Origin of the sequence: Pseudomonas oryzihabitans (assembly GCF_014522265.1) — a bacterium.
Classification (GTDB): Bacteria; Pseudomonadota; Gammaproteobacteria; order Pseudomonadales; family Pseudomonadaceae; genus Chryseomonas; species Chryseomonas aestiva.
Genome location: NZ_CP017024.1, coordinates 1,586,517 through 2,038,341 on the forward strand (window position 1 = coordinate 1,586,517; position 451,825 = coordinate 2,038,341).

The following is a 451,825-nucleotide window of genomic DNA, read 5'->3' on the forward strand; positions in this document are numbered from 1 at the left end:
GCTGATCACGGTGATCGGCCAGGCGTATTCCACCAGCACCTTGGGATCGAGCAGCAGGCCGATGGCGACGAAGAAGATGGCGCTGAACATGTCGCGCAGCGGCTCCACCAGCTTTTCGATCTGCAGCAGCTGGCGCGACTCGGCCATGATGGCGCCGATCAGGAAGGCACCCAGCACCACGCTGTACTCCAGCTTGGCCACCAGCAGGCAGAAGCCGAAGCAGAGTCCCAGCACCGTGATCAGCAGCATCTCGTTGCTTTCGAAGGTGGCCACGTAGGCCAGCAGGCGCGGCACCAGCAGGATGCCGATGACCAGGGCCACGATCATGAACAGACTCAGCTTGCCCAGGGTCGAGGCCACCGCACCCGGCTCCACCGAGCCGCTCACCGCCAGCCCCGACAGCAGGGCGATGATGCCGATGCCGAGGATGTCCTCGACGATCAGCACGCCAAAGATCTGCTGGGCGAAGCGCTCGTGCTTCATCTTCAGCTCGTTGAGCGCCTTGACGATGATGGTGGTCGAGGAGATGGCCAGGATGGCGCCGAGGAACAGCGAATCCATGTGCGACCAGCCGAACATCTGCCCCACCTGGTAACCCAGCCAGAGCATCAGGCTGATCTCGAGGAAGGCGGCGATGAAGGCCGTGGCGCCCACCCGGAACAGCTTGCGCAGCGAGAATTCCAGACCGAGGCTGAACATCAGGAAGATGACCCCAACCTCGGCGAGGGTCTTGATGCTTTCTTCGTCGTGGATCAGACCGAATGGCGGGGTGTGGGGTCCGATGATGAAGCCGGCGAGGATATAGCCCAGGACCACGGGCTGCTTGAGGCGATGGAAGAGGATGGTCACCACGCCGGCCACCAGCATGATGACGGCCATGTCCTGGATAAAAGCTAGAGCATGCATCGGCCGGGCCCTCCTCTGACGGGCCGGGCACTCTCCCGACACCTGCGCTGACTGGAGACCAAGACTAGCATCTGCAAACTCTTGTGACGGATTCTGCAAAAATCTGTAATAGATTGATGTGCTTGGAAATTTTCAACGGTCGCAGGCACTTGGCGGCCTGCTTCCAGGGAACGCCGACAGGGCAAAATACCGAAACAATTCACGCTGGCTGTACTTGACCGGGCAGCGCAAGATGTATCCAACACCAGACTCTTCACAGAGAGAACACCACATGCAACGCCTGATGAGCATCTTCATGATCCTGTGCCTGGGCCTCACGCTCAGCCTGGATGCCAATGCCAAACGCATGGGCGCCGGCAAGTCCGCTGGCGCCGCGCCCATCCACCAGACCCGCCAGGCCGCGCCGACCCAGCAGCCGGGCATGGCCGCTCCTGCCGCCGGTGCTGGCGCCGCCGCCGCTGCCCGTCCCAGTGGCGCCTCGCGCTGGCTCGGCCCGCTGGCCGGTATCGCCGCCGGTGGTCTGCTGGCCTCCATGTTCATGGGTGACGGTTTCGAAGGCTTCCAGTTCTTCGACTTCCTGATCCTGGCCCTCATCGCCTTCGTGATCTTCCGCCTGATCGCCCGTCGCAAGCAGCAGGCCGGTCCGCAGCCCGCCGTGGCCGGTCATGCGCCCATGCAGCGCGAGATGCCCAACCAGCCCAGCAATGGCGGTATGTTCGGGGGTGCCGCTGCCGGTGCCGCGCCGGTGATCAACGCACCGAGCTGGTTCAATGCCGAGCGCTTCGTGGCGGCCGGTCGTGATCACTTCATGAGCCTGCAGCAGCACTGGGACGCCAACGAGATGGACAAGATCTCCGAGTTCGTCACCCCGCAGATGCTGCAGTGGCTGCGTGACGAGCGCGCTGCGCTGGGTGAAGGCTTCCAGTCCACCTACATCGAGAACCTGAACGCTACCCTGGACGGTGTCGAGGATCTGCAAGGCAAGACCATCGCCACCATCACCTTCAACGGTGTATCCAAGGAATCGCGCTTCGACCAGGGCCAGCCGTTCAGCGAAAGCTGGCGCATGGAGCGCATGGCCGGCGAGAACCAGCCCTGGCTGCTGGCCGGTATCCGCCAGAACGCCTGATAACGGCGCTTTACCGAAAAGCCCGGCTCTACGCCGGGCTTTTTCATGGGCGCCGCCTGCCGAACATCTCTCGAAACCGCTATCAAGTCCGCACGGAAGCTGCCGTTATCCCGGACTGAACTGCTAACCTTGCGCGCCTCTTTTCCCTTTATCCGGTGCGCATTTCGAGAGAGGCCTGCTATGGAAGACGTCATCGAACGCCTGCGTGAAGAAAACGAACCCGTTCCCGTACCCCTGGAGCTGCCCGACGAAGACCTGCTGGTCGAGATCGAGGAAGAACTGCTCATCAGTCTGCCGCCGGAATTCCGTGAATTCCTGCTGACCGTCAGCGACGTGGTCTATGGCCGTATCGAGCCGGTGACCGTCACCGATCCGCAGTCCCACACCTATCTGCCGGAAGTGGCCGCCACTGCCTGGGACGAAGGCCTGCCACGGGAGTACATTCCCCTCTGCGCCAGCGACGACGGCTACTACTGCGTCAGCCAGGAAGGCGAGGTACTGTTGTGGGAAGACGGCGACCTGACCGACGAATCCTGGGATTCGGTGTGGATCTGGGCGCGCGACGTCTGGCTGGAAGGCTGACCGGGCCGGTACTGAACGACCCCGCCCGACACGGGTCTGGATAAGGCCATCACTCCGGAGGAAGCGTCATGAGCACTCCCGTCGTCCTGATCACCGGCGCTGCGGGCGGCCTCGGCCGCGCCCTGGCGCAACGCTTCGCCCAGAGTCGCTGGCGCGTTGCCGCCGCCGACCGCGATGCCGAGGGCCTGCATGGGCTGAACGGCATCGTCGGCCTGGATTCCAGCGTGACCGCCGATATCTCCAGCGCCGAGGGCTGCCGCTCCCTGGTCAGCAAGGTCATGGCCCGTACCGGGCGCCTGGATGCCCTGATCAATGCCGCGGGCATCTGGCGCGAAGGCGAGGTGGAGACCTTTACCGAGGACGACTACGACCTGGTGATGGCGGTCAATCTCAAGGCCACCTTCTTCATGTGCTCGGCGGCCATCCCCTTCCTCAAGGAAAATCGCGGCGTCATCATCAATGTCGCCAGCGGCGCCGGGCGTCAGCCCATCGCCGGTGCGGCGGCCTATGGTGCCGCCAAGGCGGCGGTGCGCTTCTTCAGCCAGAATTTGGCGGTGGAGCTGGCGCGCGATGGCGTGCGGGTCAACGCCGTCTCGCCAGGTGACATCGACACCCCCATGCTGGACTTCCAGGCTGCCCACTACGGCAGCGGCGATCCGGCAGGCTATCGTCGCAACCTGCTCAATCGCTATCCGCAGGGCGAAACCGCGCGTTTCATCCAGCCGGAAGAGGTGGCCGAGTTCGTCTATTTCCTCTGTCAGCCCCAGGCGGCAGCCATTTCCGGCGCCGACCTGCCCATCGACTTCGGTCTCTCCGCCGGCCGTTGATGGCTGTGACAGACGGCGCCGCTGCGCCGTCTACAGGATTTCCCCTCGAGGATTCGCCCATGGAAGCCGGCAACCACCAGTTGAGCATGACCATCCTGATGACCCCGGACCTGGCCAACTTTTCCGGCAAGGTCCACGGGGGCGCGCTTCTCAAGTATCTCGACGAAGTGGCCTATGCCTGCGCCAGCCGCTATGCCGGGCGCTACGTGGTCACGCTATCGGTGGACCAGGTGATCTTTCGCGAACCTATCCATGTCGGCGAGTTGGTGACCTTTCTCGCCTCGGTGAACTACACCGGGACCACCTCCATGGAGATCGGCATCAAGGTCATCACCGAGAACATCCAGCAACGCTCGGTACGCCATACCAACAGCTGTTTCTTCACCATGGTCGCCGTGGACGAAGACGGCAAATCCTGCCCGGTTCCCCAACTCGAACCGGCGACGACGGACGAGAAGCGACGCTGTGTGCAGGCCCAGCAGCGCCGGCAGATCCGCCGGGAACTTCAAGAGCGCTATCAGGCGCTCAAGGAAACCTTTTGAGTTTTGCCGGTTAGATCGCCGTCGTTCGACGGCATCGGGCTCGGGCTCGGGCTCGGGCAATGCTCGACCATGGCGCGTCCCGTTATCCAGACCTGGAGCGGTCCAGCGAACAGGGACTGCGCGATCTGACGACCTAGCGGCGCTGGATCTTGAAGTTGAAGGTCTTGGTCGCCTTGCGCGGCACGATCTGACCACCGGAGACCCGCGGGGCGAAGCGCCACTCGCCCAGCACCTCGAGCACGGCGCGCTCCAGTTGCTTGTTGGAGGCTTCCAGCACCTGGATGTCGGCCAGTCGACCGTCAGCGGTCACGGTGAACATCACCCGCACCTCGCCACCCACACCGCGACGACGGAGCATTTCCGGGTATTCCGGCGGTGTCATCTTGACCGGCCGGATATCGGCGTCGTCGATGCTGCCGGTAGGCAGACCCGCGGTCTTTGGCGGGCCGGACGGCGCCGCGGCCGGCGCCGGCTGACTGGGTGCAGCGGTGGCCGCAGGCGCGGGTGCCGGTGACGGCGCGGCCTGGGCGACGGGCTCCGGAGCAGGCTCGACCTTTTTCGGCAGCGGCTTCTGCTGGCTGTGTTCGACCGGCTTGGGCTTCGGCTTGGGTTTGGGCTTTTCCACCACTGGCTTGGGCGGCTCCACCGGCTTCGGTGGTTCCACGGGCTTGGGAGGCTCCGGGGGCGGCGGTTCGGGTTGTGGCGGCGGCGGCGCGGGCGGTGCCGGGGTCGGCGCCGGGGGTTCAGGAACCGGTTTGGGCAACTGGATGAAGCTGACCTGCATGGGTTCGTCACCCTTGGCGATCTTCAACTCCGGCGGCGCCTGGACCACCATGAACAGCGCCGCTGCCATGCTGGCATGCATGATCAGCGACAGCGCCGAGGCGGCGCCCCAGCCGCGGCCACGCGGTGGCTGCTCGCCCGGCTCGGCCGCACCGACCGGGGTCAGTACCGGTGTCAGGATCTCTTCGTTACGCTCGGGCATGCGGAACGACAGGATGGTGGCCGAAGGCTCGCTTCGCTCGGCATTGACCCCTGCCACCGGCTCCACGTCGCCGGTCAGGGCGGCCCTGACGGGTCCCTGGACGGATTCCACCTCATCGCCGTCGAAACGTGCAGCGATTACGAGGGGGTCAGGCTTGGCAAGCGACGTCGGAGCCATGGGAGCAATACGCAGAGGAAGTAAATTTAATAATCATTATCATTAACTGAAGAAATTTGGCAACCTCAAATGTCGCGAATGGTCCCGCGCAGCGCCTTTTCGAGAGCCTCTAGATCCGGCCTCTCCTTCAGGATCAGCTCCAGCCGGTTGTCACGCCGCCATGGCGTCGGTTCCCAGCGCCCTTCTCCGGCGAGACCATTGTAGGCCTGCCAGCCGTCCGCCAGTTGCAGGACCGCCTTCAATCTGAGCAGGCCAGGAAGCCCACCCAGCAGGGTCAGCAGCGCCGGCCCATCGAAGCTGTGACTGGAATGCCAGCGCCAACCGACGGCCTGGTGTCCCTCCTGGATATGGCTGAAGCGCAGCGGACGCCCCGGCAGCAGCAGTGCCTGCGGGCTGATGACGGCGCCAGGCTCGGGCAGCTCGCCGCCAGCCGATGGCTCGGCACTTGCCAGGGGCAGTTCGGCCAAGGGGATCCGCCCGCCCTCGGTCCAGTACAGCGGTGTGTCGCCCAGTTGCGCAGGCAGGAGTGTCTGGTCCAGACCGGCGCTCTTGTTGAGCACGACCAGACCGGCCTGCTCCAGCGCCTGTTGCTGGGCCTCCGGCCGGGGCTGGCCTTGCAGCACCTGCCGGGCATCCACTACCCAGATCAGGGGTTGCAGGCTCAGCACCCCGGCCCAGGGCGAGGCCTGGAGTTGCCGATAGAGGCTGGCGGGATGGCCGAGACCGGAGGGCTCGATGAACAGCCGCTGCGGCCGAGCGCGTCGCAACAGCCGTGTGAGGGCCACCTGCAGGGGCACGCCCTGGACGCAGCACAGGCAACCACCCGGGACCTCGGCGATACTCAGGCCCTCGTCGTCCGGGGTCATCAGCGCCGCATCGAGTCCGACCTGACCGAATTCATTGACCAGGATCGCCCACCGTTCATGGGCGGGACGCTGGGCGAACAGCTGGCGGATCAGGGTGGTCTTGCCGGCCCCCAGAGGACCGGCGATCACATGGGTCTTGATATCGGCGAGGCGCATGGCGGGAGGTCGAATGCTAGAGTGGCGATTTGATCGAGGAGAGGGGCTGGAATGTGGCGATCGCTGATCCCGCTGCTGCTGTTGCCGTCACTGGCACTCGCCGATGCCTGCGTGATCCGCAGTCGTCAGGCCAGTGTGGACGTGCAGATCTGCCAGAGCAACATCGATATCCCCGCCCAGCTGTTTCGTGACGGCTTCTGCCAGCCGCAGCTCAAGGGTCAGCAGACCGAGGTGCGCTTCGTCGACCGCTGCCCGGTGGGCGAGATCGGGATCTGCCAGGGTGCGCGCAGCCCGGGTGTGCCCTATCGGCAGGACATCCACTATTACGGTGAGCCCGGCGACGGCCGCTTCCTGGCCGTCGCCTGCAGTCAGCAGAATCAGGGCAGCTGGCGCGTACCCTGAGGTTCCACGTGGAACCGCTTATTCCACGGTTACCGACTTGGCCAGGTTGCGCGGCTGATCCACATCGGTGCCCTTGAACACGGCCACGTGGTAGGACAGCAGCTGCAGCGGGATGGTGTAGAGGATCGGTGACAGGGCATCGTGGATGTGCGGCATGGGCACGATGCGGGTGCCCTCGCCTTCCTCGAAAGCGGCGCGCTCATCGGCGAAGACGATCAGCTGACCACCCCGCGCCCGCACCTCCTGCAGGTTGGACTTGAGCTTTTCCAGCAGCTCGTTGTTGGGCGCCACCGTCACCACCGGCATGTCGGCATCCACCAGCGCCAGCGGACCATGCTTGAGTTCGCCGGCCGGATAGGCCTCGGCGTGGATGTAGGAGATCTCCTTGAGCTTGAGTGCGCCTTCCATCGCCACGGGATACTGCTCGCCCCGCCCCAGGAACAGAGTGTGGTGCTTCTCGGCAAAGGACTCGGCGAGCTTCTCGACGGTCTTGTCCATGGCCAGCGCCTCATCCAGACGCGCCGGCAGCCGGCGCAGCTCGGCCACCAGCTCGGCTTCGACACCGGTATCCAGGCGTTGCTGACAGCGTCCCAGACTCAGGGTCAGCAACAGCAGGGAGACCAGCTGGGTGGTGAAGGCCTTGGTCGAGGCCACACCGATCTCCGGACCGGCCTGGGTCAGGAAGCTCAGCTGGGATTCGCGTACCAGGGAACTGGTCGCCACGTTGCAGATCGCCAGACTGCTCAGATAGCCGGATTGCTTGGCCATGCGTAGCGCGGCCAGGGTATCGGCGGTCTCGCCGGACTGGGAGATGGTGACGAACAGGGTATCCGGGCTGACGGCGACGCGGCGATAGCGGAATTCGCTGGCCACCTCCACTTGGCAGGGAATCCCTACGTATTCCTCGATCCAGTAGCGCGCCACCGAACCGGCGTGGAAGCTGGTGCCACAGGCGACGATCTGCACCTGGCGCACCTTGGCAAACAACGCGGACGCCGAGGGACCAAAGGCCTCGGGCAGCACCTGCCCATCACCCAGCCGCCCTTCCAGGGTGCGTTGGACCACTCTGGGCTGCTCGTGGATCTCCTTGAGCATGAAGTGGCGATAGGCGCCCTTGTCGGCCGCCTCGCTGCCTTCGTGGTACTGCACCGTCTCGCGCTGGACCGGCACGCCGTTCACGTCCCAGAGGTGGACCTGATCCAGGCGGATCTCGGCCACGTCGCCCTCTTCCAGATAAACGAAACGGTCGGTCACCTGACGCAGCGCCAGCTGGTCGGAAGCCAGGTAGTTCTCGCCCAGACCCAGGCCGATCACCAGGGGACTGCCGCTGCGGGTCGCCACCAGGCGATCCGGCTGCTGGCGCCAGACCGCCGCCAGGCCGTAGGCGCCGTGCAGCTCCTTGACCGCTGCCTTGAGCGCCGTGGTCAGGTCGCCGCTGTCCTGCAGTTTGAGGTGCAACAGATGGACGATGACCTCGGTGTCGGTCTGGGAGGTGAAGACATAGCCCTGAGCCTTGAGCTGGGCGCGCAGGGCTTCGTGGTTTTCGATGATGCCGTTGTGCACCACGGCCACGTCACCCTGGGAGAAATGCGGGTGGGCATTGGCCTCGGTGGGCGCACCATGGGTAGCCCAACGGGTGTGGGCGATGCCCAGGCGACCGGCCAGGGGATCGGCCAGCAGCGCCGCTTCCAGCTCGCTGACCTTGCCGATGCGGCGCAGGCGCTGCAACTCGCCCTGGCCATCCAGCAGGGCGAGGCCGGCACTGTCGTAGCCACGGTACTCCAGGCGCTTGAGACCCTCGACCAGAATGGCGGTGATGTTACGCTCGGCAATGGCGCCGACGATTCCACACATGCTTACCTCCCGTTGCCGTCTTATCCACAGCGACCCGGCAGGGCCGCCTGTGGATGACCTGATTGTCTAGTTTTCCACAGGGGCGCAGACCACCTGCACCCCCCGGGTTTCGATTGCCCGGGCTGCCTCGGCGGGCAGGCGCTCATCGGTGATGAGCACGTCCACCCTTTCCCAAGGTAGTTCCAGATTGGGAATTCGCCTGCCCAGCTTGCTCGCTTCGGCCATGACCACCACTTCCCGCGCTACCTCGGCCATCACTCGCGACAGCGACAGATGCTCGTTGAAGGTGGTGGTACCGCGCTCCGGATCGAGACCGTCGGCGCCGATGAACAGCTGGTCGAAGTCGTAGGATCTGAGCACCTGCTCGGCGACCTGGCCCTGGAAGGATTCCGAATGCGGATCCCAGGTGCCGCCGGTCATCAGCAGCATGGGTTCCTGCTCCAGCTCGCGCAGCGCCATGGCCACCTGCAGGGAATTGGTCATGACCACCAGCCCGGGGCGGCGATCGAGCTGGGGAATCAGCGCCGCCGTGGTGCTGCCGCAGTCGATGATGATCCGTGCATGTTCGCGCAGGCGCTGGGCGGCGGCCCGGGCGATGGCCTGCTTGAAGGGCGACGCCTGAGGCGGTGCCTCGACCAGCAGTTCCTGGGGCATGGCCACCGCGCCGCCGTAGCGACGCAGGAGCAGGCCATTGCGCTCGAGGGCGGCCAGATCCTTGCGGATGGTGACCTCGGAGGTCTCCAGCTGACGGGCCAGCCCGTCCACGCTGACCTCGCCCTGCTCCTGAAGCTGGGCGAGGATGGCATGACGGCGCTGCGCGGTATTGCGACGGGTCATAAATTTCGATTCGAAAGATAATTGATCGAATCAAAACCTAATAGCGAGCGGCCGTCAAGTCTTGGGGGCCTTCTTCGGTCGCTGCCAGCCGGTCTTGTTGACCTGCCGGGCCCGCCCCAGCGCCAGGGTATCAGCGGGAACATCTGCCGTGATGACCGAGCCAGCCGCCGTGGTCGCGCCCGCGCCGAGGCTGACCGGAGCCACCAGCGAACTGTTGGAACCCACAAAAACATCCGCACCGATTTCGGTTCGAAACTTGTTAGCGCCGTCATAGTTGCAGGTAATAGTACCCGCGCCTATGTTGCTGCCTGGACCTATGCTGGCATCACCCAGGTAGGTGAGGTGACCGGCCTTGGCGCCATCCTGTAGATGAGCGTTCTTCAGCTCGACGAAGTTGCCCACGTGGGCCTTGCTGCCCAGTTCGCTACCGGGTCGCAGGCGAGCGAAGGGACCGACGTCGGCACCCTCCCCTACCACGGCACCATCCAGATGACTGTTGGCCTTGATGATGGCGCCGCGCTTGAGGACGCTGTCCTTGATCACGCAATTCGGGCCGATGCTCACGCCGTCCTCCAGCACCACCCGACCTTCGAGAATGACATTGACGTCGATGGAGACGTCGCGGCCGGCCTCGACCTGCCCACGCTGATCGAAGCGCAGGGGGTCCAGCAGGGTCACGCCCTGCAGCATCAGGCGCTCGGCGGCGCGTTGCTGGAAGTGCCGCTCCAGCTGAGCCAGTTGCCGGCGATCGTTGGCGCCCTGTACTTCCATGGCATCCGCTGGCTGGCTGGTGGCGATGGTCAGGCCGTCCGCTACCGCGAGGGCGATGACGTCGGTCAGGTAATACTCGCCCTGGGCATTGCTGTTGGACAAGCGGCCCAGCCAATCCGCCAGTCGCCGACCGGGTACCGCAAGAATGCCGGTATTGCCTTCGCGAATGGTGCGCTGGGCGTCGCTGGCGTCCTTGTGCTCGACGATGGCGGTTACCCGCCCCTGGTCATCGCGCAGGATGCGGCCATAGCCGGTGGGATCGTCCAGCTCCACGGTCAGCAGCGCCAGGTGACCGTCATCCACCTGCTGCAGCAGGCGCTGCAGGGTCTCGGTCTGGATCAGGGGAACATCGCCATAGAGGATCAGCACCCGCTCCGCCGTCAGCGCCGGCGCCGCCTGGGCCACGGCATGGCCGGTGCCGAGCTGCTCGGCCTGGACCACGAAGCTCACGTCGTCGGCGGCCAGCTGGCTACGGACCTGGTCGGCGCCATGCCCGATGACGACGTGAATGCCGGCTGGCTGCAATTCATGGGCGCGGTCGAGGACATGCCCCAGCATGCTGCGACCGGCCACGGGATGCAGCACCTTGGGTAGAGCGGATCTCATGCGGGTGCCCTGACCAGCAGCCAGGATGACGATTTCCAGGGACATCGGAACCTCGGAGACAGGAGGAAGGATCGGGCCGGCGACCGAAGGCGACAGGCGCCTTTCGAGTCCGACCACGCGAAGTTTCTCGCCCACTTTTCGGGCGACAAAAGAAAAGGGTAGCCGAAGCTACCCTTGTCGTTACAGCCTGACCTTGCGCTTAGCGCTTGGCCTGCCGCTTGAGCTGCTGGATGGTACGCAGCTGGGCGGCGGCTTCGGCGAGCTGAGTGGCGGCAGCGGTGTAGTCGAACTCCGTGCCCTTGTCGCTCAGGGCTGCCTCGGCGCGCTGCTTGGCTTCCAGAGCGGCAGCTTCGTCGATGTCACCGGCGCGGCTGGCGGTATCGGCCAGCACCTCGACGACATTCGGCTGCACTTCCAGGAAACCACCGGAGATGTAGAACACCTCCTCGACACCCCCGGCCTTGACCAGGCGGATGGGGCCCGGTTTCAGATCGGTGAGCAGCGGCGCATGGCCCGGGGCGATACCCAGATCACCCAGGTGGCCGTGGGCGATGATCATCTCCACCGCGCCGGAGAAGATTTCCCCTTCCGCGCTGACGATGTCGCATTGGACTGTCTTGGCCATAGCGTGCCTCTAAGAGCGCCCGTCGCCGGGCGCGGCAGTTACAGTTTCTTGGCTTTCTCGATGGCTTCGTCGATGCCGCCGACCATGTAGAACGCCTGCTCGGGCAGGTGATCGTAGTCGCCACGCAGGATCCCGGAGAAGCCGGCGATGGTGTCCTTGAGGGACACGTACTTGCCGGGCGAACCGGTGAAGACCTCGGCCACGAAGAACGGCTGGGACAGGAAGCGCTGGATCTTACGAGCACGGGATACCAGCTGCTTGTCGGACTCGGACAGTTCGTCCATGCCCAGGATCGCGATGATGTCCTTCAGCTCCTTGTAGCGCTGCAGCACGTACTGAACACCGCGAGCGGTGTCGTAGTGCTCCTGGCCGATCACGTTCGGGTCCAGCTGGCGCGAGGTGGAGTCCAGGGGATCGACCGCCGGGTAGATACCCAGGGAGGCGATGTCACGGGACAGAACCACGGTGGCGTCCAGGTGGGCGAAGGTGGTCGCCGGGACGGGTCGGTCAAGTCATCGGCAGGGACGTAAACGGCCTGGACGGAGGTGATCGAACCCAGCTTGGTGGAGGTAATGCGCTCCTGCAGGACACCCATCTCCTCGGCCAGGGTCGGCTGGTAGCCCACCGCGGACGGCATACGACCCAGCAGCGCGGACACTTCGGTGCCGGCCAGGGTGTAGCGGTAGATGTTGTCGACGAACAGCAGGACGTCACGGCCTTCGTCACGGAATTTCTCGGCCATGGTCAGACCGGTCAGGGCCACGCGCAGACGGTTGCCCGGCGGCTCGTTCATCTGGCCATAGACCAGGGCGACCTTGTCCAGAACGTTGGAGTCCTTCATCTCGTGGTAGAAGTCGTTCCCTTCACGGGTACGCTCGCCCACGCCGGCGAACACGGAATAACCGCTGTGCTCGATGGCGATGTTACGGATGAGTTCCATCATGTTGACGGTCTTGCCCACGCCGGCGCCACCGAACAGGCCGACCTTGCCGCCCTTGGCGAAGGGGCAGACCAGGTCGATGACCTTGATGCCGGTTTCCAGCAGATCGTTACCACCGGCCTGCTCCGCGTAGGACGGGGCCTTGCGGTGGATTTCCCAGCGCTCTTCCTCGCCGATGGGGCCGGCTTCGTCGATGGGGTTGCCCAGCACGTCCATGATGCGGCCGAGGGTCTTGACGCCGACCGGGACCTTGATGGCCTCGCCGGTGTTGCCCACGTTCAGGCCGCGCTTGAGGCCTTCGGTGCTACCCATGGCGATGGTACGGACCACGCCGTCGCCCAGCTGCTGCTGGACTTCCAGGGTGGTTTCGGCACCCTGCACCTTGAGGGCGTCAAAGACGCGCGGTACCGCGTCGCGCGGGAATTCCACGTCGATCACGGCGCCGATGATTTGTACGATACGTCCGCTACTCATTTCGCGTTCCTCGAATGTTTAAGCTGTCCGTCAGACCGCGGCGGCGCCGCCGACGATTTCCGAAATTTCTTGGGTGATCGCAGCCTGGCGAGCCTTGTTGTAGACCAGCTGCAGGTCCTTGATGAGATCGCCGGCGTTGTCGGTGGCGTTCTTCATCGCGATCATCCGCGCGGCCTGTTCACTGGCAGCGTTCTCGACCACGGCCTGGTACACCTGGGATTCCACGTAGCGCACCAGCAGACCGTCGAGCAGGGTCTTGGCGTCGGGCTCGTAGAGGTAGTCCCAGTGCTTGCCCTGCAGCTCACCGCCCTCGCCCGGCACCAGCGGCACCAGCTGCTGGATGGTCGGCTTCTGGGTCATGGTGTTGACGAAGACGTTGGACACCACGTACAGACGGTCGATACGGCCGTCCAGGTAGGCATCCAGCATCACCTTGATGCTGCCGATCAGATCGCCGATCGCCGGGGCTTCGCCAAGGTGGCTGATGGCCGCGACCACGTTGCCGCCGAAGCTGCGGAAGAAGGAGGCGCCCTTGGCCCCGATCACCGCCAGATCGATTTCCACACCCTTGCCGCGCTGGTCGCTCATGTCGCGGACCAGAGCCTTGAACAGGTTGGTGTTCAGACCACCGGCCAGACCCCGATCGGAGCTGACCACGATGTAACCGACGCGCTTGACCTCGCGTTCCACCATGAAGGCATGGCGGTACTCGGGGTTGGCGTTGGCCAGGTGGCCGATCACAGCGCGGATGCGCTCGGCATAAGGCTTGCTGGCAGCCATGCGGGCCTGAGCCTTACGCATCTTGCTGACCGCAACCTTTTCCATGGCGCTGGTGATCTTCTGTGTGCTTTTGATGCTCGCGATCTTGCCGCGAATCTCTTTTGCGCCTGCCATGTGACACCTATCGGGTTGGCAAACGGGGGCTGGCGCCCCCGTCGCGGCTTACCAGGTTTGCGTGGCCTTGAACTTCTCGATTCCCGCCTTGATGCCGGCGTCGATCTCGTCGTTGAAGTCGCCCTTCACGTTGATCTTGGCCATCAGGTCGGCGTGATCGCGGTTGAAGTAGGCGATCAGGGCCTGCTCGAAGCTACCGATCTTGTCCAGGGACACGTCGCTCAGGAAACCACGCTCGGCGGCATACAGGCTCAGGGACATCTCGGCGATGGACATGGGCGCGTACTGCTTCTGCTTCATCAGCTCGGTGACGCGCTGACCATGCTCGAGCTGCTTGCGGGTGGCTTCGTCCAGGTCCGAGGCGAACTGGGCGAAGGCCGCCAGTTCACGGTACTGGGCCAGCGCGGTACGGATACCGCCGGACAGCTTCTTGATGATCTTGGTCTGGGCCGCACCACCCACACGGGATACCGAGACACCGGCGTTGACCGCCGGGCGGATGCCCGAGTTGAACAGGCCGGCTTCCAGGAAGATCTGGCCGTCGGTGATGGAGATCACGTTGGTCGGAACGAAGGCGGACACGTCGCCGGCCTGGGTCTCGATGATCGGCAGGGCGGTCAGCGAGCCGGTCTTGCCGGTCACGGCGCCGTTGGTGAACTTCTCGACGTAGTCGGCGGAGACGCGGGAAGCGCGCTCGAGCAGACGGCTGTGGAGATAGAACACGTCGCCGGGATAGGCTTCACGACCCGGCGGACGACGCAGCAGCAGGGAGATCTGGCGATAGGCCACGGCCTGCTTGGACAGATCGTCATAGACGATCAGGGCGTCTTCACCGCGGTCGCGGAAGTATTCGCCCATGGTGCAACCCGAGTAGGGCGCGAGGAACTGCAGAGCCGCCGATTCGGACGCACTGGCCGCCACCACGATGGTGTTGTGCAGAGCGCCGTTCTCTTCCAGCTTGCGCACCACGTTGGCGATGGTCGACTGCTTCTGACCAATGGCGACGTAGACGCAGCGGATGCCGCTGTTCTTCTGGTTGATGATGGCATCGATCGCCATGGCGGTCTTGCCGATCTGACGGTCACCGATGATCAGCTCACGCTGACCGCGGCCTACCGGGATCATGGCATCGACGGCTTTGTAGCCGGTCTGCACCGGCTGGTCGACCGACTGACGCCAGATCACGCCCGGTGCGACCTTCTCGACGGCGTCGGTGGCGCTGGCGTTCAGCGGACCCTTGCCATCGATGGGGTTGCCCAGGGCGTCGACGACGCGGCCCAGCAGTTCCGGACCAACCGGGACTTCCAGGATGCGGCCGGTGCACTTGGCGCTCATGCCTTCGGCCAGACCCAGGTAGCTACCCAGGACCACGGCGCCGACGGAGTCCTGCTCCAGGTTCAGCGCCATGCCGTAGATGCCGCCGGGGAATTCGATCATTTCGCCGTACATGACGTCGGCCAGACCGAAGATCCGCACGATACCGTCAGACACGCTGACGATGGTGCCTTCGTTGCGGGCTTGCGAGGTCACGTCGAGCTTGTCGATGCGACCCTTGATGATTTCACTAATTTCGGAAGGATTGAGTTGCTGCATGCTACTGCCCCTTCAAACTCAAGGTTTCAACGCTTCGGCCAGTTGCGCGAGCTTGCCGCGAACGGAGCCATCGATTACCAAGTCGCCGGCGCGGATAACCACACCACCGATCAGGCTCGCATCCTCGGATGCATTTAGTCGCACTTGTCGACCTAGCCTTGCGCTGAGAGCCTTGGCGAGTTTGTCTTGCTGTTCGTCGCTCAGGGCGAAAGCACTGGTGACTTCCGCCTCGATGGATTTTTCCTGCTCGGCCTTGTACGCCTCGTAGATCTCGGCGATGGCCGGGAACAGGTCGATCCGGTTGTTTTCTGCCACGGTCCGAACGAAGTTCTGGGACTGTGCATCCAGCTGATCGCCACATACATCGATGAGCAATCCGGCCTTGGCGTCCGCAGTCAACTGCGGCTGCTGAAGCAGCTGGCGCACGGTCCCATCTTGGGATACCGCGGCGAGCAGCCCTAGCGCGGCCGACCACTGGGTCAGCTGCTGCTGGGACTGTGCGAACTCGAAAGCCGCCTTGGCATAGGGCCGGGCCAGCGTGTTCAGTTCTGCCATTGGTGGCCTCGCTTAGATTTCCGCTGCCAGTCGGTCGACCAACTGGGCATGAGCATTGGCATCAACGGTCGATCCGAGGATCTTCTCGGCGCCGGCCACGGCCAGCACGCCGACGCGAGCACGCAGAGCGTCCTTCGCGGTGTTGATTTCCTGCTCGATTTCCGCCTGAGCCTGCGCCTTGATCCGGTCGCCTTCGGCACGGGCCTTGGCCTGTGCGTCCTCGACGATCTGAGCGGCACGCTTGTTGGCTTGCTCGATGATCTCGGCTGCTTGACCCTTGGCTTCGTTCACTTTCTGGTTGGCTTGCTGCTGTGCCACTTCCAGATCACGAGCCGCGCGGTTGGCAGCGTCAAGGCCATCGGCAATCTTCTTCTCACGCTCACGCAGCGCCGAGATGATCGGCGGCCACACGTACTTCATGCAGAAGAGCACGAAGATGAAGAAGGCAACGGACTGGCCTATCAGGGTTGCATTAATGTTCACGCCAACACCTCGCTCGTTCGTTGTCCATCAGTCCTGCCTACACCCGTGAGGGTGATCAGCCGGCGATCTGACCAACGAAGGGGTTAGCGAAGGTGAAGAACAGGGCGATACCAACACCGATCATGGTCACGGCGTCGAGCAGACCGGCGACGATGAACATCTTGACTTGCAGCATCGGAACCATTTCCGGCTGACGAGCGGCGCCTTCGAGGAACTTGCCACCCAGCAGACCGAAGCCAATGGCGGTACCCAGAGCGCCCAGGCCAATCAGCAGAGCAACGGCGATCGCGGTCAAACCAACTACAGTTTCCATCTTTCCTCCCGACTTTTTTAGTCGTCTTGGTTAAGGTTGAAGCGAAAAAGTTTTCCCAAGTTACCCGGCGGACAACGTCCTCCGGGACTCACGGCAGAACCGCCTCCGGACGCCGTCAGCAGCGTCCGGGGGCCATTCCTTAGTGACTTTCTTCGTGCGCCATCGACAGGTAGACGATGGTCAGCATCATGAAGATGAAGGCCTGCAGGGTGATGATGAGGATGTGGAACACTGCCCACGCCCACTGCAGCACGATACCCAGGCCACCCAGCGCCAGACCGTTGGCGAACATGATGGCGATGAGGATGAAGATCAGCTCGCCAGCATACATGTTGCCGAACAGTCGCAGTGCCAGCGAGATCGGCTTGGCGATCAGGGTGACGAATTCGAGCAGGAAGTTGATCGGGACCAGGATGATCTGCAGCAGCATGTTCTTGCTGCTGAAGGGATGCAGGGTCAGCTCGCCGAAGAAGCCGCCCAGGCCCTTCATCTTGATGCTGTAGAAGATCAGCAGGGCGAACACCGACAGGGCCATGCCCAGGGTGGCGTTCGGGTCGGTGGTGGGCACCACGCGGAAGTAGGTGTGCTCGCCGAACAGCATGCCGGCCACGGACGGCAGCCAGTCCACCGGCACCAGGTCCATCAGGTTCATCAGGAAGATCCAGACGAAGATGGTCAGGGCCAGGGGCGCGATCAGCGGATTCTTGCCGTGGAAGGTGTCGCGGACGCTGCCGTCGACGAATTCGACCAGCACCTCGACGAAGTTCTGCAGGCCGCCGGGCTGACCACTGGTGGCCTTCTTGGCGACGCTGCGGAACAGCACCAGGAAGATCAGGCCGAGGGCGACCGACCAGCCGAGGGTGTCCACGTGGAAGGCCCAGAAGCCCATTTCCTTAGCTTCAGCGGGGGTGTGGGCGAAGCTCCAGCCGTTCACCGGGTGCATACCATAGGTCAGGTTCTGCAGGTGGTGCTGGATGTAGCCCGAAGCGGAGTCTGCTGCCATGTGTGCCTCGAATGCCTTAAGGTCTAGTCGGTTTTTTCAGTAGCAGGGGCGCGCCGGCATTGACCATCAGCGTCAACAGGTAGACGCCGAACAGTGCAGGAGCCGAAAGCGGTTTTACCCCAGCAAACGTCAGTGCAAAGAGCACTGCCGTGAGAATCAGTTTGCCCGCCTCGCCCGAGTAGAAAGAACGGACGATGTCTTGGGCGGCATGGGCGCCACGATAGCGGAACGCCTTGAACGAAAAATACAGATTGGGCAGCCAGGCAATCAGCCCGCCCAACAATCCGGAATAACCGGCGACCTTACCGACGAAGCAATACAAGACAACGGCGGCACACGACGCGACAGCCAGTTGGACGAGCAGCAGGCGAAAGGCAGGCTGGTGATGGAAAGGCAGGCGTTTGGGCGTGCGGCGGTCCATCGGCTCGAAGTCCTCTGGTGTCGGCTTAATAGTTGTTTTCACTGGCATGCTTTGTGCCGACAAAAAGCGGGCAAAGTATAGGGGCGCGTCCAGAGTGGTTCAAGCCACCCCGGACAGATTGCCGTCCAGGCTTGCAGGCATTTGTGTCAGCGAATGTGCGCCAGTACGCCTTGAAGTTCGTCCAAAGAGGTGTAACGGATCACCAGTTGACCCTTGCCTTTTTCACCATGGCGGATCTGCACGTTGGCGCCCAAACGTTCGGCCAGACGCTGCTCCAGCCGACTGATGTCGGGATCGACCACCGCGGCCTTCTCCTCCGGCTCCGCGCCGCTGAGCCACTGGCGCACCAGGGCTTCGGTCTGGCGGACGGTGAGGCCCCGTGCGACAACGTGCCGCGCCCCTTCGGCCTGGCGCGCCTTGGGCAGACCGAGCAGTGCCCGGGCATGGCCCATCTCCAGCTCGCCCCTGGCCAGCATTTCCTTGGCGTCTTCGGCCAGCGCCAGCAGGCGCAGCAGGTTGGTCACGCCCGAGCGCGACTTGCCGACGGCTTCGGCCACCTGGGCCTGGGTCAGTTCGAATTCGTCCTGCAGCCGCTGCAGCGCCATGGCCTCTTCCAGCGGATTGAGATTCTGCCGCTGGATGTTTTCGATCAGCGCCAGGGCGATGGCCACCTGATCGGGCACGTCGCGCACCAGCGCCGGGATACGCTCCAGACCGGCCTGCTGGCTGGCCCGCCAGCGGCGTTCGCCGGCGATGATCTCGTAACGGCCTTCACCGATGGCACGCACCACGATGGGCTGCATCAGCCCCTGGACGCGAATGGAGTTGGCCAGCTCTTCCAGAGCGGTCGGATCCATGTGCCGGCGCGGCTGGTACTTGCCGCGCTGGATGATGTCCAGCGGCAGCGATTGCAGTTCGCTGACCGGGGTGGCGGCAGCCTGCTCCTGCAGGACCTTGACGCTGGCACCGCCGAGCAGGGCGTCGAGACCGCGGCCCAGACCTCGTTTCTTCACAGCCATGGGGATTCCTTAGGCAGTCTTGGCGACGCGAGCCGCCTTGCGCTGACGTTTGACCAGCTCGCTGGCCAGCTCCAGGTAGGCCGCGGCCCCCTTGGAACTCTTGTCGTAGACCAGGGCGGGCATGCCGTAGCTGGGCGCTTCGGCCAGGCGGACGTTGCGCGGAATGATGGTTTCGTAGAGCTCGTCGCCGAAGTGCTGCTTGAGCTGGGCGGCGACGTCGTTGGCCAGGCCGATGCGCGGATCGAACATGGTGCGCAGCAGGCCCTCGATCTTCAGCTGCGGATTCAGCCGCTGGGCGATGTGCTGGATGCTGCCGACCAGATCGGTCAGGCCTTCCAGGGCGAAGTACTCGCACTGCATGGGAATGATCACGCCATCGGCGGCCACCAGGCCGTTGATGGTCAGCATGGACAGCGACGGCGGGCAGTCGATGAGGACGTAGTCGTAGTTGTCCCGCACGGGGGCGAGGGCATCGCGTAGCCGGCTCTCGCGCCCGGTCATCTCCAGCAGCTCGACTTCCGCGGCGGTGACGTCGCGGTTCGAGGGCAGCAGCTGGTAGCCGCCGTGCTCGGAGAAGTGCATGGCGTCGAGCAGGCCGCAGGCCCCGGTGAGGACGTCCAGCACCGAATGCTCGAGGGCGTGCTTGTCCACCCCGCTGCCCATGGTGGCGTTACCCTGGGGATCGAGATCGATCAGCAGCACCTTGCGCCGGTTGGTGGCGGCCAGAGAAGCGGCGAGATTGATGCACGTCGTGGTCTTGCCCACCCCGCCCTTCTGGTTGGCTATCGCGTAAACCTTGGCCATGTACCGCCTTACCCCTCTCCGTTCGTGCGGCGCAGTATCAGCAAGTGCCGCTGGCCTTGGCAACCGGGAACCGCGAGGACGTGCGCCGCCGCAACCCGGAAATCCGCTGGTAGCTTGGCCAGCTCGTCGTCGGGGTGCAGTCCCTTCATCGCCAGCCACTGTGTTTGGTTGTCGCCCAGGTGGCGCGTCCAGGTGGCGAAGTCGTCGATGGCGCTGAACGCCCGCGAGACGATGCCGGTGAAGGGCGCGGCAGGCTGGAAGGCCTCGACGCGGGCGTGGACCACCTCGAGATTGGCCAGGCCCAGCTCGATCTTGGCCTGGGTCAGGAAGCGGGTCTTCTTGCCGTTGCTGTCGAGCAGGGTGAAGCGCGACTCGGGAAAGAGGATCGCCAGGGGAATGCCCGGCATGCCGCCGCCGCTGCCCACGTCCAGCCACTGCCCGGCGCCCACGTGGGGGACGATGCTGAGGCTGTCCAGCAGGTGCCGCGAGACCATCTCGTTGGGATCGCGCACCGCGGTGAGGTTGTAGGCCTTGTTCCACTTGACCAGCAGGTCCAGGTAGCCCAGCAACCGCTCTTCCACGGCGGCGCTCAGGGCCACGCCGAGGGTCTCGGCGCCCTGGCGCAGTTCGTTGGCTTGGATCGCGCTGGCCATCAGGCGCTGTGCTCCAGGCTGCGACCGGCGCTGCGCTTCTTGAGGTGGATCAGCAGCAGCGAGACCGCCGCTGGCGTGACGCCCGGAATGCGCGAGGCCTGCCCCAGGGTCTCGGGACGGGCCTGGGCCAGCTTGTGCTGGATCTCCTTGGACAGTCCGGAGATGGTGGCGTAGTCGAGCTCCGCCGGCAGCGCCACGGCGTCGCTGGCGCGCAGGCGCTGGATCTCGTCCTGCTGGCGATCGATGTAGCCGGCGTACTTGGTCTTGATCTCGATCTGCTCGGCGACCTGGGCCTCGGCCGGTGTCTGACCTACCGCGGCCAGCAGACCGGCATAGTCGATCTCCGGACGAGCCAGCAGATTCTGCAGGTTGTATTCGTGATTGAGCGGCGTGCCGAAGCGCTCGGCCACCGCCGTGCCCTCGGGCGTGCCCGGGCGAATCCAGATCGCCTTGAGACGCTGCTCTTCCAGGGCGATGCCCTCGCGCTTGGCTTCGAACAGCGCCCAGCGCTGGTCGTCCACCAGACCCAGCTCGCGCCCCTTTTCGGTCAGGCGCAGGTCGGCGTTGTCTTCGCGCAGGATCAGCCGGTACTCGGCGCGGGAGGTGAACATCCGGTAGGGCTCCTGGGTGCCCAGGGTGATGAGATCGTCGACCAGCACGCCGAGGTAGGCCTCGTCGCGGCGCGGACACCAGGCTTCACGGCCCTGGGCGCGCAGCGCGGCGTTGGCACCGGCGAGCAGACCCTGGGCGCCGGCTTCTTCGTAACCGGTGGTGCCATTGATCTGGCCGGCGAAGAACAGGCCGGCGATGACCTTGGTTTCCAGGCTGTACTTGAGATCCCGCGGATCGAAGAAATCGTATTCGATGGCGTAGCCGGGTCGCAGGATGTGGGCGTTCTCCAGGCCGCGCATGGAGCGCACCACCTCGAGCTGCACATCGAAGGGCAGCGAGGTGGAGATGCCGTTGGGATAGAGCTCGTGGGTGGTCAGACCCTCGGGTTCGAGAAAGACCTGATGGCTGTCCTTGTCGGCGAAGCGATGGATCTTGTCTTCGATGGACGGACAGTAGCGCGGCCCTACCCCTTCGATCACGCCCGAGTACATGGGCGAACGATCCAGGTTGGCGCGGATGATGTCGTGGGTGCGGGCGTTGGTGTGGGTGATCCAGCAGCTGACCTGCGCCGGATGCTGCTCGCGATTGCCGAGAAAGGACATCACCGGCAGCGGGGTATCCCCTGGCTGCTCGGTCATCACCGAGAAGTCCACCGAGCGGCCGTCGATACGTGGCGGCGTGCCGGTCTTCAGGCGGGAGACCCGCAGCGGCAGTTCCCGCAGGCGCTGGGCCAGGGCGATGGCGGGCGGGTCTCCCGCTCGTCCACCGCTGTGATTCTGCATGCCGATGTGGATAAGACCGCCGAGGAAGGTTCCAGCGGTCAGCACCACGTTGTCGCCATGGAATTTCAGGCCCATCTGGGTGATCACGCCGGCCACCCGATCGCCTTCGACGATGAGGTCGTCACAGGCCTGCTGGAATATCCACAGGTTGGGCTGGTTTTCCAGGGTGTAGCGGATAGCCGCCTTGTACAGCACGCGATCGGCCTGGGCGCGAGTGGCGCGGACGGCAGGTCCCTTGCGGCTGTTGAGAATGCGGAACTGGATGCCGGCGAGATCCGTCGCCGCGGCCATGGCGCCGCCCAGGGCATCGATCTCCTTGACCAGATGGCTCTTGCCGATGCCGCCAATGGCGGGATTGCAGCTCATCTGGCCGAGAGTTTCCACATTATGCGTGAGCAGCAGGGTGCGCACACCCATGCGAGCGGCCGCCAGGGCCGCTTCGGTACCGGCATGGCCGCCACCGATCACGATGACGTCGAAACGGGAAGGAAAGTCCACCACGCACCTCGTGCCTGTTGGCAGGAATTCGAAGGAAAGCCGGCAAGTATAAGGCCTAGGCCAGTCTTGCAGAAGGGGCCCTGGCCAAAAAATGACCAGGCGCCGTGGTAGACGCTCAATATAAACAATAGAGAAGAAAGTTTTAAAAGGACTGATATAGAGCTTATGTATATGCAGGCCCTTTGCTGTGGATAAGCTTATCCAGCCCTTGGCAGGTCTGGGCTGGGGAAAAACTGAACCCGGTGTACGTCTTGTGCTGTGGATGAACACAAGCTATCAGCATCCTGTGGACCCTTTGCCCGCTTATCCACAGTGGCAGTCATGGACAGGTCGTGCACCGATTTATGGGCAGACCTCAGGCGGGGTTATCAACAGGGCTCTGGAAGGGGGAAGTGAGGACAGACAAGGCCTGCATTGCACAGGCCTGCTACAGCGGAGCGGGAGTTACTTGCCGATGCAGAAGCTGGAGAAGATGCGGCCGAGCAGATCGTCGGAGCTGAAGGCACCGGTGATCTCGCCGAGTACCTGCTGAGCCTGGCGCAGATCCTCGGCCAAGAGCTCGCCGGAACCAGCCAGGGTGAGCTGGCGATAGCCGTGGTCCAGGGCGCTGGCCGCCCGCTGCAGGGCATCCAGATGGCGGCGGCGGGCGCTGAAGCCGCCCTCGGTGGTCTGCTCGAAGCCCATGCAGGCCTTGAGATGCTCGCGCAGGGCCTCGACTCCGCCGCCATCGGTGGCGCTGAGGGCGATCTCCACCGGTGCGGTCGACCCCAGCAACCCGGTGGGCTCACCGGTGAGGTCGGCCTTGTTGCGGATCACCGTCAGCTTGTCCAGCGGCGGCCTGGCGCTCAGCAGTTCCGGCCAGAGCGCCTGGGGATCGCGGGCTTCCGGTGCGCTGGCGTCCACCACCAGCAGCACTCGATCGGCTCCGGCGATGGCGTCCAGGGCCCGCTGAACGCCGATCTGTTCCACCCGGTCATCGGTGTCGCGCAGACCGGCCGTATCGACCACGTGCAGCGGCATGCCATCCAGGTGGATATGTTCACGCAGGACATCGCGGGTGGTGCCGGCGATGTCGGTGACGATGGCGGCTTCGCGGCCGGCCAGGGCATTGAGCAGGCTGGACTTGCCGGCATTGGGACGGCCGGCGATCACCACGGTCATGCCGTCACGCAGCAGGGCACCGCGATTGGCTTCGCGACGGACCTCCTGCAATTCGGCCTGGACCCCCTCCAGCAGGCCCTGGACCCGACCGTCGGCGAGGAAGTCGATCTCTTCCTCGGGAAAGTCGATGGCAGCCTCGACGTAGATACGCAGCTGGATGAGTTGCTCGACCAGGCTTTCCACGCGACGGGAGAATTCGCCCTGCAGCGAGCGCAGGGCATTGCGCGCCGCCTGTTCGGTGCTGGCCTCGATGAGGTCGGCGATGGCCTCGGCCTGGGCCAGGTCGAGCTTGTCGTTGAGAAAGGCGCGTTCGCTGAACTCGCCCGGGCGGGCCAGGCGCGCGCCCTCTTCCAGGGTACGGCGCAGGAGCAGGTCGAGGATTACCGGGCCGCCATGGCCCTGGAGTTCCAGCACGTCTTCGCCCGTAAAGGAGTTGGGACCGGGAAAGAACAGCGCGATGCCGGCGTCCAGCACGCTGCCGTCGGCGGCCAGGAAGTTGCCATAGTGGGCATGTCGCGGGGGCAGCTCACGGCCGCAGATCGCCCGCGCCAGGGGGGCGGCGAGGGGCCCGGAGACGCGGACGATACCGACTCCGCCGCGCCCGGTAGCGGTGGCGATGGCGGCGATGCTGTCGGAAGGCAGGGACATGACGATCCTCCAGAAAGCACGACGCCCCAATCAAGGGGCGTCGTGTGGACAGGGTGAGCGGGGTCAGGCCTTCTTGCTGGCCGCCTCGATCTTCCGGGTAATGTACCACTGCTGCAGGATCGACAGGCAGTTGTTGACGATCCAGTACAGCACCAGACCGGCCGGGAACCACAGGAAGAAGAAGGTGAAGATGATCGGCATCATCTTCATGACCTTGGCCTGCATGGGATCCGGCGGTGCCGGGTTGAGCATCTGCTGCACCAGCATGGTGCCGCCCATGATGATCGGCAGGATGAAGAAGGGATCCTTGGCCGACAGGTCGGTGATCCAGAACATCCAGGGCGACTGGCGCATCTCGACGCTTTCCAGCAGCACCCAGTACAGTGCCAGGAACACCGGCATCTGCACCACGATGGGCAGACAGCCACCCAGGGGATTGATCTTCTCCTTGCGGTAGAGCTCCATCATCGCCTGGGACATCTTCTGGCGATCGTCGCCATGCTGTTCCTTCAGCGCCTGCAGTCGCGGGCCGACGGCACGCATGCGGGCCATGGAGCGGTAGCTGGCGGCGGACAGCGGGAAGAACAGCATCTTGATGATGATGGTCAGGACGATGATCGACCAGCCCCAGTTACCCAGGATGCTGTGGATATGCTGCAGCAGCCAGAAGATCGGCTGGGCGATGAACCACAGGAAGCCGTAGTCGACGGTCAGTTCCAGACCGTGGGACAGGGTCTTGAGGTGCTCCTGGATCTTCGGACCGGCATAGAGGGTCAGCGAGGTCTCGCCCTTGCCACCCGCCGGCACGCTGAACTGCGGACCGGTGAAGCCGACGATGTAGTTGCCCTGGGCATCCTTGCGGGTGGTGATCTGGTGCTGCTCGTCCTTGTTCGGCACCCAGGCGGTGACGAAGTAGTGCTGCAGCCAACCGACCCAGCCGCCCTGCACCGCTTCCTGCAGGCGATTCTTGTCCATGTCGCTCATGGACACCTTGCGGTAGGGCTCGGCCGGGGTACCGACCGCGGCGCCCAGGTAGGTGGACACGCCGGTAGCGGTGGTGGCCGAGGGATCGCCGCTCTTGTCACGCTTGAGCTGGGCATAGAGCACGCCGTTCCAGGCGCTGGCGCTCTGGTTGTCGATCAGGTAGCTGACCTGGATCTGGTAGGCGTCCGGGTTGATGCAGGCGATCTTCTTCTGCGCCTTCTCGGCGTCCGAGCAGTCGACCTTCAGGCCCCGGTGGAAGGTGAATCTCTTGATGTAGTCGACGCCATTGGCCTGGTACTTGAGATCCACCACCAGCTGCTGCTGGCCATCGGCGAGCACGTAGCTGGACTGCGCCGAGGTGTACAGCGGACGACCGGCGCTGTTGGCATCGGGACCGTTGGCACCGGTCAGGCCGCTCTGCGCCAGGTAGAGACGCTGGGCGCCGTTGTCGAACAGCATGAAGGGATCGTTGGGATGGTCCTGGCGGCTCGGGTACTGCACCAGGCCGAGCTGGACGATGTCGCCGCCGCGGGGGTCGATGGCCAGATCCAGGACGTCGGTACGCACCTTGATGAGCGCGGTGCTCGGTTGGGCAGCCGCGTTGTCCACCGGGGCAGCTGCCTTGGCATCGGCCGGGACGTCGGTGGGCACGTTGGGGGTATCGCCCGGCAGGACGCTGGTCTGCGTCTTGGCCGTGGGCAGATCGCCTTGGCCGTAGTCCTTGTTCCACTGGAAAACCAGGGTGTAGGACACGATCGCCAAGGCGGCAATGAGTAGCGGGCGCTTGATATCCATGTTTACTCGGCCATCGAAGAGGTCGGGGCTGGGTTCTTTGCGGGAGGAACGGGATCGTATCCGCCTGAGTGCCAGGGATGGCACCGGCACAGTCGCCGTGTGGTCAGCCAGCCACCACGCAGCAGCCCGTGGCACTCGATGGCTTCGAGGGCGTAACCGGAACAGGTCGGATAGAAACGACAGTGACTGGCCATCAAGGGGCTGATGGCATAACGGTAGAAGCGAATCAGCAGCAGGGCCGGTTTACGCATGAGCACCGTCGGGACTGTCAATGGGGTGGGCAATCGTCTTGCTCGCCTGGCGATTGAGACGTTTCCACAGTTGCAGCAGCTGATCGTGCAATTCGGGATTGTCGACCTCGCCGAGTCCCTTGCGGGCGACGAAGACCAGATCGAAGCTGCCGAGGCGGTCCTGATTCAGCCGGAAGGAATCCCGGATGACCCGCTTGATGCGATTGCGCTCGACAGAAAGCTTGACGCTTTTCTTGCCGATGACCAGCCCCAGGCGGGAATGGTCGAGCCCATTGGCATGGGCGAGCAGCAGCAGGTGCTTGCCGGATGCCTTGTGGGTGGGAGAGTCAAAGACCGCCTGGAACTGTTGGGAGCTCAGTAAGCGCCTGTCCCGACCGAAACCCTGACTCACCACCTGACCGGGCAATCAGATCGCCAGACGCTTGCGGCCTTTGGCACGGCGACGGGCGAGAACCTGACGGCCGTTCTTGGTTGCCATACGAGCACGGAAACCGTGGACACGGGCGCGCTTCAGGGTGCTGGGTTGGAAGGTGCGTTTCATGGACTTTTACCTAGGTGAAAGCGGCAAGGCATGAGTGCCCCGCGCAAAGAGACCGGCGATTCTAGAGAAAGCCTCGGTACAGGTCAATTTCCAACCAGCACCGGCTGGCAGACGAGCGCGTAAATAAAATCAACAGGTCAGAAGGTTTTAAAAGACTGTTGAAGTGAATATGTATGGTGCAGCGGTTTTCTGTGGATAGAACGTGGCAGCCTGGGTCCAGCCTGGTCGGAGCGGCAGCGGAAAGTCTGTTTTCAACAGGTGTGCCGAAGGTGGTCAGGCTGTCCAGGAGCTGTGGATAAGCAGAGCTGTTACGCACAGCCGGATTATCCACAGAGAAAAACCCCGGGATGTCCAGAGAGGTCAGACGGCCTTATCCACAGTGCTGACGGTCATATGCCCGGTCGTGACGGTTGAGGCGGCTATCTGCCGGGAAACTGCGCAGTCATGTGGATAACCCAGGTGGGGAGGGATACAATGGGCGTTTGCTCATGGCCCGTCCGGGCCGCTCCAGTTCTTGGGAGACGCTGTGTCGGTCGAACTCTGGCAACGTTGCGTGGATGTGCTGCGCGACGAGTTGCCTTCGCAACAATTCAATACCTGGATCCGGCCACTGCAGGTGGAAGCGGAAGGGGATGAGCTGCGGGTGTTCGCGCCCAACCGCTTCGTGCTCGACTGGGTCAACGAAAAATACCTGGGCCGCCTGCTCGAATTGCTCGAAGAGCATGCCGACGACGGTATCGCCCCGGTGCTGTCCCTGCTGATCGGCAGCAAGCGCAGCAACAAGCCGCGCGCGGTCCAGACGCCGAACAGCCAGAGCGCTCCGCTGCCACCACCGGTGCAGGCGCCGCAACCGATCCAATCGGACATCGTCACCGCGGGCGTCGCCCTGGAAGACGTGACGGCGGAATTGGCCGACGAGCCGGCCGTCAAGACCGAACGTACCGTGCAGGTGGAGGGTGCGCTCAAGCACACCAGCTATCTGAACCGCACCTTCACCTTCGAGAACTTCGTCGAGGGCAAGTCCAACCAGCTGGCCCGCGCGGCGGCCTGGCAGGTGGCGGACAATCCCAAGCACGGGTACAACCCGCTCTTCCTCTATGGCGGCGTGGGTCTGGGCAAGACCCACCTGATGCACGCGGTGGGCAACCACCTGCTCAAGCGCAATCCGAACGCCAAGATCGTCTATCTGCATTCGGAGCGCTTCGTCGCCGACATGGTCAAGGCGCTGCAGCTCAACGCCATCAACGAATTCAAGCGTTTCTACCGCTCGGTGGATGCGCTGCTGATCGATGACATCCAGTTCTTCGCCCGCAAGGAGCGTTCGCAGGAAGAGTTTTTCCACACCTTCAATGCCCTGCTCGAAGGTGGACAACAGGTGATCCTCACCAGCGACCGCTATCCCAAGGAGATCGATGGCCTGGAAGAGCGGCTCAAGTCGCGCTTCGGCTGGGGGCTCACCGTAGCCGTGGAGCCGCCGGAGCTGGAGACGCGGGTCGCGATCCTGATGAAGAAGGCCGACCAGGCCAAGGTCGACCTGCCCCACGACGCCGCCTTCTTCATTGCCCAGCGCATCCGTTCCAACGTGCGGGAACTGGAAGGCGCGCTCAAGCGGGTGATCGCCCATGCCCACTTCATGGGCCGCGACATCACCATCGAGCTGATCCGCGAGTCGCTCAAGGATCTGCTGGCGCTGCAGGACAAGCTGGTCAGCATCGACAACATTCAGCGCACCGCGGCCGAGTACTACAAGATCAAGATCGCCGATCTGCTGTCAAAACGCCGCTCGCGCTCGGTCGCCCGGCCGCGGCAGGTCGCCATGGCGCTGTCCAAGGAACTGACCAACCACAGCCTGCCGGAAATCGGCGACGCCTTTGGCGGACGCGATCACACGACGGTGTTGCATGCCTGTCGCAAGATCGCCGAACTTCGGGAATCCGACGCGGATATCCGCGAGGATTACAAGAACCTGCTGCGTACCCTGACCACCTGACGGACGCGGCCCTGGCAAGGACCTGACCATGCATTTCACCATTCAACGCGAAGCCCTGTTGAAACCGCTGCAGCTGGTGGCCGGTGTCGTGGAACGTCGGCAAACGCTGCCGGTGCTGTCCAACGTACTCCTGGTCGTGGAAGGCCAGCGCCTCTCGCTGACCGGTACCGACCTGGAAGTCGAGCTGGTTGGAAGGGTCGATCTGGAAGAAGCCGCCGAAGCCGGCGAGATCACCGTGCCGGCGCGCAAGCTGATGGACATCTGCAAGAGCCTGCAGCCCGATGCGCTGATCGACATCCGTACCGAGGAGCAGAAGCTGCTGATTCGTGCCGGACGCAGTCGCTTCACCCTGTCCACCCTGCCGGCCAACGACTTCCCCACCGTGGAGGAAGGTCCGGGTTCGCTGAAGTTCAGCATTCCCCAGGGCCGCCTGCGCCGTCTGATCGAGCGCACTGGCTTCGCCATGGCCCAGCAGGACGTGCGCTACTACCTTAACGGCATGCTGCTGGAAGCCAGCACCGGCCGGCTGCGCGCCGTGGCCACCGATGGTCACCGCCTGGCCATGTGCATGCTGGAAGCCGACGTCGACCAGGCCGAGAAGCACCAGGTCATCGTGCCGCGCAAGGGCATCCTGGAGTTGTCGCGCCTGCTCACCGAACCGGAAGAGCCGGTCAACGTGGTCCTGGGCCAGCACCATATCCGCGCCACCACCGGCGACTTCACCTTTACCTCCAAGCTGGTGGACGGCAAGTTCCCCGACTACGAGCGCGTGCTGCCGCGGCATGGCGACAAGCTGGTACTGGGCGAGCGCCAGCATCTGCGCGAAGCCTTCAGCCGCACCGCCATTCTCTCCAACGAGAAGTACCGTGGTATCCGCCTGCAGCTGGAAAACGGCTTCATGAAGATCCAGGCCAACAACCCGGAGCAGGAAGAGGCCGAGGAAGAACTGCAGGTCGACTACGACGGCGGCAGCCTGGAGATCGGTTTCAACGTCAGCTACCTGCTCGACGTGCTCGGCGTGATGACCACCGATCAGGTGCGCATCACCCTGTCCGATTCCAGCAGCAGTGCGCTGTTGCAGGAGGCGGGCAACGACGACTCCTCCTATGTCGTGATGCCGATGCGCCTCTGATCGCCGCTCGATGACGCTGATCCGTTTCAACGCCGACCGCCTGCGCAATCTGCAGGCGGTCGCGCTTCAGCCCTCGCCCCGGGTCAACCTCCTGCATGGCGCCAACGGCAGCGGCAAGACCAGCCTGCTGGAAGCCATCCACCTGCTGGGCCTGGCCCGCTCCTTTCGCAGCACCAAGCTGGCGCCGGTCATCCAGCACGAGCAGGCCAGTTGCACGGTGTTCGGCCAGGTGCGGCTGCCCGGTGGCCAGGATTGCAACCTGGGTATCCAACGCGAGCGCGGCGGTGACTACCAGATCCGCATCAATGGCGAGAATGCCCGTAGCGCGGCGCAACTGGCCGAGGTGCTGCCGCTGCAGCTGATCAATCCCGACGGCTTCCGGCTGCTCGAAGGCAGCCCCAAGATCAGGCGGCAGTTTCTCGACTGGGGCGTGTTCCACGAGGAACAGCGATTTCTACCGCTATGGCAACGCCTGCAAAAGGCGCTCAGGCAGCGAAATCACTGGCTCAGACGTGGTAAAATCGACCCTGCGGCGCAGGCCGCCTGGGATCAGGAACTGGCCCTGGCCAGCGCCGAGATCGATGGCTTTCGCCAGGCCTATATCCAGCGTCTGAAGCCGGAATTCACCGCGGTACTGGCCGAGCTGATCCAGCTCGACGGCCTGACCCTGAGCTACTACCGCGGCTGGGACCGCGAGCGCGATCTGCGCGAGGTGCTGGCGGACAGTCTGCCGCGGGATCTGCAGCTGGGACATACCCAGGCCGGGCCCCAGCGCGCCGACCTGCGCATTCGCATCGGCAACCACAACGCGGCGGACATCCTGTCGCGCGGCCAGCAGAAGCTGGTGGTGTGCGCGTTGCGCATCGCCCAGGGGCGGTTGGTCAACCAGGTCAAGCGGGGCCAGTGCGTCTATCTCATCGACGACCTGCCCTCGGAACTGGACGAGGGACACCGGCTGGCCTTGTGCCGGCTGCTGGAGGCACTGGAGTGCCAAGTCTTCATCACCTGTGTCGAGCGCGAGACGCTACAGGCCGCCTGGCGGCCGGAGACAGAGGTCAGCGTGTTTCACGTGGAACACGGCCATATCAAGCAGACCCACACTAGCGGGAGCCAAGCATGAGCGAGACCAATACCTACGACTCTTCCAGCATCAAGGTGCTGAAGGGACTGGATGCCGTGCGCAAGCGCCCCGGCATGTACATCGGCGACACCGATGACGGCACCGGCCTGCACCACATGGTCTTCGAGGTGGTGGACAACTCCATCGACGAGGCCCTGGCCGGCTTCTGCAGCGAGATCAGCATCACCATCCACATGGATGAATCCATCACCGTGCGCGACAACGGCCGCGGCATCCCGGTGGACATCCACAAGGAAGAAGGCGTCTCGGCGGCCGAAGTCATCATGACCGTGCTGCACGCCGGTGGTAAGTTCGACGACAACACCTACAAGGTGTCCGGCGGCCTGCACGGCGTGGGCGTCTCGGTGGTGAACGCCCTCTCCGAGGAGCTGCGCCTGACCATCCGCCGCGCCGGTCAGCTGTGGGAGCAGGTCTATGTGCACGGCGTACCCCAGGCGCCGCTGGCAGTGATCGGCGAGACCGACACCACCGGTACCCAGGTGCATTTCAAGCCGTCCGCCGAGACCTTCAACAACATCCAGTTCAGCTGGGACATCCTGGCCAAGCGGATTCGCGAACTGTCCTTCCTCAACTCCGGCGTCGGCATCGTCCTGCGTGACGAGCGCAGCGGCAAGGAAGAGCTGTTCAAGTACGAGGGCGGCCTGCGCGCCTTCGTCGACTACCTGAACACCAACAAGACCGCGGTGAACGAGGTATTCCACTTCCAGGTGCAGCGCGAAGACGATGGCGTCGGCGTGGAAGTGGCACTGCAGTGGAACGACAGCTTCAACGAGAACATCCTCTGCTTCACCAACAACATTCCCCAGCGCGATGGCGGCACCCACCTGGCGGGCTTTCGCTCGGCGCTGACACGCAACCTGAACAGCTACATCGAGGCCGAGGGCCTGGCCAAGAAGTTCAAGGTGGCCACCACCGGTGACGACGCCCGTGAAGGCCTGACCGCCATCATCTCGGTCAAGGTGCCGGATCCCAAGTTCTCCTCCCAGACCAAGGACAAGCTGGTCTCCTCCGAGGTGAAGACCGCGGTGGAACAGGAGATGGGCAAGCACTTCTCCGACTTCCTGCTGGAGAACCCCAACGAAGCCAAGGCGGTGGTCGGCAAGATGATCGACGCGGCCCGGGCCCGGGAAGCGGCGCGCAAGGCGCGCGAGATGACCCGCCGCAAGGGCGCCCTGGACATCGCCGGCCTGCCGGGCAAGCTGGCGGACTGCCAGGAGAAGGATCCGGCGCTGTCCGAACTCTACATCGTGGAGGGTGACTCCGCCGGTGGTTCGGCCAAGCAGGGCCGCAACCGGCGCACCCAGGCGATCCTGCCGCTCAAGGGCAAGATCCTCAACGTGGAGAAGGCGCGCTTCGACAAGATGCTCTCCTCCCAGGAGGTGGGCACCCTGATCACCGCGCTGGGCTGCGGCATCGGCCGCGAAGAATTCAACATCGACAAGCTGCGCTACCACAACATCATCATCATGACCGATGCCGATGTGGACGGTTCGCACATCCGTACCCTGCTGCTGACCTTCTTCTTCCGCCAGATGCCGCTGCTGATCGAGCGGGGCTACATCTACATCGCCCAGCCGCCGCTGTACAAGGTGAAGCGTGGCAAGCAGGAGCAGTACATCAAGGACGACGAGGCGATGGAGGAATACCTGACCCAGACCGCCCTGGAAGAGGCCAGCCTGCACGTCAACGAGAACGCCCCGGGCCTGTCCGGCGTGGAACTCGAAAAGCTGGTGAACAGCTATCGCCAGGTGATGAAGACCTTCAAGCGCCTGTCGCGGCTGTATCCGGCCGCCGTCAGCGAACACCTGCTGTACCTGCCGCGGGTCGGTGTCGATCAGCTGGCTGATGAAGCGGCGATGCGTCAGTGGCTGGAAGGCCTTAGCGCGCGCCTGCAGACCTCCGAACGCTCTGGCACTACCTACCGCGTCAGCTTGCGCGAGGACCGCGAGCGAGGCCTATGGCTACCAGAGGTGGAAACCCGCGCCCATGGCCTGTCCAGCTACGTCACCTTCAACCGGGATTTCTTCGGTAGCAACGATTACCGCCTGGTGACCGAGCTGGCCGCCCAGCTGGACAACCTGCTGGAAGAAGGCGCCTATGCCAAGCGCGGTGAACGCCGTCGCCCGGTCAGCACCTTCAAGGAAGCCTGGGAATGGCTGATGAACGAGACCAGCAAGAGATTCAACATCCAGCGCTACAAGGGCCTGGGTGAGATGAATCCGGATCAGCTGTGGGAAACCACCATGGACCCGAACGTGCGCCGCATGCTGCAGGTAACCATCGAGGATGCCGTAGCGGCCGATCAGATCTTCAATACCCTGATGGGCGATCACGTGGAGCCGCGTCGCGACTTCATCGAGAGCAACGCCCTGGCGGTATCGAACCTCGACGTCTGATCGACTGCGGTTATGCACAAGCCCCGCCATGCGGGGCTTTTTTGTGGAAAACATTCTGGCTAGAGAGTCGCGCCGTTTCGTTCCACGACAACGAACGCCGTTCATCTTATAGCCGAAGGTTTTGTGGATAGTTTTCCTCAGCCGCTTTTGATCAACGCCGAAAATATCCGTAAAGGGGCCGTGCCATGCGGCATAGAGACACAGGATATAAAGGACGTTCCTGTGGATAAGCCTGGGAATAAGCTTGTCGGTACTTGTGGATGACGGTCAATCCGCGCTAGCAGCCCAAAATTCGGATGCGCGAAAAGCTTGGCACAGCCTGTGGATAAGTCTGTGGGAAAAGGGAGGAAAAGAGGTGGAAAGAGCCAGGCCTTGCGGCCTGGCGCTCAGGCTACGCAGCGCTCGGCCGGGTCGGCATCGGGCTTGGGGGCCAGGGCCTGCTCGATGAAGGCGAAGCAGCGATTATTGAGATCGACGATGGCGCGGGGATCCTGGCCCTGGGGATGGAGCAGCGGGCCGATGCTGACCTTGATGGTCCCCGGCGACTTGATCCAGGAGCGATTGGGCCAGTAGGCGCCGGCATCGTGGGCGATGGGCAGGATGGGCACGTTGAGGCTGCAGGCCAGGGCGGCGCCACCGCGGGAGAACTTGCCCATCTGACCGTAATCGATGCGGGTGCCCTGGGGAAAGATCAGTACCCAGCAGCCCTGGGCAAGATAACGGCCGCCTTGCTCGGTCAGCTGCTGCAGGGCCAGTTTGCCGTTGTCACGGTCGATGGCGATGGGCTTGAGCAGCGAGAAGGCCCAGCCAAAGAAGGGAATCCTGAGCAATTCGCGCTTGATCACCTGGGAGGTGGGCTCGAACTGGGCGGACAGGAAGAAGGTTTCCCAGGTGCTCTGGTGGTTGGCCACGATCACGCAGGGCTGCGCCGGGACGTTTTCCAGGCCGTCGATCTCGTAGCGGATGCCGCAGATGACCTTGGCCAGCCAGACGGCGAAACCGGTCCAGGCCTTGACCACCAGCCGATAGCGGGCGCGATAGGCCAGGAAGGGCGCGATCAGCAGGCTGACGCAGGACCAGAGGATGCCGCTGGTCCCCAGCAGCACATAGAACAACAGGGTACGCAAGAGCCGCATCAGGGCGCTTCCTCGAGCAGATGATCAGCCACCGCCGCCAGGTCGGCGAAGACCCGGGTACCGGATGGCAAAGGCTTGGCCAGGGTGCGCTCGCCCTTGCCGGTACGCACCAGAAAGGGCGTGCAGCCAAGGGCCATGCCGGCTTCCAGATCGCGCAGGCTGTCGCCCACCACCGGGACACCGCCCAGGTCGGTACGGCCATAGTGGTGGGCGATGGCGCGAAACAGGCCGGGCAGCGGCTTGCGGCAGTCGCAGCCGGCTTCCGGGCCATGGGGGCAGTGGAGGATCAGGTCGACCCGACCGCCCTCCTCCGCCAGCAGCCGCTGCAGTTTCTCGTGCATGGCCGCGAGGTCGTCTTCCGTGAAGTAACCGCGCGCCAGACCGGACTGGTTGGTAGCCACGGCCACCTGCCAACCGGCCCGGTTCAGCCGGGCGATGGCCGCCAGGCTACCGGGCAGCGGTTGCCACTGCGCGGCGCTGCGTACGTAGTCATCGGAATCGACATTGATGACGCCGTCGCGGTCCAGCACGATCAGTTTCATGCCCTAGCCCAGCACCGAGATGTCGGCGATGCCGAGGAACAGGCCACGCAGGTGAGCGAGCAGCGCATAGCGATTGGCGCGGACACGCTCGTCCTCGGCGTTGACCAGCACCTCGTCGAAGAAGGCATCCACCGGCGCGCGCAGACTGGCCAGGCGCTCCAGGGCTGCGCCATAGCGACGGGCTTCGGCCAGGGGCGCGGCATCCCGCTCGGCCTCGGCGATGGCGGCGGCCAGGGTGCGTTCGGCGTCGGTCTCGAACAGGGCGGCATCGGCCTGGGCCGCGACCTGGCCTTCGAACTTGCCGAGCAGGTTGGAGACGCGCTTGTTGGCGGCGGCCAGGGCCTCGGCCTCGGGCAGACGACGGAAGGCCTGCACGGCCTGGACGCGCTGGTCGAAGTCCAGCGCCGAGGCCGGACGCAGGGCGCGTACCGCCAGGTAGGCCGCGGTGTCGACGCCTTCGTCCTCGTAGCGGGCGCGCAAACGGTCGAAGACGAAGTCCAGCACCTGCTCCTGCAGGCCGGCAGCCTTGACCCGCTCGCCATAGCCGGCGATGGCGAAGGCGACGGCGGCTGGCAGATCCAGCTCCAGGCCCTTCTCGATGAGGATGCGCAGCACGCCCAGGGCCTGCCGGCGCAGGGCGAAGGGATCCTTGCTGCCGGTGGGCAACATGCCGATGCCGAAGATGCCGACCAGGGTGTCGAGCTTGTCGGCCAGGGCCACGGCGGCGCCGGTCAGGGTCTTCGGCAGTTCGGCGCCAGCACCGCGCGGCATGTACTGCTCGTTGAGCGCCAGGGCCACGTCTTCGGCCTCGCCGCCTTTCCTGGCGTAGTAGTAGCCGGCGATGCCCTGCATCTCGGGGAATTCGCCAACCATCTCGGTGGCCAGGTCGCACTTGGCGAGCACGCCGGCACGGTGGGCGCGCTCGGCATCACCGCCGATACGCTCGGCGATAAAGGCGGCCAGGGCGGCGAGGCGCTGGGCCTTGTCGTAGACGGTGCCGAGCTGGGCCTGGAAGACCACGTTCTTGAGGCGCTCGTTGAAGCTTTCCAGCGGCTGCTTCTGGTCCTGCTTGAAGAAGAACTCGGCGTCGGTGAGACGGGGGCGGACCACCTTCTCGTTGCCGCTGACGATCTGCGCCGGATCCTTGCTTTCCAGGTTGGCCACGGTGATGAAGCGCGGCAGCAGCTTGCCCTGGGCGTCCAGCAGGCAGAAGTACTTCTGGTTGTCCTGCATGGTGGTGATCAGGGCTTCCTGGGGCACCTCGAGGAAACGTTCCTCGAAGGCGCAGACCAGCGGCACCGGCCATTCCACCAGGGCGGTCACCTCGTCCAGCAGCGCGGGCGGCACCACGGCGCTGCCCTGCTCCGCCGCAGCCAGCTCGGCTACGCGGGATTCGATGAGCTGGCGGCGCTCGGCGAAGTCGGCCAGCACATGGGCGGCGCGCAGGTCGGCGGCGTAGTGGGCCGGGGCGCTGATGCGCACGGCATCGGGATGGTGGAAGCGATGGCCGCGGGACTCACGACCGGCACGGCGGGTGAGGATCTCGCAGTCGATGACCTCATCACCCAGCAGCATCACCAGCCACTGGGTGGGACGGACGAATTCCTCGCGGCGGGCGGCCCAGCGCATGCGCTTGGGAATCGGCAGCTCGGCCAGGGAGGCTTCGACGATGCCGGGCAGCAGGCTGGCCGCCGGCTGCCCAGGAATGCTCTGGGAGAATCTCAGCTTGGGGCCGCTGCGATCGATGGCGCTGATGTCGACGCCACACTTGCGGGCGAAGCCCAGGGCGGCCTGGGTCGGCTGGCCATCGGCGCCAAAGGCGGCCTGGAGCGGCGGGCCGTCCAGATTGACGCTACGCTCGGGCTGCTGGGTCTGCAGGGCTTCAACCAGCACGGCCAGGCGGCGCGGCGCGGCATAGGCGCGGGCGCTGGCATAGCCGAGACCGGCCTGCTTGAGGCCCTTCTCGATGCCGGCGAGAAAGCTGTCGCCCAGGGTCTTGAGTGCCTTGGGTGGCAGTTCTTCGGTACCCAGTTCGACCAGGAAATCCAGAGTGGTGCTCATCATTCGCCCTCCTTGAGCAGCGCCTGGACATCGTCGCGACCCAGGACCTCGTCACGCAGCGCGGGGCTGGCCAGCGGGAAGCCCAGCCGGGCGCGGGCCTTGAAGTAGCCCTGGGCGACGCTGCGTGCCAGGGTGCGCACGCGCAGGATGTAACGCTGGCGCTCGGTCACCGAGATGGCGCGGCGGGCGTCCAGCAGGTTGAAGGTGTGGGAGGCCTTGAGCACCATCTCGTAGGTGGGCAGCGGCAGGTCCAGGGCGATCAGGCGATTGGCCTCGGACTCGTAGAAGTCGAACAGTTCGAACAGCTTGGGCACATTGGCGTGCTCGAAGTTGTAGGTGCTCTGCTCCACTTCGTTCTGGTGGAAGACGTCGCCGTAGGTCACGGTGCCGAAGGGGCCGTCGGCCCAGATCAGGTCGTAGACCGAGTCCACGCCCTGCAGGTACATGGCCAGGCGTTCCAGGCCATAGGTGATCTCGCCGGTCACCGGATAGCACTCGATACCGCCCGCCTGCTGGAAGTAGGTGAACTGGGTGACTTCCATGCCGTTGAGCCAGACTTCCCAGCCCAGACCCCAGGCGCCCAGGGTGGGCGATTCCCAGTTGTCCTCGACGAAGCGTACGTCGTGCACCAGCGGATCCAGGCCGATGGCGGCCAGGGAGCCGAGGTAGAGCTCCTGGAAGTTGTCCGGATTGGGCTTGAGGACCACCTGGAACTGGTAGTAGTGCTGCAGGCGATTGGGGTTCTCGCCATAGCGGCCATCGGTGGGACGGCGGCTGGGCTGCACATAGGCGGCGTTCCAGGTCTCGGGACCGATGGCGCGCAGGAAGGTGGCGGTGTGGAAGGTACCGGCGCCGACTTCCATGTCATAGGGCTGGAGTACCACGCAGCCCTGCTCGGCCCAGTATTGCTGCAAGGCCAGGATCAAGTCTTGGAAGGTGCGCACGGTGGGCTTGGACTGGCTCACGAAAGATACCCGTTCGGCTGCGACGAAAAGCCGGGGAGTATAGCTGAAAGCCGGGGGTGGCCGCATTGGCGGATTAGGGCTGCCTGGCGGTATTGGGCAGAGATGACCGGCTGCGCGCTTTATCGCGGCCATGGGCCGCTCCTACAGGTACGGGTTGGCCTGTAGGAGCGGCCCATGGCCGCGATATAGGTAGCTGCTGCTACGGTAGCAGCGCCTGCAGTCTGTTAGAAACGTGCATTCAGCGCGTTCGCCGTGCTACCCATTCCAGAGGCTGTTATGACTCGCCTCCGCTGGCGCTCAACTGCGCTAAGGTGACGTCTCCCCTCGCCGTCCGAGCCTTCGCCATGCCGCGTTGTTTCTGGTGCACCGCCGATCCGCTGTACATCGAGTATCACGACCATGAATGGGGCGTGCCCCAGCGCGATCCGGCGGTGCTCTTCGAATTTCTCCTGCTGGAAGGCTTCCAGGCCGGACTGTCATGGATCACCGTGCTGAAGAAGCGCGAGCGCTATCGCCAGGTGCTGCATGGCTTCGATCCCGCGCGCTTGGCGCAGCTGAGCGATGCCGAGATCGCCGTGCTGATGCAGGACCCGGGCATCATCCGCAATGGCGCCAAGCTGCGCGCCGCTCGTCAGAATGCCCAGGCCTGGCTGAGACTCGAAGACCCTTCCGGCTGGCTGTGGTCCTTTGTCGGTGGCGCGCCCAGGATCAATCACTTTCGCGATCGCCAGGAGGTGCCGGCGATCACCCCGGAAGCGGAGGCCATGAGCAAGGCGCTCAAGCGGGCCGGTTTCACCTTTGTCGGTCCGACCATCTGCTACGCCTTCATGCAGGCCATGGGTCTGGTGATGGACCATACCCTCGATTGCGACCGCCATGCCGAATTGGCGTCTTCGTCGGCAGAACTGCAGGAAAAGTCGAATGTATAGGCGTCAGTTGGCGCGAACCTTACGCTTTCTTAACGTTTCCGGGACTTGTAGACGCTAAACTGTCGGCGCATTCAGACAGGAGTCCCTCTTTTGGAAAGATTCAAAGGCGCGCTGATGATCGCCTTCCTGCGCCTTTTCGCCCTGCTGCCCTGGCCATTGGTCCAGCGCTTGGGTGGATTCATCGGCTGGTGCATGTGGAAGCTGCCGACCCGCGCCAGCAAGGTTACCCGCATCAACCTCGCCCACTGTTTCCCCGAACTCGACGCCGCCGGCCTGGAGCGGCTGTCGCGCGAGTGCCTGCGTGGCATCGGCAAGACCCTGACCGAGAGCGCCTGCGCCTGGATCTGGTCGCCCCAGCGTTCCCTGCGCCTGGTGCGCGAGGTGGAAGGCATGGACGTCCTGCAGGAAGCCCTGGCCTCCGGCGATGGCGTGGTGGGCATCACCAGCCACCTGGGCAACTGGGAATTGCTCAACCACTTCTATTGCTCCCATGCCAAGCCGATCATCTTCTATCGGCCGCCCAAGCTGAAGGCGGTGGACGACCTGCTCAAGCGCCAGCGGGTCCAGCTGGGCAACCGCGTGGCGCCCTCCACGCCGGAAGGCATCATCAGCGTGATCAAGGAAGTCCGACGCGGCGGCGCCGTGGGGATTCCGGCCGATCCCGAGCCGAGTCGCAGCGCCGGCCTCTTCGTGCCCTTCCTCGGCACCACCGCCCTGACCAGCAAGTTCGTGCCCTCGCTGCTGGCGCGCGGCAAGGCCCGCGGGGTGTTCTTCCATGCCGTGCGCCTGGCAGACGGCAGCGGCTACAAGGTGATCCTGGAGGCCGCGCCGCCGGCCATGTACGACCCGGATCCGGAAGTCTCGGTGGCCGCCATGAGCGAGGTGCTGGCCGGCTACGTACGGCGTTATCCGACCCAGTACATGTGGAGCATGAAGAGGTTCAAGAATCGCCCGGATGGCGAGGAGAAGTGGTACTGAGGTCTTTCACCCGGGTCCTGCCCGGGCGCTGAGGGACAGGCGGTGATCCTATGACCTATCGCTCGGCGCTTCGCCAGGACCGTTCGGTCGGCGCGCGGCTGACAGCCGCTGGGCTTTGCCGGAAGCTGCCCGAACCTCTAGGGAACGCCCAAGCCAGGGAGTCAGGCGATGAATTCGCGCGATCAGCGCCAACATACCCGTACCCCACTCAAGTGTCGGCTGTGGATCGCCTATCCGGATGGCGAGATCGTCGGTGAGACCCGCGACCTGTCCGATGGTGGCGTCTATGTGGTGCATCCCGAGCTGACCCGGCTACCGCAGGGCACCCGCGTGGTCGGCCAGGTACTCGATCTGCCAATCGAGGCGCCCAAGGTGACCATGGAAGTCATGCGCACCGACGCCGACGGCGCGGGCCTCAGGTTCCTGCGCGATCAGGACTGAGCGCGGCGCGCCAGGCGCTTGAGAAACACCGTCATCTCCTTTTCCGCCTGCTTGTCGCCCCTGGCCTGCGCCGCCTGCAGGCCCTGGGTCCAGGCTGCCTCGGCGCTGGCCAGATCGCCGCTCCCCTCATGGGCCTTGCCCAGCAGCTTCCAGGCCGCCGAATAGGCCGGATCGAATTCGACGCAGCGCGCCAGGTGCTCGATCGCCCGCGCGGGCTCCCCGGCATCCAGATAGCCCTTGCCCAGTCCGAACCTGAGCAGGGCGTTGTCCTGGCCGCGAGCGAGCATTTTCTCCAGGGATTCGAGCATGGCGGACTCCGGTAGCAGCGGGAGGGACGGGCCGATTCACGACCCTGAGCCGAACATTCTGCCCCGACTACCGGCAGCCTGGCGATCCGGCACTGAAAATGCCATATGTCAGGTGGACAGGCAGGTTGGTCTGGAACAGGCCTTTTGCCATCATTTTGTGACGTGTTTCACTTTAAGCTGACTGATCTATCGGCGCCTAGGACGGCCGCAGGATCTGATGAAGCTGTTTTCTTCCCTCAGTCGCAAGCTTGTGCGGGACGGTGCCCACATCGTCGACCCGCGTCAGGCAAAGAGCCCCTGGCTGCTGATCCTGACGCTGACATCGCTGCTGACATTCGCTCTGGGCTGCTGGCTGGGGGGTCGGGTTTCGCCTGCCGCAGCTCCGGCCGCCCCTGTCGCTGACACTCCGGGCAGCGCCAGCACACCGGTGGCCCTGGAGCGAATGGGCGTGCTGGTCGGCCGGCTGCAATCGCTGGAGGCCGATACCCAGGCGCTGCAGCGGATGCTGGAGCAGAACAGGCAATTGCGCGACCAGGTGAGCGCTGTCGACCCCAGTCTGCTGGTCGAGCCTTCCGCGCGAGGTGCCCAGGGCGGTGCCTGGCTGCCGGCGCGATCCTGTAACGCCGGTACCGCCAGCCAGGGCTTGCCTCTGCGCATGCTGGGTGCCAGCGAACAGGTAGCGCTCTGCCTGCGTCAACAATTGGATCTGCTGCTGAACCGGGTGGCCAGTCGCAATGCCGCCCTGATGGCGATTCCCTCGCTACGCCCAGTGGAACAGGCCCGTCTGGGATCGCTGTTCGGCAATCGGGTCGATCCCTTTACCGGTCACCTGGCGTTTCATTCCGGTGTCGACTTCGCCGCGCCCACTGGCACCCAGGTACACGCCGCGGCCGGGGGGCGTGTCCAGGTCACGGGCGCCCTGGGTGGCTATGGCAATCGGGTGGAGGTCGCTCACGGCAATGGCCTGGTCACCCGCTATGCCCACCTGAGCCGCATCTTCGTCAAGGAAGGCCAGGTGGTCACCCCCGGGCAACTCCTGGGTGCGGTGGGCTCCACCGGACGCTCGACCGGGCCTCATCTGCATTTCGAGGTCTTGCGTGACGGCCAATTCCTCGACCCCCAGCGCTTTCTTGCCTTGGGCCGACTGGAGCCCGAGCGCGATGGCCAGGCGCGCGACTAGTCGAGCGTCGAGTCGCGAGCTGCTGCGCGGCGAATTTCGCCTGCAGCCGGTCCCGCGACGGCGACTGGCCGGCTGGGTTGGCTTGGGCCTGCTGCTGTTGATACCGCTCGCGTTGCTGGTGGTCGGGCAGCGGATCCACCAGGGATACCAGGCGGAACTGAATCACCTGCAAGCCGAGAATCAGCACCTGCGCGATCGTCTGGCGCAGCAGGCGCTGGATCGGCAAGTGGGCACGGCTGCCGAGCGCCAGCTGACCGAGCGCAACGCTGCTCTGCTGGCGCAGATCGAGCGCCTGACCACGGAGCTGGCCTTTTTCCGTCGCCAGAATCAGAAACCCTAGCTGGAGAGCAGCACGGATGTTCAATAGAAAGAAGGCGGCCCCCCGCCCCGCGGTGAATGGCTTTTCCAGTCTCATCGCCGACAACCTGGCGGTCCAGGGCGACCTGGAATTCAGCGAAGGCCTGAAGATCGACGGGCGGGTGCAGGGCAGCGTCAGCTTCAAGCCGGGCACCACCAGTCTCCTGGCGCTCAGCGTCAATGGTGTGGTGGAAGGTGACGTAAGCAGCTACGACGCCTTGATCGACGGCACCATCGTTGGCGATCTGCGGGTCGAGCATCTGCTGGAACTGCACTCCAATGCCCGGGTGCGCGGCAACATCACCTATCGCCAACTGAGCATGGAGAACGGTGCGGTGGTGGAGGGTACCCTGCGCCGTCTCGACGAGGCCACGCCGGTGCTGGAATTGCCCCAGCCCATCACCACCGCCTTACCTTCGGCGACTAGCGAGCAATCTTGATCAGTTTGCAGTAATAGAAGCCGTCGTGGCCGTCGGGCTGCGGCAGGAGCTGGCGGCCATGGGGCTGGGCGAGGCCCCAGGGGGCGGGGATATCCAGTTCGCGGGCGCCCGGGGTGCGGGCGAGAAAGGCGGCGAGGTTTTCGCTGTTTTCTTCCGGTAGCACCGAACAGGTGGCATAGACCAGGATGCCGCCCACCTCCAGCGTCGGCCAGAGGGCGTCCAGCAGTTCGCCCTGCAGCTGCACCAGGGGCGCGATGTCGCTGGCCTGGCGGGTCAGCTTGATGTCCGGATGGCGGCGGATCACCCCGGTGGCGCTGCAGGGAGCGTCCAGCAGGATGCGCTGGAAGGGCGTGCCGTCCCACCAGTCGGCCACGGCGCGGCCGTCGGCGGCCAGGGTGCGGGCGGTAAGGCCCAAACGGGCCAGATTCTGCTCGACCCGCTGCAGACGGCCGGCATCGGCGTCCAGCGCCACCACCTCGGCCAGCCCCGGTTCGCGTTCCAGCAGGTGGCAGGTCTTGCCACCGGGCGCGGCACAGGCGTCCAGCACCCGCTGGCCGGGTGCCAGCTCCAGGAGTTCAGCGGCCAGCTGGGCTGCTTCGTCCTGCACGCTGAGACGCCCCGTGGCAAAGCCCGGCAGGGCGGTAACGTCCTGGGGCTGCAGCAGGCGGATGCCGTCGGCGCTGAAGGCGCAGGGCACGGCCTCGATGCCGGCGGCGGCCAGATCGGCCAGATAGCTGTCGCGACTGCCCTGACGGCGATTAACCCTGAGAATCAGTGGCGGATGCAGGTTGTTGGCCGTGGCGACGGCTTCCCACTGCTCCGGCCAGCGTGCCTTGAGCGTCTTCTGCAGCCAGCGTGGATGGGCCAGGCGCGCGGCCGGATCATGCTCCAGGCCTGGCAGCAGGCTGTCGTATTCACGCTGGGCGCGGCGCAGCACGGCGTTGAGCAGACCCTTGGCCGAGGATTTCTTCAGTTTGTCGACGCAGCCTACCGTCTCGCCGATGGCGGCATGGGCCGGGATGCGGGTATGGAACAGCTGGTAGAGCCCGATCAGCAGCAGGGCTTCGAGATCGCGGTCGCCGGCCTTGAAGGGTTTTTCCATGAGCTTTTCCGCCAGCAGCGACAGGCGCGGCTGCCAGCGGGCGGTGCCGAAGGCCAGATCCTGGGCCAGGGCGCGGTCACGCGGATCGACCTTGGCCAGTTGCTCGGGCAGGCTGCTGCCCAGGGAGGCACGTCCGGCAAGGACCGCCGCCAGGGCGCGGGTAGCCGCCAGTCGCGGATTCATAGACCCAGCACCTGACCGGGGGCGAAGCGCTCGCGACGGGCGTTATAGAGATCGGCGAAGCCCAGTGGCTTGCCACCGGGCAGCTGCAGGCGGGTCAGGCGCAGGGCACCCTCGCCACAGGCGACCAGCAGGCCGGAGCGATCGGCATCCAGCACCATGCCCGCCACGCCCTGCCCTTCGGCCAGTTCCGCGGCCCAGACCTTGAGTGGCTCGCCGGCCAGGGCGGTGTGGCACAGCGGCCAGGGATCGAAGGCGCGGATACGGCGCTCCAGTTCCGCCGCCGGACTACCCCAGTCCAGCCGGGCCTCGTCCTTGTTGAGCTTGTGGGCGTAGGTGGCCAGGTTGTCGTCCTGCACCTCACCCGGCAGACTCCCGTCGGCCAGACCCGGCAGGGCCTGGACCACGGCAGCGGCGCCCAGGGCGGCCAGGCGATCGTGCAGGCTGCCTCCGGTGTCCGTGGCGGTCAGCGGCGTGGTCACCTTGCTCAGCATGGGGCCGGTATCCAGACCGGCTTCCATGCGCATCACGGTGACCCCGGACTCGGCATCGCCGGCCTCCAGGGCGCGCTGGATGGGCGCGGCGCCGCGCCAGCGCGGCAGCAGCGAGGCATGGCTGTTGATGCAGCCCAGACGGGGGATGTCGAGCACCGCCTGGGGCAGGATCAGGCCGTAGGCCACCACCACCAGCAGATCGGGTTCCAGCGCCGCCAGGGTGGCCTGGGCGGCGGGATCGCGCAGGGTCGGCGGCTGCTGCACGGGGATGCCGTGGCTCAGCGCCAGCTGCTTGACCGGACTCATGGCCAGTTTCTGGCCACGCCCGGCGGGGCGATCCGGCTGGGTGTAGACGGCGGCGATGGGATAACCGGCGTCGATCAGCGCCTGCAGGTGCACGGCGGCGAATTCCGGGGTTCCGGCGAAGACGAGGCGAAGGGATCTGGACATGGCGGACCTGGCGGAAAGGGCGAGCGGCGGACGCCGATGACGCCGTCCGCCAGGGCGATCAGGCCTTGTGGCGCTGCTGCTTTTCGAGCTTCTTCTTGATGCGATCGCGCTTGAGTGGCGACAGATAGTCGACGAACAGCTTGCCGTCGAGGTGATCGATCTCGTGCTGGATGCACACCGCCAGCAGGCCGTCGCACTCCAGCTCGAACGCCTTGCCGTCGCGGTCCAGGGCCTTGACCCGGACGCGCTCGGGGCGGCAGACCTTTTCGTAGAAACCGGGGATCGACAGGCAGCCTTCCTGGTACTCGCCCAGTTCCTGGGTGAGCGGCTCGGCCTCGGGATTGATGAAGACCAAGGGTTCGCTCTTGTCTTCGCTGACGTCGATCACCACCAGGCGACGATGGACGTTGACCTGGGTGGCTGCCAGACCGATGCCGGGCGCTTCGTACATGGTCTCGAACATGTCGTCGATGGTCTGGCGCAGGGCGTCGTCCACCGTGTCGATGGGCTTGGCAACGGTGCGCAGGCGGGGATCGGGGAATTCGAGGATGTCTAGGATCGCCATGGCATTGAGGGCACTTGTGGAATACAGTCAAGGGGCGCTGCTAAGATGCCGCAGCGTTGTTTCCACCCGGCTCGGGCTGGTCCCGAACGGTGGATGACGTCGGTCGACGGGGATGAGCGCCTGCGCCGCCCGGTGCCGACAGAGGTGGCGATCAGGGCACGACTGGGGCGATTCCCCGACGTTTGCGTGAAGACGGTTCTTCAAAGCTAAGTGTAAAGGGATTCGACGCATGAGGAAATCTTTGTTCGCCCTGCTGCTGGTTGCAGGGGGCGCCCTGCAGTCGGCGTACGCAGCGGTCACCCTGCGTCAGGATCACCCGGAAAGCTATACCGTGGTCCGCGGCGATACCCTTTGGGACATCTCCGCCAGATTCCTCAGCAAACCCTGGGAATGGCCGGAGATCTGGCAGGCCAATCCGCAGATCAAGAATCCCCACCTCATCTATCCCGGCGATACCCTGGTGCTGAGCTATGTCGACGGCCAGCCGCGCCTGCAGCTCAACCGCGGCGCCTCGCGCGGCACGGTCAAGCTGTCACCCACGGTGCGCAGCACGCCCATCGCCGAAGCCATCCCGGCCATTCCGCTGGAAGCGGTCAACAGTTTCCTGCTGCAGAATCGCGCCATCGATTCGGCCGAACAATTCCAGGCGGCGCCCTATGTGGTGGCCGGCAACGCCGAGCGCGTGGTGAGCGGCGCTGGCGATCGCATCTATGTGCGCGGCAAGCTGCAACCGGGCGTCTCGGCCTATGGCATCTATCGCCAGGGCAAGACCTATGTCGATCCCAAGACCGGCGCCTTCCTCGGCATCAACGGCGACTTCATCGGCAGCGCCGATCTGGTTACCCAGGAAGGTGACATCGCCACCCTGCGGCTGACCCGGACCACCCAGGAGGTCCGCCTGGGCGACCGGCTGTTCCCCACCGAGGAGCGGCTGGTGAATTCCACCTTCATGCCCAGCGCGCCGGCGCGTGACATCAGCGGCCTGATCCTCGACGTGCCCCGTGGCGTCACCCAGGTCGGCCAGTTCGATGTGGTGACCCTGAACAAGGGCACCCGCGATGGCCTGACCGAAGGCAATGTGCTGGCGGTCAACAAGACCGGCGAGACGGTGCGCGATCGCATCACCGGCGAGCTGGTGAAGATCCCCGACGAGCGCGCCGGCCTGCTGATGGTGTTTCGCACCTACGACAAGATCAGCTACGGCCTGATCCTGACCGCCACCCGCCAGCTGGAAATCATGGACAAGGTGCGCAACCCCTAACCCCTCCCGGGTCGCCAGGACGGCGACCGGCCACCCCTCAAGGATGACACCATGGCCAGCTTCTCCCCTGCCGAGCTGGACGCCCGGCTTCGCCTGCATGCCCTGCCGGAACTCGGCGCGGTGCGCCAGCGCCTGCTGCTGGATGCCTTTGGCAGCGCCGCTGCCGCCCTCAGTGCCCCGCCTCGGCCTGGCGCGCCCTGCGCCTGCCGGCGGTGGCCGCGGATGCCCGTCGCAGCCCGGCGACCCGCGAGCGGGTCGATCAGGCGCTGGCCTGGCTGGACGGCTCCGAACGCCACCTGCTCTGCCTGGGTGACGAGCGCTATCCGGCGTTGCTGGCCGAGATCGCCGATCCACCCCCGCTGCTGTTCGTCGAAGGACAGGTCGCGTTGCTCGAACGGCCGCAACTGGCCCTGGTCGGCAGTCGCCAGGCCAGTGCCCAGGGGCTGGACAATGCCCGGCGTTTCGCCCACAGCCTGGCCGCGGCCGGCTTCTGCATCACCAGTGGCCTGGCGCTGGGCATCGATGGCGCGGCGCATCAGGGCGCCCTGGAGGCCGGCGGTGGCACGGTCGCCGTGCTGGGCACCGGCTTGCGGCAGCTCTATCCGCGCCGGCACCTGGGTCTCGCCCGGCGCCTGCTGGCCGAGGGTGGCGCGCTGGTTTCGGAATTGCCGCTGGACTGCACGCCCCAGGCGGCCAACTTCCCGCGGCGCAACCGGATCATCAGCGGTCTCAGTTTGGGTACCCTGGTGGTGGAGGCCAGCCCCTCCAGCGGTTCGCTGATCACCGCGCGGCTGGCTGCCGAGCAGGGCCGCGAAGTGTTCGCCCTGCCCGGCTCCATCCATCATCCCGGCGCCCGCGGCTGTCATCAGCTGATCCGCGAGGGCGCGCAACTGGTGGAAAGCGTGGAACACATCCTCGACGCCCTGCAGGGCTGGCGCAGCCTGGCCCCGCTCGCCGCGGCCGCGGCAGTGGAGGATCATCCCCTGCTGCGCCACCTGACCGCCGGACTGCTCAACAGCGAAGAGCTGGCGCGGCTCTGCGGCCTGTCGCTGCCGGAGGTCCTGGTCCAGCTGACCGAGCTGGAGCTGGAAGGCCGGGTGGTGGCGCAGCAGGGCAGCTGGAGTCGGCTCGGCTAGCGGCGGATGACTGGCATCGGCAGCGCGCTCGGGTAGACTTCAGGGATTTGGCGGAGGCTAGGCGATGCATAACAGCTGGCGAGTGCGGCAGGCGGCACGAATCGTGCGCGAGGGGGGCGTCCTGGCCTACCCCACCGAGGCCGTCTGGGGCCTGGGCTGCGATCCCTGGGATCAGGCCGCGGTCTATCGCCTGCTGATGCTCAAGCGGCGGCCGATGGAAAAGGGTCTGATCCTGGTGGCCGACAACATCCGCCAGTTCGACTTCCTGCTCCACGATCTGCCCGAGGCCTCCCTGGCCAAGCTGGCCAGCACCTGGCCAGGACCTAACACCTGGCTGGTGCCGCACCACAATCGCCTGCCCGGCTGGGTGACCGGCGCCCACGCCACCGTGGCGTTGCGGGTCTCCGAGCATCCCCTGGTGGGCGAACTCTGCGCCCTGACCGGGCCGCTGATCTCCACTTCGGCCAATCCCGCCGGCCGCCCGGCCGCGCGCACCCGGCTGCGGGTCCAGCAGTACTTTCCCGATAACCTGGACGGCATCCTCATGGGCGAACTGGGCGGGCGCAAGAATCCCAGCGTGATTCGCGACCTGGTGACCGGCAAGGTCTTCCGGCCCTAGGCCCTAGGTCAATCGAGCAGTTGGCGCAGCAACCGCGCCAGCGCATCGATCTGGAACGGCTTGGCCAGCGAGAGCTCGCCATTCGGGGTCGGCCGCTCGGCGTGACCACTGACGAACAGCACCGGCAGCTCCGGCCAGCGCTCGCGCAGACGCCCTGCCAGCTCGGCACCGTCGAGATCCGGCAGGCCGAGATCGGTGATCAGCAGGTCACAGGGCAGATCGCCGTCGACCAGGGTGAGCGCCGCCGAGGCACTGGCGGCGGTGCGCACGCGATAGCCCAGCTCGGTGAGCATCTCGCGTAGCAGCAGTCGCACCGAAACATCGTCTTCCACCAGCAGCAGGCGTTCGCCCCGACTCTGGGCGATGGCCGGCTGGGGCGTGTCGCTCGCCGCCGGCCGCTCGGGTGGGGCGCAGGGCAGCCAGAGGCTGACGCGGGTGCCACTGCCCAATGCGCTCTCCAAGGTCACATGGCCACCCGACTGCTTGATGAAGCCATAGAGCATCGACAGACCCAGGCCGGTGCCCTGGCCAATCGGCTTGGTGGTGAAGAAGGGATCGAAGGCGCGATCCACCACCTCGGCCGGCATGCCGCTACCGGTGTCGGCGATGGTCAGGCGTACGTAATCACCTGGTGGCAGGTCATGCTCGGCGGCCAGGTCGGTGAGGTGATCGACGGCGGTTTCCAGGGTCAGCTGGCCGCCCTCGGGCATGGCATCGCGAGCATTGATCACCAGATTCAGCAGGGCGTTCTCCAGCTGGTTGGTGTCGGTGCGCGCCGGTGGCAACTGCAGCGCGAGGCTGCTGCGCAGGCTGATGCGTTCGCCCAGGGTGCGCTGGAAGAGTTCTTCCAGGGACAGGATCAGGTCATTGACGTTTACCGGCCGTGGATCCAGCGTCTGCCGGCGGGCGAAGGCCAGCAGGCGATGGGTCAGGGCAGCGGCGCGGGTGGCGGATTGCTCGGCGGTGTCCAGGTAGCGCTGCAGGTTGTCGTGGCGCCCCTGATCCAGGCGGCGGCGCAGCAATTCCAGGGAGCCGCTGATGCCGGTGAGCAGGTTGTTGAAGTCATGGGCGATGCCGCCGGTGAGATGGCCGATGGCTTCCATCTTCTGCGCCTGGCGCAGCGCGGCCTCGGCGTTCTGCAGGGCCAGGGCGGCGTCGTGCTCGACGGTGACGTCGCGACCGAAGACATAGATGCGTCCGTCGTGATCGGCGGTGGCCTTCCACATCATGTGGCGCCAGTGACCGTCGCGGGTGCGCAGGCGCCCGGGCAGATCGCTGAGCACCTCGCCGTGGCGCAGGGCGGCCAGGCGCGGAAATACCGGCGGATCGTCCGGATGCTCCAGCGAGGTCGGCGGCTGATGACGCAATTCCTCGTCGTCCCAGCCCAGGGTCCGGCCCCAGGCGGGATTGCGGCTGAGCCAGCGTTGCCCCTGGATGACGCCGAGCAGGTCGTCGGCGACCCGCCACATGCGGTCACGCTCGACGGTGCGTTCGTGGACGCGCTGTTCCAGCAATTCGGCCAGCCGCCGCAGGCGGTGCTCGGCCATGCGGATCTCGCTGACGTCGGTGTGCACGCCCACCCATTCGCAGACCACGCCATTCTCCCGCACCGGCAGGGCACGTACGCTGAAGGTGCGCCATTGACCATCGCGACAGCGCAGGCGGTGCTCGTCGTGGAAATCCACCTGCTGCTGCACCGCCAGGCGCCAGCGACGCAGGGTGCGGGGGGCATCCTCGGGATGCAGGGCATCGGCCCAGCCGTCCTGCTGATACTGCGCATAACTCTGCCCGGTCAGGGTGCTCCAGGCGAGTTGTTCGCCGAGCAGATGGCCCTGGGCGTTGCTGGTCCAGACCACTCCCTGCACTGCCTCCACGGCATTGCGGAAGCGCTGGTTGGACAGGTGCAGCGCGGCTTCGGCCTGCTTGCGCTGGGTGAGATCCACCACCACCAGACTCACCGACAGCGCCTGGCCGACTTCCGACTGCAGCGGTGAGCCGTGCAGGCTGACCCAGACCACCGTGCCGTCGGGGCGCAGGAAGCGCTGGTCCAGCTTGAAGCTGTCGCCCCGCTCGCGCAGGGTGTCGAGGTGGCGCTCCAGGATGGCCCGATCCTCGGGATGGGTCTGGGCCTGCAGGGTCTGCTCCAGCACCCCGACCTCGTTGCGATCGAGCATTTCGCAATAGCGACGATTGGCGAGCAGGATGCGCCCGCGGGCGTCGGTCTGGCAGATGCCGACCGCCGCCTGGTTGATCAGGCTGGCCAGGCGCGCGCTGTGTTCGCGCAGGGCGGTTTCCGCATCGACGCGCTGCTGGACGTCGTCGAACAGGGTGACCGAGGCGATCACCTCGCCGGTGGCGGAGCGGACCGGGGCGCTGGAGACCTCCAGCAGCCGGATGCTGCCGTCGGGTCGCCGATAGCGCATCAACTCGGGCGCCACCGCCTGGCCGTTGCGCAGTACCCGTACCGTGGGATAGTCGTCCACCGCATAGGGCTGGCCATTGGCGTGCAGGGCCCCGATGGCGCCATAGCGTTCGTCCAGCGTCTCGCCGGCCGGACGTCTGCCCAGCAGGATATCGACGCGGTCGTTGAGCATCACCGCTTCTTCGCTGCCGGCCTCGGTGATGGAGATGCCCAGGGGCGCCTGCTGCAGCACGCTGGCCAGCAGCCCCTGTTCCAGCGACAACCGCCGTTCGAGGTGGCGGACCTGGTCCTGGGTCTGCTGCCGCATGAGCAGGGCGCCCAGCAGCAGGGCCAATTGATCCAGCACCAGCCGGGTGTCCGCCTCGACGGCGCCGCCCAGTTGCAGATAGCCCAAGGGCTGAGTGGCAGAACCGAAGGGGATGAGCAACTCACCCACTGGCGGACTGCCCGCCTCGGCGACGGACAGCAGCCGCGCCTGGGGATCGTTGGCCAGGTCCCGCAGGGCCTGGGTGGCGCACAGTCGCAAGGCGGCCAGACCCGTGGTGCCGCCGAGGCGCCGTGACCATTCGCCGAGCGCCTGCAGGCGTTGTGGCAGCTCCCGCTCGGCGCTGCGCCGGGCGGCGAAACGGGCACGACTCGCCGGGGCCTGCCAGACATGCAGCAACCAGCCCACGGCGACATCGGCCCGGCGCAGCGGCACCAGATGCAGGTCGAGGCGTACCAGGTGACCGTCGCGGTGGCGCAGGCCCTGGGTCTGGCAGCGTTCGAGGGCGGTCAGCCAGCCGTCGGCCGGCGGCTCCGGGAGCAGCAGGCCGACGATGGATTCACCGAGCCAGTCCTGCGCCGTCCAGCCCAGCAGCCGGGCGACGTTCGGACACCACTGCCCGATCCGCCCTTCGGCGGTCAGGGTGATGAGCGCCGTGTCCGTGGCGGTGTCGAGCAGGCTGGCGAGGGGGCTGGAGATAGGCATGACGAGGGCAGCGATCCGGCCGATTCTGGAAAGAACGTCGAGGCCGAGGCGACCTGACTGTCCGAGATAGACCGGCGTTTACCCCCGTCGTGCCGCCTGGGTGCGGGAAACTTAATGGCCGTCACGATTTACCCGGCCAGGCATCCGGGTGCTTCGCCTCAGGGCAGCAGGATGGTCGAGCCGCTGGTCTCGCGACCCGACAGCGCCCGGTGCGCCTCCTGCACTTCGGCCAGTGGATAGCGTCGGCCGATGTCCACCTGGATGCGGCCATCGCTGATCAGCTCGAACAGCTGATCGGCCATGTCCTGCAGGGCTTCGGGGGAGGCGGCGTAGGTGGCCAGGGTCGGCCGGGTCACATAGAGCGAGCCCTTCTGCGAGAGAATGCCCAGATTGACCCCGGTGACCGCGCCGGAGGCGTTGCCGAAGCTGACCATGAGACCGCGTGGGGCCAGGCAGTCCAGCGACATCTCCCAGGTGTCCTTGCCGACGCCGTCGTAGACCACCGGCACCTTGGCGCCCTCGGTCAATTCACGGACCCGCGCCGGGACGTCTTCCTGGCGGTAGTCGATCACCGCCCAGGCACCCAGCGCCTTGGCCTTTTCCAGCTTTTCCGGGGAGCCGGCGGTGCCGATCAGACGCACGCCCAGGGCCTTGGCCCACTGGCAGGCCAGGGAGCCGACGCCCCCGGCCGCGGCATGGAACAGCACGGTGTCGCCGGCCTGCAGCGGATAGGTCTGGCGCAGCAGGTATTGCACGGTCAGTCCCTTGAGCATGACGGCGGCGCCCTGTTCGAAGGAGATCGCCTCCGGCAGGTGCACTAGATGCCGTTCGGGCAGCACATGGACCTCGGCATAGGCGCCCAGCGGCCCGGTGGCATAGGCCACGCGGTCGCCGGCCTTGAAGCGGGTGACGGCGCTGCCGACCGCTTCCACCACCCCGGCCCCCTCGGTGCCCAGACCCGAGGGCAGCGCCGGCGGCGGATAGAGGCCGCTGCGGTAATAGGTCTCGATAAAGTTGAGGCCGATGGCGTGGTTGCGCACCTGCACCTCGTCGGGGCCGGGCGCGGCGGGTTCGAAATCCACAAGTTCGAGTACTTCGGGACCACCGGTGCGGCTGAACTGGATGCGCTGGGCCATGCTTGCGTGTCTCCTGGTTGGAGCCCTTGGCCGGGCTCTCTTGGGGTGAGCCTTCATCCAAGCCGCAACCGCGGGCCGCGTCAACCGGTCGGATACGGGTGTTATGCTCTGCGCCCTCCCCGCCTGTTGTGGAAATCCTTGCGATGAATCCCTCCCTGGAGGCCGTCAAGGCCTATCTGCTCGATCTGCAGGAGCGCATCTGCGCCGCACTGGAGGCCGAGGATGGCAGCGCAGCCTTCGCCGAAGACGCCTGGACCCGGCCGACCGGCGGTGGTGGCCGCACCCGGGTGATTGCCGACGGCGCCCTGCTGGAAAAGGGCGGCGTGAACTTCTCCCATGTGCATGGCGACAGCCTGCCGCCCTCGGCCAGCGCCCATCGTCCGGAACTGGCCGGGCGCAGCTTCGAGGCCATGGGTGTCTCCCTGGTCATGCACCCGCGCAATCCCCATATCCCCACGGCTCACGCCAATGTGCGCTTCTTTCTCGCCGAGAAGCCCGGCGAGGCGCCGGTCTGGTGGTTCGGTGGCGGTCTCGACCTCACCCCCTACTACGGCAACGAGGCCGACTGCGTGCACTGGCACCAGGTCTGCCATGACGCCTGCGCGCCCTTCGGCGCCGACGTCTATCCGCGCTACAAGGCCTGGTGCGACCGCTATTTCCATCTTAAGCACCGGGGCGAGCCGCGCGGCATCGGCGGTCTGTTCTTCGACGACCTGAACGATTGGGACTTCGACACCTGCTTCGCCTTCCAGCGCGCCATCGGCGATGCCTTCGTCGACGCCTACCTGCCCATCGTCCAGCGCCGCCGCGACCAGCCCTACGGTCAGGCCGAGCGGGAATTCCAGGCCTATCGCCGCGGCCGCTACGTGGAATTCAACTTGGTCTATGACCGTGGCACCCTGTTCGGCCTGCAGTCCGGCGGGCGCACCGAGTCCATCCTCATGTCGCTGCCGCCCGAGGTGCGCTGGGGCTATGACTGGAAACCCGTGCCCGGCTCGCCGGAAGCGCGGCTGACCGATTTCTTTCTCACCGACCGCGACTGGCTCGCGCTCGCCCCGACGCCCGCAGGATAGAGCCCATGGATCGCTACGCCGTCTTCGGCAATCCCATCGCCCACAGCAAGTCGCCGCTGATCCACAGCCTGTTCGCCGACCAGACCGGGCAGCGCCTGCACTACGGGACGCTGCTGGCGCCGCTGGACGGCTTCAGCGAAAGCGCCCGCAGCTTTTTCCAGAGCGGCCTGGGCGCCAATGTCACGGTGCCCTTCAAGGAAGAGGCCTATCAGCTGTGCGATGAACTCACCCTGCGCGCGCGGCGGGCCGGAGCGGTCAACACCCTCAAGCGCCAGGCCAATGGTCGCCTGCTCGGCGACAACACCGACGGCGCCGGTCTGGTCCGGGATCTCACGGTCAACGCCGGTCTGCAGCTGGCCGGCCAGCGCGTCCTGGTGCTGGGCGCCGGCGGCGCCGTACGCGGGGTGCTGGAGCCGCTGCTGGCCTGCAACCCCGGACAACTGGTGCTGGCCAATCGCACCGAACTCAAGGCGGTGCAACTGGCGCGGGAGTTCGCCGAGCTGGGGACCATCGAGGTGGCCTCCTTCTCCACCCTGAGAGAGCCCTTCGACGTCATCATCAACGGCACCTCGGCCAGTCTCGGTGGCGGTCGCCCGCCCCTGTCGGAGGCGGTTATCGGCCCGCAGACGGTGACCTACGACATGATGTACGGCAAGGATCTCACCCCCTTCAACCGCTGGGCGCAGGACGAGGGTGCCTTCCACACCCTGGACGGCCTGGGCATGCTGGTGGAACAGGCCGCCGAGGCCTTCGAACTCTGGCGCGGCGTGCGTCCCGATGGTGCTCCAGTGCTGGCGGAGCTGAGGCGGCAGCTGGGCTGAGGTCGGGCCTGGGCGGTGTTGGGCTTCGCTGCGCTCAGCGCCAACCTACTGGAGCGTCGTCGTCGTAGGTTGGGCTGAGGCGGTTCTATCGCCGAAGCCCAACGAGCAGGGGCATGAGGCCAGAGATACCGGCCACGCCTGGGCGACGCCGAAGCCGATTTCGACTACCAGGAACATTGCCAGCAAGGGACTGGCGCCCTGGTACAGCGCCCAGGCCTGCCAGAAGGCGAACAGGCCCCTGGCCACGGCGTCGTAGCGTCCCAGCAGCAGAGAAGGCCTGACCAGGCGCAGCACAGACCAGACGCACACCAGGGAGCCCAGCAGATTGCCCAGCAGCAGGGCTTCCGGCGGGAACTCCGCCAGGGGCGCCAGGCCCAGTGCCTGGCCGAGACCGTCGAGCTGCCGCAGCAGCCAGGCGAGACTCCAGGGGGTGGCGAAGGGCGCGGTAACCAGCAGATCATAGAGGGCGCTGGCACGGACCAGCCGCAGATAGGGCGCAAGCTTCCACATGGGCGGACTTCCTTGAACGAGAGGAAGTCCAGTGTCGACCCTGGAGCTAGGTCCAGGGTCAAGGAGAATGGATGCGTATCGGCACCCTCGCCCAGGCCACCGGCCTGAGTCGCGACACCCTGAGATTCTACGAGCGCCAGGGCTGCTCAAGGCGCGGCGGCGGGCCAACGGTTATCGTGACTATCCGCCTGAAGCCGTGGAATGGCTGGGCTACATCCGTACCGCCCAGCGACTGGGTTTCAGCCTGCAGGAAATCGCCGCCAACCTGGAGGACGTCGAGCGCGCTGCCGATCCCGACGCCTATTTGCAGGAACTGCTGCGCGACAAGCTCAGGGTCATCGAGGCGCGCATCGACGAATTGCAGGCGTTGCGTGGGGTGCTGTATTCGCGGCTGGGTGAAGCCTGTCCGCTGCGGGGTTGGCAGATCGCGGCCGACGCGACCGCTCCTAGGGGCTGGGTCATAACAGCTGATCGCGATCGGGTCGGAGATGTGGAAGATGACCCCCCGCTCGGATAGCCCCGTCTTCCTTTGGGAGAGGGTTGGGGTGAGGGCGAGCCTCGCGCCACGAAGTCACCTGTGGAAAAGGCTGCGCCGTTTTCCACGCTACGGCTCTGCAGGCTACTCGGATAGCGCCCTCTCTGGGGTGAGGGCGTGCCCCGCGCCATGAAGTCACCTGTGGAAAAGGCTGCGCCGTTTTCCACGCTACGGCGCTCGCTCTGCGGCTGAGGCGGCTTTGTCTCCGAAGCCAACGAATGCGGACGCCTAGGCACCCTCCTCCCCATAGCCTTCGGCCAGATGCTGGTCCTTGAGCTTCACGTAGTTGCCGGCGCTGTAGGTGAAGAAGGCGCGTTCCTTCTCCTCCAGCGGGCGGATCTGCTTGACCGGGCGGCCGACGTAGAGGTGGCCGCCTTCCAGCCGCTTGCCTGGCGGGACCAGACTGCCGGCGCCGATCACCACGTCGTCCTCCACCACCGCGCCGTCCATGACGATGCTGCCCATGCCCACCAGCACCCGGTCGCCAATCGTGCAGCCGTGCAGGGTCACCTGGTGGCCGACGGTGACGTCGCTGCCGATCAGCAAGGGATAGCCGTCCGGATTGAAGGGGCCGGCGTGGGTGATATGCAGCACGCTGCCGTCCTGGATGCTGGTGCGGGCGCCGATGCGGATGCGATGCATGTCGCCGCGGATCACTGTCAGCGGCCATATCGAGCTGTCTGCGCCGAGCTCGACATCACCGATTACCACCGCGGTGGCATCGACGAAGGCGCGTTCGCCCAGGTGCGGGGTCTTACCCTGGAAGGTCCTTATGGTCACGATAGATACCTTTTCTCGTCGGAAGGGTCTTGAGACCTATTAGGATGGGCTCCATATATAACTGTCAAAGCCATCGCCCCGAGGGGAACGCCGTGAGCGCCAGCAATCCGCTGCTTCAGTCCTACGACCTGCCGCCCTTTTCCGCCATCAAGCCCGAGCACGTCGAGCCGGCCATCGATACCGTCCTGGCCGAGAACCGTGCCGCCCTGGCCAAGTTGCTGGAGACGCAGAAGGAACACCCCACCTGGGCCGGCCTGGTGCTGGCGATGGACGAGCTGAACGATCGGCTGGGCCAGGCCTGGAGCCCCATCGGCCACCTCAACGCCGTGTGCAACAGCGCCGAGCTGCGCGCCGCCTATGAGGCCTGCCTGCCCAAGCTGTCGGCCTATTCCACCGAGATCGGCCAGAACAAGGACCTCTTCCAGGCCTACAGCCGCCTGGCCGAAAGCGAAGAAGCCAAGGGCTTCGACGCCGGCCAGAAGACCACCCTGGAACACGCCCTGCGTGACTTCCGCCTGTCCGGCATCGACCTGCCGCCGGCGGAGCAGCAGCGCTATGCCGCCATCCAGGCGCGCAAGTCCGAGCTGGGCAGCAAGTTTTCCAACCAGTTGCTCGACGCGACGCAGGCCTGGACCAAGCACCTCACCGATGAAGCCGCCCTCGCCGGCCTGCCCGAGTCGGCCAAGGCCCAGCTGCAGGCCGCTGCCCAGGCCAAGGAGCTGGACGGCTGGCTGGTGACCCTGGAATTCCCCAGCTACTACGCGGTGATGACCTACGCCGATGACCGCGCCCTGCGCGAGGAAGTCTATGCCGCCTACGCCACCCGCGCCTCCGAGCAGGGCCCCAACGCCGGCCAGTTCGACAACGGCCCGGTGATGGAGGAATTGCTCGATCTGCGCCAGGAACTGGCGCGCCTGCTGGGCTACGCCAACTATGCCGAGCTGTCGCTGGCCACCAAGATGGCCGAGAGCAGCGACCAGGTCCTGGGTTTCCTGCGCGACCTCGCCGTGCGCTCCAAGCCCTTCGCCCAGCGCGACCTGGAAGAACTGCGTGCCTTCGCCGCCGAACAGGGCGTGCAGGATCTGCAGAGCTGGGACACCGGCTATTTCGCCGAAAAGCTGCGCCAGCAGCGCTATTCGCTGTCCCAAGAGGAGGTCCGCGCCTGGTTCCCGGTGGACAAGGTGCTCTCCGGCCTGTTCGCCACGGTGCAGAAGCTCTATGGCATCGAGATCGCCGAACTGCGCGATTTCGAGAAGTGGCACCCGGACGTGCGCCTGTTCGAGATCAAGGAAAACGGTACCTCCATCGGCCGCTTCTACTTCGATCTCTATGCCCGCGCCAACAAGCGCGGTGGCGCCTGGATGGACGGTGCCCGCGACAAGCGTCGCGATGCCCAGGGCCGGCTGATCGATCCGGTGGCCTACCTGGTCTGCAACTTCACCCCGGCCAGCCCCGGCCAGCCGGCGCTGCTCACCCATGACGAGGTGACCACCCTCTTCCACGAGTTCGGCCACGGCCTGCATCACCTGCTGACCCGCGTCGAGCACGCCAGCGTCTCCGGCATCAACGGCGTGGCCTGGGATGCGGTGGAGCTGCCCAGCCAGTTCATGGAGAACTGGTGCTGGGAGCCCGAGGGCCTGGCGCTGATCTCCGGTCACTACGAGACCGGCGAGCCGCTGCCCCAGGCGCTGCTGGACAAGATGCTGGCGGCTAAGAACTTCCAGTCCGGCCTGATGATGCTGCGCCAGCTGGAATTCTCGCTGTTCGACTTCGAATTGCATGCCAGCCATGGCGACGGCCGCAGCGTGCGCGAGGTGCTGGAAGGCATCCGCGACGAGATCTCCGTGGTACGGCCGCCGGCCTACAACCGCTTTCCCAACAGCTTCGCGCACATCTTCGCCGGCGGTTATGCCGCGGGTTACTACAGCTACAAGTGGGCCGAGGTGCTGTCCGCCGATGCCTTCGCCAAGTTCGAGGAAGAAGGCGTCTTCAATCCGCAAACCGGTCGGGCCTTCCGTGAAGCCATCCTGGCCCGCGGCGGCTCCCAGGCGCCCATGGTGCTGTTCGTCGACTTCCGCGGCCGCGAACCCAGCATCGATGCCCTGCTCCGCCATTCCGGGCTGAGCGAGGAGGCGGCGTGAGCGAGCCGATCCGCAAGAGGTTCATCGCCGGGGCGGTCTGCCCGGCGTGCCAGGCGCAGGACACCCTGAAGATGTGGACCCAGGACGGCACGCCCAACCGCGAGTGCGTCTCCTGCGGCTACAGCGACACCCTGGACGAGCGCGGCAATTCGGTCCCCAAGGAATTGCCGACGCGGGTCAATATCAGTGCGCTCAAGCCCAAGAAGCCCGATCCCAAGGTGCAGGCCGTGCAGTTCTTTCCCAATCCCAAGCTGAAGAAGCCGGAATAGGGAAAGGCGACCTCCAGAAAAGCCGCGCCCGGTCGTCCAGGTGCGGCTTTTCCGTTTCCAGGCTGGAGAAAATCGCTCCGCGCAGAGCTTGAGTGCAGGCGAAAATGGACGTCAGCATAGGGGGGTCCCAGGCTTTATCCACAAAAAGCGGATTCGATAGCCAGCCGATCATCTTTTTAAGGTATTGATAATAAAGAATTTTTATTTGGTCCCTAACAACGTTTGGGGATTTATCATGGAGTTATACCGCTTTTATCCCCGATTTATCCACAGGCTATAAGTCCGGGAATGACCTGGGAGTCTTTTTCAGTAACCAGACTCCAAGTGGATAACCGCTGCCATCGTCTTCTACGAGGAAGCCGCCGATGCGTACCCTTCTTTCCACTGCAGCCCTCTGTCTGATCGGCAATCTGGCCCTGGCCGCGCCTCCGGATCACGGACCCGGCGGGCCCAAGGGTCCGCACGGACCGGGCTGGCAGGAACAGGGTGGCCCCCATGGCCAGGGACCGGGGCCCGGGTCGCGCGGCCAGGGTCGCCCGGGTGCCGGACCGGCCGCCGGTGGGCCGCCGGATCTGGGACCGGCGCGGGAGCGCATCCAGGCACTGCGCGGCCAGATCGGCCGCGGTGGCGACCTGCCGCCAGGACTGCGTCTGGAACGCGGGCACCCTTTGCCTCCCGGGTATGGCCGACCGCTGCCGCCGGGTATCGCCCGCCAGCTGCCGGATTATCCGGGCTACGAATGGCGCCGCCTGGGGACCGACATGGTGCTGGTCGCCGTGGGCACCGGGCTCGTCTACGCCATTCTGCAGGGCGTGCTGGACTAGCCTGACCAATTCTTTTACCGGCAGCCCCCGGACAATGCCGAGTTCACCGCAGGCTCTGGCGCGGCCTCCTCGCGCCGGTTGACCCGACATAGACCGCCAGCGCGCCGGCGCAGGCGATAAATGGCGAAAGGCCTCTGGCACAGTGCCAGCCCGGATTTCAGTAGAATAGCCGCCGCGCACGGCCGCCTTCCGCCTCCAGACGGTAGGGAAACCGGGCCGCTCCGCATCGGTCTCAACGCCCACCGCTCGCCAAGGATTTCCCATGAGAGCTCTGCCCCGTCTGCTGCCGCTGGCCCTGTTCGCCCTGCTCGTGGGGCACAACGCCCCGGCCCGCGCCGAACCCGGTCTGTTCAATCTGCTGGTCGGCAGCTACACCGCGGGCAGCAGCCAGGGGCTGTATGTCTATCGCTTCAACAGCCGCAATGGTCAGATCGATGGCCCGCTGCGCATCGTCAAGGCGTCCAACCCCTCGTTTCTGACCCTGTCGCGGGATGGCCGGACCCTGTTCGCCGTCAACGAGAATGGCCGGGGTTCGAGCGGCGACAGCATCGGGCGGGTCACTTCCTATCGTTTCGAACCCGGCAATGGCCGCCTGCAGCAGATCAGCCAGGTCAAGAGCCTGGGCGACGAGCCGACCCATTCCAGCCTCAGCACCGACGGCAAGTTCCTGTTCGTGGCCAACTACTCCAGCCTGCCGGAGGGCTCGCTGGCGGTGCTGCCGATCCAGGACGGCGGCGTGCTCAGTCCGGTGGCGCAGATCGAATTCCACCAGCCCAGCGAACAGCACCCGCGCCAGCAGTCCAGCCATGTGCACGCGGCGGTGACCACTCCGGACGGCCGCTTCGTCTTCGCCCCGGATCTGGGCGCCGACAAGGTATTCGTCTATCGCTATCTGCCGCAGCAGCCGGAGCGACCGCTGGTGGCCGCCGAGACGCCCTTCGTGCCGGTGCCGGAAGGCAGCGGGCCGCGCCACCTGGTGTTCAGCGCCGATGGCCGCTACGCCTACCTGACCCTGGAGCTGGCCGGTCAGGTGATGGCCTTCGCCCACCAGGACGGCATGCTGCGGCAGTTGCAGAGCTACAGCCTGACGCCCCAGGAATTCACCGGCGAGCGGGATGCCGGGGCCCTGCACCTGTCCGGCGACGGACGTTTCCTCTATGTCGCCAGCCGTGGCACGGACAACCAGCTTGCCGTGTTCGCGGTGAATCCCGACGGTACCCTGACCTTTGTCGAGCGCCATCCGGTCAACGGCCTGTCGCCGCGGGAGTTCGCCATCGATCCGTCCGGGCGGTACCTGCTGGTGGCCAACCAGAAATCCAACCAGCTCAAGGTCTTCGCCCGGGATCCCGACAGCGGCAAGCTCGGCGATGAACTGCAGAGCCTGGACGTCGGTGCTCCGTCCGACCTCAAATTCGTCGCGGTACCCTGATGACCCACTTCGACCGTCTGCACCATGTGGCGCTGATCTGCGCCGACTACGAACGCTCCCGGCACTTCTATACCGAGATCCTCGGGTTGCCGGTGATCGCCGAGACCTATCGCGAGGCCCGGCGCTCCTGGAAGCTGGATCTGGCAGTGGGCACGCATGCCCAGCTGGAGCTGTTCTCCTTTCCCGATGCCCCGCCCAGGCCGTCGCGCCCGGAGGCCCAGGGCCTGCGCCACCTGGCTTTCGCCGTGGCCGACCTGGACGCCACCGTCGCCCACCTGCAGGGCCATGGCGTGGTCACCGAACCGATCCGTACCGACGAGCTGACCGGCAGGAGATTCACCTTTTTCGCCGATCCGGACGATCTGCCACTGGAAGTCTACGAGCGCTGAGTTCGGCTCAGGTCGCCAGCCGTGCGCCGGCCAGGGACTCGCGCGGCATCTCCAGCTCTTCCAGCAGCCAGTCGAGAAAGCGTTGCACCAGCCGCTGGCGCCGCTTGCGCTCGGGCAGGATGGCGTAATAGCCATAGCGCGAGGTGGCCAGTCCGGCGAAGGGGCGACAGAGCAGTTCCTGCCGCAGCAGATCGTCCACCAGGTGGCGCCAGCCGATCGCCAGCCCCTGGCCGGCGATGGCCGCCTGGATCACCAGGGTGTAGTTGTCGAAGCTCAGCACCGCGCCGGACGGCGCCGTGGGCAGGGGCGCCAGGTCCAGCGCCGGCAGCAGGGTCTTCCAGTCGTACCAGCGGCTGTTGGGCGCCGCCTTGAGATGCAGCAGCGGCCACCGCCCCAGCTCCATGGCGGGCAACGGCGGCTGCCGGCCCTGGAGCAGGCGCGGACTGCACACCGGAAAGACCTCTTCGCGAAACAGCGGCCAGGCTTCGCCATGCTTGAAGCGGCCGTCGCCGAAGCCCAGGGTGATGTCGATCTCCGGACCGGGCAGCGGCACCCGGTCACTGGTGACCAGGCTGACGTCCAGCTCCGGGTGGCGGGCATGGAAGCGCGGCAGGCGCGGCAGCAGCCAATAGGCGGCGAAGGCGAAGTCGGTGGCCACCTGCAGGACTTCATGGGCAGGCCGGGCGGTAACCAGCCGCACCCCCTCGTCCAGGGTGGCGAGACCGGCCTCGACGTATTCCTGCAGCAGCCGTCCGGCCTCGGTGAGCAGGATGCCGCGGTGAACCCGGTCGAACAGCCGGACCTGCAGCTGGGCCTCCAGGCGCTTGATCTGCTGACTGATGGCCGGCTGGGTAGTGCCCAGTTCGCTGGCCGCCGCGGTAAAGCTCAGGCGGCGCGCCACCACCTCGAAGGTGCGCAGGCTGTCCAGCGCCAGGGCAGGGCGGTCGGCTGGGAGGGTGGTGTCCAAGAGGGCTTTCCCGTGGCGATCAGACATAAGCCCAGCTTATCCGAAACATCACTCCAGATGGCCTTCACGCAGATTTTTCAGCATCGGATGATGGACTACCCATAAGCAACCCTGATCCTAGCGGAGGCGCTCTTGTCCAAGCCGATGAACATCCTCTTTCTCATGGCCGACCAGATGGCGGCGCCCATCCTGCCGCTGTACGACCCCGCCTCGCCGATCAAGCTGCCGAATCTGCAACGCCTGGCCGAGCGCGCCGTGGTGTTCGATTCCGCCTATTGCAACAGCCCGCTGTGCGCACCCTCGCGCTTCACCCTGGTGAGCGGCCAGCTGCCGTCGAAGATCGGCGGCTACGACAACGCCGCCGATTTCGCCGCCGACATCCCCACCTATGCCCACCACCTGCGGCGCCTGGGCTATCGCACGGCGCTGTCGGGCAAGATGCACTTCTGCGGACCGGACCAGTTGCACGGCTACGAAGAGCGGCTGACCAGCGACATCTATCCCGCCGACTACGGCTGGGCGGTGAACTGGGACGCGGCGGACGTGCGCCCGAGCTGGTACCACAACATGTCCTCGGTGCTGCAGGCCGGACCCTGCGTGCGCACCAACCAGCTGGATTTCGACGAAGAGGTGGTCTTCAAGGCGCGTCAGTACCTCTACGATCACGTGCGTCGCGGCGATGACCAGCCCTTCTGCCTGACCGTGTCCCTGACCCACCCGCACGATCCCTACACCATTCCCCGCGAATTCTGGGACCTGTACAACGAGGTCGACATCCCGCTGCCGGAAGGCGCCATTCCCCAGGCCGAGCAGGACCCCCACAGCCAGCGCCTGCTCAAGGTGATCGATCTGTGGGACAAACCGCTGCCCGAGGCCAAGATCCGCGACGCCCGCCAGGCCTACTACGGTGCCTGCAGCTATGTCGACGCCCAGGTCGGCCATCTGCTCAAGACCCTGGGAGAATGCGGTCTGGCCGACGATACCGTGATCGTCTTTTCCGGCGACCATGGCGACATGCTCGGCGAGCGCGGACTCTGGTACAAGATGCACTGGTTCGAGATGGCCGCGCGGGTACCGCTGCTGATCCACGCGCCCGGCCGTTTCGCCCCGGCGCGGGTGCAGGCCTCGGTATCGACCATGGACCTGCTGCCGACCTTCGTCGAGCTGGCCGGCGGCCAGCTGCCGGAGGAGCTGCCGCTGGACGGTCGCTCGCTGCTGCCGCACCTGGAAGGCCGGGCAGGGCACGATGAGGTCATCGGCGAATACCTGGCCGAGGGCACCGTCAGCCCGCTGCTGATGATTCGTCGCGGCGCCTACAAGTACATCCATTGCGAACTGGATCCGCCGCTGCTGTTCGATCTGCACAACGATCCGCTGGAGCGCGAAAACCTGGCCGCCAGCCCCGACTATGCCGAGCTGCTCGCCAGCTTCCAGGCCGAGGTCCGCCAGCGCTGGGATCTGGCGCGCCTGCACGGCGAGGTGCTGGCCAGCCAGCGGCGGCGGCGCTTCGTCGCGGCGGCCCTGGAGCAGGGCGAGCGGACCAGCTGGGATCACCAGCCCTTCGTCGATGCCAGCCAGCAGTACATGCGCAATCACATCGACCTCGACGACCTGGAGCGTCGCGCCCGCTACCCTCAACCCTGAACCGCTAACTGGAGCACGGCCATGAAACACGGAATCATCGCTACCTTCACGCTGGCCCTGGTCAGCCTGTCGGCCCAGGCCGAGGACCAGGCCTGCGCAACGGTTCGCCTGGCCGATCCGGGCTGGAGCGACATCGCCGCCACCAACGCCCTCACCGGCGCGATCCTGAGTGCGCTGGGCTATACCGGCAAGGTCGAGACCCTGGCGGTGCCGATCATCTACGGCGGCATGCGCAACGGGCAGGTGGATGCCTTCCTCGGCAACTGGATGCCGGCGCAGCAGGCGCACTATGACCAGTTCGTGAAGACCGGGCAGGTCACCGAGCTGGCGCAGAATCTGGTCGGGACCGAATTCACCCTGGCGGTGCCCACCTATGTCTGGGAAGGCGGGGTGAAGAGCTTCGACGACCTGGCCAAGCACGCCGACCAGTTCGGCAAGAAGATCTACGGCATCGGCGCCGGCGCGCCGGCCAACCAGTCGCTGCAGAAGATCATCCAGGACAACGAATTCGGCCTGGGCGGCTGGCAACTGGTGGAGTCCAGCGAGCAGGCCATGCTGTCCCAGGTCGGGCGGGCGGTGAAGCGCGACAAGTGGGTAGTCTTCCTTGGCTGGACGCCGCATCCCATGAACGTCGACTACCCGATCAAGTACCTGACCGGGGGCGACAAGTATTTCGGTACCGCCGGCACGGTGAACACCCTGACGCGCAAGGGCTACGCCGAACAGTGCCCCAATCCGGCCCGGCTGCTGACCAACATGAAGTTCACCCTGGACATGGAAAACGCCGTCATGAGCGCCGCGCGGGACAAGGGCGGCAGCTACGACACCGCCGCCAGGGCCTGGCTCAAGGCCCATCCCCAGGTGCTGGAGCCCTGGTTGCAGGGGGTCACCACCCGCGACGGCCAGCCCGGCCTGCCGGCGGTACAGAAAGCGCTCTGACCGCTAATTCTCCAAGCGCTACTTAAGCCCGAGTCGCCGCGCCAGGCGGGCGAGGTTGGCGCGGTCCAGCCCCAGGGCGGCGGCGGCCAGGGTCCAGTTCTGCCCATGCTGTTCCAGGGCCAGGGTAATGGTCTGCCGCTGGAAGGCCTCCGTGGCTTCGCGCAGGGAGGCGGCGGGCAGGGCGGGATCCTCGTCGGGCAGGGCCGTGCTGCCCAGTGGCAGGCCGAGCTGATCGCTGTCCAGGGTCAGGATGCCGCCGCGTTCCTCGCTGCCGGCATGGGCCTTGAGCGCCGCCCGGCTGATGAGGTGAGAGAGTTCGCGCACGTTGCCCGGCCAGTCGTAGGCCAGCAGGGTCCGTTGCGCCGCGGGGGTCAGCCGGAGGCCGCGCAGGCCCAGGCGGGCGCGATTCTGCTCCAGGTAGAAACCGGCCAGGAGCAGGACGTCGCGGCCACGCTCGCGCATGGCCGGCACGGCCAGCGGATAGACGCTCAGGCGATGGTAGAGATCGGCACGAAAGCGCCCGGCACGCACGCAGTCGGCCAGGTCGCGATTGGTGGCGGCGATGATGCGCACGTCCACCTTGAGATCGCGATCCGAGCCCAGCCGCTGCAACTGGCCGCTCTGCAGCACCCGCAGCAGCTTGGCCTGCACCGTCAGTGGCAATTCGCCGACTTCGTCGAGAAACAGGGTGCCGCCATCGGCCAGTTCGAAGCGCCCGCGGCGTTCGCTGACGGCCCCGGAAAAGGCACCGCGCACATGGCCGAAGAGTTCGCTTTCCACCAGCGCCTCGGGCAGGGCCGCACAGTTGAGGCTGATCAGCGGCCGCTGCTGGCGCAGCGAGCGCGCGTGCACGGCTTCGGCCACCAGCTCCTTGCCGACCCCGGTCTCGCCGGTGATGAGCACGGTCAGATCGCTGGCCGCCACGGTCTCGATCTCCTGGCGCAGGCGCAGGCTGGCCGGACTCTGGCCGATGAGTTCGCGAGGCCGCTGGTGCCCCACCGATTGCTGATAGGCCACGGTCAGCTCGTGCTCGCTGACGATGCGGGCGGAGAGCTGGCCGATGCGCTCGGCGGCGGCCACGGTGGCGGCGGCCAGCCCGGCAAAGGCCGCCAGGGTGGTGAGATCCCCGGGCTGGGCGTTCTGCGCATGCAGCGAATCCAGGGTCAGCAGGCCCCAGAGCTGGTCCTGCACATAGAGTGGACAGCCCAGGCAGTCGTGGACCTCCAGATGCCCCTGCACGCCTTCCACCAGCCCATCGTAGGGATCGGGCAGGTCGCAATCGAGGGCGAAGCGGGTGGGCGCGCGACTCGCCAGCAGCAGCGCCAGGCGCGGGTGCTCGCCGACCTTGAAGCGGCGGCCCAGGGTATCGGCCGCGAGCCCGCGCACCGCTAGGGGCACCAGCACCTCGCCATCCAGGCGCAGCAGGGCCACCGCATCGAAGGGCAGGACCTGGCGCAGGGCGTCGAGCAGGTTGGCATAGCGTTGCTGATCGGGCAGGTCGCGGGCCAGATCCGCCACCAGTGGCACCATGGCTTCGAGCAGGGTGGTACGAGTCAATCTGACCTCGGCGAGTCATAGGGACCTGGTCATTATGACCAGGTGTCCGGATAAAAGACTGATCTAGCGCAGTTTTTCGGTTGGCACGACTCGTGATACGACCAGGGCAGTCCTGTTTGGAGATCCCTGCCATGCTGTCATCCGACCAAAAAGCCATCATCACGGCTACCGTCCCGCTGCTGGAAACCGGCGGTGAATCCCTGACCCGGCATTTCTACGACAAGTTGCTGGGCGACAACCCCGAGATCCGCCCGCTGTTCAACGGCGCCCACCAGGCCAGTGGCGCCCAGGCGCGGGCGCTGGCCCGGGCGGTACTCATGTATGCCCGCTACATCGACCGGCTGGACACCCTGGGACCGCTGGTGGAGCAGATCGTCAACAAGCACGTCTCGCTGCAGGTGCAGCCGGATCACTATCCCCTGGTGGGCATCGCCCTACTACAGAGCATCCGCGAAGTGCTGGGGGCCGAGGTGGCTACCGATGCCGTGATCGACGCCTGGGCCGCCGCCTATGGCCAACTGGCCAATCTGCTGATCGGCGCCGAGGAACACCGCTATGCGGCCCAGGCCGAGGCGCCCGGTGGCTGGCGTGGCGGGCGGCCGTTCCGCATCGCCCGGATCGAGCCGGAAAGCGAAGAGATCAGCTCCTTCTACCTGGAGCCGGTGGACGGCCTGCCCACCAGCATCGCCCAGCCCGGCCAGTACCTGGGGCTGAGTGTGATCCTCGATGGGGTGGAATACCGGCGCAACTATTCGATCTCGGCGGCCAGCGATGGCCGTGGCTACCGGATCAGCGTCAAGCATCAGCCGGGTGGGGTGGTCTCGCGCTTCCTGCACATCGATGCCCATGAAGGCAGCGTACTGCAGGTCTTCGCACCGGCCGGTGAATTCGTCCTGCAGGATTCCACCCGGCCGCTGCTGCTGATCGCCGGCGGGGTCGGCATCACGCCGTTGCTGCCCATGGTGTCGGCGGCGCTGCCCAGCGGGCGACCGATCCAGCTGATCCACTGCACCCGCCACGTCGGGGTGCAGGCCTTCGGCCACTGGCTGGAAGAGCAGGCCGCCCACCATCCGCAATTGCAGCTGTACTTCTGCTACAGCGAGCCGGTGGCGGAAGAGGCCTACGCTTCGCGGCTGGACCGGGCGCGCCTGCAGCGCTGGTTGCCCAAGGGTCGCGACCTGGACGCCTACGTCCTCGGCCCGCAGCCCTTCATGGCCCAGGTGCGGCGTGATCTGCTGGAGCTGGGGGTGCCGGAGCAGCAGATCCGTCACGAGTTCTTTGGTCCCGCCACGGATCTCTGAAAGCAGAAACGCCCACGGTCTGGCGACCGTGGGCGTTTCTTCGAGAGCCAGGGTGCCGTCTCTAAGCGGCGCCCTGCCGTCAGCGACCTAGCGACGCTGGTAGACGATTTCCTTGCTACCACCTTCGCAGCTGCCCACCACCTTGGCGGAGGCGCTGGCGCTGCCCTTGTCCACCACCTCGAGACTGTAGTGCGCTACCTGCTTGGCCTGCAGCTTGGCATCGATATCGGCCTTGACCGTGTCGCACGAGGTGCCAGCGGCGAAAGCACCGCTGCTCAGGGCCAATAAACCGAAGGTAATCACGACTCTACGCATCTTGCCTGTCCTTTTGCGAGGGAGGGAGGTCTTGAGTATCTACTCAGCTGGTTTCGATACGGAAGCCGATCTTCAGGGTGACCTGATAGTGCGCCACCTTTGCGTCCTGGATGTGACCGCGGATTTCACCCACTTCGAACCATTCCAGGTTCTTCACCGACTTGGACGTCTCGGCGAGGGCATTATTAATGGCGTCCTCGACACTGGTGGTGGAAGAGCCAACGATTTCCAGCTTCTTGTAGGTGTGATGATCGGACATGAAAATCTCCTGGGTCAGCAATGACGGGCGCTGCAGCGGATAGCCGGCAACGCGTTGACCGGTGTCGCGGTCGACTCGCCGGGAAGGGTGCTTCTGACATTTGAGGCCGCGAAAGGCCCCGATAAGTTCACTGCCCAGGCTCTCGCCCACCGCTTTGCAGCACTTTCCAACGCCTCGGTAGTCACATTTCCTGAATCCGTCCATCCCAGGAGGTTGTCATGGCCCGTAACACCGATTACCAGGCGTCCATCGCCAGCATCGAGAACGAAATCAACAGCCTGCTCGACTCGCTGGCATCGCTGAAGAAGAACGCTGCACGCGAATCCCGCAGCAGCCTGAATTCCTTCAAGAGCACCGCTCGTGACGCTCTGCATCATTCGGGCGATTCGCTGGAAGAAGTCTATGACGACGTGCGTCGTCTGACCCGCCAGTACGGTCGCGCCGCCAGTGGCGTGGCTCGCGAACATCCCTGGGCCACCGTCGGCATTGCCGCTGGCGTGACCGTCCTGGTCGGCTGGGCACTGCTGCGCGGCGACAACTGATCGTGGCAGCCCAAGGCATCCCAAGGGATGCCTTGGGCGCTAGCGCTCGGCCAGCTCGGTTCTGAGCCAGGCCGCCAACCGCTCCACCCGCTCATCCGCCAGCCGACCCGGCGCCCATAGCGCCAACTCCGCACCGGTCGCGGCGAAGCCCCAGGGCGCAACCAGCCTGCCCGCCTTCAGATCCGCCGCCACCAGTGGCTCCGGCGCGATCGCCACGCCCAATCCCGACAGCGCCGCCTCCAGCAGGTAATAGAGGTGCTCGAAGCCCTGCCCGTAATCCAGCACCGGCGCCTCCAGGCCCTGGGTGGCAAACCACTGTGGCCAGGCCTGGGGCCGTGACAGGGTGTGCAGCAGACGTTCGGCCAGCAAGGCCTGCAGGTCGCCTTCCCTGAGCCGCAGATAGGCCGGGCAGTAGGGACTCAGCACCGGCCCGATGCGCTCGGGCGCCAGGTGATAGGGCAGCACGTCCTGTGGCGGCGCCGTCTCGGTGAACAGCAGGCTGGCGTCCAGGCCGGCGGCGGCCAGCGGGGTGTCGTCGGTACGGGTCGAGAGGTGCAGGTGTAGCTCCGGCAGGTCGCGATTGAGGCGATCCAGCCGTGGAATGAACCAGCGCGCCACCAGGCTGCCTGGGCAGCCCAGCACGAACGGCCCCCGGCGATTGCCGGCCTTGAGTTCGGCGCTCACCTCACGCAAGCGCTCGAAGACCTCGCTACTCACCTCACGCAAGCGCAGCCCCGCCTCGGTCAGCGCCAGCCCCCGGCCTTCGCGGCGAAACAGCGCCACTCCCAGCTGTTCCTCCAGGGCACGGATCTGGCGACTCACGGCGCCATGGGTCACGTGCAGTTCGTCGCCGGCGCGGCTCATGCCACCCAGACGGGCGGTGGCCTCGAAGGCGCGCAGGGCATTCAGCGGGGGCAGGTCGCGGGGATCGCTCATCTGTGAGATTTCCTGACGGGTCATCGCGATCTTATCGATTTATCAGCGGCACTCAAGCAGGTAAGGTAGATCCATCTTTGCAGGAGAATCCCATGACCCAGTTTGCTTATCGCCAGGGCCCCGACGCTCAAGGCATGTTCGGCCAGTTCGGTGGTCGCTATGTCGCCGAAACCCTGATGCCGCTGATCCTCGATCTGCAGCGCGAATACGAGACCGCCATGGAGGATCCGGCGTTTCTCGAGCAGCTGGCCTACTTCCAGCGCGACTACGTCGGTCGGCCCAATCCGCTGTACTTCGCCGAGCGCCTGACCGAGCACTTCGGCGGCGCCAAGATCTATCTCAAGCGCGAAGAGCTGAACCACACCGGCGCGCACAAGATCAACAACTGCATTGGCCAGATCCTGCTGGCCAAGCGCATGGGCAAGACCCGCATCATCGCCGAGACCGGTGCCGGCATGCACGGCGTGGCCACCGCTACCGTCGCCGCGCGCTTCGGCCTGCCCTGCGTCATCTACATGGGCAGCACCGACATCGATCGCCAGCAGGCCAACGTCTTCCGCATGAAGCTGCTGGGCGCCGAGGTGATTCCAGTCACGTCCGGTACCGGCACCCTCAAGGACGCCATGAACGAGGCCCTGCGCGACTGGGTGACCAACGTCGCCGACACCTTCTACCTGATCGGCACAGTGGCCGGTCCGCACCCCTATCCGGCCATGGTCCGCGATTTCCAGGCAGTGATCGGTCGCGAGACCCGCGCGCAGATCCTGGAGAAGGAAGGACGCCTGCCCGACAGCCTGATCGCCTGCGTCGGCGGTGGCTCCAATGCCATGGGCCTGTTCCACGAATTTCTCGATGACCAGGACGTCGCCATCATCGGCGTCGAGGCCGGCGGCCACGGCGTCGACACCGACAAGCATGCCTCCAGCCTCAACGGCGGGGTACCCGGGGTGCTGCACGGTAACCGTACCTTCCTGCTGCAGGACGACGATGGCCAGATCATCGACGCCCACTCCATTTCCGCCGGCCTGGACTATCCCGGCATCGGCCCGGAGCACGCCCACCTGCATGACGTGAAGCGCGTGGAATACGTACCGATCAACGACGACGAGGCGCTCAAGGCCTTCCACCAGACCTGCCGTCTGGAAGGCATCATCCCGGCGCTGGAAACGGCTCACGCCCTGGCCGAGGCCTACAAGCGCGCGCCACACCTGCCCAAGGACCACCTGATGGTGATCTGCCTCTCGGGCCGCGGCGACAAGGACATGCAGACCGTGATGAGTCACCTGGGAGACAAGCTATGAGCCGCCTGGAAACCCGCTTCGCCGCGCTGAAGGCCGAGGGCCGCGCGGCCCTGGTCACCTACACCACCGCCGGCGATCCGGACTACGACACCGCCTTGGCCATCCTCAAGGGGCTGCCGGCGGCCGGTGCCGACGTCATCGAGCTGGGCATGCCCTTCACCGATCCCATGGCTGACGGCCCGGCCATCCAGGCCGCTGCCCTGCGGGCCCTGCAGGCGGGCCAGAATCTGGCCAAGACCCTGGAGATGGTGCGCGACTTCCGCCGCGGGGAAGGCGAGACGCCGCTGGTGCTGATGGGCTACTACAATCCCATCCATCGTTATGGCGTGGAGCGCTTCCTGGCGGAAGCCGCCGAAGCGGGCGTGGATGGCCTGATCGTGGTCGACCTGCCGCCCGAGCACGACGCCGAGCTGGCGCTGCCGGCCCAGGCCGCCGGCATCGACTTCATCCGCCTGACCACTCCGACCACTGATGACGCCCGCCTGCCGCGCGTACTCAACACCAGCTCAGGCTTCGTCTACTACGTGTCCGTCGCTGGCGTGACCGGTGCCGGCTCGGCCACCACCGAGCACGTCGAGGCCGCCGTGGCGCGCCTGCGCCGTTTCACCGACCTGCCCCTGGCCGTCGGCTTCGGCATCCGTACCCCGAGCAGGCGCGGGTGATCGCCCGCATCGCCGATGGTGTGGTGGTGGGCTCGGCGTTCGTCGACCAGATCGCCAAGGCTGCGTCCTCGGGCGCTGCCATCGACGGCGTGCTTGGCCTCTGCAAGCAGCTGTCGGACAGCGTACGCACCGCGCGCTAGGCCTTCGCCAGCTCTCCAAAAGACCGCTTCAGGCGGTCTTTTTTTATGCCTGGACAACCTGCAAGCTGTGCATAACCCTGTGGGCAGTCTGTTCGCTTTCAACGAAGAGCCGCGTGCCAGAAGGGCTGGACGGGTACTCGGCCTGTTGATCGAATCCGTTACGGCTTGATCCGCCGAGTCAGGCTGCGAACACCGGATCGCTTTGCCGTCATTGCCTGACAGGTAAAGGCTGTGGATAAGCCCTGGGCAAGTTGTCAGCAACCGATCAGGCGATTGCTCGGGAAAAATTGCTCAATAAATAGCCAATTCGATCTAGGTCACTCGAACGGCCGAAAGCGGACCCGGCCTCCGGGTTTTCCCACATCTGCTGTGTGCGTGCCTGTGGAAAAGATGTGGGACCTGACCTGTACGCCATGCCTGGCAAGGCCTGCAGAGGATCGTACAAAAAATGATCAATCCACTTTCGGCTGTTTTCCACAACCCACAATAGAGCTGCATAGGGCTGTGGATAGGTTGTTCGTCTAGTGCCAGAGGCCAGAGCTGGCGCGGCTTACAGAGAATCGATCAAATAATGACCAGTTTTTCGGGACATTCCCAAGTCAAGGGATTTCTGCTGCCATCCCAAGGAGTTATCCACGTCTGTTCAGCGCCGGACTCAGCAATCGTCGCTAAAAGCCTTGTGGATAACTCTGTTGATTTTCTGTTTGGAAGCCTGTGCATGACCGATATGGCCTAGCGCAGCGTCACCTGCTGGCGCAGGCCTGCGGCGTGCAGGGTGAAGGCGCATTCCTCGAAGGTGGCCATGCGCATGCGCAGCGGCGGATTGTTGCTGTAGCCGTATTGTTCGGTGGGCATGCCGATGAAATTGGTGTCCAGCTGACTATTGCTGTTGCTGTCGTGGATGACCGATACGGCATAACGCCCGGGCGGCAGCTCGAAGCGCTGCTCCTGGGCACCCGCCTGCGCGGCGAGATGGGCCTGGGCCACCGGTGTCTTGTGCTCCTTCCAGGCCGCTTCGCTGTCGAACACCGCCAGCAGCAGCTGGCCCCCGAGGCGTCGACCGTCTCGACCCGCACCTGCAGTTCGGCGGCGTGCAAGAGACCGCTCAGACAGAGACCAGCGACCAGCAACAGAGACTTCATGGGCATTCCTTCAGCAGGGAGAGGGCGTCAGCCGCAGCAGCTCGGCCGGCTGTTCGAAGAAGAGATCGGGGCGCTGCGCGCGCAGTGTCGCCGGGCAGCCATAGCCCCAGGCCACGGCCGCGCAGCCCAGACCGGCGCGGCGCGCGGCCTGGAGGTCGCGTAGCTCGTCGCCCACATAGAGCGCATCGGCCGGCGCGACACCCTGGCGGCGCAGCAGGCGGGTCAGGCGTCGGGCCTTGCCCAGCAGGGGGATGTCGAATTCGCCAGCGGGGAACAGACGTCCGGCCTGGGGCAGTACCTGGTGGACGGCCGCGGCGGAATTGGAGGTCGCCAGGCCCAGCTGCAGGCCGCTGGCCTGCAAGCGGTCGAGGGTGGCGGGAATCTCGGCGAAGGGCAGGACCTGATCGCCCCGCTGGGCCAGCAGCCGGCGATAGTGCCGGGCGATGCGTGGCACCTGCCAGAGAGGGATCCCCAGGCTGTCGAGCAGACCGATCAGGGAGGCGGCGCGCAGCCGGGGCCACTCGTCGGCGGTTGGCTGGCGAAAGCCATGGGTTCGCGCCAGCTCGCCCAGGCAGCTCAGGAGAAAGGGCAGGCTGTCCGCCAGGGTGCCGTCGAAGTCGAAGATGACGTAGCGATAGCTCATGCGAGAGAGGCGCGGTGGGCGAAGGCGCCAGCGTAGCGGTCGCCTCCCGGTTTTGCCACCGCGACGGGATCCGGCAGGGGTGTCCCTGCCGGACAGGTCACACGCGGAAGCGGCGGATCTGGCCGTTGAGCTCCACTGCCAGCTCGGAGAGCTGCTGGCTGGCGGCGCGGGTCTGTTCGGCACCGGCGGCGGTCTGCACCGACAGATCGCGGATGCGCACCAGGTTGCGATCCACCTCGCGGGCCACCTGGGCCTGCTCTTCGGCGGCGCTGGCGATCACCAGGTTGCGCTCGTCGATGCCCGACACCGACTGGGCGATGGCGGCCAGGGCGGCGTTGGCCGACTGCGCCTGCTCGCGGGTCTGGCGCGCCTGGTCGGCGCTGGTCAGCAAGGCATCGACGGTCTGCCCGGTACCCTGCTGGATGCTGCCGATCATGCCTTCGATCTCGCGGGTGGATTCGCCGGTGCGATGGGCCAGGGCGCGGACCTCGTCGGCGACCACGGCGAAGCCGCGACCGGCGTCACCGGCACGCGCGGCTTCGATGGCGGCGTTGAGCGCCAGCAGGTTGGTCTGTTCAGCGACCGAGCGGATCACGTCCAGCACCTGGCTGATGTTGCGGGTCTGCTCGGCCAGCTGGCGGGCCTGTTCGCTGGCACCCAGCACGTTCTCGGTCAGCACCTCGATGGCGCCCAGGGTATCGCCCAGCTGCCGCTGGCCCTGGCGCGCGGTATCGGCGGCCTGACGCGATTCGGACGAGGTAGAGGTGGCGTTGCCGGCCACTTCGTCCACCGCCTGGCTCATCTCGGTGACGGCGGTGGCCGCCATCTCGATCTCGCTGTTCTGCTGTTGCAGGCCGTGGGCGCTCTCCTGCATGACTGCGGTCATTTCCTCGGCGGCGGAGGCCAGCTGGGTAGCGGAATGGCCCAGGTGCCCCAGGGTGTCGCGCAGATTGGTCTGCATCTGCTGCATGGCCTGCAGCAGCTGGGCGGCTTCGTCGTGACCGCGGGTGTCCAGGGTCTGGGTCAGGTCGCCGCTGGCGATGGTCCGGGCGGCGGCGACGGCCTCGGCGATGGGCCGGGTCATGCTCAGGGTCAGGCGCCAGGCCAGCAGCACGGTCAGACCCAAGGCCAGGGCGATGACCATCCAGGTAATGGAAGTAGCCTGGGCATAGGTGTCGCCGGAGTGCTGGGAGGCCGCCTTGATGTCTTCCTGGTTGATCTTGCGCAGGGCTTCGGTGCGCTCGTTCATCTGCACGCCGAGCTGGGCCATGCTGGTCTGGATCAGGCTGCGGGCCTCGTCGAGCTTGCCGGCGCCGATGAGGTCGGCCAGTTGCGCGGTGTAGCGGACATAGTCGCCATGGATCTGGCGCAGGGCATCGAAGGCCTGGCGCTCGCGATCGCTGCTGACGAGTTTTTCATAGCGACTGAAACCCGCGCCGATGTCGGCATTGATGCTGTCGATCTTCTTGCGCGTGTTGGCGACGGTGGCGGCGTCCGGAATGGCCAGCAGGCGCAGCACCTCGACCCGGGTGCGGGCCAGTTGCAGGGCAAGGTTGTCGGCTTCGACGATGCTAGGCACGTTGTTGGTCTCGATCACCTGACCCTGGGCCCGGATCTGCGACAGTTGCAGCAGGCCGAACAGGCCCAGACTGGCGACGAGGATGGCCAGCAGGCCGAAACACAACACACTGCGAATGGCGAGGGAGAAGGAACGAAAGGTCACGGCGGCAGCCCCGGTGAAGAATGAGGCTCCCTTTAACGGCTAGGGCCGCCGTGACTTGATGGTCATTCGTCTTAAATCTGATCTTCGCGCAGAGGACGGCGACGGGCGAGCAGGGCTGGCCAGTCGCCATCCTCGATCACGGCTAGAACTGGAAGCGCCGCACCTGGCCGCTGAGGGTCGCGGCCAGCGCCGCCAGTTGCTGGCTGGAGGCGCGGGTCTGCTCGGCACCCGCCGCGGTCTGCACCGACACGTCGCGAATGCGTACCAGGTTGCGGTCGACTTCGCGCGCCACCTGGGCCTGTTCTTCGGCAGCGCTGGCGATCACCAGATTGCGCTCGTCGATGCCTGCGACCGACTGGGCGATGACGGCGAGGGCGGCATTGGCGGATTGCGCCTGCTCGCGTGTCTGGCGCGCCTGGTCGGCACTGGTCAGCAAGGCATCGACGGTCTGGCCGGTACCCTGCTGGATGTTGCCGATCATGCCCTCGATCTCACGGGTGGACTCACCGGTGCGATGGGCCAGGGCGCGCACCTCGTCGGCCACCACGGCGAAGCCACGACCGGCCTCGCCCGCGCGCGCCGCTTCGATGGCGGCGTTCAGTGCCAGCAGGTTGGTCTGTTCGGCGACCGAGCGGATCACGTCCAGCACCTGGCTGATGTCACGCGTCTGGGTTTCCAGCTCGCGAGCCCGGGCGCTGGCACCGAGGACCTGCTCGGTGAGGGCCTCGATGGCGGTAAGGGTATCGCCCAGCTGACGTTGCCCCTGAACCGCGGTATCGGCAGCCTGGCGCGAATCATTGGAGGTGGAGGAGGCGTTGCCGGCGACCTCCTCGATCGCCTGGCTCATTTCGGTGACGGCCGTCGCCGCCGACTCGATCTCGTTGTTCTGCTGTTGCAGGCCGGTGGCGCTTTCCTGCATGACCGCGGTCATCTCCTCGGCGGCGGAAGCCAGCTGGCTGGCCGAGTCGCCGATATGCCCCAGGGTCTCGCGCAACTGGCCCTGCATCTGCTGCATGGCCTGCAGCAGCTGCGCCGCCTCGTCGTGGCCACGGCTGTCCAGCGCCTGGGTCAGATCTCCCGTCGCGATGGTGCGGGCCGCCGCTACCGCCTGGGCGATGGGGTTGGCCACGCTGCGCGTCAGGCGCCAGGCCAGCAGGCCGGTGAGGGTGAGGGTTACCAGGATGGCCAGCCAGGTCACGTTGTTGGAGCGCGCATAGGCTTCATCGGCATCCGCGCTGGCGGCGTGAATGTCCTGCTCGACGGCCTGACGGAGCGTCTCTATGCAGGCGTTCATCCGCGTACCCAGCGGACCCATGCTCTGCCGCACCACCTGGCGCGCCTGGTCGAGCTGACCCGCACCGGCCAGATCGGCGATTTGCTGCACGCCCTGCATGTAGCTCTGCTGCACCTGGCGCAATTCGTCCAGCGCGGAGCGGCTCTTCGTCGACAGCAGTTCGTGCTGATAGCGGCCGAAGATGGCCTGGACCTCGGTGCTCAGGCCGTCCAGCTTCTGGCGGGTGCTGGCCAGGGTCTGGGCATCGGGCATGGCCAGCAGACGCAGGGTCTCGATGCGCGTACGGGCCACCAGCAGACTCAGATTGTCGGCCGCGATCAGGGTCGGGATGTAGCGCTGCTCCACCTGATGACCCAATTGACGGATCTCGGACAGCTGATACCAGCCGAAGAGTCCGAGCGCCGCGACGAGGACCGCCAGGATGCCGAAGCACAGCAGGTTGCGGGTAGCGATGGACAAGGATCGAAGAGTCATGACGGCCTGCTGGGAGGAGGGTTCGGAATGCGAACAGGGTCACAACTTTAGGTGATGATTTGGCGAAAAGGCTCTAGGACGGGTGCGGCAAAAGCTCGCACTACAGGAAAGGTCGGACATTTGCAGACTTCCGTGGAGCCCTTGCGGCTCCACGGAAGGATCTTCTCAGCGACTCGTCAGTCGCCGCTGACCTGACGCAGGTGCGCCGCCGGTGCTTCTTCTCCGAGGTTGTTGAGCAGCCGCTCGCTGTACCAGTCGATGAAGTTGATCACGCCGAATTCGTAAGTCTTTGAATAGGGACCCGGCTGATAGGCCTTGGAATTGATGCCGCGCTGGTTCTCCTCGGCCAGCCGGCGATCCTGGTCGTTGGTGGCATCCCAGACCTTGCGCAGGTTGACCGGATCGTAGTCGACGCCCTCCACGGCATCCTTGTGCACCAGCCACTTGGTGGTCACCACGGTCTCGGTCGGACCCAGCGGCCAGACGGTGAAGACGATCATGTGATCGCCCATGCAGTGGTTCCAGGAGTGCGGCAGGTGCAGGATGCGCATGGAGCCCAGGTCCGGGTCCTTGATGCGCCCCATGAGTTTCTTGCAGCCGGGCTTGCCGTCCATGGTCATGGACACGGTGCCGGCGAGCAGCGGCATGCGCACGATGCGGTTGCGCAGGCCGAAGCTGGCATGGGCGTAGGGGATGTTGTCGGCGTCCCAGCGACTGGTGCAGGCGGCGACCTGATCCTTGAACGCCTGGGAGGCGCGCGGATCGGTGACGTCGTCCCACTCCAGCAGGGTATTCAGCAACTCGGGATGGGAGCCGCTGCAGTGGTAGCACTCGCGGTTGTTTTCCAGCACCAGCTTCCAGTTGGCCTGCTCGACCAGGTCGGTGCGCACCGCGACCTTGGCATTCTCCATGTCGTACGGCTCCATGTAGTGCTCGAGCGTACGCAGGAAGTCGTCTATGGCCGGTGGCTCATCGGCCAGGGAGATGAAGATGTAGCCGCCGGCGGTCTTGACGTGGATCGGCTTGAGGTTGAAGTCGGCCATGTTGAAGTCGGCGCCCATCTCGCTGCCGGCGAACAGCAGGCGGCCGTCCAGCTCGTAGGTCCACTGGTGATAGGGGCAGACCAGCTTGGCGACCTTGCCCTTGTCGCTCACGCAGAGGCGCGAACCCCGGTGGCGGCAGACGTTGTGGAAGGCATGCACCTTGCCCTCGGCACCGCGGACCACCAGGATGGGATTGTCACCCAGCTGCAGGGTGATGAAGTTGCCCTTGGTGGGGATCTCGCAGGTCATGCCGGCGATCAGCCATTCCTTGCCGAAGATCTCCTGCATGTCGATCTGGAACAGGCGCTCGTCGTTGTAGAACGGCTGGGGCAGGGAGTAGGTGCGCTCGCGGGTGCGCAGCATCTCGGCCGTGGCCTTGCGGGCCGGATCGAGAGGGTCGCCCAAACTCAAGGTGCTGACGTCCATCGTACATCCTCGTGGCCACCGCGGCGGGTGGCGAAAGTGGTTGGTCACGGTACTGCAAGGCTATTGGCCGACGGGGCAGGGCCGCCGAATGACCCTAGGTTTCGCCCGTCGCGCGCTATTCAGGTTCGGCTTGGGGCGGAGTGTGGGGCCGGAGCCGGGAGGGGGCCTTGCTCATGGGCGACATGGCCGACGCTGTTCACGACGCCCCAGCCCTTGCCACTGCTGGGCCGGTCGCCATCGACATGTGGATGTCGCGATTGGGAAAGTGGCGGTCGTGGGGCCCTCCCAGAATCGCCGCCAATAGCCCCAGTGGCAGTCGAGGTGCGTCATGAATACCTTCCTCAATCCCGTAACCACCCAGACCTGGACCAATGGCCGCCACCCCGTGCGCTGCGTCAAGGTCATCCAGGAAACCTGGGACGTACGCACCTTCTGCTTCACCGCCGAAATCCCGCTGATGTATTTCTTCAAGCCGGGCCAGTTCGTGACCCTGGAGCTTGAGATCGACGGCCGCCAGGTGATGCGCTCCTACACCATCTCCAGCTCGCCCTCGGTGCCCTACAGCTTCTCCATCACCGTCAAGCGCGTGCCGGGTGGCCAGGTGTCCAACTGGCTGCATGACAACCTCAAGGTCGGCGACAACCTGGCGGTGCACGGTCCGGTCGGGCTGTTCAACGCCATCGACTATCCCGCCGACAAGGTGCTCTACCTCTCCGGCGGCGTCGGCATCACCCCGGTGATGTCCATGGCGCGCTGGTTCTACGACACCAATGCCAGCGTCGACATGGTCTTCGTGCACAGCGCCCGTACCCCGCGCGACATCATCTACCAGGGTGAGCTGGAGCACATGGCCGCGCGGATCGACAACTTCGCCCTGAACCTGGTGTGCGAGCGCACCGAGCACGGTGAGTCCTGGGCCGGTTTCCGCGGCTACTTCGACCGCCGCATGCTGGAGCTGATGGCACCGGACTTCCGTGAACGCGAGATCTTCTGCTGCGGCCCCACGCCCTACATGAATGCCGTCAAGGCCATGCTCCGCGAGCTGGACTTCGACATGACCCGCTACCACGAGGAATCCTTTGGCGCGACGCCGCCGGAAGCCAAGGTCGAGGCCGCCGAACAGGCCGAAGCCGCGGCCGACCTGCCGCCGATTCCCCTGGAAGCCCAGTGCCTGATCTCCTTCACCGAGAGCGACAAGAGCGTCAGCATCGGCCCGGGCGAAACCATCCACGGCGCCGCGGCCAAGCTCGGCCTGCACATTCCCAAGGCCTGCGGCATGGGCATCTGCGGCACCTGCAAGGTGCTCAAGAAGAGCGGCGAGGTGGTCATGGACCACAACGGCGGCATCACCGAGGAAGACGAAGCCGAAGGCTACATCCTGTCCTGCTGCAGCATCCCGCAAGGGGATGTGCAGATCGAGTTCTGAGGGCGTAGGTTGGGTTGAGCGCAGCGAAGCCCAACACACCAAAGCGCCAGCTTGAGCCCTGTAGCGTGGGCAACGGCGCAGCCCTGTCCACACTCCTTCACCCGCTAGACTCTAGGCCGACTGCCGCTCGCCGTAGCGCTGCTCCAGATAGGCGATGATGTCGTCCGACTCGTACATCCACACGCTCTGGCTGCCTTCGTCGATCCGCAGGCAGGGCACCTTCACCCGGCCACCGCCCTGTTCCAGCTCGGCGCGCAGTTGCGGGTCCTTCTTGATGTCCTTGAGGCGGATCGGCAGGTTCAGCCGATGCAGCGCCCGCCGCGTCTTCACGCAGAAGGGACAGGCCTGGAACTGATAGAGCGACAGATTCGCCAGCTCCGCCTCGATGGCCGCCTGGGCCTGCTCTGGGCGCTGGAGCTTGCGCGGCCGGGTTACCAGATCCAGGCCGACGATCACCTGGCCGAGGCCGTTGCGTAGCAGATTGATCAACGGGATTCACCTTGAGGGGTCGTTCGAGCCGGGCAGTTTACCCTATCGTCCCAGGGCTGCCGCTCCGCCAGTCGTTACGGAACGTCACCCGCAACGCAGCGCTCTACAAGAGGGATTAATTCCTCGATGGAGACCTGTTGCATGCCGCTGTCTTCCGCAGAGCGCGAAGCCTTTCGCCAGCTCGCTGCCGATCTTCCAGGTGTCGATCTTCCGGTCTATGAACAATTCGCCAAGGACCCGCTGGACCCCATCATCGGTCTGGGCGATCCCGATGCGCCCCTGGGCTTCTTCGGTCGCGATCCGGGGCGGGACGAGGTGAAGTATGGCGAACCCTTCATCGGCAGCGGCGGCCAGATCGCCCGCAAGGTCCTCTACAAACACCTGCACGGCCAGCCCCCGGCCGACTTCGAAGCCACCCGCAGCCTGAGCCAGCAGTTCTTCTGGGCAAACACCGTGCCCTACAAGCCGCTCGGCAACAAAGCCTGGTCGGAACGGGTGAAAAAGACCTTCCACCCCCTGATGCGCCGCCTGCTGATAGAGCATTGGCATGGCACCCAGCTCATCACCCTCGGCCGCGAAGCCTTCCTCTGGTTCGGCATCGGCCAATCCAAGGAAGAACGCGCTCGCCTGGAAGCATTCTGGAAGAGCGAAGACCGCTTCGAAAGCAGCATCGAGGTCACCCTGGAAACGGAGGAGGGCACGCGCAAGACACTGACCCTTTATCCGCTGCCGCATCCCTCGCCGTTGAATCAGACGTGGTACACGAGGTTTCCGGGGTTGTTGGAAAACAGGGCGAAGTTTTTGCTGAGTTAATCTGTATCTATATCGTACGAAAATTCTTCTCTTTGTAATATTTCAAAGGCAAGAGAAGAAATGCTGGTTTCAGAGTTTTCACATTTTATATTGGCAATTCTTTTTCCGTTTGTATAAACAGCAATGCCGGCTGTTTGTATAGAGTTTAATGGGGCGGTGTCTTGTTGGCTTCTCGTAATGTCGTATATGAAATAGCTATATATTCCATTGGTGAATCTGATTCTATTCTCTCCACCTCCTGGGTAAGGGGTGGTACTTAGCTTAAATCCGTATCCGTTGCTTTTTTGAATTTGCGGGTAGGTGAAATCCTTTTTAGCTTCTGTTCCAATGCGATATTGCATTCGATTTTTTGCCTCGTTGACACATAGTGAAGCATTTTTGCTCTTTAAATTGCAGTTAAACAGGCTTATTTCACCTGTACTACATAGGCCTTGATTGGATATTCCGTTCGCATGCGATATGCTATGGAAAAATAATAGTGCCGTTATGCTGAATATTTTCATTTTTGAATATCTAGATGGCTTTTTATTTTTTCTAAGCATTCTGCTCGATCCTTGAATCCGTTCAGTCCGCCATTGATAGCCTTACTTAATGCAATCGCGTTGTCTGCATCGGCGAGCTTATTTGCATTAGCCATATCCCAATATACAAAAGCAGACTCGATACCGTATTGAAGCGAGTCAGTGATTAAGTCGGGCTGTTCCACAAAATCTCTAAGATCGTCAGGATTAGCCCGATTATGGATTTCTGTGTAACGTCTGTAAGTATCTTTACCGGTCAATTGAATAATACCTCGTCCTCTATATTTATATCCATCTCCACTCGATTCATCGCCGTTCCCCATCCTCGAAGAGTAAACGAAATTCAGAAGCGCTTCGGAATTCATCACAAACTTTGACTCTTCTGACCAAAGCCTATCCCGTTGTCTTCCAAAGCTACAGTCGTCATTAGCTTTGGAATAGTTCTTACTGCCACCCTTGCAGCCGAACATCTCTCTCATTCTCCTAGCGCTATATCTTCCATTCTCTGATTTAACAATAAAGCCACTCTCATGGCCAGTCTGAGCTAGAAAATGAGCTATTCTAATTGGTGTGTTGACTTTGAATGCGTTAGCATACTTATTTAGATATGGAAGCACTTTTTCATAGTAGGCGTTGTCATGTCTTGGGCTGATAATTTGTAACATGGCTAGCGTAATTAATTCCTTCTTTTTTTCAATGAAATAGTGAAAAAATCTCTCTGAGTTGAAGTGCCAACATTTGTCTGCATCCAGCTCTCTTATCTTTGTCGATGCAGCATTCCACCAAGACAGATTTTTTATAATTTCCTTTTGTGGTTCCCAGCAATTTTTTTTATTGTTTTCGGCAGGCATCATAACGTCTAAGGAGTCCCATTTTTTCGTATTCCATGCCCACTCGCTCTCATGCTGAATGACCAGTGCCCCTATTTTTTGAAATATCCAAGGATTTATCAGGTTTTTAGTGAGTTCGGAGCTTCTCAAAGCTGCTATAGGAGAAAGTATTCTAGATATTTTTGTAGTAAGTGAGCTTTGCTGGACTTGTTGTATTTCAATTTCGAAGCGTGAGAGCTCTACTTTGGTAAGTTGGCGATTAGCGCAAAGGGAGTAGGCCAGTTTTGCCCTGTATGTAGTAGTCTCTTTAACTAGCTCGTAATCAGGGAAGTCCCACGGACTATGCCGGCTGGTAATAAATTCCTGCTCACAAAGCCATCCCTCTATCGGCCTTCCCTCACCATCCGCCAATAAACCCTTCAGATGCCACCAACGTTGTTCGGATGTACGAATGCCACCCTCATTACGCGCGGCGATCATGATCTTGTCGGCTGCAGGTAGAGCATCGAGTTGACCCTGGCTGAGAATCAGGTCCACCCCCACCTGAACGCCGGGATCGCTGATCCGTGGCGGATGATTGGCATCGATATCGGGCCGGTGAGTGATCAGCTTGCTCGCGCCGGCATGGATCTTCAGCAGTGTCTTGTTGCTTTCCGGCAATCGGGCTGCCCAGGCCCGGCTGCGCTCGATGAAGGCGGGGACATCGTCGCAGCTGAAGGTCTCCAGGTGGATCTGCTGCTGGCTTTCATAAAGGCCAGGGTGACCGAGCAGAGCGCCAGCCTTGATGGGGAAGGGCTGGTCCAGGACTACTACGGTGTTCTGCGCCTTAAGTGCTACTTCGGCTTTTAGGTGGCGGCGGGCAAAAAGCCTGGCCGGAACGGATGAAAAAGACCTTCCACCCCCTGATGCGCCGCCTCCTGATAGAGTAATGGCACGGCACTCAGCTCATCACCCTTTGCAGCGAAGCTTTCTGAAAAAGCGGAGATCGTTTCGACAGCAGCATCGAGCCAGCCTTGGAAACAGAGGAGGACACCCGCGAGACACTGAAGCTCTATCCTCTGCCATATCCGTCGCCGTTTAATCATATATGGTATACGAGATTTCCGGGATTGTTGGATGGCAGGATTGATATTATTCTAAAGCATAAGTAATTTTATAATTATAATGGCTGATGCGTGCCTGTACTATTTTCATTGCTTTATTTTTTATTGTGTAAATGTTTGATTGCTCTCTATTCCTGATTGGATAGAAAACCCTTAAACGCTTCGAGTCGTGAAAGAGACCCTGTTTGGCTTTCAGGGATGCCCAATATCTTGTAATTTCTACCTTTGTTGATAACGATGATGCCGATCTCATAGCTGTTTTCTGTACTCCAGTCTTGATAGACAGAGTATTCAGTACCACTGTTGACGAAAGATATTTCGTAGTTTCCCTTAGGGTCGTTGGACTCTCCTAGCCCTCTTGAATAGCTGTTGTAGAAGAAGTTCTTCCATGACTTGCTATTCAGCAATGTGGGATAGTTAAGTTCTACCTGGTCTAAATTCCCATATCTGTAGATTAGGTAGCTATTTCCAGGGCCTGCACAGATAGAAGCCAGCTTTTTTATTTTGGCTGTTTTAAATGATATAATTATATCTTCTTCTTTTTTGCAGAGGCTTCCCGTTAGGTAGCTAGGTCCGCTCTGAGCAATCGCGCTATTGCATAGATAAACTAGAATTATGCTCGCTATAATCTTAGTTTTTCTTGTATTCATTGTAGAATTTCTCTATGTTTTTTGCGTAGTCTGGATTGGTTTCTTTCCAGTTTTTGCCATTGTGTCCCTGTGCAATTGTTTCGAAGTTTTTGGTTCTCAGTCCCTTTAAGAGTACAGGATTTTTCCTTGCAAACTTTAAAAAGGCTTTGATGTGCTCACCATCCCCCTTTGACATAGCCATCGTAAAATCTTTGACTGTTTCATAGCCGGCTGCCTTGTAATTAAATCCCATTATTTGGAATTTACCCCAAGACGAGGCTTGTAGTGCAGCGTCCTCGTTTAGACGGTATGCGCGGATAAGGCGCTCGTATTGAAATTTTCCTGAAGGTCCATAGGCATCTGTCAGCTGTATCTGCTCTAATGTCCTGGCGTCAATGTAGGTGCCATCTTTTAGCTTTTTAGCTCTTCTATAAGGAGGTCCATAGATATCACTATAGGAACTTCTAATATATTCGTCTTGAGCTAACTTTTTGAAATGATGACGCTCGTACAGAATAGATGGTATTTTTTCTCCATCTATTTCAATGAAAGAAGAGTGGGAGGACTCTTGTCTTGCAATTGCATATACCAAGCCAGGCTCGCATTCCAATTCGATGGCCGCCTCTCTGATGTCTTTGTCTTCTAATTTTTTTTCCTGATACTTTAGTAGAAAATCAAGCTCTACTTTTTCGCCAAAAATAGTCACGACGGGATGTATTCTAGACTTCGAAAAAAGGCTTTCAAAATGGGTAGCTTGAATGTGCCAGCACCTTATGGATTTGGCCAGATGCTCTGCTCGGCTTGCTTGCTGCCACCAAGACAGAGTTTCAATCTTTTTCTTTTCCTCCTCCCAATTTTTGTTTTCTTTTTCCGCGCCTGGAGTCAATAGTTCATCCAGACAGCTCCAGTTGTTGGGGTCCCAGTTCCACTCGCTGTCACAGAGTACTATAGTCTTCTGAAACTTTTGAGCTAGCCAGGGGCTTGAAAGGAGTTTTCTTATTTCATTAGCACTTATTATGCCGTCTTCGTTCTCGTCTACAAATATTCCTAAACTAAAGACTATAGGGCTTTGACTACCTTTGATGATTTCGGACTTGTAGCAGGATTGTTCATCGGTAGTTAAAAGGCCCAAGTTATTCAAGCTATGGGCAAGCCTGGATTTCGGAGTGGTTGAGTCTTGGATCAATTTATAGTCAGTCCATTCCCACGGACTATGCCGACTAGTAATAAACTCCCGCTCACAAAGCCACCCTTCTATCGGCTTCCCTTCACCATCCGCCAACAAACCTTTCAAATGCCACCAACGTTGTTCGGATGTACGAACGCCACCTTCGTTACGCACGGCGATCATGATCTTGTCGGCTGCAGGTAGAGCATCGAGTTGACCCTGGCTGAGAATCAGGTCCACCCCTACCTGAACGCCGGGATCGCTGATCCGTGGCGGATGATTGGCATCGATATCGGGCCGGTGAGTGATCAGCTTGCTCGCGCCGGCATGGATCTTCAGCAGTGTCTTGTCGCTTTCCGGCAATCGGGCTGACCAGGCCCGGCTGCGCTCGATGAAGGCGGGAACATCGTCGCAGCTGAAGGTCTCCAGGTGGATCTGCTGCTGGCCTTCATAAAGGCCAGGGTGACCGAGCAGAGCGCCAGCCTTGATGGGGAAGGGCTGGTCCAGGACTACTACGATGTTCTGTGCCTTGGGCGCGGCTTCCGGTTCGAGGTAGCGGCGAGCGACGTAGCCCAGACTGGTCTGGGTGCGCCTCGGACGAAGGGTCAAGCCGTTGTCGAGGATCTCGATGATCTGGCACCAATCGCCATCTCCGGCAATCCGTATCCGGCTACCGTTGGCGAGTTCGGCCTGGACTGGCTCATTAGCGCGCGGCTCCTGGCGAACATTGAGTTTGCCCCCATGAGTCCGTACACGATAGCGATCATTGCCCCAGAAGGCCGGCCGAGGCAGGGTGGGCTTGGCTTCATAACTTGCCCAGTCCAGCAGGTGCATGTAGAGACTGAAAAAGACCAGCGAAGGTGGCGTCTCGTTGCCATTGGGCAACTGCGGAGCTTCCAGGCGGTGACGGATCAGGACGAAACTGGTGGAGTAGGTCTTGCCCTCCGAATCCGCCTCGTTCGCAAAGCGATGAACCTTGTCGTCGATACGATAGGCGACCACCTCGCCGTCGGCGATGCAATGGATGCGGGACTGATCCAGAAAGGCTGAGGTGCCTTCGTCGAAGTGCACGCCACCATGCCAGAGGCCATTGCTGCCCAAGAGATAGGTGCCACCTCGGGCATGGGCGAGCGCCTGTTGATAGAGCCAGGGATCGGTGACGTCCTGGCCACCCTTCGCTTTGAAGGGATAGGCCCAGTTTTCCACCTTGGGTTGGGGGCTGTAGGGTTGCTGGTCATGCTGCTGTCCTTGGCAGAGGCCGCTTCGCCGCGGCGGGTCCCTTGAATGGCGGGGTCAGACGGAAAAATTGAGCATCCGCTGACGTTTTGCGTCCTGATCCTGGGATTCGTTGGTGAGCGCCAGCTGATTTGGATCGCCAGCCGTGCCCTGCTCGGTAGTCCCGGGTGGTCTTGGCAACTGCAGCGCGATGCCCGAGCCTCGGCCTGGGGATCCGCCGGCATTGAGGCGGGCCAGGGGACCGACCAGGGTGATGCCGCTGGGGTCTAGTTTGATGAAGCTGCCGCCGGCGGTCAGAGTGAGTTCGCTACCGGCTTCGATGACGACACGATCGCCAGCCTTGATATGGATCTCCTGGCCCGCCTCGACGAACTGGCCGGTGCCCAGCTTGAGGTGCTGGCTGCCACTGATGAGCAGGTGATCGCTGGCCTTGACCTCGACCTTGCGCACGCCATGGACCAGACGATGCTCTTCGGCATGCAGCTCGCTGTGGCTGTTGCCATGGATGCGCTGATGACGCTCGTGGCCGATCTCGCTGCGATGGTCGTGGCGGATGTGTTCGTCCCAGTCACGCTGCGCATGGACATGGATTTCCTCCTGTCCCTGGCGATCCTCGATACGCAATTCGTTGTAGCCCCCGCCGCCCGGACTGCTCAGGCTCTTGAAGCAGCTCTGGGTCTTGCTGCCAGGCAGTTGCACAGGGGGCTGGTGCTCGGCGTGGTACAGGCAGCCAAGGACCAGGGGCTGATCGGGATCCCCTTCAAGAAAGCCCACCAGGACCTCCATGCCGATCCGTGGCAGGGCCAGGGCGCCGTGGCGATTGCCGGCCCAGCCACTGGCTACGCGCAACCAGCAACTGGTGCGTTCGTCCGCCTGTCCTTCGCGATCCCAGTGGAACTGCACCTTGACCCGACCCAGGGCATCGCAATGGATCTCTTCTCCAGCCGGGCCAGTGACCACGGCGCTCTGCTGGCCGAGCAGGCGTGGCTTGGGATGCCGGGGCAGGGGACGGAAGGGCAGTTGCCAGGGAATGGCATGAAAGCTATTGCGATAGCCCTGGGTCCAGCCCTCATCGCCTGGCAGCGTCAGCAGTGCCGGAGTGCCCAGGCCTTCTTCCAGTACCTGGGGTTGGCGGCCCTGGTGATCGATTCGGGTGAGCAGCCACAGCTGATTCCAGTCTGCGCGAGGATGCTCGGTCAGCCGTAAGAAGTGACCGCTGGCCAGACGTGGCTCATCGCCGTGGCCCTGGGCGGCCTGGCTGTCGACGCGCAAGGCTTCCAGGCCACGGGCACCGAGTTGCCTGCCGCGGCTGCGATCGCGGAAGCCGGCGGGGAAGCGGTAGCTTTCCAATACAGGCTGCAGATCGAGGTCGCTGCAGGTATCGAGGCGCAACCGCGGCTGCAGGGGATCCTGGTCACGCAGCGTCAACCGGGTGCTGCGCGTCTGCAGTCCGATTTCGAATCCATGAATGACCGGATGATCGGCGACGTGACCGCTACCCGGGTGGTAGGGCGTGGCGGCAAGGCGGGGAAAGCTGGTGGCGTCATCGCCGAACACCAGCAGGACACCGTCAGGCCGGTGCTCGAAGTGGTAGTGGATACCTTCTTCTTCGCAGAGCCGGTTCAGGAAATGCAGGTCGCTCTCGCCGTACTGCACGCAGTAGTCGCGCGCGGGATAGGGTGTCGGACCCAGCGCCAGACGATAGGCACCTTCCAGGATTCCATGTTCTTCGAGTAGTTTGACGAGGATCTGGGGCACCGCCAGGTTCTGGAAGATTCTCGAGTTGGTGCGGTGGGCCAGATAGGCCAGGCGAGGAACCAGTTCGAGGCGATAGCGGGTCAAGCGCTGCCCTGAATCGCCCTGAACGATGGCGCCCAGCAGTCCGTGCATACCGACGTCTGCTGGTCCCAGGCCGAGCCAGGCGGGACGATTGAGCAGGTCTTCCAGCGCCCAGTCGGGCTTTTCGCTGATCACCTCCACCTGCAGGCGATAGGGTTCATTGAGGGCCTCCTGTCCGTGGAACGAAAGCACCTGGAAATCATGGATCAGGCCCGGCAGGGTCAGGGTAAAGCGCGGAGCATTGGCGGGGTTGAACATGAGGTGTCTTCCTGACAGCGAGAGGTTTCACGTGGAACGCCTGAGCAGACGCTGCCACCAGCGCTGTGCCGGCGCGGACGTCTGCCAGGCAGTGCGCCATTCATCAAGATCCTGTTGGCGTCGGGCGGGGTCGATTTCCAGCGCCTTGCGCAAGGCCTCCCAGGCCGCAGCGGGCATGGCCGCCGGCCGCTCAGGTTCGATCTGCAGGCTGCGCGCCTGCTTGGCGCTGAGGCGGCGATAGGGATGCTTGCCGGTAGCCAGCTCGTAGAGCACGCAGGCGCAGGCAAAGAGATCACCCGCCGGGGTCAGCCGTCCCTCATCGAGCAACTCGAAAGCGGCATAGCGCACCGTCCAGGCATTGAAGCGTCCGCGACTCAGCAGCGGCAGACCAGGTAGCAGGTCTTCGCGGGGCTGGCCGAGGCCGAAGTCGAACAGACGCAGACCGCTGTCGGTGAGGATCACGTTGCTGGGCTTGATATCGCCGTGCAGGACGCCGTTGGCGTGGGCGAACTGCAAGGCGTCCAGCAGCGGCAGAGCAACTTCCTGCAGCTCGGTCCAGTCGAGCCCCTCGGGACGATCGCAGAGCAGGGTGTCGAGCGTCGGGCCACGCAAGAGCTCCAGGGTGATGAAGGCGCGCTCGCTGGCGCGGTCGATATCGAAGCCGTGCAGGCGGACGATATGCGGATGACGCAGCCGGACGGTCAGGGCGAACTCCCCGTAGAGCAGGGCATTGGCATCGCTGTATTCGGCGAAATCGTCGTTGAGCACCTTGATCGCGACCTGGGGTACCGGATCGCCATACTGCTCGCGCAACAGGTCGCGCGCGCGGTAGACGGCGCCCATGCCGCCGACGCCCAGCAGGCTTTCCAGTTGGTAGCGTCCGCTCAGCAGTTCGGGCAGCGGAGCCAAATGGCGGGTAACGGGCGTCGCGGTAGGAGCGGCAAAAGCGAAATGGGTGAGGCCGTTGGCGGTGGCTGGATCCTCAGGATTCATTCGGCCTCCTGAGGATGGATGACGATGGCCGTGAGATTGTCGCGCGCGGGCCCCTGCAGCACGCCATCGAGCAGACGCTCCAGGGCCAAGGTCGGTGAAGGCAGGGACAGTGCCGCGCCCAGGGCACGCTCTTCCAGAAAATCATGCAGGCCGTCACTGCTCAGCAGCAGATGATCACCGGCCTGCAACTCGAAGCGGACGATGTCCAGGGCCAAGGCTTGCTGGGCGCCCAGCGCCTGAGTCAGGGCGCGAGCGCCAGGATGGCGGCCTGCCTGACGAGGACTGAGGCCCTCCATGTCGATCAGGCGCTCCAGCAGGCGATGGTCGCGGGTCAACTGGTAGAGCCGGTCGCCACGCCAGAGATAGGCGCGACTGTCGCCCGCCCAGATGCAGGCCGCTGCGCCTTCGGCGATCAACAGCGTCACCACCGTGGTACCGATCAGGCGCTCGGGACCATCGGCCAGCACCGTAAGCTCCTGGGTGAGTCGTCGATTGACGTCGTGGAGCACCCGGCGTACCTGGTCCAGGCGCTGCTCGAGGCTACCGCTCAAGGGCGTCTCGGCCAGGCGCTCGACGACCAGGCGGCTGGCACGCGCGCCTTCCTGGTGGCCACCCAGGCCATCGGCGACAGCCCATAAGCCATCGTTGGGACGCTCCAGCAAGGCATCCTCGTTGTGGGCGCGTACCTTGCCGGGATGGGTGCGGGCGATGCTCAGGGCCGTCACCATCAGAGTCGCTCCGGCAGTTTGAAGCCACGCAGGGTGGCCAGGTCGAAGGGGCTGGGAGAACGCTGACTGGACAGCAGATAGCCGGCATGCCGGCCCTCCAGATCGGCCTGCACCAGCAGCACGTCACGGGCGCTGTGCCGTTGCAGCTTCATTTGGTCCAGCAGGCGGAACAGCGACCAGGCGCTATCGTCCTGCTCCAGGCCGACGCGGCGACCATCTAGCTCCTCCAGTATCAGGGTGGTCCTCAGCGCATCGCTTTGAGGCCAGCGGAAGGTGGCAGCGACGATGGGCCCGTGGCGGTATTCCAGGCGGTCCTTGCCGATATTGAGGTCGGCGCGGGTCAGGCTTGGATCCAGCGAATAGGGCTCGAGCTTGAAGACGATTCCGGGCTCGGCCGGATTCTCGGCAAAGAAGCCGCGTCGAATCTGCTGGGTGCGGCTCATCTGGGCGAGGAAGTCCCGAGACAGCGGCAGGCTGTGGCCATCAATGCTGCGCGCGCGATAGGCGTCGCTCTCGCCGCGAACCACGAAGGGCTTCAGATAGGTCTCGAAAAAGCTGTCGGCGATACCCTGGGTCTTGAAGAATTCGCGGAAATCGACCAGAGAAACATCACTTTTGCTGTCGGCCTTGAATGGATAGCGCCTGTCCAGGCCGTTGTGATAGCTCGTCAGCAATTCACTCTGGTAACGCCCATTGATGTAGTCGTAGGCGCCGGCCAGGATCAGATTCCAGCTGTCGTCGACCAGCAGGCCGAGCCAGCCGTTGACCGGGATGGGCAAGCGACTGGAGGCGTTACGCAGGTTGCTTAGCGCATCGCGATTGCCGGCCATACGCGTCTTGGCCAGCTCGAAGGCGGCCTGCTCCGGTGCGCTGGCATGAGCCAGACCTGCCAGTTGCTGCTGGAGGTCATTGAGTGCGGTCATGGCCGGAGCCAGATCAGCTACTGCAGCGCCCTGGTCATCGAGCAGTCGGTGCAGATTCTCGAAGCGATTCTGCAAGCTTCGCCGCGCGGTGTCCGGCAGGGCTTCGCCCTGGTTGACCACTGCGCTGGCTGGCGCCGCGAGGCGGGTGTTGCTGCGTACTTCCGCCAGGAGTTGCAGCAGCGGCGAGTTGGCCGAGGTCAGCCCGGCGAGGAGAGTGGCGCCCTGGTTGGCGTCGCCCACGGGTTGCAGCGTGATCCGGGCGAGCGCATCGCTCCACTGATTGGCGTAGTCGCGGAAGTAGAGCTGCTCGAGCTCCACCTGCAGATGACGCAGGTCCATGCCGGTGATGCCATCACCATCGCCCAGCACCCAGTTGTCGGCGGCCAGCGCTTGGATCGCGGCCAGGCCTTGGGTGGAAAAGGTCTGCGCATAGCCCTGACGGGTATAGAAACCAGGGATGGGATAGTCGGCGCCTTCGAAGGCCAGTGCCTGGGCGCCCAGATGCTGACTCAGCCGATAGACTGGCAAGCCACTGGCCTGGTCGCGCAGGATGCGATAGACCACTGCGGCGAGGGATTCGCTGCGCAGCACCTGGCGTGCCTGGGCCACCAGCTGAGCATCCACTGGATAGGTGCCGAAGCCCTGCTCCAGCAGCCGCGCCAGATGGGTGTCCAGACTGTTCTGGGTGAGGGCGTCACCGGGATAGCGTTGCGACCAGTCGGCGGCGGCCCAATCGCGCAGGGTGCGGGCGTCGCGGCGTTCGGGCAGTTGCAGCATCAAGTAAGCCCGCAGGTGACGGATCAGCCGCTCCCGATCGCCAAGGCTGCCGCGGATGCGCTCTTCCAGCTGCGCCTTGAGCCGCGGCAGCAGATAGCCGCCGAGGGCCTGGTGATAGGCTGCCTCGGTGACCGGGCGAATGGCCTCTCCCTGATAGAGTCCGGTGCGTTCGCGCAGCGGCGTAGCCTCTGCGGCTGGAAAGACCTGGGTGCCGGCATAGGCGCTGTCCAGTACCGGCAGCACGGCGCGGGCATCGGCATCGACCTTGAGCTGGCTGCGGGCCTGTACTTCGTGCTGCACCAGCTCTCGCAAACGCTCCAGCCGCTCGTGATTGTCCGCGAAGCTGCCGGTCCAGAGCGCCGCACCCAGGGCCAGGCAGGCCAGGGCTGCGGCATAGAGGCCACGCTGCCCCAGCTCAGCCGGCGCAGTTCGCGCTGGTCGAGACCGGCCAGGGATGCCTCGGGAAAGATTACGCGACTGAACAACTGGCGGATGAAGCGTGGCTGGCCGCTGCGGTACTGAGGTAGCAGGCTGCTGGGTAGGCCGAGCTGATCACCGATGCCCTGGGTCTGGGCGTCGAGCTGCTGGTTCAGCGCCGGGGTGCTGGTCAGATAGAAGCCGCGCAACTGGGTCGCGCGCTGGTAGCGATTCCCGGAAAAGGCCAGTTCGACGAACAGGGTGAGGCCATCGCTCAGACGGCCCAGCTGATGGGGGAAATCAAGGATCTGGCCGCGGCGCTGGCCGTCGCGCTCCTGATGGAGACGCGGGATGACCTGGCTATTGAGACGGCGGAGCAGTTCCTCGAACTCCTGGCGTAGCACGCCGGGATCGGTACCGTTCTGGGCTTCACGGAAGGTGGTACCCAGTACCTGCTCGCTTTCCTCGCGAGAGAGGCCGTCGAAGAAGGCGTCGAAACCGGGTAGGCGGTCAGCCTGGGTTAGCACCAGGTAGACGGGCACCTCGACCTTGAGTTCGCGAGCGACCTCGTGCAGGCGGGCGCGCACCTGCCGCGCCAGAAGTTCCAGGGCTACCTCATTGCCACCGACCAATCGCTCCACCGGCAGAGCGATCAAGACGCCGTTGAGCGGTCGGGTCCGTCGTTGGCGACGCAGCAATTGCAGCAGGGTCTGCCAGGCACTGCCGTCCACCGGGGCGTCGCCCTGGGTCAGGTAGCGGCCGGCGGTATCCAGAAGCACACCCTGTTCGGCGAAGTACCAGTCGCAATGGCGGGTACCGCTGACATCGCGAGTCAGTCGCGAACGCTCCGTGTTGAGCGGAAATTCCAGACCGGAGAAGTCCAGCAGCGAAGTCTTGCCGGCCCCCTCCGGACCCAGCAGGAGATAGTGCGGCAGCTCACGCCGCCAGCGCTGACTGCGTCCCCGATAGAGACCGGCGCCATGCAGGGTGCGGTAGGCGTCACGGGCGCGGGAGTGCAGTTCTTGGGCCTCGTCGTCGATGCGCTCGGCGCGCAGCTGATCGTGCTGGCCCTCTTCGGTGGCGAGACGTTGCCGCTGTTTGCGCTGCTGCCAGCCCTGCAGCAGCGCCATGACCAGGCCCCAGGCCAGGAGCAGACCGCCGAGGGTGGCCAGGCGATGGGTGAACGAAGCCCAGGGGCTGTGGCCGGCGAAGGCCACCAGGGGACCGAGGGTCCAGATGAGACCGCCCAGCCCCAGGGTCACCAGCAGGGTCCAGGTCCAGGGACGGCGCAGCATGCGCCCGAGTGCAGTGATGAATCCTTTCATGAGTGCGCTTTCCGTATCAGGCGTGGGGTGGGGCGACCGCTGGCGCGGTGCCGGCAGGACCACCGGGATAGCCTTGCAGCAGGCTGTCGCGCTGCTGTTCCAGCGCCAGACTGAAACCGCCATAGAGGCTGGCGAGGCAGATCAGGGTGAACAGCGCGACCAGCCACCAGGGCACCAGGCGAACCAGCCGCCGTGGCCGGGCATCCAGCCCCTGCCAGTGCGGCGACAACTCGCGCGGAACATCACCGCGCAGCTGGCGGAGTTGCCGATAGAGGCTGTCGCGGATGGCTTCCAGTTCGAGCATGCCGCGTGGCAGCACCCGGTACTTGCCTTCGAAGCCCAGCGCCAGACAGAGGTAGAGCAGCTCCAGCAGGGCGAGGTGCTTGGCCGGATTGCGGCTGAGGCGTTCGAGCAGCAGAAAGAACTTCTCGCCGCCAAAGGTCTCGTTGTGAAAGCTGCTCAGCAGGCTGAACTGCGACCAGTCACCGGCGTTACCCCAAGGAGTGGTGACCACCGCCTCGTCGACCGTAGTGCAGAGGGCATAGCGCGCGGCCATGACCTCGCCGCTGTCGATCCCCTCGGCCAGGGCGCGCTGTTCGAACAGCCGCAGACTGGCGGCCAGGCGCTCCTTGAGCACATGCAGGTCTTGCGCGGCGTAGCTCTGGCGCAGGCGCACCATCTCGGAAAGTAGTGGCGCGGCGGCGCCTATCATGGGGTTGATGCTCAGGTTCAGCGTCTCGCCCGACCGCAGGCGTGCCGCCTGGATCATGCGTTCTTCCAGCTGGGCGTAACGCGGCGGCTCGGCAAAGTCGGTGAGCGGGCTGCGAGGGGTGTCCGGGTCCATGGCATGGCGGCTGAGCACCACGGTCCTGTTGTCCCGGCCAACGTCGTTTGCGGTCTGCATGCTTAGCTCCTGATCGCCCAGAAGGCGAGGTCGAGGCCTGGAAAGGCCCCGGAGACATGAAAGGCGAAGCCGCCGGATTGCTCGAGCTGGGCGATGTCGGTGGCGGTGAGTTCGAGGGCGAAATAGGCCCTGTCGGTATGGAAGGGCAGTTGCCGCGGCGCGACTGGCAGGGGTTTGAGGGCGAGACCTGGCAGGTGCAGGTTCACCAGCTGGCGGATGCGCTCCACTGGTCCCACCTTGAGATGCGCCGGCAGGCGCTGACGCAGTTCCTCGGTGCTGCATTCGGCTCCGACGATGAGCACGAAGCTGGCGGTGGCCAGGAGGCCATGATCCTGCAGGGGCGCGACCTGGATGCCGTACTGACGCTGTTGCAGGGGCAGGTGCAGCGCATGCTGTTCGAGCACCATGGACAGTGCCTGACGCAGTGCCTGGAACAGCGGTGCGAAGCTGCCGGCCTGATCGGCGTGCCGATAGTGCAGATCCAGACCGGGACGTTTGTCGGCCGCCGCGAAGGTGGCCAGTTCGCCGTGCAGGGCGAGCAGTTCGCGAAAGAGGCTGCGGGGATGCAGTTGCTCGTAGTCCAGGCAGTGCCGCAGAACCGCTTCGTGACGATTGACCAGTTGCAGCAGCAGGAAGTCGCCGATCTCCGCGGTGCCCAGGCCACCGGCCTGCCGCAGGCGCTGGGAGAGTACCTCGCCCCGGTGGGCGAGCAGGGAGGCGACCTCCTTGAGACCTGCCAGCAGCGATTCTGCCGCCCGTACCTGGATGACAGAGGGAGTAAAGGCGGTATCCAGCTCCAGGCTACCGTCCGGTGCCACTTCCAGCAGTTGGCAGACTTGCAGGCGGACATAGGCGTCCAGTCGCGGGTGCTCGTCGAGCAGCAGCCGAAAGTCGGGACGTCCGCAGGTGACCGCGCCCGCTTCTCCGAAGTCGGCATGGGAGTCGGCGATCTCGCTGTCGACGCTCAAATAACGGGCGATGACGTCGTCCTGTCCGAGCGAACGGCTCTCCAGGCACTGGCCGCTGGTGAGCGGTAGCGCCAGCCAGATCGCGCTGTCGCGCGTATCGGCCGGTACCTCGAGGGCCAGGGGCTCGCCGTCGCTGCCCAGCTCGAAAAGGGTGCCATCGGGCAGGATGCCACTGGCCTGGCTGACCACCACCTTGCCCATGGCGAGAAACTGGCGATCGAGGATCAGCTCGAAAAAGCCCCAGGCCGGCTCGCCCAGGCGACAGGTGCGGGTCTGCAATTGCTGGGCGTGATAGCGGTCGTTCTGCTGAAAATGCTGCGGCCGGAGCAGCATGCCTTCCTGCCAGATCACCTTGAGTTGCTGCATGGCCTACTCCTTGATCGCTGGAGCGGCCTGGATGCCATCCGCCGCGAAATCCAGCCGGATCTGCGCCAGCGCCGCGGGCCTGAGCTGAATGACCTGCCGCCACTGGCTGCCACCCAGGTTGCGATAGGCACCATAGATGCCAACGTAGCGGCTGGTGTCCTGCACCCGCAGCTTGAGTTCGCGTGACTCTCCAGGTCGCAGCTCGACCTCTTCCTCGGCGACCCAGTCGGGCGCCAGGGTCTGCTTGGCGTTCTCGTAGAGGGAGAAGAATTCGGCGTTCTCGAAGCCGACCGGATTCTTCAGCTCGATCAGGCGCACCACCAGCGGCGAGGGCCGGCCGTTGAGGTCGGGGTTGAGGTCTTCGCCACCTTTCAAGGTCAGGTCGAGACGGGTCGGATCAGGGGTTTTCTGGCTGGTGCAGGCGCCTAGCAGCAGGGTCAGGCCGAGTGCGCCAAGGCGCAGGAGAATGGTCATGTCAGCGTCCTTGCTGGCCGGGGTTGAGGGTTGCGATGAGGCGGACCTGATCGGCGTAGGCCTGAGCGAAGTCCTTGGCGAACAATCGGTCGCGCCAGTCATCATCCTGGCGCAACTCGCGATATTGGCGCTGCCAGGCGCGCCAGAGCTTGGCGTCGCGACCCCAGCGCGGACGACCGCCCTCGCGTTCGAAGCGGGCCTCGCATTGGGCAGGTGCCAGCTGTTCGAGGATGGCCAGCACTGCCTGACGGCTGGCGGCGACCAGGCCTACCTGGTGGGCCTGGAGTTCGCGGCAGGCGCGAAGCAGAGCCTGGTCCGCGGTGAGCTGGCCGGAAACACTGGGGCGCAACAACTGGCCCAGCGCCGCGTCGCCGTCGACCGCGAAGGCCAACGGGTTGTTACCGCTGCTCTGCACCGTGGTGAGCGGCAGCCGCAGTTCATTGCGCGTCTCGTTGCGGGTTCGCAGGCAGCCGTGCAGGCCTTGTATGGCGAGGCGTAGCAGGCGTGCAACCTCTAGTGCCAGGGCTTCACGGGCCTTGTGATCAAGGTCGTTAAGCTCCAGGCCCAAGACCTCACCGAAGTCCTCCCAGAAGACCTGTATCTGCCGCTGCGGAGCGGCCGCCGGGCGCTCGATCGGGGCCGGGCGGCGGCCTCTACCAGGGCAGGAATAGCCAGGCTGTCCAGATCGACCCGGGCATAGTCGCTGCGGGTGCTGTCACTGGCGAAGACATCCAGGCCATCGAGTTCGTCGAGGCCATGGGGGTCGCGACGCTCCAGCGCCTGCAGCGGATCCAGTTCGAGAAAGGCGTCGTCCGGAATCAGTCCATGGGCGCTGGCGGGGACCTGGAAATCATCGGCGAACCCGGCCGGATCGCGAATCAGGCGGGCGGCCAGGACGAAGCTGCCCAGGGCGAAGGTCTGGCCATGCTGGATGCGCCAGGGCTCACCTTTGAGTAGGCGCTGGCCATCGGCAAGCTGGACACCATTGCTGCTCAGGTCAGTGAGGAAATAGTCGCCCTCGCTATAGCTGATACGGGCGTGCTGCTGGGACAGCACTCGCTGAGCATCCGGCAGATACCAGTCGCAGTCTTCGCTGCGGCCAATGAGGCCGCCGACGTGGCGAAAGGTCTTCTGGGTGAGCAATCCGGGTACGTGCGCCCGGCTACCGACCAGATCGAATACCAATTCCATGGTCTTGTCCTGTCCTAGGTGAGGCGGTGAGGTGTCTGGGGTTCGCCCAGGGGGCGATAGTCCTGCAGATCCCTGGACGTCGAGGTGCAGGCCGCCAGGGTGAGCAACGTCATTAGCAGCAGGGCGCGAAGTGGCGTGGGCATGGAGCGATCCTTTAGGAAAGTTGCAGATCGGCGCTGCGGATGCGCAGTCGTTGCAGGCGATAGAGCAGGGTGCGGCGGGGCAGTCCCAATTCCTGCGCGGCCTGGGTCTGGTTACCGCGGTTCTTGCGCAGGCAGTCCACCAGCAGGCCGCGTTCGAGCTGATCCAGGCGCTCGCGCAGCGTCAGGCCAGAGGTACTGGCGACCAGGGTGGTCGGGCGGATGGCAAGGTGCTCGGGCAACAGTTCGTTGCCGTCGCACAAGAGAACGGCGCGCTCCACCAGGCCCTTGAGTTCGCGGACATTGCCGGGAAAGGCATAGCCGGCCAGCAGGTCCAGGGCGGCGCTGGACCAGCGGCAGCGCGAGCGCTGCAGGCAGGCGCAGGCCTGATCGGCGAAGTGCCGGGCCAGTAGTGGCAGATCCTCGCCGCGCTCACGCAGGGGCGGCAGCGGGATGGGAAAGTGCGTGAGGCGATAATAGAGATCCTCACGAAAGGTACCTTGCTCTACCAGCCGCAATAGCTGGCGATGGGTCGCCGCGACGATGCGTACATCGACCCTGTGGGTTTCGGCACTACCCAGCGGACGGACCTCGCCCTCCTGCAGGACGCGCAGCAGCTTGGCCTGCAAGGTCAGCGGCATGTCGCCAATTTCGTCGAGGAACAAGGTCCCGCCATCGGCGGCATCGAACAGACCGGCGCGATCGCGTTCGGCACCGGTAAAGGCACCCTTGCGATAGCCGAAGAGCTCGCTTTCCAGCAGATGCTCGGGCAGGGCCGCGCAGTTCTGCACCACGAAGGGCTGGGTCCGCCGCGAGCCCCGTTCATGAATGGCGCGCGCCACCAGCTCCTTGCCGGTGCCGGTCTCACCGGTCAGCAGCACGGTGATGGGGCTGTGCAGCACCTTGCCGATCAACCGGTGGACCTGCCGCATGGCCCCGCCATCGCCGATCATGCCGAAGCCATCGACTGTGGCCGCGGTTCGCATCGCTGGCGTCGTCGTCAAAGGGGCCGCCTGGGCGCGTTCCAGCAACTGGCTCTGCGCTAGGGCAAAGCGACCGAGCGCCATCAGTGGCTCCGCCTGGCCTTCCAGGTCGCGCCTGGCGCGACTGGCCTGCACCAGGAGCCCTTCGACCTGGCCACCGGGGCCGGCCAGGGGGATGCAGCCGAGACTGCGCCAGTCTTCGCCGGGCAGGAAGGCGGTGTCATGCAGCAGGGGATCCAGCTCGCGCAGGTGCAGACGGCGATTCTGCGTCAGGCAGTATTGCAGCAGGCTTTCCTCTTCCAGGGATAGCGTTTCGCCATTCGGTACGGCGCAACCATCCAGTGCCTGGGCGAGTCGCACCAGCTGGGTGTGGGTAGCATCCAGACGGTAGTACTGCACCAGATCTAGACGAGCCATTCGGCCCAGGCCGCCGACCAAAGCCAGCGCGAGCGCGGCGGGATCTTCACACTGCCCCAATTCGAGCAACAGCAGCAGGAGGACGTCGGGAGTGGTAGGCAGAGTCATGCCGCCACCTCGCAACCCAGTTCGCCTTCGGCATTGATGTCGAGGTGTAGTCGACGCAGGGTCCTGCCCATGGCCAGGGCCTCAAGCAGGTGATCGGTGAGCAGTGGCAGTACCCGCTGCTCCAGTAGCAGATCGATACGCCGGGCACCACTGTCGTCGTCCCGGCAACGTGCAGCCAGATCGTCCAGCAACGCCGGGGCATAGCTGAAGGCGACATGCTGCGCCAGCAGGCGCTGACCGATACCTTCCAGTTTCTGCACCACCAGTTCGCGGAGCAGGTCGCTGTCCAGCGGGTAATAGGGCACGACCCGCAGGCGGGCCAGCAGGGCCGGTTTGAAGTGTCGGGTCAGGATGGGGCGAATGGCTTCTACAAGGCTGGAGACAGCTGGTCTTCCCTCCCGGCACAGCCGCTGGATCTCGCTGCTGGCCAGGTTGGAGGTCAGCAGGAAGAGCACGTTGCGGAAGTCGACCGGCCGGCCCTCGCTGTCGGTGGCCTGGCCACGATCGAAGATCTGGTAGAAGAGGTTGAGCACCTCGGGATCGGCCTTTTCTACCTCATCCAGCAAGACCACCGCATAGGGCTGGCGGCGGACGGCTTCGGTGAGCAGACCTCCTTCGCCATGGCCGACATAGCCGGGTGGCGCGCCGATCAGGCGCGACACGCTGTGCTTCTCGGCGAATTCCGACAGATTGAAGGTGGTCAGAAAGCGTTCGCCGCCATAGAGCAGTTCGGCCAGCGCCCGGGCGGTCTCGGTCTTGCCGACCCCGCTGGGTCCGACCAGCAGGAAGACCCCGATCGGCGCCTCGGGTGCATTGAGGCCCACGGCGGCGGCGCGCAGGGCGCGATCCAAGGTGACCACCGCCTGCTCCTGTCCTAGCAGCCGTTCACGCAGATCGCTGGCGAAGCAGGCGAGGCGCTGGTCGTGGCGCCGGGCGAGCTGGCTCGCCGGAATGCCGGTCCAGGCGCTGATCACCTCGGCCACCAGCTGCGGGCAGACCTCCAGGCTGACCAGGCGCTCGCCCTGGGCTTGCAGCTGCGCCAGTTCGGCCTGGGTGGCGATCAGCGCTGCCTGGCTGCCGGCGGCGCGCAAGGCGAGGATGCGTTCGGCCAGGGCGCACTGCTGCTCCCAGGCGGCTTGCAAGGTGGTGGCCGCCTGGTGATCGGCGGCGAGGCGGATGGCCAGTTCGTCCAGGGTGGCGGTCGCCACCGGCAGGCCGTGAGCGGCATCGCGCTGGGCCGCGGCGAGGGCGCGCTCGGTGGCGGCCAGGCGCTCGCGCAAGTGTTCCAAAGCGGCGGGCGGACTGGCCAGGCTGATGCGCACGCGAGCGCAACAGGTGTCGAGTACGTCTACCGCCTTATCGGGCAATCGGCGCCCGCTGAGATAGCGCGCGGCCAGTTCGGCGGCGGCGACCACGGCATCGTCGCGCAGATAGACGCCGTGGCTTTCGGCATAGGTCGGGGCCAACCCGCGCAGCACGGTGATGGCAGTGGTGACGTCGAATTCGTCCAGCTTCACCGGCTGGAAGCGTCGCGCCAGGGCCGGGTCCTTCTCGAAGTATTTCTTGTACTCTCCCCAGGTGGTGGCGGCGATGGTGCGCAGTTCGCCACGGGCCAGCGCCGGCTTGAGCAGGTTGGCGGCATCCGAACCGCCGGCCGGCCCCCCGGCGCCGATCAGGGTGTGGGCTTCGTCGATGAACAGGACGATGGGCTGGGGTGCTTGGCGCACGGCATCGATCACGCCCTGCAGACGGCGCTCGAACTCGCCCTTGACGCTGGCACCGGCCTGCAGCAAGCCGAGGTCGAGGGTGCGCACCTCGACCCGGCGCAGGCTGTCGGGCACCTCGCTGGCGGCGATGCGCAAGGCCAGGCCCTCGACCAGGGCGGTCTTGCCGACCCCGGCCTCGCCCACCACCAGGGGATTGTTCTTGCGCCGCCGCGCGAGGATGTCCACCAGTTGGCGGATCTCGGCGTCGCGCCCCAGTACCGGGTCCAGGCGCCCGGCGCGGGCCTGGGTGCTGAGGTCGTGGGTGAAGCGACTTAGTGGCGAGTCGTTGGCGACCGCCATGGCCGTCGGCTGCTGCGCCTTGACGTAGTCCAGCAGTTGGGCGGCATCCACCCGCTCCAGCAGATGGCCGTAGCGTGTGCCCAGGTGGCGCTCGGGATGGCGCAGCAGCGCCAGCAACAGGGCGGCGCTGTCCACGGCCGGCTGCTCCAGCTCCAGGTGCGCCAGCAGCACGGCGTCCTGCAGCCACAGCAGCAACTCGGGGCTGAACACCGGATCGCCGCCTTCGCCCGCGGCAGGGCGCGGTTGCAGGGTGGCGGCGAAGGCCCGGTGGTCGATCTCGGTGGCGCTCAGGGCACGCCCGAGCAGGCCATCGGCGCTGTCCAGCAGCTCGGCCAGCAGATCCTCGATGAGGATCTGCTGGCCGCCCCGGCGCACGCAGCGCTGGGCGGCCTGTTCCAGGTCCTGGCGCGTCGCCGCCGCCAGGCTGTTGATGAGGTGTTGCAGGTCCAGGGTGAGCATGTCGATCGTCCTTGATTAACGGTGGCAGGCCAGGGTGACCTGCCCGTCGGCCTGGGTAAGGCCGAGCCAGGTGGTCCAGCCCAGGCGACAGGGGCTGACGGCGCCGAGCCGCCATTCGCGCAACTCGTCCCGGCGCAGGTGCAGGCGCAGGTCGTAGTCCAGCTGGTCGCGCAGGATGAAGCGCAGCAGGGCGCGCAGGGCGGCGTGCTGGGCGCCGGCGGGCAGGAAGGCGTGGAAGGCGTCCCAGTCCAGCTCCAGCAGGTGCAGCCGGAACTTGCCGCCCCGATCGCGCACCTGCACGCCCAGTACCGCCGCCTCGCCGAGGCGGGCGTTGGCCCCGCCGAGCCGGGACTGCTGCTCGGCGGGGATGGCCACTGCGCGCTCCAGGCACTGCTCCAGGCGTAGCGCGGGCTGTGCGAAGTAGTAGCGCAGCACCGCCTCGATTAGCGCCGCCGAGTGCACCTTGAGGCTGAGCAGGCCGAGATAGGGCAAGAGGCGCTTCCAGTTCAGCTCCGGCGCCTGGCGCAGGCTGTTGTCGCCCAGACCGATGAGGCTGAACAGCCGCACCGACAGCTCATCGCGCGCGCCCTTGCGGAAGCGGGCGTGATAGCGGTACTTGCGCCATATCGGCAGCAGCAGCCGATGCAGTCGGTGGTTGAAGAGGTCGAGGAAGTCACGCGTGGTGCTGCCCTGCATGCCGTCGCTGAGTGCCTGTTCGCTGTAGAAGGCCGGCAGCGGCGAGCCACTGCCCATCAAGGCGCCCAGGTTGAGTTGCAGGCGTGCCCGCAGGCCATCGGTGTCCTCGATGAATTCCAGGCGCTCGATATCGCTACCGGGAAAGGCCAGGCTGGGGTTGGCGTGGAACTCCAGCCGCTCATAGAGCTGCTCTTCGGAAAGCACCGGCACCAGGCGGTGCAATTGCAGGAGCACCTGTCCAATCCCCTGGAACAGCGAGTACTCGCGAATGTCGCGACACAGCGCCGAGCGATTCAGATCAGCGGCTGCTGACCTATACGCGGTGTCCATAGATACACCTCTCCCTGCAGGCTGCGAACGCTGAGTTGATGGAAGGAGTTAAGGCTGGCGTAGAGCGCGAAGAACTCATTGAGCACGCTGGCGAACAGGTACAGCTCGCCTTCGCTGCGAAAGCCACTGGCATCCATGTCCAATTGGGTGGCTATGCCGCGGATCGGCAGGCCGCGGTAGAGACGATCCACCGGGCGATGGGTGATGCTCCGCAGTGCGGCCAGGCGCTGGCGGCTGACGCGCTCAGCCTGGCGGTCGTGGTGGCGGGGCAGGTCGTAGCTGGCCAGTACCGTGCGCAGCGCCGCCACGTCGGTGAGCGACAGATAGTTGAGCGACAGATTGGATACCAGCTGCCACAGCCGGTCGCCGGACAGCACCGGCGCATGGCTGGCGGTCGGTGTGGCTAGATTGCGAAAGGCCAGTCCGCCCGGGGTGTTTTCGGTGGGCAGGCACAGATCGCCAGCGCGCAGGCGCTGGGGCAGATTCTGGTTGGTACAGGTCAGCTCGATGGAGAGCGTGTCCTGAGCGGTACCCGGATCGCCAAAGGCCAGATAGGTGTCGATGCCGCTGTGCAGCAGGGCGCTGCGCTGGCGTACGGCATAGTGCGGCCGGCGGCCCTTGCCGCCGAAGTTCAGGTCGTGGGCGAAGGACTCGAAGGGCAAATAGTCGCGATGGCCCAGGCCACCTGGTTGCCAGCCAGTCACCCGCTCCACGGCAAAGACACCCAGATGTTCGCGCCCGTGTCCGGCTGGAAACAGTGGATATTCATCGCGCTTGCCGTCGAGGCGGATCGGTAGGGCGTCATGGCCGAACAGATTGACCACCGGGACGCAGTGCAGCCGAAGATTGTCACGCGTGGGCAGGCGCGGTTGCCGGGCGATTCTGGTGATGTCGAAGCGCAACTCGAGCCCGCGGGTCTGGCGGTGCACCCGCTCTCCCAATGCCTGCAGCCTCGTCAGTCCCTGAATCGAGACGAAGAGAAATTTCTCCGGGAAGGCGAAATATTCCTGCAGGTGGCGATAGCCGCGAAAGGCGTTGGGCGGATAGGGCAGCAGCGCCTCGTCTTCGCCGAAACCCAGCGGTTGGACCTGGTCGCAGGTAAGAGATACCAGGTGCTCGCGGCCTTGGTCGTCAGTCAGCGGCTGGCCGCCGGCGTCCAGCGGCACCAGGCTTAGACCGGCCAGGTTGTGCAGCAGCGCGAGATAAAGATCCTGGCTGAGCGTGGGGTCGCCAGCCAGGTGCAGCGGCAGCTGACGCAGGTCCAGCGCGTCCAGGGTGCCATTGCCGGTGATTTTCAGGCGCAGTGTGAGGCGCGCCCCGCTTCCCTGCTGGGCGAGACTCAGCTCATCCACCCGTAACGGCTGGATGTCGGTGGCGAAGCAGGTACGAAAGCGGCAACTGACCTCGTCCAGCGGCCGGGACTCCACTTCCGTTCCATGTGGAACCTCGATCGCTGCATCTGGTGCAGGCAGGGGATCGAATTCGAGGATGGCGCAGCTCGGCAGGGGCCGCAGATAGTGCGGCCAGAGCAGGTTGAGCAGCGAATGGGTCAACTCCGGCAATTCGTCATCGAGTTTCTGCCGCAGCCGACCGGTAAGGAAGGCAAAGCCTTCCAGCAGGCGTTCGACATCCGGATCCTGACCACCCTGACCGAGAAAGGGCGCCAGGGCGGGATTGCGTTCGGCGAAGCGCACGCCCAGTTGGCGCAACTCTGCCAGTTCGCTCTGATAGTAGTGATTGAAGGACATGCGCCTATCCTTGGCTGACCTTGACCTGACCGCTGCCATCCAGGCTGGCGGTGAATCTGATGGGGCGTCGCTGACCCTCGATCTCGAGCTGACCTTCCAGCGCGAAGGCCAGGGTCGTGCCCTCGCGTGGCAACGGCAGCACCTTCACCCCGGACAAGCGCGGCTCGTAGGTGGCGACGAAGCCCTCGATGGCCAGGCGCGCGCGCTGTAGCGAGTCGTGCAGCGACAACCGCAAATCATTGAGATCGGGCAGTCCGTAGTCCGCCTGGATGGGAACGCTGCCGGCACGGGTGCTGAGCATCTTGGCCAGGTGAACGGCCACCGAGGCGCCCAGGGTGTCGGCGGACGAGCTCCGCTTGGGTGCGGTCCCCGTTCCGGCCAGGCGTTCGAACAGACTGCCGTCGCTCATGGCCCGTTACTCCTTGTCCAGCTTGCCGACCAGCGACAGGGTGAAATCGGCGCCCTGGTACTTGAAGTGCGGGCGTACGCTCAGGCCCACGCGAAACCAGCCCGGATTACCCTCGACATCGCTGACGCGGATGCTGGCCGAGCGCAGCGGCCGGCGTCCGCGCACCTCGGCGCTGGGGTTCTCCTGATCGGCAACGAACTGGCGAATCCACTTGTTGAGCTCCAGCTCGAGGTCGGTGCGCTCCTTGGTGCCACCCAGCTGCTCGCGCTGCAGCACCTTGAGGTAGTGCGCCAGGCGACTGACGATGAACAGATAGGGCAGCTGGGTGCCGAGCTTGTAGTTCAGCTCGGCCGCCCGACCTTCTTCGCTGTTGCCGTAGAACTTGGGTTTCTGCGTCGAGCAGGCGGAAAAGAAGGCGGCGTTGTCACTGCCCTTGCGCATGGTCAGGGCGATGAAGCCGGCATCGGCCAGTTCGTATTCGCGCCGATCGGAGATCAATACCTCGGTGGGAATCTTGGTCTCGATCTCGCCCATGCTTTCGAAGTGGTGCAGCGGCAGGTCTTCTACCGCGCCACCGCTCTGCGGACCGACGATGTTCGGGCACCAGCGATACTTGGCGAAGCTGTGGGTCAGGCGGGTGGCGAAGGCGTAGGCGGTGTTGCCCCAGAGGTAGTGGCCATGGTTCTGGCTGACGTTTTCCCGATAGGCGAAGGTCTTGACCGGATTTTCTTCCGGATCGTAGGGGGTGCGCAGCAGGAAGCGCGGCAGGGTCAGGCCGACGTAGCGAGCGTCTTCCTGTTCGCGAAAGCTCTGCCATTTGGCGAATTGCGGGCCGTCGAAGTGATCCTTGAGGTCCTTGAGGTCGGGCAGGCCAGCGAAGCTCTCCAGGCCGAAGAAGCGCGGACCGGCGGCGGCGATGAAGGGGGCGTGGGCCATGGCGGAGACCGCTGCCACCTGTTGCAGGGTACGGATGTCCGGTGCGGTGGGATCGAAGTCGTAGTTGGCTATGATGGCGCCGACCGGCTCACCACCGAACTGGCCGAATTCGGCGGTATATACATGTTTGTAGAGGCCTGACTGGACGATGTCCGGCGAGTCTTCGAAGTCTTCCAGCAGAGCCTGCTTGGAGACGTTGAGCATCTCGATCTTGTTGTTTTCGCGGAAATCGGTGCGTTCCACCAGCAGGCGCAGGCCGCGCCAGGCCGCCTCCAGAGACTGGAACTCGGCATGGTGCAGGATCTCGTCGACCTGCCGGCTGAGCTTGTCGTCGATCTCGGCGATCATGCGATCGACCAGCGCCTTCTTCACCGGTTGCTGGGCGTTGTGCGGCTTGAGCAACTCCTCAATGAGGGCGGAGATGCCGCGCTTGGCCACACCATAGCCCTCGTCGTGCGGCGCGAGGCGGGTCTCGGCGATGATGCGGTCGAGGATGCCACGATCTTCGACGACGTCGGCAGTCGGTTGCTGGAGCAGGGTAGCGGTCATGGTGGTCTTCCTGATCAGACGTCTTGATTCGGCAGGCCGAGTTCGCCGAGCACCGTGGCCCGAGCGACCGGATCGGCGAGCACCTGTTCGATCGCCTTGCGGAAGGCCGGAGCGTTGCCGAGCGGACCCTTGAGGGCCACCAGGGCGTCACGCAGATCCATCAGCTGCTTGAGTTCCGGAACCTGCTGCACCAGCCGCGCCGGACTGAAATCGGCCATGGCCTTGAGGTCGAGCTGGACAGCCAGGTCGTCCTGGCTGCCGTCCTGCAGGCGATTGGGTACCGCCAGGGTCAGGCCCAGCTGCTGCTTGGCCATGACCTCGTCGAAGTTGTCCTTGTCGACGGCCACCGGCTTGCGATCTTCGAGCTTGCGGTCGTCGATGCGCTGGGTGAAGTCGCCCAGTACCATGAGCTTGAGGGGCAACTCGAGTTCTTCCTCGGTGCCGCCGCTGGCGGGTCGAACCGTGACGTTGATGCGTTCTTTCAGGGCAACCGAGCCTTCTTTGGCCATGTGTTTCTCCTTGGGTGCGAGGTCGAGCCTCAGTCGAGAGCCGCTTCGAGATCGAGGCGGCAGAGTCGCGGACGCAGCTGTTGCAGCTGCGCCCGGCTGTCGGCGGTGGCGGGGAGGGCTTCCAGGCACTGGCGCCGGGCCTGGAGGATTTCCAGCGCCAGCTGCGGCTCCCAACGTCCCAGCAAGGCGCCATGTTCGGCATCCAGCTCGACGAGCTGGAGGTGCGCCAGTTCGAATTGGCGGGCCTGGATGAGCAGCCGGACGCTGGTCAGGTCCCACAGCAGGCGCTGGCGTTCGCCCTGGGCGCTGCGGCGGCCCTGCTGCAGGTGGCGCACGGCGCTTTTGAGGCCGCTTGCGCGCAATTCCACCAGGGCTTTGGCCAGGGCGTCGCCCCAGGCATCCTGGCGCGCCTCGCTTGAGGCAGCGGCGGGTTGCGCCGCCTTTGTCGCCAGGCCGGACAGCCAGAGTCGGGTCTGGGCATCGGCAAAGGGTTGGCCGTCGTGAAAGGCCAGGGCTTCGATGCCTGGCAGACGCTCCAGCAGCAGCTCCAGAGGCCACTCGATTTCTCGGCAGGCCGCCTCGACACCCAGGGTCTGCAGGCACTCCCAGGCCAGTCGCTGGCCATCCAGCCAGAAAGGTGCCCGTGTCAGACTGACCTCCAGCTCGCCGAGCAGCAGGGCAAAGTCGCCCGCGGCCTGGCGTTCCTGGAAATATCTCAGACGATCCGCCGGCAGGCCGCGCAGGCCGGTGACACCCTGGGCATCATGGGCGGGCAGGCTGTCGATGCCGCTCCACAACAAGGCGCGATTCAGCCGCAGGGCGCGGTAATTTCCGATCCGCTGGCGTAGCCACCAGCTGCTGAGCGTGCGGGCGCCTTCCTGTAGCTGGCGCAGCAGGCGGTGGGCGTCCTTGTCCGACTCCGGCGGGCCCTGGAGTGCCTGAGCGGTCGCGGCCGGCGTGGGCGGGAGCGCCGCGGTGGCCGATTCCACCGGAGTGGTGGACTGGACCTGACGACGCCGTTGTTCGTCCAGGCGGCGCACCAACGGCAGCAGCAGCGGGGCGGCTTCATGCAGGCGTGGCTGGAGTAAGGCTTCCAGCTGGCCGAGCTGGAGACTGAAGGTCTGGAGCCAGGACGCTTCCAGGGTAGTCAGGGTGATGGTATCGAAGACACCTTCCAGGCGGAGCTGGAGCCACCCGAGAGCCGCTGCACGGGTACGTTCCTTACGAGGATGAAGATCGTCCCAGTGGGCTTCCAAGAGTCGCTCAAGCAGAGCCAGACCGGCCTCCAGACCAGTCCAGCTCCGAGTGCAGTACAGGGCCCAGGTCAGCCAGGCAGCGACGCGCAGATCCTTGGAGTGCTCCCGCAGAAAAATGGTCGCCTGCTCGGCCGTGGAGTTCCAATCCGGTGTGATGTCGCGATGCAATGTCTGGGTGTTCTGGCAGACCGCTTCAAGTCGCTCGAACTCGGGGCTATAGCGGCTATCTTCCCCGGCGAAGTTGTCCTCAGCAATGGGGTGATCGGCGACCGCTATAAAACGCTGGGCGAGTGAAGATATTAAAGTCATCCATGACCTCGTGGGGTTTGAAGTTCTATTCCTTGAACTTCCTGAGACGGAAATTACTGGAGCGGTTTTCGTCCGATGCTGGGAAGCTAATGGCTCAGCATGTTTGAGATGTGCATCCTAGAGCGGTTTATTTGGATTTGGTAGTAAAAATTTGTGACCGGAAGCTGATTTTTACTGCCGAGTGTTGAATAAAAAATAAGCTTATTTGATGGGGTGACAAAAATTGTCAAATTCAAACCCGAGCAACTGACGATCATCGTCAGTTCTAAGTGGGTAATAGTTTGAGAGTTATAAAGTTAGTCTTTAGTGTGGTCGGAAGTTGCTGATTTATGAAGGTATTAAAGCCAGCCATATTCCGCCATCGACAGCGGCTCCCCATCCCCCACGATGAAGTGATCCAGCACCCGCACATCGACCAGCGCCAGGGCGTCCTTCAGGCGGGTGGTGAGCAGGCGGTCGGCCTGGCTGGGTTCGGCGATGCCGGAGGGGTGGTTGTGGGTGAGGATGACGGCGGCGGCGTTGTGGGCGAGGGCGCGCTTGACCACCTGGCGGGGTAGACGCTGGCACCGTCGATGGTGCCGTGGAACAGGGCTTCGAAGGCCAGCACCCGGTGGCGGGTGTCGAGGAACAGGCAGGCGAAGATTTCGTGGGGTTCGTGGCGCAGACGCGCCTTTAAATAGTCGCGGACCTGCTGGGGGCTTTCCAGCGCCGAGTCGCGCCTGAGCCCTTCGGCCAGGTGGCGGCGGCCCATTTCCAGCACCGCTTGCAGCTGGCTGTACTTGGCCGGGCCGAGGCCGAGGTGGGCGCTGAAGGCGGCGAGGTCGGCTTCCAGCAGGGCCCTCAGGCTGCCGAATTCCCCAAGCAGCTGGCGGGCGAGGTCCACCGCGCTTTTGCCAGCCACGCCGGTGCGTAGAAAAATCGCCAGCAGTTCGGCGTCGGTGAGGGCCTGGGCGCCCTGTGCCAGCAGTTTCTCCCGCGGCCGTTCCTGGGCCGGCCAATCCTTGATGCTCATGGGGCGCTCCCTGTCTGGCGGGGCGCCTGCGTCCTGCAGGCGCTGTGCTATCTTAACCGGATCATTCGCGGGTGCGCGCAGGCCTCGATTGGCCGTGCGATGCCCGTTCTAGACAGTTCGAGAACGGAAAGGCTATATGCAGCGGCTCCATCGTAAACGCATCGTGCTGGGCGTCGGAGGTGGCATCGCCGCTTACAAGAGCGCCGAGCTGGTGCGCCGCCTCAAGGATCAGGGTGCCGAGGTGCGGGTGGTACTGACCCGCGGCGGACGCGAATTCATCACGCCGCTGACCCTCCAGGCACTGTCGGGTCTACCGGTGCATCTTGATCTGCTGGACCCGGCCGCCGAAGCGGCCATGGGGCATATCGAGCTGGCCCGCTGGGCCGATCTGGTGCTGGTCGCGCCGGCCACCGCCGATGTCATGGCGCGCCTGGCCCAGGGCGTGGCGGACGATCTACTCACCACCTTAGTGCTGGCCACCGATGCCCGGGTCGCCCTGGCACCGGCCATGAACCAGGCCATGTGGCGCGATCCGGCCACCCAGGCCAATGCGGAGCTCCTGCGCAGCCGTGGCATCAAGCTGTTCGGCCCGGCCAGCGGCAGCCAGGCCTGTGGCGACGTCGGCCCCGGCCGGATGCTGGAAGCCACCGACCTTGCCCAGCTCGCCGCCGACTGCTTCCAGCGCCTCGACCTGACCGGTCGCCATGTGGTCATCACCGCGGGCCCGACCCAGGAAAATATCGACCCGGTGCGCTACATCACCAACCATAGCTCCGGCCGCATGGGCTTCGCCCTGGCGGAAGCGGCGGCGGAGGCGGGCGCGCGCGTCAGCCTGGTGAGCGGCCCGGTGCATCTGCCAACCCCCGATCGCGTCGAGCGCATCGACGTGATCAGCGCCCGCGACATGCTGGCCGCCTGCGAGGCGCTGATGCCCTGCGACGTGCTCATCGCCTCGGCGGCGGTGGCGGACTATCGCCCCGAGGTCATCGCGCCGCACAAGCTGAAGAAGGACCCCACCCGCGGTGACGGTCTCCTGCTGGAGCTGGTGCGCAACCCGGACATCCTCGCCACCCTGGCGGGGCGCCCGGATCGGCCCTTCAGCGTCGGCTTCGCCGCGGAAACCCAGAATCTGCTGGAGTACGCCCAGCGCAAGTTGCGCGACAAGAATCTCGACCTCATCGTCGCCAACGACGTGGCCAACCCGGCCATCGGCTTCAACAGCGAAGACAACGCGGTCACCGTGATCGACCGTGGCCTGCACGAGATCCGCTTCGAGCAGACCAGCAAGGGCAAGATCGCCCGCCAGCTCATCGCCCTGATTTCCACCCATCTCAAAGATACCGCCCAGAACCATGCATAGCCTTCAAGCCAAGATCCTCGACCCGCGCCTGGGGCGCGATTTCCCGCTGCCGTCCTACGCCACCCCCGGTTCGGCCGGCCTCGACCTGCGCGCCATGCTGCAGGAGGATCTGGTGCTGGAGCCGGGACAGACCGTGCTGATTCCCACCGGGCTCGCCATCCATGTGGCCGATCCGTCGCTGGCGGCGCTGATCCTGCCGCGCTCGGGCCTGGGCCATAAGCACGGCATCGTGCTGGGCAACCTGGTTGGCCTGATCGACTCGGACTACCAGGGTGAGCTGATGGTCTCCTGCTGGAATCGCGGCCAGACCACCTTCACCGTGAGCGTGGGCGAACGTATCGCCCAACTGATGCTCGTACCTGTGGTCCAGGCGCACTTCGATATCGTCGACAGCTTTACCGAGACCGAGCGGGGCGCTGGCGGCTTCGGGCACTCCGGTACCCGCTGACGCCAGACACGCAAGACGCGCCGTGACATAAAGGAGAAGAACGGCATGGCAAGGGGCAAGAACGGCAAGGATGTGCGCAAGGCGGCCCCCCGGGTCGCGGTTTTGCCCGGCCTGGGCGCGGGGCTGCTGCTGGCGCTCGCCGGCCTGCTGCTGGCCGCGCTGCTGCTGTGGTTCCTGGTGTTGCAGCCGCAAGGCGCGCGCAATCAGGAGCACCAGGCGGACCAGGCGCTGCAGGCCCAGGCGGCCTCCCTCAATCAATTGCTGGTCGGCCTGACCCGCCGGCTGCAGGGCGTCGCCGGGGATGCCCTGGTGTTGCAGGCCTTGCAGGGCGATGACCCCGCGGCGCGTGCGGCGGCGGAAAGCCAGCTGCGCGAGCGCCTCGGCGTGGTCGATGTGCTGGTGGTGCCGGCCGGCATGCGCCAGATCGAGGACGATCGCCCCGGTCCCCTCAACTATGCCGCCCTCGATCTGCTCAAGCGCCTGGAAAGCGGCCAGCGGACCCCGCCGGAAGCCTATCGCGTGAGGGATCGCTGGCTGGTCTACAGCGCTCAGCCCATCCGCCGCGGCGATCAGCTGCTCGGCAGCGCCGTGCTGGTGGAAGCACTGCCGGACGTCTTGCAGAGCTTGGCCACGCCGCCGGCGAATGTCGGCCAATGGCGCCTGCTGCAGCAATTCCCCGGCAGCAGTGTGCAGGTGCTGGCCAGTGGCGGCAGCCCCGGTGATCCGGCGCTGATGCGGCGGCTCGCGACCGGCAGTCCGCTGTGGACACTGGAGCTGGCACCCGCCGCCGAGGCCGGTGCCGATACGCCCTTGGGTATTCCGCTGGTGGCGCTGCTGCTGGCGCTGTTTGGCGTGCTGACGGGCTTTTGGCTGTTTTCCCGGGAGCTGTCACGCCGGCTCCGTGACGACGTCCGCAGTCTGACGGCCTATGCCGAGGAACTTGAATCCAATCAGATAGCCAAAAGCCCGACTTTGCGCCTGGCGGTAATGGAACCCGTGGCCAAGTCGACGGCCCGATTGGCCAGCCGATCGGCCGGGTCGTCGCCGGACCTATATGCTGCGGCACCTAGCGATGCCGTGGCCAAGACCCTGGCGGAGTTTGCCGACAGAGGCCGCGCTCAGCAGAGCGAGCCGCTGTTCCAGACCACCGACATCCTCGATATCAGTATCCTCGACGAAGACCAGGATCTCCTGGGATTGGAGAAACCCCCGATGAGCACTACCCCGCAAGCCCCCCAACTCAACGCCAGCATCTTCCGCGCCTACGACATCCGTGGCGTGGTGGGTGACTCCCTGACCGCCGAAGCCGCCTACTGGATCGGGCGCGCCATCGGCTCGGAGAGCCTGGCGCGTGGCGAGCCCAACGTGGCCGTCGGCCGTGACGGCCGCCTGTCCGGCCCCGAGCTGGTCGCCCAACTGATCAAGGGCGTGGCCGACAGCGGCGCCAATGTCAGCGATGTCGGCATGGTGCCGACCCCGGTGCTCTACTACGCAGCCAATGTGCTCGAAGGCAAGTCCGGCGTCATGCTGACCGGCAGCCACAATCCGCCGGACTACAATGGCTTCAAGATCGTCATCGCCGGCGAGACCCTGGCCAACGAATCCATCCAGCGCCTGCGCGAGCGCATCGAGACCGGCGACGTGGCCAGCGGCCAGGGCCAGATCAAGCAGGTCGACGTGCTCAAGAGCTACGCCGACTACATCCGCAACGACGTAGTGCTGGCCAAGAAGCTCAAGGTGGTGGTGGACGCCGGTAACGGTGTCGCCGCGGTCAATGCCCCCCAGCTGATCGAGTCCCTGGGCTGCGAGGTCATTCCGCTGTTCTGCGAGGTGGACGGCAACTTCCCCAACCACCATCCGGATCCGGGCAAGCCCGAGAACCTGGAAGACCTGATCGCCAAGGTCAAGGAAACCGGTGCCGACCTGGGCCTGGCCTTTGACGGCGACGGCGACCGCGTCGGCGTGGTGACCAACGAAGGCAAGATCATCTATCCCGACCAGCTGCTGATGCTGTTCGCCAAGGACGTGGTCTCCCGCAACCCGGGCGCCGACATCATCTTCGACGTCAAATGCACCCGCCGTCTGAACAACCTCATCGCCGGCTACGGCGGTCGTCCCATCATGTGGAAGACCGGCCACTCGCTGATCAAGAAGAAGATGAAGGAAACCGGCGCCCTGCTGGCCGGCGAGATGAGCGGCCACGTGTTCTTCAAGGAACGCTGGTTCGGTTTCGACGACGGCATCTACAGCGCCGTGCGCCTGCTGGAGATCCTCAGCCAGGAGAAGAACAGCGCCCAGCAGGTGTTCGATACCTTCCCGGTAGACATCTCCACCCCGGAGATCAATATCCAGGTGACCGAAGAGAGCAAGTTCGGCATCATCGAAACCCTGCAGCGCGACGCCCAGTGGGGCGATGCCCAGATCACCACCCTGGACGGCGTTCGCGTCGATTACCAGAACGGTTGGGGTCTGGTGCGTGCGTCCAACACCACGCCGGTGCTGGTGCTGCGCTTCGAGGCGGAAACCCTCGAGGAGCTGGAGCGCATCAAGACGGTGTTCCGCAAGCAGCTGCTGGCGGTGGAGCCGGATCTGAATCTGCCGTTCTGACCTCGGGTCAGCGGTAGCACAGAGGGCGCCTAGGCGCCCTTTGTCTTTTCTTAGTCGACCTTGAGAGGTGAGCCATGACCCTGAGCCGCGAGGATGCCTCGCACGTCGCCGAGGTGCTGTCCGAGGCGCTGCCCTATATCCGCCGGTTCGTCGGCAAGACGCTGGTGATCAAGTACGGCGGCAACGCCATGGAGAGCGACGAGCTCAAGGCCGGCTTCGCCCGTGACATCGTGCTGATGAAGGCGGTGGGCATCAACCCGGTGGTGGTGCATGGCGGCGGTCCGCAGATCGGCGACCTGCTCAAGCGCCTGTCCATCGAGAGCCACTTCATCGACGGCATGCGCGTCACCGACGCCCAGACCATGGATGTGGTGGAGATGGTCCTGGGCGGCCAGGTCAACAAGGACATCGTCAACCTGATCAACCGCCATGGCGGCAAGGCCATCGGCCTGACCGGCAAGGATGCGGGCCTGATCCGTGCCACCAAGCTCAAGGTCAGCCGGCAGACGCCGGAGATGACCAAGCCGGAGATCATCGACATCGGCCATGTCGGCGAGGTCACCGGGGTCAACATCGACCTGCTCAACATGCTGGTGCGCGGTGACTTCATCCCGGTCATCGCGCCCATCGGCGTGGGTCCGGACGGTGAGTCCTACAACATCAACGCCGACCTGGTGGCAGGCAAGGTGGCCGAGGCGCTCAAGGCCGAGAAGCTGATGCTGCTGACCAACATCGCCGGCCTGATGGACAAGCAGGGCCAGGTGCTCACCGGGCTGTCCACCGAGCAGGTCAATTCGCTGATCGCCGACGGCACCATCTACGGCGGCATGCTGCCGAAGATCCGCTGCGCGCTGGAAGCGGTGCAGGGCGGGGTGCAGAGCGCCCACATCATCGACGGCCGGGTGCCCAACGCGGTGCTGCTGGAAATCTTCACCGACGTCGGCGTCGGTACGCTGATCTCCAACCGCAAGCGCTGAGCGCTTTCGCGCGGACCCAAAACGGCGCCCCAGGGCGCCGTTTCTATTGCTGGCCCGGACTCACTGCTCCCAGCTGGCCTTGGGCAGGGTCAGGCCGTGCTGGCCGTTGTAGGCCGCCCGCTTGGGCGACTCCCAGTCCTGCAGCAGCGCCTCCTCGACCCGGTAGATCTCCACCCCCAGCGGACGGCAGACCTTGAGCGGGTCCTCGGCATCGGGCCCCCACATCGCCAGGGACAGATCGCCGCCCGGGCAGGTGGACAGGGCGCAGAGCACGTCGATCTCGGCGAAGAATTCCAGGTAGTCGCCGGGCTTGGCCGGGCAGGCCTTCATGAAGTACAGGTCATCGTGGTTGAGGCCGGTGCACTGGAAGATGTTCAGCACATCGTGGACATCGAATTCGGTGAGGCCGTGGGGCAGTACCGCACGGGTCAGATTCGAATGGCAGTGGTGGTGGAAATCCTCGCCGGTGAGCATCTTGTTGACGTAGGGATCGCAGCGGGTGCCGAGCAGGTCATGCAGGCGGCCGCCATGTTCGTCGATGCCATAGCCGGCCAGGCTGTCGTCGGTGATGGTCAGCAGCGGACGCAGGAAGGGCAGGTTGGACCAGAGCCGGTCGTAGGTGCTGACGTGGGCACCCTGCAGTTGCCGGGTGCGCGCGGCCCACATCCGTTCGCGGGATCCTCGGCGTTCCAGACGTTGAAGTCGCCGACCTGAGGCCCGTGCGGGGTGGTGACGCGGAACAGATGGCCGGCGGGGACCTTCCAGGCGCGACCGGTACGGATCGGGATCTCGAATTGCTCGATCAGGGTGCGTCCGTCCTTGCGTTCACGCAGCCGATCATAGAAGGCCTGATCGACCTGCAGGGCGGAGCCCTGGGTGGACTGGTAGGCAGCGGGGTAGTCCTTGTACATGGGAGGTCTCCTCGGTCAGAGCGGCCTGGCTGCGCTGAGCAGATCCAGCAGCCGGTTTTCGGAATCGTCGAGATAGCTGGCCATGGCCTCGCCCGCCGCCTGGCGGTGCCCGGCGGCGAGCAGGTCGTGGATCTGGCGGTCGCGGGTTATCCAGGGCCGCTGGAAGTGCTCCTCGTCGGGCGCGAGGGAAAACAGCAGGCGCATCTGGGCGGCGACGGTGGCGAAGAATTCATCGAACAGCGGACTGCGCAACAGGCCGACGATGTGCTGATGGAAATGCAGGCTATGGGTGCCAAGAGCGCGCCAGTCTTCGCGCGACTGCGCCAGTTCGGCTGCCTCCAGGGCATCCAGCATCCGATCGGACTGGTATTCGCGCAGCAGGCGGCTGGTGAGGATGGCCTGCAGTTCCAGGGTGCGACGCACCTGGAAGATGTCGCGCACCTCGGCCAGGCCCAGGCGCCGCACCATGACCCCCTTGTGGCGAACATAGGTGGCCAGGCCCTCGCGATCCAGCTGGTGCAGGGCTTCGCGGATGGTGTTGCGCGAGGCGTTGTAGGCCTTGACCAGCTCACCCTCGACCAGCGCGGTACCGGGCAGCAGGCGGCCGCCGATGATGTCTTCGCGCATCTCCAGCAGCAGTTGAGCCCCCAGGGACAGCTCGCCCGCATCCTTGCCACTCATGGGTCTTCACGCTCGATTGTTCAACAATGTGTTGGAAACAAGCTTGCACGGCGTGTGCCAGAAATTAGCGGGGAGATTGAGGAAGTCCGTCGCGCTGCCCAGGTGGCGCGAGGTGGAGGTGACCGCAGGTAGCGGGTTTGGCAGGGCTCAGCGATCCGCGGCCTGGGCCGCTTCCAGGCGCTGCATGCGCGCACGGTCGGCGTCGAAGGCAGCGCTGGTGCTGGTGCGCATTTCGGCGTAGCGCTGCAGATCGGTCTGCAGACGCACCTGATCGGCCGCCGCGGCGTCGAGGCGTGCCTGCAGATCCGCCGGGAGCGCCTGGCCATTGCGCTGCTGCACCGCCGCCTGCTCCATCAGCTGGCTTTGCAGCTGACGCGTGGCCTCCAGGTTGGCCTTCTTGATCTGCAGCACGCCGTCCAGCTCGGCCAGCTTGCGCGCCTTGGCGCGGTCGACGTCCTCGACATTGCTGTAGAGCTTGCGCAACTGGCCATCGACCAGGGCCTGCTGGCGCTCGCGCGCCTGGCGATCGAGTTCCGCGGCGGGCAGCGCCGGCGCGACCTTGCGGATCACCCGGCCCTGTTCGTTGAGCACGTCGTAGCCCTTGCCGGCGTACTCCGGCGGCACGCCCTGGCGATCGATGACCAGGGTGCCGTTACGGTCCAGGTAGCGGTACAGCTCGGCCGCCTGGCCGGCCAGCGGCAGGGCGATGAGCAACAGGCTGGCAGCGGCGCGACGTACGACCATGGCCGTCTCTCCTGGGGCTGACGGCTAGATGCCGTATTGGGCGCGATAGTCCTGGACGGCAGGCAGGTGACGCTTGAGCTCGGCATCCTCGGCCAGGTATTCGAGCACCTGATCCAGGGCGACGATGCTGAGCACCGGAATGCCGTAGTCACGCTCGACTTCCTGGATGGCCGACAACTCGCCGCGACCACGCTCCTGGCGATTCAGGGCTATGAGCACCCCGGCCGCGCTGGCACCCTGGCCTTCGATGATCTGCATGACCTCGCGGATGGCGGTGCCGGCGGTGATGACGTCATCGATGATCAGCGCCCGACCGGTCAGGGGCGCGCCCACCAGCAGGCCGCCTTCGCCGTGGTCCTTGGCTTCCTTGCGGTTGAAGCACCAGGGCACGTCGCGGCCATGGTGCTCGACCAGGGCCACCGCCGTGGCCGCGGCCAGGGGGATGCCCTTGTAGGCCGGGCCGAAGAGGACATCGAACGGCAGATTGGCCTGGACCAGCGCATCGGCGTAGCAGCGGCCGAGCTGGGCCAGCGCCGAACCGCTGTGGAACAGGCCGGCGTTGAAGAAATAGGGGCTGATGCGACCCGATTTCAGGGTGAATTCACCAAAGCGCAGAACTCCGCGCTCGATGGCGAAACGAATGAAATTACGCTGGTACGCCTGCATATAAGTCCTTGCGCGGCTTGTATTTAGCTAAACCGGTTTAGCTCGGGTATCATACATCCACGATTTTTTGGGGGCCATTTATGCGGATCATCAGCTTGAACGTCAATGGTATTCAGGACGCTGTGGAGCGGGGCCTGCTGCCTTGGCTCAAGGCGCAGAATGCCGACGTGATCTGCTTGCAGGATACCCGCGCCTCTTCTTACGACATGGACGACCCGGCCTATGCGCTGGAGGGTTACATCCTCTATGCCTGCGACGCCGAAGTGCCGTCCCAGGGCGGTGTCGCGCTCTATACGCGGGTCCAGCCGAAGGCGGTGATCAGCGGCCTGGGCTTCGAGTCCTGCGATCGTTTCGGTCGCTATCTGCAGGCGGACTTCGACAAGGTCAGCATCGCCACCCTGCTGCTGCCTTCGGGCAAGCGCGGCGATGAAGATCTGAACATGAAATTCAAGTTCATGGACGACTTCACCCACTACCTGAACAAGCAGCGCCGCAAGCGCCGCGAGTACATCTATTGCGGCTCGCTGTACGTGGCGCACCAGAAGCAGGACGTGAAGAACTGGCGCGACTGCCAGCAGATCCCCGGTTTCCTGGCCCCCGAGCGCGCCTGGATGGACGAGGTGATCGGCAACATGGGCTACGTGGATGCCCTGCGCGAAGTGAGCCGCGAAGGCGACCAGTTCAGCTGGTGGCCGGACAGCGACCAGGCCGAGCACCTGAATCTGGGCTGGCGCTTCGACTACAACATCCTCACTCCGGGTCTGCGCCGCTTCGTCCGCTCGGCGCGCCTGCCGCGGCAACCGCGCTTCTCCGAGCATGCGCCGCTGATCGTCGACTACGACTGGACTCTGAGCATCTGATCCACGCGGTGCCCGGAAACGAAAAAACCAGCCCAAGGGCTGGTTTTTTGTTGGGCGGCTATTTCACCAGGATCACTGGCAAGGGCACCTGGTGCACCACGCGATGGGCCACCGAGCCGAGCAGCAGGCCACTGAGCGAACCCAGGCCGCGGGTGCCCATGACCACGGTGTCCACCTCCAGGCGCCGCGCCGTCTCGCCGATGGTCTCGGCGATGCCGCCGAAGCCGACGTGGGTCTGAGCCTCGATACCGGCTTCGAGCAGGGCCGGGCGCGCCCTGACCAGGATATCCTCGGCCTTGTCCTGCAGGCTGCCGCGCCACTCGCGCAGGATGCGGTCGTCGAAGGGCGCGCCATAGATCTCCGGCTCGTTCTGCACGTTGAGCAGGTGCAACTCCAGCGTCAGCCCGGCCTTCACCAGGTCGAGGATATAGCGCAGGGCGTTGTCGGCGCTGGGGGAACCATCGTAGGCGACCAGGACAGTGTGCATGGGGCATCTCCACGAGAGGGGTATGCCTTCATGCTAGACCCTGGCTGTCAGGGTCGCTTGATCCCGATCAAGCCCGCAGCCTCAATGGCCCACCCAGTTGCGCGCGCCCTTGGGAATCACTTCGGATTCGTCCAGCTTGCTGGCGAACATGCTCACGGCTTCCACGGCGTCGCTGGCGCCATCGCGGATCTGCACGATCACCGCGCCGGCCTGGTCCGCCAGCTCGACGCCCTTGACCGCGCGCCCCTGGGTACTCTCCATGCTGGCCACCGCCTGCTGGGTTTCGTTGAGAATCCGCCCGATCATCTCGGCAATCTCTGCCGTAGCGCTGCTGGTGCGCCCCGCCAGCTGACGAACCTCGTCGGCGACCACGGCGAAGCCACGGCCCTGGTCACCGGCGCGGGCCGCTTCGATGGCGGCGTTGAGCGCCAGCAGGTTGGTCTGGTCGGCGATGCCGCGGATGGTGTTGACGATGGCGGTGATCTGCTCCGAGCGCTGACCCAGCTGGCCGATCACCTCGGCCGAGGCGCTGACGTTGTGCGCGATCTCGCGCATCTCGCCGGCGGCGGCCTGGATGATCCGGGTGCCGTGCTCGGCGACCTTCTCGGTCTCGGCGGAGATGTGATAGGCCCGCGAGGCGCTGCGGCCGTCGCTTTCGTGCTTTTCCACCCGCTCGCTGATGTCGCTGGCGTACTTGACCACCTTGTACAGCCGGCCGGTGGCGTCGTACACCGGGTTGTAGCTCGCTTCCAGCCAGATCACCCGGCCATGCTTGCCCAGGCGCTTGAACTGGCCGCGAAAGAATTCACCGGCGTTGAGGCGGCGCCAGAAGTCGGCGTATTCGCTGCTGTTGACCAGGGCCGGCTCGCAGAACAGCCGATGCTGCTGGCCCTGGATCTCCTTCAGGCTGTAGCCCAGGGTGGCCAGGAAGTTGTCGTTGGCATCCAGGATGCGTCCGTCCAGGTCGAACTCGATGCGCGCCAGGGCGCGGTCCAGCGCCTTGAGCTTGCTTTGGGCTTCGCTGTCGCGCTCGACCTGGGCGGTGACGTCCAGGGCGTACTTCACCACCTTGGCGATCTTGCCGCTGCTATCGGCCAGCGGGTTGTAGCTGGCTTCCAGCCAGAGCGTACGGCCCTGGGCGTCCAGGCGCTGGAAGGCGCCGGAGACGAAATCGCCACGCTTCAGGCGCGCCCAGAAATCGCCATAGTCGCGACCCTGGACCACGCTGGCCGGGCAGAGACGACGATGGTGCTGGCCGACCAGGGCGTCGGCGCGATAGCCGGTCAGGCGGAGGAAGTTGTCGTTGGCGCGCAGGATGGTGCCGTCGAGATCGAACTCGATCACCGCCATGGAACGCTCCAGGGCCCGGGTCAGGCCCTGATTGGCATGCTGCTCGGCTTCCAGCCGAGCGATGGTCTTCTTTAGATGCGCATTGAACATGGCAGAACTCGCTGGCTGGGGCAAAGGCGTAACCAGCCTATCGGCGCCAATGGAGCCGACTTGATAGGACCCGGCGAACGGCAGAACTCGCCCCTTGAGCGGCTGTCGCAAACGCGCCGGCCCGGGGCGTAAACAGGCATCTTGGGGTCAGGGGCGGGGCCTACCATCGCGGCAAGGGGGTGGTTTTCACCGCCACAGACTTTAGGAGCGCCGCGATGTTCAGCAAGCAGGACCAAATCCAGGGCTACGATGATGCGCTGTTCGCCGCCATGGGCGAGGAAGCGCGGCGCCAGGAGCATCACCTGGAACTGATCGCCTCCGAAAACTACACCAGTCAGCGCGTCATGGAAGCCCAGGGCAGCGTGCTGACCAACAAGTACGCCGAAGGCTATCCGGGCAAGCGCTACTACGGTGGCTGCGAGCATGTCGACAAGGTCGAGCAGCTGGCCATCGAGCGCGCCAAGCAGCTGTTCGGCGCCGACTACGCGAACGTCCAGCCGCACTCCGGCTCCCAGGCCAACTCGGCGGTCTACCTGGCGCTGCTGCAGCCCGGCGACACCATCCTCGGCATGAGCCTGGCCCACGGCGGTCACCTGACCCACGGCGCCAAGGTCAGCTCCTCCGGCAAGCTCTACAACGCGGTGCAGTACGGCATCAACACCGACACCGGGCTGATCGACTACGACGAGGTCGAGCGCCTGGCCCAGGAGCACAAGCCCAAGATGATCGTGGCGGGCTTCTCCGCCTACTCCAAGACCCTGGACTTCCCGCGCTTCCGCGCCATCGCCGACAGCGTGGGTGCCCTGCTGTTCGTCGACATGGCCCACGTGGCCGGTCTGGTCGCCGCCGGTGTCTATCCGAACCCGGTGCCCTTCGCCGACGTGGTGACCACTACCACCCACAAGACCCTGCGCGGCCCCCGTGGCGGCCTGATCCTGTGCAAGGCCAACGCCGACATCGAGAAGAAGCTCAACGCCGCGGTGTTCCCGGGCGCCCAGGGCGGCCCGCTGATGCACGTCATCGCCGGCAAGGCCGTGTGCTTCAAGGAGGCCCTGGAGCCGGGCTTCAAGACCTACCAGCAGCAGGTGATCAGGAACGCCCAGGCCATGGCCGGCGTGTTCAAGGCACGCGGCTACGACGTGGTCTCCGGGGGTACCGACAACCACCTGTTCCTGGTCAGCCTGATCAAGCAGGGCATCACCGGCAAGGACGCGGACGCCGCCCTGGGTCGCGCCTGCATCACCGTGAACAAGAACGCCGTGCCCAACGATCCCCAGTCGCCCTTCGTGACCTCGGGTCTGCGCATCGGTACCCCGGCCCTGACCACCCGTGGCCTGGGCGTCAGCGAAAGCGAACGCGTCGCGGGCTGGATCTGCGACATCCTCGACCACCTCGGCGATGCCGATGTGGAAGCCCAGGTGGCGCGCCAGGTGGCTGCGCTGTGCCGCGACTACCCGGTTTACCGCTAGTCGCCGCACGCCTGACGCAACCCTTATCCAACCCCTTTCCCCCTCGCGGAAAGGGGCGTCGTCTGCAGGAGTCTCCAGATGCAACGCTATTCCGGCTTCGGCCTCTTCAAGCACTCCCTGAGCCATCACGAGAACTGGCAGCGGATGTGGCGCACCCCGACGCCCAAGCCGGTGTACGACGTGGTCATCGTCGGTGGCGGCGGTCACGGCCTCGCCACCGCCTACTACCTCGCCAAGCAGTTCGGCGTGAAGAACGTCGCGGTGATCGAGAAAGGCTGGCTGGGCGGCGGCAACACCGCGCGCAACACCACCATCGTCCGCTCCAACTACCTGTGGGACGAGTCGGCGCACCTCTATGAGCACGCCATGAAGCTGTGGGAAGGCCTGTCCCAGGACCTCAACTACAACGTCATGTTCTCCCAGCGCGGCGTCTACAACCTCTGCCACACCCTGCAGGACATGCGCGATTCCGAGCGTCGGGTCAGCGCCAACCGCCTCAATGGCGTCGACGGCGAACTGCTCGATACCCGCCAGGTGGCCGAGGAGATTCCCTACCTGGACTGCAGCAAGAACACCCGCTATCCGATCTTCGGCGCCACCGTGCAGCGTCGCGGCGGCGTGGCCCGTCACGACGCCGTGGCCTGGGGCTTCGCCCGCGCCGCCGACGCCCTGGGCGTCGACCTGATCCAGCAGACCGAGGTCACCGGCTTCCGCAAGCAGGACGGCAAGGTGATCGGCGTGGAAACCAACCGCGGCTTCATCGGCGCCCGTCGCGTCGGCGTGGTCACCGCCGGCAACTCCGGGCACATGGCCAAGCTGGCCGGTTTCCGCCTGCCGCTGGAGTCCCACCCGCTGCAGGCGCTGGTCTCCGAGCCGATCAAGCCCATCATCGACAGCGTCATCATGTCCAACGCGGTGCACGGCTACATCAGCCAGTCCGACAAGGGCGACCTGGTGATCGGCGCCGGCATCGACAGCTGGGTCGGCTACGGCCAGCGCGGCTCCTACCCGGTGATCGAGCACACCCTGCAGGCGATCGTCGAGATGTTCCCGATCCTCTCGCGGGTGCGCATGAACCGCCAGTGGGGCGGCATCGTCGACACCTCGCCCGACGCCTGCCCGATCATTTCCAAGACCCCGGTGGAAAACCTGTTCTTCAACTGCGGCTGGGGTACCGGCGGCTTCAAGGCCACGCCTGGCTCGGGCAACGTCTTCGCGGCGTCCCTCGCCTCCGGCGAGATGCATCCGCTGGCCAAGCCCTTCTCCATCGACCGTTTCCACACCGGCGCGCTGATCGACGAACACGGCGCAGCGGCCGTCGCGCACTAAGGAGCCCGAGCATGTTGTACATCCATTGCCCCCACTGCGGGGAATTGCGCTCCGAAGAAGAATTCCACGCCGCCGGCGAGGCGCACATCCCGCGTCCGCTGGATCCCGAGGCCTGCAGCGACGCGGAGTGGGGCGATTACATGTTCTTCCGCGACAATCCGCGCGGTCTGCGTCACGAGCTGTGGGTTCATGCTTCGGGCTGCCGCCAGTACTTCAACGCGACCCGTAACACCGAGACCTACGAAATTCTCGAAACCTATCCGATCGGCGAGCAACCCCGCTTCACCGCCGAGCGAGGAGAGCGCACATGAGCCAGGTCCATCGACTCACCCAGGGCGGTCGCCTGGACCGCAGCCAGGCCATCACCTTCACCTTCAACGGTCAGACCTACCAGGGCTTCAAGGGTGACACCCTGGCCTCGGCGCTGCTGGCCAACGGCGTGGACGTGATCGGGCGTAGCTTCAAGTACTCCCGCCCCCGCGGCATCGTTGCCGCCGGTGCCGAAGAGCCCAACGCCATCATGCAGATCGGCGCCACCGAGGCCACCCAGGTGCCCAACGTGCGGGCCACGCAGCAGGCGCTGTACCAGGGCCTGGTCTCCGCCAGCACCAACGGCTGGCCAAGCGTCAACAACGACCTCATGGGCATCCTCGGCAAGGTCGGCGGCAAGATGATGCCGCCCGGCTTCTACTACAAGACCTTCATGTATCCGCAGAACCTGTGGATGACCTACGAGAAGTACATCCGCAAGGCCGCCGGCCTCGGCCGTGCGCCGACCCAGGTCGATCCGGATACCTATGACAACTTCAACCAGCACTGCGACGTGCTGGTGGTGGGCGGTGGCGCTGCCGGTCTGGCCGCGGCGCTGGCCGCCGGTCGCAGCGGTGCGCGGGTGATCCTGGCCGACGAACAGGAAGAATTCGGTGGCAGCCTGCTGGATAGCCGCGAGCGTCTCGACGGCGCCCCGGCCGCCGACTGGGCCGCCAAGGCGGTGGCCGAGCTGCAGGGCCTGGACAACGTGGTCTTGCTGCCGCGCGCCACGGTCAACGGCTACCACGACCATAACTTCCTCACCATCCACGAGCGGCTCACCGATCACCTGGGTGATCGCGCGCCCCATGGCCAGGTGCGGCAGCGCCTGCACCGCGTCCGCGCCACCCGCGTGGTGCTGGCCACCGGCGCCCACGAGCGGCCGCTGGTGTACGCCAACAACGACCTGCCGGGCAACATGGTGGCCGGCGCCGTGTCCACCTACATCCGTCGCTATGCCGTGGCCCCGGGTCAGCGCCTGGTGCTGTCCACCAACAACGATTACGCCTACCGCGTGGCCCTGGACTGGCTCGAAGCCGGTCGCCAGGTGGTGGCCGTGGCCGATGCGCGGCCCAACCCCCGCGGTGCCTGGGTCGAGGAAGTGCGCAAGCGTGGCGTGCGCGTCATGGGCGGTACCGCCGTGAGCGAAGCCCGCGGCAACACCCGCGTGACGGGCGCCAAGATCGCCACCATCGACCTGACCGCCTTCCGCACCCTGGGTGGCGGCGAGTGGGTCGACTGCGACCTCATCGCCACCTCCGGCGGTTACAGCCCGGTGGTCCACCTGGCTTCGCACCTGGGCGGTCGTCCGCAGTGGCGTGAAGACATCCAGGCCTTTGTGCCCGGTCCGGCGCCGCAGAAGCGCGTCTGCGCCGGCGGCGTGAATGGCGTCTTCGCCCTGGGCGATGTCCTCGCCGACGGTTTCGAAGCGGGCGCGACTGCCGCCGCCGAAGCCGGAGCCAAGGTGGTTAGCGGCGAGCTGCCCCAGGCCGAATTCCGCCAGGAAGAGCCGAGTCTGGCGCTGTTCCAGGTGCCCCACGACAAGCCGTCGTCGCGAGCGCCCAAGCAATTCGTCGACCTGCAGAACGATGTGACCGCTGCCGGCATCGAGCTGGCCTGCCGAGAGGGCTTCGAGTCCATCGAGCACGTCAAGCGCTACACCGCCATGGGCTTCGGTACCGACCAGGGCAAGTTGGGCAACATCAATGGTCTGGCCATCGCCGCCCGGGTGCAGAGCAAGGCCATCCCGGAAGTCGGCACCACCATGTTCCGCCCGAACTACACGCCCATCACCTTCGGCGCCATCGCCGGGCGGCATTGTGGCCACCTGTTCGAGCCCAAGCGCTACACCGCGCTGCACGCCTGGCACCTCAAGCAGGGCGCGCTGTTCGAGGACGTTGGCCAGTGGAAGCGCCCCTGGTACTTCCCCAAGGCGGGCGAGGACCTGCACGCCGCGGTCAACCGCGAGTGCCTGGCCGTGCGCCGCAGCGTCGGCCTGCTCGACGCCTCGACCCTGGGCAAGATCGACATCCAGGGCAAGGATGCGCGGGAATTCCTCAATCGCGTCTATACCAACGCCTGGACCAAGCTGGACATCGGCAAGGCCCGCTACGGCCTGATGTGCAAGGAAGACGGCATGGTCTTCGACGACGGCGTCACCGCCTGTCTCGCCGACAACCACTTCCTGATGACCACCACCACCGGCGGCGCCGCGCGCGTCTTCGAATGGCTGGAGCTCTACCACCAGACCGAATGGCCGGAGCTGGAGGTGTACTTCACCTCGGTCACCGATCACTGGGCGACCCTGACCCTGTCCGGTCCCAACAGCCGCAAGCTGCTGGCCAAGCTGACCGACATCGATCTGGACAACGCCGCCTTCCCCTTCATGGCCTGGAAGGAAGGCCAGGTGGGCGGGGTGCCGGCGCGGGTGTTCCGCATCTCCTTCACCGGCGAGCTGTCCTACGAGATCAACGTGCCGGCCAACTACGCCATGGGCGTGCTGGAGCAGGTGGTCGCCGCGGGCAAGGAATTCGACCTGACCCCCTATGGCACCGAGACCATGCACGTGCTGCGGGCGGAGAAGGGCTTCATCATTATCGGTCAGGACACCGATGGTTCGGTCACGCCCCAGGACCTGGGCATGGGCTGGGCGGTGAGCCTGAACAAGAGCTTCTCCTTCATCGGCAAGCGCGGCATGCATCGCGTGGACTGCGTCCGCGAGAATCGCAAGCAACTGGTCGGCCTCAAGCCCCTGGATGCCCGCGACGTCCTGCCGGAAGGCGCGCAACTGGTGTTCGAGCGCAACCAGCCGATCCCCATGGACATGGTCGGTCACGTGACCTCCAGCTACCACAGCGCGACCCTGGGCTACGGCTTCGCCATGGCCATGGTCAAGGGTGGGCTGGGCCGTATGGGCCAGACCGTCTACGCCCCGCTGGCCGATGGCCGCTACATCGCTGCCGAGATCGTCTCGCCGGTGTTCTACGACCCCAAGGGTGAGCGGCAGAACGTCGCCTAACGAGGATAGCGCCCCATGAACAACATCAATGTCTACGACCAATACTCCGCCAAGGCGCGCGCCGAATCCCCGCTGTTCCACGCCGAGTTGAACAAGCTCGTCGGTCGCGGCCCGGCCACCGCCGGGGTGACCCTGCGCGAGCGGGCCCTGCTGGGGCACCTGGTGCTGCGTGGCGACGCCCATGACGAAGGCTTCACCGGCGCCGTGCAGAGCGTGGTCGGCCTGGAAGTGCCCGGTCCGCTGGCGGTTACCCAGAAGGGCGAGAGCTCGCTGCAGTGGCTCGGCCCGGACGAGTGGCTGCTGGTGGTACCCGGTGGCAGCGAGTTCGCCACCGAGCAGGCCCTGCGCCAGGCCCTGGGCGAGCGCCATGTCGCCATCATCAATGTCGGTGGCGGCCAGACGCTGGTCGAGCTCAAGGGACCCAAGGTGCGTGAAGTGCTGATGAAGTCCACCTCCTACGACGTCCATCCGGACAACTTCCCGGTGGGCAAGGCCGTCGGGACGGTGTTCGCCAAGTCCCAGCTGGTGATCCGCCACACGGCGCCGGACACCTGGGAACTGGTGGTGCGCCGCAGCTTCGCCGACTACGTCTGGCTGTGGCTGCAGGACGCGAGCGCCGAGTACGGACTGCGCATCGAGGCCTGATCGGTCGCTGCGTTCAGACGCTCCATCGAACCCGACCTGCGTTGCGCGCAGGTCGGGTTTTGTGATTCTGGCTTCATCTCCATGCAAAGGAATTCATCATGAGCCGCACGCCCGATACCTGGATTCTCACCGCCCAGAGCCCGAGTCGCCTCGGCACCGTGGACGTGGTCACGCGCTATCTGTTCGAGCAAGGCTGCTATGTCACCCAGCACCACAGCTTCGACGATCGCGAAGCCCAGCGCTTCTTCATCCGGGTGGAATTCCAGGTACCCAGCGACTTCAACGAAGGCCTGTTCCGCGTCGGCCTGGACCTGCGCTTCACGCCCTTCGACATGACCTTCGAACTGACCCCGCCCGGCTATAGAGCCAAGGTCGCCATCATGGTCTCCAAGGCCGACCACTGCCTCAACGACCTGCTCTATCGCCAGCGCATCGGCCAGTTGCCCATGGACGTGGTGGCGGTGATCTCCAACCATCCGGATCTGGAGCCCCTGGCGGCCTGGCACGGCATTCCCTATCACCACTTCCCGCTGGATCCCCAGGACAAGCCGGCCCAGGAGGCCAGGGTCTGGCAGGTGCTGCAGGAGACCGGCGCCGAGCTGGTGATCCTCGCGCGCTACATGCAGGTGCTGTCGCCCGAGCTGTGCCGTCGCCTCGATGGCTGGGCGATCAACATCCACCATTCGCTGCTGCCAGGCTTCAAGGGCGCGCGGCCCTATCACCAGGCCTATGCCAAGGGCGTCAAGCTGGTGGGCGCCACGGCGCACTACATCAACAACGATCTGGACGAAGGCCCCATCATCGCCCAGGGCGTCGAGTCGGTGGACCACGCCCACTACGCCGAAGACCTGGTGGCCCGCGGCCGTGACATCGAGTGCCTGACCCTGGCGCGTGGGGTGGGCTATCACCTGGAGCGCCGCGTCTTCCTCAATGCCGGGCGGACGGTGGTGCTCTAGGTCTTCCCGCTACCTCTCCAGGCAGGCTGCGAGATCGCCAAGGCGCTCGCAGCCTGCCTGTCCTGCGCCACCTCGATCATCTTTCCTATCAGCTCAGCGGCGCCCATCGGGCGCTTGCTCAAAGACGCTCGCGCGTCCCTTGGCCGTACCCAGACGAACAGCGTCAGGCTGGGTGATGGCCGGGATAGAGAGGTAGCTATGAATGAGGAGAGGGTGCCGGGATGGGAGCCTGGCTGGCCCTGCCGGCGGGGCAAGCAGGAAAGCGGTACGCACCCGCCTCCGCAGGGAGAGGCGGGCGGCGGGCCAGGCGGTCAGCCCGCCTGGGACAGGGTCGAGCGGACCGCGGGCGGGACGACGTCTTCGCCGGCCTTTTCCAGATTCTTGCCCAGCAGGGCGTGGTAGAGCTCCTTGTCACCGAGGATGCCCACGGCGCGGCCGTCGGTCTCCAGCACCAGCTTGTGCCCGGTGTGGTAGCGGATCTCCAGGGCGTCGCGCATGCGGATATCGGCCGGCGCCAGGGTCGGCTGGCGCTGCAGGCTGGTGACCGGCATGCCCGGGGTCCAGCGTTGCAGGGCCAGGCTCTCGCCGCCGCGGCGCAGGGCCTTGACCGTCTGGTTTTCCAAGGCCAGCCAGATGTCGTGGCTGCGTTCCAGGCAGATCTCGTTGCCCTCGCGGCCGCACTTGTCCAGGCCGCGCATCAGGCTGTAGCCGCTGAGCACGTTGAGCGGATTGGTGTGGGCGACGAAGGTGCGTACGTACTCGTCGGCCGGATTGAGCACGATGTCCTCGGGGCGGCCGTGCTGGATGATGCGACCGTCCTTCATGATGGCGATGTTGGTGCCGATCTTGAGGGCTTCGTCGAGGTCGTGGCTGACGAAGACGATGGTCTTGTTGACCTTAGCCTGCAGCTGCAGCAGTTCGTCCTGCAGTTGCTGGCGGATCAGCGGATCGAGGGCGGAGAAGGGCTCGTCCATCAGCAGGATGTCGGCATCCATGGCCAGGGCGCGGGCCAGGCCGACGCGCTGCTGCATGCCGCCGGAGAGGGAGTCGGGCTTCTTGTTGCGCCACTGGGTCAGGCCGACCAGCTCCAGCTTCTCGTCCACCAGCTTCTTGCGCTCGGCGGCCGAGCGGCCCTGCATTTCCAGGCCGAAGCCGACGTTCTCGGCCACGGTCAGCCAGGGCATCAGCGCGAACTTCTGGAACACCATGGCGATGCGCGTGGTGCGCATGTCCTTGAGCACGGTGGGCGAGCAGTTGGCGATGTCCACTTCACTGCCTTTGTGCTCGATCAGCAGCTTGCCGCGGCTCACGGTGTTGAGGCCGTTGATGCAGCGCAACAGGCTGGACTTGCCCGAGCCGGACAGGCCCATCAGCACGCAGATCTCGCCCTTCTGGACCTCCAGGCAGGCGTCCTCGACACCCAGCACCTGGCCGGTTTCCTGGAGGATCTCGCTGCGACCCTTGCCCTGGTCGAGCAGCTCCAGGGCACGCTTGTTCTGCTTGCCGAAGATGACGTCGACGTGTTCGAAACGTATGGCGGTCATGACTTATTTAACCTCGCGAGGGGCGGGTTGCTTGCATACCCGGTCGAGCAGGATGGCGATCAGGACGATGGACAGGCCGGCTTCGAAGCCCAGGGCGATGTCCGCGGTGTTGAGGGCGTTCACCACCGGCTTGCCGAGGCCGTCGGCGCCCACCAGGGCGGCGATCACCACCATGGACAGCGACAGCATGATGCACTGGGTGATACCGGCGCCAATGCTGGGCATGGCGTGGGGCAGCTCGATGCGGGTCAGCAGCTGCCAGCGCGAGCAGCCGAAGGCCTTGCCGGCGTCCATCAGCTCGGCGGGAACGTCCTGGATGCCCAGGCAGGTCAGGCGGATCGGCGCGGCCACGGCGAAGACCACCGTGGAAATCAGCCCGGGTACCACGCCCAGGCCGAACAGCGTCAGGGTCGGAATCAGATAGACGAAGGTGGGGACCGTCTGCATCAGGTCCAGGACCGGGCGCAGGCCGGTGTAGAACCAGGGCTTGTGCGCGGCGATGATGCCCAGCGGCACGCCCACGGCGATGCACACCAGGGTGGCGAAGACCACCTGGGCCAGGGTTTCCATGGTTTCCTGCCAATACCCCAGGTTGAGGATCAGCAGCAGGGAGATGAGGGCGAAGATCACCAGGCCGATGCTGCGTTGCAGCAGATAGACCCCTACCGCGACCAGGGCAATGAAGGCCAGCGGGTTGAACCACATCAGGCCGGCGGTGAGGCCGTGGATGAGGCCGGACAGCACATCGGAGATCTTGTCGAAGACGCTGGCGCCATGCAGCGTCAGCCAGTCGATGAAATCGGCGATCTGCTGGCCGAGAGGGAGCTTGTGGTCGGTGATTAACATAACGGTGCCCGTCAGGTAGGAGTGGACAGGTCGAAGCACGAGAACCGCTGATTCGTGCTTCGGCTGTGGCAGTACCCGCCCGAACTGGCGCGGGACAGTCGAATGTTAGTGTTCGCTCAGGGGGCCAGGGCGGTCTTCGCCGCCTCCAGCGCAGGCTTGCCATCGCGGGTGGTCACGCCGGCCAGCCACTGGTCGAGCACCTGCGGATGCGCCTTGAGCCAGGCCTTGGCGGCGGCGCTCGCGGCTTGTTTTTCGTTGAGAACCTTGTCCATCAGCTGGTTTTCCATGTCCAGGGTGAAGGACAGGTTGGTCAGCAGCTTGCCCACGTTGGGGCATTCCTGGACGTAGCCCTTGCGGACGTTGGTGTAGATGGTGGCGCCGCCATAGTTGGGACCGAAGACGTCGTCGCCGCCCTGGAGATAGGCCATCTTGAAGCGGGTGTTCATCGGATGGGGTTCCCAGCCGAGGAAGACCACCCACTGCTGGCGCCGCTCGGCGCGCTGAATCTGCGACAGCATCCCGGCCTCGCTGGACTCCACCAGCTTGAACTTGCCGAGGTCGAAGGTGTTCTTGTCGATCATGCCCTGGATCAGGCGATTGCCATCGTTGCCCGGCTCGATGCCGTAGATCTTGCCGTCGAACTTGTCGGCGTTCTTGGCGATGTCGGCGAAGCTCTTGACCCCGGCGTCATAGACGTACTGGGGGACGGCCAGGGTGTACTTGGCGCCCTCCAGGTTGGCGCGCACGGTCTCGACGCTGCCATTGTCGGCATAGGGCTTGATGTCCGCCGCCATGCTCGGCATCCAGTTGCCGAGGAAGACGTCGATGTCCTTGTTCTGCAGGGACTTGTAGGTAACCGGTACGGAGATCATGTTGGTCGTGGTCTGGTAGCCGAGGGCGTGCAGCACCTCGCTGGTCACGGCCGTGGTCACGGTGATGTCGGTCCAGCCGACGTCAGCAAAGCGCACCTTGGCACAGGAAGCCGGCTCGGCCGCCTGAACAGCGAGCGGCGCCAGCAGGGCGGCACTCAAGAGCCAACGGGAACAACCTTTCATGGACACATCTCCTTGCGTTTGGCGGGGTACCTTTCGGTGCGCCCCACGTGTATTTATCTGTAACCCATCCCCCCAGGCTCGCCTACCGCCTGCGTCGCTACCAGTGTACGCGGCGTCGTAACCAGAAGCGGAAATGTCGTATCCAGCGTGAGCCCCAGGGCACGTCCGCGTCCGGCGCGCGGCGGCCGAGCGAGAGAGGCGGGCAGTTGCGCCCTGCGCCGCGGCGGCCCGCTACCCAGAGGTGTCGGCGACGGTTGGAGCGCTCGCGAATCAGTTGGCCAGACTGGCCTTCACCGCGGCGGTGCCCGGCGCGCCGCTGAGGGTGGCGACACCCTTGAGCCAGGCGTCGAGCCGTTCGGGATTGCGCTTGAGCCAGTTGCGCACGGCGCGGCGCGGATTGTCCTTTTCGTTGAGCACCCGATCCATCAGCTGGTTCTCCATGTCCAGGGAAAACTCCAGGTTGCCCAGCAGCCGGGCCACGTTGGGACACTGCTGGGCATAGCCCTTGCGCACCACCGTGTAGACCGTCGCCCCGCCCTGGTTCGGCCCGAAGTAGTCATCGCCGCCGTCGAGGTAGGCCAGCTTGTGCCGGACGTTCATCGGATGGGGTTCCCAGCCGAGAAAGACGATCCACTGGTGGTCCAGCAGCTCCTTCATCCGCACCTGGGTCAGCATGCCCTGTTCGCTGGATTCGTCGAGCCTGAAGTCGCCCAGGCCGAAGGCGTTGCTGGCGATCATCTTCTTGACCAGGGCGTTGCCATCGTTGCCGGGCTCGATGCCGTAGAGGGTGTGGTCGAAACGGTCGGCGAAGCGGGCGATGTCGGCGACGTTCTTCACCCCGGCGTCATAGACGTACTGGGGCACCGCGAGGGTGTAGCGGGCGCCTTGCAGGTTGGCGTGCAGGCGTTCGACCGCCCCCGCATCGACCAGCGGCTGGCTGAGCTTGGCCTGCGCCGGCATCCAGTTGCCGAGAAAGACATCGGCCTCGCCCGCGGCCAGGGCGTCGTAGGTCTGCGGCAGGGACAGGCGCAGCACCTCGGTCTCGTAACCGAGGGCGCTGAGCAGATAGCGGGCCGTGGCGTTGGTGATATTGAGATCCGACCAGCCGACATCGGCCAGGCGCACCTGCTGACAACTCTCGGCCTCGCCCGCCTGCACGGTCGAGCTCAGCAACAGACCGGACAACCACAGCGCTTGGAAGATTTTCATCCTGAACTCCAGGGTTCGCGAAGGGAAGGGCCCGGGCCACTGCACGTACCGGTCCGTCTGGCCCGGGCCTTGGTGGCTTTTCGCCACAAGTAGCCAGAAGGGCGACAGACGGTTGAAACGCCTGACCTACAACCGTGCCCACTGAGTCGCCATGCCACATTTTGGCGCGCGTCGGTTACGCCCTGGTGTTACCGATGGAATACATCTGGCGAAGTGCCATCGGCAAAAGGTCGGTCTCGGACCTGAAAGGTCGCAAATAAAAACCCTAGCTAATCAACGCCATTGAGCGCTGCTGAATGGGTTATTCGCCCCAGACAGCTTGCCCGTGTCGGGGTTCACCCATTTACGGCATGGGAATTGCGACATGACTTATGCGTCCGCGACACATCTTTCGCCCAACGTTGTCCGCCGCACCTCATTAGAGCCCAGCCAAGGGCCCCAGCCTGCGTGAAGGAGATTCAAACCATGTCGCCCATTCCCACCTCGTCACAGGCCCGTGCGATCCAGTCCATCGGCTTTCTGCTGCTGGACAACTTCACGCTCATTTCCCTGGCGTCGGTGGTGGAGCCGCTGCGCATGGCCAACCAGCTGTCGGGTCGGGAACTCTATCGCTGGTGCACCCTGAGTCTGGACGGTCGTCCGGTGCGCGCCAGCGATGGCCTGCAGATCACCCCGGACAGCGCCGTGAGCGCCGCCCCGGTGATGGACATGGTGATCGTCTGCGGCGGCGTGGGCATCCAGCGCAGCGTGTCCCGCGAGCATTGCACCTGGCTGCAGAGCCAGGCGCGCCAGGGCCGCAAGCTGGGCGCGGTCTGTACCGGCAGCTGGGCCCTGGCCCGGGCCGGCCTGCTCGACGGCTACGACTGCAGCGTGCACTGGGAAACCCTGGCGGCCCTGCAGGAAGCCTATCCACGCGTGGTGCTCAGCACCCGGCTATTCACCATCGATCGCAATCGCTGCACCGCTTCGGGCGGTACCGCGCCGATGGACATGATGCTGCACCTGATCGGTCGCGAGCATGGCCGCGAGCTGTCGGCGGCGATCTCGGAAATGTTCATCTACGAACGCATCCGCAACGAGCAGGATCATCAGCGCGTCCCGCTCAAGCACATGCTGGGCACCAATCAGCCCAAGCTGCAGGAAATCGTGGCGCTGATGGAGGCCAACCTCGAAGAGCCCATCGACCTCGACGAACTGGCGGTCTATGTGGACGTGTCCCGGCGCCAGCTGGAACGCCTGTTCCAGAAGTACCTGCATTGCTCGCCGTCGCGCTACTACCTCAAGCTGCGGCTGATCCGCGCCCGGCAGCTGCTCAAGCAGACCACCCTGTCGATCATCGAGGTGGCCTCGGTGTGCGGCTTCGTCTCCACCCCGCACTTCTCCAAGTGCTACCGCGAATACTTCGGCATCCCGCCGCGCGACGAGCGCCAGGGTCCGACCATCCAGCAGCCCATCGCGCTGATGCCGCTGTCCCAGGAGCTGTCGCTGATGCCGGCCTCGTCCGCGCTGGCGGCCCTGAGTCAGGCTCAGGGCGAATCCACCTTCGCCAGTGTGCGGCTGTAAGCCGCCTCCGGCCGCCTAGGTTCTGTACGAAAAGTCGCCGAGCGACGGTCAGGCAAGGCGAAAAACGCTGAGGAAGCGGAGTTTACGAGCGGTAAATGAGCATTCCGAAGCGTTTTCAACGAAGCATCACCGAGCGTAGGCATTTTTCGTACAGAAACTAGCGACTGCTGGGCAGGCTGAGTAGTAGCGCTGCCGTCTGCAAGTCCGGCTGGCCATCGAAACGGCCCGGCCGGTACTTCATCTGGAAGGCGCCGATGACGTCGCGGGTAGCGGCATCGAGCACGCCAGTGCGCGGTACCGCATAACCGATCCGCGCCAGTTGATCCTGGAACCAGGCCGGCGGCGGCAGCACGCCGCCCAGGCTGGTCTGGCGCTGGGCGACCACCGCCGGATCCGGCCAGTTGATCAAGCCTGCTGCGGCCAGCCGCGCCCAGGGAAACAGCGGCCCCGGGTCCTGCTTGCGCCCCGGGGCGATGTCGCTGTGGCCGACGATGGCGCGGCGATCCAGGCCGTGGCGCTGCTCGATGTCCTTGAGCAGCGGAATCAGCGCCTTGATCTGGGCTTCGCTGAAGGGATACCACTGGCGCCCGGCCGGGGTGTCGCGAAAGCCCAGGTTGACCATCTCGATGCCGATGGAGGTGGAGTTGAGCCAGGTGCGGCCTTCCCATTCGCTCACGCCGGCGTGCCAGGCACGGCGATTCTCGTCCACCAGGCGATAGATGGTGCCATCGGTGTCGATCAGGTAGTGGGCGCTGACGCCGGCCTGGGTCAGCAGCTTGAGCGACTGCTGGGAGCCGGCCGCGGTGTAGTGCAGCACGATGTACTGCACCCGGCTGTCCTGATCGCGGGCGGTATAGTCGTCATTGATGCGCGGACCGCTGGAGCAGCCGGCCAGGAGCAGGCCGCAGAGCAGCCAGGGAAGGAGCTTGAAGGGCTTTTGCACGATTACCTCGCGAACGTGGAAGGGGTCAGGCCACATCCAGGCGATCGCGTCCGGCGCGCTTGGCGCGGTAGAGCGCCTGGTCGGCACGCTCGAATACGGTATCGGCATCCTCGCCCGGCGCAAAGGCCGCGAGACCAGCGGACAGGGTGATCACCACCCGTTCGCCCTTGAAATGGAAAGGGCAGGCGGCGACCGCGGCGCGTAGCTGCTCGATCAGGGTGACCCCGCCGGCGACCGGCGTGGCGCCCAGCAGCATGACGAATTCCTCGCCGCCGAAGCGGGCGATGAAGTCGGTCTTGCGCAGGCGGCGCTGCAATTCGCTGGCGATGATCTTGAGCACCTTGTCACCGGCCAGGTGACCGTAGCCGTCGTTGATGCGCTTGAACAGATCGACGTCGAGCACCGCCAGCAGCAGGTCGCCGCCATGGCGTTGCCAGCGGGCCACCTCCAGCTCCAGGCGCTCGCTCCAGGCGGCGCGATTGGGCAGGCCGGTGAGGGGGTCGCAGAGGGCCTTCTGCCGTTGTTCTTCCAGATGGCCGCGATACTGCTGGGCCTCGCGCTCCATGCCGGCGACGCGCTCGGTGAGGGCGCTGAGTCTTTCGCTGGCTTCCTGCTCGCGGGTCTCGCGTTGGCTCTGCTGGTCGGCCAGGCTGGTCAGCAGGCCTTCCAGGCGGCTGTCCAGCGACAGCTTGAGGCTGTCCAGGTCCGTCGCCTCCTGCACCTCGCTCTGCAATTCGCTGACCTGGCCGCGCAGAGCGTCGCCAAAGGCGCGCTCCTGGGTCTGGCCGTCCTGACGCCCGGCGTGGACGTCCTGCAGACCGGTCTGGAAGGCGGCGAGACGCTCATTGAGGCGGCGCAGGTAGAGCTGGAATTCGCTCTGCCCGGAATGGTTGAGGGCCAGCACCAGCACCGACAGGTCATCGAGCACGGGTACCAATTCGTACCAGTTCAGGCTGCCCTGGATGCGTTGGCGCAGGTGTTCGGCCTGGGGCTTGTGGCTGTCCGGCAGCGCCAGGTCGTCGAGCAGCCGCAGCAGGGTGGCTTCCAGATGCGGCGCTATGGCGCTGTAGCCGGGCTCGGGCACCGCGGGCAGGGCATAGGCCGGATCGGCCTGGACTGCCTGGGTCTCTGCTGAGGGCTCAGGCCGCGCGGCGGGCAGACCTTCGACCGGCAGCGGCGGCGGTTCGGGGGTCGCCGGCGTTTCCACCGCTGGCGCAGCGGCTGTCGCCGGCGAGGCGTCTTCTACTGGCGGACTCGACGCCGCCGTCGGCGCCTCTTCCGCGGTCTCGCCACGACCACCCAGCAGGCGCTGCAGGAAACCGGCGCGGGCGGGCTGTTCAGGGTGCAGCTGACTCAGGGCCTGTTGCTGCAGACGACTGAATTCGCCGAGCAGCGCGGGCAGTTCCCCCGGTTGGTCGGCAGCGGCCTGGGCGCGCTTGGCAAAGCCCTTGAGCGCCTTGCGCTGGTCGCGCGGCAATTCCAGGGTCTGCAGCAACCGGCAGAGTTCGGCGAAGGCCTCGGCCACCTGGCGCGCGCGCAATTCCCGGCGCTGCTCGGAGTCGAGCACGGTGCGTTCCAGGCGCGGGATCAGCTTGGCGAGATCGGCGTCGCTGTCGTCACGGCGGAGGATGTCGCGCAATTCGACCAGGCAGGCGTCCACCGCCGCGTCGTTGCCTTCGGCGGCCAGGCTGCTGCGCACGAGGCCTCGACGCACCAGGTCCAGGCGGTTTTCCCACCGGCTTTCCAGGCGCTCGAGATTCTCGAGGCTCTCCAGGTATTTGCTTTTCCAGCGTTCGACGTCCGCGCGCTCCATCCGCCCGCTCCAGAGGCTTGAGGGTGGCCAGCAGGCAGGCGCGACAAGGCGGCCAGCCCACTTGATAGTCGCTAGGGTATCGGCGGTTACGGGGAAAGTTTGAGCAGGACGACCGGAGGCCGCTTGAGAGGGACGAGCTGAAGAGCCGCCGCCGCGGGGCGCGGCGGCGGGTGACGCTTACTTGGCGGCGCGTTCTTTCTGGATCAGGAAGTCGGCGACCTTCAGGGTCTCGTCCGGGCCACCCGAAGAGCCCAGGTCGAAGCGGTACTTGCCATTGACCACCATGGTCGGCACACCGGTGATCTGGTAGGCCATGGCCAGCTTCTTGTCCTTTTCCACCTGCCCCTTCACGGCGAAGGAGTTGTAGGTGCTGAGGAATTTTTCTCGATCCACGCCTTGGGTGGCAAGGAAGTCGGCCATCTCCTCGGGGGTGGCCAGCTTCTTGTGCTCCTTGTGGATGGCAGCGAAGACGGCGTCATGCACCTTGGCTTCCACGCCCATGGCTTCCAGGGTCACGAACAGCTGACCGTGGACGTTCCAGATGCCGCCGAACATGGCCGGCACGCGCTTGAAGGAGACGTCGTCGGGGAGCTTCTTGGACCAGGCGTTGAGGGTGGGCTCGAAGGCGTAGCAGTGCGGGCAGCCGTACCAGAACAGCTCAACCACTTCGATCTTGCCGGGTTCGGACACCGGAACCGGACTGCTCAGTTCGGTGTACTGCTTGCCGGCCTGGATGTCGTCGGCATGGGCGGCCGCGCCGAACAGACTGGCGGCGGCGAACACGGCGGAGAAAAGCAGGTTGCGCATGGGACTACTCCTGGAAGAAGGCACGCCCACCAACCGGGCATGACGGATTGCGGGCATTGTAGCCGGGTGCATCGCCGCGCCTAGTCGCCGCAGCGCCCGAGGCCGGCCATGTTCAGGCTTCGTTCAGGTTACCAGGGGCGCGGCTCTCGCCCGGCGCATCCGATATACTGCTGGCTTTGCCGCGCGCTCGCGAGTACCCCCATGTCCAGCTTCAAGAATCCCATCGTCGGTCTGTGCCAGCAGGCGTCCTTTCTCATCAGCGCCGCCAAGGTCGATCAGTGCCCGTTCGACAACGGTCGCGAAGTGGCCTTCGCCGGTCGCTCCAATGCCGGCAAGTCCAGTGCGCTGAACACCCTGACCCACGCCAACCTGGCGCGTACCTCGAAGACGCCCGGGCGTACCCAGCTGCTCAACTTCTTCACCCTCGACGACGAGCGGCGCCTGGTGGACCTGCCCGGCTACGGCTACGCCAAGGTGCCGATCCCGCTCAAGCAGCACTGGCAGGAGCACCTGGAGGCCTATCTGAGCAGCCGCAATTCGCTCAGCGGCGTGGTGCTGATGATGGATATCCGCCATCCGCTGACCGAATTCGATCGCCTGATGCTGGACTGGGCCCAGGCCAGTTCCATGCCGCTGCACATCCTGCTGACCAAGGCCGACAAGCTGGCCTTCGGTGCCCAGAAGAACGCCCTGCTCAAGGTGCAGCGCGACGTGCGCCAGGGTTGGGGCGATACCGCCAGCATCCAGCTGTTCTCGGCGCCCAAGCGCCAGGGGATAGAGGATGCCCAGCGCGTGCTGGCCAGCTGGCTGGGCCTCGACGAACCCGCCGCCGAGGCATAAAAAAACTCCGGACTTCCATCGGGGGAGGGGAGAAGTCCGGAGTTCAAGACTGGACCGCCAAAGCAGGGGTCCAGCATCTGCCAACACTAAACAGCAAAGGAGCAGAACGGTTATCCGAACCGTTCAGCAATTCAGACGGGGCGCCTTGAGAAAGGTTCGCCCCGCCAGGGAAGAAAGCCGGCGCCCTGACTAGCGGCCGCTGGCGAGCCCCAGACCCTCGTCGGTGCCCAGGTGCACGTTCATGCACTGGACCGCCGCGCCCGCCGCGCCCTTGCCCAGATTGTCCAGCCGCGCCACCAGCGTCATCCGCTCGGCATTGCCGAAGACGAAGAGATCGGCGCGGTTGGTGTCGTTGCTGGCCTGGACGTCGAAGAAGCCATTGTCCAGTTCCTCCTCGGCGGCCACCGGCGCCACGTGAATGAAGGCTTCGCCGTCATAGTGACGGGCCAGCGCCGCCTGCAGGTCGGCGGCAGTGGTACCCGGGCGCAGCTGGCTGGCGTGCAGCGGAATGGTCACCGCCAGACCCTTGAGGAAGGGGCCGACGATGGGGCTGAACACCGGCGCGGCGGCCAGGCCGCTCTGCACGCGCATTTCCGGCAGGTGCTTGTGGCCCTGGCCCATGGCATAGGGACGCGGACTCAGCAGGCGGGCGTCGCCGCCGGCTTCGTACGCGGCGATCATCTGCTTGCCGCCACCGCTGTAGCCGGTCAGGGAAAAGGCCGACAGCGGGGTATCGGGAGCCAGCAGGCCCGCGTCCACCAGCGGCCGGGCCAGCAGGATGAAGCCGGTGGCGTGGCAGCCGGGATTGGCGATGCGCTTGCTGGCGCGCAGCGCCTCGCGCTGACCGGGCGCCAGTTCCGGCAGGCCGTAGGTCCAGCTGCTGTCGGTGCGGAAGGCGGTGCTGGCGTCGATGATGCAGGTGTTGGGATTGGTCACCAGGCTCACCGCTTCGCGGGAGGCGGCATCGGGCAGGCAGAGAAAGGCCACATCGGCGGCATTGAGGAAGCGCGCGCGCTCGGCCGGGTCCTTGCGCTTGCTCTCGTCGATGCGCAGCAGTTCGATGTCCGAACGGCCGGTCAGGTAGTCCAGCAGACGCAGGCCGGTGGTGCCTTCCTGGCCGTCGACGAAAACTTTGAAGCTCATGGCGGTGCCTCTCGCGGATGGGCGCTGAAAGCCTCGATTGTAGCGATTCACGCCGACCAGGGGTACGTCGCGGCAGGAGATACAGTTCGCTCCCGATGAACCGGTGCAGAGTGGCGTCGCAGAGCGATCACCACGGGCATGTTCAGTACAGATAGACCTGCTATGAAGTTGTACGGGTACAGTATTCTCTGGCTGTAAGTGGTCTGCCTGCGCCGTACGGATGAAGCTTGAGGCTCCCTTGCTGCGCTGGAGATCGCCATGGACAGCCGGTCACTGCTTACCTCACCCACAGAATCATCGGGTTTTCGCTGCCGCTTTCACCCACTGCTCGCGCTGCTGGTCCGCTGGCACCGGCGCCTCGTCACACGCCGGCAGTTGCAGCGCCTGGACGCTCGCGCCCTGGCCGACCTGGGGCTGAATCTCGCCGATCAGTACCGGGAAGGCGGCAAACCCTTCTGGCGGGAGTGAAAATCTGCCTCGGGATGCGACTTCCTCGGGCTGGCGGTAGTCTCAGTCAGGCCTATCCAGACGGGAGTCCCCCATGAAAACCCTGCACCTGGGCGCCGCCGCGGCGCTGTTCTGCCTGTCCACCGCCGCCTCGGCGTCGAGCTTCTATGTCACCACCGACATCATCGTCAACGCCATCGATGCGACCTCGGATACCACCTCGTCCATCACCGGCTCCTTCAAGAACGACAAGCTGGTCCAGGAAGCCCGTGACGATGCGGCCACCTACGTCGGCAGCGCCGGCGACATCCGCGGCGTACGCCTGGAAGCGGCGCTGGACCACCTGCGCAGCCAGGCGCCCGAACTGCGTCAGGCCAGCGATGACCAACTGGCCCAGGCGATTCTCGCCATCTGACGCGCAACACCGCGATACCCCCCGTACCCCGTGGCTGCTAGCCCGGAACGGGGGGCTGCGTTAGCCTTGGCGACCATCTGCCACCGGAGGGTCGCCATCCATGTATATCCGTCGTTCTGCCGCGCTGTTGCTCGGTCTCTGTCTTGCCACGCCGGTCCTGGCGTTCGACTCCACCACCGAGGGTCTGGTGAAGACCATCTATGGCACCAGCCAGATCACCACGGCGCCGTTCCAGAACAAGCTGGTCCTCGCAGCGCGCGACGATGCCGCAGCCTTCGTTGCTACCGACGGTGCCCTGCGCGGCGCCCAGCTGGAGGAAACCTTCCGCGCCCTGCGCGCAGCCGATCCGGCGCTGCAGGCTTCCGACCGGGAACTCGCCGCGGCGATTCTGAGTCAGTAGTCCGTTTCAATTCCGTGACATCCCTGGAGTATCCATGCGCCGTTCCCTGCTTATCGCCGCTGCCCTGACCCTGGGCGTTTCGAGCCTGGCTCAGGCCCAGACCCTGGTGGCCACCAGTAACATCGTGGTGCGGGCGCTGCAGCGCAGCATCGACTTCACTTCCGACACCACCACCTCCATCCGCGACGCCAAGATGATCCAGGCCGCGCGTGGTGATGCCGCCAGCTTTGTCGCCAGCGACGGTGACATCCGTGGCGTCCAGCTGGAAGAAGCCTTCCGCAGCCTGCGCGACCAGTTCCCGGCCGCGCGTCAGGCCAACGACCTGCAGCTGGCCCAGGCCATCCTGGCGCTGTGAACAACCGCGCCGGCCGGCTGCGGCAGTGGCTGGTCGGCCTTGCGGCCGGCCTGGCCCTCGGTGGGGCCCAGGCCGCCCTGCACCTCGAACTCGATACCCAGGGCCTGACGCCCGCGCAGATCCAGGCCACCCAGCAGTTGCTGGATGAGGCCCAGGCGTTGCTGCCACCCAAATTCAAGGCGGCGCTGGATGAGCGCATCCCGGTGCGCTGGAGCAGCGAGCTGCTGGAAGAAGCCTATGGCGAGGCGGATCGACGCAACCTGCTGCTCAATCGTCGCCTGCTGCCCAGTCTGGTGGACGGCAGCGACACCCGCATCCAGACCGGTCGCCCCCACGGCACCCAGCACCGCGAACTGCTGGCCACGGTGCTGCACGAGCTGACCCACTTCTATGACCGCGAGCGCGTCTGGACGCCCGAGCAGCGCCAGCTGATCCTTTCCTGTGGCGGCCTGGGGCTGACCTCCGACCAGCTGCCGCTGAAATGCCAGGGCCAGGCCGGGCGCAGCTATACGCTGTCCGATGATCCGCGGCTGCTGGACCTGGCCGGTTGGCAGGTGAAGACGCGCAAGCACGGCAATCGCGAGTCGAAGAATCTCTTCATCGCGCGCAGTCCCGATCTCTATGAAGTCACCAACCCGAAGGAATTCGTGGCGGTGAACATGGAGTACTTCCTGCTCGACCCGAGCTACGCCTGCCGGCGGCCGGCGCTGCAGCGCTACTTCGCCGAGCACTTCGGCTGGTCGCCGGCGCACGATGCCTGTCCGGGGCGCTATCCCTATCTCAACGCCGGCAACGACTTCGGCGAGGCGCCCCTGGGCTGGCTCGATCCGGAGCGGGTCTATGCGGTCGACTACCTGCTGGCCGAGGGCAACGAGCAGGTCATGAGCCGCTGGGGCCACAGCATGCTGCGCCTGGTGGTCTGCGCCCCTGGTCGGCCGCGCGGCCCGGATTGCCGACTGGATCTGCAATACCATCTGGTGCTGTCGTTCCGCGCCTTCGTCAACGACGTCCAGCTCTCCAGCTGGCGCGGCCTGACCGGTTCCTACCCGTCGCGGCTGTTCGTGCTGCCGCTGGCCCAGGTGGTGGACGAGTACACCAAGGTGGAGCTGCGCGGCCTGCAATCCGTGCCGCTCAAGCTGACCCGTCCGGAGATCGCCGACTTCCTCGAACGGACCGCCCAGGTGCACTGGAGCTATGACGGCCAGTACTACTTCGTCACCAACAACTGCGCGGTGGAGACCTTCAAGCTGCTGCACGACGGGGTACCGCGCCTGGCCGACGCCCAGCTCGATGTCATCACCCCGACGGGTCTGATGGATGCCTTGAGGTTCAAGGACCTGGTGGACACCTCGGTACTCGACGATCCGCGCGAGGCCTTGCGGCTGGGCTATCGCTTCGACAGTTTCCGCGAGCGCTTCCAGGCCATGTTCAAGGTGGCCCGGGAGCGCCTCAAGCTGCCCCAGGCGGACGTCGAGGCCTGGCTGGCGCTGACCCCGCAGCAGCGCCGCGAGCAATTTCAGCGCGCCGACCTGCGCGCCAGCGCCGCCTTGCTGCTGCTGGAGCAGGCGGCCTATCGCCGGGCGCTGCTGCAGGCGCAGACCGAGCTCAAGGATCGCTACCTGGGTGAGGACGCGGTGGACAAGGCACGCTTCGGCAAGGCCGGTGGCGCCCTGGAGCAGATCCTCAAGGACAGCGGCTACCTGAGTCGTCCGGCCGAGTTGCTCGGCACTGATGGCTACGGCCTGCCGCAACCGGGGGAGTGGGAGCAGCTGACCGCCGAGAGTCAGAAGCGCCAGGCGCACCTGCGCAGCCTCAGGGACACCCTCAACAACGAGGTCCGCCAGCTGCTTTCGCCAGAGGCCCGCGATGGCCTGGACCTGACCGAAGCCAACCTGGATCTGCTCGGCAAGCACCTGCGCGAGCTGAACAAGGCTAGCGGCGGGTTGGAGTTGAAGTAGGGCGGTCGGGACGTTGTTGGGCTTCGCTGCGCTCAACCCGACCTACGGACCTGCGTAGGTTGGGTTGAGACGGCGCCATCATCGAAGCCCAACAGCCCCGGCAGCCGCTAGCGCTTCGGCGCCTTGCCCTGGGGTTTGGCGGGTGCCGCGGGTTGCGGGCGTTCCAGCAGGGCCAGCAGCTGTTCCGGCGGGACTTCCTGGCCGTTGAGCAACAGCCGCCCGGCGCTGTAATTCAGGGTAGCCACCAGATCCTCGCCTTCGGCCTTGAGCAGGCCGCTGTTGAGGCCGATGCCGGCCAGGGCTTCGGCGGTGGCCTGGGCCTGTTGCTGCATGGCCGGCTGGCTGCGCTGGGCGCCCGCCTGGAACAGGACGCCATCCACCAGGCTGCCCCGCGCCACCGACAGGCGCGCCTCGAGACCTGCCAGCAGTTGGGCCGCGAGTTGCTCCGGTGGCAGATCGTAGGTCGCCGGCTTGGCCAGGGTCAGGTCCAGGCGCAGGCGGTTGCTGCCGCCGGGGGTGTCGAGACGCAGCTCGTCCACCACCAGCTGGGGACGCGCGGCGAGCACATCGCCGAGATGCTGCTGCAGGGTCGCCTGGGTGGTGGGATCGAGACCTTGCTCGGTATCCAGCTGCAGGTGCTGCAGCAGCGCATTGAGCTGAGCCAGCGCCGGGCTGTCGAGATTGCTGTAGTGACTGCGCAGGGTCGCCTTGCCCAGGGTCTGGCCGGCGATATCGAGCTGGCCGAGGCTGGCGTTGAGCGTGCCCGTCAGCTGCTGGCCCTGTTGTTGGGTGTCGCCCTGAAGCTGCAGATCCCGCAACTCGACCGCGGGCTTGCCGGGCATGGCCAGCAGCAGGCGGCCGAGGCGCAGCTGACCCGGGCCGAGCCAGAAGCCATCGGCATTGCGGCGATTGTCGCCGGTCAAGGCGAAGCCTTCGGTCTCCAGCTTGGCCCAGCCCTCCGGCGTGCGCACATTGAGGCTGAATTGGCCGACCGTGCTGTCCAGGCGCAGTCGGCTGGCCTCCATGTCGGTAGCGAAGGTGGCAGTCAGGCCGGAGAAGGCCACCGCGCCCTGGGGCTGGTCCAGGTGCAGGGCGGCCAGGGTCAGACCGCCGTCCACCGTGCGGTCGTAGCCCAGGGTGGCGTCGAGCCGCACGGGTTCGGCGCCCTTGGCCAGGGTGAAGAGATCGGCGGTGAGCGGCGTGCGCGCCAGGGTGAAGCGGTTGACCGCCATGACCGGCGCCAGCTGCAGGGATTTGAGGCGGGTCAGGGGGAAGGGACCGTGCTGGATGTCGTCGAGCACCCGCAGCACTTCCACGGGCGGGCGGTCCTCGGCCTGCACGCTCAGGCTGAAGGTGGCGGTGCTGCTGAAGACACCGCGCTGTAGCTCGACCAGTTGCAGCTGCAAGGGGTACTCGGGCAGTTGCGCCTGCAGGGCCAGCTGGGCCTGGCTCGCGGCCTGGCGCAATTCGCCTTCCAGCCGGGTACCGGTGTACCAGGCGCCGCCCACGGCGGTACCGACGACCACCAGGGTCACGCCGGCGAGGGTGGTAAGTAGCGGTTTCTTCATGGCGACCAAATCCCTTTGTATGAGGCACACGGCGGCGCGCGGCCGATTGGAAGCGGAGTGTACGAGAGCGCCGGGTGGATGCCGAGGGGGAGAGGCCGGGATCGGCTCGCCGGGCCGCAGACTGTGATGGCTTTCCGGCGACGTCGGCGCCGAGTCGACGACCGCGGCGGTGGGTGCTAGCGTGCCGCGATCCCCACTGCCGGAACCTCCGCCATGACCGCTTTCCCGTGTCTGCCTGCCGTTTCCATCCGTTCACTGCCGGGGGTGCCGGCATGAGCAGTCAGCGTCCGGTCGATGGCCTGCAACTTCCCGCCGAACTCCTGGCCCGCGCCGAGGCGCTGCTGGCCCAGGGTGGACGTCGCCTGCTGGGCATCGCGGGCACTCCGGGCGCGGGCAAGTCGACCGTGGCCGAGTTGCTGGCGGCGGCGCTCGGCGAGCGTGCCGTGGTGGTGCCCATGGACGGCTATCACCTGGCCAATCGCGAGCTGGCGCGTCTGGGCCGCGCGCAACGCAAGGGCGCGCCGGACACCTTCGATGCGCGCGGCTATCGTGCCCTGTTGCAGCGCCTGAAGACGCCGGTGGCCGGGGAAACCGTCTATGCGCCGCTGTTCAATCGCGAGATCGAAGAGCCCATTGCCAATGCCATTCCGGTCCACGCCGACACCCAGCTGGTGATCAGCGAGGGCAACTACCTGCTGCTGACGCAGGCGCCCTGGAGCGATGTCGCCGAGGTGTTCGACGAGTGCTGGTATGTGCGCGTCGATCCCGCGGAGCGTCGCGAGCGGCTGGTCGCCCGCCACATGCATTTCGGCCGCAGCCGCGCGGACGCCGAGGCCTGGGTGGAAAGCACCGACGAGCCCAATGCGCGACTGATCGACGGCGATCGGGCGCGGGCGGATCTGGTGGTGGAGTGGCGGGGCTAGGGCACCGGGGACCCGGCTCCGCCTGCGTGTCGCCCGGGGCGCCCTGAAGGGCGGGTCAGAAACCCCCGCCGGCATCCAGCCAGGCCTGCTCCTCCGGCGTATTGAGCCGCCCCAGCGCCCGGTTGCGGTGCGGGAAGCGACCGAAGCGGGCGATCACCTCCAGGTGGGCCTCGGCATAGCGCCGGTAGTGCTCGATGCCCAGGTCCGCGAACAAGGCGAGCGAGCGCTGCTGATCGGCCAGGACTTCGGAGTGCTCGAACGGCAGATAGAAAAAGGCGCGCAACTCGGCTTCGACCTGCTGATCCAGACCGGCGTCGAGCGCCTGTCGCGCTTGCTGCAGGGCCAGGCCGTCGGTGGCGAAGGCGTGGCCGCTGTGGCGGAAGATGTTGCGCGGGATCTGGTCGAGCAGCAGGCACAGGGCCAGGGCGCCTTCGGCACCTTCGATCCAGTCATCGCACTCACGGCGGCTGGCAGCGAAGTGCAAGGCCTCGAAACGCGCGCGGCACTCGGCGTCGAAGGCAGGGCCGCCATTGAACCACTGGCGCCGGCCGGCGGCGCGCCAGAAGGAGACGACTTCGGCTGGATTCATTGCTTGCTCCCTGTCTGATCGGGTTCCACGTGGAACCCCTCAGCCCCGGCCCACATAGGGCATCTTGGTCGCCATCACCGTGAGGGTCTGGACGTTGGCGTCCAGCGGCAGGCTGGCCATGTAGCGGACAGCATCGGCGACGTGCCTGACGTCCATGCGCGGCTCCACGGCGGTGCTGCCATCGGCCTGGAGCACACCGTTGGCCATGCGCTCGGTCATCTCGGTGGCGGCGTTGCCGATATCGATCTGGCCGCAGGCGATATCGAAGGCGCGGCCGTCGAGGGCCAGGGCCTTGGTCAGCCCGGCCACGGCGTGCTTGGTGGCGGTGTAGGGCGCGCTGAAGGGCCTGGGCGTGTGCGCCGAGATGGAGCCGTTGTTGATGATGCGTCCGCCACGGGGTGTCTGCGCGCGCATCAGGGCGAAGGCCGCGCGGCTGCAGAGAAAGACGCCGGTGAGGTTGGTGTTGACCGCCCGATGCCAGGCGTCCAGTTCCAGCTCGTCGATGGGCACCGCCGGGGCACCGACGCCGGCATTGTTGAACAGCAGGTCCAGGCGGCCGTAGGTGTCGCGGATGCGGGCGAACAGCGCCTCGACGCTGGCGGCATCGGTGACGTCGCAGGGTACCGCCAGGGCTTCGCCGCCCTGTTGCCGGGCTTCTTCGGCGAGCGCCTCCAGGGGTTCGGCACGGCGGGCGGCAAGGACCACGCGGAAGCCGTCCTGCAGCAGGCCGAGGGCGACAGCGCGGCCGATGCCCTGGGAGGCACCGGTGACGAGGGCGATGGGGTGGGCGGTGGTCATGGGCGGTCCTTGGGCGGGGGAGGGGCTTCCAAGGCTAGCAGGTAGGGAGGGGTGGTGGGCGGCCCTCACCCTAGCCCTCTCCCGGGGGAGAGGGGATGGTTGCGGTGGATTGGGAGAGGTGGGTAGTCACCCTGGGCGCGTGGACTCAGCGCAGCCTGAAGTCGGTCGCCACCAGGATCGCCTGGCCGGAGGGTCGCGCGCGCAGGCGGTCGAGATAGGCGGCGAGGCGGGGCCGGGTCGTCTGCCAGTGGAGGTCGGGCAGGGGCTCCAGGTAGTCGAGCATGGGCGCCAGCAGGGCGTCGGGTAGGCTGAAGTCGGCGCCACAGAGAAAGCTCTGGTCGCCCAGCTGGCGATCGAGCACGGCCAGGGTTGCGTCGACGTCGGCCAGGGCGCGCTGCTGCTCTTCCAGCGTCCGGAAGGGGGTGGGTCGTGGCCCGGCGACGCGCAGCAGATAGCGGCGGACCAGGCGGGTATCCACGGTGGTGAGCAGGGCGCTGCTCCAGGCGTCCTGCTCCGGATTGCCGCCGCGCTCCGGCGAGAGCCGACGATCGAGATGGCGGCAGATGGCGAGGGTCTCGAAGAGGCGCAGCTCGCCGTCGAGCAGCACCGGTACCTGGCCGAAGGGGTGCAGCGCCAGGTGGGCCTCGCTGTGCCAGGCGATGGCCTGGCCGTCAGGGGCGAGGCCACAGGGGAGCGCCAGGCCCTGTTCCAGGGCATGGAGGCGCACGCTGCGCACCAGGGTGCTGAAGGCGGGACCGAAGAGATAGGGCGTCATGCTGCAGGCTCCTTGCAAAGAAGGCTGCATGCTGGCAAAGGAGACCTTATGTTCAAGAACATAATCTGGAGTAGCCATGGCCTGGCCCCTTGATCAGCGCGAGCAGACCCGCCAGCGCATCCTCGACAGCGCCGCCCGCCTGTTCGCCCTCCGCGGCTTCGATGCGGTCGGACTCGATGACCTGATGGCCGATGCCGGTCTCACCCGCGGCGCCTTCTACCACCACTTCCGCACCAAGACCGAGGTCTATGACCAGGCCCTCGCCCATGCCGCGCGGGTCGGCAGGGCCCGGCTCGACGGTCTCGGTAGCGAAGGCCTCGGACAACTGGTCGAGCATTACCTGAGTCGCGAGCACGCCGAGGGCGAAGCGCTGCGCTGTCCGCTGGCCTTTCTGGCGGCCGATGTCACCCATCGGGAGGCCGCCATCCGTGGCAGCTATACGCGCTTCTTCGCGCGCTTCGTCAGCCGGCTGGAGCGGGATCAGTCGGGACCGCCGGCGCAGCGGCGCGCCCGGGCGCTGCAGCTGGCCACCACCCTGATCGGTGGTGTGGCCCTGGCGCGGGCGCTGGATGACGAGGGCCTGTCCGAGGAACTGCTGGCAGCCTGTCGCCAGGGCGCCCGGGGCCTGCTGGAAGAGGGCGATGATTTGGCAGCGGCGGCCGGCTAGGCGACACTGGCGACTCCTTCGTCCGCCGGAGTCACCCATGCAGATTCGCCCCCTCGCCGCCGCCGATTTCGATCAGGTCTGGCCGCTGATCCAGCAGGTCGCCCAGGCCCGGGAGACCTATGCCTACGACCCGGACATGAGCCGCGACGACGCCTGGCGCCTCTGGGTGGAGCTGCCGCGGGCAACCTTCGTCGCCGAACGCGATGGCCAGATTCTCGGCAGCTACTACCTCAAGGCCAATGCCATGGGCCCGGGCGATCACGTCTGCAATTGCGGCTACATGGTCGCTCCCGCCGCTCGTGGCCAGGGCGTGGCCGGTGCTCTCTGCGAGCACTCCGTGCAGGTGGCTCGCGAACTGGGCTTCCAGGCCATGCAATTCAACTCGGTGGTGGCCAGCAACCAGGTGGCGGTGCGGCTCTGGCAGAAACACGGCTTCGAGATCGTCGGCACCCTGCCTAGGGCCTATCGCCATGCCAGTCTGGGGCTGGTGGATTGCCTGGTGATGTATCGCTGGCTGGCGGACTAGCGCCACTCGCTCAACACGGCCCGCAGCGAGGCCGGCAGCATGGGGCCGTGGCCCAGGCCTTCGAGCACCTCGTAGCGCACCCGGATGCCGGGGAGCTGGCCGAGGCGGTCGGCGAGACGCCGGGTGGCATCGGCAGGGACCTCGCTCTGGAAGTGCGCGGGCAGCTCGCGTTCGGCGCCGCCCTGCAGCAGCACCAGACGGGCCGGATGGGCCTTGAAACGCTCCTTGAGCTGCTCATCACTCTGAGGTAGCACGGTGGGACTCCACCACAGCGAGGGACTCACGGCGTAGCCCTGGGCGAAGGCGTCGGGGCGGGTGAGCAGGGCGTGGAGGACGAACAGCCCGCCCAGGGAATGCCCCCAGAGCGCGCGCTGGCCATGATCCAGGGGCAACTGCCGCGCCACCGCCGGCTCCAGGCGCTCCAGCAGCCAGGCGAGAAAGACGTCGGCGCCACCGGTGGCCAGCTCGCGAAAGCGTTCGCTGGTAGGTGCGGACGGCGTGTAGTCGTAGGCCCGGCCGGGGCCGTCGATGCGCTTGCCGCCCGTGTAGCCCACCGCGACCAGCACGGGCGGATGGGGCCGCTTGGCCAGGGTATCGAGCAACTCGGCGTTCAGCCCGCCCAGGGCGGCGTTGCCGTCGAGCAGATAGAGCACCGGATAGCCGGCGGCCGGTGCCGGGGTGGCGGGTCGGGCGATCCATATCTGGTAGTGGCGGGCGCCATCGACGGAATCCAGCTGGAGTTCGCTGAAGGCATAGCCGTGGCCCGGCTGCTGCAGCACCTGGGCGTCCATGGGCTGATCGATGGGGCGGGCCTGGCCGGGAGCGGTGAGGGCGAGCAGCAGCGGCAGGGCCAGCCAGGCGCTGTGACGGACGGAACGGGGCAAAGGCGGCATCGGCGAACAAGACTCATTTCCAATGGAGCGGTCGAGCCTACCGGTCTCTGCCCCCGCTCGCCATACTGGTCAGGATTTCCCGTTGCCAGGACATCCCATGCATCACCCTCATCTGCTGTTCGATCTCGATGGCACCCTCACCGATTCGCGCCTGGGCATCACCCGGGCGATCCAGGTGGCGCTGCGCGCCGAGGGGGTCGAGGAGCCCGATCTGCGCAGGCTGGAAGTTTTCATCGGTCCGCCGCTGCTGCAGAGCTTCATGACCCACTACGGCTTCGACGAGGCGCGGGCCTGGCGCGCGGTGGAGGCCTATCGAGGGTATTTTCGCGCCACCGGTCTCTATGAGAACGAGGTCTATGCGGGCATCCGCGAGTTGCTGGCCGAGTTGCAGGCGGCCGGACGGCGGCTCTATCTGGTGACGGCCAAGCCGCGGGTGTTCGCCGTGGAGATCCTCAGGCACTTCGCCCTGACGGAATTCTTCACTGCCCTGCATGGCAGCGAGCTGGATGGCACCCGCGCCGACAAGACCGAACTGCTGCATTTCGTGCTGGAAACCGAAGGCCTGGCGCCGGAAAGCTGCCTGATGCTGGGTGACCGCGAGCACGACCTGATCGCCGCCCAGGCCAACGGCGTGGCGGCGGTAGCGCTGGGCTATGGCTTCGGCAGTCGGGAAGAGCTGGAGCGCCAGCGCCCGGCCTTTCACTTCCACAGCGTAGCGGCCCTGCGCCAGGGCTTCGGCCTCTAGCTGGGCGCACCGACCTGCGCGGCGGTGGCCGGCAGGTCGTGGGGCGCGCCGGGGATCAGCCGCAGGTGGCGGTCTGCACCACCAGGCTGGCGCTGGTGGTGATGGTCAGGCGCTGGGAATTGAAGTCCATGGTCATGGGGTCCTGCGGACGGACCACCCGGACGACCTGGGCACCGGCGCGCTGCCGGCCTTCTTCGGCCAGGGCCGGGGAGAGGGCCTTGCCGACCAGATCCTGGACCGCATCGGAGTTGCAACGGCCACTGCTGCTGACGGCGCCGCTCGGGGCCGAGGAGGCCGCCGCCGGGCTGCTCTGGGTTTCGTGCGAGCCGCAACCGGCCAGCAGGGTGAAGAGCGCGGCACCAGCCAGCAGGAGGGAAGTCTTGGAGCTCATGAGTTCGCCTTTTCGATCGTGGGAGAAGGAACCTTAACCCGTACGGGCCTCCTCATGGACCCCTCAAGGGCGGGCATTGTTACAAAGCGCGATACAGAAGACGTTGAGAGACCTGGCTGACCAGTCGTCCCGCAGGAATAAAGTTAATAAAGATAACGTTCGGTAATCGGCCAAATTCGGTCCGGATGGCTTGATCCATTTCTGCCATCGACCATCATCGAGCCAGGGCCAAACCGCCCTCTGGTGACGACAACAACAACAAAGGGACACCCGCCATGTCAGCTCGCTATCCAACCACCCTCCCTCCTGACCGCTACCCGATCCGCGCCCGCTAGGCCCTGATCCGCGCGCCCCGGCGGCGCCTTCCGCTTCCCCAGTCAGGACGGTCATCTCATGTCTTTTTCGCGCTCGCTTCCGGCCCGCGCACGGGCCCGCTCGTGCCTCGCCTTTACCACTCTCGCCTCCTTGCTCGCCAGCCAGGGCCTGCTCGCCGCGCCTTCCACCACCCTGGAAAGCGCCCGGCCCAAGCCGCTCAACAGCCTGGAGACCGCGCGTCCCCTGCCGCCCGGACCGCCACGCTGGGCCGAGGACTATCGCTTTCTCGACGATCCGCAAAAGCGCACCGATCCCTTCGACGAGCTGCGCTACCAGCGCCTCGGCGACTCGGCCTGGCTGCAGACCGGCGGCGAAGCGCGCTATCGCTTCGACAGCATCCGCAATCCGGTCTTTGGCCGGCGCGGAGTGGCCACCGATCACTACATCCAGCAGCGCCTGCAGCTGCACGCCGACCTGCACCTGTTCGACGACGCCGTGCGCGCCTTCGTCCAGCTGGAAAACACCCGCGCCTGGAACAAGGCGCTCTACGGGCCCTACGACCAGAGCCGCACCGAGCTGCACCAGGCCTTCATCGACCTCAACACGCCGCTGGCCGGCGGCAAGCTGATGACCCGCATCGGTCGCCAGGAGCTGGGCTATGGCAACCAGGCCTTCGTCACCTACCGCGACGCCCGCAACATCCGCCTCAACTTCGACGGCCTGCGCCTGGCCTGGAGTCGCCCGGACGGCTACCGGCTGGACGCCTTCGGCCTGAGGCCCGTGGTGACCGGCGAAGACAGCTTCGACGATGGCTCCAACAACGCGGTCAAGTTCTATGGCCTCTACGGCACCCTGCCGCTGGCCGGGCCGCTCAAGCTGGATGTCTACGGCTTCGGCCTGGAGACCGACCAGCGCACCCTGGACGGCCTGACCGGCGCGGAAAAGCGCTACACCGCCGGCTTCCGCCTGTTCGGCAACGCCGGTCCCTGGGACTGGAGCTGGGACCTGGCCGGGCAGGGCGGGCATCTGGCCGGCGCCCAGATCCGCGCCTGGGGCCTGAGCAGCGAAACCGGCTATCGCCTGGGCGGCGCCTGGAAGCCGCGGCTGGCCCTGCGGGTGGACGCCGCCAGCGGCGATCACGGGCTGGGCGACGACCGCGTCGGCACCTTCGATCCGCTCTATCCGAAGAACGGCTTCTATGGCGACTCCGGTCTCACCACCCTGGCCAACCTCTATCTGGTCGGCCCGCTGCTGACCCTGGCGCCGCGGCCGACCCTGCAGCTGGAGAGCGGGCTGTTCGGCGTCTGGCGGCAGAGCACCGAAGACGGCGTCTACCTGCCGGGCATGACCACGGTGCCGGGCACCGCGGCCAGTTCGGCGCGCAAGGCCGGCACCCTCTGGCGCAACAACCTGCGCTGGATGCCCACCGCCAACCTGACCCTGGATCTGGAATACAGCTACTTCCAGGCCGGCGCCGCCGTGCGTCAGGCCGATGGCGACGACACCAGCTTCCTGATGGCCGCCACCACCTTCCGCTTCTGAGGAGTCCACCATGCGCCTGCTCTCGACCGTTCCGCCCGGGGCCCGCCTGACCCTGCTGCTGTGCTTCATCGTCGCCCTGCTGGAGGGCATGGACCTCCAGGCCATGGGCATCGCCGCCCCGGCCATGGCCAAGGCCTTTGGCTTCCAGCCGGGGCAGATGGGCCTGGTGTTCAGCGCCAGCATCCTCGGCCTGCTGCCCGGCGCCTTCATCGGCGGCTGGTGCGCCGATCGCATCGGCCGTAAGAAGGTGCTGATCGCCTGCGTGCTGATCTTCGGGGTCTTCTCGGTGGCCACCGCCCATGTCTGGAGTCTGGAGAGCCTGCTGCTGGCGCGGCTGCTCACCGGCATCGGCCTGGGCGGCGCCCTGCCCAATCTGATCGCGCTGTCCGCCGAGTCGGTGGACGAGCGCGCCCGCGCCACGGCGGTCAGCCTGATGTACTGCGGCGTGCCCCTGGGTGGCGCCCTGGCGGCGGTGGTGGGGCTGCTGGACGTCGGCCGCTGGCAGACGGTGTTTTATGTCGGCGGCCTGGCGCCGCTGCTGGTGGCGCCGCTGCTCGGACGCTACCTGGCGGAGACCGCCGGCTTTCTGCGCAATCGAGGCGGACCTCAGGCGAACGGCTCGCGCGGGGCCTGGCTGGGCGCCATCCCGCTGTCGACCACTCTGCTGCTGTGGCTGGGCTATTTCTTCACCCTCACGGTGATGTACATGCTGCTCAACTGGCTGCCGTCGCTGCTGGTGGGCCAGGGCTTCAGCCGCGGCCAGGCGGTGGGGGTGCAGATCCTCTTCAACCTGGGCGGCGGCATCGGCTCGGTGCTGTTCGGCCTGCTCATGGATCGCTGGCGGCCACGGCTGACGGTGCTGGCCATCTACCTGGGCATCCTGCTGGGGCTGGCCGGGCTGGGTCTGGCCAAGGCCTATCCACTGGTGGCCCTGGCCGGTTTCGCCGCCGGGCTGTTCGTGGTGGGTGGCCAATTGGTGCTCTATGCCCTGGCGCCGCAGCTCTATCCGGCGGCGGTACGGGCAACCGGAACCGGTGCGGCGGTGGCGGTCGGGCGTCTGGGCGCCATGGCCGGACCGCTGCTGGCGGGCCAGGTCCTGGCCCTGGGCGGTGGCGCGGCGACCCTGGTGGTGGCCACCACCCCGGCGGTGCTGGTGGCCGCGGGCGCGGTGCTGGCCCTGCTGCAGCGGCGGACGGCGGCGCCTGCGGCGGCGGCCCGCGCCGAGGCGCCTGGTCATGCGTAACGGCATGAGCGCGCTCTACGACGACGTCCTGCTGCTGGATGGCGTGCGCACGCCCTGGACCGATCTGAATGGCGCCCTGGGGCAGGTATCGCCCACCGACCTGGGCATCGCCGTGGCGCGGGCGCTGCTGGCGCGCGGGCATGCGGCCGGGGCGGTGGATTCCGTGCTGGCCGGCTCGGTGGCCCAGGCCAGCTTCGATGCCTATCTGCTGCCACGCCATATCGGCCTCTATGCCGGGGTGCCCGAGGCGGTGCCGGCGCTGCAGGTGCAACGGGTCTGCGGCACCGGCCTGGAGCTGCTGCGCCAGGCCGGCGATCAGTTGCATAGCGGTCAGGCCAGCCAGGTGCTGTGCGTGGCGGCCGAGTCCATGACCCGCAATCCCATCGCCGCATATACCCACCGCAGCGGCTTTCGCCTCGGCGCGCCGGTGGAATTCCACGACTTTCTCTGGGAGGCGCTCAAGGACCCGGCGACCGGGCTGGACATGATCGCCACCGCCGAGCGTCTGGCGCAGCGCCACGGCATCGCCCGCGAGGCCGTGGATGCCTGGGCGCTGCGCAGTTTCGAGCGGGCCCTGGCAGCCCAGCGCCAGGGCTGGTTCGCGGCAGAGATCGTGCCGGTGGCGGCGGCGCGCTTCGAGGCCGCGGGCCTGGCGCCGCGGGAGTTGCGCCTGCCGCGGGGCTGCGCGGTGGTCGAGCATGACAGCCATCCACGGGAAACCTCGCGGGAGGCCCTGGCACGGCTGACGCCGGTGCATCCGGGCGGGGTCCAGACCGCCGGCAACAGTTGCGCGGTGGCCGACGGCGCCGCCGCCGTGCTGCTGGCGCGGGGCGCGGACGCCGCGTCGGCACGAGCACTGGCCTGGGTGCGCGGCAGTTGCGTGGTAGGCGTGCCGCCGGACGTCATGGGCAGCGGCCCGGTACCGGCCATCCAAAGCCTGCTCGACCGCGCCGGCCTGGCGCTGGAGGCCATCGACCGCCTGGAGATCAACGAAGCCCAGGGCGCCCAGCTGCTGGCGGTGCAGCGCGCCCTGGAGCTGGATCCGGCGCGGCTCAATGTGCATGGCGGCGCCATCGCCCTGGGGCATCCGCTGGCTGCCACCGGCCTGCGCCTGGCCATCACCCTGGCGCGTCAGCTGCGCGCCGAGGGGCTCAGGTACGGGGTAGCGGCGGTGTGCATCGGCGGTGGGCAGGGGATGGCGGTGCTGCTGGAGAATCCGGGGTGGCGGGGATAGGACAGAACACCGGGATTTAGCTCCGTGCCGCACGGCCCCCTCTCCCTTGGGGAGAGGGTTGGGGTGAGGGGTAGGACAGGGCTCCGGTGTGTTGGGCTTCGCTGCGCTCAACCCAACCTACGACGCCTCCACCGGCGGCACGACCAGGGGCGGGAAATGGATGGCCACGCGCAGGCCGTGGCCGCCGGTGGCGGTCGCCAGTTCGATGCCGGCATCATGGGCGGTGGCGATGTCGCGGACGATGGCCAGGCCCAGGCCGGTGCCATGGATGCCGCTGTCGAGGCGATAGAAACGCTCGAAGATCCGCTCGCGCTCCGCCTCGGGAATGCCCGGGCCGTCGTCTTCCACTTCCAGCACCGTGGCCCCGGCCTGGCCGCGCAGCCGCACCGTGACCTGACCGCCACGCGGGCTGTATCTGAGGGCGTTGTCGACCAGGTTGTCGAGCAGGTCGCGCAGCTGGAAGGCATTGCCCTGCACGGTCTGCGGCTCCAGTTCGTAGCCCAGGTCGATGCCGTGGCCATCGGCCTGGGACAGCTGGCTGGGCATGGCTGCGCCGATCAGTTCATCCAGCCGCAGGGGCTCGCGCGGCGGGCTTTCCAGCCGCGCGGTGGCGGCACGGGCCAGGGTCAGCAACTGGTTGGTCTGGCGGGTCATGCGCTCGGTGGCGGCCTGGAGTTGCGCCAGGGCGGCGGCGCTTTCGGCATCGCCGGCATGGCGCTGGCGCAGCCACTGGGTCAGGGTGCTGATGCCGGCCAGCGGGGTGCGCAGCTGGTGGGCCATGTCGTCGAGAAAGGCGCGCTGGTTGCGCGCCCCCTCGCGGATGCGCAGCAGCAGACCGTTGAGCGCGGTGACGAAGGTGCCCAGTTCGCGCGGCGCGCCCTCTTCGCGCAGCGGCGCCAGGTCATCGTAGTGGCGGCTGTCGAGCTGACGCTCCAGCCGTTCCAGGGGCTTGAGGCCCCGGCGTACCGCCCAGAGCAGCTGGGCGGCGATCAGCAGGGCGACCAGGATCTGCACCGCCACCAGAGTCAGCACCATGCGCTGCAGGGCGGCGGTGTGGCGACTCAGGGTCTGGGCCACGCTGGCCACCACCGGTTGCCCGGCCACCACGCCCAGGCGGCCGACCATGAACACCGAGCGATCGTTGATGCGGGTGCGCAGGGCGGTGGTATGGCCGTCGCGCATCTCGTCGGTGATCTCCTGGACCGGCATGGCGGCATCGCCGAACAGCAGCTGGCCGTCGAGGCTGCGCACCGCCAGCCAGACGTGGTCGTGGCTGTTGTGGCGCAGCAGGTAGTCGGCTTCCGTCGGCAGCCACAGGCGGCCGTTGCCATCCACTTCCAGCTGTTCGAGCAGCAGGATCGCCGCATCGGTGAGATCGCCGTCCAGGGCGCTGAAGGCCGGTTTGCGGGCGAACTGGTAGCTGACCACGGCGCCGCCGAGATTGACCAGCAGCACCGGCAGCACCAGCCATTTCAGCAGCCGCCGACGCAGGCTGGGCGCGGTGGCGGTCATGGCGCGGCTTCTTCCAGGCGATAGCCGAAGCCGCGCACGGTGCGGATGCCGACCCCGGAGTCGGCCAGTTTCAACCGTAGCCGCGAGACATAGACCTCCACGGCGTTGTGGGTCAGGTCCTCGCTGCCCCAGGGGGCCAGGGCGTCGATGATCTGCTGCTTGGAGACCACCTTGCCGGCCTGGCGCAGCAGGTGTTCGAGCACCGCCCACTCGCGGGCCGAGAGATCCAGCGGGGTGTCGCCGAGGCGCGCCTGGTGGGCGGCGGTGTCCAGGCGCAGGGCGCCGAGGGCGAGGTCGGCGCTGTTCTGGCCACCGGCGCGGCGGACCAGCGCCTTGATCCGCGCCACCAGCTCGGGCACGGCGAAGGGCTTGACCAGGTAGTCGTCGGCGCCCACCTCGAAGCCGTGCACCCGGTCGTCGATGGCGTCGCGGGCGGTGAGCAGCAGCACCGGCTGGTCGCTGCCACGCTGGCGCAGGCGGCGGACCACCTCGAAGCCGTCCAGGCCACCGGGCAGGCCGATGTCCAGCACCACCACGGCGAAGCGGGTGGTACGCAGCCAGGCGTCGGCCTCGGCGCCGTTGCGCAGGAGGTCGACCTGCATGCCATGGCCTTCCAGGACGCGGCGGATGCCGTCGGCCAGGGTGGCGTCATCTTCGACGAGCAGGATGTGCATGGGGAGTCCTTGGATTCAACGCGGTTCGGTCGCCGTGCCGCCGATTATGCACAGGCTCTCAGCGGGGCAGGGTGCAGAAATCGCCCAGCGCCCGCACCAGGGCCAGGCGGTGGAGAGCATCGGGGTGTGCGGCGGCGAGATGGGCGGCGAGGGCGCGATCCAGCTGCGCCGGGCAGTCCGCGGCGGCGCGCACTTCGCCGGTGGCGGCGAGACCACCGAGCAGCCTGGCCTGGAGTTCGCTCAGCTGGGTTCTGAGTGCCGTTAGGTCCGTCGTGCTGGCGGGCAGCGGCTGTTCGTTGCGCCGCCAGGCCTGCAGCAGGCCGTATTGCACCAGCTTGTTGGCTTCCATCTGGGCGGCGAAAAAGGTCTGGGCGGTGGCCGGGGAGACGCTGGCGGCGGGCGCGGCCTGGGCGACGTCCTGCAGCACCTGGCGTTCGCGGACTTCGTCCAGCACCGGCTTGCCGCTGTCGTGCTTGCTGCGGGCGACCTGATCGGCCAGCGTCAGGCGCTGGGCCATGGCGTCCAGCAGGGCCGGCAGCGGCGCCGCCGCGGCCTGGGCGCCGAGGGCGATACTCAAGAGCGGCAGGGCGAGCCAGCGAACACCCGACATGACGGACCTCCAGGGCAGGGAAAGGGCCCCGAAGCTCGCACGGGGTCGCGGAGTGGTCAAGCTGGCCGGAGCAGGGCGGCTGCGCGGGAATGAGGGAGTGGGGGTGGCCCTCACCCCAGCCCTCTCCCAGGGGGAGAGGGGGCGGAGCGGGCGTCCGGCGTAGGGTGGAAAACCGCGGAGCGTTTTCCACGCGGGTGCCGTGCCTCCGTGGATGAGGCTGCGCCGTCATCCACGCTACGGGATCGACCGCAGGCGGAGCCTGTGGCTTTGGTAGGTTGGGTTGAGACGGCGCCATCGTCGAAGCCCAACACGGCGGAGTCGAGCCTATGCTGGAGCGGCGCCCTCACCCCAGCCCTCTCCCAGGGGGAGAGGGGGCAGAGCGGCGCGGGTGCCGTGCCTCCGTAGATGAGGCTGCGCCGTCATCCACGCTACGGGATCGACCGCAGGCGGTAGGTTCTGGCGGAGTCGAGCCTATGCCGGTGGCTTCGGGCGGAGGGGTTCCCTCACCCCAATCCTCTCCCAGGGGGAGAGGGGGGCGGAGCGAGCGTCCGGCGTAGGGTGGAAAACCGCGGAGCGTTTTCCACGCGGGTGCCGTGCCTCCGTGGATGAGGCTAGGCCTCCTGCGTCGCCCGTACCTCGGCGGTCAGGGCCTGGAGGCGGGTGTCGAGGGCGGTCAGGGCGCCGGCGTCGGCGGCGGTGTCCAGGCTCAGGCGCAGGGCGGCCAGCACCAGCAGCTCGATGGCATCACCGCGGCGGCGATCGCCCTGGATGGCGACCAGTTCGTCGCGCAGGCGGGCGGCGGCCTGTTGCAGGGCGGCGCGGTCGCCTTCGGCCACCTTGAAACGGTAGCGGCGACCAAGCACCTCCACCTCGTCGTCCGCGTTGGCGGTCGTCACTCGACGCTGGCCGCGTGGCGCTGCTCGGCGTCGGCGGCTACCGCCTGCTCGACGGACTGGGCGGAGAGCAGGGCCAGCAGGCCTTCCACGCGCTGGCGGGTGCTGGCACCGTGTTCTTCCTGCTCCAGCAGACTCAGTTGCAGGGTGTCGTTTTCCTCGCGCGCGGCCAGCAGGGCCTGCTCCAGCTCCTGGGTGCGGGCGGTCAGGCGCTGGTTGTGCTGCAGCAGGCCGCGGATGGCGGTTTCCAGTTCGCTCAGGGTGTTGTCCAGCATGGGCGCGGTCGTCTCTCGTGTCAGGTTCGGGACTGCCAAGGCGGCAGGGGTCAGCATTCTAGGCCTCCCACCGACCACCGGCACCCCCTTCGTCACGGGCTAAGCCCTTGTTTTGCCAAGAGGTTCACGGGGGTGGCGAGCGAGCTGACCGGCTGTCAGGCAGTTGTCAGGTTGCGCTAAGGGGCCGTAAGGCAAGACGCCTTAGCCTGGGCTCATCGCGTCGGCTGTCCTGTCCCGGCGCCCCTCGCTTCGGATGAGCCGCCATGACCGATCTGTCCCAGAGCACCGCCCCGCGTCAGCTGGACGAGCCTTTCCTGCCGTTCTCGCGGCCCAGCATCGGCGCCGAGGAAGTGGCCGCGGTGAGCAAGGTGCTGACCTCGGGCTGGATCACCACCGGGCCCCAGGCCAACCTGCTGGAAGAGCGCTTCGCCGATTCGGTGGGCGCCGCCCACGCCGTGGCCCTGTGCTCGGCCACCGCGGCCATGCACGTGACCCTGCTGGCGCTGGACATTGGCCCGGGCGACGAGGTGATCACCCCCTCGCTGACCTGGGTCTCCACCGCCAACATGATCACCCTGATCGGCGCCACCCCGGTGTTCGTCGACGTCGACCGCGACACCCTGATGGTCTCCGCCGAGCAGGTGGCCGCCGCCATCACCCCGCGCACCAAGGCCATCGTGCCGGTGCACTACGCCGGCGCCAGCTGTGACCTGACCCCGCTGCGCGCCCTGGCCCGCGAGCATGGCGTGGCCTTGATCGAGGACGCCGCCCACGCCGCCGGCACCCGCTACCAAGGCGAGTCCATCGGCCAGCGCGGCACCGCCATCTTCAGCTTTCACGCCATCAAGAACCTGACCTGCGCCGAAGGCGGCATGCTGGTGACCGACGACGCCACCCTGGCCGAGCGGGTGCGCCGCTTGAAATTCCACGGCCTGGCGGTGGATGCCTTCGACCGTCACGCCCTGGGCCGCAAGCCCCAGGCCCAGGTGCAGGAGCCCGGCTTCAAGTACAACCTCTCGGACATCCACGCCGCCCTGGCACTGGTACAGCTGGATCGCCTGGGCGACATCAACAGCCGCCGCCGGCTGCTGGCCCAGGCCTACACCCAGCGCCTGGCGCACCTGCCGGTCGCCCCACTTTCGCTGCCCGACTACGCCCAGACCCACGCCTGGCACCTCTACATCCTGCGCATCTGCCCCGAGCGGTGCGGGATGGAGCGCGAAGCCTTCATGGCCGGCCTCAAGGCGCGCGGCATCGGCACCGGCATCCATTTCACCGCCACCCACCTGCACCCCTGGTACCGCGAGCGCTGGCCGGAGCTGGCGCTGCCCAACAGCGAATGGAATTCGGCCCGGCTGTGCTCCATCCCTCTGTTTCCCGACATGACCCTCGCCGACGTCGACCGCGTGGTCGGCGCCATCGAAGACCTGCTGGAGAAAGGCGCATGAAGCCCTATGCCATCGACCGGGTATCCGTGGTGATCCCCGTCTACAACGAAGAAGCCAGCCTGCCGGAACTGCTGCGCCGCACCCGCGCCGCCTGTCGCCTGCTGGATTGCCAGGTGGAGATCATCCTGGTCGACGACGGCAGCCGCGACCGCAGCGCCGAACTGCTGCAGCAGGCCGCCAGCGAGCCGGACAGCCCGGTCGTGGCGGTGCTGCTCAATCGCAACTACGGCCAGCACTCGGCGATCCTCGCCGGCTTCGAACAGGCCCGTGGCGATCTGATCATCACCCTGGACGCCGACCTGCAGAATCCGCCGGAAGAGATCCCGCGCCTGGTGCACACCGCCGCCCAGGGCTACGACGTGGTCGGCACCGTGCGCCAGCAGCGCCAGGATTCCTATCTGCGCACCCTGCCGTCGCGGCTGATCAATCGCGCCGTGCAGCGTTCCACCGGCGTCGCCATGCGCGACTACGGCTGCATGCTGCGCGCCTATCGCCGCCAGGTGGTGCAGTCGATGCTGGCCTGCCACGAGCGCAGCACCTTCATCCCGATCCTGGCCAACAGCTTCGCCCGCCACACCACCGAGATCGAGGTGGCCCACGCCGAGCGCGAACACGGGGATTCCAAGTACGGCTTCCTCAAGCTGATCAACCTGATGTTCGACCTGCTGACCTGCATGACCACCACCCCGCTGCGCATGCTCAGCCTGTTCGGCGGTGGCCTGGCCATCTTCGGCTTCCTCTTCGCCGCACTGCTGCTGGTGCTGCGCGTCACCCACGGCGCCGAGTGGGCGGCCGATGGCGTGTTTTCGCTGTTCGCCGTGCTGTTCATCTTCACTGGGGCTCAGTTCGTCGGCCTTGGTCTGCTCGGAGAGTATCTAGGACGGGTATATCACGATGTTCGCGCCCGGCCCCGGTTCCACGTGGAACAAATAGTTCGCACCTCCACCGTCTCCCCTTCGCCCGCGCCGCTGCGCCAGGTCCAGTAACAGGAAAGCCCCTGATGAAAACCGCCATCGTCTTCGCCTACCACGACATCGGCTGCGCCGGCCTCGCCGCGCTGATCCAGGCCGGCTATCCCATCGCCGCCGTCTTCACCCACCCGGATGACCCGAGCGAGAACCGCTTCTTTGGTTCGGTGGCCCAGCTCTGTGCCCGCCACGGTATCCCGGTGCATGCCCCGGAAGACGTCAATCACCCGATCTGGGTCGAGCGCATCCGCGCCCTGGAGCCGGATTTCATCTTCTCCTTCTACTACCGCAACCTGCTGTCCAACGACGTCCTGGCCTGCGCCAAGCGCGGCGCCTACAACCTGCACGGCTCGCTGCTGCCGCGCTATCGCGGTCGCGCCCCGGCGAACTGGGTACTGGTCAACGGCGAGACCGAGACCGGCGTGACCCTGCATCGCATGGTCCAGCGCGCCGACGCCGGCGCCATCGTCGCCCAGCAGCGCGTCGCCATCGCCGCCGACGACACCGCCCTGACCCTGCACGCCAAGCTGCGCGAAGCCAGCCAGACGCTCTTGCGCGACAGCCTGCCGGCCCTGGCCGAAGGCCGCCTGACCGAGCGCGAGCAGGACGAGAGCCAGGCCACCACCTTTGGCCGCCGCAGCGCCGCCGATGGCGAGCTGGAGTGGAGCCGTCCGGCCGTGGAACTGAATAACCTGGTGCGCGCCGTGACCCAACCCTATCCGGGCGCCTTCGGCTGGATCGGTGATCGCAAGCTGATCGTCTGGAGCGCCCAGGCGCGCCAGGAAGCCCATGACCAGGCCCCCGGCAGCGTGCTGAGCCTGGAGCCGCTGCGCATCGCCTGTGGCGAAGGCGTCCTGGAAATCCAGGCCGGCCAGCTGGGCGACAACGGCCTCTATCTGTCCGGTCCGCAACTGGCCCGCGAAGCCGGCCTGGTGGCCGGTGCCCGCCTGCACCGCCAGGATCGCCGCGCCAAGCGCCGCACCCGGGTGCTGATCCTCGGCGTCAACGGCTTCATCGGCAACCACCTCTCCGAACGCCTGCTGGCCGACGGCGAGTACGAGGTCTATGGCCTGGACATTGGCTCCGACGCCATCGAGCGGCTCAAGGCCGATCCGAATTTCCACTATGTGGAAGGCGACATCTCCATCCACACCGAGTGGCTGGAATACCACATCAAGAAGTGCGACGTGGTGCTGCCGCTGGTGGCCATCGCCACCCCCATCGAATACACCCGCAATCCGCTGCGCGTGTTCGAACTGGACTTCGAGGAAAACCTCAAGATCGTTCGCCACTGCGTGAAGTACGGAAAGCGCGTGATCTTCCCGTCCACCTCCGAGGTGTACGGCATGTGCCAGGACGAGCGCTTCGACGAAGACCGCTCCAACCTGGTGGTCGGCCCGATCAACAAGCAGCGCTGGATCTACTCGGTCTCCAAGCAGCTGCTCGACCGGGTCATCTGGGCCTACGGCGCCAAGGGCCTGAAATTCACCCTGTTCCGCCCGTTCAACTGGATGGGTCCGCGTCTGGATCGTCTGGACTCGGCGCGCATCGGCAGCTCCCGCGCCATCACCCAGCTGATCCTCAACCTGGTGGAAGGCACCCCGATCAAGCTGGTCGACGGCGGCGCCCAGAAGCGCTGCTTCACCGACGTCGACGACGGCATCGAGGCGCTGTTCCGCATCATCGAGAACCAGGGCGGTCGCTGCGACGGCCAGATCATCAACATCGGCAATCCGGACAACGAAGCGAGCATCCGCGAGCTGGCCGAAGAGCTGCTGGCCCAGTTCGAGGCCCATCCGCTGCGCCATGAATTCCCGCCCTTCGCCGGCTTCCGCGAGGTGGAGAGCAAGAGCTTCTATGGCGACGGCTACCAGGACGTGGCCCACCGCAAGCCCAGCGTGGAGAACGCCCGCCGCCTGATCGACTGGCAGCCGAGCACCGCCATGGCCGCCACCGTCGGCAAGACGCTGGACTTCTTCCTGCGCGAAGCCATGGCGCAGCGGGAGGCCTGATGAACACCCTGATCCCGGCCAGCCTGCGCATCGACGTGGACACCTATCGCGGTACCCGCGAAGGGGTACCGCGGCTGCTCGACCTGCTGGACGAAGCCGGGGTCAAGGCCACCTTCTTCTTCAGCGTCGGACCGGACAACATGGGGCGCCACCTCTGGCGCCTGGTGAAGCCCACCTTCCTGTGGAAGATGCTCCGCTCCAAGGCCGCCAGCCTCTACGGCTGGGACATCCTGCTGGCCGGCACCGCCTGGCCGGGTCGGCCGATCGGCCGCGACCTCGGTCACCTGATGCGCGAGACCCGCGCCCGCGGCCACGAGGTCGGGCTGCATGCCTGGGACCACCACGCCTGGCAGGCCCATACCGGCAGCTGGAGCCTGGAGCGCCTGGGCGCCGAATTCGGCCGTGGCCTGCAGGCCCTGGAAGACATCCTCGGTGGCAAGGTGGACTGCTCCGCCGCCGCCGGCTGGCGCGCCGATCCGCGCGTGGTGCTGGCCAAGGAAGCCTTCGGCCTCAGGTACAACAGCGATTGCCGCGGCAGTGCGCTGTTCCGCCCGCGGCTGGGCAACGGCGGCCACGGCACCCCCCAGGTGCCGGTGGACATGCCGACCTTCGACGAGGTGGTCGGTCCGGAGCTGGCCGCCGGTGACTGGAACAACTATCTGCTCAAGCGCTTCCGTCCGGGGGCGCTCAACGTCTACACCCTGCACGCCGAGGTGGAAGGCATCGCCTTCGCCGAGGACTTCCGCGCGCTGCTCAAGGCGGCGCGGGAGGAGGGCGTCCTGTTCCTGACCCTGGGCGACCGCCTGCCGGCCGATCCGCGCCAGTTGCCCGCGGGCAATCTGGTGCGTGGCAGCCTGGCCGGACGCCAGGGCTGGCTGGGCGTGCAGGCATGAGTCGGCGGCGCCTGTGGATGCTGCTGCCGCTGGCGCTGCTGGCCTATGCCTTACCGCTGGCCTGGCGCGGCCTGTGGATTCCGGACGAGTCGCGCTATGCGCAGATCGCCCAGGAACTCTGGCGGCGTGGCGACTGGGTGGTGCCGCACTTCCTCGGCCTGCCGTATTTCGAGAAACCCATCGGCGGCTACTGGACCCAGGCCATCGCCCAGGCCTGGCTCGGTGATTCGCTGTTCAGCGTGCGCCTGGTGCCCTTGCTGGCCAGTCTCGCCACCGCCGCCCTGGTGGCGCGCCTGACCCGGCTGATCTGGCAGGACCGCCCGCTGGCGCTGCTTGCCGGGGTGGTCTATCTGTCCTGCGTGGCCGTGGCGGGGCTGGCCACCTACGTCACCCTCGACGCTCAATTCGCCTTCTGGATGGCGTTGGCGCTGCTCGCCCTCTGGCAGGCCCAGGCCGCCGAAACCCGTAGCGCGGCCCTGGGCCAGTGGGCGCTGCTGGGACTGGCCTGTGGCTGCGGCCTGCTGACCAAGGGCTTTCTCGCCCTGGTGCTGCCGGTGCTGGTGGCCGTGCCCTTCTTCCTCCTGCAGCGGCGCCTGGGCGAGTTGCTCCGCCGCGGCCCCCTGGCGGTGCTGGTGGCGATCCTGGTGGTAGCGCCCTGGGCACTGCTGGTGGCCCGGCGCGACGCGGATTTCTGGAATTTCTTCTTCTGGCACGAGCACATCCAGCGTTTCGCCGGCCAGGATGCCCAGCACGAGCGGCCGTTCTGGTTCTATGGCCCGGTGCTGCTGCTGGCCATCCTGCCCTGGGCCGGCCTCTTGCCGCGTACCCTGGGCCGGACCTGGCAGGAGCGCCGCCATGCCGGTACCGCCTTCCTCGGCATCGCCGTGGTCGGCCAGTTGCTGTTCTTCAGCTTCAGCCGCGGCAAGCTGCCCACCTACCTGCTGCCGACCCTGGCCGCCCTGGTGCCGCTGCTGGCGCGCACCCTGCTGGAGGCGGGCCGGCGCGACGCCACCGGCGCCCTGCGGCTGAACGGCCTGTGCAATCTGCTGCTGGGCCTGGCCGGCGTTGCCGCCCTGCTGATCTATGGCGGTCGCCTCTATGAGAGCGGCGAAGGCCTGACCCGCGCCCTGGCCCTGCTGGCGCCCCTGGCACTGCTGCTGGCCGGCCTGGCCACACTGGTCTGGCCGCGGCGCACCCTGCTGGCGCCGGCCCTGGCGCTCTGGGTGCTGCTGCCGCTGCTGTCCATCGCCCTGCCCAACAGCCTGGTCGACAACAAGCTGCCGAGCAGCTTCATCCAGGCCCAGCTCGGTCATTTCAAGAATGCCGGCCTGCTGGTCAGCAACGACCTCGGCGTGGCCGCCAGCCTGGCCTGGGCCACTCACCGCGACGACGTGGTGCTGGTGGGCGGTCCGGGCGAGCTCAAGTACGGCTTCGCCCGCGAGCCGGCCAGCGGTCGCCTGATCGAAGAGCGCGACCTGGCCGCCTGGCTCGCCGCCCATCGCGACCAGGGTCCGGTGGCCATCCTGCTGCGGGTCGACGGTCCCAGCGATCGTCAGCTGCTCGACAGCCTGCCCGAGCCCGGCGAAAGCATCGCCAGCGAGCGCCTGGTGCTGCTGGTCTATCCGAGGCCGGCGCCATGACCGCCCTCGACGGCCTGCTGATCGCCGTGGTGATCGGCCTCACCTGCGCCGGCCAACTGGGCCAGAAGCGCGCGGTGACCGCCGGCAATGCCCTGGCCGCGCGACTGCGCTCGCCCTGGCTGTGGGGCGCCCTGGTCTGCCTGGGCCTGGCCCTGCTGGTCTGGTGCGCGGTGCTGCAGCGGGTGCCGGTGGGCGTCGCCTATCCCTTGCTCTCGCTCAACACCCTGGCAGTGACCCTGCTGGCGCGCCTGGTGTTCGGCGAGCGGGTGGATGCCCGCGCCTGGTGCGGCTGCCTGTGCATCGTCGCCGGCGCCGCGCTGCTGGGGGGGCAGCTATGAACGGCCTGTTGCCACTCGGCCTGAGCATCCTGCTCACCACCCTCGCGCAACTGTCTCTGCGCGCCGCCCTGGTGCGGCTGCCGGCGATGGCCACATGGCTGAGCACGCCGTCGGCGCTGTTCGGCGCGGCCGGGCTGCTGCTGGCCCTGGGCATCCTCTGCTATGGCCTGTCGCTGCTGGCCTGGCTGGCGGCCCTGGCGCGCCTGCCGCTGGGCCGCGCCTATGCGGCGCTCGGCCTCTCCTACGTCTTCGTTCACCTCGGCGCGGCCTGGCTGCCGGGCGCCGCCGAATCCTTCACCCCCTGGAAAACCCTGGGCGTCGCGCTGGTCGTGGCCGGCGTCGCCCTCGTCGGCGGGCCCCGCGCCAGCGCCGCTCCCACCCTGAGGAATACCCTATGAACATCAGCGTTTTCGGCATCGGCTACGTGGGTCTGGTGCAGGCCGCCGTGCTGGCGGAAGTCGGCCACCAGGTGGTGTGCATGGACATCGATCGCGCCAAGATCGACAAGCTCAAGCGCGGCGAGGTGACCCTCTATGAGCCGGGTCTGGAAGAGCTGGTGCGCAGCAACCTGGCCGCCGGGCGCTTGGTTTTCACCCACGAGGCCGCCGAGGCCGTGGCCCATGGCGCCGTGCAGTTCATCGCCGTCGGCACCCCGCCGGCGGCCGACGGCTCGGCCGATCTGTCCGCCGTCTTCGCCGTGGCCGGAACCATCGCCCGCCTGCGGCGCGAGCCGCTGATCGGCCAGCCGGTGTCCCGCGATCCGCTGCTGGTGGTGAACAAGTCCACCGTGCCGGTGGGCACCGGCGACCGCGTCCGCGCGCTGATCCACGAGGTGCTCGCCGAAGAGGGTCGCACCCTGCACGTGGAGGTGGTCTCCAATCCGGAATTCCTCAAGGAAGGCGCCGCCATCGCCGACTGCAAGAAGCCCGATCGCATCGTGGTGGGCACCGATTCGCCGGTGGCCCGCGACGTGATGCGCGAACTCTATGCGCCCTTCAACCGCAACCATGACCGCATCCAGTGCATGGACCTGCGCAGCGCCGAGCTGGCCAAGTACGCCGCCAACAGCCTCTTGGCGGTCAAGATCAGCTTCATCAACCAGATCGCCGAACTGGCCGAGCACGTCGGCGCCGACATCGAGGCGGTGCGCCAGGCCATCGGCGCCGATCCGCGCATCGGCCACCACTTCATCTACCCGGGCTGCGGCTACGGCGGCTCCTGCTTCCCCAAGGACCTGCAGGCGCTGATCCGCACCGGCGAGGAAAACGCCGTGGAGCTGGATCTGCTGCGCGCCGTGGAAGCCATCAACGTGCGCCAGAAGACCAAGCTGTTCGAGCGCATCAACACCTACTTCGACGGTGACCTGCGCGGCCGTACCTTCGCCCTCTGGGGGCTGGCCTTCAAACCCAACACCGACGACATGCGCGATGCGCCCAGCCGGGTGCTGATGGAGGCCCTCTGGGAGGCCGGCGCCAAGGTGCGCGCCTTCGATCCGGTGGCCATGGCCGAGGCCCAGCGCCTCTATGGCCACGACGAGCGCCTGGCGCTGATGGGCACCCCGAGGCCGCCCTGGCCGGGGCCGATGCCCTGGTCATCTGCACCGAATGGCAGCAGTTCAAGGCACCGGACTTCGATCTGATCGCCCGCCAGCTCAACCAGCCGGTGATCTTCGACGGTCGCAACCTGTTCGATCCCGAGCGCATGGAGCGCCGCGGCATCGAATACTTCGCCATCGGGCGTGGCGCCGCCCTGGGCGGTCCCCAGGTCGCCCGCCGCGTGGATGCCGCCTGATGGTCTCGCCCATGCCCCTGACCCCACGCAGCGCGCCCCTCTACGCGCTGCCGGCGGCCAGTCGCCTGCGCCGCGAAAGCCTGCTGCTCGGGGTGGTCGCCACCCTGATGTTCACCCTCGGCATCTGGAACCAGGCGCCCCAGGGCTTCGACGGTCGCTGGGCGGTCTTCCTCGGCGAGATGTTTCGCCATGGCCCGTCCTTTTTCGCCACCACCTACGGCCAGCCCTATCCGGACTATCCCGGCACCGCCACCTGGCTGAGCTGGCTGGCCGCGCGGGTGATCGGCGCGCCCAATCACCTGGCCAACGTCCTGCCTACCGCCCTGGCCTCGGCCGCGGTGCTGGCGCTGACCTATCGCCTGCTGGCCGACACCCGCCGCGCCTGGGCGCTGCTCACGGTGCTGCTGGTGGCCCTGACCCCGCAATGGCTGGAAAAGGCCCGCGCGGTCTGCCTGGACCAACTGGTCGCCCTGGTGGTGCTGCTCTGCTTCTACCTGCTCCATAGCGCCGATCGCGACGGCCGCCCGCTGCGCCGTCTGCTGGTACTGCCGCTGTTCGCCCTGGGCTTCGCCATCCGCGGCCCGCTGGGGCTGATCGAGCCCTGTGGCGTGGTCTGCCTCTACTGGCTGGTGGTCGCCTGGGGCGAGCCGGCGCGGCGCACCCTCGCCGTGCAGCGCCTGCTGGGCTACGGCCTGGCCGGCCTGGCCTTGCTCGCCCTCGGCTGGTGGACGCTGATCCAGCTGGCCCATCACGAGGGCGGGGCGGACTTCGCCGCTGAGGTCTGGCACATGCAGGTCACTGGCCGACTGGACGAAAGCGGCAAGCCCTTCTGGTTCTATTTGCAGCTGGGGCTGTATCGCTATCTGCCGGTACTGCCGCTGGCGCTGCTGGTGCTGCTGGCCGAGCGCCGTCGTCTGCTGGCCTGGCCGCACACCGCCCAGCGCCGCCTGCTGCTGGGCCTCGCCGGGAGCGGTCTGCTGATCCTGGTCGGGTTGTCCATCCCGCACTTCAAGCGCGCCTACTATGTGGTGCCCATGGTGCCCTTCCTGGCCGCCATCGCCGCCCATGGCCTCCTGCGCGCCGAGGGCTGGTTCCGCCGGGTCGCGCCGCTCTACACAGCGCTGGTGCTGGCGCTGCCCGGGCTGGCGCTGGTGGCCATGCTGGTCTGTCGTCACCTCTGGCAGCGCCATGGCTACTGGCCGGATGTCTCCCTGGCATTGCTGGTACCGGTCTTCGTCGCCCTGCAGCTCGCCGCCCTGGTCAGCTGGCGCCGGCTGCACGGCAACCGCCGCCTGCTCACGCTGAGCGCCCTGGCGCTGGCCGCGCAGTGGCTGATGCTGGTCACGGTGGTGGAGCCGGCCCAGGACCTGCAGTACGACACCCGCGGCTTCGTCCAGCAGGTGGAGGGTCTGCGCCAGCAGCAGCCGGGCCCCCTGGTGTTCTTCGGCCTCGGTCAGGACAGCTGGGCGATCCGCTACATGATGAATCTGGACCACGACGAGCAGCCGATCTTCATCGCCCGGCCGCAGGTCGCGGACCTGGCGCACCTGCCGTCCGGCGCCTGGATCATCCTCGCCCGTGATGACCGTGAATTGCTGGCCAGCACCCCGCTGGCCGATCTCACCCCAGTGCTGGGTCGCCGCCTCAACGGCAATCCCTGTCTGGTGTATCGCCTGCCCTGAGGTACCCGGAGCCGCTCGCCCTAGCGGTCGGCTCCGGCTTCTCGCGACAACTCCAGGATGCGGTTGCGCCCCTGCTCGGCGACCAGGTAATGACCGTCGCCGCGGCGGATCAGGGTCTGCGCCGAGCGCAGGTGTGAGAGCACCGTGACCAGCTGGCCGTCGGGCTGCACCAGCAGCACCCGGGCGCCGTGGGTGGCGTCTTCGGTGATCCACAGGCCGTCGGCCGAGCACTGCACGAAGCCCGGCGCGTCGAGACCCGCGGCGACCAGGGTATCGGTACCCCCGGGCTGCCACTGCTTGACCCAGCCCTTGGCCTTTTCGGTATAGAACAGCCGGCCATCCGGGCAGCGCGCCACCCCTTCGCCTTCTTCCAGGCCGTCGCGCAGCACCGCCAGGCGGCGTTGCAGCGGGTCGTAGCTGAGCAGACGCCCGCGCGGCAGGTCCTCGATGGCATAGAGGGTCTGGCCATCGGTGGCGACGCCCTCGACGTCGTTGCCGTCGAACAGGGCCTGGCGCTGGCCATCGCGCAGGAGAAACACCGGCAGCGGCCCGCCTTCCTGGCTGACCACCAGGCCGCCCTGGAACATGACCAGGCCATCGGGCTTGGACAGTTCGCCCAGCACCGGCTGGCGTTCGCCGCTGGACAGCAGCCGCAGCAGGCTGCCGCGGCGACTGGAGAATTCCTGGGTGACGAACAGGCTGCCATCGGCATCCAGGGCCAGGGCGCTGACCATGGGGATGTCGGCGGCGAATTCCCGATAGCGCCAGCCCTCGGCCGCACTGACCGGATGGAAATGTCGCCAGGCCGGATAGGCAAACCCCGCCGCCAGCACGGCGACGCCCAGCGCCAGACCCTGGCGCCAGCCCAGGCGCGGAACACGTCGCATGGCGACCTCTCGAGGTTGGATAATGACCCTGCAGTCTAGCGGCCCGCACGTGAAGATTCCGTCGCCGGCACCCCGGGTGAGGGTGCCGACGAGGCGGCGCCTCAGACGGTGAGGAAGGCCTCGGTCAGCTTGACCCAGTAACGCGCGCCGACCGGCAGCAGGGCGTCGTTGAAATCGTAGGCCGCGTTGTGCAGGTTGGCGCTCGGGCCATTGCCGACGAACAGGTAGCAACCGGGCACCTGCTGCAGCATGTAGGCGAAGTCCTCGCTGGCCGGGATGGGCGCGAAGGGATGCAGGGCCTCGGCGCCGAAGTGCTCGACCGCCACCTGGCGGGCGAAGGCGGTGGGGCCGTCGTGGTTGACCAGCACCGGATAGCCGCGCTGGTAGTCCAGTTCGGCCGTGGCGCCGAAGCTTTCCGCCTGGGCGCGGACCAGGGCGCCGATACGCTGCTCCAGCAGGTCGCGGGTGCTGTCCTGGAAGGCGCGGATGGTGAGCTTCATCTCCACCGCATCGGGGATGACGTTGGAGGCCTCGCCGCCGTGGATGCTGCCCACGGTGATCACCGCGGTGTCCAGCGGCGCCACGTTGCGCGAGACCACGGTCTGCAGCGCCATCACCGTGGCCGCACTGGCGACGATGGGGTCGACGGCCTTGTCCGGCACCGCGCCGTGGCCGCCCTGGCCGCGGATGCGCAGGAGGGCGGTGTCGGACGAGGCCATGGCGGCGCCGTCGACGAAGCAGAACTTGCCGGTGGGCACACCGGGCATGTTGTGCAGGCCGAACACCTGGTCGCAGGGGAACAGCTCGAAGAGGCCGTCCTGCATCATCTTCAGGGCGCCGCCCAGGCCTTCCTCGGCCGGCTGGAAGATCAGGTGCAGGGTGCCGTCGAAGGCGCGGGTCTCGGCCAGGCAGCGGGCGGCGGTGAGCAGGGTGGTGGTGTGGCCGTCGTGACCGCAGGCATGCATGCGGCCCGGGTGCTGGCTGGCGTAGTCGAGCCCGGTGGTTTCCAGGATCGGCAGGGCGTCCATGTCGGCGCGGATGCCCAGCACCTTGCTGCCGCTGCCGGCGCGCAGGGTGCCAACCACCCCGGTGCCGCCCAGGCCGCGATGGACTTCGTAGCCCCAGCCCGCGAGGGCGGCGGCCACCAGGTCGCTGGTGCGCTGCTCCTGGTAACCCAGTTCGGGATGGCGGTGGATGTCGCGGCGCAGGGCGACCATTTCCGGCAGGTAGCCGGCGATATGACGGGCGGTGGCGTCTTGATCCGCAGCAGTGGCAAGGCTCATGGCGATCTCTCTCAATCCAGGTGGCGTTCGGGATAGCTCAGCAGTGCCAGCCATCCTATCAGCAGCATGACGATCAGGTACCAGGCCGGGGCGAGCGGGCTGCCGGTGGCCTCGATCAGCCAAGTGGCGATGAACTGGGCGGTGCCGCCGAACAGGGTCACCGCCAGGGCGTAGGTCATGGCCAGCCCCGTGGCGCGCACCGGCCGCGGCAGGCCGGCGAGGATCAGCAGCAGCCCGGCGGTCATGTTGACGCTCATGGCGGTGATCACCACGAAGCGGGCGGCGAAGGCCAGGCCCTGGGTGGTGGGGTCATTCAGCCAGACGAAAGCCGGGTAGATGCCCAGCAGGGCCACCGCCAGGCTGACCAGGGCCACCGGCTTGTAGCGCCCGAAGCGATCCAGCAGCAGCCCGGCGGCCAGGGCGGCGGCCATCTGCACGGCGCTGGAGGCCACCCCGGCCAGGTAGGCGCTGGTGGCCGGCAGGCCGACGATGCGGGTCATGTAGGTGGGCATGTAGAACTGCATCAGGTAGGTCAGCAGGGTCGCCGACATCACGATCAGCAGGCCCAGGCCGAAGCGCCGCGGATGCTCGCGCAGAAAGGCGCGCACCGGACCGCCCTCGACCGTGCCGGCGCCGCTCCAGGTCTCGTCCACCTGGCGGCGGATATAGAGGCCGACCGGAATGATCAGCAAGCCGACCAGGAAGGGGATGCGCCAGCCCCAGGCGTGCAGCTCGGTCTCGGACAGGCTGCGGGTGAGCAGGGCGCCCAGGGCGGCGCCGAGCAGGGCACTGCCGCCCTGGCTGATCACCTGCCAGCTGACATGGAAGCCGCGCCGGCCGGGACTGGCCGACTCCAGCAGCAGAGTAGTGGCGGCGCCGATCTCGCCGCCGGCGGAAAAGCCCTGCAGCAGGCGCCCCACGAGCAGGATCAGCGGCGCGGCAAGGCCGATCTGGGCATGGGTCGGGGTAAAGGCGATCAGGGCGCTGCCCAGGCCCATCAGGGTGATGGTCAGCAGCATCGCCTGCTTGCGCCCGTGGCGATCGGCATAGGCGCCCAGCACCATGCTGCCCAGCGGGCGCATGACGAAGCCGACGCCAAACACCCCGACCGCCATCAGCAGCGAGCCATAGGGAGTGTCCGAAGGAAAGTAGAGCTGGCCGATGATGGCGGCGAAAAAGCTGAAGACGGTGAAGTCGAACATCTCCAGGCCGTTGCCGAGACTGGCCGCGGCGATCAGCTTGGCGCGCGAGGGCGTGGCGCCCGCGCTGGCGGGAGTGGCGTCGGCGGGGGAGGAGGACGTCGGAAGAGCCTGGGCCATGGTGCGTTCCTCTGCACTGAGATGAATGCTTAGCTATGCAAATGGTGGTCCGGCCCGCGGAGGCCGCGTGCCTGGGCGGTCGTCGCGGAGCCAGCGGCCAGGTCTGCGCCAAGGTGGTGCAGCGCAGACTCCCTTGCAGCCTAGTCGAACCTGCAGGGGCGGCTGGCGCTGGCTCATAAATCCGTCACAATGCGCGCCTAGAGTGCCGGCTTGCGCCTGAGCGTCGCCGGCCCAGGCCCGTCTCCCATCCTCGCGAGGAATCCGGCATGGACATCAAAGGTCCGCTGACCGCTGTGGCGCTCGCCCTGGCGCTAGGTGGTACGACCGCTCGGGCCGAGGGCGTCGACCCGGCCATCCCCGCCTACCAGAAGGTCAGCGGAATCTCCGGCAATTTGTCGAGCGTGGGCTCCGACACCCTGGCCAACCTGGTCACGCTCTGGGCCGAGAGCTACAAGCGCCAGTATCCCAATCTCAATATCCAGATCCAGGCGGCCGGCTCGTCCACCGCGCCGCCGGCGCTCACCGAGGGCACCGCCGCCATCGGCCCCATGAGTCGCAAGATGAAGGACGCCGAACTCCAGGCCTTCGAGCAGCGTTTCGGCTACCAGCCCACCGCGGTGCCGGTGGCCATCGATGCCCTGGCGATCTTCGTCAACAAGGACAATCCGCTGCGCCAGCTGACCCTGGAACAGGTCGACGCGATCTTTTCCAGCACCCGGCTCTGCGGTGGTCCGCACGAACTCAAGACCTGGGGCGACCTGGGCCTGACCGGCGACTGGGCCAAGCGCCCGATCCAGCGCTTCGGCCGCAATTCGGTGTCGGGCACCTACGGCTACTTCAAGGAAGCGGCGCTGTGCCGTGGCGACTTCCGCGCCAACGTCAACGAACAGCCGGGCTCGGCCTCGGTGGTCCAGGCCATCAGCCAGTCCCTGGGGGCATCGGCTACTCCGGCATCGGCTACCAGACCGCCAGCGTCCATACCCTGGCGCTGGCCCGCCAGGGCACCACCGACTTCGTCGCGGACAACCAGGAGAACACCCTGTCCGGGCGCTATCCCTGGCGCGCTATCTCTACGTCTATGTGAACAAGGCGCCCAATCGCCCGCTCAACCCCTGGAAGGAGAATTCCTGCGGCTGATCCTCTCGCGCAGCGGCCAGGAGGCCGTGGTCAAGGATGGCTATATCCCCTTGCCGGCAGCGGTGGTGCAACAGGCCCTGAAGACCCTGGGCTACTGAGTGCCCAGAGACCCTGCGCCCGCGTCGGGCGTAGCGTCTCTGGCCGCCCATTCGCTGTAACCTTTCTGTCACACGACGTGATTAGGCTCTGCGCCATGATATCCCCGGTACCCCCGTCCCCGCCCGATCCTCGCGGCCCTGCTCGGCTGGACTTCAACACGCCTGCACTACGCCGGCGGCGGCGCTGGCGGGCCCTGCAGGATCGCCTGATACGGGGCTCGGTGCTGGCCGGTGGGCTGGCCGTGCTGGCCACCATCACCCTGATCTTCTTCTATCTGGCCTATGTGGTGCTGCCGCTGCTGCGTGGCGCCAGTCTGGAAGCCCAGCCGCTGCCCCAGCCCGACTGGCTGGCGGCCGCCGGGGTGCCGCTGCTGCTGGGCATCGACGAGCAGAATCGCCTCGGCCTGCATCTTTCCCGGGCCGGCGAGGCCACCTTCTTCACCCTGGCCGACGGCCAGCCGGTCATGCGCGAGCGTCTGCCGCTGCCGCCCGGTGTCACCATCAGCAGCCAGGCCCAGGACGCCCCCCGCGGACTGATCGCCCTGGGCCTGTCCGATGGCCGCGTGCTGGTGGCGCACAAGCGCTATGTCTCCCGCTATCCCCAGGGCACCCGGGTCATCACCCCGGAACTGGACTTTCCCTACGGGCGCGAGCCGCTGGACCTGGGCGCCGCTCGTACGGCCCTGGAGCGGGTCGCCATCGCCGGTGACGAGGACCTGCTGGTGCTGGCCGGCGCCCAGGGCAATCGGGTGACGGCCCTGCGCCTGGCCGGCCTGGCCGCGCCGGTGACCGGTGGCGCGGCCGTTCCCGTGCGTACCTCGCTCACCCTCGGGCCGCTCAACGCCGCGGCCAAGGCGCTCTACCTCGATCCCCGCGGTCGCTGGCTCTATGCCCTCAATGGCCGCGCCCAGGCGGATGTCTTCGACCTGCGCGACGGCAGCCTCAATGGCCACTACAAGCTGCTCGACGCGGCCGACGACGAGGTCACCGCCAGCGCCCAGCTGCTAGGCGGCGTGTCGCTGCTGGTGGGCACCGCCAAGGGTGGCATCGGCCAGTGGTTCATGGTCCGCGGCCAGGACGGCGAACCGGTGCTGAGGCCTATCCGCAGCTTCCAGCTGGGCAGCGCGCCCATCGTCCAGCTGGTGCCGGAGCAGCGGCGCAAGGGCTTCGTGGCGCTGGATGCCACGGGCGAACTGGGGGTCTTCCACAGCACCGCCGGGCGTACCCTGCTGCGCGAGCAGATCGCCCCCGCCGCCGGGGTGCTGGCGCTGTCGCCGCGCGCCGATCGGCTGTTGCTGGAGGAAAATGGCCGGCTGCTCGGCTTCCGCCTGGACAATCCGCACCCGGAAGTCTCCTGGTCGGCGCTGTTGGGCAAGGTCTGGTACGAGAATTACGAAGCCCCGGCGCGGGTCTGGCAATCCAGCGCCGCCACCGCGGACTTCGAACCCAAGCTGAGCCTGGCGCCGCTGACCTTCGGCACCCTCAAGGCGGCCTTCTACGCCATGCTGTTCGCCGCCCCCCTGGCCATCGCCGCGGCGGTCTATACCGCCTACTTCATGGCGCCGCGCATGAGGCGTACGGTCAAGCCGGTCATCGAGCTGATGGAGGCGCTGCCCACGGTGATCCTCGGCTTCTTCGCCGGGCTGTTCCTCGCGCCCTTCGTGGAAAATCACCTGCCGGGGCTGTTCAGCCTGCTGCTGCTCCTGCCGCTGGCGATCTTCGCCGCGGGCTTTGGCTGGTCGCGCCTGCCGCTGAGTCTGCGCGAGCGCATCCCGGAAGGCTGGGAAAGCCTGCTGCTGTTGCCGGTGGTGCTGCTGACCACCGCCCTGGCGCTGTGGCTCAGTCCCTGGCTGGAAACCCTGCTGTTCGCCGGCGACCTGCGCCTCTGGCTGAGCCAGACCCTGGGCATCGCCTACGACCAGCGCAACGCCCTGATCATCGGCCTGGCCATGGGCTTCGCGGTCATTCCCAACATCTTCTCCATCGCCGAAGACGCCATCTACAGCGTGCCGCGCAGCCTGACCCTGGGCTCCCTGGCACTGGGCGCCACCCCCTGGCAGACCCTGGTGCGGGTGGTGCTGCTCACCGCCAGTCCGGGGATCTTCTCGGCGCTGATGATCGGCCTGGGCCGCGCCGTGGGCGAGACCATGATCGTGCTCATGGCCACCGGCAACACCCCGATCATGGATGCCAACCTGTTCGAGGGCATGCGCACCCTGGCGGCCAACATCGCCGTGGAGATGCCCGAATCCGAGGTGGGCGGCACCCATTACCGGCTGCTGTTCCTGGCCGCGCTGGTACTGCTCAGCTTCACCTTCCTGATGAACACCCTGGCCGAACTGATCCGCCAGCGGCTGAGGAAAAAATATGCGGCCCTCTAGCGCCGGCGCGCCGCAACAGCGGGGCATCGGGCAGCGGCGCGCCCTGGGCGCCTGGCTGGGGGGCGGCGCGCCCGGGATCTGGCTCAGCGCCGGCGCCGTGGCCATCGCCGTGCTCATGACCCTGGGCCTGATCGGCATCCTCGCCGTGCGCGGCCTGGCGCATTTCTGGCCGGCCGAGGTGGTGCAGGCGCGCTACACGCCGCCGGGCCTGGAATCGCGCCTGGTGCTCGGCCAGGTGGTGGAGCAGGAGACGATACCGGCCGAGCGGCTGCGCAGCGCCGGGGTGACCCTGCCGCCGGACAGCGGCGAAACCCTGACCCGCGAACTCTTCAAGCTGGGCAATCGCGACCTCTATGGCAGCGATTTCGTCTGGCTGGTCGGCGACTGGCTGCGCGATCGCCAGACCCCGACCGACGCCCTGGTGCTGGAGCGCCGCGAATGGGGCAACTTCTACGGCTATGCACTGGAGGTGCGCGAAGCGGGGCGCCAGGTGGCCAAGGGCGCCGCGGCGGTGCCCGAACTGCAGCGTCGCCTGCTGCGCACCCGCGACCTGAGCGAGCAGCTGGAGCGTCTGGAAAAACAGGACATCGGCAGCGTCAACTACGCCCTGGAGCGGCTGCGCCTGGAAGGCCGCGGCCTGGAACTGGACGGCCGTCTCGACGCCACCGCCCAGGCCGATCTCGCCGCCCGCCGCGCCGAGCTCGAAGCCCGTTACGGCGAGCTGGAGGACCAGCTGGCCAGCCTGCGCCAGGAGCGTCGCCGTGACAGCGTGGTGCTGCGCGACGTCGAGGGCCGCACCCTGGAACTCAATCTCGCGCGCATCGTGCGCGCCTACCAGCCCAACGCCATGGGCCTGGGTGCCAAGCTCGGCTTCTATGGCAGCAAGCTGTGGGAATTTCTCAGCGCCGATCCGCGCGAGGCCAACACCGAGGGTGGCGTCTTCCCGGCCATCTTCGGCACCGTGATGATGACCCTGCTGATGGCGGTGATCGTCACCCCCTTCGGCGTCATCGCCGCCATCTACCTGCGCGAATACGCCCGCCAGGGTCCGCTGACCCGCACCATCCGCATCGCCGTCAACAACCTCGCCGGGGTGCCGGCCATCGTCTATGGCGTCTTCGGCCTGGGCTTCTTCGTCTATCTGCTCGGCGGTTCCCTGGACCAGCTGTTCTTCCAGGCCAGCCTGCCCACGCCGACCTTTGGCACCCCGGGGCTGCTGTGGGCTTCGCTGACCCTGGCGATCCTCGCCGTGCCGGTGGTGATCGTCGCCACCGAAGAGGGCCTGGCGCGCATCCCCCGCAGCATCCGCGAGGGCTCCCTGGCGCTGGGCGCGACCCAGGCCGAGACGCTGTGGAAGGTGGTGCTGCCGCTGGCCAGCCCGGCGCTGATGACCGGGCTCATCCTCGCCGTGGCCCGCGCCGCCGGCGAGGTGGCGCCGCTGATGCTGGTGGGGGTGGTCAAGCTGGCGCCCGCGCTGCCGCTGGACGGCAACTACCCCTATCTGCACCTGGATCAGAAGATCATGCACCTGGGCTTCCACATCTATGACGTCGGCTTCCAGAGCCCCAACGTGGAAGCCGCCCGCCCGCTGGTCTATGCCACCGCGCTGCTGCTGGTGCTGGTGATCGCCGGGCTGAACCTGTCCGCCGTGTTCCTGCGCAACCGGCTGCGCGAAAAATACCGGCTGCTGGAAGAATAGTATGGTCCTTCAGAAGTTGACTACACGATTTTGGCGGCGCTTTTTCGGCGTGGACGGCGTTGCCACTCCTCGCCATAGCCCTGCTATGACTCGTCACGGCGCCTGGCCCCCATCGGAGCGCCGAACCGCCAAAAATCACTCGCCAAATCTCGTGCGAACTTCTGAAGCGCCACACTAGCGCCCGCGGCCGAGGAGACCCCATGCCTTCCGATTCCTCCATCTTCAGAACTGCCGCCGCCTACGCGGCCAGCGCCCAGCCTGCGGCGAGCGAAGGTGGCGTGGCCCTGTCGGTGCCGCGGCTCAATCTGTTCTACGGCAAGAAGCAGGTCTTGCAGGACATCGCCCTGGAGATCCCGCGCCAGCGGGTTACCGCCTTCATCGGCCCCAGCGGTTGCGGCAAGTCGACCCTGCTGCGCTGCTTCAATCGCCTGAACGACCTGGTGGAAGACTGCCGCATCGACGGCGAGATCCTGCTCGACGGCCAGAACATCTATGCCCGCGGCACCGAGATCGCCGAGTTGCGGCGGCGGGTGGGCATGGTGTTCCAGAAGCCCAATCCCTTTCCCAAGAGCATCTACGAGAACGTGGTCTACGGCCTGCGCATCCAGGGCATCAAGCAGAAGCGGGTGCTCGACGAGGCGGTGGAGTGGGCGCTGCACGGCGCGGCACTGTGGGAAGAGGTCAAGGACCGCCTGCACGAGTCGGCCCTGGGGCTCTCCGGCGGCCAGCAGCAGCGCCTGGTGATCGCCCGCACCATCGCCGTGCAGCCCGATGTGCTGCTGCTCGACGAACCCTGCTCGGCGCTGGACCCCATCTCCACCCTCAAGGTGGAAGAGCTGATCCACGAACTGAAACAGCGCTACACCATCGTCATCGTCACCCACAACATGCAGCAGGCGGCGCGGGTGTCCGACTACACCGCCTTCATGTACATGGGCCAGCTGGTCGAACACGGCGATACCGACACCCTCTTCACCAATCCGGCAAAGCGGCAGACCGAAGACTACATCACCGGCCGCTACGGCTAGTTCCAGGCAGGCCGGTGCCCCACCCGGCGACTCGCTCCTCTCAGGCAGGACTGACAGCATGATCAACAAAGAAGGCCACACGCAGCACATCTCCCAGCAATACAACGTCGAACTGGAAGAGGTCCGCAGCCACCTGCTGGCCATGGGCGGTCTGGTGGAAAAGCAGGTCAGCGACGCCGTGCGCGCGGTGATCGACGCCGATGCCGGCCTGGCGCGCCAGGTGCGCACCATCGACGACCAGATCGACATCATGGAACGCGGCATCGACGAGGAATGCTTGCGCATCCTGGCCCGCCGGCAGCCCGCGGCCTCCGACCTGCGCCTGATCATCAGCATCTCCAAGTCGGTGATCGACCTGGAGCGCATTGGCGACGAGGCCTCCAAGATCGCCCGCCGCGCCATCGAGCTGACCGAGGACGGTGAGGCCCCGCGCGGCTACGTCGAAGTCCGCCACATCGGCGAACAGGTGCGCAAGATGGTCCATCAGGCGCTGGACGCCTTCGCTCGCTTCGACGCCGAACTGGCGCTCTCGGTGGCCCAGTACGACAAGCTGATCGATCGTGAATACAAGTCCGCGCTGCGCGAATTGGCCACCTATATGATGGAAGACCCGCGCTCGATCTCGCGGGTGCTGAGCATCATCTGGGTGCTGCGCTCCCTGGAGCGGGTCGGCGACCACGCGCGCAACATCGCCGAACTGGTGATCTACCTGGTGCAGGGCACCGACGTACGGCACATGGGCCTCAAGCGCATGGCCGAAGAGGTCAATCGGTCGCGCGAATGATCCGCCCGGTCACTCCCCCGGTGGCGTCCCGGACCTGCCTGCTATGCTGGAAGACTTGGCATGGAGTGACCGATGAGCAAGTTGAACGTACTGGTGGTGGATGATGCGCCCTTCATTCGCGATCTGATCAAGAAGGGCCTGCGCAACCTGTTTCCCGGGCTGGTGGTGGACGAGGCGGCCGATGGTCGCCGCGCCCAGACGCTGCTCGGCAAGCAGCGCTTCGACCTCATCCTCTGCGACTGGGAAATGCCCGGCATGACCGGTCTGGAACTGCTGAGCTGGTTTCGTGCCCAGCCGGACCACAAGGGCGTGCCCTTCATCATGGTCACCAGCCGCGGCGACAAGGAAAACGTCGTCCAGGCCATCCAGGCCGGGGTGTCCGACTACATGGGCAAACCCTTCTCCAACGAACAGCTGGCGGCCAAGGTCAAGAAGGCCCTGCAGCGCACCGGCAAGCTCGCCGAGTTGCAGGCCGGCGCCCAGCCACGCCCGGCCACCGGCTTCGCCAATGACTCCCTCGGCGCCCTGACCGCCGGCCGCAGCGACGTGGTCCAGCCGGTCGCCGCCCCGGTGGCGGCCCCGGCTGCCACCTCCAGCGCCGCCCTGCTCACCGGCGGCGCGCCGCCGCCACCTGCCCGCGGCAAGCCCGCCGCCAATTTCGGCCAGGGCCAGCTGCGCCTGCCCAACGCCAGCATGGCCTGCCTGATCAAGGCCATCAGCATCAAGGAGGCTTTGCTGGTGGTCCGCCGTGGCGATCCGCTGCCGCAGATCCTGGAAACCGCCGTGCTCGACCTGGAGCAGGGCGAAGATGGAGGCGACGTGGCGCGCCTCAATGGCTATCTGCATTCCCTCAGCGCGGTGGAAGCGACCCCGGCCAGCGAGTGGGTGCAGGTCAACTTCCGCTTCATCGACCGTGACCCGGCCAAGCTCGACTACCTGTCGCGACTGATCGCCAAGGGCACTGCCCAGCGGCACTACGTGCCGGGCGCCTAGGGCAGGGCGGCGCCATGCAGAGGCTGGCACGGAGACTGCTTCGCACTGCGACACCGCGGATTTCTGACGCCTTGCCCATGCCCCTTGCCTGTCGCCTGCTGCTGCTGTCGCTCGTCCTTTCGGGTCCCGCCCTGGCGGCGCCCATCTACAAGTATGTGGATGGCAACGGCGTGGTCACCTACACCGACAAGGCGCAGAAGGGCGCCAAGGTGATGACCTTCAGTGACGACCCCATCGAGCGACTCGACCAGCGGGTCAAGCTGCAGCCGCGGCACTATGCCGGCGGCACGGTACTGGAGGTGCGCAACGACAGCTTCCTGCCGGTGACCGTCACCCTGCGCCTCTCGGCGCTGCAGAATGTCAGCGGGGTGGGCGAGGCGCCCATCCGCAAGGTCCTGCCGGCGCGCAGCCTGACGCGCCTGGCGACCCTGATCGCGCCCGATCCGGGCCGTCCGCAACGCTATACCCCGCAGCTCACCACCCTGATGGGCAGTGCCACCCCGGTCTTCGCCTCCGGTTTCGCCTATCCGCTGCCCTGGCTGGGCGGACCCTTCAACGTCAGCCAGGGCGCCGGCGGTGGTTTCAGCCACAACACGCCCAAGAGTCGCTATGCGGTGGACATCGCCATGCCCGAGGGCACGCCCATCGTGGTCTCGCGCGCCGGTCAGGTGGTGGAGGTGGAGAACGACCAGGATGGGCGCGGCAATCACCCCTCCGGCAACTTCGTGCGCATCCTCCACGACGACGGCACCATGAGTGTCTACCTGCACCTGCAGCGCGGTTCGATCAAGGTCGCCGAAGGCCAGTGGGTGCGCCCGGGCCAGGCGCTGGCGTCTTCCGGCAACACCGGACGCAGCACCGGGCCGCACCTGCACTTCGTGGTCCAGCGCAACACCGGCGAAGCGATCGAATCCATCCCCTTCCGCTTCGCCCAGGCGGTGGACAGCCTGCCGAACTTCGCCGTCGGCGGACCTTGAGCGCCGGGGTCAGCCCTGGGCGTCGAGGTACTCGCTGGGCGAGACGCCCAGTACCCGGCGAAACATCCGGGTAAAGGCCGAGGGCGAAGCATAGCCCAGGTCCAGGGCCACCCGGGTCACCGGCTCGCCGGCGGCCAGTCGCGGCAGGGCCAGCATCAGCCGGGTGTGCTGGCGCCAGGTGGAAAAGCTGGTGCCGGTTTCCTTGAGGAACAGCCGCGCCAGACTGCGCGAGCAGAGGTGCAGCTGCTGCGCCCAAGTCGCCAGTGCCGTGTCGTCGGCGGGATCGGCGTGCAGACTGGTCTGGATGGCCCGCAGGCGCCGGTCGGCCAGCGCCGGCAGGTGCAGGGCGGTCTCTTCGAGAAACACCAGCTCCGCCAGCATCAGCGCCCGTACGTGGCTGCCCAGCTCGGCCTCGCCGTAGGAAGCGCCGCCGCGTCTCAGGCAGCGCAGCAATTCGCGCAGCAGCGGCGAGATGAGCACCATGCGGGTGGCCGCCTGGGGACAGGGCAGGCCGCTCGGCAATTCGATGATCACCACCTGCAGGGTGGCCTCGCCATTGGCCCGCGCCTGGTGCTCGATGCGCGGCGGAATCCAGATCGCCTGCTTGGGCGGTACGTACCAGACCCCTTCGTGGGTGGTGACCTCCAGCACGCCGTTGACCGTGTACATCAGGTGCGCCTGATCGTGCACATGCGGCGGCCACACCTGGCCATGGGCGAAGGTGCTGAGCTGGGACACCAGGGGACCGGCAGGCGGGATGGGGGCATCCGCCACTACGCTCCGCGCTCGGTCGATTGTCTGTTCCTGCATAACAGCTGTCCGTTTCGGTTGGGCCGGGTCCAGGTGCCAGGGCCTAACCTGCAGCACTATGGCCGGAGCATCGGGCGCGCCCAGGGGTGACCCCTCTGCACGCCGCAAACCTGCCTCTCGCGGGAGTGTCGCACAGAACACCCGCCGCTTGGCTGACCTGCCTGAACCATCAGGCCTGTATTGAACTACCGTCCGATCGGTGGCAGCGTGGCACAGGGATTTGAGTGCCACGCTTTTTTATTTGCGTCGATGCTTTGCCAGCGGCTTCACAAAGCCGGGGTTTGGCCGTCGCCCAGTCTGCATGGCTTTGTTAGGTTCTGTCCTTGCCCATCATGGTGGCCCTATGCCATGGACCGACGCCTGACCGCCCTGATCTCCTGCCTGACCCTCGCCCTGGCCATGCCCGCCCCCGCGCCGGCTGCCGAAAAGGCGACCCTGACCAAGACCTCCGCCAAGAGCCCGGCCCGCAAGGGGCAGGTCAAGCTCAAGGTACGCAATGCCAGTGAAGGCCGCATCTTCGAGGTTCGCAACGATTTCGACGTACCCGTGCGGGTCGAGCTGCGCCTGCAGCGCACCGTCAACGTGGCCGGTGCCGAGCGCCCGATCCGCCAGGTCATCGAGCCGCGCTCCACGGTGCAGCTGGCGGTGATCCGCAAGCGCCAGCAGGGCTTTCCCATGCACTTCGAACAGGCCTTCAGCTACAGTCCGCAGCTGCCGGTCGGCACCCTGCCGCCGCTGGCGACGGATGTCGCGGGTGCTGCCGACAACGGCATCGGCTATGGTTACGCCTGGCCCTGGCGCCAGGGTGTCTACTACGTGACCCAGGGCGCGGGCGGCGATTTCAGTCACCACACGCCCAAGGGCCGCTATGCCGTGGACATCGCCATGCCCGAGGGCACGCCGATCAGCGCCGCCCGGGCCGGCACGGTGATCGACGTCGAAAACGGCCAGTTCGGCCATGGTCCCAACCCCTCCGGCAACTTCGTGCGCATCGCCCACGAGGACGGCAGCCAGAGCGCCTACCTGCACCTGCGCCGCGGTTCGGTCAAGGTGCGACCCGGCGAGCGGGTGGAGATCGGCACGCCCCTGGCGGAGTCGGGCAACACCGGTCGCAGCACTGGTCCCCATCTGCATTTCGTCGTCCAGGCCCACACTGGCGGTGAAATGGTCTCCATTCCCTTCCGTTTCGTGCGACCGCTGGCGGCCCTGCCCAACATGGCGCTGGGCGACCGCTGAGTCCGCGCTTAAGGGCGTTCCAGACCGGCTGACGCCACCGGGCCCATCCAGGGCCCAGGCACCCTGTCGCCGGTAGAAATCCCTTGGCAGAAACAGGCCTGGTGGCGTTATGCTATCACCACGCTATTTCCTCCAGGGCGCGGGCTCTACCGCGGCCTTTCCTTCCTTCAGGCTACGGATGCCGCCCCATGAAAGGATTCCTGGCCGCCCTGTGCGCCGGTGGGCGCAATCGGGCTTTGCACCTGCTGGTCCTGCTACTGATCGCCCTCGACGGCCAGGCGCAGGTGCTGCGGCTCGACGATCCGGCGCGCAGCTACGATCCCCGCCCGGCACTGGAGATTCTCAAGGCGCCCGCCAGTCTGACCTTTGCCGAGGCCGCCGCGCGCCCAAGCGGTGGCGAGGACGGCTGGCATGCGCCGGATGAGCTGGAAATGCTGCTCCATGACGGTCGCCAGGGTCTCTGGCTGCGCTTCGCCATCCAGGGCCGCGACGACCAGGCCTGGTGGCTGATTCCGACCTGGCCGGTGCTGGATCGCCTGGACCTGCGCACCCGCGCTGCCGATGGTCGCTGGAGTCCGCTGCAGCGCAGCGGTCTGGCGCTGCCGGCGACGCAACGGGCGCTGCCCGGGCGCCAGCTGATGTTCGCCCTGGCGCCGACCGCGGGCGCCGTGGAGGAGGTCTACCTGCGGCTGGATTCGCGGGAGACCTTCGTCCTGCCGCTGCGCCTGGTCACCCCGGCCACCTATCTGCGCGAGGCCCAGCAGGATGCCTGGCTGGTCGGCAGCTTCTTTGGCTGCCTGATCACCATCCTGCTGCTGACCCTCACGCTGTGGGGTTTCGGCCGCCGCTCGGGCTTTGGCTGGTACGCCCTCTATCTGCTCAGCGTCATCGGCTATCAGGCGGTCACCAGCGGCTATGGCGCCTGGCAACTCTGGCCGGAGAGCCCGGCCTTCGCCCTGCGCGCGCACCTGGCCTTCGCCGCCCTGTGCTTTCTGAGTGGCGGGGTGTTCGTGCGCTATCTGCTCAGTCTCTATCACGGCGGTCGCTGGATCGATTTCGGCAATCGTCTGCTGATCGGCTACTGGAATGTGGCGCTGGTCGTCACGCTGATCTGGCCGGACCTGCTGAGCTTCCAGGAAATGCTCGGCATGATGGCGCTGAGTTGCCTGGGCCTGCTGGGCACCACCACCTACCTGGCGCTGCGCGGCAGCCGCATGGCGCTGTGGTTCAGTGCCGCCTGGGCCCTGCTGTTGCTGGGCAGCGCCATCCAGCTGCTGGCTGTGGCCGGCTGGCTGGCCGCCGACAGTCCGGCCTTCCATGGGCAGATGGCCGGTTTCGCCCTGGGCTTCGTGATGCTGTCGCTGGGGCTCACCGAGGGCCTGAGTCTGCAGCGGCGGGCGCGAATCGAGGCCCAACGGCAGGCCCTGGAAGCCTCCACCGCGCTGGCCCGGGAGCGCGAGGCCTCCTTTGTCGAACTGGAGTTGCGGGTGGCGCTGCGCACCGTGGAGTTGCAGCAGGCCAAGGCTTCCCTGGAACGACTGAATCGCGAATTGCTGCACCAGAGCCAGACCGATCCCCTGACCGGACTCGGCAACCGCCGGCATTTCGAGCGCCTCTTCCAGCAGGAGATCCGCCGCGCCATCCGTGCCGAACTGCCACTGGCGGTGCTGCTGGTGGACATCGATCACTTCAAGGCGGTCAACGACACCCATGGCCACACCCTGGGCGACGAATGCCTGAGGTGTGTGGCCGAGGTGTTGCGCCAGCACGTCCAGCGGGCGGGGGAGGTGGCGGCGCGCTATGGCGGCGAGGAGTTCGTCATCACCCTGCCCGGGAGCGACCAGGTCGCGGCCCGGACGCTGGCGGAGCGCATCCGCAAGGACGTGGCGGCGCTGGAATTGCAGACCGAGCACGGACGCCTGCGGCCGTCGATCAGCATCGGGGTCGCGGTGACCGTGCCGAGCAATCTCGAACACGGCCTGGGGCTCCTGGAAGACGCCGATCGGGCGCTCTATGCGGCCAAGCGCGGCGGGCGCAATCGTGTCTGCCTGAGCGATGGCCTGCCGGCGCTGGGCAGCGGACGCGGCTGAGGCCGCGCGCCCTCAGCGCTCTTCCGGCGGGCGCCGGCGGACGTCCTTGGGGTCCAGCTTGATGACCTTGGCCAGGACGATCTTGGGACCCTTCATCTTCTTGACGATGATGCGCAGCCCTTCGGCCTCCAGCACCGTCTCCTCTTCCGGAACGCGCTTCAGGCTGTCGTAGATCAGCCCGGCCAGGGTCTCGGCCTCGACGTGATCCAGGTCGATGCCCAGCAGCCGCTCGACCTTGAACAGCGGGGTGTCGCCACGCACCAGCAGCTTGCCCGGCTGGTAGGCGACCACGCCGCGCTCGGTCTTGCGGTGTTCGTCCTGGATGTCGCCCACCAGGACCTCGAGCACGTCTTCCATGGTCAGGAAGCCGATGACCTTGTGGTCGGCTTCCTCCACCAGCACGAAGTGCGCGCCGCCGCGGCGGAACTGCTCCAGCAGGTCGGACAGCGGCATGTGCTTGGTCACCCGCTCCAGCGGATGCACCAGGTCGTCGAGGTCGAAGGAGGCGGCTTCACTGTCCAGGCCGGCGATGGCCAGGAGCAGGTCCTTGATGTGCAGCACCCCGGTAAAGGTCTGGCTGTCTTCGTCATAGACCGGGTAGCGGCTGTACTTGGAGCGGCGGATCTGGGTGAGGATCTCGTCCAGGCTGGCCTTGCTGTCCAGGTAGATGAGGTCTTCGCGGGAATTGGCCCAGTCCACCACCTCCAGCTCGCCCAGCTCCACCGCCGAGGCCAGCACCCGGGCGTCCGGGTCGGTGGCGCGGTTGGAGTGCAGGATCAGCTTGAGTTCGTCGCGGCTGTAGTGGTGCTCGTGGTGCGCGCCCGGCTCGCCCTGGCCGGCGATGCGCAGGATGCCGTTGGCGCTGGCGTTGAGCAGCCAGATGGCCGGGTACATCAGCCAGTAGAACAGGTACAGCGGCACCGCCGTCCACAGCGAGAGCAGGTCGGGCTTGCGGATCGCCCAGGACTTGGGCGCCAGCTCGCCGACCACGATGTGCAGGTAGGAGATGATGAAGAACGCCGAGAAGAAGGCGATGCCGTGGATCACCTCGGGACTGCTGACGCCGACGGCGCCGAGCAGGGGTTCGAGCAATTCGGCGAAGGCCGGCTCGCCGACCCAGCCCAGGCCCAGGGAGGCCAGGGTGATGCCGAGCTGGCAGGCGGAGAGGTAGGCGTCGAGCTGGTTGTGCACCTTCTTGAGGATGCGCCCGCGCCAGCCATGCTTCTTGGCGATGGCTTCCACGCGGGTGGCGCGCAGCTTGACCATGGCGAACTCGGCGGCGACGAAGAAGCCGTTGAGCAGCACGAGGAAGAAGGCGAAGAACACGAGGCCGAGATCGGCGAACAACGTCGAGGCGAGACTGGTGGAAGGGTCCATTAGGGCCGAGAGCTGCAGAAAGGTCGGCTAAGCATGGGGCGGGGCAGGGCAGTTGCAAGATGTTGCGCCCGCTGGAGGGACGGGGCGCACCCTGGGCTGACGGACAGTGGCTCTGGCGCCGATGTTTGCCGGCGGGCCTTTTTCGCTAGGTCCAGCCTTCCAGACGCATGGTGGCCCGCACCAGGCGCTGCTCTTCCTGCTCGATCTCGCGCAGGCTGTCCCTGACACTGTGGATGTGCTCGCGGGCGGCGGCATGGGCTTCGTCGGGCAGGCGCTGGCTCACGGCGGCATAGAGGCGGGCATGCTGGGCGTCGATTTCGCGGCGCTGCGGTGGCCGATGATAGAGATTGGCGATGCAGGCGAACACCGAGCCCAGCAGCAGCTCGTTGAGCGATTGCAGGGTGTGCACCAGCACCGGGTTGTGCGAGGCCTCGCTGATCGCCAGGTGGAAGGCGTGGTCGAGGCGGGCGTGGGTTTCCGCCGGCAGGCTGGCCGGATCCTGGCAGGCGGCGCACAGCTCGTCGTAGCGGCGGCCGATGAGCACCAGGTCGGCGGTGGTGGCGCGCAGCGCGGCCAGGCGCGCGGCTTCGCCTTCCAGCAGGGCGCGGACTTCCAGCAGGTCATAGAGGGTGCGCGGCTGGCTGCTGAACAGGTGCAGCAACGGATTCTCCGCCGCCGGCGCCGCCAGGCGGGCGACGAAGCTGCCCTGGCCGTGGCGGGTCTCGATGATGCCACGGGCGCGCAGCAGCCCCAGGCCCTCGCGCAGGGCGGTGCGGGAGACGCCGAGCTTGTCGCACAGGCGGCGCTCGGAGGGCAGCGGCTGGCCGACCTTGAGCACCCCGTCCACCACCAGCCGTTCGATCTGCTGGCTGACGTTCTCGGCGACGGGAAGGCGGGCGACGGGTGCGGACATAAGGATTTCCTGCTGGTATGACCACGAGGTTCCATCCTAGTGAGCCATCAGCCGGATTTGCCGTCAAGCAGGCTGAAACCTGCTAATCCTTTGGTCGAAGAGGGCGTAAAAACTGGTATGACCAGTGTGTTGGGTCATGGACGCCCTGGTCGCAGTCGGGGTACAACAAAGCCTCTCCAGCCAGAACAACAACAAGGGTGGTTACCCGATGAGCCTGGTCTACGACGAACGTCTCGACGGCGCCTTGCCCCGCCCGGACAAGGCGCAACTGCTGCAGCGGTTGCGTGTCGAACTGCCCGAGCACTGCCTGCTGCACGACAGGGAAGACCTCAAGCCCTACGAATGCGATGGCCTGGCGGCCTATCGCACCACGCCGCTGCTGGTGGTGCTGCCGGAAACGGTGGAGCAGGTGCAGGCGACCCTGCGCCTCTGCCATGAGCTGAACGTGCCCCTGGTGGCACGCGGTGCCGGCACCGGTCTCTCCGGTGGCGCCCTGCCACTGGAGCAGGGCGTGCTGCTGGTGATGGCGCGCTTCAATCGCATCCTCGACGTGGACCCCGATGGCCGCCGTGCCCGGGTCCAGCCCGGGGTGCGCAACCTGGCCATCTCCCAGGCCGCGGCGCCCCACGACCTCTACTACGCCCCCGATCCCTCGTCGCAGATCGCCTGTTCCATCGGTGGCAACGTGGCCGAGAACGCCGGCGGCGTGCACTGCCTGAAATACGGCCTGACCGTGCACAACGTGCTGGCGGTGGAGATCGTTACCCTGGAGGGCGAGCGCCTGACCCTGGGCAGCGCCGCCCTGGACAGTCCCGGCTTCGACCTGCTGGCGCTGTTCACCGGCTCCGAGGGCCTGCTCGGCGTCGTGGTGGAGGTGACCGTCAAGCTCCTGCCCAAGCCGCCCTGTGCCCGGGTGGTGATGGCCAGCTTCGCCGACATCGAACGCGCCGGAGCGGCGGTGGCCGACATCATCGCTGCCGGCATCATCCCCGGTGGGCTGGAGATGATGGACAACCTGACCCTGAGAGCCGCCGAGGACTTCATCCACGCCGGCTACCCGGTGGACGCCGCGGCCATCCTGCTCTGCGAGCTGGACGGGGTGGAAGCCGACGTGGCCGCCGACATCGAGCGCGTCAGCAGCCTGCTGGCCGCCGCCGGCGCCACCGAGATCCGCCTGGCCCGCGACGAGGCCGAGCGGCAGAAATTCTGGGCCGGGCGCAAGAATGCCTTTCCCGCGGTGGGGCGGCTGTCGCCCGACTACTACTGCATGGACGGCACCATTCCACGCCGCGCCCTGCCCGAGGTACTGCGCGGCATCGAGGCGCTGTCCGCGGAATACGGCCTGGCGGTGGGAAATGTCTTCCATGCCGGCGACGGCAACCTGCATCCGCTGATTCTCTTCGATGCCAATAGGCCCGGCGAGCTGGAGCAGGCCGAGGCCCTGGGTGGTCGCATCCTCGACCTCTGCGTGGCGGTGGGCGGCACCATCACCGGCGAACATGGCGTGGGTCGGGAAAAGATCAATGCCATGTGCACCCAGTTCCAGTCCGGCGAACTGCTCTTCTTCCACGCGGTGAAGGCCGCCTTCGATGCCCCCGGGCTGCTCAATCCCGGCAAGAACGTGCCGACCCTGCACCGCTGCGCCGAATTCGGTGGCCTGCACGTGCATCGTGGCCAGCTGCCCCACCCCGAACTGGAGCGCTTCTGATGGACAGCCTGGAACTGCTCCTCGACCAGGTCCGCGAGGCCCTGGTCCGTCGCCAGCCGCTGCGCATCCATGGCGGCGACACCAAGGCCCACCTGGGGCGTGCGGTCGAGGGCGAGCCGCTGGACGTCAGCGGCCACCGCGGCCTGGTGCACTACGACCCCACCGAACTGGTGGCCACGGTCCGTACCGGCACGCCGCTGGCCGAACTCGATGCCGCCCTGGCCGAGCGGGGGCAGATGCTGCCCTGCGAGCCGCCACGGCTGGGGGAGGGCGCCACGGTCGGCGGTACCCTGGCCTGCGGCCTCTCCGGTCCGCGCCGGCCCTGGGCCGGCAGCCTGAGGGATTTCGTCCTGGGCACCCGCTTGATCACCGGCACCGGCGAGCACCTGAGATTCGGTGGCGAGGTGATGAAGAATGTCGCCGGCTACGACGTCTCTCGCCTGCTGGCCGGTAGCCAGGGTTGCCTGGGGGTGATCACCGAGGTGTCCTTTAAGGTGCTGCCCAGGCCGCGTTGCAGCCAGAGTCTGAGCCTGGAACTGGACGCCGCGCGCGCCCTGCAGCGCCTCGCCGTCTGGGGCCGCGAAGCCCTGCCGATCTCGGCGGCCTGTCATGACGGGCAGCGGCTGCAGCTGCGCCTGGAGGGCGGCGAGGGCTCGGTGCGCTCGGCCGTTGATCGCCTGGGCGGTGAAGCCCTGGGCGAGGCCTTCTGGGACGAGCTCAACGAACAGCGGCTGGCCTTTTTCGACGACCCCAGGCCGCTGTGGCGGCTGTCGGTACCGGTCAATACCCCGCTGCTGGAGTTGCCCGGCAGCCTCTTGCTGGACTGGGGCGGTGCCCAGTACTGGCTCAAGAGCGATGCCCCGGCCACGGTCCTGCGCGCGATCGCCGAGCGGGCCGGTGGCCATGCGCTGTGCTACACGCCGGACGCCGAGCGCGAGGCCCAGCACCCGCTGCCCGCCGCGCTGCTCGACTATCACCGTCGCCTCAAGGCGCGCCTGGACCCCCAGGGGATCTTCAATCCGGGTCGGCTGTACGCCGGACTGTAGGGGAAAGACATCATGCAAACCAATCTGAGTCCCGCCGCCCGTGAACTGCCCCGTGCCGCCGATGCCGAGCGGGTGCTGCGCAGCTGCGTGCACTGCGGCTTCTGCAACGCCACCTGCCCGACCTACCAGTTGCTCGGCGACGAGCTGGACGGGCCGCGTGGGCGCATCTATCTGATCAAGGGCATGCTCGAAGGCGGCGAGGTCAGCGAGAAGACCCGCGAGCACCTCGACCGCTGCCTCACCTGCCGCAACTGCGAGACCACCTGTCCCTCGGGCGTCTCCTATCACGAATTGCTCGACATCGGCCGCGCCGAGGTGGAGCGCCGGGTGCCGCGGCCGCTGGGCCAACGCCTGCTACGCGCCGGGCTGCGCCAGGTGCTGCCGCAGCCCTGGCTGTTCGGCGCCCTGCTGAAAGGCGGCCAGGCGCTGAAGCCGCTGCTGCCGGCCGGCGTCCAGGCCAAGCTGCCGGCGCGCATCGCCGCCCCGGGCATGCGCCCGGCACCGCGCCATGCCAGGCGCATGCTGATCCTCGAAGGCTGCGTGCAGCCGGGGCTGTCGCCCAATACTAATGCCGCCACCGCGCGGGTGCTGGATCGCTTCGGCATCAGCCTGGACGCCGCGCCCCGCGCCGGTTGCTGTGGCGCGGTGGACTATCACCTCAATGCCCAGGAAGCCGGCCTCGATCGCGCCCGGCGCAATATCGATGCCTGGTGGCCGGCGCTGCAGGGCGGCGCCGAAGCCATCATCCAGACCGCCAGCGGCTGCGGCGCCTTCGTCAAGGAATACGCCAGCCTGTTGAAGGACGACCCGGCCTATGCCGCCAAGGCGCGGGAAGTCTCGGCGCGCACCCGCGACCTGGTGGAGGTGCTGCGCGAGCTGCCGCTGGAAGAGCTGCAGCTGCAGGACACCCCGCGGCTGGCCTTCCATTGCCCCTGCACCCTGCAGCACGCCCAGCGCCTCGGTGGCGCCGTGGAAGACGTCCTGCAGCGCCTCGGCTTTCCGTTGGCGCCGGTGCCGGACGGTCACCTCTGCTGCGGTTCGGCCGGCACCTATTCGCTGACCCAGCCGGACTTGTCGCGGCGGCTGCGCGACGCCAAGCTCGATGCCCTGGAGAGTGGTCACCCCGAGGTGATCGCCACCGCCAACATCGGTTGCCAGAGCCATCTCGACGGCGCCGGGCGCACCCCGGTACGCCACTGGATCGAAATCCTCGACGCGGCCCTGGCCGCTCCGACCCAACCCTTAACCCTGGAGGCCCCATGAACACCAAAGCCGTGCTCACCCTTGCCGAGATCAACACCCTGCTGGCCGCCGGTCGCGCCGAAGCCGAACGCCAGGGCTGGGCCGTGTGCATCGCCGTGGCCGATGACGGCGGCCATCCGCTGGCGCTGTTGCGCCTCGACGGCGCCGCGCCGAACAGCGCCTACATCGCTCCGGAAAAGGCCCGCAGCGCTGCCCTGGCGCGCAAGGAGTCCAAGGTGCTGGAAGAGATGATCAACAACGGCCGCACCGCCTTTCTCAGCGCTCCGCTGATGCAGGGCATGCTCGAAGGCGGGGTACCCATCCTGGTGGACGGCCAGGTGGTGGGCGCGGTTGGCGTCTCCGGCGTCAAGGCGCCGGAAGATGCGCAGGTCGCCAAGGCCGCCATCGCGGCACTGGGTTAACCCTCTCTCGACAGTTTCGTTATCAAGGAAAGCCATCATGACCGACCGCACTACCCTGGGCCGCCTGCAGGTGGCCACCGAACTGCAGCGTTTCATCAACGAGGAAGTGCTGCCCGGCACCGGGCTCGACACCGCCGCCTTCTGGTCGGGCGTGGACACCCTGGTGCACGAGTTGGCGCCGCGCAATCGCGAACTGCTGGCCGAGCGTGATCGCCTGCAGGTGGAGCTGGACACCTGGCACAGCACCCATCCCGGTCCGGTCACCGATCTGCCCGCCTACCAGGCCTTCCTCGAAGGCATCGGCTATCTGCAACCGGTCCCCGGCCAGGTGCAGGCCTCGACGGCCGGCGTCGACCGCGAGATCGCCGAGCAGGCCGGTCCGCAGCTGGTGGTGCCGGTGCTCAACGCCCGCTACGCCCTGAACGCCGCCAACGCGCGCTGGGGTTCGCTGTACGATGCCCTCTATGGCACCGACGCCCTGCCCGAGAGCGAGGGCGCCGAACGCGGCAAGGGCTACAACCCCACCCGCGGTGCCAAGGTGGTGGCCTTCGCCCGCCAGGTGCTGGACGGCGTGGCGCCCCTGGCCAGTGGCTCGCACCGGGACGCCACCGCCTACCGCATCCAGGACGGTCGCCTGGTGGTGGACCTCAGGAGCGGCACCAGCGAACTGGCCGATCCGGCCGCCTTCGTCGGCTACCAGGGCGATGCCGCCGCGCCGTCCGCGGTGCTCTTGCGCCACAACGGCCTGCACCTGGAGATCCAGATCGACCGCGCCAGCACCATCGGCAAGACCGACGCCGCCGGGGTCAAGGACCTGCTCATGGAAGCCGCGGTCAGCACCATCATGGACCTGGAAGACTCCATCGCCGCGGTGGACGCCGCCGACAAGGTCTTGGCCTATCGCAACTGGCTGGGCCTGATGAAGGGCGACCTGGCCGAAGAGGTCAGCAAGGGTGGCGAGACCTTTACCCGGCGCCTCAACCCCGATCGCGAGTACCAGGGCGCCGACGGCCAGCCGCTGAGCCTGCACGGGCGCTCGCTGCTGTTCATCCGCAACGTCGGCCACCTGATGACCAATCCGGCGGTGCTGCTGGAGGACGGTCGCGAGATCCCCGAAGGCATCCTCGACGCCCTGGTCACCGTGACCATCGCCATGCACGACCTCAAGCGCCAGGGCAACTCCCGCAGCGGCTCGGTGTACATCGTCAAACCGAAGATGCACGGCCCGGCCGAGGTGGCCTTCGCCGTGCAGCTGTTCGACCGCGTCGAGGCCCTGCTGGGGCTGCCGGCCAACACCGTCAAGCTGGGCATCATGGACGAGGAGCGCCGCACCAGCGTCAACCTCAAGGCCTGCATTGCCGCCGCCGCGGCGCGGGTGGCTTTCATCAACACCGGCTTCCTCGACCGCACCGGTGACGAGATGCACACCGCCATGCTGGCCGGGCCCATGCTGCGCAAGGGCGACATGAAGACCTCGAAGTGGATCACCGCCTACGAGCGCAACAACGTGCTGGTCGGCCTGGCCTGCGGCCTGCGCGGCAAGGCGCAGATCGGTAAGGGCATGTGGGCCATGCCCGATCTGATGGCGGCCATGCTGGAACAGAAGATCGGTCATCCCAAGGCCGGCGCCAACACCGCCTGGGTACCGTCGCCCACCGCCGCCGTGCTGCACGCGCTGCATTACCATCAGGTCAACGTCCAGCAGGTGCAGCAGGAGCTGGAACGCAGCGACGTCGACGCCGCCCGTGGCGAGTTGCTCGCCGGGCTGCTCAGCGTGCCGGTGGCCGAGTCGCCGGACTGGTCCGCCGAAGCCATCCAGCAGGAACTGGACAACAACTGCCAGGGCATCCTCGGCTACGTGGTGCGCTGGGTCGACCAGGGCGTGGGCTGCTCCAAGGTGCCCGACATCCATGACGTCGGCCTGATGGAAGACCGCGCCACCCTGCGCATCTCCAGCCAGCACATCGCCAACTGGCTGCACCACGGCGTGGTCACGGCCGCACAGGTGGACGAGACCCTGCAGCGCATGGCCAGCGTGGTCGATGGCCAGAACGCCGGCGATGCGCTCTACGAACCCATGGCCGGCCACTTCGACAGCTCCTACGCCTACCGCGCCGCCCGCGACCTCATCTTCAAGGGCCGCGAGCAGCCCAGCGGCTACACCGAGCCGCTGCTGCACGCCTGGCGGTTGAAGAAGAAGGCGGGCGCCTGAGAGGTATGATTCCCAACGCGCGAACGTAGCTTACGGAGTGAACGTTGGAATCCTTGGTCCAGAGCGGTATGCGCCGGCTTGACGGACTTCAGGTCGTTCCCTAGTATGGATCCCAACACGGCCCCTCTCGGCTGACTCACTTAGGTGACGAAGCTGCTGAGGGGTTTTTTATTGCCTGCGTTTTTACCAGTCAGCTTCCCAGCCAGGCTGGGCACCCATACCTGCGATGTTCAGGCCCAGGTGCGATAGTTCCGGGAAACTCAATAGATGCGCCTTGATTCGCTGTGACCACGTAGATCGAGGATTCACGACCTCCAGAAGATGACGGGTCATACACAGCAGTAGGTAGCAAAGCGCCAGAGCATGCACATTGCCTATGAAAGGCTGTGCCCAAGACGCCTCGGCCAGGGAGGGTAGTTTCGGCTGATCAATGATGTTGCGATTCCACAGTCGGCTGTGGTGTGCGCAAACATTGCGTAGATAGTTAAGACTGCGTAACCAGGACGAAAAGACCCGACCGTTCGATAGCCCATACTTGGCTGCGATGGCGTCCTGTTCGGTCTCTTGCAGGCCACTGTACAGCGTGGACATCGTGCCGAAATCCCAAACTTCCGCCGCTATCCAGATCGGCAAGGGCAGCCCGTACTTGTCCTTGCAGTGCCGAATGAAGTCTTCCTTGGAGCGGGCGATCAATTTCGCCTGACGTCCCAGCCAGTCGTGGTGGCGGCTGAGTCCGGTTCGAGGATCAAGCTTGCTGCTGAATTCGCCATGCAATAGTTCGGGGCGCAAGTAGGCAAAGGCATCTCTGGCACCGAGGCAGTAGGTGATGTCGACTCTCAAGCCGACTTCAATGCGCTCCAAGGCATCCAGCGTCAGTAGTCGGAGCTTCTTGTCGAACACATAGAGGTCGACGGCATTCTGAAAGGTGGCACCGACCTTGAAATCGTCCAGCGCCAAGGTAGTGACCTTGGGCTTTTGCGGCTTCTTACCTTTGTCGAGCAATACCAGGGCGCCGCTTCGCTCGCGGAACGCATACCAATAGCCGCTCAGGCGGTAATAGCCGATTCGGCTCAGGTAGTTGAGCGCCAACGTTCTATCGGTGACGGCCAGGCCGCGTCGAGTCAATTGATCCAGTTGGTCATCCACGCTCATCCATGGCTTGGCGTATCCCGACATTGATCAATTCCTTTTGATCAGAAAGCTATGCAGCGGCTTGGCTAGTAGCCTATAGCCCGAGCTGCGCGATTCTTCGGGCCTGCTAGAGGGCGCTCAAGCAGACGTTTTCTGCGAGTAAAAGAAAAGCTTGTAGTACGTTAGCGATCAAGTAGTCCAGGCAGAAGTCCTTTGCCCAGGACGGATCCTCCACCGGAACAACCCCGAGGACCGGCGGTCCTCCGACCACCGCCTCTTCCCTTGCCACTGGCGAATTTTTATACTATCGGGTCCCCCGTTCCCGGGATCATCATCGCCACGAGGAAGACCATGGCCCGCGTTACTGTCGAAGACTGCCTGGACAACGTAGACAACCGATTCGAGCTGGTCATGCTCGCCACCAAGCGCTCGCGCCAGCTGGCCACCGGCGGCAAGGAGCCCAAGGTACCGTGGGACAACGACAAGCCCACCGTTGTCGCCCTGCGCGAAATCGCCGAAGGCCTGGTCGACGAGGAAGTCATCCGTCTGGACGACATCGTCGAAGAAGAGCCGCTGTTTGCCGCTTTCGAAGTCAACGAAGAAGCGGACGGCGAGGCCCTCTAAGCCATGGCCGCCGAGCCTGCGTATGGTGACGCCCGCCCGACCGGCATCGACTTGCTGGCCGAGCGTCTGGCGGACTACCTGACCCCCGACCAGGTCAATCTGGTCAGGCGGGCCTACTACTACGCCGAGCAGGCTCACGATGGGCAGCGCCGCCGCAGCGGCGAGCCCTATGTCACCCATCCGCTGGCCGTCGCCAACATCCTCGCCGACATGCACATGGACCATCAGAGCCTGATGGCGGCCATGCTGCACGACGTGATCGAGGACACTGGTATCGCCAAGGAAGCCCTGGTCGCCCAGTTCGGCGAAACGGTGGCGGAGCTGGTGGACGGGGTCAGCAAGCTGACCCAGATGAAGTTCGAGACCAAGGCCGAGGCCCAGGCGGAGAACTTCCAGAAGATGACCATGGCGATGTCCAAGGACATCCGCGTCATCCTGGTCAAGCTGGCCGACCGGCTGCACAACATGCGCACCCTGGACGCCATGCCGCCGGACAAGAGTCGGCGCATCGCCAAGGAAACCCTGGAAATCTACGCGCCCATCGCCAACCGGCTGGGCATGCACGATTTCTACGTGGAATTCGAGGACCTGGGCTTCCGCGCCATGCACCCGATGCGCGCCGAACGCATCCAGCGGGCGGTCAAGACCGCGCGGGGCAATCGCCGCGAGATCCTCGGCAAGATCCAGGAATCCCTGGCCAACTGCCTGGCCCGCGACGGCCTGGACGGCGAGGTGGTCGGCCGCGAAAAGCACCTGCACAGCATCTACCAGAAGATGCGCGGCAAGCGTAAGTCGTTCAACGAGATCATGGACGTCTACGGCTTCCGCATCATCGTCGACAAGGTCGACACCTGCTACCGGGTACTCGGTGCGGTCCACAACCTCTACAAGCCGTTCCCGGGGCGCTTCAAGGACTACATCGCCATCCCCAAGGCGAACGGCTACCAGTCCCTGCACACCACCCTGTTCGGCATGCACGGCGTGCCCATCGAGATCCAGATCCGCACCCGCGAGATGGAAGAGATGGCCAACAACGGCATCGCCGCCCATGGCCTGTACAAGGCCGGCGGCGACGAGCCGCGCGCCAGCCACCTGCGCGCGCGCCAGTGGGTGAAGGGCATCCTCGAGTTGCAGCAACGCGCGGGCAACTCCCTGGAGTTCATCGAGAACGTGAAGATCGACCTCTTCCCCGACGAGGTCTACGTCTTCACCCCCAAGGGTCGCATCATGGAGCTGCCCAAGGGCTCCACGGCCGTGGACTTCGCCTATGCGGTGCACACCGACGTGGGCAACAGCTGCATCGCCTGCCGCATCAATCGCCGCCTGGCGCCGCTGTCGCAGCCGCTGGGCAGCGGCGAGACGGTGGAGATCGTCACCGCGCCCGGTGCCCGGCCCAATCCGGCCTGGCTCAACTTCGTGGTCACCGGCAAGGCGCGCACCAACATCCGCCACGCGCTCAAGCAGCAGCGGCGTTCCGAGTCCATCAGCCTTGGCGAGCGCCTGCTGAACAAGGCGCTGTCGGGCTTTGGCACCCAGCTGTCGAAGATCTCGCCGATGCGCATCCTCTCGGTACTGGGCGAGTACAAGGGCGTGGTGCTGGAAGACCTGCTCGAAGAGATCGGCCTGGGCAATCGCATGGCCTACGTGGTGGCGCGGCGCCTGGTGTCCGGCAGCGAGCAGGAAGAGCCGCTGGAGCCGCAGCCCGGCACCACGCCGCAGGGTCCGCTGGCCATCCGCGGCTCCGAAGGCCTGGTGATCAGCTACGCCAAGTGCTGCACGCCGATTCCGGGCGATCCCATCGTCGGCCACCTGTCGGCCGGCAAGGGCATGGTGATCCACCTGGAAAACTGTCGGAACATCGCCGAATTCCGGCACAACAGCGAAAAATGCATCGTGCTCAACTGGGCCAAGGACGTCACCGGCGAATTCAGCGTCGAGTTGCGTGTCCAGCTGGAGCACCAGCGCGGCCTGATCGCCGTGCTGGCCAACAACGTCACTGCGGTGGACGCCAACGTCGAGAAGATCGGCATGAACGAGCGCGACGGCCGGGTCAGCGTGGTCCAGCTGGTGGTCAGCGTGCGCGATCGCGTGCACCTGGCGCGGGTGATCAAGAAGCTGCGCACGCTCAAGGGCGTGGCCGGTATCACTCGGGTTCGCAGCTGAGAACCTGCTCACGATCTGCTGCGCGTCGGCCAAACGGCGTTGAAAATGCCTTCGGAATGCTCATTTACCCCTCGTAAACTCCGCTTCCTCAGGCATTTTCGCCTTGTTTGCCTCTAGCTCGCACGATTGTGAACAGGTTCTGAGGTTGCAGCGGGTCGCCACCGGCTTGCAGAATCGGTCCTTTCCCGCACAGGAGCGACCCATGAGCAAGCAAGTGATCCACACCGACAAGGCGCCCGCCGCCATTGGCACCTATTCCCAGGCGATCAAGGTCGGTGACACCGTCTATCTCTCCGGGCAGATCCCGCTCAACCCGACCAGCATGGAGCTGGTGGACGGCTTCGAAGCCCAGGTGGTCCAGGTGTTCGAGAATCTCAAGTCCGTCGCCGAAGCCGCCGGTGGTTCCCTGGCCGACATCGTCAAGCTGAACATCTTCCTGATCGACCTTGCGCATTTCGCCACCGTCAACGAAATCATGGGCCGCTACTTCCAGCAGCCGTATCCGGCGCGCGCTGCCATCGGCGTTGCCGCGCTGCCCAAGGGCTCCCAGGTGGAAATGGACGGGGTGCTGGTGCTGGGTTGATCCCGCACAGGACCCGTAGGTTGGGCTGAGCGCAGCGAAGCCAAGCCAAGCAATAAGCGCGCTGATGGCTCGGCCTGTTGGGCTTCGACGATGGAGCCGTCTCAGCCCAACCTACGGAATCATCGTGGCCCCATCTGAGGGCCGCGATAGCCCAAAAGAAAAAAGCCGACCGTCTCGCGACGGTCGGCTTTTTTCATGCCGGTCTGATCAGGCCGGGATGGACTTGATCTTCGGCATCCGTGCCCAGCAACGGTGCTTGGCGATGGCGGCGAAGAAGTCCTGCTGCACCGCCTTGAAGTCGCCGCCGGTGAGCAGCGCCTCGTCGGGGCTCAGATAGACCGCCTTGAGCAGCTGTTCGGCTTCGCCGGTGAGGGCGATGGCCTTGAGGTGCTTGTAGGCTTCCAGCAGGTAGTGCTTGATCACGCCGTCGTCGAGCATGGCCTTGACGCTCTCGGCGCCGCCCGGCACATAGACCGCGTCCAGCGCTACCGAAGGCATGCCCTCGGCCGAGCCATCCACGGCCACTTCGCTGCCGTCGGCCGCCTTGACCGGGCCGGCGGTGGGGCCAAGCACCTTCACGTGGGCACCTTCGGCCTTGAGCGCCTGCTTGATGGCCACCACTTCGCTGGCGATGACGCCGTCACCCACCAGTACCGCCACCTTGAAGCCCTTGATATTGCCGGACAGCAGGTTGAGCTGGCTCAGCGCCGGCGACTTGTCGATGGACACCTTGCGCGGCTGTACGGTGGGCGCGGTGGGCGGGATCACGCCGATCTTCTTGGCGACCTTCTGCGCCAGTTCCAGATCGATGTTGGCAAGGATCTCGTTGACCTGCCGCTCGCGGATCCACATCCGCTCGACCTTGCCCAGCTCGAAGCTGTAGGCATCGGCGACGTGCGACTGTTCGGCTTCCGACAGGCTGTTGTAGAACAGCGTGGCCTGGGAGAAGTGGTCGCCGAAGGTCTCGCTGCGCTCGCGCACCTTGTGGCCGTCGATACGCTCGTAATAGCTCTCGAAACCGCCATCCTGGGGCGCCGGCGGCGTCTCTTTGGGCCAGCCGCCATCGATGGAGTTGGGCTCGTAGGAGGCACGACCCTTGTCGATGGTCATGCGGTACTTGGCGTCGCGCTGGCCGTTGTGATTCGGCACCACCGGGCGATTGACCGGCAGTTCATGGAAGTTCGGTCCGCCGAGGCGGCTGATCTGGGTGTCGGTGTAGGAGAACAGGCGACCCTGCAGCAGGGGGTCGTTGCTGAAGTCGATGCCGGGCACGACGTGGCCGGGACAGAAGGCGACCTGCTCGGTCTCGGCGAAATAGTTGTCCGGGTTGCGGTTGAGCACCAGCTTGCCCAGGGGCGTGATGGGCACCAGTTCCTCGGGAATGATCTTGGTGGCGTCGAGGATGTCCCAGTCGAACTTGTGCTCGTCTTCCTCGGGGATGATTTGCACGCCGAATTCCCACTCGGGATAGTCACCGGCCTCGATGGCTTCCCAGAGGTCGCGGCGGTGGGCATCGGTGTCCTTGCCGGCCAGTTTCTGGGCTTCGTCCCACACCAGGGAGCGCACGCCACCGGCGGGTTTCAGGTGAATCTTGACGAAGACGCCCTTGCCCGCGGTGTTGATCATGCGGAAGGTGTGGATGCCGAAGCCCTGCATGCTGCGCAGGTTCACCGGGATGGCCCGGTCGGTCATGGTCCAGAGCACCATGTGCGCCGACTCCGACACTAGGGAGACGAAGTCCCAGAAGGTGTCGTGGGCGCTGCCGCCGGTGGGAATCTCGTTGTGCGGCTCGGGCTTCACCGCATGGACGAAGTCGGGAAACTTGATGGCGTCCTGGATGAAGAAGACCGGCATGTTGTTGCCGACCATGTCCCAGTTGCCTTCCTCGGTGTAGAACTTGATGGCGAAGCCGCGCACGTCGCGCACGGTGTCACCGGAACCACGCGGGCCCTGCACGGTGGAGAAGCGCACGAACACCGGGGTCTGGTGGTTGGGGTCGCGGAAGAGGGCGGCCTTGGTCAGGTCGGACCAGTCCTGGTAGGGCTGGAAGTAGCCATAGGCACCGGTGCCACGGGCATGGACGATGCGTTCCGGGATGCGCTCGTGGTCGAAGTGGGTGATCTTCTCCCGCATGATGAAGTCTTCGAGCAGGGAAGGTCCGCGGGTGCCGGCGCGCAGCGAATTCTGGTTGTCGGCGATCTTCACGCCGTGATTGGTACGCAGTGCCTGGCCGGTGGCATCGGAACGGAATTGCTCCAGTTGCTCGATCTTCTTCGAGGTGTTCTGGCGATCCTGGGTGTCGGTACCGGCGAGTTCACTCTTGGGGGCGTAGCCATGGAAAGTCCTCATCAGGCGCCTGGAGGGCGCTCTTTGCGTCCCCTACGGAATGTGGGGCGAATTCAGGCAGTCTTCTAGTGACTCGCGGTCCAGAGCCGGTGTTCCGCTTGGCTGAGACGAGGCGACGGGCTGTTCGCCTGGCGCTCGGCCAGGGTCTTGGCTGGCCATATGCCTTTATTGGCGTAATACCCGACAACAAGTGCTAAGCAGATATAAGCGCGCACGTTAAACTGCGCGGCTGGATCACCATCCTGTTGTCTGACGATACCCACAAGGTTTTTCCATTGATCGAATTCCACGCTGTCCACAAGACGTACCGCACGCGCGGTCGCGAGGTCGCGGCGCTCCAGCCGGTCGACCTGAGGATCGAAGCCGGCGAGATCTTCGGCCTGATCGGCCATTCGGGTGCCGGCAAGAGCACCCTGCTGCGCCTGATCAACCGCCTCGAAGCTCCCAGTGGCGGTCGCCTCCAGGTCGATGGCGCCGAGGTCACCACCCTGGGCTCGACCGAGCTGCGCGATTTCCGCCGTCGCATCGGCATGATCTTCCAGCACTTCAACCTGCTTTCGTCCAAGACCGTGGCGGCCAACGTGGCCTTGCCGCTGGAACTGGCCGGCGGCCGCTCGCGGGCGCAGATCGGCCAGCGGGTCGAGGAACTGCTGGCGCGGGTCGGCCTGTCCGACCAGGCGCGCAAGTACCCGGCGCAACTCTCCGGCGGTCAGAAGCAGCGCGTCGGCATCGCCCGCGCCCTGGCCACCGAGCCGAAGATCCTGCTCTGCGACGAGGCCACCAGCGCCCTCGATCCCCAGACCACCGCCCAGGTGCTGCAACTGCTCGCCGAACTCAATCGCGAGCTGGGTCTGACCATCGTGCTGATCACCCACGAGATGGACGTGATCCGCCGCGTCTGCGATCGCGTCGCCGTGCTCGATGGCGGCGCCGTGGTGGAGCAGGGCACCGTCGCCGATGTCTTCCTGCACCCGCAGCACCCCACCACCCGCCGCTTCGTGTTCGAGGCCGAGCATCAGGACGAGACCGAACTGGCCGACGCCTATGCCCATGTCGAAGGCCGCATCCTGCGGCTGACCTTCCGCGGCGAAGCCACCTATGCACCGCTGCTGGGCCACGTCGCCCGGGAGACCGGTGTGGACTACAGCATTCTCGGCGGGCGCATCGACCGCATCCGGGACGAGCCCTATGGCCAGCTCACCATCGCCCTGGTGGGCGGTGACCTGGACGCCGCCCTGGCTCGCTTCCAGGCCGCCGACGTCACCGTGGAGGTCCTGCGCTGATGGACGAACTCTTCAGCAACATCGACTGGGCCGAGATCTGGCAGGCGACCCAGGACACCCTGGCCATGCTTGGCTGGTCCATGCTCTTCACCCTGATCCTCGGCCTGCCGCTGGGCGTGCTGCTGTTCCTTACCAGCCGTCGCCAGCTGCTGGAACAGCCGCTGGTCTACGGCATCCTCTCCTTCGTGGTCAACGTGCTGCGCTCGGTACCCTTCATCATCCTGCTGATCCTGATGATCCCCATCACGGTCTGGCTGATCGGCACCTCCCTGGGCGTCGAGGGCGCCATTCCGCCGCTGGTGGTGGGCGCCGCGCCCTTCTTTGCCCGGCTGGTGGAGACCGCCCTGCGCGAGGTCGACCGCGGCATCATCGAGGCGACCCAGGCCATGGGCGCCAGTCTCTGGCAGATCGTCACCCGTACCCTGTTGCCCGAGGCCCTGCCCGGGCTGATCGCGGCCACCACCGTCACCGCCATCGCTCTGGTGTCCTACACCGCCATGGCCGGGGTGATCGGCGGCGGCGGCCTCGGCGATCTGGCCATCCGTTTCGGCTACCAGCGCTTCCAGACCGACGTCATGGTGGTCACGGTGCTCTTGCTGCTGGTGCTGGTCCAGGTACTGCAGATGGTCGGCGATCGCCTCGTCGCCCATTTCAGTCGTCGTTGATTCAGGCCTCATCCACTCGAAGGTTTTGCACAAGGAAAATCCCCGATGTCGCTGAAACGTACCCTGCTGTCCCTGGCCTTCGGCCTGGGTGTCGCCACCGCCGCCCAGGCCGCCGAGACCCTGACCGTCGCGGTCAATCCGGTTCCCCATGCGGAGATCCTGGAATTCATCAAGCCGCAGCTGGCCAAGGAAGGCGTGGACCTCAAGATCAAGGTCTTCACCGACTACATCCAGCCCGATCGCCAGACCGATCAGAAGCAGGTGGATGCCAACTACTTCCAGACCAAGCCCTATTACGCCAGCTACCAGAAGAGCAATCCGAGCAGCGACCAGGTGCCGGTGGTGGCGGTGCACGTCGAGCCCTTCGGTGCCTATTCGCAGAAGATCAAGGACATCAAGGAGCTGAAGGACGGCGCCACCGTGGCCATCCCCAACGATCCGAGCAACTCCGGTCGCGCGCTGCTGCTGATCGCCAAGCAGGGTCTGATCACCCTGAAGGATCCGAGCAACGTCACCGCCACCCCGCGTGATGTCGTCGAGAATCCCAAGCACCTCAAGTTCAAGGAACTGGAAGCCGCGACCCTGCCCCGGGTGCTGAACCAGGTCGACCTGGCGCTAATCAACGCCAACTACGCCCTGGAAGCCAAGCTGGTGCCGACCAAGGACGCCCTCTTCATCGAGAGCGGCGAGTCGCCCTACGCCAACCTGCTCTATACCCGCGCCGACAAGGCCAATGACCCGGCCATCCAGAAGCTGGCCAAGGCCCTGACCACCCCCGAGGTGAAGCAATTCATCGAGAAGAAGTACCAGGGCGCCGTCGTTCCCGCCTTCTGAGCCTCAGCTCCACCGCCGTCGACGCCCGCAGAGGCGCCGACGGTTCCACCCCGCTTTAGGAAACTGCCATGAAGAAATTGCTCGCCACCGCCGCCCTGCTGGCCGCCAGCCTGACCGCCCACGCCGCCGAGACCCTCAGCGTCGCCGCCACCCCGGTGCCCCACGCCGAGATCCTCGAATTCGTCAAACCCCAGCTGGCCAAGGAAGGGGTGGACCTGCAGATCAAGGTCTTCACCGACTACGTGCAGCCCAACCTGCAGGTCGCCCAGAAGCGCCTGGACGCCAATTTCTTCCAGCACCAGCCCTACCTGGACGAATTCAACAAGAGCCGTGGCACCGACCTGGTAACCGTCGCCCAGGTGCACGTCGAGCCCTTCGGCATCTACTCGCAGAAGATCAAGAAGCTCGACGAAGTCCGCGAAGGCGCCGTCGTGGCCATCCCCAGCGATGCCACCAATGGCGGCCGCGCCCTGCTGCTGCTGGAGAAGGCCGGGCTGATCAAGCTCAAGGACAGCGCCAACATCCTCGCCACGCCCAAGGACATCGCCGAGAATCCCAAGCAGCTCAAGTTCAAGGAGCTGGAAGCCGCGACCCTGCCGCGCGTGCTGAATCAGGTCGACCTGGCGCTGATCAACACCAACTACGCCCTGGAAGCCAAGCTCAACCCGACCCAGGACGCCCTGCTGCTGGAAGGCAAGGAATCGCCCTACGCCAACATCCTGGTCGCCCGCCCGGACAACAAGGACAGCGACGCCGTGCAGAAGCTGGCCAAGGCGCTGAACACTCCGGCGGTGAAGCAGTTCATCGAAGAGAAGTACAAGGGTGCCGTGGTGCCGGCGTTCTGAGCGCCGCCTGACGCTGCCTGACATGAAAAACGCCGGCCCAGTGCCGGCGTTTTTCATGGGGCTCAGCGGCGTTTCAGAGGTATGACGCCCATTCCCAGACCAAAGGGCCGAAAGACCGCCTGCAGCGTCGCCAGGGTGGGATTGCCTTCGTCCTGCTCCAATTGTCGTAGGGTGCGCAGCGAGATACGGGCCATGCGCGCGAAGTCGGTCTGGGTAAGGCCGGTGATCTCGCGGCGCAGGCGCCGGACACCGGCGCCCAGGCTCAGGCGTCCACTCTGTAATCCCTCACGGATATCATCCAGCGTACGTTGCCGCCGCTCTTGATCGTCAAGACTCATAGCAGCCCTGCCTCGCGCAGATGGCTATCCAGGCGCCGCAGCGGAATTTGCGGATGCTCCCAGGTAGTCTGCGGCAATACCGGTTGCAGTAGGTCCGGCAGGGCACGGAGCACCTCGGCGCTCTTCTTGAGGGCATCCCACAGCCGTTCCGGATCGTCCCACTCGGCCAGTAGCCGACAGGCTGCATGCCAATCGACAACGCCGGCCTGTTCGACGGGCATGGGCCATTTGCTGGTTCGGGTGATGCCTTGTTCGTCCATAACCATGGGGGCGAGGTCGTACAGGGGGGCCAGACGAACACCACGCTCATCGCGCAGGATGGCGGTATTGCGACCGTGGTTGTCACTGTTGCCCAGCAGTTGATTGAGCAGGTCACGCCGCAGGTAATCATCCAGCAGCGCCGGTATCCCCTGGTCCTGATTGGCTGCGCGCCAAACCCTGGTCAGGGCACCGATGGCGTCAAGATGATTCAGATAGCTACCGGGTACCAGAGTGTGAGTCAGGGAATAGAGGGATTCAACGGCCAGACGCTCCACCCCTCGGGGGCTGGTGCAGCGGTCGAAGCGTGGCATCCAGAGGCTGGGACGTCGGCCTTCTTCCAGGGCGAGTCCGCTGGCGGAAACAGTCTCCAGTCCTAGGGCGTTCAGGGCTTGATAGTAGCAGTGCTCGCTGCGCAGGATGTCCTGGTCGGTGGCGCTGGCTCTGTTGCGTGGGAATTTCACCAGCCAATGTCGGCAGGCCAGGTCATCGGGCAGAGTGGCATCCGGATGGAGCAAGCCCTGAGGATCTTCCGCCAGCAGCAGCTTGGGTGCATCGCCACCTGCACCGGTTGCACCGCCGATGGCAGCACCTTGCTCATAGGCATATTCCAGAAAGCCCTGATCGCGAGCGACGACCTGTTCACGGGTAAAGCCCACGGAGAGTGTCTGCGCAGGCTCATCTAGCGACTCACGAATTCGCAGATGGCCGATGGGCGCTGGCGTGCAGCGGGATAACAGCTGAAAGTCGGTCTGAGCAGCTTCCTCTGTGCTCAGTCCAAGGCGAGGGAGCAGAAAACGGCGAGCGGCGCCGGCCGGGAGAATGTCATGGAGAAACGCCGGCCAATGGGGCAGGCGCTCGACCTCCCAGCTCAAAGGCAGGTTAGCGCTCACTGCGGCAGCCGTAGGCGTGCCGAAATCGTCGAGATGATCGCTCAGGTAGGCAGCCAGATAGCTGAGGGTGCAGGCGCCTTGTTGGGGACCTTGCCTGGGATCATCGAAAACCAGGCGCAAGGCATCATGCCAATGCCCGGTCAGATAGGTTTGAACCACCAGCGTACTCACGGACGACCTCCGGCAATATACTGCCGGTGAGTATCAGCTCTTGACGTAATATCGGCAATATAGTGCTGTAGCAACGGTTCTCAGGAATAAAATTAGGCATTAAATTGCCGTTTTAGCGGTAACCGGCACGCTGCCCCGGCGGCTGACGATCACCAGCAGCACGGCGGCGCCGATGGCCATCAGCAGCGGCACGGCATGGCCGGTGAGCCACTGGCTGGCGGCGCCGGTGACCAGCGGACCGACCAGGCAGCCGAGTCCCCAGAGCTGGGCGATGCAGGCATTGGCGCTGACCAGTTCGGCATCGCGATAGCGCTCGCCGACCAGGATCAGCGCCAGGGTGAAGAGACCGCCGGCGGTGGCGCCGAACAGCACCAGCAGCGGCCAGACGCCCGGGGTGTGCAGCAGCAGTGGCAGGGCCAGGCTGACCGCCAGCAGGCCCAGGGTGCAGCCCAGGAACAGCCCCTGGCGTGAGAGGCGGTCGGCGAGCAGCCCCAGCGGCAGTTGCAGCAGGGCATCGCCCACCACCACGGCGCTGACCATGTACAAGGCCAGCTGCTGGCCGAAGCCCTGGTTGAGGGCATAGACCGGCAGCAGGGTAAGGATCATCGCCTCGAAGCAGGCGAACAGCGCCACCGCCCAGGCGATGGCCGGAGCGCCGCGGCAGAAGTCCAGCAGCGCCCGCCAGGCCGCGGTATGGCCGCCGGCCGCCGGCGCACCCCGGCGACCGAGCAGCAGGGTGGCGCCGCCGAGCATGAGCAGGGCACCGAGCCAGAAGCCCTGGTCGCCTTCGGTACCCAGCACCCCCAGCAGCAGCGGGCCGGCCAGCTGGCTCAGGGCATAGCTGCTGCCATAGAGGGCCACCAGGCGGCCGCGCCAGCGATCGGTGATGACCTGGTTCATCCAGCTTTCACCGAGCACGAAGATCAGCGTGAGGATGGCGCCCAGGGCCAGGCGCAGCAGCAGCCACAGCAGATAGCTGGGCAGCAGCGACAGCAGGATCAGCGAGGCGGCGCCCGTCACCAGGCACAGCTGCATCAGCCGCGGTGTGCCGACTCGCGCGGCCAGGCGTCCGGCCAGGCTGGCGCCGGTGAGGATGCCGAGGGCCGGCGAGGCGGCCATGACGCCGATGGCGAAGCTGCCATAGCCCCAGCCCTCCAGCCGCAGCGAGACCAGCGGCATCGACAGGCCGATGGCCAGGCCGACGCTGATGACGCTGCCCAGCACGGCGAAATAGATGGCCCAGGGCATGGGCGCTGATGAGGAATTCATGGGCGCAGCCTAGCTGATGGAGACAGGGGGTGGACAGTCGCCAGGCGCAATCATGGCGCTCCGGGTATCAGTCGGGCTCCGGCACGGTTGGCCTTTGCCAGGCTTTCGCGTAGCGTTCGCGCTACCTGAAGCCGGTTGGGAGATAACAGAACATGCGGAAATGGCAGTGCATCGTGTGCGGCTATATCTATGACGAAGCCCTGGGCTGGCCGGACGACGGCATCGCGCCGGGGACGCGCTGGGAGGATGTGCCCGAGGATTGGCTGTGCCCGGATTGCGGCGTGGGCAAGGGCGACTTCGAGATGATCGCCATCGGCTGATCACCCCGCTCCGCGTCCTCCACGCGGACACAAAAAAGGCATCGCAGAGGCGATGCCTTTTGGCTGCAGCGGCGATCCGTGCCGCCTCATGTTCAGCCTTCGATGCTGTCCTTCAGCGCCTTGCCGGGCTTGAACGCCACCGTGTTGCTCGCACGAATCTTGACCGGCTCGCCAGTCTGGGGATTCTTCCCCATGCGGGCACCGCGGTGACGCGGCAGGAAGGTGCCGAAGCCGACCAGGGTAACGCTGTCCTTGCGGTGCAGCGCATTCGCGATCTCGTCCAACAGCGTGTTGAGCACGACGTTGGCCTGTTCCTTTGGAAGTCCGACTTTTTCAGCGATCACCGTCGCCAATTCAGGCTTGCGCATAGCTACCTCTCGTGGGGTCATTTTTAGCCGTGTGGGCGTCGCATGGCTTTCCTGGCAAAGCGATTACCCCGAGATAGAGGGTGGCCCGACACAAAGATCGTTGGTGCGACAAAAGTCGAACCAGATAGCGTTATAAGGCAAACCCGAGAAGAGCGAAAGTTAATTAGCAGACTATTAGCCGTTGGTAGGATGACCGACGCCAACTTGGGCATTTATCAGTCAATTCAGGCGCTTTTTGTGGACAGAATGTCCACTTTATGGGGTGGCCTTTGCATGTCACTGGGACGCTGCGAGGCTCTGGCAAGCCAGTATCGCGATCAGCGATCGCGCTGGCGGTCCGGCCCTCCGTCGGCGGACCCTGGCGCTGGATGAAGCGTGGCGGAGCGCCGCCTGGCTGCTCCGCCACCCGGATCAGGCCGGTGCCTGGGTCGGCATGACCGGTTGACCCGCCGGTGCCTGGCCTTCCAGGCGCCGCTCCAGTGCCTTGGGCTCGATCACCAGGCGCATGCCATTGCTGGCCTGGGTCCGTCCCCAGTCTTCCAGCAGCTCCATGCAGGCGTGATCGATATAGGAGACGCGCTCCAGGGGCACGTGCAGGGTAGTGCCCGGCTTGACCTGCTCCAGCACCTTGGTCAGCTGGGGCACGCGCAGGAAGGTCGCGGCGCCCACCAGGCGCAGATCGGCCTGGTCCGGCTGGTCTTCGCGATAGGTCAGGCTGACCTTGAGCTGGGCCGCCTTGACCGCCAGGAAGGCGATCGACAGGCCAAAGCCCACCAGCACCCCGGTCAGCAGATCGGTGGCGACGATCATCAGGGCGGTCAGGGCATAGATGACCATGGGCGTCCGGCCATAGCGCTTGAGTCCGGTCAGCGACTTGGGATCGGCCAGCTTGACGCCGGTGAACACCAGCACGCCGGCCAGGCTCGCCACCGGCACCAGCTTGAGCACGAAGGGCAGGGCGGCGACGAAGGCCAGTAGCCAGAGGCCATGCAGGATGGCGGAGGCGCGACTGGTGGCGCCGGCCTGGACATTGGCCGAGCTGCGCACGATGACCCCGGTCATGGGCAGCGCGCCGACGGCGCCGCAGAGCAGATTACCGATCCCCTGGGCACCCAGTTCGCGGTCGAAGTGCGAGCGCGGTCCGTTGTGCATGCGGTCCACCGCGGCGGCCGAGAGCAGGGTCTCGGCGCTGGCAATGAAGGCCAGGGCCAGGGCGGCCACCACCAGTTCGGCGTTGACCAGCATGCCGAGGTCGGCGAAGGTCACCCAGTCGATGGCGTCGGCCAGGTTGTTGGGCACTTCCACCCGGCGGATGTCCAGCGCCAGCCAGAGACTGGCCAGGGTCGCCAGGGTCACGCCGATCAGGGCGCCGGGCAGGAAGCGCAGCGTCTGTGGGCGGAATTTCTCCCACAGCCACATGCTGGCGATGGTCAGCAGCCCGATCAGCGCCGCCTGGGCGCCGCTGCCACTGCCGTTCCACTGGCCCGCCGCGGTGAGGGCGGCGCCCGGGAAGGCCAGCAGGTTGGAAAGACCCGAGGCCGCCGGTTTGGCGTCCAGCATCACATGCAGCTGCGAGAGCACGATGAGGATGCCGATGCCGGCGAGCATGCCGTAGACCACCGCCGGTGAGGTGACGCGGAACCAGGCGCCCAGCCGGGTGAAGCCGGCGATGAGTTGCAGCAGGCCGGCGAGCAGCAGTACCGGGCCCAGCGCCTCGATGCCATGGCGGTTGATCAGGTCGAACACCAGCACCACCAGGCCGGCGGCCGGACCGCTGACCTGCAGCGGCGAGCCGGCGAGAAAGCCGACCACCAGGCCACCGATGATGCCGGTGATGATGCCCTTGGCCGGCGGCATGCCGGAGGCGATGGCGATCCCCATGCACAGCGGCAGGGCGACCAGAAACACTACCAGTGAGGCCAGGGCGTCGCGCGACAGGTTGCGCCCCGGGGTCTGTTGATTGCCAAGCATGGTCCTGGTCCTCCAGCGACTAGGAAAAAGGGTGCCCGCGCGTCATATCACGTCATATGACACGGTTCGGGATTCAGGCGGCTAGCGGCTAGGGTGGGCGATCCCCATGGAGCCCCAAGGTGGGATCGTCCGGCGCAGTGCGCTGTTATGGAGACGGGCCGAGCGACCCGTCTCGGGGCGGCCAGCCGGCGAACCGGCTGGCCGTGGTGGATCAGGCCGGTTGCAGGCGCGGACGCGGGGTGGCGACCGGCATGTTTTCGCCATCCAGGGGCAGGAAGCGCTCCTGCTGGGCGTCGTATGCCTTGATCTCGCTGGTCTCAATGGAATAGACCCAGCCGTGAATCTGCAGCTGACCGCTGGCCAGACGCGACGCTACCGAGGGGTGGGTGCGCAGGTGGACCAGCTGGGCCACCACGTTTTCCTCGGTGAGGAAGCCCAGGGTGCCGCCGTGGCCGCAGTCGCAATGGCCATGGTCTTCGACCACGGTACGGGCGACCTCGGCATGGCGCAGCCAGACCTTTACCGTCGGCATCTTTTCCAGCGGATCGGGATTGAGTACGGCTTTCATGGCGCCGCAGTCGGAGTGGCCGCAGATGATGATGTGCTTCACGCCCAGGGCCACGACCGCGTACTCGATGGCAGTGGACACGCCGCCATTCATCTGGCCATAGGGGGGTACCACGTTGCCGACGTTACGGGTTACGAACAGATCGCCTGGCGAACTCTGGGTGATCAGTTCCGGGACGATGCGCGAGTCGGCGCAGGTGATGAACATGGCCTTGGGCGACTGCGCACTGGCGAGTTTCTTGAACAGCGCTTCCTGTTCGGGAAAGACATCCTGGCGGAAACGCTTGAAACCATCGACCAGCTGCAGGAGGGCCTCGTCGGGTGCGCCGAAGGTATCCGTGTTGTCGCTCATCTGTTTCTGACCTCTTCTCAAGTACGCAATGGCAGCGGCAAGCGCTGGTTAGTGGCTAGACGCCCCTGGCATCGCCTCGATACGCCCCGGCCCTCTGGGGGTGCTGGTGGCTTCATTGTCTGGCGGTCCATCGCGTATCCGGGCAGCGTCCTGGCACCCGGCAGGTCATCTTGGTGACCTCAACCTTAATCCACGCTGAAACAATAGCTCGTGACGGACAACGCAGAAGATATTTCAAACTTATACTGAGATCATCCAGCCATTATCGCTGCACGATCAGCGCTTTTAGACCTTTTATCGGCACGAAGCCGGAATATAGGCGCCGAATCGCGCTTTTCCCCGTGAAGAAAACGTGAATCGCGATAGCCGAACAGATTTCCTTGGCGATCAGGGGCTTGCGAGAGATGTGCAAAAATGTGAACGCAATGCCGCTGGGGGAAATCGAGCGTCTTTCGCCCACTTTGCCTCCGGCCTGTGATCTGCGGCACAGTGCCGCAGCCTAGACCTTTCGCCAGCCTTTCAATAGCTCCGATGCCCTATAGGACAAGGGTTTGCGGCCTTTGCTCGACAGGGGTGGAGAAATCCGGTCCGACAACGGACCTCAGGATTTGCACGGTGCGGTCGATAGCGGGTGCTTTCCAGGCTCAACGGAAACTCTCCATGTCCTTTCGCAATCTCTCTATCGCGCGGCGTGCCACCCTTGGTTTCGCCTTTATCGGTCTGCTCCTGCTGCTGCTCGGCGGCACCGCCCTGGTCAAGATGAACGACATCCGCGCCTCGGGCCTGGCCATCGAAGACCGCGCCATGCCGCGCGTGGCCGCGCTCGACGAGCTGACCGCCCTGACCCTGCGCCTGCGGGTACTTTCCTATCGCTTGCTGCTCAATCGCGAGCCGGAGATCATCGCCAAGACCCAGGCGCTGTTCCAGCAGCGCAATGGCCAGATGCGCGCCGCCCAGCAGCGCTACGAGGCGCTGATCCAGTCTGACGAAGAGCGCACCGCCTACAGCCGCTACGGTCAGTTGATCGCCCAGTACGACGGTCTGCAGCAGCGCATGCTGGCATTTTCCGCCGCCGATCAGCTGGAGCCCCTGCGCCGCCTGCTCAACGAAGACCTGCTGGCCAACTCCGATGCGGTCAATGGCGTGCTCAAGCAACTCACCGACCTGGTGGATCAGCAGACCGCCGCGGCCAACGCCCAGTCCGCTGCCGACTATAGCCATGCCATCCAGTGGCTGGTGCTGCTGCTGGCGGCCACTGCGCTGCTGACCGTGGTCTTCGCCTGGCTGCTGATCCGCAGCATCACCCAGCCCATCGCCCGCGCCGTGCAGGCCGCCGAGGTGATCGCCACCGGCGACCTCAGCCAGGAGATCCACAGCGAAGGCCGCGACGAGGCCGCGCGCCTGCTGCAGGCCATGAAAACCATGCAGGGCCAGCTGCGCCAGACCCTGCAGGGCATCCTTGGCTCGGCCACCCAGCTCGCTTCGGCGGCGGAAGAGCTCAATGCCGTGACCGATGAATCCAGTCGCGGCCTGCAACGCCAGAACGCCGAGATCGAACAGGCCGCCACCGCGGTGAACCAGATGTCGTCGGCGGTGGACGAGGTGGCGCGCAATGCCGTCAATACCTCCCAGGCCTCCCAGGAATCGGCCGGCGTGGCCCGTGACGGCCGCGACCTGGTGCAGGAAACCGTGGGCGCCATCGCCACCATGAGCGACGACGTCCAGCACGGTGCCACCCTGGTGGGCGATCTGGCGGTACAGGTCAACGATATCGGCAAGGTGCTCGACGTGATCCGCAGCGTCGCCGAACAGACCAATCTGCTGGCGCTCAATGCCGCCATCGAGGCGGCGCGCGCCGGTGAAGCGGGTCGCGGCTTCGCCGTGGTGGCCGACGAGGTGCGGGCCCTGGCCCATCGCACCCAGGAGTCGACCCGCGAGATCGAGACCTCCATCGGCACCATCCAGCAGGGCACCGAGCAGGCGGTGGCGGCCATGCGCAGCAGCACCGAGCGGGCCCAGTCGACCCTGGAGGTGGCGCGCGGCGCAGGCCATGCCCTGGAGCGCATCCATGGCGCCATCGGCGGCATCAACGAGCGCAATCTGGTGATCGCCAGCGCGGCGGAAGAGCAGGCCCAGGTGGCCCGCGAAGTGGATCGCAACCTGGTGAACATCCGCGAGTTGTCGGTCCAGACCGCCGCGGGTGCCGAGCAGTCCAGCGCCGCCAGCGCCGAGCTGTCGCGCCTGGCCGTGGACCTCAATGGCCTGGTCACGCGCTTCCGCCTGTGAGCCAGGCGGTTCCGGCCGCTTCGGTGGCCGGACGCTGCGGCCCTAGCCGGGGCCGAGCAGTTGCAGCACGCCGGTCAGCACCACCAGCAGACCCAGGGGCGAGGCGAGAAAGGACAGCAGCAGGCACCTCAGGCGAGGGCCGCGCGGGGTAGGGCAGGTCGTCATGACGTCAGGCAGCTCCGTGGCGAGAACGGGCGCCACGCCTGGCGCCCGGGCCAATTTTCTCCTGTAGCGGCGGCGACGTCATGCCAAGAAAACGTAAAGTTGGGTAAAGCCGCGGCTACCCCGGGACGCCTGTTCCCGGGTAGTCGCCTGGCGGGTCAGACGCGGAAGCGCGCCGCGAGGCCGTGGATCTCGCGGGTCAGTGCGACCAGCTGGCGACTGGAGGTCTCGATCTGGTCGGCGCCGCGCTTGGACACGCCCGCCAGTTCGCGGATGTTGATCAGGTTGCGATCCACCTCCCGCGCCACCTGGGCCTGTTCCTCGGCGGCGCTGGCGATGACCAGGTTGCGCTCGTTGATGTCGCCGATGGCGACGAAGATGTGCTCCAGGCTCTGGCCGGTCCGCTCGGTGGTTTCCAGGGTGGTGCCGGCCAGGGTGTTGCTGCGCTGGATGGCGGTCACCGCCTGACCGGTGCCGGCCTGGATGTTGCCGATCATCTGCTCGATCTCCAGGGTCGACTGGCGGGTGCGCTGGGCCAGGCTGCGCACCTCGTCGGCCACCACGGCGAAGCCACGGCCGGCGTCGCCGGCGCGCGCGGCCTCGATGGCGGCATTGAGCGCCAGCAGGTTGGTCTGCTCGGAGACCGCGCGGATCACGTCCAGCACCTTGCCGATCTGGTTGGCCTGCTGCGCCAGGCTGGCGATCACGGTTTCGCTTTCGTTGACCGTGGTCTGCATGCTCTGCAATTCACTGAGCACCTGGGCTACCTGACCGCGACTGCCAGTGGCCAGGCGATCGGATTCGCGGGCGGTATCCGAGGTGGAGGCGGCATTGCGGGCCACCTCTTCCACGGCGGTGGTCATCTCGGTCACTGCCGTCACGGCCTGTTCCAGTTCCTGCTGTTGCTGATTCAGGGTGCGGTTGCTCTGGGCCGTCACCTCGCCCAGTTCCTGAGCGGCGCTGTCGAGTTGCTCGGCGGTGCGATTGAGCTGGGCCAGGGTGTCGCGCTGGCGGCTCTGCAGGGTGGCGAGGCCGGCGAACAGCTGGCCGATCTCGTCATGGCTGCGCACCTCGATACGGCGGGTCAGATCGCCTTCGCTCATGGCGGCGAAGTGCTCGCCGGCTTCGTTGAGCGGGGCCAGTACCCGGCGGGCGATGAACCAGCCGGAGAGTACCGCCAGCAGCAGGGTCAGACCGACCAGTAGCAGGGTGCGTATCTCGGCTTGCAAGACGCGACTTTCAGAGGCGGCCAGGGTGGCGTCGATACGGCCGGTGATCTCGTCGGTGAAGACCTGGCGGGTGTCAGCGAAGGCCGTGCTGGCCCCCTTGGCCCCATCGCTGATACGGATGTAGCCGGGCAGGTCGCCGGCGCGGCAGGCGGCGATCTGTCCTTCGACGATGACCTTGTAGGCGTCGAAGGCCCTGAGCATGGCTTCGATCTGGCCGCTCAGCTTGGGATCGTCGACGTTGGCCTGCATGTCGGTGATCAGCTTGCGGGCGATGTCCAGCCGCTCCAGCGCCAGCTTCACGCCTTTCTCGGCCTTGGCCGCATCGCCGTTGACCCGGTCGAGCATGGCGGTATGGGAGTTGGCACTGGCGCGGCTGATCCAGGTGGCGGCGTTGTTGACCCGATCCAGTTGCTCCATGGTCAGACTATCCAGATCGCGGATTTGCTGGGCACTGGTCCGGGCGTTGAGCCACCCATACAGGCAAGCCAGCAGCAGGCAGGCGACGAACAGGCTGAGCACGCTGTACATCCCGGTACGAATTCTTGTTGTTTTGTTCATGTTGGGCTCTCTGACGACGTCGCTGGCTGGGGTGCGCAATACGACTTTGGTAAGGCTTTTCGCCAGCAGTACGCCAAAGGCATGAGCAGGCGTCGATGGCCTGGAGCCAGTCGGTATCAGTTAAGCGCCGAAAAGTCGTCGGATGTCTTCAGAAGGACAGGCAGGGCGGGCCCGACGGACGCCGGGCCCGGAGGGATCAGGACAGCGGGGTGAACTGGATGACTTCGACCCAGTAGCCATCGGGGTCCTTGATGAAGGCGATTTCCTTCATGCTGCCGTCGGTCAGGCGCTTCTGGAAGGCCACGCCCAGTTGCTCGAAGCGCTCGCAGGCGGCGCGGATGTCCGGGACCGCCACGCAGGTGTGGCCGAAGCCGCGCGGATCGCTGTTGCCATTGTGGTAGCTGAAGCCGGCATCGTCTTCGGTACCGTGGTTGTGGGTCAGTTCGAGAATGCCCGGGGTGGACTTGCGCCAGTGCTGGCGGGCCTGCGGATCTTCCGGTACCTGGTTGCGATCGACCAGGGCAAGAAAGGTCAGGCTGAACTTGGCGTCCGGGAAGTCCTTGTGATCGACTACGGTGAAACCCAGCACGCGGGTGTAGAAGTCCAGCGAGGTCTCCAGGTTCTTGACCCGCAGCATGGTGTGGTTGAAGACGAACTCGCGGGTGGCGGCGTCGGGCTGGGCGGTCACGCCCGGCAGGTTGTCGAATTGGCTCAGCGACATCAGAGGTCTCCGGTGAAGGGGTGTGGAAATTGGAGAGGCGGCCCCGCGCAACGTTCCCGGCGGGAAAGGCGCCTGGGTGGTCGCTCACGAAAAAGGGCAGGAAGTCTAAAGGCTTCCGGGACCGCTGCCCAAAGCTTCCTGATGCTTTTGGCCGCTGCGCTGTGCGACGAATGGTCGAAACCTCCCGGTTAGAGCCGCAGTCGGATTTTGCAAGCGCACTGCCTGTGCGATCCCAAGGAGACTGATATGAGCAGCACCAGCGACAAGATCAAGGGTACCGCCAAAGAAGTGGCCGGCAAGGTTAAGCAAGGCGTCGGCGAGGCCACCGACAACTCGCGCATGAAAGGCGAGGGTCGTGCCCAGGAAGCCGAAGGCAAACTGCAAAAGAACGTCGGCAAGGGCAAGGAAGCGGTCAAGAACACCATCGACCGCGCCTGAGTCCAGGCTGTACGGAAAAGGCCGCCCCAGGGCGGCCTTTTCTTTTTCCCGTCAGGCCGGATCCAGTTCCGGATAATGGCGGAAGATGCCGTTCTCGCTGAAGGCCAGGCGGCGTGGCGAGGCCAGGTAGGCGGCGATGTTGGGTAGCGCGGCCACCCGCTCGGCCACCGCCAGCACCCGCGGTATCTCCGGCGCCAGCCGCCGCATGGCGTTGGGGAAGGCGTAGGTCAGGCCGGCCACCACCTGGAACAGCGACAGGTCGACATAGGAGCGCCGCTCGCCCACCAGCCAGCTGTCGCCTGCCGGGTTGAAGCCCAGCACCCGCTCGAAATAGCTCAGATAGGTACGGATCCGCTCGCCGGCAAAGGCCTTGGCCCGCCGCCGGGCCTCGTCCTGCTGCTCTTCGTAGGTCAGGGAGATGGCCACCGGATGATGGACGTCGTGGGCCTCGGCGGTGAGGTCGGTGATGGTCAGCTGCAGGCCGTGGACCCAGAAGCGGGATTCTTCATCGGCCGGTACCAGGTCCAGCCGTGGCCCGAGGAACTGGAGGATGTTGGCGACATGGGAGACGACCTCGTCGCCGGCCTTGAGAAAGGGTGGGGCGAAGGGCGGCCGACGGGTCTTCTGGCCTTGCAGGTAGTCCGCCATGGCGGGTATGCCCAGACCTTCGTCCTCCGGGGCATTGCCGACATCCAGATAGCGTGCGCCGGCCTCTTCGAGCGCCAGGCGGACGAATTCGCCGCGGCCCTGGATGCTGGGCCAGTAGTGCAATTCATAACGCATGGAAACCTCCGTCGTCTGCTGGGAATACGGGTCCAGGAGAGCTGACCCCTGGTCCGCTTCGGAGGTTTGCCCGCCGCGCGGCTTTCACGACGAAGCGCACAACCAATTCCCGTCGCTGAGACTCCTATCAACCAGCGGCTCGCGATAAGGACGGTGGGATGACAGGCAACAGCAGGCGGACGGTTCCATGCGCATAGGCATTCTCACCCACGTGAAACACCCGGTACGCCAGCCCTTCGCCGGTGGTCTCGAAGCCTTCACCTACGACATCACCCTGCAACTGCGCGAGCGTGGCCACGCGGTGACGCTGTTCGCCAGTTCGGCCTCGGCGCCGGAGCTGGAGGTGGTGCCCATCCTCGACGACGGCAACTACGGCACGGACGGCTGCCGGCGCAAGCGCAACGTGCTCAGCTCCGAGTACCTCGACGAGCACCACGGCTATCTCGACTGCCTGCAGCGCATCGATGGCCATGGCTTCGACGTCATCTTCAACAATGCCCTGCACTATGTCCCGGTGACCATGTCAGGGCTGATCCGCACGCCCATGCTCACGGTGCTGCACACCCCGCCGTTCTTCGAACTGATCAACGCCATCGGCGAATTGCACAAGCGCGGTGGCGGCCACTACTGCACCGTCTCCCAGGCCAATGCCGACAACTGGGCGCATCTGGCGCCGGCCTGCCACGTGATTCCCAACGGCATCGACCTCGACGCCTGGCGCCCGCGCGCTACGCCGATCGGCGACCATGCCCTCTGGTTCGGCCGCCTGGTGCCGGACAAGGGGCCGCACCTGGCGCTGGATGCCGCGCGCGAGGCCGGCGTACCCCTGCGCCTGGCCGGCCAGGCCACCGACGAGCGCTATTTCCGCCAGGAGATCGCGCCGCGCCTGGGCGAGCAGGCCGTCTACCTCGGGCACCTGGACCGTACCGCCCTGGCGGTCGAAGTCGCCCAGGCCCGTGCGTGCCTGGTCACGCCCTGCTGGGACGAACCCTTCGGCCTGATCGTCGCCGAGGCCCTGGCCTGCGGCACGCCGGTCGCCGCCTTTGCCCGCGGTGCCCTGCCGGAACTGCTCACCGCCGAGACCGGTGCCCTGGCCCCGCCGGGCGATGTGCCGGCCCTGGCGGCGGCCCTGCGCGAAGCCCTGTCGCTGTCCCGTGACGCCTGCCGGGCGCGGGCCGAGGCGCAGTGGAGCCACCGGCTGATGATCGACCGCTACGAGCGCCTGCTCGCCGATGTCGCCGCCGGCCGGGTGGCCCGTGGCTAGACCGCCCGTGACTGAGCTGAACATCGGTTACTACGCCCACCATCATGGCGCCGGCCACGTGACCCGCGCCCTGGCCATCGCCGCTGCTTTCGACGGCCCTTTGACCCTGTTCGGCAGTCGCCTGCCCGAGCAGGTGGCGCTGCCCAACGTCCGGCTCTGTCCGCTGCCGCCCGACGTGGCCCCTGGCGTCGAAGGCGAAGCCTTCGCCTGCCTGCACTATGCGCCACTCGGCGTGGCAGGGTTGCGCGAGCGCATGGGCCTGCTGGTGGACTGGTTCCGCCGCGCCTGGCCCTGCCTGCTGGTGGTCGACGTCTCGGTGGAGGTGGCCCTGCTGGCCCGGCTGTGCGGCGTGCCGACAATCTACCTGCGCCAGCGCGGCAGTCGCTTCGATGCCGCCCACGAACTGGCCTACGCCAGTGCCAGTCGCCTGCTGGCGCCCTATCCGCAATGCCTGGAAGAGCCTGCCACCCCGGCTTCCTGGCGGGCCAAGACCTGCTATGCCGGCAGCCTGTCGCGCTATGCCGGGCCGCAACCCGACCGCCTCCGCGAGCCCGGCACGGTCACCGTCATCGCCGGCCATGGCGGCACCGCTTTCGGTCGCGCGCGGCTGGTCGCGGCGGCCCGGGCCTGTCCCGACTGGCGCTGGACGGTACTGGGTCCGGTGCTGGACGACGCGACCGAGGCGCCGGCCAATCTGAGCTTCCTGGGCAGCGTCGCCGATCCCGCACCCTGGCTGACCCGCGCCGAGCTGGTGGTCGGCTCGGCGGGTGACAGCCTGGTGGCGGAACTGGCCGACCTGCGCTGTCGTTTCCTCTGTCTGCCGGATGCCCGGCCCTTCGACGAGCAACTGTCCACCGGGCGCCTGCTGGCCGCGCAGGGCCTGGCGGTCACCTGCGAAAGCTGGCCCGTCGACGACGCCTGGCCGGAACTGCTGGCCAGGACCCGCGGACTCGATCCCGAGGGCTGGATGGCAGTAAGCGACGGCACGGGTGCCCAGCGCGCCGCTGCCTGTATTCGGCAGGTCGCCCAGGAGGTGCTGGCATGATCGTCCTGACCCTGGTCAAAGGTCGCGAGCGGCAACTGGCCAATCTCATCCGTGGGCTGGAATTGGCACCGACGCCTCCGGCGGCCCTGGTGGTGGTGCAGATGAACGAGCCGCCGCGTGCGCTGCACAGCTTAGGCTTTCCGATTCAGGTGCTTGGCGTGGCAGGCGACGGCATCCTGCCCCTGGCCGCCGCACGCAATGCCGCCGTAGCCGCCGCACCAGGCGAGGACCTGGTGTTTCTCGACGTGGACTGCATCCCCGCGCCCGGATTGCTCGATGCCTATCGCCAGGCGCTGACCACGCGCCCCGAGGCCCTGCACCAGGGCTTCGTCCACTACCTGCCGGCTGGAATCGCGGAAGGCGACTGGACACCGGAGGAGCTGCTCGCCAGCGGTGTCGTCCATCCCCTGCACCGGGAGCGTCCACCGGGCGAGGCGATTCCCCATCCGCTGTTCTGGTCGCTCAACTTCGCCTGTACCCGCGCCACCTTCGGTCGCATCGGCGGCTTCGACGAGGGTTATCGCGGCTATGGCGGCGAGGACACCGACTTCGCCTTTCGCGCCCGCGAGGCGGGGGTGCCCGTCTATCAGGTCGAGGCGCGCGCTTTCCATCAGTACCATCCGACCTATCACCCACCGCTCAATCATTTCGCCAGCATCCTGGAGAACGCCCGGCGCTTCCAGGCGCGCTGGGGGCTGTGGCCCATGGATGGCTGGCTACGCGAATTCGCCGCCGCCGGCTTCATCCGTTTCGATGAAAGCCGCGGGATAGAGGAACTCAGGATGCCCACGGCCGCCGAGATCGCCGCCTGCCGGGATGCCTCGGGTTCCGGCTTCTGACGTCAGGGCGCAACCAACCCGGCTGCTGCCACTCTGAAGGTAGGGCGGACCTGCAAAGCCGCCGGGTGCGGGCCGGGCAGGTCCGCCCCAGGAATCCTTCGTGAGGAACGTTCGTCAGGAGCCGTCATGTCCTTGTTTGCCTTCAGCCTGCGCGGCGTTTCGCCGTTCACCCTCATCAAGCGTGCCGTCCAGGAATTCGTGGCCGACGACATGCCCACCTATGCAGCGGCACTGGCCTACCAGATGCTGTTTTCGCTGTTTCCCTTCCTGCTGTTCCTGATCGCCCTGATCGGTTTCCTGCACCTGCCGGACTTCTTCACCTTCCTGCGCGAACAGGCCGCCTACCTGCTGCCGCCCACCGCCCTGGATACGGTCAATCCCATCATCGACCAGTTGCAGACGCAGAAGGGCGGCCTGCTGTCCTTCAGTATCATCGTCGCGCTCTGGTCCGCGTCCGGTGGCTTCCGCTCGCTGATGACCGCCATGAACAGCGCCTATGACGTGGTGGAAAGCCGTCCGGCCTGGAAGCGCATTCCGCTGTCGGTGCTGCACACCATCGGCCTCGCCGGAATCCTGCTCAGCGCTGCGGCGTTGATGGTGCTCGGGCCCCAGGTGATGAACTGGCTAGCTGCCTACGTGGGGCTGGAGGACTACATGGTGACCCTCTGGGCGCTGATCCGCTGGCCACTGGCGGTGGCCCTGCTGATGATCGCCGTGGCGGCGCTCTACTACGTCACCCCGGACGTGAAGCAGAGCTTCCGCTTCATCACCCCCGGCTCGGTGCTGGCGGTGGTGGTCTGGATCCTGGCATCCCTGGGCTTTGGCTACTATGTGCAGAACTTCGCCAACTACAACGCCACCTACGGCAGCATCGGCGCCATCATCGTGCTGTTGCTGTACTTCTATCTGTCTTCAGCGGTGCTGCTGTTCGGCGCGGAGATCAATGCGGTGATCGAACACCACAGCGACGACGGCAAGGAAAAGGGCGAGAAGACGCCAGGCGATGGGGCGTGGAAGCCGACGAAGAGATTCAGGCGGGGCAGGACGAGGGCGCCCAGCATGAAGGCGTCCTGGGTGAAGCCCGGGTGGTGCAACGACCGAACGGTCGCACCTGAGGTACGGTGGATATCGGCGCCAGCCTTGTCCACCGTTCACCAGCGACCCTGCTTGTGGAAAACGCCAAGCGATTTTCCACGCTACGGGTCTGGGTTTTCGGACTATCGCGGCCATGGCCGCGATCGAAGCAGGACGAAAACGCCTTACTTCGCCTTGCCCTGATTGGCCACCGCGGCCATTTTGGCAGCGACCTCGTCCGGGTCGGCCAGGTAGTAGTGCTTGGTGGGCTTGAGATTCTCGTCGAACTCGTACACCAGCGGCACGCCGTTGGGGATGTTGAGGCTGACGATGTCGCTGTCGGAGATATTGTCCAGGTACTTGATCAGGGCACGCATGGAGTTGCCATGGGCGACCACCAGCACGCGCTGGCCACTGCGGATGGCCGGGGCCAGGACTTCGTTCCAGTAGGGCAGCACGCGCTCGACGCAATCCTTGAGGCATTCGGTGCGCGGCACCTGATCCAGCGACAGACCGGCATAGCGCGGATCGGCGGCCAGGGCCTGCTGCTCCTCGACGCTCTGCTCGGGCGGCGGCACGTCGTAGCTGCGGCGCCAGACCAGTACCTGCTCTTCGCCGTACTTGGCCGCGGTCTCTGACTTGTTGAGGCCGGTCAGGCCACCATAGTGACGCTCATTGAGGCGCCAGTCGCTCACCACCGGCAGCCACATCTGGTCCATGCCTTCCTGCACGTGCCAGAGGGTCCGCACGGCGCGCTTGAGCACCGAGACATGGGCCACGTCAAAGAGGAAGCCGGCGTCCTTGAGCGCTTGGCCGCCTTCGTGGGCCTCGCGGATCCCCTGTTCGGTCAGATCCACATCCGCCCAGCCACTGAAGCGGTTTTCCAGGTTCCACGCCGACTGGCCATGGCGGATGAATACGACTTGCGACATGCGACCTCCATCTTGGGATTCATTGTTTGGCTCACGCCTACGCGAAGCTGTGCCAAACATACCGCAGATGGAGGCTGCCGGCATGGGCATCACGGAAACCGTGATGCGTCCGGCACTCGTGTGGCGCTTCAGGCCACCAGGGCGCGACGGGTACGTTCGATGACGCGTTCCAGCCCGGCCGCAGCGTTGTACTGCTCGGGATAGAGACGCTCGCTGCGACAGGCGACACCGCGCTCGTCGACCACGGTAAAGCTGAAACCGCCCTTGCGCGAAGCCGGGGTGGTGATGCATTGGAACGGTGCAAAGGCCGCTTGAAGGTGTTGCATGGCCGCGATGGCCTGATTTTGAATGTTCATCTGTCTATCCTTGGGACCCACGCTCAGTCGGCGCGGTGAAATAACTCCAGCAACCTCGTACCCATAACGGCCGACGGCTGAATCTCTGGCTGGAGGAAGGCAGCGTGTGGGCAAGATGCCCAGGCATGCAGGTAAGTACTTGGGAAGGCAGGCAACCGGCCGGGCACGAGATTCAGAGGCCAGGGCGGCAGATCCTGAGCAATCGAGGGATCGGTTTGATCTGGGTGACGCTTGTTTCACGCTGCTACAACGAGCGGAAAGGCGTCCAGCGATTGGGGTCAGCTTGGTACTAACCCGATCAAGCTAGCAGGATCGATGCCAGCCGTGCAAGCCCGTCGGTCGGCGACGGGCTTGATGGTCACTAGCGCTCGACGAGCTGCATCCAGGCGGCGGGATAGCGCGTACCGGCCACCTGTTCCGGGGTAAACAGCCGAGCCAATTCGGCGCCCTCGGCTGCGCTCAACTGCACGTCGAGCGCGGCAAGATTCTCCTGCAGATAACGCCGCTGGCGCGTGCCGGGGATAGGGATGATGTCCTCGCCCTGGGCCAGCACCCAGGCCAGGGCCAGCTGGCCGGGCGTGACGCCCTTGGCGCCGGCCAGGGCGCGTACCTGTTCCACCAACGCCAGATTGCGCTGGAAATTCTCGCCCTGGAAGCGCGGACTCAGGCGGTGATAGTCATCCGCGGCGAAATCCTCCGGTGATTTCAGGGCGCCGGTGAGAAAACCGCGGCCGAGGGGGCTATAGGCCACCAGGGCGACTCCCAGTTCGCGGCAGGTGGCGAGCACGCCGTGTTCCTGGGGATCGCGTGACCAGAGCGAAAACTCGCTCTGCAGGGCCGCGATGGGATGGACCTGCTGGGCGCGGATCAGGGTCGCGCTGGAGGCCTCGCTCAGCCCCAGGTAGCGCACCTTGCCGGCCTGCACCAGCTCGGCCATGGCGCCCACCGTGTCTTCGATCGGCACCTCGGGATCGACCCGGTGCTGGTAGTAGAGATCGAGATGCTCGATGCCCAGCCGGCGCAGACTGCCCTCCACCGCCTGACGCACGTAGTCGGGCCGGCCATTCACCCCACGGGTATCAGGATCTTCGCTGCGCACCAGACCGAACTTGCTGGCCAGGAATACCTGCTCGCGGCGTCCGCGCAGGGCTCGGCCCAGCAATTCCTCGTTGTGATGAGGGCCATAGGCATCGGCGGTATCCAGCAGGGTCACGCCGCGTTCCAGGGCCAGGTCCAGGGTGGCCAGGGCCTCGCTCTCGTCGGTGGCGCCATAGAACTCGCTCATGCCCATGCAGCCCAGCCCCATGGCGGATACCTGCGGGCCATTGCGGCCCAGTTGTCGTTGCAACATGACGTACGCTCCGTTCGTGAAAGACCAGGCCAGTCTCGCTATTGAGAGGACGTCAACAAAGCTGCTATCGAGACAGGCAGTATTCGATGGGATTGAAGAGTCTTGGACCGATTGGCAGCCATGCGCGGCTTCGTGCGGATCGTCGAGCGCCGCTCCTTCAGCCGGGCGGCCGCCGATCTTGGCCTGTCACCCGCAATGGCGACCCTGCTGGTGCAGCAGCTGGAAGCCCATCTGGGCGTGACGCTGCTGCATCGCACCACCCGGCGGGTCAGTCCGACCCTGGACGGCGCCGCCTACTACGAGCGCTGCGTCGGCTGGCTGGCCGAGCTGGATGACATCGAAGGCGCCTTCAGCCAGCGGCGGCGTCAGCCACGCGGTCGGCTGCGCGTCGATCTGCCCGGTACCCTGGGGCGGGCGCTGGTGATACCGGCGCTGCCGGACTTCTGTCGCCGCTATCCCGAACTGGAGCTGGTCGTCAGCTCCGACGATCGACCGGTGGACGTGATCGGCGAGGGCATCGACTGCGTGCTGCGCAGCGGACCCCTGCTCGACGAAGGCCTGGCCGACCAGGCGCTCGGCGAGTTGGTGCAGGTGACCTGTGCCAGTCCGGACTACCTGGCGCACCAGGGCCGGCCGGACAGCCTGGCGGATCTCGCCCAGCACCAGCTGGTGCACTACCGCTCCCAGCGCAGCGGTCGTCGGCTGCCCTTCGAATTCCGGCACGAGGGTGAGCTGTACTGCCTGGATCAGCCCGGACGCCTGACCCTCAGCGGCGCCGACGTCTATGTCGGTGCCGCCCTGGCCGGGCTGGGCCTGATCCAGGCGCCGCGCTATCACGTGGCGGCGGATCTGGCGGCCGGCCGGCTGTGCGAAGTCCTGCCCGACCAGCCACCGCCGGACTTGCCGCTGGCGGCGGTCTACCCCCTGGCCAGCCAGACCTCGCCGCGGGTACGCGCCTGGGTCGAGTGGCTGCAGGAGGTGTTCGCCGCCGTGGATCCGGCCTGGCTGCGCCGCTGAAGCGAACGCTATTTACCCGCTTCGCGCGGCTCTGGCTGACCATGACCGAAGGCCTGGCCGAGATCGTCCCCGGAGGTGGTGCGCGTATCGTCGGTACGCCACTTGGCGACCTCGGCGGCGCTGACCGGGGCGGCGTCGTTGCCCCAGCTGGCGCGGATGAAGCTGACCACGTCGGCCACCTGGGCATCGTTCAGGCGCCAGCCGAAGGGCGGCATGACGATCATCGACGGCGCGGTGTGCAGGCCGGGCAGGGTGCCGCCCTTGAGCACGATGTTGATCAGCGAACTGGCATCGGCCGTACGCAGCACCGGATTGCCGGCCAGCGCCGGGAATACCCGGTCGTAACCCTGGCCATCGGTGCGGTGGCAGGCGGCGCAGTTGTCCACATAGACCTGGGCGCCCCGGGCACTGTCATCGCCGCGCCAGAGCGCCGCGGCGGCACGTCCGTCGGCCTGGAAGGGCGCATCGTGCGGATCCCTGGCTGGCAAGGTCTTGAGGTACCGGGCGATGGCCTGCAGGTCGGCGTCGCTCAGGTACTGCAGGCTGTGCTGCACCACCTCGGTCATGCCGCCGAACACGGCGCTGTCGGCGGAGCGCCCGGTCTTGAGGAATTGCACCAGCTGCGCTTCGCTCCAGCGACCCAGGCCGTCGCGCTGGTCGCCGCGCAGATTCTTGGCGATCCAGCCTTCCAGGGGTGCGCTGCCGGCCAGGAAATCCTTGCCATCGGCAGGGGAGAGGGCCTTTTCCTGCATGGTGAAGGCGCGTGGCGTGTGGCAGGCGCCACAGTGGCCGAGGCCTTCCACCAGATAGGCACCACGCGCCACCACCGGATCCTGGTCCGGCGCGGGCTGGAATTGCACCACCTCGGGCGCGAACAGCTGGCGCCAGATCGCCAGGGGCCAGCGCATGGACAGCGGCCAGGGGATATCGCTATCGCGATTGGCCTGCTCGACCGGCGTCACGCCGTGCATGAAGTAGGCATAGAGGGCGCGCATGTCGCCCTCGCTGACCCGGGCATAGGAGGGGTAGGGCATGGCCGGATAGAGGGTATGACCCTCCTTGGCTATACCCTCGCGAATGGCTGCATCGAAGTCGGCATAGCTGTAGGCGCCGATGCCGGTCTGCCGATCCGGGGTGATGTTGGTGGAATAGAGGGTGCCGATGGGCGTCTGCATGGGCAGACCACCGGCGAAGGGCTGGCCGCCCGGCGCCGTGTGGCAGGCCACGCAGTCGCCAGCCCGGGCCAGGTATTCGCCTTTCTTGACCAGCGCCGGGTCAGTCTCTTCGGCGGCCTGGGCCGTCATGGCCAGACCGGCGCCCAGCAGCAGGGTCGCGAGGGTACGGAGGATCATGGGCGCGCCTCTCATGCCTGCACCAGGGGGCCGGGGTTCTTCAGGTATTGCTCGCGGATGGCGCGCGCCGCCCAGTAGGTTAGGGCCGCCACCAGGCCGGTGGGGTTGTAGCCCAAGCCCTGGGGAAAGGCCGAGGCGCCCGGCACGAAGACGTTGTGCACGTCCCAGCTCTGCAGGTAGCGATTGACCGCGCTGGTCTTGGGATCGGTACCCATGATGGCGCCGCCGTTGAGGTGGGTGGTCTGGTAGCTGGCGGTGTTGAAGTGCCCGCCGAACTCCTTGACCGAGACGCTGATGTGCTCGGGGCTCATGGCCTCGGCGATCTTCTTCATCTTGGCCGCCATGAAGCGGGTCATGCGGATGTCGTTGTCCTTCCAGTCGAAGGTCATGCGCAGCAGCGGCTGGCCATAGGCGTCACGGTAGGTGGGGTCCAGGTCCAGGTAGTTGTCGCGATAGGACTGGTGCGCACCGTGGGCGTCCATCGACAGCTGATGGTTGTAGTAGCCGGCCTGGGCCTTTTTCCAGGCACTGCCCCACTGGGGCGTGCCGGGCGGATTGGCTGCCCCGGCGATGGGCCGGGTGCCGGCCTGGTTGACCCACATAGGCGAGCCGCCGACGAAGCCGTGGGGGCCGTGGTCGAAGTTGTCGGCGTTGAAGTCGTCCACCGCCACGCCATTGCCGCCGGCGCCGATGAAGGGATTGGTGTGGTGCTGGTCCTGGCGGAAGAAGGCCTTGATGGTGGCCATGTTCTGGTAGGCGAAGTTGCGCCCGACCACGCCCTCGCCGGTCCTGGGATCATAGGGCTGGCCAATGCCCGACAGCAGCATGAGGCGCACGTTGTTGAACTGGAAGGCGGCGAGGATGACGATGTCGGCCGGCTGTTCCAGCTCCTGGCCCTGGGCGTCCAGGTAGGTCACCCCGGTGGCCTTCTTGCCGGTGCTGTCCAGGTTCACCCGCAGCACATGGGCCTGGCTGCGCAACTCGAAGCGCGGCTCCTGCTTGAGCGCCGGCAGGATGTTGAGATTCGGCGAGGCCTTGGAATACATGTAGCAGACGTAGCCGCTGCAGTAGCCGCAGAAGTTGCAGGGCCCCATCTGGCACCCATAGGGGTTGGTGTAGGGCCCCGAGGTGTTGGCCGAGGGCAGGTTGTAGGGGTGATAACCCACGTCCCGCGCGGCCTTCTCGAACAGTTGCGCCGAGACGGTGTTCTTTTGCGCCGGCAGCGGGAAGTCGCTGGAGCGATCCGCGGCATAGGGGTTGCCGCCCTTGCCGTCGCCTACGACCTGGCCCTTGACGCTCCAGGCGGTGCCCGAGGTGCCAAAGACCTTTTCGGCGAAGTCGAAGTAGGGCTCCAGCTCGCCGTAGCTGACGCCGAAGTCCTGGATGGTCATGCCGTCGGGGATGAATTTCTTGCCGTAGCGTTCTTCATAGTGACTGCGCAGGCGCAGTTCCACCGGATCGACGCGGAAGTGCACCCCCGACCAGTGCAGGCCGGCGCCGCCCACCCCATCGCCGGGCAGGAAGACACCGAGCTGGCGGTTGGGCAGGGCGACATCGTTGACGCTGTGGCGGATGGTGACGGTTTCCTTGGAGACATCGACGAACAGCTTCTTGCGGATGCTGTAGGTGAGTTCGTCGATCACCTGGGGGTAGGAGCCGTCGGGATAGGTGTCGCGGTAGCTGCCGCGCTCTAGGGCTACCACGTCCAGACCGGCCTCGGTCAGTTCCTTGGCCATGATGGCGCCGGTCCAGCCGAAGCCGACGATCACTACCTGCTTGCTGGGCAATACCTTGGCCATCAACCGCGCTCCCCGCGAATGGAGACCGGCGGCAGCGGATAGCGCTCGTCGCGCTCCACCCAGTCCATGAAGTCGGCGCGGGCGCCGGGGAAATTCACCAGCTTCCAGCCGACCAGCTGCTTGTTGCCGCCATGCAGCGGATCGCAATAGAAGCCTTCCTTGGTGTTCTGCAGCAGCTGGGCGAAGAACAGCTTGGCCGGCACGCCCTCGAGCGCGGCGTCACCGCTTTCCAGGGCCTTGAGGGCCACGTCCTGGTAGGCGGGTGCCAGCTCGGCGAAGACCTTGCCGTACTGCTGACGGGTCCAGCGATCCACCGCGGCGATGCCCAGGCGATAGAGGTCCTGGGGTACCAGGCGACTCTGGTAGCCCATCTCCGGTGCAGCATCAATGGCGAAGGGACCCTGCATGTACCAGAGGCCGCCGCGGGCATAGGCGGTCTGCATCTGCCGGTCGATGAATTCCGGCGCCCCGGCCTCCAGCGCGCCCGGGCCGAGTTCGTCCGCCGGAATCAGCCGGGCCACCGCGGCCTGCACGAAGGCCCATTCCTCGGCGTTGAAGAACACCGGTTGATAGTGGTCGGCGCGCGGACTGCTGCCCGGCTTGGCGTCTGTCGTGGATGCGGCCAGGGCCAGGCCCGAGGGGGCACCGCCCGCCAGAGCGACCACGGGAATCAGGCTCAGGGACTTGCGCAGGAAGTCGCGGCGGGCCGGGACGGAATCGTCTGCGGACATGGTCAGGGGTCTCATCAGGTGCCCGACATAAAAACTCAGGGCTTATGGTTAGCTAGCTAATATGTTGGAATATTACCAATATCCACTGGTCGCGGTTACATTTTGTCGCAGCTGTGCAGAGGCCACGCGGCCCGGCAAGTTCCCTCGCTCCCGTCGCGAAGGGAAAAGCGCCTGGGGCGCGGCCTCGGGTGAGCTTGGTGTGGCGAGAACCGGTCGCGACGCTCCAGGCCTGGCGATCTCGCCGTCGTGGGTGGCATTTCCGACCCTGTGGACCAGGTTGCTGGCGCTCAGATCTTGCCTGAGTTACCTAAGGTTCCACCTTTGCAAGCACCATAAGGGTGCAAGTTGCACAAGGTGATACCTAACGAAGCAAGCCAAACGGTCTTGTGCACTTAAAAGAAATCACTTTGCACATCAGATGGTTAGCGCGATAGCTCGCTGGAGCGCCGCTTTTTCGCCGCTTTCCGCGAGGCATTGCACTCTTTGAGTTCGATTTGTGCCGATTTCAGCAGGGATGGCGCGCAAGTTGCACTTGGGAGGCTTTCCGTTGTCAGGTAACACCTTATGTCCAACGTAGAATGCAGCCTCTCTCCGGCGCTCAAACCGCGCCATGTGACCATGTTGTCCATCGCCGGGGTGATCGGTGCCGGCCTGTTCGTCGGCTCCGGTCATGCCATCGCCGCGGCCGGCCCGGCCGTACTGCTGGCCTATGCCCTGGCCGGTACCCTGGTGGTGCTGGTCATGCGCATGCTGGGTGAAATGGCCGTCGCCTCGCCCGATACCGGTTCCTTTTCCTCTTATGCGCAGCAGGGCATCGGTCGCTGGGCCGGCTTCACCATCGGCTGGCTGTACTGGTGGTTCTGGGTGCTGGTGATTCCGCTGGAGGCGGTGGCCGCCGCGGCCATCCTCAGTGCCTGGTTCCCGGCGATCGCCACCTGGCAGTTCGCCCTGATCATCACCGGCATCCTGACCGTGACCAACCTGTTCAGCGTCGCCAAGTACGGCGAGTTCGAATTCTGGTTCGCCCTGCTCAAGGTCATCGCCATCGTCGCCTTCATCGCCCTGGGCGCGGCGGCCCTGGTCGGGGCCCTGCCGGGTCGCGAGGTCAGTGGCCTGAGCAACCTGATGGCCCATACCGGCGGCTTCATGCCCAATGGCTTCGGCGCGGTGCTGGGTGCCCTGCTGACCACCATGTTTAGCTTCATGGGGACCGAGATCGTCACCATCGCCGCCGCCGAGTCCAAGGACCCGTCGCGGCAGATCAGCAGGGCCACCAACTCGGTGATCTGGCGGATCGCGCTGTTCTATCTGGTCTCCATCTTCCTGGTGGTGTCCATGGTGCCCTGGAACGATGCCCAGCTGCCGCTGGTGGGTTCCTATCAGCGTGCCCTGGAGATCCTGTCGATCCCCAACGCCAAGCTGATCGTCGACTGCGTGGTGCTGGTCGCCGTGGCCAGCTGCCTGAACTCGGCGCTCTATACCGCGTCGCGCATGCTCTATTCGCTGGCTCGCCGTGGCGATGCCCCGGCCAAGCTGGGTCGGGCCTCCAGCAGCGGTGTACCGCGAGCTGCGGTGCTGGCCAGTACCGCCGTGGGCTTCCTCACCACCATTGCCAACTACACCATGCCCGAGGCGGTGTTCAGTTTCCTGCTGTCCACCTCCGGTGCCGTCGCCCTGCTGGTCTACCTGGTGATCGCCGTGACCCAGCTGCGCCTGAGACGCAAGCTGATGGCCCGCGGCGAGCAGCTGGAATTCCGCATGTGGCTGTTCCCCTGGCTGACCTGGGCGGTGATCGTCTTCATCGTCGGCGCCCTGACCGTGATGCTGTTCAGCGAAGCCCATCGCTTCGAGATCCTGGCGACCGGTCTGCTGGCACTGGTAGTCGTGGCCATCGGCACCTGGGTCGGCCGTCGCCAGCCTGCCACGCCGAGCCTGGCTGCTGCCGTACGTTGATCACAAGAGGCTTCCGACGTCGCCAGGCGTCGGGAGCGCTCCTTTCTGGAGCACTGAGGCCTTTCCAGGCTGGACAGCGGGTGCGGTAACAGGTAGAACAGCACTCCTGTTTTGTTGGCTAAAGGCCAACTGTACAGCTCAGATTTCCGCGATGTTCCCTCTGGTAACCAAATTTTGCACTGCAATGGTGCAATACGTTACAGAATGACCCAAATTGCAGCAGTACAGTTGCAATTGTGTGCGAGGTGATCCGCGAACCTTTCCCTGTACTGTTACTGGCGGTAGCACTCGTCCGGCGAGACAATGGCGCCATTCGATGACCAGTACCCGTCACAAGCGGGAAGGAAAGCCACCATGGAACGCACCTTCAGTTCCTCGCTGTACAACGCCAAGCCCAGCACCCGTGTTCCCGCTGCCCTGCGCGTTATCTCCACCCTGTCCACCTGGCAGCGTCGCATCGCCAGCCGCAATGAACTGGCCCGCCTGGATACCCGTATGCTGGCTGACGCCGGTATCACCGAGGCCCAGCGCTACCAGGAAATGCACAAGCCGTTCTGGCGCTAAGCCCGGCCGCTGCACAGTTTCCACAAACCCCGCTCCGGCGGGGTTTGTTTTGTCCGCCGTCTGTACGGCAGACAACGAAAAGCCCCGGCATGCCGGGGCTTTTCGTTACCGCCGGGGTGGGCGGTTACTGCATGTTGTTCTGGTTGCGGGCGTCGACCTTGTTGGGCTTGTCGCTCTTGAAGGGCACCTCGGCAGCGCCGTCGGCACCCCCTTTGACGGTAGTCTTGCCCGGCACCTCGGTGGTGGCGGCGCCATTGACGGCCGTGGCGCTCTTGGAAGCATCGGCCGCGAAGACACCCGTGGCCATCGACAGCATCACAGCAGCGGTAGAGGTGATCAGCAGCTTTTTCATGAGTTCGGCCTCGTCGAAATGAACCTGTGAATCTGATAGGGCCCGCACCGCAAGGGCGTCGGGCATCAGCTGCAGACGGACAGGTCCACAGCGCACATATCAGTTGACTGCCGCCCGGAATGCCGGGTTCCAGGGCATTTGTGAACATTTGTGGGCGAGTGGCCGCTCCGGTAGCGGGCGTTTGCACCTGACCGTCGGTGTAGCGCTTCCCAAGTGGCCTCAGGCACCTGACAATTCGTCAGACGAACCCCCTGCGACGCGCGTGGTCAGTTCGCAGATCGCGCCTCTTCCACCAACAAGGACAATCATGAGGGCTCTCCGCCTTGCTCGCTTCTGCCAGGTAACGGCTGCTCTGACCCTGGTAACGCTGTTACCGGGCTGCTCCCAGGAGCAACCTCCCACCGAGGAACGGGCACGGGTGGTGGTGGCGCAGCTGAGTCCGATACGGGACAGCCAGCGCATCCCCTTTACCGGAGACATCCAGGCACGCGTCCAGGCGCCGCTCGGTTTTCGGGTGAGTGGCAAGATCAGCGAGCGGCTGGCGGACGTCGGTGATCGCGTGCGCGAGGGCCAGGTGCTGGCCCGGCTGGACCCCCAGGATCTGCGCAACAACCTGGCCGCCGCCCAGGCCCAGGTGGAGGCCCAGGAAGCCCGCACGCGCCTGGCCCGCGTCGATTTCGAGCGCCAGGCCGCGCTGCTGCCCAAGGGCTACACCAGTCGCAGCCAGTACGACCAGGCCCAGGCCACCCTCGACGGTGCGCGCAGCGCCCTGCAGACCGCCATGGCCCAGCGCGACGATGCGCGCAAGCAGCTCGGCTATACCGAGCTGCGCGCCAGTGCCGCCGGAGTACTGACCGCCCGCCATGCCGAAGCCGGGCAGGTGGTCCAGGCCGGGGCGGCGATCTTCGATCTGGCAGTGAGTGGCGAGCTCGACGCCGTCTTCGATCTCTACGAATCCCTGGCCCGCGAACTCAAGGTCGGTCAGACCCTGCCCGTCGTCCTGCAGGCGCAACCGGCGATCACGACCCAGGGCACCCTGCGCGAGATCGCGCCGACGGTGGCCAGCAGCGGCACGGTGCGCATCAAGGTGCAACTCGATCGACCGCCAGCGGCCATGACCCTGGGCGCGGTGGTCAACGCCCAGCTGGAGGGCGTGGCCGAGCAGGGCTTCGCCCTGCCCTGGACGGCGCTGAATGGCACCACCGATCAACCCGCCGCCTGGCGCCTCAATGACGATGGCCGGGTCAGCCTGCAGCCGCTGCGCATCGAGCGCTATACCCGTGACAGCATCATCGTCAGCGACGGGCTCAAGGCCGGTGACCGCATCGTGGTCGCCGGTGGCCAGGCGCTCAGTCCCGGGCAGAAGGTCGAGCTTGCCGAGCGCTCCGCCTTCAACGAGGTGCGGCCATGAAGCCGCTGCTGCCGCTCTGCCTGCTGCTGGTCCTGGCCGGCTGTTCCGACGACGAGGCCCCGCCGCCGCCGATCCGGCCGGTGGCGACCCTGACCCTCAGTGCCCCGCCGCCCGGGCGCGAGGTCTTCGCCGGCAGCATCCAGGCGCGCTACGAGAGCGTGCTGGGCTTTCGCGTCGGCGGCCGCATGACCCGCCGGCTGCTGGACGTGGGTCAGCCGGTGCGGCGTGGCCAGTTGCTGGCGGCGCTGGATCCCACCGATCAGGACAACGCCCTGCGCAGTCGCCAGGGCCAGACCGCCGATGCCGAAGCCCAGTGGCGTGATGCGCGCAACGATGCGCGGCGCCAGCAGCAGCTGTTCGACCAGGGGGTCGGCTCGCGCTCCCAGCTGGACCAGGCGCTGACCCGGCTGCACACCCTGGAAGCCTCCCGCGAGCAGGCCCAGAGTGCCGAGCGCCAGGCCCGCGACCAGCGCAACTATGCCGAACTCCAGAGTGATTTCGACGGGGTGATCACCGCCTGGCAGGCCGAGGTCGGCCAGGTGGTCTCCGCCGGTCAGCCGGTGGTGCGGGTCGCCCGGCCGGATGTTCGCGAGGCGGTCCTGGATCTGCCGGCCCAGGCCATCGGCCAGCTGACCCCGGGACGTGTCCTGACCGTGCGCATGGCCCTGGATCCCGAGGTGGCGGTGCAGGGCCGGGTGCGCGAGATCGAGCCCCAGGCCGATGCCACCACCCGCACCCGGCGGGTACGCCTGACTCTGGACGAGCCGCCGGCCGCGCTGCGCATCGGCAGCCTGGTGCAGGGCGAGCTGGAGTCGCCACCGGCCGCGGGCCTGCCGCTGCCGACCCAGGCGCTGCGGCGTCAGGATGGCCGGGCCTCGGTGTGGGTGGTGGAAGGCCAGGGCGAGCAGGCGCAGGTACGCCAGCGTCCGGTCGAGGTGCTGCGCGAGGCCGCTGGTCTGGCGTGGATCGGCAAGGGCCTGAAGGTAGGTGAGCGGGTGGTGACGGCAGGGGTGAACAGTCTCGAGGAGGGACAGCGGGTGAAGGATCAGGAGGGCGCTCGGCCATGAAAGGCTTCAACCTGTCGGACTGGGCGCTGCGCCACCAATCCTTCGTCTGGTACCTGATGTTCGTCGCCCTGCTGATGGGCGTCTTCTCCTACATGAAGCTGGGGCGCGAGGAAGATCCGTCCTTTGCCATCAAGACCATGGTCATCCAGACCCGCTGGCCGGGGGCGACCACCGAGGAGACCCTGCGCCAGGTCACCGAGCGGGTGGAAAAGAAGCTCGAAGAACTGGATTCCCTCGACTACACCAAGAGCTTCACCCGGCCGGGGCAGTCCACGGTGTTCGTCTATCTGCGCGACACCACGCCGGCCAAGGCGATTCCCGACATCTGGTACCAGGTGCGCAAGAAGGTCTCGGACATCCAGGGCGAATTCCCCCAGGGCATCCAGGGACCGGCCTTCAACGACGAATTCGGCGACGTCTTCGGCAGCATCTATGCCTTCACCGGCGACGGCTTCAGCATGCGCCAGCTGCGCGACCAGGTGGAGCAGGTGCGCCGCGAGATCCGCAGCGTGCCCGGCATCGGCAAGGTGCAGCTGATCGGCGCGGAGAACGAGGTCATCTACCTGGACTTCTCCACCCGCAAGCTGGCGGCCCTGGGCATCGACCAGCGCCAGGTGATGCAGAGTCTGCAACAGCAGAATGCGGTGACCCCCTCGGGCACCATCGAATCCGGCGCCGAGCGCATCAGCGTGCGCACCAGTGGCGAATTCCGCTCCACCGCCGATCTGGCCGCCGTCAATCTGCGCATCGACGACCGCTTCTATCGGCTCACCGACCTGGCCGACATCCGCAGCGGCTACGCCGATCCGCCCAGTTCGCTGTTTCGCTACAACGGCCAGCCGGCCATCGGCCTGGCCATCGCCATGAGCAGCGGCGGCAATATCCAGACCTTTGGCAAGGCGCTTACCGAGAAGATGCAGGAGCTGACGGCCGACCTGCCGGTGGGCATCGGCGTGCACGTGGTCTCCAACCAGGCGCAGGTGGTGGAAAAGGCCGTCGGCGGCTTTACCCGGGCGCTGTTCGAGGCGGTCATCATCGTACTGGTGGTGAGCTTCATCAGTCTCGGCGTGCGCGCCGGCCTGGTGGTGGCGCTGTCGATCCCCCTGACCCTGGCGCTTGTGTTCGTCTTCATGGAGTACAGCGGTATCACCATGCAGCGGATTTCCCTGGGCGCCCTGATCATCGCCCTCGGTCTGCTGGTGGACGACGCCATGATCACCGTGGAGATGATGGTGACCAAGCGCGAGGAGGGCGAGTCGCTGCACCGCTCGGCGACCTTCGCCTACGAGTCGACCGCCTTTCCCATGCTCACCGGCACCCTGGTGACGGTAGCCGGCTTCGTGCCCATCGGGCTCAATTCCAGCAGCGCCGGCCAGTACACCTTCACTCTGTTCGCGGTGATCGCGGTGGCGCTGCTCCTGTCCTGGATCGTCGCGGTGTTCTTTTCGCCGGTGATCGGCGTGCACATCCTGCCGAAGAAGGTGAAGCAGAAGGACCACGACCAGCCCGGCCGCCTGGCACGCTGGTCCGACGGTCTGCTGCTGGGCGCCATGCGCCACCGCTGGCTGACCATCCTCCTCACGGTGCTGCTGTTCGCCGCGGCGCTGTTCTCGATGAAGTTCGTGCAGAACCAGTTCTTCCCGTCCTCGGATCGACCCGAACTGCTGATCGACTTCAACCTGCCGCAGAACGCCTCCCTCGACGCCACTCGCGCGCAGATGGACAGATTCGAGAAGACCCTGGCCGACGATCCGGACGTGGCCCACTGGAGTTCCTATGTCGGCCAGGGCGCGGTGCGCTTCTATCTGCCGCTGGACCAGCAGCTGGAGAATCCCTTCTATGGCCAGGTGATCCTGGTGGCCAAGGACCTGGAGGCGCGCAATCGCCTGCTGCCCAAGCTCAAGCAGCGGCTGCGCCAGGACTTCGTCGGCCTGTCCGGCTACGTCCAGCCGCTGGAGATGGGTCCGCCGGTGGGCCGGCCGATCCAGTACCGCATCAGTGGCCCCGACGTCGCCGAGGTACGCCGCCAGGCCCTGGCGCTGGCCAGCGTGCTGGGCAAGAGTCCCCAGCTGGGGGACTTCCTCTACGACTGGAACGAGCCGGCGCGGATGCTCAAGGTCGAGGTCAACCAGGACAAGGCGCGGCAGCTGGGCTTCTCGTCCCAGGACGTGGCGCAGATCCTCAATGGCGTGGTGACCGGTACCCCGGTGACCCAGGTACGCGACGACATCTACCTGGTCAACGTGGTGGCGCGGGCCAGCGAGGCCGAGCGGCGCTCGGTGGAAACCCTGGAGAATCTGCAGATCATGACGCCCCAGGGCGTCGCGGTGCCGCTCAAGGCCTTCGCCCGTATCGACTACGCCCTGGAGCAGCCGCTGGTATGGCGCCGCGATCGGCTGCCCACCATCACCCTCAAGGCCTCGATCCTCAGCGAGATCCAGGCGCCGGATCTGGTCAAGCAGCTGCAGCCGGACGTGGATGCCTTCATCGCCAAGCTGCCGCCGCGTTATCAGGTGGCGGTAGGCGGCACGGTGGAGGAGAGCAGCAAGGCCCAGGGCCCGATCGCCGAGGTGGTGCCGCTGATGCTGTTCCTCATGGCCACCTTCCTGATGATCCAGCTGCACAGCATCCGCAAGCTGTTCCTGGTGGCGAGCGTGGCGCCCCTCGGGCTGATCGGCGTGGTGCTGGGCTTGATCCCCTTCGGCCAGCCGCTGGGCTTCGTCGCCATCCTCGGGGTACTGGCGCTGATCGGCATCATCATCCGCAACTCGGTGATCCTGGTGACCCAGATCGACGCCTTCGAGCGTGACGGTCGCTCGCCCTGGGACGCCGTGGTGGAAGCCACCCGGCACCGGCGCCGGCCGATCCTGCTGACCGCCGCGGCGGCCAGCCTGGGCATGATTCCCATCGCCCGCGAGGTGTTCTGGGGGCCGATGGCCTACGCCATGATCGGCGGCATCGTCGCGGCGACCCTGTTGACGCTGCTGTTCCTGCCGGCGCTGTACATCGCCAGCTATCGCATTCGCGAGCCGGGGCGTGAGGAACGATGAGCGAAACGGTAGGGCAAAAAAACGGCCCTCTTGCGGAGGTCTCCAGAGGAGACATCTGCCAGAAGGCCGCAAGGAGCTATCCAAGGAGCCACTGCCGGAGGGAAGGATTCGCGCGGTCAGAATGTCGAATCCACAGCGGCTCACCGCACCACTATCGTGCGTGCGACTTTTTCAATAAAGTGACGGCTTGACGAAACTCCATTGCGAAAAAGGCAATAATGGATATTTTCCAAGGCATGCGCATCTTCGTCCGGGTGGTGGATCTGGGCAGTCTCACGGCTGCCGCCCACACCCTCGCTCTGTCTACCGCCCAGGTGTCGCGCCTGCTGGCGGAACTGGAAAGCCACCTGCAGACCCGCCTGCTGCACCGCACCACCCGGCGCCTGGCGCTGACCGAGGCGGGTGAACGCTACCTCGAACGCTGCCGACGCATCCTGCAGGATGTCGGCGAGGCCGAGGCCGAAGCCAGCGGCGCCCATCTCAAGCCCCATGGCCATCTGCGCCTGCATTCCATGACCGGCCTCGGCACTCAACTGCTGGCGCCCCTGGTGTCACGCTTCTGCGCGCGCTATCCCCATGTCGAGATCGTCATGACGCTCTCGCAGAACCATCCGGCGCTGCTGGAGGATGGGCATGACATCGCCATCACCCTGGACACCGAACTGGCCGATTCGGATTTCGTCGCCCAGCGTCTCGGCGGTGTCTACAGCGTGGTCTGCGCGGCGCCCAGCTACCTGGCGCAGCGTCCGGCACCCAAGGTGCCCGCCGATCTCGCCGAGCACGACTGCCTGCGCCTGATGGATCCGAACTTCTCCGAACGCTGGGTCTTCGCCGGCGAAGACGGCGAGCAGCAGGTCGCGCCGCGCTATGTCTTCCAGGTCAACGTCGCCGAGGCCCTGGCCAGCGTGGCCCGCCAGGGCATGGGCATCTGCCTGCTGCCCAGCTACATCGCGGTCAACTACCTGCGCGATGGCAGTCTGGTACGGCTGCTGCCCAACTTCCGCCTGCGCGAGCGCAATATCCATGCGCTCTATCCCTCGCGGCGCTTTCTCGATGCCAAGATCAAGACCTGGATCGACTTCCTCAAGGAAGAATTGCCCGAGCGCCTGCAGCTGGAGAACCGGGTGCTGGAAGATCAGCGCTACTGGGCCAAGGACTAGGGCCGAGCTTGTTGCAGGTTTTGTAACAGTGATTTAGTTAGCATGCTATTTATTAGGCTGCGTTCTTTACCTAGAATGGTCCTGTACCCCGATGAACACGACCTTTTAGGAGTTCGCCATGAAACGTTCTCTGTCCGCCCTGGTGCTGACCCTTGCCACCCTGACCGCCGCCCAGTTCGCCGCTGCCGACGACAATCCCAGCCTGAGATACAAGCTGGTCGATCAGAATCATGCCGCCATGCAGCACTACAGTGATCAAGCCGCTCCCGCCGCCGACGCGCGTCGCTGAGCCGCTCCGTTTTCGAAAGACCACCCCTCTTTGCTCCTTTGGTCTTTCTCCGCCGCACCCTTCGGGTGCGGCTTTTTTATATCTGCGGCACACTGAGCCCCTGACCTTGTCGAGGTGCTCATGACCGCCATTTCCGCTCAACGACTTGCCGACCTGCGGGCCTTCCTGGCCGAACAGGGCGCCGATGCCTGCCTGATCCCCAGCGCCGATCCCCATCTGTCCGAATACCTGCCGGAACACTGGCAGGGCCGTGCCTGGCTGTCCGGTTTCACCGGCTCCGCCGGGCTGCTGCTGGTGACGCGCCAGGCCGCTGGCGTCTGGACCGACAGCCGCTACTGGGAGCAGGCCACCCAGGAGTTGGCGGACAGCGGCATCGACCTGATGAAGCAGGTCGCCAGCCAGCCCCAGGCCCACCTGCAGTGGCTGGCCGAGCAGGTGCCCGCGGGTGGCACGGTACTGGTGGACGGCCAGGTGCTGTCGCTCGGCGCCGCGGCGGCCCTGCGCCGGGCACTGGAACCCAAGGGTATCCAGCTACGAACCGACCTCGATCCCCTGGCGACGATCTGGACCGGGCGCCCCGCGCTGCCGGCCGCGCCTATCTACGCCCATGCGGCGCCCCATGCGCCCCAGCCGCGCAGCGCCAAGCTCGCCCAGGTGCGCCAAGCAATGGTCGAGGCCGACACCGCCTGGCATTTCATCTCTTCGCTGGACGACATCGCCTGGCTGCTCAACCTGCGCGGCGCGGATGTGCCCTACAACCCGGTGTTCCTCGCCCATCTGCTGCTGAGTCAGGACAGCTGCCAGCTGTTCATCGATCCGGCCAAGGTGCCGGCCGAGCTCCGCGCGGCCCTGGAGGCGGACGGCGTGACCCTGGCCGACTACCACCAGGCCGCCACCGAGCTGGCCAGCCTGCCGGCTGGTAGTCGCCTGCTGGTGGACCCGGCGCGGGTTACCCTGGGGCTGGCCGAGGCCGCGCCCCAGGGCGTCGAGCGGCGCGAGCAGATCAATCCCTCGACCCTGCTCAAGGCCTGCAAGACCGCCGCGGAAGTGGCCCAGGTGCGGACCGCCATGGAAGAGGATGGCGCGGCGCTGTGCGTCTTCTTTGCCCGCTTCGAGGCGGCCCTGGCCCGCGGCGAGCGCCTCACCGAGCTGACCGTGGACGACTGGCTGAGCGAAGCCCGCGCCGCCCGGCCGAATTTCGTCTCCCTGAGCTTCGCCACCATCGCCGGCTTCAATGCCGGCGGCGCCCTGCCGCATTACCGCGCCACCGAGGAGGCCCATGCCGAGCTCCAGGGCGACGGCCTGCTGCTGATCGACAGCGGCGGCCAGTACCTAGGCGGCACCACCGACATCACCCGGGTGGTGCCCATCGGCACCCCCAGCGCCGCCCAGCGCCGCGACTTCACCCTGGTGCTCAAGGGCATGCTGGCGCTGTCGCGAGCGCGCTTCCCGGCCGGCGTCGCCGCACCCATGCTCGATGCCCTGGCGCGCGAGCCGATCTGGGCCGCCGGCATCGACTACGGCCACGGCACCGGGCATGGCGTGGGCTATTTCCTCAATGTGCACGAGGGACCTCAGTCGATTTCCTTCTATGCCACGGTCACCCCGCACCATGTCCTGCGCGAGGGCATGATCACCTCCAACGAACCGGGCATCTATCGGCCCGGCCAGTGGGGCGTGCGGCTGGAAAACCTGCTGCTGTGCACCCGCGCGGAAACCACCGAATTCGGCGATTTCCTGGCCTTCGAGACCCTGACCCTCTGTCCGCTGGACACCCGCTGCCTGGATCTGGCGCTGCTGCGCAGCGACGAGCTGGACTGGCTGGATGGCTATCACGCCGAGGTCCGCCGTCGCGTGCTGCCGCTGGTCGAGGGCGCCGCGCGCGACTGGCTGCTGGCCCGTACCGAACCCGTCGCGAGGACTGCCCGATGAGCAGCAACGCCCAGCAATTCGCCAGTGACAACTATTCCGGCATCTGCCCGGAAGCCTGGGCCGCCATGGCCGCGGCCAACGTCGGCCACGAGACCGCCTACGGCAACGACACCTGGACGGCGCGCGCCGCCGATCGCTTTCGCCAGCTGTTCGAGACCGACTGCGAGGTGTTCTTCGCCTTCAACGGCACCGCGGCCAACTCCCTGGCCCTGGCGGCGCTGTGCCAGAGCTACCACAGCGTGATCTGCTCCGACACCGCCCACGTCGAGACCGACGAATGCGGCGCGCCGGAGTTCTTTTCCAACGGCTCCAAGCTGCTGCTGGCGCCGGCCCATCAGGGCAAGCTGACGCCGGGCGCTATCCAGCAGATCGCCACCAAGCGCGCCGACATCCACTTTCCCAAGCCGCGCGCGGTGACCGTTACCCAGGCCACCGAGGTGGGCACCCTCTATGGCCTCAACGAACTGCAGGCCATCAGCGCCACCTGCCACGACCTCGGCCTGCACCTGCACATGGACGGCTCGCGCTTTTCCAACGCCGTGGCCGGCCTGGGCTGTACGCCGGCCGAGGTGACCTGGAAGGCCGGCGTCGACGTGCTCTGCTTTGGCGGTACCAAGAGCGGCATGGCGGTGGGCGAGGCCATCCTCTTCTTCAATCGCGACCTGGCCGAGGACTTCGAGTACCGCTGCAAGCAGGCTGGCCAGCTGGCGTCCAAGATGAGATTTCTCTCCGCGCCCTGGCTCGGCGTGCTGGAAAACGACACCTGGCTGCGCCACGCCCGCCATGCCAACGCCATGGCCCAGCTGCTCGCCGAGCGCGTGCGCGACGTGCCCGGCGTGGACTTCATGTTCCCGGTGGAAGCCAACTCGGTATTCCTGCAGCTCTCGGAACCGGCGCTGGAATTCCTGCGCAACCGCGGTTGGCGCTTCTACACCTTCATCGGCAGCGGCGGGGCGCGTTTCATGTGCTCCTGGGACACCGAGGAAGCTCGGGTGCTTGAGCTGGCGGCGGATATTCGGACGGCGATGGGCGGGTAGGGCGTATCGCGGCCGCTCCTACAGCAGCCAGATAGCCTGTAGGAGCGGTCGCATCGGCGGACCGCCACGGCCGCGATCAGCTCTGGCACGAGGATTGTCGCAGCCGTGGCGGTGCGCCGATGGGACGGGCCCGACGATCGATCGCGCTCTGGCCAGGGCGGATGGCGCTGAACGCCTGCTCGGCTGACCCCCTCTCCCCCTTGGGAGAGGGCTGGGGTGAGGGTGTCCCTCGCCACCCTGTTCCAGTGGAAAAGGCTACGCCGTTTTCCACGCTACTGCGGCCCGTAGGTTGGGTTGAGACGGTTCTATCGTCGAAGCCCAACATGGCTGGCCCCGAGCAAAGCCTGTTGGGCTTCGCTGCGCTCAACCCAACCTACGGCGGCTCGCGGTGGAAAACGCTGCGCGGTTTTCCACGCTACGGTGTTCTCCGGGGACGCCGCCCGCCCCAACCGTTACCATGGCCGATCTCTTTCCCGTCTCCAGCGATCCATGGCCAAGAAGTCCAGCAAAGTCCTTACTGCCGCGGTCAATCCCGCCGCCCCCACGCTGATCGACGTGGCCCGGGTCGCCGGGGTGTCGCCGATCACCGTCTCGCGGGCGCTGAATCGACCGGAGATCGTCAGCGAGGCGGCGCGCGAGAAGGTGCTGGCGGCGGTGCAGGCTACCGGCTACGTGCCCAATCTGCTGGCCGGCGGTCTGGCCTCCAATCGCAGTCGCCTGGTGGCGCTGTTCGTGCCGACCATCGTCCACTCCATCTTCGCCGAGACCGTCCAGGCGCTGATGGCGCGGCTGTCCCAGGCCGGTTACCAGACCCTGCTGGGCCTGACCGGCTACAGCGCCGAACAGGAAGAGCAGCTGCTGGCCGCGGTGCTGGGGCGCAAGCCCGATGGCATCGTCTTGACCGGTACCCTGCATACCGCCGCCAGTCGCCAGCGCCTGGCCCAGGCCGGCATCCCGGTAGTGGAGTCCTGGGACCTGGGCGAAGACCCGCTGGACATGCAGGTGGGCTTTTCCCATGAAGCCGTTGGTCGGGCCCAGGCCGAGCATCTGCACGCCCGCGGCTATCGGCGCTTCGCCGTGGTCTCGGTGGATGACCCCCGCGCCCTGCGCCGCTGTCGCAGCCTGGTGGCACGGCTGGCCGAGCTGGGCGTGGCGGAACCGCCGCTGGAGATCCTGCCAGCCCCCGCGCTGGTGGAGTCCGGGCGGGCTGGCCTGCGCCAGTTGCTGGCCCGTGACGAGGCCTTCGACGTGGTGGTCTGCAGTTCGGATACCGTCGCCCAGGGCGTCATGGCGGAAGCCGCCAGTCGCGGGCTGCGCCTGCCCGAGGACCTTGCGGTGCTGGGCTTCGGCAATCTTTCCAGCGCCGCCCAGATGCACCCGGCGCTGTCGTCGGTGAGTGTCGAGGGCGATCGCATGGGCACCCTGGCGGCCGAGGCACTGCTGCAGCGTTTCAACGAGGGCGACCAGGGCCGGGAGGCAGTGCGCATCGACACCGGTTTCCATATCATCGACCGCGCCACGACCTGACCGCCGGTCCTGATCTTGTTAGACGTCGTACTTGTATGGTTGCGCAATCATGGCTTAGTCTTGGGCAAACGCAAGGGCTGAGACCGATTGTCGCATCAAGATATGATTGCGCAATCATCCTAGGGTCCGCGCCTTCAATAAAAACAATCACGCAAGAGGGATCCCCATGGATGCCACAAGACCGACCCGGGTGCGCTACCTGATCCTGTTGATGCTGTTCGTCGTGACCACCATCAACTACGCCGATCGCGCCACCATCGCCATCGCCGGCTCCAGCCTGCAGAAAGACCTCGGCATCAGCGCCGTGACCCTCGGCTATATCTTCTCCGCCTTCGGCTGGGCCTATGTGGCCGGGCAGATTCCCGGCGGCTGGCTGCTGGATCGCTTCGGTTCGAAGAAGGTCTATGCCGGCAGCATCTTCTTCTGGTCGTTCTTCACCTTGTTGCAGGGGCTGGTCGGCGGCCTGCCGGTGGCCTGGGCGGTCACCACCCTGTTCATGCTGAGATTCCTGGTCGGGCTGGCCGAGGCGCCGTCCTTCCCGGGCAACGCGCGCATCGTCGCCGCCTGGTTCCCCACCGCCGAACGCGGTACCGCCTCGGCGATCTTCAACTCGGCGCAGTATTTCGCCACCGCGCTGTTCGCGCCGATCATGGGCGGCATCGTCTTCCACTTCGGCTGGGAGCACGTCTTCGTCATCATGGGCGTCCTGGGCATCCTCTTCTCCGGGGTCTGGCTGAAGTACATCCACAATCCCAAGGAGCATCCGCGCATCAACGCCGCGGAGCTGGCGCACATCCGCGACAATGGCGGCCTGGTGGACATGGACAACAGCGCCCGCCAGCGGGATGGCGGGCCGAAGTGGCACTACATCACCCAGTTGCTGACCAACCGCATGATGCTGGGCGTCTACCTCGGCCAGTACTGCATCAACGCCATCACCTATTTCTTCCTGACCTGGTTCCCGGTGTACCTGGTGCAGGAGCGCGGCATGACCATCCTCAAGGCCGGTTTCATCGCCTCGCTGCCGGCGATCTGCGGCTTCATCGGCGGGGTACTCGGCGGGGTGATCTCCGACTACCTGCTGCGCCGCGGCCACTCCCTGACCTTCGCCCGCAAGCTGCCCATCGTCTGCGGCCTGCTGCTCTCCACCAGCATGATCTTCTGCAACTATGTCGACGCCGACTGGATGGTGGTGGGCTTCATGACCCTGGCCTTCTTCGGCAAGGGCATCGGCGCCCTGGGCTGGGCGGTGGTGGCGGATACCTCGCCCAAGCAGATCGCCGGGCTCTCCGGTGGCCTGTTCAATACCTTCGGCAACCTGGCTTCCATCACCACCCCCATCGTCATCGGCTACCTCATCGCCGCCACCGGCTCCTTCAAGTGGGCGCTGGTCTATGTCGGGGCCAATGCCCTGGTGGCCGTGTTCAGCTACCTGTTCATCGTCGGTCGCATCCAGCGCGTCGAGCTGCGGACCGCCGACGGCGAGATCCTGGGCGCGACCCAGCCTGACCCGGCCCGGGCCTGAGCCCCGGCAGAGGATAAGAATATGAACCTGATCGATCACCGTGATTCGCCGCGCTACATCAAGCTCCACCCCCAGGACAACGTCGGGGTGGTGGTCAACGAACCCGGCGTGGCCGCCGGCACCGCCTTCGCCGATGGCCTGACCACCGTCGAGGCCATTCCCCAGAGCCACAAGGTCTCCCTGGTGGATCTTGCGGAGGGCGCCGAGGTGGTGCGCTACGGCGAGGTCATCGGCTACGCCCTGCAGGACGTTCCCGCCGGCAGCTGGATCACCGAAGCCCTGCTGCGCATGCCGGAGCCACCGGCGCTGGACAACCTGCCCAAGGCCACCGCGCCCGGCCAGGTCGGCGAACCCCTGGAAGGCTACACCTTCGAGGGTTTCCGCAATCCGGACGGCAGCGTCGGCACCCGCAACATCCTGGCGGTGACCACCACCGTACAGTGCGTGGTAGGGGTGCTGGACCACTGCGTGGAGCGGGTACGCAAGGAGCTCCTGCCGCGCTACCCCAACGTCGACGACGTGGTGCCGCTGTCCCACAGCTACGGCTGCGGGGTGGCCATCAACGCCCCGGATGCGGTGATCCCCATCCGCACTCTGCACAACATCAGCCGCAACCCCAACTTCGGCGGCCAGGCGCTGGTCATCGGCCTGGGCTGCGAGAAGCTGCAAGCCAGCCAGCTGATGCCGGGCGATGAGCTCACCGCCGGGCAGAACGAAGAGGAGTGGCTGTTCCGCCTGCAGGATTCGGCCAATGGCTTCGCCGGCATGGTCGAGCAGATCCTGGGACTGATCGAGGCACGTCTGGAGGTGCTCAATGGGCGCTGCCGCGAGACGGTGCCGGCTTCCGAGCTGGTGGTGGGCATGCAGTGCGGCGGCAGCGACGCCTTCTCCGGCATCACCGCCAACCCGGCCCTGGGCGTGGCCGCCGATCTGCTGGTGCGCGCCGGCGCCACCGTGATGTTTTCCGAGAACACCGAGGTGCGCGACGGCATCCACCTGCTGACCCCGCGCGCCGCCACCCCCGAGGTGGCCGATGCCCTGATCCGCGAGATGGACTGGTACGACCGCTACCTGGAGCGGGGCATGGCCGATCGCAGTGCCAATACCACCCCTGGCAACAAGAAGGGCGGGCTGAACAACATCGTCGAAAAAGCCATGGGGTCGATCGCCAAGTCGGGTACCAGCCCCATCGCCGGGGTCATCGCACCCGGCGAGAAGATCCGCGGCAAGGGCCTGTACTTCGCTGCCACCCCGGCCAGTGACTTCATCTGCGGCACCCTGCAACTGGCCGCGGGCATGAACCTGCACATCTTCACCACCGGCCGCGGCACCCCCTATGGGCTGTCCATGGTGCCGGTGATCAAGGTCTCGACCCGCACCCAGCTGGCCGAGCGCTGGCCGGACCTGATCGACATCGATGCCGGTCGCGTGGTGAGCGGGCGGCTGTCGCTGGAGGAGATGGGCTGGGAGATCTTCCAGTGCTACCTAGACGTGGCCAGTGGCCGCCGCCAGACCTGGGCCGAGCGCCATCGCCTGCACAACGACCTGGCGCTGTTCAATCCGGCCCCAGTGACCTGATCTATGCGGCAATGAAAAAGGGCCGATCCCTCGCGGGGTCGGCCCTTTTTCATTGCCGCGTGGCGCGGCTCAATCGGTCAGGGCGCTGCCGCTGATCGGTCGCAGGTTTGGCTGGTTGTCGTCTTCCGGATCACGCATCAGCACGTAGCCGAGGATGATGCCGACGAAGAGATTGCCGACGCCGATATCGAAGAGGTCGGTGGTCCAGCCGATCAGGCAGAGGCAGAAGGCGATGGCCAGCAGGGTGTGGCTAAGGCGGTCGGGCGCGGTGTGCAGGCGGATGAACACCGGCAGCTGCATGGCATAGCCGAGGATGCCGACCACGCCGAACACGCACCAGAGATAGACCACGCTGCTGTCGCTGGTGACGAAGAGGTCGATCCCCGGCACGGGGAAGGCGGCCATGGAGCTGCCGAACAAGCCGAAGCCGGCGCCTTCCACGGTCCAGCCATGGCGGCTCATTTCCGCGACGACATTCGGCCAGGTGTTGACCAGGCGATCGTAGAAGGAGGCCAGGCCGCTGTCGCTCATCACCACCAGGGGATCGAAGTCGCGGATCAGGCTCAGCACCGGCAGCAGCATGCCACCCACCACCGCCAGCAGGATCAGCGCATAGGTCGGCCACTGGAAGCGGCGGGTCATCATCAGCGCCAGGGTAAAGGCGAAGGCCGCTGCTGGCGCCTTGCTGGTGGTGAGCAGGATGCCGAAGAAGCCGACCAGGGCGACCACCAGCCAGAGCGTCCTGGAGCGGGCGAATTGCGCGAGGAACAGGCAGTAGACCGCGATCAGCGCCGCCAGCACGTTGGAGACCCGGGCGAAGCCGGCGATCCGGTCCTCTTCACCGGCGACCCACTGGGTATTGCCGGCGATGTCGTTGCCGCCGAGGTTGTAGCTGTAGCCTTTCCAGGGCACCGAGGTGTACTTGTCCAGGGCGATGCCGACCAGGCTGGCGAGCAGCAGCAGGAACATGGCGCGGCCCAGCAGGCGGCGCTGCTTGAGCAATTCGCGGCCGCAGACCAGACCGAACAGCAGCGGGCTGTAGACGAACAGCGAGAACAGCACGTTGTTGAAGGTCCCGCCATGCAGCAGGGCGAGGGCGGCATAGGCCAGCCCGGCGAACAGGCCGACCCAGATCACCCGGGGCAGCTTGACCGTCGCCACCTGCAGGGCGAACAGCGCCAGACAGGCGATCTTGGGCAGATAGACCAGCGCCGAGGCGCCGACCATGTCCAGGGCATAGCGCAGAAAGCCGGAAAAGGTCTCGACCACCAGCAGACCGATGGCCGTCCACACCATGAGGGTGGAATAGCGCCATTCGAGCACACGCTGGAAGGGGGAGGGGGTGGCGGTTGCAACCGACATGATGATCATCCCTGTCTTGATGCCGATGGCGCCGGAGGCCACCAGTCCTGACGTAAGAAGCGAGGACCGTCGGGGCACGCCACCTTGGCGTTATCGACGGACTGCTGACGCAAAAGCGCATAGGCGGGCACGCTACCGCCAGCGACTACCGAAGCCGGTCGCGGCGAGGGCGTGAGAAGTAAGCCGAAGGGATGATAGCGGAGGGCTTCCGGCGCCTGTCAAACGACGCCGGGCCGACTGGAAATCCTCAACGCGGATATCAGAAGCAGGCCACAAAAAGCCCGCTAATTGACCATCCGCCAGGTCAGGGGGTAGCGGTAGTCGCGGCCCTGATTGGCCTTGATGCCGGCGATCACCGTCAGCACGAAGGCCACGCAGGCCACCAGCAGCATCAGCGGAAAACCGATCAGCACCCACACCAGCAGCCAGCAGATCATGTGCAGCAGGGTGACGGTGAGCTGGAAGTTCAGCGCCTCCTTGCCCTGCCGGTCGATGAAGGGGTCGTCCTCGCGCTTGAACTGCCAGACCACCAGCGGACCTATCACGTTACCGACGAAGGGCACCACGAAGCCCAGGAAGGCGGCGTAGTGGCAGAGCATGGCCCAGCGCCGGGCTTCGGCGCTGGGGGCGGGGACGAGATCGTGCATGAGGGCTTCCTTACTCGCTGCGCAGGGCGGCTTGCTGGAGCTCGAACAGGTCGCGCAGGCCACCCTGGGCCAGTTCGAGCATGGCGTTGAGTTCGGCCGGCTGGAAGGGCGCGCCTTCGGCGGTGCCCTGAACCTCGATGAAGCCACCGGCATCGGTCATGATCACGTTGAGATCGGTCTCGGCGGCGGAGTCTTCCAGGTAATCCAGGTCGAGCACCGGGGTGCCCTGATAGATGCCCACGGAGATGGCGGCCACCATCTGCTTGAGCGGATTGCCCTTGAGGCTGCCACGGCGCTTGAGTGCGCCCAGGGCGTCGACCAGGGCCACGCAGGCACCGGTCACCGAGGCGGTGCGGGTACCGCCGTCGGCCTGGATGACGTCGCAGTCGATGTAGATGGTGTTCTCGCCCAGCTTGGACAGGTCGACGGCGGCGCGCAGCGACCGACCGATCAGCCGCTGGATCTCCAGGGTCCGACCGCCCTGCTTGCCCTTGGCGGCTTCACGCTGATTCCGCTCGCCGGTCGCGCGCGGCAGCATGCCGTATTCGGCGGTGAGCCAGCCCTGGCCCTTGCCCTTGAGAAAGCGCGGCACCCCGGCCTCGACGCTGGCGGTGCAGATCACCTTGGTATCGCCGAACTCCACCAGAACCGAACCCTCGGCGTGCTTGGTGTACTGACGGGTGATGCGGATGGGGCGCAGCTGATCGGCGGCGCGGCCACTGGGACGCTTCATTGCGGGCTTCCTGTAAGGCGTAGATATCAGACCCATAGTATAGAGAGCGTCCGGCTCATGCGACACGGATGCATTGGGTCGCTCCGATCAGGTGCGCTAGAATCGTGCGTTTTACATGCGTGGTCGCTCGGGATCGCCCCAGATCCGCGCATCGTCAGACGAGGATCCTGCCATGGTGCACAGCATGACGGCGTTCGCCCGGGTCGAGCGGCCAGGACCCCAGGGCACCCTGAGCTGGGAGTTGCGCTCGGTCAATCACCGCTACCTGGAGCCCCACCTGCGGCTGCCGGAGACCTTTCGCGATCTGGAGTCCGGCGTGCGCGAGGCGCTGCGCCGACGCCTGTCGCGGGGCAAGCTGGAGTGCGTGCTGCGCGAGGAACGCGACGAGAGCGTGGCCCTGCGCATCGATGCCCGCCGGGCCGCGCAGCTGGTGGCCGCTGCCGAAGACATCGCCGCGCTGATCGCGCGTCCGGCCAAGCTCGACCCCCTGGCCGTGCTGGCCTGGCCCGGAGTGCTGGCGGGCGCCGAGGTGGATGGCGCCGAACTCAAGGCCCAGACCCTGGCGCTGTTCGAGGCGGCGCTGGATGAATTGCTCGACGGCCGGCAGCGCGAGGGGCGCGAACTGGCGCGACTGATCGAGGAGCGCCTGGCCCAGGTGCTGGCGGAGGTGGCGACGCTGCGCGCGCTGCTGCCCGAGCTGCTGGCCCTGCAGCGGCGCCGTATCCTCGAGCGCTGCGCCGAGGCAGGCGTCGAGTTCGAACCGTCACGGCTGGAGCAGGAACTGGTGCTGCTGGCGCAGAAGAGCGACGTGGCCGAGGAGCTGGATCGGCTGGAGACCCATGTGGCCGAGGTGCGGCGGGTCCTGGCGGGCAGCGGCGCGGCCGGACGGCGGCTGGATTTCCTCATGCAGGAGCTCAATCGCGAGGCCAATACCCTGGGTTCCAAGGCCATCGACGCCCGTGCCTCTCAGGCGGCCATCAATCTCAAGGTGCTCATCGAACAGATGCGTGAGCAAGTGCAGAACATCGAATAGGCGGACCTTCATGACAGCCCTTCCCGGCACCCTCTACATCGTTTCCGCGCCCTCCGGCGCCGGCAAGACCAGCCTGGTCAAGGCCTTGCTGGACGCCCTGCCCGACATCCGCTTGTCGGTCTCCCACACCACCCGCGCCATGCGCCCGGGTGAAACCGACGGGGTGAACTACCACTTCGTCGATTGCGCGACCTTTACCAACCTGCTCGAGCACGGCGACTTCCTCGAACACGCCGAGGTGTTCGGCAACTATTACGGCACCTCCCAGGCTGCCCTGGAACGTGACCTCGCCGAAGGTCACGACCTGATCCTGGAAATCGACTGGCAGGGCGCCCAGCAGGTCCGCCGCAAGCTGCCCCACGCCCAGTCGATCTTCATCCTGCCGCCGAGCCAGGCCGCGCTGCGCCAGCGCCTGGACAATCGCGGCCAGGACAGCGCCGAAATCATCGAGCGCCGCATGCGCGAGGCGGTGAGCGAGATGAGCCACTATGTCGAGTACGACTACCTGATCATCAACGACGATTTCGCCAGCGCCCTGGAGGACCTCAAGTCGATCTTCCGCACCCGCCAGCTGCGCCTGGATCGCCAGCAGCGCCGCCACGATGACCTGCTGGTGGATCTGCTGGGCTGATACCCGCCTCGCGGCCCGCGCGCTCAGGGCGTGGGCCTGGCTGCTCCGGGTGGCCTCCGGACCGGGCATTCGACTGGTCCTCTAGCAATGAAATATCTGGTTACATTTTTCCTGGGCGTCGCCTCGGGCCGGCGACGGCTGTCGATGTTTTGGCAGTCGCGTTATTTATCTGGTTTTACACAAACAAGATTGACCACTCTTTGACGATCACTGGCTCTAATTAAAGGTAAGGTCGCTTTTTATATGCCTATATAAAAAGATTAAAACAACAGCCTGCTACTTTTGGCTGATCTCTTTCGCTGGATCGCCAATCGTTGCTATTTGTTTAAAGAAACTTTGGCTAGGCTTTTTCTGGACGGCTAGCGAATTTGCCCGCGGGCTAAAGGCGGGCATTTAGCTATCAAGGTCGTTGCTGTTAGCGGTTGTATGATTACCTGAGCACTGTCAGGGGAACAATTATCGGAGCTGACTTCGGTAAACGGCTTCCTGCTGTCCGCGCAAGCTGCCGGGGCCGCGTGGTTGAGCGTTTCGCGGGGGCTTTCGGTATTTCAATAGGACTTTCAGTTGTGACATGACTGTCGTAATAGGAGCGTTCGACATGAACTTTAAACCTGTGGCCACGCTAATGTTAGCAACGCTGTTGGGTACTACCGCCCAGGCAGCAGAGTCTTTGAGTACGGGTCCTTACTTGCGGCTCAAGGTGCTGGGCAATACCGGATTCGTCCTCAATAGATTGAAGGCGGAAGACACCAAGATCGTCACGGGTGGTGAATACGACTATCTGGTGGTCGGGCCCAATGTGCAGGTCGACGGCAACGTCAAGAAGGAGATCAACAACGCCCTCGATCAAGGCAAGCGCGTGATCTTCGACAATCAGCCCGGTCAGCACCTCGCCAGTGAGAACGCGGCCCTGGCGCTGGGCATGACCGTCGAGGCGGATGCCCTGATGGTGAAGAAGCCGGAGAAGGACACTGGCCTGCTGATAACCCCCGTCGATCGGCCCGCGCGCGCCGATGCCCTGTCCGCAAGCAAGGCCCAGAGCAACAAGCAGGACCAGGCGAGCAACACCATCGAAAACGTCTTCGGACTTTGAGGGACCAAAGCCATGAACACCTTCGTGAAATCCACCCTGGTCGGGGCGCTCGGCTTCATTCTTTCGACCGGTCTGGTGCAGGCGGGCGAGTGTTTCACCGACCACACCGAGCCCGTCATCCTGGGTGACGGTTCCCGGGCCTTTTCCACCCAGCAGGCCGCCAAGACCTGGGAGGACTGGATCTGGCGTGGACCGATCTTCCGCTGCTCGAGCACCGGGACCATCGACTGTACCTATACCTGGGGCGAGACCAAGACCTCCAGCTACGGCTGGTCGGTGGGGGTCAAGCTCAACGGGGAAAAGCTGCCCTTCATCGGCAAGTACCTGAGCATCCTCGGCGTCGATGGCAGCTACAAGCAGGATCGCTCGATGAGTACCGCCTTCACCTGGGGCGTGAGGATAGAACCGGGCTATCGGGCGCAACCCATCCAGGTGGTGGAACGGCGCTGGAAGAGCGGCAAGTTCCGCGGTGCCTGGGTACGGACCGGCAGCTGTTCACGAGGCATCTCCAACCCACCCGGGATGCATTGGTACGACTGGGATTCCAAGCGGGTGGTCAGCAGCTGGAGCGGCAGCGTGGAGGTGAGCAGATACGCCACCTACCACGTCTATCGCTAGATCCGGCCCGCGCCAGTGCCGGGTCATGGCGACCCGGCACTGGCTGTGGAAGGGGCGCACGGCCGAACGCTCAGGCAGGCGGCTGCCTACGCTCGTCGAAACCGCTCTTTGGATGGATGGCGGAGGTTGCCTGGCTGACCACACTCAGCACGGGCCGCTCGTGGGCGGCGCCTCCCTTGCAGTACGGTCGATTCCGGCATCTGGCCGGGTTCGCGGCTAGTCGTCCTGCCCCCGGTAGCTGCCACTGGAGCGGAAGACCGTCATGAAGACCCCTACCTTGCTGGCGGCCCTGCTCGCCGGCCTCGCTGCGCCGGCCTTCGCCGTCGAGCAGAGCATCAGCCTGACCCAGGCCGGCAATGACAACCAGGCCACCCTGAATCAGAGCGACGGGCGCGCCAACACCGTCGAGCAACTGCAGCGCGGCGACGGCAATCGCACGACGCTGGAACAGCGCCAGGCCTTCGGTGCCCAGGCGCGGATCGAGCAGACGTCCAGCGGCAACGGCCTGCAGATCGTCCAGCAAGGCAGTAATCAGCAGATCGCCGTGACCCAGCTGGAAAACGGCAACCACTTCGCCGACCTCACCCAGATCGGCGGCGGCGCGGGCAACAGCCTGGAGCTGGAGCAGCGCGGCAATGCGGCTTCCGCCTATCTGCACCAGGCGGGCGATCTCAACGTCCATAGCGTGCGCCAGGCGGGTTTCGGCGGCAACGACCTGCGGGCGACCACTACCGGCGATGGCAACCGGCTGACGGTGGAGCAGCGCAGCGGTGGGGTGGCCGAGGTGGTGCAGACCGGCAACGGTAACGCCGTGCAGCTGACGCAGAACGTGTCCTTCGCCGGCGGCAGCGCCACCTTGCGCCAGCAAGGCGCTGACAACAGTGTGCAGGCGGATCAGCTGACCAGTCGTTATCGCAGTGCCCTGGCGCTGACGCAGACGGGCAATGCGAACCAGGCGACGCTGTCGCAGCGTGCCGGCTTCAGCGACATCACCTTTAGCCAGCAGGGTAACGACAACGAGCTGAGCGCCACCCAGACCGGGTTGGAAGCCCGGATCACCGGCACCAGCGCGGGCGATGCCAACCAGGCGAGCTTCGTCCAGAGCGGCGTGCGGGTGGAGGCGGAGATCCAGCAGCAGGGCAATGGCAACCTGGCGTCCATCACCCAGGACACGGTGCCGGACAGCTTCAGCGGCGCCAGTGCCATGATCAGCCAGACCGGCGACGCCCATTCGGCTGTGATCGACCAGATCGGTTCCACGGCGCGCATCACGCAGAGCGGCTTCGGTAACCAGGCGACGATCCAGCAGCGCTGAAGGGTCGCAGGCTGATCCCGGCCGGGATCAGCCTGATGGGGCTTACAGCTTGATCCAGGTGGCCTTGAGCTCGGTGTACTTGTCGAAGGCGTGCAGGGACTTGTCGCGACCGTTGCCGGACTGCTTGAAGCCGCCGAAGGGCGCGGTCATGTCGCCGCCGTCGTACTGGTTGACCCAGACGCTGCCGGCGCGCAGGGCGCGGGCGGTCTTGTGGGCCTTGGAGATGTCGCGGGTCCAGACCGCGGCGGCCAGGCCGTATTGGGTGTCGTTGGCGATCTGCACGGCTTCTTCGGCGGTGTCGAAGGTGATCACCGAAAGCACCGGGCCGAAGATCTCTTCGCGAGCGATCTTCATGGCGTTGCTCACGCCGTCGAAGATGGTCGGCTCGACATAGACCCCGCCGGTCTCTTCCAGGGTGCGCTTGCCACCGGCCACCAGGGTGGCGCCTTCGGCATGGCCGGCCTCGATGTAGCGCAGCACGGTCTCCAGCTGGGTGGTGTCCACCAGGGCGCCGACGTTGGTCTCGGGGTCCAGCGCATGGCCGGGCTTCCAGCCCTTGAGGGCCTCGACCACCAGCGGCAGGAATTCCTCCTTGATGGAGCGCTCCACCAGCAGGCGCGAACCGGCGGTGCAGACCTCGCCCTGGTTGAAGGCGATGCCGCTGGCGGCCGCCGCGGCGGCGTCCTTGAGGTCGGGGGCATCGGCGAAGACGATGTTGGGGCTCTTGCCGCCGGCTTCCAGCCAGACGCGCTTCATGTTGGATTCGCCGGAATAGGCCAGCAGCTGCTTGGCGACCCGGGTGGAGCCGGTGAAGACGATGGTGTCGACGTCCGGGTGCAGGCCCAGGGCCTTGCCGACCTCATGGCCGTAGCCCGGCAGCACGTTGAACACGCCGGCGGGGATGCCCGCCTGCTGGGCCAGCTGGGCGACGCGGATGGCGGTCAGCGGCGACTTCTCCGAGGGCTTGAGCACCACCGAGTTACCGGTGGCCAGCGCCGGGCCGAGTTTCCAGCAGGCCATCATCAGCGGGAAATTCCAGGGCACCACGGCGGCGACCACGCCAACCGGCTCGCGGGTGACCAGGCCGAGCTGGTCATGGGGCGTGGGGGCGACCTCGTCGTAGAGCTTGTCGATGGCCTCGGCGCTCCAGCGGATGGCATTGGCCGATGCCGGTACGTCGATCCTGAGGGAGTCGCCGATGGGCTTGCCCATGTCCAGGGTTTCCAGCAGCGCCAGCTCTTCGGCGTTGGCCAGCAGCAGGTCGGCGAAGCGGATCAGCACGCGCTTGCGCTGGGCCGGCGCCAGGTGCGCCCAGGTGCCCTTCTGGAAGGCGGCGCGGGCGGCGGCGACGGCCAGGTCGGCGTCGGCGGCGTCACAGCTGGCGACCTTGGCGAGGAAGCGTCCGTCCACCGGACTCAGGCAATCGAAGGTGGCGCCGGCGGCGGCGTCGACATAGGCGCCGTCGATGAAGGCGCGACCTTCCAGGGTGAGACCTTGGAAGCGCTGCTCCCACTCGGCGCGGCTGGGCAAGCTCATGGGTGACTCCTCGCTAATGGCGGTGAGCAGCCACCCTAAACCGGCCCGGAAGGGTTATCAATATATTTGACAGTTAGCCGCCGAGGGCGCCGAAACGTGCGTTTTATCGAACGCTGCGCTGGCGTTGGCGACTCAAGGTCAGGGCCGGGCGGGCCGTGGCCAGGGCGCCGCGCCGTTGCCGGGGCTGGAAGCACTGCTGGGTGAACGGCGCCTCGACGCTGGCGTCCAGGTCATCGAGCCAGCCTTCCACAGCGTCTTCCAGGGCCGCCACGGTGAGCTGCCCCAGCACCTGGTGGGCGATGAGATTGCCCAGGCTGGGCGCCGTCGATTCGCCAGTGGCGCCCCACCAGGCGGCCAGGCGCTGCTGGAGGCCTTCAAGCAGACGATGGAGACGATAGGCCGCGGCCAGCAGCGCCAGGCTGGCGGAAGGCGCCTGGGCCAGTGCCGCCGGGGCGAAACCGGCCAGGGCGCGCTCGAGCACCCCGGCCAGGGGCGCCTCGAAGGCCACCGCCCGCGCCTGCAGCAGCAGGGCTTCGAGGGCATCGGGCACCTTGTCGACATAGGCGCTGGCGAAGCGCTCCAGGGCCGCGCCGCGGGTGGCATCGGCGCTGGTCGTACGCGCCGCCTGGTCGGCAAAGGTACGGCTGGCCTCGCCACTGTCCCGAGCGCGCACCTGGGTGGTCTGGATCACGAGGCGCAAGGCGGCGGTATTCATGGCAGGGTCCTGCAGGGGTGAGCTGTGTTGGACGCCTCCCGGGTGGGCGGGTCACACCGTTCGTCCGGTGCCGGCGGCCGTCAGTGCCGGAGCATGAAGGTGTCGTATTCCAGGTCGTCCAGCACCCGGTCCAGGCGGTGCAGACCCAGCAGCACGCAGCAGGCCAGGGAGACGGTGAAGCCGTAGCCGAAGAAACTCGGACCCAGCTCGATGCTGAGCAGGGTCAGCGCCAGGTTGAGGCCGAGAAACAGGGTGCAGAGCATCAGCACGGTGTCGCGCCGGTCCAGGTAGAAGAAGACGTTGAGCAGGGCCATGAACACCACCTGGATGCTCACGCCCACCACGTCGATGTAGAACAGCGGCAGGTAGTAGTGCGACATGCCAAGCCAGGCCAGCAGCTGCGGCGCCAGCAGGAACACCAGCACCAGGGTCAGGCCCTGGACCTTGCAGATCTCCAGCAGGCCCTGGCGGATGGCCAGGATCATCTGTTCCTTGAGCTGGCTGATGTGCTGCAGGGTCTCGCCGCCGCGCACGGCGTTGAACACCCGCTCGTACCATTCGGCGAAGTCGGTCTCGATGCGCACCAGGAACACCGCCATGCCGGGGATGATGGCGAGGTAGGCGAGAAAGATCGGCAGGTCGTAGAGGATGGAGGCGCGCAGGGGACCGATGACGGCGTCGGAGGTCAGCGGATTGAACCAGAAGACGAATTTGTCGACCCAGATGCCCAGGTTGTAGAACAGCCCGGTGACCAGCAGGCTGAGGAAGATCTGCTTGCGGTCGAGGAAGTCGAAGGCCACCAGGCGATCGGCCGGGTACTCGCGGATGATGTCGTAGAGAAACATGAACAGCAGCGCGGCGTGGCCCAGCAGCAGCGCCATCAGCAGGCCGTTCATGCCGAGAAAGCGCAGCATGAAGGCGGCGGCGATCATGATGGCGTAGCCCAGGGTCATCACCACCAGGATGCGGTTGTAGGCCTTCATCCCCGACAGGAAGATGATCACCAGCCAGAGGTCGCAGAGGGTGACGAAGTTGGCCAGCACCAGCAGCCGGTAGGCGAAGGGCTGGTCGAACAGGGTGGCCAGCAGCACGAAGCCCAGGCCCCCGGCGACCAGGGTCACCAGCAGCAGGATGCCCACCAGATTGGGCAGGATGCTCGTCTGCTTCTCCTCGAACAGCCGGTCCGAGACGAAGCGGGTGAAATACAGCTGCAGACCGCCGGTGAGGATCAGCGAGCTGGCCATGAGGTAGGTCACCGTGACCAGGAATTGCCGGATCAGCACGTTGGGGGTGACGATGCCGGTGGCCAGCACGCCGATCAGCATGACGCTGATGATCGACAGCACCCAGGGCCCCGAACTGATCAGGCCGGCGTAGACATAGGCGCGCAGGGTGGCGGTGTAGGAGTCGCGCGCGAGGATCTTGCGCAGTTCGAAGCCGATACCGGCCATGTCAGAGGCTCCTCCCGATGGCGTCCTGGTAGAGCTCGCGATAGCGTTCTAGCATCAGCGGCTCGGTGTAGTAGCGATTGACCCGGGCCAGCCCGGTGCGCTGCGCAGCCTGCCAGCGACCGGGATTGCGCAGCAGGGCGAGGATGGCGCGGGCGGTGGCCTGGGGATCGGCGATGGCGACCACGCTGCCACCGGTACCCAGGGCGCGGTCCTCGGGGATGGAGCCCTCGATCAGCTCGCGGCAGGAGCCGACGTCGCTGCTCACCACCGGCACGCCGGCGGCCCAGCCTTCGAGGATCACCAGCGGCTGGGCCTCGCTGATGGAGGTCAGCACCATGAGGCCGAGCTTGGGCAGGATGTCGCCGATCTTCTGGAAACCGAGGAATTTCACCTTGCCCTCCAGGCCCAGGCTGGTGACCAGGCTGTGGCATTCGGCGGCGTATTCCTCGTCTTCGTCTTCCGGACCGACCACCCAGGCCTCGGCCTCGGGCATGGCGCTGATCACCCCGCGCATGGCGCGGATGAAGGTCTTGACGTCCTTGATCGGCACCACCCGGCCGAGCAGCCCGACCACCGGCGGCACGCCCTCGGGGCGACGCTCCAGGGCGTCCTGCCACTGGGTGAGGCTGATGCCGTTGGGGATCACCCGGCAGCGTGCGGGATCTGCGCCGTCCTGGATCTGCCGGCGGCGGTTGCCGTCATAGAGCGAGATGATCGGATCGGCGGCCTTGTAGGTGAGCAGACCGATGCGCTCGAAGAAGCGGATCCACAGCCGGCGAATATAGCTGACGTCCACGTCCAGCCCGGTGCGCAGGGCCTCGTCCGGGCCTTCGGCGATCCACTTGGCCTGGGCCAGGTCGATCTTGCGCTCCTTGGTGTAGATGCCGTGCTCGCTGAGCAGGAAGTTGCAGCCCCAGCGCCGCTGCAGGATGGCGCCGAGCATGCCGGCATAGCCGGTGGAGATGGAATGGATCATCCGCGGTCGCGGTAGCCGGCGCGCGGCCTCGGCCAGCATCAGCAGCGGCGCCTGCATGGCGCGCAGGGTCCAGAGGTAGTCGACGAAGGACGGGTCGGTGCAATAGCGCTCGTAGCCCTCGGTGATGGCTTCCCAGCTGGCGCGGCTGTACATGAAGTCGTCCAGGGTCACGCTGCCCTGGGCGAAGGCGTCCACCAGGGCATCGCCCTGGGCGGCGCTGGGCTCGTCGGGGTGGTGCAGGAAGGCGTGCAGATCGCGCAGCAGCTGCACCGGCGCCTGGCGCCGCGGACTGATGGGCGCGCCCTTGGGCACCCAGGAGCCGGCGAGGAAGTGCTCCTCGATGTGCACCACGTTGGGCGGGATGGCGTAGTGGCGCTTCTCGTAGTTCTCGCGCTGACCGCCGATGAAGAATACCGAGAAGGTCAGCTCCGGCAGGCCGAGGATCAGCTGGTTGACCCAGCTCGACACCCCGCCGCGCACATACGGCCAGGTGCCCTCCAGGAGCAGGCAGACATCGGGCGTCACGGTCGCGGCGGGGGCGTCTTTCATAACCAGTACTTCACCAGGGCGGCGAACGGCGGCCGCTTCTTCAGATCCGCCGGCAGGCTGTCGAGCAGCGCCGGGATGACCGCGTAATCGCGGCGCAGAAAGGCGATTTCGGCGCGGAAGGGCGCCAGCTGGGCCAGGGGCACGCCCGCCGCCTCGGCGGCCTGGAAGAATTCCAGGGCGCGCTCGGGCTCGCCCTGTTCCAGGGCAATGCGCCCGGCGAGGATGCGCAGCTCTTCGTTTTCTTCACCGGCCAGGGCCAGTTCGATATGTTCCCGCGCCTGGCCGAGCACGTGGCGCAGGACGCTGCCCTGGGCCAGGCCCAGATAGGCCAGCTCCCAGTAGCCGCGGGCCAGGGTGCCGTGCAGCGCCGGCTGGCGTTCCGCAGGGGTGCTGGCCAGTTCGCCGAGCTGGGTCTCGATGCGCTGGTTGATCTGGCTTTCCTGCTGGTCGAGCATCGAATAGGCGAGCAGGCGTACGTCGTCGGCCGGATCGCGCAGGGCCAGCTTGAGGATGGGAATGGCGTCGCGCCCGGGCATGCGGCGGGTGGCGAAGAGGGCGGTCAGGCGCTTGTCGGTACTGGGTGCATGGCGCAGCACGTCCTGCAGGCCGCCATCGCTGAACAGCATCTCCTCGCGACGCTCCAGCGGGCGGAACGGCAGATTGGGCACGCTGCGCGCTTCCCAGGCGATCTCGCGGCGCTTGCGCGGCAGATAGAGCGCCGGAAAGACCGCGGCGATTACCCCGGCCGCGCCCACCAGCGGAATGAAGAAGGCCAGGGCAAAGAGAAACAGCGGACTCCAGGGCAGCGGGCGCTGATAGCGCCTGGGCAGCAACAGCCAGACGCCACCCGCCAGCAGGGCACTGCCGGCGGCATGGGCGGTGACGAAGGCCAGGGCCGCCGCCGCCACCGGCAGGTTGGCGAACAGCAGCGCCCAGCTGCTGGCCTCGAAGGCGAAGGCGCCGCTAAACAGCCACTTGCTGTTCATGCAGGCCACACTCGTTGAACAGGAAGACGCGCAACTCCTGGGCGCGGGTCTTGGGCAGCAGCTCATGTTCATGGCTGCGCACGCCCAGGCTTTCCAGGGTGCTGTCCTGGCCATGGCGCTCGGCCAGCAGCTGGCGCAGCCGGCGGCGATAGCCTTCCAGGCCATCGGAAGAGGTCAGCGGCAGGAGCACCAGCAGGCAGGGGTGGCCCGCCTGGTTGGTCAGGCGCAGTTGCAGGTCGAGGCCGCGGCGACTGCCCTCCAGCAGTGCCAGGGCGCGCTCGCCACCGTCGGCCTCGGTCATCTCGAAGCAGAACAGACAGGCGGGCAGGGCGTGCTGCTGGGCATCGCGCAGCGAACGCTTGAGATGCTGGGAGAATTGTTGGGCGTCGTCGTCGGCCAGGGCCAGCGCCTGGTGATCGCTGCCGAGCAGGTCGGCGATGTGGCCGGCGAGGATGGTGAGCAGATTAAGGGTGCGTTCGTTGAAGGAAAAGAACGGCATCTGTTCGATGGCCAGCACCGCCAGCAGCCGCTCCTCGGTGTCCAGCAGGGGCACGCAGGCCTGCAATGCCGAATGCTGGGTCTCGCCGCGCTCCAGCAGCGCCTGGCGGATGCTCAGGGTCTCGCCGCGCTCCAGGGTCAGGCGCACCAGCAGGTCATCGGGATCGATGCCGGGCATCTCGCCCTGGCTGGCGAGGGCGCGACGATCCACCCGGCCATTGCCGTCGACCCGGTACAGCCCCGCCACCCGCAGCGAGCCGTACTGGGTCAGCAGGCCGACGATGGGTTCGGCCAGGGCCTGCAGGGCGTCCTGCTCGCGGGGCACCTCGCGCAGCTGGCGGCGCAGGTCCAGCAGGGAGCTGCGCAGGCTGAGGTCGTTGCCGGCGACGCGCTGTTCCAGACGGTCGTGGGAGATGCGCAGGAGGTGGTGGGCGCGGGTGAATTCGTCCAGGCGCAGCTGGCGATAGTCGTTGGCCAGGTCCAGACGTTCCAGGCGGCGATTCCAGAGGTCGCGGAATTCACCCACCAGCATGGCGCTGAGCAGCACGCCGACGATAAAGGACGGCGGGATCTCCTCGTAGGCCGGATAGCCCTGGCGGTGCAGATAGAGCAGCGCCACCACCAGCAGGCTGGCGCTCACCAGGCCGCGCATGAAGCCATAGCGCACGCCCATCAGGATGGGCGCGAAGACCACCCAGGGAAAGGCCAGGCCGACCATCAGCGGGTCTTCCGGCACCAGCCAGAATCCCAGTCCCAGGGCGGCCGCCGTGACCAGCAGGGTTTCCAGCCAGGACAGGCGGCCACTGGCGCGGGGCGCCAGAGTGTAGTCCTTGTGGACGGATTGCAGGGCCATCAGCGCAACTGCAGCTCTTGCGCAGTGCCGCGCAGGACCTTCTGCGCGGTGGCTGCCAGGCTCTCGCGGGACCAGCCGGAGCGGGCGCCGCTGTTGCTCCAGACCACCCGACCGCTGGCCGGCTCGATCACCTGCAGGGTCACGCCCACCGCCGGTTCGCCGTCCAGGCCGTTCTTGTACTGCCACTCGTCGACGCTGCCGGTGAGCACGTATTGCAGATTCTGCTGCCGCGCCCAGTCCAGGGCCGCGCGCTGGCGGGCCTTCTCGTCGTCGCTGGGATTGCCGCCCTGGCTGTCGTCGTAGACCTGCGGGCGGATGCCGCGCTCGCCGAGCACGCTGACCAGGATCTGCGCGGCGCGGTCGCCGGCCATGGGCGCCTGGGCATAGTTGGCCAGGGGCACCAGGCCCCAGCGCACATCCTTGGGCAGGGCCTCGCCGCTGGGACGGGTAAAGCTCGAGCAGCCGGCCAGGAGCACGGTGGCGACACTGGCGACGAGCAGACGCGTGATGTTCATGAGGTCTCTCCCTTGAAGCGGCCTAGCGACCGATTCGATTGCTGTATTGAATGCCCAGGGTGCTGCCGGCCTGACCGCCGCTGCCCTGGGGCGCGGACTGGTAGCCGGCGGTGAACGCCAGTTCGTCGTCGCCGAGCACTACCATGCCCAGGCCGACATTCAAACCGTAGTTGAATTCGCGCTCGGTCCACTGCCAGCCGACCAGGGTGTCCACCAGCCAGCTGTACTGGGGGTGGGTACGGTTGAGCGAACCGGGAATGCCGCGGCGCCAGCTGCTGCCGACATAGAGCTGGCCATAGCGATCCTGCAACAGCTGGGTGCCGCCCAGGGCCTCCAGGTCGGCCACGGTGACCTCGCCGTTCTCGCCACTGCCGGCCAGCGGCTGCAGGTAGCGGGTGACGCTGGCGGGCAGGGTGCTGCGCGCACTGTTCTGCTGGTAGGTGATGCCGCTGCGCACCTGCCAGGTGGGACCTTCGAAGAAGATCATGTGGCTCAGCTCCAGGTTGAAGGCGAAGCCGCTGCCCAGGGCATCGCCGTCCCGACTGGAATAGCGATTGTGCGCCGCCCGCCAGCTCAGCTGGTCGCGTGGCGTGAGGTTGTGGCGACCGGCCAGGCTGACGCTGTCGCGGCGGCCCAGGGCGCGCAGATAGCCGCTCTCGTCGGGTTGCCGGTGCCAGTCCAGGGCCGCTTCGATCTCGGTGTTGCCATCGATGCGCCAGGTGCGGGCGACGCCCAGGCCCAGGCGATTGCTGTCCGACCGCTGGCTGGCGTCGACGGTGGTTTCCAGACCGCCGTCGGCCAGGTTCTTCAGCACCTTGAGCAGCATCTGGTGTTCGTTGCCCAGGGCGTCGGACTTGAGGCCGCTGCTCTCCACGCGATTCTGCTTGAGCTGGACATCGACATAGACGTCATCGCTGAGTCGCCGGGCGGCGCGTACCTCGCTGCCCTGTTCAATCAGGCCGCCATAGTCGCGGCGCTCCCAGCCGGCCTGGACGCCATTGGGCGTGCGCTCGGCCTGTTCGGTGGCCTGGCGCAGCAGCTGCCGCTGGATGACCTCCGGTGGCTCGTCGCTGGCCGCCGTCAGGGCCGCGGCCTGGGCGTCGCCGGCATGGCCGAGGCGCTGCAGCACCTCGACGCGCTGCGCCGGATCCAGATCGCCGGCCGCCAGCAGCTTCTCCAGCTCGCCACGATTCTGCCGGCGCAGGACCTCCTGCAACTGCTCGTACTGGCGCACCTTCAGGCCACGACTCTTGGCCCAGGCCAGCCATTCACTCTTGAGGCCGTCGTCGTTGTTCTGGCTGAGCGCGTCGAGCCACTGGTCGAACCAGAGTTGCAGCATGCTCGGCGAGCCATCCTGCCAGGCGCGCGCCTGGGCCAGCGCCGCCTGGGGGCCGCGCAGGCTGGAGAGCAGCCGCAGGTAGGTGGCATAGCGCTCGGGGTGGCCGGCACCTCGTCGTTGGCCAGGTGCGGCGTGACGGCCTTGCGCAGTCGCAGCGCCGCGTCCTGGTGACCGGCGGCGTCCAGGGCATCGGCGTAGGCGGCCTGCACCAGCCAGTCCTGGGGGTGGGCGTCCAGGTAGCGGCGATACCAGCCGAGCGCCTCTTCCGCCTGGCCCAGCAGCACCAGGCCGCTGCCGAAGGGTAGCCAGAGCACGTCGCTGTCGCGGGCCCGGCCCTTCCAGTCGCGCAGCAGCGTCGCCAGCTCGGTCTGGCGATTCTGGTCGATGAGCAGCCACAGCAGCCGCTCGCGGAAGCGGTCGTCGTCCGGGAAGCGCTGCAAGGCCTTTCGATAGCCTTCTTCGGCCTGGACGACGCGACCACGCTGGAAGTCCAGCCCCGACCGCGCCAGCCAGACGGCGGGATTGTCGGCCGAGGCCGGCTCGCGCGCGGCACTGGCCAGCAGCCGCTCCAGCGCCGCCGTGTCCTTGAGTTGCTCGGCCCATTGCAGGGCGTCGGTCAGGCGCTTCTGGCTCTTGCTCTTTTCCCAGCTCTTTTCCAGCAGGGCCAGGGCCTTGCGCGGCGCCGTGCGCAGATAGATCGCCAGCAGCCGGTCCTCGTCGTTGGCGGCCAGGCCCTTGTCGCTCGCGGCCAGGCGTTCGAAGGCCAGCTGGGCCTCGCCGTCGCGCTCCAGTTCCCAGGCCAGCTCCGCCCGCAGGCGCCAGTAGTCGTCGCCCTGCCGCTGCTTGGCCGGCATGCCCTCGAGCACCTTCCAGGCCTCTTCGGGCTTGAACAACTCCCAGAGGGTGCCGGCCCAGCTCAGATACTCGGCGTTGGTCAGCGGGAATTTCTTGCCGAACGCTGCCCAGCCTGCGGCTTCGGCATCGCCCTGCTCGGTACGGGCCAGCAGTTGCTGCAGCCGCTCCCAGGCCAGGCGCTGCTTGGGCTGACGCCTAATGTAGTCGCGCAGCCAGCGCTCCTCGGCAGCGGGATCGCCCAGGGACTCGTAGGCGAAGATCAGCGCGTCCAGTTCGGTCTTGTCCAGCTGGCGCTGCCGCGACGCCTCGGCCAGCAACTCGACCACCGCATCGAAGCGAAACGCCCGGGCGGCTAGCTTCCAGGCGTGGTCGCGGCGGGCCGGATCGTCCTGGCGTGCCAGCAGGCGCAACCAGAGGTCGAGGGCTTCGTCCATATGCCCGGTCCATTCGCCCAGCTGGGCCAGTTCCGCGAGCAATTTCTCATCGTCCGGGCGCAGGGCCAGCAGCTGATGACCTTCGTTCCAGGCCCGTTCGGTGTCGCCGCGGCCCAGGGCCAGTCGGTAGGCGGCCTCCAGGGCGGCGGGATCGTCCGGTTGCCACTCGCGCCAGCGATCGATCAGCCGCTGGGCCAGATCCAGGCGCCCGCTGCCCTGGGCGGCGGCCACCCCGGCCTGCAGCCAGGCCAGACCGCTGGCATCGGCTTGCAGACGCGGCAGTTCCTGCTCCAGCAGGGCGGCGGCTTCGGCGCCCTGGCCGGCGGCGAGCCAGGCATCGAAGGCCTGGTGCCGGTAGCCCTGGCGCTGTTCGGCCGAATCGGCGAGATCGGCCAGGCGCAGATAGAGACGCGCGGCCTCCTGCTGACGGCCACCGGCCAGACTCCAGCGCGCCGCCTGTTCCAGCCACTGCTGGCGCCGCGGCGGATCACGCCGGGCCAGTTCGACGTAACGCTGCGCCGCCGTGGCCGGATCCGCCAGTTGCAGGGCGCGCTCGGCCACCCGTTGCAGCTGGGGCGTGCTCAGGGTCGCCACGTCCAGGGCGCTCAGGCGTTGCGCCAGGCGTTCGCGATCGGCGTCGGCCAGGCCTTGCGGCTGGGCCTCCGCCTGCAGGATGTCCATTTCCAGGGCGTAGAAGGGCGTCGAGGCCAGGGGCTCGGGCAGCAGTTGCAACTGACGCCGCGCCTCGTCGATGCGCCCCAGGGCGATCAACTGGTCGATCAGCTTCATGCGCAGCCCGGTATCGTCCGGCGTCGCCTTGAGCAGCACCTGCGCGTAGCTGATGGAGACCTGGTCGGCCGGCTCCTCGCCGGGCAGGAAGACCTGCTTGCCGTGAAAGGTCAGCACCAGCACCAGCGCGGTGAGGAGCGCGACCCCCAGCAGTGTCCAACCGCTCAGGAGCCGGGTTTTCTTAGCTGCAGACGATCTCACCGTCACTCACTTGTGTTAGCGGAAGTTTGAACGTCAGCAGTCCGGCCTGTCCTGACTGGCCCTTGTAGCGCTCGCGACCGACCCGTACCTCACAGGCCGAGGCCGCGCGCAGGGTCAGCTCCAGCGGAAATTGCCCGGCGAAGGCGAAGCGGATCCGCGTCGGCGACAGGTAGTCCCATTGCTGCAGCGGGATGTTGGCCTCTTCGAGAGCGGGGGTGGGATCGCGGCTGTCACGCAGGACCAGCCGCGCCTGATCGCCGGCCAGGTGGACATAGCGTCCCTGCGGCAGGTCGCGAACCCCGGCGATGCCCTTCGAGCGCTGCAGATCCGGCCAGCCCAGGCGCGGATCCAGGCGCAGGGTGCGCAGGCCGTCGAGGGCCTTGATCGACCAGCTGCCGTCGTCTTCCCGGGCCAGACTGGCGGTATAGAAGCCCCGCAGGCGACTCAGGTAGTCGCTCATCCACAGCGACAGCGGATGCTCGGCGGCCATGCCCTGGTAGATCTCTTCCATGACCTTGAGCGAAGCCTGCTTGGTGCCCGAGTAGAAGTGGTAGTAGAGATTCAGCCCGCGCAGCCGGCGGGGATGCTCGGTGCGCTCGAAGGTATAGAGCAGATCGCGAAAGCCGTAATAGGGACCACGCCAGAGATTGGTGTAGACGTTCTCGTTGATGATGGGCGCATAGAACTGCAGACCGCCCGGGGTGGGGCGGATGAAGGGGTACAGACCGCTCACCGAGGGCTGCGAGCGGGTGATGTGCGAGTTGCCGCCGTTCACGTTGAGCAGGCCGTTGTCGTAGGCGAGCTTGAGGGTCGCCACATCGGGTTGGGCGTCACCGGACCAGAACACCATCTTCACCGGCTTCTGCGGGGTGGTCAGGCGTTCATTGATATAGCGCGTCGAGCCCACGATCTCCCGGGTGAAATCCACCTTGTCGTAGCCGGGAATCTGCATCATGTAGCCGTACTGGGCTTCGAAGTTCTCGCTCTGCTCGGAGACCGCCGGTTGCCAGAAGAACGGATGGCTGAAGGTGTGGGTGGCCACCTCCACCTTGGGGTCGGCGAACAGGCGGCGGGCGATGGGCTCCAGTTGCGCGGTCAGCTCCGGATAGCGGCCCTTGGGGCCGACCTCGCCTTCGATGATCGAGGCCGAGGTCAGAAAGGGGTGCGGCTGGATGAACCGCTCCAGCACCACCTGGCCGGAAAAGGGCGCGCCCGGAATCTCCGCCTTGGACGCGAAGGCGTCGCCGTCGATGTGCACGGTGGCGATGCGCCGGCCGTTCTCCGTCGTCGGATCGGGTACCGGCAGGGGTGGCAGTTGCAGTGTCTTCGCCGTGAAGGCGAAGGGGTCGATGATCCAGCGACTGGCTTCGGGACCGTCTTCCATGACATAGGGGCCGAAGGCGAAGCCGCCCCAGGAGGCCACGCCCATGGGCACGAAGGTCCCGCCCGGACCGCTCAGGCTGACCACCGGTGTCGGCCCGCCGGGTAGCGTCTGCACGGCGGGCAGATCACGCGTCCGCAACTTGACCGGTGCCTCGAAGTTGCCGGCGAGGGCAGGGTCCGCCACCTTGAGGGTCAGGTTGTCGGGCAGCGGTTTGCGACTGACGCCCAGACCCAGCCGCTTGAGCAGGGCTTCGTTGTCCAGCGGCAGACCGCCGAGGATCAGCAGCGGCGTCTTTTCCTCCAGGCGCTGGCCGATCCAGTCGCTGAAATCCCGCGAATTGGGTGGCGGGCCACTGGTCATCCAGACCACCACCCCGGCATAAAGGGCGCCGGGCCAGGCCGCGGGCAGCGGCTTGGAGGCATCGAAATAGTCCAGGCGATAGCCCTGGTACTCCAGGGCGCTGCCCAGGAAGCGGTGCACCGCCGACTGGCGCAGGGCGCCTTCGCGACCATCGTAGAGCAGCGCCAGCCGGCGTGGCTGCAGGGCCACCGAACTGATGCCCAGGGTGTTGAGATCGGGGGTGGTGATATAGGGCACGTAGCCTTCGTCGCGCAGCCGCTTGGCCAGGCGCCGGGCTTCGTCGCGCTGCTCCGGCGGCAGGTACTCGATGGCGATGACGGGGATGCCGGCACTGCGCGCCGCCTCGATTCGCGGCTTCAGCCAGGCGCGGTCCTGCTCGCTGACCGGGCGATAGGTCTTCTTGGCGGCATCCCAGCCGGCATAGATGGATTCGACCGCCATGGCGGCGGCGACCCCGGGCAATTCGGGTTGCACCTCGAAGCCGCGATTGAAGAACAGCTTGAGCGACGGCTGGCGGCGGTGCAGGTCGGCCAGCAGGCTCTTGAGCGCCAGGCGCTGGCTTTCCCGCTGGTCTTCGGCCACCAGCTGGAAACTGTCGAGGGTATCGAGGAACAGCCCGGTGTAACCGGCCTTGGCCAGTTGGGCGGCGCGTTCGAGCAGATGGGCTCGCCAGACCGGCGACGCCAGGTTCATCACCTGGCTGCCCCAGGCCTTGTTGGCCACCGGGCTGGCACCGGCACTGAGGCCGGCCTTTTCCAGGGCCGCCGCATCGCCGGCGAATTCGCCAATGGACAGATAGGCGAAGGGTTGGGCTCCGGCCTCGTGCAGGGCGCGGACATCGGCGGCGCTGGCATGTCCGGGTTCGAGCACCACCCAGTCGAACTGCGCGAGTTCGGCTACCGGCGGTTTTTCCGCGTACCAGAACGCCACGCTGGCGGGCGCCGCCAGGGCCGTCCCCAAGAGAGACAGATAGCCCAGCAGCCCTACCGTCAGCCTGCGCCACCAACCGAAGCGGGACCTTGCTCTTGTTGCCTTGCCTGACGCCACACCCAGTCCTTAAACGTGCCCAACTTCGGTATCAGGTTAGCTACATTACGCAAAAGCGTGACGAAAAACTGCCTGTGCCAGGCCGAGCGGCAGCAATTATGGGGCTAATAGGTATCGAAATAATTAATCGGCGACGGGCGAGGCCGTCTAGGCAGCGGATTTCAGATTTTTTTGGCGGGGAAAATAGTGCAGAGATGCAGAGGGAGGGTGTAGCAGAACGTCAGAGGAATTACCGTCATGCGCGGCGGTAACCGGCATGACGGCAAGCGAGCGCTATTACTTGAAGCTGCTGTTCAGGCTGGCGCTGGAGGACAGGATGTTGGTGGAACCCAGCAGTTGGCTGACGAAGCGGTTCCAGCGGGTGATACCGGCCGGGCCAACGAAGACCACGTCCTGCGGCTGCAGATGGAAGTTCTGCGCCAGCACATAGGCGGTCGGGTTCTTGGCCGCCAGGTGGAAGACCTGGGCAGTGGCACCCGGCGCCTTCAGATCTTCCGGGCCACGGATGACGTAGACGGCATCGGCGTTGGCGGTTTCCTGCTGGATGCCGCCGGCCTGGCTCAGGGCTTCCATCAGGTTCAGGTTGGTGATCTTGTAGCTGACCGCTGCGGGCGAGCGGACTTCACCGACCACATAGACCTTGCGGGCATCGTTGTAGGGCAGGTGAATGCTGTCACCGTCCTTCAGGTAGATGCCGTACAGCTTGGAATCCTTGCGGTTCAGGCTGTCGGTATCCAGGCGGTATTCCTTGCCGTCGCGGACCAGGGTCACGCCGGTCAGATCGGCACCACCGGTGTTGGCCACGCCAACCTGGCCCAGGGCTTCCACCAGGGTGATGGGCTTGGTGGTCAGAGGAATGGCATCGCCCTTGTTCACCGCACCGGAGACGGTGACCTTCTGGCTGCCGAACTTCAGCACGCTGACGTCGATCTGGGGATTGTCGATGAAGGTGGCCAGACGGCGGGAGATATCGGTGCGGATCTCTTCTAGGGTCTTGCCGGCGGCGCGCACGGTGCCGACGTAGGGGTAGAACAGGGTGCCATCCGGACGTACCAGGCGACCGTTGGCTTCCAGCTGCTGCTGGGCGCCGGACGGAGCGGTCAGTTCGGGGTGATCCCAGACGGTGATGTAGAGCAGGTCGCTCGCACCGACGCGGTAAGCCTGCGGCTTGTAGTCCAGCAGGGGCTTGAGGTCGGGAGCCTTGGACAGGGCCGCGGAATCCTGGCTCATCAGCAGCGAGCTGGTGATCGGGATCAGCTGGACCTTGGTGCCCTGGATGCTCGGATCGCTCTTCAGGTCGTCCTGGTCCAGGTACTGACCCGGGGAGTAGGCACAACCCTGCAGGACGATGCCGGACAGCAAGGCCAGAGCGGTAAATTTGGTTTTCATGTCATTCGTCCTTGATTGCTGATTGAGTGTGAGCAAGAGGAATAAATCGGAAGGTATAAGCAACGAGCCGGTTATTCATGGTGTTCCTTCGCAAGACGCGGCGAGCCTCGACGGTGGACCAGGTTCCAGGTGACCCGTCTGTCCAGCGTACGAGAGAACTCGAGGTCTCAGCTTTTAGTTGTATGAGCACCTGAGTCTGCTGGTCTAGGACTGGCCTTTAGCCATCGAGTTCAGCGCCCCGGGAGCGGAAAAAGGTGACGCCGTTCGAAATCTGTCACATCTCCGCTAACGAGGTCCTATGACTTGGCAGTCATGTTTGTTCAGGTGTTTTTGCAGCAAGGCCGTCTGCGGCTTCTCCGTGCCGTTCTTGGGTTCGATGGCCAGAGGATAGTCGCCCCAGCCCGGACCGGCCGCCCAATAGGCGCTGGGTACGCACTGCTCGCCCAGATAGCTCAGCAGATTGTCCATGGCTTCCAGCCACTGTGGGTGTGCAGGTATCCCATATTCGCCAACGAAGCCGCGCAAATTGTGCTGTTTCAGCCATTCGATGAAGGGGCGGGTTCTTTCCACGCCGATCATGGGATGGACGCCCTTCATGCCCGAGGCGTAATTGCCGCTGGAATCGTCGTCGAAGTAGATATGGGCCTCATAGATGAGGTTGTCCGCCGGATCCTTGATCAGCAGGTCGCCATTCACCTGGGGCCAGCGCTGGGCACTGGACCAGCTGTCGCCGGCGATGAAGATCGGCGTCTTCATGTCGACGCTGCGGATGCTGTCCACGGCCGTCTGGGCCGCGCGGGGCCAGAGACCCTGGGTGTCATGGGGCTCATTCATGACATCGTAGCCGTACAGCGCCGGATGCTTCTGGAAGGTCAGGGCCAGGCGTTTCCAGGCATCGGCGTAGCTGGCGTAGGGCACTTGGGAAGAGCCGATCAGCTGACCGCGATAGCGCGCGTAGTTGTGCATGTCCAGGATCACGCGGATCCCGTACTTGTCGGCGAAATCCAGGGTGCGCTGCAGCAGCGCGACCTGGGCCTGGTCCAGTTCACCGCCCAGCTGGGGTTGCACCCGCTCCCAGAGGAAGGGAAAGCGGATGAAGCGGATGCCCTTGGCCGCGTAGCGGCGGAAGTAATCTTCGGTGGGGTAGAAGTAGTTGGTGCCTTCCACGCCTGGCAGGACCTGGCCGGCAAAGCCGGCGGCCGACATGTTGATGCCGATGAGGTCCACCTTGGCCGTCGCCGACTCGGGCTGAGCCTGGCCATAAAGCGCCGCGGACAACAAGACGGTGGCCAGCAGGCCACCACCGATACGACGTTTCACTCGTGACACGGACAGCACCTCTCGTGTATTGCGGAAATTCGTCTGGGCAGGGCTCCCTCAGGAGCTCTGCTGATAGACCGGCGCGGGTTGCAGCGGCGGTGTGCGCCGGGCGAAGTATTCCAGCGCCAGATAGTCCACGGTCACCCGGATGGTCCAGGCGATGGCGGCGCCCATGATGGAGAAATGCTGGATGCAGACCACCAGCAGACCCAGGTAGGGCAGCAGTTCGGCGAGATGGATCATCGCGGTGGTCCGCGAATGACCGCGGGCCTGGATCTTGGCGAAGGGAATCTGCGCCAGGGCGTTGAAGATGAAGCCCACCACCAGGATGCGCAGGATCTGCGCGGCATCGCCGCCGTACTCCGGGCCCATCCAGACGGTCATGATCCAGGGCGCCAGCGCCAGGATCGGCAGCACCATCGCCAGGCTGATCAGCAACAGGCCCCAGAAGGCCTTGTTGGCCTGGCGCGTAGCGTCCTCACTGCTCTTGCTCAGCAGCGGGAACACCACCCGGGCCACGGCATTGGGGATGATCAGCATCCGCGAGACCGCCTCGGCCGGGGCGGTGTAGAAGGACACGCGGCTGGCACCGACCATGTGCGACAGCACGAAGCGGTCGAAATAGACCATCAGCGGACTGATGATGTTGCTCACCGTCATCCAGCTGCCGAATTTCAACAGCTCCTTGAACACCTCGGCCTTGAAGGTCCGGATGCCTTCCGGGAAATCCTTGTGCAACGGCCAGTAGGCCAGCGCCATGGAGACCACCCGGGCCAGCACCAGGCCGATCACGGTGGCGGAAAAGCTCGGTTCGATCAGTACCGCGATCAGCGGCGCGATCGCCAGCAGACTGTTGGAGAAGGTCCGCAGGATATTGAATTCGCCGAAGCGCTCGTTGCCTTCCAGGTAGGCGAACCAGACCGTCGCCAGCAGGAAGGGCGGGACGCACAGGCTCAGCCAGCGAAAGCCGGCCACGGCATTGTCGAAATGCTCGGGCGAGACGTGCAGCAGACTCACCACCTTGCCCGCGCCGAACCACAGCAGCAGTGTCGCCAGCAGACTCAGGCCGATGACGGCGCCGGTGGCCGTGCCCATGACCAGCCGGTTGCGCTCCTTGTCGCCGTGGTGCATGGCGACGGCGCGGATCACCGCGCGCGACAGGCCGGCATCGAACAGGGTGGCATAGCCGACAATGGCGAAGGCTAGGGTGAACAGGCCGAATTGCTCGACACCGAGCAGGCGCGACAGCACACCCATGGTGGGCAGCGCGATGGCACTGGGAATGACGACACCCAGGATGTTCCAGGTGCTGTTTTTGATCATCGACATCGTGGGGGTGAAAACTCCTTGGGGCCGCCCGGCGGACACCGGGCGGCACGAGGGATCAGACCGGGCGAGCCAGCTGGCTGCTCGGGCGCGGGTAGGGACTGCTGACGTAGGTCTCCGGGACGGACGCGGAGCTGTAGTGGTGCAGCGCGCGCAGGGCCTGGATCACCATCAGGTAGCAGATGGTGGCCTGGAGGTACTCGAAGAAGCCGGCCAGCGGCCAGATCACCAGCTGGGCCAGGGTGGCGGTCACCACGAAGCCGGTATCGGGGTGCAGCATCTTGGCCCAGCGATAGTAGAGGAACAGCGACACCGGGATGATGATGAAGGCCAGGAAGCCGAAGCGGAACAGGGTGCCGAACACCCCGACATCGGAGAGGAAGAAGTACTCGCCGAAATAGGGGATGAAGCCGTTGTTCCACATCAGCGACAGCGAGCCACTCGGCAACCAGTGGTTCTGGCTGAGGTGGGAGAAGATGTAGCCGATGGTCTGCTCACGCACGCCATCGGTGGGACCGTCCTCCACCGACTGGGCATAGAAGTCCAGATTCAGCCCCAGCACCTTCATCAGGTCCGGGAAGATGAAGAAGGGCGACAGCAGCAGCGTAGAGACGCAGATCCAGACGATGGACTTGCTCTTCAGGCAGAACACGGTGAAAACCAGCGCCAGCACGATCAGCTGCCGGGTCTGGGTACCGAACACCAGGGTCAGCAGGAAGACCATGGCCAGCACGATGTGGACGGTCTTGCTGCGCGTCGAGCCATCGATCGGCGAGATGCCCTTGTTCCAGGTCTGGATGCAGTAGAAGTAGGCCAGGCACAGCGCCGGCGCACCGATGGAGGAACGGTCCGGGCGGTCGAAGGAGGACTGTTTGTCACGCAGGTCCGGCAGCACGCCGAACTTGAACATCCAGGCCATCACGGCGGCCAGCAGCGCGGTGATCAGCAGGGCCTTCTCGAATTGCGAGGCGGTCATGTTGCGACCGAGGAACATCAGGGTGGCGAAGCCGAAGCAGAACAGGATCCGCCGCTCCTCGATCAGCCCATAGATCAGCGGCTGGCCGTAGAACAGGAAGGAAAAGACCGCCGGCAACCCGATGAAGACCACCGACGAATAGACGGCGTAGGTCATCAGGATCTTGAATTCGCGCTGCTGGGTGCCAATGCTGGTCAGCAGGTAGAAGAAGGTGAAGGCCATGCAGATGGCCAGATACAGCTCGTTCAGATAGAGGATGCCGACCGGGTTGTGCGGGCTTTCGCCGAACACGTCCAGGTGCAGGATCAGCAACGGGATCAGGAGAACGAAGGAAACGGTACTTTTACGGAGAATGCTCATAGACCTACCCATCCAGACGGGACCACCGGACGGCTTGTCCGGTGGTCATCTTCCTTGCGGCTGAGAACGCTGCGAGGCAGCCACTCAGGTGCGTCGACTGCTGCGTTCCTTGAGATAGATGGGCAGGATGCTCAACGCATCGTGCACGTAACGCTTGGCCAGCCGTTTGGGCTCCGAGCACAGCCGGTGCAGCCATTCCAGCCTGGCTTTCTGCATCCAGCGCGGTGCGCGCTTGACGGTGCCCACGGCGAACAGGATGGACGCGCCGATACACAGGCCGACACCGGTACGCTTGCTGCTGTCGATCTGCCGCGCGAGCTTTTCCTGACGCGGCGCCCCTACGGCATAGAGGATGAACTCCGACGGATTCTGCATCACGAAGTCGACGCATTTCTGCGTCTCCAGCGGATCGTTGATGAAGCCCATCGGCGGGTTGTAGTGCGTCAGCTGGATGTGTGGATACATCCGGCGCAACTTGCCGACGTCATCCTCGCTGGAACCGATCAGCACCACCGACAGGCGCTCGTCGTTGGCCTTGCGCAGGATGCTCAGGGTCAGATCGCTGCCGGTGATGACCTCGGGCACGGCGACGCCCAGCGACTTGAGGATGGGCATCAGGATCCGGCTGTCGCAGATGCGCTTGCCGGCGCGCTGATAGGACTCGCGCATGTCGGCATTGCTCTGCAGCTGCACGACATGGTCGATGTTCGGCGTGACGATGTAGCTGTAGGGCCGATGGATGTCCTGGCTGATCGAGTTCAGCAACTCGTCCTTGGTACCGGTGAAGAAGTCGATACCAAAGGCTTGGGTGCGTAGGTTAGACATGCATCGTCGCTCCCTTGAAGGCGCCCTTGACGCCGGACCAGGCCAGTTTCGGATTCTTGAATTCCTTGAGCACGGTGATGCCGGACAGCAACACGGCGGAGACCAGTGCGTAGGGGGTACCGTGGAACTTGCGATTGAAACGGGTGGCCGCGCGGTTGCGGAAGTAGTGATAGAAGGCGCTACGTCCACCCGAGCTCATGGAGCCGTAATGATAGAGCTGGCTCTCGGGCGAAACCTTAAGGGCGACGCCCTTGCGCTTGGCCTGGTGCTGCCAGTCCACCTCTTCGGAGTACATGAAGTAGGCTTCGTCCATGAATCCGATCTCGGTCAGCAGGCTGGCGCAGAAAGCCATGCTGCACCCCATGATGTAGTCGGGTTCACGGTCCAGCTTGGAGATCTCGCTGACCTCGATGTCCTTGCCCAGCAGCTTGGACTTGCCCAGCAGCGGATAGAGGATGCCGCCGCCGTAGCACTCCAGGCGACCGGTCTGGGAGCTCAGGATCACCGAGCCGACGATGGTCTTGGGCGCGCGCTGCAGTTCGGCCAGCAATGGCGCGAAGGCATCGTCCTTGACGTAGGCGTCGTTGTTGACGACCCAGAAATGCTTGACCGCCAGATTGTCCAGCGCCCAGCGCATGCCGTAGTTGTTGCCACCGGCATAGCCGTCGTTGCGCGGACTGGCGAGCACGGTGACCTGGCTCAGGCCGTTTTCGGCCTGCCAGCGTTGCAGGACGTCGATGGAGCCGTCCTGGGAATCGTTGTCCACCACCACCGTGTGATCGATGGACGGGCAGTGCTTGAGGATGCTCTCCACACAACTGATGGTTTCGTTGGGGGCCTTGTAGTTGAGCACCATGACTACGTTCATTGGCGTGTTCCTATTCTTCAGAATCATCAATCCGGTACAGCGTCGAGATCCAAGGCTGCCAAGCGTGGCCGGGTTCAGGAGCGAACCCTTCGAAATCGCTGTGTGAGGTAGTTTCTTGTTCGATGCGCCTGTACGAATACTGCCGCGATCCCTGAAGGGATTGGCTGGACGGCGCTCAGGCCGTCCAGCCGGGGTCGTGCATCAGCTCTTGGCGTCCTGCTCGTAGGAGTAGTGGTAGTTGCCATAGGAGCCGTAGTTACTGGCCTTGCGTTCGACGGCGTTGAAGATCACGCCCTTGAGCGGAATGCCGTTGAGGTCGAAGCGGCGCTTGGTCGCCTCAAGCTCCTTGACACTGTTCACGCCGAAACGTGCGACGATCAGGCTGGTACCGGCATGACTGCCGATGATGCCGGCCTCGGTCACCGCCAGGATCGGCGGGGTGTCGATGATCACGATGTCGTACAGCTCGCTGAATTTCTTCAGCACGGTGGTGAAGCGAAGGCTCATCAGCAGTTCCGACGGATTCGGCGGGAACTGGCCGCAGGAGACGAAATCCAGGCTGCCGACTTCGGTCTTCTTGATGGCGTCGTTCAGGGCGATGCGGCCACTCAGCAGATCGGACAGGCCGTCCTGCTGCTTGGTGTTCATCAGCTTGTGCAGATAGCCCTTGCGCATGTCGCCGTCGATCAGCAGGACGCGCTGGCCGGACTCGGCGATCACCGCGGCCAGGTTCGAGGACACGAAGGACTTGCCGACGCCCGGGCTGGGACCGGAGATCATCAGGATGTTGTTCTTGGCCTCGATCATGGCGAAGTGCAGGCTGGTACGCAGGCTGCGCAGCGCCTCGGTGCTCAGATCGGTCGGATGGGTGATGGCGGTCAGCGAGGATTCGCCCGGCTGCTTGGTGCCCAGTACCTTGGTGGTGTCCGCCTGGTTCTTGCTGTAGGGGATCGAGGCGTAGACCGGCAGACCGATCTGCTCGATGGCTTCCGGAGTCTCGACACCGCGACGCAGGGTATGACGGGTGTAGACGATGGCCAGGCCGACGATGCCGCCGAGGATGATGGCGACGGCGATGATCAGCGGCTTGTTGGGCGCGGACGGATCGTCGACGTTGGCGTTGGCGTTGTCGATGATGCGGACGCTGCCCACGGTACCGGCGCGAATGACTTCCAGTTCCTGAGCCTTGTTCAGCATCAGCGCATAGGTCTGGCCGGTCACCTCGATGTCGCGGTTCAGACGCAGCAGTTCCTGCTGGGTTTCCGGCAGCACTTCGACGCGCTTCTGCAGCTTGGCGCGCTCGGCCTGGAGTTGGCCCAGCTGGCTCATCAGCGCCTGGTAGGCCGGGTGCTGGCGAGTGAACTTGCGATCCATCTCGGTGCGCTTCAGGTTCAGCTCGGAGATCTGGTTGTCCAGGGCAACGGTCTGTTCCAGGACACCCTTGGTCTCGCTGTCGATATCGACCGACTTCTTGTTGGTCTGGTAGTAGTTCAGCGCGGACTGGGCCTTTTCCAGGTCGGATTTCACGACCGGGATCTGGGCACGCAGGAATTCCAGACTCTGGGTGGACTCGGCGGCGTTGCGATCGATGTTCTGCTGTACGTAGATGTCCGCGACTTCCTGGACGATGGCCTGGGCCTTCAGCGGATCCGCGTCCTGCAGACCGACACCGATGATGCCCGACATCTTGCCGCGCTCACCGGCGACGATGCGACCCTGGTATTCCTGGATGGTCTTGGAAAAACGCTTCTTCATGATGGTGAATTCGGTGCCAGGGCGAGCCTGCAGCGTAGTCACCTTGATCTGGTACCCGGCATTGCTCACCGGCTGGCCGAGGCCACCGTGCAGTACCACTTCGTCGTCGGCATTGAAGACGGTGAAGTTCTGGTTGTCCTCGACCTTCAGCTTCATCGGCTTGTCGAGGTTGCTGTCCGGTACTTCCAGCTGGTCGATGACCAACTTCTCGCCGCCCCAGGCAAAGCTGTTCAGGCCGAGCAGGGGAGAGGCGACGTCAGTTTCATTCTGCGGATCGAAACGACGCGCGACGAAGTTGCCGATCAGCGGGAAGTAGCGCGGCTTGACCTCGATATCCAGCTTGAGGTTCTCGATCGCCTTGCCGATCACGGAGCGCGACTTGAGCAGCTCGATCTCGGTCACCGCCTCGGGCATGGGCGGCGGCATGCCGGTGGACTGATCGGTCAGTCGGGTAACGCCCTTCTTCTCCATTTCGATCTGGATCATGGCGTTGGACGAATACATCGGCGTGGCCAGGATGGCATAGCCGATACCGAGCGCAGCGAAAATGCCGATTACCGACAAGAGTTGCCATTTGTAATCGATCAACATACCGAAGAGTGCGGAGAAGTTGATATCCGACTCATTCTTAACTTCGGGAGTAAAGCGAGGCATCGTGGTCATGAAATTCCTTCTTCCCTATTTGATGTATGGAAGCCAACTGTCTACACAGCGCGTCAAAAGTATTTGGACATTTTGAAACATCTCTTTAGAAAGGCGATAAGGGTCTGGTACTTCTTGATTGCTCAACCATTTCCCGATCAGAAAAACCTTACCCCTGACTTCAGGAGCAATACTTTCGACGGAGCGTGAGTGGAACTCTTCCATGGTCAAAATCAAATCCGCCTTGCGCAGCATCTCTGCATCCGCCTGGCGAGCTTTGTGGGTCGTGAAATCGATGCCGTTCTCCCGTAGTAGTACCTCCTGAGCGGTCTTCTCGATGCCGTGGCCGACCAGCGCCCTGATGCCGGCCGAGCCGACCTGGACGTCACGGCCTTCCAGGGCCTTGGCCAGTAGTGCTTCTGCGACCGGGCTACGGCAGATGTTCCCTTCGCATACAACCAATATCGACTTGATCATTCTTCAAAACCTTCCTGTTGTCCGGACAACAGGTATCGACGGCAGATAGCCCAGCAATCCCCTTGGGAGTTGCTCGCTGCCGATGTAATTAGAGTCAGGAGTCCAGGCTCCAGATCGTCGTGCTGAGCAGTGGGGCCAGCGGCCCCGGCCAGACTCAGTATGCGTTCTTATTGATGAAGCCTTTGAACAGCGTGAGGAAGATGATCTTGACGTCCCACCAGAAGGACCAGTGGTGGATATAGTCCAGATCGAACTCGACGCGTTTCTGCATCTTGTCCAGGGTGTCGGTCTCGCCGCGCCAGCCGTTGACCTGAGCCCAGCCGGTAATGCCGGGCTTCATCTTGTGGCGGAGCATGTAACCCTGCACCAGCTTGCGGTACTGCTCGTTGTGAGCGACGGCATGGGGGCGGGGACCGACGATGGACATTTCGCCGCGGAGTACATTAATGAATTGAGGCAATTCATCGAGAGACGTACGTCGTAAAAATGCACCAAACGGGGTGATGCGGGAGTCATTCTTGGTGGCCTGGGTGACCTTGGCGCCGTTTTCCATGACCTTCATGCTGCGGAATTTCCACACTTCGATCGGCTTGCCGTCCATGCCGTAGCGCTTCTGCTTGAAGAAGATCGGACCGGGCGAGGTGATCTTGATGCCGATGGCGATGGCCAGCATGGGCAGGGAGATCATGGCGAGGATGATCGAAGCCAGCACGATGTCCTCGATACGTTTGACGATATGGCTGGCGCCATCCATCGGGGTATCGAAGATGCTGATGCTGGGCAGGCCGTCCAGGCTTTCGCTGCGGGCGTGCAGCAGGTGGAACATGAAGATGTCCGGGATGATGTACACCGAAGCCGTGGTATCGCTCAGCTCCTGGACCAGCCAGTTGATCTTGCTCTGATCGGCCATGCCCAGGGTGATGTAGACCTTGTCGACCAGGCCGGAGCGGACGTCCTGCATGAGTTGGTCGAGGCCGCCATTCAGCGCAGGGCTGGGCACGCCTTCCTCACCGGTATCCTGGTTGTCGCTATAGAAGCCGGCAATGCGCAGGCCCATCCAGGGCGCCGTGCTGATGGTGTGCGCCAGGCGCTGGGCAACCATGCCGTTGCCGGCGATGGCGACATTGCGGGTATTGATGCCAGCCTTGCGCAGGGAATGCATGATCGAGCGCAGCAGCACGCGATAGCCGCACAGGGTGCCCAGCGTCAGACCCAGCCAGCCCTGCATCACGCCAGGCGTCAGATAGGACTGATCGAAGAAGAAGTAGTCCACCATGAACACGGTCGCGAAGGTCAGCACCCAGTAGGTGGCGATCTTGAGCAGTTCATCGGTGATGCGCTCGCCGCGCCAGGAACCATAGACGTGGTTCAGCTCGGTGAGGAAGTGGAAGATCAGCAAGGACAGGAAGATGACGACCCAATGCTCGGGACGCATGCCGGTGTCCGACGCCCAGGTGCCTGCCACGTAGGCGCTCAGCGTGATCACGGCGAGATCGAGCAGGCGGTGTGCGAGCGAGATTGCCGAGGAATTCGTATGCAAAATGCCGCGTTCTTTCAAATTCATGGTTCCATCCTTGTGCGTATACCGTGCACGAACTTTCAACTGGGCGAGGCAGCTACCAGCGTATGAAATGTTCACTATGGCGCTCTAGGACCGATGACTGACCACCGATCGCTAAATGCCATGATGGCTGTAGCGACGTTAGGACTCGGCACTGATTAAGAGGTTCACACGGTAGAAAGGCCGGACGACGCTGTCGAGTTGCCCCAAATCAGGGCAAATAGCACGCCAGTCGGTCTGCGACGGGGGGAGGGAAGTGAAGAAGGGCGGAGTGCGTCACAACGCGGGCGGACGGCTGGCACACTTCTCTCGCATCAGGGTGCGATGAGTGGCTTGCCCGGGCAGCGGGAGGGGGTAAAACGTTCCGTCGGACTTTAATGCGGGATGCGGAAGTTGTGAGCTGGTTCGCCAAACAATGAGACAGCCAGACCGGTCAGGTCGGGTGTAGGCCAGTCCCTGGCCTGAAACACGCCTCAATGGCGATGGTGGGACTGAAAACTCAGGGGGGAATTGACGGGGAGGCTGGAGATCTTGGAATGCCAGGCTGAGTTTCTCGTGTTGTCGTGCGAGAACAGCAGGAACGACCAGCTGACAAGGAGGGAGGCCACCGCAAGCCAGGGCAGCTGGGCTTGGGCGAAGACGAGGCAACCGGCAACGCCGGTCCAAACGGGCAGGTAGTAGCGCATTTTTGTTATTCCTGCTTTTTTTGCGAGATTGCAACCTAACTATTGTGCAGACTTTGTGAGAAGTCCATCACCAAAAGGTATTTTTTACACTCCTCCGCTCAGATTCCGACAAACGTGCAGGGTAGAGCGGCTGTAGGCCTATACCAAGCGGCGTTTTTCCGCGGTCAGCAGCAGGTTTCGCGGTGTCAGACTGGCGGGACAGAAGGTCCCCAACCTCACACTGTAACCTTGCTCCTGTAGGAACAGCGCCTGGTCCAGCACCAGCCAGAGCTCCAGAGGACGCCGAAACAGACCGGGCAGCAGTTCGAGATTACGAACTTCTGCCAGCCGCTGGAAGCCCCGTTGTTCCCAGAGGGGCCAGTCGATCCCGGTGGGCAGCCGCAATCCCTTGCGCCGCGCCAGTTCCGCACCGAAGGCCGAGAAGGGCTGGCGCAGCCAGTGGCTGGGCAGCGGCGGCGTATTCAGATAGGTATCGCAGCCCCTGATCTCGCGCTGCAGGAGATCGAATCCCAGCCGGCGGGCCATGGACAGGTCTCTGTCCCGCCGCACCCGCTGCCCGCCGGTGACGGTTTCACAGAGGGCCAGGCGCAGGGCTTCCCGGTCCAGCCGCAGCGCCGAGGCCTTGGCCGGCACCGACAGCGGACCATATGCCGCGGCGGCGATGCGGTCATAGCAGCAGGGCGCCAGGGCCAGCTGCTGGCAGCCCCGTTCCGCGGCCACCCTGAGCAGCTGGACGTGCAGGTCGCCGCAGGCGTGCAGAGCGACGGGGGTGTCGCGACTGCCGAGCGGTGCTCCTGCAAGCGGCTGGAGCACATCGGCCTGATAATGGTGCACCGGGGTTCGAGCCCGGTGGCTGAGCCTTTCGCCCTCCTCGACGAGAGCCGCATCGACCTCCAGGCAGACGGCCGGCGCACCCTGATGGGTCAGGTGCCTGGCGAGGTGGCCCTTGCCCGCACACCAGTCGACCCAGCGCTGTACGGGTTGCTGAAAGTCCAGCGTGCGGGCGAAGGCTTCTATCTGCAGCCATTTGCGTCCGGGCACGTCGACTTCCTGCCTGCCAGGCCGATCGCGACCGGGCTGCGCCTGGCGCTCCTCGACCTGACCCAGCGCCAGCGAGGTGGCGGCCAGCGAGCGGAAGGGTTCAGGTGCTTCCAGCAGCTGGGGAGTATTATGGGCCGCCTCGGCCGCTTCCAGACTGCGGGCCCGCAGCCAGCGGGCCAGATCCGGATGGCTCGATTCCCAGGCCAGTTCGCGTTCGACGAAGGGTCTGGGCCGCCACAGGTGCTGATGCCGGGTCAGAAAGAGATCCAGGGCGGTGAAGCGGTCTAGCAAGTCGGCGGCAAGCATGATGGCATTAGGCAATGACGGGATTGGCAGGAAGGCAGGGCCTGGCCACTATTGTCACTTCGCCCAGGCAGACTTGGGTATCGAAATTTCCGGCGCCCGGCTGCGCCAGCTGAGCCTTGCTCGACGACATTCGGACCCTGGCTTCCGGTAGCTGAAGCGCGTGAGGCCGAGCGGTGACCGTGAGTCAGCTTGATGAATCGATTTATCTCAAAGCCGGACATCTGGTCGTGTCACCACTACTTGTCGCGCTAACATTGTCTGTTCGGTATATCCCAGAAGGAAAATCCTATGAAGCCAACCTCCCCGCACAAGCTGCGTCTAGCGTTCAGATCCCTGCTGAAATCGGACAGTTGCTACCACACGGCGTCCGTCTTCGATCCCATGTCGGCGCGCATCGCCAATGATCTCGGTTTCGAAATGGGCATCCTTGGCGGGTCGGTGGCTTCCCTGCAGGTGCTGGCCGCGCCGGACTTCGCCCTGATCACCCTGAGCGAGTTCGTCGAGCAGGCCACGCGCATCGGTCGGGTCGCCCGGCTGCCCATCATCGCCGACGCCGATCATGGCTACGGCAATGCGCTGAACGTGATGCGCACCATCACCGAGCTCGAACGCGCCGGGGTGGCTGCCCTGACCATCGAGGACACCGTGCTGCCGGCCGGCTATGGCCGCAAGTCCACCGACCTGGTGAGCGTCGAGGAAGGCATCGGCAAGATCAAGGGCGCGCTGGAAGCCCGTATCGACGAAGCCCTGAGCATCTTTGCCCGGACCAATGCCACCGAATTGAGCACCGCGGAAGTCATCTCCCGCACCAAGGCCTACGAGGCCGCAGGCGCGGACGGTATCTGCATGGTCGGCATCCGCGATTTCGCGCACCTGGAAGAGATCACCCAGCACCTGAGCGTGCCGGTGATGCTGGTGACCTACGGCAATCCCCAGTTGCGTGACAACGCCCGCCTGGCCAAGGCCGGGGTGCGGGTCGTGGTGAACGGCCATGCCGCCTACTTCGCGGCGATCAAGGCGACCTATGATTGCCTCAGGGAGCAGCGCGACATCACCGCGTCCGACCTGTCCGCATCGGAACTCTCCACCAAGTACTCGACACTGCAGGAGTATCGAGTCTGGGCGCGGGAATTCATGGACGTGAAGGAGTAACCATCAGGCCGTGCTCAGCGAACTCGGCTGCAGGCCCTTGCTGGGAAAGGGCGTCACGATGTCCAGATCCAGGTCGGCGGGCAGGTGCAGGGCGGCGATCCGGGCTTCGACGAAGGCGCGCATTTCCTGACGGAAGCGCTTGGTGGCGAAGCGCTCGGCGTTCTGCCGGCACGCCTGCTGGCTGATCGGTGTTTCCAGGGCCTCGAACTGGCGCACGGCGGCGCATAGCGAGGCAGCGGTCTGCTCCGGATAGAAGACGCCGGTCGGCTGTTGCGTATCCAGGCCGCGCACGGTTTCCAGGACGCCACCCCGGCCATAGGCGATGACGGGGGTACCGCAGGCCTGGGCTTCGATGGGGGTGATGCCGAAATCTTCCTCGGCGGCAAAGACGAAGGCCCGCGCCCGGCGCATGTGATCCAGCAGGCAGTCGAAATCCTGGTAGCCCAGCATGGTGACGTTGGGGCCGGCGACTTCCTTGGCCTTCTCGAATTCGGGGCCGGCGCCGATCACCACCAGCTTCTTGTCGGGCATCGAGCTGAAGGCTTCGACGATCATGGGCATGCGCTTGTAGGGCACCATGCGCGAGGCCGTGAGATAGAAGTCCTCCTTGCCGCCGCTCGGGGTGAAGCGACTGATGTCGACCGGCGGATAGATGACCTTGGCTTCGCGGCGATAGGCCTTGCTGATGCGCCGGGCGATGAAGTGGGAATTGGCGACGAAGGCGTCCACGCCAGCGGCGGTGCGCTGATCCCAGATGCGGACGTAGTGCAGGATGACGCGCGCCAGCTTGCCCTTGAGGCCACGGTCGAGACCGGCTTCCTTGAGGTACTGGTGCTGCAGGTCCCAGGCGTAGCGGATGGGCGAGTGGACGTAGCTGATGTGCAGCTGGTCCGGACCGGTCAGGACGCCCTTGGCCACCGCATGGCTGCTGGAAATGATCAGGTCGTAGCCGGACAGGTCGAGTTGCTCGATGGCGTGCGGCATCAGCGGCAGGTAGGTCTGATAGCGCTTCTTGGCCTGGGGCAGGCGCTGGATGAAGGTGGTGGTCGCCTGCTTGCCCTGCAATTGCGCCCGATCCTCGTCCGAGAGGAAGTCGATCACGCTGAACAGGTCCGCCTCCGGCCAGATGTCGAGCAGTTCGGCAAGCACGCGTTCGGCGCCAGCAAAGGTTACCAACCAATCGTGAACGATGGCGATTTTCATGTCGTCTTCCTTAAGCGTGAAATGAAATCAAGTGCTGGTGCTGATTCATGGAATGCGGGTCTTTCTGGTCACTGCATATCCCCAGGGCAGCCGGGTGATCTCGATGCTGTCCGAAGGGCTGTCGAGCTCGTGCAACTTGATGGTTGGGCTTTGTGCAAAGACGGTGTCTGTTGCAGGCGTTTCGCAAGCAGCGGCGTTATCCGGACATTCCGCGGTCGCTGCCGCGGTGTCGTCCGAGCCGCCTTGCAGTAGGTGGCATTCAGCGACCTGAAGGACGCGCCCGGACGTTCTCGTGTCGTTGTCGAGCGTCAGGGGTACCGAGGAGCGGCTCTGGCCTGCCATGGCGTTGCTTGTCTCTTCCATGAGTTCTTGATCGCTGAATTATTGTTCTGTGGTCGTTTCAGGCGGCCCTGGCCGTGGTCTTCGAGGAGCTCGCCAGGGCGCTGTCCAGCAGGTCGGAGACCTTGCTGGCCGAGGTCTGCCAGTTGAAGCGCTGGATGTTGGCCAGGCCCTTGGCGCGGAGCGCCTCCCTGAGCGGTGCGTCCTGCAGGATGGTGCGCATCGCCTGGGTGATGCTGGCCGTCTCGTAGGGGTCGAAATAGAGGACGCTGTCCTGCAGCACTTCCGGCATGGAGGCGGTATTGGCCGAGATCACCGGGCAGCCGCAGGCCTGGGCTTCGAGGGGCGGGATGCCGAACCCCTCGTAGAGCGACGGAAAGACGAAGGCGGTGGCCTGGCGATACTGGCGCGCCAGTTCGGCATCGTCGATGCGGCCGAGCAGCTTGACCCGCGGATCCCTGGCGGCCAGGGTCGCCAGATCGCTCTGGCCGAACACGGCGTGGCTGTCGCCGACGATACGCAATTCGACCTTGAGGTCCCGCGGCAGGGCGGCGAAGGCTTCCAGCATCCGCGAGAAGTTCTTGTGGTAGCTGGGCGAGGACACCGCCAGCAGATAGGGGGTATCGGCGCTGTCGATTCGCGGCGCCAGGGTGAAGGCGTCGGCGACGGCATTGGGTACGACCGTGATCGAGTCGCTCGGGTAGCGATAGAAGCGCGAGATCTCGTCCCGGGAGAATTCACTCACGGTGATCAGGGCATTCGAGCGCTTGAGCAGCATGGGGATCAGGCAGCGGTACGAGGTGCGGAATTTCCACGAGTAACTCTCGGGAAAGCGCACGTAGTTGATGTCGTGGTGGGTGGCGATCTGGTTGGTATAGAGCAGCGGCGCCGTGCTGCACAGCGACAGCAGCAGGGGGCTGCCCTGGCTCTTCAGCCAGTTCGGCAGGTCCCATTGCTCCCAGCGCTGGCCCTGGCGGGTGCCGATGATCTCGATGTTCAGCCGCTTGGCCACGTCGGGCCTGACGACGCCGGGCGGCGCGACGAAGCGCAGGTCGGATCGCAGCTTCGCCAGCTCCAGCGAGATGCATTCCGCGAAGCGCTGGACGCCGCGAAGATCCTGGGTGATGAAGCGGGAATTGACGATGATCATGATTCTGCCCGTTGCCGTGACCTGGGGTGGATCAGTTGGAAAGCTGTGTGTGAGGTACGTGAAGCTGCTTGGCGGAGCCGTGTTGCGCCTTGCCCAGGACGTCCTCGAAGAGCGCCAGGTACTGGTCGAGCATGGTGTCCATGCTCAGCAGGTCGGCCACCGCGGTGCGACTCAGCAGGCTCAGTCGCTTGCGCAGCTCGGCATCGTCATGCAGGCACTGCAGGGCGCGGCCCAGGGAGTCGCGGTCGTCAGGGTTGCAGAGCAGGCCGTTGACGCCATCGCGGACGATCTCCGGCAGGCCGCCCATGCGGCTGGCGATGACCGGCTTCTGGAAGGCGCAGGCCTCGACGGCGACCATGCCGAAGGGCTCGGCCCACAGCGACGGCGCGACGAAGACGTCGATGTTCTGGTAGAAGGCCTCGGGCTTCTGGTAGCCGACGAAGCTGACCTTTTGCGGATCGGCCATGGCCTTGAGCTGGGTTTCGTAATCCAGCTGGCCCTTGCCGGCGATGGTCAGGGTCGCGTTGAGCGACAGCCGCTGGAACTGCTCGATCAGCCAGCCCACGCCCTTGTTCTCCGACAGGGTGCCCATGTAGCCGAAGCGGACGACGCCGTCCGGACTGGGGGTCGCGGTCTCGGCATTGCTGCCGGCGATCAGGCTGGCGTTATGGATGACCTGGCGCGGAACGCCGCCGAAGTAGCCCTTGTTGACGATGGTATCCAGCAGGTAGCGACTGACGCCGACGACGGCATCCACCTTGGCGGACTGCTCGGCGTGGGGCCGGCGCAGGGCCGCGCAGCTGCCACAGAGTTTCTGGCAGCTCTGGCCCTTCTTGAACAGGGTGTTCTTCGGGCACAGCAGGTACATGTCGTGCAGCACCTGCACGATGGGGACGCCGCTGGCGCGGATCTCGTCCCAGGCCGCGACCGACCAGCCGGACAGGTTGTGGCACACCACCAGGTCCGGCTTTTCCTGTTGCAGCACCTGGCGCAGGGGCGCCCGCATCGCGCTGTTGTACTGGTCGCGAAAGTGCCAGCCGAAGCGCGCCAGCGGACCGGGGCGCTGCTGGGTCAGGGGCCAGTAGAAATTCTTCAGCCCGGCGCGATAGACGCGCACGTCGTTCACCGTCTCCTGCCGCACACCCTGCTCGGGACCGGTCACCAGCACGGCCACGTCGTGACCGCGCTGCTGGAAGCCTTCCACGCTGCGTTGCAGGATGAGCTCCGCGCCACCGCCCACATGGGGCGGATAGAAGCTGTTGAGAAAGAGCAGTTTCATAGCGGATAGCTGCGGTTTATCCCCAGCGCGCCGGTTTCGCCGTCCTGGACCGCCTGCCGGATCAGCGCCAGGCGCTGACGGCTCTTGTCGTCACGGGCGAACCACTTGAGCAGGGTGTGGAAGACGTAGCGGTTGAGGCTGTAAATCGGCCGGGAGCTGGCCCAGACGTTCTTGTCGAACCAGGCCTGGTTGCGCGCGGCGTAGTAGGCACGGAAGTCCGAGCCGGCCTGCAGGTAGTTCTGGTAGACGTTGCTGGTGCCTTCCTTGATGTTCCAGGAGTGCTCCAGTTCTTCGAGCTCCGCCTCGGTGACCATGAACAGCTTTCCGCCGGCCTGGGTGATGCGGTAGGTGTACTCGGTGTCGTCGGAGTAGAGCACCAGCTCGCGCAGGGGCAGGCCGATGCGCTCATAGAGGCTGCGGTGGGCGAGCATGCCGCCATAGGGGGCGAAGGGCAGCTCGACCAGGGCTTCCGGCTGGCCACCGCGCGGACGGCCCCAGGGCAGGCGGCGCCAGATCTTGTAGGGGATGCGGGCCACGTGGAAGCCGAAGTAGCTCGAACGCGGCTGGGTGATCATCCGGGTCGGGATGCACTGGGCGATATCGGCCTGCTGGGTCGGCCGGTAGCCGAGCACGGCGACCTTGTCGCGACCGTGGATGGCGCCGAGTTCGTCGAGGCGACGGTGCAGCACGTCGAGGGCATCGCCCAGGGGCGCGTTGTCGTCGTCCATCATCCAGATATGGGTGGTATCGGTGGCCAGGGCGGCTTCCAGGGCCACGGCGTAACCGTTGGCGGAACCGGTGTTCTCGCTCAGGTTGATCACCTTGACCTGACCGGGCCAGCGGGTTTCGAGGCTATCCAGCGACACCGTGGCCGCATTGCTCACCACGACGACCTGGTGAATGGTGCGTTCGGCCAGGGCACGGGTGACCAGCTGCTCCAGATAGCCGAGGCGATTGCCGTAGGTGACGGTAACGACCGTGGTCTTGCATTGCATGAACAGATTCCTCCAAAGGGCCTTACAGTTCTTGGTCAGGCGCGCAGCCGCTGGTTGACGGTGGCGACTGCCGACAGTTGATCAAGAGCGACGCTGACCCGTTGTTCGCGTTGCAGGATGCGCAGCAGGATGATGGCCCGCTCGTTGCCATCGGCACTCAGGAACACGGCGTCCATTTCCAGCTCCTGGCTGTACTGCACCCGCACGGTCTCACCGGGCTGATGGCTGGGTGCAGGTTCCGCCAGCGCGGCGAGGCGCTGGCGGATGTCGTCGATGATGCCTTCGCTCACGGCCGTCGGCTGGGTGCCGAAACTGACGATCCGATTGACGCCGCGCGTCGAGCGGATGGGGTACCAGTTGTCGTTCACGTCGTTGAGCTGAATGAACAGATACCCCGGGAACAGCGACTCGCTGCCGCTCGCGCGACTTCTGCCGGAGGCCTTGCGCTCGCGCTGGGGCCGGAAGCAGACGTAACCCTGTCTGCTCAGGTTTTCTTCGGCGCGGACTTCCTGATTGGGCTTGGTCTGCACCAGATACCAGTGACCGGCGGGATGGGCGAGCGTCATGGGCGAGTTCCTTCTCTAGGGGCAGTCAGGTGCGGCGGAGCGACGTATCAGGTACGGGGGCCGTATTCGTAGTAGCCGTAGACGCCATCGTCTTCCATGGACGTCGAGGCCTTGCGCTGCACGCCGTTGAGGATGGCGCCCTTGATGGTGATGCCGTTCTGGGCGAAGCGACGACGGGAGTTCTCCACCGCCTTGAGGGTGCTCTGACCGAAACGGGTGACCAGCAGGGTGGTGCCGGCGAGGCGACCCACCAGGGCGGCATCGGTCACCGCCAGGATCGGCGGGGTATCGATGATCACCAGGTCGTAGAGGCTGCCCACTTCGTCCAGCAGACGGGAGAAGTTGGCGTGCATCAGCAGCTCCGAGGGGTTCGGCGCGGCCTGGCCACAGCTGATGATGTCCAGTTGGGCGATACCGCTCGGCACGATGGTTTCACGCAGCTTGCTGCGACCGGTCAGCAGTTCGGACAGGCCGGCTTGCGGTTGCAGGCCGAACACGCGATGCAGATAGCCCTTGCGCATGTCGGCGTCGATCAGCAGCACGCGCTGACCCGACTGGGCGACCACGGTGGCGAGGTTGCTGGAGACGAAGGATTTGCCGACGCCCGGGGTCGGGCTGGAAATCATGATCACCCGGTTCTTGGCTTCCAGCATGGCGAAGTGCAGGCTGGATCTCAGGCTGCGCAGGGATTCCACCGCCAGGTTGGCCGGTTGCACCACGCTCAGCAGGTTGGGTTCGCCGGTACGGGTCTTCTTCTTCAGGCGACGATTCAGGCGCTCCTGGTCCTTGGTGAAGGGCAGGGTGGAATAGACCGGCAGGCCGATCTGTTCGACGGTGTCGGGATTCTCGATGCCCTTCTGGAAGGCCTGGCGGACGAAGACCACCACCACGGAGGTCACCAGACCCAGCAGCAGCGACAGGATCAGCGCGATCTTGCGATTGGTGGCCGGCTCGTCGAGGTTGACGTCGGCGTTGTCGACCAGGCGCACGTTGCCGATGGTGCCGGCGCGGATGATGTCCTGTTCCTGGGCCTGGTTCAGCAGCAGCTGATAGGTCTGGTTGGTGACCTTCATGTCGCGGTTCAGGCGCAGCAGTTCCTGCTGGGTGCTGGGCAGGGCTTCCACCTTGCGCTGCAGGCTGCGTTTTTCCACTTCCAGCTGGGCGAGCTGGTTCAGCAGGGTCTTGTAGCTGGGGTGATCGCGGGTATAGAGGCGATCGTATTCGGCCTGCTTGAGCTTGAGCTGGGAGATGGAGGTGTCGAGGGTGACGATCTTGTCCAGGACGGCCTTGGTTTCCAGGCTGATGTCCACGGAGCGGCTGTTGGTCTGATAGTTGTTCAGGGCCGCTTCGGCGCTTTCCAGATCCTTGCGCACCGCCGGCAGCTGGCCGCGCAGGAAGTCCAGGCGCTGGGCGGCTTCCGCCGAGCTGCGCTCGACGTTCTGCATGACGTACAGGCGGCTGATCTCGGACAGGACGCTCTTAGCCAGGTCGGGATTCTCGTCCGCCAGGGACAGGTAGATGATCCCCGACTCCTTGCCGGCTTCACTGGTCTTGATGCGATTCTGATAGAGCTGCGCGGTGGTGATGACGCGATTGCGGGTCACCTTGAATTCGGTGCCGGGGCGCGCGGTCAGGGTCTTGATCTGCATGCGATAGCCGTTACCGGCGGCCATCTGGCCGACCTGGCCGTCGAGCAGCGGCTGCTTGTCCTTGTCCAGCAGGCGATAGCGACCGTTGCTGCCGGCGACCACCGTCAGGGTCTCGCCGTACATGTCGTCCGGGACGTCGAACTGGAAGACGTCGATCTGCTCGCCGCCCCAGGCGAAGCCGCGCAGTTGCGGCCAGCTGTCCGCCAGCTGACCTGGCTTCTCGGCTTCGTAGTGGCGCCACAGGTAGTGGCCGATCAGCGGGAAGAAGCGCGGCTTGGCCTCGATGTCCAGGCGCAGGTTTTCCACGGTCTTGGTCAGCACCGCGCGCGACTTCAGCAGCTCGATCTCGGCCACGGCCGGCGAGGCCGAATTGGGTCGCACCACGGTCTCGGCAACCGCCGTGAGCGCATTCTTCTTGGGTTCGATCTGGATCATCGCCCCGGCGACGTACTGCGGGGTGGACAGCACGGCGTAGGCGATGCCCACGGCCAGAAAGCCTGCGGTGATGCCCGCGATCAGCTTCTTGTGGTCAAGAAGCGTGAGGGCCATCGTCTTGAGATCCAGATGTTGTTCTTCGTGTTGTTCGAACGAAGAGCGCTGCATGACGGTCATTGGGGTCCCTTCCTTTTAGCTGGATACCTGGCAGCCGGAAAACTGCTCTGTGTAAGTTCAGTAGGTGACGCGTTTGGGGGCGAAGCGTCGGCCGATGTTGAGGGTGATGTTGCTTACCGCCCGCAGAAGCGCCTTGACCTTCTGCGTCGGTGGAATCGAGGACAGCGAAAGACTCAGGACCTGGCGCAGGAAAAAGACATGCAGGTCGCGCTCGCCCAGCCGGTAGTAGTAGTTGGCCAGGCAGTACTGGGTGTGGAGATCCATCTGCAGGCGCTTCTGGCTGGCACGCATGGAAAAGATCCCGCCCTCGTGCACGCGGTAGGCGGCGGGGCGGATCTCGTCCATGAACTTGCCCTTGCCGTGGGCACCGAGCAGCGACCACCAGACGATGTCCATGAGCGCAGCGGTTTCCAGCTCCGGCGGCAGTTCCCGCAGGACATTGCGGAAGCAGGCGGTCAGGGTGGACAGCGGCAGCGCCTTCTTCAGGTCGGTTTCGCTGCGGTCGTAGTGATCCTGGCCACCGAACCGCTGCGGATTGACGATCCCCTTGCTGTTGAAGGCATAGGACGCATGGAAGGTCAGGGCGTAGTCCCGGTTGTTCTCCAGGAAGTCCACCTGCAGCTGCAGCTTGCGCGGATCGTTCCAGTAGTCGTCGCCTTCGCAGTAGGCGATGTAGTCGCCGCGGGCGTGCTGGAACACCGGCATGCCATAGGGCTTGCCCTGGCTGTACTGGTTTTCCTTTTGCAGGATCAGGCGGATCAGCCGGGGATAGCGACTCTCGTAGTCCTTGAGAATTTCCCGGGTGCCATCGGTCGAGGCGTCGTCGTTGACGATGATCTCGAAAGGAAAATCGGTCTGCTGGCGCAGGAAGCCGTCGATGGCCTGGCCGATGTACTCGCGATGGTTGAAGGTCAGGCAGACGATGCTGGCGACCGGCCGACTGCAATTCGTCGGCCAGTTCTTCATGATCTCTGCTTCGGTCCGAGCGTCCATGTCAGATACCTGCTTTGTAGAGTTGGGAAAACAGGCGCGAGCGGGTCTGTTTCGGAGAACAGAGCACGTAGCTCAGCGCCATCAGCACCAGGGTCAGGCCACCGCCCAGGGCGAGGGTGGCCAGGATGGCGAACCGCTCCTGCGGTTGAATCTCTTGGTACAGCAGCTTGCTCAGGCCCACGCCGAGGGCGGTCACCACCACGGCCACCAGCAGGTCCTGGTTCCAGTAGCGCTGCAGATTCGGCGCGAAGCGGCCGTGGACGATCATCGGCCAGATCACGAAGGGGATCAGGCGCATGAAGAACCAGGCCAGCGCTGCGCCATAGGCGCCGTAGTGCAGGACCACCAGGATCACGATGGGCACCGAGATGGCCGCGGATACCAGGCTGTACCAGACGTGCAGGCGCAACTTGCCGTAGGCGTACTGCAGATAGAACTGGAACTGGCTCAGGGCGAGCAGCGCCGAGCCCAGGGCGTACCAGAACAGGATCGGCTCGCTCCAGTGGGCGGAGACCTTGTCGCCGGTCCAGGCAAAGACCAGCGCCTCGCCATGGAAGGCCACCATGGCCGCCAGCGGCAGCAGGATGGCGAAGGCGAAGCGCGCCGCGTTGCGATAGAGCCGTTCCAGTTCGAGCGGTTTGTCCTGGGACACCAGCACCGTCATGCGCGGCAGCAGGGCCTGTACCAGCGGGTTGGTCAGGGTGACGATGCCGGTGGAGATCAGCGCCACCAGGCTGAAGTAGCCGTACTCGGCCAGGGGCAGCGCCTTGGACAGCACCAGCTTGTCGAGCTGGGTCAGGGCGATCCACAGGATCGAGGTGAAGGACATGCTCAGGGCGAAGGGCACGATGGGCTTGACCCGCTGCCAGTCGAAGCCGCTCCACCAGGTGGGGTTGGGCAGCAGGCGATAGGCCTTGAGCGCATAGACCAGCATCTCGAACACGGCGACGAAGGCCTGGAACACGAAGAAGTCCAGCGGCTCCTGGGAAATCCACATCACCAGGATCAGGCCGCCGAAGTAGCGGACGGTGGCGATCAGCACATTGACCAGATTCAGCCAGCCGTGCAGCTCGACCCCCTGGACGCCGCTCTTGTACAGCGTCGACAGCAGGCGGAAGGCGATCATCAGCCCCATCAGGCCGATGCAGTGGGCCACGGTCTCGGTGGGCAGCCCCTGGACGTTGAGCCAGTGACCCGCCATCCACTCCGAGTTCAGCTCGATGGCGACAAAGGCCAGGGTCGCCAGGGGGATGAAGATGAATTCCAGCGAGCGCAGCAGCTGGCCGCGGGTGCGCCCGGCGCCGGTCTGGCCACGGCCATGGGCGACATCGCGCACCAGGGACGCGGAAATGCCGACGTCGAGGAGTTGCAGCCAGGTCTGCAGCACGGCGAAGAAGCCGATCAGACCATAGGTTTCGGCACCCAGATGACCGAGATACATCGGCTGGATCAAGATGCCGATCAGCAGCGCATAGGCTTGGCCGGCATAGTTGATCAGGGTGTTGCGCAACACCGACACTTTCGCGGGACTGGTCATGGGAGATAGCGGGCCAGGGTCAAGTTAGAGCAGGAGAGGAGTCGCCGGGAAAATCCCAGCTCGGCAGCAGCTGTGCCGGGGTGATGAGTGCCCGCAGGGATTCCATGCTGGTCTTTTTCTGCTGCGCGAGGAGCAGGGTGTCGATCAGCAGGTCCTGGGTCGCCTGCGGCAGGTCCGGGTAGAGTGGCACGCAGAGGATGCGGTGACTCAGCTTGCGCGAGACCGGCTTGATCGCCTGGGGCTGCAGGTAGTCCAGGGTTTCCAGCGACGGATAGAAGTAGCGGCGCGGATTGATGCCGACGGCGTTCAGCGCCTTCTTGGTATCCAGCAGACTCGGCTCGTCGCGCAGGGCCACCGGGAAGTAGCTGTAGTTCAGCTGGGTGCCGTAGGTGGGCCGCTGCAGGTCGAAGGCGCCTTGCAGGCGTCTCTCATAGTGCTGACCGATGACGGCGCGGCGGGCCAGGATGTCTTCCAGCTCGTCGAGGATGCACAGCCCCATGGCCGCGGAGACCTCGTTGAGCTTGGCGTTGATGCCCACGCCTTCTATGCGCTCGGCATCGACGATGCCGAAGTTGATCATGCGGCGGACGCGCTCGGCGAGCTCGTCGTCTTCGGTGATGATCGCGCCGCCTTCGATGGTGTGGAACAGCTTGGTGGCGTGGAAGCTGACGGTGGTGATGTCGCCCCACTGCAGGACCGAGCGGCCTTCGAACAGGGTGCCGAAGGCATGGGCGCCGTCGTAGACGACCTTCAGGCCGTGGCGGTTGGCGACCTGCTGCAGGCCGCGCACATCGCAGGGATTGCCGAACACGTGGGTGGCGACGATGGCCGAGGTGTCGTGCTCGATGGCGGCTTCGACGTTGGCCGGATCCAGGTTCCAGGTTTCCGGATGGATGTCGGCGAACACCGGCCGGATCCCTTCCCAGTGCAGGGTGCTGGTGGTGGCGACGAAGCTGAACGGCGTGGTGATGGCGCTGCCGGTCAGGCCCAGGGCGCGGTAGGCGACCTGCAGGGCCAGGGTACCGTTGTTGACCAGGATGATGTTTCTGACGCCCAGGTAGTCGCGCAGACGCTCTTCGAGCTGAGCGTGCAGAGGGCCCTGGTTGGTGATCCAGTTGTTGGCGTAGATCTTGTCGATATACGCCTTGAAGCGTTCCTTATCGCCAAGGTAGGGCTTGGTCACATTGATCATGATCCGGTACCTGCTTATCGAGTCCTTGATACGTGTCGGTTCGGTCAAGCGTGTTCGGCGACCGGACTGGCCGGTTGCCGGAAGGCGGCGCCGGGCTTGTCCAGACGTTCCAGAACCGACTCCAGGGCCTCGCGACTGGCATCGTTGTGGAACTGCCAGACCCCGTAGATGCGTCCGGAAAAGGACGCCTCGCTCCCCAGGCGGGGATCCACTGCCAATCCCGAGCCCAGGCCGAACAGGTGCAGGCCCTTGAGGCGCTGGCCGTGCTGGTCCAGCGGGCTGCCGGCGGCATCGGAGTCCAGACCGCCGCGCAGGGTGCGCAGGGTCAGCGGACGGCCGTCCTGGCAGCGCAGCTCGGGCACGACGGGCTGGTAACCCATGCCCTGCACCAGCAGGGCGGCGCTGTCGAACAGCGTCTGGGCGTTGGCCAGTTGTTCGGCGCTGCCATCCAGTTGCAGCGTCTTGACCTTGACCGGGGTACCGCCGATGCCCTGACCGGCAAGGACCTGGCGGCCGATCTCGTGGGCGCGGTAGCGCAGTCCGCCGGAGCGGTTGACCCGCTTGGAGATGGGGCAGATGTCCTGCAGCGGATCGAAGGCGTAGCCGGCGGCCAGGGCTTCGGCGGCGGTCTCGTAGAACAGCCGGATCGGTGAGCGATGGACCAGGGTCAGTTCGCGCAGACCATCGTGGTGCAGGGCGCTGGCCAGGTTGTCGAGGGCGGAGAAGGCGCTGTGAGAACCCCGACCACGCAGATCGGACCGCCATCCTTGAGGCGGGCCCGATAGCGCTGGCGCAGGGCTTCGGGTTGCAGGCGCAGCAGATTGTCGGAGCTGTCGATCGAGGCACTCTGGGGCAGCTGCAGGCCCATGACCTGGATGCTTTCTTCGAAGCTGTGGCGGGTCTGCTTGCCGCCCAGGTTCAGCACCAGGCTGGAGGTGCGGACGCGGCGGATGGCGCCGGCCTGTTCCAGCCAGACGACATAGCTCGAACCTTCGCAGGTCACTTCGGTGATGCGGGTCTGGCGCCAGGTGGGGATGCCGTACTGGCGTTCGAGCCAGGGCAGGACCAGGCCGGCGGCCTGCTGGAAGAGCTGGCCGACGATGGGCAGCGCCGGTGCTTCCTGGGAATTCAGCTTGAGGTGGCGAAAGGTCGGGGATGCTTGCAGCGGGGCCAGGATGGGCGCCAGCAGCGGATCGCGCAGGCAGTCCAGAAAGACGTCGCTCACCGAGTTGGCGATGATCTGATAGTCACCCAGCTTGCCGGCACCGAGTTCGGTCCCGGCATCGACGATGATGGTGCCGGCCTGGGCAAGTTGCTCCAGAGCACCGCGCTTGATGGCATTGAACAGGAATCCCAGGCCTGCCGGACCGGCACCGCCAATTAGACATCCTAATGTCGATTCCGATAGATCATTCCTTGCCATCGGGGCATCCTCTCTGTGCGCCTTCAAGGCGCAATTAACGTGATTGAAACTGGCTTTCACAGTGCCCGGCAGTCAGCAAAAAATGCAGCGGATCGTTTTAATCTTTATTGACTTAATGACCGTCTGATGAATGTCGGTCAGTACCTGTTTTAACCCTTGCCAATAATTAATCCGCCCGTGTCGGCAGCAGAAGTAAGAGAACTTGCTCGAAGCTGTCTGCCAAGCACTTTCCAAACTAAACCGGGCCAGGCCGTCGATGACGGGGGCAGGCCGAAGTTGGCCTGGCTGAGCCACTTGCCGGCTTGCTGTGGGCAGGGTTGAAGTTGCCTGGGTAAAAAGAATTAAGTCCCGCTCGGGTGACATCCCTGTAGTCCTGCAGGTGCTCGCTGGCACGGTGATCGTCCCCTTCTGTCCAGCACCGGGCATGGCTACCGCACAGGTTTGCCGTGACTTGGGTGGTAACCAGTCCGGTTGGGACATGGCTACCGCACGGGTTTGCACCTGGACGGGATGAACAGAGGGTTATTTACCGATATCAAGACCTGACAATGTTTGAGCAGGGACTTGAGAAGCCATCGGCGAGACGCAGAGGAGGGGGGAGGTAATGCTGTCTTCCCTGACCTGAACGGCGGCTGGTTCAGCGCGCAATCCCAGCGCTACTTCGAACTTGTCGCAATGATTGTCAAAAGGGTTAGCACTGTCAACGCGAGGTCCGGAGGGGAAATCCGGCCAGCGAGACGGCTATCGGCGCTGTTGTTATCAAGGAATCGGCGGCCAAATGAGGTGTGCTTGGCAAAAAATCGCCCAGCCCCGCGGCTTTTGGTGAAGGGGGTCGCAAAGCTTCTGCTGTCGAGGTCGATAAGTGTGACGAATATTTTGGCGATTGGTTAACAAAACCCAGGGGCCTAGTAGACGACCGGCGAGCACGAAAAATCAGCCGTTCAGCATTTGGTATTACTGACTTTACGGCCGGCCTGACCAGCCTTCCAACAGGGAGGGAAGTTCGCTCAGACTGCGGATCTCCGCATCCGGCTTGCCAGGACCCTGCCAGGGGTTCTGCAAGGGGTTGAACCAGACGGCGCGGATACCGGCGCGCTGGGCGCCGGCGACATCGTCCACGGGGTTGTCGCCCACGTGCACGGTGGCGTCGGCCGCGATGCCGGTGAGACGCAGGGCCTCGCGGAAAGGCGTGGGGTCGGGTTTGCCGACGCCCAGCTGCTCGGCATTCAGGGCAAAGCGGAAATAGTCGGCCAGGCCGATGGTCTGCACATCCGCATTGCCATTAGTCAGCACCCCCAGGGTATAGCGATCGGCGAGGCGCTCCAGGGTGGGGTGGACGTCGTCGAACAGGGTGACCTGCTGACGAGCGGCCAGATAGACCGCGAAGCCCGCCTCGGCCAGCTGGGCAGCCTCGGGCTCGACATAGCCGGCATCGAGCAGCGCCTGATGGATGACCCGGCGGCGCATTTCGCTGACCCGGTGCTTGAGACCGGCGTCCTGCTGCAGCAGGTGATCGCGGATCGCCCAGAGATGCTCGACCGGAACGCTGCCCAGCCGCGGTGCGGAGGCGGCGAACCAGTCACGCAGCAGGGCTTCGGCGGAATGGATGACCGGCGCGATTTCCCAGAGGGTATCGTCGAGGTCGAAGGTCACGAGGCGAATCGTCATCGGCTGGCCTTGCGCTTGGCGCGGGGGTGCGCCTTGTCATAGACCTCGGCGAGCTGGCCGAAGTCCAGGTGGGTGTAGATCTGGGTGGTGGCGATGTCGGCGTGGCCGAGCAATTCCTGCACCGCGCGCAGATCGCCGGAGGCGCTGAGCATGTGGCTGGCGAAGCTGTGCCTGAGCATGTGCGGATGCAGGTGCTGGCCCAGTTCGCGCACGCCGGCCTCGCGCACCCGCAACTGTACCGCGCGGGGCGTCAGGCGCAGGCCGCGCTGGCCGATGAACAGGGCGTCGTCGCGCGGTGCGGCCTGCAGCCGGACCTTGAGCCAGGCCTCCAGGGCGTCCCGGGCCTTGCTGCCGATGGGCAGCACCCGCTCCTTGTTGCCCTTGCCGCGCACCTGGACCAGCCCCTGGACCAGGTCCACGTCCGCGAGATCCAGTCCGACCAGCTCGGAGAGGCGCAGTCCGGAGCTGTAGAAGAGTTCCAGCAGCGCCTGATCACGCAGGCCGAGGAAGTCGTCCTCCACGGCGCCATCGAGCAGCTGCATGGAGCGGTCGACGTCGAGCACCTTGGGCAGGGCCTTCTGTGCCTTGGGGGGCGTGAGTCCATGGGCCGGATCCTGGCTGCAGTGGCCTTCGCGGATCAGGTAGAGATAGAAGCCGCGGCAGGCCGACAGCAGCCGCGCCAGGCTGCGACTGGAGGCGCCGGCCCGGTGCAGCTGGGCGATCAGGGCGCGCAGGCGGCGACTGTCCAGGCCGCCCCAGTCGCTCAGGCCTTCGGCTTCGACGAAGGTCAGCAGCTTGCGCAGGTCGCGCCGGTAGCCGTCGAGCGTGTGGGGCGAAACCTGACGCTCCAGCCGCAGGTGGTCGAGATAGGCATCGAGCTGGACCTGCATGCTCCGCTCCCGGGCTCAGCGCACCGTACGCAAGGGGACGGGAAAGCGCGGCAGTACCCGCGCCAGGACTTCCGCCACGTGGCTCAGGAACAGCGTGCCCAGGCTACTGCGATAGTGCTGGGGATCGGGGCTGCCGATCGCCAGGACGCCATGCAGACCCTGATGGGAGAGGGCGGCGACAGCCGCGGAGCCGACCTCTTCCTTGGCCGAATCGCCGAACAAAAAGGCCAGTTCGTGGGCGCGCAGGACACCGCTGGTGGTCTTCTCGCCGCCCAGCAGGCCGCCGATCACCTTTTGTGCTTCGGCGGGCGTGACGCTGCGGCCGACCGGCAGGGGATGCTCGTGGAACAGGATGAGGCCGACGTAGGGCACCTTGAATTCATGGCGCAGGCTGTCCTCGACGGTGCCTATCACCTCTTCGAGGCTGTTGGCGTCGAGCAGGCCGATGATCAGCCGCCGGGTCTTGTCGAACAGCCGGTCGTTGTCCCGCGCCACGTCCATCAGGTGGGTGAGGCGATGGCGCATCTCGCCATTGCGATCGCGCAGCAGACCCAGTTGCCGCTCGACCAGGGAGATGGCGGTGCCCCGCTGGTGGGGGACGCGCATCTCCGCCAGCAGCTCTTCGCGATCGGCGAAGAAGTGCGGATGATCCAGCAGCCAGTCGGCGACCTGGTCCGCGGTCAGTTCGGGGGTGTCGCTCATACTCTTACCTGGCCTTCGTAGACACGGGTGGCCGGACCGGTCATGAGCACCGATTGACCGACGCCGTCCCACTCGATGTTGAGCAGACCGCCCGGCAATTCGATGCTGACCGGCGATTTCAGCCAGCCCTGGCGGATCCCGGCCACGGCGGCGGCGCAGGCGCCGGTGCCGCAGGCACGGGTTTCGCCGACGCCCCGTTCCCAGACCCGCAGGCGGGCGCGCTGGGCGTCGATGATCTGCAGGAAGCCGATGTTGGCCTTTTGCGGAAAGCGCGGATGGCACTCCAGCTTGGGACCGAGGGTGAGCACCGGTGCCTGGTCGACGTCGGCGACCCGCAGCACGCCATGGGGATTGCCCATGGAGACCACCGCCAGCTCGACCGTCTCGCCCTCGACCTGGATGGCATGACTCAGCGTCTCCGCCTCGGCGATGAAGGGAATCTCGGCTGCCTGCAGGCGCGGTGCCCCATGTCGACGCGCACCATGCCATCGCCCTTGAGGTGCAACTCGATGATGCCGTTCTTGGTTTCGACGCGGATCTGCTTCTTGACCGTCAGGCGCTTGTCGAAGACGAAGCGGGCGAAGCAGCGGGCACCGTTGCCACACTGTTCGACCTCGGAGCCATCGGCGTTGAAGATGCGATAGCGAAAGTCCACGTCCGGGGTGCTGGGGGTCTCGACGATCAGCAGCTGGTCGAAGCCGACACCGGTCTTGCGGTCACCCCACAGACGAACGTGCTTGGGCTGGATGTGCGCGTGCTGGCTGATCAGGTCGAGGACCATGAAGTCGTTGCCCAGACCGTGCATCTTGGTGAAGCGCAGTTGCATGGAACTCCCCTCAGGCCGGCAGCCGGCTCTCGCCTGCGAAGAGTTCTTCCAGCGTCTCGCGCCGACGGACCAGGTGCGCCTGGTCGCCATCCACCATCACCTCGGCCGCACGGCCACGGGTGTTGTAGTTGGAACTCATGGTGAAGCCATAGGCCCCGGCGGAGCGGATGGCCAGCAGATCGCCTTCGGCCAGGACCAGCTCGCGGTCCTTGGCGAGGAAGTCGCCGGTCTCGCAGATGGGACCGACCAGGTCGTAGCGGCGGGCGTCGCCCTCGCGCGCGGTCACCGGCTCCACCGCCATCCAGGCCTGGTACAGCGCCGGGCGGATGAGGTCGTTCATCGCCGCGTCGACGATGGCGAAATCCTTGTGGGCGGTGTGCTTGAGGTATTCCACGCGGGTCAGCAGGATGCCGGCGTTGGCGACGATGAAGCGGCCGGGTTCGAACACCAGGGTCAGGTTGCGCCCGACGATGCGTTCGCGGATGGCCTGGATGTAGTCGCCGGCCAGCGGCGGCTGCTCGTCGCGATAGCGCACGCCCAGGCCGCCGCCGAGGTCCAGGTGGCGCAGGACGATACCGCGCTCGGCGAGGCGATCGATCAGCGCCAGCAGGCGGTCGAGGGCATCGAGGAAGGGCGGCAGGGTGGTGAGCTGGGAGCCGATGTGGCAATCCACCCCGAGAATCTGCAGATTCGGCAGCTCGGCGGCGCGGGCGTAGACCGCCTCGGCGTCGGCGATGTCGATGCCGAACTTGTTTTCCTTGAGACCGGTGGAGATGTAGGGGTGGGTACCGGCGTCGACATCGGGATTGACCCGCAACGAGATCGGCGCGACCACACCCAGCTCCGCGGCCACCTGTTGCAGCCGTTCCAGCTCGTCGGTGGATTCGACGTTGAAGCAGTGCACGCCCACTTCCAGGGCGCGGCGCATGTCGTCACGGGTCTTGCCGACCCCGGAGAACACCACCCGGCGCGGATCGCCACCGGCGGCCAGGACGCGTTCCAGTTCGCCACGGGAAACGATGTCGAAGCCGGCGCCGAGGCGGGCCAGGACATTGAGCACGCCGAGGTTGGAGTTGGCCTTGACCGCAAAGCAGACCAGGTGCGGCAGACCGGCCAGCGCATCGGTATAGGCACGGTACTGCCCCTCGATGTGCGCTCGCGAATAGACGTAGGCGGGGGTGCCGAATTCCTGCGCCACAGCGCTCAGGGCTACCCCTTCCGCATGCAGTTCACCTGCACGGACAGCGAAGACTTCCATGGTGGCTCCCTAGAACACGTCGTGGCGGTGTTCTTTGGCGGCTTTCTGGTCGTCGGGCAGGTACAGCGGGCCTTTCTGACCGCAGCCGGCCAGCAGGCAGGCGCAGGCGATGAAGAGGAGAGACAGGCGCTTCATGACGCTAAACCTATGCGAAAAGATGATATTGCACCGAGTATAACGGGGTTGAGCGACTCTTTGACACGCCCGGATGGCTGAAGCGCAGCTGCCGGCAACAGCTGCGACTGGACGCCATCTGGGCGGCCCGCTACCGTGCGGCGATTGTTTCCCTTCTTTCGAGGATCGTCATGAGCCGGCTCAGCGAAGCGCAATTCCATCACCTCGTCGACCAGACCCAGCGCCAGGTCGAAGACGCCTATGACGACAGCGGGCTGGACCTCGATCTGGAAAATGCCGGTGGCGTGCTGACGATCAAGTTCGACAACGGCAGCCAGGTCATCCTCAGCCGCCAGCCCCCGCTGGTGCAGCTCTGGGTGGCGGCGCGGTCGGGTGGCTATCACTTCGACTGGGATGGCCAGAGCTGGATCTGCGACACCTCGTCCGAGACCCTCGGTGCGCTGCTGGTGCGGGTGACCCTTGAGCAGACCGGCGAGAGCGTCGCCCTGCCCGGGGTGTAACGACCTGCGGTCGGTGCGGCTTGACCGCTGCCAAGACCCCTGTGCTAGCGTGACCTGACGGCGCCTTTCGAGCGCCGTTTTCTTTTGCCGCCTCCAAGCGGCTTCCCGCTGGGCGCCCGCCGCCCGTCATCTCCGGTGGTCCGGCCGCCTCGCGCGGTGGGGATCGCACCGTCTTGTCCTCCAGGAGTCCGCCATGCGCCATGCATCGCCCATTACCGTTTCCGCCGTCGATCTGCCCCGTCTCGAAAGGCTGCTCGACGCCCTGCCCGAATTCGGGCCCGTGGCCGAGGCCCTGGACGAGGAACTGGCCCAGGCGCGGGTAGTGGCGCCCGAGGAGATCGGTGCGGTGGTCACCATGAATTCGCGGGTGCGTTGCCGCGAGACCGATACCGGCAAGGAGTACCAGGTGGTGCTGGTCTATCCGGAGGACGCTGGTGGCGAGGGGCGGGTCTCGGTGCTGGCGCCGGCCGGCAGCGCGCTGCTCGGCGCGACGCCCGGCGAGCACCTCAGCTGGCCGGTACCCGGCGGCAAGGAGCAGCAGGTGGAACTGCTGGCGCTGGAGCCGGCCGAGGCCTAGTCGTCCGCGACCTCGGGCAGTTCCGGTAGAGCCCGTAGCAGGCGCTCGTAGTGGGCGCCGTCGAAGGGGCGATCGGCGTCGAGCATGGCGGCGATTTCGTAGGACAGCGCCTGGGCCATCAGCAGCACGGCCTCTTCGCGCTCGTAGCCGACCAGGGTCAGCTTGTTGAGCACGGCCTGGACATAATCCGGCTGGCCAGCGGCGAGCTGGTTCTCCACCGCTTCGATCAGATGGGAGGACACGAAGGATTCTTCGTCATCGGCGTGGTCAATCATGTCTGGATACCTTTTGTTACAGTGCGACCCCTGATTCTGGCCTGGAGTCTTCTCGATGATCACCTGCTATCGCCTGTCCGCCGACGAGCTGGTCGCGCAGCCCTTGTCGCCGGGAGACCCGCTGCCCGCGGATCTGCTCTGGGTCGATCTGCTCGATCCCAGTGAGGCGGAAGAGCGCTATCTGGAGCAGGCACTGGCGATGGACATCCCCACCCGGGAAGAAATCGCCGAGATCGAGGAATCCTCGCGACTCTATCAGACCGACCAGGCCCTGCACCTGACCACCACCGTGGTCAGCGGCTTCAGCGAGCATCAGCCGCAGGCCTCGGTGGTCAATTTCGTGCTGACGCCCGAGTGGCTGGTGACGGTGCGCTACGCCGAACTGGCCGCCTTCAAGACCTTTCTCGGCAAGGCCCAGCAGCAGGCGAGCCAGCACTGCCGCAGCGATGTCATCTTCGCCTCGCTGCTGGACAGCCTGGTGGACCGCGTGGCCGACATCCTCGAATCGGTACAGGCGCATCTCAATCGCCTGGCCAAGGCGGTGTTTCGCGAACCCCTGGACCCCCATCAGGCCAAGCAGCCGAAGACCGACCTGCAATCCATCGTCAAGCAGCTCGGTCGCAGCAACCAGCTGCTGGCGCAGCTCAGCGAGAGTCTGCTGGGCATCAATCGCATCGTTTCCTACCTGCGGCGCGCGGGTGCCACCTGGATCTCCGGCACGGCCAAGACCTGGTTCAAGACGCTGGAACGCGACGTCCGCTCGCTGAGCGATTACCAGGCCAAGATGAACGGCGAGATCGGCTTTCTGCTCGACGCCACCCTGGGCCTGATCAGCGTGGAGCAGAACAACATCGTCAAGGTGTTCACCATCGCCTCGGTGCTGTTCCTGCCACCGACCCTGGTGGGCACCATCTACGGCATGAACTTCAAGGTCATGCCGGAGCTGGACTGGCATTTCGGCTATCCGCTGGCGCTGGGCGCCATGGTGGTCTCGGCGCTGATTCCCTATGCCTGGTTCAAGTTTCGCCGCTGGCTGTAGCCGGCGGCATCCATCGCACCTCGAGGAGGCAAAGCTATGCGTATCGGATTCATCGGTCTGGGTGGCATGGGCCAGGGCATGGCCGCCAATCTGCTCAAGGCGGGCCATGAGATGGTGGTCTGGAATCGCTCTCCGGAGCCGGTCCAGGCTCTGGTCGGGCAGGGTGCCCGCGCGGCAGCGACGCCGGCGGAGGCCTTCGACGTGGAGGTGGTCTTCAGCATCCTGGCCAACGACGCCGCCACTCGCGAGGTGATCCTCAACAGCGGCGCCCTGCAGCAGGCACGGGCCGGACTGGTCCACGTCAGCATGGCCACCCTGTCGGTGGCCCTGGTCGACGAACTGGTCGCGCGCCATGCCGAGGCGGGCGTGGGTTATGTGGCGGCGCCGGTGTTCGGGCGCACCGACGTGGCCGCCAGTGGCCAACTCAACATCGTGGTGGCGGGCGAGCCCGAAGCGATCCAGCGCGTCCAACCACTGCTCGACGTCCTGGGGCGCAAGACCTGGCCGGTGGGCACGGAGCCGCGGCAGGCCAATGTGGTCAAGATCGCCGGCAACTTTATGATCGCCAGCGCCATCGAGACCATGGGCGAAAGTACCGCCCTGGCGCGCAGCTATGGCGTAGAGCCCGCGGCGCTGCTGGATATCCTCACCAGCACCCTGTTCGCCGCGCCGGTGTACCAGAACTACGGCCGCCTGCTGACCGAGCGAAAGTTCTCGCCGGCGGCCTTCAAGCTCAGCCTGGGACTCAAGGACGTCGGCCTGGCCCTGGCGGCCGGTCAGGAAAAGGCGGTACCGCTACCCTTCGCCAGTGTCCTGAGAGACAACTTGCTGGAGGCCGTTGCCCAAGGCGAGGGCGATCTGGACTGGATCGCGCTGGGACAGAGGTCGCACAAGAAGGCCGGGCTCGACTGAGCGCCTGCCTACTTGCAGGCGGTGCCCAGCGCCGCCAGCGACAGCGGGTAGAACTGCAGGTTGTAGCCCGAGGTCTTGGCCTGGCTGCAGCGCTTGGTGCTGTAGAGGCCATAGTCGATGATCATCACCGGTTTCTTCTGGGTGCGGAAGTAGCTGTAGGCGTTGCACTCGGCGTAGTCGTAGCAGCTCTCGTTGAGGGCGAAGTCGAACTTGCCGTAGAGGTTCGGCACCAGGTCCACGGCGTTCTTCAGACCCACCAGCAGACTGCGCCTGTGCGCCTCGTCAGCCAGCCAGTTGAGGAAGTCCAGCTGCTGGGCCTTGGTCAGCTTGAGACCGTTGGGATTGCTGAAGCCGTCGACGTTGTCCGGATCCACGCCCTGGCAACCCTTCTGCACCGCCAGGTCCAGCCGCTTGGCCAGCAAGGCGCGGACGTCGGCACGGCGGATATCCAGCCAGCGTTCGCCCGGCCAGGCGTCCAGCGCCTTGCCCAGGGCGGCCTTGGGATAGAGCGCGGCGTCGGGCCGCCAGTCCTCCCAGGTACCGGCGCTGAAATAGCAGATCACCGTCTTCCCATTGCCCTTCAGGTTGGCGATCACCGTCTTGCTGGTGTCATAGAGATCGATGTCGTAGAGGGTGCGATTGGGCTTTTGCAGCACGCCGTTCAGCTGGACATGCCAGGTGAGCGTCTGTGGCAGCGGTGGTGGCAGGGCGGCCTGGCTGGAAGCCGCGGCGAACATTCCGCAAAGCAGGATGGAACAGGCTGAAAGGCGCATGAGACTTGACTCGAACGGCTGGTCAAGTCTCCAGTATCGGCTGCCGGGTCGCAGTCCTGAGCGCCAGTCGTCGTACCTATCAACGGCTGGTCGGCCGTCGTCTGACCGGCTTTCCGGCCCCCTTGCGCAGAGAGCCCTGGCCTAGAGCCCTTGTCTTCGGCTCAGGCGCCTGCTCGACGGTGGAGTGAGCCCTTACACCCGTTCGCCCTGCCGATGAGCGGCAGGGGCGGGGTCTTCGGCCGGCGGCTTGCACGCCCGCCCGCGGAGCTGCGAGCGAGCAGCGCAGTGGCCGGATCAGCGCTGGGCCAGCAGCGCGCGACCGCGTTGCACGGCGGCGCGGACCTGGGCCGGGGCGGTACCGCCGATATGGTCGCGAGCATTGACCGAACCTTCCAGGGTCAGAACGGCGAAGACGTCCTGCTCGATCTGGTCGCTGAAGCGCCGCAGTTCGTCCAGGCTCATCTCGGCCAGGTCCTTGCCGCTGTCCACGCCGTACTTGACCGCGTGGCCGACGATCTCGTGGCAGTCACGGAAGGGCAGGCCCTTGCGCACCAGGTAGTCGGCGAGGTCGGTGGCGGTGGAGAAGCCACGGCGGGCCGCCTCGCGCATGATCTCGCGCCTGGGCTTGATGGCCGGGACCATGTCGGCGAAGGCCCGCAGGGAGTCGCGCAGGGTGTCGGCGGCGTCGAACAGCGGTTCCTTGTCTTCCTGGTTGTCCTTGTTGTAGGCCAGCGGCTGGCCCTTCATCAGGGTCAGCAGGCCGGTGAGGGCGCCGAACACCCGGCCGGTCTTGCCGCGCACCAGCTCGGGGACGTCCGGGTTCTTCTTCTGCGGCATGATCGAGGAGCCGGTGCAGAAGCGGTCGGGCAGGTCGATGAACTGGAACTGGGCGCTGGTCCAGAGCACCAGTTCTTCGGAGCAGCGCGACAGGTGCATCATCGCCAGGGAGGCCGCGGCGCAGAATTCGATGGCGAAGTCGCGATCCGAGACCCCGTCCAGGGAATTGCCGCCAATGGCCTCGAAGCCCAGCAGTTCGCAGGTGACCTGGCGCTGGATGGGGTAGGTGGTGCCGGCCAGCGCGGCGCTGCCCAGGGGCATGCGGTTGACACGCTTGCGGCAGTCGACCAGGCGCTCGTGGTCGCGGGAAAGCATCTCGAACCAGGCCAGCAGGTGGTGGCCGAAGGTCACCGGTTGCGCGGTCTGCAGGTGGGTGAAGCCGGGCATGATGGTATCGGCTTCGGTCTCGGCCAGTTGCAGCAGGCCTTCCTGCAGACGGTTGAGCTCGACGAGGATGGCGTCGATCTCGTCACGCAGCCACAGGCGGATGTCGGTGGCCACCTGGTCGTTGCGGCTGCGTCCGGTGTGCAGCTTCTTGCCGACCACGCCCAGGCGCTCGGTCAGGCGCGCCTCGATGTTCATGTGCACGTCTTCCAGGTCGACGCGCCACTCGAAGGTGCCGGCCTCGATCTCGCCGCGGATCTCGTCCAGCCCGGCGACGATGGCGTCGCGCTCGGCTTCGCTGAGCACCCCGGCCTGGGTCAGCATGCGGGCATGGGCCTGGCTGCCGAGGATATCGTGGCGATAGAGGCGCTTGTCGAAGTCCACCGAGGCGGTGAAGCGGGCGACGAAGGCGTCGACGGGTTCGCTGAAGCGTCCGCCCCAGGACTGGTTGGTTTTTTCGCTGCTCATGGATCGGCCTGCTGCTGGGCTTGTCGGTAAGGATGAGAAGGGGCCGATGATAGCAGTCCCGAGCGGGCGCCGGCCCGATTCAACGGAGCCGACTTGCCGACGAGTGGTATCTGACCCACACTGCCTCCATGATACTCGAACGCCGCAAAACTCCCCGACCGGTCAAGGTCGACGACTTCTTCGTCCCGGCGCTCTGCGAACCGGAAGCCCTGCTCGTGCTGGTGGTGCTGGCCGAGCTGCTGGTGCTCGTCCTGGTGCTGGCAGAGCCCTTCACCCTGCAGTTCAACTGGATCCGCCTGGCGCTGGTGTCGCTGTTCGTGCAGTGGATCGTGCTGCTGTCGGCGGCGCTGCTCTGTCGCCTGCGGCCCTGGCTGGCACGCCATCGACCGGTGGTGGCGGGCGGCTTCTGCTGCGCCATCGTGGTGGCCCTGACGCTGCTCTGCACCCTGGTGGCCGACTGGCTGCAGCTGGCCGGACCGCTGCAGCGGGTCGGCGAGGTGCGGCTGTACATGAGGCACGCGCTGATCGCCCTGATCATGTCCATGCTGCTGCTGCGCTACTTCTGGCTGCAGAGCCAGTGGCGCCGCCAGCAGCAGGCCGAATTGCAGGCGCGCATCGAGTCGCTGCAGGCGCGCATCCGCCCGCATTTCCTGTTCAACAGCCTGAACAGCATCGCCAGCCTGGTCGCCCTGGACGCCGACAAGGCCGAACGTGCGGTGCTGGACCTGTCGGCGCTGTTTCGCGCCAGCCTGGCCCAGCCGGGCAGCCGGGTACGCTGGTCCGAGGAGCTGGAACTGTCGCGGCGTTATCTGGAGATCGAGCGCCTGCGCCTGGGCGATCGCCTGCAGCTGCAGTGGGACGTGGACGGAGTGCCGGCGGACCTGCCGATTCCCCAGCTGACGCTGCAGCCGCTGCTGGAAAACGCCCTGATCTATGGCGTCGCGCCGCGCATCGAAGGCGGCCTGGTGACCATCTTCGCCACCTACCGGGACGGGGTCTTCGAACTGGTCATCAGCAATCCCTATGACCCGGAGGTGGAGCAGCAGCCACGCCCACCCAAGGGCACCCGTCAAGCTTTAAGCAATATCGAGGCGCGATTGACGGCACTTTTCGGACCAGCTGCGAGTCTCAAAATCGAACGCCGCGACCAGCGGCATACAACGTCTCTTCGCTATCCATGCGAGCGACTCATGCGGGAAGCCTGAGCTTATGAATGTCCTGATCGTCGATGACGAACCCTTGGCGCGCGAGCGTCTGGCCCGTCTGGTGGGGCAACTGGACGGTTATACCGCCCTGGAGCCAACAGCCACCAACGGTGAGGAAGCCCTCGCTTTGGTCGAAAACCTCAAGCCTGACATCGTCCTGCTCGACATCCGCATGCCGGGTCTGGACGGCCTGCAGGTGGCCGCGCGACTCTGCGAGCGCGAATCGCCGCCCGCGGTGATCTTCGTGACCGCCCACGACGAATACGCGCTCGACGCCTTCCAGGTCAGCGCCGTGGGCTATCTGGTCAAGCCGGTGCGGCAGGAAGACCTGGCCGCTGCGCTGAGCAAGGCCCAGCGTCCCAACCGGATGCAGCTGGCTGCCCTGACCAAGCCGCCGGCCAGTGGAGGCCCGGGTCCGCGCAGCCACATCAGCGCGCGCACCCGCAAGGGCATCGAGCTGATCCCGCTGGACGACGTGGTCTACTTCATCGCCGATCACAAGTACGTGACCCTCAGGCATTCCGGCGGCGAAGTGCTGCTGGACGAGCCGCTCAAGGCGCTGGAAGACGAATTCGGCGAGCGCTTCGTGCGCATCCATCGCAATGCGCTGGTTTCCCGCGAGCGCATCGAGCGGTTGCAGCGGACGCCCCTGGGTCACTTCCAGCTGTTCCTCAAGGGCATGAACGGCGACGCCCTGACCGTCAGCCGCCGCCATGTGGCCGGTGTGCGCCGCCTGATGCACAGCATCTGACACGTTCAAGGGCCGACGACCGGTGCGCAGCGCGAAAGCGGCGCCGGTCGATTTGCTATCATGGCCGGCAATCTGACGTCCTGACGTGCCGGTAATGCCCATGCCCCGCGAAATTCGTATCGCCACGCGCCAGAGTGCCCTGGCGCTCTGGCAAGCCAACTTTGTCAAAGATCGCCTCGAAGCGGTGCATCCGGGTCTGCGGGTAAGCCTGCTGCCGATGATCAGTCGTGGAGACAAGCTGCTCGATGCGCCGCTGGCCAAGATCGGTGGCAAGGGCCTGTTCGTCAAGGAACTGGAAAACGCCCTGCTCGACGGCAGCGCCGACATCGCCGTGCACTCCATGAAGGATGTCCCCATGGAGTTTCCTGCAGGCCTCGGCCTGTACGCCATCTGCGAGCGGGAAGACCCGCGCGATGCCTTTGTCTCCAATCGCTACAGCGGTCTTGCCGAATTGCCCCGGGGCAGCGTGGTGGGGACGTCCAGCCTGAGGCGCCAGGCCCAGTTGCTGGCCCTGCGCCCGGATCTCGAGATCCGCTTCCTGCGCGGCAACGTCAATACCCGGCTGGCCAAGCTCGATGCCGACAACTACGACGCCATCATCCTGGCCGCCGCCGGACTGATCCGCCTGGGCTTCGCCGCGCGCATCCGTGAATACCTGACTGTCGAGGACAGCCTGCCGGCAGGTGGCCAGGGCGCCGTGGGCATCGAGTGCCGGACCGACGATGCCGAGGTCCATGCGCTGCTCGAACCCCTGCACCATTTCGACACCGAACGCCGGGTCGCTGCCGAGCGCGCCCTGAATCGCCGTCTCAATGGCGGCTGCCAGGTGCCTATCGCCTGCTATGCCGTGCAGCAGGGCGAGTTGCTCTGGCTGCGCGGTCTGGTCGGCCAGCCCGATGGCGGCCTGCTGCTGCGCGCCGAGGCCCGCGGCCCGCTGAACGATCCCGCCACCCTTGGCGTGGCGGTGGCCGAGGACCTGCTCGCCCAGGGCGCCCAGGACATCCTCGATGCCGTCTACGGGACCAGCGGCGCATCATGAGCGGCTGGCGGCTGCTGCTGACCCGGCCGGCGGAGGAGAATCCACCGCTCGCCGCCGCCCTGGCCCAGGCGGGCATCGCCACTGCCAGCCTGCCCTTGCTGGACTTGCAGCCGCTGGCGGAAACGCCCGCACAGCGCTCGCTCTGGCTCGATCTCGATCGCTATGCCGCCGTACTGGTGGTGAGCAAACCGGCGGCTCGTCTGGGTCTTGCCGCCCTCGATCAGTACTGGCCGCAACCGCCGCTGCAGGCCTGGTTCGCCGTAGGTGCGGCCACCGCCGCCGTGCTCGAAGACTATGGGCTGCTGGTGCACCACCCCCAGCGTGAGGACAGCGAAGGCCTGCTGGCGCTGCCGGCCTTGCAGGAAGCCCTGCAGCGCCCGGAGCCCGAGGTGCTGCTTCTGCGCGGCGAGGGCGGCCGCGACCTGCTGGTCGAAACCCTCACCGCCCGCGGCGCCCGCGTCGAGGTGCTCGAACTCTATCGCCGCCAGTGCCCGCAGTACCCCGCAGGGCAGGTCCTAGAGACCCTGGCAGCGGAACGCCTGAATGCCATCATGGTCAGCAGTGGGCAGGGTTTCGCGCATCTGCAGGCCTGTGCGGGTGCGGATTGGCCCGCGGTGCGCCGTTATCCCCTGCTGGTACCCAGCGCCCGTGTTGCCGAACTGGCTCGCGCCAGCGGCTGCGAACTCATCATCGAGTGCCAGGGCGCCAGCGCCAGTGCCTTGATCGCCGCGCTTGCCCATCACCATCCGGATTGACCCTACAAGGAATTCCCGTGAGCGAAACTCAAGCCCCCCGCGCCGAAGACGTCTCCCCCGATCCAGTCGTGACCCCTGCCTCGCCGCCGCCATCACCGCCACCGGCAGGCGTGCGTCGCAAGGGCTCGGGCAAGACGTCCGGCCTGGCGCTGCTGGCCCTGCTGGTAGCCGCCGGTGGCCTGGGCGTCGGCGGCTGGAGCGTCTGGCAACTGCAGCAGGTGCGTCAGGCCGAGCAGAGCCAGGCCGCCCAGGCCGAGGATCTGCGCAGCCAGCTGCGCCAGCTGGAAAACCGCAACCAGGCGTTGAGTGCCGATCTGGGCCGCCTGCCCTCGGCCAATGAGCTGGAAGAGCGCCGCCGTCAGCTGGCCGAGCTGCAGGGTGACCAGCAGCACCTCGCCGAGCAGTTCAAGGAGGTGGTCGGCCAGAGTCGCCAGGCCTGGCGCCTGACCGAAGCCGAGCACCTGCTGCGCATGGCCACTCTGCGCATGACCGCGCTACAGGATGTGCCCAGTGCCCAGAATCTGCTGCAGGGCGTCGATGACATCCTCAAGGCGCAAAACGATCCGGCCGCCTTCAACGCGCGTCAGCAGGTGGCCAATGCCCAGCAGACCCTGCGCCAGTTGCCCGATCTGGATCGTACCGGGCAGTTCGTCCAGCTGGCCTCGCTGCGTAACCAGGTGCAGAGCCTGGAGCCCCTGCCGCCACGCTTCTCCACCACGGTGGCCGACCAGCCCGGCGTGGAAAAGGCCGCGGTCCCGCCGAGCAATGCGTTGCAGCAATGGTGGCAGGATTTCCGCCAGCGCATCTCCAGCTACTTCCGCATCGACTTTTCCGCCGATCAGCCGATCCGTCCGCTGCTGGCCGAGGAGTCCCTCGCCCAGGTGCGCCTGGCCATGAGCCTGGCGCTGGAGCAGGCGCAGTGGGCCGTGCTCAACGGCAATCAGGAGGTCTATCGGCTCTCCATCGAGCAGGCCGAAGACGTCCTCGCCGCGCACTTCAACAACCAGAATCCCGACAGCCGTGCGGTCAAGCTGCGTCTGCAGGAGCTGGCCGAGCGTCCGGTCACCTTCGAAGCGCCTGACCTGACCCCGGCCCTGACCGCGCTGCAGGCCTACATCGCTCAGCGTCAGCAAATCCAGCCGAACAATGCCGCCGCCGGCGCGGCTCAGGAGAATCGCCCATGAAGCGCCTGTACCTGCTGTTCCTGTTCGCCCTGCTTGTCGGCCTGGGCGTCGCCGTGGTGCTGGCCAAGGAGCCGGGCTACGTCCTGCTGTCCTACAGCAACTTCCGCTACGAATCGAGTCTCTGGGCCTTCCTGGCCATGCTGGTGGCCGCCTGGCTGGCGCTCTACATCCTCAAGCTGGTGCTGGGCGCCCTGGGTCTGACCGGCAAGGTGCTCAATCCCTGGTCGCGGCACAATCGCCAGCGCCGCCTGGAGCAGGCTCGCCACAAGGGGCAGCTGGAACTGGCCGAAGGCAACTGGAGCGGTGCCCTCAAGCATCTGAAAGGCGCCGCCGAGCACGCCGACCAGCCGCTGTTCGTGCTGCTGGGTGCTGCCCGCGCCGCCAACGAGCTGGGTGACCTGGAAGAACGGGATCGCCTGCTGCGCCAGGCCCGCGAGCGCGAGCCCCAGGCCGAACTGGCCATCGGCCTGCAACAGGCGCGACTGCAGATCGACCGGGGCCAATACCTGGAAGCCCGCGACAGCCTGGCGCCGTTGCAGGCCAAGTATCCGAAGAATGGCGAGGTGCTGCTGCAGCTGCAGCGCCTGCAGGTGACCCTGCGCGACTGGCCGGCGCTGATCGCCCTGCTGCCGCAACTGCGCAAGCAGCAGGTGCTGCGGCCCCAGGAGCAGGATGACCTGGAACGCAAGGTCTGGATCGCCACCCTCGACGAGGTTCCCGCCCAGGGCGCGGAATCGGCGGTGGATGCCCAGTGGCAACAGGTGCCCACGGCGCTCAAGGGCGATGCCGCGGTGGTACTGGCCTATGCCCGTCAGCTGCGCGCCATCGGCCGCGACGATCTGGCCGAGGAGGTGCTGCACATTACTCTCAATCGCCAGTGGGACGAGCGCCTGGTGGAGCTCTATGGCCAGCTGCGTCCGCGCGACGCCAGTCGCCCGCTGCACCATGCCGAGGGCTGGCTCAAGGATCGACCCCAGGACGCGGTGCTGCTGCTGGCCCTGGGCCGGCTGTGCATGAACAACCAGCTGTGGGGCAAGGCGCGCGAATATCTGGAGCGCAGCCTGGCGCAGCGGCCGTCCGCGGTCACCGCCGGTGAACTGGCCCGGGTGGCCATCCAGCTGGGCGATGTGAACCGCAGCCAGCAGCTCCTGCAGAGCCAATGGCGCGAGTCCGACGCCCCTTCGCTGCCGACGCCCAGGGTCTGACGGCACGCCTCGTCTGCCCGGGTCCTTGAAAGGTGCCCGGGCTTTCACTACCGTAACGTCCCAATTCCCTGTTGGAGACGGCGCGTCCGTGACTAGTCCCCGCTTCATCTTCCTGTTCATGGCCGCCACCTGCGCGGTGCTCATGGGCGTCGGTCTCTATCTCGAACACGTGGTCGGCCTCGAACCGTGCCCGCTGTGCGTCATGCAACGGATCTTCTTCATCCTGGTCGGGGTGGTGGCGCTGATCGCCGGCATCCAGGCACCGGGCAAGCGTGGGCGGCGCATCTATGGCGTGGTCCTGCTGCTGCTGGCCGCGGCCGGTGCCGCCACCGCCGGCCGCCAGGTCTATCTGCAGACGGTCCCGGCGGAGGAGCTGGCAGCCTGTCTGCCGAGCCTGGACTACATGATGCAGGCGCTGCCCTTCCAGGAGATCATCCGCCTGGTCCTGCACGGCACCGCCGACTGCGCCGAGGTCAACTGGACGCTGTTTGGTCTGAGCATCCCGGAATGGAGCCTGCTGGCCTTCGTGCTGCTCATGGCCCTGAGCCTGGTCAAGGTCTTTCGCCGTCGCTAGTGTGGTGTTTCTGACGTTCGCGCAAGAATGGGCGAGTGAGTTTCGTTCGGTTCGGCGCCCCGAGTGGGCCGGGTGCCGGACGAGTCATGGCAGGGCTGTGGCGGGAGGGGCAACGACGTCCAAGACGGTCCGCCGCTGCGGACAAGAAGCGCCGCCAAAACTGTGTGGTTAACTTCTGAAACGCCACTTTGGCCTTTCTCCGAGCAACGGCACTCGCCTGGCGAGACGATGTCGGTATAGTTCCTGATAACCCCCGGGCGCCTGCGCCCGGACCGTCTCGCCCGTATAGAGAGCTGCCGTCATGCTAGAAACCTGCCGCAATGCCCAGGAACGCTGGGGTGGGGTCCACCAGCTGATCGACCGCTGGCTGATTGCCCGCCGCGAGCTGGTGACCGCCTACGAAACCCTGGACATGGAGCCCCTGCTGGGTCCGGTGCGCGAGGTCGGTGAACTGGAGCGACTCTGCGACATGCTGGTCGACTACATGTCCACCGCGCATTTCGAGATCTACGAGCAACTGGTGGCCGAAGCCCGCGAATTCCAGGACGAGCGCGCCATCGAGTTCGCCGACAGCGTCTATCCGCGCCTGCAGGCGCTGACCGACGCCGCCCTGAACTTCAACGACAGATTCGAGCGCGGGGCCTACCGGGACCCGGGTCTGCTGACCATCGAACTCAAGCTGCTGGGCGAAACCCTGCGCGAGCGCTTCGAGCTGGAAGACTGCCTCATCGAGGTGCTGCACACCTCGCACCAGCAGCCGCGTCTGGCTTCGGTCTAGACGCGGATCATCCGCGCCGCCTCGGCCAGCAGGTCGAGGTCCGCGGCGGCTGCCTCGCGCGGCGCCAGCGCATGCAGCCAGGTCTCCGAGTCCTGAGCAGCGCGACATGGCCAGTGCGCGGCCACGTGGGCCAGGCGAGCGAGCTGTTCACGTTCCGCCGCCAATTCCAGTCCCTTGAGCTGCTCGCGCAGTGCCGCCAGGCTTTCGTCCGCGCCGGACGCGGCCTTCCAGGCCTGCCGTAGCTGGCGCAGTGGACGCACCACCGTGTCCTGCCAGTGCTGCGAGGCGCGCTGCAGCCGCGTCAGGCCGTCACTGTCGCGGGCGCAGGCGCGCCGATCCAGCCAGAGCGCCGTCAGCACCAGGCAGACATCGGCGCCAGCCTCCTGCAGACGCAAACAGGCGCCTTCCACGCCGGGCCGGGCGTATACTGCCAACGCGAATTCCCACAGGTCCTCTTGCATGTCCGCCTCCCCGTTCGTGGGTGGTGGAGCTGCTACACTCCGCCGCCATGATCCGACTACAGAACCTTACTCTACAGCGTGGCCCCAGCGTCTGCTCGAAAGCGCTGAGCTGACCCTGCATCCCGGCCAGAAAGCCGGTCTTATCGGTGCCAATGGTGCCGGCAAATCCAGTCTTTTCGCCCTGCTGCGCGGCCAGCTCGGTGCCGACGCCGGCGACTGCCACATCCCGGCGGCCTGGCGCATCGCCCACATGCGCCAGGAGGTGGACACCCTGGAGCGGCTGGCGGTGGACTATGTGCTGGATGGCGACATCGACTTGCGCCGCATCCAGCGCGAACTGGCAGCCGCCGAAGCGGCCCAGGACGGTAACGCCCTGGGTCGGCTGCACGCCGACTTCGAGGCCGCCGACGGCTATACCGCCGATGCCCGGGCGCGCAAGCTGCTGGCCGGTCTGGGCTTCACCGCCGCGCAGATGGAACGCCAGGTCGGCGATTTCTCCGGTGGCTGGCGGATGCGCCTGAACCTGGCCCAGGCGCTGATGTGCCCTTCGGACCTGCTGCTGCTCGACGAACCTACCAACCACCTGGATCTGGACGCCATCCTCTGGCTGGAAGACTGGCTCAAGGGCTATCCCGGCACCCTGATCCTGATCTCCCACGACCGCGACTTCCTTGATGCCGTGGTCGATCACGTGGTGCACCTGGACCAGCAGAAGCTGGTGCTCTATCGCGGCGGCTATTCCAGCTTCGAGCGCACCCGCGCCGAACGCCTGGCGCAGCAGCAGCAGGCCTATGACAAGCAGCAGGCCCAGCGCGCCCACATGGAGAAGTACATCGCCCGCTTCAAGGCCCAGGCCACCAAGGCGCGCCAGGCACAGAGCCGGATCAAGGCCCTGGAACGCCTGGAAGAGCTGGCGCCGGCCCATGTCGACTCGCCCTTCGAATTCGTCTTCCGCGAGGCGGACAAGCTGTCCAGCCCGCTGCTCGATCTCGCCGAAGGCCGGCTCGGCTATGGCGAGACCACCGTCCTGCACCCGGTCAAGCTGCAGCTGACGCCGGGTGCGCGCATCGGTCTGCTCGGCCCCAACGGCGCCGGCAAGTCGACCCTGATCAAGACCCTGGCCGCCGAGCTGGAACCCCTTGGCGGCCGCCTGCAGCGCGGCGAGAACCTGGCCATCGGCTACTTCGCCCAGCACCAGCTCGATTCCCTGGACGCCAAGGCCAGTCCGCTGCTGCACCTGCAGCGCATCGCCCCCGGCGAGCGCGAGCAGGGTCTGCGTGACTTCCTCGGCGGCTTCGACTTCCGCGGTCCGCGCTGCGACGAGGTGGTGCTGAATTTCTCCGGTGGCGAGAAGGCCCGGCTGGCCCTGGCGCTGATCGCCTGGCAGAAGCCCAACCTGCTGCTGCTGGACGAACCCACCAACCACCTGGACCTGGACATGCGCCTGGCGCTGACCCTGGCGCTGCAGGAGTTCGCCGGGGCGGTGCTGGTGGTCTCCCACGATCGCCATCTGCTCAAGAGCACCACCGACGAATTCCTGCTGGTGGCCGATGGCAAGGTGCAGGCCTTCGACGGCGACCTGGACGACTACAGTCGCTGGCTGGTGGATTTCCGCGCCCGGCAGGAGCCCGTGTCGGACGGCGACGCGGCGGTCGACAAGACCGATCGTAAGGCCCAGCGCCAGGCCGCTGCCGCCCTGCGCCAGCAGCTGGCACCGCTGAAAAAGGCCGCCGACAAGCTGGAAGTCGAGCTGGGCAAGCTGCAGGAAAAGCTCGCCACCCTGGAAGCCCGCCTGGGTGACAGTGGACTCTACGGCGCTTCCCGCAAGGAGGAGCTGCGCCAGGCGCTGGCCGACCAGGCCACGGCCAAGACCCGCGAAGCCGAGCTGGAAGAGCAGTGGCTGGAGGCCCTGGAGCGGCTGGAAGGTCTGCAAGCCGAACTCGAGGGGGCCTGATGACGCAGTGGCTGTACACCTGGCTGCCGGGTTGGGGCGACTACCTGCTGGTGGCCGGTCAGGTGGCCCTGGTGCTGCTGCTCGGCTACGTGCTGCAGCGCATCGTGGCCCGCGCCGTCACCGGCCTGGGCGAACGCTATCCGCTGCCGCCGCAGATCGTCCTCGGGCTGCGCGGCGTCCTGCGCTGGCTGATCATGGGCAGTGCCATCCTGATGGCGCTGGAGCGCTTCGGCGTCTCCGCAGCGGTGCTCTGGACGGCCATTTCCGGTTTCGTCGCGGTGGCCGCGGTGGCCTTCTTCGCCATCTGGAGCGTGCTCTCCAACCTGTTCTGCGCGGTACTGATCTTTACCGTCGGCCCCTTTCGCCTGGGCGATCGCATCGAGGTGCTGGACGCGTCGGACAAGCCGGGCATCAAGGGTCGGGTGGTGGCCATCAACATGCTCTTCGTGACCCTGCAGGAACTGGACGACAACCAGGAAGCCACCCTGGTGCAGATCCCCAATACCCAGTTCTTCCAGAAGTCGGTCCGCCGCTGGCGCGATGCCGATGGCTCCTTCGATTTCCATCTCGACAGGTGAATTCATGAGTCTGCAGGTCTGGACCGGTTTCTTCATTGCCTGCTGGATGATCAGCCTCTCGCCGGGGGCGGGCGCCGTTGCCTCCATGAGCGCAGGCGTCAACCACGGTTTCCGGCGTGGCTACTGGACGGCGCTGGGCCTGCAGCTGGGCCTGGCGCTGCAGATCGCCGTGGTCGCCGTGGGCGTCGGCGCCTTGCTGGCGACCTCGCAGCTGGCCTTTACCCTGATCAAGTGGTTCGGCGTGGCCTATCTCGCCTACCTGGCCATCCGCCAATGGCGCGCCGCGCCGCTGGACCTGGGTGAGCAGCTGGTCGGCGAACGTCTGCCGCCGCGAATCGGCGCCCTGGTCATGCGCGGCTTCCTGGTCAACGTGAGCAATCCCAAGGCACTGATCTTCCTGCTCGCGGTGTTGCCGCAATTCGTCGATCCCCACGCGCCCCTGGCTGCGCAGTATCTGCTCATCGGGGTGACCATGGTCACCGTCGACCTGATCGTGATGGCCGGCTACACCGGTCTGGCCGCGCGGGTGCTGACCCTGCTGCGCACGCCAAGACAGCAGCGCATCACCAACCGGGTATTCGCCAGCCTGTTCCTCGCCGCGGCGGCGTTGCTGTCCACGGTGCGCCGCGCCGCGGTCTGAAGCCGGGCGCTACCAGACCACCGACTGGCCCTGCCAGTCCCAGAAGCTGCCGGTCTCGGCCGGCGTTCGTGCGGCCAGCACCTCCAGCAGCCGTGCTGCCGCATAGGCTGGGGTGAACAGCTTGTCGGCCGGTACCCGGGCCTGGAAGGGCCGGGACAGCGCTGTGTCGGTGGTGCCAGGGTGCAGGGCCAGCACGCAGCTCTGCGGATTGAGCCGGGCAAGTTCGATGCTGGCGCAGCGCAGGCCCTGGTTGAGTGCGGCCTTGGCCATCCGGTAGCCATACCAGCCGCCCAGCTGGTTGTCGCCGATGGAGCCGACCCGCGCCGAGAGCGCGGCGATCTGACAGGGGTGCTGGCCCTTGAGCAGCGGCGTCAGCTGGCGGATCAGCAGCAGCGGCAGCACGGCATTGGCCAGATAGCTTTCCAGCAGTCCGGCCTGGTCCACCTGCGCCAGACTCTTTTCGGCGCGCGCCCGTGTGCCCTGCAACAGACCCGAGGCGCACAGCAGCAGGTCCAGGCGGGGCGTCTCGTCAGCCAGGCGGGCCGCCAGCTCGGGCTCGGCCAGCGGATCGACATCGAGGCGGCGCAGCCGCGGGCCATGGCGCCGCTCCAGCGCGGCCAGACCGGCATGCCCCTCGGCCTGACGGGCGCAGGCCCAGACCCGCGCGACGTCGTCGCGGGCCAGCAACTGGTCGCACAGGGCCAGACCGAGGCCGCCGGTGGCGCCATACACCAGGACCTGGGCGGGCTGCTCCAGGCGTTGCCAGAAGGTCATGGGAGACTCCAGTCAGATCGCTATCCCTGTCGGACCGCGCCGCCACGCTGGGGTGCGCCGCCGCGGCGCGGTATCCTGGGCTTTTGCCGGAGAAATCCCCCGTGATCCTGTGGATCGATGCCGATGCCTGTCCGCGCGCCGCCAAGGAGCTGGTCTGCAAATTCGCCCTCAAGCGCAAGCTGGAGGTGGTGCTGGTGGCTGGCCAGCCACAGATCAAGCCGCCCTTCGCTTGTGTGCGCCTGGTGGTGGTGCCCAGTGGCCCCGACGCCGCCGACGACCATCTGGTCGAGCAGGCGCAGCCCGGTGACCTGGTGATCTGCAGCGACATTCCCCTGGCCGACCGGCTGGTGAAGAAGGGCGTGGTCGCCCTCGATCCGCGTGGTCAGGAATTCGACGAGCGCAACATGGGCCAGCGCCTGGCCATGCGCAATCTGATGACTGATCTACGCGACCAGGGCCAGATGGGCGGCGGCCAGGCCGGCTACGGCGAACGTGATCGCCAGGCCTTCGCCAATGCCCTGGATCGGCTGCTCACTCGCCTCCAGCGCAGCGCTGCTGGCTAGGCACGGAGCCTCGCCTAGGCCGGGACGGCCGCGAGGGCGGGTTGCTGCAGCCAGGTGCGCAGTTGCGGCAACGGCATGGGCCGGCCGAACAGATAGCCCTGCATGAAGTTGCAGCCGTTGGCCTGCAGGAACTGGCGTTGCTCGTTGGTTTCCACCCCTTCGGCGACCACGTTGAGGCCCAGCTTGTGCGCCATGGCGATGATCGCCGCGGCGATGGCCATGTCGTTGCTCTGCTTGGGAATGGTGCGGACGAAGGCGCGATCGACCTTGAGCGAATCCACCGGCAGCCGGCTCAGATAGGCCAGCGATGAATAGCCGCTGCCGAAGTCGTCGATGGACACCCGCACGCCCAGGGTACGGATCTCGCCGAGTACCTCGACGGCCACGTTGAGACTGTGCATCAGGGCGTTCTCGGTCACCTCGAGGATCAGCGCCGACGCCGGCAGGTCCTCGGCCTGCAAGGCCCGGGCGATGGCTTGGGGCAGCAGGCGATCGCTCAGATTCAGTGCCGAGCAATTCACCGAAACGCGCAGCTCCGCATGACCCTCACGGTGCAGCTGGGCGAGATCGGCGCAGGCCTGGCGCATGACCCAGCCATCCAGGTCGGCGATCAGTCCGGTTTCCTCGGCGACGCGCACGAAGCGTTCGGGGCTCAGTGGGCCCAGGACCGGATGCTGCCAGCGCACCAGCGCTTCCAGGGCCACCGCAGCACCGTCCGGATCGACGATGGGCTGATAGGCCACATGCAGGCCACCCTGGGCCAGCGCATGGCGCAGGTCCATCTCCAGGCTGAGCAGGTCGTCGGCATCGCGTTGGAGGTCGGTGGTGAATCTCTGGCTGCGATTGCGTCCGCTGCGCTTGCAGTGGCCAACCGCAAGGCCCGCACTGCGCAGCAACTGGCCGGCGTTGGCGCCGTCCTGGGGATAGTGGGCGATACCCAGGCTGAAGGTCATGGCGATGCGCTGCCCGGCCAGTTCGAAGGGCGGGCGCAACTGCTCCAGCAGGCGCATGGCCAGGGGCTGGCTGTCGCCGCGCTGGCCGAGCGGCAGCAGCAGGCTGAATTCGTCGCCGGCATAGCGGGCCAGCGGCAGGTCGTTGTCGAGCACCGCACGGATCCGCTGCGCCATCTGGATCAGCAATTCATCGCCGAGGGCGTGGCCGAGGCTGTCGTTGATGCGTTTGAAGTGATCGATATCCAGCATCAGCAGGGCGAACTGCTCTCCGGTGCGTGCCTGGCCGATGGCGCGGTCGACGGTCTGGATGAAACTGCCGCCGTTGAGCAGGTGGGTGAGGGGATCGTGCAGGGTGATCTGATCGAGGGTGGTCGAGACCCGCTCCAGCCGCAGGCGCTGGGCATTGAAGCGTTCGCCGGCCCAGGCGGCGAGCAGGCCGACCATGATGATGAACAGGGTGCCGAGGGCGATGCCCATGCCCAGCTCCAGGTGCTGATTCACTTCCGCCAGGCCGTCGGGTTCGAAGCCGATGGGCACGGCGAGGGTGAGGGCGGCCATGCCGGTAAAGTGCATGGAGACGATGGCGAAACCCAGGACCAGGCTCCCCAGCAGGCGCAGCCAGAGGGTCCTGAGGCCGGTCCTGCCGCGCAGGCGGAAGGCCAGCAGCAGGGCGCCCAGGGAGGCCAGGCTGGCGACCACCACCGAGACCATCACCAGCAGCGGATCATAGAGCTGTATGGCGACCGACTGCATGGCCAGCATGCCGGTGTAGTGCATGGTCGCGATGCCCAGGCCGGCGGCCAGGGCCGCGAGCAGGTACTGCGGTGCGGTCAGGGACTCGCGCCCGATCAGGTGCATGACCGTGTAGGACACGGCGACGGCGATCAGCAGCGAGGCCAGGGTCTGTAGGGGCGCATAGTGCACATGGATGCCGATCTTGAACGACAGCATGGCCAGGAAGTGCATCGACCAGATGCCCCCGCCCAGGGCGACGGCGCCGATCAGCTTGGCCAGCTCGCTGCTGCGGCGGGAGCGACTGTTGGTCACCCAGTCGGCCATGGCCAGGGCGGTGTAGCCGGCGGCGCTGGCGATCAGGTACGCCAGGACCACGAGCAGGCTTTCGTACTCGTTGGCAGCCAGGATCTGATGGCCGGGAGGCAGCAGGGTGGAGAAGTTCAGCATGCTCTATCGCCAGCGTGCACACGAGGTTTCGGGAGAGGTTGATGCTCAGGGCATCGGCAGCGGTAGCCGGGCCTTTAATTCGTTCGATGGACGTACCGGTTAGGGGGCTGCCTGCCGTCAGGCCTTGGGCGTGCGGCTGCGGCGCCACAGCCAGAGCAGCAGGCCGATCACCACCAGGCCGCCCAGCACCATCAGTTCATACCGCTTGAGATTGCCCAGCACTCCTTCGAGGACGGCGCCGAAGTGAAAGGCGGCATAACCCAGCACCGTGGCCCAGACGATGGCGCCGATGCCGTTGAGGATCAGGTAGCGCGCCGGCGGATAGCCAGACAGGCCGATCGCCACCGGCATCACCGTGCGCAGGCCGTAGACGAAGCGAAAGCTCAGCACCCAGAGATCCGGATGGCGCCGGATGTGCGCCAGCGCCTTTTCGCCGGCGGCTTCCCACTTGGGTTTGCGCGCCAGCAGCTTGCGCCCATGGCGCCGGCCGAGGAAGTACCAGAGCTGATCGCCGGCATAGCTGCCGCAGAAGGCGACCAGGATGACGGTCTGGATGTTCATGTAGTCGCGGAAGGCCAGGAAACCGGCCAGTACCAGAATGGTTTCGCCCTCGAAAAAGGTGCCGAGAAAAAGGGCGAAATAGCCGAAATCGTGGAGGAATTGTTGGAGCATTCGGCGCTACACGAGGTGAATAAAGATGGCGCAGCCTACCCCGGTTGGCGTCTGGAAAGAAAGTGTGACGGACTTCCGTCCGCCGGGTGCCAGGCGGTCAGGCAGGGATTTCGCTGCGACCCTGTGTCACGCCGGGTCCAGCCGGCGTCTGCCTTGGATAGCACCTATAGGCACTCCATATTGTCATCTGCTGTTACCAATCGGTCATGATTGTGGCCTATAACCCATCACACTGACCCGTGATCCGGGTCTGGGAGTCGATCGTGAGTTTTACCCCCATCAACCGTAGCTACCCTGCCACTCGCATGCGCCGTCAGCGCCGCGACGAGTTTTCCCGTCGCCTGATGCGCGAGCATGTGCTGACGGTGGATGACCTGATCCTGCCGGTCTTCGTGCTCGATGGCGAAGGCCGTCGCGAGGCCATTCCCTCGATGCCCGGCGTGGAGCGGCTGTCCATCGACCTGCTGCTGGAAGAGGCCGCCGAACTGGTGGCGCTGGGGATTCCCGCGGTCGCGCTGTTCCCGGTCACGCCCACCGAGCGCAAGTCGCTGGACGGCGCCGAGGCCTACAACCCCGACGGTATCGCCCAGCGCGCCACCCGTGCCCTGCGCGAGCATTTCCCGGAACTGGGGGTGATCACCGACGTGGCCCTGGATCCCTTCACCACCCACGGCCAGGACGGCATCCTCGACGAGCGCGGCTACGTGCTCAACGACATCTCGGTCGAGGTGCTGGTCAAGCAGGCGCTGTCCCATGCCGCCGCCGGGGCCCAGGTGATCGCGCCCTCGGACATGATGGACGGTCGCATCGGCGCCATCCGCGCCGCCCTGGAAGACGCCGGCTATCACAACGTGCAGATCATGGCCTACTCGGCCAAGTACGCCAGCGCCTACTATGGGCCGTTCCGCGACGCCGTCGGCTCGGCCGCCAATCTGGGCAAGGGCAACAAGGCCACCTACCAGATGGATCCGGGCAACAGCGACGAGGCCCTGCACGAGATCGCCGGCGACCTGGCCGAAGGCGCCGACTCGGTGATGGTCAAGCCGGGCATGCCCTACCTGGACATCGTCCGCCGGGTCCGCGAGGAATTCCGCGTGCCGACCTTCGTGTACCAGGTGAGCGGCGAGTACGCCATGCACATGGCCGCGATCCAGAACGGCTGGCTGTCCGACGCCGTGATCCTCGAATCGCTCCTGGCCTTCAAGCGGGCCGGGGCCAACGGCATCCTCACCTATTTCGCCAAACGCGCCGCCCAACAACTTCGCCAGGGGCCTTCGCGTTCCTAAGGAGCTTCAATGAGTAGCCAGGGTTTCGTCGAAACCGATCTGCAACAGCCCGTCACTGCCGAGTCTCTGGAGACGCCGGAGGAGGCGATCGCGACAGACGTCGAGTCGCAGCCGTCCGCGCCCGTGCTCGAGGTGCCTGCCGCGCCCAGCGTGCCGGCGGCCAACGTGGACGACAGCAGCCTCTATATCCATCGCGAGCTGTCGCAGCTGCAGTTCAACATCCGCGTGCTGGAGCAGGCTCTCGACGAATCCTATCCGCTACTCGAGCGCCTCAAGTTCCTGCTGATCTTTTCCAGCAACCTGGACGAATTCTTCGAGATCCGCGTGGCGGGCTTGAAGAAGCAGATCGCCTTCGCCCGCGAGCAGGCCGGGGCCGATGGCCTGCTGCCGCACCAGGCGCTGGCGCGCATCAGCGACATCGTCCACGGCCAGGTGGACCGGCAGTACGCCATCCTCAACGATGTCCTCTTGCCGGCCCTCGCCGAGCAGCGGATTCGCTTCATCCGCCGTCGTTACTGGGACGTCAAGATCAAGGCCTGGGTGCGCAAGTTCTTCCGCGACGAGATCGCGCCCATCATCACCCCCATCGGCCTGGACCCGACCCATCCCTTCCCGCTGCTGGTGAACAAGAGCCTCAACTTCATCGTCGAGCTGGAGGGCATGGACGCCTTTGGTCGCGACTCGGGTCTGGCCATCATCCCGGCGCCACGCCTGCTGCCGCGGATCATCCGGGTGCCGGAGGAAGTCGCGGGCCCCGGAGACAACTACGTCTTCCTGTCCTCGATGATCCACGCCCACGCCGACGATCTCTTCCCCGGCATGAAGGTCAAGGGCTGCTTCCAGTTCCGCCTGACCCGCAACGCCGATCTCTCGGTGGACACCGAGGATGTCGAAGACCTGGCGCGTGCCCTGCGCGGCGAGCTGTTCTCCCGTCGCTACGGCGATGCGGTGCGGGTCGAGGTGGTGGACATCTGCCCGAAACACCTCACCGACTACCTGCTCAAGCAGTTCAATCTGGGCGAGAGCGAGCTGTACAAGGTCAACGGCCCGGTCAACCTGACCCGGTTGTTCTCCATCACCGGGCTGGACAGCCATCCGGAATTGCAGAGCGCTCCCTTCACGCCGACCATTCCCAAGCTGCTGCAGAAGAAGGACAACCTCTTCAACGTGCTGGGCAAGCTCGATGTGCTGCTGCTGCACCCCTTCGAGTCCTTCACCCCGGTGATCGACCTGATGCGTCAGGCCGCCAAGGACCCCAACGTCCTGGCGATCAAGCAGACGCTCTACCGCAGCGGCGCCAACTCCGAGATCGTCGACGCCCTGGTGGACGCGGCACGCAGTGGCAAGGAGGTGACCGCGGTCATCGAATTGCGCGCGCGCTTCGACGAAGAGTCCAACCTGCAGCTGGCCAGCCGCCTGCAGCAGGCCGGCGCCGTGGTCATCTATGGCGTGGTGGGCTTTAAGACCCACGCCAAGATGATGCTGATCCTGCGCCGCGAGAACGGCGAGCTGCGCCGCTATGCCCACCTGGGCACCGGCAACTACCACGCCGGCAACGCCAAGCTGTACACCGACTACAGCCTGCTGACCGCCGATGTGGCCCTCACCGAGGACGTGCACAAGCTGTTCAACCAGCTGATCGGCATGGGCAAGACCCTGCGCATGAAGAAGCTGTTGCACGCGCCTTTTACCCTGAAAAAGAACCTGCTGGAGATGATCAACCGCGAAGCGTTGGCGGCCAGCGAGGGACGGCCGGCGCAGATCATGGCCAAGGTCAACGGTCTCACCGATGCCAAGGTCATCCGCGCCCTCTACAAGGCCAGCCAGGCCGGGGTGAAGATCGACCTGGTGGTGCGCGGCATGTGCTGCCTGCGCCCCGGTGTCCCGGGCGTGTCCCACAACATCCAGGTGCGCTCCATCATCGGCCGCTTCCTGGAGCACAGCCGCATCTACTACTTCCTCAACGGTGGCGACGAGAAGCTCTATCTCTCCAGCGCCGACTGGATGGAGCGCAACCTCGACATGCGCGTCGAGACCTGCTTCCCGGTGGAAGGCAAGAAACTCATCACCCGGGTCAAGAAGGAGCTGGAAGGCTACCTCACCGACAACACCCAGGCCTGGGTGCTGCAGGAAGACGGCAGCTACGTGCGGCAATCGCCGACCGGCAACCAGAATGCCCGCAGTGTGCAGGCGACGCTGCTGGAGCGGTTGGCCAGCCCGGTGGTGAATACCCGCTGAGACAGTCCGGGCCCATGCCGACGTGGGCCCTGGTCGGTTTCGTAGGTTGGGTTGAGCGGGAGCGAAGCCCAACGTTGAGGGGCGCTTAATTCTGCGCCTTGAGTATTACGGTGCCTTAGCTACTTATCGCGCTTTGCCGGTACCTCTTGTTTCGCCCACCCGGGCGACTCACTTTTCTTTGTTTGCGCAAAGAAAAGTAAGCAAAAGAAAGCGCACCCCAACGTTTCGGCCCTCCGCTACGCTCCGGATACTCTCGTCCCGGCGCCGTGGCAGGGGCACGGCACGAAGGGGCTTCCTGTCCCTCGCGCCTTGCTCGGCGTACTGCCTCGCAACCCCCGCCACGACACCGGAACTCGGCCTCACTGACGGGGACGGAGCACAAGCCTGAGGCTTGGGTGTTCACAGGTGTAGCGTGGAAAACCGCCTAGCGTTTTCCACTGGCGTGTGACGCAGATACCTGTGGACAAGGCTTCGCCGTTGTCCACGCTACGGGCTACGGGCTACGGGCTACGGGCTACGGGCTACGGGCTACGGGTTACGGGTTCTTGTGGCTATTCAACCGACACTTTCAGGCTAGCGAATCGCCCCGTTCAGGAGGGCGAACACCAGTGTCGTGGAGCGGGTCGAGCCGCATGGATGCGGCGAGAGGCCTAACGGGCCATGGACGGCCCGTGCAGGCCGACCCCGGAACGACGCTGGCGTGAGCGAAACGTAGCATAGCGGAGTAACAGCCGCAGGCTGGCCCAAAGGGCGAGCAACGCGAGTCACCCGCAGCGCAGCGGAGGGCCGGATGTCCGGGGCAAGCGGTTTTGGTTACTTTTGTCCGGGGCGCGTAGTCCGGGGCGCGTAGTCCGGGGCGCGCAGCCGCGACTGGCAAAAGTGACTCGCTCGGGAGAGCGAAACAAGAAGTGCCAGCAAGACTTGGTAACCGGCTAGGGCACCAATAGCCTAAAGCGCTGGGCTTCGCTCCCGCTCAGCCCAACCTACGAAAAATCAGCGCACGCTCAACCTGTATCCCACCCGCTCCAGCCACTGCGCCTCCTGCTCGAAGTCGGCCTGGGTCAGGGGGTTCTCCGCCAGCCAGCCATCGGGGAATTGCACGTCCAGACTGCGCTCGCCGGCGCTGAGCTGGACATCCGGAATGCTCTTGTGGCGGATGTGGTGGAAGAGGATGGCATAGCGCAGCAGCAGCGTCAGGCGCAGCAGCGGCTCGCCTTCCGCGCCCAGCTCCTGCAGGCGCTCCAAGGGAATGTTGCGGCGATGGCCGCGTACCAGCAGCGCCAGGGCCTGCTGGTCGCGGCGGGAGAAACCGGGCAGGTCCGAGTGCTCGATCAGGTAGGCGCCATGCTTGTGGTACTGGTAGTGGGCGATGTCCAGGCCGACGCCGTGCAGGCGCGCCGCCCAGCGCAGCAGTTCGGCATGATTCTCGTCGGTCAGGGCCCAGGCCTCGGCGACCTGTGCCAGGGACTTCAGGGCGCGCTTTTCCACCCGTTCGGCATGGCGCTGATCGACGTGGTAGCGCTCGGCCAGGGCGTTGAGGGTACGCTCGCGGACGTCCTCGTGGCTGTGCCGGCCGATCATGTCGTAGAGCACGCCTTCGCGCAGGGCGCCTTCGGAGAGGTGCATCTCCTGCAGCTCCAGGGCCTTGAACAGAGCTTCGAGGATGGCCAGGCCGCCCGGCAGGATGGCGCGTCGATCCGGCTTCACGCCATCGATGTTGAGCAGGTTGATGTCGCCCTGCTTGAGCAGCTTGCGCTTGAGCCACTCGATGCCATCCGGGGTGATCTCGCCATTGCCGCGGCCGGCGGCCTGGATCGCCAGGGCCACCGCGCGGATGGTGCCGGAAGCGCCCAGGGCCTGGTGCCAGCCCATCTCGCGCAGGCCCTGGTCGATGTTCATCAGTTCCAGGCGGGCAGCGGTGTAGGCGCGCGCGTACTGGGCGGCGGTGATCTTGCCGTCGGCGAAGAATCTCTTGGTGAAGCTGACGCAACCCATCTGCAGGCTCTCGCGCTGCAGGGTCTCGAAGCGCTGGCCGATGATGAATTCGGTGCTGCCCCCGCCGATGTCGGTCACCAGGCGGCGTCCGGGCACATCGGGCATGGAGTGGGACACGCCCAGATAGATGAGGCGGGCCTCTTCGCGACCGGAGATAACCTCGACCGCATGGCCGAGCACGGCTTCGGCGCGCTGGATGAATTCGCCGCGGTTGCGCGCTTCGCGCAGGGCGTTGGTGCCCACCACCCGCACGGCGCCGCGCGGCATGCCGGCGATCAGCTGGGCGAAGCGGCGCAGGCAGTCCAGGCCGCGCTGGATGGCCTCTTCGCTGAGCAGACGCGACTCGTCCAGGCCGGCGGCCAGCTGGATCTTTTCGCCCAGTCGCTCAAGGATGCGGATCTCCCCGTGGGAATGGCGCGCCCGGACGATGTGAAAGCTGTTCGAGCCCAGGTCGATGGCGGCGATCAGTTCGTGGGGTTCGGCTGGCGAAGGCTGCATCTGGAGGCTCTCGGCGATAAACCGCGCCATCGTGCCAGCTAGCCGGTGACGGCTTCAAGCGCACAGCGGTTACGGTTGCGCAAAGTGGCAGAAAAAATAGGGTTTTTCCGCCTCAGGAAGCCACCTGGCCGATGAACTGGGCCAGTTCCGGTGTCTGCGGGTGGGCGAACAGCTCCTGGGGAGGACCGCTTTCGTGGACCTTGCCCTGGTGCATGAACACCAGCTTGTCGCCGACCTCGCGGGCGAATCTCATCTCGTGGGTGACCATGATCAGCGTCATGCCCTCGCGGGCCAGCTGCTTGACCACCGCCAGCACCTCGTTGACCAGTTCCGGATCCAGCGCCGAGGTGATTTCGTCACAGAGCAGCACCTTGGGCGACATGGCCAGGGCGCGGGCGATGGCTACCCGCTGCTGCTGACCGCCGGAGAGGCGGTCCGGATAGCTGTCGAATTTCTCCGCCAGGCCGACCCGGTCGAGCATCTGCCGCGCCAGGGCGCGGGCCTCGTCCTTGCTGGTCTTCCTGACCACCTGGGGCGCCAGCATCACGTTCTCGCCCACGGTCAGGTGCGGAAAGAGGTTGAACTGCTGGAAGACCATGCCGACCTTCTGCCGCAGCGAGCGGAGATTGACCCGGGCGGCGTCCAGGTATTCGCCGTCCACCTCGATGACGCCGTCGTTGATGGATTCCAGGCCGTTCAGGGTGCGCAGCAGGGTGCTCTTGCCCGAACCGCTCTTGCCGATGATGGCCACTACCTGGCCTTCCTCGACGGTCAGGTCGATGCCCTTGAGCACATGGTGGTTGCCATAGTGTTTGTGCAGGGCGGTCACTCTAAGCAGCGGCATGCAGTCTCCTTTCCAGCCAGCGTGCGGCCAGCGACAGCGGATAACAGAGGATGAAATAGCCCAGGGCCGCGAGGCCGTAGACGGTGAAGGGCTGGAAGGTGGCATTGGCGAGCATGCCGCCGATCTTGGTCAGCTCGGTGAAGCCGATGATGGAGGTCACCGCGGTACCCTTGACCACCTGCACCGAGAAGCCCACGGTGGGCGCCACGGCGATGCGCAGGGCCTGCGGCAGGATCACGTGGCGCAACTGCTCGAAGCGGCTCATCGCCAGGCTTTCCGAGGCTTCCCACTGACCGTGGGGAATGGCTTCGACGCAGCCCCGCCAGATCTCGGCGAGATAGGCGCTGGTGAACAGGGTCAGGGCCAGGCCGGCGGCCAGCCAGGCGGGGACTTCCAGACCCAGCAGCGACAGGCCGAAGAAGGTCAGGAACAGTTGCATCAGCAGCGGGGTGCCCTGGAACAGCTCGATGTAGCCGCGCGCCAGCAGGCGTAGCGGCCGGAGCGTCGAGTTGCGCGCCAGCAGGACCAGTGCGCTGGCCAGGCCGCCGAAGAGGAAGGCCGCCAGCGACAGCACCAGGGTCAGGCCGAGGCCGCTGGCCAGGCTGCGCAGGATGTCGGCGAGAGTGAAGTCCATCAACGCCTCCTGACGATGAAGAAGACGCCCAGCCAGTGCAGCGCCTGACGCACGCCAATGGCCATGAGCAGATAGATGAGGGTGGTCAGCAGATAGGTTTCGAAGGCGCGGAAGTTGCGCGACTGGATGAAGTTGGCGGCAAAGGTCAGCTCCTCGGTGGAAATCTGCGAGCACACCGCCGAGCCCAGCATCACGATCACCAGCTGGCTCGACAGCGCCGGCCAGACCTTGGCCAGGGCCGGACGCAGGATCACGTAGCGCAGGGTTTCGAAGCGGGTCATGGCCAGGGCCGCCGCCGCTTCCAGCTGGCCCCGCGGTATCGCCTGGATGCCGGCGCGGATGATCTCGGTGGAATAGGCGCCGAGGTTGATGACCATGGCCAGCACCGCCGCCTGGCCGGCTTCGATCCGCACCCCGATGGAGGGCAGGCCGAAGAAGATGAAGAACAGCTGGATCAGGAAGGGCGTATTGCGGATCAGCTCGACGTAGACCCCGAAGGCCTGGGCGAAGGGTTTCAGGCGCCAGGCGCGGCAGGTGGCGCCGACGATGCCGATGAGGATGCCGAAGAAGCCACCGATCACCGTCAGCTCAAGGGTGTAGAGCGCTCCCTTGAGCAGCAGGTCGCTCTGCGCGAGCACGGGCTGGAAGTCGAACTGATACGCCATGGCGCGTCGATCCTCAGAGAGCGGCCGGCAGGGGATCGCCCAGCCATTTTTCGGAGTTCTTGCTCAGGGTGCCGTCGGCGCGGGCCGCATCGATAATGGCATCGACCTTGTCCTTGAGCGCCGGCTCGTTCTTGTTGATGCCCACGTACACCGGCGAGTCCTTGAGCTTGACCTTGAGCACCGGTTCCTTGGCCGGGTTGCGCGCGCCGATCACCTTCATCACCACGCTGCCGCTGGCGATCAGCTCGGACTGCCCGGCCAGGTAGGCGGCGATGGTGGAATTGTTGTCCTCGAAGCGCTTGATCACGCTGTCCTTCGGCGCCACATCGGTGAGCGCCAGGTCTTCAATGGAGCCGCGGGTAACCGAGATCACCTTGCCGGCCAGCTGCTCGGGTGTGCTGATGGCGGCATCCTTGGGACCGAAGACGCCGAGATAGAAGGGCGCATAGGGCTTGCTGAAGTCGATGACCTTTTCCCGGTCGGGATTCTTGCCCAGGCTGGAGATGACCAGGTCGACCTTGCCGGTGGTCAGGAAGGGAATGCGGTTGGTGCTGTTGACCGGGGTGACTTCCAGCTTCACGTTCAGCTTGTCCGCCATCAGTTGCGCGGTGTCGATATCCAGGCCGCGCGGTTTGAGATCGGGTCCGACTGAACCGAAGGGCGGGAAGTCCTGTGGCACGGCGACCTTGAGCACGCCGCGCTGCTGGATATCGGCCAGTTGGTCGGCCTGGGCGGAGGTGTGCAGGGCGGTCAGGCCCAGGGCGAGCAGGGAGAGGGCGGTCCAGCGCTTGAGCATGACGAGACTCCGGAAGCAGGTTGGGATGGCTCTGCCCAGTGCATTTCATGTGCCAGCCGCCTGCCAGGGGGGCGCAAGGGCCGTCAGGCTTGAGGATTGGTCTTACTGGTCTGAACAGTTGCTCACCACAGCCGCCTGCGCTGGCGCTTGCCGTGAGCCGCTTTGGTGCGCGGTTATAGCGGCGTGCTCCGCCTTGGGGCCGCACTTGAAGTCCCTGGAAATTGGGCATAAAAGGCAAGCTTCCGGACTGACTGGCCTGACCACGCCATGCCCCTCGCTGCCACCCGCGCCGTACCCCAATATGCCGTCGACGCCATTCGCCGACTGATCGAGACCGAAGGCTATGCCCCCGGCGCGGCCCTGCCCGCGCAGCGGGAGCTGGCCGAGCGGCTGGGGGTGAGTCGCGCCTCCCTGCGCGAGGCGCTGTCCACCCTGAGCGCCCTGGGCCTGGTCAGCGTCCAGCCCGGGCGCGGCGTCTATGTGCAGGCGGCGACGGGTACGGTGGACGGACACTGGCCCTTCGCCGACGAGGTGACGGCCGCCCATGTCTTCCAGCTGAGATTCGCCCTGGAAGGCTTCGCCGCCGGGCTGGCCGCCGTCACCCTGGGGCCCGCCGACCTGGATCGCCTGGAGGTCAATCTGGCCGCCCTGCACCGGGCGCTGCGGGCCAACGAGCTGGAAGAGGCGGCCGTGCTGGACTTCGACTTCCATCGCCAACTGCTGCTGGCCGCGGACAACCCGGCCATGCTGGCGGTGATCACCAGCAGCCCCGAACGCTTCCACGAGAGCCAGAAGCTGCCCTTCGTGCGCCCCGAGCGGGCCCTGGAAACCTGGCAGGAACACCGGCGCATCCTCAGGGCCCTGAGCCGCCGCTCGCCCGCGGCGGCGCAAAAGGCCATGCGCGAACATATCCGCAATGCGGCCCTGCGCAGTGGAACCCCCTTCACGGTTCCTGCTGTCTAAACAGCGAGCCACGATCGGTGGAACGGTGATCGACCAGGGTTGCAAAGGCGTCGGAAATGCAGCTCAACTCCGCTTTCTCAGGCCTTGTCGCCCGTTTGCCGGATCGTGAACCACCTCTGCCATCAATGCCGGTCATAGCCACCATCAATGTTCGAATGCTTTCGAAGTGACGGCGGCAGGGCTATCATGGCCATACTTCAAGTCGTACCCGAATTCGGAGAGAGTCAATGAGCGAATACATCACCAACGTCAGCGACGCCAGCTTCGAGCAGGACGTGCTGAAGTCCGACAGCCCCGTGCTGGTCGACTACTGGGCCGAATGGTGCGGTCCGTGCAAGATGATTGCGCCGGTTCTGGACGAGATCGCCAAGGACTACCAGGGCAAGCTCAAGGTCTGCAAACTGAACATCGATGAAAACCAGGACACCCCGCCGAAGTACGGCGTGCGCGGCATCCCGACCCTGATGCTGTTCAAGAACGGCGCGGTCGAGGCCACCAAGGTCGGCGCCCTGTCCAAGTCGCAACTGGCCGCCTTCCTCGACGCCAACGTCTGAGGCAGCCAGTCGAAAGCCCCGCCATGCGGGGCTTTTTTATGCCCGGACGGCTGGACGAGTACCCATGCAGGTGCTAGATTCCAGCCACGACCCCATCAGCGGGCCGTCTTCTCATCTGCTGTAGCCGTCAGTTCTCCTCTTCAGAACGCATCCCGCGAAGCTAATCTCGCATCCGGCCGCTCAGCTCGAATCCCTCCTTCGCCTCTTCTCACGTCAACATACGTCTATGAATCTGACCGAACTCAAGCAAAAGCCCATCACGGAACTGTTGGAAATGGCGGATGCCGCGGGCTTGGAAAACATGGCCCGGTCCCGCAAGCAGGACATCATCTTTGCGCTGCTTAAAAAGCACGCCAAGGGTGGCGACGAGATTTCCGGGGATGGCGTGCTGGAGATCCTGCAGGACGGCTTCGGCTTCCTGCGTAGCGCCGACTCCTCCTACCTGGCCGGTCCCGACGACATCTATGTCTCCCCCAGCCAGATCCGCCGCTTCAACCTGCGTACCGGCGACACCATCATCGGCAAGATTCGTCCGCCGAAAGAGGGCGAGCGCTATTTCGCGCTGCTCAAGGTCGACACCATCAACTTCGACCGTCCGGAAAACGCCAAGAACAAGGTGCTGTTCGAGAACCTCACGCCCCTGTTCCCCACCAAGCGCCTGACCATGGAAGCCGGCAACGGCTCCACCGAAGACCTCACCGGTCGGGTCATCGACCTCTGCGCCCCCATCGGCAAGGGTCAGCGCGGGCTGATCGTCGCGCCGCCCAAGGCCGGCAAGACCATCATGCTGCAGAACATCGCGGCCAACATCACCCGCAACAATCCCGAGTGCTACCTCATCGTGCTGCTCATCGACGAGCGTCCCGAGGAAGTGACCGAGATGCAGCGCACCGTGCGCGGTGAAGTGGTGGCCTCCACCTTCGACGAGCCGCCGACCCGCCACGTGCAGGTCGCCGACATGGTGATCGAGAAGGCCAAGCGCCTGGTCGAGCACAAGAAGGATGTGGTCATCCTGCTGGATTCCATCACCCGTCTGGCGCGGGCCTTCAACACCGTGATCCCCAGCTCCGGCAAGGTGCTCACCGGTGGTGTCGACGCCCATGCCCTGGAGAAGCCCAAGCGCTTCTTCGGCGCCGCCCGTAACATCGAGGAAGGCGGCAGCCTGACCATCATCGCTACCGCGCTGGTGGAAACCGGCTCGAAGATGGACGAGGTGATCTACGAGGAATTCAAGGGCACCGGCAACATGGAGCTGCCCCTGGAGCGTCGGATCGCCGAGAAGCGCGTCTTCCCGGCCATCAACATCAACAAGTCCGGCACCCGCCGCGAAGAGTTGCTCACCGACGAGGAAGAGCTGTCGCGCATGTGGATCCTGCGCAAGATCCTGCATCCGATGGACGAGATCGCCGGCATCGAATTCCTCCTCGACAAGTTGCGTCAGACCAAGACCAACAGCGAGTTCTTCGATTCGATGAGGCGCAGCAAGTAAGGCGCAGTCGCATGCAAAGGCCGGGAAATCCCGGCCTTTGGCGTTTCTGGGCCAGTGCTTTCTCGATGCGCGACTCAGGCGGTAGACTGCCAGACTTTCCCCAGCGCCAAGAGGCCGCATGCAATACCGAGATCTGCGTGACTTCATCCGCAGCCTGGAGCAGCGTGGTGAACTGAAGCGCGTGACCGCCCCGGTCTCGCCGATCCTCGAGATGACCGAAATCTGCGACCGGACCCTGCGCAAGCAGGGCCCGGCGTTGCTGTTCGAGAATCCCGTGGGCTTCTCCATGCCCGTGCTGGGCAACCTGTTCGGTACGCCCCAGCGTGTGGCGCTGGGCATGGGCGCCGAGGACGTCGGCGCCTTGCGCGAGATCGGCAAGCTGCTGGCCTTCCTCAAGGAGCCCGAGCCGCCCAAGGGCCTCAAGGACGCCTGGTCGAAGCTGCCGATCTACAAGAAGGTCATCAGCATGGCGCCCAAGGTGGTCAAGGATGCGCCCTGCCAGGAGGTGATCGAGGAGGGCGAGGCGGTCGATCTGGGCAAGTTGCCGATCCAGCACTGCTGGCCGGGCGACGTGGCGCCGCTGATCACCTGGGGCCTGACGGTCACCCGCGGGCCCAACAAGGAACGCCAGAACCTCGGCATCTATCGCCAGCAGGTCATCGGCCGCAACAAGCTGATCATGCGCTGGTTGAGTCACCGGGGCGGTGCCCTGGATTTCCGCGAGTGGTGCCAGAAGCATCCCGGCCAGCCCTACCCGGTGGCCGTGGCCCTGGGCGCTGATCCGGCCACCATCCTCGGCGCGGTCACTCCGGTACCCGACACCCTGTCCGAATACGCCTTTGCCGGCCTGCTGCGCGGCAGTCGCAGCGAACTGATCAAGTGCGTGGGCAACGACCTGCAGGTGCCGGCCAGTGCCGAGATCGTGCTGGAAGGGGTCATCCATCCGGGCGAGACCGCGCCGGAAGGGCCCTATGGCGATCACACCGGCTACTACAACGAGGTCGATACCTTCCCGGTCTTTACCGTGGAGCGCATCACCCGGCGCCGCGATCCCATCTATCACAGTACCTACACCGGGCGTCCGCCGGACGAGCCTGCCATCCTCGGCGTGGCGCTCAACGAAGTCTTCGTGCCCATCCTGCAAAAGCAGTTCCCGGAGATCGTCGACTTCTACCTGCCGCCGGAAGGCTGCTCCTACCGCATGGCGGTGGTGACCATCAAGAAGCAGTACCCCGGCCACGCCAAGCGGGTGATGCTGGGCGTCTGGTCGTTCCTGCGGCAGTTCATGTACACCAAGTTCGTGATCGTCACCGACGACGACATCAATGCCCGCGACTGGAACGACGTCATCTGGGCCGTGACCACGCGCATGGATCCCAAGCGCGACACCGTGATGATCGACAACACCCCCATCGACTACCTGGACTTCGCCTCGCCGATCTCCGGCCTGGGCTCGAAGATGGGCCTGGATGCCACCCACAAGTGGCCGGGCGAAACCACCCGCGAGTGGGGGCGGGCGATCGTCAAGGACGAAGCGGTGGTCAAACGGGTGGACGAGATGTGGTCCAGTCTCGGGATCGACTAACGGAGACGACGATGAAGGTCACCCTGCAGCCCTCGGGTGCGGTACTGCAAACCCAGCCCGGCGAGGCCATCCTGGCCGCCGCGCAGCGCCTCGGCTACAGCGGGCCGCACAGCTGCCGCAACGGCAATTGCCAGCTCTGCGCCGCGCTGCTGGTGGAGGGCCAGGTCGCCCAGCACGGCCAGACCGTCGATCATGGCGAGATCTATGTCTGCGTGGCCGTACCCCTGAGCGACTGCCTGCTGCAGTGGGACGGCGTCCTGGCGCCTGGCGAATTGCCGGTGCGCCAGCTGGCCTGCCAGGTGGTGGCCCTGGACGACGTGGGTGGCGATGTCCGCCGGGTGCGCCTGCGTGCTCCCGCCGGGCGGCCGCCGCGCTATCATGCCGGTCAGTACCTGCTGATCCAGCGCGACGACGGCAAGCAGTCGGCCTTTTCCCTGGCCTCGGCGCCCCATCAGGGGCGTGAGCTGGAATTGCACGTGCTGGCGCGCGAGGCCAGCAGCCAGGCGCTGCTGGCGCAACTGGAAAGCAAGGGTATGGCGCAGGTCGAGTTGCCCTATGGCGACGCCCATCTGGCCGAACTGCCTGAAGGCCCCCTGGTACTAATCGCCGCCGGGACCGGCATGGCCCAGATGCACAGCTTGATCGAAGATGCCCGTACCCGGGGCTTCGCCCATCCGGTGCACCTCTACTGGGGCGTGCGCACGCCGGACGACTTCTATGCCATCGAGGCCTGGGACGCCTGGGCGGAACTGCCCAATCTCACTCTGAACCGGGTGGTGAGCGATGCCTGTGGCTGGGCAGGGCGCTGCGGTCTGCTGCACGAGGTGGTGCGTGCGGATTTCGCCGATCTGAGCGGCCTGCACGTCTATGCCAGCGGCTCGCCGGCGATGGTCTATGCCACCCTGGACGCCCTGGTGGAAGCCGGCATGGACGCGCACCAGATGCGCGCCGACGTCTTCGCCTACGCGCCGCGGGGGTGAGCCTATCGCGGCCGTGCCGGTGCGCCGTAGCGACCGCTCCTACGGGTAAGCTCTACCTGTAGGAGCGGCCCATGGCCGCGATTGATCGAAAAGCACAAAGCGTTTTCGACCAGGACCCAGAGTGGATGAGGCTGTGCCGTCATCCACCCTGGGCAATCGGCGCTACTGCGCCGACTTGGCCACCATGCCGGTGTGTCTCAGGGTCATCGCCAGAAAGACGATGGCCAGGACGCAGGAGCCGATCAGCAGCATGAAGCCGCCATCCCAGCCGAAGTGGTCCACGGTGTAGCCGACCAGGGCGTTGGCCGCGACCGAGCCACCCAGGTAGCCGAACAGCCCGGTGAAGCCCGCGGCGGTGCCGGCGGCCTTCTTGGGTACCAGTTCCAGCGCCTGCAGGCCGATCAGCATCACCGGCCCGTAGATCAGGAAGCCGATGGATACCAGGGCCGCCAGGTCAATGCCGGGATTGCCTTCCGGGTTGAGCCAGTAGACCAGGGTGGCGACCAGCACGCCGAGCATGAACACCACCCCGGTGGCGCCGCGGTTGCCGCGGAACAGCTTGTCCGAGAGCCAGCCGCAGAGCAGGGTCCCGGGGATGCCGGCCCACTCGTAGAAGAAGTAGGCCCAGGAGGTCTTGTCCACCGAGAAGTGCTTGGCTTCCTTGAGATAGGTGGGGGCCCAGTCCAGCACGCCATAGCGCAGCAGATAGACGAAGACGTTGGCCAGGGCGATGTACCAGAGCAGGCGATTCTTCAGCACGTACTCGACGAAGATCTCCTTGGTGGAGAATTCGCGTTCGTGACCTTCGCTGTAGCCCTCGGGGAAGTCCTGTTTCCAGTGTTCCACCGATGGCAGGCCGCAGGACTGCGGGGTGTCGCGCATGGCGATGAAGGCGAAGACCGCTACCGCCAGGGCCACCACGGCCGGGACATAGAAGGCGGCGTGCCAGTCGTTGAACCAGGCCAGGCCAAGCAGGAACAGCGGGCCGATCAGGCCGCCGCCGACGTTGTGGGCGACGTTCCACACCGAGACCACCCCGCCACGCTCCTTCTGCGACCACCAGTGCACCATGGTGCGACCGCTGGGCGGCCAGCCCATGCCCTGGAACCAGCCGTTGAGGAACAGCAGGACGAACATGATGCTGACACTGGAGGTGGCCCAGGGTGCGAATCCGAACAGCAGCATCACCAGCGCCGACATTACCAGCCCGAAGGGCAGGAAGTAGCGCGGATTGGAGCGGTCCGAGACCAGGCCCATGAGGAACTTGGACAGGCCGTAGGCGATGGCCACCGCGGACAGCGCCACGCCCAGTTCACCCCGGCTGTAGCCTTGCTCCACCAGGTAGGGCATGGCCAGCGAGAAGTTCTTGCGCAGCAGGTAGTAGCCGGCATAGCCGATAAAGATCCCGGCGAAGATCTGCCAGCGGAGACGGCGGTAGACGGGATCGATGCGATCGGCGGGCAGCGGCGTGCGATGGGCCGCAGGGGCGAAGATTCCAAGCATGGGAGCCTCGGTATTGTTATAGGTATTAATCGAAAGCGAACATTCCAGGTTCGTTTTCGAATATTACAATGATATTACAGCCTGCATAGGCTTTTCCGCCCTATGGCAGCGAGCGCCAGGATTCCCCCTTGATCTGTGCGGGTTGCGCGCCTAGGGTGGCGCGTCTTTGCTGCCGTTTTCACGAGTCGTCATGCCTGCCTGGAAAGTCCTGTCCTCCCGCGCCCTGAACCTGGCCACCGCCCTGTTCGAACGCTATCCGCGGCTGATCGCCCTGGCCGGCTTCATTTCAGGGATCTGCAGTTTCCTGCTGGTGGACCGGCAGAAGGGCTTCGCCCCGGTGATGGCGGTGATCATGCTGGCGAGCTGGGTCTGGCTGATGCTGGAAAACGTGCTGCGGGGCTGGGTCAGCCGGCGCTTCGGCTGGGAATTGCCGCCACCGCTGCTGCGCTACGCCACCCAGTTGATCCACCAGGAGAGCCTGTTCTTCTGCCTGCCGTTCTTTGCCATCACCACGGCCTGGAACAGCGGCCAGGCGCTGTTCACCGGGCTGATCGGCGCGGCCGCGCTGGTCTCCATCATCGATCCGCTCTACTACAAGGCCCTGGCGCCGCGACGCTGGGTGTTCCTCAGCTACCACACCCTGACGCTGTTCGCAGTGCTGCTCACCGCCCTGCCGATCATCCTGCACCTGACCACCACCCAGAGCTACGAACTGGCCCTGGGCGTCGCCGTGCTGCTGTCATTTCCCAGTCTGGCGGTGGCCTTCCGGGTACGCCTGGGCTGGCGCTGGCTGGGATTGCTGGGTCTGTGCCTGGCCATCGGCGCCTTCGGCTGGCTGGGCCGCGCCTGGGTGCCGCCGGCCACCCTGTGGCTGACCGACATGGGCATGAGCACCAACTTCGACAGCCTCAAGCGCCAGCCCGGCGATGCGGTGAAGAGCCTGAGCAGTGCCCAGCTGCGCGCCCAGGGGCTCTATGCCTTCACCGCCATCAACGCGCCGCGCGGCCTGAACGAGCGCATCTACCATGTCTGGCGCCATGCCGGTCAGGAGGTGGATCGGATTCCGCTGGATATCAGCGGCGGTCGCGAAGCCGGTTATCGCGCCTGGACCCACAAGCAGAACTTCCCCGGCGACGTGACCGGCCGTTGGCAGGTGCAAGTGGTGACGGACGTCGGCCAGGTGATCGGAACCCTCAGGTTCGAGGTGACCCCTTGAATCCCGCTGGCTATGCTGCAGCCATTCACCTCTAGAGGATTCGCCGTGAAAGCCGTCGCTGCCGTTTTGCTGTCCTTCTGCCTGGCCTTCAATGTCTGGGCGAACGAAGAGAAGAAGGAAGGGGAGGCACCCAAGACCGAATTTTACAACCTGACCCCGGCGCTGGTCGGCAACTATGGCAGCGGGCCCAAGCTCAAGTACTACAAGGCCGACATCGCCCTGATGATGACCGGCAAGGAAGCCAAGGATAAGGTGGAGTTCCACGAGCCGCTGATCCGCAATCAGCTGGTGATGCTCTTCGCCCAGCAGACCGACGAAACCCTGGCCGGCGTGGAAGCCCGCGAGAAACTGCGCCAGGAGGCGCTCAAGCAGGTGCAGAGCGTGCTCACCCAGGAGGAGGGCAAGCCGCTGGTGGAAGACCTGCTGTTCAACAACCTGATCATCCAGCCCTGAGGCCGGCGGTCAGCCGCGCGCCGCGGCGACGATCGCTGTCCACTCCGCCGGGCTGACCGGCATCACCGAGAGGCGGTTGCCCTTGCGCAGCAGGGCGAAGTCGGCGAGCGCCGGCAACTGGCGCAGGCGCGGCAGGCTCAGCACCCGCGGAAAGGCCTCGACGAAGGCGACCTGGCGCGCCGTCCAGGGGTTGTTTTCGGCGCTGGCCTTGGGCGCATGGTAGGGGCTTTCAGGGTCCAGGGCGGTAGGGTCCGCGAAGGCCGCGCCGACGATGCGGCCGATGCCGGCGATGCCGGGTTCGGCGCAACTCGAATGGTGAAAGAAGAACAGTTCGTCGGATGCCATGGCGCGCAGGAAGTTACGCGCCTGGTAATTGCGCACCCCGTCCCAGCGCGCCTGGCCCAGGCGTTCCAGGTCGGTTAGCGAGAACTCATCGGGCTCGGATTTCAACAGCCAGCAGGCCACGGTTCGTCTCCTGACGAATGGAGGCTCGGGAGCTTCCAGGAAAGGGTCTGGTCGATTGCAAGGGGCGACCGCTTGTCGCAGAATGCCGCCCATTCCGGATGTAGTCTGATCGTACGCGCTGAGCATAACAGGGCGACGTCCTGTCCTGCCCAAAGGTGCCAGCAAGGGGGTGGCCCAGCTCGATGAAACGCAAACCTGATCTGTTATGGGTGCTGGTCCTGATCTTTACCCTGGGCGTGGTCACCACCGGGTACACCCAGAGTTTCTGGGAACAGCACCAGAGCCAGCAGCAGTACGCCCGCTATGCCAGCGACGTTCAGCCGACGCGGGAAGTCTCTCCCATCCGCTGAGCGTACCAGTCGCCATCGCTCACCACAGCCGCCATGGGCACGTCCCAGGCTGCCAGTGCCAGTCGCTCCACCTTCTGACATTCATGGGCGCAGCCGATCAGCTGCGGACTGTGCCATTGCCGCCGGCGCGCCAGGTAGGCCAGGTTGCGATCATAGAAGCCCTTGCCCATGCCCAGGCGTCCGCCCTGGGGATCAAAGCCCACCAGCGGCATCAGGATCAGCTCCAGGGCCCAGGTCGGCCGACCCAGGCGCCGATCCGGGCGCGGCTCGGCGATGCCGAAGTGATTGCGCACCCAGGATTCGCCGCGACCGACCCGCTGAAAGATCATCGCCGTCCGCGGCCAGCGCGAGAGCACTGGCAGATAGGTGGCCTTGCCGCGGCGCTGGGCTTCTTCGAGCAGTGGACGCGGATCGATCTCGCCATCGCTGGGCAGATAGAAGGCGATATGTCGCGCACGGCGAAACAGCGGATGCTGGGCGAGTCGCCGATAGAGCTGGCGGGCGGCCTGGCGTTGCTGGACAGGGGTAAGGGCGCGACGTCGCTGGCGCAGAAGCTTGCGCAGCGCGGGCCTGCTGAGATCGGGAGAAGGCGGGATGGTCATGGAAAAAAATGAGCTCTCCGGAATGCCGCTGCCGGTGTAGCCCTTGAACCCTTGGTTCAAGGTGGGAGAAGTCGTAGACCTTTAGGCTTTCCGCCGTAGCGGACATGCACACCAGCCTTACGAGCAACCCCCGGGGTGTTGCTTATCGGCTCGGGGACATGACCGACTGGCGCACACACCAGAGAGTGACCTCCAGTATACGCCCCTGAGCCGGGATGCAAACCCCCCTGCCGATCCTCGGCTGGCGGTCAGGCAGTGGTGTCCTGTTCGGTGATCAGCGCCCGGTCGACGCGATCCAGCAGGTCGCGGACCCGCTCGCGAGTGCTGCTGACTTCCAGGCTGACGTCGTCCTGGCGGTGCAGCAGTTCGTGGGTGATGTTGAGGGCGGCCATCACGGCCACGCGGTCGGCGCCGATGACCTTGCCGCTGCCGCGGATCTCGCGCATCTTGCCGTCCAGGTAGCGAGCGGTGCTCTCCAGGTTGGCGCGCTCGTCAGCCGGGCAGCTGATGCGATATTCCTTTTCCATTATCTGGACGGTCACGGTCTCGATGCTCATGAGTCCTGCTCCAAAGCTTTCAGGCGTAAAATCATCGCTTCGACCTTCGATCTGGCCAATTCGTTCTTTTCGATCAACTCGGCGCGCTCCTGGCGCCAGTTGCGCTCGCCCTGGCGCAGTTGTCGATTCTGCCGCTGCAATTCCTCAAGACGCAGGAGCAGGCGCTCCACACGGTCACCGAGGGCTTCCAGATCGGCGTCGAGGGGCGTGTCGCGAGACTCGCGCATGAGGGCTACAGCTCCAGAAGGGTGCAACGAGATTGGCCGCCGGCGGGGTCAGCGCGTAGGATAAGGCTTCATTCTAGCCAGCGCCTCCCCTCGACGCCATGTCCAGCTCAGCATCCGCCTACGCCGCCTTCTCCACCCTGCTCGCCGAGGCCGCTTTGCCGGTCTCGCCTGCCGAACTCCACGGTCACCTGCTCGGGCGGGTCTGTGGGGGCGCGGGCTTCGACGAGAACGACTGGCTGGCCGCGGCCAGCGAGCTGCTCGGTGGCGCGCCGGGCGAGCGTCTGCAGGCGGCACTGTCGGGGCTGCTGGGCATGGTGCAGCAGGAATTCGCCGGCCAGCAGGTGGCCCTGGTGCTGATGCTGCCGCCGGACGAGGTGCCGCTCGCCGAGCGCACCGCTGCCCTGGGCCAGTGGTGCCAGGGCTTCCTGGCCGGTTTCGGACTGTCCGGGCGCACCGGCGAGGTCTCGGGCGAGGCGCGCGAGGTGCTCGAGGACCTGGCGGCCATTGCACAGATCCAGGAACCCGCCGAGGAAGGCGAAGAGGGCGAGAACGACTTCATGGAAGTCACCGAATACCTGCGTGTGGCGCCGCTGCTGCTGTACGGCGAATACGGGCGCGGCCCCCTCCCCGAACCTGCGCCCGTGGTGCACTGAGCGGCCATGCCGCGGATCCACAAGGCCGAATTCGCCCGTCGCCGCCGCGCCCTGATGGCCGAGATCGGCCACGGCGGCATCGCTTTGCTGCCCGCCGCGCCGGTGTGCTTGCGCAATCGCGACATCGAGCAGCCCTATCGCCAGGACAGCGACTTCCAGTACCTCACCGGTTTTCCCGAGCCCGAGGCCCTGGCCGTGCTGATTCCCGGCCGGGCCCACGGTGAATACCTGCTGTTCTGCCGCGAACGGGACGCGGAGCTGGAACGCTGGGAGGGCCGGCGCGCCGGTCAGGAAGGGGCGCTGGCCGACTATGGCGCGGACGATGCCTTTCCCATCGGCGATCTGGACGACATCCTGCCCGGCCTGCTGGAAGGGCGCGAGCGGGTCTACTACGCCATGGGCGCCCATCCGGAATTCGAGCGGCAACTGCTCAACTGGATCGAACTGATCCGCGCCAAGGCCGACCAGGGCGCCTCGCCGCCGCGGGAGCTGCTGGCGCTGGATACCCTGCTGCACGACAGCCGGCTGTACAAGTCGGCCGCCGAGGTGCGCCTGCTCAAGGCCGCCGCCGAATTGACCTGTGCGGCCCACCTGCGTGCCATGCAGGCCTGCCAACCGGGGCTGCGCGAGTATCACCTGGAGGCCGAGCTGGACTACTGCTTCCGCCAGGGCGGGGCCCGACTGGCGGCCTATGGCTCCATCGTTGCCGCCGGGGCCAATGCCTGCGTCATGCACTACCAGGCCAACGATGCGCCCCTGCGCGACGGCGACCTGGTGCTGATCGATGCCGGGTGCGAACTGGAGTGCTATGCCAGCGACGTGACCCGTACCTTTCCGGTCAATGGCCGCTTCTCGCCGGAGCAGCGGCAGCTGTACGACATCGTGCTGGCCGCCAACCAGGCCGCCATTGCCTGCGTGGCGCCCGGGCGGCACTGGAACGAACCCCACGAAGCCACGGTCAGGGTGATCACCGAAGGGCTGTTGGCGCTGGGTCTGCTCCAGGGCGAACTGGACGACCTGATCGAGACGGGCGCCTGTAGGCAGTTCTATATGCACCGTGCTGGTCACTGGCTGGGGCTGGATGTCCATGACGTCGGCGAATACCGCATCGGCGATCAGTGGCGGATGCTGGAGCCGGGCATGGCGCTGACCGTGGAGCCCGGACTGTATATCTCGGTGGAGGCCGAGGTGCCGCGCAAATGGCGCGGCCTGGGTATCCGCATCGAGGACGAGGTGCTGGTGACGCGCAGTGGTTGCGAGGTGCTGACCGCCGGCCTGCCCAAGGCGGCCGCGGAGATCGAAGGCTTGATGGCGGCCGCGCGCGACCGCCGGGAGAACGCTCATGCAACGTCCTGATATCGCCATCATCGGTGGCGGCCTGGTGGGTGCCAGTCTGGCCCTGGCCCTGCAGGCCGGCGCCAAGGCGCGCGGCTGGCGCATCCTGCTGGTGGAGCCCTTCGCCCCCGGCGACACCTATCAGCCCAGCTACGATGCCCGCTCCTCGGCGCTGTCCTACGGCTCGCGGCTGATCTACCAGCGCCTTGGCGTCTGGGATGCCCTGGCCGAACACGCCGAGGCGATCCGCGAGATCCAGGTTTCCGACCAGGGCCGCTTCGGCGTGACCCAGCTGCTCGCCCGCGACGAGAATCTGCCGGCGCTGGGCTATGTGGTGGAGAACGCCTGGATCGGCCAGGTGCTCTGGCAGGCGCTGGATCACGAGGTCGTGGAATGGCGCTGCCCGGCCGAGGTGCGCACGCTCACCGCCGTTGCCGATGGCTATCGCCTGGAGCTGGATGATGGCGACATCCTCGAATGCGGCCTGGCGGTACTGGCCGACGGCGGTCGCTCGGCGCTGCGCGAATCCCTCGGCATCGAGGTGCGGCGGACGGTCTATGAGCAGACCGCGCTGATTGCCAACGTCTCGACCAATCTGGGTCATGGTGGTCGCGCCTTCGAGCGCTTCACCCCCCACGGCCCCCTGGCGCTGCTGCCCCTGCCGGGTCAGCGCAGCGCCCTGGTCTGGACCCAGCCGGATGCCGAGGCGTTGCGCCTGCAACAGGCGCCCGACGCCGTCTTTCTCGCCGAATTGCAGCAGGCGGTGGGCTATCGCCTGGGCAGCTTCACCCAGGTCGGCACCCGCCATGCCTATCCCCTGACCCTGCTGGAAGCCAACGAGCAGATCCGCCCGCACCTGGTGGTCCTGGGCAATGCCGCCCATAGCCTGCACCCCATCGCCGGCCAGGGCTTCAACCTGTCCCTGCGCGATGTCGACAGCCTGGCCGAGTGCCTGCTGGAGAGCGCCGCGGCACCCGGCGACTTCGCCGCCCTGCAGGACTACCTGCAGCGCCAGCGCCTGGACCAGCAGCTGACCATCGGCTTTTCCGATCGCATCACCCGGCTGTTCTCCAACAGCCGGCCCTGGCTCAGTGCCGGACGCAACCTGGGCCTGGTCGGCCTGGAGCTGTGCCCGCCGGCCAAGAGTGCCTTCGCCCGCCAGGCCATGGGCCTGGGTACCCGTCCCTGACCTGCGAGGAGAAACGAGCATGCTGACCCATGCGGATCTGGTGATCGTCGGTGCCGGCATGGTCGGCAGCGCCCTGGCCCTGGCCCTGGCCGACAGCGGCCTGTCGGTGGTGCTGCTCGACCGCGGCCCGCTCACGCCGGGCGCGGTCGAAAGCGACCTGCCCTTCGAACCCCGGGTCAGCGCCCTGTCGCTGGCCAGTCAACGCATCCTGCAACGCCTCGGCGCCTGGGACGGCATCCTCGCGCGCCGCGTCAGTCCCTACCAGGCGATGCACGTCTGGGACGGCTCCGGCACCGGCGCCGTGCATTTCGATGCCGCCAGTGTGCATGCCGAGGTGCTCGGCCATATCGTCGAGAATCGCGTGGTGCAGGATGCCCTGCTCGAACGCCTGGCCGAGGCCAACGTCCTGCTCCTGCCCGAGGCGCGCCTGGAATTGCTGCGTCGCTCCGGCGACCAGTGGCTGGTGCAACTGGCCGGTGATCGCCAGATCCGCGCCCCCCTGGTGGTGGCCGCCGATGGTGCCACCTCCGCCGTACGCCGCCTGGCCGGGCTGGAAACCCGCGAGTGGGACTATCTGCACCATGCCATCGTCACCAGCGTGCGCTGCGCCGAATCGCACCAGCGCACCGCCTGGCAGAGATTCACCGACGACGGCCCGCTGGCCTTCCTGCCGCTGGACCGCGGTGGCGATACCCGCTGGTGCTCCATCGTCTGGTCCTGCACGCCCAAGCAGGGCGAGCGGCTGATGGCCCTGGACGACGCGGCCTTCTGCCAGGCCCTGGGCGAGGCCTTCGAGCAGCGTCTGGGCAAGGTGGAATGCAGCGACACGCGGCTGTGCATCCCGCTGCGCCAGCGCCATGCCAAGCGCTATGTGGAACCTGGCCTGGCACTGATCGGCGATGCCGCCCACGTCATCCACCCGCTGGCCGGGCAGGGCGTCAACCTGGGCTTTCTCGATGCCGCGGTGCTGGCCGAGGAACTGCGCCGTGCCCAGGCGCGCGGTGAATCCATCGCCGAACAGCGGGTGCTGGAACGCTACGAGCGCCGCCGCATGCCGCACAACCTGGCGATGATGGCGGCGATGGAAGGCTTCCAGCGCCTGTTCCAGGACGACCGCCTGCCGCTGCGCTGGCTGCGCAACGCCGCGCTCAAGCAGGTCGATCGCCACTTCGAAGCCAAGGCGCTGTTCGTCCGCCGCGCCCTGGGCCTGTCCGGCGATGTGCCGGAACTGGCCAGGGTCGTGGCCTAGCACCCGCTCACTGTTGCCCGATCACCAGCAGGTGCCGAAGGCGCTTTGAGGTCTGGGCGCTATTGCGCTCCTGGTGTCAGGGGCGCGCGGCGATGGCGGGCTTGGCCGGTGCTCGGGTACCCAGTTGCAGAAGCGCACCTCCCAGGGCACAGCCCGCCATCAGAAAGAAGCAGGAGACGTAGCCGCCCAGGCTGTTCCAGCCGCCCCCGGCGCTGATCAGCCAGCCCATCAGTACCGGTGCGATGCCGCCGCCAATAAACATGGCGGTGGTGATGATGCCATTGGCGGTGGAGGTGGCCGACGGCAATGCGGCATCCGAGGCAACCGCGTAGTAGATGGGCCAAACGGCGTTGGCTACCAGGCCAAACAGCAGCTGTACCAGGATGATCAGGGTGATGCTGCTGGCGAAGTAGAAGGCAGCGACGCTGGCGGCCATCCACAGGCCGCAGATGATCAGGGTGATCTTGCGCCCGATGATGTCCGAGAGGGTTGGCCAGATCAGTTGTCCGAGAATGCCGGTGATGGCGAAGACCACGCTGAGCCCAGCCGACTCGGCCAGCGACAGCTTGGCGATGTTATAGAGGTAGGCCGGCAGTACGATGTTGATGCCCATGTACACCACCTGGGTCAGCAGGGTGTTACCGGCGGTAAGGGCGATGTTGCGGTTGCTTAGGGTCGCGGTGAAGGTGCGCCACGCCTGGCCCTTGGCGACCTGACCGCTGGGGGTGATATCAGGTGGGGTGAGTCCCTTGGCTGCCATGTCCGCATACAGCGCGGTGATTCGCTCGGCGGTGGAATAGCGCGACCAGAACAGCATCAGCGGTACGGCGACGACAAAGGCGAAGAAGAAGACATAGCGCCAGTTGTCCTCACTGAAGGTGGTGAGCACGAAGCTGGCCACCAGGCCGCTGAGCAGCGCGCCGATGGGGTAGCCGGTGTGGTGGGCGCCCAAGGCGAACCCGCGGCGTTCCACCGGCCACCATTCGGCGGTATTGCTTACGCCGACCGGTTCGCCCCAGCCGGCACCCAGGTTCACCCCGATACGCAGGGCGACGAAGCTGGTCAGGCTATGGCTCAGAACCTTGAAGCCGGAGAGAAACGACAGCGCGGTATAGCCCAGCACCAGGGGTACCTGGAAGCGTGCGCGCTTCCAGCCGGCGCCATAGCGGTCGCTCCACATCGCTCCCGGAATATCCAGCAGAGCCAGAGCGAGCATGATCAGGGTGGCGATGGTGCCCCAGTCATCGGGGCTGAGGTTGAAGTGCTTGGAGATAGTGGGCCCCAGGCGCAGGACGATCTCGCGGTCGTAGGCGTTGAGAATCCAGATCAGCCAGCAGACCAGCAGGGAAACCCAGGAATAGCGGTGGATCTGGCGCAGCGAGGCCTTGTTTGCGGTGTGCATGAGTGTGCTCCGGGCGCCGCCGGGCGCCCTGTCAGAACCTGAAGGGTTTGGAAGCGGTGGGAGGGTGGGTCAGGCGGCGAAGCGGCGCTCTGCGATGCCGCGTACGCCCAGGCCGTGAACGGCAAACAGGGCACCGCGCAGCTGACCGTCACCGGGAAAGCGCGGCAGAGGCGGACGTGCCATGGACGTGACGTAGAGGATGTCCAGTTCGGGCCCGCCGAACATGACGCTGGTGACCTTCTTCACCGGCATCTCGATGATCCGCTCCACCTGACCATCGGGGGTGTAGCGCACCAGCTGGCCAGCGTAGACCAGGGCCTGCCAGAGGTAGCCTTCGGCATCCACGGTGGCGCCATCCGCGGCGCCGCCGCCGGAGGTGTCGATCCGGTTGCGCGTGCGCCGCTCGCCTACCGCGCCGGTTGCCGTGTCGTAGGCATAGGCCCACTGCTCGCCGGTCCAGGTATCGGTGAAATACAGGGTGCTGCCATCCGGACTCCAGCAGGGGCCGTTGGAGCAGATGATGCCTTCGTCCAGGACGTGCAGTGACAGGTCCGGATCCAGCCGGTAGAGGCGGCCCGAGGCGCTTTCTTCGCGGGTATCCATGGAGCCGAAAACGAAGCGTCCCTGGCGATCCACCTTGCCGTCGTTGAGTCGGTTGTGTGGCAGGTCGGGCTCGGGCGCGTGGATGAGCGTGAGTTCACCGCTGGTCAGATCCAGGTCGTGGATGCCTTCCTGCAGGGCTACCAAGGCGCGATCGCCGTCGCGGCGCAGGGTCATGGAACCGATTTTCTGGCCGACGTCCCAGGCCCGCAGCTCGCGGCCGTCGGCGGTGCAGCGCAGGATGCGGCCGTCGAAGCTGTCCAGCCAATACAGGCGCTGCTGATTCACGTCCCACAGTGGCCCTTCGCCAAGCGTGGTCTTGAGGTCGGCGACGATCTCGATACGCATGATGTTTTCCCTCTCTGTTGTTGTTTTGCGGGAAGCGTGGTTCGGTGGGCGGGCTAGAAGTCGACGGCGTTGCGTCCCTTCAGTCCCAGGAGCTCGCGGGCTTCATCTGGACTGGCGACCCGGCCACCGAGGGCCTCCACCACGGTACGGATGCGCCGGACCTGGTCGGCGTTGGAGGCGGCCAGCTTGCCCGGACCGTCCCACAGTGAATCCTCCAAACCGACCCGTGCATTGCCGCCCATGGCCAGACCCATGGTCGCCAGCGGTATCTGGTTGCGTCCGGCGCCGAGTACCGACCAGAGATAGTCCGCCCCAAACAGCCGGTCGGCAGTACGGCGCATCTGCATCAGGTCTTCCGGGTGCCCGCCGATGCCGCCGCGCAGGCCGAATACCGACTGGATGAATAGTGGGCGCGGCAGCAGTCCGCGCTCGAGGAAGTGCGCAGCGGTGTAGAGGTGGCCGATGTCGTAGCACTCGATCTCGAAGCGCGTGTGATTCTCGCGGCAGGCCTCGAGAATATGGGCGATGTCGCGGAAGGTGTTGCGGAAGATGCGGTCGTCGCTCTCTTCCAGGTAAGGACGTTCCCAGGCGTGCTGGAAGTCCTTGAAACGGCCGAGCATCTCGTAGAGGCCGAAGTTCATCGAACCCATATTCAGCGATGCCAGCTCGGGCTTGAGCTGCAGCGCCGGTTGCAGGCGCTCCTCCACACCCATGGTCGGAGCGCCGCCAGTGGTGAGGTTGATGATGACGTCGCTTTCCCGCTTGATGCGCGGCAGGAAGCGGCGAAACAGCTCCGGATCCTGCACCGGCCGACCATCCTCGGGATCGCGGGCATGGAGATGGACGATGGCGGCACCGGCTGCCGCGGCGCCCAGGGCGGCGTCGGCAATCTGTTCGGGAGTGACCGGCAGATGCGGCGACATAGATGGAGTATGGATGGCACCGGTAACGGCGCAGGTGATGATGACGGGGCGAGCGTGGGCCATGAGGCGGGTTTCCTGTGAATTGTTGTTGTGGAAACGCTGGGGCTTCAGAGGTACTCGACGTTGCCGTCCACGCTGATCGCCTGGCCGGTGACGTTGCGCGCCGCCGGCGAACAGAGGAACAGCGCCATGGCGGCGACGTCCTCGGCGGTCACCATGCGCCCCAGAGAAATTTTCTTCAGGTATTGCTCGCGCATCTCCGCTTCCGGCAGACCGAGCTGCTCGGCACGGGCGCGGATCACCCCGTCCATACGCGGTCCCTCGACGATACCGGGGAGCAGGGCGTTGACTCGGATGTCGGATGCGCCCAACTCGGCCGCCAGGGACTTCATCATGCCGACGATGGCCCACTTGGTAGCGGCATAGGGCGTACGCCAGGCATAGCCCAGGCGGCCGGCCACCGAAGCGATCTGCAGCAGATGGCCATGGGGCGATTCGCGCAGCAGGGGCACGGCGTGATGGGCAAAGCGGTACTGGGCAGTGAGATTGATGTCCAAGGTGCGCTGCCAGTCGGCTTCGTTGATGTCGTCAATGCCTGCCGTCGGACCGGCGATGCCGGCGTTGTTGACCAGCACATCGAGGCCATCCCAATGGTCGCGTTGCGCAACGAAGACCTGGGCGACGTCCGCAGCCACGGCGACATCCGCACGGGTGGCCAGGGCGGTAGGATGCCGTTCGCGAAAGGCTGCCAGGGCAGTTTCGCTGACGTCGCAGACATGGACCTGGGCACCAGCTTCCAGATAGGCCGTGGCCAGGACTTCGCCGATGCCGGCAGCGCCGCCGGAGATCAGTACCCGCAGGTTGGGGTAGGGGATGAGTCTGTCGAGCACGCTCATGCGCGTTTGCCTCCGTTGCTCTTGGAATTTTCGCGCTGGGCCAGCAGGCGGCCGAGCGAGTCGGCGGCCTGCATGATGTCGTCTGCCACCGCGGCGCGAGCGGCGGCGCCATCGCGGGCCTCCAGGGCAGCGACGATGCGGGCGTGGGCCTCCATGGAGCGGTCGAGGTGGGCTGGCTCGGGTGCCACCAGGGCGAAGCAGGGACCCATGTGCAGCCAGAAGGTCTCCACGGCGGCAACGATCAGGTCGGCGCGGGCGACGGCGTAGATGCGTCGGTGGAACGCGAAGTTGGTCCAGAGGTAGCGAGGCACGTCGTGGTTGTCCACGGCCTGCTGCATGTCCTGGTAGATGCTGCCGATCTGCGTCAGGTCGCTGGCGTCCAGGCGCTGGATGCAGCGCTCTGCCAGCAGGCCTTCCAGGGCGACCCGGGCGTCACGGATCTCGCGCAGGCGCGCTGCCGTCATCATGGGTACACGCAACCGGGCAGTGCCTGATACTTCGAAAGCATTTTCCGCGCTCAGGCGCTGCAGTGCCTCGCGCACGGGCATGGGACTGGAACCCAGGGCCTCGGCCAGACCACGGATGGTGAGTTTCTGCCCCGGTTGAAAGCGGCCACTCATCAGGGCTTCCCGCAGCTGGCGATAGACCTGGTCCTGCAGGGTGGCGCGGGTGACCTGGCGCAGCGCGGGAAAGGCGAGGGGGACGTCGGACATGACCGGCTCCTTTTTATTTTGTGAGATAAAATATGTGATCACAAAATTGCGGTGTCAAGTCTGGATTCGCCGATTTTTAGGTGATGCGGTAATAGGCCGGTGAATCCTGGGGCTGCTACCGAGGGCGGCGAACACCGCTTCAAGTAGCTGATTCAGAGATTCATACGAGACTGGGTGGGTAATTCCGAATTGCTCGACACACCGCAGAAACAGGCGCCGAAACTGACAGGGCGAAATCGGCAGCGATGGCTGTGCCGAGCGAAGGGGCTATGGAGGCGCACGAATACGACTCCGATATCAGGCGGGTAGCCTCTGGGAATCCACTTGGGCCGGCGTGGCTCAGGCGTCGCCCAACGACCCGGCCAGCTCCAGCACCTGTTGCCGCCAGGCGGCCTCGCGGGGCAGGGCGAGGAAGTGCGGGTTGAGGAAGGACTCGCGCATCTCGTAGGTGAGGGGCTGGCCGTCCAGGGTCACGACCTCGCCGCCGGCGCCTTCCAGCACGCCCTGGGCGGCGGCGGTATCCCACTGGGAAGTGGGGGCGAGTCGGGGATAGAAGTCGGCCAGGCCTTCGGCCAGCAGGCAGAACTTGAGCGAGCTGCCGACGCTTACCAGTTTGGGTTCGCCGAAGGTATCGCCCAACCCGTCCATCAGGCGCTGCTGGGCCGGACTGCCGTGGCGGCGGCTGGCGACTACGGTGAAGGCGTCTTCCGGCTGGACGCGCACGCCGATCTCGATGCCGTCTTCGCCCTGGATTCGGAAGGCGCCCAGTTCGCGGCCGCCGCTGAAGCAGACGTCCCGGGTGGGGATGCCGACCACGCCGAAGATCACCTGGCCGCGTTCGACCAGGGCCACGTTGACGGTGAATTCCTCGCTGCCGTCAATGAATTCCTTGGTGCCGTCCAGGGGATCGACCACCCACCAGACGTCCCAGGCGCTGCGCGCCGCGAAGGGGATGTCACAGGCTTCTTCCGACAGCACCGGCACGTCCGGGGTCAGCCGGGCGAGGCCGTCGGCCAGCACCCGGTGGGCGGCGAGGTCGGCGGCGGTCACCGGCGAGTCGTCGCTCTTCTGCCGCACCGCCACGCCCTGGCGCCAGTGGGGCAGGATGGCCGCGCCGGCCTGGCGCACCAGGTCGATGACGTTGAGTACCAGCGGAGCGGTAATGGAAACGGGCGCCATCATGCCGGCAGTTCTCCGCGTTGGGTGAGCAGGTCGCGCACCAGGTAGAGGGCGGCCAGGGCCCGGCCTTCGGAAAAGCGCGGATTCTGCACCAGCTGCGACAGCTCGCGCAGGTCGACGCTGCTGACTTCGAGGGGCTCGGGTTCATCGCCCGGCAGGCGCTCCGGATAGAGGTCGCGGGCCAGCACCACATGGATGCGCTGACTCATGTAGCCGGGGCTCAGCGACAGCGCGGTGAGGTATTCCAGCTGGTGGGCGCCGAACCCCGCCTCTTCCTTGAGTTCGCGATTGGCGGCGTCGAGGATCTCTTCGCCCGGCTCCACCAGGCCCTTGGGCAGCGACAGTTCGTAGTCTTCCACGCCGCCGCAGTATTCCTCGATGAGCAGGGCGCGGGTGGCGTCCTGCAGGGCCACCACCATCACCGCACCGTGACCGGTGCCCTTGTTGGCCAGGCGCTCATAGGTGCGTTCCTCGCCGTTGGCGAAGCGCAACTGCATCTCCTCGACGGTGAACAGGCGGCTCTTGGCCACGATCTGTCGGGCGAGAACAGTGGGTTTCTGGCGCATGGACGGCTCCTGGGCTGGGCGGACGGGTATGATAACCCGCCTGTTACATGATCCGGAGTCACCATGACCCCTCTCGACTGGAGCCGTATCGATACCGTGTTGCTGGACATGGACGGCACCCTGCTCGATCTGCATTTCGACAACCATTTCTGGCTGGAGTACCTGCCGCAGCGCTATGCCGAGCGCCACGGCCAGTCCCTGGCGCTGGCCAAGGCCGAGCTGGAGCCGCTGTTTTTCAGCCACCAGGGCAAGCTGACCTGGTATTGCCTGGACTTCTGGAGCGCCGAGCTGGGTTTTTCCATGCGCGAACTCAAGGAGGAAATCGCCCACCTGATCGCCCTGCGTCCGGATGCCGATACCTTCCTTGCCGCCCTGCAGCGCGCCGGCAAGCGGGTGGCGCTGATCACCAACGCCCACCGCGACTCCCTGTCGCTGAAGCTGGAGCGCATCGAGCTGGCGCCATATTTCGACCGGCTGATCAGCTCCCACGACTATGGCTTCCCCAAGGAAGAACAGCAGTTCTGGCACGCCCTGCAGGCCGACTTCGCCTTCGATCCGGCGCGCACCCTGTTCATCGACGACAACCTGCCGATCCTGCGCAGCGCCCGCGACTACGGGGTCGCCCACCTGCTGGCGATCCACGAGCCGGACAGCCGGCGCGGACCCAAGGACAGCGAGGAATTCGAGGCGGTGCGGGACTATCGGGAGTTGCTGCCAGCCTGAACAAAAGACCCTCACCCCAACCCTCTCCCAGGGGGAGAGGGGGCCAAGCAGGCCAGATCGCGGAGTAGACCGGTGGATATCAAGCAACTGCGCTTTCTCATCGCCCTGGACGAGACGCGGCACTTCGGCCAGGCCGCGGCGCGCTGTCACGTTACCCAGCCGACCCTGTCGATGCGCCTGCGCGGCCTGGAAGACGAGCTGGGGGTGGAGCTGGTGCGTCGCGGGCAGCGCTTCGAGGGCTTCACCGAGGCCGGTCAGCGCATTCTCGCCTGGGCGCGCACCCTGATGGCCGCCCATGACGGGCTCTATGCCGAGGCCCAGGCCTTCCAGGGACAACTGGTGGGCACCCTGCGGGTCGGCCTGGTGCCGTTGGCCAGCTTCGATCCCATGCCGCTGCTGCAGCACCTGCGCCTGCTGCACCCCAAGCTGCATTTCCAGCTGCAGGTGCTGAGCACCGAGCGCATCCTCGAAGCCGTGGCCAGCAATCGCCTGGAGCTGGGCATCTCCTACCTGGAACACCTGGATCCGGCGCGCTTCGACAGCCTGACCCTGACCGAGACGCGCATGGGCCTGCTCTATGACGAGCGGCATTTCAGTTTCGACCAGGTCGCGCTGGACTGGCAGGCGGTGGCCGGGCTGCCTTTGGGCCTGCTGACCGGCGCCATGCATTTCCGTCAATCGGTGGACCACGGCTTTCGCAGCCTGGGGCTGACGCCGCAGCCGGTGCTGGAGACTGATGCCGTCTATCTGCTCTTGCAGGCCGTCAATGCCGGTCTGTGCTGCGCCGTGGTGCCCCTTGCCGGTGGCTTCGATCGTCTTACGCCCCATGCCCGGCTGATTCCCATCGACACGGCCCGCACCCTGGCGCCGCTGGGTTTGCTCATCCGGCGCACCGAACCCCGGTTGGCGGTGGCCGATGCCTGCTTCCAGGCCGTCAAGGCGCTTTATGCCGAGAGTGATAGATAGCGTTTATCAAGGCATCGGTCATAGCGATTAGACGCCTCGGGATGTGCTGGTTAATCTTTGATCTGTGTCAAACCGCCGCAGGTCGTTTTCGCCCATGTCCCAGCAATCGCCAGACCTCGTTGCCGCGCCCCCCGCCGGCTATGCCTTCGCCGAGCTGGAGCAGCCTGCCGTACGGGGCGAACAGCCGCTGGCCGAAGAGGTGGCGCTGGCCATCGCCTACAACGGCATCAGCCATGCGGTGATGATGGCAACCCCGGCCGACGTGGAAGACTACGTGGTCGGTTTCAGCCTCAGCGCCGGCATCGTCGATGCCATCGACGACATCTATGGCATCCAGGTGCGGCGCGTGGGCGAGGCGCTCAATGTCGACGTCGAGATCAGCAGCCGCACCTTCTGGGCGCTCAAGCAGCAGCGCCGCCAGCTGGCCGGGACCAGTGGTTGCGGCCTGTGCGGGGTCGAGGCGCTGGAACAGGCGCTGCCGCAGCTGGATCGACTGCGCAAGGTGCGGCTGCCCCCGGCCGCCCATCTGCATGACCTGCGCCAGCGGATCGATGCTGCCCAGGATCTCGGTCAACGCAGCGGGGCGGTCCATGCCGCGCTGTTCATCGACGCTCAGGGTGAACTGACCCTGTGCCGCGAAGACATCGGCCGCCACAACGCCCTGGACAAGCTGATCGGCGCCCTGCTGCGCCAGCGCCAGCCGGTGCGCGAGGGCTGCGTGGTGGTCACCAGTCGCTGCAGTCTCGAACTCATCCACAAGGCGGTGCGTGCCGGGCTCGCCACCCTCATCACCCTGTCGGCGCCCACCGGGCTCGCCGTGGAATGGGCGCGCCGCCATCGTCTCAATCTGATCCACCTGCCGCACCGGTCGCCACCGCGGGTCTATGCCCCGGCGCCCGTTGCCCCTTGATCCCACAGGTATCGCCATGAACAAACCTCAGCAGTCCTTCAAACCCTATCAAGGCCCCGCCGCCGGCTGGGGCGCCCTGAAGAGCGTGGTGCACTTCTGGCTCGACAGCGGCAACGCCTTCAAGAATCTGCGGACGCTGCTCAAGACCAACCAGGACCACGGCTTCGATTGCCCGGGCTGTGCCTGGGGCGAGGCGCCGGAAAACGGCCTGGTGAAGTTCTGCGAGAACGGCGCCAAGGCGGTCAACTGGGAAGCCACCAAGCGCCGTGTTGATGCGGCCTTCTTCGCTCGCCATAGCGTGACCTCGCTGCAGGAGCAGAGCGACTACTGGCTCGAATACCAGGGTCGGCTGACCGAGCCGCTGCGCTATGACGCCGCCACCGATCGCTATGTGCCCATCGCCTGGGACGCCGCCTTCGCGCTGATCGCCAAGGAGCTCAAGGCCCTGGCCAGCCCCGACGAAGCCGAGTTCTATACCTCGGGTCGCGCCAGCAACGAGGCGGCCTTCCTCTACCAGCTGTTCGTGCGCGCCTATGGCACCAACAATTTCCCCGACTGCTCGAACATGTGCCACGAGGCCAGCGGTGTCGGCCTGGGCCGCAGCATCGGCGTCGGCAAGGGCACCGTGACCTATCACGACCTGGACGAGGCCGATGCCATCTTCGTCATCGGCCAGAATCCCGGCACCAACCACCCGCGCATGATCGAGACCCTGCGCAACGCGGTGAAGCGCGGTGCCCAGGTGGTCTGCTTCAACCCGCTCAAGGAGCGTGGCCTGGAGCGCTTCCAGCATCCGCAGAATCCGCTGGAGATGCTCACCAACGACTCGCGGCCGACCAACACCGCCTATTTCCGTCCGGCTCTGGGCGGTGACATGGCGGCGCTGCGCGGTATCGCCAAGTACCTCCTGCAGTGGGAGCGCGAAGCCGCCGCCAAGGGTGGCAAGCGCATCTTCGACCACGATTTCATCGCCGCCCATACCCTCGGCATGGACGACTACCTGGCCCAGGTCGACGCCACCTCCTGGGAGCTGATCGAGCGCCAGTCGGGGCTGTCGCTGCACGAGATCGAGCAGGCCGCGCGCATGTATGCCCGGGCCGAGAAGGTCATCATCTGCTGGGCCATGGGCATCACCCAGCACCGCCACTCAGTGGCCACGGTGCAGGAGATCGCCAACCTGCAGCTGCTCTGCGGCCAGATCGGCAAGCCTGGCGCCGGTCTCTGTCCGGTGCGCGGCCACAGCAACGTCCAGGGCGACCGCACCATGGGCATCGACGAGAAGGCCCCGGCCTGGCTCAGCGACGCCCTGGCCAAGCGCTTCGCCTTCGAGCCGCCGCGCAACCGTGGTCACAACACCGTGGAGGCCATCGCCGCCATGGAGCAGGGGCAGGCCAAGGTGTTCATCGCCCTGGGCGGCAACTTCGCCCAGGCCACCCCGGACACCCCGCGCACCCACAAGGCGCTGCGCAAATGCCGGCTGACCGTGCACATCGCCACCAAGCTCAACCGCAGCCACCTGGTGACCGGTCGGCAGGCGCTGATCCTGCCCTGCCTGGGTCGTACCGAGACGGACGTGCAGAAGGGCGGCAAGCAGGCCATCACCGTGGAAGACAGCTTCAGCATGGTGCATGCCTCGGCCGGCATCCTGCGGCCGCTGTCGTCGCAGATGAAGTCCGAGCCGGCCATCGTCGCCGGGCTGGCCAAGGCCACCCTGGGCAACCATCCGGTGGACTGGGACTGGCTGATCGAGGACTACGACCGCATCCGCGACCTGATCGCCGACGTCATCCCCGGTTTCCAGGACTTCAATGCCCGGCTGGCCGCGCCCGGTGGCTTCTACTTGGGCAACAAGGCCGGGCGCCGGGAGTGGAACACCGCCACCGGCAAGGCCAATTTCGCCGCCAATGCGCTGCTGCATGACCTGCTGCCGGACGCGGTCCGCCGCCAGGGCATCAAGCCGGATCTGATCCTGCAGACCATGAGATCCCACGACCAGTACAACACCACCATCTACAGCCTCGACGACCGCTATCGCGGCGTGAAGGGCCAGCGCGACGTGGTCTTCGTCAACCAGGCCGATCTGGATCGGCTGGGCGTGGCCGCCGGCGAGAAGGTGGATCTGGTCGCCCTGTGGGACGACGGCATCGAGCGCCGAGTCCGCGGCTTCACCGCGCTGCCGTTCGACATCCCGGTCGGCCAGGCCGCCGGCTACTACCCGGAGACCAATCCGCTGGTGCCCCTTGAGAGCTACGGCGAGGGCAGCTTCACGCCCACTTCCAAGTTCGTCGCCATCAAGGTCGAGAAGGCCAGCGCCGGCAACCGTATCGCCTCGGTGGCCTGAGCAGGGTAGGCTGTCCTCTCGATTCGGGAGGACAGCCATGCAGCGCATCGTTACCTGGCTTGGCGAAGATCCGGTTCGCTGCCAACTGCTTGCCATCCTCGCCGACCTGCAGCTGCCAGATGCCTGGCTGGCTGCAGGCTTCGTGCGCAACCTGGTCTGGGATCGACTGCATGGCCATGCCGAATCGACGCCGCTGGCGGATCTGGATGTCATCCATTTCGACGCGACCGACTGTCGACCCGAGCGGGACAGGTCCATCGAGATGACGCTGGCGGAGCGGGCGCCGGGTCGGCCCTGGTCGGTGAAGAATCAGGCGCGGATGCATCTGCGCAATGACGATCGCCCTTATCGCGACTGCCGGGATGCCATGGCCCATTGGCCTGAGATGGAAACGGCCCTGGCCGCGCGCCTGACCGCCGAAGGTGAGCTCGAAGTCGTCAGTCCCTTCGCCCAGGAAGGGCTCCTGGCCCTGCATCTCACGCCCAATCCCTGGCGGCCCCGGCCGGAAGCCTTTCGCCAGCGGCTCGCGACCAAGGGCTGGCTGGAGCGCTGGCCGCGATTGCAGGTACGAACGGATCGCCTGAACGACGACCAGGGTTGAGCAGCAGCGGCGCTGGGAAAGCGTTCATTGCCAGGAACTCGGCAACACGCCAGGCCTTGCCGCCGTAGTGATATCGAAAGGCCTGTGCAGAAATTATCGAGCGATTCGGTGATAAATACCGGAGTGCCAGGTAGAACTATCTGTTGAGATAAGAGATATCGTTCAACCGATAACAACAGAGAGCAGGTTGTGGAATCCTTGTTTCAAGTTTATGACTGTTGAGGATTCTCTTCGTCCAGAGGCTGACGAACTTCGGTCAGGATGAAGGCTTTATTATTCCCATAATTTCGTAGTTGGTTTTCACTCGATAACCGGGCTTCTTCCGCTGCAGGCTTCTGGCTGGTTGAAGTGTCGCCGAAGTGCATGGACAAGACGCCCCCTGGGCGTCAGGCCTGAACGAGCCCCCGATCATCAATGCCCGAGGTCTTCCGTCCGCGACGAGAGCAGGCCGGGAGTTCGGCGGAACGGGAGCCGAACAGGTATCAGACCCTGAAGCGCGACGTCAGCTCTTGCAGCTGCAGGCTCAGGTTGGCCAGCTCGGTGCTGGAACCGGCGGTTTTCTCGGTGGCGGCTGCGGTCTGGTCGGCGACTTCGTGGACCTTGACCACGCTGCGGCTGATGTTTTCACCGGCCGCGCTCTGCTGCTCGACCGCGGTGGCGATCTGCTCGTTCATGGCCTCGATCTCGCTCACCGCACTGCTGACGCTGCCCAGGACCACGCCCGCCTGGCGGGTCAGGTCGACGCTGTCGCCGGTCAGCTGGATATTGCGGTCCAGGGCGGCGCTCATCTTGTCGGTGCTGCCGTGCAGTCTAGTGATGAGGCTGGCGATCTCGTCGGTGGAGGAGCGCGTACGCTGCGCCAGGCCACGCACCTCGTCGGCGACCACGGCGAAGCCACGGCCCGCTTCACCCGCGCGAGCGGCTTCGATGGCGGCGTTGAGCGCCAGCAGATTGGTCTGCTCGGCGACCGCCTTGATCACGTCCAGCACCCCGCCGATGCGGTCGGCGTCCTGCCTGAGCAACTCCATGGTGGTCTGGGTGCTGTCCACTTCCTGGGCCAGGGTCTGGATCTGGGTGGCGACCTGGTTGACCATCTCGTCACCCTCGCGGGTCTTGAGGGTGGCCTCGCGGGCGGTCGTCGACGCCTGTTCGGCATTGCGCGCCACCTCATTGATGGTGGCGCTCATCTGCTGCATGGCGGTGGCGATCTGCTCGGTCTCCATCTTCTGTGCCGAGGCGCCAGCGCGGGTCTGCTCGGTGATGGCGGAGAGTTCTTCGGCGGCACTGGCGACCTGGATGACGCCATCCTTCTGCTCGCGGATCAGATCGCTCAGATTGACGATCATCAGCTGCATGGCCGCCTGCAACTGGCCGATCTCGTCCTTGCGCGCCGCCTCGATCTGCACGGTCAGGTCGCCGGCAGCGAGCTGCTCCACGGTCGCCAGGGTCTGGCGCAGTGGCGTCACGATGGAGCGGGTAATGATCCAGGCCGCGACCAGGCTGAGCAGTACCGCCAGCAGCAGCCCGCCAAAGAGCATCAGCTTGGCCCCGCGGATATCGTCGAGGCGGAACTGGCTCTGTATCTGTTTCATTTCGTCGGAGGTCTTGAGCAGCACCTGGATATGCTGGTAGAGGCCCTGATTAACCTCCTGGTACGCCTTCTGAATACTGAACAGCTGTTGGACCTGGCGCTGATACTCGTCAAGGAGCCCTGGCAGCTGCTGCAATTCCGGGGTCGAAGGCAGGGTCTTGAGTACCTCGCCGACCCTGTCCAGAGACGCTTGCAAGGCCTCCTGTTGCGGGCCGGCTGACTTGAGTACATAGAGGTGCAGGTGGATCCGCAGCTGCTGCAGCGCCGCCAGCAGGGAAGGCAGCTGGGCGCTGGCCTGATCGCCTTCGCGGTTCAGGACGCCGGACGCCTCCTGCAACCGCTTGTCCAGCATATCGCCCGTGTTGCGCACGTCCTGAAGGGTGGTGGTGCGGTCCTGGGTCACCTTCAGCGTCTGCCGATAGAGGTCACGGTATTCCCTGAGGGTCTGTTCGGTGCGGGCCAGCAGCGCTTTGCTCTCCGGACGTTTGAACAGCGGACGGGCATCCTGCAAGTGCTGTTCGAGGGCATCGATGCCGCTTTTCCAGCGACTGGCCTGATCCGCTTCCGGCAAGATCGCAAAGTCCTTGCGCGCATTGCGCATGTCGCGGGCAAGTAGCCCGATCTGGTTGAACTGTTCGATCAGGTTGCCGCGTCGGCCCAGGGCCTGGATGCCGTTCCAACCGGCATAGGCGATAGCCAGGGTCAGGATGATCAGGACGGTAAAGCCGGAAAACAGCTTCGTACGAACACTCATGTTGCTCATTTTCATGGGGCTATTTCCCAACGTTCGGCGGAAAGTTCCGGGGTTCGAGGAGTGCTGAGGGCGTCGGATTCTAGCCGAGGGTCATGGGGAAAAGTTTGGTATTTACAACATTTAAATAATGGTAAGTCTAATCTTTGTATAAAGGCTTAAAGAGGGATTCCGCTGTTTGCTGGTCCCCAGTATCGGGACTATTGAAGAAGTAGGTTCCTGGCCACGAAGTTCAGGTGAAACGAGTGGTGCCGTTTTAATGGGCTATTTTTTATTAGTCATGCTTTAGTGGTACAGCCAAAGGGTGGGGATCGAGAGGTCCTGGCCTGGACTCGGCAGGGAAGGGCGGCTGGAGGCTTCGTCGCCAGCAGGTGCGGCCCCCCTTGGCGGAGATGAGCGACGCCTCGCGCCCTCATCGGTTGTCTGGCGAACCCTGGAATGCCGTTAGACTCCATAGAAAGGTCATCCGCTTTCCCTCTCCGGCAAGGAATCCCATGTCCACCACGGAGCGTCGCCGCGCCTTTCTGCAGCATCCGGGCTTTTCGCGACTTTTCGCGCCGGGTCGTCTGACCCTGGGTTTTCTGCTGCCGCTGGAAGGCTATCCTGACGATCCCATGCCGACCCTGCGCGACCATGCCCGCCTGGCGCGGCTGGCCGACCAGCTGGGCTTCGCGGCACTCTGGGCGCGCGACGTGCCCTTCTACGATCCCGGTTTCAACGACGCCGGCCAGGTGTTCGAGCCCTTCACCTATCTCGGCTACCTGGCGGGCATCACCCAGCACCTGACCCTGGCCACCGGCAGCGCCGTCATCACCCTGCGCCATCCGCTGCACCTGGCCAAGATGGCGGCCTCGGTCGACCAGTTGAGCGATGGTCGGCTGGTGCTGGGGGTGGCCTCCGGCGATCGTCCGGTGGAGTACCCGGCCTTTGGCCTGGAGAGCGAATTCGAGCGGCGAGGCGAGCGCTTCCGCGATGCCTTCGAGATGTTTCGCCTGGCCGGCGAGACCAATTTTCCCCGGGGTGAATTTCGCCGTTTCGGCGATCTGCAGGGATTGGCCGATCTGGTGCCCAAACCGGTGCACGGCCGCATCCCGGCGCTGGTGACCGGGCGCAGTCGGCAGACGGTGGACTGGATCGCCGCCAAGGCCGATGGCTGGTTCTACTACTTCGTGCCCGCCGAGCACGTCCCGGCCCTGACGCGGGTCTGGCGCGAGGCGCTGGACGAGATCGGCGGGCGCGAGCTGTTCAAGCCCTTCGCCCAGGGGCTGTTCTTCGAACTGGCCAGCGATCCGGCCCAGCCGCCTCGGCCCATCCATGCCGGACTGTCCTGCGGGCGGCGAGCGCTGGTGGACTACCTTGCCCAGTTGCAGGAGGCGGGGGTCAATCACCTGGCGCTCAACCTGCGGCCCTCGCGGCGTCCGGCCAGCGAAGTGGTCCAGGAACTGGGCGAATTCGTCCTGCCGCATTTCCCTTCCCTGGCCTGAAGCCAGCGCCTTGGTGTGAAGCCAGGTAACACTTGCCAGGCTAACGATCGCTCTTCGTCCGGCAGGCTCTCCTCTGCCGGGGGTTCAACCTGGTCGCACCCCTTGGCCTGATCTCTGCATAGCCTTGCGATCTGTTACCCACCCGCTGGTGCAACCAGATCGACGGTAGAGCCTCATGGGTTGCACTTGGTTGCACTTTTATTTCGAGCAGCGCTAAGCTGCGCCGAATTTCGACGCCTTCTTGCTTGAGGACCTGCGCATGGCCACTACCACTACCCTGGGCGTAAAGCTCGACGAAGCCACCCGCGATCGTCTCAAGGAAGCGGCGCGCCGCATTGATCGGACGCCTCACTGGCTGATCAAGCAGGCCATCTACACCTACCTGGAGACCCTGGAAAGCGGCGCGACCCTGGCCGATCTGCAGGGTATCGCCCAGCGTCTGGCCGAGGGCGACAACGAAGCCGTCGAGGCCCTGGCCGATCCGGTATACCAGCCGTTCCTGGAGTTCGCCGAGAGCATCCTGCCGCAGTCCGTGCTGCGCTCGGCCATCACCGCCGCCTATCGCCGGCCGGAAGAAGAGCTGCTGCCGCTGCTGCTGGAACAGGCGCGCCTGCCCGCGGCCCAGGCCAAGGCTACCCACGAACTGGCCCATCGCATCGCCGAGAAGCTGCGCAATGCCAAGGGTGCAACCGGGCGCTCCGGAATGGTGCAGAGTCTGCTCCGCGAGTTCTCGCTGTCCTCCCAGGAGGGCGTGGCCCTGATGTGCCTGGCCGAAGCCCTGTTGCGCATCCCGGACAAGGGCACCCGTGATGCCCTGATCCGCGACAAGATCAGCACCGGCAACTGGCAGCCGCACCTGGGCAACAGCCCGTCGCTGTTCGTCAATGCCGCCACCTGGGGCCTGCTGCTGACCGGTCGCCTGGTGTCGACCCACAACGAGGCCGGCCTCACCAGCTCGCTCAATCGCCTCATCGGCAAGAGCGGCGAGCCGGTGATCCGCAAGGGCGTGGACATGGCCATGCGCCTGATGGGCGAACAGTTCGTCACCGGCGAGACCATCGCCGAGGCCCTGGCCAACGCCAGCAAGTTCGAGGCGAAGGGCTTCCGCTACAGCTACGACATGCTGGGTGAAGCGGCCCTGACCGAGGCCGACGCGCGCCGCTACCTGGCCTCCTACGAGCAGGCCATCCACTCCATCGGCAAGGCCTCCCACGGTCGCGGCATCTACGAAGGCCCGGGCATCTCCATCAAGCTCTCGGCGCTGCATCCGCGCTACAGCCGCGCCCAGTACGACCGGGTGATGAGCGAACTCTACCCGCGCCTGCTGGAACTGACCCTGCTGGCCAAGCGCTACGACATCGGCCTGAACATCGACGCCGAGGAAGCCGATCGCCTGGAGATCTCCCTGGATCTGCTGGAGCGTCTGTCCTTCGAGCCGCAACTGGCCGGCTGGAACGGCATCGGCTTCGTCATCCAGGCCTACCAGAAGCGCTGCCCGCTGGTGATCGACTACCTGATCGACCTGGCCCGGCGCAGCCGTCGCCGCCTGATGATCCGCCTGGTCAAGGGCGCCTACTGGGACAGCGAGATCAAGCGCGCTCAGGTGGAAGGCCTGGAGGGTTATCCGGTCTATACCCGCAAGGTCTACACCGACGTGGCCTACCTGGCCTGCGCTCGCAAGCTGCTGGCCGCGCCGGAAGCCATCTACCCGCAATTCGCCACCCACAACGCCCACACCCTGGCCGCCATCTACCAGCTCGGCGGGCAGAACTATTACCCCGGCCAGTACGAATTCCAGTGCCTGCACGGCATGGGTGAGCCGCTGTACGAGCAGGTGGTGGGCAGCGTCAAGGACGGCAAGCTGGCGCGGCCCTGCCGCATCTATGCCCCGGTGGGCACCCACGAGACGCTGCTGGCCTACCTGGTCCGCCGCCTCCTGGAAAACGGCGCCAACACCTCCTTCGTCAACCGCATCGCCGACCACTCCATCTCCCTCGACGAGCTGGTGGCCGATCCGGTGGTGCAGATCGAGCAGCAGTCCACCAGCGAAGGCGCCATCGGCCTGCCGCATCCGCGCATTCCCCACCCGAGCGCCCTGTACGGTGCCGAGCGTTGCAATTCCAGCGGCCTGGACCTGTCCAGCGAGCACCGCCTGGGTTCGCTGTCGGCCGCGCTGCTGGCCAGTGGCAACACCGCCTGGGAAGCCCGTCCGCTGCTGGGTCGCGCCAGCGAGCCGTCGATTCCGCAGCCGGTGCTCAATCCGGCCGATCGCCGCGACCGTGTCGGCCAGGTCAGCAACGCCACTCGCGCCGATGTCGACATCGCCCTGGAAGAGGCCCTGGCCGCCGCGCCCATCTGGCAATCCACCCCGCCCGAGCAGCGCGCCGCGGCCCTGGATCGCGCCGCCGAACTGATGGAGGCGCAGCTGCAGCCATTGATGGGCCTCCTGGTGCGCGAGGCTGGCAAGACCTACGCCAACGCCATCGCCGAGGTACGCGAGGCAGTGGATTTCCTGCGCTACTACGCCGCCCTGGTGCGCCGTGACTTCGCCAATGACAGCCACCGCCCGCTGGGCCCGGTGGTCTGCATCAGCCCCTGGAACTTCCCCCTGGCCATCTTCAGCGGCCAGATCGCCGCAGCCCTGGCCGCCGGCAACACCGTGCTGGCCAAGCCGGCCGAGCAGACCCCGCTGATCGCCGCCCAGGCCGTGCGTCTGTTGCTGGAAGCCGGCATCCCGAGGGCGTGCTGCAGTTGCTGCCAGGCGAGGGCTCCACCATCGGCGCCGCCCTGGTCAACGATGTGCGGGTCAAGGGCGTGATGTTCACCGGCTCCACCGAGGTAGCCCAGATCCTGGCGCGCAACATCGCCGGACGCCTGGACGCCCAGGGCCGGCCGATCCCGCTGATCGCCGAGACCGGTGGCCAGAACGCCATGATCGTCGACTCCTCGGCGCTGGCCGAGCAGGTGGTGACCGACGTGGTCGCCTCCGCCTTCGACAGCGCCGGCCAGCGCTGCTCGGCCCTGCGCGTGCTCTGCGTGCAGGACGACGTGGCCGATCGCGTGCTGGAAATGCTCAAGGGTGCCATGGCGGAGTGCCGCCTGGGCAACCCGGAGAACCTGGCCATCGACATCGGCCCGGTGATCGACGGCGAGGCCAAGACCACCATCGACAAGCACATCCAGACCCTGAGAGGCAAAGGCCGCCGGGTGCACCAGGGCGGTCGCGTCGAAGGCGACGCCATCCACCGTGGCACCTTCGTCATGCCCACTCTGATCGAGCTGGAAAGCCTGGCCGAATTGGGTCGCGAGGTCTTCGGGCCGGTGCTGCACGTGGTGCGCTATGGCCGCAAGGACCTGGACAAGGTCATCGACCAGATCAATGCCACCGGCTACGGCCTGACCTTTGGCGTCCACACCCGCATCGACGAGACCATCGCCAAGGTGATCGAGCGTGCCCATGCCGGCAACCTCTACGTCAACCGCAACATGGTCGGCGCGGTGGTCGGGGTGCAGCCCTTCGGCGGCGAAGGCCTCTCGGGCACCGGTCCCAAGGCGGGCGGTCCGCTCTACCTCTATCGCCTGCTCAGCACCCGTCCGGATGGCGATCCCGCCGTGGCCCTGGCCAAGGGCAGCACCGGCGAGACCGAATGGCAGGTGCGTGATGCCCTGCGTCAGCAGGCCGGCAATCCGCTGGGCGCCCTGCACGACTGGGCCAGGCAGCAGGGCCTGGGCGAGCTGGAGCAGGCCTGCCTGAGATTCGCCGAAGAATCCCTGAGCGGCCTGACCCGCCTGCTGCCGGGTCCGACCGGCGAGCGCAACAGCTACAGCCTGCTGCCACGTAGCCGGGTGCTGTGCCTGGCGGCCGACGACAGCGATCTGCTGCTGCAACTGGCAGCGGTCATGGCGGTGGGCAGCACGGCGCTGATCGAGGAGGCCCACAAGGCCACCCTGAATCGCCTGCCGCAGGCTGTACGCTCGCGGGTGCAGGTGGCGGCCGACTGGCGCAAGGACGAGGTCGCCTTCGAAGCGGTCCTGCACCATGGCGATTCCGATCAACTGCGCCAGGTCTGCCAGCAGGTGGCCAAGCGCAATGGTCCCATCGTCGGCGTCCAGGGCCTGGCCCGTGGCGAAACCGCCATCCCGCTGGAGCGCCTGCTCATCGAGCGCGCCCTGAGCGTGAACACGGCAGCGGCCGGCGGCAATGCCAGTCTGATGACCATCGGCTAAGGGATGGTCGGGCTGAGCTGAATGTAGCGAAGTCCGACATTCGTGTAGCCGTTGGGCTTCGCCGATGGAGCTGTCTCAACCCAACCTACGGAAATTCATTCGTAGGTTGGGTTGAGCGCAGCCAAGTCCGACAGGCAGGCCATGGCCTCGCTCAGGCGAGACTCCAGCAGGACCTAATACTGCGCCCCATACCCCTCCGGCTCCACTGGAAAGCTGCCATCGTTGGCGGCGATCAGCTTGTTCAGGCGGACCGGGATGGCCTTGGCCGCCGGTACCTTGCTGCCTTCGGCATGGTGCCAAAGCGGGATCAGGGCATTGCATTCCGGGTAGTAGCCGCCACAGGCGCCTTCCGGAATGTTGTAGGGCGTGACCCGCAGCGGTCCCACTTCGCGGCGCACGCCATCGTCGGCCACCGTCGACACCTGCACCTTGTCACCCTCGGCCAGGCCCAGGCGTTCGATGTCGTTGCGATTCATGAAGAGCACCGCCCGGGTGCCCTTCACGCCGCGGAAACGATCGTGATAGCCGTAGATGGTGGTGTTGAACTGGTCGTTGCTGCGCAGCGTCATCAGGGTCAGGACGTCACGCCCGCTCGCGGGCATGTCCGGGTCTTCTTCCAGGCTGCGTGGCACGATGAGATTGGCCTTGCCGGTTTCGGTCTTCCACTCGCGCTTGGCCGCTGGCAGCGGACGATGGAAGCCACCTACCTCCCACATCCGCGCATTGAAGTCGTGGAAGATCTCCGGAAAGGAGAGGGCGATTTCGTCGCGGATCAGGGCATAGTCGGCCACCCAGGCATCCCAGGTGACCTTGGGGTTGTCCGGCAGGGTAGCCTTGGCCAACCCGGCGACGATGGCTGGCTCGGACAGCAACTCACCCTCGGGCGGCTCGGCCGCGCCGCGCCAGCCGTGGATGCAGCCGGTGCTGTCCTCGGTGCTATGGGCCTGTTCCACCTCGTTCTGGCGATCGATCTCGGTCCGCCCCATGCAGGGCAACAGGTAGGCTTTGTCCGCCGGCACCAGATGATTGCGATTGAGCTTGGTGGCGATCTGTACCGACAGGCGCAGGGTGCGCCAGGCAGGCTCCATCAGGCTGGTCTCGGGAATGGCGCGCAGGAAGTTGCCGCCCAGGCCGATGAAGGCCTTTACCGAGCCGTCGAGGATGCCTTCGCAGGCCTCTACGGTATTGCGGCCCTTGTCTTGCGGCGGCGCGAAGCCGAAACGCTCGCCCAGCTGCTTCAACGGCGCCAGTTCCGGTTTTTCGGTGATACCCACGGTACGCTGACCCTGGACATTGGAATGCCCCCGAACCGGACAGATACCGGCACCAGGCTTGCCGAGGTTGCCGCGCAGTAGCAGCAGGTTGGCCAGCATCTGGATGGTTTCCACCCCGTAGCGATGCTGGGTCAGCCCCATGCCATAGATACCGATGACCTTCTGGCAGCGGGCATAGACGGTAGCGGCCGCTTCCAGCGCACTGCGGGTAAGGCCCGACTGGCGCTCCAGCTGCGGCCACTCCTGACGTTGCAGCCATTCGCAGAAGTCGGCGAAGCCATGGCAGTGCTCGGCGATGAAGGCATGATCGAGCACCGCGGCCTGGCCCTGTTCACGGGCCTGGTCATCGGCGGTCAGCAGCGCCTTGCACATGCCGGTAAGGGCCGCCAGGTCGCCACCCGGCTTGAGCTGATGGTACTGGGTGCTGATCTGGGTGGGGTGGTCGGTCAGCATCTCCACCGGCGATTGTGGATTGACGAAGGTTTCCAGGCCACGTTCGCGCAGGGGATTGAAGGTGATGATGGGCGCGCCACGTTTGCGTGCTTCCTGCAGGTCATGCAGCATCCGCGGGCTGTTGCTGCCCGGATTCTGACCAAAGAACAGCAGGCAGTCGGTCTGATCGAAGTCGTCGAGGGTCACGGTGCCCACGGTCACGCCGATGCTCTTGGGCAGGGCCACCGAGGTGCTCTCGTGGCACATGTTGGAACTGTCCGGCAGGTTGTTGGTGCCGTACAGGCGGGCATAGAGCTGATATAGGTAGGAGGTCTCCAGCGCGGCGCGACCCGAGGCGTAGAAGATCACCGAGTCCGGATCCAGCGCCTTGAGTTCGGCGCCGATGTCGGCGAAGGCCTCGACCCAGCTCACCGGCCGATAACGGTCGCTGGCGGCGTCGTAACGCAGGGGGTGGGTCAGGCGTCCGACCTCCTCCAGGTCATAGTCGCGCCAGCCGCGCAGTTCGGTAAGGGAATGGCCGGCGAAGAATTCCGGTCCGCACCTCTTGCTGGTGACCTCCCAGGCAGTGGCCTTGGCGCCGTTCTCACAGAATTCCAGCGGGTGAGGCTTGCCCGGCTTGGCCCAGGCGCAACTCACGCAGGCGAAACCGCCGTGCTTGTTCTGCCTGGCCAGCAGGGCGCCGGACTTGAGCGGCACCCGTTCGCGCAGGACGATCTCGGTCACCGAGCGCGCCGAGCCCCAGCCACCGGAGGGCGCATCGTAGCGTTCAACCTTGGGTTTGCCGATCTTGCTCATGGTGCGCCTCGTGTGACGGTCTGGCGATGTGCCTGTAGGTCATGGGACGGCGCGTCTGGCGGGAAGGTTCTGACGGTCAGCCCGGCGGTGCGGCGAAGTCCAGTTGCCGCCAGCCTTCGTAGACCGCCACGGCCACGGTGTTGGACAGATTGAGGCTGCGGCGATTGGGCAGCATGGGCAGGCGCAGCCGCTGCTCGGGCGGCAGGGACTCCAGCACCTCGGCCGGCAGGCCGCGACTTTCCGGGCCGAACAGCAGCGCATCGCCCGGCGCATAGGCGATCTCGGTGAAGGGATGGCTGGCCTTGGTGGTGAAGGCCAGCAGTCGGGGTGGCTGCAAATCTGCTATACAGGCCGCGAGGCTGGCATGGGTCCGCACGCTGGACCACTCGTGGTAGTCCAAGCCGGCGCGGCGCAATTTCTTGTCGTCCAGCGCAAAGCCCAGTGGCTCGATCAGATGCAGGCGGCAGCCGGTGATGGCGCACAGGCGAATGACGTTGCCGGTATTGGGCGGAATTTCCGGTTGGTAGAGGATGATGTCGAACATGAAGGGCAGGGCGCCTGGCAAAGCGCCTATGGTACTGCGCCACCGCCGCGCCGTCGCGAGCGGGGTAGGGCGATGAACCTCTGGCGCCGGCTGGTCGACTGGCTGTTGCGCGAACAGCGCGCCCGCCGGGAAGAACTGGCGCGGGTGGAGGATCCCGACCTGCTCAAGGCCGAATGGCGCAGCCAGCGCCAGCGCCTGACCCTCTGGCTGGCCTCGGCGGCGCTGGGCGCCGGCCTGTTCGGCATGATCATCGGCCAGCTGGTGTACCAGCGTACCCATCCCGATCCCTGGTCGTCCGAGGCCCGCCGCCCGGTCATCCTGGGGGTGGACAGTCGCCAGGAAGCCGGCCGCTTCGAATTGCTGATCACCGCCGATCGCTCGCTGTTCTACGAACGCTATCGCCCCGACGGCGCCCTCAGCCTGCGCCTGCCCCGCGCCCGCTGGGACGGCGGCGAACGCCAGGGGCGGGTGGCGCGGCCGGGCGGCAGCTTTTCCTGGACGGTACGCCAGGACGGACAGGACCTGAAGATTTTGCTGGTAGGCGTCGGCGGCGCCCTGCAGGCCAGTGATCGTATTGCCGAGGAAGGCGAGGACTGGGTGCTCCACGTCGAGGTCCCGCTGACCCCCTGAAATGCCCCGTTATCAGGCAAAGGGCCGCTGGTTTGCACCAGGGCGGAACGGGATGTGGCGCCGAGTTGCCTAGGTGCTTCATCTGCCACGGCCAATCCCATGGGCTTGGCCGTGGGGTGAAAAGCGCTCTAGCCTGGGGTTCGCGACTTTTCACGGACGAAAAAAAGAGGCCATCACAGTGAGTGATGGCCTCGAGAAGAAAAGAGGGGATTCCCCAGCCTGCCTGTACCGAGGTCCCCAAAAGGGTAGTTACCTAGGATATTGCAGGAGGTGTGCCAAGTTTTGGTTTGGGTGTTTTGGGGGGCTTTGTTACCTGGGTTGAGCGTTAGCGAAGCCCAAACGTCTCGGGTTCGGGCTTGAGGCTGCCTCAGCTGATTATCGCAGTTTGCTGATCGTTTTATTTTCGCCCCCCTCGGGCGAGTCACTTTTGCCAGTCGCGGCTGCGCGCCCCGGACAAAAGTAACCAAAAACGCTGTCCCCACGTTTCGGCCCTCCGCTGCGCTCCGGGTCCCCTCACTCCGGCGCCGCTCCGGGGGCACGGCACGAAGGGGCCTCCTGCCCCTCGCGCCTTGCTCGGCGTCCTGCCTCGCAACCCCCGCCACGACACCGGAACTCGGCCTCACTGACGGGGACGGGGCGCCAGCCTGAGAGTTCGGAGTTCAGGGGGGGGCGTAGCGTGGAAAACCGCGCAGCGTTTTCCACTGTTGGGCACCGACATCATCAGTGGACAAGGCTTCGCCCTTGTCCACGCTATGAGTCGCTTCCGTTTCTTCAACCAACACTTTCAGTCTGGCGAGTCGCCCCGTTCAGGAGGGCGAACGCCAGTGTCGTGGAGTGGGTCGAGCCGCATGGATGCGGTGAGAGGCCTAACGGGCCATGGACGGCCCGTGTAGGCCGACCCCGGAACGGCGCTGGTGTGAGCGAAACGTAGCGCAGCGAAGTAACAGCCGTAGGCTGGCCCGAAGGGCGAGCAACGCGAGTCACCCGGAGCGCAGCGGAGGGCCGGATGGTCGGGGCAAGCGTTTTTGCTTACTTTTGTCCGGGACGCGTAGTCCGGGGCGCGCAGCCGCGACTGAAAAAAGTGAGTCGCCCGAGTGGGCGAAAAAAGAGCTACCAGCAAAACACGATAAGCAGCTAAGGCACCGATATGAAGTTCAAGCCTGGCAATGTTGGGCTTCGCTTACGCTCAACCCAACCTACGGCACCGTCGAGAGCTTCAGTCCTCCCCCTCCTCATCCGGCCCGTCCACCTTCATGCCCAGCTCCTTGATCTTGCGGGTCAGGGTGTTGCGACCCCAGCCCAGCAGGACGGCGGCATCGCGGCGGCGGCCGGCGGTGTGCTTGAGGGCCGTCTCGATCATGATGCGTTCGAAGGCCGGTACGGCGTTGTCCAGCAGGCTGGACTGACCGCGGGTGAGAGCCTGGTCGGCCCACTGGCGCAGCGCCTGTTCCCAGTTGGCGGCGGGAGCGGCGTCCTGGGGCTGGTTGAGCAGCTCCGGCGGCAGGTCGTCGATCAGCACCTCGCGGCTGGAGGCCATCACCGTGATCCAGCGGCAGGTGTTCTCCAGCTGGCGCACGTTACCCTGCCAGGGCAGGCCTTTCATGTACTCCTCGGTCTCGCTGCGCAGGGTCTTGGGTTCCACGGCCAGTTCCTGGGCGGCGCGGGCGAGGAAGTGGCGGGCGAGTGCGGGGATGTCCTCGCGGCGATCGGCCAGGCGCGGGATGTGGATGCGGATGACGTTGAGGCGATGGAACAGGTCTTCGCGGAACTTGCCCTCGCGCACCAGGCCTTCGAGATTCTGGTGGGTGGCGGCGATGATGCGCACGTCCACCTTGACCGGAGTGTGGCCGCCGACGCGATAGAACTCGCCATCGGCCAGTACGCGCAGCAGGCGGGTCTGGGTGTCGGCCGGCATGTCGCCGATCTCGTCGAGGAACAGGGTGCCGCCATCGGCCTGCTCGAAGCGGCCGCGACGCTGGGCGGCGGCGCCGGTGAAGGCGCCTTTCTCGTGGCCGAACAGCTCGGATTCCATCAGGTCCTTGGGGATGGCGGCCATGTTCAGGGCGATGAAGGGCGCCGCGGCGCGCGGACTGTGGCGGTGCAGGGCGTGGGCGACCAGCTCCTTGCCGGTACCGGATTCGCCATTGATCAGCACCGTGATGTTGGAGTGCGAGAGGCGGCCAATCGCGCGGAACACCTCCTGCATCGCCGGCGCCTCGCCGATGATCTCGGGGGTGCGGGTCAGGTGCGCCGGTTCGGCGAATCCCTGCTGCTCCTGGGCGTGCTGCCCAGCGCGCTTGACCAGGGCCACGGCCTCGTCGACGTCGAAGGGCTTGGGTAGGTATTCGAAGGCGCCGCCCTGGTAGGAGGCCACGGCACTGTCCAGGTCGGAATGGGCGGTCATGATGATGACCGGCAGGCGCGGGTGCATCTCGCGGATGCGCGACAGCAGGTCCAGGCCACTGGTCCCCGGCATGCGGATGTCCGAGATCACCACGTCCGGCTGCTGGCGGCCGAGGCGGGTCATGACGCTGTCGGCGCTGTCGAAGGCAACGGTGGTCATGCCCTCCTGTTGCAGGGCTTTTTCCAGGACCCAGCGGATGGAACGGTCGTCGTCGACGATCCAGACGGTCTCCTGACGGCTCATGCGTACTCCTCGTTATTCCAGCGGCAGGAAGATGCTGAAGGCGGTGTGGCCAGGATGGCTTTCACACTCGATCAGCCCCTGGTGCTGGGTGATGATGTTCTGGGTGATGGCGAGCCCGAGGCCGGTGCCGTCGGGGCGACCGCTGACCATGGGATAGAAGATGGTTTCCTGCAGATCCTGGGGGATGCCCGGACCGTTGTCGGTGATCTCCACCTTGCACACCAGGCGATGGCGGTGGTGGCCGATGGTGAACTGACGCAGGGTACGGGTTCTCAGGGTCACCCGGCCCAGGCGCAGTTCGTTCTGCTGGGAGATGGCCTGCATGGCGTTGCGCACGATGTTGAGCACCGCCTGGATCATCTGCTCCCGATCGATCAGCAGGTCGGGAATGCTCGGATCGTAGTCGCGTACCAGGTTGATCAGGCCCTGGCTTTCCGCTTCCACCAGGCTGCAGACCCGTTCGAGCACCTCGTGGACGTTGGTGATGGCGAGCTTCGGCAGCTTGTTGGAGCCGAGCATGCGATCGACCAGATTCCGCAGCCGGTCGGCTTCCTCGATGATGACGTTGGTGTAGTCCTTGAGTGCCTCTTCCGGCAGCTCGCGCGCCAGCAGCTGGGCCGCGCCGCGGATGCCGCCGAGGGGATTCTTGATCTCGTGGGCCAGGCCGCGCACCAGCAGCTTGGTGGTCTCCTGCTTGGAGATCTGCGCCTCTTCCTTGGTGATGCGCAGCAGGCGGTCGCGCGGATGGACTTCCAGCAGCAGCAGGGTGTTGTGGCGATCCAGGATCGGGGTCACCGCATAGTCCACCGTGAGGCTGTTGCCCGAGGTGGAGATCAGCAGCGCCTCGCGCTTGGTGAAGGGGTGGGCATGGTCCACCGCCTGACGCAGTGCCTGCAGGGCCTCGGGCGATTCGGTGAACAGCTCGCTGATGAACTGGCCATGGCTGCGCTGGCCGCTGATGGCCAGCAGCATCTCGGCCGCCGGATTCATGTACTCCAGGCGCAACTCCGCATCGAGCAGGATGACCGCGGTGGTGAGGTTGTCGAGCAAGAGTCGGTGGATGACGTCGGTAGGCATGAGGGGCCACAGCGCTATAGGGACGATAGGAAAATGCAAGAAGCAAACCAAGACGCCCCGAGTTAGGGCAGATGGCTGTAACGTGCACTAACAGCCGCCGCGCGACAGGCGGAACGAAACCGTATTTGTATCAAGATGGTGCACAATGAAAAAGCGCACCAAATAGGTGCGCTAGAGGAAGGGTAGCCAGGATTTCCTGGGTTCGGGCGGTTTCAGGTCCAGTGGGCATTCCGGGCGCTTGCCCCAATCCTTGTCGCCACAGGGATGGGCCAGACGCTTCTGCTCCAGCGAGGGGCGGCGCAGGTGGAAGGGCTGCGCCGGTGTCCGCTCCAGCACGTTGCCATCGGCGGCGAGGATCTCCGCCACCAGACTGTGGCTGCCGCGATCCAGATTGCCCAGGGGAAACACCGGACTGTGCCCGACACCGGCTTCCTTGTCGTCCAGCAGCAGCCGGTAGCTGTGCCCCGGCTGCAACGCCGGCTCGCTGACCAGGCTGACGATGAGTTGCCCTTCCTGATCGATCACCGTGGCATCGGGCTCGGGTACCAGGATGCGCAGCATCTGGTAGCGGAAGGGCGCTGTCTTGGCGGGCCTGGCCGCCGGGGCGGCGGGTGTCGGACTCAGCTTGCGGGTCGGCTGGCCCTGCTGGTTGAGATTGTTGGGCACCGTGAGCGGCACCTGGGTCGCCTTGACGCCCTTGGGTGGCTGGTCGGTGTAGACCCGATTGCCTTCCTTGTCGACATAGCTGTAGACCGCCGCCTGGACAGGCGGCAGCAGGCAGAGCAGCAGCAGGATCAGCAGCGGACGCATCAGCGGGCCGGGCTGTTGACGCTGATGCGCTGCACGGTCACGGTCTTCTCGGCACTGGTCTGGATCACCTCGCCGTTGCCGGACAGCACTTGGGCCGCGAAGCGGTGCTCGCCGCGCTCCAGATTGGCCACGCCGAAGCGGGTGCTCTGACCGGGGCTGCCATAGGGTGCGCCGTCCACCAGCAATTGCAGCGACTGCCCCGGGCCCAGGGCCGGTTCCACGGCTACCCCACCGAGAAGGTGCCGTTGTTGGCGCGGATGGCCTCATCGTCGGGCACATTGACTTCCAGACGGCTGAAGGCCGGGCCGGCAGGGGTCGCCGCCGCAGGCGCACTGGGGATGGGCGGTGCCGGTCGTGGATTGTCCACGGTGTTGGTGGGCGCCACCTGCACCGGCTTGGCATTGGCCGAGGGCTGGTCGCTGAATACCGTGTTGCCTTCGGCATCCACCGACTTGTAGATCGCGGCCTGGGCGGAGCAGGCGAGGCAGAGCAGACAGCAGGCAAGCAGGCGAGGCATGGCGGAATCTCGGCCGGGCGATGGAGATCAAGGGTAGCAGGCGCGTCGTGTGGGCAGGTAGGCAGCTCGGCCGCTCTACGCTGGCGTCGGTCGCGGCGAATTTCCCAGGGCAAAAGAAAAGGCCTCCCGAAGGAGGCCTCTTTCAATTACCGCAGCGGGATCAGACGCTGTAGTACAGGTCGTATTCCAGCGGGTGCACGAAGGTACGCACCTTGATCTCTTCCTCGGACTTCAGCTCGATGTAGGCATCGATGAACTCGTCGGTGAAGACGCCGCCCTTGGTCAGGAACGCGCGACCGGCGTCCAGGGCTTCCAGGGCTTCCTTCAGGCTGCCGCAGACCTGCGGGATCTTCTTGCCTTCTTCCGGCGGCAGATCGTACAGGTTCTTGTCGGCGGCATCGCCGGGGTGGATCTTGTTCTGGATACCGTCCAGGCCGGCCATCAGCAGGGCGGCGAAGCACAGGTAGGGGTTGGCGGCCGGATCCGGGAAGCGGGCTTCGATGCGGCGGGCTTTCGGGCTCGACACATAGGGGATACGGATGGAGGCGGAGCGGTTACGGGCCGAGTAGGCCAGCATGACCGGAGCTTCGAAGCCGGGCACCAGACGCTTGTAGCTGTTGGTGGACGGGTTGGTGAAGCCGTTCAGCGCCTTGCCGTGCTTGATGATGCCGCCGATGAAGTACAGGGCGGTATCGGACAGGCCGGCATAGCCTTCGCCGGCGAAGGTGTTCTTGCCATCTTTGGAGATGGACATGTGCACGTGCATGCCGGAGCCGTTGTCGCCGTACAGGGGCTTGGGCATGAAGGTGGCGGTCTTGCCGTAGGCATCGGCCACGTTGTGCACGACGTACTTCAGGGTCTGGGTCTCGTCGGCCTTCTTGACCAGGGTGTTGAACTGCACACCGATCTCGTTCTGGCCAGCGGTCGCCACTTCGTGGTGGTGGACTTCCACGACCAGGCCCATCTCTTCCAGGGCGTTGCACATGGCGGTACGGATTTCGTGGTCGTGATCGACCGGCGGCACCGGGAAGTAGCCGCCCTTGACGCCCGGACGGTGGCCCTTGTTGCCGGACTCGAAGTCGGCATCGGTATTCCAGGAAGCCTGCTCGGAGAAGATCTTGAACATGGAGCCGGAGATGTCCGACTTGAACTTCACTTCGTCGAAGATGAAGAACTCGGGCTCCGGGCCGACGAACACGGTGTCGCCGATGCCGGTGGACTTCAGGTATTCCTCGGCAGCGCGGGCGATACCACGGGGGTCGCGCTCATAGGGCTGCATGGTGGAGGGTTCGATGATGTCGCAGACCAGGATCAGGGTCGGCTCTTCGGTGAAGGGATCCAGAACGGCGGTGCTGTCGTCGGGCAGCAGGATCATGTCGGAGGCTTCGATGCCTTTCCAGCCGGCGATGGAGGAGCCGTCGAACATCTTGCCATGGGCGAAGAAGTCTTCGTCCAGCGCGTCACGCGCCGGCATGGTGACGTGTTGCTGCTTGCCTTTGGTGTCGGTGAAGCGCAGGTCTACCCACTTCACGTCGTTTTCTTTGATCAGTTGAACAGCCTTCGACATGGTTTCCTCCAGAGGAATTTCGGCCGGGAGCGGTTGGCGGTACTCCCGGTATCAGCTGTGCCCTTGAGGGGCGCTTCCGTACTGCCTGGTCAGCGACCGGCGTTCCACGAAAAGCGCCCTATGCTGGCCCAGGGGCGGCTGCCTCACAAGAGAGCAAGTTGTATGCCAGTGCCCTCAAATGGGCTGGAAGCCCTTCCTGACGCCAGTCGTGCCGTTTTCAGGCCAATCGGCGACGTATCTGCGCACCAAGTTGGTGCTTAAAAATTCATCACTGCACTCAAATGGCGCCTGAGGTGATTTTGTCGGCTGAATTCGAGTGAGTGATGGTTTTCAGGTATGATATTCGCCCTTTTCTTTCGCGTTACCCGCCCCCCGTTTCCCGCTCATGAAGCTCATCATCAAGGTCTTTCCGGAAATCACCATCAAGAGTCGCCCGGTGCGCAAGAATTTCATTCGCCAGCTGGTGAAGAACATTCGTGTCGTGCTGCGCGATCTGGATCCGGATGTCCGCGTGGAAGGGGTCTGGGACAACATCACCCTGGAGACCGCGCTCGCCGAGCCGCGGCTGCTGGCGGAGCTGAAGCAGCGGCTGGCCTGCACCCCTGGCATCGGCCAGTTTCTCGAGGTGCACGAGTATCCGCTGGGCGATTTCGACGCGATTCTCGAGTTGTGCGTCCGCCACTTCGGCGAGCGGGTGCGCGGCAAGGTGTTCTCGGTGCGCTGCAAGCGTGCCGGTCGCCATGACTTCTCCTCGATGGACGTCGAGCGCCATGTCGGCGGTGGCCTGCGCGAACGCTGCGGCGGCGCCGGCATCGCCCTGAAGAATCCCGAGGTGAACGTCCGCCTGGAGATCCGTGACCAGCGGCTGTTCATCATCGACGAGCACCACGAAGGGCTGGGCGGTTATCCGCTGGGCGCCCTGGAGCAGGTGCTGGTGCTGATGTCCGGTGGTTTCGACTCCACCGTGGCGGCCTATCAGATGATGAGACGCGGGATGGTCAGCCATTTCTGCTTCTTCAATCTCGGCGGGCGCGCCCACGAACTGGGCGTGATGGAAGTGGCCCACTATCTCTGGGAGAAGTACGGCCGCTCCCAGCGCGTGCTGTTCATCAGCGTGCCCTTCGAGGAAGTGGTGGGGCAGATCCTCACCCAGTGCGACGACAGCCACATGGGCGTGATCCTCAAGCGCATGATGCTGCGTGCGGCCAGTCGTATCGCCGAGCAGCTGCAGATCGAGGCGCTGGTGACCGGCGAAGCCATCTCCCAGGTCTCCAGCCAGACCCTGACCAACCTGGCGGTGATCGACAAGGCCACCGATACCCTGGTGCTGCGCCCGCTGCTGGCCAGCCACAAGCAGGACATCATCGACACCGCCCAGCGCATCGGCACCGCCGACTTCGCCAAGCACATGCCTGAGTACTGCGGCATCATCTCGGTGAATCCCACCACCAAGGCCAAGGCCCTGCGGGTGGAGCACGAGGAAGGCAAGTTCGATATGGCGGTGCTCGACGCCGCCCTGGAACGCGCGCGCTTCATCACCGTCGACAAGGTGATCGAGGAACTGGGCAAGGACGTGCAGGTGGAAGAGGTGGACCAGCCGCTGCCCGGGCAGGTCGTGGTGGACATTCGCCATCCCGACGCCCAGGAAGACCTGCCGCTGGAGCTGCCCGGCATCGAGGTGCAGACCCTGCCGTTCTTCGCGCTGAACAGCCGTTTCAAGGAACTGGACGAGAATCGCCAGTACCTTCTCTATTGCGACCGCGGGGTGATGAGCCGGCTGCACGCCCATCACCTGCTCACCGAAGGGCACGCCAATGTGCGCGTTTATCGTCCGGCCTAAGCAGCCGGGCCTGCTGGGTGGCAGTATCCGCCACCGCCCTCCCGACCCCTTCTAGCCCTCCGGCCACGTACCGGTCGGCCGCGTTTCGCGCCTTTGCAATCTCCGGCTGTCAGCCTGCTGGCTGAAGCTCCTTCATTTCTATACCGAGAACACCACTGTGATCGAGAATCTCCGCAACATCGCCATCATCGCGCACGTCGACCATGGCAAGACCACCCTCGTCGACAAGCTGCTGCGCCTGTCCGGCACCCTGGACCGCAAAGAAGCGGAAAACGAGCGGGTGATGGACAGCAACGACCAGGAAAAGGAACGTGGCATCACCATCCTGGCCAAGAACACCGCGCTGAAGTGGGGCGACTACAACATCAACATCGTCGACACCCCCGGCCACGCCGACTTCGGTGGCGAGGTGGAGCGCGTGATGTCCATGGTCGACTCCGTGCTGCTGGTGGTCGACGCCCAGGACGGCCCCATGCCGCAGACCCGCTTCGTGACCCAGAAGGCCTTCAAGGCCGGCCTGCGTCCGATCGTGGTGGTCAACAAGATCGACCGTCCCGGCGCGCGTCCGGACTGGGTCATCGACCAGATCTTCGACCTGTTCGACAACCTCGGCGCCACCGATGAGCAGCTGGACTTCCCGATCGTCTACGCCAGCGCCCTGAACGGCATCGCCGGTCTGGACCACGAGAAGATGGACGACAACATGGATGCCCTGTTCCAGGCCATCGTCGACCACGTGCCGGCCCCCAGGTCGATCTGGAAGGTCCCTTCCAGATGCAGATCTCCCAGCTGGACTACAACAGCTTCCTCGGCGTGATCGGCATCGGCCGTATCGCCCGTGGCCGCATCAAGGCCAACACCCCGGTCGTCGCCATCAGCGATGACGGCAGCAAGCGTAACGGTCGTATCCTCAAGATCATGGGCCACTCCGGCCTGCAGCGCGTGGAAGTGGCCGAAGCCGAAGCCGGCGACATCGTCTGCGTCTCGGGCATGGACGAGCTGTTCATCTCCGACACCCTGTGCGATCCGCAGAACGTCGAAGCCCGTCCGCCGCTGACCGTCGACCAGCCCACCGTGAGCATGACCTTCCAGGTCAACGACTCGCCGTTCGCCGGTCGTGAAGGCAAGTTTGTCACCAGCCGCAACATCAAGGACCGGCTGGAGAAGGAACTGCTGCACAACGTGGCCCTGCGCGTCGAGCCGGGCGAGTCGGCCGAGAAATTCAAGGTCTCCGGCCGTGGCGAGCTGCACCTGTCGGTACTGATCGAGAACATGCGCCGCGAAGGCTTCGAGATGGCCGTGGGCCGTCCGGAAGTGGTGATCATCGAGAAGGACGGCGTGAAGCAGGAGCCCTACGAGAACGTCTCCATCGACATCGAAGAGCAGCACCAGGGCTCGGTGATGGAGCAGATGGGTCTGCGCAAGGGCGATCTGACCAACATGATCCCCGATGGCAAGGGCCGTATCCGCCTGGAATACACCATCCCGGCGCGTGGCCTGATCGGCTTCCGTAACAACTTCCTGACCCTGACCTCGGGCAGCGGCATCCTGACCTCGACCTTCAGCCACTACGGTCCGATCAAGGCCGGCGAAGTGACCAACCGTCAGAACGGCGTGCTGGTGTCCATGGCCACCGGTACCGCCCTGACCTACTCGCTGGAAACCCTGCAGAGCCGCGGCAAGCTGTTCCTGGCGCCGGGCGACGAGATCTACGAAGGCCAGCTGTGCGGCATCAACAGCCGTGACAACGACCTGGTGCTCAACCCCACCAAGGGCAAGAAGCTGGACAACATGCGCGCCTCGGGCAAGGACGAAGTCATCGCCCTGGTGCCGCCGATCAAGTTCACCCTCGAGCAGGCGCTGGAATTCATCGCCGACGACGAGCTGGTGGAAGTGACGCCGAAGTCCATCCGTCTGCGCAAGAAGTACCTGAACGAGAACGACCGCAAGCGGTTCGAGCGTTCCAAGGTCTGATCCCGCCCGGGTAGTACAGGAAAGCGCCTTCGGGCGCTTTTTTGTTGGCTGTTTTTTCAGCGCGCGCGACGCGCGGAGCCGGTGGCTCTGCTAGGTTTGGTCTCATGGCCGCGCCACTCCGGACGGCCTCCCTGCAGGATGCTGCCATGCTCAAGACCACCCTCGTCGCCACCTTCACCCTGACCGGTATCTTCGGTTTCGCCACGGCTCAGGCCGCCGGTTGCGGCACGCCGCGCAATGCCTTCGATACCGTCTACTGCGCCAGCAACCTGTTCGCCCAGAGCGACAAGTCGCTGAACCAGACCTATGGCGAGCTGCGCAAGCAGCTGCCGGCCGATCAGCAGGCCGTGCTCAAGCAGCGCCAGCTGGCCTGGATCAAGCAGCGCGACAGCCAGTGCGCCCGCGAGGAGGCCGATGGCTACTTCGTCAATCTGGACTGCGCCGTCAGCCTGACCGACAGCCGCCTGGAGGTGCTCAAGGAACGCCTGCGCGAGTGCGCCAGCACCGGTTGCGAGGCGGGCAAGCTGGGGCAGTGAGGTAGCTGGCGGGACAGGGGTCTCGCCGCTCCCTCACCCCAGCCCTCTCCCAGAGGGAGAGGGGGTTATCCGAGCAGGTGCTCAGCGTCGTCGCCCGGAGAAAATCGTAGCGTGAAAAACGGCGTTAGCCTTTTCCACTGGGGGTTCGCCGCCAGAGAGCCCTCACCCCAACCCTCTCCCCGGGGAGAGGGGGCTATTCGAACGGGTGCTCAGCATCATTGCCCCGGAGAAAATCGTAGCGTGGAAAACGGCGCAGCCTTTTCCACTGGGGAGTCGCCGCCAGAGAGCCCTCACCCCAACCCTCTCCCCGGGGGAGAGGGGGCTATTCGAGCGGGCGCTCAGCATCATTGCCCCGGAGAAAATCGTAGCGTGGAAAACGGCGTTAGCCTTTTCCACTGGGGGTTCGCTGTCAGAGAGCCCTCACCCCAACCCTCTCCCCGGGGAGAGGGGGCTATCCGAGCAGGCGCTCAGCGTTATTGCCCCGGAGAAAACCGTAGCGTGGAAAACGGCGCAGCCTTTTCCACTGGGGTTCGCCGCCAGAGAGCCCTCACCCCAACCCTCTCCCCGGGGGAGAGGGGGCTATCCGAGCGGGCGCTCAGCGTCATTGCCCCGGAGAAAATCGTAGCGTGGAAAACGGCGCAGCCTTTTCCACTGGGGATTCGCCGCCAGAGAGCCCTCAGCCCAACCCTCTCCCCGGGGGAGAGGGGGCTATTCGAACGGGTGCTCAGCGTCGTCGCCCCCACGAGCGCTGCCGCTGGTTAGCAGCAGACTCGACGGTCATGGCGGGCCGCCCTGGTCGAACTATCGACAGCCGTCTGGCATGCCGTCCAGACGGCATGAACGTCCTGCAAGTTTTTGTTCACACCCAGATACAACGTCACAAAAACCGTCTAGCGTGGGGCTACACGCCCTGACGCGTGCTCCGATAACAACAATCAAGGATGCAGGCATGACATCTTTTCTCCGGCAACGCCTGCCGCTGGCCATCGCCCTGGCCACGGCGCTCGCGGCAACCGCCCAGGCGGCTCCCAATCCCTACAGTGGCTTCACCGTGTTCGGCGACAGCCTGCTCGATGCCGGGCAGTTTCCCGACACCGGGGTCAATGGTGCCAGCCTCAGATTCACCAACCGTGTCGGGCCGGGCTACAGCCCGGCCAGCGGCGCGGTGACCGGACCGGTGTCCTCGATGCTGCTCGGCCAGCAACTGGGCTTCGATGTCCGTACCCTGGACGCCTCCACCTCGCTGATCAATCAGCGGATCGGCCTGAGCGATGGCGACAACTGGGCCACGGGCGGCTACACCACGGCGCAGATCCGCGACTCCATCACCGCTCGCAACGGCTCGGTGGTGGCGGTGGGTGGCCTGACCCTGCGCAGCCGGGACGGCTACCTGCCCGGACTTGCCAGCCAGGGCCTGAGTCTGGATCCCAATACCCTGTTCTACATCAGCGGCGGGGGTAACGACTTCCTCCAGGGACTGGTCACCTCGCCGGCCACCGCGGCAGCCGCGGCCAATCGCCTGGGTGACGGCGTCGCTGCGCTGCAGCAGGCCGGCGCCCGCTACATGGTGGTCTGGCTGCTGCCCGACATCGGCCAGACCCCGGCCCTGGCCGGTTCGCCGCAACAGGCGGCCAGCTCGGCCCTGAGCCGGGTCTACAACCAGGCGCTGGTGGCGCGCCTAGCCGGCATCGACGCCCAGATCATCGGCCTCAACGTGCCCCAGCTGCTGGCCGAGGTGGTGGCCGAACCGGGACGCTATGGCCTGGCCAGCGGGCAGAATCTGACCGGCACCTGCTTCAGCGGCGACAGCTGCACCCGCAATGCCACCTATGGCCTGGGCGCGGCGGCGGCCGATCCCAGCCAGCTGCTGTTCAACGATCGCGTCCACCCGACCATCACCGGGCAGCGGCTGATCGCCGACTACGCCTATTCGCTGCTGGCCGCACCCTGGGAGGTCACCCTGCTGCCGGAGATGGCCCAGTCCACCCTCAGGGCGCATCAGGACGGCCTGCACCAGCGCTGGCTGGGCGACTGGCATGCCTGGCAGCCGGTGGGGCGCTGGCAGGGCTATGTGGATACCAGCGCGCGGCGCCTGGACGTCGACGACCAGCGCAGCACTGCCGGCGGCGATGGCAACGGCTACAGCCTGGACCTGGGTGGCAGCTATCGACTCAGCGAGGAATGGCGCCTCGGTGTCGCCGCCGGGGTCGCGCGGCAACACCTGGAACCCGGTGCGGCCGATTCCGACTATCGCCTCAACAGCTATCTGCTCAGCGCCTTCGCCCAGTACCAGGGCGAGCGCCTCTGGGGCGATCTCACCGCCACCGGCGGGCGGCTGGACTACGTCGACCTGAGCCGGCGCTTCGCGCTTGGCCCGACCACCCGCAGCGAGCAGGGCGATACCGACGGCGATCTGCGCGCCCTCTCGGCGCGCCTGGGGTACGACCTGGCAGCGGCCGGCAGTCCCTGGCACCTGAGTCCCTATCTCAGCGCCGACTATGCCCGTGTCCAGGTGGACGGCTACCGGGAGCGCGGCAACGACGCCACGGCGCTGGAATTCTACGACCAGTCGAGTACCTCGCGGCGACTGGGGCTGGGCCTGCAGGGCCGCTGGCAACTCGCACCGGCCACGGCGCTGTTCGCCGATCTGGGCCGTGAGCGGGAATTCGCCGACGGCACTCGCGATGTGACCATGCGCCTGAACAGCGTGCCGGGTCTGGACTACACCCTGGACGGCTACCAGCCCGACAGCGACCGCACCCGCCTGAGTCTGGGCGTGGTCCAGCGGCTGACGCCGGAGCTGACCCTGCGCGGCGGCTACAGCTATGCCGGTGCGGGCGATACCCACCAGCAGGGCGTGGGCCTGGGCCTGTCGCTGGACTTCTAAGCGCAGCTCCACCTGGTAGCGCTCGCTGACCTTGCGCCAGTGAGCGTTATCCCTAGACCCGGCTGGGATCGCCCAGGCGCTGGCGCTGCCAGTCGCGCAACTCGTCCAGACGCCGCGGCGGGCACACCAGAAAACCCTGCAGGAGATCGCACCCGGCCTGTTGCAGGCAGAGCTGCTTGAGTTCGGTGTCCACGCCCTCGGCGATCACCTGGGCATCCCGGGCATGGCAGAAGGCGATGAGCGCAACCAGGCTGGCCTGGTTGCCGGGTTGGCTGAGGCGCTCGACGATGAGCCGGTCAAACTTGATGGTGTCGGCAGGATAGTCGGTGACCTGCTGGATGGAGGTGTAGCCCACACCGAAATCGTCGATGGCCACGCGAAAGCCCTCGGCGCGCAATTCGTGCAGCAGTCCCAGGGTCCGCTCGTTCAACTCGGCGGCGAAGGTCTCGGTGAATTCCAGTTCCAGGTGGGCCGGATCGACGCCGTGGTGGCGCACCCGCTCGCGCAGGTAGGGCACGATGTCGGCCTGATCCAGTTGCGCGGAAGACAGGTTGACGGACAGCACCAGGTCGGTGCCCAGTACCTCTTGCAGCGCGGGATACTCGTGGCAGGCCTGGTCCACGACCCAGCGATCGATCCAGCGGAAATGTCCCTGGCGCTCGGCGATGGGGATGAACTCCGCAGGCGACACGGCGCCGAGGCGGGGCGAATTCCAGCGCAGCAGGGTCTCGGCGGAGCGTACCTGGCCGGCACTGTCGACCGCCGGCATGTAGACCAGGTGAAACTCCTCGTCCGGGTTGAGGTGCCGCAGGTATTCGTCCAGCAGATCCTGGCGGCGCTGGCGCGCGGCCAGCTCCGGAGTGAAATGCACCAGGCGATTGCCGCCTTCGTTCTTGGCCCGCTCCAGGGCCAGATCGGCCTGGGCCAGCAGGTCGGCCAGGTCCAGCGGCGCCTCGGGGGTCGCCAGGCCGATGCTCAGGGTCACCGCATAGCGGCGTTCGCCCACCAGGGTGCCGTTGTCATGGTTCTGCTGCAGCTGCTGGCCCAGGGCGAGGGCATCGGTCGCCGCTGCCGGGCCACGTAGCAGGATGGCGAATTCATCGCCCGCCAGGCGGGTAAACACCAGCTCGTTGTCTGCCTGATAGGCCTCAAGCTGTTGCTGGGTCTGCCGGGCGACGGCCTGCAGCAGTTCATCGCCCACCTCGTGGCTGAATCTATCGTTCACCGACTTGAAATGGTCCAGGCCGAAATAGAGCAGGGCGATACGACGACCGTCCGGCTTGCCCGCCAGCCAGGATTCGCCCATGAGCTGGAAATAGCGGCGGTTGCCGATCTGGGTGAGGACGTCGGTGCGCAAGGCCGTGCGCAATTGCGCCAGGATGGCCAGGTTGTTGTCGTGCAGGCGCTTCATGTTGGCACCCAGGTGGCCGATCTCGCCGGGTTCGTCGCCGGTTTCGAGCGCCTGGCGCTGGCCTTCCAGGACTTCCGTGAGCTGGCTGTCCAGGCGGGCGATGGGCCGGGTGATGTAGCGGCGGATCAGCACGATCAGCACCAGGATGCAGGCCAGGGTCACCAGCAGGCCGCCGCTGAAGTAGGCGATCGCCAGGCGGCGCAACTCCTTGTCCAGGCGTCCCGGGTCCGGGGTCAGGCGTACATAGAGATCAGGCGACAGCCGCTCGATGGCACTGAAGTCGCGGGTGCGGGTAGGCGGTGTCCGGCTGAATTCCAGGGGGGCGCCATAGCTCTGTTCCAGGCTGCGGCGCAGGGCCTCCATCCGGTCCGGGCTGACCGCCAGCTGCAGTGTCATCGCCAGGCCGCGCTGTCCCGGCAGGGGTGGTCCGGCGGTGCTCGGCAGCAGCGAGGTGGTCGCCACCAGCAGTGAACGCCCCTGCTCGTCGAGCAGATAGTCGCGTCGTTCCAGCGGACCGTTCGGCTCCCGCGCCAGGCGTGCGAGCAACTGGCGCTGGACGCCGCTCAACTGGGCGAAGGGATCGCCGCTGCGCTCGTAGTAGTAGGCCAGGCTGAGATCGGGGCGGGCGATCGCCAGGGAGATGTGGCTGGGTGCATCGTCGCCGGCCAGCTGGCGCACCGCCAGTTGCAGCTGGGTACCCAGGGCTTCGTTGCGATAGGGCACCTCGGTCTGCCGCAGGAAATTGCCCAGGGCGGCGCTGTTGGACAGGGCATAGAGCAGGTTGCGGCTGAAGTGGTCGTACTCGCGATAGGTGGTTTCCAGCGCCGCCAGGTCGTGGTTGAGCCGCGAACGTTCGAGGCCGATCACCGCCTCGCGCTGCACGGTGTAGCCCAGCCCCACCAGGGTCAGGCTGCAGAGCAGGGCGACCGGCAGGATCAGCAGCAGGGCGCGCCTATTGAGCGTCATGGCGACCTACCAGAGCGCTGCCGATGCGTTGCCGGGTCTGGAAGGTGTCGGGTGGACCTTCACGAAAGACCTGGCTGCGGGCAAGCACGTCGTCGGGGGGAACAGGCTGGGATCCTGGCGCAGGTCTGCCGGCAGCAGGCGCAGGGCGCCGGCGTTGGGGGTCGCCAGGTACAGTTCCTCGGTCGCCAGCACGGCATTGCGCGGCTCGTTGAGGAAATCAATGAAGCGCCAGGCGGCCGCCTGGTGCCGGGAGTTGCTGAGCAGGGCCACGCAGTCCACCCATAGCAGGCTGCCTTCGCGGGGCGTGACGAAGCGCCAGGGCTGTCCGGGGGTCGCGGCATTGAGCAGGTGCTGGTCGCCGCTGTAGCCCAGGGCCAGCTCGATGCGATCGCTGTAGGCCGGATTGTGCAGGGCGCTGACCACGTACTGATAGGTCAGCACCGCCGGGGCCTGGGCCTTGAGCAGGGCGAAGCTGCGTCGGAGCAGCTCGGGATCGTCGCTGTTGATGGCGGCGCCCAGGGTGATCAGGGGGGCGACCAGCAGATCGTCGTGGTCTTCGAGCATGGCGATATGACCGTGCAGGACCGGCTCCGGCTGCAGCAGCGGCTGCCAGGAAGAAGGCGCCTGGGCCAGGCGATCGCTGCGATAGAGCAGACCCAGGGTGCCCCAGACGTAGGGCACGGCATAGTCGCCGCAACTCTGGCGCCAGCGCGGATCGAGCTCGCGCAGATGCGGCAGGCGCTGAGGGTCGATGCGGGTCAGCAGGCCGTCCTGGCCGAGGCGGGTGGCGCTGACCTCGTTGATCACCACCAGGTCGAGATCGACATCGCCGCGCGCCAGGGTCGCGTCGCGCACGTCACTGCTGTCGAAATGGATTTCCTGCACGGTGGGATGGGCCTTGGCCCAGCGCTGCAGCAGGGTGTCGCTGAAGTAGCCTTCCCAGGTATAGAGCCGCAAGGACTCTGCAGCCGCCACGGGTGACGCGGGCAGCCCGGTAAGCACCAGGCTGCAGACAAGGGGGAGGCAGTAGCGCATGCGGACGACTCGGCGGCAAGGACTGACTTAACTAGGAGGGGCCGAAAGGCCCTGGCGTTCACCCCGGGAACGCCGGGGCTTCTGCCAGTCTAGGAGTCCGCTGGGTATTCGCCAGCCGCGGGCCGTCTATTGCAGGTGCTGGGCCTTGCTCAGTTCTGCAGCGGTGCCACGCCGGCACGCTGATGGGCGCGGGTCCAGGGCTTCTGCTCGTCGGCGAATTTCACCGCCAGCCGCTCCAGCACCCGTTGCGTCGGGGCATTGGTGCCATGCAGCAGCAACAGGGGCAACAGCAGCAGGCTGGCGCCCAGCGCGGCCTGGCGCGGTCTGAGGTTGACCTCCTGGCCCCGCAGCAGCCACAGCAGGCCGCCGCTGGCGGCGTAGCCGATGGGCAGGCCGGTCACCACTTCCGAGATCGAGTGATAGCCCAGCACCACCCGCGAGACGGCGATGAGCAGGGCACAGAGCGCGCCGAGGGCGGCTGCGCTCAGCCGCAGCGGCGGCCGCGCCCGGCTGGCCAGCAGCCAGCCGAGGACCGGCAGCACGCTGCCAACCAGCATGGAGTGGCCGCTGAAGCCGGTGAAGTCCAGGCGGGGGATGCCCAGGCCCCAGCCGAAGAAGGCGATCTTCGACAGGGCAACGCTGAGCCCGGCGGCACCAAACAGCAGCAACCAGAGCAGCGCCGCCCGCGCGGACAGACCGGCCAGCAGCCAGAGCGCGATCAGCACGGCGCAGGGAAGCATCACCGAAGAATCGCCGAAGTTGGTGATGAACAGCCACATGGATAAGCAGACTCCTGGGGAAGACGAGGCATTCTGACCATCAGATGCCCAGAGGTTGCATCGCGCGTGCCAGGCTGTGGACTGGTGCAAGAAAGCGCTGGGATCCCGCGTGCAGACCCAGAAAAAAGCCCCGGCACCAGCGGTGGCGGGGCTGTTTGCCGGGAGGCGTGTTACAGGCCGGCGGCGGCGCGCAGGGCGGCGGCGCGGTCGGTGCGTTCCCAGGTGAAGGTGGTGAAGGTGTCGTCGCCCACGGTGACTTCCTGCGGGTGGCGGCCGAAGTGACCATAGGCCGCGGTGGCCTGGTACATCGGGTGCAGCAGGTCGAGCATGGTGGTGATGGCGTAGGGGCGCAGGTCGAAATGCTCGCGCACCAGCTGCACGATCTTCTCGTCGCTGATCTTGGCGGTGCCGAAGGTGTTGATCGAGATGGAGGTGGGCTGGGCCACGCCGATGGCGTAGGACACCTGAATCTCGCAACGATCGGCCAGGCCGGCGGCGACGATGTTCTTGGCCACGTAGCGACCGGCGTAGGCGGCGCTGCGGTCGACCTTGGACGGGTCCTTGCCGGAGAAGGCGCCACCGCCGTGACGGGCCATGCCGCCGTAGCTGTCGACGATGATCTTGCGGCCGGTCAGACCGCAGTCACCCACCGGGCCGCCGATGATGAACTGGCCGGTCGGGTTGATGTGGAACTGGGTGTCCTTGTGCAGCAGCTCGGCGGGGATGACGTGCTTGACGATCAGCTCCATCACGGCTTCGCGCAGGTCGGCGTACTTGACCTCGGGATTGTGCTGGGTGGACAGCACGATGGCGTCGATGCCGACCACCTTGCCGCCTTCGTAGCGGCAGGTCACCTGGGACTTGGCGTCCGGACGCAGCCAGGGCAGCAGGCCCGACTTGCGTGCCTCGGCCTGACGCTCCACCAGGCGGTGGGAGAAGGTGATGGGCGCGGGCATCAGTACATCGGTCTCGTTGCAGGCATAGCCGAACATCAGGCCCTGGTCGCCGGCGCCCTGGTCTTCCGGCTTGCTGCGATCGACGCCCTGGGCGATATCCACCGACTGCTTGCCGATGATGTTGACGATGCCGCAGGTGGCGCCGTCGAAGCCCACGTCCGAGCTGTCGTAGCCGATGTCGACGATGACGTCGCGCACCAGTTGCTCCAGGTCGACCCAGGCGGAAGTGGTGACCTCACCGGCGACAATGGCCACACCGGTCTTGACCAGGGTCTCGCAGGCCACGCGGGCGTGCTTGTCCTGGGTGATGATGGCGTCGAGCACGGCATCGGAGATCTGGTCGGCGATCTTGTCCGGATGGCCTTCGGACACGGACTCGGAGGTGAACAGGGAATATTCGCTCATCGAATGGTTCCTAAATTACCAGGGGGTAGGGGCCCGCAGGCCGGTCGAGACAGCAGTTTCCTTGCTGGACATGACGCCCTTGAGCGTCGGGTCCGCCCGCCACTGGCCGGTTGGCCTCATGACGGGGTGTTTCCCTGATCCGGGCGCGCGAACTGACGCACCTGGATCTGAAAGCCGTTGCGCAGGCCCAGGTAGAGGCTTTCGCCCGCCTGCAGGCCGGCGGCCTGGGCCCAGCGCGCCAGTTCGTCCTGGTCGAAGCCGAGCCAGAGATCGCCACAGGCCGCGCGTGCCCAGGTCTGGTCGTGGGGGCAGAGGTCGGTGATCACCAGGCTGCCACCCGGTGCCACGCGCCGGGCCAGTTGCTGCAGGGCTTCCGCCGGTGCGGCCAGATGGTGCAGGACCATGTTGAGGACCACGCAGTCGGCCGCGGGCAGCGGCTCGGCGAGGGCGTCGGCCAGTTGCAGTTCGACATGGGCGAGACCATCGCGCTGGCAGCGCTGACGCGCCAGTTCGAGCATGGCCGGGCTGTTGTCCACCGCCACCACCCGGGCGAAGCGCCGCGCCAGGTCCGGCAGGAAGGCGCCGTCGCCCGGGCCCACTTCCAGGGCGCAGCCGCGCGGATCCAGGGCCAGGGCGTCCAGCAGGCTGAGCAGGCCGTCGCGGTACTGCGGCAGACTGGCGATGAGGTCCTGCTGGGCCTGGAATTTTTCCGCCACCCGGGCGAAGAAGTCGCGACTCACCGCCGCGCGCTGGGCATGCACCTCGCCGATCCGCGTCTGCACGGCGCCGGGCAGGGCCAGGCTGTCCACCTCTTCGAGCAGGGCGGCGTGCAGGGCGCCTCCCAGGCTGCCGGGACGCGGCAGGGCGCGGCGATAGAAGATGGCATTGCCCTCGCGGCGGGTGGCCACCAGCTGCGCCTGGGCCAGCACCTTGAGGTGGTGGCTGATGCCGGACTGGCCGGTGGCGAAGATCTGTGCCAGTTCCAGCACGCCGAAAGAGGCGCTGTGCAGGGCGCGCAGGACGTTCAGGCGCAGGGGATCGCCACCGGCCTTGCACAGGGCGGCGAGGGTGTCTCCTGGTTCCTGGCCGAGCGCCGGCACGCGTAGGGGATTCATGGGGCGCTAGTCTAGAGACCCGTCCCGGGCCTCGCAAGAAAAGCATCAAAAAGTTTTGATACTTGTCCGCAGCGGCTGGCCGCGCATACCTTCGCCGAGGAAGGTAAGATGCCCGGGCCTTTTGCTCAGCGGTCTTCGCGGCGTTGCGGTAACGACCGCGAGCCTCGCGCGTCCAACCTGCAGCCCCCTTCCAGGAGCGTCACCGGGTAACCCATGTCCGTCCAGCCACCATCTCCTTCCGCGCCTGCTGCCGGCACGCGCCTGGTGATCTGCGAGCACTGCGATTCGGTGCATCGCCTCGAACCCCTCGCGGTGGGTGAGCGGGCGCATTGTCTGCGCTGTGGCGCCTTGCTCTATCGCGCCAGCCGGCTGGATATCCAGGGTCTGCTGGCGCTGGCGATCGCCGCGGCGGTGCTGTTCGTGATCGCCAATGTCGGGCCGATCCTGCAACTCAGCTTTCGCGGCCTGCACAGCGAGGCGACCCTGCTGGAATCGGTGGTCGCCATGAGTCGCGGCTTCGCCGGACCCATGGCGCTGGTGGTGGCCATGACCCTGTTCGTGGTGCCGCTGCTGCAGATCGTCCTGCTGCTCTGGGTGCTCGGCTTCGCCCAGCTCGGCCGCCGCGCGCCCGGCTTCGCCACGGCCATGGTCACCCTGCATTACCTGCGGCCCTGGAGCATGATCGAGGTCTTCGTGCTCGGCGCCCTGGTGGCGGTGATCAAGCTCGCCGGGCTGCTGCACGTGGTGGTGGGCCTGGGGCTGTTCGGCATGGTCGGGCTGATGGTGGTCCTGCTGATCATCGCCAAGCGCGACCTGCACCCGCTGTGGGACGCCGTCGGGGAGCGCGAGCCGTGACCGCGCCCCAGCTGCCGCGCGCCGACGAACTCGGCCTGTGCCTCTGCCACGTCTGCGGCAAGGTCTGCAGCGCGCCACGCCGGCACAAGGCCGGCTGCCCGCGCTGCGGCTCGGCGCTGCACCGGCGCAAGCCGAACGTCTATGCCAAGACCTGGGCCTATCTGCTCGCCGCGCTGATCCTCTATATCCCGGCCAATACCCTGCCGGTGATGTTCACCGGTACCCTGGGCCGCGGCACGGAAAGCACCATCCTCGAAGGGGTGATCGAATTCTGGGAGAACGGCTCCTGGGGCGTCGCCCTGGTGATCTTCATCGCCAGCGTGGCGGTGCCCTCCATCAAGTTTCTGGTGCTCGGCACCCTGCTGGTGACCTGCCAGCGCCGCAGCGACTGGGCCACCGCCCAGCGTGCCCGGCTCTATCGCTTCGTCGAGCTGATCGGCTACTGGTCGATGCTCGACGTGATCGTGGTGGCCCTGGTCTCGGCGCTGGTGCACTTCGGTGCCCTGAGTTCGGCGGCGCCGCGCCTGGGTATCGTGTTCTTTGGTTTCGTGGTGGTGCTGACGATGCTCGCCGCGATGAGTTTCGATCCCCGCTTGATCTGGGATGCAGAGGTGAACGATGACGGACAGGCATGAACCCGACGCCCTGGCGCCTACCCCCGAGGTACGCCGCAGTCGCTGGAGCGTATCGCTGATCTGGCTGGTGCCCATCGTGGCGGCCCTGATCGGGCTGTCCATGGTGATCCACAGCTGGGCCTCGCGCGGTCCGACCATCACGGTGACCTTTCTCACCGCCGAGGGCCTGGAAGCCGGCAAGACCCAGGTCAAGTACAAGAACGTGGTGATCGGCACCGTCAGCGACATCCAGCTGGCGCCGGATCGCAACCGGGTGATCACCACCATCGAGCTGGAAAAGTCCGCCGAGGGCTTCGCCACCAAGGACGCCCGCTTCTGGGTGGTGCGTCCGCGCTTCGGCGTCAATGGCGTCTCTGGGGTCGACACTCTGGTGTCGGGCGCCTTCATCGGTGCCGACATCGGCGATTCCAGCGAATCCCATCGCGACTTCCGCGGTCTGGAGCAGCCGCCGGCGCTGATCCACGGGGCCTCGGGCAAGAGATTCATCGTCACCGCCGACGACATCGGCTCGCTGGACGTCGGCTCACCGGTCTATTACCGGCGCATCCAGGTCGGCCGGGTGGTGTCCTTCCACCTCAATCCGGATGGCAAGGGTGTCAGCGCCCAGGTCTTCATCGATTCGCCCTACGACCGCTTCGTCACCGCCAACAGCCGCTTCTGGAACGCCAGCGGGGTCGATGTCTCGCTCAGCGCCTCCGGGCTCAAGCTCAATACCCAGTCGCTGGCCACGGTGGTGGCGGGCGGCATCGCCTTCGTCACCCCGAATGGCCGAAGGATCCGCAGGAGGCCCAGGAAGACCAGAGTTTCACCCTGTTCGACGACCAGACCAGCGCCCTGGCCCCGCCGGATGGCGAGCCCTTCTATGTGCGGATGAGATTCCAGCAGTCGCTGCGCGGGCTGTCGACCGGAGCACCGGTGGAATTCCTCGGCATGAACGTCGGCCGGGTGGTGTCCCTGACCCCGACTACGAGGACAGCCAGGATCGCTTCTCGCTGATCGTCGGCGCGGTCATCTATCCCCAGCGGCTGGGTGACGTCGGCAAGCGCATCGAGACCAAGGACCGCGACGGCAAGCTGTTCGCCGGCTGGGTGGCCCGTGGTCTGCGCGCCCAGGCCCGCACCGGCAACCTGCTGACCGGCCAGCTCTACATTTCCGTCGACTTCGTGCCCAATGCGCCCAAGGTGGCCTTCGATCCCCAGGCCAAGCCGCTGTCGATTCCCACCGTCACCGGCAGCTTCGATCGCCTGCAGGAGCAGATGGCCGGCATCGTCAACAAGATCGACAAGATCCCCTTCGATTCCATCGGCAAGAATCTCGACACCAGCCTGGCGCAGCTCAGCGGCACCCTCAAGCAGCTCAACGCCGGCGTCCTGCCGCAACTGACCACCACCCTGATGGGCGTGCAGCAGCTCACCGGCAGCGCCAGCCAGAGCCTGGGCGCCGATTCGCCGGTGCAGCAGAATCTGACCCAGACCCTCGAAGAGATGCAGCGCATGGCGCGTTCCCTGCGCGTGTTCGGCGACTACCTCGGCCGCCATCCGGAATCCCTGATCCGCGGTCTGGTGACCGATCCGCCGCCCAAGTTCGAGCCGGGCTCCCGCGATCCCGCCAAAGGAAAACTGCAATGAAGCGCCTGACCTGCCTGGCTCTGCCCCTGCTGCTGGCCGCCTGTTCATCCAAGGCGCCGCTCAACTACCACACCCTGACCAGCGCCGCGGAACCCGCGTCCCAGGCGCGCACCGCGAATTTCCGCTTCGCCCTGCAAGGCGTCTCGGTCCCGCCGCAGGTGGATCAGCCGCAACTGGTGGTCCGCCAGGGCGACGGCATCGCCCTGCTGGAGAACGAACGCTGGATCGCGCCCCTGGCCGACGAGGTGCGCAGCGCCCTGTCCGCCGACCTGTCCCGGGACCTCGGTACCCTGGACCTGGGCGATGCCCGCGCGGCAGTGGTGCCCCGGTGCTGCGCATCAAGGTGGATCTGCAGCGCTTCGATTCGCAGCCCGGGCGTGGCGTGCAGCAGGACGCGCTCTGGACCCTGCGCCTGGCCGAACCGGGCGGGGAGCGGGTGCTCACCTGTGGCAGCCGGATCAGCCAGCCCGCCGGCGGCTCCTATGCCGAGGTCGTGGCGGCGCACCGCCAGGCCCTGGCGACCCTGGCCAGGCGCATCGAACCGGTGGCACGCGCCTTCGTGGTCGACGGCGCCACGGTCTGCCCGGCGGGCTGAGGCGACCGCGCCGATTGCTGGAAGTGCCCTGGCTGGGCCAGAATAACGGCCCCTTCGCTCTGCCTCTGCCAGGAGACACCGCAATGCCCAGCCGTCGTGATCGAGCCAACGCCATCCGCGCCCTCAGCATGGATGCCGTGCAAAAGGCCAACAGTGGCCACCCCGGCGCCCCCATGGGCATGGCCGACATCGCCGAGGTGCTCTGGCACGATCAGCTCAAGCACAACCCTGGCAATCCCCTGTGGGCCGACCGCGACCGCTTCGTGCTGTCCAACGGCCACGGCTCCATGCTCATCTATTCGCTGCTGCACCTGTCCGGCTACGACCTGTCCATCGACGACCTGAAGAATTTCCGGCAGCTGCACAGCAAGACCCCGGGCCACCCCGAATACGGCTACGCCCCGGGTATCGAGACCACCACCGGCCCCCTGGGTCAGGGCATCGCCAACGCCGTGGGCTTCGCCCTGGCGGAAAAGGTCATGGCCGCCCAGTTCAACCGTGACGGCCACCGGATCGTCGACCACCACACCTACGCCTTCCTCGGCGATGGCTGCATGATGGAAGGCATCTCCCACGAGGTCTGCTCCCTGGCCGGCACCCTGGGCCTGTCCAAGCTGATCGCCTTCTACGACGACAACGGCATCTCCATCGATGGCGAGGTCGAAGGCTGGTTCACCGACGACACCCCCAAGCGCTTCGAGAGCTACGGCTGGCAGGTGATCCGCAACGTCGACGGCCATGACGCCGACGAGATCCGGACCGCCCTGGACACCGCGCGCAAGAGCGACAAGCCCACCCTGATCTGCTGCAAGACCGTGATCGGCTACGGCGCACCGCACAAGCAGGGCAAGGAAGAGTGCCACGGCGCGCCGCTGGGCAACGACGAGATCCAGGCCGCGCGCGAGCTGCTCGGCTGGGCCCATGCGCCCTTCGAGATTCCCGCCGACATCTATGCCGAGTGGAGCGCCAAGGAGCGCGGCGCCGCCGCCGAGGCCGAGTGGAACGAGCGGTTCGCCGCCTACGCCCAGGCCCATCCGCAACTGGCCGCCGAGTTCAAGCGCCGCATGGCCGGTGACCTGCCCGCCGATTTCGCCGAGCGCGCCGCCGCCTTCATCCAGGACGTCGCCAGCAAGGGCGAGACCATCGCCAGCCGCAAGGCCAGCCAGAACGCCCTGCAGTTCTTTGGTCCGCTGCTGCCCGAACTGCTCGGCGGTTCCGCCGACCTGGCCGGCTCCAACCTGACCCTGTGGAAGGGCGCCCAGGGCGTCACCGCCGAAGACGCCAGCGGCAACTATGTCCACTACGGCGTGCGTGAATTCGGCATGAGCGCCATCATGAACGGCGTCGCCCTGCACGGCGGCCTGGTGCCCTACGGCGCCACCTTCCTGATGTTCATGGAATACGCCCGCAACGCGGTGCGCATGTCGGCACTGATGAAGCAGCGGGTGCTCTATGTCTTCACCCACGACTCCATCGGTCTCGGCGAAGACGGCCCCACCCACCAGCCGGTGGAGCAGCTGGCCTCGCTGCGCTACACCCCCAACCTAGACACCTGGCGTCCGGCCGATGCTGTGGAATCCGCCATCGCCTGGACCTCGGCCCTGGAGCGTCGCGACGGTCCCAGCGCGCTGATCTTCTCGCGCCAGAACCTGACCCACAGCGTGCGCGACGCCGCCACCCTGGGCAACGCCGCCCGTGGCGGCTACGTGCTCAAGGACTGCAACGGCGAACCCGAGCTGATCCTCATCGCCACCGGCTCCGAAGTCGGCCTGGCGGTGCAGGCCTATGACCGCCTGACCGCCGAAGGTCGCCAGGTGCGCGTGGTCTCCATGCCCAGCACCAGCGTCTTCGACCGCCAGAGCCCCGAGTACCGCCAGCAGGTCCTGCCGGTGGAAGTCGGCGCGCGCATCGCCATCGAGGCCGGCATCGCCGACTTCTGGTACAAGTACGTCGGTCTCGACGGTCGTATCATCGGCATGCACACCTACGGCGAATCCGCTCCGGCGGCGGCGCTGTTCGAGCACTTCGGCTTCACCCTGGACAATGTCCTGGCGGTGGCCGGCGAGTTGCTGGAAGACTGAGTCCTGTTGCGGTAATCCGAAAAGCCACGCCCAGGCGTGGCTTTTTCGTGTCCGGGATTCGGCACGCGCTCAGGGATTCACCCGGATGCTCGGGCCAGCCAGGGTGACCCCGCCGGCATCCAGCTGCACAAAGCTGCCGCCGGTCCTGAGGGTGAGGCGGGCGCCGGCTTCCAGGACGATCTTCTGGCCACTGTGCAGCCGGATCTCGCTACCGGCCTCGACCAGCAGGCTGCCGTCCAGCCGCAGATGCTGACTCGTGTTTATGTCCAGGTGATCGTCGGCGCGCACCTCGGTGCGGCGTTCGCCCCGGGTGATGCGGTGTTCCTCGGCGTGGAAGGTGCTGTAGCTGTTGCCCCGGATGCGCTGATGGCGCTCGTGGCCGATCTCGCTGCGGTGGTCGTGGCCGATGCGTTCGTCCCAGTCGCGCTGGGCATGCACATGGATTTCCTCCTGGCCCTGGCGATCCTCGCTGCGAATTTCGTTGTAGCCGTGGCCCCCGGGGCTGCTCAGCGTCTTGAAGGTGCTGCGGGTCTGGTCCCTGGGCAGTTCCAGCGGCGGACGCTGCTCGGCGTGGTACAGGCAGCCGATCACCAGCGGCTGATCGGGATCGCCTTCGAGAAAGCCGACCAGTACCTCCATGCCGATCCGCGGCAGGCTCAGGGCGCCGTGGCCGTTACCGGCCCAGCCGCTGGCGACCCGCAGCCAGCAACTGCTGTGCTCATCCGCCTGGCCTTCGCGATCCCAGTGGAATTGCACCTTGATCCGGCCCAGGGCATCGCAGTGGATTTCCTCGCCGGCCGGTCCGGTGACCACGGCGCTCTGGGCGCCCAGCAGCCGGGGTTTGGGATGGCGCAGGGGCAGGCGGAAGGGCAGCGCCCACGGCCGCGCGACAAAGCTGTTGCGATAGCCCTGGGCGAAGCCGTCGGCCGGGATCCGGTCGGTAACGTCTTCCTCCAGGACCTGCAGCTGGCGGCCCTGGTGCTGGATCTCGGTCAACAGCCAGAGCTGATTCCAGTCGGCGCGCGGATGCTGTTCCAGCGGCAGGAAGTGCCCGCTCACCAGGCTGGGCTGGTCGCTCGTGCCCTGGGCCTGGAGGGCGTCGCCCCGCAGACGCTCCAGGCGCCGGCTGCTCAGGCGCTGCCCGCGTGCGCGATCGGTGAAGCGACCGGGAAAGCCATAGTCCTCCAGCGCGGGCTGGGCCGCAGCGTCCGTACTGCTCTGCAGGCGCAGCCGAGGTTGCAGCGGATCGTGATCGCGCAGGAGGCTGGCGCTGCTGCGGATCTGCAGCGCGACCGCCAGGTGACTGATCGCGGGCTCGTCCGCCACCAGGCCGCTGCCGGCTAGATAGCGGGTGGCGCCCAGCTGCGCAAAGCTGGTGGCGTCATCGCCAAAGACCAGCACATGACCGTCGCGACGATGCTGGTGGTGAAAGTGCAGGCCCTCTTCCTCGCAGAGCCGGGTGAGAAAGGCCAGATCGCTCTCTCCGTACTGTACGCAGTAGGCGCGCGGCGGATAGCGCGTCGGTCCCAGGGCGAAGCGATAGTCGCCATCGAGGATGCCGTGCTCCTCGAGGAGCTGCGCGAGGATCTCGGGGACGCTGCGCCCCTGGAAGAGGCGGGAATTGACGCGGTGAGCCAACTGGGCCAGGCGTGGCACCAGCTCGGCTCGATAGCGGGTCAGGCGTCGACCGGAATCGCCCTGGGCCACGGCGGCGAGCTGGCCGTGGATGCCCCGGTCACCTGCACCCAGGGCGAGAAAGGCGGAGCGCTGCAACAGGGACTCCAGCGGCCAGTCCGGGCGCTCGCTGACCAGTTCGAGCTGGAAGCGATAGGGCTGGCCGATGGCTTCGTGGCCGTCGAAGGCGAGCACCTGGAAATCGTGGGCGACGCCATCCAGCGTCAGGGTGAAGGTCGGGGCGTTGGCTGAGCTGGACATCGCATCGCATCCTTGCGAATGGAAAATTCCAGTTTGCGCTACAGGAGTGCACCGGCTCAAGCGCTGGAAGGCGCATGCTAGAGCCTTTTAGCAGGCAGGTTCTGGCGCGGTGGCGGGCTAGGACGCCGCGAAGAGATCCCGCGGCGGTGGCAACGCGCCTTCCAGCTCCAGCAGGAATTGCTTGGTCGGCAGGCCGCCACCAAAGCCGGTCAGGGCGCCGGACGCCCCTATCACCCGGTGGCAGGGCAGCACGATGGGCAGCGGATTGCGGCCATTGGCAGCGCCCACCGCGCGCATCGCCTGGGGTCGGCCGAGGTGGCTGGCGAGCTGACCATAGCTCCAGGTCTGGCCGTGAGGGATCTCCGCCAGGGCCTGCCAGACCGCCAGCTGGAAGGGGGTGCCGCGCGGTGCCAGCGGCAGCTCGAACGTCTGGCGCTGGCCGGCGAAGTACTCGCCGAGCTGCGCGCGGGCCAGGTCGAGGATCGGATGGTCGGCGGCGCTCCAGCTGGCATCGCGCTTGGCCAGGTAGCGATTCTCGGGAAACTCCACCACGCGCAGGCCACTGTCGTCGGCGGCCAGGGTAAGCGTTCCTATGGGGCTGTCCAGCAGGCAGTAGGCGATCATCGGGGCGACTCCATGGCGAGACGGGTGGGTACGGGTTCGGCGGGGGCGTCGGCAGGTGCCTTCCAGGTGGCCTCGCGCCAGACCTGCATCACCCCGTAGGCGCGCCAGGGTCGCCAGGCTTCGGCGCGGGCGTACAGGGCCTTGGCGGTCAGGCGCTCGCCGGGCGGCGCCAGGCGTTTCTGCAACACCAGGTCTTCCACCGGACAGGCATCGGGATGGGCGAGGGCGCGCAGGGCGATGTACTGGGCGGTCCAGGGACCTATGCCCTTGAGCGCGATCCAGCGCCGGGCGAAGTCGTCCAGGGTGCGCCCGGTGTCGAAGTCCACCTCGCCGGTACGCAAGGCCCGGGCCACCGTGCCGAGGGTACCGGCGCGGGCGCGGATCAGGCCGAGGCCGGTGAGGTCTTCCAGGGCGGCATCGGCCAGGGCCTCCACCGTGGGAAAGAAGTGGTGCAGACCGGCTGGCGGACGACTGGCCTCGTGGCCGGGCTCGCCCCAGGGCCGCCCGAAGCGCTGCACCACCCGGGCGGTCATGGTGGTGGCCGCCACCACGCTGACCTGCTGACCGATGACGGCGCGCACGGCGATCTCGAAGCCGTCCCAGCCGCTGGGCAGGCGCAGGCCGGGCCGGCGCGCCACCAGTTCGGCCAGGGTCGGGTCGACGGAAAGGCCCTGGGCGATGGCTTCGGGATCGGCGTCCAGATCGAACATGCGGCGGATGCGTGCCACTGCCGCCTGCAGTTCGCCGGGTGCGGCACCGTGCAATTCCAGGCGCAGCGCCGGCGTGTCGGCATCCCAGACCGAGACGCGCAGCCAGCCCGGCTGTTCGGGCGTGCCAATCACCCGGGCGTAGCTGGTGTCGTCCAGCACCTCCACTCCGGGCAGGGCGTGACCGCGAAGGAAATCCAGCTGGGCGGCAAAATCATAGGGCGGACGATAGGCCAGGCGCAGGACCAGCACCGGCGAAGCCGCGGCCTGGCCCTTGCGCACCTGGCTGGGGGCCAGGTCGTAGGCATCGCGAAAGGCGGTGTTGAAGCGTCTAAGACTGCCGAAGCCGGCGGCCAGGGCCACCTCGGTGATCGGCAGCCGGGTCTCGCTGAGCAATTGCTTGGCGAACAGCAGCCGGCGGGTGGTGAGCACCGCCAGGGGCGCGGCGCCCAGGCGCTCGACGAACAGCCGGCGCAACTGGCGTTCGCTGAGATCGAGGCGGGCGGCGAGGGCGGGCAGACCGCCTTCCTCCAGGCCTTCGTCCATCAGTCGCAGGGCACGCGCCAGGGTGGCGTCACCGCGTTGCCAGTGGCCGCCGGCAGGGGAGAGTTCCGGGCGGCATCTCAGGCAGGGGCGATAGCCGGCGGCCTCGGCGGCCGCGGCGCTGGGGTAGTAGCTGACGTTTTCCGGGCGTGGCGGTTGCGCCGGGCACACCGGTCGGCAGTAGATGCCGGTGGTGAGCACCGCGGTGTAGAACAGGCCATCGAAACGCGGGTCCCGCGCCAGGCGGGCGCGTTCGAAGGCGGGTATATCGGGGAAGGCGTTCATGGCGGCAGGTTAGCACCGCCAGGTAGGGGCGACTGGCCGTTTTCGGACGGGGCCGCTGAGGTAGAGAGCTATCGCGGCCATGGGCGGGCGTCTGATAGAGCAGCTGTGCTATCGCGGCCATGGGCCGCTCCTACAAAAGCAGCGCTGCCCTGTAGGAGCGGCCCATGGCCGCGATAAGCCGTACTACTTATTAGCGTAGTAGCGTGGAAAACGGCGCAGCCTTTTCCACTGGGACTTTGTCGCGAGGGACGCCCTCTCCCCAAGGGAGAGGGGGCTTGCCGGAGCAGCGGGTTGGCTCAGAAATTCCAATCCTCGTCTTCGGTACTCACCGCCTTGCCAATGACATAGGACGAGCCCGAGCCGGAGAAGAAGTCGTGGTTCTCGTCGGCGCTGGGCGACAGGGCGGCGAGGATCGCCGGGCTGACGTCGGTCATGCTGCTGGGGAACAGCGCTTCGAAGCCCAGATTCATAAGCGCCTTGTTGGCGTTGTAGTGGAGGAATTTCTTCACGTCCTCGCTCCAGCCCACGCTGTCGTAGAGGTCCTCGGTGTAGGCCACCTCGTTGTCGTAGAGGTCCTGCAGCAGCTCGTAGGCGAAGTCCTTGACCTGCTGGCGGCGCTCCGGACTTTCCTTGGCCAGGGCCTGCTGGAATTTGTAGCCGATGTAATAGCCGTGCACCGCCTCGTCGCGAATGATCAGGCGGATCAGGTCGGCGGTATTGGTCAGCTTGGCGCGGCTGGACCAGTACATCGGCAGGTAGAAGCCCGAATAGAAGAGGAAGGACTCCAGGAAGACGCTGGCCACCTTGCGCAGCAGCGGGTCCTCGGCGTGGTAGCGCGCCAGGATCAGGTCGGCCTTGGTCTGCAGATAGGGATTCTCCTCGCTCCAGCGATAGGCCTCGTCCACATCCGGCGTCGAGCAGAGGGTGGAAAAGATCGAGCTGTAGGAGCGCGCATGGACCGCCTCCATGAAGCCGATGTTGGCGATCACCGCTTCCTCGTGGGGGTGACGGCATCGGCCAGCAGGGTTGGCGCGCCCACGGCGTTCTGGATGGTGTCCAGCAGGGTCAGGCCGGTGAAGACGCGGATGGTCAGCTGCTGCTCCTTGGGCGTCAGGGTCGCCCAGGAGGGGATGTCGTTGGACAGCGGGATCTTTTCCGGCAGCCAGAAGTTGCCGGTCAGGCGGTTCCACACCTCCAGGTCCTTGTCGTCCTGGATGCGGTTCCAGTTGATGGCGTTGATGAGCTTCAGGCGCGGCGCGTTGACGGGTGCGTTCATGATGATTTCCTCACAGGCTGCAGGACACGCAGCCCTGCACCTCGGTGCCTTCCAGGGCGGCCTGGCGCAGGCGGATGTAATAGAGCGTCTTGATGCCCTTCTTCCAGGCATGGATCTGCGCCCGGTTGATGTCGCGGGTGGTGGCGGTGTCGCGAAAGAACAGCGTCAGCGACAGCCCCTGGTCGACATGGCGGGTGGCCTCGGCATAGGTGTCGATGATCCTTTCCGGGCCGATCTCGTAGGCGTCCTGGTAATACTCCTGGTTATCGTCGGCCAGGTAGGGCGCCGGGTAGTAGACGCGGCCCAGCTTGCCTTCCTTGCGGATCTCCACCTTGGCGACGATGGGATGGATGCTCGAGGTGGAGTGGTTGATGTAGGAGATCGAGCCGGTGGGCGGGATGGCCTGGAGGTTGCGGTTGAACAGCCCGTGCTGCATCACCGAGGCCTTGAGTTCCTGCCAGTCGGCGCGGGTCGGCAGGCGGATTCCGGCGACCTCGAACAACTCGGCCACCCGTGAGGTACGGGGGGTGAAGTCGCCCTCGGTGTACTGGTCGAAATAGGCGCCGCTGGCGTACTTGGAGTCGGCGAAGCCCTGGAAGCTCTGGCCGCGTTCGATGGCCAGGCGATTGGAGGCACGCACCGCGTGGTAGGTGACGGTGTAGAAGTACAGATTGGTGAAATCCAGGCCTTCCGGCGAGCCGTAGTGGATGTGTTCGCGGGCCAGGTAGCCGTGCAGGTTCATCTGGCCCAGGCCGATGGCGTGGGAGGCGGCGTTGCCGGCGGCCACCGAGGGCACGCAGCGGATGTCGCTCATTTCCGAGACCGCGGTGAGGCCGCGGATGGCGGTCTCCACGGTGCGGCCCAGGTCCGGTGAATCCATGGTGCGGGCGATGTTCAGCGAACCCAGGTTGCAGGAGATGTCCTGGCCGATGTGCTCATAACCCAGGTCTTCGTCGAAGCGGCTGGGAGTGTTGACCTGGAGGATCTCCGAGCAGAGGTTGCTCATGTTGATGCGTCCGGCGATTGGGTTGGCGCGATTCACCGTGTCTTCGAACATCAGGTAGGGATAGCCGGACTCGAACTGGATTTCCGCCAGGGTCTGGAAGAATTCCCGGGCGTTGATCTTGCGCTTGCGAATGCGCGCGTCGGCCACCATCTCGGCGTATTTCTCGCTGACGCTGATGTCGGCGAAGGGCACGCCATAGACCCGCTCCACGTCGTAGGGCGAGAAGAGGTACATGTCGGCATTGCGCTTGGCCAGTTCGAAGGTGATGTCCGGGATGACCACGCCGAGGGACAGGGTCTTGATGCGGATCTTCTCGTCGGCGTTCTCGCGCTTGGTGTCGAGGAACCTGAGGATGTCCGGGTGGTGGGCATTGAGATAGACGGCGCCGGCGCCCTGGCGCGATCCCAGCTGGTTGGCATAGGAGAAGGCGTCTTCCAGCAGCTTCATGATCGGAATGATGCCCGAGGACTGGTTCTCAATGCGCTTGATCGGCGCCCCGACCTCGCGCACGTTGCTCAGCAGGAAGGCCACGCCACCACCACGCTTGGACAGCTGCAGCGCTGAATTCACCGCGCGGCCGATGGACTCCATGTTGTCTTCGATGCGCAGGAGGAAGCAGGACACCAGCTCGCCGCGCTGGCGCTTGCCGGCGTTGAGAAAGGTCGGGGTGGCCGGCTGGAAACGGCCGCTGATCATCTCGTCCACCAGGGACTCGGCCAGCTGTTCGTCACCGCGCGCCAGACTCAGGGCAACCATGCACACCCGGTCTTCGTAGCGTTCCAGGTAGCGCTGGCCGTCGAAGGTCTTGAGGGTGTAACTGGTGTAGTACTTGAAGGCGCCGAGAAAGCTCTGGAAGCGGAATTTGTAGGCATAGGCGCGCTCGAACAGCGCCTTCACGAAGGCCGGCGCATATTGCTCCAGCACCGCCGCCTCGTAGTAGCCCTTGTCCACCAGATAGCCGAGTTTCTCGTCCAGGTTATGGAAGAACACCGTGTTCTGGTTGACGTGCTGCAGGAAGTACTGCCGCGCCGCCTGGCGGTCCTTGTCGAGTTGCAGCTCGCCGTTGGGACCATAGAGATTGAGCATGGCATTGAGTGCGTGATAGTCCGCGTCGCTGCCGGTCGGGGTCAGGCCTGCCGTTGCCAAAAGTCGTTCACTCCCGTGCGCACCCGGTCGACATCCTCCGTCGTGCCGAGCAATTCGAATTGGTAGAGCAGGGGCACCGCGCATTTCTGGGCGACGATGCGTCCACCCAGGCAGTAGCCCTCGCCGAAGTTGGTGTTGCCGGCGGCAATGACGCCGCGGATCAGGGCGCGATTGTGCGGATCGTTGAGAAAATGAATCACCGGCTTGGGCACCGCGCCCTTGCTGCCCCCACCGCCATAGGTCGGCAAGACCAAAATGTAGGGCTCGCGGGCCTTGAGCGGTTCGGCGGCGGGATCTTGGGGAATGCGCCGCGCCGGCAGCCCGAGTTTCTCGACGAATCTGTGGGTGTTCTCCGAGGTGCTGGAGAAATACAGCAGCTCGCCCATGGCCCGGGCCTCAGGCCACCAGCTGGCCGAGCTTGTCCGGGCGGAAGCCGGCCCAGTGGTCGTTACCGGCCACTACCACCGGCACCTGGCGATAGCCCAGGGATTCCACGGTCTGGCGCGCCTGGGCGTCCTGCTCGATATCCACCACCTGGTAGGTGATGCCCTGACGGTCCAGGGCACGATAGGTGGCGTTGCACTGCACGCAGGCGGGCTTGCTGTAGATGGTGATGGTCATGGCTGACTCCTGTCCGTAGTGGGGCGAATTCAAAGGAAAAAGCCTGTCGCCAGCCGGCGTTTGCCAGAGCGGCGCGGGTCTTTTCCTTCGAGCGCGGCTTGGGCCTCAAGTTCGGTCCAGATACTACATATGGTGTTTTGTAATTTCTACAACACAACAAGTGGGGTTTTTGATCTGGGTCATGCCTTTGATCTATCGCCCTCGGATGACGGTTTTCGCCAGGCCATGGGCGAAGCGTCAGGTAGCCCCGCAACCCCTGGCACTACCTGCATGGCTTCCCTGCAGACCGCGATCCGTTGTCGCTGCGGCAGGCATGTCGGGCCAGGCGGCGGATTTCTTTCCTGTCTGCCAAGGAGAGCGCCTTTTTGTAGTGCGAAAGTCGACCTGACTACCCTGGCGACTCCCATTCGTCGTCGAACCGCCGCATAATCGGCCTTTCGCTTGCGCCCGGGTCCGTTCACGCATGAGTTCCGCTCGCTATCGCCTCGCTCTCAACGGCTACGGTCGCATCGGTCGTTGCGTGTTGCGTGCGCTGCACGAGCGTGGCGTGGCCACCCAGCTCGCCATCGTCGCCCTAAACGATCTGGCCGACCGGCCCAGCCTGGAATACCTCACCCGCTTCGACTCCACCCATGGCCGCTTTCCCGGCCGGGTCGTGCTGGAGGGTGAGCGCCTGCGCATCGGCGATCAGGCCCTGGAGATCCGCCGCGAAGCTGAGCCCGAGCGGGTGGACTGGCGGGCGCTCGACGTCGATCTGGTGCTGGAATGCTCCGGCGCCTTCAGCACCCGTGCCGAGGCCGGGCGTTTTCTCGCCGCCGGTGCGCCGCGGGTGCTGTTCTCCCAGCCCATGGTCAGCGAGACCGACGTGGACGCCACCGTGGTCTACGGGGTCAACCAGCAGGCCCTGCGCGGTGACGAGACGCTGGTCTCGAATGCCTCCTGCACCACCAACTGCAGCGTCCCGGTGCTGAAACTTTTGCACGAGACCCTGGGTCTGGAGTACGTCTCCATCACCACGATTCACTCGGCCATGAACGACCAGCCCGTGATCGACGCCTACCATGCCGAAGATCTGCGGCGGACGCGTTCCGCGTTCCAGTCGATCATCCCGGTGGCGACCGGCCTGGCGCGTGGCATCGAACGGCTGCTGCCCGAGCTCGGCGGGCGCATCCAGGCCCGCGCCGTGCGCGTACCCACGGTCAACGTCTCCTGCCTGGACATCACCTGCATCGTCGGCCGCGACACCACGGCGCCCGCCCTCAACACCCTGTTGCGTGACGCCGCCCGGAGCGGTCCCCTGGCCGGGCTGATCGACTACACCGAGTTGCCCCACGCCTCCTGCGATTTCAACCACGATCCCCATTCCGCTATCGTCGATGGCAGCCAGACCCGCGTTTCCGGCCCCCGGCTGGTCAATCTGCTGGTGTGGTTCGACAACGAATGGGGCTTCGCCAACCGCATGCTCGACGTCGCCGGCCATTGGCTGCGCATCGCCAAGCCCACCTGAAACAAGCACAACTAAGGGATTGCCTGTATGTCCGTGTTGAAAATGAGCGACCTCGATCTGAAGGGTAAGCGCGTCCTGATTCGCGAAGACCTCAACGTTCCGGTGAAGGAAGGCCAGATCAAGAGCGATGCCCGCCTGGTCGCCGCCCTACCGACCCTCAAGCTGGCCCTGGAAAAGGGTGCCGCGGTGATCGTCTGCTCGCACCTGGGCCGTCCCACCGAGGGCGAATTCAGCGAGGAAAACAGCCTGGCACCGGTCGCCGCCTATCTGAGCAAGGCCCTGGGTCGTGACGTGCCGCTGGTGAAGGACTATCTGAACGGCGTCCAGGTCGAGCCGGGTCAACTGGTATTGCTGGAGAACGTGCGCTTCAACGTGGGCGAGAAAAAGAACGCCGACGAGCTGGCGAAGCACTATGCCGCCCTGTGCGACATCTTCGTCATGGACGCCTTCGGCACCGCCCACCGCGCTGAAGGCTCGACCCACGGCGTGGCCAAGTTCGCCAAGGTTGCCGCGGCCGGTCCGCTGCTGGCCGGCGAGCTGGACGCGCTGGGCAAGGCGCTGGGCAATCCGGCCCGGCCGATGGCAGCCATCGTCGCCGGCTCCAAGGTGTCCACCAAGCTGGACGTGCTCAATTCCCTGGCGCAGATCTGTGACCAGCTGATCGTCGGCGGCGGCATCGCCAACACCTTCCTGGCCGCGGCCGGCTACAAGGTCGGCAAGTCGCTGTACGAAGCCGATCTGGTGGACACCGCCAAGGCCATCGCCGCCAAGGTCAGCGTGCCGCTGCCGGTGGACGTGGTGGTCGCCAAGGAATTCGCCGAGACCGCCGAAGCCGTCACCAAGTCGATCAACGACGTGGCCGACGACGACATGATCCTCGACATCGGCCCGGTCAGCGCCCAGCAATTCGCCGACCTGCTCAAATCGGCCAAGACCATCCTCTGGAACGGTCCGGTCGGCGTCTTCGAATTCGACCAGTTCGGCGAAGGCACCCGCACCCTGGCCCAGGCCATCGCCGACAGCGACGCCTTCTCCATCGCCGGCGGTGGCGACACCCTGGCCGCCATCGACAAATACGGCATCGGCGAGAAGGTCTCCTATATCTCCACCGGTGGTGGCGCCTTCCTCGAATTCGTCGAGGGCAAGGTCCTGCCGGCCGTCGAAGTCCTCCAGCAACGCGCCCAGGAGTAATCGCCATGCGTATGCCGCTGCTCGTCTGTTCCGCTGTCCTGATGCTGGCCGGTTGCGCCGGTGGCAATACCGACAAGGCCTGCGCGGTGTTCGCGCCGCCGCCCGCGGCGGCCGCCACGCCCACGGCGCAGAACGGCGAGCGCGTCGATACGCTCACCGGCAACGCCAGCCGTCCTGCCAGCGGTTGCGCCCAGTGAAGGGGCGCACGCTCGCCCTCGGGCTGCTGAGTCTCGCCCTGCTGGCCGGTTGCGCCGGTCGCGGCGCGCAGCAAACCGGCGGCTGGACCCACTGGGTCTGCGATTCCAAGGCGGCCTTCGACTGGCGCTATGTGGATCGCAGCCAGTCCATCGTCGACCTCAAGCTGGAAGGCGATGGCCTGATCCGCCATCTCAACCGCGAACCGGCCACCGATGGCCAGTCCTATACCGACGGGCTGGTGGCTTTTCACATCCGCGGCGACCAGGGCCTCGTCTACTGGATCGCCAACAACGACCTCATCGGCCGCGGCTGCCGGACGCCTTGAGCGGGCGAATGTCAGCTGAACCGATTAATCCAGGGCGGCCAGGGGTCGGCCGCTTGAACCCTGCCAGCCGCTCATGCAGGCTGGCGCCACCACCGCCTTTGTAGGGAGATAATCACCAATGGCACTCGTCAGCATGCGTCAGCTGCTGGATCACGCCGCCGAATTCGGCTACGGCGTTCCGGCCTTCAACGTCAACAACCTCGAGCAGATGCGCGCCATCATGGAAGCCGCCGACAAGACCGATTCGCCGGTCATCGTCCAGGCCTCCGCCGGTGCCCGCAAGTACGCCGGCGCTCCCTTCCTGCGTCACCTGATCCTGGCCGCGGTGGAAGAATTCCCGCACATCCCGGTGGTCATGCACCAGGACCACGGCACCACTCCCGACATCTGCCAGCGCTCGATCCAGCTGGGCTTCTCCTCGGTGATGATGGACGGCTCGCTGATGGCCGACGGCAAGACGCCGTCCGACTACGACTACAACGTGCGCGTCACCCAGCAGACCGTGGCCTTCGCCCATGCCTGCGGCGTGTCCGTGGAAGGCGAGCTGGGTTGCCTGGGCAGCCTGGAAACCGGCATGGCCGGTGAAGAAGACGGCGTGGGCGCCGAAGGCACCCTGGATCACAGCCAGCTGCTGACCGATCCGGAAGAAGCCGCCCAGTTCGTCAAGGCCACCAAGGTCGATGCCCTGGCCATCGCCATCGGCACCAGCCACGGCGCCTACAAGTTCACCAAGCCGCCGACCGGGGACACCCTGTCGATCCAGCGCATCAAGGAAATCCATGCGCGCATCCCGGACACCCATCTGGTCATGCACGGCTCCAGCTCGGTGCCCCAGGAGTGGCTGAAGATCATCAACGAGTACGGTGGCGACATCAAGGAAACCTACGGCGTGCCGGTCGAAGAGATCGTCGAAGGCATCAAGTACGGGGTCCGCAAGGTCAACATCGACACCGACCTGCGTCTGGCGTCCACCGGTGCCATCCGCGAGTTCATGGCCAAGAACCGCAGCGAGTTCGATCCGCGCAAGTACCTGGCCAAGACCGTGACCGCCATGCGCGAAGTCTGCATCGCCCGTTACGAAGCCTTCGGCACCGCCGGCCAGGCCTCCAAGATCAAGCCGATCTCCCTGGATGCCATGTTCGAGCGTTATGCGCGCGGCGAACTGGATCCCAAGGTCAACTGATCCCGGATGTAGAAAAGGCCCCGTAAGGGGCCTTTTTTTCGCCTGCCGATCGCCTGGAGCCCGAACGGCGGCGTGTTACCCCTTACCGCTCGGTTGCGGTCAGGACCTCTTCCATCCAGGCGACCATGGCGGCGCCGTCCATGCCCAGGCAGACCGTTACCAGCGGATTGCCGGACCAGCGCCCGTCCAGGTAGGCGCGACCCTCGGGCGCGAAGAAGGTCTGGCCTTCCGCCAGGCCTTCGGTACCGACGCTGAGATGGCCGCGCGCGGTGTGGAACAGCTCGGGACGGCGCAGGTAGGCGAGGGCGCAGCTGTCATGGGGATGGCAGCCGTCGATGTCCTTTACGCTGCGGTAGAAGTCCGCATAGAAATCATAGCTGCGCGCGAGCACCTCACCGAGGGCGCCCTGGCGCGCCGCGATGCGCTGCAGGCGGGGCGGGTCGAGGACGGCGCGGTGGGTGGCGTCGAGGCCGACCAGGGTCAGCGGCCAGGGCGCGGCGAAGACCCGCGCCGCGGCATGGGGATCGGAAAAGATGTTGGCTTCGGCCACCGGCGTGACGTTGCCCGGCTCGACGATGGCGCCGCCCATCACCACCACCTCGCGGACGCGCTCGGCGACCGTGGGATCCAGCGCCAGGGCGAGGGCCAGGTTGCCCAGCGGCCCGACCGCCACCAGGGTGATCTCACCCGGTCGCAGGCGGGTCTGCTCGACGATGAAACGCGCGGCGTCCAGGGCGTGGGGCGCCTGGCTCGGCGCGGGGAGCTGCTGATTGCCCAGGCCATCCTGGCCATGCACATGCAGGGCATGGTTGCCGGCCGGCTTGACCAGGGGTTCGGCGACACCCGCGGCGACGGGCGTGTTCCGGCCAGCCAGCTCGGTGAGCAGCAGGGCATTGCGGGTCGCCGTGGTGACCGGCACGTTGCCAAAGGTGGTGGTCAGGCCGATCACCTCGAAGGCGGGATCGGCAAACAACAGGGCGATGGCCTGGGCGTCGTCCACGCCAGGATCGGTATCGAAGATGATGGGAAGGGACAAGAGGCTTTCTCCGGCTCAGATCTCTTCCCAGGCTACCCGAGGGGCGGCGCCCCTTGCTAGCTGGGCAGGTCCAACTCGCCCAATGCATCCGGCTGGTTGCGAAATGCGCGGGCGAAGACCTCGCGATTGCGGGCCATGAACAGACCCAGGTCTTCGCACTGCTTTTCGGCAAGACCGGGTACGGCCTTGTCCAGCACGCTGGCGAGCGACTCGGCCAGCTCCAACATCTTGTCGTGACGATCGGCTTCGGCTTTATCCATGAACAGGCGCTCCGGATCTCGGCTGCTGCGATACAACACTTCGACGGCCATGCGTCACCTCGTTTCTGTATCTGGTTATATATACAGTATTCGGCTTGCGCGGCGATTGCAAGGACTACCGCTCGGCGGTCAGGCGCCAGCCAGTCATGGCAATTTGCCAATCGTTCGACATTTCTGCGTGTCTCTGGAATTGCTTCGGGAAACTTAAGCGCGGAAGCTGGTCTCTGAGTCTGGACCAAACGGGCAGCCCTGCTCGCCATTCTCCGGATTACCTCCGGCTCACGGAACGAGACCGCTCAATGCACGCCTTCCCTATCCGTCTGCGTATTACTGCGCTTGGCCTGTCGTGGCCGACCGAGGTGCGGGCGTGAGTTCGACGCTTATCATCCTGGCCATCACCGTCGCCAGCTTCCTGCTGGGGTTCCTGCGCGACCTGCTGATCGCCCGGCAATTCGGCGTGAGCTGGGAAGCCGACCTGATCTTTGTCGCGCTCATCCTGCCGGTGTTCTTCGAGAGCTTCTTCGGCCTCGCCCTGCGCGATGCCATGATTCCCTATCTGCAACGCATCCGTGACCGCTGCAACGCCCAGTACGAGCAGGTCGGTCGCTGGCTGTACTGGCGCATCGGCCTGTTCGGCCTGCTGCTGTCGGTGATCGGTGTCCTCGCCAGTCCCTGGCTGATGCATGCCCTGGCCCCGGGCTGGAGCGATGAGCAGGTCGAGACCGGCAAGCTGGTCTTCGCCGTCGGCACCCTGCTGATCTGCGTGCAGGCCATGCTCTATTGCCAGGGCGCGCTGCTCAACCTGGATCGCATCTTCATCCTGCCGATGACCCGCACCCTGATGCTCAATCTGGGCGCCATCCTGGCCATCGTCATCCTGCAGCCTAGTGGCATCGCGCTGTTCACCGGCATGCTGCTGCCCCAGGTGCTGCTGATCGTCATCCAGCACCGGCGGCTGGGCTATCTCAGCCAGCGCTCGGTAGCCTTCGAGAAGCCCGAGGGCAGTCCCTTCGCCATGACCTTCGCGCCGGTGCTGCTCGCCGCCGGCGCCCAGCAGGGCTGCATGCTGGCGGAGCGCTTCTTCGCCTCGCTGCTGGCCGAGGGCAATATCACCATGCTGTCCTTCTCCTACCGCATCGTGACCATTCCGCTGACGCTCTATGCGCTGTCCATCCTGGCGATGATCTTTCCCGAGCTGACCCGCAGTTGGAACGAGGGCAATGTCGACAAGTACAGCGCGCTGATGCGCAAGGCGCTGCTCGGCACCCTGCTGTTCCTGGTGCCGGCCGCCGTGGTGCTGTTCAGCTATTCGGAGCCGGTGGTCAAGGTGCTGCTGGAGCGCGGAGCCTTTGGCGCCGAGCAGAGCGCGGCGACCGCGACCCTGGTGGTGGCCTATGCCCTCGGCCTGCCCTGGATGGGCCTGGCCCTGCTGTGGGGGCGTGCCCTGCTGTCGCAGCAGCGCGCCCGCACCTTCCTCTATACAACCCTGGCCAGCTCCTTCATCACCGTGGCACTGGACGCAGCTGTGTACCAGCCGTTCGGCGCCCAGGGGCTGGCCTATTCCTTTACCACCGGGGCCTTCCTGCAGGCCGTGTTCATGGCGCTGGCGCTTTATCGCCACGCCCTGGCGGGACTGCACCTGTCGCTGCTGCTGCGCTGGTTCAGCGCCGGCAGTGCGGTGGCCCTGCTGACTTTCCTGTTGCCCAAGCCGGTCGGCCTGCTGGAGCTGATCGTCAGCATCAGCGTGGCGATGCTGGGCTTCCTGGTGCTGTTGCTGGCGCTGGGCGAACGTGACCTGTTCCGCCGCGGCTATTGGGCGCGCGGTGCTGACGGTGCGGGGCGCGCAGAACCGACGAGTTGAACCGCCGTCACGGTACGGCTAGGAAAAAGGTGGCGATCTGCGGCCATTGGTCGCTATCTGTTACGAAGTCATGAATTTTTGATTTGGCTTCGAGTCGCACGGAAAGATTGATCCCAGTCATAGAATTTCTGATGGAAGCGGTTTTTCCATTTGCAAGAGATCGGACACGCAGTTGGGGTCGGCACTTCGCATGGTGGTCTTGCTCGCCACCGACATTCTCTTTGAAAGGAATCGATCCTATGTCCTCCCAATCCCCTGTCACCCGTATCGGCATCGTCGGTACCGGCATGATCTCGCGCTGCCTGGCCCGGCTCATCAGCCGTCACTATGACGACATGACCGTGACCCGAGTCCTGACCCGCCGGCCCATCGCCACGGTTACCGACTATCCGCTGACCGAGGCGCTCACCCAGTCGGTGGCGGATCTCGTCGATCATTGCGATCTGCTGGTGGAATGCAGTGGCGACCCCTACCACGGTACCGAGATCATCGAGCGCGCGTTCGAGGCCGGCATCAAGGTGGTCACCATCAATGCCGAACTGCAGGTGACGACCGGTTCCTACCTGGCCGGCAAGGGGTTCCTGACCGAGGCCGAGGGCGACCAGCCGGGTTCGCTGGCGGCACTGCACGAAGAAGCCGTGCAGATGGGCTTCAAGCCGCTGGTCTACGGCAACATGAAGGGCTATCTGAACCATAATCCGACGCCGGAAGACATGGCCTACTGGTCCGCGCGCCAGGGCACCAGCGTCGACCAGACCACCTCCTTCACCGATGGCACCAAGGTGCAGATCGAGCAGGTGGTGGTGGGCAACAACTATGGCGCCACCATCACCCGCCAGGGTCTGGAAGGCCTCAACTCGACCAGCCTGCAGGACAGCGCGAACATCCTGGCGCAGATGGCCGAGCAACTGGGCACGCCCATCGTCGATTACGTGATCCCGAGCGGCTACTCCGCGGGTGGCGTCTTCGTCGTCGGTCGTCATGACGAAGACCAGGCCGGTGCCATCGAATACTTCAAGCTGGGCAAGGGTCCGTACTATGTCCTGGTACGCCCCTTCCACCTGTGCTCCCTGGAAGTCGGCAAGACCCTGCGTCGCGTGATCGCCGGCGGCAAGATCCTGCTCAACAACTCCACCACGCCGACCCTGAGCGTGGCCGCCATCATGAAGAAACCCATGGCGGCTGGCGACATCATCGAGCGCGGCATCGGTGGCTACAGCGTGCGCGGCGAAGCGGTGAAGATCGCCGAGTGCCCGGATCACCTGCCGATCGGCCTGCTCAAGCACAGCGTGCTGAAGCGGGCCATGGAGCCGGGTCAGATCGTCACCTTCGACGACGTCGAACTGACGCCCAGCCGCGCCCTGGACATCGTCCTGCAACAGCACCGTGAGGCGATCCATCGCCAGCTGCTGGAAACCCAGCTGAGCGAGGCGACCTGGAACGCAACGGCCGATCTGGCACCGGTGGCACTGCCCAAGGCGGTAGGGGCGGTCCTGTCCTGATTCCGCTGACGCGGAAAGCGAAGGGGCCCTGAGGGCCCCTTTTTCATTGCCCGCCGTTGGCGGCGGCGCGGAGGCGGGCGACGGTCGCGGGCAATTCGTCCATGTGGGCGATCAGGGCGGTGACGCCCAGGGCGCTCAGGGTCTCGCCGTGGCTCGGCGGAATATGGCTGGCGCCGGTGAAGCCGATGACGCGCATGCCGGCGGCCAGGGCCGCACGCACGCCGGTGGCGCTGTCTTCGATCACCAGGCAGCGCTCTGGCGCGACGCCCAGGGTCCTGGCCGCGAGCAGATAGACATCGGGTGCCGGCTTGGGCTGGGCGACCATGTCGGCGCTGAAGATGTGGCCCGCTACCCGCGCCACCAGATCGGCCCGGCGGACCGAGGATTCGACGCTGTGCCTGAGGCTGTTGGAGGCGACCGCCAGCGGCAGATCGATGCTCTCCAGGGCCCGCTTCACCCGGGAATGGGCTCGACGCTGGTGGCGATCAGCGTTTCCGCCTGGGCGCGCAGGTCGCTGAACAGTGCCGGCGGCAGGGTGATGCCGAAGCGCTGTTCGACCAGGGCGAAGATATCCCGGGTGGTCAGGCCGAAGGTGCCGTGCAGCAGGGCCGCGAGTTCAGCGCGCGGTGCATGGGCGGCCAGGCCGTCGAGGACGACCCGTTCGGCGAGGATTTCACTGTCGACCAGCACGCCATCGCAATCGCTGATCAGCAGTTCCACAGGGGTGACGTTCATCGGTATTCCTTGCAGGGGGATTTCAGGGCGGAGCAACGGGCCCGAGGCCTTTCGAGAGCTACGCCAGACTGCGGCGAAGCAGTCTGGCTGCGGTTTTGCAGGGCTGTCCGGGTGGTCGAAAGCCGGCTCGACAGTACCTTGCGCGAGGTGACAAAACAGCCCTTGTCAAAAAGGATTTCGCCCTCCGGAGGGTAATCGCTTTCCAGAAAAATATGGCGTAGAGTTCGAGAACTGTGTTTGCTTGGGTCGCCGTCGATCGTGACCTGAGGCGGTAGGCTCTTCGTCCACCCCTTGCTGCTCGATTCTTGTTACTCCTTGCAACTCAGTACCGGGCGTCTGGTCAATGCAACGCATTACCGCGCCAGCCAGTGTCAATAACAAACTCGTGCTTCCAAGGAGCAACACCCGTCATGTCGAATCGTCAGAACGGTACCGTCAAGTGGTTCAACGAAACCAAAGGCTATGGCTTCATCACTCCCGAGAGCGGTCCGGACGTGTTCGTGCACTTCCGCGCCATCGAAGGCACTGGTTTCAAGACCCTGGCTGAAGGTCAGAAGGTCAGCTTCGAAGTCGTGCAAGGCCAGAAGGGCATGCAGGCAGAGCGCGTACAGGTCGTCTGACACCTGACAGCGCCCGAAGCTCACGAAAAACCCCGGCCAGGCCGGGGTTTTTCGTTTCTGCCGATTGGACCGGCGTGGCCGGCCGCCTCACTCCACGTTCTGCGCGCTCTTTTCAGGCTCGGCCGCCAGCGGCTTGACCCGCCGGCCGGTCTCGCGCGAGGCCTGCAGGAAGATCGCCGCCGCCAGCATCGACAGGGCGCCGACGCTGAGAAAGGTCGCGCGAAAGGCGGACAGCACCTCGGTGTCGCCATAGTCGTCCTGGAAACCGCCCAGCAGGGCGGCTGCGCAGGCGACTCCAAAGCTCATGGCCAGTTGCATCACCACCGACAGCAGGCTGTTGCCGCTGGCTGCCTGCTGGTCGTGCAGATCGATGAGGGTGATGGTGTTCATGGCGGTGAACTGCATGGAGTTCACCGCGCCGAGGATACCCAGGTGGATGAGCAGCCAGACGAAGGGCGTGCCAGGACCGATCAGGGCGAGACTGGCGATCAGGCACCCCAGCAGCAGGGTGTTGCCCACCAGCAGGCGCCGATAGCCGAGCCGCCCGATCAGCGGGCCGGCGATGGGCTTGGCCAGCATCGCCGATAGCGCCAGGGGCATCATCAGCAGCCCGGCCTGGGTCGGCGAATAGCCGAGGCCCACCTGGAACAGCAGCGGGATGAGAAAGGGCAGGGCGCCACTGCCGAGGCGGGCGAAGAGATTGCCGAAGATACCCACCGCGAAGCTGCGGATGCGAAACAGCTCGGCGGAGAACAGCGGCTGGTCGTGGTGCAGGGCGCGCAACCAGTAGGCGACCATGCAGGCCATGCCGCCCATCAGCAGCAGCACCACCCGCACATGGGGCAGGTGCAGTTCGCCGAGGCCTTCCAGGGCGACGCTGATGAGGATCATGGAGGTGCCGAAGAGCAGGAAGCCCAGGCCGTCGAAGCGTTGCGGGAGGGGGCTGCGCAGATCCGGCAGCAGGCGGCGGGTGGCCAGGCAGCCGAGGATGCCCACCGGCAGGTTGATCAGGAAAATCCAGTGCCAGGACACGGCTTCCACCAGCCAGCCGCCTAGTGCCGGGCCCGCCAGGGGACCGATCAGGCCGGGAATGGTGATGAAGCTGAGGATGCGCACCAGCTCGCTGCGCGGATAGACGCGCAGGATCACCAGGCGCCCCACCGGCAGCATCAGCGAACCCCCGAGTCCCTGGATCACCCGGGCGGCGATCAGCAGGTTGAGGCTGGGCGCCAGGGCGCAAAGCAGCGAGCCAAAGGTGAAGAGGGCGATGGCGGTGAAGAAGACGCAGCGACTGCCGAAGCGATCGGAGATCCAGCCGGAGGCCGGAATCAGCAGCGCGACGGTGAGCAGGTAGGCGATCACCACCCCTGCATGCGCAGCGGATTCTCGCCGAGGTCGGCGGCCATGCGCGGCAGGGCGGTGTTGACGATGGTCGCGTCCAGCGACTGCATGAAGAAGGCGACGGCGATCAGCCAGGGAAGCCAGCGGGTCGTGGTGGTATCCAGCGTCGGGGTGGGCATGGGAGATCCTTGTCGAGACAGCCGACTACCCGCTCTCTGACTGTCTGCACGCGGCAGGGTGCCCCGCTCGATCAGCGCGAGCGGGAATCTAGCAGCGCCTCGATCCGCTGGTCCTTCTCTGCCCAGAGCGTGCTGACCCACTGCTGGAAGCCTGCGCGAAATTCCGCATCTTCGCTGTAGTCACCCGCCCAGCGCGCCGGATCCAGAGGTCGCGCGCGAATATCGATGATAACGCGTTTGACGCGTCCGCAGAGCAGGTCCCAGAAGCCGGGCACGCGACCGTCCGGATAGACCAGGGTGACATCCAGCAGGGTGTCCAGCTGCTCGCCCATGGCGGCGAGGACGAAGGCCATGCCGCCGGCCTTGGGCTTGAGCAGGTGGCGATAGGGCGAGTGCTGCTCGGCATGCTTGGCGGCGCTGAAGCGCGTGCCTTCCAGGTAATTGACGATGGTCACTGGCTGGCGGCGGAATTTCTCGCAGGCACGGCGGGTAATGGCCAGGTCCGCGCCCTTGAGTTCCGGGCGGCGGGCCAGTTGGGCGCGGGTGTATCTCTTCATGAAGGGGTAATCCAGGCCCCACCAGGCAAGCCCCAGGAAGGGCACCCAGATGAGCTCCTTCTTCAGGAAGAACTTGAAGTAGGGCACCTTGCCGTTGAAGGTCTCGATGAGCGCGGGGATGTCGACCCAGGACTGGTGGTTGCAGATGACCAGGTAGGAGCTGTCGCGGTTGAGCGTCTCGGTGCCGCGGATGTCCCAGACGGTAGGGGTAAGCCGAGCGAAGATGACCTTGTTGATCTCGGCCCAGGTCTCGGCGATGGCGGTGACCACCCGGGAGCAGAGGTCGCGCAGCGCAACGATGGGCAGCAGCTTGATCAGGGCGAAGGCCAGCAGCGGACCGATCATGACCAGGGTGTTCAGCAGGAGCAGCGCAGAGACGGTGATACCGGTCAGGAGGTGCATGGATTCTCTCGTCTAGAACTTGGGGCGATAGTCTTTGGCGTGACATAGCATTTTGCGATCATCTGCTCTGGATGGCTGCTGCCGATCAGCTGCGAAGTGAACGCCATGCTCAAGAAGGTTACCAGTGCCGAGGTCTGCCTCGGCATGTACATCCACAGATTCGAAGGCAGCTGGATCGACCATCCGTTCTGGAAGGCGCGGTTCCTGCTCCAGGAACCGCGCGACCTGCAGAAGATCCAGGACAGCGCCGTGACCGCGGTGTGGATCGATATCGCCAAGGGGCTGGATTGCCCGCCGCCGGCGGAGTGCCCGCCCGCAGTGGATCCGGTGCTGCTCTCCGAGCCCGTCGCCGCGCCGGCCATTGCTCCCGAGGTGCCCCCAGTCGCCGCTCCGGTCCCGGTTGTCGGCACCGCGCCAGGCGCCGCCCTGAGCTGTCCGCAGGAAATGGCCCAGGCTTCCGCCGTGAGCGCCCACGCCAAGCAGGAGGTGGCGCGGCTGTTCCAGGACGTGCGCCTGGGCCAGGCCATCGAGCTGAGCGAGGTGGCGACCGTGGTCGAGCAGATCTCGGCGTCGGTGCTGCGGCATCCCACGGCGCTGATCAGCCTGACGCGGCTGCGCACGGCCGACGAGTATACCTACATCCATTCGGTGTCGGTCTGTGCCCTCATGACGGCGGTGGCACGGCAGATGGAGCTGCCGGCGGACCAGGTGCAACTGGCTGGCCAGGCCGGCCTGCTGCATGACGTGGGCAAGATGCGCACCCCTCTCGAGGTGCTCAACAAGCCGGGCAAGCTGACCGAGGCGGAATTTGCCGTGATGCAGCGGCATCCCGCGGAGGGCGTCGCCCTGCTGCAGCAGTGGGGTGCGACCGCGGAGGTCATCGACGTCTGCCTGCACCATCATGAGAAATTCGATGGCAGCGGCTATCCCCATGGCCTGGCCGGTACGCAGATCAGTCTGCTGTCACGCATCGCCGCGGTCTGCGACGTCTACGACGCCATCTCCTCGACCCGGCCCTACAAGACCGCCTGGAGTCCCGCCGAAGCGATCCGGCGCATGGCGGAGTGGAAGGGGCATTTCGATCCGCGGGTGTTCCAGGCCTTCGTCAAGACGCTGGGCATCTATCCGATCGGTTCCCTGGTCCGGCTGAGCAACGAGCAGCTGGCGGTGGTGGTCGAGCAGCACCCGGACAGCCTGCTGACCCCGCAGGTGCGGGTGTTCTTTTCCGCCCGCTCGCGTACCCCGCTGCCGCAGCGGCTGCTGGATCTCGCCCGACCACCCGCCGATGAGCGCATCGTGCGGCGGGAGGATCCGGAGGAGTGGGGTTTTCGCAACCTGGAGCGGCTCTGGCAGCAGGCCTAGCGCCGGCTCAGGGGCGGGTCGTCTGCAGCGAGGGGCGCTCGCCGGTACGGGCGTACCAGGCGGCGATGCGCGGGCAGTCGCTGCGCCAGGCGAAGGTGGGGATGCGGAAGTCCAGATAGCCCAGCAGGCAGGCCATGCCCAGGCAGGCCACGTCGAATTCGCCGTCCAGCTCGGCGATCGCCTCGCGCTCGAAGTAGTCCAGCGCCCGGGCGATCTTCTCCTGCTGGTTGTCCAGCCAGAGCTTCCACTGCATGCCCGGCGGGCGCATGAAGCTCTCGTAGCGGATCTGCACCGCGGCTTCCATCATGGCATCGCACAGCGAAGCCAGGGTCAGGCGGCGCCAGCGCTCCGGACCCTGGCGCGGGATCAGCGGGGTGCGCTCGTGCAGGGTGTCCAGGTAATCGAGAATGACGCGACTGTCGTGCAGGCAGGTGCCATCGGCCAGGCGCAGGGCGGGAATCTTGCCAGCCGGATTGGTATCGAGAACATCGCGATTGGGATTGAGCGGCGTCTGCTGGACGATTTCCACTTCCACCTGCTCGATCAGGTCCGTCTCGTGGAGCATCACCACGACTTTGCGACCGAAGGGCGAGGCGGGAGTGTGGTACAGGATCATGGACATGGGCCGGGCTCTCCAGAATGCAGGACTGCATTCGCTTGTGGCGAATCCCTGCACTGTAAGCCCTAGGCCGGCCCGGATAAAAGATGGCCTTGGTCGTAGCTGGCCGGATCAGGCCAGGCCGGGCAGCTCGACGTACACCCCCAGCCCGCGTCCTTGCAGGCCTTCGCCCAGGTGCAGGCTGCCGCCATGGATTTCGACGATACGTTTGACGATGGGCAGGCCCAGGCCGCTGCCGACGTTCTGACCGGCACTCTCGCTGCGGTAGAAACGGGTAAAGATCACCGCCCGCTCTTCCGGGCTGACCCCGGGGCCGCTGTCGCAGACATTGATGCGTACCCGGCCGGGCACGTCCTCGACGACCCGCACCAGTACCTGACCCCCGCTGGGGGTGTAGCGGATGGCGTTGCCCACCAGGTTGGTGAGCAGCACGCTCAGCCAGGTGGGAATGCCGGACAACTTGACCTCCTGATCCTCCAGCACCAGGTCGATGTTCTTCTCGATGGCCAGGGGCGCGAGTTCCGACAGGGTATCCGCCGCCAGCCGGCCGAGATGGACCGGGACGAACTGCTCCTGCAGGGCACCACTGTCCAGGCGGGCCAGGAGCAGGATCTGCTCCATCAGCTGGCTGATGCGTTCGGCGCTGCGGCGCACCTGCACCAGGCCGCGGGCGTGGGCCTGGGGATCGCTGGACCTCAGGGCGACCTGGGTGTGGGTCAGCAAGCTGGCGAGGGGCGTGCGGATCTCGTGGGCGGCGTCGCTGGTCAGGCGCCGCTCGGCTTCCAGGGCGCCGTCCAGGCGCTGCAGCAGGGCGTTGATCTCCTCGACCAGGACCGCGGCTTCCAGGGGAACCTGATTCAGCGCCAGGGGCTCCAGGCGCTGGGCGGAACGCTGCTTGATCTGCGCCGCCAGCTGGCGCAGGGGGTCGAGACCGCGGGTAACGCCGAACCAGATGAGTGCGGCCAGCACTGGCAGGGCCAGCGCCAGGGGAAACAGCGAGCCGAGCAGCAGCAGGTTGGTGGCGCCGCGGCGATCGGCCAGGTTCTCGTAGATCCAGATGCGCCCGTCGCCGCTGCTCAGGCGCAGCACGCGCCAGTGCTGCCCGTCGGCCAGCAGACTGCTGAAACCGGGTGGCTGGTCGGCCAGGCCGGCGGGCGGCGCGGGGGTGCCGAGGCGCTGGTCACCGGCCTGCAGCAGATAGCCCAGGGCGTTGCGGCGCTTGAACAGCGGCAGGTCGGCGATGGCCGTGCGGCTGCGTTCCAGGGCGCGCGCCGCGGGCGGCAGGCTGTGGTCGCCCCCTCGCTCAGGGTGGCCAGGTGCAGGGCGGCCGAGCCGAAGTCGAGCATGTCTTCATCCGCCAGGCGATTCACCTGGCGCAGCACCAGCTGGTAGGTCACCAGGGCGGCGATCAGCCAGCAGGCGAAGATGCCACACAGCAGCAGCGTCAGCAGACGCCGCCGCAGCGAGACGGCCGGGCCGTCGGTCATGGAGCCGGCCGCTCGGGCTGGTCGATGCCGTAGCCGATGCCGCGCACGGTGCGGATCAGGCTGGTGCCGAGCTTGCGCCTGAGGTGATGGATATGGACCTCGATGGCATTGCTCTCGACGTCGCCGTCCCAGCCATAGAGCGCCTGTTCCAGGCGATTGCGCGAGAGCACCTTGCCCATGTTTTCCAGCAGCAGGCGCAGCAGGGCGTATTCGCGCGGTGCCAGTTCGACCGGCTGACCGGCCAGGGTCACCCGGTGGGTGGCCGGATCGACCCGCAGGTCGTTGTGTTCCAGTTGCGGCAGCGCCCGGCCGGCACTGCGCCGGGTAAGGGCGCGCACCCGGGCGAGCAGTTCGTCCAGATCGAAGGGCTTGGTCAGGTAGTCGTCGGCGCCGGTGTCCAGGCCGGTGACCCGGTCGGTGACCTTGTCGCGGGCGGTGAGGATCAGCACCGGGGTGGCGTCGCCGCGCTTGCGCAGGGCGGCCAGGACCTCGAGTCCCGAACGGCGGGGCAGGCCGATGTCGAGCACCACCAGATCGAAGGGATCGGTTTCCAGCGCCGCCTGGGCGGCCTGGCCATCGGTCACCCAATCGACGGTATCGCCTTCCAGCGCCAGACCGGCGCGGATGCCGTCGCCCAGCAGCATGTCGTCTTCGGCCAGCAGTATTCTCATCGGATTTTCCCAGGCGGTTGAGCGGTTGTACCGCTCCGGGCCGGCCTCGGCAAGAGCGGTGACCACCTCCGGGATGGTCAGCCTCCAGCCTAGGCCAAGGCGCTTAAGGGCGGATTAACAACGCTCAGGGGCGCTGGGCGCTGACCCGCCAGAGGGTGTTGCCGACGTCGTCGGCCACCAGCAGGCCGCCACGACCATCGTTGACCACCCCGACCGGCCGCCCCTGAGCTTCCTCCTTGCCATTGAGGAAACCGGTCAGCAGGTCCCGCGGCGGGCCGCTGGGCTTGCCGTCCTGGAAGGGCACGAAGATGACCTTGTAGCCGCTCTTGGGATCACGATTCCAGGAACCGTGCTGGCCGACGAACAGCCCCTGGCGGAAAGCCGTCGGCAACTGGCTGTCGGCGCTGGCGAAGGCGAGGCCCAGGGAGGCCGTATGGGTGCCCAGGGCATAGTCGGGGGTCAGCGCCTTGGCCACCAGATCCGGACGGGGCGGCTGCACCCGGCTGTCCACGGTCTTGCCCCAGTAGCTGTAGGGCCAGCCATAGAAGCCGCCATCCTGCACCGAGGTGGCGTAGTCAGGCACCAGGTCGCTGCCGATCTCGTCGCGCTCGTTGACCACCGTCCACAGCTTGCCGGTGGTGGGCTCCCAGTCCAGGCCATTGGGATTGCGCAGGCCGGTGGCGAACAGGCGCTTCTGGCCACTGGCGCGGTCCAGCTCCCAGATGGCGGCGCGGCCTTGCTCGATGTCCAGACCGTTTTCGCCGACGTTGCTGTTGGAGCCCACGGTGAGATAGAGCTTCCTGCCGTCGCGACTGGCGATGACGTTCTTGGTCCAGTGGTGATTGATGCCGGCCGGCAGGTCGGTGACCGTCACCGGCGGACCTTCCAGGTGAGTCGCCCCGGGGCGGTAGGTGAAGCGCACCAGGGCATCGGCGTTGGCGACATAGAAGTCCTCGCCCACCAGCGCCATGCCGAAGGGCGAATGCAGGTGCTCGGCGAAGACCATGCGGGTCTCGGCGACGCCATCGCCGTCGCCATCGCGCAGCAGGGTGATGCGGTCAGCGCTGGGTACCCCGGCGCCGGCCTTCTTCATGAGCAGGCCGGCGATCCAGTTCTTGATGCCGGGAAAATCATCGCGCCCGGGCGCATTGCTTTCCGCCACCAGCACATCGCCATTGGGCAGCACATAGAGCCAGCGCGGATGGTCCAGCCCACGGGCGAAGGCCTGGACCTGGGTGCCGGGCGCGGCAATGGGCTTGCCGCCCTCGGGCCAACCGATCGCCGGCGCCACGTTGATGGTCGGCAGCAGGGTCTTGTGGGGCTCCGGCAAGGTGGGGGTCGGGCCATACCCGGCTTCGCGCTGCAGCCGCGCGGTCTCGCCGCAGCCGACCAGGATCACGACGGCCAAGGTCAGGGCCAGGGTACGCAAGGGATGGGGCGCGCTCAGGGACATGGCGGGGCTCTCGCGAAGGGCTCGCAGGATAGAGCGCGGCGTCCGGGGAACGTTCCGGGCCCGGTTCTGGAGCACAACAGGCAGGCTCGTTCCGAGCGGTTTTGGAAATGACTCCTTTTGGTCTATCGGTCTTTTTGCGTGCTGCGGCTCCTCACCCGTCCTTTTACGGATACAGAAAGTCGTGCCGATTCAAGGCGTTAGCCTGACTGCGCTGGCGCCTATGGAAAAGTGGCGGCTATCTGACGCGAATTAATGCGTAACCGGCTGTTTTTGCAGGAAAAAATCTCTAAAGCTGGCGGCTGGGACGCCGATAGCTGCCCCAACAATGACGACGAAGTCGCACCCAGTGGCGCCGCAACCGGACGCGGTCGCCTGAGCTCGCCTACGCCAGAACCCGCTAGCTTGCGGGGGCGGGGAGTCTTTCTCTTTCACAGGTGCAGTCATGCAATCCCTTACCCGGCGCTTGCGCCAGTTTTCCCTGCGGCTGGCCGGTACCCTGGCCCTGAGCAGCGCCTTGCTAGGTTCGGTCCAGGCGGTCGAACTGGTCGGCCTCAACTTTTCCGGTGCCGGCTTCGCCAGCCAGGTGCTGCCCGGTCTCAACAACCGCAACTACATCTTCCCCAGCGAACAGCACTTCAAGGACTGGAGCGCCAAGGGCATCAAGCTGGTGCGCTTTCCGATCATCTGGGAGCGCATCCAGCCCAGGCTGAATGCCACGCTGGATCCGGACTATGGCGCCCTGGTCACCCAGACGCTCAACTACGCCCAGAAATACGGCGTCAAGGTGATCCTCGACCTGCACAACTATGCGCGCTATCGCGGCGAGGTCATCGGCGCCGGCAAGGTCAGCTATTTCAACTACTGGGACGTGACCTATCGCCTGGCTTTCCGCTTCGGCAAGCATCCGGCGCTCTTTGGCTACGACATCATGAACGAGCCCCACGATGCCGTGGCCTTCTGGCCGACCGCCGCCCAGCACGGCATCAACGGCATTCGTACCGTGGACAGCGTCCATCCCATCATCGTCGAGGGCAACGGCTGGTCCAGCGCCGCTCGCTGGCCGCAGTGGAACGATCCGTTGCTGGCGCTCAAGGACCCGGCCAACAAGCTGATCTTTTCCGCCCACGTCTACTTCGACAATGACGGCGGCGGCCAGTACGCCAGCAAGGACATGAGCGGTTTCGACCCCATGGTCGGGGTGAATCGCGTCAAGCCCTTCGTCGACTGGCTGAAGAAGAACGGCAAGCAGGGCTACATCGGTGAATTCGGCGTGCCGGACGACGATCCGCGCTGGCTGGTGGCCATGGACAACATGCTGGCCTATCTCAAGCAGCACTGCATTCCGGCCAGCTACTGGGCCGCCGGCCCCGGCTGGGGCAACTACAACCTGGCGGTGGAACCCATCAACGGCGTGGATCGACCCCAGTGGGCGACCCTGAAGAAGTACGTCGACAGCAGCAGCTGCGCCAGCATCGGCCCCAAATAAGCCCGGCCGGCGATGGCGGTCCCCGGGGTCGGCAGGCTACCCTTGCCTTTTAACCGTGCCAGCCCCGAGGACCTCTCATGAGCCAGATTCCCGCCGACCTGCGTTATGCCGCCAGCCACGAATGGGCCCGCCTGGAAGCCGACGGTAGCGTGACCGTCGGCATTTCCGACCACGCCCAGGAAGCCCTGGGCGATGTGGTCTTCATCGAACTGCCGGAAGTCGGCAAGACCCTCGCCGCCGGTGACCAGGCCGGGGTGGTGGAGTCGGTCAAGGCGGCCTCGGACATCTATGTCCCGGTGGGCGGCGAGGTGATCGCCGTCAACGAGGCGCTGGCCGACGCGCCCGAGCAGGTCAATGGCGAGCCCTATGGCGCCTGGTTCTTCAAGCTCAAGCCGCAGGATGCGGCCGAGCTGGACAGGTTGCTCGACGCCGAGGGTTATCGCGCGGCCAGCGAAAGCTGAGGCATCTTTCGCCGCCCGGATTCCAGGCAAAAAAGAACCCCGCCGGCTAAGCCGCGCGGGGTTCTTTTTTGCCTGGACCTTACTGGGTCAGGATACGCATGGCGAGGTCGTTGTCGCTGGCCTGCAGGCCCGGCTCGGCGGCGCGCATGTCGCGCAGCGCGGCTTCCAGGTACGGGCCGCGGATCTGGCCATTGCTGGCCAGGTAGGAGCTGGCGTCGTCCTGGGTGGCGGCGACGATCTTGTGGTCGTCACGGCTGGTGGTATAGAACGAGCCGGAGGTCGCCCCCAGGGTCGCGGCATGCCGCCAGAACCGCGCGTCCGCATTGGCGGCGGTGGTCGCGGCCAGCAGCGGCAGACCGATCAGGGAAACCAGAGCAAGCTTCTTCAGGCGCATGGATGAGATCTCCTTCTTGAGGTCTCCTATAGAGAGCTCAGACGTCCGCTGAGTTCCAGAACTCTGCATCAGCCTAGCGCTGGATCATGCTGTGGATGCGTTCGGCCAGGGCGTCGATGTCGAACGGCTTGATCAGCATGTCCATGTTCTCGCCGAGGAATTCGCCGCGTACCTTGGCGTTCTTGGCATAGCCGGTGATGAACAGCACCTTGAGCTCGGGCCGCCGGCCACGGGCAATCTCGGCGAGCTGGCGACCGTTCATGCCGGGCAGGCCGACATCGCTGATGAGCAGGTCCAGGCGCTGATCGCTCTCGATGATCGGCAGGGCGCCGTCGGCATCGCTGGCCTCCAGGGCGGTGTAGCCCAGTTCGGCGAGCACCTCAAGCACGATCATGCGCACGGCGTATTCGTCTTCCACCACCAGCACGGTCTGGCCGGCCTCGGCACGGGGCGCGACCTTGAGCGTCGGCTGATCGGTGCTGGCCGCCGCCACCTCGGGGTGGCGTGGCAGATAGAGACTGATGGTGGTGCCCTCGCCCTGTTCGGTATCGATGCGCGCGGTGCCGCCGGACTGCTTGACGAAGCCGTAGATCATCGACAGGCCGAGGCCCGTGCCCTGGCCGGCCGGCTTGGTGGTGAAGAAGGGCTCGAAGGCCTTGGCCTTGACCTCCGGTGGCATGCCGGTACCGGTGTCGGCCACGCTCAGCCGGACATAGTCGCCCGGAGTCAGGGATTCGCGCGCGGCCGCCTCGGCGTCCAGGCTGAGGTTGGCGGTGGCGATGCACAGCTCGCCGCCGGCGGGCATGGCGTCGCGACCATTGATGACCAGATTGAGCAGGGCGTTTTCCAGCTGGTGGGTATCGCTGTAGGCGAGCCAGGCGACCGGTGCGAGATCCAGGCGCAGGGCGACGTTTTCGCCCACGGTGCGCACCAGCAGATCCTGCAGCGAAGCGACCAGCTGGTGCACGTCCACCGGCTGCGGATCCAGGGTCTGGCGGCGGGCGAAGGCCAGCAGGCGATGGGTGAGGGCGGCGGCGCGGTCGGCCGAATTGACCGCGGCATTGATGTAGCGGTCCAGGTCCTGGGTGCGGCCGTTGGCGATTCGCAGGCGGATCAGGTCGAGGGCGCCGACGATGCCGGTGAGCATGTTGTTGAAGTCATGGGCGATGCCGCCGGTGAGCTGGCCGATGGCTTCCATCTTCTGCGACTGGCGCAGGGCTTCCTCGGTGCGCTCACGCTCGTAGATTTCGGCGATCAGCCGCGCGTGGCTGCGCCCCAGTTCCTGGGTCCGCTCGGCGATGCGCTGTTCCAGCTGGTCGGTGGTCTGCCGCGCCTCGGTGACGTCCACGCCACAGCCCACCAGACCGTGGAATTCGCCATCGAGCTCCAGGCGCGGGGTGCCTTCCAGGCGCAGCCAGCGCCATTCGCCCTGCGCATTGCGCACCCGCACCTCGGCGCGCAGGGCGCTGTGGGTGGCGACGGCCTGCTTGAAGGCACCTTCGAAGGCCGGACATTCGCTGTCCGGGAGCAGGGCGCTCCAGCCCTGGTCGTGCAGATCGGCGTCGTGCAGATCGAATTCGCTGGCGAAGCGCTGGTTGACGAATTGCAGCTGGCCGTCGGCATCGCAGGCCCAGATCAGCACCGGAGCACTGTCGGCCATGAGGCGGAAGCGGCCCTCGCTCTCGCGCTGGGCGTCCTGGGAGCGCTGCCGGCAGATGGCCGACCAGAGCCGGTCGGTGACGTCGCGCAGGAATTGCACCTCACCTTCCGTCCACAGCCGGGCGCGCTGGTCATGGGCGACGAACAGCGCGCGCAGGCGGCCATCCTCGTAGAGCGGGATGTCGACCAGCGCCGCGATCTCCAGATCGAGCAGGCGCTGGGCATTGGCCTGGGCGCGCGGATCCTGGCTGACATCGTCGATGACCAGGGGCGCTGCGCCGTCTTGGTTGCCCAGGTGGTCGGAGGCGAGCAGCGGATAGGCCAGGGCCTGGTCGAAGCTGCCGTTGGGCGTCCACAGCTGCTGCGGGAAGAAGGCGCCGCTGCTCTCGTCCAGACGGGCATAGCCGACCCGGCGCAGGCCCAGCCGCGTACCGACCAGTTCCAGGGCGGCGGCGACCCCGGCGCTTTCCGGATCGCCTTCGCGCAGGCGATCGCCCAGTTCGATCAGGGCATGCTGGCGGGCCTCGGCTTCGCGGCGCTCCTCGATCTGCCGCCGCAACTGGCGATTGGTCTCGCTGATGCGATCGGCGTCGTGGCGTTCGCGGGTGATGTCGCGCGCGATACCCACCAGTCGCCGGCGCCCACCGGGCTCCAGGCGTTCACGCCCGCGGATGCTCAGCCATACCGGCTCGCCCTGGCGCGAACCTCGTACCCGAAAGGTCAGCCGCAGGTCATAGGCATTGCCACCGCCCTGGATGGCGGCCGTCACATAGGCGCGTACCCGGGGCGCATCGGCCGGATGCAGGGCGTGCAGCAGGGCCGCGCCGCGCATCGTGCAACGACGCTCGCCGGCTCCGACCAGATGGGCGAGGCGGGTATCCCAGCTGATCAGGTCGCGGTCGATGTCATAGTCCCAGACACCGAGGTCGGCGACGTCCATGGCCAGGGCGATGCGCTGCTCGGCCAGGCGCAGAGCGTCGGCCGCGGCGGTGCGTTCGATGACGATGCGGATGCGCTCGGCCACCTCGCGCACCAGGGCCACGTCGCCGATGGTCCAGTGACGCGGCGTATCGGCATAGAGGAACAGCAGACCGACCAGCTGTTCCTCGGCCAGCAGCGGCACCACCAGGCCGGCGCGTACGCCATGGTCCACCAGTTGGGCGCGCATCTCGCCCAGGCGGCTGTCCTGGGCGCTGTCTTCCACGCTGACGATGATGCCGCGGCGCAATTCCTGCACCGCCGAGGTGTGCCAGTGACCCAGGCTGGGCAGGTTGAGACGATGGGTTCGCCCCTGTTCGAGCCAGTCGCTGTCGATGGTCAGGCTGCCGTCGCGACCGACCCGGGCATAGCCGATGCGCTGCACGGCCAGCAGATGGCCGAGGCTGTCGCCCAGCACCGAGGCGACTTCGCCGGTGTGGGTCACGCCATGCAGCAGGTCGCCCAGTTCGAGCAGAAAGCGCTGGCGATCATGGCTGCGGATGCGTTCGCTGAGATCGACGAAGGTGCAGATGGCGCCCTGGACCTCGCCGTCGCGCCAGAGCGGCTGGGCGCGCCATTCCACTGGCAGCAGACTGCCGTCCTCGCGCAGCAGGGCGTCGGCGGACAGGTGCAGGGTGGCGCCTTCGCTGGCGGCGCGCTGCAGCGCCCGGGCGCCATCCTCGCTGCGGGCGGAGCTGAGGCGGGTGTCCAGGCGTTCGCCGAGAATGTCGCGCTCCTCGGGCAGCCCGAGCATCTGCCGGAAGGCGCGGTTGCAGAGGGTGGCGCGCCCTTCGCGATCCAGGGCGCAAAAGCCTTCGTGGGTCGATTCGAGCAGCAGATGGGCAAAGGCCTCGCTCTCCCGCAGCGCCGTTTCCGCCCGCTTGCGGCTGTCGATGTCCTGGGCCACGCCGACCCAGTGCTCGATCTCGCCGCTGGCGTTGGTGAAGGGCATGGTGCGGGTTTCGAACCAGCGGTAGTGGCCCTCGGCGTCGCGCAGCTGCAATTCGAGGCTGCCGGCGACTCTCTGCTCGCGCACCTCGCGCCAGCGCCGCAACAGCTGCGGACGCTGCTGGGGATGGATGGCATCGGTCCAGAGATCGGGATCGGCGACCACGTTGGCCGGACTCAGGCCGCTGTATTCGTACCAGTAGCGATTGGCGTATTCGAAGCTGCCATCGGGCCGCGCGAACCAGATGATCTGCGGATTGACGTCCATCAGGGCGCGGTAGTGGGTTTCGTCGAGGGTGCTGTGCCGCGCCGGCGCCGCCGCCTGCAGCCGGGCCTCGAGCAGGCGCAGCACCTGGCGCGCGAGGCGTTCGAGGCCGGTCAGGCGCGCGGCGCTCAGTTCGCGAGGTTGCCAGTCGAGCACGCAGAGCGTGCCGAGAAAGACGCCTTCGGCCGTCCGCAGCGGGGCCCCGGCATAGAATCTCAGTCCGGCCGGATCCCTTACCAGGGGGTTGTCGATGAAGCGCGGGTCCTGGCTCAGGTCTTCGATCTGCCGCGCTTCCCGGGCAGCGTGCAGGTACTGGCAGAAGGACAGGGCCAGGGGGATTTCCGCCACACCCAGGCCGCGTTCGGCGATGAACAGCTGCTGCTGTTCGCCCAGCAGGTTGACCGCGGCGATGGGGGTTTCGCAAAGGGTGGCGGCCAGCTCCACCAGGTCGTCGAGCGCCGGCTCCGGCTGGCCGTCGAGCAGGCCATAGGCCGCCAGGACCTCCTGGCGACGGCGTCGCTGCTCGGCGTCCTCGGCACCCACGGCAGGGTTCACGACGGTTGTCTGCACGGCTGCTATCCTTGTTCCGCTCGCGGGCTGCTGGGGCCTTAACGTTCGCTCTGGGGCGTGACGCGCAGGACTTCTTCCACGGTGGTGAAGCCGGCGGCGATCTTTTGCGCGCCGGACAGGCGCAGGCTGCGCATGCCTTCCTTGAACGCCTGCCGCCGCAGCGCGGTGATGTCGGTATCCGCCGTCACCAGTTCGCGCAGACTATCGGAGAGGGTGAGGATTTCGTATACCCCGGCACGACCGCGATAGCCGGTGTCGCGACATTCCGGACAACCCACCGGCTGCATGGCGCCGGTCGGCAGCGGCGCGTTCCAGGGCTTGGTGAGCTCCTGCCAGGCGGCCGGGTCCAGCTCGGTGGGCGTCTTGCAGGCCGGACAGAGGGTGCGCACCAGCCGCTGAGCCATGACGCCCAGCACCGTGGCGCGGATCAGGTAGTAGGGCACGCCCAGTTCGATCAGCCGGCTCACCGAGCTGGGGGCGTCGTTGGTGTGCAGGGTGGAAAGTACCAGGTGCCCGGTCAGGGCCGCCTGGATGGCCATCTCGGCGGTTTCCAGGTCGCGGATCTCGCCGATCATGATGATGTCCGGGTCCTGCCGCATCAGCGCCCTGACGCCGCTGGCGAAGGTCACCTCGATGTTGTGCTGCACCTGCATCTGGTTGAAGGCGTCTTCCACCATCTCGATGGGGTCTTCGATGGTGCAGACGTTCACCTCGGGCGTGGCCAGCTGCTTGAGGGTGGTGTACAGCGTGGTGGTCTTGCCCGAACCGGTGGGGCCGGTGACCAGGATGATGCCGTTGGGCTGCCCGGTCATGCCGGCCCAGCGGCGCAGGTCGTCGGCGGAGAAACCGAGCTGGTCGAAGCTCTTGAGCAGCACGTCCGGGTCGAAGATCCGCATCACCAGCTTTTCGCCGAAGGCGGTGGGCATGGTCGACAGGCGCAGTTCGACTTCCTTCTCGCCGGCCATGCGCGTCTTGATCCGGCCGTCCTGGGGCTTGCGTTTCTCGGCGACGTTCATCCGGCCGAGGTTCTTGATCCGGCTGACCACCGCCAGGGTGACCTGGGCGGGGAACTGGTAGACGGTGTGCAGCACCCCGTCGATGCGAAAGCGCACCGCACCCTGTTCGCGGCGCGGCTCGACGTGGATATCACTGGCGCGCTGCTGGAAGGCGTACTGGAACAGCCAGTCGACGATGTTGACGATGTGGGCATCGTTGGCATCCGGCTCGCCATCGGCGGCGCCGAGATTGACCAGCTGCTCGAAGTTGCCGACGCCGCTGGTCTTCTGCTCCACCGCCGAGGCACCGGTGACCGAGCGGGCCAGGCGAAAGAATTCCTGGGTGTAGCGGGTGATGTCCGCGGGGCTGGCCACCACGCGCTTGATCGGCCGCTGCAGCACATGGGTGAGGTTGCTCTCCCAGCTGTGCACGAAGGGCTGGGCGCTGGCCACCGTCACCTCGTCCGGACTCACCGCCACGGCCAGGATCTTGTTGCGCTGGGCGAAGGCGTAGGACATCAGCGGGGTGACCGAGGCCACGTCCACCTTGAGCGGATCGATGCGGTAGAAGGGCTGACCCGAATACTCGGCGAGCCAGCGGGTGAGGCTGTCCAGATCCAGCTTGCGCCCCGGGCGGCTGAGGTCGTCCACGCTTTGCGCCGCGAGGAATTCCAGCGGATGCTGCTGCGGATTGGCCGAGCCACGGCGCAGGAGCAGACACTGCTCGGCGGTCTGCTGATCGATCCGCTGCTGGCTGACCAGCTCGCGCAGGATGTCGCCCAGGTCGAGCCAACGATCAGCGGAAGGGGAAGCTATGGCGGACATCTGGACTCCTTGGAAAGGTGGTCGCACCGGGGTGACACCCGGCGTCTGACCGGGGGCGACCCGCCTGCCGTACCCGCCAGGTTGGTCGCCTCCTCCAGCATAGCGATTTTGTATTAAGGAATCGCTCGCGGCCTTGTGCCATCAGGATGGACGGCCGGATGCGCCAGGCGTTCCCGCCGTCCGGCGGCTCAGGCCAGGGCTTTCCAGGGCGCCAGGCCATAGACCAGGCGCGCCTGTTCGGCGACCCCGGCGAGATCGCCGTGGGCGCTCAGCGGCGCCAGCTTGCCCAGCTCGCCATACAGCCGATCGGCTTCGGGCAGGTCCAGGGCGCCACGCGCCAGGTGCAGCCAGACCTGCATCCGCTCCAGCCGCGGCAGCTGCTGCTGGATCAGCTCGGGTTCGGTGATGGCGCGCAGCAGCGGCAACTCGGCCGCTTCCTGGGCCAGGAAGCGCGGCAGCCATTGGCCGAGGGGCGTCACGCCCTGGCGTTCGCCACGGCCGGTGCGACCCTGGATCCAGGCGCGCTCATGCAGCCAGCGTGCGGCGCGCAGGGAGAACAGGCCCCAGCGCGGCTGTTCCAGTTCGGCGGCGAAGCGCTGCGGTGCCTGGCGGCGGGCCTCCTCGTCGTCCTGGCCGATGGCGGCCAGCGGTCGCCAGTCGGCGAGCAACTCGTCGAGGGCCTGGCGCAGGTCGCGGCTGGTGGCCCGCGGGGCGGCCTGGCCGAGACTGCCGAGCAGAGCGCGCAGGTCGATCAGCTGGTGCACCCAGTCCACCAGTAGGCGCCAGTGGCCGTTCCAGCGATACTGTTCGGCCAGGCGTTGGCTGCCGGCCAGCAGGTGCCAGCCGAGGCGGGCGACGGCCTCGTCCAGCGGCGTCTCGGCGTCCAGTTCCGGCGCGGACAGATAGAGGGTATAGCTCGAGGCATCGTGCAGGCGATAGCCGCGCTCGGCCTTGCTGATGTCGCAGGGCATCAGCGGGAATTCGGCGGCCAGCTGCTCGGCCAGTTCCAGCAGCGCGGCCGGTTCACCCTGGCGCAATTCCAGCTCGACCTCGGCGATGGCCTCGCGCTGGTCGCCGGCACGCACCTCGCCCTGGTCGAGGGCGACCTCGATGATAGTGCGGGCCTTGCCCCGGCCCCAGGCGATTTCCGCGGCGTCGCGGACGAAGTCGGTGTCGAACACCGGCTGCAGGCGGCGCAGGTCCAGGTCGGCCAGCTCCGCCGGCCAGCAGCTGTCGTCGAACAGCGCGGTGTCCAGGGTGGCATCGGCCAGCGGCCATTCCCATTCGTTGCGCTCGGACAGCCCGGCCAGGCTCTGGCCACGGCTCTTGAGCGTCTGGATGAAGCGCTCGCCATCGCGCCGCACGCGCAGGGCGACCTTGGCATGGGCCAGGTCGCGGGTGTCGGTGTCGTAATAGCAGTTGGAGAGTTCGTGGCGCTGCCAGCCCTCCTTGCAGCGCTTCTTCAACAACGGATGAGCGCGCAGGGCGTCGAGGGTGGCCGCACTGGCGCGCAGCTTGATTTCGGTTTCTTTGGCCATTGGAGGATCCTGGCGCCGGAAGAGAACGGTCCGGCTCCGTGCCGAGCGCGTCATGACAACGGACGGCGAGAACGTGGGCGCTAGTTTAGCCCGTCCCGCCCCCCTGGCGCATGAAGGTTTCATCGCGCAGCGGATGGCGCCATGATGGAGGCGTGACCAGGAGACCCCGCATGACCCTGCCCGCGCTGAAAGCTCTGTTCTCGACCCTCATCGCCGAAAGCTCGGTGAGCTGCACCCAGCCGGCGCTGGACCAGTCCAACGCCGGCGTCATCGCCCGCCTGAGCGACTGGTTCGGCGCCCTGGGCTTCGCCTGCGAGACCCAGGAGGTGACCCCGGGCAAGTTCAACCTGATCGCCACCCTGGGCAGCGGGCCGGGCGGCCTGGTGCTGGCCGGCCATACCGATACCGTGCCCTATGACGCGGCGCTCTGGCAGGCCGATCCCCTGCGTCTGCGCGAAGCCGACGATCGCTGGTACGGCCTGGGCAGTTGCGACATGAAGGGCTTCTTCGCGCTGATCCTCGAAGCGGTGCGCGAACTGGATCCGCGCCAGTTGCGCCAGCCGCTGATCGTGCTCGCCACCTGCGACGAGGAATCCTCCATGGACGGCGCCCGGGTGCTGGCCGACGCCGGCCGCCCGCTGGGCCGCGCCGCGGTGATCGGCGAGCCGACCGGACTGCGGCCGATCCGCCTGCACAAGGGCATCCTCATGGAGCGCATCGACATCCTCGGGCAGAGCGGCCATTCCTCCGATCCGAGTCTGGGCCACAGCGCCCTTGAGGCCATGCAGGCGGTGATGGGCGAGCTGCTCGACCTGCGCGCCCAGTGGCAGCGCGAATACCGCAATCCACTGTTCCTGGTGCCCCAGCCGACCCTCAACCTGGGCTGCATCCATGGCGGCGACAACCCTAATCGCATCTGCGGCCAGTGCGCCCTGGAGTTCGACCTGCGCCCGCTGCCGGGCATGCAGCCCGAAGCCCTGCGCCAGGCCATCCGCGGACGGCTGCTGCCGGTTGCCGAACGCTTCGGGGTGCGGATCGACTACCAGCCGCTGTTTCCCGCCGTGCCGCCCTTCGAGCAGCCGGCCGAGGCCGAGCTGGTGCGCCTGGCCGAGCGCCTGACCGGGCACCAAGCCGACGCCGTGGCCTTCGCCACCGAGGCACCCTATCTGCAGGCGATCACCCAGGAGGTGCTGGTCCTCGGTCCCGGCGACATCAGCTGCGCGCACCAGCCCGAGGAACACCTGGCGCTGGCGCGGATCGCGCCCACCGTCAGGCTGCTGCAGCAGCTGATCGGCCACTACTGCCTGGGCGAGGCCGCGGCCGTCCGATGAACAGATCCGCGCGCCCGGCGTGACTTTTTGTAAACTCCAGACGGTCTACTGAGGCTGTCTACCCATCCGCTCCCTGTCGAGGAACCCCGTGCTGCGACGACGCTGAACGCCCTGCCTGCCCTCGTTCACCCTCCCGCCTATCCACCAAGGGTCTTCGTCTCGATGCACGATTACGTCAACTGGCTCCGCCACGCCTCGCCCTATATCAACGCCCACCGCGACGCCACCTTCGTCGTCATGCTGCCCGGTGATGGCGTCGCCCACCCCAACTTCGGCAACATCGTCCACGACCTGGTGCTGCTGCACAGCCTGGGCGTGCGCCTGGTGCTGGTGCACGGCTCCCGTCCGCAGATCGAATCGCGCCTGGCCGCCCGCGGCATCGAACCGCGCTTCTACAACGACCTGCGCATCACCGACGGCCCGACGCTGGAAGCGGTGATCGATGCCGTCGGCAGCCTGCGCAGCGCCATCGAGGCGCGCCTGTCCATGGACATGGCCGCCTCGCCCATGCAGGGCTCGCGGCTGCGGGTCGCCAGCGGCAACCTGGTCACCGCGCGCCCGGTCGGGGTGCAGGACGGCGTCGACTTCCACCACACCGGCGAAGTCCGCCGCATCGACCGCCGTGGCATCGGCCGGCTGCTCGACGAGCGCACCATCGTGCTGCTCTCGCCCCTGGGCTATTCCCCACCGGCGAGACCTTCAACCTGGCCTGCGAAGACGTCGCCATGCGCGCCGCCATCGACCTGGGCGCCGACAAGCTGGTGCTCTACGGTGCCGAACCGGGCCTGCTGGACGAACACGGCGCCCTGATCCGCGAGATCGGCCCGCAGCAGATCCCCACCCATCTGGCGCGCCTGGGCAGCTCCTACCAGGCCGAGCTGCTCGACGCCGCCGCCCAGGCCACCCGCGGCGGTGTGCGGCGCTGCCATATCGTCGGCTACGCCGAAGACGGCGCCCTGCTCACCGAACTCTTCACCCGCGCCGGTAGCGGCACCCTGGTGGCCCAGGAACCCTTCGAGACCCTGCGCGAGGCGACCATCGCCGACGTCGGCGGCCTGATGGAGCTGATCCGCCCGCTGGAAGAGCAGGGCATCCTGGTGCGGCGTTCCCGCGAGGTGCTGGAGCGCGAGATCGAGCAATTCAGCATCGTCGAACGCGAAGGCCTGATCATTGCCTGCGCGGCGCTCTATCCCATCGCCGATTCGGCGGCGGGCGAGCTGGCCTGCCTCGCGGTCAACCCCGACTACCGCCACGGCGGCCGCGGCGACGCCCTGCTGGCGCGCATCGAGCAACGCGCCCGCGAACGCGGCCTCGGCACCCTGTTCGTGCTCACCACCAAGACCGCCCACTGGTTCCGCGAACGCGGCTTCGAACCGAGCGGCGTGGAACGCCTCCCCGCGGCCCGGGCGTCGCTGTATAACTTCCAGCGCAATTCGAAGATCTTCGAGAAGGGCCTGTAAGGGCGCGCTCGTAGGTTGGGCTGAGACGGCTGCATCGTCGAGGCCCAACGCTACCAAGCCGCTCGTCATCGCGGCCATGGGCCGCTCCTACACCTTCTAGGCACACCTGTAGGAGCGGCCCATGGCCGCGATAGCTCCAGTCCGAACCGAAGCCGCTCCAAGGTGTAGCTGGCCCTTCCTGCATCGATACCGGAAGGCGCCCTCATCAACCATCGATTCGTCCGCTGGCGTCTGAAGATGTAGCGTGGAAAACCGCGCAGCGTTTTCCACTGGTGGGCATCGCAGCTATTCGTGGACAAGGCTTCGCCGTTGTCCACGCTACGGGCTACGGGCGGTTCACGGCTCTGCAACCAGAACTTCCAGGCTGGCGAATCGCCGCGAACGCCAGTGCTGTGTAGTGGGTCGAGCCGCAGGGATGCGGCGAGAAGCCTAACGGGCCATGGAAGGCCCGTGTAGGCGACCCCGGAACGGCGCGGCCGCGACTGGCAAAAGTGAGTCGCCCGGGTGGGCGAAACAAGAAACACCAGCAGAGCTCAATGAACAGCTAGGACACCAACAAGCTCTTTGGCACCACAACGTTGGGCTTCGACGATGGAGCCGTCTCAACCCAACCTACCTACACCCCGATCGTCGCCAGAATACTCGCCTGATACGCCGCCACGAAGGTGTCGAAATCCCCCTGGGGCGCCGCCTCGATCTCCGCCTGTTCCTCCAGCGACTGGCGCGCCATCTGTGCATAGCCCTCGCGCTCGCCTTCGTTCAGCGGATGGCTGGCGAAATAGGCCGCATGGGCCTCGCTCTGGCGCAGGCCGAATTCGGCAAAGCTCTCGCCGCGTTCGCGCAACTCCTGCAGCACCCGCGCCGAAGGCGTGAGGCGGACGTCGGCGACCTTCTGCCGCTGTACCGCCACGGCCCGGCGATGGGCATCGCCGCCCAGGCTGGCGTCCAGGGTCTCGGCGCAGCGTTCGATCTGGTCGAGCATCTCCGCCGCCCAGTCGATCATGGTCACCGAGGCGCCATGGCGCTGCAGACGCAGACCGGGCTTGCGGCCTTCACGCACCACGCTGGCGAAGTTGTCGGTGCATTCGCGACACTCGCCGTTGAGTGGCGGGCTGCCTTCCAGGGCGCAATAGAGCAGGAAGGCGTCGAGGAACAGCGCGGTGGTGGTATCGATGCCCAGCGGCAGGAAGGGATCGATGTCCAGGCAGCGCACCTCGATGTACTGCACGCCACGGGCCATCAGCGCCTGCACCGGCCGCTCGCCGCTGCGGGTGACGCGCTTCGGGCGGATGGTGGCGTAATACTCGTTCTCGATCTGCAGGATGTTGGTGTTGAGCTGCACCCACTCGCCGTTCTGGTGGGTACCGATCTCCGCGTAGGGCGGGTAGGGCGTGCCCACCGCGCGTCTCAGACTCTCGGTGTAGGTGGTCAGGTCGTTGTAGTCCGGCGTCAGGCTGGCCTGGGCGTTGCTCTGGTAGCCCAGGTCGCTCATGCGCAGGCTGGTGGCATGGGGCAGGTACAGGGTCCGCTCGTCGAGGGTCTGCAACAGATGCGGCCGGCCACGCAGGAAGCCCGCGTCCAGCGCTGGCGAGGCGCCGAACAGGTACATCAGCAGCCAGCTGTAGCGGCGGAAATTGCGGATCAGGGCGATGTAGCGAGCCGACTGGTAGTCGCGGGCATCGCGGGCGTCACCCTCCTGCTGGCGCAGCAGTTCCCAGGCCGCTTCCGGCAGCGAGAAGTTGTAGTGGATGCCGGCGATGCACTGCATGGTACGGCTGTAGCGCAGGGCCAGGCCGCGGCGATAGACGTGCTTGAGCCGACCGATGTTGGAGCTGCCATAGTCGGCGATGGGGATCTCGTCCTCGGCCGGCAGCCTGCAGGGCATGGAACCGCTCCAGAGGCGCTCGCCATCGAGTTCGGCGACCGCGGCTCGGTGCACCCGATCCAGCGCGTCCAGCACCTCGGGTGTGCGGGTGCCGGTGGGGGTAATGAATTCCAGCAGCGCCTCGGAATAGTCCGTGGTGATCTGCGGGTGGGTCAGGGCCGAGCCCAGCGCCTGGGGATGGGGACGTCGGGACAGGTCGCCACGGGCGTCCACCCGCAGGGTCTCGCGCTCGATGCCGTGCAGGCATTCGGTCAGGAGGGAGGGATCAGCGCCGAGCAGGGCCAGGCGGCGGGACAGGATATCGCTCAAGTTGACTTCCTTTGGCGGTACTCGCCCCGGGCAGGGTAGAAGAAACCGACTGAAATGAGGGTTGCCGGCCAGGGCCGACGCGGGGGCAGCAGTCACTGCTGCGGTCCGGGTTCAAGCCTCAGACCGCAACCCGCTCAGTTGTCTCCCAGCGTAGCTCAGGCAGCGGCAAAGGGCGATATGCGCCGCTTCGCTGCCGCCCGCTCTGGCCGGTCACAGACAGGCGAAGGTCGCCTGGGCCAGGGCGATCAGCTTGTCGCCCTGATGCACCTGGGCCTCCAGCACATGGGTCTTGCGCCCCGGATGGATCACCCGGGCGCGGCAGACCAGTTCGCCGTCGCTGACGCCACGCACGTAGTTGACCTTGCACTCCAGGGTCACGCTGCCGGCCTGGCCGTCGAACAGACTGTGACTGGCCTGGCCCAGGGCCGTGTCGATCAGCGAGAAGATGGCACCGCCGTGGAGCTTGCCGTGCAGGTTGATGAGCCTGTCCTGCACGCTCATGCGCACCTCGGACTCGCCACCCTCCGCCTTGTGGATGGTCATGCCCAGCAGGGTGCTGAAGGCGCTGTCCTTGCCTGCGAGAGATCCGCTCATAGCTATTTCCTCAGTTGCTTGGCATTGGCGAACAGCGACGCCATGGCCTGGTTGGCCGGAGCCGGTTGATTCTGACGCGGTGCGCCCTTGTCGGCGCGGGGCTTGCCACCGTTGCCGCGGGCCTGACCGCCGGGCTTGCCGTCGACCTTCTCGCCGGGAGTGTCGCCCATGCGCATGGACAGGCCCACGCGATTGCGCGGCACGTCCACCTCCATCACCTTGACCTTGACGATGTCGCCCGCCTTGACCACCTCATAGGGGTCCTTGACGAATTTCTCCGACAGCGCACTGATGTGCACCAGGCCGTCCTGGTGCACGCCGATGTCGACGAAGGCGCCAAAGTTGGTGACGTTGGTGATGACGCCCTCCAGCACCATGCCGGGCTTGAGGTCGGAGAGTTTCTCCACGCCGTCCTGGAACACCGCGGTCTTGAATTCCGGGCGCGGGTCGCGACCGGGCTTGTCCAGTTCCTGGAGGATATCGGTCACCGTCGGCAGGCCGAAGCTCTCGTCGGTGAATTTCTTCGGATCCAGGCGCTTGAGAAAGGCCGAGTCGCCGATCAGCGAGCGGATGTCACGGCCGGTGTCGGCCGCGATGCGCTGCACCAGCGGATAGGTCTCCGGGTGCACCGCCGAGGCATCCAGCGGATTGGCGCCGCTCATGACGCGCAGGAAGCCAGCGGCCTGCTCGAAGGTCTTCTCGCCCAGGCGCGGCACCTTCTTCAGCGCCTCGCGGGTGGCGAAGGCACCATTGGCGTCGCGGAACTGCACGATGTTCTGCGCCAGGGTCGCGTTGAGACCGGAGATCCGCGCCAGCAGGGCGGCGGAGGCGGTATTCACGTCCACACCCACGGCGTTCACGCAGTCTTCCACCACGGCATCCAGGCTGCGCGCCAGCTTGAGCTGGGAAACATCGTGCTGGTACTGGCCGACGCCGATGGACTTGGGCTCGATCTTCACCAGCTCGGCCAGCGGATCCTGCAGGCGGCGGGCAATGGACACGGCGCCACGCAGGGAGACGTCCAGGTCGGGGAATTCCCGGGCGGCGAGTTCCGATGCCGAGTACACCGAGGCACCGGCTTCGCTGACCATCACCTTGGTCAGGCCCAGGCCCGGGTACTTGCTGATCAGCTCGCCGGCCAGCTTGTCGCTCTCGCGGCTGGCGGTGCCGTTGCCGATGGCGATCAGGTCCACGCCATGCTTGGTGCAGAGCACGCCGAGGGTGGCCAGGGTCTGGTCCCACTGATTGCGCGGCGCATGGGGATAGACCGTGTCGGTGGCCAGCAGCTTGCCGGTGGCATCCACCACGGCGACCTTGCAGCCGGTGCGCAGACCCGGGTCCAGCGCCAGGGTGGTGCGCGGACCGGCCGGCGCGGCGAGCAGCAGATCGTGCAGGTTGCGGGCGAAGACCGCGATGGCCTCTTCCTCGGCCTTTTCGCGCAACTCGCCGAGCAGATCGGTTTCCAGGGAGGTATAGAGCTTGACCTTCCAGGTCCAGCGCACCACCTCGGCCAGCCATTTGTCCGCGGCGCGGCCCTGGTTCTTCAGGCCGAAGTGCGCGGCGATCAGTCCTTCGCAGGGATGGGCGATGCCCGGGCCTTCTTCGCCGAGCTTGAGCGCGGCGCTGAGGATGCCTTCGTTGCGGCCCCGGAAGATCGCCAGGGCGCGATGCGACGGCACCGCCTTGAAGGACTCGTCATGCTCGAAGTAGTCGCTGAACTTGGCGCCTTCGGTCTCCTTGCCCGGCACCAGGCGCGCGCTGAGGATGGCGTCCTGTTGCAGAACGCCGCGCAGTCGCGCCAGCAGGTTGGCGTCCTCGGCGAAGCGTTCCATGAGGATGTACTTGGCGCCTTCCAGGGCGGCCTTGGTGTCCGCCACGCCCTTGTCCGCATCGACGTAGGCGGCCGCCTCGGTCTCCGGGGTCAGCGTCGGATCCTGCAGCAGGGCGTCGGCCAGCGGGCCCAGGCCGGCTTCCAGGGCGATCTGGCCCTTGGTGCGGCGCTTCTGCTTGTAGGGCAGGTAGAGGTCTTCCAGGCGCGTCTTGGTGTCGGCCAGATTGATCTCGCGGGCCAGTTCGGGAGTCAGCTTGCCCTGCTCCTCGATGGAGGCCAGCACCGCGCCGCGGCGGTCTTCCAGCTCGCGCAGATAGCGCAGCCGCTCTTCGAGATGACGCAGCTGGGTGTCGTCCAGGCTGCCGGTGACTTCCTTGCGATAACGGGCGATGAAGGGCACGGTCGACCCTTCGTCGAGCAGGGCCACGGCGGCGGCGACCTGTTGCGGGCGGGCGCCGAGCTCTTCGGCGATGCGGCTATTGATATCCATCGGGCTACCTGGCTTGCACGAGAAAAAGCGGGCCGCAGTATACCCGAGCCCGCCGGAGCCCTGCCTCCCGTGCCGGCACCGCCGCCCCAGCGTGGGCAAAATCTGCTAACAATGGCCCAATGCCGCGGTCGGATGGCCTACGGCATAATCCAGTGCTAGATCACAAGGAGATATTATGAGCACCCCCGTTGCCCCGGAAGGTGAAAAGATCCTGGTCGTCGACGACGACGCCCGGCTGCGCCGCCTCTTGGAGCGTTTTCTGGCCGAACAGGGTTATCGCGTACGCACGGTCGAAAGTGCCGAACAGATGGACCGCCTGCTGGCCCGCGAGGTCTTCAACCTGGTCGTGCTGGACCTGATGATGCCTGGCGAAGACGGCCTGTCCGCCTGCGGTCGACTGCGCGAGAGCGGCAACCGCATTCCCATCATCATGCTGACCGCCAAGGGCGACGAAGGCAGCCGCATCCAGGGTCTCGACCAGGGCGCCGACGATTACCTGGCCAAACCCTTCAACCCGCTGGAGCTGGTAGCCCGGATCAAGGCCGTGCTGCGCCGTCAGGCCCCGGTGGTACCCGGCGCTCCTGCCGGTACCGACGAGGTGGTGACCTTTGGCGACTACGCCTTGCACCTGGCCACCCGCGAACTCAAGCGCGGCGAAGAGACCCACATGCTCACCACCGGCGAATTCGCCGTGCTCAAGGCACTGGTCGACCACGCCCGCGAGCCGCTGACCCGCGACAAGCTGATGAATCTGGCCCGCGGTCGCGAATGGGATGCCCTGGAGCGCTCCATCGACGTGCAGATCTCGCGCCTGCGCCGGATGATCGAACCCGATCCGTCCAAGCCGCGCTATATCCAGACCGTCTGGGGCGTGGGCTACGTCTTCGTGCCGGACGGCGCCGGCAAGTAAGGCGGGTAGCCGGGGCATCGCGCCCCGGCTAGGGGGTGGCTCAGGCGAACAGGCCTTGATGCACGCCGACCAGCAGGAAGATCCCCAGCAGCGCGCGATAGATGATGAAGGGCCAGGTCGAGAAGCGCTCCAGGAAGCGCATGAGCCCCCAGATCGCCGCAAAGGCCGACAGGCTCGCCACCAGCAATCCCACCAGCAGCAGCGACCAGGCCTCGGCCGGGATGTGCGCGTGCCAGAGCACCACCAGCTCCTTGAGTCCGGCCAGGGCGATGGCCGGCAGGCCGAGCAGGAAGGAGAAGCGCGCGGCTTCCTCGCGACGCAGATTGAGGAACATGGCGGCGGTCAGGGTCGAGCCCGAGCGGGACACGCCCGGAATCAGCGCGCCGACCTGGGCGATCCCCACGATCAGCGCATCGCGCAGGCGCATCTGCGAGATGTCTCTGTTGTGCCGACAGATGCGCTCCGCCAGGGCCAGCAGGGCGGCCATGGCCAGGCAGGCATAGCCGATGACGCTGAGGCCCCGCAGCGGCGAGCCGCAGGCATTGAGCAGGGGCGCCAGCAGCAGGCCGGCGATGCAGATGGGAATGGTCGCCAGCACGATCATCACCGCCAGCAGGAAGTCCGGGCTGTCGAAGTTGCGCTGGCGCACGGCGGCCAGGCTGCCGCGGGTCACGCCGCTGACATCGCGCCAGAAATAGCTGATCACCGCTGCCAGGGCCGCCATCTGCATGGCGGCGGAAAAGGCCGAGCCGGGATCGTGCCAGCCGAGCAGGGCAGGGACCACCCGCATGTGCGCCGTGGACGAAATGGGAAGCAGCTCGGTGATACCCTGCACCACGCCGAGAAAGGCGATCTGCGCGTAGCTGAGCGAAGCGAAGCCGATGTCCAGGCCGGTCTGGCAGATGTCGGACACGAGAGAACTCCAGGTCGAAGGGAAGAAATGGACGAGCAAATGTATCCGAATGTGTCTGTCTCGGGTGGCCTATCTGGACCCCGCAACCCCGGAGGTTGTGATGGCTTTCGCGCCGTTTTGCGCGGAAAGTCCGGGCAATGAAGGCGCCCGGCTGGTTTCCCCAGAGTTTCTTCGCCCGCTCGCTGTGGATGGTCCTGCTCGCGGTGCTGTTTTCCAAGGCGCTGACCCTGGTCTATCTGCTGCTCAATGAGGACGTTCTGGTCGATCGTCAGTACAGCCACGGCGCGGCCCTGACCCTCCGTGCCTACTGGGCCACCCCGGAAACCGAGCGGCCGCGCATCGCCCAGGCCGCCGGCCTGCGCTACGAATCACCCGAGACCGTGCCGGCCGGGGAATACCACTGGCCCTACAGCGAGATCTTCGAGCGCCAGATGAAGCAGGAACTGGGCGAGGAGACCGAGGTGCGGGTGCGGGTCCAGCATGGTCCGGCCATGTGGATCCTGGCGCCCTCCCTGGGGCCGGACTGGATCAAGATCCCGCTCATGGCCCATCCCTTGCGCGGGCAGCACATCTGGAGCGTGCTGGGCTGGTTTTTCGCCATCGGCCTGCTGTCCACCGGCGCCGCCTGGGTCTTCGTCCGGCAACTCAACCAACCGCTGCGCCGCCTGGTGAACGCGGCGCGCGAGCTGGGCAAGGGCCGCAGCGTGCGCTTGCCGGAAACCGATGCACCCAGCGAGATTCAGGACGTCTACCACGCCTTCAACCAGATGGCCGAGGACGTCGAGCAGGCCGGCCGCGAGCGCGAGCTGATGTTGGCCGGGGTCTCCCATGACCTGCGCACGCCCCTGACCCGGCTGCGCCTGGCGGTGGAGCTGATGCCACCGGCCGAGCGCGAAGAGGCCGAGGACATGATCCGCGACATCGAGGACATGAACGCCATCCTCGACCAGTTCCTCGCCTTCGTCCGCGATGGCCGCGACGAACCGCAAGAGCTCACCAATATCAACGAGCTGGCCCGCCAGGTGGTGGCGCCCTACAACCAGGAGGAGGAGCGGGTACGGCTGATGCTGGACGTGCTGCCACCCTTGCCGGTGCGGCGCATCTCCTTCAAGCGGCTGCTGACCAACCTGGTGGAAAACGCCCTGCGCCACGGCGGCGGTGGCGGTATCGAGGTGGTCGGGCAGGTGGCGGGCTCCGCCACGGCGCCCTATGTCGCCCTGAGCGTGATGGATCGCGGTCCCGGCATAGATCCCAAGGACCTGCAGGACATCTTCAATCCCTTCACCCGCGGCAATCGTGCCCGCACCGTCAGCGGTTCCGGGCTGGGCCTGGCGATCGTCAAGCGCATCGCCGCGCAGCACGGCGGCAGCGCCGAACTGCGCAATCGCGAAGGTGGTGGGGTGGAAGCCCGGGTACTGTTGCCCCTGGGCCTGCTGCTCCCGCGCAGCGCCAGCTGACAAGGGACGTTATCGCGGCGTAGGTTGGGCTGAGCGCTGGCGAAGCCCGACACCCCGCGCCCAGACTCCGTCACCCCTTGCCCTTGGTTCGCGTCAGCCCCGGTTCGGCGTTCTTTTCCAGGTACTCGATGATGATCCCGGCCACGTCCTTGCCGGTGGTCTGCTCGATGCCTTCCAGGCCGGGCGAGGAATTGACCTCCATCACCAGCGGGCCGTGATTGGATCTGAGAATATCCACCCCGGCCACGCTCAGACCCATGGCCCGGGCCGCGCGCAGGGCGGTCATGCGTTCCTCGGGGGTGATCTTGATCAGGCTGGCGGTGCCGCCGCGATGCAGATTCGAACGAAATTCCCCCGGCGCCGCCTGGCGCTTCATCGCGGCGATCACCTTGTCGCCGACCACGAAGCAGCGGATGTCCGCGCCACCCGCCTCGCGGATGTATTCCTGCACCATGATGTTCTGCTTGAGCCCCATGAAGGCCTCGATCACCGATTCGGCCGCCTTCTCGGTCTCGCACAGCACCACCCCGATACCCTGGGTGCCTTCCAGCACCTTGATCACCAGAGGGGCGCCGTTGACCATCTGGATCAGGTCCGGCACGTCGTCCGGCGAGTGGGCGAAACCGGTCACCGGCAGGCCGATGCCCTTGCGCGAGAGCAGCTGCAGGGAACGCAGCTTGTCGCGCGAACGGCTGATGGCCACGCTCTCGTTGAGCGGAAAGACACCCTGCATCTCGAATTGGCGCAGCACCGCGCAGCCATAGAAGGTCACCGAGGCACCGATGCGCGGGATGACCGCATCGAAGCCTTCCAGGGGTTTGCCGCGGTAATGGATCTGCGGCTTGTGGCTGGCGATGTTCATGTACGCGCGCAGGGTGTCGACCACGACCACCTCATGGCCGCGGCTGACACCGGCTTCGACCAGGCGCCGGGTGGAATACAGATTGGGATTACGCGAGAGGACGGCGATTTTCATGGGGCACCGGAAGCCGGAGTAAGGGACAACTGGGGTTTGTCTTGCGCATAGGAGACGGCCGGATTCACCAGCAGGCCACCATCGATCAAAGCCTTGGACCCGAGCAGCATGCGATAGCGCATGCTCTTGCGGCAGGCCAGGGTGAATTCCACCGGCCACTGGCACTCGCCCAGGGCCAGCAGGGTACGGATGACATAACGCGTCTGAGCGATGCCATTGGAACTGCGAATGGTCTTCTTCGCCACCAGAGGGGCTTCGCAATGGCGATGACGGGACTGAACCAGCGTCCCCAGGTGCACGGTGAATCTCACCCAGCGTTCCTTGCCGCGCATGAACGGCTGGACTTCCGTTGCATGCAGCGCCGAGGTACTGGCGCCGGTATCGATCTTGGCTCTCAGGCCCACCACGCCCAGACCGGGCAGGGCCACCCATTCACTCAGGCCGATAATGACCGGTTCGGCGGAATTGCTCATCGCTGCTCCTTGAAATCAGTGGCCTCCGCCTAAATGTTGCGGATCAATGAGCTGTTTGAAGGCTGGTTTGGCGAACAGATACCCCTGCATCAGCTCGATGCCGAGGTCACGCAGGCAATCGCGTTCGGCCACGGTCTCCACCCCTTCGGCGATCACCTGGGTACCCAGTTCGCGGCACATGACGATCAGGTTGCGCACGATGGTTCGCCGCACCTGATCCCGGTCGATGTGGCGGATGAGCGCCATGTCGAGCTTGACCAGGTCCGGCTGGAATTCGGCCAGCAGCGTCAGGCCGGAATGACCGGCGCCGAAGTCGTCGATGGCAGTCTTGAAGCCGAATTGCTGATACTCGCGCAGGATGTGCGTCAGATGGTCACTTGCGACGTGTTCGGTTTCCACTGTCTCGAAGATCAGCCGTTCCAGCGGAAAGCCATGCTCGCGCGCGGCAGCCAGCGTACTGCGAATGCACAGTTCCGGGCGGTAGACGGCGTTGGGCAGGAAGTTGATCGACAGACTCTCCTGCATGCCCAGGGCGGCTGCGGTGGCGATGGCCTTGGTGCGGCAAAGCTGGTCGAAGCGATAGCGGTTGCTGTCGGTCACCTGATTGAGCACCGACAGCGCGCCTTCGCCGCCTGGTCCGCGCACCAGTGCTTCCCGGGCGAAGACCGCGCCTTGGCCCAGATCCACGATGGGCTGATAGGCGAAGTCGAAGTCGAAGCCCAGGGGTTCCGACTGCTGGCATCCCGTGCAGCGGGTCTGGCCAGTCAGATCGGAAGGAAAGAATGTGGTCATGGCTCTCCAGAGGCGCGCTTGCAGCGTCGGTCCGATGGTTTAGAGTTCTTGAGAAGAGTCTAAGACCCAACAGGGGGCTTTTTATTCGATGTATGCAGTAGATCACACTGAAGAACGGATGCGCCTCGATAAATGGCTATGGGCCGCGCGTTTTTTCAAGACCCGCGCGCTGGCCAAGGCGGCCCTGGAAGGCGGCAAGATCCAGTGCCGTGGCGAGCGCTGCAAGCCGAGCAAGGAGCCGCGCATCGGTGACGTTCTCACCATCCGTCAGGGCTATGACGAAAAGACGGTAGTGATCGTCGCCCTGTCGCAGAACCGCCGGGGTGCGCCCGAGGCTCAGCAGCTCTACACCGAGACGCCGGAAAGCCTCAAGGCTCGCGAGCAGGCCGCGGCCGCTCGCAAGGCCGGCAACCTCGGCGTGCAGACCGATGGCCGTCCCACCAAGAAGCAGCGGCGCCAGATCCACCAGTTCCGCGAGTACGTCCATCCGTTCGACGACTGAGTTCGTCGCGGTTCGCCGGAGCCTCTCAATGGCCAGGTCCGCTCGCCGGTTCTGGCGTGCGCCGTGAACGCCACGCTTCGCGGCCTCCTTCCTTATATAGGTAGTTCATGACTTCCCACGATTTCACCCAACGTTTCCTGTTTGACGAAACCGATGTCCGCGGCGAACTGGCCACCCTGGATCGCAGCTATGTCGAGGTCCTCGCCAAGCATGCCTATCCGGAGCCCGTGGCCCAGCTACTGGGCGAGCTGCTCGCGGCGGCCGCGCTGCTGTGTGGGACCCTCAAGTTCGAAGGGCTGCTGGTGCTGCAGGCGCGCTCCAGCGGTCCCATCCCGCTGCTCATGGTTGAGTGCTCCAGTGAGCGCGAGGTGCGCGGCATCGCACGCTACGAAGAGGCCGAGATCACCGCGTCCGCCTCCTTGAGCGAGCTCATGCCCGATGGCGTTCTGGCCCTTACCATCGACCCGCGCCATGGTCAGCGCTACCAGGGTATCGTCCCGCTGGAGGGCGCGAATCTGGCTGAGTGCCTGTCCGGCTATTTCGCCACCTCCGAGCAGCTGCCCACCCGTTTCTGGCTGAACGCCGATGGCCGCCGCGCCCGCGGCCTGCTGCTCCAGCAATTGCCGCCGTCGCGGATCAAGGATGCCCAGGCCCGCCAGGACAGCTGGGAGCATGTGGTCACCCTGGCCGATACCCTCACGGCCGAAGAGCTGCTGGGTCTCGACAACGAAGTGATCCTGCACCGCCTGTTCCACGAGGAGAAGGTACGCCTGTTCGACGAGCAGCCAGTGGCCTTCAGCTGCAGCTGCTCCCGTGACCGCGCGGCCAATGCCCTGATCAGCATGGGTCAGCCGGACGTCGAGAGCCTGCTCGACGAACAGGACGGACAAATTCGGGTCGATTGTCAGTTTTGCAATGAACAGCAGGTATTCGACGCC

At 66.0% G+C, this 451,825-nt stretch carries 387 protein-coding genes, 1 other RNA gene and 28 pseudogenes (2 of these 416 only partly in view); 183 read left to right on the forward strand and 233 right to left on the reverse strand.

Annotated elements, in window-relative coordinates; translation table 11 throughout:
• A protein-coding gene (locus BGI51_RS07310; protein ID WP_187980744.1) for a cation:proton antiporter crosses the window boundary here: on the reverse strand, window positions 1-906 show its 5' portion. 855 nt of this gene lie to the left of the window's left edge; 906 of the gene's 1,761 nt are visible here — the first part of the coding sequence; it begins with the start codon at window positions 904-906; its stop codon lies beyond the left edge, outside the window.
• A gap of 271 nt (window positions 907-1,177) precedes the next feature.
• Here BGI51_RS07310 and BGI51_RS07315 point away from each other — a divergent pair, with 271 nt between their 5' ends.
• The 4 genes from BGI51_RS07315 (at window position 1,178) to BGI51_RS07330 (ending at window position 3,986) form a co-directional block, all read left to right on the forward strand.
• Entirely contained in the window at window positions 1,178-2,035 is an 858-nt protein-coding gene (locus tag BGI51_RS07315) for a Tim44 domain-containing protein (protein ID WP_187980745.1), read from the forward strand.
• Between the two features lie 180 nt (window positions 2,036-2,215).
• Window positions 2,216-2,617 (forward strand): SMI1/KNR4 family protein, encoded by a 402-nt coding sequence (locus BGI51_RS07320; RefSeq protein ID WP_133860206.1) that lies wholly within the window; start codon window positions 2,216-2,218, stop codon window positions 2,615-2,617.
• A 68-nt stretch (window positions 2,618-2,685) separates the two neighbouring features.
• A complete protein-coding gene (locus BGI51_RS07325; protein WP_027598710.1) occupies window positions 2,686-3,444 on the forward strand; it encodes an SDR family NAD(P)-dependent oxidoreductase in 759 nt (252 codons plus the stop codon).
• Window positions 3,445-3,503: 59 nt separating this feature from the next.
• Entirely contained in the window at window positions 3,504-3,986 is a 483-nt protein-coding gene (locus BGI51_RS07330; protein ID WP_133860207.1) for an acyl-CoA thioesterase, read from the forward strand.
• Between the two features lie 133 nt (window positions 3,987-4,119).
• Here BGI51_RS07330 and BGI51_RS07335 read toward each other — a convergent pair whose 3' ends face one another.
• Complete coding sequence (locus tag BGI51_RS07335; RefSeq protein WP_187980746.1) at window positions 4,120-5,082, reverse strand: energy transducer TonB; 963 nt, start codon at window positions 5,080-5,082, stop codon at window positions 4,120-4,122.
• A 131-nt stretch (window positions 5,083-5,213) separates the two neighbouring features.
• Entirely contained in the window at window positions 5,214-6,170 is a 957-nt protein-coding gene (locus BGI51_RS07340) for a CobW-like GTP-binding protein (protein WP_187980747.1), read from the reverse strand.
• A gap of 51 nt (window positions 6,171-6,221) precedes the next feature.
• Here BGI51_RS07340 and BGI51_RS07345 point away from each other — a divergent pair, with 51 nt between their 5' ends.
• The gene (locus tag BGI51_RS07345; protein ID WP_158890705.1) at window positions 6,222-6,572 is read left to right on the forward strand and encodes an NADH:ubiquinone oxidoreductase; all 351 of its coding nucleotides are present in this window, start codon (window positions 6,222-6,224) and stop codon (window positions 6,570-6,572) included.
• An 18-nt stretch (window positions 6,573-6,590) separates the two neighbouring features.
• Here BGI51_RS07345 and glmS read toward each other — a convergent pair whose 3' ends face one another.
• The 21 genes and pseudogenes from glmS to rpmH all read right to left on the reverse strand — a co-directional run bounded on the left by glmS (window position 6,591) and on the right by rpmH (window position 26,689).
• Window positions 6,591-8,426, reverse strand: a complete 1,836-nt coding sequence (gene glmS / locus BGI51_RS07350; protein WP_187980748.1) for a glutamine--fructose-6-phosphate transaminase (isomerizing) — start codon at window positions 8,424-8,426, stop codon at window positions 6,591-6,593.
• Window positions 8,427-8,492: 66 nt separating this feature from the next.
• Window positions 8,493-9,272: pseudogene (locus BGI51_RS07355) on the reverse strand (DeoR/GlpR family DNA-binding transcription regulator); the annotation flags it as partial.
• A gap of 45 nt (window positions 9,273-9,317) precedes the next feature.
• Window positions 9,318-10,685: a bifunctional UDP-N-acetylglucosamine diphosphorylase/glucosamine-1-phosphate N-acetyltransferase GlmU gene (glmU, locus tag BGI51_RS07360; RefSeq protein ID WP_187980750.1), complete on the reverse strand. Its 1,368-nt coding sequence runs from the start codon at window positions 10,683-10,685 to the stop codon at window positions 9,318-9,320.
• 154 nt (window positions 10,686-10,839) lie between these two features.
• Entirely contained in the window at window positions 10,840-11,265 is a 426-nt protein-coding gene (locus tag BGI51_RS07365) for a F0F1 ATP synthase subunit epsilon (protein ID WP_133860214.1), read from the reverse strand.
• Between the two features lie 38 nt (window positions 11,266-11,303).
• A pseudogene (atpD, locus tag BGI51_RS07370) lies at window positions 11,304-12,679 on the reverse strand (F0F1 ATP synthase subunit beta).
• Between the two features lie 30 nt (window positions 12,680-12,709).
• A complete protein-coding gene (gene atpG / locus BGI51_RS07375; RefSeq protein ID WP_187980751.1) occupies window positions 12,710-13,573 on the reverse strand; it encodes a F0F1 ATP synthase subunit gamma in 864 nt (287 codons plus the stop codon).
• A 48-nt stretch (window positions 13,574-13,621) separates the two neighbouring features.
• Window positions 13,622-15,166 (reverse strand): F0F1 ATP synthase subunit alpha, encoded by a 1,545-nt coding sequence (gene atpA, locus BGI51_RS07380; RefSeq protein WP_017641467.1) that lies wholly within the window; start codon window positions 15,164-15,166, stop codon window positions 13,622-13,624.
• 18 nt (window positions 15,167-15,184) lie between these two features.
• A complete protein-coding gene (locus BGI51_RS07385) occupies window positions 15,185-15,721 on the reverse strand; it encodes a F0F1 ATP synthase subunit delta (protein ID WP_007160121.1) in 537 nt (178 codons plus the stop codon).
• A gap of 12 nt (window positions 15,722-15,733) precedes the next feature.
• Window positions 15,734-16,204 carry a F0F1 ATP synthase subunit B gene (locus BGI51_RS07390; RefSeq protein ID WP_007160122.1) on the reverse strand — a complete coding sequence of 157 codons (471 nt, stop codon included), beginning with the start codon at window positions 16,202-16,204 and terminating at the stop codon, window positions 15,734-15,736.
• 55 nt (window positions 16,205-16,259) lie between these two features.
• Entirely contained in the window at window positions 16,260-16,517 is a 258-nt protein-coding gene (gene atpE / locus BGI51_RS07395; RefSeq protein WP_003097235.1) for a F0F1 ATP synthase subunit C, read from the reverse strand.
• A gap of 139 nt (window positions 16,518-16,656) precedes the next feature.
• Window positions 16,657-17,520 (reverse strand): F0F1 ATP synthase subunit A, encoded by an 864-nt coding sequence (gene atpB / locus BGI51_RS07400; protein ID WP_133860216.1) that lies wholly within the window; start codon window positions 17,518-17,520, stop codon window positions 16,657-16,659.
• A 16-nt stretch (window positions 17,521-17,536) separates the two neighbouring features.
• Window positions 17,537-17,941 carry a F0F1 ATP synthase subunit I gene (locus tag BGI51_RS07405; RefSeq protein WP_133860217.1) on the reverse strand — a complete coding sequence of 135 codons (405 nt, stop codon included), beginning with the start codon at window positions 17,939-17,941 and terminating at the stop codon, window positions 17,537-17,539.
• A gap of 146 nt (window positions 17,942-18,087) precedes the next feature.
• Entirely contained in the window at window positions 18,088-18,960 is an 873-nt protein-coding gene (locus tag BGI51_RS07410; RefSeq protein WP_158891415.1) for a ParB/RepB/Spo0J family partition protein, read from the reverse strand.
• Window positions 18,961-18,969: 9 nt separating this feature from the next.
• Window positions 18,970-19,764, reverse strand: a complete 795-nt coding sequence (locus BGI51_RS07415; protein WP_133860219.1) for a ParA family protein — start codon at window positions 19,762-19,764, stop codon at window positions 18,970-18,972.
• Between the two features lie 8 nt (window positions 19,765-19,772).
• A complete protein-coding gene (rsmG, locus tag BGI51_RS07420) occupies window positions 19,773-20,417 on the reverse strand; it encodes a 16S rRNA (guanine(527)-N(7))-methyltransferase RsmG (RefSeq protein ID WP_187980752.1) in 645 nt (214 codons plus the stop codon).
• Window positions 20,417-22,309 carry a tRNA uridine-5-carboxymethylaminomethyl(34) synthesis enzyme MnmG gene (gene mnmG, locus BGI51_RS07425; protein ID WP_187980753.1) on the reverse strand — a complete coding sequence of 631 codons (1,893 nt, stop codon included), beginning with the start codon at window positions 22,307-22,309 and terminating at the stop codon, window positions 20,417-20,419. Before mnmG ends, rsmG begins: the two co-directional genes overlap by 1 nt.
• Window positions 22,310-22,753: 444 nt before the next feature.
• Entirely contained in the window at window positions 22,754-24,118 is a 1,365-nt protein-coding gene (gene mnmE, locus BGI51_RS07430) for a tRNA uridine-5-carboxymethylaminomethyl(34) synthesis GTPase MnmE (RefSeq protein WP_187980754.1), read from the reverse strand.
• A 63-nt stretch (window positions 24,119-24,181) separates the two neighbouring features.
• Window positions 24,182-25,897 (reverse strand): membrane protein insertase YidC, encoded by a 1,716-nt coding sequence (gene yidC, locus BGI51_RS07435; protein ID WP_133860223.1) that lies wholly within the window; start codon window positions 25,895-25,897, stop codon window positions 24,182-24,184.
• Between the two features lie 2 nt (window positions 25,898-25,899).
• Window positions 25,900-26,148, reverse strand: coding sequence for a membrane protein insertion efficiency factor YidD (yidD, locus tag BGI51_RS07440; RefSeq protein ID WP_133860224.1), 249 nt, complete (start codon window positions 26,146-26,148; stop codon window positions 25,900-25,902).
• The gene (gene rnpA / locus BGI51_RS07445) at window positions 26,141-26,542 is read right to left on the reverse strand and encodes a ribonuclease P protein component (RefSeq protein WP_133860591.1); all 402 of its coding nucleotides are present in this window, start codon (window positions 26,540-26,542) and stop codon (window positions 26,141-26,143) included. Before rnpA ends, yidD begins: the two co-directional genes overlap by 8 nt.
• A 12-nt stretch (window positions 26,543-26,554) precedes the next feature.
• Window positions 26,555-26,689 carry a 50S ribosomal protein L34 gene (rpmH, locus tag BGI51_RS07450; RefSeq protein ID WP_017641476.1) on the reverse strand — a complete coding sequence of 45 codons (135 nt, stop codon included), beginning with the start codon at window positions 26,687-26,689 and terminating at the stop codon, window positions 26,555-26,557.
• 526 nt (window positions 26,690-27,215) lie between these two features.
• On the opposite strand from rpmH, the gene dnaA reads away from it, so the two are divergent.
• Genes dnaA through gyrB form a run of 4 tightly spaced genes read left to right on the forward strand, consistent with a single transcriptional unit; the run spans window position 27,216 to window position 33,348 of the window.
• On the forward strand, window positions 27,216-28,679 hold the full coding sequence (gene dnaA, locus BGI51_RS07455) for a chromosomal replication initiator protein DnaA (RefSeq protein WP_187980755.1): 1,464 nt from the start codon (window positions 27,216-27,218) through the stop codon (window positions 28,677-28,679).
• Between the two features lie 28 nt (window positions 28,680-28,707).
• Complete coding sequence (dnaN, locus tag BGI51_RS07460) at window positions 28,708-29,811, forward strand: DNA polymerase III subunit beta (RefSeq protein WP_007160136.1); 1,104 nt, start codon at window positions 28,708-28,710, stop codon at window positions 29,809-29,811.
• 10 nt (window positions 29,812-29,821) lie between these two features.
• Window positions 29,822-30,931 carry a DNA replication/repair protein RecF gene (gene recF, locus BGI51_RS07465; RefSeq protein ID WP_007160137.1) on the forward strand — a complete coding sequence of 370 codons (1,110 nt, stop codon included), beginning with the start codon at window positions 29,822-29,824 and terminating at the stop codon, window positions 30,929-30,931.
• Window positions 30,928-33,348, forward strand: coding sequence for a DNA topoisomerase (ATP-hydrolyzing) subunit B (gyrB, locus tag BGI51_RS07470; protein WP_133860228.1), 2,421 nt, complete (start codon window positions 30,928-30,930; stop codon window positions 33,346-33,348). The genes recF and gyrB overlap by 4 nt, the downstream gene beginning before the upstream one ends.
• A 386-nt stretch (window positions 33,349-33,734) precedes the next feature.
• Here the strand turns inward: gyrB and BGI51_RS07475 are convergent, their stop codons facing one another.
• The 4 genes from BGI51_RS07475 to glyQ are packed head-to-tail and all read right to left on the reverse strand — an operon-like array spanning window position 33,735 to window position 38,052.
• The gene (locus BGI51_RS07475; protein ID WP_187980756.1) at window positions 33,735-34,484 is read right to left on the reverse strand and encodes a lysophospholipid acyltransferase family protein; all 750 of its coding nucleotides are present in this window, start codon (window positions 34,482-34,484) and stop codon (window positions 33,735-33,737) included.
• A complete protein-coding gene (gene gmhB / locus BGI51_RS07480) occupies window positions 34,484-35,026 on the reverse strand; it encodes a D-glycero-beta-D-manno-heptose 1,7-bisphosphate 7-phosphatase (RefSeq protein WP_187980757.1) in 543 nt (180 codons plus the stop codon). The genes BGI51_RS07475 and gmhB overlap by 1 nt, the downstream gene beginning before the upstream one ends.
• A 3-nt stretch (window positions 35,027-35,029) precedes the next feature.
• Entirely contained in the window at window positions 35,030-37,087 is a 2,058-nt protein-coding gene (glyS, locus tag BGI51_RS07485) for a glycine--tRNA ligase subunit beta (RefSeq protein ID WP_187980758.1), read from the reverse strand.
• Window positions 37,087-38,052, reverse strand: coding sequence for a glycine--tRNA ligase subunit alpha (gene glyQ / locus BGI51_RS07490; protein ID WP_150340262.1), 966 nt, complete (start codon window positions 38,050-38,052; stop codon window positions 37,087-37,089). The genes glyS and glyQ overlap by 1 nt, the downstream gene beginning before the upstream one ends.
• A 344-nt stretch (window positions 38,053-38,396) precedes the next feature.
• Here glyQ and BGI51_RS07495 point away from each other — a divergent pair, with 344 nt between their 5' ends.
• The 3 genes from BGI51_RS07495 to BGI51_RS07505 all read left to right on the forward strand — a co-directional run bounded on the left by BGI51_RS07495 (window position 38,397) and on the right by BGI51_RS07505 (window position 40,400).
• Window positions 38,397-38,981 (forward strand): DNA-3-methyladenine glycosylase I, encoded by a 585-nt coding sequence (locus BGI51_RS07495; RefSeq protein ID WP_187980759.1) that lies wholly within the window; start codon window positions 38,397-38,399, stop codon window positions 38,979-38,981.
• A gap of 90 nt (window positions 38,982-39,071) precedes the next feature.
• A complete protein-coding gene (locus BGI51_RS07500) occupies window positions 39,072-39,959 on the forward strand; it encodes a lysophospholipid acyltransferase (protein ID WP_187980760.1) in 888 nt (295 codons plus the stop codon).
• Window positions 39,960-40,127: 168 nt separating this feature from the next.
• Window positions 40,128-40,400, forward strand: a complete 273-nt coding sequence (locus BGI51_RS07505; RefSeq protein ID WP_017641486.1) for a PilZ domain-containing protein — start codon at window positions 40,128-40,130, stop codon at window positions 40,398-40,400.
• Here BGI51_RS07505 and BGI51_RS07510 read toward each other — a convergent pair.
• Complete coding sequence (locus BGI51_RS07510; RefSeq protein WP_007160146.1) at window positions 40,391-40,708, reverse strand: tetratricopeptide repeat protein; 318 nt, start codon at window positions 40,706-40,708, stop codon at window positions 40,391-40,393. The genes BGI51_RS07505 and BGI51_RS07510 overlap by 10 nt on opposite strands.
• Before the next feature lie 217 nt (window positions 40,709-40,925).
• Here BGI51_RS07510 and BGI51_RS07515 point away from each other — a divergent pair, with 217 nt between their 5' ends.
• Genes BGI51_RS07515 through BGI51_RS07525 form a run of 3 tightly spaced genes read left to right on the forward strand, consistent with a single transcriptional unit; the run spans window position 40,926 to window position 42,685 of the window.
• Window positions 40,926-41,888, forward strand: a complete 963-nt coding sequence (locus tag BGI51_RS07515; protein WP_187980761.1) for a M23 family metallopeptidase — start codon at window positions 40,926-40,928, stop codon at window positions 41,886-41,888.
• Entirely contained in the window at window positions 41,869-42,228 is a 360-nt protein-coding gene (locus BGI51_RS07520) for a hypothetical protein (RefSeq protein ID WP_187980762.1), read from the forward strand. Before BGI51_RS07515 ends, BGI51_RS07520 begins: the two co-directional genes overlap by 20 nt.
• Window positions 42,229-42,244: 16 nt before the next feature.
• Complete coding sequence (locus tag BGI51_RS07525; protein WP_187980763.1) at window positions 42,245-42,685, forward strand: bactofilin family protein; 441 nt, start codon at window positions 42,245-42,247, stop codon at window positions 42,683-42,685.
• On the opposite strand, the gene rsmB is transcribed toward BGI51_RS07525, so the two are convergent.
• Genes rsmB through def form a run of 3 tightly spaced genes read right to left on the reverse strand, consistent with a single transcriptional unit; the run spans window position 42,669 to window position 45,476 of the window.
• Complete coding sequence (gene rsmB, locus BGI51_RS07530) at window positions 42,669-43,970, reverse strand: 16S rRNA (cytosine(967)-C(5))-methyltransferase RsmB (protein WP_187980764.1); 1,302 nt, start codon at window positions 43,968-43,970, stop codon at window positions 42,669-42,671. The two genes, BGI51_RS07525 and rsmB, sit on opposite strands and share 17 nt — an antisense overlap.
• Window positions 43,967-44,911, reverse strand: a complete 945-nt coding sequence (gene fmt / locus BGI51_RS07535; protein ID WP_187980765.1) for a methionyl-tRNA formyltransferase — start codon at window positions 44,909-44,911, stop codon at window positions 43,967-43,969. The genes rsmB and fmt overlap by 4 nt, the downstream gene beginning before the upstream one ends.
• Window positions 44,912-44,969: 58 nt before the next feature.
• A complete protein-coding gene (gene def / locus BGI51_RS07540; protein ID WP_187980766.1) occupies window positions 44,970-45,476 on the reverse strand; it encodes a peptide deformylase in 507 nt (168 codons plus the stop codon).
• Window positions 45,477-45,705: 229 nt separating this feature from the next.
• Here def and BGI51_RS07545 point away from each other — a divergent pair, with 229 nt between their 5' ends.
• From BGI51_RS07545 to BGI51_RS07555, 3 genes and pseudogenes are all read left to right on the forward strand, one after another.
• Window positions 45,706-46,737, forward strand: a complete 1,032-nt coding sequence (locus tag BGI51_RS07545) for a LysM peptidoglycan-binding domain-containing protein (protein WP_187980767.1) — start codon at window positions 45,706-45,708, stop codon at window positions 46,735-46,737.
• Window positions 46,738-46,788: 51 nt separating this feature from the next.
• Window positions 46,789-47,873 (forward strand): annotated as a pseudogene (dprA, locus tag BGI51_RS07550) (DNA-processing protein DprA).
• A gap of 64 nt (window positions 47,874-47,937) precedes the next feature.
• On the forward strand, window positions 47,938-48,492 hold the full coding sequence (locus BGI51_RS07555; protein WP_133860240.1) for an L-threonylcarbamoyladenylate synthase: 555 nt from the start codon (window positions 47,938-47,940) through the stop codon (window positions 48,490-48,492).
• An 8-nt stretch (window positions 48,493-48,500) separates the two neighbouring features.
• On the opposite strand, the gene BGI51_RS23975 is transcribed toward BGI51_RS07555, so the two are convergent.
• From BGI51_RS23975 to BGI51_RS07565, 4 genes and pseudogenes are all read right to left on the reverse strand, one after another.
• Entirely contained in the window at window positions 48,501-48,959 is a 459-nt protein-coding gene (locus tag BGI51_RS23975; protein ID WP_437179449.1) for a response regulator, read from the reverse strand.
• Between the two features lie 3 nt (window positions 48,960-48,962).
• Window positions 48,963-49,202, reverse strand: a pseudogene (locus BGI51_RS23980) (ATP-binding protein); the annotation flags it as partial.
• 198 nt (window positions 49,203-49,400) lie between these two features.
• A pseudogene (locus tag BGI51_RS07560) lies at window positions 49,401-51,884 on the reverse strand (PAS domain S-box protein); the annotation flags it as partial.
• Between the two features lie 158 nt (window positions 51,885-52,042).
• Complete coding sequence (locus BGI51_RS07565) at window positions 52,043-53,020, reverse strand: NADPH:quinone reductase (protein WP_158891453.1); 978 nt, start codon at window positions 53,018-53,020, stop codon at window positions 52,043-52,045.
• Window positions 53,021-53,163: 143 nt separating this feature from the next.
• Here BGI51_RS07565 and hemF point away from each other — a divergent pair, with 143 nt between their 5' ends.
• Window positions 53,164-54,093, forward strand: a complete 930-nt coding sequence (gene hemF, locus BGI51_RS07570) for an oxygen-dependent coproporphyrinogen oxidase (protein ID WP_187980769.1) — start codon at window positions 53,164-53,166, stop codon at window positions 54,091-54,093.
• Window positions 54,094-54,098: 5 nt separating this feature from the next.
• Entirely contained in the window at window positions 54,099-54,914 is an 816-nt protein-coding gene (aroE, locus tag BGI51_RS07575; RefSeq protein ID WP_187980770.1) for a shikimate dehydrogenase, read from the forward strand.
• Between the two features lie 45 nt (window positions 54,915-54,959).
• Here aroE and BGI51_RS07580 read toward each other — a convergent pair whose 3' ends face one another.
• Window positions 54,960-55,424 (reverse strand): hypothetical protein, encoded by a 465-nt coding sequence (locus BGI51_RS07580; RefSeq protein WP_252977232.1) that lies wholly within the window; start codon window positions 55,422-55,424, stop codon window positions 54,960-54,962.
• Window positions 55,425-55,495: 71 nt separating this feature from the next.
• Here BGI51_RS07580 and BGI51_RS07585 point away from each other — a divergent pair.
• A pseudogene (locus BGI51_RS07585) lies at window positions 55,496-55,836 on the forward strand (MerR family transcriptional regulator); the annotation flags it as partial.
• A gap of 351 nt (window positions 55,837-56,187) precedes the next feature.
• Here BGI51_RS07585 and BGI51_RS07590 read toward each other — a convergent pair.
• A complete protein-coding gene (locus tag BGI51_RS07590) occupies window positions 56,188-56,739 on the reverse strand; it encodes a gamma carbonic anhydrase family protein (RefSeq protein WP_187980771.1) in 552 nt (183 codons plus the stop codon).
• 44 nt (window positions 56,740-56,783) lie between these two features.
• Here BGI51_RS07590 and prlC point away from each other — a divergent pair, with 44 nt between their 5' ends.
• The 5 genes from prlC to gloA2 all read left to right on the forward strand — a co-directional run bounded on the left by prlC (window position 56,784) and on the right by gloA2 (window position 61,791).
• On the forward strand, window positions 56,784-58,880 hold the full coding sequence (gene prlC / locus BGI51_RS07595) for an oligopeptidase A (protein WP_187980772.1): 2,097 nt from the start codon (window positions 56,784-56,786) through the stop codon (window positions 58,878-58,880).
• Entirely contained in the window at window positions 58,877-59,149 is a 273-nt protein-coding gene (locus BGI51_RS07600) for a YheV family putative zinc ribbon protein (RefSeq protein ID WP_158890069.1), read from the forward strand. Before prlC ends, BGI51_RS07600 begins: the two co-directional genes overlap by 4 nt.
• A gap of 365 nt (window positions 59,150-59,514) precedes the next feature.
• A complete protein-coding gene (locus BGI51_RS07605) occupies window positions 59,515-59,973 on the forward strand; it encodes an anti-virulence regulator CigR family protein (RefSeq protein WP_187980773.1) in 459 nt (152 codons plus the stop codon).
• A 262-nt stretch (window positions 59,974-60,235) separates the two neighbouring features.
• The gene (locus BGI51_RS07610; protein ID WP_064307107.1) at window positions 60,236-61,402 is read left to right on the forward strand and encodes a lactonase family protein; all 1,167 of its coding nucleotides are present in this window, start codon (window positions 60,236-60,238) and stop codon (window positions 61,400-61,402) included.
• The gene (gloA2, locus tag BGI51_RS07615) at window positions 61,402-61,791 is read left to right on the forward strand and encodes an SMU1112c/YaeR family gloxylase I-like metalloprotein (protein ID WP_064307108.1); all 390 of its coding nucleotides are present in this window, start codon (window positions 61,402-61,404) and stop codon (window positions 61,789-61,791) included. Before BGI51_RS07610 ends, gloA2 begins: the two co-directional genes overlap by 1 nt.
• A 7-nt stretch (window positions 61,792-61,798) precedes the next feature.
• On the opposite strand, the gene BGI51_RS07620 is transcribed toward gloA2, so the two are convergent.
• Complete coding sequence (locus BGI51_RS07620) at window positions 61,799-62,785, reverse strand: choline sulfate utilization transcriptional regulator (RefSeq protein WP_187980774.1); 987 nt, start codon at window positions 62,783-62,785, stop codon at window positions 61,799-61,801.
• A gap of 117 nt (window positions 62,786-62,902) precedes the next feature.
• Between BGI51_RS07620 and betC the strand changes: the two genes are divergently transcribed.
• A complete protein-coding gene (gene betC / locus BGI51_RS07625; RefSeq protein ID WP_187981282.1) occupies window positions 62,903-64,402 on the forward strand; it encodes a choline-sulfatase in 1,500 nt (499 codons plus the stop codon).
• 21 nt (window positions 64,403-64,423) lie between these two features.
• The gene (locus BGI51_RS07630; protein ID WP_187980775.1) at window positions 64,424-65,341 is read left to right on the forward strand and encodes a choline ABC transporter substrate-binding protein; all 918 of its coding nucleotides are present in this window, start codon (window positions 64,424-64,426) and stop codon (window positions 65,339-65,341) included.
• Window positions 65,342-65,359: 18 nt separating this feature from the next.
• On the opposite strand, the gene norR is transcribed toward BGI51_RS07630, so the two are convergent.
• Window positions 65,360-66,898: a nitric oxide reductase transcriptional regulator NorR gene (gene norR / locus BGI51_RS07635; RefSeq protein ID WP_187980776.1), complete on the reverse strand. Its 1,539-nt coding sequence runs from the start codon at window positions 66,896-66,898 to the stop codon at window positions 65,360-65,362.
• A 131-nt stretch (window positions 66,899-67,029) separates the two neighbouring features.
• On the opposite strand from norR, the gene hmpA reads away from it, so the two are divergent.
• Complete coding sequence (gene hmpA / locus BGI51_RS07640) at window positions 67,030-68,199, forward strand: NO-inducible flavohemoprotein (protein WP_187980777.1); 1,170 nt, start codon at window positions 67,030-67,032, stop codon at window positions 68,197-68,199.
• 87 nt (window positions 68,200-68,286) lie between these two features.
• Here hmpA and BGI51_RS07645 read toward each other — a convergent pair whose 3' ends face one another.
• Both BGI51_RS07645 and BGI51_RS07650 read right to left on the reverse strand, forming a co-directional pair.
• Window positions 68,287-68,514 carry a DUF1161 domain-containing protein gene (locus BGI51_RS07645; RefSeq protein WP_187980778.1) on the reverse strand — a complete coding sequence of 76 codons (228 nt, stop codon included), beginning with the start codon at window positions 68,512-68,514 and terminating at the stop codon, window positions 68,287-68,289.
• Window positions 68,515-68,557: 43 nt separating this feature from the next.
• The gene (locus tag BGI51_RS07650; RefSeq protein ID WP_187980779.1) at window positions 68,558-68,773 is read right to left on the reverse strand and encodes a dodecin; all 216 of its coding nucleotides are present in this window, start codon (window positions 68,771-68,773) and stop codon (window positions 68,558-68,560) included.
• 218 nt (window positions 68,774-68,991) lie between these two features.
• Here BGI51_RS07650 and BGI51_RS07655 point away from each other — a divergent pair, with 218 nt between their 5' ends.
• Window positions 68,992-69,315 carry a DUF883 family protein gene (locus BGI51_RS07655; RefSeq protein WP_187980780.1) on the forward strand — a complete coding sequence of 108 codons (324 nt, stop codon included), beginning with the start codon at window positions 68,992-68,994 and terminating at the stop codon, window positions 69,313-69,315.
• Window positions 69,316-69,354: 39 nt separating this feature from the next.
• Here BGI51_RS07655 and BGI51_RS07660 read toward each other — a convergent pair whose 3' ends face one another.
• Window positions 69,355-70,251 (reverse strand): LysR family transcriptional regulator, encoded by an 897-nt coding sequence (locus tag BGI51_RS07660; RefSeq protein ID WP_187980781.1) that lies wholly within the window; start codon window positions 70,249-70,251, stop codon window positions 69,355-69,357.
• Between the two features lie 92 nt (window positions 70,252-70,343).
• Here BGI51_RS07660 and trpB point away from each other — a divergent pair, with 92 nt between their 5' ends.
• Together trpB and trpA are read left to right on the forward strand one after the other, a co-directional pair.
• Window positions 70,344-71,552, forward strand: coding sequence for a tryptophan synthase subunit beta (trpB, locus tag BGI51_RS07665; protein WP_133860257.1), 1,209 nt, complete (start codon window positions 70,344-70,346; stop codon window positions 71,550-71,552).
• Window positions 71,549-72,354, forward strand: a pseudogene (trpA, locus tag BGI51_RS07670) (tryptophan synthase subunit alpha). The gene trpB and the pseudogene trpA overlap by 4 nt, the downstream one beginning before the upstream one ends.
• A gap of 732 nt (window positions 72,355-73,086) precedes the next feature.
• On the opposite strand, the gene BGI51_RS07675 reads toward trpA, so the two are convergent.
• The 6 genes and pseudogenes from BGI51_RS07675 to gbcA all read right to left on the reverse strand — a co-directional run bounded on the left by BGI51_RS07675 (window position 73,087) and on the right by gbcA (window position 79,099).
• Window positions 73,087-73,467 (reverse strand): DUF2141 domain-containing protein, encoded by a 381-nt coding sequence (locus BGI51_RS07675; protein WP_356595400.1) that lies wholly within the window; start codon window positions 73,465-73,467, stop codon window positions 73,087-73,089.
• Between the two features lie 39 nt (window positions 73,468-73,506).
• Window positions 73,507-74,139: an HAD hydrolase-like protein gene (locus BGI51_RS07680; RefSeq protein WP_187980782.1), complete on the reverse strand. Its 633-nt coding sequence runs from the start codon at window positions 74,137-74,139 to the stop codon at window positions 73,507-73,509.
• Between the two features lie 97 nt (window positions 74,140-74,236).
• Complete coding sequence (locus BGI51_RS07685; protein WP_187980783.1) at window positions 74,237-75,862, reverse strand: methyl-accepting chemotaxis protein; 1,626 nt, start codon at window positions 75,860-75,862, stop codon at window positions 74,237-74,239.
• A gap of 142 nt (window positions 75,863-76,004) precedes the next feature.
• A complete protein-coding gene (locus tag BGI51_RS23985) occupies window positions 76,005-77,060 on the reverse strand; it encodes a methyl-accepting chemotaxis protein (RefSeq protein ID WP_405046456.1) in 1,056 nt (351 codons plus the stop codon).
• 30 nt (window positions 77,061-77,090) lie between these two features.
• Window positions 77,091-77,630: pseudogene (locus tag BGI51_RS23990) on the reverse strand (MCP four helix bundle domain-containing protein); the annotation flags it as partial.
• Window positions 77,631-77,806: 176 nt separating this feature from the next.
• On the reverse strand, window positions 77,807-79,099 hold the full coding sequence (gene gbcA / locus BGI51_RS07695) for a glycine-betaine demethylase subunit GbcA (protein WP_187980785.1): 1,293 nt from the start codon (window positions 79,097-79,099) through the stop codon (window positions 77,807-77,809).
• A 328-nt stretch (window positions 79,100-79,427) separates the two neighbouring features.
• Between gbcA and BGI51_RS07700 the strand changes: the two genes are divergently transcribed.
• Window positions 79,428-80,525: a hybrid-cluster NAD(P)-dependent oxidoreductase gene (locus tag BGI51_RS07700; RefSeq protein ID WP_187980786.1), complete on the forward strand. Its 1,098-nt coding sequence runs from the start codon at window positions 79,428-79,430 to the stop codon at window positions 80,523-80,525.
• Window positions 80,526-80,636: 111 nt separating this feature from the next.
• Here BGI51_RS07700 and BGI51_RS07705 read toward each other — a convergent pair whose 3' ends face one another.
• Window positions 80,637-81,014: a glutaredoxin family protein gene (locus tag BGI51_RS07705; protein ID WP_133860153.1), complete on the reverse strand. Its 378-nt coding sequence runs from the start codon at window positions 81,012-81,014 to the stop codon at window positions 80,637-80,639.
• A gap of 141 nt (window positions 81,015-81,155) precedes the next feature.
• Here BGI51_RS07705 and BGI51_RS07710 point away from each other — a divergent pair, with 141 nt between their 5' ends.
• Window positions 81,156-81,827, forward strand: coding sequence for a uracil-DNA glycosylase family protein (locus tag BGI51_RS07710; protein ID WP_187980787.1), 672 nt, complete (start codon window positions 81,156-81,158; stop codon window positions 81,825-81,827).
• Here the strand turns inward: BGI51_RS07710 and BGI51_RS07715 are convergent.
• Together BGI51_RS07715 and BGI51_RS07720 are read right to left on the reverse strand one after the other, a co-directional pair.
• Entirely contained in the window at window positions 81,824-82,168 is a 345-nt protein-coding gene (locus BGI51_RS07715; protein ID WP_187980788.1) for a hypothetical protein, read from the reverse strand. The genes BGI51_RS07710 and BGI51_RS07715 overlap by 4 nt on opposite strands.
• Window positions 82,169-82,326: 158 nt before the next feature.
• Window positions 82,327-83,658, reverse strand: coding sequence for a glycoside hydrolase family 19 protein (locus tag BGI51_RS07720; protein ID WP_187980789.1), 1,332 nt, complete (start codon window positions 83,656-83,658; stop codon window positions 82,327-82,329).
• 30 nt (window positions 83,659-83,688) lie between these two features.
• On the opposite strand from BGI51_RS07720, the gene BGI51_RS07725 reads away from it, so the two are divergent.
• Window positions 83,689-84,027: a hypothetical protein gene (locus BGI51_RS07725; protein ID WP_187980790.1), complete on the forward strand. Its 339-nt coding sequence runs from the start codon at window positions 83,689-83,691 to the stop codon at window positions 84,025-84,027.
• Window positions 84,028-84,409: 382 nt separating this feature from the next.
• Here the strand turns inward: BGI51_RS07725 and BGI51_RS07730 are convergent, their stop codons facing one another.
• The 20 genes and pseudogenes from BGI51_RS07730 to radC form a co-directional block, all read right to left on the reverse strand.
• A complete protein-coding gene (locus tag BGI51_RS07730; RefSeq protein ID WP_187980791.1) occupies window positions 84,410-84,931 on the reverse strand; it encodes a hypothetical protein in 522 nt (173 codons plus the stop codon).
• Window positions 84,912-87,284: an N-acetylmuramidase domain-containing protein gene (locus tag BGI51_RS07735; protein WP_187980792.1), complete on the reverse strand. Its 2,373-nt coding sequence runs from the start codon at window positions 87,282-87,284 to the stop codon at window positions 84,912-84,914. Before BGI51_RS07735 ends, BGI51_RS07730 begins: the two co-directional genes overlap by 20 nt.
• 87 nt (window positions 87,285-87,371) lie before the next feature.
• The gene (gene tssI / locus BGI51_RS07740; RefSeq protein WP_187980793.1) at window positions 87,372-89,411 is read right to left on the reverse strand and encodes a type VI secretion system Vgr family protein; all 2,040 of its coding nucleotides are present in this window, start codon (window positions 89,409-89,411) and stop codon (window positions 87,372-87,374) included.
• Window positions 89,412-89,438: 27 nt separating this feature from the next.
• Entirely contained in the window at window positions 89,439-90,404 is a 966-nt protein-coding gene (locus BGI51_RS07745; protein WP_187980794.1) for a serine/threonine-protein kinase, read from the reverse strand.
• Window positions 90,401-91,132 carry a PP2C family protein-serine/threonine phosphatase gene (locus tag BGI51_RS07750; RefSeq protein WP_187980795.1) on the reverse strand — a complete coding sequence of 244 codons (732 nt, stop codon included), beginning with the start codon at window positions 91,130-91,132 and terminating at the stop codon, window positions 90,401-90,403. Before BGI51_RS07750 ends, BGI51_RS07745 begins: the two co-directional genes overlap by 4 nt.
• Window positions 91,132-94,574, reverse strand: a pseudogene (gene tssM, locus BGI51_RS07755) (type VI secretion system membrane subunit TssM). The gene BGI51_RS07750 and the pseudogene tssM overlap by 1 nt, the downstream one beginning before the upstream one ends.
• A gap of 16 nt (window positions 94,575-94,590) precedes the next feature.
• Window positions 94,591-95,478, reverse strand: a complete 888-nt coding sequence (gene icmH / locus BGI51_RS07760) for a type IVB secretion system protein IcmH/DotU (protein ID WP_187980796.1) — start codon at window positions 95,476-95,478, stop codon at window positions 94,591-94,593.
• 2 nt (window positions 95,479-95,480) lie between these two features.
• Window positions 95,481-96,812: a type VI secretion system baseplate subunit TssK gene (tssK, locus tag BGI51_RS07765; RefSeq protein ID WP_187980797.1), complete on the reverse strand. Its 1,332-nt coding sequence runs from the start codon at window positions 96,810-96,812 to the stop codon at window positions 95,481-95,483.
• A gap of 3 nt (window positions 96,813-96,815) precedes the next feature.
• On the reverse strand, window positions 96,816-97,286 hold the full coding sequence (tssJ, locus tag BGI51_RS07770) for a type VI secretion system lipoprotein TssJ (RefSeq protein WP_187980798.1): 471 nt from the start codon (window positions 97,284-97,286) through the stop codon (window positions 96,816-96,818).
• Window position 97,287: 1 nt separating this feature from the next.
• Window positions 97,288-98,477: pseudogene (gene tagH / locus BGI51_RS07775) on the reverse strand (type VI secretion system-associated FHA domain protein TagH).
• Between the two features lie 14 nt (window positions 98,478-98,491).
• On the reverse strand, window positions 98,492-98,620 hold the full coding sequence (locus BGI51_RS07780; RefSeq protein ID WP_187980799.1) for a type VI secretion protein: 129 nt from the start codon (window positions 98,618-98,620) through the stop codon (window positions 98,492-98,494).
• A gap of 11 nt (window positions 98,621-98,631) precedes the next feature.
• Window positions 98,632-100,125, reverse strand: a complete 1,494-nt coding sequence (locus tag BGI51_RS07785; protein ID WP_187980800.1) for a sigma-54 interaction domain-containing protein — start codon at window positions 100,123-100,125, stop codon at window positions 98,632-98,634.
• Complete coding sequence (gene tssH, locus BGI51_RS07790; protein WP_187980801.1) at window positions 100,122-102,650, reverse strand: type VI secretion system ATPase TssH; 2,529 nt, start codon at window positions 102,648-102,650, stop codon at window positions 100,122-100,124. The genes BGI51_RS07785 and tssH overlap by 4 nt, the downstream gene beginning before the upstream one ends.
• A 15-nt stretch (window positions 102,651-102,665) precedes the next feature.
• Entirely contained in the window at window positions 102,666-103,676 is a 1,011-nt protein-coding gene (tssG, locus tag BGI51_RS07795; protein ID WP_187980802.1) for a type VI secretion system baseplate subunit TssG, read from the reverse strand.
• Window positions 103,640-105,424, reverse strand: a complete 1,785-nt coding sequence (tssF, locus tag BGI51_RS07800; RefSeq protein WP_187980803.1) for a type VI secretion system baseplate subunit TssF — start codon at window positions 105,422-105,424, stop codon at window positions 103,640-103,642. Before tssF ends, tssG begins: the two co-directional genes overlap by 37 nt.
• 4 nt (window positions 105,425-105,428) lie before the next feature.
• Complete coding sequence (gene tssE / locus BGI51_RS07805) at window positions 105,429-105,833, reverse strand: type VI secretion system baseplate subunit TssE (protein WP_187980804.1); 405 nt, start codon at window positions 105,831-105,833, stop codon at window positions 105,429-105,431.
• Window positions 105,834-105,839: 6 nt separating this feature from the next.
• Window positions 105,840-107,318 carry a type VI secretion system contractile sheath large subunit gene (tssC, locus tag BGI51_RS07810; protein ID WP_187980805.1) on the reverse strand — a complete coding sequence of 493 codons (1,479 nt, stop codon included), beginning with the start codon at window positions 107,316-107,318 and terminating at the stop codon, window positions 105,840-105,842.
• A 14-nt stretch (window positions 107,319-107,332) separates the two neighbouring features.
• Window positions 107,333-107,827, reverse strand: coding sequence for a type VI secretion system contractile sheath small subunit (tssB, locus tag BGI51_RS07815; RefSeq protein WP_187980806.1), 495 nt, complete (start codon window positions 107,825-107,827; stop codon window positions 107,333-107,335).
• Between the two features lie 29 nt (window positions 107,828-107,856).
• Complete coding sequence (gene tssA, locus BGI51_RS07820) at window positions 107,857-109,392, reverse strand: type VI secretion system protein TssA (protein WP_187980807.1); 1,536 nt, start codon at window positions 109,390-109,392, stop codon at window positions 107,857-107,859.
• A 338-nt stretch (window positions 109,393-109,730) separates the two neighbouring features.
• Window positions 109,731-110,404 (reverse strand): annotated as a pseudogene (gene radC, locus BGI51_RS07825) (RadC family protein).
• A gap of 136 nt (window positions 110,405-110,540) precedes the next feature.
• Between radC and coaBC the strand changes: the two are divergent.
• The 4 genes from coaBC to argB all read left to right on the forward strand — a co-directional run bounded on the left by coaBC (window position 110,541) and on the right by argB (window position 115,796).
• Window positions 110,541-111,764 carry a bifunctional phosphopantothenoylcysteine decarboxylase/phosphopantothenate--cysteine ligase CoaBC gene (gene coaBC, locus BGI51_RS07830; RefSeq protein ID WP_027600436.1) on the forward strand — a complete coding sequence of 408 codons (1,224 nt, stop codon included), beginning with the start codon at window positions 110,541-110,543 and terminating at the stop codon, window positions 111,762-111,764.
• A complete protein-coding gene (gene dut / locus BGI51_RS07835; protein WP_044341301.1) occupies window positions 111,757-112,212 on the forward strand; it encodes a dUTP diphosphatase in 456 nt (151 codons plus the stop codon). The genes coaBC and dut overlap by 8 nt, the downstream gene beginning before the upstream one ends.
• Window positions 112,213-113,424: 1,212 nt before the next feature.
• Window positions 113,425-114,819 (forward strand): phosphomannomutase/phosphoglucomutase, encoded by a 1,395-nt coding sequence (gene algC / locus BGI51_RS23395; protein ID WP_218568701.1) that lies wholly within the window; start codon window positions 113,425-113,427, stop codon window positions 114,817-114,819.
• Window positions 114,820-114,893: 74 nt separating this feature from the next.
• Window positions 114,894-115,796 carry an acetylglutamate kinase gene (argB, locus tag BGI51_RS07845; RefSeq protein ID WP_187980809.1) on the forward strand — a complete coding sequence of 301 codons (903 nt, stop codon included), beginning with the start codon at window positions 114,894-114,896 and terminating at the stop codon, window positions 115,794-115,796.
• Between the two features lie 60 nt (window positions 115,797-115,856).
• Here the strand turns inward: argB and BGI51_RS07850 are convergent.
• The 4 genes and pseudogenes from BGI51_RS07850 to pyrE all read right to left on the reverse strand — a co-directional run bounded on the left by BGI51_RS07850 (window position 115,857) and on the right by pyrE (window position 118,798).
• A pseudogene (locus tag BGI51_RS07850) lies at window positions 115,857-116,707 on the reverse strand (urea carboxylase-associated family protein).
• Between the two features lie 15 nt (window positions 116,708-116,722).
• Window positions 116,723-117,388, reverse strand: a complete 666-nt coding sequence (locus tag BGI51_RS07855) for a GntR family transcriptional regulator (protein WP_187980810.1) — start codon at window positions 117,386-117,388, stop codon at window positions 116,723-116,725.
• 147 nt (window positions 117,389-117,535) lie between these two features.
• Window positions 117,536-118,132 carry a DUF4124 domain-containing protein gene (locus BGI51_RS07860; RefSeq protein ID WP_187980811.1) on the reverse strand — a complete coding sequence of 199 codons (597 nt, stop codon included), beginning with the start codon at window positions 118,130-118,132 and terminating at the stop codon, window positions 117,536-117,538.
• Window positions 118,133-118,156: 24 nt separating this feature from the next.
• Window positions 118,157-118,798 (reverse strand): orotate phosphoribosyltransferase, encoded by a 642-nt coding sequence (pyrE, locus tag BGI51_RS07865; protein WP_158890670.1) that lies wholly within the window; start codon window positions 118,796-118,798, stop codon window positions 118,157-118,159.
• 80 nt (window positions 118,799-118,878) lie between these two features.
• On the opposite strand from pyrE, the gene BGI51_RS07870 reads away from it, so the two are divergent.
• Complete coding sequence (locus tag BGI51_RS07870) at window positions 118,879-119,658, forward strand: exodeoxyribonuclease III (protein ID WP_027598631.1); 780 nt, start codon at window positions 118,879-118,881, stop codon at window positions 119,656-119,658.
• 58 nt (window positions 119,659-119,716) lie between these two features.
• On the opposite strand, the gene BGI51_RS07875 is transcribed toward BGI51_RS07870, so the two are convergent.
• From BGI51_RS07875 to BGI51_RS24000, 3 genes and pseudogenes are all read right to left on the reverse strand, one after another.
• Complete coding sequence (locus tag BGI51_RS07875) at window positions 119,717-120,145, reverse strand: universal stress protein (RefSeq protein ID WP_158973736.1); 429 nt, start codon at window positions 120,143-120,145, stop codon at window positions 119,717-119,719.
• An 81-nt stretch (window positions 120,146-120,226) separates the two neighbouring features.
• Entirely contained in the window at window positions 120,227-120,814 is a 588-nt protein-coding gene (locus BGI51_RS23995; protein ID WP_405046457.1) for a methyl-accepting chemotaxis protein, read from the reverse strand.
• Window positions 120,815-121,585, reverse strand: a pseudogene (locus BGI51_RS24000) (PAS domain-containing protein); the annotation flags it as partial.
• 215 nt (window positions 121,586-121,800) lie between these two features.
• On the opposite strand from BGI51_RS24000, the gene glyA reads away from it, so the two are divergent.
• From glyA to BGI51_RS07910, 6 genes are all read left to right on the forward strand, one after another.
• The gene (glyA, locus tag BGI51_RS07885) at window positions 121,801-123,054 is read left to right on the forward strand and encodes a serine hydroxymethyltransferase (RefSeq protein WP_183632297.1); all 1,254 of its coding nucleotides are present in this window, start codon (window positions 121,801-121,803) and stop codon (window positions 123,052-123,054) included.
• Window positions 123,055-123,132: 78 nt separating this feature from the next.
• Window positions 123,133-124,383: a sarcosine oxidase subunit beta family protein gene (locus BGI51_RS07890; protein WP_017639231.1), complete on the forward strand. Its 1,251-nt coding sequence runs from the start codon at window positions 123,133-123,135 to the stop codon at window positions 124,381-124,383.
• 11 nt (window positions 124,384-124,394) lie between these two features.
• Entirely contained in the window at window positions 124,395-124,694 is a 300-nt protein-coding gene (locus tag BGI51_RS07895) for a sarcosine oxidase subunit delta (protein ID WP_017639232.1), read from the forward strand.
• Window positions 124,691-127,711 carry a sarcosine oxidase subunit alpha gene (locus BGI51_RS07900; protein ID WP_187980813.1) on the forward strand — a complete coding sequence of 1,007 codons (3,021 nt, stop codon included), beginning with the start codon at window positions 124,691-124,693 and terminating at the stop codon, window positions 127,709-127,711. The genes BGI51_RS07895 and BGI51_RS07900 overlap by 4 nt, the downstream gene beginning before the upstream one ends.
• Before the next feature lie 15 nt (window positions 127,712-127,726).
• Window positions 127,727-128,356: a sarcosine oxidase subunit gamma gene (locus BGI51_RS07905; RefSeq protein ID WP_187980814.1), complete on the forward strand. Its 630-nt coding sequence runs from the start codon at window positions 127,727-127,729 to the stop codon at window positions 128,354-128,356.
• A 98-nt stretch (window positions 128,357-128,454) separates the two neighbouring features.
• Window positions 128,455-129,312, forward strand: coding sequence for a formyltetrahydrofolate deformylase (locus BGI51_RS07910; protein ID WP_187980815.1), 858 nt, complete (start codon window positions 128,455-128,457; stop codon window positions 129,310-129,312).
• A 311-nt stretch (window positions 129,313-129,623) separates the two neighbouring features.
• Here BGI51_RS07910 and choV read toward each other — a convergent pair whose 3' ends face one another.
• The 4 genes from choV to choX all read right to left on the reverse strand — a co-directional run bounded on the left by choV (window position 129,624) and on the right by choX (window position 133,966).
• A complete protein-coding gene (gene choV / locus BGI51_RS07915; protein ID WP_187980816.1) occupies window positions 129,624-130,856 on the reverse strand; it encodes a choline ABC transporter ATP-binding protein in 1,233 nt (410 codons plus the stop codon).
• 3 nt (window positions 130,857-130,859) lie between these two features.
• On the reverse strand, window positions 130,860-131,702 hold the full coding sequence (gene choW / locus BGI51_RS07920; RefSeq protein WP_059316705.1) for a choline ABC transporter permease subunit: 843 nt from the start codon (window positions 131,700-131,702) through the stop codon (window positions 130,860-130,862).
• Window positions 131,703-131,818: 116 nt separating this feature from the next.
• On the reverse strand, window positions 131,819-132,757 hold the full coding sequence (locus BGI51_RS07925) for a choline ABC transporter substrate-binding protein (protein WP_017639238.1): 939 nt from the start codon (window positions 132,755-132,757) through the stop codon (window positions 131,819-131,821).
• A gap of 270 nt (window positions 132,758-133,027) precedes the next feature.
• On the reverse strand, window positions 133,028-133,966 hold the full coding sequence (gene choX / locus BGI51_RS07930; RefSeq protein ID WP_187980817.1) for a choline ABC transporter substrate-binding protein: 939 nt from the start codon (window positions 133,964-133,966) through the stop codon (window positions 133,028-133,030).
• A gap of 465 nt (window positions 133,967-134,431) precedes the next feature.
• Between choX and BGI51_RS07935 the strand changes: the two genes are divergently transcribed.
• Complete coding sequence (locus tag BGI51_RS07935) at window positions 134,432-135,529, forward strand: GlxA family transcriptional regulator (RefSeq protein ID WP_037006569.1); 1,098 nt, start codon at window positions 134,432-134,434, stop codon at window positions 135,527-135,529.
• Between the two features lie 157 nt (window positions 135,530-135,686).
• On the opposite strand, the gene BGI51_RS07940 is transcribed toward BGI51_RS07935, so the two are convergent.
• The 3 genes from BGI51_RS07940 to BGI51_RS07950 form a co-directional block, all read right to left on the reverse strand.
• Window positions 135,687-136,472 (reverse strand): N-acetylmuramoyl-L-alanine amidase, encoded by a 786-nt coding sequence (locus BGI51_RS07940; RefSeq protein ID WP_187980818.1) that lies wholly within the window; start codon window positions 136,470-136,472, stop codon window positions 135,687-135,689.
• Window positions 136,473-136,497: 25 nt separating this feature from the next.
• Window positions 136,498-138,285, reverse strand: coding sequence for a GGDEF domain-containing protein (locus BGI51_RS07945; protein WP_187980819.1), 1,788 nt, complete (start codon window positions 138,283-138,285; stop codon window positions 136,498-136,500).
• A 177-nt stretch (window positions 138,286-138,462) separates the two neighbouring features.
• A complete protein-coding gene (locus tag BGI51_RS07950) occupies window positions 138,463-139,092 on the reverse strand; it encodes a thiol:disulfide interchange protein DsbA/DsbL (RefSeq protein ID WP_133860131.1) in 630 nt (209 codons plus the stop codon).
• 201 nt (window positions 139,093-139,293) lie between these two features.
• Between BGI51_RS07950 and yihA the strand changes: the two genes are divergently transcribed.
• Entirely contained in the window at window positions 139,294-139,932 is a 639-nt protein-coding gene (gene yihA / locus BGI51_RS07955) for a ribosome biogenesis GTP-binding protein YihA/YsxC (protein WP_187980820.1), read from the forward strand.
• A gap of 189 nt (window positions 139,933-140,121) precedes the next feature.
• Here the strand turns inward: yihA and argC are convergent, their stop codons facing one another.
• On the reverse strand, window positions 140,122-141,075 hold the full coding sequence (gene argC / locus BGI51_RS07960; protein ID WP_187980821.1) for an N-acetyl-gamma-glutamyl-phosphate reductase: 954 nt from the start codon (window positions 141,073-141,075) through the stop codon (window positions 140,122-140,124).
• Between the two features lie 258 nt (window positions 141,076-141,333).
• Here argC and BGI51_RS07965 point away from each other — a divergent pair, with 258 nt between their 5' ends.
• The 5 genes from BGI51_RS07965 to BGI51_RS07985 all read left to right on the forward strand — a co-directional run bounded on the left by BGI51_RS07965 (window position 141,334) and on the right by BGI51_RS07985 (window position 144,650).
• Window positions 141,334-141,543, forward strand: coding sequence for a DUF1127 domain-containing protein (locus tag BGI51_RS07965; protein ID WP_187980822.1), 210 nt, complete (start codon window positions 141,334-141,336; stop codon window positions 141,541-141,543).
• A gap of 73 nt (window positions 141,544-141,616) precedes the next feature.
• Window positions 141,617-141,937: a DUF2388 domain-containing protein gene (locus BGI51_RS07970; RefSeq protein ID WP_007160027.1), complete on the forward strand. Its 321-nt coding sequence runs from the start codon at window positions 141,617-141,619 to the stop codon at window positions 141,935-141,937.
• Window positions 141,938-142,037: 100 nt separating this feature from the next.
• Window positions 142,038-142,337, forward strand: a complete 300-nt coding sequence (locus BGI51_RS07975) for a DUF2388 domain-containing protein (protein ID WP_158890303.1) — start codon at window positions 142,038-142,040, stop codon at window positions 142,335-142,337.
• A 34-nt stretch (window positions 142,338-142,371) separates the two neighbouring features.
• On the forward strand, window positions 142,372-142,692 hold the full coding sequence (locus BGI51_RS07980; RefSeq protein ID WP_133860126.1) for a DUF2388 domain-containing protein: 321 nt from the start codon (window positions 142,372-142,374) through the stop codon (window positions 142,690-142,692).
• Window positions 142,689-144,650 (forward strand): DUF7844 domain-containing protein, encoded by a 1,962-nt coding sequence (locus BGI51_RS07985; RefSeq protein WP_187980823.1) that lies wholly within the window; start codon window positions 142,689-142,691, stop codon window positions 144,648-144,650. Before BGI51_RS07980 ends, BGI51_RS07985 begins: the two co-directional genes overlap by 4 nt.
• Window positions 144,651-144,757: 107 nt before the next feature.
• Here the strand turns inward: BGI51_RS07985 and BGI51_RS07990 are convergent, their stop codons facing one another.
• On the reverse strand, window positions 144,758-146,218 hold the full coding sequence (locus BGI51_RS07990; RefSeq protein ID WP_187980824.1) for a YdgA family protein: 1,461 nt from the start codon (window positions 146,216-146,218) through the stop codon (window positions 144,758-144,760).
• A 272-nt stretch (window positions 146,219-146,490) separates the two neighbouring features.
• Between BGI51_RS07990 and BGI51_RS07995 the strand changes: the two genes are divergently transcribed.
• Window positions 146,491-147,141: a nucleoside/nucleotide kinase family protein gene (locus BGI51_RS07995; protein WP_187980825.1), complete on the forward strand. Its 651-nt coding sequence runs from the start codon at window positions 146,491-146,493 to the stop codon at window positions 147,139-147,141.
• 55 nt (window positions 147,142-147,196) lie between these two features.
• On the opposite strand, the gene BGI51_RS08000 is transcribed toward BGI51_RS07995, so the two are convergent.
• From BGI51_RS08000 to BGI51_RS08010, 3 genes are all read right to left on the reverse strand, one after another.
• The gene (locus BGI51_RS08000; protein ID WP_187980826.1) at window positions 147,197-147,730 is read right to left on the reverse strand and encodes a DUF924 family protein; all 534 of its coding nucleotides are present in this window, start codon (window positions 147,728-147,730) and stop codon (window positions 147,197-147,199) included.
• A 39-nt stretch (window positions 147,731-147,769) separates the two neighbouring features.
• Complete coding sequence (locus BGI51_RS08005) at window positions 147,770-148,528, reverse strand: SDR family oxidoreductase (RefSeq protein WP_187980827.1); 759 nt, start codon at window positions 148,526-148,528, stop codon at window positions 147,770-147,772.
• Window positions 148,529-148,673: 145 nt separating this feature from the next.
• Window positions 148,674-149,303 (reverse strand): glutathione S-transferase family protein, encoded by a 630-nt coding sequence (locus BGI51_RS08010; RefSeq protein ID WP_252977234.1) that lies wholly within the window; start codon window positions 149,301-149,303, stop codon window positions 148,674-148,676.
• Window positions 149,304-149,379: 76 nt separating this feature from the next.
• Here BGI51_RS08010 and BGI51_RS08015 point away from each other — a divergent pair, with 76 nt between their 5' ends.
• Complete coding sequence (locus BGI51_RS08015; protein WP_187980828.1) at window positions 149,380-149,970, forward strand: TetR/AcrR family transcriptional regulator; 591 nt, start codon at window positions 149,380-149,382, stop codon at window positions 149,968-149,970.
• Window positions 149,971-150,007: 37 nt separating this feature from the next.
• Window positions 150,008-150,496, forward strand: a complete 489-nt coding sequence (locus BGI51_RS08020) for a GNAT family N-acetyltransferase (RefSeq protein WP_133860343.1) — start codon at window positions 150,008-150,010, stop codon at window positions 150,494-150,496.
• Here BGI51_RS08020 and BGI51_RS08025 read toward each other — a convergent pair.
• Window positions 150,493-151,380 (reverse strand): alpha/beta hydrolase, encoded by an 888-nt coding sequence (locus BGI51_RS08025; protein ID WP_252977235.1) that lies wholly within the window; start codon window positions 151,378-151,380, stop codon window positions 150,493-150,495. The genes BGI51_RS08020 and BGI51_RS08025 overlap by 4 nt on opposite strands.
• 106 nt (window positions 151,381-151,486) lie before the next feature.
• On the opposite strand from BGI51_RS08025, the gene BGI51_RS08030 reads away from it, so the two are divergent.
• Entirely contained in the window at window positions 151,487-152,134 is a 648-nt protein-coding gene (locus tag BGI51_RS08030; RefSeq protein WP_187980830.1) for an HAD hydrolase-like protein, read from the forward strand.
• A gap of 55 nt (window positions 152,135-152,189) precedes the next feature.
• Here the strand turns inward: BGI51_RS08030 and BGI51_RS08035 are convergent, their stop codons facing one another.
• Window positions 152,190-152,525 carry an I78 family peptidase inhibitor gene (locus tag BGI51_RS08035; protein WP_187980831.1) on the reverse strand — a complete coding sequence of 112 codons (336 nt, stop codon included), beginning with the start codon at window positions 152,523-152,525 and terminating at the stop codon, window positions 152,190-152,192.
• A gap of 393 nt (window positions 152,526-152,918) precedes the next feature.
• Between BGI51_RS08035 and BGI51_RS08040 the strand changes: the two genes are divergently transcribed.
• The 3 genes from BGI51_RS08040 to BGI51_RS08050 are packed head-to-tail and all read left to right on the forward strand — an operon-like array spanning window position 152,919 to window position 156,859.
• Window positions 152,919-154,382 carry an alginate export family protein gene (locus tag BGI51_RS08040; protein WP_187980832.1) on the forward strand — a complete coding sequence of 488 codons (1,464 nt, stop codon included), beginning with the start codon at window positions 152,919-152,921 and terminating at the stop codon, window positions 154,380-154,382.
• Between the two features lie 10 nt (window positions 154,383-154,392).
• Entirely contained in the window at window positions 154,393-155,625 is a 1,233-nt protein-coding gene (gene mhpT / locus BGI51_RS08045) for a 3-(3-hydroxy-phenyl)propionate transporter MhpT (protein ID WP_187980833.1), read from the forward strand.
• Window positions 155,618-156,859: a thiolase family protein gene (locus BGI51_RS08050; RefSeq protein WP_252977236.1), complete on the forward strand. Its 1,242-nt coding sequence runs from the start codon at window positions 155,618-155,620 to the stop codon at window positions 156,857-156,859. The genes mhpT and BGI51_RS08050 overlap by 8 nt, the downstream gene beginning before the upstream one ends.
• A 117-nt stretch (window positions 156,860-156,976) precedes the next feature.
• Here BGI51_RS08050 and BGI51_RS08055 read toward each other — a convergent pair whose 3' ends face one another.
• The 5 genes from BGI51_RS08055 to BGI51_RS08075 form a co-directional block, all read right to left on the reverse strand.
• Window positions 156,977-158,371, reverse strand: coding sequence for a sensor histidine kinase (locus BGI51_RS08055; protein ID WP_187980834.1), 1,395 nt, complete (start codon window positions 158,369-158,371; stop codon window positions 156,977-156,979).
• Window positions 158,368-159,045: a response regulator transcription factor gene (locus BGI51_RS08060; protein WP_133860350.1), complete on the reverse strand. Its 678-nt coding sequence runs from the start codon at window positions 159,043-159,045 to the stop codon at window positions 158,368-158,370. The genes BGI51_RS08055 and BGI51_RS08060 overlap by 4 nt, the downstream gene beginning before the upstream one ends.
• 58 nt (window positions 159,046-159,103) lie before the next feature.
• Window positions 159,104-159,655 carry a chorismate mutase gene (locus BGI51_RS08065; RefSeq protein WP_187980835.1) on the reverse strand — a complete coding sequence of 184 codons (552 nt, stop codon included), beginning with the start codon at window positions 159,653-159,655 and terminating at the stop codon, window positions 159,104-159,106.
• Window positions 159,656-160,266: 611 nt separating this feature from the next.
• A complete protein-coding gene (zapA, locus tag BGI51_RS08070; RefSeq protein ID WP_187980836.1) occupies window positions 160,267-160,551 on the reverse strand; it encodes a cell division protein ZapA in 285 nt (94 codons plus the stop codon).
• Complete coding sequence (locus BGI51_RS08075; RefSeq protein ID WP_133860353.1) at window positions 160,548-160,823, reverse strand: hypothetical protein; 276 nt, start codon at window positions 160,821-160,823, stop codon at window positions 160,548-160,550. The genes zapA and BGI51_RS08075 overlap by 4 nt, the downstream gene beginning before the upstream one ends.
• Before the next feature lie 299 nt (window positions 160,824-161,122).
• Between BGI51_RS08075 and arnB the strand changes: the two genes are divergently transcribed.
• The 9 genes and pseudogenes from arnB to BGI51_RS08120 all read left to right on the forward strand — a co-directional run bounded on the left by arnB (window position 161,123) and on the right by BGI51_RS08120 (window position 171,595).
• Window positions 161,123-162,271: a UDP-4-amino-4-deoxy-L-arabinose aminotransferase gene (gene arnB, locus BGI51_RS08080; RefSeq protein ID WP_187981284.1), complete on the forward strand. Its 1,149-nt coding sequence runs from the start codon at window positions 161,123-161,125 to the stop codon at window positions 162,269-162,271.
• Window positions 162,268-163,257: an undecaprenyl-phosphate 4-deoxy-4-formamido-L-arabinose transferase gene (gene arnC, locus BGI51_RS08085; protein ID WP_187980837.1), complete on the forward strand. Its 990-nt coding sequence runs from the start codon at window positions 162,268-162,270 to the stop codon at window positions 163,255-163,257. The genes arnB and arnC overlap by 4 nt, the downstream gene beginning before the upstream one ends.
• A 14-nt stretch (window positions 163,258-163,271) precedes the next feature.
• Window positions 163,272-165,251: a bifunctional UDP-4-amino-4-deoxy-L-arabinose formyltransferase/UDP-glucuronic acid oxidase ArnA gene (gene arnA / locus BGI51_RS08090; protein ID WP_437179433.1), complete on the forward strand. Its 1,980-nt coding sequence runs from the start codon at window positions 163,272-163,274 to the stop codon at window positions 165,249-165,251.
• Between the two features lie 11 nt (window positions 165,252-165,262).
• Window positions 165,263-166,144, forward strand: coding sequence for a 4-deoxy-4-formamido-L-arabinose-phosphoundecaprenol deformylase (gene arnD / locus BGI51_RS08095; protein ID WP_187981286.1), 882 nt, complete (start codon window positions 165,263-165,265; stop codon window positions 166,142-166,144).
• Window positions 166,141-167,784 carry a lipid IV(A) 4-amino-4-deoxy-L-arabinosyltransferase gene (gene arnT / locus BGI51_RS08100; RefSeq protein WP_252977237.1) on the forward strand — a complete coding sequence of 548 codons (1,644 nt, stop codon included), beginning with the start codon at window positions 166,141-166,143 and terminating at the stop codon, window positions 167,782-167,784. The genes arnD and arnT overlap by 4 nt, the downstream gene beginning before the upstream one ends.
• Complete coding sequence (locus tag BGI51_RS08105) at window positions 167,781-168,122, forward strand: EamA family transporter (protein ID WP_017639273.1); 342 nt, start codon at window positions 167,781-167,783, stop codon at window positions 168,120-168,122. The genes arnT and BGI51_RS08105 overlap by 4 nt, the downstream gene beginning before the upstream one ends.
• Entirely contained in the window at window positions 168,119-168,520 is a 402-nt protein-coding gene (gene arnF, locus BGI51_RS08110; RefSeq protein WP_017639274.1) for a 4-amino-4-deoxy-L-arabinose-phosphoundecaprenol flippase subunit ArnF, read from the forward strand. The genes BGI51_RS08105 and arnF overlap by 4 nt, the downstream gene beginning before the upstream one ends.
• A pseudogene (locus BGI51_RS08115) lies at window positions 168,517-169,913 on the forward strand (UDP-glucose dehydrogenase family protein). The gene arnF and the pseudogene BGI51_RS08115 overlap by 4 nt, the downstream one beginning before the upstream one ends.
• Window positions 169,913-171,595, forward strand: a complete 1,683-nt coding sequence (locus BGI51_RS08120) for a glycosyltransferase family 39 protein (RefSeq protein ID WP_187980838.1) — start codon at window positions 169,913-169,915, stop codon at window positions 171,593-171,595. Before BGI51_RS08115 ends, BGI51_RS08120 begins: the two are co-directional and overlap by 1 nt.
• Window positions 171,596-171,615: 20 nt before the next feature.
• Here BGI51_RS08120 and BGI51_RS08125 read toward each other — a convergent pair whose 3' ends face one another.
• From BGI51_RS08125 to BGI51_RS08135, 3 genes are all read right to left on the reverse strand, one after another.
• Window positions 171,616-172,482: a hypothetical protein gene (locus tag BGI51_RS08125; RefSeq protein ID WP_187980839.1), complete on the reverse strand. Its 867-nt coding sequence runs from the start codon at window positions 172,480-172,482 to the stop codon at window positions 171,616-171,618.
• Window positions 172,483-172,583: 101 nt separating this feature from the next.
• The gene (locus BGI51_RS08130; protein WP_187980840.1) at window positions 172,584-173,765 is read right to left on the reverse strand and encodes a M20 aminoacylase family protein; all 1,182 of its coding nucleotides are present in this window, start codon (window positions 173,763-173,765) and stop codon (window positions 172,584-172,586) included.
• An 11-nt stretch (window positions 173,766-173,776) separates the two neighbouring features.
• Window positions 173,777-175,084, reverse strand: a complete 1,308-nt coding sequence (locus BGI51_RS08135) for an MFS transporter (RefSeq protein ID WP_187980841.1) — start codon at window positions 175,082-175,084, stop codon at window positions 173,777-173,779.
• A 266-nt stretch (window positions 175,085-175,350) separates the two neighbouring features.
• Between BGI51_RS08135 and BGI51_RS08140 the strand changes: the two are divergent.
• The 7 genes and pseudogenes from BGI51_RS08140 to BGI51_RS08170 all read left to right on the forward strand — a co-directional run bounded on the left by BGI51_RS08140 (window position 175,351) and on the right by BGI51_RS08170 (window position 184,181).
• Window positions 175,351-176,319: pseudogene (locus BGI51_RS08140) on the forward strand (PstS family phosphate ABC transporter substrate-binding protein).
• 95 nt (window positions 176,320-176,414) lie between these two features.
• Complete coding sequence (locus tag BGI51_RS08145) at window positions 176,415-178,700, forward strand: ABC transporter permease subunit (protein WP_187980842.1); 2,286 nt, start codon at window positions 176,415-176,417, stop codon at window positions 178,698-178,700.
• Entirely contained in the window at window positions 178,687-180,399 is a 1,713-nt protein-coding gene (gene pstA / locus BGI51_RS08150; RefSeq protein WP_423814996.1) for a phosphate ABC transporter permease PstA, read from the forward strand. The genes BGI51_RS08145 and pstA overlap by 14 nt, the downstream gene beginning before the upstream one ends.
• 200 nt (window positions 180,400-180,599) lie before the next feature.
• Window positions 180,600-181,427, forward strand: coding sequence for a phosphate ABC transporter ATP-binding protein PstB (gene pstB, locus BGI51_RS08155; RefSeq protein WP_133860362.1), 828 nt, complete (start codon window positions 180,600-180,602; stop codon window positions 181,425-181,427).
• Window positions 181,428-181,485: 58 nt separating this feature from the next.
• Entirely contained in the window at window positions 181,486-182,211 is a 726-nt protein-coding gene (phoU, locus tag BGI51_RS08160; RefSeq protein WP_007161478.1) for a phosphate signaling complex protein PhoU, read from the forward strand.
• A gap of 72 nt (window positions 182,212-182,283) precedes the next feature.
• On the forward strand, window positions 182,284-183,204 hold the full coding sequence (locus tag BGI51_RS08165) for a response regulator (RefSeq protein ID WP_133860363.1): 921 nt from the start codon (window positions 182,284-182,286) through the stop codon (window positions 183,202-183,204).
• A 77-nt stretch (window positions 183,205-183,281) separates the two neighbouring features.
• Window positions 183,282-184,181, forward strand: a complete 900-nt coding sequence (locus tag BGI51_RS08170; RefSeq protein ID WP_187980843.1) for a peptidoglycan DD-metalloendopeptidase family protein — start codon at window positions 183,282-183,284, stop codon at window positions 184,179-184,181.
• Between the two features lie 9 nt (window positions 184,182-184,190).
• On the opposite strand, the gene BGI51_RS08175 is transcribed toward BGI51_RS08170, so the two are convergent.
• Window positions 184,191-184,991, reverse strand: coding sequence for a helix-turn-helix transcriptional regulator (locus tag BGI51_RS08175; RefSeq protein WP_133860365.1), 801 nt, complete (start codon window positions 184,989-184,991; stop codon window positions 184,191-184,193).
• A gap of 348 nt (window positions 184,992-185,339) precedes the next feature.
• Here BGI51_RS08175 and BGI51_RS08180 point away from each other — a divergent pair, with 348 nt between their 5' ends.
• Window positions 185,340-186,227, forward strand: a complete 888-nt coding sequence (locus BGI51_RS08180; protein ID WP_187980844.1) for a M23 family metallopeptidase — start codon at window positions 185,340-185,342, stop codon at window positions 186,225-186,227.
• Window positions 186,228-186,415: 188 nt separating this feature from the next.
• Window positions 186,416-188,317: a sensor domain-containing diguanylate cyclase gene (locus tag BGI51_RS08185; RefSeq protein ID WP_187980845.1), complete on the forward strand. Its 1,902-nt coding sequence runs from the start codon at window positions 186,416-186,418 to the stop codon at window positions 188,315-188,317.
• Between the two features lie 12 nt (window positions 188,318-188,329).
• On the opposite strand, the gene BGI51_RS08190 is transcribed toward BGI51_RS08185, so the two are convergent.
• On the reverse strand, window positions 188,330-189,694 hold the full coding sequence (locus BGI51_RS08190) for a hemolysin family protein (RefSeq protein WP_133860368.1): 1,365 nt from the start codon (window positions 189,692-189,694) through the stop codon (window positions 188,330-188,332).
• 145 nt (window positions 189,695-189,839) lie between these two features.
• Entirely contained in the window at window positions 189,840-190,607 is a 768-nt protein-coding gene (gene glcC, locus BGI51_RS08195) for a transcriptional regulator GlcC (protein WP_183631932.1), read from the reverse strand.
• Between the two features lie 208 nt (window positions 190,608-190,815).
• Between glcC and glcD the strand changes: the two genes are divergently transcribed.
• From glcD to BGI51_RS08220, 5 genes are read left to right on the forward strand one after another with little or no spacing between them, the layout of a single operon-like run.
• Window positions 190,816-192,315, forward strand: a complete 1,500-nt coding sequence (gene glcD, locus BGI51_RS08200; RefSeq protein WP_133860601.1) for a glycolate oxidase subunit GlcD — start codon at window positions 190,816-190,818, stop codon at window positions 192,313-192,315.
• On the forward strand, window positions 192,315-193,361 hold the full coding sequence (gene glcE, locus BGI51_RS08205) for a glycolate oxidase subunit GlcE (RefSeq protein WP_187980846.1): 1,047 nt from the start codon (window positions 192,315-192,317) through the stop codon (window positions 193,359-193,361). The genes glcD and glcE overlap by 1 nt, the downstream gene beginning before the upstream one ends.
• Before the next feature lie 12 nt (window positions 193,362-193,373).
• Window positions 193,374-194,624: a glycolate oxidase subunit GlcF gene (glcF, locus tag BGI51_RS08210; RefSeq protein WP_187980847.1), complete on the forward strand. Its 1,251-nt coding sequence runs from the start codon at window positions 193,374-193,376 to the stop codon at window positions 194,622-194,624.
• Complete coding sequence (locus tag BGI51_RS08215; protein WP_133860372.1) at window positions 194,621-195,025, forward strand: heme-binding protein; 405 nt, start codon at window positions 194,621-194,623, stop codon at window positions 195,023-195,025. Before glcF ends, BGI51_RS08215 begins: the two co-directional genes overlap by 4 nt.
• A 37-nt stretch (window positions 195,026-195,062) precedes the next feature.
• On the forward strand, window positions 195,063-197,237 hold the full coding sequence (locus tag BGI51_RS08220; RefSeq protein ID WP_187980848.1) for a malate synthase G: 2,175 nt from the start codon (window positions 195,063-195,065) through the stop codon (window positions 197,235-197,237).
• Between the two features lie 183 nt (window positions 197,238-197,420).
• On the opposite strand, the gene BGI51_RS08225 is transcribed toward BGI51_RS08220, so the two are convergent.
• Complete coding sequence (locus tag BGI51_RS08225) at window positions 197,421-198,413, reverse strand: Abi family protein (protein ID WP_187980849.1); 993 nt, start codon at window positions 198,411-198,413, stop codon at window positions 197,421-197,423.
• A 306-nt stretch (window positions 198,414-198,719) separates the two neighbouring features.
• Here BGI51_RS08225 and rpoZ point away from each other — a divergent pair, with 306 nt between their 5' ends.
• The 3 genes from rpoZ (at window position 198,720) to BGI51_RS08240 (ending at window position 201,738) form a co-directional block, all read left to right on the forward strand.
• The gene (gene rpoZ, locus BGI51_RS08230; RefSeq protein WP_007161465.1) at window positions 198,720-198,992 is read left to right on the forward strand and encodes a DNA-directed RNA polymerase subunit omega; all 273 of its coding nucleotides are present in this window, start codon (window positions 198,720-198,722) and stop codon (window positions 198,990-198,992) included.
• Between the two features lie 3 nt (window positions 198,993-198,995).
• Complete coding sequence (gene spoT, locus BGI51_RS08235; RefSeq protein WP_187980850.1) at window positions 198,996-201,155, forward strand: bifunctional GTP diphosphokinase/guanosine-3',5'-bis pyrophosphate 3'-pyrophosphohydrolase; 2,160 nt, start codon at window positions 198,996-198,998, stop codon at window positions 201,153-201,155.
• A gap of 202 nt (window positions 201,156-201,357) precedes the next feature.
• Window positions 201,358-201,738, forward strand: a complete 381-nt coding sequence (locus tag BGI51_RS08240; RefSeq protein ID WP_007161463.1) for a RidA family protein — start codon at window positions 201,358-201,360, stop codon at window positions 201,736-201,738.
• Window positions 201,739-201,945: 207 nt separating this feature from the next.
• Here the strand turns inward: BGI51_RS08240 and katE are convergent, their stop codons facing one another.
• Window positions 201,946-204,087, reverse strand: coding sequence for a catalase HPII (gene katE / locus BGI51_RS08245; protein WP_187980851.1), 2,142 nt, complete (start codon window positions 204,085-204,087; stop codon window positions 201,946-201,948).
• Between the two features lie 272 nt (window positions 204,088-204,359).
• On the opposite strand from katE, the gene BGI51_RS08250 reads away from it, so the two are divergent.
• The 4 genes from BGI51_RS08250 to BGI51_RS08265 all read left to right on the forward strand — a co-directional run bounded on the left by BGI51_RS08250 (window position 204,360) and on the right by BGI51_RS08265 (window position 207,711).
• Window positions 204,360-205,367, forward strand: a complete 1,008-nt coding sequence (locus BGI51_RS08250; protein WP_187980852.1) for a methionine ABC transporter ATP-binding protein — start codon at window positions 204,360-204,362, stop codon at window positions 205,365-205,367.
• Window positions 205,367-206,032, forward strand: coding sequence for a methionine ABC transporter permease (locus BGI51_RS08255; RefSeq protein ID WP_017639302.1), 666 nt, complete (start codon window positions 205,367-205,369; stop codon window positions 206,030-206,032). The genes BGI51_RS08250 and BGI51_RS08255 overlap by 1 nt, the downstream gene beginning before the upstream one ends.
• Before the next feature lie 51 nt (window positions 206,033-206,083).
• Entirely contained in the window at window positions 206,084-206,866 is a 783-nt protein-coding gene (locus BGI51_RS08260; RefSeq protein WP_371913873.1) for a MetQ/NlpA family ABC transporter substrate-binding protein, read from the forward strand.
• A 68-nt stretch (window positions 206,867-206,934) separates the two neighbouring features.
• Window positions 206,935-207,711 (forward strand): MetQ/NlpA family ABC transporter substrate-binding protein, encoded by a 777-nt coding sequence (locus tag BGI51_RS08265; protein ID WP_068384577.1) that lies wholly within the window; start codon window positions 206,935-206,937, stop codon window positions 207,709-207,711.
• A 62-nt stretch (window positions 207,712-207,773) separates the two neighbouring features.
• Here BGI51_RS08265 and BGI51_RS08270 read toward each other — a convergent pair whose 3' ends face one another.
• The 3 genes from BGI51_RS08270 to BGI51_RS08280 all read right to left on the reverse strand — a co-directional run bounded on the left by BGI51_RS08270 (window position 207,774) and on the right by BGI51_RS08280 (window position 210,619).
• Window positions 207,774-208,049 (reverse strand): helix-turn-helix domain-containing protein, encoded by a 276-nt coding sequence (locus tag BGI51_RS08270; RefSeq protein ID WP_187980853.1) that lies wholly within the window; start codon window positions 208,047-208,049, stop codon window positions 207,774-207,776.
• Entirely contained in the window at window positions 208,046-209,371 is a 1,326-nt protein-coding gene (locus BGI51_RS08275; RefSeq protein ID WP_187980854.1) for a type II toxin-antitoxin system HipA family toxin, read from the reverse strand. Before BGI51_RS08275 ends, BGI51_RS08270 begins: the two co-directional genes overlap by 4 nt.
• A 99-nt stretch (window positions 209,372-209,470) precedes the next feature.
• Window positions 209,471-210,619, reverse strand: coding sequence for an MFS transporter (locus BGI51_RS08280; protein ID WP_187981289.1), 1,149 nt, complete (start codon window positions 210,617-210,619; stop codon window positions 209,471-209,473).
• Between the two features lie 173 nt (window positions 210,620-210,792).
• Here BGI51_RS08280 and BGI51_RS08285 point away from each other — a divergent pair, with 173 nt between their 5' ends.
• Window positions 210,793-210,960, forward strand: coding sequence for a rubredoxin (locus tag BGI51_RS08285; protein WP_007161456.1), 168 nt, complete (start codon window positions 210,793-210,795; stop codon window positions 210,958-210,960).
• A gap of 92 nt (window positions 210,961-211,052) precedes the next feature.
• Here BGI51_RS08285 and BGI51_RS08290 read toward each other — a convergent pair whose 3' ends face one another.
• The 3 genes from BGI51_RS08290 to BGI51_RS08300 form a co-directional block, all read right to left on the reverse strand.
• Window positions 211,053-211,328, reverse strand: a complete 276-nt coding sequence (locus tag BGI51_RS08290; protein ID WP_017639309.1) for an HU family DNA-binding protein — start codon at window positions 211,326-211,328, stop codon at window positions 211,053-211,055.
• Between the two features lie 411 nt (window positions 211,329-211,739).
• The gene (locus BGI51_RS08295) at window positions 211,740-213,299 is read right to left on the reverse strand and encodes a SulP family inorganic anion transporter (protein WP_187980855.1); all 1,560 of its coding nucleotides are present in this window, start codon (window positions 213,297-213,299) and stop codon (window positions 211,740-211,742) included.
• A gap of 211 nt (window positions 213,300-213,510) precedes the next feature.
• Entirely contained in the window at window positions 213,511-214,218 is a 708-nt protein-coding gene (locus BGI51_RS08300; RefSeq protein ID WP_133860378.1) for a carbonic anhydrase, read from the reverse strand.
• A 660-nt stretch (window positions 214,219-214,878) separates the two neighbouring features.
• Here BGI51_RS08300 and BGI51_RS24005 point away from each other — a divergent pair.
• Both BGI51_RS24005 and BGI51_RS24010 read left to right on the forward strand, forming a co-directional pair.
• Window positions 214,879-215,649 (forward strand): annotated as a pseudogene (locus BGI51_RS24005) (MCP four helix bundle domain-containing protein); the annotation flags it as partial.
• Window positions 215,641-216,504, forward strand: coding sequence for a methyl-accepting chemotaxis protein (locus BGI51_RS24010; RefSeq protein WP_405046458.1), 864 nt, complete (start codon window positions 215,641-215,643; stop codon window positions 216,502-216,504). The pseudogene BGI51_RS24005 and the gene BGI51_RS24010, both read left to right, overlap by 9 nt.
• Window positions 216,505-216,546: 42 nt before the next feature.
• On the opposite strand, the gene BGI51_RS23765 is transcribed toward BGI51_RS24010, so the two are convergent.
• The 3 genes from BGI51_RS23765 to gloA all read right to left on the reverse strand — a co-directional run bounded on the left by BGI51_RS23765 (window position 216,547) and on the right by gloA (window position 219,174).
• Entirely contained in the window at window positions 216,547-216,669 is a 123-nt protein-coding gene (locus tag BGI51_RS23765; RefSeq protein ID WP_007161451.1) for a hypothetical protein, read from the reverse strand.
• 155 nt (window positions 216,670-216,824) lie between these two features.
• Window positions 216,825-218,453 carry a methyl-accepting chemotaxis protein gene (locus BGI51_RS08310; RefSeq protein ID WP_187980856.1) on the reverse strand — a complete coding sequence of 543 codons (1,629 nt, stop codon included), beginning with the start codon at window positions 218,451-218,453 and terminating at the stop codon, window positions 216,825-216,827.
• 196 nt (window positions 218,454-218,649) lie between these two features.
• On the reverse strand, window positions 218,650-219,174 hold the full coding sequence (gene gloA, locus BGI51_RS08315; protein ID WP_133860381.1) for a lactoylglutathione lyase: 525 nt from the start codon (window positions 219,172-219,174) through the stop codon (window positions 218,650-218,652).
• Between the two features lie 246 nt (window positions 219,175-219,420).
• Between gloA and BGI51_RS08320 the strand changes: the two genes are divergently transcribed.
• Window positions 219,421-219,612 (forward strand): CsbD family protein, encoded by a 192-nt coding sequence (locus BGI51_RS08320; RefSeq protein ID WP_007161448.1) that lies wholly within the window; start codon window positions 219,421-219,423, stop codon window positions 219,610-219,612.
• 51 nt (window positions 219,613-219,663) lie between these two features.
• Here the strand turns inward: BGI51_RS08320 and BGI51_RS08325 are convergent, their stop codons facing one another.
• Complete coding sequence (locus tag BGI51_RS08325) at window positions 219,664-220,395, reverse strand: glutathione S-transferase family protein (protein ID WP_187980857.1); 732 nt, start codon at window positions 220,393-220,395, stop codon at window positions 219,664-219,666.
• Window positions 220,396-220,582: 187 nt separating this feature from the next.
• Here BGI51_RS08325 and BGI51_RS08330 point away from each other — a divergent pair, with 187 nt between their 5' ends.
• From BGI51_RS08330 to BGI51_RS08345, 4 genes and pseudogenes are all read left to right on the forward strand, one after another.
• Window positions 220,583-221,659: a glycosyltransferase gene (locus tag BGI51_RS08330; protein ID WP_187980858.1), complete on the forward strand. Its 1,077-nt coding sequence runs from the start codon at window positions 220,583-220,585 to the stop codon at window positions 221,657-221,659.
• Window positions 221,660-221,666: 7 nt separating this feature from the next.
• Window positions 221,667-222,704 (forward strand): hypothetical protein, encoded by a 1,038-nt coding sequence (locus BGI51_RS08335; RefSeq protein ID WP_252977239.1) that lies wholly within the window; start codon window positions 221,667-221,669, stop codon window positions 222,702-222,704.
• Window positions 222,701-223,543: a glycosyltransferase family 2 protein gene (locus BGI51_RS08340; protein ID WP_187980860.1), complete on the forward strand. Its 843-nt coding sequence runs from the start codon at window positions 222,701-222,703 to the stop codon at window positions 223,541-223,543. Before BGI51_RS08335 ends, BGI51_RS08340 begins: the two co-directional genes overlap by 4 nt.
• Window positions 223,544-223,669: 126 nt before the next feature.
• Window positions 223,670-224,551: pseudogene (locus tag BGI51_RS08345) on the forward strand (YihY/virulence factor BrkB family protein); the annotation flags it as partial.
• A 251-nt stretch (window positions 224,552-224,802) separates the two neighbouring features.
• On the opposite strand, the gene gpmA reads toward BGI51_RS08345, so the two are convergent.
• The 3 genes from gpmA to BGI51_RS08360 form a co-directional block, all read right to left on the reverse strand.
• Window positions 224,803-225,549 (reverse strand): 2,3-diphosphoglycerate-dependent phosphoglycerate mutase, encoded by a 747-nt coding sequence (gene gpmA, locus BGI51_RS08350; RefSeq protein WP_044341142.1) that lies wholly within the window; start codon window positions 225,547-225,549, stop codon window positions 224,803-224,805.
• Between the two features lie 128 nt (window positions 225,550-225,677).
• A complete protein-coding gene (locus tag BGI51_RS08355) occupies window positions 225,678-225,905 on the reverse strand; it encodes a hypothetical protein (protein ID WP_059316634.1) in 228 nt (75 codons plus the stop codon).
• Between the two features lie 361 nt (window positions 225,906-226,266).
• The gene (locus tag BGI51_RS08360) at window positions 226,267-227,256 is read right to left on the reverse strand and encodes an aldo/keto reductase (RefSeq protein WP_187980861.1); all 990 of its coding nucleotides are present in this window, start codon (window positions 227,254-227,256) and stop codon (window positions 226,267-226,269) included.
• A 102-nt stretch (window positions 227,257-227,358) separates the two neighbouring features.
• Between BGI51_RS08360 and BGI51_RS08365 the strand changes: the two genes are divergently transcribed.
• Window positions 227,359-228,273, forward strand: coding sequence for a LysR family transcriptional regulator (locus BGI51_RS08365; RefSeq protein ID WP_187980862.1), 915 nt, complete (start codon window positions 227,359-227,361; stop codon window positions 228,271-228,273).
• Window positions 228,274-228,281: 8 nt separating this feature from the next.
• Here BGI51_RS08365 and BGI51_RS08370 read toward each other — a convergent pair whose 3' ends face one another.
• The 3 genes from BGI51_RS08370 to BGI51_RS08380 are packed head-to-tail and all read right to left on the reverse strand — an operon-like array spanning window position 228,282 to window position 232,155.
• On the reverse strand, window positions 228,282-229,625 hold the full coding sequence (locus BGI51_RS08370) for a c-type cytochrome (protein ID WP_187980863.1): 1,344 nt from the start codon (window positions 229,623-229,625) through the stop codon (window positions 228,282-228,284).
• Between the two features lie 11 nt (window positions 229,626-229,636).
• Window positions 229,637-231,424 carry a GMC family oxidoreductase gene (locus BGI51_RS08375; protein ID WP_187980864.1) on the reverse strand — a complete coding sequence of 596 codons (1,788 nt, stop codon included), beginning with the start codon at window positions 231,422-231,424 and terminating at the stop codon, window positions 229,637-229,639.
• Window positions 231,424-232,155, reverse strand: coding sequence for a gluconate 2-dehydrogenase subunit 3 family protein (locus BGI51_RS08380; RefSeq protein WP_187980865.1), 732 nt, complete (start codon window positions 232,153-232,155; stop codon window positions 231,424-231,426). Before BGI51_RS08380 ends, BGI51_RS08375 begins: the two co-directional genes overlap by 1 nt.
• 564 nt (window positions 232,156-232,719) lie before the next feature.
• Between BGI51_RS08380 and gabP the strand changes: the two genes are divergently transcribed.
• Complete coding sequence (gabP, locus tag BGI51_RS08385) at window positions 232,720-234,108, forward strand: GABA permease (protein WP_187980866.1); 1,389 nt, start codon at window positions 232,720-232,722, stop codon at window positions 234,106-234,108.
• 354 nt (window positions 234,109-234,462) lie between these two features.
• Window positions 234,463-234,672 carry a DUF1127 domain-containing protein gene (locus BGI51_RS08390; RefSeq protein WP_133860393.1) on the forward strand — a complete coding sequence of 70 codons (210 nt, stop codon included), beginning with the start codon at window positions 234,463-234,465 and terminating at the stop codon, window positions 234,670-234,672.
• Between the two features lie 124 nt (window positions 234,673-234,796).
• On the opposite strand, the gene BGI51_RS08395 is transcribed toward BGI51_RS08390, so the two are convergent.
• Entirely contained in the window at window positions 234,797-235,024 is a 228-nt protein-coding gene (locus BGI51_RS08395; RefSeq protein WP_133860394.1) for a hypothetical protein, read from the reverse strand.
• A 307-nt stretch (window positions 235,025-235,331) separates the two neighbouring features.
• Here BGI51_RS08395 and BGI51_RS08400 point away from each other — a divergent pair, with 307 nt between their 5' ends.
• The 10 genes from BGI51_RS08400 (at window position 235,332) to garD (ending at window position 249,600) form a co-directional block, all read left to right on the forward strand.
• Window positions 235,332-236,435, forward strand: coding sequence for an efflux RND transporter periplasmic adaptor subunit (locus tag BGI51_RS08400; protein ID WP_187980867.1), 1,104 nt, complete (start codon window positions 235,332-235,334; stop codon window positions 236,433-236,435).
• Window positions 236,432-237,502 carry an efflux RND transporter periplasmic adaptor subunit gene (locus BGI51_RS08405; RefSeq protein WP_133860396.1) on the forward strand — a complete coding sequence of 357 codons (1,071 nt, stop codon included), beginning with the start codon at window positions 236,432-236,434 and terminating at the stop codon, window positions 237,500-237,502. The genes BGI51_RS08400 and BGI51_RS08405 overlap by 4 nt, the downstream gene beginning before the upstream one ends.
• Window positions 237,499-240,552 carry an efflux RND transporter permease subunit gene (locus BGI51_RS08410; RefSeq protein WP_133860397.1) on the forward strand — a complete coding sequence of 1,018 codons (3,054 nt, stop codon included), beginning with the start codon at window positions 237,499-237,501 and terminating at the stop codon, window positions 240,550-240,552. The genes BGI51_RS08405 and BGI51_RS08410 overlap by 4 nt, the downstream gene beginning before the upstream one ends.
• Before the next feature lie 218 nt (window positions 240,553-240,770).
• Complete coding sequence (locus tag BGI51_RS08415) at window positions 240,771-241,712, forward strand: LysR family transcriptional regulator (protein ID WP_218568699.1); 942 nt, start codon at window positions 240,771-240,773, stop codon at window positions 241,710-241,712.
• A 118-nt stretch (window positions 241,713-241,830) separates the two neighbouring features.
• On the forward strand, window positions 241,831-242,001 hold the full coding sequence (locus BGI51_RS08420; protein ID WP_166655881.1) for a hypothetical protein: 171 nt from the start codon (window positions 241,831-241,833) through the stop codon (window positions 241,999-242,001).
• A 120-nt stretch (window positions 242,002-242,121) separates the two neighbouring features.
• Window positions 242,122-243,933: an aminopeptidase P family protein gene (locus BGI51_RS08425; protein ID WP_187980868.1), complete on the forward strand. Its 1,812-nt coding sequence runs from the start codon at window positions 242,122-242,124 to the stop codon at window positions 243,931-243,933.
• On the forward strand, window positions 243,930-244,970 hold the full coding sequence (locus BGI51_RS08430; protein ID WP_187980869.1) for a threonine aldolase family protein: 1,041 nt from the start codon (window positions 243,930-243,932) through the stop codon (window positions 244,968-244,970). Before BGI51_RS08425 ends, BGI51_RS08430 begins: the two co-directional genes overlap by 4 nt.
• A 489-nt stretch (window positions 244,971-245,459) precedes the next feature.
• A complete protein-coding gene (locus BGI51_RS08435) occupies window positions 245,460-246,497 on the forward strand; it encodes a LacI family DNA-binding transcriptional regulator (RefSeq protein ID WP_133860400.1) in 1,038 nt (345 codons plus the stop codon).
• Window positions 246,498-246,663: 166 nt separating this feature from the next.
• Window positions 246,664-248,022 carry an MFS transporter gene (locus tag BGI51_RS08440; RefSeq protein ID WP_187980870.1) on the forward strand — a complete coding sequence of 453 codons (1,359 nt, stop codon included), beginning with the start codon at window positions 246,664-246,666 and terminating at the stop codon, window positions 248,020-248,022.
• A gap of 21 nt (window positions 248,023-248,043) precedes the next feature.
• Window positions 248,044-249,600 (forward strand): galactarate dehydratase, encoded by a 1,557-nt coding sequence (gene garD, locus BGI51_RS08445; RefSeq protein WP_187980871.1) that lies wholly within the window; start codon window positions 248,044-248,046, stop codon window positions 249,598-249,600.
• A gap of 69 nt (window positions 249,601-249,669) precedes the next feature.
• Here garD and BGI51_RS08450 read toward each other — a convergent pair whose 3' ends face one another.
• From BGI51_RS08450 to rph, 3 genes are all read right to left on the reverse strand, one after another.
• Entirely contained in the window at window positions 249,670-250,962 is a 1,293-nt protein-coding gene (locus BGI51_RS08450; protein ID WP_187980872.1) for a hypothetical protein, read from the reverse strand.
• A 284-nt stretch (window positions 250,963-251,246) separates the two neighbouring features.
• On the reverse strand, window positions 251,247-251,609 hold the full coding sequence (locus BGI51_RS08455) for a DUF4870 domain-containing protein (protein ID WP_187980873.1): 363 nt from the start codon (window positions 251,607-251,609) through the stop codon (window positions 251,247-251,249).
• 10 nt (window positions 251,610-251,619) lie between these two features.
• Window positions 251,620-252,342, reverse strand: a complete 723-nt coding sequence (gene rph, locus BGI51_RS08460; protein WP_133860404.1) for a ribonuclease PH — start codon at window positions 252,340-252,342, stop codon at window positions 251,620-251,622.
• A 172-nt stretch (window positions 252,343-252,514) separates the two neighbouring features.
• Between rph and BGI51_RS08465 the strand changes: the two genes are divergently transcribed.
• From BGI51_RS08465 to BGI51_RS08485, 5 genes are all read left to right on the forward strand, one after another.
• Window positions 252,515-253,375, forward strand: a complete 861-nt coding sequence (locus BGI51_RS08465) for a YicC/YloC family endoribonuclease (RefSeq protein ID WP_133860405.1) — start codon at window positions 252,515-252,517, stop codon at window positions 253,373-253,375.
• Between the two features lie 10 nt (window positions 253,376-253,385).
• Complete coding sequence (gene gmk, locus BGI51_RS08470; protein WP_133860406.1) at window positions 253,386-254,006, forward strand: guanylate kinase; 621 nt, start codon at window positions 253,386-253,388, stop codon at window positions 254,004-254,006.
• Between the two features lie 670 nt (window positions 254,007-254,676).
• Window positions 254,677-255,099: a hypothetical protein gene (locus tag BGI51_RS08475; protein ID WP_187980874.1), complete on the forward strand. Its 423-nt coding sequence runs from the start codon at window positions 254,677-254,679 to the stop codon at window positions 255,097-255,099.
• 12 nt (window positions 255,100-255,111) lie between these two features.
• A complete protein-coding gene (locus tag BGI51_RS08480) occupies window positions 255,112-255,717 on the forward strand; it encodes a hypothetical protein (RefSeq protein WP_187980875.1) in 606 nt (201 codons plus the stop codon).
• A gap of 262 nt (window positions 255,718-255,979) precedes the next feature.
• Window positions 255,980-257,032, forward strand: coding sequence for a hypothetical protein (locus tag BGI51_RS08485; protein ID WP_187980876.1), 1,053 nt, complete (start codon window positions 255,980-255,982; stop codon window positions 257,030-257,032).
• A gap of 42 nt (window positions 257,033-257,074) precedes the next feature.
• On the opposite strand, the gene BGI51_RS08490 is transcribed toward BGI51_RS08485, so the two are convergent.
• From BGI51_RS08490 to BGI51_RS08585, 21 genes are all read right to left on the reverse strand, one after another.
• On the reverse strand, window positions 257,075-258,568 hold the full coding sequence (locus BGI51_RS08490; RefSeq protein ID WP_187980877.1) for an aldehyde dehydrogenase: 1,494 nt from the start codon (window positions 258,566-258,568) through the stop codon (window positions 257,075-257,077).
• 103 nt (window positions 258,569-258,671) lie between these two features.
• The gene (locus BGI51_RS08495) at window positions 258,672-259,283 is read right to left on the reverse strand and encodes a hypothetical protein (RefSeq protein ID WP_133860411.1); all 612 of its coding nucleotides are present in this window, start codon (window positions 259,281-259,283) and stop codon (window positions 258,672-258,674) included.
• A gap of 80 nt (window positions 259,284-259,363) precedes the next feature.
• Window positions 259,364-260,734 carry an exopolysaccharide Pel transporter PelG gene (gene pelG, locus BGI51_RS08500; RefSeq protein WP_187980878.1) on the reverse strand — a complete coding sequence of 457 codons (1,371 nt, stop codon included), beginning with the start codon at window positions 260,732-260,734 and terminating at the stop codon, window positions 259,364-259,366.
• 1 nt (window position 260,735) lies between these two features.
• The gene (pelF, locus tag BGI51_RS08505) at window positions 260,736-262,259 is read right to left on the reverse strand and encodes a GT4 family glycosyltransferase PelF (RefSeq protein ID WP_133860413.1); all 1,524 of its coding nucleotides are present in this window, start codon (window positions 262,257-262,259) and stop codon (window positions 260,736-260,738) included.
• Window positions 262,256-263,245, reverse strand: coding sequence for a HEAT repeat domain-containing protein (locus tag BGI51_RS08510; protein WP_133860414.1), 990 nt, complete (start codon window positions 263,243-263,245; stop codon window positions 262,256-262,258). Before BGI51_RS08510 ends, pelF begins: the two co-directional genes overlap by 4 nt.
• Window positions 263,223-264,596, reverse strand: a complete 1,374-nt coding sequence (locus tag BGI51_RS08515) for a PelD GGDEF domain-containing protein (protein WP_133860415.1) — start codon at window positions 264,594-264,596, stop codon at window positions 263,223-263,225. Before BGI51_RS08515 ends, BGI51_RS08510 begins: the two co-directional genes overlap by 23 nt.
• Entirely contained in the window at window positions 264,596-265,111 is a 516-nt protein-coding gene (locus BGI51_RS08520) for a penicillin-binding protein activator LpoB (protein WP_187980879.1), read from the reverse strand. The genes BGI51_RS08515 and BGI51_RS08520 overlap by 1 nt, the downstream gene beginning before the upstream one ends.
• Before the next feature lie 22 nt (window positions 265,112-265,133).
• Window positions 265,134-266,450, reverse strand: a complete 1,317-nt coding sequence (locus BGI51_RS23400) for a hypothetical protein (protein ID WP_252977240.1) — start codon at window positions 266,448-266,450, stop codon at window positions 265,134-265,136.
• Complete coding sequence (locus BGI51_RS08525; protein ID WP_252977241.1) at window positions 266,348-268,729, reverse strand: tetratricopeptide repeat protein; 2,382 nt, start codon at window positions 268,727-268,729, stop codon at window positions 266,348-266,350. Before BGI51_RS08525 ends, BGI51_RS23400 begins: the two co-directional genes overlap by 103 nt.
• Window positions 268,710-271,466, reverse strand: coding sequence for a bifunctional glycoside hydrolase 114/ polysaccharide deacetylase family protein (locus BGI51_RS08530; RefSeq protein ID WP_252977286.1), 2,757 nt, complete (start codon window positions 271,464-271,466; stop codon window positions 268,710-268,712). The genes BGI51_RS08525 and BGI51_RS08530 overlap by 20 nt, the downstream gene beginning before the upstream one ends.
• A gap of 330 nt (window positions 271,467-271,796) precedes the next feature.
• Window positions 271,797-272,909 carry a polysaccharide biosynthesis/export family protein gene (locus tag BGI51_RS08535; RefSeq protein ID WP_133860417.1) on the reverse strand — a complete coding sequence of 371 codons (1,113 nt, stop codon included), beginning with the start codon at window positions 272,907-272,909 and terminating at the stop codon, window positions 271,797-271,799.
• A 285-nt stretch (window positions 272,910-273,194) separates the two neighbouring features.
• Window positions 273,195-274,229 (reverse strand): glycoside hydrolase family 5 protein, encoded by a 1,035-nt coding sequence (locus BGI51_RS08540; protein ID WP_133860606.1) that lies wholly within the window; start codon window positions 274,227-274,229, stop codon window positions 273,195-273,197.
• Between the two features lie 57 nt (window positions 274,230-274,286).
• Window positions 274,287-275,558: a flippase gene (locus BGI51_RS08545; protein WP_252977242.1), complete on the reverse strand. Its 1,272-nt coding sequence runs from the start codon at window positions 275,556-275,558 to the stop codon at window positions 274,287-274,289.
• A 55-nt stretch (window positions 275,559-275,613) separates the two neighbouring features.
• Window positions 275,614-276,891 carry a hypothetical protein gene (locus tag BGI51_RS08550; RefSeq protein ID WP_187980880.1) on the reverse strand — a complete coding sequence of 426 codons (1,278 nt, stop codon included), beginning with the start codon at window positions 276,889-276,891 and terminating at the stop codon, window positions 275,614-275,616.
• 84 nt (window positions 276,892-276,975) lie between these two features.
• Window positions 276,976-277,716, reverse strand: coding sequence for a WecB/TagA/CpsF family glycosyltransferase (locus tag BGI51_RS08555; protein WP_187980881.1), 741 nt, complete (start codon window positions 277,714-277,716; stop codon window positions 276,976-276,978).
• A complete protein-coding gene (locus BGI51_RS08560) occupies window positions 277,709-278,584 on the reverse strand; it encodes a glycosyltransferase family 2 protein (RefSeq protein ID WP_133860420.1) in 876 nt (291 codons plus the stop codon). The genes BGI51_RS08555 and BGI51_RS08560 overlap by 8 nt, the downstream gene beginning before the upstream one ends.
• Window positions 278,585-278,785: 201 nt before the next feature.
• Window positions 278,786-281,002: a polysaccharide biosynthesis tyrosine autokinase gene (locus tag BGI51_RS08565; protein ID WP_133860421.1), complete on the reverse strand. Its 2,217-nt coding sequence runs from the start codon at window positions 281,000-281,002 to the stop codon at window positions 278,786-278,788.
• A 15-nt stretch (window positions 281,003-281,017) separates the two neighbouring features.
• The gene (locus BGI51_RS08570) at window positions 281,018-281,458 is read right to left on the reverse strand and encodes a low molecular weight protein-tyrosine-phosphatase (protein ID WP_133860422.1); all 441 of its coding nucleotides are present in this window, start codon (window positions 281,456-281,458) and stop codon (window positions 281,018-281,020) included.
• Window positions 281,459-281,612: 154 nt separating this feature from the next.
• Complete coding sequence (locus BGI51_RS08575) at window positions 281,613-283,022, reverse strand: undecaprenyl-phosphate glucose phosphotransferase (RefSeq protein WP_133860423.1); 1,410 nt, start codon at window positions 283,020-283,022, stop codon at window positions 281,613-281,615.
• A 470-nt stretch (window positions 283,023-283,492) separates the two neighbouring features.
• Window positions 283,493-283,705: a hypothetical protein gene (locus BGI51_RS08580; RefSeq protein ID WP_133860424.1), complete on the reverse strand. Its 213-nt coding sequence runs from the start codon at window positions 283,703-283,705 to the stop codon at window positions 283,493-283,495.
• A 138-nt stretch (window positions 283,706-283,843) separates the two neighbouring features.
• On the reverse strand, window positions 283,844-285,052 hold the full coding sequence (locus BGI51_RS08585; RefSeq protein WP_187980882.1) for a methyltransferase: 1,209 nt from the start codon (window positions 285,050-285,052) through the stop codon (window positions 283,844-283,846).
• A 288-nt stretch (window positions 285,053-285,340) separates the two neighbouring features.
• Between BGI51_RS08585 and BGI51_RS08590 the strand changes: the two genes are divergently transcribed.
• Entirely contained in the window at window positions 285,341-286,204 is an 864-nt protein-coding gene (locus BGI51_RS08590; RefSeq protein WP_133860426.1) for an isocitrate lyase/PEP mutase family protein, read from the forward strand.
• A 3-nt stretch (window positions 286,205-286,207) separates the two neighbouring features.
• Here the strand turns inward: BGI51_RS08590 and BGI51_RS08595 are convergent, their stop codons facing one another.
• From BGI51_RS08595 to BGI51_RS23405, 11 genes are read right to left on the reverse strand one after another with little or no spacing between them, the layout of a single operon-like run.
• Window positions 286,208-287,407, reverse strand: coding sequence for a glycosyltransferase family 4 protein (locus tag BGI51_RS08595; RefSeq protein ID WP_187980883.1), 1,200 nt, complete (start codon window positions 287,405-287,407; stop codon window positions 286,208-286,210).
• A gap of 45 nt (window positions 287,408-287,452) precedes the next feature.
• Complete coding sequence (locus BGI51_RS08600; RefSeq protein WP_187980884.1) at window positions 287,453-287,770, reverse strand: hypothetical protein; 318 nt, start codon at window positions 287,768-287,770, stop codon at window positions 287,453-287,455.
• A gap of 37 nt (window positions 287,771-287,807) precedes the next feature.
• Window positions 287,808-288,896, reverse strand: a complete 1,089-nt coding sequence (locus tag BGI51_RS08605; protein ID WP_133860429.1) for a glycosyltransferase family 4 protein — start codon at window positions 288,894-288,896, stop codon at window positions 287,808-287,810.
• A gap of 31 nt (window positions 288,897-288,927) precedes the next feature.
• Complete coding sequence (locus tag BGI51_RS08610) at window positions 288,928-290,175, reverse strand: glycosyltransferase family 4 protein (RefSeq protein ID WP_187980885.1); 1,248 nt, start codon at window positions 290,173-290,175, stop codon at window positions 288,928-288,930.
• Window positions 290,172-291,170: a glycosyltransferase gene (locus tag BGI51_RS08615; RefSeq protein WP_187980886.1), complete on the reverse strand. Its 999-nt coding sequence runs from the start codon at window positions 291,168-291,170 to the stop codon at window positions 290,172-290,174. The genes BGI51_RS08610 and BGI51_RS08615 overlap by 4 nt, the downstream gene beginning before the upstream one ends.
• A gap of 35 nt (window positions 291,171-291,205) precedes the next feature.
• Window positions 291,206-291,736 carry a transcription/translation regulatory transformer protein RfaH gene (gene rfaH, locus BGI51_RS08620; protein WP_133860432.1) on the reverse strand — a complete coding sequence of 177 codons (531 nt, stop codon included), beginning with the start codon at window positions 291,734-291,736 and terminating at the stop codon, window positions 291,206-291,208.
• A gap of 47 nt (window positions 291,737-291,783) precedes the next feature.
• A complete protein-coding gene (locus BGI51_RS08625; protein ID WP_133860433.1) occupies window positions 291,784-293,997 on the reverse strand; it encodes a polysaccharide biosynthesis tyrosine autokinase in 2,214 nt (737 codons plus the stop codon).
• A gap of 57 nt (window positions 293,998-294,054) precedes the next feature.
• Window positions 294,055-294,990: a glycosyltransferase family 2 protein gene (locus BGI51_RS08630; RefSeq protein WP_133860434.1), complete on the reverse strand. Its 936-nt coding sequence runs from the start codon at window positions 294,988-294,990 to the stop codon at window positions 294,055-294,057.
• 1 nt (window position 294,991) lies between these two features.
• Window positions 294,992-296,527 carry a lipopolysaccharide biosynthesis protein gene (locus BGI51_RS08635; RefSeq protein ID WP_187980887.1) on the reverse strand — a complete coding sequence of 512 codons (1,536 nt, stop codon included), beginning with the start codon at window positions 296,525-296,527 and terminating at the stop codon, window positions 294,992-294,994.
• Window positions 296,528-296,546: 19 nt separating this feature from the next.
• Window positions 296,547-297,719, reverse strand: coding sequence for a DegT/DnrJ/EryC1/StrS family aminotransferase (locus tag BGI51_RS08640; RefSeq protein ID WP_133860436.1), 1,173 nt, complete (start codon window positions 297,717-297,719; stop codon window positions 296,547-296,549).
• A gap of 44 nt (window positions 297,720-297,763) precedes the next feature.
• Window positions 297,764-298,099, reverse strand: a complete 336-nt coding sequence (locus BGI51_RS23405; protein ID WP_252977243.1) for a hypothetical protein — start codon at window positions 298,097-298,099, stop codon at window positions 297,764-297,766.
• A 51-nt stretch (window positions 298,100-298,150) separates the two neighbouring features.
• Between BGI51_RS23405 and BGI51_RS23410 the strand changes: the two genes are divergently transcribed.
• Window positions 298,151-298,372, forward strand: coding sequence for a hypothetical protein (locus tag BGI51_RS23410; protein WP_252977244.1), 222 nt, complete (start codon window positions 298,151-298,153; stop codon window positions 298,370-298,372).
• A gap of 14 nt (window positions 298,373-298,386) precedes the next feature.
• Here BGI51_RS23410 and BGI51_RS23415 read toward each other — a convergent pair whose 3' ends face one another.
• The 7 genes and pseudogenes from BGI51_RS23415 to lptM all read right to left on the reverse strand — a co-directional run bounded on the left by BGI51_RS23415 (window position 298,387) and on the right by lptM (window position 304,621).
• On the reverse strand, window positions 298,387-299,142 hold the full coding sequence (locus BGI51_RS23415; protein ID WP_252977245.1) for a hypothetical protein: 756 nt from the start codon (window positions 299,140-299,142) through the stop codon (window positions 298,387-298,389).
• Window positions 299,143-300,105: 963 nt separating this feature from the next.
• Window positions 300,106-300,810, reverse strand: a complete 705-nt coding sequence (locus BGI51_RS08650; RefSeq protein ID WP_187980888.1) for an HAD family hydrolase — start codon at window positions 300,808-300,810, stop codon at window positions 300,106-300,108.
• Window positions 300,807-301,700, reverse strand: a complete 894-nt coding sequence (gene xerC / locus BGI51_RS08655) for a tyrosine recombinase XerC (protein WP_187980889.1) — start codon at window positions 301,698-301,700, stop codon at window positions 300,807-300,809. The genes BGI51_RS08650 and xerC overlap by 4 nt, the downstream gene beginning before the upstream one ends.
• 15 nt (window positions 301,701-301,715) lie before the next feature.
• Entirely contained in the window at window positions 301,716-302,402 is a 687-nt protein-coding gene (locus BGI51_RS08660; protein ID WP_007161381.1) for a DUF484 family protein, read from the reverse strand.
• Window positions 302,399-303,318, reverse strand: a pseudogene (gene dapF, locus BGI51_RS08665) (diaminopimelate epimerase). Before dapF ends, BGI51_RS08660 begins: the two are co-directional and overlap by 4 nt.
• Window positions 303,239-304,486 carry a diaminopimelate decarboxylase gene (gene lysA, locus BGI51_RS08670; RefSeq protein WP_133860441.1) on the reverse strand — a complete coding sequence of 416 codons (1,248 nt, stop codon included), beginning with the start codon at window positions 304,484-304,486 and terminating at the stop codon, window positions 303,239-303,241. The pseudogene dapF and the gene lysA overlap by 80 nt, the downstream one beginning before the upstream one ends.
• Window positions 304,487-304,495: 9 nt before the next feature.
• A complete protein-coding gene (gene lptM / locus BGI51_RS08675; RefSeq protein WP_007161378.1) occupies window positions 304,496-304,621 on the reverse strand; it encodes an LPS translocon maturation chaperone LptM in 126 nt (41 codons plus the stop codon).
• 170 nt (window positions 304,622-304,791) lie between these two features.
• Here lptM and cyaY point away from each other — a divergent pair, with 170 nt between their 5' ends.
• Entirely contained in the window at window positions 304,792-305,121 is a 330-nt protein-coding gene (gene cyaY / locus BGI51_RS08680; RefSeq protein ID WP_187980890.1) for an iron donor protein CyaY, read from the forward strand.
• 193 nt (window positions 305,122-305,314) lie between these two features.
• Window positions 305,315-305,698, forward strand: coding sequence for a nucleoside diphosphate kinase regulator (rnk, locus tag BGI51_RS08685; RefSeq protein WP_007161376.1), 384 nt, complete (start codon window positions 305,315-305,317; stop codon window positions 305,696-305,698).
• Here the strand turns inward: rnk and BGI51_RS08690 are convergent.
• The gene (locus BGI51_RS08690) at window positions 305,695-305,973 is read right to left on the reverse strand and encodes a hypothetical protein (protein WP_187980891.1); all 279 of its coding nucleotides are present in this window, start codon (window positions 305,971-305,973) and stop codon (window positions 305,695-305,697) included. The genes rnk and BGI51_RS08690 overlap by 4 nt on opposite strands.
• A gap of 55 nt (window positions 305,974-306,028) precedes the next feature.
• Here BGI51_RS08690 and BGI51_RS08695 point away from each other — a divergent pair, with 55 nt between their 5' ends.
• A complete protein-coding gene (locus BGI51_RS08695; protein ID WP_133860443.1) occupies window positions 306,029-307,012 on the forward strand; it encodes a magnesium transporter CorA family protein in 984 nt (327 codons plus the stop codon).
• A 36-nt stretch (window positions 307,013-307,048) separates the two neighbouring features.
• A complete protein-coding gene (locus BGI51_RS08700; protein WP_187980892.1) occupies window positions 307,049-307,924 on the forward strand; it encodes an NAD(P)-dependent oxidoreductase in 876 nt (291 codons plus the stop codon).
• A gap of 8 nt (window positions 307,925-307,932) precedes the next feature.
• Here the strand turns inward: BGI51_RS08700 and BGI51_RS08705 are convergent, their stop codons facing one another.
• Together BGI51_RS08705 and argH are read right to left on the reverse strand one after the other, a co-directional pair.
• Window positions 307,933-308,697 (reverse strand): endo alpha-1,4 polygalactosaminidase, encoded by a 765-nt coding sequence (locus tag BGI51_RS08705; RefSeq protein WP_252977246.1) that lies wholly within the window; start codon window positions 308,695-308,697, stop codon window positions 307,933-307,935.
• Window positions 308,698-308,991: 294 nt separating this feature from the next.
• Window positions 308,992-310,386, reverse strand: a complete 1,395-nt coding sequence (argH, locus tag BGI51_RS08710) for an argininosuccinate lyase (RefSeq protein ID WP_187980893.1) — start codon at window positions 310,384-310,386, stop codon at window positions 308,992-308,994.
• A gap of 128 nt (window positions 310,387-310,514) precedes the next feature.
• On the opposite strand from argH, the gene BGI51_RS08715 reads away from it, so the two are divergent.
• The 8 genes from BGI51_RS08715 to rsd all read left to right on the forward strand — a co-directional run bounded on the left by BGI51_RS08715 (window position 310,515) and on the right by rsd (window position 317,877).
• Window positions 310,515-311,591: a sensor histidine kinase gene (locus BGI51_RS08715; protein WP_133860446.1), complete on the forward strand. Its 1,077-nt coding sequence runs from the start codon at window positions 310,515-310,517 to the stop codon at window positions 311,589-311,591.
• Window positions 311,592-311,595: 4 nt separating this feature from the next.
• A complete protein-coding gene (locus BGI51_RS08720) occupies window positions 311,596-312,342 on the forward strand; it encodes a LytR/AlgR family response regulator transcription factor (protein WP_007161369.1) in 747 nt (248 codons plus the stop codon).
• A gap of 100 nt (window positions 312,343-312,442) precedes the next feature.
• On the forward strand, window positions 312,443-313,381 hold the full coding sequence (gene hemC / locus BGI51_RS08725) for a hydroxymethylbilane synthase (protein WP_187980894.1): 939 nt from the start codon (window positions 312,443-312,445) through the stop codon (window positions 313,379-313,381).
• Complete coding sequence (locus tag BGI51_RS08730; protein ID WP_187980895.1) at window positions 313,378-314,136, forward strand: uroporphyrinogen-III synthase; 759 nt, start codon at window positions 313,378-313,380, stop codon at window positions 314,134-314,136. Before hemC ends, BGI51_RS08730 begins: the two co-directional genes overlap by 4 nt.
• A gap of 17 nt (window positions 314,137-314,153) precedes the next feature.
• Window positions 314,154-315,320 carry a uroporphyrinogen-III C-methyltransferase gene (locus tag BGI51_RS08735; protein ID WP_252977247.1) on the forward strand — a complete coding sequence of 389 codons (1,167 nt, stop codon included), beginning with the start codon at window positions 314,154-314,156 and terminating at the stop codon, window positions 315,318-315,320.
• Window positions 315,317-316,525, forward strand: a complete 1,209-nt coding sequence (locus tag BGI51_RS08740; RefSeq protein ID WP_187980896.1) for a heme biosynthesis HemY N-terminal domain-containing protein — start codon at window positions 315,317-315,319, stop codon at window positions 316,523-316,525. The genes BGI51_RS08735 and BGI51_RS08740 overlap by 4 nt, the downstream gene beginning before the upstream one ends.
• Before the next feature lie 88 nt (window positions 316,526-316,613).
• Window positions 316,614-317,099 (forward strand): disulfide bond formation protein B, encoded by a 486-nt coding sequence (locus BGI51_RS08745; RefSeq protein WP_133860451.1) that lies wholly within the window; start codon window positions 316,614-316,616, stop codon window positions 317,097-317,099.
• 301 nt (window positions 317,100-317,400) lie between these two features.
• Window positions 317,401-317,877: a sigma D regulator gene (gene rsd / locus BGI51_RS08750; RefSeq protein ID WP_133860452.1), complete on the forward strand. Its 477-nt coding sequence runs from the start codon at window positions 317,401-317,403 to the stop codon at window positions 317,875-317,877.
• Here the strand turns inward: rsd and BGI51_RS08755 are convergent.
• Complete coding sequence (locus tag BGI51_RS08755; protein WP_187980897.1) at window positions 317,874-318,338, reverse strand: TIGR02444 family protein; 465 nt, start codon at window positions 318,336-318,338, stop codon at window positions 317,874-317,876. The two genes, rsd and BGI51_RS08755, sit on opposite strands and share 4 nt — an antisense overlap.
• A 47-nt stretch (window positions 318,339-318,385) precedes the next feature.
• Between BGI51_RS08755 and BGI51_RS08760 the strand changes: the two are divergent.
• From BGI51_RS08760 to rhtB, 3 genes and pseudogenes are all read left to right on the forward strand, one after another.
• Window positions 318,386-320,292, forward strand: a pseudogene (locus BGI51_RS08760) (ATP-binding cassette domain-containing protein).
• Window positions 320,292-320,870, forward strand: a complete 579-nt coding sequence (locus tag BGI51_RS08765; protein ID WP_133860455.1) for a mechanosensitive ion channel family protein — start codon at window positions 320,292-320,294, stop codon at window positions 320,868-320,870. The pseudogene BGI51_RS08760 and the gene BGI51_RS08765 overlap by 1 nt, the downstream one beginning before the upstream one ends.
• Before the next feature lie 4 nt (window positions 320,871-320,874).
• Window positions 320,875-321,510, forward strand: a complete 636-nt coding sequence (gene rhtB, locus BGI51_RS08770; RefSeq protein ID WP_184289770.1) for a homoserine/homoserine lactone efflux protein — start codon at window positions 320,875-320,877, stop codon at window positions 321,508-321,510.
• A 9-nt stretch (window positions 321,511-321,519) separates the two neighbouring features.
• Here rhtB and BGI51_RS08775 read toward each other — a convergent pair whose 3' ends face one another.
• A complete protein-coding gene (locus BGI51_RS08775; protein WP_187980898.1) occupies window positions 321,520-322,284 on the reverse strand; it encodes an SDR family NAD(P)-dependent oxidoreductase in 765 nt (254 codons plus the stop codon).
• 101 nt (window positions 322,285-322,385) lie between these two features.
• Between BGI51_RS08775 and BGI51_RS08780 the strand changes: the two genes are divergently transcribed.
• Window positions 322,386-322,847, forward strand: a complete 462-nt coding sequence (locus tag BGI51_RS08780; protein ID WP_158889768.1) for a YaiI/YqxD family protein — start codon at window positions 322,386-322,388, stop codon at window positions 322,845-322,847.
• A gap of 14 nt (window positions 322,848-322,861) precedes the next feature.
• Here the strand turns inward: BGI51_RS08780 and BGI51_RS08785 are convergent, their stop codons facing one another.
• Window positions 322,862-324,982, reverse strand: coding sequence for a putative bifunctional diguanylate cyclase/phosphodiesterase (locus BGI51_RS08785; RefSeq protein WP_187980899.1), 2,121 nt, complete (start codon window positions 324,980-324,982; stop codon window positions 322,862-322,864).
• Window positions 324,983-325,099: 117 nt separating this feature from the next.
• Window positions 325,100-325,654, reverse strand: a complete 555-nt coding sequence (locus tag BGI51_RS08790) for a DedA family protein (RefSeq protein ID WP_133860460.1) — start codon at window positions 325,652-325,654, stop codon at window positions 325,100-325,102.
• A 263-nt stretch (window positions 325,655-325,917) separates the two neighbouring features.
• Here BGI51_RS08790 and hemB point away from each other — a divergent pair, with 263 nt between their 5' ends.
• Window positions 325,918-326,940: a porphobilinogen synthase gene (gene hemB, locus BGI51_RS08795; RefSeq protein ID WP_158889772.1), complete on the forward strand. Its 1,023-nt coding sequence runs from the start codon at window positions 325,918-325,920 to the stop codon at window positions 326,938-326,940.
• 9 nt (window positions 326,941-326,949) lie between these two features.
• Window positions 326,950-329,178, forward strand: a complete 2,229-nt coding sequence (gene ppk1 / locus BGI51_RS08800; protein ID WP_187980900.1) for a polyphosphate kinase 1 — start codon at window positions 326,950-326,952, stop codon at window positions 329,176-329,178.
• A 993-nt stretch (window positions 329,179-330,171) separates the two neighbouring features.
• Here the strand turns inward: ppk1 and ppx are convergent.
• The 5 genes from ppx to BGI51_RS08825 all read right to left on the reverse strand — a co-directional run bounded on the left by ppx (window position 330,172) and on the right by BGI51_RS08825 (window position 334,610).
• Window positions 330,172-331,671 (reverse strand): exopolyphosphatase, encoded by a 1,500-nt coding sequence (ppx, locus tag BGI51_RS08805; protein WP_133860463.1) that lies wholly within the window; start codon window positions 331,669-331,671, stop codon window positions 330,172-330,174.
• Window positions 331,672-331,783: 112 nt separating this feature from the next.
• Window positions 331,784-332,515: an amino acid ABC transporter ATP-binding protein gene (locus tag BGI51_RS08810; RefSeq protein ID WP_187980901.1), complete on the reverse strand. Its 732-nt coding sequence runs from the start codon at window positions 332,513-332,515 to the stop codon at window positions 331,784-331,786.
• Complete coding sequence (locus tag BGI51_RS08815; RefSeq protein ID WP_178083884.1) at window positions 332,502-333,152, reverse strand: amino acid ABC transporter permease; 651 nt, start codon at window positions 333,150-333,152, stop codon at window positions 332,502-332,504. The genes BGI51_RS08810 and BGI51_RS08815 overlap by 14 nt, the downstream gene beginning before the upstream one ends.
• Entirely contained in the window at window positions 333,149-333,814 is a 666-nt protein-coding gene (locus BGI51_RS08820; RefSeq protein WP_133860466.1) for an amino acid ABC transporter permease, read from the reverse strand. The genes BGI51_RS08815 and BGI51_RS08820 overlap by 4 nt, the downstream gene beginning before the upstream one ends.
• A 13-nt stretch (window positions 333,815-333,827) precedes the next feature.
• Entirely contained in the window at window positions 333,828-334,610 is a 783-nt protein-coding gene (locus BGI51_RS08825) for a transporter substrate-binding domain-containing protein (protein ID WP_187980902.1), read from the reverse strand.
• A gap of 267 nt (window positions 334,611-334,877) precedes the next feature.
• Here BGI51_RS08825 and BGI51_RS08830 point away from each other — a divergent pair, with 267 nt between their 5' ends.
• The 5 genes from BGI51_RS08830 (at window position 334,878) to BGI51_RS08850 (ending at window position 340,181) form a co-directional block, all read left to right on the forward strand.
• Complete coding sequence (locus BGI51_RS08830; RefSeq protein WP_187980903.1) at window positions 334,878-335,573, forward strand: FadR/GntR family transcriptional regulator; 696 nt, start codon at window positions 334,878-334,880, stop codon at window positions 335,571-335,573.
• A 227-nt stretch (window positions 335,574-335,800) separates the two neighbouring features.
• The gene (gene trxA / locus BGI51_RS08835) at window positions 335,801-336,127 is read left to right on the forward strand and encodes a thioredoxin TrxA (RefSeq protein ID WP_017639417.1); all 327 of its coding nucleotides are present in this window, start codon (window positions 335,801-335,803) and stop codon (window positions 336,125-336,127) included.
• 226 nt (window positions 336,128-336,353) lie between these two features.
• A complete protein-coding gene (gene rho, locus BGI51_RS08840; protein ID WP_133860469.1) occupies window positions 336,354-337,616 on the forward strand; it encodes a transcription termination factor Rho in 1,263 nt (420 codons plus the stop codon).
• A gap of 118 nt (window positions 337,617-337,734) precedes the next feature.
• Window positions 337,735-339,201: a 4-hydroxy-3-polyprenylbenzoate decarboxylase gene (gene ubiD / locus BGI51_RS08845; protein ID WP_187980904.1), complete on the forward strand. Its 1,467-nt coding sequence runs from the start codon at window positions 337,735-337,737 to the stop codon at window positions 339,199-339,201.
• 11 nt (window positions 339,202-339,212) lie between these two features.
• Window positions 339,213-340,181 (forward strand): CDP-6-deoxy-delta-3,4-glucoseen reductase, encoded by a 969-nt coding sequence (locus BGI51_RS08850; protein ID WP_187980905.1) that lies wholly within the window; start codon window positions 339,213-339,215, stop codon window positions 340,179-340,181.
• Window positions 340,182-340,343: 162 nt separating this feature from the next.
• Here the strand turns inward: BGI51_RS08850 and glpT are convergent, their stop codons facing one another.
• The gene (glpT, locus tag BGI51_RS08855; RefSeq protein ID WP_133860472.1) at window positions 340,344-341,684 is read right to left on the reverse strand and encodes a glycerol-3-phosphate transporter; all 1,341 of its coding nucleotides are present in this window, start codon (window positions 341,682-341,684) and stop codon (window positions 340,344-340,346) included.
• Between the two features lie 190 nt (window positions 341,685-341,874).
• Here glpT and BGI51_RS08860 point away from each other — a divergent pair, with 190 nt between their 5' ends.
• Together BGI51_RS08860 and BGI51_RS08865 are read left to right on the forward strand one after the other, a co-directional pair.
• Window positions 341,875-342,900 (forward strand): DUF5924 family protein, encoded by a 1,026-nt coding sequence (locus BGI51_RS08860; protein ID WP_133860473.1) that lies wholly within the window; start codon window positions 341,875-341,877, stop codon window positions 342,898-342,900.
• A 45-nt stretch (window positions 342,901-342,945) separates the two neighbouring features.
• Window positions 342,946-343,353 carry a flagellar basal body-associated protein FliL gene (locus BGI51_RS08865; protein ID WP_133860474.1) on the forward strand — a complete coding sequence of 136 codons (408 nt, stop codon included), beginning with the start codon at window positions 342,946-342,948 and terminating at the stop codon, window positions 343,351-343,353.
• A 9-nt stretch (window positions 343,354-343,362) separates the two neighbouring features.
• On the opposite strand, the gene BGI51_RS08870 is transcribed toward BGI51_RS08865, so the two are convergent.
• The gene (locus BGI51_RS08870; protein WP_187980906.1) at window positions 343,363-343,818 is read right to left on the reverse strand and encodes an EVE domain-containing protein; all 456 of its coding nucleotides are present in this window, start codon (window positions 343,816-343,818) and stop codon (window positions 343,363-343,365) included.
• A gap of 182 nt (window positions 343,819-344,000) precedes the next feature.
• On the opposite strand from BGI51_RS08870, the gene BGI51_RS08875 reads away from it, so the two are divergent.
• The gene (locus BGI51_RS08875) at window positions 344,001-344,168 is read left to right on the forward strand and encodes a hypothetical protein (RefSeq protein ID WP_166655883.1); all 168 of its coding nucleotides are present in this window, start codon (window positions 344,001-344,003) and stop codon (window positions 344,166-344,168) included.
• Here BGI51_RS08875 and BGI51_RS08880 read toward each other — a convergent pair.
• The 4 genes from BGI51_RS08880 to BGI51_RS08895 form a co-directional block, all read right to left on the reverse strand.
• Entirely contained in the window at window positions 344,135-344,764 is a 630-nt protein-coding gene (locus BGI51_RS08880; RefSeq protein ID WP_252977287.1) for a 5-formyltetrahydrofolate cyclo-ligase, read from the reverse strand. The genes BGI51_RS08875 and BGI51_RS08880 overlap by 34 nt on opposite strands.
• Before the next feature lie 16 nt (window positions 344,765-344,780).
• Window positions 344,781-344,958, reverse strand: a non-coding RNA gene (gene ssrS, locus BGI51_RS08885) — 6S RNA.
• Window positions 344,959-345,018: 60 nt separating this feature from the next.
• Window positions 345,019-345,327 (reverse strand): cell division protein ZapA, encoded by a 309-nt coding sequence (locus BGI51_RS08890; protein WP_187980908.1) that lies wholly within the window; start codon window positions 345,325-345,327, stop codon window positions 345,019-345,021.
• Complete coding sequence (locus BGI51_RS08895) at window positions 345,324-345,554, reverse strand: TIGR02449 family protein (RefSeq protein WP_007161334.1); 231 nt, start codon at window positions 345,552-345,554, stop codon at window positions 345,324-345,326. The genes BGI51_RS08890 and BGI51_RS08895 overlap by 4 nt, the downstream gene beginning before the upstream one ends.
• 98 nt (window positions 345,555-345,652) lie before the next feature.
• Between BGI51_RS08895 and BGI51_RS08900 the strand changes: the two genes are divergently transcribed.
• Genes BGI51_RS08900 through BGI51_RS08915 form a run of 4 tightly spaced genes read left to right on the forward strand, consistent with a single transcriptional unit; the run spans window position 345,653 to window position 349,980 of the window.
• Window positions 345,653-346,207, forward strand: a complete 555-nt coding sequence (locus BGI51_RS08900; RefSeq protein WP_133860478.1) for a UPF0149 family protein — start codon at window positions 345,653-345,655, stop codon at window positions 346,205-346,207.
• 6 nt (window positions 346,208-346,213) lie between these two features.
• Window positions 346,214-347,563 (forward strand): Xaa-Pro aminopeptidase, encoded by a 1,350-nt coding sequence (gene pepP / locus BGI51_RS08905; RefSeq protein ID WP_187980909.1) that lies wholly within the window; start codon window positions 346,214-346,216, stop codon window positions 347,561-347,563.
• Window positions 347,550-348,731, forward strand: coding sequence for a 2-octaprenyl-6-methoxyphenyl hydroxylase (gene ubiH, locus BGI51_RS08910; RefSeq protein ID WP_187980910.1), 1,182 nt, complete (start codon window positions 347,550-347,552; stop codon window positions 348,729-348,731). The genes pepP and ubiH overlap by 14 nt, the downstream gene beginning before the upstream one ends.
• A 19-nt stretch (window positions 348,732-348,750) precedes the next feature.
• Window positions 348,751-349,980 (forward strand): 2-octaprenyl-3-methyl-6-methoxy-1,4-benzoquinol hydroxylase, encoded by a 1,230-nt coding sequence (locus BGI51_RS08915; RefSeq protein ID WP_187980911.1) that lies wholly within the window; start codon window positions 348,751-348,753, stop codon window positions 349,978-349,980.
• A gap of 76 nt (window positions 349,981-350,056) precedes the next feature.
• Here BGI51_RS08915 and BGI51_RS08920 read toward each other — a convergent pair whose 3' ends face one another.
• The 7 genes from BGI51_RS08920 to nudE all read right to left on the reverse strand — a co-directional run bounded on the left by BGI51_RS08920 (window position 350,057) and on the right by nudE (window position 356,607).
• Window positions 350,057-351,382: an MFS transporter gene (locus BGI51_RS08920; protein ID WP_187980912.1), complete on the reverse strand. Its 1,326-nt coding sequence runs from the start codon at window positions 351,380-351,382 to the stop codon at window positions 350,057-350,059.
• Window positions 351,383-351,451: 69 nt separating this feature from the next.
• Complete coding sequence (locus BGI51_RS08925) at window positions 351,452-352,330, reverse strand: SMP-30/gluconolactonase/LRE family protein (RefSeq protein WP_187980913.1); 879 nt, start codon at window positions 352,328-352,330, stop codon at window positions 351,452-351,454.
• Between the two features lie 53 nt (window positions 352,331-352,383).
• Entirely contained in the window at window positions 352,384-353,316 is a 933-nt protein-coding gene (locus tag BGI51_RS08930) for a 3-keto-5-aminohexanoate cleavage protein (RefSeq protein WP_144957870.1), read from the reverse strand.
• 44 nt (window positions 353,317-353,360) lie between these two features.
• Complete coding sequence (locus BGI51_RS08935) at window positions 353,361-354,149, reverse strand: SDR family oxidoreductase (RefSeq protein ID WP_187980914.1); 789 nt, start codon at window positions 354,147-354,149, stop codon at window positions 353,361-353,363.
• A complete protein-coding gene (locus tag BGI51_RS08940) occupies window positions 354,146-354,862 on the reverse strand; it encodes a GntR family transcriptional regulator (protein WP_133860485.1) in 717 nt (238 codons plus the stop codon). Before BGI51_RS08940 ends, BGI51_RS08935 begins: the two co-directional genes overlap by 4 nt.
• A gap of 339 nt (window positions 354,863-355,201) precedes the next feature.
• Window positions 355,202-356,044, reverse strand: coding sequence for a 3'(2'),5'-bisphosphate nucleotidase CysQ (gene cysQ / locus BGI51_RS08945; RefSeq protein ID WP_187980915.1), 843 nt, complete (start codon window positions 356,042-356,044; stop codon window positions 355,202-355,204).
• Window positions 356,041-356,607: an ADP compounds hydrolase NudE gene (gene nudE, locus BGI51_RS08950; RefSeq protein ID WP_059316538.1), complete on the reverse strand. Its 567-nt coding sequence runs from the start codon at window positions 356,605-356,607 to the stop codon at window positions 356,041-356,043. Before nudE ends, cysQ begins: the two co-directional genes overlap by 4 nt.
• Window positions 356,608-356,670: 63 nt before the next feature.
• Here nudE and yrfG point away from each other — a divergent pair, with 63 nt between their 5' ends.
• The 5 genes from yrfG to BGI51_RS08975 all read left to right on the forward strand — a co-directional run bounded on the left by yrfG (window position 356,671) and on the right by BGI51_RS08975 (window position 362,148).
• Entirely contained in the window at window positions 356,671-357,330 is a 660-nt protein-coding gene (yrfG, locus tag BGI51_RS08955) for a GMP/IMP nucleotidase (RefSeq protein ID WP_187980916.1), read from the forward strand.
• A 72-nt stretch (window positions 357,331-357,402) separates the two neighbouring features.
• Window positions 357,403-358,296, forward strand: coding sequence for a LysR family transcriptional regulator (locus BGI51_RS08960; protein WP_187980917.1), 894 nt, complete (start codon window positions 357,403-357,405; stop codon window positions 358,294-358,296).
• 94 nt (window positions 358,297-358,390) lie between these two features.
• Window positions 358,391-359,206: a formate dehydrogenase accessory sulfurtransferase FdhD gene (gene fdhD, locus BGI51_RS08965; protein WP_093253409.1), complete on the forward strand. Its 816-nt coding sequence runs from the start codon at window positions 358,391-358,393 to the stop codon at window positions 359,204-359,206.
• Window positions 359,207-359,222: 16 nt separating this feature from the next.
• Window positions 359,223-361,547 (forward strand): FdhF/YdeP family oxidoreductase, encoded by a 2,325-nt coding sequence (locus BGI51_RS08970; protein WP_187980918.1) that lies wholly within the window; start codon window positions 359,223-359,225, stop codon window positions 361,545-361,547.
• 37 nt (window positions 361,548-361,584) lie between these two features.
• Complete coding sequence (locus BGI51_RS08975; protein ID WP_187980919.1) at window positions 361,585-362,148, forward strand: nucleotidyltransferase family protein; 564 nt, start codon at window positions 361,585-361,587, stop codon at window positions 362,146-362,148.
• Window positions 362,149-362,630: 482 nt separating this feature from the next.
• On the opposite strand, the gene BGI51_RS24015 is transcribed toward BGI51_RS08975, so the two are convergent.
• The gene (locus BGI51_RS24015; RefSeq protein ID WP_372241631.1) at window positions 362,631-363,503 is read right to left on the reverse strand and encodes a methyl-accepting chemotaxis protein; all 873 of its coding nucleotides are present in this window, start codon (window positions 363,501-363,503) and stop codon (window positions 362,631-362,633) included.
• Window positions 363,489-364,508, reverse strand: a pseudogene (locus BGI51_RS24020) (methyl-accepting chemotaxis protein); the annotation flags it as partial. The pseudogene BGI51_RS24020 and the gene BGI51_RS24015, both read right to left, overlap by 15 nt.
• Before the next feature lie 476 nt (window positions 364,509-364,984).
• Here BGI51_RS24020 and BGI51_RS08985 point away from each other — a divergent pair.
• Together BGI51_RS08985 and putA are read left to right on the forward strand one after the other, a co-directional pair.
• Entirely contained in the window at window positions 364,985-365,974 is a 990-nt protein-coding gene (locus BGI51_RS08985) for an LLM class oxidoreductase (RefSeq protein ID WP_187980921.1), read from the forward strand.
• Window positions 365,975-366,233: 259 nt separating this feature from the next.
• Window positions 366,234-370,201 (forward strand): annotated as a pseudogene (putA, locus tag BGI51_RS08990) (trifunctional transcriptional regulator/proline dehydrogenase/L-glutamate gamma-semialdehyde dehydrogenase).
• Between the two features lie 173 nt (window positions 370,202-370,374).
• On the opposite strand, the gene BGI51_RS08995 reads toward putA, so the two are convergent.
• Window positions 370,375-372,723: an FdhF/YdeP family oxidoreductase gene (locus BGI51_RS08995; RefSeq protein ID WP_437179440.1), complete on the reverse strand. Its 2,349-nt coding sequence runs from the start codon at window positions 372,721-372,723 to the stop codon at window positions 370,375-370,377.
• A 76-nt stretch (window positions 372,724-372,799) separates the two neighbouring features.
• Complete coding sequence (locus BGI51_RS09000) at window positions 372,800-373,267, reverse strand: tRNA (cytidine(34)-2'-O)-methyltransferase (protein WP_133860498.1); 468 nt, start codon at window positions 373,265-373,267, stop codon at window positions 372,800-372,802.
• Between the two features lie 72 nt (window positions 373,268-373,339).
• On the opposite strand from BGI51_RS09000, the gene BGI51_RS09005 reads away from it, so the two are divergent.
• Window positions 373,340-373,897, forward strand: a complete 558-nt coding sequence (locus BGI51_RS09005) for a hypothetical protein (protein WP_133860499.1) — start codon at window positions 373,340-373,342, stop codon at window positions 373,895-373,897.
• Window positions 373,898-375,113: 1,216 nt separating this feature from the next.
• On the opposite strand, the gene ntrC is transcribed toward BGI51_RS09005, so the two are convergent.
• The 6 genes from ntrC to glnA form a co-directional block, all read right to left on the reverse strand.
• Complete coding sequence (gene ntrC, locus BGI51_RS09010; protein WP_017639445.1) at window positions 375,114-376,544, reverse strand: nitrogen regulation protein NR(I); 1,431 nt, start codon at window positions 376,542-376,544, stop codon at window positions 375,114-375,116.
• Window positions 376,545-376,556: 12 nt separating this feature from the next.
• Window positions 376,557-377,621 carry a nitrogen regulation protein NR(II) gene (gene glnL, locus BGI51_RS09015; RefSeq protein WP_133860500.1) on the reverse strand — a complete coding sequence of 355 codons (1,065 nt, stop codon included), beginning with the start codon at window positions 377,619-377,621 and terminating at the stop codon, window positions 376,557-376,559.
• 171 nt (window positions 377,622-377,792) lie between these two features.
• Window positions 377,793-378,431, reverse strand: coding sequence for a DUF4124 domain-containing protein (locus tag BGI51_RS09020; RefSeq protein WP_187980922.1), 639 nt, complete (start codon window positions 378,429-378,431; stop codon window positions 377,793-377,795).
• Window positions 378,431-378,652 carry a hypothetical protein gene (locus BGI51_RS23420; RefSeq protein ID WP_252977248.1) on the reverse strand — a complete coding sequence of 74 codons (222 nt, stop codon included), beginning with the start codon at window positions 378,650-378,652 and terminating at the stop codon, window positions 378,431-378,433. Before BGI51_RS23420 ends, BGI51_RS09020 begins: the two co-directional genes overlap by 1 nt.
• A 2-nt stretch (window positions 378,653-378,654) precedes the next feature.
• The gene (locus BGI51_RS23425) at window positions 378,655-378,948 is read right to left on the reverse strand and encodes a DUF4124 domain-containing protein (protein ID WP_252977249.1); all 294 of its coding nucleotides are present in this window, start codon (window positions 378,946-378,948) and stop codon (window positions 378,655-378,657) included.
• Between the two features lie 160 nt (window positions 378,949-379,108).
• Complete coding sequence (glnA, locus tag BGI51_RS09030; RefSeq protein WP_017639449.1) at window positions 379,109-380,515, reverse strand: glutamate--ammonia ligase; 1,407 nt, start codon at window positions 380,513-380,515, stop codon at window positions 379,109-379,111.
• 385 nt (window positions 380,516-380,900) lie between these two features.
• On the opposite strand from glnA, the gene thiI reads away from it, so the two are divergent.
• From thiI to BGI51_RS09050, 4 genes and pseudogenes are all read left to right on the forward strand, one after another.
• Window positions 380,901-382,355: a tRNA uracil 4-sulfurtransferase ThiI gene (gene thiI / locus BGI51_RS09035; protein WP_187980923.1), complete on the forward strand. Its 1,455-nt coding sequence runs from the start codon at window positions 380,901-380,903 to the stop codon at window positions 382,353-382,355.
• Window positions 382,356-382,512: 157 nt separating this feature from the next.
• Window positions 382,513-384,329, forward strand: a pseudogene (gene typA / locus BGI51_RS09040) (translational GTPase TypA).
• A gap of 146 nt (window positions 384,330-384,475) precedes the next feature.
• Window positions 384,476-384,865: a lysozyme inhibitor LprI family protein gene (locus tag BGI51_RS09045; protein ID WP_187980924.1), complete on the forward strand. Its 390-nt coding sequence runs from the start codon at window positions 384,476-384,478 to the stop codon at window positions 384,863-384,865.
• A gap of 949 nt (window positions 384,866-385,814) precedes the next feature.
• Window positions 385,815-387,752 carry an autotransporter domain-containing SGNH/GDSL hydrolase family protein gene (locus BGI51_RS09050; protein ID WP_187980925.1) on the forward strand — a complete coding sequence of 646 codons (1,938 nt, stop codon included), beginning with the start codon at window positions 385,815-385,817 and terminating at the stop codon, window positions 387,750-387,752.
• Between the two features lie 52 nt (window positions 387,753-387,804).
• Here BGI51_RS09050 and BGI51_RS09055 read toward each other — a convergent pair whose 3' ends face one another.
• The 5 genes from BGI51_RS09055 to BGI51_RS09075 all read right to left on the reverse strand — a co-directional run bounded on the left by BGI51_RS09055 (window position 387,805) and on the right by BGI51_RS09075 (window position 394,419).
• Window positions 387,805-390,129 carry a putative bifunctional diguanylate cyclase/phosphodiesterase gene (locus BGI51_RS09055; RefSeq protein WP_187980926.1) on the reverse strand — a complete coding sequence of 775 codons (2,325 nt, stop codon included), beginning with the start codon at window positions 390,127-390,129 and terminating at the stop codon, window positions 387,805-387,807.
• Between the two features lie 6 nt (window positions 390,130-390,135).
• Window positions 390,136-391,164, reverse strand: coding sequence for a polyamine ABC transporter substrate-binding protein (locus BGI51_RS09060; protein ID WP_252977250.1), 1,029 nt, complete (start codon window positions 391,162-391,164; stop codon window positions 390,136-390,138).
• 149 nt (window positions 391,165-391,313) lie between these two features.
• Window positions 391,314-391,943 carry a phosphatase PAP2 family protein gene (locus BGI51_RS09065; protein WP_187980927.1) on the reverse strand — a complete coding sequence of 210 codons (630 nt, stop codon included), beginning with the start codon at window positions 391,941-391,943 and terminating at the stop codon, window positions 391,314-391,316.
• A gap of 170 nt (window positions 391,944-392,113) precedes the next feature.
• Window positions 392,114-393,304 carry a methionine adenosyltransferase gene (metK, locus tag BGI51_RS09070; RefSeq protein ID WP_064307819.1) on the reverse strand — a complete coding sequence of 397 codons (1,191 nt, stop codon included), beginning with the start codon at window positions 393,302-393,304 and terminating at the stop codon, window positions 392,114-392,116.
• A 116-nt stretch (window positions 393,305-393,420) separates the two neighbouring features.
• A complete protein-coding gene (locus tag BGI51_RS09075) occupies window positions 393,421-394,419 on the reverse strand; it encodes an ArsR/SmtB family transcription factor (RefSeq protein WP_133860510.1) in 999 nt (332 codons plus the stop codon).
• 213 nt (window positions 394,420-394,632) lie between these two features.
• Here BGI51_RS09075 and BGI51_RS09080 point away from each other — a divergent pair, with 213 nt between their 5' ends.
• The 6 genes and pseudogenes from BGI51_RS09080 to tkt all read left to right on the forward strand — a co-directional run bounded on the left by BGI51_RS09080 (window position 394,633) and on the right by tkt (window position 400,213).
• Window positions 394,633-395,274, forward strand: a complete 642-nt coding sequence (locus BGI51_RS09080) for a paraquat-inducible protein A (protein WP_133860511.1) — start codon at window positions 394,633-394,635, stop codon at window positions 395,272-395,274.
• The gene (locus BGI51_RS09085) at window positions 395,271-395,909 is read left to right on the forward strand and encodes a paraquat-inducible protein A (protein ID WP_187980928.1); all 639 of its coding nucleotides are present in this window, start codon (window positions 395,271-395,273) and stop codon (window positions 395,907-395,909) included. The genes BGI51_RS09080 and BGI51_RS09085 overlap by 4 nt, the downstream gene beginning before the upstream one ends.
• Window positions 395,893-397,537 (forward strand): annotated as a pseudogene (locus BGI51_RS24025) (intermembrane transport protein PqiB). Before BGI51_RS09085 ends, BGI51_RS24025 begins: the two are co-directional and overlap by 17 nt.
• Window positions 397,534-397,776, forward strand: a pseudogene (locus tag BGI51_RS23445) (ABC-type transport auxiliary lipoprotein family protein); the annotation flags it as partial. The pseudogenes BGI51_RS24025 and BGI51_RS23445, both read left to right, overlap by 4 nt.
• A gap of 89 nt (window positions 397,777-397,865) precedes the next feature.
• Window positions 397,866-398,132: an ABC-type transport auxiliary lipoprotein family protein gene (locus BGI51_RS23450; protein ID WP_252977253.1), complete on the forward strand. Its 267-nt coding sequence runs from the start codon at window positions 397,866-397,868 to the stop codon at window positions 398,130-398,132.
• An 83-nt stretch (window positions 398,133-398,215) separates the two neighbouring features.
• The gene (gene tkt, locus BGI51_RS09100; RefSeq protein WP_187980929.1) at window positions 398,216-400,213 is read left to right on the forward strand and encodes a transketolase; all 1,998 of its coding nucleotides are present in this window, start codon (window positions 398,216-398,218) and stop codon (window positions 400,211-400,213) included.
• A 69-nt stretch (window positions 400,214-400,282) separates the two neighbouring features.
• Here the strand turns inward: tkt and tssI (BGI51_RS09105) are convergent, their stop codons facing one another.
• The 7 genes and pseudogenes from tssI (BGI51_RS09105) to nrdH form a co-directional block, all read right to left on the reverse strand.
• Window positions 400,283-402,148: a type VI secretion system Vgr family protein gene (gene tssI, locus BGI51_RS09105; RefSeq protein WP_187980930.1), complete on the reverse strand. Its 1,866-nt coding sequence runs from the start codon at window positions 402,146-402,148 to the stop codon at window positions 400,283-400,285.
• Window positions 402,149-402,265: 117 nt separating this feature from the next.
• Entirely contained in the window at window positions 402,266-402,772 is a 507-nt protein-coding gene (locus BGI51_RS09110) for a methylated-DNA--[protein]-cysteine S-methyltransferase (protein WP_187980931.1), read from the reverse strand.
• Window positions 402,769-404,307 (reverse strand): DNA-3-methyladenine glycosylase 2, encoded by a 1,539-nt coding sequence (locus tag BGI51_RS09115; protein WP_187980932.1) that lies wholly within the window; start codon window positions 404,305-404,307, stop codon window positions 402,769-402,771. Before BGI51_RS09115 ends, BGI51_RS09110 begins: the two co-directional genes overlap by 4 nt.
• 296 nt (window positions 404,308-404,603) lie before the next feature.
• A pseudogene (gene nrdF / locus BGI51_RS23860) lies at window positions 404,604-405,694 on the reverse strand (class 1b ribonucleoside-diphosphate reductase subunit beta).
• On the reverse strand, window positions 405,594-407,735 hold the full coding sequence (nrdE, locus tag BGI51_RS09125; RefSeq protein WP_252977254.1) for a class 1b ribonucleoside-diphosphate reductase subunit alpha: 2,142 nt from the start codon (window positions 407,733-407,735) through the stop codon (window positions 405,594-405,596). Before nrdE ends, nrdF begins: the two are co-directional and overlap by 101 nt.
• A complete protein-coding gene (gene nrdI / locus BGI51_RS09130) occupies window positions 407,717-408,121 on the reverse strand; it encodes a class Ib ribonucleoside-diphosphate reductase assembly flavoprotein NrdI (RefSeq protein WP_027598230.1) in 405 nt (134 codons plus the stop codon). The genes nrdE and nrdI overlap by 19 nt, the downstream gene beginning before the upstream one ends.
• A 10-nt stretch (window positions 408,122-408,131) precedes the next feature.
• The gene (nrdH, locus tag BGI51_RS09135; protein ID WP_133860521.1) at window positions 408,132-408,356 is read right to left on the reverse strand and encodes a glutaredoxin-like protein NrdH; all 225 of its coding nucleotides are present in this window, start codon (window positions 408,354-408,356) and stop codon (window positions 408,132-408,134) included.
• Window positions 408,357-408,819: 463 nt separating this feature from the next.
• Between nrdH and epd the strand changes: the two genes are divergently transcribed.
• The 5 genes from epd to fba all read left to right on the forward strand — a co-directional run bounded on the left by epd (window position 408,820) and on the right by fba (window position 412,760).
• Entirely contained in the window at window positions 408,820-409,863 is a 1,044-nt protein-coding gene (gene epd, locus BGI51_RS09140; RefSeq protein WP_187980934.1) for an erythrose-4-phosphate dehydrogenase, read from the forward strand.
• A gap of 27 nt (window positions 409,864-409,890) precedes the next feature.
• Entirely contained in the window at window positions 409,891-411,054 is a 1,164-nt protein-coding gene (locus BGI51_RS09145; RefSeq protein WP_187980935.1) for a phosphoglycerate kinase, read from the forward strand.
• 5 nt (window positions 411,055-411,059) lie between these two features.
• Entirely contained in the window at window positions 411,060-411,251 is a 192-nt protein-coding gene (locus tag BGI51_RS09150) for a hypothetical protein (RefSeq protein ID WP_187980936.1), read from the forward strand.
• Entirely contained in the window at window positions 411,248-411,577 is a 330-nt protein-coding gene (locus BGI51_RS09155; RefSeq protein WP_187980937.1) for an MliC family protein, read from the forward strand. The genes BGI51_RS09150 and BGI51_RS09155 overlap by 4 nt, the downstream gene beginning before the upstream one ends.
• Before the next feature lie 118 nt (window positions 411,578-411,695).
• The gene (gene fba / locus BGI51_RS09160; protein WP_059316498.1) at window positions 411,696-412,760 is read left to right on the forward strand and encodes a class II fructose-bisphosphate aldolase; all 1,065 of its coding nucleotides are present in this window, start codon (window positions 411,696-411,698) and stop codon (window positions 412,758-412,760) included.
• An 82-nt stretch (window positions 412,761-412,842) separates the two neighbouring features.
• Here the strand turns inward: fba and BGI51_RS09165 are convergent, their stop codons facing one another.
• Entirely contained in the window at window positions 412,843-413,796 is a 954-nt protein-coding gene (locus BGI51_RS09165; protein ID WP_187980938.1) for a nucleoside hydrolase, read from the reverse strand.
• A gap of 56 nt (window positions 413,797-413,852) precedes the next feature.
• Window positions 413,853-414,107 (reverse strand): YebG family protein, encoded by a 255-nt coding sequence (locus BGI51_RS09170; RefSeq protein ID WP_007161283.1) that lies wholly within the window; start codon window positions 414,105-414,107, stop codon window positions 413,853-413,855.
• A 316-nt stretch (window positions 414,108-414,423) separates the two neighbouring features.
• Between BGI51_RS09170 and BGI51_RS09175 the strand changes: the two genes are divergently transcribed.
• Both BGI51_RS09175 and BGI51_RS09180 read left to right on the forward strand, forming a co-directional pair.
• Window positions 414,424-415,917, forward strand: a complete 1,494-nt coding sequence (locus tag BGI51_RS09175) for a lipid II flippase MurJ (RefSeq protein ID WP_187980939.1) — start codon at window positions 414,424-414,426, stop codon at window positions 415,915-415,917.
• Window positions 415,918-416,204: 287 nt separating this feature from the next.
• Window positions 416,205-417,419 carry an NAD(P)-dependent oxidoreductase gene (locus tag BGI51_RS09180; RefSeq protein WP_187981294.1) on the forward strand — a complete coding sequence of 405 codons (1,215 nt, stop codon included), beginning with the start codon at window positions 416,205-416,207 and terminating at the stop codon, window positions 417,417-417,419.
• 43 nt (window positions 417,420-417,462) lie between these two features.
• Here BGI51_RS09180 and BGI51_RS09185 read toward each other — a convergent pair.
• Window positions 417,463-418,154: pseudogene (locus tag BGI51_RS09185) on the reverse strand (HAD family hydrolase).
• A 410-nt stretch (window positions 418,155-418,564) separates the two neighbouring features.
• Here BGI51_RS09185 and BGI51_RS09190 point away from each other — a divergent pair.
• A complete protein-coding gene (locus BGI51_RS09190) occupies window positions 418,565-418,774 on the forward strand; it encodes a cold-shock protein (RefSeq protein WP_133860530.1) in 210 nt (69 codons plus the stop codon).
• A gap of 87 nt (window positions 418,775-418,861) precedes the next feature.
• Here BGI51_RS09190 and mdtD read toward each other — a convergent pair.
• A pseudogene (mdtD, locus tag BGI51_RS09195) lies at window positions 418,862-420,294 on the reverse strand (multidrug transporter subunit MdtD).
• 71 nt (window positions 420,295-420,365) lie between these two features.
• On the reverse strand, window positions 420,366-421,253 hold the full coding sequence (locus tag BGI51_RS09200) for an acyltransferase (protein ID WP_187980940.1): 888 nt from the start codon (window positions 421,251-421,253) through the stop codon (window positions 420,366-420,368).
• A gap of 105 nt (window positions 421,254-421,358) precedes the next feature.
• Here BGI51_RS09200 and BGI51_RS09205 point away from each other — a divergent pair, with 105 nt between their 5' ends.
• Window positions 421,359-422,615: an HD-GYP domain-containing protein gene (locus BGI51_RS09205; protein ID WP_187980941.1), complete on the forward strand. Its 1,257-nt coding sequence runs from the start codon at window positions 421,359-421,361 to the stop codon at window positions 422,613-422,615.
• A 7-nt stretch (window positions 422,616-422,622) separates the two neighbouring features.
• Here BGI51_RS09205 and BGI51_RS09210 read toward each other — a convergent pair whose 3' ends face one another.
• The 5 genes from BGI51_RS09210 to BGI51_RS09225 form a co-directional block, all read right to left on the reverse strand.
• Entirely contained in the window at window positions 422,623-423,237 is a 615-nt protein-coding gene (locus tag BGI51_RS09210) for a glutathione S-transferase family protein (protein ID WP_133860534.1), read from the reverse strand.
• Between the two features lie 108 nt (window positions 423,238-423,345).
• Window positions 423,346-424,323, reverse strand: a complete 978-nt coding sequence (locus BGI51_RS09215; RefSeq protein WP_252977255.1) for an ATP-binding protein — start codon at window positions 424,321-424,323, stop codon at window positions 423,346-423,348.
• On the reverse strand, window positions 424,311-424,721 hold the full coding sequence (locus BGI51_RS23455; protein WP_252977256.1) for a hypothetical protein: 411 nt from the start codon (window positions 424,719-424,721) through the stop codon (window positions 424,311-424,313). The genes BGI51_RS09215 and BGI51_RS23455 overlap by 13 nt, the downstream gene beginning before the upstream one ends.
• The gene (locus BGI51_RS09220) at window positions 424,718-425,392 is read right to left on the reverse strand and encodes a response regulator (protein WP_133860536.1); all 675 of its coding nucleotides are present in this window, start codon (window positions 425,390-425,392) and stop codon (window positions 424,718-424,720) included. The genes BGI51_RS23455 and BGI51_RS09220 overlap by 4 nt, the downstream gene beginning before the upstream one ends.
• Window positions 425,393-425,516: 124 nt before the next feature.
• Window positions 425,517-426,845: a PQQ-dependent sugar dehydrogenase gene (locus BGI51_RS09225; protein ID WP_187980942.1), complete on the reverse strand. Its 1,329-nt coding sequence runs from the start codon at window positions 426,843-426,845 to the stop codon at window positions 425,517-425,519.
• Between the two features lie 442 nt (window positions 426,846-427,287).
• Here BGI51_RS09225 and BGI51_RS09230 point away from each other — a divergent pair, with 442 nt between their 5' ends.
• The gene (locus BGI51_RS09230) at window positions 427,288-428,331 is read left to right on the forward strand and encodes a glycoside hydrolase family 5 protein (RefSeq protein WP_187980943.1); all 1,044 of its coding nucleotides are present in this window, start codon (window positions 427,288-427,290) and stop codon (window positions 428,329-428,331) included.
• Window positions 428,332-428,408: 77 nt separating this feature from the next.
• Window positions 428,409-428,792 (forward strand): glycine cleavage system protein GcvH, encoded by a 384-nt coding sequence (gcvH, locus tag BGI51_RS09235; protein ID WP_187980944.1) that lies wholly within the window; start codon window positions 428,409-428,411, stop codon window positions 428,790-428,792.
• A gap of 79 nt (window positions 428,793-428,871) precedes the next feature.
• Here gcvH and BGI51_RS09240 read toward each other — a convergent pair whose 3' ends face one another.
• The 4 genes from BGI51_RS09240 to BGI51_RS09255 all read right to left on the reverse strand — a co-directional run bounded on the left by BGI51_RS09240 (window position 428,872) and on the right by BGI51_RS09255 (window position 436,964).
• Window positions 428,872-429,186, reverse strand: coding sequence for a DUF2388 domain-containing protein (locus tag BGI51_RS09240; protein WP_017639490.1), 315 nt, complete (start codon window positions 429,184-429,186; stop codon window positions 428,872-428,874).
• A gap of 73 nt (window positions 429,187-429,259) precedes the next feature.
• Window positions 429,260-433,606 (reverse strand): PAS domain S-box protein, encoded by a 4,347-nt coding sequence (locus BGI51_RS09245; RefSeq protein ID WP_187980945.1) that lies wholly within the window; start codon window positions 433,604-433,606, stop codon window positions 429,260-429,262.
• Window positions 433,607-433,644: 38 nt separating this feature from the next.
• Window positions 433,645-435,426, reverse strand: a complete 1,782-nt coding sequence (locus BGI51_RS09250) for a GspE/PulE family protein (protein WP_017639492.1) — start codon at window positions 435,424-435,426, stop codon at window positions 433,645-433,647.
• A gap of 188 nt (window positions 435,427-435,614) precedes the next feature.
• A complete protein-coding gene (locus BGI51_RS09255; protein ID WP_187980946.1) occupies window positions 435,615-436,964 on the reverse strand; it encodes a CYTH domain-containing protein in 1,350 nt (449 codons plus the stop codon).
• A gap of 170 nt (window positions 436,965-437,134) precedes the next feature.
• Here BGI51_RS09255 and argE point away from each other — a divergent pair, with 170 nt between their 5' ends.
• Both argE and argA read left to right on the forward strand, forming a co-directional pair.
• Window positions 437,135-438,295, forward strand: coding sequence for an acetylornithine deacetylase (gene argE / locus BGI51_RS09260; RefSeq protein ID WP_133860542.1), 1,161 nt, complete (start codon window positions 437,135-437,137; stop codon window positions 438,293-438,295).
• A 162-nt stretch (window positions 438,296-438,457) separates the two neighbouring features.
• Window positions 438,458-439,755 (forward strand): annotated as a pseudogene (gene argA, locus BGI51_RS09265) (amino-acid N-acetyltransferase).
• A gap of 616 nt (window positions 439,756-440,371) precedes the next feature.
• Here the strand turns inward: argA and gshA are convergent.
• The 3 genes from gshA to BGI51_RS09280 all read right to left on the reverse strand — a co-directional run bounded on the left by gshA (window position 440,372) and on the right by BGI51_RS09280 (window position 444,864).
• Window positions 440,372-441,949 (reverse strand): glutamate--cysteine ligase, encoded by a 1,578-nt coding sequence (gene gshA, locus BGI51_RS09270; RefSeq protein WP_187980947.1) that lies wholly within the window; start codon window positions 441,947-441,949, stop codon window positions 440,372-440,374.
• Between the two features lie 210 nt (window positions 441,950-442,159).
• Window positions 442,160-442,543: a PaaI family thioesterase gene (locus BGI51_RS09275; protein WP_052504088.1), complete on the reverse strand. Its 384-nt coding sequence runs from the start codon at window positions 442,541-442,543 to the stop codon at window positions 442,160-442,162.
• A 2-nt stretch (window positions 442,544-442,545) separates the two neighbouring features.
• The gene (locus BGI51_RS09280) at window positions 442,546-444,864 is read right to left on the reverse strand and encodes a Tex family protein (protein ID WP_187980948.1); all 2,319 of its coding nucleotides are present in this window, start codon (window positions 444,862-444,864) and stop codon (window positions 442,546-442,548) included.
• 175 nt (window positions 444,865-445,039) lie between these two features.
• On the opposite strand from BGI51_RS09280, the gene ompR reads away from it, so the two are divergent.
• The gene (ompR, locus tag BGI51_RS09285; RefSeq protein WP_027598251.1) at window positions 445,040-445,774 is read left to right on the forward strand and encodes an osmolarity response regulator transcription factor OmpR; all 735 of its coding nucleotides are present in this window, start codon (window positions 445,040-445,042) and stop codon (window positions 445,772-445,774) included.
• Between the two features lie 40 nt (window positions 445,775-445,814).
• Here the strand turns inward: ompR and uppP are convergent, their stop codons facing one another.
• A complete protein-coding gene (uppP, locus tag BGI51_RS09290; protein WP_133860546.1) occupies window positions 445,815-446,687 on the reverse strand; it encodes an undecaprenyl-diphosphatase UppP in 873 nt (290 codons plus the stop codon).
• A gap of 137 nt (window positions 446,688-446,824) precedes the next feature.
• Here uppP and BGI51_RS09295 point away from each other — a divergent pair, with 137 nt between their 5' ends.
• A complete protein-coding gene (locus BGI51_RS09295; RefSeq protein ID WP_187980949.1) occupies window positions 446,825-448,144 on the forward strand; it encodes an ATP-binding protein in 1,320 nt (439 codons plus the stop codon).
• Between the two features lie 70 nt (window positions 448,145-448,214).
• Here BGI51_RS09295 and rimK read toward each other — a convergent pair whose 3' ends face one another.
• From rimK to BGI51_RS09310, 3 genes are read right to left on the reverse strand one after another with little or no spacing between them, the layout of a single operon-like run.
• Entirely contained in the window at window positions 448,215-449,120 is a 906-nt protein-coding gene (rimK, locus tag BGI51_RS09300) for a 30S ribosomal protein S6--L-glutamate ligase (protein WP_027598254.1), read from the reverse strand.
• Window positions 449,117-449,593 carry an ATP-dependent zinc protease family protein gene (locus tag BGI51_RS09305; protein WP_290127627.1) on the reverse strand — a complete coding sequence of 159 codons (477 nt, stop codon included), beginning with the start codon at window positions 449,591-449,593 and terminating at the stop codon, window positions 449,117-449,119. The genes rimK and BGI51_RS09305 overlap by 4 nt, the downstream gene beginning before the upstream one ends.
• A gap of 15 nt (window positions 449,594-449,608) precedes the next feature.
• Window positions 449,609-450,385: an EAL domain-containing protein gene (locus BGI51_RS09310; RefSeq protein WP_133860548.1), complete on the reverse strand. Its 777-nt coding sequence runs from the start codon at window positions 450,383-450,385 to the stop codon at window positions 449,609-449,611.
• 118 nt (window positions 450,386-450,503) lie between these two features.
• On the opposite strand from BGI51_RS09310, the gene BGI51_RS09315 reads away from it, so the two are divergent.
• A complete protein-coding gene (locus tag BGI51_RS09315) occupies window positions 450,504-450,887 on the forward strand; it encodes an RNA-binding S4 domain-containing protein (protein ID WP_133860549.1) in 384 nt (127 codons plus the stop codon).
• 107 nt (window positions 450,888-450,994) lie between these two features.
• Window positions 450,995-451,825, forward strand: partial view of an Hsp33 family molecular chaperone HslO gene (gene hslO / locus BGI51_RS09320; protein ID WP_187980950.1) — the 5' portion only. The gene runs 63 nt beyond the window's last position; the window shows 831 of its 894 coding nt (coding positions 1-831); the start codon lies at window positions 450,995-450,997; the stop codon falls past the right edge of the window.

Excerpts from the sequence above, each read along its gene's own strand:
- BGI51_RS07315 (WP_187980745.1), top strand. The coding sequence starts at position 1,178 with ATGCAACGCCTGATGAGCATCTTCATGATCCTGTGCCTGGGCCTCACG.
- BGI51_RS07320 (WP_133860206.1), top strand. The coding sequence starts at position 2,216 with ATGGAAGACGTCATCGAACGCCTGCGTGAAGAAAACGAACCCGTTCCC.
- BGI51_RS07325 (WP_027598710.1), top strand. The coding sequence starts at position 2,686 with ATGAGCACTCCCGTCGTCCTGATCACCGGCGCTGCGGGCGGCCTCGGC.
- BGI51_RS07330 (WP_133860207.1), top strand. The coding sequence starts at position 3,504 with ATGGAAGCCGGCAACCACCAGTTGAGCATGACCATCCTGATGACCCCG.
- BGI51_RS07340 (WP_187980747.1), bottom strand. The coding sequence starts at position 6,170 with ATGCGCCTCGCCGATATCAAGACCCATGTGATCGCCGGTCCTCTGGGG.
- BGI51_RS07345 (WP_158890705.1), top strand. The coding sequence starts at position 6,222 with ATGTGGCGATCGCTGATCCCGCTGCTGCTGTTGCCGTCACTGGCACTC.
- glmS (WP_187980748.1), bottom strand. The coding sequence starts at position 8,426 with ATGTGTGGAATCGTCGGCGCCATTGCCGAGCGTAACATCACCGCCATT.
- glmU (WP_187980750.1), bottom strand. The coding sequence starts at position 10,685 with ATGTCCCTGGAAATCGTCATCCTGGCTGCTGGTCAGGGCACCCGCATG.
- BGI51_RS07365 (WP_133860214.1), bottom strand. The coding sequence starts at position 11,265 with ATGGCCAAGACAGTCCAATGCGACATCGTCAGCGCGGAAGGGGAAATC.
- atpG (WP_187980751.1), bottom strand. The coding sequence starts at position 13,573 with ATGGCAGGCGCAAAAGAGATTCGCGGCAAGATCGCGAGCATCAAAAGC.
- atpA (WP_017641467.1), bottom strand. The coding sequence starts at position 15,166 with ATGCAGCAACTCAATCCTTCCGAAATTAGTGAAATCATCAAGGGTCGC.
- BGI51_RS07385 (WP_007160121.1), bottom strand. The coding sequence starts at position 15,721 with ATGGCAGAACTGAACACGCTGGCCCGGCCCTATGCCAAGGCGGCTTTC.
- atpE (WP_003097235.1), bottom strand. The coding sequence starts at position 16,517 with ATGGAAACTGTAGTTGGTTTGACCGCGATCGCCGTTGCTCTGCTGATT.
- atpB (WP_133860216.1), bottom strand. The coding sequence starts at position 17,520 with ATGGCAGCAGACTCCGCTTCGGGCTACATCCAGCACCACCTGCAGAAC.
- BGI51_RS07405 (WP_133860217.1), bottom strand. The coding sequence starts at position 17,941 with ATGGACCGCCGCACGCCCAAACGCCTGCCTTTCCATCACCAGCCTGCC.
- BGI51_RS07410 (WP_158891415.1), bottom strand. The coding sequence starts at position 18,960 with ATGGCTGTGAAGAAACGAGGTCTGGGCCGCGGTCTCGACGCCCTGCTC.
- BGI51_RS07415 (WP_133860219.1), bottom strand. The coding sequence starts at position 19,764 with ATGGCCAAGGTTTACGCGATAGCCAACCAGAAGGGCGGGGTGGGCAAG.
- rsmG (WP_187980752.1), bottom strand. The coding sequence starts at position 20,417 with ATGGCCAGCGCGATCCAAGCCAACGAACTGCGCCAGGGCGCCGAGACC.
- mnmE (WP_187980754.1), bottom strand. The coding sequence starts at position 24,118 with ATGTCCCTGCCTTCCGACAGCATCGCCGCCATCGCCACCGCTACCGGG.
- yidC (WP_133860223.1), bottom strand. The coding sequence starts at position 25,897 with ATGGATATCAAGCGCCCGCTACTCATTGCCGCCTTGGCGATCGTGTCC.
- yidD (WP_133860224.1), bottom strand. The coding sequence starts at position 26,148 with ATGCGTAAACCGGCCCTGCTGCTGATTCGCTTCTACCGTTATGCCATC.
- rpmH (WP_017641476.1), bottom strand. The coding sequence starts at position 26,689 with ATGAAACGCACCTTCCAACCCAGCACCCTGAAGCGCGCCCGTGTCCAC.
- dnaN (WP_007160136.1), top strand. The coding sequence starts at position 28,708 with ATGCATTTCACCATTCAACGCGAAGCCCTGTTGAAACCGCTGCAGCTG.
- recF (WP_007160137.1), top strand. The coding sequence starts at position 29,822 with ATGACGCTGATCCGTTTCAACGCCGACCGCCTGCGCAATCTGCAGGCG.
- gyrB (WP_133860228.1), top strand. The coding sequence starts at position 30,928 with ATGAGCGAGACCAATACCTACGACTCTTCCAGCATCAAGGTGCTGAAG.
- BGI51_RS07475 (WP_187980756.1), bottom strand. The coding sequence starts at position 34,484 with ATGCGGCTCTTGCGTACCCTGTTGTTCTATGTGCTGCTGGGGACCAGC.
- gmhB (WP_187980757.1), bottom strand. The coding sequence starts at position 35,026 with ATGAAACTGATCGTGCTGGACCGCGACGGCGTCATCAATGTCGATTCC.
- glyS (WP_187980758.1), bottom strand. The coding sequence starts at position 37,087 with ATGAGCACCACTCTGGATTTCCTGGTCGAACTGGGTACCGAAGAACTG.
- BGI51_RS07495 (WP_187980759.1), top strand. The coding sequence starts at position 38,397 with ATGCCGCGTTGTTTCTGGTGCACCGCCGATCCGCTGTACATCGAGTAT.
- BGI51_RS07505 (WP_017641486.1), top strand. The coding sequence starts at position 40,128 with ATGAATTCGCGCGATCAGCGCCAACATACCCGTACCCCACTCAAGTGT.
- BGI51_RS07510 (WP_007160146.1), bottom strand. The coding sequence starts at position 40,708 with ATGCTCGAATCCCTGGAGAAAATGCTCGCTCGCGGCCAGGACAACGCC.
- BGI51_RS07515 (WP_187980761.1), top strand. The coding sequence starts at position 40,926 with ATGAAGCTGTTTTCTTCCCTCAGTCGCAAGCTTGTGCGGGACGGTGCC.
- BGI51_RS07520 (WP_187980762.1), top strand. The coding sequence starts at position 41,869 with ATGGCCAGGCGCGCGACTAGTCGAGCGTCGAGTCGCGAGCTGCTGCGC.
- BGI51_RS07525 (WP_187980763.1), top strand. The coding sequence starts at position 42,245 with ATGTTCAATAGAAAGAAGGCGGCCCCCCGCCCCGCGGTGAATGGCTTT.
- rsmB (WP_187980764.1), bottom strand. The coding sequence starts at position 43,970 with ATGAATCCGCGACTGGCGGCTACCCGCGCCCTGGCGGCGGTCCTTGCC.
- fmt (WP_187980765.1), bottom strand. The coding sequence starts at position 44,911 with ATGTCCAGATCCCTTCGCCTCGTCTTCGCCGGAACCCCGGAATTCGCC.
- def (WP_187980766.1), bottom strand. The coding sequence starts at position 45,476 with ATGGCGATCCTAGACATCCTCGAATTCCCCGATCCCCGCCTGCGCACC.
- BGI51_RS07545 (WP_187980767.1), top strand. The coding sequence starts at position 45,706 with ATGAGGAAATCTTTGTTCGCCCTGCTGCTGGTTGCAGGGGGCGCCCTG.
- BGI51_RS07555 (WP_133860240.1), top strand. The coding sequence starts at position 47,938 with ATGCATAACAGCTGGCGAGTGCGGCAGGCGGCACGAATCGTGCGCGAG.
- BGI51_RS07565 (WP_158891453.1), bottom strand. The coding sequence starts at position 53,020 with ATGGCCCAGCGCATCCAGTTCAGCCGCACCGGTGGTCCCGAAGTACTC.
- hemF (WP_187980769.1), top strand. The coding sequence starts at position 53,164 with ATGAATCCCTCCCTGGAGGCCGTCAAGGCCTATCTGCTCGATCTGCAG.
- aroE (WP_187980770.1), top strand. The coding sequence starts at position 54,099 with ATGGATCGCTACGCCGTCTTCGGCAATCCCATCGCCCACAGCAAGTCG.
- BGI51_RS07580 (WP_252977232.1), bottom strand. The coding sequence starts at position 55,424 with ATGTGGAAGCTTGCGCCCTATCTGCGGCTGGTCCGTGCCAGCGCCCTC.
- prlC (WP_187980772.1), top strand. The coding sequence starts at position 56,784 with ATGGGCTCCATATATAACTGTCAAAGCCATCGCCCCGAGGGGAACGCC.
- BGI51_RS07605 (WP_187980773.1), top strand. The coding sequence starts at position 59,515 with ATGCGTACCCTTCTTTCCACTGCAGCCCTCTGTCTGATCGGCAATCTG.
- BGI51_RS07610 (WP_064307107.1), top strand. The coding sequence starts at position 60,236 with ATGAGAGCTCTGCCCCGTCTGCTGCCGCTGGCCCTGTTCGCCCTGCTC.
- gloA2 (WP_064307108.1), top strand. The coding sequence starts at position 61,402 with ATGACCCACTTCGACCGTCTGCACCATGTGGCGCTGATCTGCGCCGAC.
- BGI51_RS07620 (WP_187980774.1), bottom strand. The coding sequence starts at position 62,785 with ATGTCTGATCGCCACGGGAAAGCCCTCTTGGACACCACCCTCCCAGCC.
- betC (WP_187981282.1), top strand. The coding sequence starts at position 62,903 with ATGAACATCCTCTTTCTCATGGCCGACCAGATGGCGGCGCCCATCCTG.
- BGI51_RS07630 (WP_187980775.1), top strand. The coding sequence starts at position 64,424 with ATGAAACACGGAATCATCGCTACCTTCACGCTGGCCCTGGTCAGCCTG.
- hmpA (WP_187980777.1), top strand. The coding sequence starts at position 67,030 with ATGCTGTCATCCGACCAAAAAGCCATCATCACGGCTACCGTCCCGCTG.
- BGI51_RS07645 (WP_187980778.1), bottom strand. The coding sequence starts at position 68,514 with ATGCGTAGAGTCGTGATTACCTTCGGTTTATTGGCCCTGAGCAGCGGT.
- BGI51_RS07650 (WP_187980779.1), bottom strand. The coding sequence starts at position 68,773 with ATGTCCGATCATCACACCTACAAGAAGCTGGAAATCGTTGGCTCTTCC.
- BGI51_RS07655 (WP_187980780.1), top strand. The coding sequence starts at position 68,992 with ATGGCCCGTAACACCGATTACCAGGCGTCCATCGCCAGCATCGAGAAC.
- BGI51_RS07660 (WP_187980781.1), bottom strand. The coding sequence starts at position 70,251 with ATGAGCGATCCCCGCGACCTGCCCCCGCTGAATGCCCTGCGCGCCTTC.
- trpB (WP_133860257.1), top strand. The coding sequence starts at position 70,344 with ATGACCCAGTTTGCTTATCGCCAGGGCCCCGACGCTCAAGGCATGTTC.
- BGI51_RS07680 (WP_187980782.1), bottom strand. The coding sequence starts at position 74,139 with ATGAGCTATCGCTACGTCATCTTCGACTTCGACGGCACCCTGGCGGAC.
- gbcA (WP_187980785.1), bottom strand. The coding sequence starts at position 79,099 with ATGGACGTCAGCACCTTGAGTTTGGGCGACCCTCTCGATCCGGCCCGC.
- BGI51_RS07700 (WP_187980786.1), top strand. The coding sequence starts at position 79,428 with ATGAATACCTTCCTCAATCCCGTAACCACCCAGACCTGGACCAATGGC.
- BGI51_RS07710 (WP_187980787.1), top strand. The coding sequence starts at position 81,156 with ATGCCGCTGTCTTCCGCAGAGCGCGAAGCCTTTCGCCAGCTCGCTGCC.
- BGI51_RS07715 (WP_187980788.1), bottom strand. The coding sequence starts at position 82,168 with ATGCAATATCGCATTGGAACAGAAGCTAAAAAGGATTTCACCTACCCG.
- BGI51_RS07720 (WP_187980789.1), bottom strand. The coding sequence starts at position 83,658 with ATGATCGCCGCGCGTAATGAGGGTGGCATTCGTACATCCGAACAACGT.
- BGI51_RS07730 (WP_187980791.1), bottom strand. The coding sequence starts at position 84,931 with ATGAATACAAGAAAAACTAAGATTATAGCGAGCATAATTCTAGTTTAT.
- tssI (WP_187980793.1), bottom strand. The coding sequence starts at position 89,411 with ATGTTCAACCCCGCCAATGCTCCGCGCTTTACCCTGACCCTGCCGGGC.
- BGI51_RS07745 (WP_187980794.1), bottom strand. The coding sequence starts at position 90,404 with ATGAATCCTGAGGATCCAGCCACCGCCAACGGCCTCACCCATTTCGCT.
- BGI51_RS07750 (WP_187980795.1), bottom strand. The coding sequence starts at position 91,132 with ATGGTGACGGCCCTGAGCATCGCCCGCACCCATCCCGGCAAGGTACGC.
- icmH (WP_187980796.1), bottom strand. The coding sequence starts at position 95,478 with ATGCAGACCGCAAACGACGTTGGCCGGGACAACAGGACCGTGGTGCTC.
- tssK (WP_187980797.1), bottom strand. The coding sequence starts at position 96,812 with ATGCAGCAACTCAAGGTGATCTGGCAGGAAGGCATGCTGCTCCGGCCG.
- tssJ (WP_187980798.1), bottom strand. The coding sequence starts at position 97,286 with ATGACCATTCTCCTGCGCCTTGGCGCACTCGGCCTGACCCTGCTGCTA.
- BGI51_RS07780 (WP_187980799.1), bottom strand. The coding sequence starts at position 98,620 with ATGCCCACGCCACTTCGCGCCCTGCTGCTAATGACGTTGCTCACCCTG.
- BGI51_RS07785 (WP_187980800.1), bottom strand. The coding sequence starts at position 100,125 with ATGACTCTGCCTACCACTCCCGACGTCCTCCTGCTGCTGTTGCTCGAA.
- tssH (WP_187980801.1), bottom strand. The coding sequence starts at position 102,650 with ATGCTCACCCTGGACCTGCAACACCTCATCAACAGCCTGGCGGCGGCG.
- tssG (WP_187980802.1), bottom strand. The coding sequence starts at position 103,676 with ATGGACACCGCGTATAGGTCAGCAGCCGCTGATCTGAATCGCTCGGCG.
- tssF (WP_187980803.1), bottom strand. The coding sequence starts at position 105,424 with ATGTCCTTCAATCACTACTATCAGAGCGAACTGGCAGAGTTGCGCCAA.
- tssE (WP_187980804.1), bottom strand. The coding sequence starts at position 105,833 with ATGAGCGACGGCAGTCTGTTCGAACGCCTGGCCGGAACGGGGACCGCA.
- tssC (WP_187980805.1), bottom strand. The coding sequence starts at position 107,318 with ATGACCGCTACCCTGCTCCAGCAACCGACTGCCGACGTCGTCGAAGAT.
- tssB (WP_187980806.1), bottom strand. The coding sequence starts at position 107,827 with ATGGCCAAAGAAGGCTCGGTTGCCCTGAAAGAACGCATCAACGTCACG.
- tssA (WP_187980807.1), bottom strand. The coding sequence starts at position 109,392 with ATGACTTTAATATCTTCACTCGCCCAGCGTTTTATAGCGGTCGCCGAT.
- coaBC (WP_027600436.1), top strand. The coding sequence starts at position 110,541 with ATGCAGCGGCTCCATCGTAAACGCATCGTGCTGGGCGTCGGAGGTGGC.
- dut (WP_044341301.1), top strand. The coding sequence starts at position 111,757 with ATGCATAGCCTTCAAGCCAAGATCCTCGACCCGCGCCTGGGGCGCGAT.
- algC (WP_218568701.1), top strand. The coding sequence starts at position 113,425 with ATGAGCACTACCCCGCAAGCCCCCCAACTCAACGCCAGCATCTTCCGC.
- argB (WP_187980809.1), top strand. The coding sequence starts at position 114,894 with ATGACCCTGAGCCGCGAGGATGCCTCGCACGTCGCCGAGGTGCTGTCC.
- BGI51_RS07855 (WP_187980810.1), bottom strand. The coding sequence starts at position 117,388 with ATGAGTGGCAAGGATGCGGGCGAGCTGTCCCTGGGGGCTCAACTGCTG.
- BGI51_RS07860 (WP_187980811.1), bottom strand. The coding sequence starts at position 118,132 with ATGGTCGTACGTCGCGCCGCTGCCAGCCTGTTGCTCATCGCCCTGCCG.
- pyrE (WP_158890670.1), bottom strand. The coding sequence starts at position 118,798 with ATGCAGGCGTACCAGCGTAATTTCATTCGTTTCGCCATCGAGCGCGGA.
- BGI51_RS07870 (WP_027598631.1), top strand. The coding sequence starts at position 118,879 with ATGCGGATCATCAGCTTGAACGTCAATGGTATTCAGGACGCTGTGGAG.
- BGI51_RS07875 (WP_158973736.1), bottom strand. The coding sequence starts at position 120,145 with ATGCACACTGTCCTGGTCGCCTACGATGGTTCCCCCAGCGCCGACAAC.
- glyA (WP_183632297.1), top strand. The coding sequence starts at position 121,801 with ATGTTCAGCAAGCAGGACCAAATCCAGGGCTACGATGATGCGCTGTTC.
- BGI51_RS07890 (WP_017639231.1), top strand. The coding sequence starts at position 123,133 with ATGCAACGCTATTCCGGCTTCGGCCTCTTCAAGCACTCCCTGAGCCAT.
- BGI51_RS07895 (WP_017639232.1), top strand. The coding sequence starts at position 124,395 with ATGTTGTACATCCATTGCCCCCACTGCGGGGAATTGCGCTCCGAAGAA.
- BGI51_RS07900 (WP_187980813.1), top strand. The coding sequence starts at position 124,691 with ATGAGCCAGGTCCATCGACTCACCCAGGGCGGTCGCCTGGACCGCAGC.
- BGI51_RS07905 (WP_187980814.1), top strand. The coding sequence starts at position 127,727 with ATGAACAACATCAATGTCTACGACCAATACTCCGCCAAGGCGCGCGCC.
- BGI51_RS07910 (WP_187980815.1), top strand. The coding sequence starts at position 128,455 with ATGAGCCGCACGCCCGATACCTGGATTCTCACCGCCCAGAGCCCGAGT.
- choV (WP_187980816.1), bottom strand. The coding sequence starts at position 130,856 with ATGACCGCCATACGTTTCGAACACGTCGACGTCATCTTCGGCAAGCAG.
- choW (WP_059316705.1), bottom strand. The coding sequence starts at position 131,702 with ATGTTAATCACCGACCACAAGCTCCCTCTCGGCCAGCAGATCGCCGAT.
- BGI51_RS07925 (WP_017639238.1), bottom strand. The coding sequence starts at position 132,757 with ATGAAAGGTTGTTCCCGTTGGCTCTTGAGTGCCGCCCTGCTGGCGCCG.
- choX (WP_187980817.1), bottom strand. The coding sequence starts at position 133,966 with ATGAAAATCTTCCAAGCGCTGTGGTTGTCCGGTCTGTTGCTGAGCTCG.
- BGI51_RS07935 (WP_037006569.1), top strand. The coding sequence starts at position 134,432 with ATGTCGCCCATTCCCACCTCGTCACAGGCCCGTGCGATCCAGTCCATC.
- BGI51_RS07945 (WP_187980819.1), bottom strand. The coding sequence starts at position 138,285 with ATGGAGCGCGCGGACGTCGAACGCTGGAAAAGCAAATACCTGGAGAGC.
- BGI51_RS07950 (WP_133860131.1), bottom strand. The coding sequence starts at position 139,092 with ATGCGCAACCTGCTTTTCTCCGCCGTGTTCGCCGCCGCCAGTCTGTTC.
- yihA (WP_187980820.1), top strand. The coding sequence starts at position 139,294 with ATGTCCAGCTTCAAGAATCCCATCGTCGGTCTGTGCCAGCAGGCGTCC.
- argC (WP_187980821.1), bottom strand. The coding sequence starts at position 141,075 with ATGAGCTTCAAAGTTTTCGTCGACGGCCAGGAAGGCACCACCGGCCTG.
- BGI51_RS07965 (WP_187980822.1), top strand. The coding sequence starts at position 141,334 with ATGGACAGCCGGTCACTGCTTACCTCACCCACAGAATCATCGGGTTTT.
- BGI51_RS07970 (WP_007160027.1), top strand. The coding sequence starts at position 141,617 with ATGAAAACCCTGCACCTGGGCGCCGCCGCGGCGCTGTTCTGCCTGTCC.
- BGI51_RS07975 (WP_158890303.1), top strand. The coding sequence starts at position 142,038 with ATGTATATCCGTCGTTCTGCCGCGCTGTTGCTCGGTCTCTGTCTTGCC.
- BGI51_RS07980 (WP_133860126.1), top strand. The coding sequence starts at position 142,372 with ATGCGCCGTTCCCTGCTTATCGCCGCTGCCCTGACCCTGGGCGTTTCG.
- BGI51_RS07990 (WP_187980824.1), bottom strand. The coding sequence starts at position 146,218 with ATGAAGAAACCGCTACTTACCACCCTCGCCGGCGTGACCCTGGTGGTC.
- BGI51_RS07995 (WP_187980825.1), top strand. The coding sequence starts at position 146,491 with ATGAGCAGTCAGCGTCCGGTCGATGGCCTGCAACTTCCCGCCGAACTC.
- BGI51_RS08000 (WP_187980826.1), bottom strand. The coding sequence starts at position 147,730 with ATGAATCCAGCCGAAGTCGTCTCCTTCTGGCGCGCCGCCGGCCGGCGC.
- BGI51_RS08005 (WP_187980827.1), bottom strand. The coding sequence starts at position 148,528 with ATGACCACCGCCCACCCCATCGCCCTCGTCACCGGTGCCTCCCAGGGC.
- BGI51_RS08010 (WP_252977234.1), bottom strand. The coding sequence starts at position 149,303 with ATGACGCCCTATCTCTTCGGTCCCGCCTTCAGCACCCTGGTGCGCAGC.
- BGI51_RS08015 (WP_187980828.1), top strand. The coding sequence starts at position 149,380 with ATGGCCTGGCCCCTTGATCAGCGCGAGCAGACCCGCCAGCGCATCCTC.
- BGI51_RS08020 (WP_133860343.1), top strand. The coding sequence starts at position 150,008 with ATGCAGATTCGCCCCCTCGCCGCCGCCGATTTCGATCAGGTCTGGCCG.
- BGI51_RS08030 (WP_187980830.1), top strand. The coding sequence starts at position 151,487 with ATGCATCACCCTCATCTGCTGTTCGATCTCGATGGCACCCTCACCGAT.
- BGI51_RS08035 (WP_187980831.1), bottom strand. The coding sequence starts at position 152,525 with ATGAGCTCCAAGACTTCCCTCCTGCTGGCTGGTGCCGCGCTCTTCACC.
- BGI51_RS08040 (WP_187980832.1), top strand. The coding sequence starts at position 152,919 with ATGTCTTTTTCGCGCTCGCTTCCGGCCCGCGCACGGGCCCGCTCGTGC.
- mhpT (WP_187980833.1), top strand. The coding sequence starts at position 154,393 with ATGCGCCTGCTCTCGACCGTTCCGCCCGGGGCCCGCCTGACCCTGCTG.
- BGI51_RS08050 (WP_252977236.1), top strand. The coding sequence starts at position 155,618 with ATGCGTAACGGCATGAGCGCGCTCTACGACGACGTCCTGCTGCTGGAT.
- BGI51_RS08055 (WP_187980834.1), bottom strand. The coding sequence starts at position 158,371 with ATGACCGCCACCGCGCCCAGCCTGCGTCGGCGGCTGCTGAAATGGCTG.
- BGI51_RS08060 (WP_133860350.1), bottom strand. The coding sequence starts at position 159,045 with ATGCACATCCTGCTCGTCGAAGATGACGCCACCCTGGCCGACGGCATC.
- BGI51_RS08065 (WP_187980835.1), bottom strand. The coding sequence starts at position 159,655 with ATGTCGGGTGTTCGCTGGCTCGCCCTGCCGCTCTTGAGTATCGCCCTC.
- BGI51_RS08075 (WP_133860353.1), bottom strand. The coding sequence starts at position 160,823 with ATGCTGGACAACACCCTGAGCGAACTGGAAACCGCCATCCGCGGCCTG.
- arnC (WP_187980837.1), top strand. The coding sequence starts at position 162,268 with ATGAAGCCCTATGCCATCGACCGGGTATCCGTGGTGATCCCCGTCTAC.
- arnA (WP_437179433.1), top strand. The coding sequence starts at position 163,272 with ATGAAAACCGCCATCGTCTTCGCCTACCACGACATCGGCTGCGCCGGC.
- arnT (WP_252977237.1), top strand. The coding sequence starts at position 166,141 with ATGAGTCGGCGGCGCCTGTGGATGCTGCTGCCGCTGGCGCTGCTGGCC.
- BGI51_RS08105 (WP_017639273.1), top strand. The coding sequence starts at position 167,781 with ATGACCGCCCTCGACGGCCTGCTGATCGCCGTGGTGATCGGCCTCACC.
- arnF (WP_017639274.1), top strand. The coding sequence starts at position 168,119 with ATGAACGGCCTGTTGCCACTCGGCCTGAGCATCCTGCTCACCACCCTC.
- BGI51_RS08120 (WP_187980838.1), top strand. The coding sequence starts at position 169,913 with ATGGTCTCGCCCATGCCCCTGACCCCACGCAGCGCGCCCCTCTACGCG.
- BGI51_RS08125 (WP_187980839.1), bottom strand. The coding sequence starts at position 172,482 with ATGCGACGTGTTCCGCGCCTGGGCTGGCGCCAGGGTCTGGCGCTGGGC.
- BGI51_RS08130 (WP_187980840.1), bottom strand. The coding sequence starts at position 173,765 with ATGAGCCTTGCCACTGCTGCGGATCAAGACGCCACCGCCCGTCATATC.
- BGI51_RS08135 (WP_187980841.1), bottom strand. The coding sequence starts at position 175,084 with ATGGCCCAGGCTCTTCCGACGTCCTCCTCCCCCGCCGACGCCACTCCC.
- BGI51_RS08145 (WP_187980842.1), top strand. The coding sequence starts at position 176,415 with ATGATATCCCCGGTACCCCCGTCCCCGCCCGATCCTCGCGGCCCTGCT.
- pstA (WP_423814996.1), top strand. The coding sequence starts at position 178,687 with ATGCGGCCCTCTAGCGCCGGCGCGCCGCAACAGCGGGGCATCGGGCAG.
- pstB (WP_133860362.1), top strand. The coding sequence starts at position 180,600 with ATGCCTTCCGATTCCTCCATCTTCAGAACTGCCGCCGCCTACGCGGCC.
- phoU (WP_007161478.1), top strand. The coding sequence starts at position 181,486 with ATGATCAACAAAGAAGGCCACACGCAGCACATCTCCCAGCAATACAAC.
- BGI51_RS08165 (WP_133860363.1), top strand. The coding sequence starts at position 182,284 with ATGAGCAAGTTGAACGTACTGGTGGTGGATGATGCGCCCTTCATTCGC.
- BGI51_RS08170 (WP_187980843.1), top strand. The coding sequence starts at position 183,282 with ATGCCCCTTGCCTGTCGCCTGCTGCTGCTGTCGCTCGTCCTTTCGGGT.
- BGI51_RS08175 (WP_133860365.1), bottom strand. The coding sequence starts at position 184,991 with ATGCAGGAACAGACAATCGACCGAGCGCGGAGCGTAGTGGCGGATGCC.
- BGI51_RS08180 (WP_187980844.1), top strand. The coding sequence starts at position 185,340 with ATGGACCGACGCCTGACCGCCCTGATCTCCTGCCTGACCCTCGCCCTG.
- BGI51_RS08185 (WP_187980845.1), top strand. The coding sequence starts at position 186,416 with ATGAAAGGATTCCTGGCCGCCCTGTGCGCCGGTGGGCGCAATCGGGCT.
- BGI51_RS08190 (WP_133860368.1), bottom strand. The coding sequence starts at position 189,694 with ATGGACCCTTCCACCAGTCTCGCCTCGACGTTGTTCGCCGATCTCGGC.
- glcC (WP_183631932.1), bottom strand. The coding sequence starts at position 190,607 with ATGTCCGCACCCGTCGCCCGCCTTCCCGTCGCCGAGAACGTCAGCCAG.
- glcD (WP_133860601.1), top strand. The coding sequence starts at position 190,816 with ATGAGCCTGGTCTACGACGAACGTCTCGACGGCGCCTTGCCCCGCCCG.
- glcE (WP_187980846.1), top strand. The coding sequence starts at position 192,315 with ATGGACAGCCTGGAACTGCTCCTCGACCAGGTCCGCGAGGCCCTGGTC.
- glcF (WP_187980847.1), top strand. The coding sequence starts at position 193,374 with ATGCAAACCAATCTGAGTCCCGCCGCCCGTGAACTGCCCCGTGCCGCC.
- BGI51_RS08215 (WP_133860372.1), top strand. The coding sequence starts at position 194,621 with ATGAACACCAAAGCCGTGCTCACCCTTGCCGAGATCAACACCCTGCTG.
- BGI51_RS08220 (WP_187980848.1), top strand. The coding sequence starts at position 195,063 with ATGACCGACCGCACTACCCTGGGCCGCCTGCAGGTGGCCACCGAACTG.
- BGI51_RS08225 (WP_187980849.1), bottom strand. The coding sequence starts at position 198,413 with ATGTCGGGATACGCCAAGCCATGGATGAGCGTGGATGACCAACTGGAT.
- rpoZ (WP_007161465.1), top strand. The coding sequence starts at position 198,720 with ATGGCCCGCGTTACTGTCGAAGACTGCCTGGACAACGTAGACAACCGA.
- spoT (WP_187980850.1), top strand. The coding sequence starts at position 198,996 with ATGGCCGCCGAGCCTGCGTATGGTGACGCCCGCCCGACCGGCATCGAC.
- BGI51_RS08240 (WP_007161463.1), top strand. The coding sequence starts at position 201,358 with ATGAGCAAGCAAGTGATCCACACCGACAAGGCGCCCGCCGCCATTGGC.
- katE (WP_187980851.1), bottom strand. The coding sequence starts at position 204,087 with ATGAGGACTTTCCATGGCTACGCCCCCAAGAGTGAACTCGCCGGTACC.
- BGI51_RS08255 (WP_017639302.1), top strand. The coding sequence starts at position 205,367 with ATGGACGAACTCTTCAGCAACATCGACTGGGCCGAGATCTGGCAGGCG.
- BGI51_RS08265 (WP_068384577.1), top strand. The coding sequence starts at position 206,935 with ATGAAGAAATTGCTCGCCACCGCCGCCCTGCTGGCCGCCAGCCTGACC.
- BGI51_RS08270 (WP_187980853.1), bottom strand. The coding sequence starts at position 208,049 with ATGAGTCTTGACGATCAAGAGCGGCGGCAACGTACGCTGGATGATATC.
- BGI51_RS08280 (WP_187981289.1), bottom strand. The coding sequence starts at position 210,619 with ATGCCCTGGGCCATCTATTTCGCCGTGCTGGGCAGCGTCATCAGCGTC.
- BGI51_RS08285 (WP_007161456.1), top strand. The coding sequence starts at position 210,793 with ATGCGGAAATGGCAGTGCATCGTGTGCGGCTATATCTATGACGAAGCC.
- BGI51_RS08290 (WP_017639309.1), bottom strand. The coding sequence starts at position 211,328 with ATGCGCAAGCCTGAATTGGCGACGGTGATCGCTGAAAAAGTCGGACTT.
- BGI51_RS08295 (WP_187980855.1), bottom strand. The coding sequence starts at position 213,299 with ATGCTTGGCAATCAACAGACCCCGGGGCGCAACCTGTCGCGCGACGCC.
- BGI51_RS08300 (WP_133860378.1), bottom strand. The coding sequence starts at position 214,218 with ATGAGCGACAACACGGATACCTTCGGCGCACCCGACGAGGCCCTCCTG.
- BGI51_RS24010 (WP_405046458.1), top strand. The coding sequence starts at position 215,641 with ATGCAGGGCCAGCTGCGCCAGACCCTGCAGGGCATCCTTGGCTCGGCC.
- BGI51_RS23765 (WP_007161451.1), bottom strand. The coding sequence starts at position 216,669 with ATGACGACCTGCCCTACCCCGCGCGGCCCTCGCCTGAGGTGCCTGCTG.
- BGI51_RS08310 (WP_187980856.1), bottom strand. The coding sequence starts at position 218,453 with ATGAACAAAACAACAAGAATTCGTACCGGGATGTACAGCGTGCTCAGC.
- gloA (WP_133860381.1), bottom strand. The coding sequence starts at position 219,174 with ATGTCGCTGAGCCAATTCGACAACCTGCCGGGCGTGACCGCCCAGCCC.
- BGI51_RS08320 (WP_007161448.1), top strand. The coding sequence starts at position 219,421 with ATGAGCAGCACCAGCGACAAGATCAAGGGTACCGCCAAAGAAGTGGCC.
- BGI51_RS08325 (WP_187980857.1), bottom strand. The coding sequence starts at position 220,395 with ATGCGTTATGAATTGCACTACTGGCCCAGCATCCAGGGCCGCGGCGAA.
- BGI51_RS08330 (WP_187980858.1), top strand. The coding sequence starts at position 220,583 with ATGCGCATAGGCATTCTCACCCACGTGAAACACCCGGTACGCCAGCCC.
- BGI51_RS08340 (WP_187980860.1), top strand. The coding sequence starts at position 222,701 with ATGATCGTCCTGACCCTGGTCAAAGGTCGCGAGCGGCAACTGGCCAAT.
- gpmA (WP_044341142.1), bottom strand. The coding sequence starts at position 225,549 with ATGTCGCAAGTCGTATTCATCCGCCATGGCCAGTCGGCGTGGAACCTG.
- BGI51_RS08355 (WP_059316634.1), bottom strand. The coding sequence starts at position 225,905 with ATGAACATTCAAAATCAGGCCATCGCGGCCATGCAACACCTTCAAGCG.
- BGI51_RS08360 (WP_187980861.1), bottom strand. The coding sequence starts at position 227,256 with ATGTTGCAACGACAACTGGGCCGCAATGGCCCGCAGGTATCCGCCATG.
- BGI51_RS08370 (WP_187980863.1), bottom strand. The coding sequence starts at position 229,625 with ATGATCCTCCGTACCCTCGCGACCCTGCTGCTGGGCGCCGGTCTGGCC.
- BGI51_RS08375 (WP_187980864.1), bottom strand. The coding sequence starts at position 231,424 with ATGGCCAAGGTATTGCCCAGCAAGCAGGTAGTGATCGTCGGCTTCGGC.
- BGI51_RS08380 (WP_187980865.1), bottom strand. The coding sequence starts at position 232,155 with ATGTCCGCAGACGATTCCGTCCCGGCCCGCCGCGACTTCCTGCGCAAG.
- gabP (WP_187980866.1), top strand. The coding sequence starts at position 232,720 with ATGTCCAACGTAGAATGCAGCCTCTCTCCGGCGCTCAAACCGCGCCAT.
- BGI51_RS08390 (WP_133860393.1), top strand. The coding sequence starts at position 234,463 with ATGGAACGCACCTTCAGTTCCTCGCTGTACAACGCCAAGCCCAGCACC.
- BGI51_RS08395 (WP_133860394.1), bottom strand. The coding sequence starts at position 235,024 with ATGAAAAAGCTGCTGATCACCTCTACCGCTGCTGTGATGCTGTCGATG.
- BGI51_RS08400 (WP_187980867.1), top strand. The coding sequence starts at position 235,332 with ATGAGGGCTCTCCGCCTTGCTCGCTTCTGCCAGGTAACGGCTGCTCTG.
- BGI51_RS08405 (WP_133860396.1), top strand. The coding sequence starts at position 236,432 with ATGAAGCCGCTGCTGCCGCTCTGCCTGCTGCTGGTCCTGGCCGGCTGT.
- BGI51_RS08410 (WP_133860397.1), top strand. The coding sequence starts at position 237,499 with ATGAAAGGCTTCAACCTGTCGGACTGGGCGCTGCGCCACCAATCCTTC.
- BGI51_RS08415 (WP_218568699.1), top strand. The coding sequence starts at position 240,771 with ATGGATATTTTCCAAGGCATGCGCATCTTCGTCCGGGTGGTGGATCTG.
- BGI51_RS08420 (WP_166655881.1), top strand. The coding sequence starts at position 241,831 with ATGAAACGTTCTCTGTCCGCCCTGGTGCTGACCCTTGCCACCCTGACC.
- BGI51_RS08425 (WP_187980868.1), top strand. The coding sequence starts at position 242,122 with ATGACCGCCATTTCCGCTCAACGACTTGCCGACCTGCGGGCCTTCCTG.
- BGI51_RS08430 (WP_187980869.1), top strand. The coding sequence starts at position 243,930 with ATGAGCAGCAACGCCCAGCAATTCGCCAGTGACAACTATTCCGGCATC.
- BGI51_RS08435 (WP_133860400.1), top strand. The coding sequence starts at position 245,460 with ATGGCCAAGAAGTCCAGCAAAGTCCTTACTGCCGCGGTCAATCCCGCC.
- BGI51_RS08440 (WP_187980870.1), top strand. The coding sequence starts at position 246,664 with ATGGATGCCACAAGACCGACCCGGGTGCGCTACCTGATCCTGTTGATG.
- garD (WP_187980871.1), top strand. The coding sequence starts at position 248,044 with ATGAACCTGATCGATCACCGTGATTCGCCGCGCTACATCAAGCTCCAC.
- BGI51_RS08450 (WP_187980872.1), bottom strand. The coding sequence starts at position 250,962 with ATGTCGGTTGCAACCGCCACCCCCTCCCCCTTCCAGCGTGTGCTCGAA.
- BGI51_RS08455 (WP_187980873.1), bottom strand. The coding sequence starts at position 251,609 with ATGCACGATCTCGTCCCCGCCCCCAGCGCCGAAGCCCGGCGCTGGGCC.
- rph (WP_133860404.1), bottom strand. The coding sequence starts at position 252,342 with ATGAAGCGTCCCAGTGGCCGCGCCGCCGATCAGCTGCGCCCCATCCGC.
- BGI51_RS08465 (WP_133860405.1), top strand. The coding sequence starts at position 252,515 with ATGGTGCACAGCATGACGGCGTTCGCCCGGGTCGAGCGGCCAGGACCC.
- gmk (WP_133860406.1), top strand. The coding sequence starts at position 253,386 with ATGACAGCCCTTCCCGGCACCCTCTACATCGTTTCCGCGCCCTCCGGC.
- BGI51_RS08480 (WP_187980875.1), top strand. The coding sequence starts at position 255,112 with ATGAACACCTTCGTGAAATCCACCCTGGTCGGGGCGCTCGGCTTCATT.
- BGI51_RS08485 (WP_187980876.1), top strand. The coding sequence starts at position 255,980 with ATGAAGACCCCTACCTTGCTGGCGGCCCTGCTCGCCGGCCTCGCTGCG.
- BGI51_RS08490 (WP_187980877.1), bottom strand. The coding sequence starts at position 258,568 with ATGAGCTTGCCCAGCCGCGCCGAGTGGGAGCAGCGCTTCCAAGGTCTC.
- BGI51_RS08495 (WP_133860411.1), bottom strand. The coding sequence starts at position 259,283 with ATGAATACCGCCGCCTTGCGCCTCGTGATCCAGACCACCCAGGTGCGC.
- pelG (WP_187980878.1), bottom strand. The coding sequence starts at position 260,734 with ATGGCCGGTATCGGCTTCGAACTGCGCAAGATCCTCGCGCGCGACTCC.
- pelF (WP_133860413.1), bottom strand. The coding sequence starts at position 262,259 with ATGAAAGACGCCCCCGCCGCGACCGTGACGCCCGATGTCTGCCTGCTC.
- BGI51_RS08510 (WP_133860414.1), bottom strand. The coding sequence starts at position 263,245 with ATGAACAGCAAGTGGCTGTTTAGCGGCGCCTTCGCCTTCGAGGCCAGC.
- BGI51_RS08515 (WP_133860415.1), bottom strand. The coding sequence starts at position 264,596 with ATGGCCCTGCAATCCGTCCACAAGGACTACACTCTGGCGCCCCGCGCC.
- BGI51_RS08520 (WP_187980879.1), bottom strand. The coding sequence starts at position 265,111 with ATGAACATCACGCGTCTGCTCGTCGCCAGTGTCGCCACCGTGCTCCTG.
- BGI51_RS23400 (WP_252977240.1), bottom strand. The coding sequence starts at position 266,450 with ATGCTGCAACTCTGGTTCGACCAGTGGCTCGACGCGCTCAGCCAGAAC.
- BGI51_RS08535 (WP_133860417.1), bottom strand. The coding sequence starts at position 272,909 with ATGAAAACCAAATTTACCGCTCTGGCCTTGCTGTCCGGCATCGTCCTG.
- BGI51_RS08545 (WP_252977242.1), bottom strand. The coding sequence starts at position 275,558 with ATGTCGATGATCAAAAACAGCACCTGGAACATCCTGGGTGTCGTCATT.
- BGI51_RS08550 (WP_187980880.1), bottom strand. The coding sequence starts at position 276,891 with ATGAGCATTCTCCGTAAAAGTACCGTTTCCTTCGTTCTCCTGATCCCG.
- BGI51_RS08555 (WP_187980881.1), bottom strand. The coding sequence starts at position 277,716 with ATGTCTAACCTACGCACCCAAGCCTTTGGTATCGACTTCTTCACCGGT.
- BGI51_RS08560 (WP_133860420.1), bottom strand. The coding sequence starts at position 278,584 with ATGAACGTAGTCATGGTGCTCAACTACAAGGCCCCCAACGAAACCATC.
- BGI51_RS08565 (WP_133860421.1), bottom strand. The coding sequence starts at position 281,002 with ATGACCACGATGCCTCGCTTTACTCCCGAAGTTAAGAATGAGTCGGAT.
- BGI51_RS08570 (WP_133860422.1), bottom strand. The coding sequence starts at position 281,458 with ATGATCAAGTCGATATTGGTTGTATGCGAAGGGAACATCTGCCGTAGC.
- BGI51_RS08575 (WP_133860423.1), bottom strand. The coding sequence starts at position 283,022 with ATGAATTTGAAAGAACGCGGCATTTTGCATACGAATTCCTCGGCAATC.
- BGI51_RS08580 (WP_133860424.1), bottom strand. The coding sequence starts at position 283,705 with ATGCGCTACTACCTGCCCGTTTGGACCGGCGTTGCCGGTTGCCTCGTC.
- BGI51_RS08585 (WP_187980882.1), bottom strand. The coding sequence starts at position 285,052 with ATGCTTGCCGCCGACTTGCTAGACCGCTTCACCGCCCTGGATCTCTTT.
- BGI51_RS08590 (WP_133860426.1), top strand. The coding sequence starts at position 285,341 with ATGAAGCCAACCTCCCCGCACAAGCTGCGTCTAGCGTTCAGATCCCTG.
- BGI51_RS08595 (WP_187980883.1), bottom strand. The coding sequence starts at position 287,407 with ATGAAAATCGCCATCGTTCACGATTGGTTGGTAACCTTTGCTGGCGCC.
- BGI51_RS08600 (WP_187980884.1), bottom strand. The coding sequence starts at position 287,770 with ATGGAAGAGACAAGCAACGCCATGGCAGGCCAGAGCCGCTCCTCGGTA.
- BGI51_RS08605 (WP_133860429.1), bottom strand. The coding sequence starts at position 288,896 with ATGATCATCGTCAATTCCCGCTTCATCACCCAGGATCTTCGCGGCGTC.
- BGI51_RS08610 (WP_187980885.1), bottom strand. The coding sequence starts at position 290,175 with ATGAAACTGCTCTTTCTCAACAGCTTCTATCCGCCCCATGTGGGCGGT.
- BGI51_RS08615 (WP_187980886.1), bottom strand. The coding sequence starts at position 291,170 with ATGCAATGCAAGACCACGGTCGTTACCGTCACCTACGGCAATCGCCTC.
- rfaH (WP_133860432.1), bottom strand. The coding sequence starts at position 291,736 with ATGACGCTCGCCCATCCCGCCGGTCACTGGTATCTGGTGCAGACCAAG.
- BGI51_RS08625 (WP_133860433.1), bottom strand. The coding sequence starts at position 293,997 with ATGACCGTCATGCAGCGCTCTTCGTTCGAACAACACGAAGAACAACAT.
- BGI51_RS08630 (WP_133860434.1), bottom strand. The coding sequence starts at position 294,990 with ATGGACGCTCGGACCGAAGCAGAGATCATGAAGAACTGGCCGACGAAT.
- BGI51_RS08635 (WP_187980887.1), bottom strand. The coding sequence starts at position 296,527 with ATGACCAGTCCCGCGAAAGTGTCGGTGTTGCGCAACACCCTGATCAAC.
- BGI51_RS08640 (WP_133860436.1), bottom strand. The coding sequence starts at position 297,719 with ATGATCAATGTGACCAAGCCCTACCTTGGCGATAAGGAACGCTTCAAG.
- BGI51_RS23405 (WP_252977243.1), bottom strand. The coding sequence starts at position 298,099 with ATGGGTTACCAGCCCGTCGTGCCCGAGCTGCGCTGCCAGGACGGCCGT.
- BGI51_RS23415 (WP_252977245.1), bottom strand. The coding sequence starts at position 299,142 with ATGGCAAGGAATGATCTATCGGAATCGACATTAGGATGTCTAATTGGC.
- BGI51_RS08650 (WP_187980888.1), bottom strand. The coding sequence starts at position 300,810 with ATGACGATTCGCCTCGTGACCTTCGACCTCGACGATACCCTCTGGGAA.
- xerC (WP_187980889.1), bottom strand. The coding sequence starts at position 301,700 with ATGCAGGTCCAGCTCGATGCCTATCTCGACCACCTGCGGCTGGAGCGT.
- BGI51_RS08660 (WP_007161381.1), bottom strand. The coding sequence starts at position 302,402 with ATGAGCGACACCCCCGAACTGACCGCGGACCAGGTCGCCGACTGGCTG.
- lysA (WP_133860441.1), bottom strand. The coding sequence starts at position 304,486 with ATGGAAGTCTTCGCTGTCCGTGCAGGTGAACTGCATGCGGAAGGGGTA.
- lptM (WP_007161378.1), bottom strand. The coding sequence starts at position 304,621 with ATGAAGCGCCTGTCTCTCCTCTTCATCGCCTGCGCCTGCCTGCTGGCC.
- cyaY (WP_187980890.1), top strand. The coding sequence starts at position 304,792 with ATGAGCCGGCTCAGCGAAGCGCAATTCCATCACCTCGTCGACCAGACC.
- rnk (WP_007161376.1), top strand. The coding sequence starts at position 305,315 with ATGCGCCATGCATCGCCCATTACCGTTTCCGCCGTCGATCTGCCCCGT.
- BGI51_RS08690 (WP_187980891.1), bottom strand. The coding sequence starts at position 305,973 with ATGATTGACCACGCCGATGACGAAGAATCCTTCGTGTCCTCCCATCTG.
- BGI51_RS08695 (WP_133860443.1), top strand. The coding sequence starts at position 306,029 with ATGATCACCTGCTATCGCCTGTCCGCCGACGAGCTGGTCGCGCAGCCC.
- BGI51_RS08700 (WP_187980892.1), top strand. The coding sequence starts at position 307,049 with ATGCGTATCGGATTCATCGGTCTGGGTGGCATGGGCCAGGGCATGGCC.
- BGI51_RS08705 (WP_252977246.1), bottom strand. The coding sequence starts at position 308,697 with ATGCGCCTTTCAGCCTGTTCCATCCTGCTTTGCGGAATGTTCGCCGCG.
- argH (WP_187980893.1), bottom strand. The coding sequence starts at position 310,386 with ATGAGCAGCGAAAAAACCAACCAGTCCTGGGGCGGACGCTTCAGCGAA.
- BGI51_RS08715 (WP_133860446.1), top strand. The coding sequence starts at position 310,515 with ATGATACTCGAACGCCGCAAAACTCCCCGACCGGTCAAGGTCGACGAC.
- BGI51_RS08720 (WP_007161369.1), top strand. The coding sequence starts at position 311,596 with ATGAATGTCCTGATCGTCGATGACGAACCCTTGGCGCGCGAGCGTCTG.
- hemC (WP_187980894.1), top strand. The coding sequence starts at position 312,443 with ATGCCCCGCGAAATTCGTATCGCCACGCGCCAGAGTGCCCTGGCGCTC.
- BGI51_RS08730 (WP_187980895.1), top strand. The coding sequence starts at position 313,378 with ATGAGCGGCTGGCGGCTGCTGCTGACCCGGCCGGCGGAGGAGAATCCA.
- BGI51_RS08740 (WP_187980896.1), top strand. The coding sequence starts at position 315,317 with ATGAAGCGCCTGTACCTGCTGTTCCTGTTCGCCCTGCTTGTCGGCCTG.
- rsd (WP_133860452.1), top strand. The coding sequence starts at position 317,401 with ATGCTAGAAACCTGCCGCAATGCCCAGGAACGCTGGGGTGGGGTCCAC.
- BGI51_RS08755 (WP_187980897.1), bottom strand. The coding sequence starts at position 318,338 with ATGCAAGAGGACCTGTGGGAATTCGCGTTGGCAGTATACGCCCGGCCC.
- BGI51_RS08765 (WP_133860455.1), top strand. The coding sequence starts at position 320,292 with ATGACGCAGTGGCTGTACACCTGGCTGCCGGGTTGGGGCGACTACCTG.
- rhtB (WP_184289770.1), top strand. The coding sequence starts at position 320,875 with ATGAGTCTGCAGGTCTGGACCGGTTTCTTCATTGCCTGCTGGATGATC.
- BGI51_RS08775 (WP_187980898.1), bottom strand. The coding sequence starts at position 322,284 with ATGACCTTCTGGCAACGCCTGGAGCAGCCCGCCCAGGTCCTGGTGTAT.
- BGI51_RS08785 (WP_187980899.1), bottom strand. The coding sequence starts at position 324,982 with ATGCTGAACTTCTCCACCCTGCTGCCTCCCGGCCATCAGATCCTGGCT.
- BGI51_RS08790 (WP_133860460.1), bottom strand. The coding sequence starts at position 325,654 with ATGCTCCAACAATTCCTCCACGATTTCGGCTATTTCGCCCTTTTTCTC.
- ppk1 (WP_187980900.1), top strand. The coding sequence starts at position 326,950 with ATGAGTAGCCAGGGTTTCGTCGAAACCGATCTGCAACAGCCCGTCACT.
- ppx (WP_133860463.1), bottom strand. The coding sequence starts at position 331,671 with ATGCAGCCTTCGCCAGCCGAACCCCACGAACTGATCGCCGCCATCGAC.
- BGI51_RS08810 (WP_187980901.1), bottom strand. The coding sequence starts at position 332,515 with ATGCCGCTGCTTAGAGTGACCGCCCTGCACAAACACTATGGCAACCAC.
- BGI51_RS08820 (WP_133860466.1), bottom strand. The coding sequence starts at position 333,814 with ATGGCGTATCAGTTCGACTTCCAGCCCGTGCTCGCGCAGAGCGACCTG.
- BGI51_RS08825 (WP_187980902.1), bottom strand. The coding sequence starts at position 334,610 with ATGCTCAAGCGCTGGACCGCCCTCTCCCTGCTCGCCCTGGGCCTGACC.
- BGI51_RS08830 (WP_187980903.1), top strand. The coding sequence starts at position 334,878 with ATGCCCCTCGCTGCCACCCGCGCCGTACCCCAATATGCCGTCGACGCC.
- trxA (WP_017639417.1), top strand. The coding sequence starts at position 335,801 with ATGAGCGAATACATCACCAACGTCAGCGACGCCAGCTTCGAGCAGGAC.
- rho (WP_133860469.1), top strand. The coding sequence starts at position 336,354 with ATGAATCTGACCGAACTCAAGCAAAAGCCCATCACGGAACTGTTGGAA.
- ubiD (WP_187980904.1), top strand. The coding sequence starts at position 337,735 with ATGCAATACCGAGATCTGCGTGACTTCATCCGCAGCCTGGAGCAGCGT.
- BGI51_RS08850 (WP_187980905.1), top strand. The coding sequence starts at position 339,213 with ATGAAGGTCACCCTGCAGCCCTCGGGTGCGGTACTGCAAACCCAGCCC.
- glpT (WP_133860472.1), bottom strand. The coding sequence starts at position 341,684 with ATGCTTGGAATCTTCGCCCCTGCGGCCCATCGCACGCCGCTGCCCGCC.
- BGI51_RS08860 (WP_133860473.1), top strand. The coding sequence starts at position 341,875 with ATGCCTGCCTGGAAAGTCCTGTCCTCCCGCGCCCTGAACCTGGCCACC.
- BGI51_RS08875 (WP_166655883.1), top strand. The coding sequence starts at position 344,001 with ATGAAACGCAAACCTGATCTGTTATGGGTGCTGGTCCTGATCTTTACC.
- BGI51_RS08890 (WP_187980908.1), bottom strand. The coding sequence starts at position 345,327 with ATGAGCATCGAGACCGTGACCGTCCAGATAATGGAAAAGGAATATCGC.
- BGI51_RS08895 (WP_007161334.1), bottom strand. The coding sequence starts at position 345,554 with ATGCGCGAGTCTCGCGACACGCCCCTCGACGCCGATCTGGAAGCCCTC.
- BGI51_RS08900 (WP_133860478.1), top strand. The coding sequence starts at position 345,653 with ATGTCCAGCTCAGCATCCGCCTACGCCGCCTTCTCCACCCTGCTCGCC.
- pepP (WP_187980909.1), top strand. The coding sequence starts at position 346,214 with ATGCCGCGGATCCACAAGGCCGAATTCGCCCGTCGCCGCCGCGCCCTG.
- ubiH (WP_187980910.1), top strand. The coding sequence starts at position 347,550 with ATGCAACGTCCTGATATCGCCATCATCGGTGGCGGCCTGGTGGGTGCC.
- BGI51_RS08915 (WP_187980911.1), top strand. The coding sequence starts at position 348,751 with ATGCTGACCCATGCGGATCTGGTGATCGTCGGTGCCGGCATGGTCGGC.
- BGI51_RS08920 (WP_187980912.1), bottom strand. The coding sequence starts at position 351,382 with ATGCACACCGCAAACAAGGCCTCGCTGCGCCAGATCCACCGCTATTCC.
- BGI51_RS08925 (WP_187980913.1), bottom strand. The coding sequence starts at position 352,330 with ATGCGTATCGAGATCGTCGCCGACCTCAAGACCACGCTTGGCGAAGGG.
- BGI51_RS08930 (WP_144957870.1), bottom strand. The coding sequence starts at position 353,316 with ATGGCCCACGCTCGCCCCGTCATCATCACCTGCGCCGTTACCGGTGCC.
- BGI51_RS08935 (WP_187980914.1), bottom strand. The coding sequence starts at position 354,149 with ATGAGCGTGCTCGACAGACTCATCCCCTACCCCAACCTGCGGGTACTG.
- BGI51_RS08940 (WP_133860485.1), bottom strand. The coding sequence starts at position 354,862 with ATGTCCGACGTCCCCCTCGCCTTTCCCGCGCTGCGCCAGGTCACCCGC.
- cysQ (WP_187980915.1), bottom strand. The coding sequence starts at position 356,044 with ATGATGGCGCCCGTTTCCATTACCGCTCCGCTGGTACTCAACGTCATC.
- nudE (WP_059316538.1), bottom strand. The coding sequence starts at position 356,607 with ATGCGCCAGAAACCCACTGTTCTCGCCCGACAGATCGTGGCCAAGAGC.
- yrfG (WP_187980916.1), top strand. The coding sequence starts at position 356,671 with ATGACCCCTCTCGACTGGAGCCGTATCGATACCGTGTTGCTGGACATG.
- fdhD (WP_093253409.1), top strand. The coding sequence starts at position 358,391 with ATGTCCCAGCAATCGCCAGACCTCGTTGCCGCGCCCCCCGCCGGCTAT.
- BGI51_RS08970 (WP_187980918.1), top strand. The coding sequence starts at position 359,223 with ATGAACAAACCTCAGCAGTCCTTCAAACCCTATCAAGGCCCCGCCGCC.
- BGI51_RS08975 (WP_187980919.1), top strand. The coding sequence starts at position 361,585 with ATGCAGCGCATCGTTACCTGGCTTGGCGAAGATCCGGTTCGCTGCCAA.
- BGI51_RS24015 (WP_372241631.1), bottom strand. The coding sequence starts at position 363,503 with ATGCAGCTGATGATCGTCAATCTGAGCGATCTGATCCGCGAGCAGAAG.
- BGI51_RS08985 (WP_187980921.1), top strand. The coding sequence starts at position 364,985 with ATGTCCACCACGGAGCGTCGCCGCGCCTTTCTGCAGCATCCGGGCTTT.
- BGI51_RS08995 (WP_437179440.1), bottom strand. The coding sequence starts at position 372,723 with ATGAGCAAGATCGGCAAACCCAAGGTTGAACGCTACGATGCGCCCTCC.
- BGI51_RS09000 (WP_133860498.1), bottom strand. The coding sequence starts at position 373,267 with ATGTTCGACATCATCCTCTACCAACCGGAAATTCCGCCCAATACCGGC.
- BGI51_RS09005 (WP_133860499.1), top strand. The coding sequence starts at position 373,340 with ATGAACCTCTGGCGCCGGCTGGTCGACTGGCTGTTGCGCGAACAGCGC.
- ntrC (WP_017639445.1), bottom strand. The coding sequence starts at position 376,544 with ATGAGCCGTCAGGAGACCGTCTGGATCGTCGACGACGACCGTTCCATC.
- glnL (WP_133860500.1), bottom strand. The coding sequence starts at position 377,621 with ATGCCTACCGACGTCATCCACCGACTCTTGCTCGACAACCTCACCACC.
- BGI51_RS09020 (WP_187980922.1), bottom strand. The coding sequence starts at position 378,431 with ATGCGTCCGCTGCTGATCCTGCTGCTGCTCTGCCTGCTGCCGCCTGTC.
- BGI51_RS23425 (WP_252977249.1), bottom strand. The coding sequence starts at position 378,948 with ATGCCTCGCCTGCTTGCCTGCTGTCTGCTCTGCCTCGCCTGCTCCGCC.
- glnA (WP_017639449.1), bottom strand. The coding sequence starts at position 380,515 with ATGTCGAAGGCTGTTCAACTGATCAAAGAAAACGACGTGAAGTGGGTA.
- thiI (WP_187980923.1), top strand. The coding sequence starts at position 380,901 with ATGAAGCTCATCATCAAGGTCTTTCCGGAAATCACCATCAAGAGTCGC.
- BGI51_RS09045 (WP_187980924.1), top strand. The coding sequence starts at position 384,476 with ATGCTCAAGACCACCCTCGTCGCCACCTTCACCCTGACCGGTATCTTC.
- BGI51_RS09050 (WP_187980925.1), top strand. The coding sequence starts at position 385,815 with ATGACATCTTTTCTCCGGCAACGCCTGCCGCTGGCCATCGCCCTGGCC.
- BGI51_RS09055 (WP_187980926.1), bottom strand. The coding sequence starts at position 390,129 with ATGACGCTCAATAGGCGCGCCCTGCTGCTGATCCTGCCGGTCGCCCTG.
- BGI51_RS09060 (WP_252977250.1), bottom strand. The coding sequence starts at position 391,164 with ATGCGCTACTGCCTCCCCCTTGTCTGCAGCCTGGTGCTTACCGGGCTG.
- BGI51_RS09065 (WP_187980927.1), bottom strand. The coding sequence starts at position 391,943 with ATGTGGCTGTTCATCACCAACTTCGGCGATTCTTCGGTGATGCTTCCC.
- metK (WP_064307819.1), bottom strand. The coding sequence starts at position 393,304 with ATGAGCGAATATTCCCTGTTCACCTCCGAGTCCGTGTCCGAAGGCCAT.
- BGI51_RS09075 (WP_133860510.1), bottom strand. The coding sequence starts at position 394,419 with ATGAATCCCCTACGCGTGCCGGCGCTCGGCCAGGAACCAGGAGACACC.
- BGI51_RS09080 (WP_133860511.1), top strand. The coding sequence starts at position 394,633 with ATGTCCGTCCAGCCACCATCTCCTTCCGCGCCTGCTGCCGGCACGCGC.
- tkt (WP_187980929.1), top strand. The coding sequence starts at position 398,216 with ATGCCCAGCCGTCGTGATCGAGCCAACGCCATCCGCGCCCTCAGCATG.
- tssI (WP_187980930.1), bottom strand. The coding sequence starts at position 402,148 with ATGTCCAGCTCAGCCAACGCCCCGACCTTCACCCTGACGCTGGATGGC.
- BGI51_RS09110 (WP_187980931.1), bottom strand. The coding sequence starts at position 402,772 with ATGATCGCCTACTGCCTGCTGGACAGCCCCATAGGAACGCTTACCCTG.
- BGI51_RS09115 (WP_187980932.1), bottom strand. The coding sequence starts at position 404,307 with ATGAACGCCTTCCCCGATATACCCGCCTTCGAACGCGCCCGCCTGGCG.
- nrdI (WP_027598230.1), bottom strand. The coding sequence starts at position 408,121 with ATGGGCGAGCTGCTGTATTTCTCCAGCACCTCGGAGAACACCCACAGA.
- nrdH (WP_133860521.1), bottom strand. The coding sequence starts at position 408,356 with ATGACCATCACCATCTACAGCAAGCCCGCCTGCGTGCAGTGCAACGCC.
- epd (WP_187980934.1), top strand. The coding sequence starts at position 408,820 with ATGAGTTCCGCTCGCTATCGCCTCGCTCTCAACGGCTACGGTCGCATC.
- BGI51_RS09145 (WP_187980935.1), top strand. The coding sequence starts at position 409,891 with ATGTCCGTGTTGAAAATGAGCGACCTCGATCTGAAGGGTAAGCGCGTC.
- BGI51_RS09150 (WP_187980936.1), top strand. The coding sequence starts at position 411,060 with ATGCGTATGCCGCTGCTCGTCTGTTCCGCTGTCCTGATGCTGGCCGGT.
- fba (WP_059316498.1), top strand. The coding sequence starts at position 411,696 with ATGGCACTCGTCAGCATGCGTCAGCTGCTGGATCACGCCGCCGAATTC.
- BGI51_RS09170 (WP_007161283.1), bottom strand. The coding sequence starts at position 414,107 with ATGGCCGTCGAAGTGTTGTATCGCAGCAGCCGAGATCCGGAGCGCCTG.
- BGI51_RS09180 (WP_187981294.1), top strand. The coding sequence starts at position 416,205 with ATGATCTCGCGCTGCCTGGCCCGGCTCATCAGCCGTCACTATGACGAC.
- BGI51_RS09190 (WP_133860530.1), top strand. The coding sequence starts at position 418,565 with ATGTCGAATCGTCAGAACGGTACCGTCAAGTGGTTCAACGAAACCAAA.
- BGI51_RS09200 (WP_187980940.1), bottom strand. The coding sequence starts at position 421,253 with ATGCACCTCCTGACCGGTATCACCGTCTCTGCGCTGCTCCTGCTGAAC.
- BGI51_RS09205 (WP_187980941.1), top strand. The coding sequence starts at position 421,359 with ATGCTCAAGAAGGTTACCAGTGCCGAGGTCTGCCTCGGCATGTACATC.
- BGI51_RS09210 (WP_133860534.1), bottom strand. The coding sequence starts at position 423,237 with ATGTCCATGATCCTGTACCACACTCCCGCCTCGCCCTTCGGTCGCAAA.
- BGI51_RS23455 (WP_252977256.1), bottom strand. The coding sequence starts at position 424,721 with ATGACCGACGGCCCGGCCGTCTCGCTGCGGCGGCGTCTGCTGACGCTG.
- BGI51_RS09220 (WP_133860536.1), bottom strand. The coding sequence starts at position 425,392 with ATGAGAATACTGCTGGCCGAAGACGACATGCTGCTGGGCGACGGCATC.
- BGI51_RS09225 (WP_187980942.1), bottom strand. The coding sequence starts at position 426,845 with ATGTCCCTGAGCGCGCCCCATCCCTTGCGTACCCTGGCCCTGACCTTG.
- BGI51_RS09230 (WP_187980943.1), top strand. The coding sequence starts at position 427,288 with ATGCAATCCCTTACCCGGCGCTTGCGCCAGTTTTCCCTGCGGCTGGCC.
- gcvH (WP_187980944.1), top strand. The coding sequence starts at position 428,409 with ATGAGCCAGATTCCCGCCGACCTGCGTTATGCCGCCAGCCACGAATGG.
- BGI51_RS09240 (WP_017639490.1), bottom strand. The coding sequence starts at position 429,186 with ATGCGCCTGAAGAAGCTTGCTCTGGTTTCCCTGATCGGTCTGCCGCTG.
- BGI51_RS09250 (WP_017639492.1), bottom strand. The coding sequence starts at position 435,426 with ATGTCCGCCATAGCTTCCCCTTCCGCTGATCGTTGGCTCGACCTGGGC.
- BGI51_RS09255 (WP_187980946.1), bottom strand. The coding sequence starts at position 436,964 with ATGGCCAAAGAAACCGAAATCAAGCTGCGCGCCAGTGCGGCCACCCTC.
- argE (WP_133860542.1), top strand. The coding sequence starts at position 437,135 with ATGACCCTGCCCGCGCTGAAAGCTCTGTTCTCGACCCTCATCGCCGAA.
- BGI51_RS09275 (WP_052504088.1), bottom strand. The coding sequence starts at position 442,543 with ATGAGCGGATCTCTCGCAGGCAAGGACAGCGCCTTCAGCACCCTGCTG.
- BGI51_RS09280 (WP_187980948.1), bottom strand. The coding sequence starts at position 444,864 with ATGGATATCAATAGCCGCATCGCCGAAGAGCTCGGCGCCCGCCCGCAA.
- ompR (WP_027598251.1), top strand. The coding sequence starts at position 445,040 with ATGAGCACCCCCGTTGCCCCGGAAGGTGAAAAGATCCTGGTCGTCGAC.
- BGI51_RS09295 (WP_187980949.1), top strand. The coding sequence starts at position 446,825 with ATGAAGGCGCCCGGCTGGTTTCCCCAGAGTTTCTTCGCCCGCTCGCTG.
- rimK (WP_027598254.1), bottom strand. The coding sequence starts at position 449,120 with ATGAAAATCGCCGTCCTCTCGCGTAATCCCAATCTGTATTCCACCCGG.
- BGI51_RS09305 (WP_290127627.1), bottom strand. The coding sequence starts at position 449,593 with ATGAGCAATTCCGCCGAACCGGTCATTATCGGCCTGAGTGAATGGGTG.
- BGI51_RS09310 (WP_133860548.1), bottom strand. The coding sequence starts at position 450,385 with ATGACCACATTCTTTCCTTCCGATCTGACTGGCCAGACCCGCTGCACG.
- BGI51_RS09315 (WP_133860549.1), top strand. The coding sequence starts at position 450,504 with ATGCGCCTCGATAAATGGCTATGGGCCGCGCGTTTTTTCAAGACCCGC.